Annotated in this window: 366 protein-coding genes, 7 tRNA genes, 37 pseudogenes and 1 riboswitch (2 of these 411 only partly in view); of the genes and pseudogenes, 266 read left to right on the top strand and 144 right to left on the bottom strand. The window is 52.9% G+C overall.

Annotated features, from left to right (window positions below):
• Positions 1-8: the end of a hypothetical protein gene (locus tag K6K13_RS23765; protein WP_434064617.1), read on the top strand. Its footprint begins 130 nt before the window's first position; only the last 8 of its 138 coding nucleotides appear in the window; its start codon lies off the left edge, out of view; it ends in the stop codon at positions 6-8.
• A gap of 93 nt (positions 9-101) precedes the next feature.
• Here the strand turns inward: K6K13_RS23765 and K6K13_RS15610 are convergent, their stop codons facing one another.
• From K6K13_RS15610 to K6K13_RS15595, 4 genes are all read right to left on the bottom strand, one after another.
• Positions 102-536 (bottom strand): DoxX family protein, encoded by a 435-nt coding sequence (locus K6K13_RS15610; protein WP_222157814.1) that lies wholly within the window; start codon positions 534-536, stop codon positions 102-104.
• A 328-nt stretch (positions 537-864) separates the two neighbouring features.
• Positions 865-940: transfer RNA gene (locus K6K13_RS15605), tRNA-Lys, on the bottom strand.
• A gap of 7 nt (positions 941-947) precedes the next feature.
• Positions 948-1,023 (bottom strand) — tRNA-Val (locus K6K13_RS15600).
• Positions 1,024-1,126: 103 nt separating this feature from the next.
• A tRNA-Val gene (locus K6K13_RS15595) sits at positions 1,127-1,202 on the bottom strand.
• Between the two features lie 268 nt (positions 1,203-1,470).
• On the opposite strand from K6K13_RS15595, the gene gltX reads away from it, so the two are divergent.
• Entirely contained in the window at positions 1,471-2,886 is a 1,416-nt protein-coding gene (gltX, locus tag K6K13_RS15590) for a glutamate--tRNA ligase (RefSeq protein ID WP_222157813.1), read from the top strand.
• Positions 2,887-2,987: 101 nt separating this feature from the next.
• On the opposite strand, the gene K6K13_RS15585 is transcribed toward gltX, so the two are convergent.
• Positions 2,988-3,872: an alpha/beta hydrolase gene (locus K6K13_RS15585; protein WP_222157812.1), complete on the bottom strand. Its 885-nt coding sequence runs from the start codon at positions 3,870-3,872 to the stop codon at positions 2,988-2,990.
• A gap of 239 nt (positions 3,873-4,111) precedes the next feature.
• On the opposite strand from K6K13_RS15585, the gene K6K13_RS15580 reads away from it, so the two are divergent.
• Positions 4,112-4,187: transfer RNA gene (locus tag K6K13_RS15580), tRNA-Ala, on the top strand.
• Between the two features lie 129 nt (positions 4,188-4,316).
• Here K6K13_RS15580 and ung read toward each other — a convergent pair.
• On the bottom strand, positions 4,317-5,012 hold the full coding sequence (ung, locus tag K6K13_RS15575; protein ID WP_222157811.1) for a uracil-DNA glycosylase: 696 nt from the start codon (positions 5,010-5,012) through the stop codon (positions 4,317-4,319).
• 359 nt (positions 5,013-5,371) lie between these two features.
• Here ung and grcA point away from each other — a divergent pair, with 359 nt between their 5' ends.
• Positions 5,372-5,755: an autonomous glycyl radical cofactor GrcA gene (gene grcA / locus K6K13_RS15570; protein WP_195316349.1), complete on the top strand. Its 384-nt coding sequence runs from the start codon at positions 5,372-5,374 to the stop codon at positions 5,753-5,755.
• Positions 5,756-5,853: 98 nt separating this feature from the next.
• On the opposite strand, the gene srmB is transcribed toward grcA, so the two are convergent.
• Complete coding sequence (gene srmB, locus K6K13_RS15565) at positions 5,854-7,191, bottom strand: ATP-dependent RNA helicase SrmB (RefSeq protein ID WP_222157810.1); 1,338 nt, start codon at positions 7,189-7,191, stop codon at positions 5,854-5,856.
• Positions 7,192-7,491: 300 nt separating this feature from the next.
• Between srmB and trmN the strand changes: the two genes are divergently transcribed.
• The 12 genes from trmN to acpS all read left to right on the top strand — a co-directional run bounded on the left by trmN (position 7,492) and on the right by acpS (position 18,210).
• On the top strand, positions 7,492-8,238 hold the full coding sequence (gene trmN / locus K6K13_RS15560) for a tRNA(1)(Val) (adenine(37)-N(6))-methyltransferase TrmN (RefSeq protein WP_222157809.1): 747 nt from the start codon (positions 7,492-7,494) through the stop codon (positions 8,236-8,238).
• A 318-nt stretch (positions 8,239-8,556) separates the two neighbouring features.
• Positions 8,557-9,132 carry an RNA polymerase sigma factor RpoE gene (gene rpoE, locus K6K13_RS15555; protein ID WP_222157808.1) on the top strand — a complete coding sequence of 192 codons (576 nt, stop codon included), beginning with the start codon at positions 8,557-8,559 and terminating at the stop codon, positions 9,130-9,132.
• Positions 9,133-9,182: 50 nt separating this feature from the next.
• Positions 9,183-9,839, top strand: a complete 657-nt coding sequence (gene rseA, locus K6K13_RS15550; RefSeq protein WP_222157807.1) for an anti-sigma-E factor RseA — start codon at positions 9,183-9,185, stop codon at positions 9,837-9,839.
• Positions 9,839-10,816 carry a sigma-E factor regulatory protein RseB gene (gene rseB / locus K6K13_RS15545; RefSeq protein WP_222157806.1) on the top strand — a complete coding sequence of 326 codons (978 nt, stop codon included), beginning with the start codon at positions 9,839-9,841 and terminating at the stop codon, positions 10,814-10,816. Before rseA ends, rseB begins: the two co-directional genes overlap by 1 nt.
• A 24-nt stretch (positions 10,817-10,840) precedes the next feature.
• Complete coding sequence (gene rseC / locus K6K13_RS15540) at positions 10,841-11,299, top strand: SoxR-reducing system protein RseC (protein WP_222157805.1); 459 nt, start codon at positions 10,841-10,843, stop codon at positions 11,297-11,299.
• A 293-nt stretch (positions 11,300-11,592) separates the two neighbouring features.
• Entirely contained in the window at positions 11,593-13,392 is a 1,800-nt protein-coding gene (gene lepA / locus K6K13_RS15535) for a translation elongation factor 4 (protein WP_222157804.1), read from the top strand.
• A gap of 16 nt (positions 13,393-13,408) precedes the next feature.
• The gene (gene lepB, locus K6K13_RS15530) at positions 13,409-14,368 is read left to right on the top strand and encodes a signal peptidase I (protein ID WP_222157803.1); all 960 of its coding nucleotides are present in this window, start codon (positions 13,409-13,411) and stop codon (positions 14,366-14,368) included.
• A gap of 245 nt (positions 14,369-14,613) precedes the next feature.
• A complete protein-coding gene (gene rnc, locus K6K13_RS15525; protein WP_222157802.1) occupies positions 14,614-15,294 on the top strand; it encodes a ribonuclease III in 681 nt (226 codons plus the stop codon).
• Complete coding sequence (era, locus tag K6K13_RS15520) at positions 15,291-16,196, top strand: GTPase Era (protein ID WP_222157801.1); 906 nt, start codon at positions 15,291-15,293, stop codon at positions 16,194-16,196. Before rnc ends, era begins: the two co-directional genes overlap by 4 nt.
• 11 nt (positions 16,197-16,207) lie before the next feature.
• Entirely contained in the window at positions 16,208-16,942 is a 735-nt protein-coding gene (gene recO, locus K6K13_RS15515) for a DNA repair protein RecO (RefSeq protein WP_222157800.1), read from the top strand.
• A 117-nt stretch (positions 16,943-17,059) separates the two neighbouring features.
• Positions 17,060-17,791, top strand: a complete 732-nt coding sequence (gene pdxJ / locus K6K13_RS15510; RefSeq protein ID WP_222157799.1) for a pyridoxine 5'-phosphate synthase — start codon at positions 17,060-17,062, stop codon at positions 17,789-17,791.
• On the top strand, positions 17,791-18,210 hold the full coding sequence (gene acpS / locus K6K13_RS15505) for a holo-ACP synthase (protein ID WP_222157798.1): 420 nt from the start codon (positions 17,791-17,793) through the stop codon (positions 18,208-18,210). The genes pdxJ and acpS overlap by 1 nt, the downstream gene beginning before the upstream one ends.
• Here the strand turns inward: acpS and K6K13_RS15500 are convergent.
• Complete coding sequence (locus K6K13_RS15500; RefSeq protein WP_196905602.1) at positions 18,185-18,445, bottom strand: YfhL family 4Fe-4S dicluster ferredoxin; 261 nt, start codon at positions 18,443-18,445, stop codon at positions 18,185-18,187. The genes acpS and K6K13_RS15500 overlap by 26 nt on opposite strands.
• A gap of 311 nt (positions 18,446-18,756) precedes the next feature.
• On the opposite strand from K6K13_RS15500, the gene pdeH reads away from it, so the two are divergent.
• Both pdeH and K6K13_RS15490 read left to right on the top strand, forming a co-directional pair.
• Entirely contained in the window at positions 18,757-19,545 is a 789-nt protein-coding gene (pdeH, locus tag K6K13_RS15495; protein ID WP_222157797.1) for a cyclic-guanylate-specific phosphodiesterase, read from the top strand.
• 792 nt (positions 19,546-20,337) lie between these two features.
• Entirely contained in the window at positions 20,338-21,858 is a 1,521-nt protein-coding gene (locus K6K13_RS15490) for a sensor domain-containing protein (protein ID WP_222157796.1), read from the top strand.
• A gap of 96 nt (positions 21,859-21,954) precedes the next feature.
• On the opposite strand, the gene K6K13_RS15485 is transcribed toward K6K13_RS15490, so the two are convergent.
• From K6K13_RS15485 to K6K13_RS15475, 3 genes are all read right to left on the bottom strand, one after another.
• Positions 21,955-23,316 (bottom strand): HlyD family type I secretion periplasmic adaptor subunit, encoded by a 1,362-nt coding sequence (locus K6K13_RS15485; protein ID WP_222157795.1) that lies wholly within the window; start codon positions 23,314-23,316, stop codon positions 21,955-21,957.
• A complete protein-coding gene (locus K6K13_RS15480; RefSeq protein WP_222157794.1) occupies positions 23,303-25,489 on the bottom strand; it encodes a type I secretion system permease/ATPase in 2,187 nt (728 codons plus the stop codon). The genes K6K13_RS15485 and K6K13_RS15480 overlap by 14 nt, the downstream gene beginning before the upstream one ends.
• A gap of 125 nt (positions 25,490-25,614) precedes the next feature.
• Complete coding sequence (locus K6K13_RS15475) at positions 25,615-26,922, bottom strand: TolC family outer membrane protein (RefSeq protein WP_434064616.1); 1,308 nt, start codon at positions 26,920-26,922, stop codon at positions 25,615-25,617.
• A 566-nt stretch (positions 26,923-27,488) separates the two neighbouring features.
• Here K6K13_RS15475 and K6K13_RS15470 point away from each other — a divergent pair.
• Positions 27,489-35,924 (top strand): retention module-containing protein, encoded by an 8,436-nt coding sequence (locus K6K13_RS15470; RefSeq protein ID WP_222157792.1) that lies wholly within the window; start codon positions 27,489-27,491, stop codon positions 35,922-35,924.
• Positions 35,925-36,006: 82 nt separating this feature from the next.
• Positions 36,007-36,351, top strand: a complete 345-nt coding sequence (locus tag K6K13_RS15465; RefSeq protein ID WP_222157791.1) for a tryptophan synthase subunit beta — start codon at positions 36,007-36,009, stop codon at positions 36,349-36,351.
• Positions 36,352-36,432: 81 nt separating this feature from the next.
• Here K6K13_RS15465 and lapD read toward each other — a convergent pair whose 3' ends face one another.
• Together lapD and lapG are read right to left on the bottom strand one after the other, a co-directional pair.
• Positions 36,433-38,397, bottom strand: coding sequence for a cyclic di-GMP receptor LapD (gene lapD, locus K6K13_RS15460; protein WP_222157790.1), 1,965 nt, complete (start codon positions 38,395-38,397; stop codon positions 36,433-36,435).
• 9 nt (positions 38,398-38,406) lie between these two features.
• Positions 38,407-39,054 carry a cysteine protease LapG gene (gene lapG, locus K6K13_RS15455; protein WP_252120318.1) on the bottom strand — a complete coding sequence of 216 codons (648 nt, stop codon included), beginning with the start codon at positions 39,052-39,054 and terminating at the stop codon, positions 38,407-38,409.
• 414 nt (positions 39,055-39,468) lie between these two features.
• Between lapG and murQ the strand changes: the two genes are divergently transcribed.
• The 3 genes from murQ (at position 39,469) to tadA (ending at position 41,688) form a co-directional block, all read left to right on the top strand.
• Positions 39,469-40,362: an N-acetylmuramic acid 6-phosphate etherase gene (gene murQ, locus K6K13_RS15450; RefSeq protein WP_222157789.1), complete on the top strand. Its 894-nt coding sequence runs from the start codon at positions 39,469-39,471 to the stop codon at positions 40,360-40,362.
• 75 nt (positions 40,363-40,437) lie between these two features.
• A complete protein-coding gene (yfhb, locus tag K6K13_RS15445; protein ID WP_222157788.1) occupies positions 40,438-41,076 on the top strand; it encodes a phosphatidylglycerophosphatase C in 639 nt (212 codons plus the stop codon).
• 93 nt (positions 41,077-41,169) lie between these two features.
• A complete protein-coding gene (tadA, locus tag K6K13_RS15440) occupies positions 41,170-41,688 on the top strand; it encodes a tRNA adenosine(34) deaminase TadA (RefSeq protein ID WP_222157787.1) in 519 nt (172 codons plus the stop codon).
• Positions 41,689-41,692: 4 nt separating this feature from the next.
• Here tadA and mltF read toward each other — a convergent pair whose 3' ends face one another.
• Positions 41,693-43,219: a membrane-bound lytic murein transglycosylase MltF gene (gene mltF, locus K6K13_RS15435; RefSeq protein ID WP_222157786.1), complete on the bottom strand. Its 1,527-nt coding sequence runs from the start codon at positions 43,217-43,219 to the stop codon at positions 41,693-41,695.
• 218 nt (positions 43,220-43,437) lie between these two features.
• Here mltF and purL point away from each other — a divergent pair, with 218 nt between their 5' ends.
• From purL to glnB, 5 genes are all read left to right on the top strand, one after another.
• Positions 43,438-47,322: a phosphoribosylformylglycinamidine synthase gene (gene purL / locus K6K13_RS15430; RefSeq protein WP_222161125.1), complete on the top strand. Its 3,885-nt coding sequence runs from the start codon at positions 43,438-43,440 to the stop codon at positions 47,320-47,322.
• A gap of 663 nt (positions 47,323-47,985) precedes the next feature.
• The gene (locus K6K13_RS15425) at positions 47,986-49,422 is read left to right on the top strand and encodes a sensor histidine kinase (RefSeq protein ID WP_222157785.1); all 1,437 of its coding nucleotides are present in this window, start codon (positions 47,986-47,988) and stop codon (positions 49,420-49,422) included.
• Positions 49,423-49,425: 3 nt separating this feature from the next.
• A complete protein-coding gene (gene qseG / locus K6K13_RS15420; protein ID WP_222157784.1) occupies positions 49,426-50,133 on the top strand; it encodes a two-component system QseEF-associated lipoprotein QseG in 708 nt (235 codons plus the stop codon).
• A 14-nt stretch (positions 50,134-50,147) separates the two neighbouring features.
• Entirely contained in the window at positions 50,148-51,485 is a 1,338-nt protein-coding gene (gene glrR / locus K6K13_RS15415; protein ID WP_222157783.1) for a two-component system response regulator GlrR, read from the top strand.
• 103 nt (positions 51,486-51,588) lie between these two features.
• Positions 51,589-51,927 carry a nitrogen regulatory protein P-II gene (gene glnB / locus K6K13_RS15410; protein ID WP_195315181.1) on the top strand — a complete coding sequence of 113 codons (339 nt, stop codon included), beginning with the start codon at positions 51,589-51,591 and terminating at the stop codon, positions 51,925-51,927.
• A 46-nt stretch (positions 51,928-51,973) separates the two neighbouring features.
• On the opposite strand, the gene pemA is transcribed toward glnB, so the two are convergent.
• The 3 genes from pemA to hmpA all read right to left on the bottom strand — a co-directional run bounded on the left by pemA (position 51,974) and on the right by hmpA (position 56,332).
• Complete coding sequence (gene pemA, locus K6K13_RS15405; RefSeq protein ID WP_222157782.1) at positions 51,974-53,074, bottom strand: pectinesterase PemA; 1,101 nt, start codon at positions 53,072-53,074, stop codon at positions 51,974-51,976.
• 96 nt (positions 53,075-53,170) lie between these two features.
• Positions 53,171-54,808: a pectin acetylesterase PaeY gene (gene paeY / locus K6K13_RS15400; protein ID WP_222157781.1), complete on the bottom strand. Its 1,638-nt coding sequence runs from the start codon at positions 54,806-54,808 to the stop codon at positions 53,171-53,173.
• Positions 54,809-55,141: 333 nt separating this feature from the next.
• Positions 55,142-56,332 (bottom strand): NO-inducible flavohemoprotein, encoded by a 1,191-nt coding sequence (gene hmpA / locus K6K13_RS15395; RefSeq protein WP_222157780.1) that lies wholly within the window; start codon positions 56,330-56,332, stop codon positions 55,142-55,144.
• 325 nt (positions 56,333-56,657) lie between these two features.
• Between hmpA and glyA the strand changes: the two genes are divergently transcribed.
• The 9 genes from glyA (at position 56,658) to K6K13_RS15350 (ending at position 68,364) form a co-directional block, all read left to right on the top strand.
• Positions 56,658-57,911, top strand: a complete 1,254-nt coding sequence (glyA, locus tag K6K13_RS15390; protein ID WP_222157779.1) for a serine hydroxymethyltransferase — start codon at positions 56,658-56,660, stop codon at positions 57,909-57,911.
• A 314-nt stretch (positions 57,912-58,225) separates the two neighbouring features.
• Positions 58,226-60,454 (top strand): autotransporter outer membrane beta-barrel domain-containing protein, encoded by a 2,229-nt coding sequence (locus K6K13_RS15385; RefSeq protein ID WP_222157778.1) that lies wholly within the window; start codon positions 58,226-58,228, stop codon positions 60,452-60,454.
• On the top strand, positions 60,375-61,118 hold the full coding sequence (locus K6K13_RS15380) for an autotransporter outer membrane beta-barrel domain-containing protein (protein ID WP_222157777.1): 744 nt from the start codon (positions 60,375-60,377) through the stop codon (positions 61,116-61,118). The genes K6K13_RS15385 and K6K13_RS15380 overlap by 80 nt, the downstream gene beginning before the upstream one ends.
• A gap of 74 nt (positions 61,119-61,192) precedes the next feature.
• Positions 61,193-63,130, top strand: coding sequence for a tetratricopeptide repeat protein (locus K6K13_RS15375; RefSeq protein WP_222157776.1), 1,938 nt, complete (start codon positions 61,193-61,195; stop codon positions 63,128-63,130).
• Positions 63,076-64,014 carry an alpha/beta fold hydrolase gene (locus tag K6K13_RS15370; protein ID WP_252120316.1) on the top strand — a complete coding sequence of 313 codons (939 nt, stop codon included), beginning with the start codon at positions 63,076-63,078 and terminating at the stop codon, positions 64,012-64,014. The genes K6K13_RS15375 and K6K13_RS15370 overlap by 55 nt, the downstream gene beginning before the upstream one ends.
• Before the next feature lie 134 nt (positions 64,015-64,148).
• Positions 64,149-65,297 (top strand): 3-phenylpropionate MFS transporter, encoded by a 1,149-nt coding sequence (locus tag K6K13_RS15365; RefSeq protein ID WP_222157775.1) that lies wholly within the window; start codon positions 64,149-64,151, stop codon positions 65,295-65,297.
• Between the two features lie 81 nt (positions 65,298-65,378).
• A complete protein-coding gene (locus K6K13_RS15360) occupies positions 65,379-66,053 on the top strand; it encodes a DUF1007 family protein (RefSeq protein ID WP_222157774.1) in 675 nt (224 codons plus the stop codon).
• The gene (locus tag K6K13_RS15355; protein WP_222157773.1) at positions 66,044-67,102 is read left to right on the top strand and encodes a nickel/cobalt transporter; all 1,059 of its coding nucleotides are present in this window, start codon (positions 66,044-66,046) and stop codon (positions 67,100-67,102) included. Before K6K13_RS15360 ends, K6K13_RS15355 begins: the two co-directional genes overlap by 10 nt.
• A gap of 131 nt (positions 67,103-67,233) precedes the next feature.
• Complete coding sequence (locus tag K6K13_RS15350) at positions 67,234-68,364, top strand: ABC transporter substrate-binding protein (RefSeq protein WP_222157772.1); 1,131 nt, start codon at positions 67,234-67,236, stop codon at positions 68,362-68,364.
• Between the two features lie 58 nt (positions 68,365-68,422).
• Here the strand turns inward: K6K13_RS15350 and K6K13_RS15345 are convergent, their stop codons facing one another.
• The 4 genes from K6K13_RS15345 to suhB form a co-directional block, all read right to left on the bottom strand.
• Positions 68,423-69,226, bottom strand: coding sequence for an ABC transporter ATP-binding protein (locus K6K13_RS15345; protein ID WP_222157771.1), 804 nt, complete (start codon positions 69,224-69,226; stop codon positions 68,423-68,425).
• Positions 69,223-70,299, bottom strand: a complete 1,077-nt coding sequence (locus K6K13_RS15340; RefSeq protein ID WP_222157770.1) for a FecCD family ABC transporter permease — start codon at positions 70,297-70,299, stop codon at positions 69,223-69,225. Before K6K13_RS15340 ends, K6K13_RS15345 begins: the two co-directional genes overlap by 4 nt.
• Before the next feature lie 3 nt (positions 70,300-70,302).
• The gene (locus K6K13_RS15335) at positions 70,303-71,427 is read right to left on the bottom strand and encodes an ABC transporter substrate-binding protein (protein WP_222157769.1); all 1,125 of its coding nucleotides are present in this window, start codon (positions 71,425-71,427) and stop codon (positions 70,303-70,305) included.
• Positions 71,428-71,610: 183 nt separating this feature from the next.
• Positions 71,611-72,414 carry an inositol-1-monophosphatase gene (suhB, locus tag K6K13_RS15330; protein ID WP_222157768.1) on the bottom strand — a complete coding sequence of 268 codons (804 nt, stop codon included), beginning with the start codon at positions 72,412-72,414 and terminating at the stop codon, positions 71,611-71,613.
• Positions 72,415-72,546: 132 nt separating this feature from the next.
• On the opposite strand from suhB, the pseudogene trmJ reads away from it, so the two are divergent.
• The 11 genes and pseudogenes from trmJ (at position 72,547) to sseB (ending at position 81,352) form a co-directional block, all read left to right on the top strand.
• A pseudogene (gene trmJ / locus K6K13_RS15325) lies at positions 72,547-73,265 on the top strand (tRNA (cytosine(32)/uridine(32)-2'-O)-methyltransferase TrmJ).
• 165 nt (positions 73,266-73,430) lie between these two features.
• The gene (gene iscR / locus K6K13_RS15320; protein WP_222157767.1) at positions 73,431-73,925 is read left to right on the top strand and encodes a Fe-S cluster assembly transcriptional regulator IscR; all 495 of its coding nucleotides are present in this window, start codon (positions 73,431-73,433) and stop codon (positions 73,923-73,925) included.
• A 74-nt stretch (positions 73,926-73,999) separates the two neighbouring features.
• Positions 74,000-75,214, top strand: a complete 1,215-nt coding sequence (locus K6K13_RS15315; protein WP_222157766.1) for an IscS subfamily cysteine desulfurase — start codon at positions 74,000-74,002, stop codon at positions 75,212-75,214.
• A gap of 24 nt (positions 75,215-75,238) precedes the next feature.
• Complete coding sequence (gene iscU / locus K6K13_RS15310) at positions 75,239-75,625, top strand: Fe-S cluster assembly scaffold IscU (protein WP_222157765.1); 387 nt, start codon at positions 75,239-75,241, stop codon at positions 75,623-75,625.
• Between the two features lie 73 nt (positions 75,626-75,698).
• Positions 75,699-76,022 carry an iron-sulfur cluster assembly protein IscA gene (iscA, locus tag K6K13_RS15305; RefSeq protein ID WP_222157764.1) on the top strand — a complete coding sequence of 108 codons (324 nt, stop codon included), beginning with the start codon at positions 75,699-75,701 and terminating at the stop codon, positions 76,020-76,022.
• An 87-nt stretch (positions 76,023-76,109) separates the two neighbouring features.
• Positions 76,110-76,628, top strand: coding sequence for a co-chaperone HscB (hscB, locus tag K6K13_RS15300; RefSeq protein ID WP_222157763.1), 519 nt, complete (start codon positions 76,110-76,112; stop codon positions 76,626-76,628).
• An 88-nt stretch (positions 76,629-76,716) separates the two neighbouring features.
• Positions 76,717-78,567 (top strand): Fe-S protein assembly chaperone HscA, encoded by a 1,851-nt coding sequence (gene hscA / locus K6K13_RS15295; protein WP_222157762.1) that lies wholly within the window; start codon positions 76,717-76,719, stop codon positions 78,565-78,567.
• Between the two features lie 2 nt (positions 78,568-78,569).
• On the top strand, positions 78,570-78,905 hold the full coding sequence (gene fdx / locus K6K13_RS15290; protein WP_222157761.1) for an ISC system 2Fe-2S type ferredoxin: 336 nt from the start codon (positions 78,570-78,572) through the stop codon (positions 78,903-78,905).
• 12 nt (positions 78,906-78,917) lie between these two features.
• Positions 78,918-79,118 carry a Fe-S cluster assembly protein IscX gene (gene iscX, locus K6K13_RS15285; RefSeq protein WP_222157760.1) on the top strand — a complete coding sequence of 67 codons (201 nt, stop codon included), beginning with the start codon at positions 78,918-78,920 and terminating at the stop codon, positions 79,116-79,118.
• Positions 79,119-79,234: 116 nt separating this feature from the next.
• On the top strand, positions 79,235-80,530 hold the full coding sequence (pepB, locus tag K6K13_RS15280; protein WP_222157759.1) for an aminopeptidase PepB: 1,296 nt from the start codon (positions 79,235-79,237) through the stop codon (positions 80,528-80,530).
• Positions 80,531-80,551: 21 nt separating this feature from the next.
• Positions 80,552-81,352 (top strand): enhanced serine sensitivity protein SseB, encoded by an 801-nt coding sequence (gene sseB / locus K6K13_RS15275; RefSeq protein ID WP_222161123.1) that lies wholly within the window; start codon positions 80,552-80,554, stop codon positions 81,350-81,352.
• 35 nt (positions 81,353-81,387) lie between these two features.
• On the opposite strand, the gene K6K13_RS15270 is transcribed toward sseB, so the two are convergent.
• The 4 genes from K6K13_RS15270 to K6K13_RS15255 form a co-directional block, all read right to left on the bottom strand.
• On the bottom strand, positions 81,388-82,179 hold the full coding sequence (locus tag K6K13_RS15270; protein WP_222157758.1) for a MurR/RpiR family transcriptional regulator: 792 nt from the start codon (positions 82,177-82,179) through the stop codon (positions 81,388-81,390).
• Between the two features lie 21 nt (positions 82,180-82,200).
• The gene (sseA, locus tag K6K13_RS15265; RefSeq protein WP_222157757.1) at positions 82,201-83,052 is read right to left on the bottom strand and encodes a 3-mercaptopyruvate sulfurtransferase; all 852 of its coding nucleotides are present in this window, start codon (positions 83,050-83,052) and stop codon (positions 82,201-82,203) included.
• 86 nt (positions 83,053-83,138) lie between these two features.
• Positions 83,139-84,518, bottom strand: coding sequence for a 6-phospho-alpha-glucosidase (locus tag K6K13_RS15260; RefSeq protein ID WP_222157756.1), 1,380 nt, complete (start codon positions 84,516-84,518; stop codon positions 83,139-83,141).
• 13 nt (positions 84,519-84,531) lie between these two features.
• Positions 84,532-86,088, bottom strand: a complete 1,557-nt coding sequence (locus K6K13_RS15255; protein ID WP_222157755.1) for a PTS transporter subunit EIIC — start codon at positions 86,086-86,088, stop codon at positions 84,532-84,534.
• 380 nt (positions 86,089-86,468) lie between these two features.
• Between K6K13_RS15255 and ndk the strand changes: the two genes are divergently transcribed.
• The 11 genes from ndk (at position 86,469) to K6K13_RS15200 (ending at position 97,521) form a co-directional block, all read left to right on the top strand.
• Positions 86,469-86,900 carry a nucleoside-diphosphate kinase gene (gene ndk, locus K6K13_RS15250; RefSeq protein ID WP_222157754.1) on the top strand — a complete coding sequence of 144 codons (432 nt, stop codon included), beginning with the start codon at positions 86,469-86,471 and terminating at the stop codon, positions 86,898-86,900.
• A 185-nt stretch (positions 86,901-87,085) separates the two neighbouring features.
• On the top strand, positions 87,086-88,297 hold the full coding sequence (rlmN, locus tag K6K13_RS15245; protein WP_434064581.1) for a dual-specificity RNA methyltransferase RlmN: 1,212 nt from the start codon (positions 87,086-87,088) through the stop codon (positions 88,295-88,297).
• 179 nt (positions 88,298-88,476) lie between these two features.
• Positions 88,477-89,250: a type IV pilus biogenesis/stability protein PilW gene (pilW, locus tag K6K13_RS15240; RefSeq protein ID WP_222157753.1), complete on the top strand. Its 774-nt coding sequence runs from the start codon at positions 88,477-88,479 to the stop codon at positions 89,248-89,250.
• Complete coding sequence (rodZ, locus tag K6K13_RS15235) at positions 89,240-90,205, top strand: cytoskeleton protein RodZ (RefSeq protein WP_222157752.1); 966 nt, start codon at positions 89,240-89,242, stop codon at positions 90,203-90,205. Before pilW ends, rodZ begins: the two co-directional genes overlap by 11 nt.
• Positions 90,206-90,245: 40 nt before the next feature.
• On the top strand, positions 90,246-91,367 hold the full coding sequence (gene ispG / locus K6K13_RS15230) for a flavodoxin-dependent (E)-4-hydroxy-3-methylbut-2-enyl-diphosphate synthase (protein WP_222157751.1): 1,122 nt from the start codon (positions 90,246-90,248) through the stop codon (positions 91,365-91,367).
• 124 nt (positions 91,368-91,491) lie between these two features.
• On the top strand, positions 91,492-92,766 hold the full coding sequence (gene hisS, locus K6K13_RS15225) for a histidine--tRNA ligase (RefSeq protein WP_222157750.1): 1,275 nt from the start codon (positions 91,492-91,494) through the stop codon (positions 92,764-92,766).
• Between the two features lie 13 nt (positions 92,767-92,779).
• Positions 92,780-93,400, top strand: a complete 621-nt coding sequence (locus K6K13_RS15220) for a YfgM family protein (protein WP_222157749.1) — start codon at positions 92,780-92,782, stop codon at positions 93,398-93,400.
• A 10-nt stretch (positions 93,401-93,410) separates the two neighbouring features.
• Positions 93,411-94,592, top strand: coding sequence for an outer membrane protein assembly factor BamB (bamB, locus tag K6K13_RS15215; protein ID WP_222157748.1), 1,182 nt, complete (start codon positions 93,411-93,413; stop codon positions 94,590-94,592).
• 144 nt (positions 94,593-94,736) lie between these two features.
• Positions 94,737-96,221: a ribosome biogenesis GTPase Der gene (der, locus tag K6K13_RS15210; RefSeq protein WP_222157747.1), complete on the top strand. Its 1,485-nt coding sequence runs from the start codon at positions 94,737-94,739 to the stop codon at positions 96,219-96,221.
• A gap of 90 nt (positions 96,222-96,311) precedes the next feature.
• Positions 96,312-97,271 carry an AEC family transporter gene (locus K6K13_RS15205; RefSeq protein WP_222157746.1) on the top strand — a complete coding sequence of 320 codons (960 nt, stop codon included), beginning with the start codon at positions 96,312-96,314 and terminating at the stop codon, positions 97,269-97,271.
• Between the two features lie 19 nt (positions 97,272-97,290).
• Positions 97,291-97,521 carry a zinc ribbon domain-containing protein gene (locus K6K13_RS15200; protein WP_222157745.1) on the top strand — a complete coding sequence of 77 codons (231 nt, stop codon included), beginning with the start codon at positions 97,291-97,293 and terminating at the stop codon, positions 97,519-97,521.
• Here K6K13_RS15200 and xseA read toward each other — a convergent pair whose 3' ends face one another.
• Positions 97,522-98,898: an exodeoxyribonuclease VII large subunit gene (gene xseA / locus K6K13_RS15195; RefSeq protein WP_222157744.1), complete on the bottom strand. Its 1,377-nt coding sequence runs from the start codon at positions 98,896-98,898 to the stop codon at positions 97,522-97,524.
• A 181-nt stretch (positions 98,899-99,079) separates the two neighbouring features.
• On the opposite strand from xseA, the gene guaB reads away from it, so the two are divergent.
• The 9 genes and pseudogenes from guaB (at position 99,080) to K6K13_RS15150 (ending at position 110,434) form a co-directional block, all read left to right on the top strand.
• Entirely contained in the window at positions 99,080-100,543 is a 1,464-nt protein-coding gene (gene guaB, locus K6K13_RS15190) for an IMP dehydrogenase (protein WP_222157743.1), read from the top strand.
• 111 nt (positions 100,544-100,654) lie between these two features.
• Positions 100,655-102,232: a glutamine-hydrolyzing GMP synthase gene (gene guaA, locus K6K13_RS15185; protein WP_222157742.1), complete on the top strand. Its 1,578-nt coding sequence runs from the start codon at positions 100,655-100,657 to the stop codon at positions 102,230-102,232.
• 305 nt (positions 102,233-102,537) lie between these two features.
• Positions 102,538-102,906 (top strand): annotated as a pseudogene (locus K6K13_RS15180) (Arm DNA-binding domain-containing protein); the annotation flags it as partial.
• A 64-nt stretch (positions 102,907-102,970) separates the two neighbouring features.
• A pseudogene (locus tag K6K13_RS15175) lies at positions 102,971-104,118 on the top strand (IS3 family transposase).
• Positions 104,119-104,201: 83 nt separating this feature from the next.
• A pseudogene (trbL, locus tag K6K13_RS15170) lies at positions 104,202-105,305 on the top strand (P-type conjugative transfer protein TrbL); the annotation flags it as partial.
• Between the two features lie 82 nt (positions 105,306-105,387).
• Entirely contained in the window at positions 105,388-105,813 is a 426-nt protein-coding gene (locus K6K13_RS15165; RefSeq protein ID WP_222157740.1) for a HigA family addiction module antitoxin, read from the top strand.
• A 265-nt stretch (positions 105,814-106,078) separates the two neighbouring features.
• Complete coding sequence (locus tag K6K13_RS15160; protein WP_222157739.1) at positions 106,079-106,324, top strand: hypothetical protein; 246 nt, start codon at positions 106,079-106,081, stop codon at positions 106,322-106,324.
• 492 nt (positions 106,325-106,816) lie between these two features.
• Positions 106,817-107,722 carry a restriction endonuclease gene (locus K6K13_RS15155; protein WP_222161121.1) on the top strand — a complete coding sequence of 302 codons (906 nt, stop codon included), beginning with the start codon at positions 106,817-106,819 and terminating at the stop codon, positions 107,720-107,722.
• Positions 107,723-110,434, top strand: a complete 2,712-nt coding sequence (locus tag K6K13_RS15150) for a helicase-related protein (protein WP_222157738.1) — start codon at positions 107,723-107,725, stop codon at positions 110,432-110,434. It begins immediately after the preceding gene.
• A gap of 3 nt (positions 110,435-110,437) precedes the next feature.
• Here K6K13_RS15150 and K6K13_RS15145 read toward each other — a convergent pair.
• A pseudogene (locus K6K13_RS15145) lies at positions 110,438-111,177 on the bottom strand (IS5 family transposase).
• 79 nt (positions 111,178-111,256) lie between these two features.
• Between K6K13_RS15145 and K6K13_RS15140 the strand changes: the two are divergent.
• A complete protein-coding gene (locus tag K6K13_RS15140; RefSeq protein ID WP_222157737.1) occupies positions 111,257-112,282 on the top strand; it encodes a type ISP restriction/modification enzyme in 1,026 nt (341 codons plus the stop codon).
• A 74-nt stretch (positions 112,283-112,356) separates the two neighbouring features.
• On the opposite strand, the gene K6K13_RS15135 is transcribed toward K6K13_RS15140, so the two are convergent.
• On the bottom strand, positions 112,357-113,280 hold the full coding sequence (locus K6K13_RS15135) for an IS5 family transposase (protein WP_222157231.1): 924 nt from the start codon (positions 113,278-113,280) through the stop codon (positions 112,357-112,359).
• A 92-nt stretch (positions 113,281-113,372) separates the two neighbouring features.
• On the opposite strand from K6K13_RS15135, the gene K6K13_RS15130 reads away from it, so the two are divergent.
• On the top strand, positions 113,373-113,672 hold the full coding sequence (locus K6K13_RS15130) for a type ISP restriction/modification enzyme (RefSeq protein ID WP_252120314.1): 300 nt from the start codon (positions 113,373-113,375) through the stop codon (positions 113,670-113,672).
• 431 nt (positions 113,673-114,103) lie between these two features.
• Here the strand turns inward: K6K13_RS15130 and K6K13_RS15125 are convergent, their stop codons facing one another.
• Positions 114,104-114,580 carry a hypothetical protein gene (locus K6K13_RS15125; RefSeq protein ID WP_222157736.1) on the bottom strand — a complete coding sequence of 159 codons (477 nt, stop codon included), beginning with the start codon at positions 114,578-114,580 and terminating at the stop codon, positions 114,104-114,106.
• A 308-nt stretch (positions 114,581-114,888) separates the two neighbouring features.
• Here K6K13_RS15125 and K6K13_RS15120 point away from each other — a divergent pair, with 308 nt between their 5' ends.
• Complete coding sequence (locus K6K13_RS15120; protein WP_222157735.1) at positions 114,889-115,113, top strand: hypothetical protein; 225 nt, start codon at positions 114,889-114,891, stop codon at positions 115,111-115,113.
• 200 nt (positions 115,114-115,313) lie between these two features.
• Positions 115,314-116,303 carry a DUF6896 domain-containing protein gene (locus tag K6K13_RS15115; RefSeq protein WP_222157734.1) on the top strand — a complete coding sequence of 330 codons (990 nt, stop codon included), beginning with the start codon at positions 115,314-115,316 and terminating at the stop codon, positions 116,301-116,303.
• Positions 116,304-116,331: 28 nt separating this feature from the next.
• On the opposite strand, the gene K6K13_RS15110 is transcribed toward K6K13_RS15115, so the two are convergent.
• The 8 genes from K6K13_RS15110 to K6K13_RS15085 form a co-directional block, all read right to left on the bottom strand.
• On the bottom strand, positions 116,332-117,474 hold the full coding sequence (locus K6K13_RS15110) for a response regulator (protein ID WP_222157733.1): 1,143 nt from the start codon (positions 117,472-117,474) through the stop codon (positions 116,332-116,334).
• Positions 117,467-118,153 (bottom strand): HDOD domain-containing protein, encoded by a 687-nt coding sequence (locus K6K13_RS23330; RefSeq protein ID WP_252120313.1) that lies wholly within the window; start codon positions 118,151-118,153, stop codon positions 117,467-117,469. The genes K6K13_RS15110 and K6K13_RS23330 overlap by 8 nt, the downstream gene beginning before the upstream one ends.
• Positions 118,098-118,565, bottom strand: a complete 468-nt coding sequence (locus K6K13_RS23325; RefSeq protein WP_252120312.1) for a response regulator — start codon at positions 118,563-118,565, stop codon at positions 118,098-118,100. The genes K6K13_RS23330 and K6K13_RS23325 overlap by 56 nt, the downstream gene beginning before the upstream one ends.
• On the bottom strand, positions 118,556-118,879 hold the full coding sequence (locus K6K13_RS23320) for a sensor histidine kinase (RefSeq protein WP_350338156.1): 324 nt from the start codon (positions 118,877-118,879) through the stop codon (positions 118,556-118,558). Before K6K13_RS23320 ends, K6K13_RS23325 begins: the two co-directional genes overlap by 10 nt.
• A 26-nt stretch (positions 118,880-118,905) precedes the next feature.
• Complete coding sequence (locus tag K6K13_RS15100) at positions 118,906-119,631, bottom strand: sensor histidine kinase (protein WP_252120311.1); 726 nt, start codon at positions 119,629-119,631, stop codon at positions 118,906-118,908.
• A 43-nt stretch (positions 119,632-119,674) separates the two neighbouring features.
• The gene (locus K6K13_RS15095; RefSeq protein ID WP_222157732.1) at positions 119,675-120,784 is read right to left on the bottom strand and encodes an FIST N-terminal domain-containing protein; all 1,110 of its coding nucleotides are present in this window, start codon (positions 120,782-120,784) and stop codon (positions 119,675-119,677) included.
• A 466-nt stretch (positions 120,785-121,250) separates the two neighbouring features.
• Positions 121,251-121,886, bottom strand: coding sequence for a glycoside hydrolase family 25 protein (locus tag K6K13_RS15090; protein ID WP_222157731.1), 636 nt, complete (start codon positions 121,884-121,886; stop codon positions 121,251-121,253).
• A 263-nt stretch (positions 121,887-122,149) separates the two neighbouring features.
• Positions 122,150-122,539: an ester cyclase gene (locus tag K6K13_RS15085; RefSeq protein WP_222157730.1), complete on the bottom strand. Its 390-nt coding sequence runs from the start codon at positions 122,537-122,539 to the stop codon at positions 122,150-122,152.
• A 143-nt stretch (positions 122,540-122,682) separates the two neighbouring features.
• On the opposite strand from K6K13_RS15085, the gene K6K13_RS15080 reads away from it, so the two are divergent.
• A complete protein-coding gene (locus tag K6K13_RS15080) occupies positions 122,683-123,453 on the top strand; it encodes a YdcF family protein (protein WP_222157729.1) in 771 nt (256 codons plus the stop codon).
• Between the two features lie 57 nt (positions 123,454-123,510).
• Here K6K13_RS15080 and K6K13_RS15075 read toward each other — a convergent pair whose 3' ends face one another.
• The 3 genes from K6K13_RS15075 to K6K13_RS15065 all read right to left on the bottom strand — a co-directional run bounded on the left by K6K13_RS15075 (position 123,511) and on the right by K6K13_RS15065 (position 125,835).
• On the bottom strand, positions 123,511-124,821 hold the full coding sequence (locus K6K13_RS15075; RefSeq protein WP_222157728.1) for a glycoside hydrolase family 28 protein: 1,311 nt from the start codon (positions 124,819-124,821) through the stop codon (positions 123,511-123,513).
• Between the two features lie 198 nt (positions 124,822-125,019).
• Positions 125,020-125,409: an SHOCT domain-containing protein gene (locus tag K6K13_RS15070; RefSeq protein ID WP_222157727.1), complete on the bottom strand. Its 390-nt coding sequence runs from the start codon at positions 125,407-125,409 to the stop codon at positions 125,020-125,022.
• A gap of 171 nt (positions 125,410-125,580) precedes the next feature.
• Positions 125,581-125,835, bottom strand: coding sequence for a helix-turn-helix domain-containing protein (locus K6K13_RS15065; RefSeq protein ID WP_222157726.1), 255 nt, complete (start codon positions 125,833-125,835; stop codon positions 125,581-125,583).
• 106 nt (positions 125,836-125,941) lie between these two features.
• Between K6K13_RS15065 and K6K13_RS15060 the strand changes: the two genes are divergently transcribed.
• Both K6K13_RS15060 and K6K13_RS15055 read left to right on the top strand, forming a co-directional pair.
• Entirely contained in the window at positions 125,942-126,160 is a 219-nt protein-coding gene (locus K6K13_RS15060; RefSeq protein ID WP_222157725.1) for a helix-turn-helix domain-containing protein, read from the top strand.
• Between the two features lie 184 nt (positions 126,161-126,344).
• Complete coding sequence (locus K6K13_RS15055; RefSeq protein WP_222157724.1) at positions 126,345-127,121, top strand: DUF3750 domain-containing protein; 777 nt, start codon at positions 126,345-126,347, stop codon at positions 127,119-127,121.
• A 50-nt stretch (positions 127,122-127,171) separates the two neighbouring features.
• On the opposite strand, the gene K6K13_RS15050 is transcribed toward K6K13_RS15055, so the two are convergent.
• Positions 127,172-127,729 (bottom strand): helix-turn-helix domain-containing protein, encoded by a 558-nt coding sequence (locus tag K6K13_RS15050; protein WP_252120310.1) that lies wholly within the window; start codon positions 127,727-127,729, stop codon positions 127,172-127,174.
• A gap of 123 nt (positions 127,730-127,852) precedes the next feature.
• On the opposite strand from K6K13_RS15050, the gene K6K13_RS15045 reads away from it, so the two are divergent.
• Complete coding sequence (locus K6K13_RS15045; RefSeq protein ID WP_222157722.1) at positions 127,853-128,767, top strand: DMT family transporter; 915 nt, start codon at positions 127,853-127,855, stop codon at positions 128,765-128,767.
• Positions 128,768-129,036: 269 nt separating this feature from the next.
• A complete protein-coding gene (locus K6K13_RS15040; protein WP_222157721.1) occupies positions 129,037-129,435 on the top strand; it encodes a VOC family protein in 399 nt (132 codons plus the stop codon).
• Positions 129,436-129,693: 258 nt separating this feature from the next.
• On the opposite strand, the gene K6K13_RS15035 is transcribed toward K6K13_RS15040, so the two are convergent.
• Positions 129,694-130,092 carry an H-NS family histone-like protein gene (locus K6K13_RS15035; protein WP_222157720.1) on the bottom strand — a complete coding sequence of 133 codons (399 nt, stop codon included), beginning with the start codon at positions 130,090-130,092 and terminating at the stop codon, positions 129,694-129,696.
• A 567-nt stretch (positions 130,093-130,659) separates the two neighbouring features.
• Positions 130,660-130,756, top strand: a riboswitch (TPP riboswitch).
• Positions 130,757-130,793: 37 nt separating this feature from the next.
• Between K6K13_RS15035 and thiM the strand changes: the two genes are divergently transcribed.
• On the top strand, positions 130,794-131,594 hold the full coding sequence (thiM, locus tag K6K13_RS15030) for a hydroxyethylthiazole kinase (protein ID WP_222157719.1): 801 nt from the start codon (positions 130,794-130,796) through the stop codon (positions 131,592-131,594).
• Entirely contained in the window at positions 131,585-132,409 is an 825-nt protein-coding gene (gene thiD / locus K6K13_RS15025; protein ID WP_222157718.1) for a bifunctional hydroxymethylpyrimidine kinase/phosphomethylpyrimidine kinase, read from the top strand. Before thiM ends, thiD begins: the two co-directional genes overlap by 10 nt.
• A gap of 50 nt (positions 132,410-132,459) precedes the next feature.
• Here the strand turns inward: thiD and K6K13_RS15020 are convergent, their stop codons facing one another.
• Positions 132,460-133,428: an acyltransferase family protein gene (locus tag K6K13_RS15020; protein WP_222157717.1), complete on the bottom strand. Its 969-nt coding sequence runs from the start codon at positions 133,426-133,428 to the stop codon at positions 132,460-132,462.
• A 420-nt stretch (positions 133,429-133,848) separates the two neighbouring features.
• Between K6K13_RS15020 and K6K13_RS15015 the strand changes: the two genes are divergently transcribed.
• From K6K13_RS15015 to psiE, 5 genes are all read left to right on the top strand, one after another.
• On the top strand, positions 133,849-135,360 hold the full coding sequence (locus K6K13_RS15015) for an amino acid permease (RefSeq protein ID WP_222157716.1): 1,512 nt from the start codon (positions 133,849-133,851) through the stop codon (positions 135,358-135,360).
• A 15-nt stretch (positions 135,361-135,375) separates the two neighbouring features.
• Positions 135,376-136,650 (top strand): arginine deiminase, encoded by a 1,275-nt coding sequence (gene arcA, locus K6K13_RS15010; RefSeq protein WP_222157715.1) that lies wholly within the window; start codon positions 135,376-135,378, stop codon positions 136,648-136,650.
• Positions 136,651-136,825: 175 nt separating this feature from the next.
• On the top strand, positions 136,826-137,911 hold the full coding sequence (locus K6K13_RS15005; RefSeq protein ID WP_222157714.1) for an efflux RND transporter periplasmic adaptor subunit: 1,086 nt from the start codon (positions 136,826-136,828) through the stop codon (positions 137,909-137,911).
• Positions 137,911-140,985, top strand: coding sequence for an efflux RND transporter permease subunit (locus tag K6K13_RS15000; protein ID WP_222157713.1), 3,075 nt, complete (start codon positions 137,911-137,913; stop codon positions 140,983-140,985). The genes K6K13_RS15005 and K6K13_RS15000 overlap by 1 nt, the downstream gene beginning before the upstream one ends.
• A 473-nt stretch (positions 140,986-141,458) precedes the next feature.
• A complete protein-coding gene (gene psiE, locus K6K13_RS14995) occupies positions 141,459-141,866 on the top strand; it encodes a phosphate-starvation-inducible protein PsiE (protein ID WP_222161120.1) in 408 nt (135 codons plus the stop codon).
• 8 nt (positions 141,867-141,874) lie between these two features.
• Here psiE and yegS read toward each other — a convergent pair whose 3' ends face one another.
• The 5 genes and pseudogenes from yegS to K6K13_RS14970 all read right to left on the bottom strand — a co-directional run bounded on the left by yegS (position 141,875) and on the right by K6K13_RS14970 (position 147,540).
• On the bottom strand, positions 141,875-142,777 hold the full coding sequence (gene yegS, locus K6K13_RS14990; protein ID WP_222157712.1) for a lipid kinase YegS: 903 nt from the start codon (positions 142,775-142,777) through the stop codon (positions 141,875-141,877).
• A 172-nt stretch (positions 142,778-142,949) separates the two neighbouring features.
• Positions 142,950-143,689 (bottom strand): annotated as a pseudogene (locus tag K6K13_RS14985) (IS5 family transposase).
• 309 nt (positions 143,690-143,998) lie between these two features.
• Positions 143,999-145,363: a prephenate-dependent tRNA uridine(34) hydroxylase TrhP gene (gene trhP / locus K6K13_RS14980; RefSeq protein ID WP_222157711.1), complete on the bottom strand. Its 1,365-nt coding sequence runs from the start codon at positions 145,361-145,363 to the stop codon at positions 143,999-144,001.
• Positions 145,364-145,513: 150 nt separating this feature from the next.
• Positions 145,514-146,455 (bottom strand): glutathione S-transferase family protein, encoded by a 942-nt coding sequence (locus K6K13_RS14975; protein WP_222157710.1) that lies wholly within the window; start codon positions 146,453-146,455, stop codon positions 145,514-145,516.
• A gap of 152 nt (positions 146,456-146,607) precedes the next feature.
• The gene (locus K6K13_RS14970; RefSeq protein WP_222157709.1) at positions 146,608-147,540 is read right to left on the bottom strand and encodes a LysR family transcriptional regulator; all 933 of its coding nucleotides are present in this window, start codon (positions 147,538-147,540) and stop codon (positions 146,608-146,610) included.
• 160 nt (positions 147,541-147,700) lie between these two features.
• Here K6K13_RS14970 and K6K13_RS14965 point away from each other — a divergent pair, with 160 nt between their 5' ends.
• Positions 147,701-148,333, top strand: a complete 633-nt coding sequence (locus K6K13_RS14965) for an NADPH-dependent F420 reductase (RefSeq protein ID WP_222157708.1) — start codon at positions 147,701-147,703, stop codon at positions 148,331-148,333.
• A gap of 37 nt (positions 148,334-148,370) precedes the next feature.
• The gene (locus K6K13_RS14960; protein ID WP_252120309.1) at positions 148,371-149,198 is read left to right on the top strand and encodes an isochorismatase family protein; all 828 of its coding nucleotides are present in this window, start codon (positions 148,371-148,373) and stop codon (positions 149,196-149,198) included.
• Between the two features lie 242 nt (positions 149,199-149,440).
• Here K6K13_RS14960 and baeR read toward each other — a convergent pair whose 3' ends face one another.
• The 8 genes and pseudogenes from baeR to galR all read right to left on the bottom strand — a co-directional run bounded on the left by baeR (position 149,441) and on the right by galR (position 163,056).
• Complete coding sequence (gene baeR, locus K6K13_RS14955) at positions 149,441-150,169, bottom strand: envelope stress response regulator BaeR (protein WP_222157707.1); 729 nt, start codon at positions 150,167-150,169, stop codon at positions 149,441-149,443.
• Between the two features lie 7 nt (positions 150,170-150,176).
• Positions 150,177-151,547 carry an envelope stress sensor histidine kinase BaeS gene (baeS, locus tag K6K13_RS14950; protein ID WP_222157706.1) on the bottom strand — a complete coding sequence of 457 codons (1,371 nt, stop codon included), beginning with the start codon at positions 151,545-151,547 and terminating at the stop codon, positions 150,177-150,179.
• Positions 151,548-151,554: 7 nt separating this feature from the next.
• Positions 151,555-152,982, bottom strand: coding sequence for a multidrug transporter subunit MdtD (mdtD, locus tag K6K13_RS14945; RefSeq protein WP_222157705.1), 1,428 nt, complete (start codon positions 152,980-152,982; stop codon positions 151,555-151,557).
• 51 nt (positions 152,983-153,033) lie between these two features.
• Positions 153,034-156,117 (bottom strand): multidrug efflux RND transporter permease subunit MdtC, encoded by a 3,084-nt coding sequence (mdtC, locus tag K6K13_RS14940; RefSeq protein WP_222157704.1) that lies wholly within the window; start codon positions 156,115-156,117, stop codon positions 153,034-153,036.
• Positions 156,114-159,232, bottom strand: a pseudogene (locus K6K13_RS14935) (MdtB/MuxB family multidrug efflux RND transporter permease subunit). The gene mdtC and the pseudogene K6K13_RS14935 overlap by 4 nt, the downstream one beginning before the upstream one ends.
• Complete coding sequence (locus K6K13_RS14930; protein ID WP_222161118.1) at positions 159,232-160,479, bottom strand: MdtA/MuxA family multidrug efflux RND transporter periplasmic adaptor subunit; 1,248 nt, start codon at positions 160,477-160,479, stop codon at positions 159,232-159,234. The pseudogene K6K13_RS14935 and the gene K6K13_RS14930 overlap by 1 nt, the downstream one beginning before the upstream one ends.
• A 155-nt stretch (positions 160,480-160,634) precedes the next feature.
• Positions 160,635-161,825 (bottom strand): NupC/NupG family nucleoside CNT transporter, encoded by a 1,191-nt coding sequence (locus K6K13_RS14925; RefSeq protein WP_222157703.1) that lies wholly within the window; start codon positions 161,823-161,825, stop codon positions 160,635-160,637.
• 220 nt (positions 161,826-162,045) lie between these two features.
• The gene (gene galR, locus K6K13_RS14920; protein ID WP_222157702.1) at positions 162,046-163,056 is read right to left on the bottom strand and encodes an HTH-type transcriptional regulator GalR; all 1,011 of its coding nucleotides are present in this window, start codon (positions 163,054-163,056) and stop codon (positions 162,046-162,048) included.
• A gap of 236 nt (positions 163,057-163,292) precedes the next feature.
• Between galR and galT the strand changes: the two genes are divergently transcribed.
• Both galT and galK read left to right on the top strand, forming a co-directional pair.
• Positions 163,293-164,354, top strand: a complete 1,062-nt coding sequence (gene galT / locus K6K13_RS14915) for a galactose-1-phosphate uridylyltransferase (RefSeq protein WP_222157701.1) — start codon at positions 163,293-163,295, stop codon at positions 164,352-164,354.
• The gene (galK, locus tag K6K13_RS14910; protein WP_222157700.1) at positions 164,341-165,474 is read left to right on the top strand and encodes a galactokinase; all 1,134 of its coding nucleotides are present in this window, start codon (positions 164,341-164,343) and stop codon (positions 165,472-165,474) included. The genes galT and galK overlap by 14 nt, the downstream gene beginning before the upstream one ends.
• On the opposite strand, the gene mgtE is transcribed toward galK, so the two are convergent.
• The gene (gene mgtE, locus K6K13_RS14905; RefSeq protein ID WP_222157699.1) at positions 165,463-166,887 is read right to left on the bottom strand and encodes a magnesium transporter; all 1,425 of its coding nucleotides are present in this window, start codon (positions 166,885-166,887) and stop codon (positions 165,463-165,465) included. The genes galK and mgtE overlap by 12 nt on opposite strands.
• 112 nt (positions 166,888-166,999) lie before the next feature.
• Positions 167,000-167,464 carry a YehS family protein gene (locus tag K6K13_RS14900; RefSeq protein ID WP_222157698.1) on the bottom strand — a complete coding sequence of 155 codons (465 nt, stop codon included), beginning with the start codon at positions 167,462-167,464 and terminating at the stop codon, positions 167,000-167,002.
• Positions 167,465-168,243: 779 nt separating this feature from the next.
• Between K6K13_RS14900 and K6K13_RS14895 the strand changes: the two genes are divergently transcribed.
• Entirely contained in the window at positions 168,244-170,196 is a 1,953-nt protein-coding gene (locus K6K13_RS14895) for a methyl-accepting chemotaxis protein (RefSeq protein ID WP_222157697.1), read from the top strand.
• Between the two features lie 41 nt (positions 170,197-170,237).
• Here K6K13_RS14895 and ppx read toward each other — a convergent pair whose 3' ends face one another.
• A complete protein-coding gene (gene ppx / locus K6K13_RS14890; RefSeq protein ID WP_222157696.1) occupies positions 170,238-171,770 on the bottom strand; it encodes an exopolyphosphatase in 1,533 nt (510 codons plus the stop codon).
• A 9-nt stretch (positions 171,771-171,779) separates the two neighbouring features.
• Positions 171,780-173,843 carry a polyphosphate kinase 1 gene (gene ppk1, locus K6K13_RS14885; protein ID WP_222157695.1) on the bottom strand — a complete coding sequence of 688 codons (2,064 nt, stop codon included), beginning with the start codon at positions 173,841-173,843 and terminating at the stop codon, positions 171,780-171,782.
• A gap of 388 nt (positions 173,844-174,231) precedes the next feature.
• Between ppk1 and K6K13_RS14880 the strand changes: the two genes are divergently transcribed.
• The 4 genes from K6K13_RS14880 (at position 174,232) to K6K13_RS14865 (ending at position 179,511) form a co-directional block, all read left to right on the top strand.
• Positions 174,232-176,433 carry an ABC transporter permease subunit gene (locus tag K6K13_RS14880; protein WP_222157694.1) on the top strand — a complete coding sequence of 734 codons (2,202 nt, stop codon included), beginning with the start codon at positions 174,232-174,234 and terminating at the stop codon, positions 176,431-176,433.
• Positions 176,430-178,097, top strand: coding sequence for a phosphate ABC transporter permease PstA (pstA, locus tag K6K13_RS14875; RefSeq protein ID WP_222157693.1), 1,668 nt, complete (start codon positions 176,430-176,432; stop codon positions 178,095-178,097). Before K6K13_RS14880 ends, pstA begins: the two co-directional genes overlap by 4 nt.
• 43 nt (positions 178,098-178,140) lie before the next feature.
• Complete coding sequence (pstB, locus tag K6K13_RS14870) at positions 178,141-178,956, top strand: phosphate ABC transporter ATP-binding protein PstB (RefSeq protein ID WP_222157692.1); 816 nt, start codon at positions 178,141-178,143, stop codon at positions 178,954-178,956.
• A gap of 114 nt (positions 178,957-179,070) precedes the next feature.
• On the top strand, positions 179,071-179,511 hold the full coding sequence (locus K6K13_RS14865; RefSeq protein ID WP_222157691.1) for a helix-turn-helix domain-containing protein: 441 nt from the start codon (positions 179,071-179,073) through the stop codon (positions 179,509-179,511).
• Between the two features lie 568 nt (positions 179,512-180,079).
• On the opposite strand, the gene K6K13_RS14860 is transcribed toward K6K13_RS14865, so the two are convergent.
• From K6K13_RS14860 to ppiB, 6 genes are all read right to left on the bottom strand, one after another.
• On the bottom strand, positions 180,080-181,447 hold the full coding sequence (locus K6K13_RS14860; protein ID WP_222157690.1) for an L-serine ammonia-lyase: 1,368 nt from the start codon (positions 181,445-181,447) through the stop codon (positions 180,080-180,082).
• Between the two features lie 155 nt (positions 181,448-181,602).
• Positions 181,603-182,883 carry an HAAAP family serine/threonine permease gene (locus tag K6K13_RS14855; protein ID WP_222157689.1) on the bottom strand — a complete coding sequence of 427 codons (1,281 nt, stop codon included), beginning with the start codon at positions 182,881-182,883 and terminating at the stop codon, positions 181,603-181,605.
• Positions 182,884-183,387: 504 nt separating this feature from the next.
• The gene (gene purK, locus K6K13_RS14850; RefSeq protein ID WP_222157688.1) at positions 183,388-184,452 is read right to left on the bottom strand and encodes a 5-(carboxyamino)imidazole ribonucleotide synthase; all 1,065 of its coding nucleotides are present in this window, start codon (positions 184,450-184,452) and stop codon (positions 183,388-183,390) included.
• On the bottom strand, positions 184,449-184,958 hold the full coding sequence (purE, locus tag K6K13_RS14845) for a 5-(carboxyamino)imidazole ribonucleotide mutase (protein ID WP_222157687.1): 510 nt from the start codon (positions 184,956-184,958) through the stop codon (positions 184,449-184,451). Before purE ends, purK begins: the two co-directional genes overlap by 4 nt.
• A 324-nt stretch (positions 184,959-185,282) precedes the next feature.
• On the bottom strand, positions 185,283-186,005 hold the full coding sequence (locus K6K13_RS14840) for a UDP-2,3-diacylglucosamine diphosphatase (protein WP_222157686.1): 723 nt from the start codon (positions 186,003-186,005) through the stop codon (positions 185,283-185,285).
• Between the two features lie 10 nt (positions 186,006-186,015).
• Positions 186,016-186,510, bottom strand: coding sequence for a peptidylprolyl isomerase B (gene ppiB, locus K6K13_RS14835; protein WP_222157685.1), 495 nt, complete (start codon positions 186,508-186,510; stop codon positions 186,016-186,018).
• 341 nt (positions 186,511-186,851) lie between these two features.
• Between ppiB and K6K13_RS14830 the strand changes: the two genes are divergently transcribed.
• On the top strand, positions 186,852-187,274 hold the full coding sequence (locus K6K13_RS14830) for a DoxX family protein (protein ID WP_222157684.1): 423 nt from the start codon (positions 186,852-186,854) through the stop codon (positions 187,272-187,274).
• A 222-nt stretch (positions 187,275-187,496) separates the two neighbouring features.
• Complete coding sequence (gene cysS / locus K6K13_RS14825) at positions 187,497-188,882, top strand: cysteine--tRNA ligase (protein WP_222157683.1); 1,386 nt, start codon at positions 187,497-187,499, stop codon at positions 188,880-188,882.
• A gap of 90 nt (positions 188,883-188,972) precedes the next feature.
• On the opposite strand, the gene ybcJ is transcribed toward cysS, so the two are convergent.
• The 4 genes from ybcJ to K6K13_RS14805 all read right to left on the bottom strand — a co-directional run bounded on the left by ybcJ (position 188,973) and on the right by K6K13_RS14805 (position 193,249).
• Positions 188,973-189,185, bottom strand: a complete 213-nt coding sequence (gene ybcJ / locus K6K13_RS14820; protein WP_222157682.1) for a ribosome-associated protein YbcJ — start codon at positions 189,183-189,185, stop codon at positions 188,973-188,975.
• A gap of 84 nt (positions 189,186-189,269) precedes the next feature.
• A complete protein-coding gene (gene folD / locus K6K13_RS14815) occupies positions 189,270-190,133 on the bottom strand; it encodes a bifunctional methylenetetrahydrofolate dehydrogenase/methenyltetrahydrofolate cyclohydrolase FolD (protein ID WP_222157681.1) in 864 nt (287 codons plus the stop codon).
• A gap of 115 nt (positions 190,134-190,248) precedes the next feature.
• Positions 190,249-191,799, bottom strand: a complete 1,551-nt coding sequence (locus K6K13_RS14810; protein ID WP_222157680.1) for a sensor domain-containing diguanylate cyclase — start codon at positions 191,797-191,799, stop codon at positions 190,249-190,251.
• A gap of 235 nt (positions 191,800-192,034) precedes the next feature.
• The gene (locus K6K13_RS14805) at positions 192,035-193,249 is read right to left on the bottom strand and encodes an MFS transporter (RefSeq protein WP_434064580.1); all 1,215 of its coding nucleotides are present in this window, start codon (positions 193,247-193,249) and stop codon (positions 192,035-192,037) included.
• A gap of 100 nt (positions 193,250-193,349) precedes the next feature.
• Here K6K13_RS14805 and K6K13_RS14800 point away from each other — a divergent pair, with 100 nt between their 5' ends.
• Entirely contained in the window at positions 193,350-194,294 is a 945-nt protein-coding gene (locus tag K6K13_RS14800) for a LysR family transcriptional regulator (protein ID WP_434064579.1), read from the top strand.
• On the opposite strand, the gene K6K13_RS14795 is transcribed toward K6K13_RS14800, so the two are convergent.
• Positions 194,291-195,220, bottom strand: a complete 930-nt coding sequence (locus K6K13_RS14795) for a dihydroorotate dehydrogenase (RefSeq protein WP_222157677.1) — start codon at positions 195,218-195,220, stop codon at positions 194,291-194,293. The genes K6K13_RS14800 and K6K13_RS14795 overlap by 4 nt on opposite strands.
• Complete coding sequence (locus tag K6K13_RS14790) at positions 195,217-196,062, bottom strand: dihydroorotate dehydrogenase electron transfer subunit (RefSeq protein WP_222157676.1); 846 nt, start codon at positions 196,060-196,062, stop codon at positions 195,217-195,219. The genes K6K13_RS14795 and K6K13_RS14790 overlap by 4 nt, the downstream gene beginning before the upstream one ends.
• Before the next feature lie 187 nt (positions 196,063-196,249).
• Between K6K13_RS14790 and K6K13_RS14785 the strand changes: the two genes are divergently transcribed.
• On the top strand, positions 196,250-197,164 hold the full coding sequence (locus tag K6K13_RS14785; RefSeq protein WP_252120308.1) for a helix-turn-helix domain-containing protein: 915 nt from the start codon (positions 196,250-196,252) through the stop codon (positions 197,162-197,164).
• A gap of 23 nt (positions 197,165-197,187) precedes the next feature.
• On the opposite strand, the gene K6K13_RS14780 is transcribed toward K6K13_RS14785, so the two are convergent.
• Positions 197,188-198,429 carry a Zn-dependent hydrolase gene (locus tag K6K13_RS14780; RefSeq protein ID WP_222157675.1) on the bottom strand — a complete coding sequence of 414 codons (1,242 nt, stop codon included), beginning with the start codon at positions 198,427-198,429 and terminating at the stop codon, positions 197,188-197,190.
• Positions 198,430-198,779: 350 nt separating this feature from the next.
• On the opposite strand from K6K13_RS14780, the gene K6K13_RS14775 reads away from it, so the two are divergent.
• A complete protein-coding gene (locus K6K13_RS14775; RefSeq protein WP_222157674.1) occupies positions 198,780-199,118 on the top strand; it encodes a hypothetical protein in 339 nt (112 codons plus the stop codon).
• A gap of 654 nt (positions 199,119-199,772) precedes the next feature.
• A pseudogene (locus K6K13_RS14770) lies at positions 199,773-200,904 on the top strand (MFS transporter).
• 52 nt (positions 200,905-200,956) lie between these two features.
• Here K6K13_RS14770 and cybB read toward each other — a convergent pair.
• Together cybB and K6K13_RS14760 are read right to left on the bottom strand one after the other, a co-directional pair.
• Positions 200,957-201,505, bottom strand: coding sequence for a cytochrome b561 (gene cybB, locus K6K13_RS14765; RefSeq protein WP_222157673.1), 549 nt, complete (start codon positions 201,503-201,505; stop codon positions 200,957-200,959).
• 126 nt (positions 201,506-201,631) lie between these two features.
• A complete protein-coding gene (locus K6K13_RS14760; protein WP_222157672.1) occupies positions 201,632-201,871 on the bottom strand; it encodes a DinI-like family protein in 240 nt (79 codons plus the stop codon).
• 934 nt (positions 201,872-202,805) lie between these two features.
• On the opposite strand from K6K13_RS14760, the gene K6K13_RS14755 reads away from it, so the two are divergent.
• The 14 genes and pseudogenes from K6K13_RS14755 (at position 202,806) to K6K13_RS14690 (ending at position 217,544) form a co-directional block, all read left to right on the top strand.
• Entirely contained in the window at positions 202,806-203,885 is a 1,080-nt protein-coding gene (locus K6K13_RS14755) for a hypothetical protein (protein ID WP_222157671.1), read from the top strand.
• A gap of 8 nt (positions 203,886-203,893) precedes the next feature.
• Positions 203,894-205,255, top strand: a complete 1,362-nt coding sequence (locus K6K13_RS14750; protein ID WP_222157670.1) for a hypothetical protein — start codon at positions 203,894-203,896, stop codon at positions 205,253-205,255.
• Positions 205,231-206,067, top strand: coding sequence for a hypothetical protein (locus tag K6K13_RS14745; protein ID WP_222157669.1), 837 nt, complete (start codon positions 205,231-205,233; stop codon positions 206,065-206,067). Before K6K13_RS14750 ends, K6K13_RS14745 begins: the two co-directional genes overlap by 25 nt.
• Positions 206,068-206,115: 48 nt before the next feature.
• Entirely contained in the window at positions 206,116-206,967 is an 852-nt protein-coding gene (locus K6K13_RS14740; protein ID WP_222157668.1) for a hypothetical protein, read from the top strand.
• A 427-nt stretch (positions 206,968-207,394) separates the two neighbouring features.
• Complete coding sequence (locus K6K13_RS14735) at positions 207,395-208,327, top strand: MurR/RpiR family transcriptional regulator (RefSeq protein WP_222157667.1); 933 nt, start codon at positions 207,395-207,397, stop codon at positions 208,325-208,327.
• 40 nt (positions 208,328-208,367) lie between these two features.
• Positions 208,368-209,405, top strand: a complete 1,038-nt coding sequence (locus K6K13_RS14730; protein WP_222157666.1) for an ABC transporter substrate-binding protein — start codon at positions 208,368-208,370, stop codon at positions 209,403-209,405.
• A gap of 35 nt (positions 209,406-209,440) precedes the next feature.
• On the top strand, positions 209,441-209,902 hold the full coding sequence (locus tag K6K13_RS14725; RefSeq protein ID WP_222157665.1) for an ATP-binding cassette domain-containing protein: 462 nt from the start codon (positions 209,441-209,443) through the stop codon (positions 209,900-209,902).
• Positions 209,851-210,219: a hypothetical protein gene (locus K6K13_RS14720; protein ID WP_222157664.1), complete on the top strand. Its 369-nt coding sequence runs from the start codon at positions 209,851-209,853 to the stop codon at positions 210,217-210,219. The genes K6K13_RS14725 and K6K13_RS14720 overlap by 52 nt, the downstream gene beginning before the upstream one ends.
• A gap of 12 nt (positions 210,220-210,231) precedes the next feature.
• Positions 210,232-210,987: an ABC transporter permease gene (locus K6K13_RS14715; protein WP_222157663.1), complete on the top strand. Its 756-nt coding sequence runs from the start codon at positions 210,232-210,234 to the stop codon at positions 210,985-210,987.
• 34 nt (positions 210,988-211,021) lie between these two features.
• Entirely contained in the window at positions 211,022-212,257 is a 1,236-nt protein-coding gene (locus K6K13_RS14710; RefSeq protein ID WP_222157662.1) for a Zn-dependent hydrolase, read from the top strand.
• 30 nt (positions 212,258-212,287) lie between these two features.
• On the top strand, positions 212,288-213,241 hold the full coding sequence (locus tag K6K13_RS14705; RefSeq protein WP_222157661.1) for an N-carbamoyl-D-amino-acid hydrolase: 954 nt from the start codon (positions 212,288-212,290) through the stop codon (positions 213,239-213,241).
• 32 nt (positions 213,242-213,273) lie between these two features.
• Positions 213,274-216,484: pseudogene (locus tag K6K13_RS14700) on the top strand (molybdopterin cofactor-binding domain-containing protein).
• A gap of 3 nt (positions 216,485-216,487) precedes the next feature.
• Complete coding sequence (locus K6K13_RS14695) at positions 216,488-216,946, top strand: (2Fe-2S)-binding protein (RefSeq protein ID WP_222157660.1); 459 nt, start codon at positions 216,488-216,490, stop codon at positions 216,944-216,946.
• A gap of 28 nt (positions 216,947-216,974) precedes the next feature.
• Positions 216,975-217,544 carry a nucleotidyltransferase family protein gene (locus K6K13_RS14690; RefSeq protein WP_222157659.1) on the top strand — a complete coding sequence of 190 codons (570 nt, stop codon included), beginning with the start codon at positions 216,975-216,977 and terminating at the stop codon, positions 217,542-217,544.
• Between the two features lie 22 nt (positions 217,545-217,566).
• Here K6K13_RS14690 and K6K13_RS14685 read toward each other — a convergent pair whose 3' ends face one another.
• Positions 217,567-219,318, bottom strand: a complete 1,752-nt coding sequence (locus K6K13_RS14685) for a sigma 54-interacting transcriptional regulator (protein ID WP_222157658.1) — start codon at positions 219,316-219,318, stop codon at positions 217,567-217,569.
• A 293-nt stretch (positions 219,319-219,611) separates the two neighbouring features.
• Here K6K13_RS14685 and dpaL point away from each other — a divergent pair, with 293 nt between their 5' ends.
• Together dpaL and hydA are read left to right on the top strand one after the other, a co-directional pair.
• The gene (dpaL, locus tag K6K13_RS14680; RefSeq protein WP_222157657.1) at positions 219,612-220,808 is read left to right on the top strand and encodes a diaminopropionate ammonia-lyase; all 1,197 of its coding nucleotides are present in this window, start codon (positions 219,612-219,614) and stop codon (positions 220,806-220,808) included.
• Positions 220,809-220,837: 29 nt separating this feature from the next.
• Positions 220,838-222,238 (top strand): dihydropyrimidinase, encoded by a 1,401-nt coding sequence (gene hydA / locus K6K13_RS14675; RefSeq protein WP_222157656.1) that lies wholly within the window; start codon positions 220,838-220,840, stop codon positions 222,236-222,238.
• On the opposite strand, the gene K6K13_RS14670 is transcribed toward hydA, so the two are convergent.
• A complete protein-coding gene (locus tag K6K13_RS14670) occupies positions 222,230-223,039 on the bottom strand; it encodes an XdhC family protein (RefSeq protein ID WP_222157655.1) in 810 nt (269 codons plus the stop codon). The two genes, hydA and K6K13_RS14670, sit on opposite strands and share 9 nt — an antisense overlap.
• 140 nt (positions 223,040-223,179) lie before the next feature.
• On the opposite strand from K6K13_RS14670, the pseudogene K6K13_RS14665 reads away from it, so the two are divergent.
• The 6 genes and pseudogenes from K6K13_RS14665 to xdhB form a co-directional block, all read left to right on the top strand.
• A pseudogene (locus K6K13_RS14665) lies at positions 223,180-224,245 on the top strand (FAD-dependent oxidoreductase); the annotation flags it as partial.
• A 3-nt stretch (positions 224,246-224,248) separates the two neighbouring features.
• Entirely contained in the window at positions 224,249-225,577 is a 1,329-nt protein-coding gene (ssnA, locus tag K6K13_RS14660; RefSeq protein WP_222157654.1) for a putative aminohydrolase SsnA, read from the top strand.
• 308 nt (positions 225,578-225,885) lie between these two features.
• A complete protein-coding gene (locus K6K13_RS14655; protein ID WP_222157653.1) occupies positions 225,886-227,223 on the top strand; it encodes a TonB-dependent receptor in 1,338 nt (445 codons plus the stop codon).
• Positions 227,224-227,526: 303 nt separating this feature from the next.
• Positions 227,527-228,858 carry a guanine deaminase gene (guaD, locus tag K6K13_RS14650; RefSeq protein ID WP_222157652.1) on the top strand — a complete coding sequence of 444 codons (1,332 nt, stop codon included), beginning with the start codon at positions 227,527-227,529 and terminating at the stop codon, positions 228,856-228,858.
• Positions 228,855-229,980, top strand: a pseudogene (locus K6K13_RS14645) (xanthine dehydrogenase small subunit). Before guaD ends, K6K13_RS14645 begins: the two are co-directional and overlap by 4 nt.
• A complete protein-coding gene (gene xdhB / locus K6K13_RS14640; protein WP_222157651.1) occupies positions 229,970-232,357 on the top strand; it encodes a xanthine dehydrogenase molybdopterin binding subunit in 2,388 nt (795 codons plus the stop codon). Before K6K13_RS14645 ends, xdhB begins: the two are co-directional and overlap by 11 nt.
• On the opposite strand, the gene K6K13_RS14635 is transcribed toward xdhB, so the two are convergent.
• Complete coding sequence (locus tag K6K13_RS14635; RefSeq protein ID WP_252120305.1) at positions 232,341-233,414, bottom strand: alginate lyase family protein; 1,074 nt, start codon at positions 233,412-233,414, stop codon at positions 232,341-232,343. The two genes, xdhB and K6K13_RS14635, sit on opposite strands and share 17 nt — an antisense overlap.
• A 216-nt stretch (positions 233,415-233,630) precedes the next feature.
• Here K6K13_RS14635 and epsC point away from each other — a divergent pair, with 216 nt between their 5' ends.
• From epsC to K6K13_RS14600, 7 genes are all read left to right on the top strand, one after another.
• Positions 233,631-234,596 carry a serine O-acetyltransferase EpsC gene (epsC, locus tag K6K13_RS14630; protein ID WP_222161115.1) on the top strand — a complete coding sequence of 322 codons (966 nt, stop codon included), beginning with the start codon at positions 233,631-233,633 and terminating at the stop codon, positions 234,594-234,596.
• 161 nt (positions 234,597-234,757) lie between these two features.
• Complete coding sequence (locus K6K13_RS14625; protein ID WP_222157650.1) at positions 234,758-235,822, top strand: ABC transporter substrate-binding protein; 1,065 nt, start codon at positions 234,758-234,760, stop codon at positions 235,820-235,822.
• Entirely contained in the window at positions 235,819-236,835 is a 1,017-nt protein-coding gene (locus tag K6K13_RS14620) for a FecCD family ABC transporter permease (RefSeq protein WP_222157649.1), read from the top strand. The genes K6K13_RS14625 and K6K13_RS14620 overlap by 4 nt, the downstream gene beginning before the upstream one ends.
• A 4-nt stretch (positions 236,836-236,839) precedes the next feature.
• Positions 236,840-237,613 (top strand): ABC transporter ATP-binding protein, encoded by a 774-nt coding sequence (locus K6K13_RS14615; protein WP_222157648.1) that lies wholly within the window; start codon positions 236,840-236,842, stop codon positions 237,611-237,613.
• Positions 237,610-238,344, top strand: coding sequence for a molybdate ABC transporter substrate-binding protein (locus tag K6K13_RS14610; RefSeq protein WP_222157647.1), 735 nt, complete (start codon positions 237,610-237,612; stop codon positions 238,342-238,344). The genes K6K13_RS14615 and K6K13_RS14610 overlap by 4 nt, the downstream gene beginning before the upstream one ends.
• Positions 238,345-238,452: 108 nt before the next feature.
• Positions 238,453-239,835: an ATP-dependent RNA helicase DbpA gene (gene dbpA / locus K6K13_RS14605; RefSeq protein WP_222157646.1), complete on the top strand. Its 1,383-nt coding sequence runs from the start codon at positions 238,453-238,455 to the stop codon at positions 239,833-239,835.
• A gap of 331 nt (positions 239,836-240,166) precedes the next feature.
• The gene (locus tag K6K13_RS14600) at positions 240,167-240,880 is read left to right on the top strand and encodes a helix-turn-helix transcriptional regulator (protein ID WP_222157645.1); all 714 of its coding nucleotides are present in this window, start codon (positions 240,167-240,169) and stop codon (positions 240,878-240,880) included.
• Between the two features lie 251 nt (positions 240,881-241,131).
• On the opposite strand, the gene K6K13_RS14595 is transcribed toward K6K13_RS14600, so the two are convergent.
• The 6 genes and pseudogenes from K6K13_RS14595 to K6K13_RS14570 form a co-directional block, all read right to left on the bottom strand.
• Positions 241,132-243,930, bottom strand: a complete 2,799-nt coding sequence (locus K6K13_RS14595; RefSeq protein WP_222157644.1) for a M16 family metallopeptidase — start codon at positions 243,928-243,930, stop codon at positions 241,132-241,134.
• Positions 243,920-245,632: an ABC transporter ATP-binding protein/permease gene (locus K6K13_RS14590; RefSeq protein ID WP_222157643.1), complete on the bottom strand. Its 1,713-nt coding sequence runs from the start codon at positions 245,630-245,632 to the stop codon at positions 243,920-243,922. Before K6K13_RS14590 ends, K6K13_RS14595 begins: the two co-directional genes overlap by 11 nt.
• A 24-nt stretch (positions 245,633-245,656) precedes the next feature.
• Positions 245,657-246,295: pseudogene (locus K6K13_RS14585) on the bottom strand (TonB-dependent receptor); the annotation flags it as partial.
• Between the two features lie 102 nt (positions 246,296-246,397).
• Positions 246,398-247,213: a FecR family protein gene (locus K6K13_RS14580; protein WP_222157641.1), complete on the bottom strand. Its 816-nt coding sequence runs from the start codon at positions 247,211-247,213 to the stop codon at positions 246,398-246,400.
• Entirely contained in the window at positions 247,185-247,352 is a 168-nt protein-coding gene (locus tag K6K13_RS14575) for a hypothetical protein (RefSeq protein ID WP_222157640.1), read from the bottom strand. The genes K6K13_RS14580 and K6K13_RS14575 overlap by 29 nt, the downstream gene beginning before the upstream one ends.
• Positions 247,349-247,896 (bottom strand): annotated as a pseudogene (locus tag K6K13_RS14570) (RNA polymerase sigma factor). Before K6K13_RS14570 ends, K6K13_RS14575 begins: the two are co-directional and overlap by 4 nt.
• Before the next feature lie 366 nt (positions 247,897-248,262).
• Between K6K13_RS14570 and K6K13_RS14565 the strand changes: the two are divergent.
• Positions 248,263-249,042, top strand: coding sequence for an energy transducer TonB (locus tag K6K13_RS14565; protein WP_222157639.1), 780 nt, complete (start codon positions 248,263-248,265; stop codon positions 249,040-249,042).
• Positions 249,043-249,075: 33 nt separating this feature from the next.
• On the opposite strand, the gene K6K13_RS14560 is transcribed toward K6K13_RS14565, so the two are convergent.
• Positions 249,076-250,068, bottom strand: a complete 993-nt coding sequence (locus K6K13_RS14560; protein WP_222157638.1) for a helix-turn-helix domain-containing protein — start codon at positions 250,066-250,068, stop codon at positions 249,076-249,078.
• A gap of 439 nt (positions 250,069-250,507) precedes the next feature.
• On the opposite strand from K6K13_RS14560, the gene K6K13_RS14555 reads away from it, so the two are divergent.
• The 13 genes from K6K13_RS14555 (at position 250,508) to K6K13_RS14495 (ending at position 264,206) form a co-directional block, all read left to right on the top strand.
• Entirely contained in the window at positions 250,508-252,112 is a 1,605-nt protein-coding gene (locus K6K13_RS14555) for an AMP-binding protein (RefSeq protein WP_222157637.1), read from the top strand.
• Between the two features lie 76 nt (positions 252,113-252,188).
• On the top strand, positions 252,189-253,424 hold the full coding sequence (locus K6K13_RS14550; RefSeq protein ID WP_222157636.1) for a CaiB/BaiF CoA transferase family protein: 1,236 nt from the start codon (positions 252,189-252,191) through the stop codon (positions 253,422-253,424).
• Between the two features lie 51 nt (positions 253,425-253,475).
• A complete protein-coding gene (locus tag K6K13_RS14545) occupies positions 253,476-254,300 on the top strand; it encodes an acyl-CoA dehydratase activase (protein ID WP_252120304.1) in 825 nt (274 codons plus the stop codon).
• Complete coding sequence (locus tag K6K13_RS14540; protein WP_222157635.1) at positions 254,297-255,538, top strand: 2-hydroxyacyl-CoA dehydratase subunit D; 1,242 nt, start codon at positions 254,297-254,299, stop codon at positions 255,536-255,538. Before K6K13_RS14545 ends, K6K13_RS14540 begins: the two co-directional genes overlap by 4 nt.
• Complete coding sequence (locus tag K6K13_RS14535) at positions 255,538-256,671, top strand: 2-hydroxyacyl-CoA dehydratase subunit D (RefSeq protein WP_222157634.1); 1,134 nt, start codon at positions 255,538-255,540, stop codon at positions 256,669-256,671. The genes K6K13_RS14540 and K6K13_RS14535 overlap by 1 nt, the downstream gene beginning before the upstream one ends.
• 172 nt (positions 256,672-256,843) lie before the next feature.
• A complete protein-coding gene (locus K6K13_RS14530; RefSeq protein ID WP_252120303.1) occupies positions 256,844-257,986 on the top strand; it encodes a GntP family permease in 1,143 nt (380 codons plus the stop codon).
• 333 nt (positions 257,987-258,319) lie between these two features.
• Positions 258,320-259,417 carry an acyl-CoA dehydrogenase family protein gene (locus K6K13_RS14525; protein WP_252120302.1) on the top strand — a complete coding sequence of 366 codons (1,098 nt, stop codon included), beginning with the start codon at positions 258,320-258,322 and terminating at the stop codon, positions 259,415-259,417.
• Positions 259,418-259,516: 99 nt separating this feature from the next.
• Complete coding sequence (fixA, locus tag K6K13_RS14520; protein WP_222157633.1) at positions 259,517-260,293, top strand: putative electron transfer flavoprotein FixA; 777 nt, start codon at positions 259,517-259,519, stop codon at positions 260,291-260,293.
• 20 nt (positions 260,294-260,313) lie between these two features.
• Positions 260,314-261,252, top strand: a complete 939-nt coding sequence (locus K6K13_RS14515; protein ID WP_222157632.1) for an FAD-binding protein — start codon at positions 260,314-260,316, stop codon at positions 261,250-261,252.
• 24 nt (positions 261,253-261,276) lie between these two features.
• Positions 261,277-262,563: an FAD-dependent oxidoreductase gene (locus tag K6K13_RS14510; RefSeq protein WP_222157631.1), complete on the top strand. Its 1,287-nt coding sequence runs from the start codon at positions 261,277-261,279 to the stop codon at positions 262,561-262,563.
• Positions 262,560-262,844, top strand: coding sequence for a ferredoxin family protein (locus tag K6K13_RS14505; protein WP_222157630.1), 285 nt, complete (start codon positions 262,560-262,562; stop codon positions 262,842-262,844). The genes K6K13_RS14510 and K6K13_RS14505 overlap by 4 nt, the downstream gene beginning before the upstream one ends.
• Positions 262,845-262,932: 88 nt before the next feature.
• Positions 262,933-263,775, top strand: coding sequence for an excinuclease Cho (cho, locus tag K6K13_RS14500; protein ID WP_222161113.1), 843 nt, complete (start codon positions 262,933-262,935; stop codon positions 263,773-263,775).
• Positions 263,776-263,978: 203 nt separating this feature from the next.
• Positions 263,979-264,206: a YdgH/BhsA/McbA-like domain containing protein gene (locus K6K13_RS14495; RefSeq protein WP_222161112.1), complete on the top strand. Its 228-nt coding sequence runs from the start codon at positions 263,979-263,981 to the stop codon at positions 264,204-264,206.
• Positions 264,207-264,408: 202 nt separating this feature from the next.
• On the opposite strand, the gene K6K13_RS14490 is transcribed toward K6K13_RS14495, so the two are convergent.
• From K6K13_RS14490 to K6K13_RS14470, 4 genes and pseudogenes are all read right to left on the bottom strand, one after another.
• Positions 264,409-264,615, bottom strand: coding sequence for a hypothetical protein (locus K6K13_RS14490; protein WP_222157629.1), 207 nt, complete (start codon positions 264,613-264,615; stop codon positions 264,409-264,411).
• 55 nt (positions 264,616-264,670) lie between these two features.
• Positions 264,671-264,747, bottom strand: a tRNA-Arg gene (locus K6K13_RS14485).
• A gap of 190 nt (positions 264,748-264,937) precedes the next feature.
• Positions 264,938-270,880 (bottom strand): annotated as a pseudogene (locus K6K13_RS14475) (autotransporter-associated beta strand repeat-containing protein).
• A gap of 293 nt (positions 270,881-271,173) precedes the next feature.
• A complete protein-coding gene (locus tag K6K13_RS14470) occupies positions 271,174-271,359 on the bottom strand; it encodes a hypothetical protein (protein WP_222157626.1) in 186 nt (61 codons plus the stop codon).
• An 876-nt stretch (positions 271,360-272,235) separates the two neighbouring features.
• On the opposite strand from K6K13_RS14470, the gene K6K13_RS14465 reads away from it, so the two are divergent.
• Positions 272,236-274,674: a DUF3772 domain-containing protein gene (locus K6K13_RS14465; protein ID WP_222161111.1), complete on the top strand. Its 2,439-nt coding sequence runs from the start codon at positions 272,236-272,238 to the stop codon at positions 274,672-274,674.
• Between the two features lie 72 nt (positions 274,675-274,746).
• On the opposite strand, the gene K6K13_RS14460 is transcribed toward K6K13_RS14465, so the two are convergent.
• From K6K13_RS14460 to dgcN, 3 genes are all read right to left on the bottom strand, one after another.
• A complete protein-coding gene (locus K6K13_RS14460) occupies positions 274,747-275,607 on the bottom strand; it encodes a D-amino-acid transaminase (protein WP_222157625.1) in 861 nt (286 codons plus the stop codon).
• Between the two features lie 69 nt (positions 275,608-275,676).
• Entirely contained in the window at positions 275,677-276,657 is a 981-nt protein-coding gene (dgcA, locus tag K6K13_RS14455) for an N-acetyl-D-Glu racemase DgcA (RefSeq protein ID WP_222157624.1), read from the bottom strand.
• Positions 276,654-277,655 (bottom strand): N-acetyltransferase DgcN, encoded by a 1,002-nt coding sequence (gene dgcN, locus K6K13_RS14450; protein ID WP_222157623.1) that lies wholly within the window; start codon positions 277,653-277,655, stop codon positions 276,654-276,656. The genes dgcA and dgcN overlap by 4 nt, the downstream gene beginning before the upstream one ends.
• Before the next feature lie 673 nt (positions 277,656-278,328).
• On the opposite strand from dgcN, the gene alaC reads away from it, so the two are divergent.
• The gene (alaC, locus tag K6K13_RS14445; RefSeq protein ID WP_222157622.1) at positions 278,329-279,555 is read left to right on the top strand and encodes an alanine transaminase; all 1,227 of its coding nucleotides are present in this window, start codon (positions 278,329-278,331) and stop codon (positions 279,553-279,555) included.
• Between the two features lie 167 nt (positions 279,556-279,722).
• The gene (gspS, locus tag K6K13_RS14440) at positions 279,723-280,124 is read left to right on the top strand and encodes a type II secretion system pilot lipoprotein GspS (protein ID WP_222157621.1); all 402 of its coding nucleotides are present in this window, start codon (positions 279,723-279,725) and stop codon (positions 280,122-280,124) included.
• Positions 280,125-280,150: 26 nt separating this feature from the next.
• Here the strand turns inward: gspS and gspB are convergent, their stop codons facing one another.
• Positions 280,151-280,639 carry a type II secretion system assembly factor GspB gene (gspB, locus tag K6K13_RS14435; RefSeq protein WP_222161110.1) on the bottom strand — a complete coding sequence of 163 codons (489 nt, stop codon included), beginning with the start codon at positions 280,637-280,639 and terminating at the stop codon, positions 280,151-280,153.
• A gap of 619 nt (positions 280,640-281,258) precedes the next feature.
• Here gspB and K6K13_RS14430 point away from each other — a divergent pair.
• Both K6K13_RS14430 and K6K13_RS14425 read left to right on the top strand, forming a co-directional pair.
• Positions 281,259-282,821, top strand: a complete 1,563-nt coding sequence (locus K6K13_RS14430) for a pectate lyase family protein (protein ID WP_222157620.1) — start codon at positions 281,259-281,261, stop codon at positions 282,819-282,821.
• Between the two features lie 86 nt (positions 282,822-282,907).
• Entirely contained in the window at positions 282,908-284,683 is a 1,776-nt protein-coding gene (locus K6K13_RS14425) for a glycosyl hydrolase family 28 protein (RefSeq protein ID WP_222157619.1), read from the top strand.
• Here K6K13_RS14425 and K6K13_RS14420 read toward each other — a convergent pair.
• Positions 284,680-285,419, bottom strand: a pseudogene (locus K6K13_RS14420) (IS5 family transposase). The gene K6K13_RS14425 and the pseudogene K6K13_RS14420 sit on opposite strands and share 4 nt — an antisense overlap.
• A 134-nt stretch (positions 285,420-285,553) precedes the next feature.
• Here K6K13_RS14420 and K6K13_RS14415 point away from each other — a divergent pair.
• The 13 genes and pseudogenes from K6K13_RS14415 to K6K13_RS14355 all read left to right on the top strand — a co-directional run bounded on the left by K6K13_RS14415 (position 285,554) and on the right by K6K13_RS14355 (position 297,326).
• Positions 285,554-285,763, top strand: a complete 210-nt coding sequence (locus tag K6K13_RS14415; protein ID WP_222157618.1) for a hypothetical protein — start codon at positions 285,554-285,556, stop codon at positions 285,761-285,763.
• A 51-nt stretch (positions 285,764-285,814) separates the two neighbouring features.
• Positions 285,815-286,732 (top strand): type II secretion system protein GspC, encoded by a 918-nt coding sequence (gspC, locus tag K6K13_RS14410; protein ID WP_222157617.1) that lies wholly within the window; start codon positions 285,815-285,817, stop codon positions 286,730-286,732.
• 47 nt (positions 286,733-286,779) lie between these two features.
• Positions 286,780-288,742 (top strand): annotated as a pseudogene (gspD, locus tag K6K13_RS14405) (type II secretion system secretin GspD).
• Positions 288,739-290,155 (top strand): annotated as a pseudogene (locus tag K6K13_RS14400) (GspE/PulE family protein). The pseudogenes gspD and K6K13_RS14400 overlap by 4 nt, the downstream one beginning before the upstream one ends.
• Position 290,156: 1 nt before the next feature.
• Positions 290,157-291,383, top strand: a pseudogene (gene gspF, locus K6K13_RS14395) (type II secretion system inner membrane protein GspF).
• A gap of 41 nt (positions 291,384-291,424) precedes the next feature.
• On the top strand, positions 291,425-291,889 hold the full coding sequence (gene gspG, locus K6K13_RS14390) for a type II secretion system major pseudopilin GspG (RefSeq protein WP_222157616.1): 465 nt from the start codon (positions 291,425-291,427) through the stop codon (positions 291,887-291,889).
• A 25-nt stretch (positions 291,890-291,914) separates the two neighbouring features.
• Complete coding sequence (gene gspH, locus K6K13_RS14385; RefSeq protein WP_222157615.1) at positions 291,915-292,514, top strand: type II secretion system minor pseudopilin GspH; 600 nt, start codon at positions 291,915-291,917, stop codon at positions 292,512-292,514.
• The gene (gene gspI, locus K6K13_RS14380; RefSeq protein ID WP_222157614.1) at positions 292,511-292,891 is read left to right on the top strand and encodes a type II secretion system minor pseudopilin GspI; all 381 of its coding nucleotides are present in this window, start codon (positions 292,511-292,513) and stop codon (positions 292,889-292,891) included. Before gspH ends, gspI begins: the two co-directional genes overlap by 4 nt.
• A 28-nt stretch (positions 292,892-292,919) precedes the next feature.
• On the top strand, positions 292,920-293,738 hold the full coding sequence (gspK, locus tag K6K13_RS14375; RefSeq protein WP_222161109.1) for a type II secretion system minor pseudopilin GspK: 819 nt from the start codon (positions 292,920-292,922) through the stop codon (positions 293,736-293,738).
• Between the two features lie 11 nt (positions 293,739-293,749).
• Entirely contained in the window at positions 293,750-295,069 is a 1,320-nt protein-coding gene (gene gspL / locus K6K13_RS14370) for a type II secretion system protein GspL (RefSeq protein ID WP_252120299.1), read from the top strand.
• A complete protein-coding gene (locus K6K13_RS14365; protein ID WP_252120298.1) occupies positions 295,066-295,578 on the top strand; it encodes a type II secretion system protein M in 513 nt (170 codons plus the stop codon). The genes gspL and K6K13_RS14365 overlap by 4 nt, the downstream gene beginning before the upstream one ends.
• A complete protein-coding gene (locus K6K13_RS14360) occupies positions 295,568-296,353 on the top strand; it encodes a type II secretion system protein N (protein ID WP_222157613.1) in 786 nt (261 codons plus the stop codon). Before K6K13_RS14365 ends, K6K13_RS14360 begins: the two co-directional genes overlap by 11 nt.
• A gap of 127 nt (positions 296,354-296,480) precedes the next feature.
• Positions 296,481-297,326 carry a prepilin peptidase gene (locus K6K13_RS14355; protein WP_222157612.1) on the top strand — a complete coding sequence of 282 codons (846 nt, stop codon included), beginning with the start codon at positions 296,481-296,483 and terminating at the stop codon, positions 297,324-297,326.
• Positions 297,327-297,447: 121 nt separating this feature from the next.
• Here the strand turns inward: K6K13_RS14355 and ypdK are convergent, their stop codons facing one another.
• Entirely contained in the window at positions 297,448-297,504 is a 57-nt protein-coding gene (gene ypdK, locus K6K13_RS14350) for a membrane protein YpdK (RefSeq protein ID WP_434064615.1), read from the bottom strand.
• Positions 297,505-298,067: 563 nt separating this feature from the next.
• Between ypdK and K6K13_RS14345 the strand changes: the two genes are divergently transcribed.
• Entirely contained in the window at positions 298,068-299,153 is a 1,086-nt protein-coding gene (locus K6K13_RS14345) for an alkene reductase (protein WP_222157611.1), read from the top strand.
• Positions 299,153-299,422, top strand: coding sequence for a hypothetical protein (locus K6K13_RS14340; RefSeq protein WP_222157610.1), 270 nt, complete (start codon positions 299,153-299,155; stop codon positions 299,420-299,422). The genes K6K13_RS14345 and K6K13_RS14340 overlap by 1 nt, the downstream gene beginning before the upstream one ends.
• A gap of 72 nt (positions 299,423-299,494) precedes the next feature.
• Here K6K13_RS14340 and K6K13_RS14335 read toward each other — a convergent pair whose 3' ends face one another.
• From K6K13_RS14335 to K6K13_RS14320, 4 genes are all read right to left on the bottom strand, one after another.
• Entirely contained in the window at positions 299,495-300,052 is a 558-nt protein-coding gene (locus tag K6K13_RS14335) for a hypothetical protein (RefSeq protein WP_222157609.1), read from the bottom strand.
• Positions 300,053-300,497: 445 nt separating this feature from the next.
• Positions 300,498-301,919, bottom strand: coding sequence for an MFS transporter (locus K6K13_RS14330; RefSeq protein WP_252120526.1), 1,422 nt, complete (start codon positions 301,917-301,919; stop codon positions 300,498-300,500).
• A gap of 209 nt (positions 301,920-302,128) precedes the next feature.
• Positions 302,129-302,950, bottom strand: a complete 822-nt coding sequence (locus K6K13_RS14325; protein WP_222157607.1) for a hypothetical protein — start codon at positions 302,948-302,950, stop codon at positions 302,129-302,131.
• 159 nt (positions 302,951-303,109) lie between these two features.
• On the bottom strand, positions 303,110-304,048 hold the full coding sequence (locus tag K6K13_RS14320; RefSeq protein ID WP_222157606.1) for a DUF1266 domain-containing protein: 939 nt from the start codon (positions 304,046-304,048) through the stop codon (positions 303,110-303,112).
• Between the two features lie 608 nt (positions 304,049-304,656).
• On the opposite strand from K6K13_RS14320, the gene cspG reads away from it, so the two are divergent.
• The 4 genes from cspG (at position 304,657) to K6K13_RS14300 (ending at position 306,329) form a co-directional block, all read left to right on the top strand.
• Entirely contained in the window at positions 304,657-304,869 is a 213-nt protein-coding gene (cspG, locus tag K6K13_RS14315) for a cold shock protein CspG (protein WP_195314187.1), read from the top strand.
• 18 nt (positions 304,870-304,887) lie between these two features.
• Positions 304,888-305,082, top strand: coding sequence for a cold shock small protein YmcF (gene ymcF / locus K6K13_RS14310; RefSeq protein WP_222161106.1), 195 nt, complete (start codon positions 304,888-304,890; stop codon positions 305,080-305,082).
• Positions 305,083-305,833: 751 nt separating this feature from the next.
• Positions 305,834-305,983 carry an ash family protein gene (locus tag K6K13_RS23605; protein WP_350338155.1) on the top strand — a complete coding sequence of 50 codons (150 nt, stop codon included), beginning with the start codon at positions 305,834-305,836 and terminating at the stop codon, positions 305,981-305,983.
• A gap of 163 nt (positions 305,984-306,146) precedes the next feature.
• A complete protein-coding gene (locus K6K13_RS14300) occupies positions 306,147-306,329 on the top strand; it encodes a hypothetical protein (RefSeq protein WP_222157605.1) in 183 nt (60 codons plus the stop codon).
• Positions 306,330-306,465: 136 nt separating this feature from the next.
• Here the strand turns inward: K6K13_RS14300 and K6K13_RS23600 are convergent, their stop codons facing one another.
• Both K6K13_RS23600 and K6K13_RS14290 read right to left on the bottom strand, forming a co-directional pair.
• Positions 306,466-306,549 (bottom strand): hypothetical protein, encoded by an 84-nt coding sequence (locus K6K13_RS23600; RefSeq protein WP_222161105.1) that lies wholly within the window; start codon positions 306,547-306,549, stop codon positions 306,466-306,468.
• A 1,152-nt stretch (positions 306,550-307,701) separates the two neighbouring features.
• Positions 307,702-307,776 (bottom strand) — tRNA-Arg (locus K6K13_RS14290).
• Positions 307,777-308,129: 353 nt separating this feature from the next.
• Between K6K13_RS14290 and mlaA the strand changes: the two genes are divergently transcribed.
• Together mlaA and K6K13_RS14280 are read left to right on the top strand one after the other, a co-directional pair.
• On the top strand, positions 308,130-308,915 hold the full coding sequence (gene mlaA / locus K6K13_RS14285; protein ID WP_222157604.1) for a phospholipid-binding lipoprotein MlaA: 786 nt from the start codon (positions 308,130-308,132) through the stop codon (positions 308,913-308,915).
• 326 nt (positions 308,916-309,241) lie between these two features.
• Positions 309,242-310,354 (top strand): annotated as a pseudogene (locus K6K13_RS14280) (malate:quinone oxidoreductase); the annotation flags it as partial.
• On the opposite strand, the gene K6K13_RS23305 reads toward K6K13_RS14280, so the two are convergent.
• From K6K13_RS23305 to K6K13_RS14260, 5 genes are all read right to left on the bottom strand, one after another.
• Positions 310,329-310,883, bottom strand: coding sequence for a fimbria/pilus outer membrane usher protein (locus tag K6K13_RS23305; RefSeq protein ID WP_252120524.1), 555 nt, complete (start codon positions 310,881-310,883; stop codon positions 310,329-310,331). The pseudogene K6K13_RS14280 and the gene K6K13_RS23305 overlap by 26 nt on opposite strands.
• A gap of 722 nt (positions 310,884-311,605) precedes the next feature.
• Entirely contained in the window at positions 311,606-311,797 is a 192-nt protein-coding gene (locus K6K13_RS23300) for a hypothetical protein (protein ID WP_252120297.1), read from the bottom strand.
• Between the two features lie 52 nt (positions 311,798-311,849).
• Positions 311,850-312,374, bottom strand: a complete 525-nt coding sequence (locus tag K6K13_RS14270) for a fimbrial biogenesis chaperone (protein WP_252120296.1) — start codon at positions 312,372-312,374, stop codon at positions 311,850-311,852.
• Between the two features lie 66 nt (positions 312,375-312,440).
• Positions 312,441-312,980 carry a Csu type fimbrial protein gene (locus K6K13_RS14265; protein ID WP_222161104.1) on the bottom strand — a complete coding sequence of 180 codons (540 nt, stop codon included), beginning with the start codon at positions 312,978-312,980 and terminating at the stop codon, positions 312,441-312,443.
• 160 nt (positions 312,981-313,140) lie between these two features.
• Positions 313,141-313,569, bottom strand: coding sequence for a spore coat protein U domain-containing protein (locus tag K6K13_RS14260; protein WP_222157602.1), 429 nt, complete (start codon positions 313,567-313,569; stop codon positions 313,141-313,143).
• 816 nt (positions 313,570-314,385) lie between these two features.
• Here K6K13_RS14260 and sixA point away from each other — a divergent pair.
• On the top strand, positions 314,386-314,868 hold the full coding sequence (gene sixA, locus K6K13_RS14255) for a phosphohistidine phosphatase SixA (protein ID WP_222157601.1): 483 nt from the start codon (positions 314,386-314,388) through the stop codon (positions 314,866-314,868).
• 52 nt (positions 314,869-314,920) lie between these two features.
• Here sixA and smrB read toward each other — a convergent pair whose 3' ends face one another.
• Positions 314,921-315,493, bottom strand: a complete 573-nt coding sequence (smrB, locus tag K6K13_RS14250) for an endonuclease SmrB (RefSeq protein WP_222157600.1) — start codon at positions 315,491-315,493, stop codon at positions 314,921-314,923.
• Between the two features lie 314 nt (positions 315,494-315,807).
• Between smrB and prmB the strand changes: the two genes are divergently transcribed.
• The 11 genes and pseudogenes from prmB to K6K13_RS14195 all read left to right on the top strand — a co-directional run bounded on the left by prmB (position 315,808) and on the right by K6K13_RS14195 (position 326,876).
• Positions 315,808-316,740 carry a 50S ribosomal protein L3 N(5)-glutamine methyltransferase gene (gene prmB, locus K6K13_RS14245; protein ID WP_222157599.1) on the top strand — a complete coding sequence of 311 codons (933 nt, stop codon included), beginning with the start codon at positions 315,808-315,810 and terminating at the stop codon, positions 316,738-316,740.
• Between the two features lie 84 nt (positions 316,741-316,824).
• A complete protein-coding gene (gene aroC / locus K6K13_RS14240) occupies positions 316,825-317,910 on the top strand; it encodes a chorismate synthase (protein WP_222157598.1) in 1,086 nt (361 codons plus the stop codon).
• Between the two features lie 7 nt (positions 317,911-317,917).
• Positions 317,918-318,745 carry a penicillin-insensitive murein endopeptidase gene (mepA, locus tag K6K13_RS14235; protein ID WP_222157597.1) on the top strand — a complete coding sequence of 276 codons (828 nt, stop codon included), beginning with the start codon at positions 317,918-317,920 and terminating at the stop codon, positions 318,743-318,745.
• Positions 318,746-318,748: 3 nt separating this feature from the next.
• Positions 318,749-319,552, top strand: a complete 804-nt coding sequence (locus K6K13_RS14230; protein WP_222157596.1) for a sulfite exporter TauE/SafE family protein — start codon at positions 318,749-318,751, stop codon at positions 319,550-319,552.
• Positions 319,549-320,112 (top strand): elongation factor P hydroxylase, encoded by a 564-nt coding sequence (locus tag K6K13_RS14225; RefSeq protein ID WP_222157595.1) that lies wholly within the window; start codon positions 319,549-319,551, stop codon positions 320,110-320,112. Before K6K13_RS14230 ends, K6K13_RS14225 begins: the two co-directional genes overlap by 4 nt.
• A 31-nt stretch (positions 320,113-320,143) precedes the next feature.
• On the top strand, positions 320,144-320,425 hold the full coding sequence (locus K6K13_RS14220) for a YfcL family protein (protein WP_222157594.1): 282 nt from the start codon (positions 320,144-320,146) through the stop codon (positions 320,423-320,425).
• Between the two features lie 388 nt (positions 320,426-320,813).
• The gene (locus tag K6K13_RS14215) at positions 320,814-321,347 is read left to right on the top strand and encodes a fimbrial protein (protein ID WP_434064578.1); all 534 of its coding nucleotides are present in this window, start codon (positions 320,814-320,816) and stop codon (positions 321,345-321,347) included.
• A 165-nt stretch (positions 321,348-321,512) separates the two neighbouring features.
• Positions 321,513-322,265 carry a fimbria/pilus periplasmic chaperone gene (locus tag K6K13_RS14210; protein ID WP_222157593.1) on the top strand — a complete coding sequence of 251 codons (753 nt, stop codon included), beginning with the start codon at positions 321,513-321,515 and terminating at the stop codon, positions 322,263-322,265.
• Positions 322,246-324,836, top strand: a pseudogene (locus tag K6K13_RS14205) (fimbrial outer membrane usher protein). The gene K6K13_RS14210 and the pseudogene K6K13_RS14205 overlap by 20 nt, the downstream one beginning before the upstream one ends.
• Positions 324,833-326,161, top strand: a complete 1,329-nt coding sequence (gene stbD, locus K6K13_RS14200; protein WP_222157592.1) for a fimbrial usher protein StbD — start codon at positions 324,833-324,835, stop codon at positions 326,159-326,161. Before K6K13_RS14205 ends, stbD begins: the two are co-directional and overlap by 4 nt.
• Entirely contained in the window at positions 326,127-326,876 is a 750-nt protein-coding gene (locus K6K13_RS14195; RefSeq protein WP_252120293.1) for a fimbria/pilus periplasmic chaperone, read from the top strand. Before stbD ends, K6K13_RS14195 begins: the two co-directional genes overlap by 35 nt.
• A 10-nt stretch (positions 326,877-326,886) precedes the next feature.
• Here K6K13_RS14195 and mnmC read toward each other — a convergent pair whose 3' ends face one another.
• The gene (gene mnmC, locus K6K13_RS14190; protein ID WP_222157591.1) at positions 326,887-328,905 is read right to left on the bottom strand and encodes a bifunctional tRNA (5-methylaminomethyl-2-thiouridine)(34)-methyltransferase MnmC2/FAD-dependent 5-carboxymethylaminomethyl-2-thiouridine(34) oxidoreductase MnmC1; all 2,019 of its coding nucleotides are present in this window, start codon (positions 328,903-328,905) and stop codon (positions 326,887-326,889) included.
• Positions 328,906-329,067: 162 nt separating this feature from the next.
• Between mnmC and fabB the strand changes: the two genes are divergently transcribed.
• Positions 329,068-330,282, top strand: coding sequence for a beta-ketoacyl-ACP synthase I (fabB, locus tag K6K13_RS14185; protein WP_222157590.1), 1,215 nt, complete (start codon positions 329,068-329,070; stop codon positions 330,280-330,282).
• 183 nt (positions 330,283-330,465) lie between these two features.
• Here the strand turns inward: fabB and K6K13_RS14180 are convergent, their stop codons facing one another.
• The gene (locus K6K13_RS14180; protein ID WP_222157589.1) at positions 330,466-331,689 is read right to left on the bottom strand and encodes a flagella biosynthesis regulator Flk; all 1,224 of its coding nucleotides are present in this window, start codon (positions 331,687-331,689) and stop codon (positions 330,466-330,468) included.
• A 119-nt stretch (positions 331,690-331,808) separates the two neighbouring features.
• Positions 331,809-332,753, bottom strand: a complete 945-nt coding sequence (locus K6K13_RS14175; RefSeq protein WP_222157588.1) for a DMT family transporter — start codon at positions 332,751-332,753, stop codon at positions 331,809-331,811.
• A 96-nt stretch (positions 332,754-332,849) separates the two neighbouring features.
• Between K6K13_RS14175 and K6K13_RS14170 the strand changes: the two genes are divergently transcribed.
• From K6K13_RS14170 to hisP, 15 genes are all read left to right on the top strand, one after another.
• Positions 332,850-333,626, top strand: coding sequence for an AraC family transcriptional regulator (locus tag K6K13_RS14170; protein ID WP_222157587.1), 777 nt, complete (start codon positions 332,850-332,852; stop codon positions 333,624-333,626).
• A gap of 90 nt (positions 333,627-333,716) precedes the next feature.
• A complete protein-coding gene (pdxB, locus tag K6K13_RS14165; protein WP_222157586.1) occupies positions 333,717-334,844 on the top strand; it encodes a 4-phosphoerythronate dehydrogenase PdxB in 1,128 nt (375 codons plus the stop codon).
• A gap of 101 nt (positions 334,845-334,945) precedes the next feature.
• Positions 334,946-335,956 (top strand): aspartate-semialdehyde dehydrogenase, encoded by a 1,011-nt coding sequence (locus K6K13_RS14160; protein ID WP_222157585.1) that lies wholly within the window; start codon positions 334,946-334,948, stop codon positions 335,954-335,956.
• A complete protein-coding gene (gene truA / locus K6K13_RS14155; protein WP_222157584.1) occupies positions 335,956-336,777 on the top strand; it encodes a tRNA pseudouridine(38-40) synthase TruA in 822 nt (273 codons plus the stop codon). The genes K6K13_RS14160 and truA overlap by 1 nt, the downstream gene beginning before the upstream one ends.
• Before the next feature lie 78 nt (positions 336,778-336,855).
• On the top strand, positions 336,856-337,542 hold the full coding sequence (locus tag K6K13_RS14150) for a DedA family protein (protein ID WP_222161101.1): 687 nt from the start codon (positions 336,856-336,858) through the stop codon (positions 337,540-337,542).
• A gap of 213 nt (positions 337,543-337,755) precedes the next feature.
• Complete coding sequence (accD, locus tag K6K13_RS14145) at positions 337,756-338,673, top strand: acetyl-CoA carboxylase, carboxyltransferase subunit beta (RefSeq protein ID WP_222157583.1); 918 nt, start codon at positions 337,756-337,758, stop codon at positions 338,671-338,673.
• Positions 338,674-338,761: 88 nt separating this feature from the next.
• Positions 338,762-340,030 carry a bifunctional tetrahydrofolate synthase/dihydrofolate synthase gene (gene folC / locus K6K13_RS14140; RefSeq protein ID WP_222157582.1) on the top strand — a complete coding sequence of 423 codons (1,269 nt, stop codon included), beginning with the start codon at positions 338,762-338,764 and terminating at the stop codon, positions 340,028-340,030.
• A complete protein-coding gene (dedD, locus tag K6K13_RS14135; protein WP_222157581.1) occupies positions 340,020-340,778 on the top strand; it encodes a cell division protein DedD in 759 nt (252 codons plus the stop codon). The genes folC and dedD overlap by 11 nt, the downstream gene beginning before the upstream one ends.
• 361 nt (positions 340,779-341,139) lie before the next feature.
• Positions 341,140-341,640 carry a colicin V production protein gene (gene cvpA, locus K6K13_RS14130; RefSeq protein ID WP_222157580.1) on the top strand — a complete coding sequence of 167 codons (501 nt, stop codon included), beginning with the start codon at positions 341,140-341,142 and terminating at the stop codon, positions 341,638-341,640.
• Positions 341,641-341,661: 21 nt separating this feature from the next.
• Positions 341,662-343,179: an amidophosphoribosyltransferase gene (gene purF, locus K6K13_RS14125; RefSeq protein WP_222157579.1), complete on the top strand. Its 1,518-nt coding sequence runs from the start codon at positions 341,662-341,664 to the stop codon at positions 343,177-343,179.
• 135 nt (positions 343,180-343,314) lie between these two features.
• Positions 343,315-343,884, top strand: a complete 570-nt coding sequence (locus tag K6K13_RS14120; RefSeq protein ID WP_222157578.1) for a UbiX family flavin prenyltransferase — start codon at positions 343,315-343,317, stop codon at positions 343,882-343,884.
• 416 nt (positions 343,885-344,300) lie between these two features.
• Entirely contained in the window at positions 344,301-345,080 is a 780-nt protein-coding gene (locus tag K6K13_RS14115) for a lysine/arginine/ornithine ABC transporter substrate-binding protein (RefSeq protein ID WP_222157577.1), read from the top strand.
• A 66-nt stretch (positions 345,081-345,146) separates the two neighbouring features.
• Positions 345,147-345,836, top strand: coding sequence for a histidine ABC transporter permease HisQ (locus K6K13_RS14110; protein WP_222157576.1), 690 nt, complete (start codon positions 345,147-345,149; stop codon positions 345,834-345,836).
• A complete protein-coding gene (locus tag K6K13_RS14105) occupies positions 345,829-346,545 on the top strand; it encodes an ABC transporter permease (protein WP_222157575.1) in 717 nt (238 codons plus the stop codon). Before K6K13_RS14110 ends, K6K13_RS14105 begins: the two co-directional genes overlap by 8 nt.
• Positions 346,546-346,562: 17 nt before the next feature.
• A complete protein-coding gene (gene hisP, locus K6K13_RS14100; RefSeq protein ID WP_222157574.1) occupies positions 346,563-347,336 on the top strand; it encodes a histidine ABC transporter ATP-binding protein HisP in 774 nt (257 codons plus the stop codon).
• A 56-nt stretch (positions 347,337-347,392) separates the two neighbouring features.
• Here the strand turns inward: hisP and K6K13_RS14095 are convergent, their stop codons facing one another.
• Positions 347,393-348,295: a TIGR01777 family oxidoreductase gene (locus K6K13_RS14095; protein WP_222157573.1), complete on the bottom strand. Its 903-nt coding sequence runs from the start codon at positions 348,293-348,295 to the stop codon at positions 347,393-347,395.
• Positions 348,296-348,631: 336 nt separating this feature from the next.
• Between K6K13_RS14095 and eat the strand changes: the two genes are divergently transcribed.
• The 5 genes from eat (at position 348,632) to yfcD (ending at position 353,756) form a co-directional block, all read left to right on the top strand.
• Positions 348,632-350,017 (top strand): ethanolamine permease, encoded by a 1,386-nt coding sequence (gene eat / locus K6K13_RS14090; protein WP_222157572.1) that lies wholly within the window; start codon positions 348,632-348,634, stop codon positions 350,015-350,017.
• Positions 350,018-350,032: 15 nt separating this feature from the next.
• Positions 350,033-351,424, top strand: coding sequence for an ethanolamine ammonia-lyase subunit EutB (locus K6K13_RS14085; protein ID WP_222157571.1), 1,392 nt, complete (start codon positions 350,033-350,035; stop codon positions 351,422-351,424).
• Positions 351,421-352,218, top strand: a complete 798-nt coding sequence (eutC, locus tag K6K13_RS14080) for an ethanolamine ammonia-lyase subunit EutC (RefSeq protein WP_222157570.1) — start codon at positions 351,421-351,423, stop codon at positions 352,216-352,218. The genes K6K13_RS14085 and eutC overlap by 4 nt, the downstream gene beginning before the upstream one ends.
• Before the next feature lie 307 nt (positions 352,219-352,525).
• Positions 352,526-353,077, top strand: a complete 552-nt coding sequence (yfcE, locus tag K6K13_RS14075) for a phosphodiesterase (protein WP_222157569.1) — start codon at positions 352,526-352,528, stop codon at positions 353,075-353,077.
• 85 nt (positions 353,078-353,162) lie between these two features.
• Positions 353,163-353,756 carry an NUDIX hydrolase YfcD gene (gene yfcD, locus K6K13_RS14070; RefSeq protein ID WP_222157568.1) on the top strand — a complete coding sequence of 198 codons (594 nt, stop codon included), beginning with the start codon at positions 353,163-353,165 and terminating at the stop codon, positions 353,754-353,756.
• A 48-nt stretch (positions 353,757-353,804) separates the two neighbouring features.
• Here yfcD and K6K13_RS14065 read toward each other — a convergent pair.
• Positions 353,805-354,618 (bottom strand): annotated as a pseudogene (locus K6K13_RS14065) (hypothetical protein).
• A 170-nt stretch (positions 354,619-354,788) separates the two neighbouring features.
• Here K6K13_RS14065 and K6K13_RS14060 point away from each other — a divergent pair.
• Positions 354,789-355,413, top strand: a pseudogene (locus K6K13_RS14060) (glutathione S-transferase family protein).
• A 95-nt stretch (positions 355,414-355,508) separates the two neighbouring features.
• Here K6K13_RS14060 and pta read toward each other — a convergent pair.
• Complete coding sequence (gene pta, locus K6K13_RS14055; RefSeq protein WP_222157567.1) at positions 355,509-357,647, bottom strand: phosphate acetyltransferase; 2,139 nt, start codon at positions 357,645-357,647, stop codon at positions 355,509-355,511.
• A 93-nt stretch (positions 357,648-357,740) separates the two neighbouring features.
• Positions 357,741-358,943, bottom strand: a complete 1,203-nt coding sequence (gene ackA / locus K6K13_RS14050; RefSeq protein WP_222157566.1) for an acetate kinase — start codon at positions 358,941-358,943, stop codon at positions 357,741-357,743.
• 548 nt (positions 358,944-359,491) lie between these two features.
• On the opposite strand from ackA, the pseudogene yfbV reads away from it, so the two are divergent.
• The 4 genes and pseudogenes from yfbV to K6K13_RS14030 all read left to right on the top strand — a co-directional run bounded on the left by yfbV (position 359,492) and on the right by K6K13_RS14030 (position 363,620).
• Positions 359,492-359,947, top strand: a pseudogene (yfbV, locus tag K6K13_RS14045) (terminus macrodomain insulation protein YfbV).
• 295 nt (positions 359,948-360,242) lie between these two features.
• A complete protein-coding gene (locus K6K13_RS14040; protein ID WP_222157565.1) occupies positions 360,243-360,737 on the top strand; it encodes a YfbU family protein in 495 nt (164 codons plus the stop codon).
• A gap of 28 nt (positions 360,738-360,765) precedes the next feature.
• On the top strand, positions 360,766-361,425 hold the full coding sequence (locus K6K13_RS14035) for a sugar phosphatase (RefSeq protein WP_222157564.1): 660 nt from the start codon (positions 360,766-360,768) through the stop codon (positions 361,423-361,425).
• 359 nt (positions 361,426-361,784) lie between these two features.
• Positions 361,785-363,620, top strand: coding sequence for an SLC13 family permease (locus tag K6K13_RS14030; RefSeq protein WP_222157563.1), 1,836 nt, complete (start codon positions 361,785-361,787; stop codon positions 363,618-363,620).
• A gap of 333 nt (positions 363,621-363,953) precedes the next feature.
• Here K6K13_RS14030 and yfbR read toward each other — a convergent pair whose 3' ends face one another.
• Both yfbR and K6K13_RS14020 read right to left on the bottom strand, forming a co-directional pair.
• Positions 363,954-364,553: a 5'-deoxynucleotidase gene (gene yfbR, locus K6K13_RS14025; protein WP_222161100.1), complete on the bottom strand. Its 600-nt coding sequence runs from the start codon at positions 364,551-364,553 to the stop codon at positions 363,954-363,956.
• Positions 364,554-364,667: 114 nt separating this feature from the next.
• Positions 364,668-365,882: a pyridoxal phosphate-dependent aminotransferase gene (locus K6K13_RS14020; protein ID WP_222161099.1), complete on the bottom strand. Its 1,215-nt coding sequence runs from the start codon at positions 365,880-365,882 to the stop codon at positions 364,668-364,670.
• Positions 365,883-366,372: 490 nt separating this feature from the next.
• Between K6K13_RS14020 and K6K13_RS14015 the strand changes: the two genes are divergently transcribed.
• The 16 genes from K6K13_RS14015 to tssK all read left to right on the top strand — a co-directional run bounded on the left by K6K13_RS14015 (position 366,373) and on the right by tssK (position 385,405).
• Positions 366,373-367,332, top strand: coding sequence for a LysR family transcriptional regulator (locus K6K13_RS14015; RefSeq protein ID WP_222157562.1), 960 nt, complete (start codon positions 366,373-366,375; stop codon positions 367,330-367,332).
• Positions 367,333-367,986: 654 nt separating this feature from the next.
• Positions 367,987-368,430, top strand: a complete 444-nt coding sequence (locus tag K6K13_RS14010; RefSeq protein ID WP_222157561.1) for an NADH-quinone oxidoreductase subunit A — start codon at positions 367,987-367,989, stop codon at positions 368,428-368,430.
• 17 nt (positions 368,431-368,447) lie between these two features.
• Positions 368,448-369,122, top strand: coding sequence for a NuoB/complex I 20 kDa subunit family protein (locus tag K6K13_RS14005; protein WP_222157560.1), 675 nt, complete (start codon positions 368,448-368,450; stop codon positions 369,120-369,122).
• A gap of 112 nt (positions 369,123-369,234) precedes the next feature.
• The gene (gene nuoC, locus K6K13_RS14000) at positions 369,235-371,034 is read left to right on the top strand and encodes an NADH-quinone oxidoreductase subunit C/D (RefSeq protein WP_222157559.1); all 1,800 of its coding nucleotides are present in this window, start codon (positions 369,235-369,237) and stop codon (positions 371,032-371,034) included.
• Between the two features lie 2 nt (positions 371,035-371,036).
• A complete protein-coding gene (nuoE, locus tag K6K13_RS13995; RefSeq protein WP_222157558.1) occupies positions 371,037-371,570 on the top strand; it encodes an NADH-quinone oxidoreductase subunit NuoE in 534 nt (177 codons plus the stop codon).
• On the top strand, positions 371,567-372,916 hold the full coding sequence (gene nuoF / locus K6K13_RS13990; RefSeq protein ID WP_222157557.1) for an NADH-quinone oxidoreductase subunit NuoF: 1,350 nt from the start codon (positions 371,567-371,569) through the stop codon (positions 372,914-372,916). Before nuoE ends, nuoF begins: the two co-directional genes overlap by 4 nt.
• A 108-nt stretch (positions 372,917-373,024) precedes the next feature.
• Positions 373,025-375,760: an NADH-quinone oxidoreductase subunit NuoG gene (gene nuoG, locus K6K13_RS13985; protein WP_222157556.1), complete on the top strand. Its 2,736-nt coding sequence runs from the start codon at positions 373,025-373,027 to the stop codon at positions 375,758-375,760.
• Positions 375,757-376,734 (top strand): NADH-quinone oxidoreductase subunit NuoH, encoded by a 978-nt coding sequence (gene nuoH, locus K6K13_RS13980; protein ID WP_222157555.1) that lies wholly within the window; start codon positions 375,757-375,759, stop codon positions 376,732-376,734. Before nuoG ends, nuoH begins: the two co-directional genes overlap by 4 nt.
• A 13-nt stretch (positions 376,735-376,747) precedes the next feature.
• A complete protein-coding gene (nuoI, locus tag K6K13_RS13975; RefSeq protein ID WP_222157554.1) occupies positions 376,748-377,290 on the top strand; it encodes an NADH-quinone oxidoreductase subunit NuoI in 543 nt (180 codons plus the stop codon).
• 10 nt (positions 377,291-377,300) lie between these two features.
• The gene (gene nuoJ, locus K6K13_RS13970) at positions 377,301-377,846 is read left to right on the top strand and encodes an NADH-quinone oxidoreductase subunit J (protein ID WP_222157553.1); all 546 of its coding nucleotides are present in this window, start codon (positions 377,301-377,303) and stop codon (positions 377,844-377,846) included.
• A complete protein-coding gene (gene nuoK, locus K6K13_RS13965) occupies positions 377,843-378,145 on the top strand; it encodes an NADH-quinone oxidoreductase subunit NuoK (RefSeq protein WP_222157552.1) in 303 nt (100 codons plus the stop codon). Before nuoJ ends, nuoK begins: the two co-directional genes overlap by 4 nt.
• Positions 378,142-379,992 (top strand): NADH-quinone oxidoreductase subunit L, encoded by a 1,851-nt coding sequence (gene nuoL / locus K6K13_RS13960; RefSeq protein WP_222157551.1) that lies wholly within the window; start codon positions 378,142-378,144, stop codon positions 379,990-379,992. The genes nuoK and nuoL overlap by 4 nt, the downstream gene beginning before the upstream one ends.
• 159 nt (positions 379,993-380,151) lie before the next feature.
• Entirely contained in the window at positions 380,152-381,687 is a 1,536-nt protein-coding gene (gene nuoM / locus K6K13_RS13955; protein WP_222157550.1) for an NADH-quinone oxidoreductase subunit M, read from the top strand.
• Between the two features lie 6 nt (positions 381,688-381,693).
• The gene (nuoN, locus tag K6K13_RS13950) at positions 381,694-383,151 is read left to right on the top strand and encodes an NADH-quinone oxidoreductase subunit NuoN (protein ID WP_222157549.1); all 1,458 of its coding nucleotides are present in this window, start codon (positions 381,694-381,696) and stop codon (positions 383,149-383,151) included.
• A gap of 200 nt (positions 383,152-383,351) precedes the next feature.
• Positions 383,352-383,663: a stress response protein ElaB gene (gene elaB / locus K6K13_RS13945; protein ID WP_222157548.1), complete on the top strand. Its 312-nt coding sequence runs from the start codon at positions 383,352-383,354 to the stop codon at positions 383,661-383,663.
• A gap of 572 nt (positions 383,664-384,235) precedes the next feature.
• The gene (gene tssK, locus K6K13_RS13940) at positions 384,236-385,405 is read left to right on the top strand and encodes a type VI secretion system baseplate subunit TssK (protein ID WP_252120292.1); all 1,170 of its coding nucleotides are present in this window, start codon (positions 384,236-384,238) and stop codon (positions 385,403-385,405) included.
• A gap of 15 nt (positions 385,406-385,420) precedes the next feature.
• Here tssK and treC read toward each other — a convergent pair whose 3' ends face one another.
• From treC to K6K13_RS13920, 4 genes and pseudogenes are all read right to left on the bottom strand, one after another.
• The gene (treC, locus tag K6K13_RS13935) at positions 385,421-387,091 is read right to left on the bottom strand and encodes an alpha,alpha-phosphotrehalase (protein WP_222157546.1); all 1,671 of its coding nucleotides are present in this window, start codon (positions 387,089-387,091) and stop codon (positions 385,421-385,423) included.
• Between the two features lie 47 nt (positions 387,092-387,138).
• Positions 387,139-388,556: pseudogene (gene treB, locus K6K13_RS13930) on the bottom strand (PTS trehalose transporter subunit IIBC).
• Between the two features lie 156 nt (positions 388,557-388,712).
• On the bottom strand, positions 388,713-390,131 hold the full coding sequence (treB, locus tag K6K13_RS13925) for a PTS trehalose transporter subunit IIBC (RefSeq protein ID WP_222157545.1): 1,419 nt from the start codon (positions 390,129-390,131) through the stop codon (positions 388,713-388,715).
• Positions 390,132-390,579: 448 nt separating this feature from the next.
• Positions 390,580-391,125: a GNAT family N-acetyltransferase gene (locus K6K13_RS13920; RefSeq protein WP_222157544.1), complete on the bottom strand. Its 546-nt coding sequence runs from the start codon at positions 391,123-391,125 to the stop codon at positions 390,580-390,582.
• Positions 391,126-391,270: 145 nt separating this feature from the next.
• On the opposite strand from K6K13_RS13920, the gene K6K13_RS13915 reads away from it, so the two are divergent.
• The 16 genes and pseudogenes from K6K13_RS13915 (at position 391,271) to K6K13_RS23595 (ending at position 409,476) form a co-directional block, all read left to right on the top strand.
• Complete coding sequence (locus tag K6K13_RS13915) at positions 391,271-392,185, top strand: ParB/Srx family N-terminal domain-containing protein (RefSeq protein ID WP_222157543.1); 915 nt, start codon at positions 391,271-391,273, stop codon at positions 392,183-392,185.
• 144 nt (positions 392,186-392,329) lie between these two features.
• Positions 392,330-393,898, top strand: coding sequence for an ABC-F family ATPase (locus tag K6K13_RS13910; RefSeq protein WP_434064614.1), 1,569 nt, complete (start codon positions 392,330-392,332; stop codon positions 393,896-393,898).
• An 839-nt stretch (positions 393,899-394,737) separates the two neighbouring features.
• Positions 394,738-395,887, top strand: a pseudogene (gene hybO, locus K6K13_RS13905) (hydrogenase 2 small subunit).
• Between the two features lie 3 nt (positions 395,888-395,890).
• A complete protein-coding gene (gene hybA / locus K6K13_RS13900) occupies positions 395,891-396,937 on the top strand; it encodes a hydrogenase 2 operon protein HybA (RefSeq protein ID WP_222157541.1) in 1,047 nt (348 codons plus the stop codon).
• The gene (hybB, locus tag K6K13_RS13895) at positions 396,924-398,015 is read left to right on the top strand and encodes a Ni/Fe-hydrogenase cytochrome b subunit (RefSeq protein WP_222157540.1); all 1,092 of its coding nucleotides are present in this window, start codon (positions 396,924-396,926) and stop codon (positions 398,013-398,015) included. Before hybA ends, hybB begins: the two co-directional genes overlap by 14 nt.
• Positions 397,993-399,699 (top strand): annotated as a pseudogene (hybC, locus tag K6K13_RS13890) (hydrogenase 2 large subunit). Before hybB ends, hybC begins: the two are co-directional and overlap by 23 nt.
• A 70-nt stretch (positions 399,700-399,769) precedes the next feature.
• Positions 399,770-400,309: a HyaD/HybD family hydrogenase maturation endopeptidase gene (locus K6K13_RS13885; protein WP_222157539.1), complete on the top strand. Its 540-nt coding sequence runs from the start codon at positions 399,770-399,772 to the stop codon at positions 400,307-400,309.
• Between the two features lie 41 nt (positions 400,310-400,350).
• Positions 400,351-400,842, top strand: coding sequence for a hydrogenase-2 assembly chaperone (gene hybE, locus K6K13_RS13880; RefSeq protein ID WP_434064613.1), 492 nt, complete (start codon positions 400,351-400,353; stop codon positions 400,840-400,842).
• Position 400,843: 1 nt separating this feature from the next.
• The gene (gene hypA, locus K6K13_RS13875; protein WP_222157537.1) at positions 400,844-401,185 is read left to right on the top strand and encodes a hydrogenase maturation nickel metallochaperone HypA; all 342 of its coding nucleotides are present in this window, start codon (positions 400,844-400,846) and stop codon (positions 401,183-401,185) included.
• Between the two features lie 31 nt (positions 401,186-401,216).
• Entirely contained in the window at positions 401,217-402,326 is a 1,110-nt protein-coding gene (gene hypB / locus K6K13_RS13870; RefSeq protein WP_222157536.1) for a hydrogenase nickel incorporation protein HypB, read from the top strand.
• The gene (hybG, locus tag K6K13_RS13865; protein ID WP_195315010.1) at positions 402,317-402,604 is read left to right on the top strand and encodes a hydrogenase maturation factor HybG; all 288 of its coding nucleotides are present in this window, start codon (positions 402,317-402,319) and stop codon (positions 402,602-402,604) included. The genes hypB and hybG overlap by 10 nt, the downstream gene beginning before the upstream one ends.
• A pseudogene (gene hypD / locus K6K13_RS13860) lies at positions 402,591-403,774 on the top strand (hydrogenase formation protein HypD). Before hybG ends, hypD begins: the two are co-directional and overlap by 14 nt.
• Positions 403,775-403,834: 60 nt before the next feature.
• Positions 403,835-404,803 carry a hydrogenase expression/formation protein HypE gene (hypE, locus tag K6K13_RS13855; protein ID WP_222161098.1) on the top strand — a complete coding sequence of 323 codons (969 nt, stop codon included), beginning with the start codon at positions 403,835-403,837 and terminating at the stop codon, positions 404,801-404,803.
• Between the two features lie 142 nt (positions 404,804-404,945).
• Complete coding sequence (gene hypF / locus K6K13_RS13850) at positions 404,946-407,219, top strand: carbamoyltransferase HypF (RefSeq protein WP_222157535.1); 2,274 nt, start codon at positions 404,946-404,948, stop codon at positions 407,217-407,219.
• 365 nt (positions 407,220-407,584) lie between these two features.
• Positions 407,585-408,337, top strand: a pseudogene (locus tag K6K13_RS13845) (inverse autotransporter beta domain-containing protein); the annotation flags it as partial.
• A 227-nt stretch (positions 408,338-408,564) separates the two neighbouring features.
• Positions 408,565-409,476, top strand: a complete 912-nt coding sequence (locus K6K13_RS23595) for an Ig-like domain-containing protein (RefSeq protein ID WP_222157533.1) — start codon at positions 408,565-408,567, stop codon at positions 409,474-409,476.
• Between the two features lie 132 nt (positions 409,477-409,608).
• Here K6K13_RS23595 and K6K13_RS13835 read toward each other — a convergent pair.
• Together K6K13_RS13835 and K6K13_RS13830 are read right to left on the bottom strand one after the other, a co-directional pair.
• A pseudogene (locus tag K6K13_RS13835) lies at positions 409,609-410,450 on the bottom strand (heme/hemin ABC transporter substrate-binding protein).
• A 10-nt stretch (positions 410,451-410,460) separates the two neighbouring features.
• Positions 410,461-412,626, bottom strand: a complete 2,166-nt coding sequence (locus K6K13_RS13830) for a TonB-dependent receptor plug domain-containing protein (RefSeq protein WP_222157532.1) — start codon at positions 412,624-412,626, stop codon at positions 410,461-410,463.
• 416 nt (positions 412,627-413,042) lie between these two features.
• On the opposite strand from K6K13_RS13830, the gene hutW reads away from it, so the two are divergent.
• The 6 genes and pseudogenes from hutW to K6K13_RS23460 all read left to right on the top strand — a co-directional run.
• Positions 413,043-414,359 carry a heme anaerobic degradation radical SAM methyltransferase ChuW/HutW gene (gene hutW, locus K6K13_RS13825; RefSeq protein WP_222157531.1) on the top strand — a complete coding sequence of 439 codons (1,317 nt, stop codon included), beginning with the start codon at positions 413,043-413,045 and terminating at the stop codon, positions 414,357-414,359.
• A 12-nt stretch (positions 414,360-414,371) separates the two neighbouring features.
• A complete protein-coding gene (hutX, locus tag K6K13_RS13820; RefSeq protein ID WP_222157530.1) occupies positions 414,372-414,866 on the top strand; it encodes a heme utilization cystosolic carrier protein HutX in 495 nt (164 codons plus the stop codon).
• Positions 414,863-415,495, top strand: a complete 633-nt coding sequence (locus K6K13_RS13815; RefSeq protein ID WP_222157529.1) for an SDR family oxidoreductase — start codon at positions 414,863-414,865, stop codon at positions 415,493-415,495. Before hutX ends, K6K13_RS13815 begins: the two co-directional genes overlap by 4 nt.
• 267 nt (positions 415,496-415,762) lie before the next feature.
• Entirely contained in the window at positions 415,763-416,245 is a 483-nt protein-coding gene (locus K6K13_RS13810; protein WP_222157528.1) for a YlaC family protein, read from the top strand.
• A 95-nt stretch (positions 416,246-416,340) separates the two neighbouring features.
• On the top strand, positions 416,341-417,087 hold the full coding sequence (locus K6K13_RS13805) for a glutamine amidotransferase (RefSeq protein WP_222157527.1): 747 nt from the start codon (positions 416,341-416,343) through the stop codon (positions 417,085-417,087).
• 464 nt (positions 417,088-417,551) lie between these two features.
• Positions 417,552-417,662 (top strand): annotated as a pseudogene (locus K6K13_RS23460) (hypothetical protein); the annotation flags it as partial.
• A gap of 55 nt (positions 417,663-417,717) precedes the next feature.
• Here the strand turns inward: K6K13_RS23460 and K6K13_RS13800 are convergent.
• Entirely contained in the window at positions 417,718-418,641 is a 924-nt protein-coding gene (locus K6K13_RS13800) for an IS5 family transposase (RefSeq protein WP_222157526.1), read from the bottom strand.
• Between the two features lie 75 nt (positions 418,642-418,716).
• Between K6K13_RS13800 and fdnG the strand changes: the two are divergent.
• The 4 genes and pseudogenes from fdnG to fdhE form a co-directional block, all read left to right on the top strand.
• Positions 418,717-421,659 (top strand): annotated as a pseudogene (gene fdnG / locus K6K13_RS13795) (formate dehydrogenase-N subunit alpha); the annotation flags it as partial.
• A gap of 12 nt (positions 421,660-421,671) precedes the next feature.
• Positions 421,672-422,604, top strand: coding sequence for a formate dehydrogenase subunit beta (fdxH, locus tag K6K13_RS13790; protein WP_222157525.1), 933 nt, complete (start codon positions 421,672-421,674; stop codon positions 422,602-422,604).
• Positions 422,591-423,226 carry a formate dehydrogenase cytochrome b556 subunit gene (fdoI, locus tag K6K13_RS13785; protein WP_222157524.1) on the top strand — a complete coding sequence of 212 codons (636 nt, stop codon included), beginning with the start codon at positions 422,591-422,593 and terminating at the stop codon, positions 423,224-423,226. Before fdxH ends, fdoI begins: the two co-directional genes overlap by 14 nt.
• A gap of 21 nt (positions 423,227-423,247) precedes the next feature.
• Positions 423,248-424,186, top strand: coding sequence for a formate dehydrogenase accessory protein FdhE (fdhE, locus tag K6K13_RS13780; protein ID WP_222157523.1), 939 nt, complete (start codon positions 423,248-423,250; stop codon positions 424,184-424,186).
• Positions 424,187-424,201: 15 nt separating this feature from the next.
• On the opposite strand, the gene K6K13_RS13775 is transcribed toward fdhE, so the two are convergent.
• Entirely contained in the window at positions 424,202-425,404 is a 1,203-nt protein-coding gene (locus K6K13_RS13775; protein ID WP_434064577.1) for a multidrug effflux MFS transporter, read from the bottom strand.
• The gene (locus tag K6K13_RS13770) at positions 425,394-426,008 is read right to left on the bottom strand and encodes a TetR/AcrR family transcriptional regulator (RefSeq protein ID WP_222157522.1); all 615 of its coding nucleotides are present in this window, start codon (positions 426,006-426,008) and stop codon (positions 425,394-425,396) included. The genes K6K13_RS13775 and K6K13_RS13770 overlap by 11 nt, the downstream gene beginning before the upstream one ends.
• Before the next feature lie 125 nt (positions 426,009-426,133).
• On the opposite strand from K6K13_RS13770, the pseudogene K6K13_RS13765 reads away from it, so the two are divergent.
• From K6K13_RS13765 to K6K13_RS13755, 3 genes and pseudogenes are all read left to right on the top strand, one after another.
• Positions 426,134-427,350, top strand: a pseudogene (locus tag K6K13_RS13765) (efflux RND transporter periplasmic adaptor subunit).
• Between the two features lie 3 nt (positions 427,351-427,353).
• Positions 427,354-430,492 (top strand): annotated as a pseudogene (locus K6K13_RS13760) (efflux RND transporter permease subunit).
• Positions 430,485-431,906: an efflux transporter outer membrane subunit gene (locus K6K13_RS13755; RefSeq protein ID WP_434064612.1), complete on the top strand. Its 1,422-nt coding sequence runs from the start codon at positions 430,485-430,487 to the stop codon at positions 431,904-431,906. Before K6K13_RS13760 ends, K6K13_RS13755 begins: the two are co-directional and overlap by 8 nt.
• A 14-nt stretch (positions 431,907-431,920) precedes the next feature.
• On the opposite strand, the gene K6K13_RS13750 is transcribed toward K6K13_RS13755, so the two are convergent.
• The 3 genes from K6K13_RS13750 to K6K13_RS13740 form a co-directional block, all read right to left on the bottom strand.
• A complete protein-coding gene (locus K6K13_RS13750; RefSeq protein ID WP_252120288.1) occupies positions 431,921-432,250 on the bottom strand; it encodes a DUF202 domain-containing protein in 330 nt (109 codons plus the stop codon).
• Positions 432,243-432,629, bottom strand: coding sequence for a YidH family protein (locus K6K13_RS13745; protein ID WP_434064611.1), 387 nt, complete (start codon positions 432,627-432,629; stop codon positions 432,243-432,245). Before K6K13_RS13745 ends, K6K13_RS13750 begins: the two co-directional genes overlap by 8 nt.
• 181 nt (positions 432,630-432,810) lie before the next feature.
• A complete protein-coding gene (locus tag K6K13_RS13740) occupies positions 432,811-433,746 on the bottom strand; it encodes a hypothetical protein (protein WP_222157519.1) in 936 nt (311 codons plus the stop codon).
• Positions 433,747-434,648: 902 nt separating this feature from the next.
• On the opposite strand from K6K13_RS13740, the gene K6K13_RS13735 reads away from it, so the two are divergent.
• The 7 genes from K6K13_RS13735 to K6K13_RS13705 all read left to right on the top strand — a co-directional run bounded on the left by K6K13_RS13735 (position 434,649) and on the right by K6K13_RS13705 (position 443,131).
• Complete coding sequence (locus K6K13_RS13735) at positions 434,649-435,830, top strand: isochorismate synthase (protein ID WP_222157518.1); 1,182 nt, start codon at positions 434,649-434,651, stop codon at positions 435,828-435,830.
• Positions 435,831-435,892: 62 nt separating this feature from the next.
• A complete protein-coding gene (locus K6K13_RS13730) occupies positions 435,893-436,744 on the top strand; it encodes an alpha/beta hydrolase (RefSeq protein WP_222157517.1) in 852 nt (283 codons plus the stop codon).
• 617 nt (positions 436,745-437,361) lie between these two features.
• Positions 437,362-437,790 (top strand): TraR/DksA C4-type zinc finger protein, encoded by a 429-nt coding sequence (locus K6K13_RS13725; RefSeq protein WP_252120287.1) that lies wholly within the window; start codon positions 437,362-437,364, stop codon positions 437,788-437,790.
• A gap of 457 nt (positions 437,791-438,247) precedes the next feature.
• Positions 438,248-439,246 (top strand): LysR family transcriptional regulator, encoded by a 999-nt coding sequence (locus tag K6K13_RS13720; protein WP_222157516.1) that lies wholly within the window; start codon positions 438,248-438,250, stop codon positions 439,244-439,246.
• A 434-nt stretch (positions 439,247-439,680) separates the two neighbouring features.
• On the top strand, positions 439,681-441,114 hold the full coding sequence (gene aspA / locus K6K13_RS13715) for an aspartate ammonia-lyase (protein ID WP_222157515.1): 1,434 nt from the start codon (positions 439,681-439,683) through the stop codon (positions 441,112-441,114).
• A gap of 118 nt (positions 441,115-441,232) precedes the next feature.
• On the top strand, positions 441,233-442,534 hold the full coding sequence (locus K6K13_RS13710) for an anaerobic C4-dicarboxylate transporter (protein ID WP_222157514.1): 1,302 nt from the start codon (positions 441,233-441,235) through the stop codon (positions 442,532-442,534).
• A gap of 126 nt (positions 442,535-442,660) precedes the next feature.
• Positions 442,661-443,131 carry a YjjA family protein gene (locus tag K6K13_RS13705; protein WP_222161093.1) on the top strand — a complete coding sequence of 157 codons (471 nt, stop codon included), beginning with the start codon at positions 442,661-442,663 and terminating at the stop codon, positions 443,129-443,131.
• Positions 443,132-443,213: 82 nt separating this feature from the next.
• Here K6K13_RS13705 and K6K13_RS13700 read toward each other — a convergent pair whose 3' ends face one another.
• From K6K13_RS13700 to K6K13_RS13680, 5 genes are all read right to left on the bottom strand, one after another.
• Positions 443,214-443,516 (bottom strand): YmdA family protein, encoded by a 303-nt coding sequence (locus K6K13_RS13700; protein ID WP_222157513.1) that lies wholly within the window; start codon positions 443,514-443,516, stop codon positions 443,214-443,216.
• A gap of 197 nt (positions 443,517-443,713) precedes the next feature.
• A complete protein-coding gene (locus K6K13_RS13695) occupies positions 443,714-444,055 on the bottom strand; it encodes a fimbrial protein (protein WP_222157512.1) in 342 nt (113 codons plus the stop codon).
• Positions 444,056-444,061: 6 nt separating this feature from the next.
• The gene (locus K6K13_RS13690) at positions 444,062-445,510 is read right to left on the bottom strand and encodes an aminotransferase-like domain-containing protein (protein WP_222157511.1); all 1,449 of its coding nucleotides are present in this window, start codon (positions 445,508-445,510) and stop codon (positions 444,062-444,064) included.
• Positions 445,511-445,675: 165 nt separating this feature from the next.
• Positions 445,676-446,152, bottom strand: a complete 477-nt coding sequence (locus tag K6K13_RS13685; protein ID WP_222161092.1) for a YlaC family protein — start codon at positions 446,150-446,152, stop codon at positions 445,676-445,678.
• A 151-nt stretch (positions 446,153-446,303) separates the two neighbouring features.
• Complete coding sequence (locus K6K13_RS13680; RefSeq protein ID WP_222157510.1) at positions 446,304-446,801, bottom strand: Lrp/AsnC family transcriptional regulator; 498 nt, start codon at positions 446,799-446,801, stop codon at positions 446,304-446,306.
• Between the two features lie 84 nt (positions 446,802-446,885).
• Here K6K13_RS13680 and K6K13_RS13675 point away from each other — a divergent pair, with 84 nt between their 5' ends.
• Positions 446,886-448,061 (top strand): MFS transporter, encoded by a 1,176-nt coding sequence (locus K6K13_RS13675; RefSeq protein ID WP_222161091.1) that lies wholly within the window; start codon positions 446,886-446,888, stop codon positions 448,059-448,061.
• 466 nt (positions 448,062-448,527) lie between these two features.
• Here K6K13_RS13675 and K6K13_RS13670 read toward each other — a convergent pair whose 3' ends face one another.
• Positions 448,528-449,736, bottom strand: coding sequence for an MFS transporter (locus K6K13_RS13670; RefSeq protein WP_222157509.1), 1,209 nt, complete (start codon positions 449,734-449,736; stop codon positions 448,528-448,530).
• A 103-nt stretch (positions 449,737-449,839) separates the two neighbouring features.
• Here K6K13_RS13670 and K6K13_RS13665 point away from each other — a divergent pair, with 103 nt between their 5' ends.
• The gene (locus tag K6K13_RS13665; protein WP_222157508.1) at positions 449,840-450,757 is read left to right on the top strand and encodes a LysR family transcriptional regulator; all 918 of its coding nucleotides are present in this window, start codon (positions 449,840-449,842) and stop codon (positions 450,755-450,757) included.
• A gap of 327 nt (positions 450,758-451,084) precedes the next feature.
• Here the strand turns inward: K6K13_RS13665 and K6K13_RS13660 are convergent, their stop codons facing one another.
• The 3 genes from K6K13_RS13660 to K6K13_RS13650 all read right to left on the bottom strand — a co-directional run bounded on the left by K6K13_RS13660 (position 451,085) and on the right by K6K13_RS13650 (position 453,021).
• Positions 451,085-451,834: an SDR family NAD(P)-dependent oxidoreductase gene (locus tag K6K13_RS13660; protein ID WP_222157507.1), complete on the bottom strand. Its 750-nt coding sequence runs from the start codon at positions 451,832-451,834 to the stop codon at positions 451,085-451,087.
• Positions 451,835-451,998: 164 nt separating this feature from the next.
• Positions 451,999-452,454 (bottom strand): nuclear transport factor 2 family protein, encoded by a 456-nt coding sequence (locus K6K13_RS13655; protein ID WP_222157506.1) that lies wholly within the window; start codon positions 452,452-452,454, stop codon positions 451,999-452,001.
• Between the two features lie 12 nt (positions 452,455-452,466).
• Complete coding sequence (locus K6K13_RS13650) at positions 452,467-453,021, bottom strand: VOC family protein (protein ID WP_222157505.1); 555 nt, start codon at positions 453,019-453,021, stop codon at positions 452,467-452,469.
• Between the two features lie 138 nt (positions 453,022-453,159).
• Here K6K13_RS13650 and K6K13_RS13645 point away from each other — a divergent pair, with 138 nt between their 5' ends.
• The 3 genes from K6K13_RS13645 to K6K13_RS13635 all read left to right on the top strand — a co-directional run bounded on the left by K6K13_RS13645 (position 453,160) and on the right by K6K13_RS13635 (position 455,057).
• Complete coding sequence (locus K6K13_RS13645) at positions 453,160-454,077, top strand: LysR family transcriptional regulator (RefSeq protein ID WP_222157504.1); 918 nt, start codon at positions 453,160-453,162, stop codon at positions 454,075-454,077.
• 142 nt (positions 454,078-454,219) lie between these two features.
• Complete coding sequence (locus K6K13_RS13640) at positions 454,220-454,624, top strand: nuclear transport factor 2 family protein (protein WP_222157503.1); 405 nt, start codon at positions 454,220-454,222, stop codon at positions 454,622-454,624.
• Positions 454,625-454,664: 40 nt separating this feature from the next.
• A complete protein-coding gene (locus K6K13_RS13635; RefSeq protein ID WP_222157502.1) occupies positions 454,665-455,057 on the top strand; it encodes a putative quinol monooxygenase in 393 nt (130 codons plus the stop codon).
• Between the two features lie 48 nt (positions 455,058-455,105).
• On the opposite strand, the gene K6K13_RS13630 is transcribed toward K6K13_RS13635, so the two are convergent.
• The 4 genes and pseudogenes from K6K13_RS13630 to K6K13_RS13620 form a co-directional block, all read right to left on the bottom strand.
• A complete protein-coding gene (locus K6K13_RS13630) occupies positions 455,106-455,705 on the bottom strand; it encodes a hypothetical protein (RefSeq protein ID WP_222157501.1) in 600 nt (199 codons plus the stop codon).
• Positions 455,706-456,051: 346 nt separating this feature from the next.
• Positions 456,052-456,234 (bottom strand): annotated as a pseudogene (locus tag K6K13_RS23280) (helix-turn-helix domain-containing protein); the annotation flags it as partial.
• Between the two features lie 15 nt (positions 456,235-456,249).
• Positions 456,250-457,393, bottom strand: a pseudogene (locus K6K13_RS13625) (IS30 family transposase); the annotation flags it as partial.
• A 115-nt stretch (positions 457,394-457,508) separates the two neighbouring features.
• Positions 457,509-457,820: an excalibur calcium-binding domain-containing protein gene (locus K6K13_RS13620; protein WP_252120286.1), complete on the bottom strand. Its 312-nt coding sequence runs from the start codon at positions 457,818-457,820 to the stop codon at positions 457,509-457,511.
• Positions 457,821-458,380: 560 nt separating this feature from the next.
• Between K6K13_RS13620 and K6K13_RS13615 the strand changes: the two genes are divergently transcribed.
• Positions 458,381-458,827 (top strand): DUF6998 domain-containing protein, encoded by a 447-nt coding sequence (locus K6K13_RS13615; protein WP_434064576.1) that lies wholly within the window; start codon positions 458,381-458,383, stop codon positions 458,825-458,827.
• 37 nt (positions 458,828-458,864) lie between these two features.
• Here the strand turns inward: K6K13_RS13615 and K6K13_RS13610 are convergent.
• A pseudogene (locus K6K13_RS13610) lies at positions 458,865-459,679 on the bottom strand (tyrosine-type recombinase/integrase); the annotation flags it as partial.
• 137 nt (positions 459,680-459,816) lie between these two features.
• A tRNA-Asn gene (locus K6K13_RS13605) sits at positions 459,817-459,892 on the bottom strand.
• A gap of 388 nt (positions 459,893-460,280) precedes the next feature.
• Here K6K13_RS13605 and K6K13_RS13600 point away from each other — a divergent pair.
• Together K6K13_RS13600 and K6K13_RS13595 are read left to right on the top strand one after the other, a co-directional pair.
• Positions 460,281-460,547, top strand: a pseudogene (locus tag K6K13_RS13600) (LysR family transcriptional regulator); the annotation flags it as partial.
• A gap of 268 nt (positions 460,548-460,815) precedes the next feature.
• Entirely contained in the window at positions 460,816-461,076 is a 261-nt protein-coding gene (locus K6K13_RS13595; RefSeq protein ID WP_222157499.1) for a sigma-S stabilization anti-adapter protein IraP, read from the top strand.
• Positions 461,077-461,262: 186 nt separating this feature from the next.
• On the opposite strand, the gene cycA is transcribed toward K6K13_RS13595, so the two are convergent.
• A protein-coding gene (cycA, locus tag K6K13_RS13590) for a D-serine/D-alanine/glycine transporter (RefSeq protein WP_222157498.1) crosses the window boundary here: on the bottom strand, positions 461,263-461,373 show its 3' end. The gene runs 1,293 nt beyond the window's last position; 111 of the gene's 1,404 nt are visible here — the last part of the coding sequence; its start codon lies off the right edge, out of view — the gene reads right to left on this strand; it ends in the stop codon at positions 461,263-461,265.

The following is a 461,373-nucleotide window of genomic DNA, read 5'->3' as shown; positions in this document are numbered from 1 at the left end:
AAATTTAAACGACAGCGGCGGTTTCGAAAAAAGACCAAACGGTTCATAACAATACGCCCGCGATCGCGGGCGTCTTTCATTCAATTTCTTTGACGGTAAAATCAGCGGTAATCTGGGTTGGACACTACAGAGTAACGTCCACTGCCGACCAGCGTGATGATCAGGCCACCGAAGAAGTAGAGAGCTTCCACTTCCAACGCCCAGGCACCGACTTTGGTCAGGGTAAAGAAATTACCGATACCGACCATCAGGGTGGCAACCACCAAGGTTAAGGCTGCAATCAGGCCGGAAACGCGGGTAAACACACCCAAAATAATCAGGATCGGAGCGACCACTTCGCCAATGTACACGCCGTAAGCGATAAAGCCTGGCAGGCCCGCCGCTTGCAGCATTTGCACGATCCAACCCACGCCGTGCTCTATTTTGGCTACACCGTGAAACAGCAACAAAATACCAATGGTCAGACGCAGTAACAGAATGCCCGCATCCTGATGGTCTGCGAGGCGATTGAATGACCGATTGAGCTGAGCAATCATAATAATTAACCCTATGTATGTTCACAAAATTGTGGGAAGGACAACAGGGCGTAGTGTCGCCATTTTAGTGACGCAGAGAAAACAAATTTATTTGACATAGCTAATCAAAAAAATTGCTGTGGTTTGAGCGAGTGGCGTGCGGAGAAAGCGAAGGATGTAAAAATAGCGTTAGGAAGATAGGCAGGCAGTGACATGGGAGAGTCAGTCAGACTGAGCACAAGACAAGAACTGAGGGATTGAAAGAATGCGAAGATATAGCTGTATAAGACCATACCGGAGAGGATGAAAACAGGATGCTTAAGGGTATACGAAAGAATATCTGCGGAAATGGTGGGTCGTGCAGGATTCGAACCTGCGACCAATTGATTAAAAGTCAACTGCTCTACCGACTGAGCTAACGACCCGCAGAAGTGGTGGGTGATGACGGGATCGAACCGCCGACCCCCTCCTTGTAAGGGAGGTGCTCTCCCAGCTGAGCTAATCACCCAATTTCACTTTTTCTTACATCGTACTTCCGTGCTAACACAGTCGTACTTCATGTCGTGATACTTTACAACATGATACTTCACACAACAGGCACTCGAATTGAGTGGTGGGTGATGACGGGATCGAACCGCCGACCCCCTCCTTGTAAGGGAGGTGCTCTCCCAGCTGAGCTAATCACACTCGCTGTGTGGAGTCGCATTATAGGGATAGTTGAAAGTGAGTCAACGCTTTTTAAATGCAAAATGCGTGTTCGTTGTAAAATTAGGCAACACGTCGTTTTTCTGGGCATTCATGGTCAATAATTCGGCGTAATACTCACCCTATTCAACGCGCAATGTGGTTACAGCGTTGAGGAATCAGGGCAGAGTGATAGAATATCGCCAACGTTTAACTGGAACCGTCGCTGGTGTCTGCCAGTCGCCCTTAAGTAACAAGGCTTATTATCCCAATGAAAATCAAAACTCGTTTCGCGCCAAGTCCCACTGGCTATTTGCACGTCGGCGGCGCTCGTACTGCGCTTTACTCCTGGCTCTTTGCCCGTCACCATCAGGGTGAGTTTGTTTTACGCATTGAAGACACGGACCTGGAGCGTTCAACGCAGGATGCCATTGATGCCATTATGGATGGCATGAACTGGCTGAACCTGGATTGGGATGAGGGCCCGTACTACCAGACCAAGCGTTTTGACCGCTACAACGCGGTGATTGATGACATGCTGGTGCAGGGCACCGCCTACAAATGCTATTGCAGCCGTGAGCGTCTGGAAGCGCTGCGTGAAGATCAAATGGCGAAGGGTGAAAAACCGCGCTATGACGGCTGCTGCCGCGATTCTCATGCGCATCATGCCGATGATGAGCCTCACGTGGTACGTTTTCGTAACCCGCAAGATGGTTCTGTGATTTTCAACGACCGTATTCGTGGTCCGATCGAATTCAGCAATCAGGAACTGGACGATCTGATCATTCGCCGTACTGATGGTTCGCCGACTTACAACTTCTGTGTCGTGATCGACGACTGGGATATGGAAATCACGCACGTTATTCGCGGTGAAGACCATATCAACAACACCCCGCGTCAAATCAATATCCTGAAAGCGTTGGGTGCGCCGGTGCCGGAATATGCCCATGTGTCGATGATTCTGGGCGATGATGGCAAGAAACTGTCCAAACGCCACGGTGCCGTGGGCGTGATGCAGTATCGTGATGATGGTTATCTGCCGGAGGCGCTGCTCAACTATCTGGTCCGTTTGGGCTGGTCACATGGCGATCAGGAAATTTTCACCATCGACGAAATGACGCAGCTGTTTACGCTGGACGCGGTAAGCAAATCGGCCAGTGCCTTCAATACCGAGAAGTTGCAGTGGCTCAACCACCACTATATCAATCATCTTCCGGCTGAATATGTGGCAACACACCTGTCATGGCACATTGAGCAGGCAGGGATTGACACCCGTACCGGGCCGCAACTGTGCGAACTGGTGACGCTGCTGGGTGAGCGCTGCAAGACGCTGAAAGAAATCGCAGCGTCCTGCCGTTATTTCTATGAAGACTTTACCGAGTTCGATGCCGATGCCGCCAAGAAACACTTGCGCCCGGTCGCTCGCCAGCCGTTGGAACTGGTGCGTGAGAAACTGGCTGCCATCAGTGACTGGAATGCGGAAAACATTCACCACGCGATTCAGGGCACGGCGGACGAACTGCAACAGGGTATGGGCAAAGTAGGCATGCCGCTGCGTGTGGCGGTAACTGGCGCGGGTCAATCACCGGGCGTCGATGTCACGGTGCATGCGGTGGGTCAGCAACGTGCATTGGCACGCATCGATAAAGCGCTGGTCTTTATCGCCGAGCGTGAAGCACAGCAATAATCGCGTAATCCTGCTATTGATTAACGCCCCGTGTGGCCCTCCTTTTTAGGAGTACGCTGCACGGGGCGTTTTTTATTCACGGTTTCGGGGCAATCTTGATCTCACTGTGGCTGAATGGTCACTTCTACCGCCTTTGCCATTGCATCGGGGATCACACTGCCATGGTGTTTACCTTCGAACAGGATAAAGCTGGCCGCAGGATTTTCGGTGTGCAATTGCGCCGCCAGATCGCGCGCTTTGGTTACCATGGTACGCTGTGCCTGACGCTTGGCGCGTTTCGGATCGACCGGTTGGTTGGGATCGGCTTTGGGGGGCTTCTCTTCATATTCGCCTACGCTTATCGTGATTGACGTAGGGTGTGCCGTAAGCAGCGGTGAACGTTTGGGGATGACTACACCGTCTCCCCACCAGATAGACGGGCTGGCAGCCAGATAGCGCTGGAAGGATTCCCCATGATTAAACAGGGTAAACAGCACGAATAACCCGCCAAAGGAGTGGCCGGCGAGTGTTTGCTGCTGTGGATTAACGGGGGCGTGTGTTTCTACCCACGGTTTTACACTGTGTTGGATAAACTGATAAAACTGCTCGGCTTCCCCGCCCGCCCCAAAATCCGGATCGATTGTTGGGGTCGGCGGCGTGTAGTCACGGGTGCGGGCAGGAATGTCATAACCTTGATCAATACGATAGCCGATGCCGACAATCACAGGCGCAGGCCCCTGCGCGGGGGTGTAACTGTTGACCGCCAGCGGGAACTGGGCATTGGCGTCCAGTACATAGAGCACCGGACGTTTCTCCTGTGCGGTAATATCGCGTGGCGTAGCGATAAAGACACGGTACTGAAGCTGACGGGGGCTTTCCATATCGTGTTGCTCAATGCTGAAGTAGCGTTTTGCGTTTTCAGAGAGCGTAGCGACAGGGGGCTGTGCCCGCGCGGGTAAAAGGCTGGAGGCGATCAGAGTAATAAGCACAACGGGCAAATAGCGCATAATGACCTGTTAAGGTTCTGATGGATGAGTAAAAGATGATAATAAAACCCGTTATCATTACCAGCGTTTTTTTCTGTTCTTATATGCGGTATTACGCTAAAAGCGTTGATAAAAGCGGCGCGCTGGCGGCTTTTTCAGCGGTTGACAGCAGAAAGAGATTTAGCCGTTGACACACCTGAGCGGGTTGCATATTATTCTGGCCGTTCACACAGACAATCAGTGTCACCGTCTGGTGTAATGGGGCTATAGCTCAGCTGGGAGAGCGCTTGCATGGCATGCAAGAGGTCAGCGGTTCGATCCCGCTTAGCTCCACCACTCCTTCTTATTTTCGTTTTTTTTCCTGCATTGTCCTCCAAACGATCGCTATAGCGCAGTAAAGTCTTGCTGTGGGCTCAGTTCGCAAACGATTTGCATTGCTGTAGCACTGCTTGCGAACTGGCGGCATTACTGATCTGTTGCTGAATCCGGTAGCTGCGGCATCCAATCAATTGGCGGCTGCCCTTGCTGTTGCAGTAACTGATTCGTCTTGGAAAAGTGGTGACAGCCCAGAAAGCCACGGTGTGCTGACAGCGGTGACGGGTGTGGGGATTTCAGCACATGGTGGCGCTGCGTATCGATAATGCTGCCTTTTTTCTGCGCGTGTGCTCCCCATAACAGAAACACGATGCCTTCGCGTTTTTCATTTAACGCGCTAATCACGCGATCGGTAAAGGTTTCCCAGCCGAGGTTGGCGTGGGAATGCGCTTGACCGGCCTCTACCGTTAACACGGTGTTTAACAGCAACACACCTTGCTCCGCCCAGCTTTGCAGACAACCATGCCGCGGGATCGTAAAACCGGGAATATCGTTCGCCAGCTCTTTGTACATGTTCATTAATGACGGCGGTGCGGGAATGCCCGGACGGACGGAGAATGACAGGCCGTGCGCTTGATTAGGCCCGTGATAGGGGTCTTGTCCCAGGATCACGACCTTTACCTGATTGAACTCCGTATAGCGAAAGGCGTTAAACACATCTTTCTGCGGGGGATAAATTACCTTTCCTTCGGCGCGGGCATTGCCGACAAACGTCAACGTTTGCACAAAATAAGGCTGCTCTTTTTCCTGTGCCAAAACGTCATGCCACGTTAGTTCGGTTGTCATCCTGTCCTCGATGCGGGTGTTGTGAAAGAGGGCTGTAGCTTACCGATCTCTGCTCTCAAGGTAAAACACTGTGGTGGGAAAGTTGAGGGTAGTGAAGGGATGATTATAAAAAAGTTGAAAATTTACAAAAAAATTGCATCACCCCTTTGAGTTAAAATTGATGTAAAACAATTAATTGCCATCAACCCTGATTTCCGCACCCTGAATTAATTGATTTAAATCAAAGATTGGCGGCTAAGGTACTGGTATATAACTACACAAGGTAAGTGAATTTCATTTTGTGGTTAAAACCTCGTGTCGGTGAGTATGACAACCCTTCCCAGGTTCAGACACGATTCTGCTGTTTTACGGAGGCAATTATGGTTACTGGCATTCAAATTACTAAAGCTAACAACAACGCTCTGGTTAACTCTTTCTGGCTGCTTGATGAAGAAAAATCAGAAGCACGCTGCGTTTGCGCAAAAGCGGATTACAGTGAAGATCAAATCGTTCCTGTGAGCGATCTGGGTCAGTTTGAATATCGTGAAGTTCCGTTGGAAATCAAACCTGAAGTGCGCGTGGAAGGTGGTCAACACCTGAACGTGAACGTTCTGCGCCGTGAAACGCTGGAAGATGCGGTAAAACATCCGGAAAAATACCCGCAGTTGACCATCCGTGTTTCAGGTTATGCAGTGCGTTTCAACTCACTGACCCCTGAACAACAACGTGACGTGATTACGCGTACTTTCACTGAAAGTCTGTAAGCGTGCAGTTGCGGTAATAAAAAAGGAGCGAAAGCTCCTTTTTTTGTGCTCGATGTTGGTTCCCGGCGTGAGTGCCGGGAGGCGGTATCGAAACGGAATCACTCTGCGCCTGAAGGCGTATCGTCCGTTTTCTGCGCAGGCTGGCGGCGCTTGCCGACGTTCTTGCTGTCGCGGTGGCGCACTTTCACCTTGGTTTTTTCTTTCTCTTTCTTCTTTTTCTTCTCTTCAGCACGCTTGGCCAGCACTTTTTTCGACGGCTTACCGTTGGTTTTTTCGCTTGGCGCTTTGGTTTTCGGACGCAGTTCATCGATGACGCGCGCTTTTAACGGCTCATTTAAGTAACGGCTGATTTTACCAAGCAGCAAATGATCGTGGGCTTCTACCAATGAGATGGCACACCCTTTTTTGCCAGCGCGTCCGGTACGCCCAATACGGTGCAAGTAGATATCGGCCGTGAGCGGTAAGTCAAAGTTGAAGACGTGACTGACATCGTTGATATCCAATCCGCGAGCGGCAATGTCTGTAGCAATCAATACATTGACCAAACCCTCGCTCAGACGTGTGATGGCCTGATTACGCTTGGCCTGCACCATTTCGCCTTCCAGATGGCAGCTGTTGATCCCCGCTTCGCGTAGCCAGGCTGCGAGTTCATGCACGCGCTCGCGCTTACGTACAAACACAATGGCGCGGGTGGTTTCCGGTTGTTTCAGCAAATGTGCCAGCAGCGCGGTTTTGTGTTCAGTATCATCGGCGCGGTAAAACCATTGCAGAATCTTTTTGCGTTCACGTCGTGAAGGGTCGGCTTCTATCTCTACCGGTTCTTTTAACAGTCGCTCTGCGAAATCCTTGACGGCATTGCCTTCCAGCGTGGCGGAAAACAGCAAGGTTTGTGTGCGCCAGCGAGTTTCACCGGCAATATGTTCGATATCCTGAGCAAACCCCATGTCGAGCATACGATCTGCTTCGTCCAGAATCAGCGTTTCCACCGCGCGGCAGTCAAAGTTTTCTTCTTTGATGTATTGCAGCAGACGCCCTGTTGTCGCCACCACAATATCCTGGTTCTCGCTGAAGACTTCAGCGTGGTTCATGTAGGCCACACCGCCAGTGATGGTTGCCACGTCCAGATGGGTATGTGCCGCCAATGCTTTGGCCTGTTCGGCCACCTGCATCGCCAGTTCACGCGTAGGCGTGACGATCAGAATACGCGGTGGTCCTGATTTTTTACGCGGGAAGTCAATCAGATGCTGCAACACCGGCAGCAGATAGGCTGCTGTTTTTCCTGTTCCTGTTGGCGCGGATCCCAGGACATCTCTCCCGTCCATAGCGGGTGGGATCGCCGCGAGTTGAATGGCAGTGGGGCGCTCGTAGCCCATATCGCGCAAGGCATCTAACAGGCTTTCATCAAGATCAAGATCGGAAAATTGGGTTGCAGTCATGGTCTACCTCTGTTTGGGGCGCTGATTATAGACGCATTACGCCTGTACTTCATCATCTGTTTATATACCCATCATACTTCACGTTGCCTGTGCGTTGGCTGCACTCGTTCGCCCGAATCACTTATCTGAGTAAGCTCATCGGGATTCTCCCTCTTGCCGCCTTCTTGCAACCCGAATTATTTTGGGTATATACCCCTATATTTCATGCTTTACCGATTAACACGCTTTGCTCGGCGGGGTGCTTTCCCTGGTGCAGGGATTCCCTTATGCTACGGCGGTTTTCAGGAGGAGCAGTTCATCATGCATCAGCACGCAGCGCGAGCACAAACATTGCGGCGCAACGGGTTCACGTTTAAACAATTTTTTGTCGCGCACGATCGGTGTGCGATGAAAGTGGGTACGGATGCCATTTTGCTCGGTGCCTGGGCTCCGGTGCCGCAAACGGGGTGTGTGCTGGATATTGGCTGTGGTTCCGGCATTATTACCCTGATGCTGGCACAGCGTAGCCCGGATACGGTGACGATTGATGCGGTTGAGGTAGAGCCTGACGCCAGCATGCAGGCACAAGAGAATCGGCAGGCTTCTCCGTGGGCATCACGTATCAGCGTGGTAAATCGTGATATTGAGACGTTTACGGCACAAACGGCATCACGTTACGCGTTGATTGTCAGTAACCCTCCTTATTTTGCACCCGGTAGTGCGTGCAGGACCGAGGCGCGCAGCACGGCCCGCTATACCGAGAGTTTGTCCCATGAAACCTTACTCCATTGTGCTTACTGGCTGCTGGAGCCGGAAGGGCGTTTCTGTGTTGTACTACCACGTCAGGTATCCAGTGATTTTTGCATCACGGCATGCCAACAAGGGTGGTCGATACGTCAGCGGCTGGCGGTGCGAGAGAGGGCTGAAGGCCAACCGCATCGGGAGCTGTTGACCCTGGCGAAGCAAGTAGGCTCCTGCGAGGGGCGAATGCTGATTGTTCGCGCAGAAGATGGCAGCTACTCTGATGATTTCCGTGCATTGACCAAGGATTTCTATTTATTTATGTAGGATATTCCTTGTCGTTAACGAGGGCGGGGCACTCTCAGAGTGCTAACGGTGCTATTGAACGATTTTTCGCGTATGATCCCCTGACTGTCCCCGCTTAAGAACAGAAAGCTGCGCGACGTGTACGGATGTAAACGCCGACGCGCGAAGACACATGGGGCAGGCTGAGCAGCACAAATAAAGAAGAAGGAACCAACGTTATCGGGAACTTTTTTTCACCGGTGATGTCCGACTTACAGCTTGCTCAGATTATTCAATAACGACATGGCTGGCAGTACTATTTTTACGTGTGGAGAACGGTTTGAGGAGACATTACCTCGGATGAGCGAGCAGCTAGCGGATCGCATTCTGGTCGAACGTGTCCAGAAAGGCGACCAGAAATCTTTTAATTTGCTGGTGGTGCGCTACCAGCACAAAGTGGCGAACCTGGTGTCACGGTACGTTCCTCCTGGGGATGTGCCGGATGTGGTGCAGGAGTCGTTTATTAAAGCCTATCGCGCGTTGGAGTCTTTTCGCGGCGATAGTGCATTCTACACCTGGCTGCATCGCATTGCGGTCAATACGGCCAAAAATTATCTGGTTGCTCAGGGGCGGCGACCACCGTCGAGCGACGTTGATGCCAATGACGCTGAAAATTATGAAACCGCCAGCGCATTAAAAGAAATATCGAACCCTGAGAACTTAATGTTGTCAGAGGAATTGAGAAGTATCGTGTTTCGAACCATTGAAGCGTTGCCAGAAGATTTACGGATGGCGATTACGCTACGCGAACTTGATGGCCTGAGTTATGAAGAAATAGCCGCCATTATGGATTGCCCGGTCGGCACTGTTCGTTCTCGCATATTCCGTGCGCGAGAAGCGATCGATAACAAAGTACAACCGCTAATTCAACGTTAACCCGGTTTTCGCTTTAACCATGATGGATTTGACAAGGTAAGGGTATGGGTATGCAGAAAGAGAAACTTTCCGCTTTAATGGACGGCGAGGCAGCGGATACCGAACTGCTTAACACATTGGGGCGGGATGCTGAACTGCAAAAAAGTTGGCAAAGCTACCATTTGATTCGCGATACGCTGCGTGGTGACGTAGCGCAGAGTGTCATTGAAATCGACATTGCCGCACGCGTTGCGCAGGCGATTGCCGAAGAGCCGGTGCGCATTGCGCCTCAGGCTATTCCCGAAGCACAGCCTCATCCCGATACCTGGTCGCGTTTGTCGTTCTGGGACAAAGTGCGCCCTTGGGCAAGCCAGTTGACTCAGGTCGGTGTAGCCGCCTGTGTCTCACTGGCCGTGATCGTTGGCGTGCAAATGCAACGCTCTCCGGATCAAGCACCGGAAGCGCAAAACGACATGCCTGCGTTTAGTACGCTTCCCGCCATGGGCACCGCCTCTCCGGTCAGCCTGGGCGTACCGTCTGAAAACGTGGTGTCGCACGGTGGTCAACGTCAGGTTGAAGCACAGCGCAACCGCATCAATGTCATGTTGCAGGACTATGAATTGCAGCGCCGCCTCCATTCGGAGCCGTTGCAAGGTCAGCAAGATGAAGAACAGCAGGCCGCTATTCAGGTGCCTGGCACTCAATCTTTAGGAACGCAGTCTCGTTAATGAAGCGTGTTGGGTTTGCTTTTTGCATTCTGCTCGGTTGCTTACCCTATTCAACAACCGTCCTGGCGCAGCCTGCGTCAGGTACGGTGTTGCAGCCTCAGCCCTTGTCCTCGCTGCAACAGATGGGCAATGCTATTCGGGCATTGAATTATGAAATACATTTCATCAATATCTCACGGCAGGGCATAGAATCTCTGCGCTATCGGCATGCCCGTATAGATAACCGTCCATTGGCACAGTTGCTGTTTATGGATGGGCCTCGCAGAGAAATCGTGCAGCGAGACCGTGACATCAGTTACTTTGATGCCGATCTCGAACCCTTCTCGCTTTCCGGTGATCACATTATCGATTCGTTCCCCAGCCTGGTTTATGCCGATCATCAATCGCTGTCTGCGTTCTATGACTTCATTCCGGCGGCAGGCAGAGTGCGTATCGCCGATCGCCTGTGTGAAGGCATGCGTATTATTTCCCGGGATGGGACACGTTATAGCTACAGCGTATGGTTTGATGTTGCCACCAAACTGCCGTTGCGTATTGATTTGCAGGATCGCAACGGGGAACGGATGGAGCAATTTCTGGTGACATCGCTGGTGGTCAGTGATGATATCCGTGAGACGTTACGCCCATTATTGAGCGAAGGGTCACCGCCATTGCTGACGACACCGTCGGTTGAAACGGTCGACCTGACCTGGATCCCTGAATGGCTGCCGCAGGGCATGAAAGAGATCTCCCGTACCCGCAGAACGTTGCCTGGGATCAGCATCCCGGTTGAATCGCGCCTGTTCAGTGATGGTTTATTCAGCTTTTCTGTTAATATCAGGCCATCGTCAGAATTCCGTGCCGAGCAGTATGTCACGACGGGGAGGCGAAGCGTACACACAGAAATTCGCAATGGGTATGAAATAACCGTAGTGGGCGAATTACCCCCTACCACGGTTAAACGCATTGCGGATAATGTTATTTTTCAATCGCAGTAAATTTGCAAGATGTAGGGCGCAGGTATGATCAAAGAGTGGGCGACCGTGGTTTCCTGGCACGATGGCATGGCGGTGCTGCACTGTGAGCAGCGTTCCGGGTGCAGCGGTTGTCAGTCACGTAAAACCTGTGGCACCGGACTTCTGAGTGAATTGGGACGCTCCGCTGAACAGGCGCTGCACGTTCCGTGCGAGCAGCCCTTGCTGCCTGGTCAGCGCGTTGAATTGGGTATTTCTGAAGGTAGTCTGCTGCGTTCTGCCATGTTGGTCTATCTGGTACCGCTGTTAGGCTTGTTCGCAGGGGCGGGATTGCTACAGGCACTGTTTGCCAACGATCTGGCGGCGGTGCTGGGCGCACTGCTGGGTGCCGCGTTGGCGTATATTCTGGTACGCGGTTGGTCGCTTAAATTAGGCGAAAAACGTCACTACCGACCGGCTATTTTGCAAATAGCCCTGCCGGGGCAGCCGTTGCAAATCGAATCCTGAACCTCATTTAACCGGGTGAGCCGCTGCGCCACCCGGTCGTTTCTCACCGAGATATTCTCCGTCTAACGCGCGCGTGCTGGTCCTTAAACGTCATCTTTTTCCCGGTTGTCTGCCATGATGGAATAAAAGCGCCATAATCAAAGGGAATACGGGTTGATGACTAGGTTTTCCGGCGTCTGACATGTAGAATGCATCGGTTCTGGTGAAAGGGGAAGGCATTGCCGCCATTTTCATCGCATGCGCATGCCAGACGGCAAGAATTTCAGAAATACCAAGGTAGAAAAACTTTCATAATGAAGCATATACGAAATTTCTCCATTATTGCCCATATCGACCACGGTAAGTCGACGCTTTCTGACCGCATCATTCAACTTTGCGGCGGTTTATCTGACCGCGAAATGGCGGCGCAGGTGCTGGACTCCATGGATCTGGAACGTGAACGCGGCATCACCATCAAAGCGCAAAGTGTAACGCTGGATTACCATGCGAAAGATGGCGAAACCTACCAACTGAATTTTATCGATACACCGGGGCACGTTGACTTCTCTTATGAGGTTTCACGTTCTCTGGCGGCGTGCGAAGGTGCGCTGCTGGTGGTGGATGCAGGCCAAGGCGTAGAAGCGCAAACGCTCGCCAACTGCTATACCGCGATGGAAATGGACCTGGAAGTGGTCCCGGTGCTCAACAAGATTGACCTGCCGGCCGCCGATCCCGAGCGTGTCGCAGAAGAGATTGAAGATATCGTCGGCATTGATGCCACCGATGCTGTGCGCTGCTCGGCGAAAACCGGCGTTGGCGTGCCTGATGTGCTTGAACGTCTGGTAAAAGAGATTCCACCGCCAGAAGGCGATCCTAATGCGCCGCTTCAGGCGCTGATCATCGACTCCTGGTTCGACAACTACCTCGGTGTGGTCTCTCTGATCCGCATCAAAAACGGTTCGTTGCGCAAGGGTGATAAAGTGAAGGTCATCAGTACCGGTCAGGTGTATAACGCCGATCGTCTGGGGATTTTCACGCCGAAGCAGGTCGATCGCGATGTGCTTAATTGTGGTGAAGTGGGTTGGCTGGTGTGCGCCATCAAAGACATTCTCGGTGCCCCGGTGGGGGATACCCTGACATTGGCTCGCCAGCCGGCTGATAAAGCGCTACCGGGCTTCAAAAAGGTTAAACCGCAGGTTTATGCGGGTTTATTCCCAGTCAGTTCTGATGATTATGAGAACTTCCGCGACGCGTTGGGCAAACTGAGCCTCAATGACGCCTCGCTGTTCTACGAACCGGAAACCTCAACCGCGTTGGGTTTCGGTTTTCGCTGCGGCTTCCTGGGCCTCCTGCACATGGAGATTATTCAGGAACGTCTGGAACGTGAATACGATCTGGATTTGATCACCACGGCACCGACCGTAATTTATGAAGTCAAAACCACGCGTCAGGAAATTGTCTACGTTGACAGCCCTTCCAAGCTACCGCCGCTCAACAACATTGAAGAGCTGCGTGAGCCTATTGCGGAATGCCATATGCTGTTGCCGCAGGAATACCTGGGCAACGTGATCACTTTGTGTATTGAGAAGCGTGGTGTGCAGACCAACATGGTTTACCACGGCAATCAGGTATCGTTGACCTATGAAATTCCGATGGCGGAAGTGGTGCTCGATTTCTTCGATCGACTGAAATCCACCTCGCGCGGTTACGCATCGCTGGATTACAGTTTCAAACGTTTCCAGGTCTCTGACATGGTGCGTGTTGACGTGATGATTAACGCCGAGCGTGTTGATGCGTTGGCGCTGATTACCCACCGCGACAACTCACAGTATCGTGGTCGTGAGCTGGTGGAAAAAATGAAAGAGCTGATCCCGCGCCAGCAATTTGATATTGCCATTCAGGCGGCCATTGGTAACCACATTATCGCGCGTTCGACCGTGAAACAGCTGCGTAAAAACGTATTGGCGAAATGTTACGGCGGCGACGTGAGCCGTAAGAAAAAGCTGTTGCAGAAACAGAAAGACGGTAAGAAGCGCATGAAACAGGTCGGCAACGTTGAATTGCCGCAAGAAGCCTTCTTGGCCATTCTGCACGTCGGCAAAGAGAGCAAATAAACCCTAAGGAGTTGGCATGGCCAATATGTTTGCCTTGGTTTTAGCGCTGGCGACGCTTGTCACCGGCATTGTCTGGTGTTTTGAACGCTTTAAATGGGCACCGGCACGCAAGGCGAGAGCGGAGGCGGCGCTGAGCGCGCAGCAGGATGGCAGCACGGGCGTTGTGACTATCAAACAGCCCGGTTGGATTGAAACCTGTGCTTCGGTGTTTCCGGTATTGGCGCTGGTATTTTTTGTGCGCTCCTTTGTTTACGAACCGTTCCAGATACCGTCGGGCTCAATGATGCCGACGTTGCTGATTGGCGATTTTATTCTGGTGGAGAAATTTGCCTACGGCATCAAGGATCCGATCACGCAGACGACGTTGATCCCGACCGGGAATCCGCGGCGCGGGGATGTGGCGGTATTCAAATACCCTGAAAATCCGCGTCTGGATTATATCAAGCGTGTGATTGGTTTGCCGGGTGACAGGATTTCTTACGATCCGCTCAGCAAGCAGGTTACGGTGCGCCCTGCCTGTGAAGGCTCGGCATGTGACAGCGCTGTCGCGGTGACCTACAGCAACCTCGACGCCAGTGATTTTGTCCAAACGTTCGGCCGTCCAGGTTCGGAATCGAGCAGCGGTTTCTACGCGCTGCCGCTCGGTGAGGAAAAGCCGGGCGGCGTGCGGATGGGCGTTCGTCAGGAGACGCTGGGTGATGTCTCGCACCGCATTCTGGTGGTACCGGGTAGCCAGGATCAACTGGGCATGTACTACCAGCAGTCGCACCAGCCGCTGGCCACGTGGGTGGTGCCAAACGGGCACTATTTCATGATGGGCGACAACCGTGATAACAGCGCCGATAGTCGTTTCTGGGGCTTTGTGCCGGAGAAGAATCTGGTCGGTCGCGCAACGGCAATCTGGATGAGCTTCGAGAAACAAGAAGGTGAATGGCCAACAGGCGTACGTCTGAGCCGAATTGGTCGAATTCATTAATCACCGTGATAAACCCGCAGCATTATTTTCGGGTACGTTGTAGAATTGTTATAACTCCGACAACATTCACCGTGGCAGGTAGCCTCTTGTAACGGTGAATGTCGCGAGAATAAACGAAAAACGCAGGCTCCGTTCGGAGCCAATGCAAACGAAACAGCTTTGTTCCCCTATCGCCCGAAGCGCGATTCGGACAGCGCTGTTCCGTATGCTGCGGTAAATAGGTATTGTTGATCTATTGGTAACACATGAACCCCATCTTAATAAATCGGTTACAAAGAAAGCTGGGCTATACTTTCCAGCAGTACGACCTGTTATTGCAGGCGTTAACGCATCGCAGTGCCAACAGCAAACACAATGAGCGCCTGGAGTTTCTTGGTGACTCCATCCTGAGCTTTGTGATTGCCAATGCACTTTATCATCGCTTTCCTCGCGTCGATGAAGGGGACATGAGCCGTATGCGCGCTACGCTGGTGCGCGGCAATACGCTGGCGGAAATTGCGCGTGAATTCGAATTAGGTGAATGCCTGCGCCTTGGCCCCGGTGAATTGAAAAGCGGCGGTTTCCGCCGTGAGTCTATTTTGGCTGACACGGTCGAAGCGCTGATTGGCGGTATTTTTCTGGACAGCGATATCCAGAATATCGAAAGACTGATTCTGAATTGGTATCAGACTCGATTGGATGAAATCAGTCCTGGGGATAAACAAAAAGATCCCAAAACCCGGTTGCAGGAGTTTCTGCAAGGGCGTCATCTGCCATTGCCTACCTATCTGGTGGTGCAGGTGCGCGGTGAGGCTCACGATCAGGAATTTACCATCCATTGTATGATCAGCGGTTTTAATGAACCGGTGATTGGTACGGGCTCCAGCCGGCGCAAGGCGGAGCAGGCGGCAGCGGAACAAGCGTTGAAAATACTGGAGATTGAATGAGCGAAGAACAAACCTACTGCGGTTTCGTCGCAATAGTTGGGCGACCCAACGTGGGCAAATCCACGTTGCTGAACGAACTGCTGGGGCAAAAAGTCTCCATTACTTCGCGCAAGCCGCAAACCACGCGTCACCGTATTATGGGGATCCACACGGAAGGCCCTTATCAGGCTATTTATGTGGATACGCCGGGGCTGCATATTGAAGAAAAACGGGCGATAAACCGTCTGATGAACCGTGCAGCCAGCAGCTCTATTGGTGATGTTGAGCTGATCATCTTCGTGGTGGAAGGGACGCACTGGACTGACGACGACGAAATGGTCGTGGGCAAATTGCGCGATCAAAAACGTCCGGTATTGCTGGCAATCAACAAGATTGACAATGTGACGGACAAAACCAAGTTGCTGCCGCATATCCAGTTTTTAAGTGAAAAAATGAACTTCCTCGACGTGGTTCCACTTTCTGCGGAAAAGGGCATCAACGTTGATACCATTGCCAGCATTGTGCGCAAACACTTGCCTGCGGCCGAGCATCACTTCCCGGAAGATTACATCACCGATCGTTCGCAGCGCTTTATGGCAGCTGAGATTATTCGTGAAAAACTGATGCGCTTTCTCGGTGAAGAGTTGCCCTATTCGGTGACCGTTGAGATCGAGCGTTTCGTGACCAACGATCGCGGCGGCTATGACATCAATGGGTTGATTCTGGTTGAGCGCGATGGCCAGAAGAAAATGGTGATCGGTAACAAAGGCGCAAAGATCAAGACGATCGGCATTGAAGCGCGTCAGGATATGGAAGCCATGTTCGACGCCAAGGTGCATCTGGAGCTGTGGGTGAAAGTGAAATCCGGCTGGGCGGATGACGAACGCGCATTGCGCAGCCTGGGTTACATCGACGACTTATAAGGTTAACGCCGATGGAAGGCTGGCAGCGCGCGTTTGTCTTGCATGGGCGACCTTACAGTGAAACCAGCCTGTTGCTGGATCTTTTCACGGAAGACGAAGGGCGTGTACGCGTGTTAGCCAAAGGCGCGCGTGCGCGTCGCTCTCCGCTAAAAGGGTGTTTGCAACCGTTCACGCCACTGTTGGTTCGCTGGGGCGGACGCGGTGAAGTCAAAACCTTGCGTAACGCTGAACCGGTATCACTGGCATTACCGCTCACCGGCGTCATGTTGTACAGCGGCCTCTACGTCAATGAATTGCTTGCTCGCGTACTGGAGCATGAAACCAATTTTTCCGCACTCTTCTTTGATTACCTGCATTGCTTGCAGCAACTGGCAGCGTTGAGTTCCTCACCGGAACCGGCGCTGCGCCGTTTTGAACTGGCGCTGTTAGGCTATCTCGGTTATGGCGTTGATTTTCTCCACTGTGCAGGCAGCGGGGAACCCGTTGCAGACACCATGACCTACCGCTACCGCGAAGAAAAAGGGTTTATCGCCAGTATGATCGTGGATCAGCGCAGCTTTACCGGCTATGAGCTGCGCGCGCTAGCAGCGCGGGAATTTCCTGACGTGCAAACCCTGCGGGCGGCGAAACGCTTTACGCGTATGGCGCTTAAACCCTATCTGGGCGGCAAGCCATTGAAGAGCCGTGAACTGTTTCAAAAATCTGCCGTTTTACGTCTCCGCACGCCGCCTGTCGCAAAAGAATAATGACCTGAGCGGTAAACCTTTCAGTCTCGCACTATCCAAAGATTACCGCAGTGGTAACGAACCGAAAGGCCAGTGTACACTGGTCGTCTAACGGTGATTCTTTTGAGGACTGGTTTCATGGCAGAGCTTTTGCTGGGTGTAAATATCGATCATGTGGCGACCCTGCGCAATGCGCGCGGTACAGCGTACCCCGATCCGGTGCAGGCTGCGTTTGTTGCTGAGCAAGCAGGGGCGGATGGTATAACGGTTCATCTGCGTGAAGATCGTCGTCATATCACCGATCGCGATGTGCGTTTGTTACGCCAAACGTTGCAGACGCGCATGAACCTTGAGATGGCAGTGACGGAAGAAATGCTGGCGATTGCCTGCGAGCTTCGTCCTCATTTTTGTTGCCTGGTGCCAGAGAAACGCCAGGAAGTGACAACGGAAGGCGGGTTGGACGTCGCGGGTCAACTGCCGCGCATGACATCAGCCGTGGCCCGTTTGCACGAGGCGGGGATTCTGGTATCCCTATTTATCGACCCCGAACGCGTGCAAATTGATGCCGCTGTAGCCGTTGGCGCGCCTTATATCGAAATCCATACCGGTGCTTATGCTGATGCGCAGGACGATACGCTGCGTCAGCAAGAGTGGGCACGTATTCGCGATGCGGCTGTGTATGCTGCCAGCAAAGGGCTCAAGGTCAATGCCGGGCATGGCCTGACCTACCACAACGTGCAGGCTATTGCCGCTCTGCCTGAAATCCATGAGCTGAATATCGGTCATGCGATTATTGGTCGTGCTGTCATGAGTGGCTTGGCAGAGGCAGTCACGGAGATGAAAGCATTGCTGCGGGAAGCCCGCCGTTAATGGCTATTCTGGGACTTGGCTCGGACATTGTTGAGATCGCCCGTATCGAGGCCATCATCGCGCGATCCGGCGATCGCCTGGCGCGCAGAGTATTATCCGCGCAAGAGTGGGGGCACTATGAAAAACACCCGCAGTCTGCCCGCTATCTTGCCAAACGCTTTGCTGTTAAGGAAGCGGCGGCGAAGGCCCTAGGCACCGGCATTAGCCAGGGGTTGGCTTTCGATCAATTCGACGTCTTCAACGATGCGCTGGGTAAACCTTGCTTGCGACTTTGGGGGCACGCGCAATTGATGGCGGAAAACTTAGGGGTGCAGGAGATACACGTGACTATCGCCGATGAGCGGCACTATGCCTGTGCCACGGTGATCCTTGAGGGAGAGAGAAAACGTCCTCTCACAGACGATCGGCGTGATGCATAACAACAAACTTTTCCCATAATTGCTCCTGCGTTTCCACTTGTTGCGGGTCACGAATGATTGTATTGTCAATCGGGCATACCTTTTGACAGGTAGGCACATCGTAGTGGCCCACACATTCTGTGCAACGCAGCGGGTCTATTTCATAGGTGTCCAATCCCATGGAAATTGCCTGATTGGGACATTCAGGTTCGCACATGTCGCAGTTAATGCATTTAGGGGTGATCAGTAATGCCATTTCTTTATACCTTGCAAAACCAGCTGCGGATTATACTCGTAACCTGGTAGCGGAGCACTCTCTTTCCCCGATATCTCTCGCATATACCCGTCATACTTCAAGTTGCAGGTGCGTTGGCTACGTTCACTCACCCGAATCACTTACTCAAGTAAGCTCATCGGGACTCGCTCCCTTGCCACCTTCCCGCAACTCGAATTATTTAGGGTATAAAATAGCGTAATAAGCCAAATAACGAATAAAGTTTTCTGTGGCTTTGCCGATATCCATTTTTCTAAGTATAAGCAGGCTAACAACGTATCACATCAGGTCTTATGACAAAATGTATCGGGCAGCAGGGGAATTTAGGGGTTATACAAGCACTGCCTTCTGAACTAGGGGATGCGGCAGCTTTTGAACTCCAGTATTGGCATCACTGTCAAAGACGCTACAACTTTCAGCCTATTTATCGCACCAGTGGCAAACTGTTGGCGATAGAGTTGCTTACTGCTGTGTTTTCGCCAGCGTTTCCACAGCGTTTTGTGTCACCTGAAACCTATTTTGCCAGTATCAATGTGGCTGAGCGGTTACAGGTGGTGATTGAACAAATGCAACTTCTGTCGCGTTGGCATCCTCGCTTTATTAAGGATGGTATTCTGGCGTCAGTCAATGTCGATGGGCAAACGCTGCATGCTTTACAACAGAGCCATGAAGCGAAGCAGTTGATCGCCTCGATGCCCTGGCTGCGATTTGAAATCGTGGAAAATCAGGGGGTACTCTCGCAAGAATTCTTGACGATGTTTCCTGAAATGCGCCACCTATGGCTGGATGACTTCGGCGCGGGCGTAGCCAATTTTTCGTCGCTGATGCAGGCGCAATATGACTGTATCAAAGTGGCGCGCGAGCTGTTTATTTTGCTGCAAAAAAGTGAGGAGGGCCGTCAATTGTTCCCGTCGTTGGTCGCGCTGCTGTCCCGCTTTTGTAATCACGTGGTGGTTGAAGGGGTCGAAACGCAGGAAGAGTGGGGCATGGTAACGCAAACGCGGGCTGATGCGGTGCAAGGGTATTTCCTTTCTCGCCCTCAGCCTTTTGAGAATTTTAGTGAGCTGAAATCTTCGTTGTAACCCGTGCAGAGTCCGTTAAATCTGGTAGCGCTGTATCACTGTTAGCGCGTTGGTTACTTGACACGATAATTTACATTTTATTTCTCCCTTTCCTCGCGTGGTGCTTTTTCGCCGTTTGTTGTCCTGTCTGACGCTCAAACGTTAAAAATAGTGATTCATTTTGTTAGGCGAGCTCTTTTTATTGTTTGATTCTTGTAATTTTTTCAGCAATGGTGTTTTATATTGTTAATGATTGGTGGAATGAACCTTGCCGCTCCTCATCTTCATGGGGGGGCAAGGGGGCAAGGGGGCAAGGTGGTAAGTGAAACGATTTTGCATTGATGGTAACTTTATGAATATAATGAAAAAATAGGTTTTTTATTTAATGAGAGCGATCAATTATCGTGTGGTGATAGATTTTTTTGATTAAAACAGTGATACCTATTGGTATAATTGATTTGCTTACAGAATTTTGATGTTCAAAATACGTAACATTGAAAATCGTAAGTTTTTTATTTCATTAGATAAACTTATAACACAAGTTATTATTCATCACCTTACGCTAATTAAAGATACTCTGTTTGGACTTGTTATATTTATTTACACACAGTGATAGATGGGGGCTTTATGCTGATGTTCCTATGTTTTTGAATTCATCTGAACACAGGAGCGTTTTTTCATCCCTCCCTCCCGCTCTCCGGAAAACTGCCGATCCCGAATCTGTATGGGAGAGCGGCGCTTTGTCTGTGTGTTTCACTATCCGTGATGTGGTTTGTATGACCAGTCCTTTCGAGGACTGAGGGGCGTGTTATTGTGTATGAGATAATAATAACCATAATTATAATACTGTTGTTGGTTTCTGTTATCAGAAACAGGGGAAGTAAGCAGAAATTTAAGCAGGATCGCGAAAAGCAAGACTTCCTCGATACGATTTTTTATGCCACAGAATATAGCCCGGCCTCGATCATTATTGCGAATGAGAATTGTGAGATTCTTTATGTAAATCGTCAGTTTGTAACCATGTCCGGTTATATGCCCGATGAAGTGATCGGTAAAAAAACCAATATAATGAACTCGGGTATGACCAACCCCAGCGTCTATGAAGATCTCTGGTCAACGCTCGATCGCGGTGAAATCTGGAGCGGCGAATTTATTAATCGTCGTAAAGACGGGCAGCTTTACTGGGAAAAGGCCAATATTTCTAAAATCTACAATAAGGTCACAGATTCAACGAATTATGTGGGTGTGAAGCTGGACATTACGGAGCGTAAAGCAAAGGAACATCACGATAACTCCTACAACCGCGCGTTAGAACTGCTCTCCAGCGGTGCGCCATTGAAAGATATCCTTGATGCCATCGTGTTTAGCGTGGAAGAAAAAAATCCGGGCCGCATCGTCTGCTCCGTATTGTTGGTGGATAAAGAGAAGAAGTGCCTGACGCTGGCGTCTGCCCCCAGCTTGCCCGGTTTTTATAAAAATGCCATTCATAACGTCAAGATCGCTGACGGCGCAGCCTCTTTTTGCACGGCAGCGTATACCGGTAAGCGTTTGATTGATGAGGATATTTCTGTTCACCCTGACTGGTCGCTGTACAAAGGATTAGCGCTCTATGCCGGGTTGCGCTCTTGCTGGTCTGAGCCGGTTATCGGCCAGAATAAAGAGATCCTCGGTGTGCTCAGTGTCTACCACCGCAAACCCTATGTACCCAATGAAGAAGAAACCTTTTCCATTGAGAAATCGGCGCAATTGGTTGGCATTGCCATTGAACGCTACAGCGCGATTGATATGCTGCGACGCAGTGAAGAGCATTACCGCCAACTGGCACATTATGATTCGCTGACATCATTGGCTAACGGCCTTACGTTTGCGGAGCAGATGGAACAGGCTATTCTGTTGTCAAAACAGACGGGGCGTCGCATTGCTTTGATGTTTCTTGATTTGGATAAATTCAAACAGATCAATGATACCTTTGGCCATGCTATTGGCGACTTGCTGTTAAAAGAAGCCGCCGCGCGCATGAGGAGTTCAGTACGTGATACCGATACGGTCTATCGCCGTAGCGGCGATGAATTTATTATCTTACTGCAAGGCATTAAAGAAGAAGCTAACACCATCTATGTCGCGGATAAGATTCATCATGCCATGAATAAACCCTTTGATATTGAAGGGAAAAAACTTGAGGTGTCATGCAGTATCGGTATTGCGCTTTATCCTGAGCACGGTACTGATTCACTCACGTTAGCCATCAACGCGGACTCAGCCATGTATCAGGCAAAGGCGATGGGACGCAGCCAAACGCAGATCTATGTCGTACAAAATGGGCATCAAGGATAATAACGGCAGAGACGTTGGGAAAATCAACAACACAAACCGCCATTAACCGCGCAGTTTGTGTCCTCGATGAAAGTATTCGTGGTGCCTGAATCGCAATTAGCGTTCCCGCAGCGCTTCGGCATTTGCCCGGATGATGGGTTTAAGTAAATAACTCAGAATCGTTTTCTTTCCGGTTATAATATCCACGGATGCGACCATGCCGGGAATAATCACCAGAGGCTTATCCTCAGTGCCCAAATAATTCTTATCTGTGCGCAACCGAACGATATAAAAGCTGTTACCTTCTTTATCGGTCATGGTGTCTGGGCTAATTTGTTCAACTTTCCCTTTTAATCCGCCATAGATCGTATAATCGTAGGCTGTCAGTTTGATAATGGCATTCTGGCCTGGATGCAGAAAAGCAATATCTCGCGGCGAGATTTTTGCTTCAACCAATAAATTTTCATCCAACGGAACAATTTCCACGATGTCGTTCCCAGGTTGGATAACACCACCAATGGTGTTGACCATCATCTGCTGCACAATGCCTTTTACCGGAGAGACCACCAGAGTTCGGTTCACGCGGTCTTCCAACGCCTTGCCCGTGGCGGCTATCTTGTTCAGGTTGGTTTGTGCTTCATTCAACTGTGATAGCGCATCGCTTTTATAGCGTCCACGCGTTTCCTGAATCTTGTTTTCAATTTCCTTGATGGCAGAGTCAGCGCGAGGAATCGACAGCGTCATGGATTCCAACTGCCCTTGTGTTTCCACTTCGGCCCGTTTTAGGCGCAGCACTTCGACTTTGGATATTGCACCCTCGGCAATCAAAGGCTCTGACATTCTTATTTCTTGTTGCAGTAAATTGAGGCTATTGCGAAATTGCGCCTGCTTGGCCACATAGTCGCGCTGCTCCTGTTTTTTCTGTACCAGTTGCTCTTCCAGGCCAGAGATCTCATTGCGAAATTGTTGGCGTCTGCTGTTGTACAGGTCCATTTCACCTTGGGCGATAGCCGGGGCTTTTTCTTTGATTTCTGCTGAGAGGTTTAATTCACGATCGTTGATTTCAGCCGTCAACCGTTCGATACGCGAGAGCAGTCCTAGCCTGTCAGCCTCCGTTTCGCCAACGTTTGAGGCGAAGCGAGTGTCATCGAGTCTCAGTAACGGATCGCCCTGATTGACGATTTGCCCTTCGTGAACGTAAACCTCGGTGACGATACCGCCTTCCAGGTTCTGGATTTTTTGCAGACGGGATGACGGAATAGCCTTACCATCGCCGCGCGTGACTTCATCAATGCTGGCAAAAGCAGCCCACAGGATGAAAAACAGGAAAAAAAAGAAAATTGCCCACAGCGTAATTCGAATCGCTTTGGGGGAGTCTTCCAGCATCGCGCGACTGACTTCAGGGATCGCCTGAAGCGTTTCCCGATCCCTGCGGGAGAAATAGCGAAGGAAATCCGCGGTGCGTTTAGCGAGATGCATTGATCTGTCCTTTCTTTAACGCATCCATCACGATAGCCTTCGGACCATCGGCAATAATGCGGCCTTTATCGATAATGATTAAACGATCTACCAGGGCCAGCATAGAGACGCGATGTGTCACCAACAGCAGCGTTTTGTTTTGCAACACTGGCTGTAATGCTTGTTTTAAGCGGTCTTCGCTGGTGTTGTCCATTGAACTGGTGGGTTCATCTAACACCATAATCGGCGGATCGAGCAACAGCGCGCGCGCGATGGCGACGGCCTGACGCTGACCGCCAGAGAGTTGCATGCCGCGTTCCCCCACCTGCAAGTTGTAGCCATCCGCATGCAGGCGCGCGAATTCATTGACACCGGCGATTTCGGCGGCGCGCAGCATGGATTCATCATCAATATAACGAGCACCGCTGATCAGGTTATCGCGCAGGGTGCCGCTGATCAGTTGAATATCCTGCGGCACATAGCCAATGTTGTGGCGCAAATCGCTGACATCCAACTGACGTGTGTCCACGCCATCGATCAAAATATTCCCTTCGCTTGGAGGATACAGGTTGACGATCAGTTTTTCCAGCGAACTTTTGCCCGACCCGCTGCGGCCAATGATGCCGACTTTTTCGCCTGCGGCGATAGCAAGATTGATGTTATACAAAGAGCGGTGCTTCTGTTCGGGGTAACTGAAGGTCACGTCGCGGAATTCCAGGCCGCCCTGTATACGTTCGCGTTTAAGCGGCCGCTCATTCTCCTGGCGCTCTTGCGGCAATTGCATCATCTCTTCCGTGGTCGTCATGGTTATCTTGGCCTGCTGATAACGCGCAACCAGACCCGATAGCTGACCAAGGGGCATAAGTGCGCGGCCACTGAGCATATAGCTGGCAATCAATCCCCCCATACTGAGTTTGCCATCAATCAACAGGTAGACGCCTGCGATAATCATCACCACACCGGCGATTTGCTGGAATCCCATCGTCAGGTTGACTGCCAGCGAAGAAAGCGCTTTGGCGCGCATTTCTAACCGGCTGAGGCTCCCCAGCGTTTGTTCCCAACTGTGCTGGCGCTCGCTCTGAGCGTTATTCACCTTCAACGCATCCAAGCTGCTGAGCGTTTCTATCAGGGTGGCTTGACGCTCGCTGGCCAGCTCCATTGTTTTACTGATGGTTTCAACCAGCGGTTTTTGCAGCGCCCAGCTTACGGCTAAGGCGATGGGGTAGGTGAGTATTGGCACCCACACCAGCGGACCGCCAATCAAACCAATCACCAGCAACAGCAGCAGTGTGAACGGAAAGTCGATCAGCGTGGTCAAGGTCAGCGATGAGAGGAAATCTCTCAACGATTGAAACTCATGAATATTTTGCGCAAAGCTGCCTACGCGGGCGGGTCGCGCAATCATCGACATGCCGATGATGCGTTCGAACAGTGAGGCGGAGATGATCAGATCGGTCTTTTTTCCTGCCATATCGAGGCAAATGCCACGCAGCGTTTTCAGGATAAGATCGAAAATAAATTCACCAATAACGCCAATCGCCAGCACCCATAGGGTGGCCGTCGCTTGATTGGGCACCACCCTGTCATACACATTCATCACGAACAGCGGCGTGGCGATTGCAATAATATTAATAATAAAACTGGCCAGCACCGCATCGGCATACAGGAAACGTGACAGCTTCAGCGTGTCCTTGAACCAGGACTTGGTGTGGGGAATCAGCGATTCATTTTGGATATCAAAGGCGTGTCTCGGTTGTGCAAACAGTACCAGACCAAGATAATTTTGCTGAAGCGTATTGCGATCGACCTGTATTTCGCCGCCTTCCGTCTCACTTGGCATGATGCGTGCTGAACCATCGTCGTTCCAGCCAAGCAGTACTGCCGAACGGCCTTCTCGCAGCAATAACATGGCAGGCAGTGACATGTCGGGAATGCCATCCAGCGGGCGTTTTAATACCCGGCCTTGCAGCCCTGCGCGACTGGCTGCGCGTGGCAGCAATGGTACCGTCAGGCGCTGTTTTGCTAAAGGAAGACCCGCAGTGAGAGTCGCGCGACTCGCAGACTTGCCCTGTAGCGCGCACAAAATCAACAAACCATCCAGTAACGGATCGTCATGACGGGTGCGAGGATCGTTGTGTTCATGCGCAACGGACGCTTCCGGAGTATCGATATCCTCGACGGAATGTAACTTCATCTCACTGATCTTCCCTTACATAACACAGTCTGCCGTGCTTACCACACGCATGATACATGCGGTAAAACACGGCAGACAAACGAGTCACGGCCTCGTGCAACCCACTGTCGTTTCCGACGCGGACGCTAGTTTAACGAAGGCAAATCCACATTTGCCGTGACGTTATCCAAACTTTGTCCTGCTGTTGGGCTCTGAATAGAAAGGTTGCGCAGCAGGTCCCCCATTCTGGCCTTGATACGATATTCGGTAAACCTCTCAATGAATTGAATCTCTACCAGACGACGCTGTGCAGTGAGAAGCTCATTTTCACTGTCCAGCAAATCCAGCAGTGTGCGTTCGCCAATGCTGAATTGCTTTTGGTAGGCCGTTCTAACTTTCATGCTGCGATCGGCATACTCGGCGGCGATGGGGATTTGCTGGCGGGCGTTATTCAGCGCCGTCCATGCAAGACGCAGCTCTTCGCTCAACTGACGCAGCGTGTTGTTGCGAATATCCTGCGCCTCTTTGATTTGATACGCTTTTGCATCCGCGTTGGCCTTGTTACTTCCCCCTTGATAGAGGTTGTAACGCATTCTGACCATTGCCTGCCACTCGTTGCTCTCTCCGCGCGTGCCATCAACGTTGTTGTTCATTGTGCGGTCCAGTTCAACATTCACCCTAGGGTAATAAGAAGACTTTGCCGCTTCATATTGTTGTTGTGTCGCAGTGATGTCTGATTCCGCGGATTTGAGTATCGGGCTGTTGGTGAGCATCACGCGTCGGGCTTCTGCTAAAGACGCGGGCATGGTCAAAATTGACATATCCGGCAGCGTGAGGTTTTCTGGTTCGCTGCCTGTTACACTAAAGTAGTTAGTTTTTGCGTCATCAAGATTGGTCTGTTCGGTCAGCAAATTATTTCTTGCCTGTGCCAGGCGCGCTTCTGCTTGTTCGAGATCCGCCAAACGTGCAACGCCTTGCTGGCTGCGCAACCGAATTTGATCGTAGATACGCTCATGGTTAGCGAGATTATTTTGTGCCAGTTTGACAAACTCTGCCCGTTGTAGCACATCCAGATATACCTGAACCGCATTCAGAGCCACGTTCTCAGAGGTATTGAGCACCTTGTAGGCACGAGAATTAACGGTAGCTCGCTGCCGACCGACTTCACTCGACGTGGCAAATCCGTCAAACAGTGTTTGTTGCAAGGTGATGCTGGATTCGCTGCGTTGTAGTTCCTTTTTGCCGCCGCTGGCGCGTGTAGAAACCGTGTCCGTTTCCTCGCGTCCGGTACCTGCGTTTAAGTTGATTGACGGCAGATATCCACCTTTGGCGGAGCGCAAATCATGATCGGCAGATAACCGACTGTTTACCGACGCACTGACTTCGGGATGCGTGGCAAGAGTTTGTTTGATTACATCCTGTAATGTCGCGGCGCTGGAGGGTTGTGCGACCATAATCCCTAAAGGTAAAAAAGCGTATCGAAATACAGGTAGCATAATGCTGTTTTCCTTTATGGCATGTAAACGCTGTGATTAATTTGAATGCTTGGTTTTTTTGTGATTATTCCTAATTTCATCTCACGCACTTTTTTCTCAATAGCACACCGTGAGGGTTTTAAAACTCCTTTATTATCATGTGATTGTGTTGTTATCTCATTCTGATTCAATGTTTGAGAAATATTTGATGCTCTTTTGTATTAAAGTTTGTAGCAAGAATATTCCGAATTTTTTATGATTATGCTGAGCGAGTCAAGTGATTGACGCCTATACTGTCATTTTTTGCTCTGGCAAACCGGTTTTCTCCATCATGGTTAACTCATTAGCATGCTAATTGGTTAACATTTCTGGAGCGCCTTTTTTTGCTTAAGCAAGTGTACGGCCAACGCGCATTGATTGATGACTGCACAATTTCAAGGCCAGGAGAGCTAATCGCAATTTACCCATCAGGATGATGTTGATATCCCCTTACAACAACTCAATATCTGTATAAAAATAATTATAGATATCAAGGAGAAGCCGTAGTGAATAGCGTAATCGGTATCATTAAATTCGTTATCGGGCAAGTCTTCGTCATTTCTCTTGATGGCACACAGCGGTTATTAACGGCAGGTGACAAAATTTACCGTGGCGAAGAAATCGTCACGGGTGGCGACGGTTCCGTGTCTATCACGTTGCCGGATGGAAAAACCCTGGATGTTGGGAGAAACAGCCAGTGGAGTGACAACACCAGCGTGGTGCCGCAGGCTACCGCGCAAGACGCTCAGGATGTGGCAGCGTTACAGGATGCCATCGCACAAGGCGCCGACCCTACTCAAGTACTGGAAGCGCCAGCAGAGGGTAATACTGACATTGGTGAAGCGGGCGACGGTGGTGGCAGCCAGGCGGAGGTTGTGCTTGACCTGACGGGGCAGATTGTTGCTCCAACCTCAGGCTATGAAACCCAAGGGTTAGCATTTGCAGCCACATCTACCGACGATCTGACTGGCGCTGACGCCGCAAATCTCGCCGCCGCAGCCAGCAGCGAAACGACACCTGATACTACACCTCCTGCGTTGACCATTGTTATCAATCCTGATGGCTCGGTGACCTTCACGTTTACCAAGCCGCCAGTAGGTTTTGATGCCAGTGATGTGAGCGTGAGCAACGGTACGTTAACCAATCTGGTTCAGGACCCCTCTGATCCTACCCGCTGGACGGGCACGCTCACCCCAAATCCCAATTTCGAAGGGACGGTCACTGTCACCGTTCCTGATGGCTCATACAGCGATGAAAACGGCATTCCAGGTACGGGTGGGCAGGATTCCGTAATCGTTGACACGTTGCCGCCTGAGGCAAGTATTACGATCGATCTTATTGCCAATGACGATGTGGTTAACGCTGAAGAGGCCGGACAGAGTCATACCATTGGCGGAACGGTATCGGGTGACGTGAAGGCGGGTGATACCGTCACAGTGACGATTGGTAATGAACGTTATACCACCACAGTGGACGCGGACGGTAAAACGTGGCGTGTGGACGGCGTGCCAGGTAGCGTGTTGGCAAGTAACAGTGCTGTCAACGCCTCTGTGACCACCTCGGACGAGGCGGGTAACCAGACAACCGCCAATGCTACGCGTCCTTATGGTGTCGATACGACTGCGCCTGATGTTGCGATTACCCACTTTGCCGGCGATGACGGCTATATCAATACTGCCGAATCCAAAGCCACGCCGGTCAGCGGCACCAGCAGCGAGAAGACGGTCGATCTGACGTTCACCGACGTGAACGGCAAGGTGGTCACCGTGACCGGTGTGACCGTGGTCGATGGCAAGTGGAGCACCACCGCGGACCTGAGCAGTCTGGCCGAGGGCAAGGTGGACGTCAAAGCCACCGCCACTGACCCTGCCGGTAACCAGGCGCACGACACCGCCAGCTCTACGCTGGACGTCACTGGTCCAAGTGTCGATATCGAGCACTTTGCCGGTGACGACGGCTATATCAATACCGCGGAATCCAAAGCCACGCCGGTCAGCGGCACCAGCAGCGAGAAGACGGTCGATCTGACGTTCACCGACGTGAACGGCAAGGTGGTCACCGTGACCGGTGTGACGGTGGTCGACGGCAAGTGGAGCACCACGGCGGACCTGAGCAGTCTGGCCGAGGGCAAGGTAGACGTCAAAGCCACCGCCACTGACCCGGCGGACAATCAGGCGCACGACACCGCCAGCTCTACGCTGGACGTGACCGGGCCGAGTGTCGATATCGAGCACTTTGCCGGCGACGACGGCTATATCAATACCGCCGAATCCAAAGCCACGCCGGTCAGCGGCACCAGCAGTGAGAAGACGGTTGACCTGACGTTCACCGACGTGAACGGCAAGGTGGTCACGGTAAGCGGCGTGACCGTGGTCGATGGCAAGTGGAGCACCACCGCGGACCTGAGCAGTCTGGCCGAGGGCAAGGTGGAGGTCAAAGCCACTGCCACTGACCCGGCGGGCAATCAGGCGCACGACACCGCCAGCTCTACGCTGGACGTGACCGGGCCGAGTGTCGATATCGAGCACTTTGCCGGCGACGACGGCTATATCAATACCGCCGAATCCAAAGCCACGCCGGTCAGCGGCACCAGCAGCGAGAAGACGGTCGACCTGACGTTCACCGACGTAAATGGCAAGGTGGTCACGGTAACCGGCGTGACGGTGGTCGATGGCAAGTGGAGCACCACGGCGGACCTGAGCAGTCTGGCCGAGGGTAAGGTGGATGTGAAAGCCACTGCCACCGATCCGGCCGGTAACCAGGCGCACGATACGGCGTCCTCGACGCTGGACGTGACCGGGCCGAGTGTGGATATCGAGCACTTTGCCGGTGATGACGGCTATATCAATACCGCCGAGTCCAAGGCCACGCCAGTCAGCGGCACCAGCAGCGAGAAGACAGTAGACCTGACGTTCACCGACGTGAACGGCAAGGTGGTCACCGTGACCGGCGTGACGGTGGTCGATGGCAAGTGGAGCACCACCGCGGACCTGAGCAGCCTGGCCGAGGGCAAGGTGGACGTGAAAGCCACCGCCACTGACCCTGCCGGTAACCAGGCGCACGACACCGCTTCGTCGACGCTGGACGTGACCCGCCCGAGTGTGGATATCGAGCACTTTGCCGGTGATGACGGCTATATCAATACTGCCGAGTCCAAAGCCACCCCGATAAGCGGCACCAGCAGCGAGAAGACGGTCGATCTGACGTTCACCGACGTGAACGGCAAGGTGGTCACGGTAACCGGTGTGACCGTGGTCGACGGCAAGTGGAGCACCACGGCGGACCTGAGCGATCTGGCCGAGGGCAAGGTGGATGTGAAAGCCACCGCCACTGACCCGGCGGGCAATCAGGCGCACGATACGGCCAGTTCTACGCTGGACGTCACTGGTCCGAGTGTGGATATCGAGCACTTTGCCGGCGATGACGGCTATATCAATACCGCCGAGTCCAAGGCCACCCCGGTCAGCGGCACCAGCAGCGAGAAGACGGTCGATCTGACGTTCACCGATGTGAACGGCAAGGTGGTCACCGTGACCGGTGTGACGGTGGTCGACGGCAAATGGAGCACCACGGCGGACCTGAGCAGTCTGGCGGAAGGCAAGGTGGACGTGAAAGCCACCGCCACCGACCCGGCCGGTAACCAGGCGCACGACACCGCCAGCTCTACGCTGGACGTCACTGGTCCAAGTGTCGATATCGAGCACTTTGCCGGCGACGACGGCTACATCAATACCGCCGAGTCCAAAGCCACCCCGGTCAGCGGCACCAGCAGCGAGAAGACGGTCGACCTGACGTTCACCGACGTGAATGGCAAGGTGGTCACGGTAACCGGCGTGACCGTGGTCGATGGCAAGTGGAGCACCACGGCGGACCTGAGCAGTCTGGCCGAGGGTAAGGTGGATGTGAAAGCCACTGCCACCGATCCGGCCGGTAACCAGGCGCACGATACGGCGTCCTCGACGCTGGACGTGACCGGGCCGAGTGTGGATATCGAGCACTTTGCCGGTGATGACGGCTATATCAATACCGCCGAGTCCAAGGCCACGCCAGTCAGCGGCACCAGCAGCGAGAAGACAGTAGACCTGACGTTCACCGACGTGAACGGCAAGGTGGTCACGGTAACCGGTGTGACGGTGGTCGACGGCAAGTGGAGCACCACCGCGGACCTGAGCAGTCTGGCCGAGGGCAAGGTGGAGGTCAAAGCCACTGCCACTGACCCGGCGGGCAATCAGGCGCACGACACCGCCAGCTCTACGCTGGACGTGACCGGGCCGAGTGTCGATATCGAGCACTTTGCCGGCGACGACGGCTATATCAATACCGCCGAATCCAAAGCCACGCCGGTCAGCGGCACCAGCAGTGAGAAGACGGTTGACCTGACGTTCACCGACGTGAACGGCAAGGTGGTCACGGTAAGCGGCGTGACCGTGGTCGATGGCAAGTGGAGCAGCACCGCGGACCTGAGCAGTCTGGCCGAGGGCAAGGTGGATGTGAAAGCCACCGCCACCGATCCGGCCGGCAATCAGGCGCACGATACGGCCAGTTCTACGCTGGACGTGACCCGCCCGAGTGTGGATATCGAGCACTTTGCCGGTGATGATGGCTATATCAATACCGCGGAATCCAAAGCCACGCCGGTCAGCGGCACCAGCAGTGAGAAGACGGTCGACCTGACGTTCACCGACGTAAACGGCAAGGTGGTCACGGTAACTGGTGTGACGGTGGTCGATGGCAAGTGGAGCACCACGGCCGACCTGAGCAGTCTGGCCGAGGGCAAGGTGGACGTGAAAGCCACCGCCACTGACCCGGCCGGTAACCAGGCGCACGACACCGCCAGCTCTACGCTGGACGTTACCGGGCCGAGTGTCGATATCGAGCACTTTGCCGGCGATGACGGCTATATCAATACTGCCGAATCCAAAGCCACGCCGGTCAGCGGCACCAGCAGCGAGAAGACGGTAGACCTGACGTTCACCGACGTGAACGGCAAGGTGGTCACGGTAAGCGGCGTGACCGTGGTCGATGGCAAGTGGAGCACCACCGCGGACCTGAGCAGTCTGGCGGAAGGCAAGGTGGATGTGAAAGCCACCGCCACTGACCCGGCGGGTAACCAGGCGCACGATACGGCGTCCTCGACGCTGGACGTGACCGGGCCGACGGTAGATATCGAGCACTTTGCCGGCGACGACGGCTATATCAATGCTGCCGAATCCAAAGCCACCCCGGTCAGCGGGACCAGCAGCGAGAAGACGGTTGACCTGACGTTCACCGACGTGAACGGCAAGGTGGTCACCGTGACCGGTGTGACGGTGGTCGACGGCAAGTGGAGCACCACGGCGGACCTGAGCAGTCTGGCGGAAGGCAAGTTGGATGTGAAAGCCACTGCCACTGACCCGGCGGGCAACCAGGCACACGACACTGCGTTCTCGACGCTGGATGTCACCGCCCCTGAGATAGATATCACCGGATTTGCGGGTAACGACGGCTATATCAATCAGCAAGAGTTGGGTGGAACCTTTATTGAGGGGACGAGCAACGAGCGTTTCGTCAACCTCACCTTTACGGATAGCAATGGCAAATCCGTCACTGTCAGCAGTGTGCCGGTCTTTGATGGGAAATGGCATAAGACGGTGAATCTGGATTCGCTGGCAGAAGGCAAAATCACCGTGGTGGCGACGGCGACGGATGCCGCAGGCAACCAAGCCCAGGACAGCACCAGTGCCACGATGGACAAAACCCTACCCGAAATTGATATTACGAATTTTGCCGGCAATGATGGTTATATCAATGCTCATGAATTAGCCGGACAATTTATTCAGGGTACCAGCACGGAAGACCACGTAACACTGGTCTTCACAGACAGTAAGGGTAAAGAGGTCACGCTGACTAATGTGCCTGTTATTGATGGTAAATGGAGTACTTCAGCCGATCTGAGCACATTGGCAGAAGGTAAGATTAAGGTGATTGCAACGGCAACGGATCCAGCGGGTAATCAGGCCCACGATAACGATCAAGCCGTATTGGACACCAAACCGCCTGTCGCGCACGACGAAACGGTGACTGGACTGGAAGATACGCCAGTACACATCGGTTGGGACAGCTTGGGTGTTTCTGGCGATACGTCCAGCGTGGTGATTTCCTCGCTGCCACCGGCCAGCGCGGGTACGCTGTATTACAACGATAATGGCACCTGGAAACCTGTCACGGAAGGGCAGTCGTTTAATTCGACCAATACCGATTTGCGTTTTGATCCTGCGGCAAATGCTTCCGGCTCTCCTTACAGTATTGTGAATTACACGCCAGTGGATAAAGCCGGTAACGTTGGCGTAGAAACGTCGCTCAATATCGATATTACGCCAGTGGCAGATGCACCGACGGTGACGCTGGATATTACCAGTGGAAACAGTACGCCGAGCAGTGAAGTGATTCATATTAACGGTGGCAGTGCTAACGGTGGCTTTGATATTCAGGATGGGAAAATTGTTGCTGTCGGCAATGGGGTGCGCGTCTGGTTAACCGAGGGGGATCCGATCCCGACACTGGTGGGTACCGGCACCTATTCGTACTACACGCAGAGCAATACCAACGGCAGCGATGGCTACAGCGATATTTTTGTTGTTCACTCGAACAGCGGATATTTCTATCGTCAAAGCGATTGGCCGGCGGATAAGAAAGAACTCAGGTCCTTGGATTCTTTCGGCGGAAACCGTGAAACGAATGACGCTAGCGCGCATAAAGATTATGTATTTGTGATGAAAGAGGATGGTTATACCTATAATCCTTCTTACAACACCAATAATAATCAGCCAACGAGCGTTAATACCCTTGACGGCGTCAAACTTAGCTACACCGACAGCAATGGACAATCCCATTCGTTCACCAATCAGGTGAGTAACAATTTGGGTGGGGTGATTTACAGCGATGGCACCAGTATGGCGCCTGGCAGCAATGCGCCTACGGTAACCAAAGAAACCAATACGGGTACGCAGGAACATACGTTGGACGTCTCTGCCGCACTGACCGATCTCGACGGCAGTGAAACGCTGTCGGGCATTACCCTGACCGGTCTGCCGGAAGGCACCAAAGTGGTTGATCATATCAACAACGATGCGACCTATACCGTAGGCAAAGACGGTACTTACACCATTGCCAACACGCATAATCTCAGCACCCTCTCGGGAACGGTAACGATTTATGTTCCTGTTTCAGCTGGTAAATTTGAGGTGGTTGCTCAAGCGACATCAACAGAGACACTCAACCATGACAGCGCGACCGGTTATTCGACGGAAGGCGTTGAGCAATACGGTGCCGCCATTGGGACTACCGGTGATGACACCGTTCAGGGTACCAACAGTAATGATGTGATGATCGCGGATGTTTCCGGCCTGCAACTGGTAGAAGGCACCAACTATAACATCGCGTTTATGGTGGACATTTCGGGCAGTATGACCACTACCGATATCGCCAACACGGTTGCTTCTCTGAAAAACGTGTTTAACAGCCTGATTAGCAGTGCCAACGGTGCGCATTCAGGGAAAGTGAACGTGTTCCTGGCTGACTTTGACACGCAGGTTGGCCGTACGGTATCAGTGGATCTGAAAGATCCCACGGCGCTGACCCAGCTCACCAGCGTGCTGAACTCGATGGTCGGTGGTGATAAAGGTGGCGGTACCAACTATGAGGACGTGTTTAAAACCACGGCCAACTGGTTCCAAAGCGCGGCGGTGAAAAATAATGTCGGTACCAACCTGACTTACTTTATTACTGACGGTGAACCGACCTACTATCAGAGTAACGAAACAAACCAGGTACAAGTTGGTCGGACATCTGAAGTATTGAATATTGATAATATCAATTATCAGGTGGGTCAGTCCTATTCAATGAGTGTTTATGGAAAAACGCGTGAAATCATCAGTGCCAGTGGTGATGTTTATAAATATACCTCCAGCAGCTCCAATTCTCGCGAACTTGTTGGCCACGTACATGCGCAGGGCGATGGTACTTATGATATCTCTACCTTGGGTGGCTGGGGCAACAACGACGGTGACTACGGTTACTACAACCGCTACTACAGCCAGCAAAACGCAGACGCTGCCTTTAAGCTGTTGCAGTCGATATCGCACAACACCATTGAAGCGATTGGCGTGGGTAAATCGCTTGATGCCAGCAGCCTGACGCGTTACGACTCCGACGGTATTGTTCAAAGCCAGATCGATCCGACCAAGTTGAGTGAAGCGATCCTGGGCAGTAACAAACCGTTGCCCGGCGGTGATGATACGCTGAACGGGGGGATTGGTAATGACATCCTGTTTGGTGACGTGGTGCGCTTTGACGGCATCGAGGGGAACGGTTTGTCGGCACTGCAAACCTATATCGCACAGCAGATGAAGGTCTCCAGCGTCACGGTGCAAGATATGCATCATTACATTGCCGATCATCATCAGGCGTTTGATCTCTCTTCCAGCAACGACGGTGACGATAAACTGTACGGCGGAGCGGGCAATGACATCCTGTTTGGTCAGGGTGGCAATGATCTGCTTAACGGGGGTGAAGGAAACGACATCCTGTACGGTGGCAGTGGTAACGACATCTTGATTGGCGGTAAGGGCAATGACACGCTGATTGGTGGCTCAGGGGCAGATACCTTTATGTGGCAAAAAGGCGATACAGGCTTTGATGTCATTAAAGATTTCAACCCGGGTGAGGGTGACAAGATCAATCTGCACGATCTGATCGGCGATCTGGATAAAGGGGCCGATCTTAGCCGCTATATCCGTTTCACCGATCATAACGGTTCTCCTACCATTGAAGTCAGCACGCAGGGTGACTTCTCAGGCAACACTGGCGGAACAGTGAATGTGTCTATCACGCTTGAGCATTACAGTGGATCAATGCCTTCGCTGGAAAGTCTGGTCAGCAAGCCCGAACAGACGGTAAACTGAGTTGCATTACTTGCGCCCGGAGAAGGCAGTGGCCTTTTCCGGGTCGAGGTAGCCATACCGTACCGGAGAGAAGAGGTGGTGCATGTACTATATCCAGCGTGATAGCCAAGGGTTTTTAGTCAGAGTGGCCGATGTGCCCTTTGACGAGATGACCGGTAAACTGGCAAAAGATTCTCCGGAAGCGATTCTGTGGCGGAAAAATCAGGAAGTGATGCTCAATGGATTGCAGCAGCTGCGCCAAAGCGATTTGGAAATGGTGCGTGTACTTGAGGATTTAATTCAGGTGCTGACGCAGAAAGGCGTCATCAATATTACCGATTTTCCTGCTGCGGCACAGTTGAAACTGATCAACCGGGCCCATGCACGTGAAGCGCTTAACGGTGGGCTGAGTAAGCTGATAAATGACGAAGATGAGGCGATGTTTTAAATCCCAGTCGCTGCACTTCTTTCTCTCTGGTGCGTGCAGGTAAGCTTGTCTGCACGCACTATGTTTATCAGCACCCTTACACTATTTTAATAACAGCGTATTATCCGGCGCGGGGAACGGTTCTCCCAGCAAACGACCCATCGCCCCCTGTAGCCCCATGCCGCGCAGCGTATCCAGTTCACCCTCGGTTTCTACACGTTCAGCAATCAGCGGCAAATCAATGCTGTTGGCGGTGCGGTAAAGGGCTTCAATAAACACTTTTTTATCGTTTTCCCGATCGATATTGCGAATGTAGCTGCCATCAATTTTCAGGTAGGCAAGCCCCCATTGCGCCAGATTACCTATCAGGTTAAAACGTCCACCGAAGTGCTGTAGCCCCAGTTGGCAACCGTATTCGCTGAGCAATGCGATCAGTGCTTCAAGATGATGGGTTTCCGGTAACTGGTTTTCATCCAGCTCAAGGATCACACGATGTGCTCGCTCGGGATGGCCCTTAAGCGGTGCCAGCATTTGCGTCAGCAGGTTTAAATCCAGCACAGTACTGCCCGACAGACTCAGCGCCAGCGTGCCAGAGCTACGTGACAGATAATCCAATGTTTGCTTTACCATCACCTGATCTAACCGGGCATTCCAGCCAAAACGCTGGATCCAGGGGAGGAAAAATCCCGCAGCGATGCTGTTGCCCTGCTCATCGTTGATACGCGCCAGTACCTTATGATGAAGCACCTCACCGGGGGGCGCGCAGCGGCAAACCGGCTGGAAGAACAGTTGCAGGCGTTCCTCATTCAGCAGGGTATCCAGGCGATTAAACCACAGATGGCGATCGGCTTCCGCCGGCGAATGGGCCTCATTTTCCGCCAGCGGCGCGTGATGCAACGGGGAGCTTTCTGCCCGCGTGAGTGCGTGGTCACCTTGTATCAACAGTGATTTCAGACTATCGCCGTGCTTGAATGGCACCATGCCCAATGCGGCAACCGGTGAGCTGTCGATCTCGCCTGTTAGCGCGAGCGACTCCAGATTGTGTGAAAGTGCGACGACCAGGGTATGCGCTTCTTTTTCTGCCATGCCGGGGCACAGCAGGGCAAATTCGCCGCCGCGCAAACGGGCCAGTACGCTCTCCTGCTCGGCATAGAGCTTTTGCGCGGTACGCATCATTTTCGCCATGGTTTCAAGCAGTGAATCGGTGCGTTGACCGCCGAGCCGTTGGTTGAGGCCCGCAAGATCCTGTATGCGAATCATGATGAGGTAGCCCGGCGGTGTCTCTTCATTGCTGCTTTTGTCATTAAACTGCATCTCAAAGGCACGACGGTTAGGCAGACCGGTTTGCGGATCCTGATAGGCTTCTTGACGTAAGCGTTCACTTCGCTCGGCTTCTTCTTCAAACAGCGTCTTCAGCTTGCTGACCATCAGATTCATGGCCTGCGCCACGCGGCGGAATTCGGGGGTACTGGGCAAATCCGGCTGAGTGAGGTATTCGCGGCGGGTGATCGCCAGCGACTGTTTCACCATGTAATTCAAGGGACGCAACTGGCGGCGCAGTAGCAGCGCGCCAATCAGTAAGCCGAATGCGGCGCAGCCCAACAGCCATAGGGCGCCCGCGGAGGTGCTTTGCCACAGACGGGTAATGGCGAACATCGGATGGCTGACCACTTCCACTTTTGCTGCCTGCTCCCACCCGCGCATTACGATGGCCTCGCCATTGCCCGGCTTCAGATTAACCAGCCGTACAAACCAGGCTGGAACATTGGGAATTTCTGGCGAGGCGATGCGTTCCAGTGTGACGTCACCGGTTTTAATATCGCGCACGCGAATGCTGGAAAAATAGCCGCTATCAAAAATCGAACTGACCATTAATTCCACCATGGCCGGATCGTCGATATTGGGCGTTAGCGACAATCCCAATGCGGTGGCGGCATCCTGCGCGTGGGATTGCAATTGATTATTCGACTGCTCGCGTGAATTTTCCAGGCTGACAAAAAAACTGCCGCTAAAAATCACCAGCACGAATAAGCAGATGGCTATCAAAAGTTGTTTGTATAGAGACATAGCCTAATCCTACTCTTCAAGAGAAAAACCTTCGGCCCGCATTTTGGTCAATACATCTTGCCAACGCGAAAGCCGTTTACTGTCGCCGACCCGTTTATTGCTGCCACCACTGCCGGGCAGCCACAATCCCTCTGCGTTAAAGGAATAAACGGGAATGAGATCGGTACGCTGCGTCGCGGGTAATATTTTATCCGTTAGATTATCCAACACCAGCGGAATAGAGGTTGGGGTGGGATAATAAGCAACGATCATATGCGCCTGATTAAGGCGTAATGCTTTAACGTAAGTAATTCGCAACTTTTCATTCGGAATACCGAGCCGACGTAGCGTAAAATATTTTGCAATAGAATAATCTTCGCAGTCAGCCATTCCTTTGCGCAGTGCTTCGATGGGCGTTGCCCAATAATCTTCCTGCTGCCAGATGACACGATCGTCGCGAAATAGCAGCCGTTCATTAAAAAAAAGGTTTACCGATTCCAATAATTTTTTTTCATCGCTGCCGGGCAATGAGCCTAATAATGCCTGCCATTCATTAATACGCTTACGCGCTTGCGGTGTTGCCGGGCCGTAAAGTTGTTCCGTGCGCTGATTAATGGTGACGAAATCCCAATCCGCGCGCAGCGTTGCCGTCAGCAGTAACAGACTGCTGAACAGCACAAGCAGAACCCCATTATTACGCCATGTCGTTATCCAGCGGCCATTCGCCGGTGTTTCTCTTCACTATTGATTGAACCAGAGTAAGCCTCTCATCCTCATTGCGGTGTGCAGGCCTTATTGCGTGAAAATACGCCATGCGGCCCTGTTGGACACAAGGCAGACATGTACACCTTCCTGGCGTAAAGATAGAATAGGCTCTGAGGGCGAAAACGCTGTCGCTACAGACGAGTTGTCGTTCACTATTATGGCAGAATAACCTACTTTTATGGCAGCCAAAAGTAATTATACCCGTCACGCTGCATGTCGCAGCATTGTCACGTGAATCACTCCTTCACCGCCTTCCGGCAACGCGAATTTTTTAGGGTATAGTAGCAAGCTGGGTCAGCAGCGCACACCGTGTGTCAGGGAGAAAAAATGAATTTAGCCACCTTGGTATCAGAAACCCGTAATCCGGCAACGATGGAACTGGACAGTCAAACAACGCTTGCGATGGTGACGCTGTTCAATCAGGAAGACCGTAACGTGCCCGAGGCGATAAGTCTGGTGCTGCCGGAGATTGCGCGCGCGGTGGATATGGCGGCTGCCAGAATGAAAGCGGGTGGGCGATTGATCTATCTCGGGGCGGGCACCAGTGGGCGCTTAGGGGTACTTGATGCGTCTGAATGTCCACCGACCTTTGGTGTGCCTCACGGACTGGTTATCGGGTTGATAGCCGGTGGGCCCGGTGCACTGTTGAAGGCTGTCGAAGGGGCAGAGGACGATCCTTCTCTCGGCGAGGCCGATCTGGCTGCGCTGTCGCTCACGCCACAGGACACCATAGTGGGGCTGGCGGCGTCGGGCCGCACGCCTTATGTGATTGGCGCGTTGAATTATGCTCGTCGTCAAGGCTGTGGCACGGTCGCTATCTCTTGCAACCCCTCATCCCCGATTGCAGCGCTGGCAGAGGTGGCGATTTCACCCGTGGTGGGGCCGGAGGCGTTGACCGGTTCGACGCGTCTGAAATCAGGTACGGCACAAAAGCTGGTGCTTAACATGCTCTCCACGGGCGTGATGGTTAAGCTGGGGAAGGTGTACCAAAACCTGATGGTTGATGTAAAAGCCACCAATGAAAAACTGGTAGACCGGGCCTGTCGCATCGTGATGGAAGCCACCGGGGCCGCACGTGACGAGGCACAGAGAGCGTTACAAGCAACCAGCTATGCGGCCAAACCCGCTATACTGATGATCCTCAGCGGTATCAGCGCAGCAGAGGCCGAGCAGCGGTTGGAAACGCACCACGGTTATCTACGCGATGCGCTGTTATCTTAGCAAGACGGAAATAGGCACCGTGTGTGCCCATGCTTTCCCTTAACGTGGCGATTACCTTGGCAAGAGGAAAACAGTTTGGGTGAACAATCACCGACACGTATCGTGTTTTTTGATTTGGACGGCACGCTGCATCGCCAGGACATGTTTGGCTGTTTTTTGCGCTACCTGTTAACGCGCCTGCCGTTGAATTTACTGCTGGTGATTCCGGTGCTACCGGTGGCAGGGCTGGTATTGCTGGCACGCGGCAGGGCCGCGCGCTGGCCAATGAGCGCTCTGCTTTGGGCCATCACCTTTGGTCGCCGTGAGGCGCATTTACGGGCGCTGGAGCAGGCGTTTGTGGTCCGTTTTCGTCGTTGGGTGACGCCATTTCCTGTGGTGGTGCAGCGCTTGACGGAGTATCTCGCCGCTTCCGATGCACAGGTGTGGCTGGTAACCGGCTCGCCGCAGCGTTTGGTCGAGCAGGTTTACCATGACGCCGCGTTTTTCCCCGGCGTCAAACTGATGGGCAGCCAGATGGTTCGCGGTTATGGCGGCTGGGTATTGCCGCTGCGCTGTCTGGGTCGTGAGAAGGTGGTGCAGATGGAAAAACAGCTCGGTGCGCCACTGCAATTGCACAGCGGCTACAGCGACAGCAAGCAAGATAATCCTCTGCTGTTTTTTTGCGAACACCGCTGGCGCGTAACGCGTGCAGGCACGCTGCAACAGTTAGAGTAACGGTGTCGGGGAGGCAATAAGCACTCTGCTTTTTCTTCACACCCTGTATAATGCGCGCGACCAAAAAAGCGCGATGAATACCCGGGAGGCACCATGAATGACACCCTTGATGGCCATCGGCCTGATGAATATTGGATGCGTCATGCCCTGACACTGGCCCAACGGGCGCAGGAGGAGGGGGAGGTGCCCGTCGGTGCGGTGCTGGTTCTGGATAATCAGGTGATTGGTGAGGGCTGGAATCGCCCCATCGGCCATCACGATCCGACGGCACACGCCGAAATCATGGCGTTGCGTCAGGGGGGGAAAGTCTTGCAGAACTACCGCTTAATCAATGCGACGCTCTATGTGACGCTTGAGCCTTGTGTCATGTGCGCTGGCGCTATGGTGCACAGCCGTATCGGTCGACTGGTGTATGGCGCCAACGATGAAAAAACCGGGGCAGCAGGGTCGTTGGTCGACATCCTGCGGCATCCCGGCATGAATCATCAGATATCGATCACATCTGGCGTATTGGCTGCCGAATGTGCCCACACCCTCAGCGATTTTTTCCGTATTCGCCGCGCGCAGCATAAAGCGCGACGTGCTCAGGAAAAGACTAACGGCGCAGCCTGACAGCTTATTTTCCGAGTTTTTCTGGCGGTACGGCAGGGTAAGCGCTCGCTAACAGTTCCTGCTGCTGGGTTTTATTGGCTTTTTCGGTCAGATACCCTTCCAGGCTTAGCATGTAGCGGCGGATATTTTCAACGTAGTTATAGGCTTCGTGGCCGCGTGCATAGCCGTACGTCGTCTGGGCATAATAGCGTTTCTGGCTGAGCATCGGCAGACGGACCTTCACATCCGCCCAGCTATCGGGATTACCCTTTTGTTTTTCCGTCAGTTTGCGCGCATCCAGCAGATGGGCATAGCCCATATTGTAAGAGGCCAGTGCAAACCAAATCTTCTCATCCTCGGGGATGCTTTCCGGCATTTTTTCCATCATGTGCGCCAGATAGCGTGCGCCACCGCTAATGCTCTGTTCCGGATCGAGCCTGTCGGTCACATTAAGGCTCTCTGCGGTGTTACGCGTCAGCATCATCAACCCGCGCACGCCAGTCGGCGAGGTCGCCAACGGGTTCCAGTGCGATTCTTGATAAGAGATGGCTGCCAGCAATTTCCAGTCAATGTCGCTGGCATATTTGGCAAACAGGGGTTGTAAGTCGGGCAAGGTGTTGTCGATGGCGCTCAGGAAGGTGCGGGTATCGACATAATCAAATTCGCCCACATGACCGAGGTATTTCTCTTCCAGGCGCGCCAGCGTACCGTCTTCCACGGTTTGACTGAAAAAATCCAACAAAGCGGCGTATAGACTGTCGTCCTGGGTGCGGCGCATATACCAGGTGACCGGCTCTTCATCGCTCAGATCGAACGCCACGGAAAGCTGCGGGTGAATGCGCTGCATCAAACCGATGGTGACGGAATCCGCCAGCGTGTAATCCAGCGCCCCCTGTGCCACCTGTTTGAGCAAATCCTGTGTGCTGAGGTCCGAGGCGGCTTCCCAGCTTAACGCCGGATATTTATTACTTTTCAAATCGCGCAACGTGGCGATATGGGCTGAGCCCGATGTGACCGCTAACCGACCGCTCAGTTTTTCCAGGTTTTTAGGGCGCGTGGCACCCATACGGTAAACCAGTTGTTGCGAAACGGAATAATACGTTGGTCCCGCGCGAAAGCGATCCAATCGCTCATGGTTGTAAATCAGGCCGGCAGCAAGCAGATCGGCATTGTCGTTGTCTAAATCATCGAACAAGGCGTCAAGATTTGGACGTGCCGACACCACCAGCTTCACGCCAAGGTAATCGGCGAACCGTTTAGCCAGTTCATAATCAAGTCCTGAGGGGGTTCCGTTACTGACGGTATAGGTTAGCGGCGAATTGAGCGTGCTGATACGCAGCTCGCCCCGAGAAAGGATCTGATTGAGCTGGGTATCCTGGCCGCTGTGCCAGGGGATGTTGGGCCAGAGCGCCAACATCAGCAGTAACGTAATAACCCCGATGAAAAAATAATTTAATGTTAAACGCTTCAAATAGTTATCTCTCGGTGGCCGTGTGGCCTTTCTGTCTGTAACGGCAGTTTTTTTGTCTACACTCTCCCAGAGTGGGGGCATTTTGCTTAACAAACCGCCAGTGTGCAACAGTTATCCATCAGGTTAAAGTTTGACCATGACAAAAATAAGATGTGCAACAAACTCTGCGCAAACGGTTTCGTCGGGCGTCACAATTCTCTATAATGACGCGCGTTTCCCCCCCCCTTGGCTGCGCGACAAAGTAGCGCCCACTGACGTACTGAAACTCAGTACATCGAAGACGAGAGATTTTTTAGATGATGGAAATACTGCGTGGTTCACCTGCCCTATCGGCCTTCCGTGTAAATAAGTTGCTGACGCGTTGCAAAGAGCACTTTTTGCCAATTAGTGACATCTATGCGGAGTACGTTCACTTTGCCGCCGTGCGTGCACCACTGAACAGCGATGAGCAGGTCAAACTGACACGACTGTTAAAATATGGCCCCTCTCTCGCGGAGCATGAGCCTAGTGGGCGCTTACTGTTGGTCACACCGCGCCCTGGCACCATTTCTCCCTGGTCTTCCAAAGCTACCGATATTGCGCGCAACTGCGGACTGGATAAAGTCATTCGCCTGGAGCGCGGATTGGCCTTCTATATTCATGCACCGACGCTGAGCGATGAACAGTGGCAGCAATTGGGCGCTCTGCTGCATGACCGTATGATGGAAACCGTGTTCACGGAAATGGCGCAGGCAGAACAGCTGTTTGCCCAGCATCAGCCTGCTCCGTTAAAACGGGTAGACGCTCTGCTCGAGGGGCGTAAGGCGTTGGAACAGGCCAACGTGCGTCTGGGATTGGCGCTGGCGGAAGATGAAATCGACTACCTGTTGGATGCCTTTACCCGTTTGGGGCGCAACCCGACCGACATTGAACTCTATATGTTTGCCCAGGCTAACTCTGAGCACTGCCGCCATAAAATTTTTAACGCCGACTGGGTGATTGATGGTGAAACGCAGCCCAAGTCGCTGTTCAAAATGATCAAGAACACCTTTGAGCACACGCCGGAACACGTGTTGTCTGCGTATAAAGATAACGCGGCAGTGATGGAAGGTTCCGAGGCAGGACGTTTCTTTGCCGATCCGCAAGGGCATTATGACTACCATCAGGAACCGACACATATTCTGATGAAAGTAGAAACCCACAACCACCCGACGGCCATTTCTCCCTGGCCGGGTGCGGCGACCGGTTCCGGCGGTGAAATTCGCGATGAAGGGGCAACGGGGCGCGGTGCCAAACCCAAAGCGGGTCTGGTCGGGTTCTCGGTCTCCAACCTGCGTATTCCTCACTTCGAACAGCCGTGGGAAGAAGATTTCGGTAAGCCGGATCGTATCGTCAGCGCGTTGGACATCATGCTTGATGGCCCGTTGGGCGGTGCGGCCTTTAACAACGAATTCGGTCGCCCTGCGCTGACCGGTTACTTCCGCACTTATGAAGAGCAGGTTGACAGCCATAACGGCAGCGAACTGCGTGGTTATCACAAGCCAGTGATGCTGGCGGGCGGTATTGGTAACATCCGTGCCGATCACGTGAAAAAAGGTGAGATCACGGTAGGCGCCAAGCTGATTGTGCTGGGTGGTCCCTCCATGAACATCGGCCTGGGCGGCGGTGCAGCCTCCTCTATGGCCTCCGGCCAATCGGATGCCGATTTGGATTTCGCCTCTGTGCAGCGCGATAACCCGGAAATGGAACGCCGTTGTCAGGAAGTGATCGATCGCTGCTGGCAACTGGGTGAAGAGAACCCGATTCTGTTTATCCACGACGTGGGCGCGGGCGGTTTGTCTAACGCCATGCCGGAACTGGTGAGTGATGGTGGACGCGGTGGACGCTTTGAGCTGCGCGATATTCTCAACGATGAACCGGGTATGAGCCCGCTGGAAGTGTGGTGTAACGAATCGCAAGAGCGCTATGTGCTGGCGGTTGCGCCGGAAAAACTGGCGCTGTTTGATGCGCTGTGCCACCGTGAGCGCGCGCCTTATGCAGTCATTGGTGAAGCGACGGAAGAGCAACATTTAACCCTGAACGATCGCCACTTCAATAATCAGCCGATCGATCTGCCGCTCGACGTGCTGCTGGGCAAAACGCCGAAAATGCTGCGCGATGTTAAACGTCTGGCGAGCGTAGGCACCTTGCTGAACCGCGAGGGGATCTTCCTGGCCGAAGCAGTAGAGCGCGTGATGCACCTGCCGGTCGTGGCAGAGAAAACCTTCCTGATCACTATTGGTGACCGTTCTGTGACCGGTATGGTGGCACGCGATCAGATGGTCGGACCGTGGCAAATTCCGGTAGCAAACTGTGCTGTCACCACCGCAAGCCTCGACAGCTACCACGGTGAAGCGATGTCGATTGGCGAACGTGCGCCTGTGGCGTTGCGTAACTTTGGTGCCTCCGCCCGTCTGGCGGTGGGGGAAGCGTTAACCAACATTGCCGCGACCCAGATTGGCGCGTTAACGCGCGTGAAACTCTCCGCAAACTGGATGTCAGCAGCAGGGCACCCCGGTGAAGATGCTGGACTTTATGAAGCGGTAAAAGCCATCGGCGAAGAACTCTGCCCTGCGTTGGGGTTGACCATTCCGGTGGGTAAAGACTCTATGTCGATGAAAACCCGCTGGCAAGACGGCGATCAGGAGCGCAGCGTCACCTCTCCGCTTTCACTGGTGATCACCGCATTCGCCCGCGTGGAAGATGTGCGTAAAACCGTCACGCCGCAGTTGCGCGCCGATCGGGACAATGTGCTGCTGCTTATCGATCTGGGTGCCGGGCACCATACGCTGGGTGCGACAGCGCTGGCACAGGTCTACCGTCAGTTAGGCCGCCATACAGCCGATGTGCGCAACCCGCAACAGTTGGCTGGCTTCTTTAACGCTATCCAAACGCTGGTGGCGGATGATGCGTTGCTGGCCTATCACGACCGTTCTGACGGTGGTCTGGTAGTGACGCTGGCCGAAATGGCGTTTACCGGTCACTGTGGCATCGAGGTTGATATCGCGGCATTGGGTAACGATCCGCTGGCCTCACTGTTTACCGAAGAGCTGGGTGCAGTGATTCAAGTGTCCACCGATCGTCTGGCGCACGTTGAACAGGTACTGGCCGAGCACGGTTTGGCCGACATTGTTCACCGTTTGGGCCATGCCGCTCAGGGTAACCGCTTTGTTATCACGCATGGCAACGATGTGGTGTATCAGGAGAGTCGCACCACGCTGCGCACCTGGTGGGCGGAAACCACCTGGCAGATGCAGCGCCTGCGTGACAACCCGCACTGTGCCGATCAGGAACATGCTGCTAAACAGGATGAGAGCGATCCGGGCTTGAATGTCTCACTGACATTCGATCCTGCGCAGGATATTGCTGCACCTTTTATTGCCAAAGGGGTTCGTCCTAAAGTGGCGGTGTTGCGTGAACAGGGCGTGAACTCTCACGTTGAAATGGCAGCCGCGTTCCATCGTGCCGGTTTTGACGCCATCGATGTGCACATGAGTGATTTATTGGCAGGCCGTCGCAATCTGCAAGACATCCAGGCGCTGGTCGCTTGCGGTGGCTTCTCTTACGGCGATGTACTGGGCGCAGGCGAGGGTTGGGCGAAATCCATTCTGTTCAATCCGCGGGTGCGCGATGAATTTGCTGCCTTCTTCCAACGTCCGCAAACGCTGGCGCTCGGCGTGTGTAACGGTTGCCAGATGATGTCCAATCTGCGCGAACTGATCCCAGGTGCAGATCACTGGCCGCGCTTTGTGCGCAACCTGTCTGATCGCTTTGAAGCGCGCTTCAGTCTGGTTGAAGTCACTAAAAGCCCATCATTGTTTATGAATGACATGGTGGGATCTCGCATGCCAATCGCGGTTTCTCACGGTGAAGGGCACGTTGAAGTGCGTGATGCCGCCCATTTATCGGCGCTTGAACATGAGCATCTGGTCGCACTGCGCTTCGTGAACAACTTTGGGCAGGTAACCGAGAACTATCCGGCAAACCCGAACGGTTCTCCGAACGGGATCACGGCAGTCACCAGTGCCAGTGGCCGCGCTACAGTGATGATGCCACACCCGGAGCGTGTTTTCCGTACCGTGAGCAACTCCTGGCACCCGGAAACCTGGGGTGAAGACAGCCCATGGATGCGCATGTTCCGCAACGCGCGCCGCCAACTGGGTTAAGGGCTAGTCGGGTATTGACTATAAAAGGGGCGATGCGCCCCTTTTTTTATTGGGCGCGGAGCCGTTTTTTGCTGCAATATTGAGATTTGTCGCGATACAGCGACAATTGGCTTTATTGATGTCTCTGTTTGGAGATATATAATCATTTGATTTTATTGGTTAAATGTTATTTGTGATATAAGGCGTCTTTTTTTGACGACAGGTTTTAGCGATCGGCGGCGTACTATGATGTTAATAAAGGGGCCTTTCCCCCTTTTACCTGATTGATGTAAATTTAAGTTATTATTTATCAGTTAGTTAAAATCGATATTGCGAACTGGCATGAATAGTGCGTAATATCCCGCGTTGCTCATTCACCTCGTTATGATTGCGCTGTTGATAATATCGCTTTGCGCTCATAACACACCGAATGACGCCACAAGAAAGGGTGCCTATCGTCCACTCCACCGATAATAGTCTGCCATGCAGCTTTATCAAACATCGGGCGACACGTTGAGTGAGGCACCGCCTATTCAGTTGCCCGGTTAGCAGAGATGTAACCGGGCAGCGACTGACTCTCTGCGCTTCACCTCTTGATTCACTTCATTACCCTGCTTGCCAAGGGAAAAACATTGCGCTTTTGTGCCACTTCGTTAGCATCATGACGGATGAATAAATAACGAGATGATTTCCTTGAAACGCTGGCGTCTGTTTCCGCGCTCTCTGCGCCAATTAGTGATTATGGCGTTCCTGCTGGTGCTCCTGCCGCTGCTGGTGCTGGCCTATCAGGCGTATGACAGCCTGGACACGCTGAGCGAACAAGCGGCGGACATTAACAAATCCATGCTGGTAGACGCGCGCCGCAGTGAGGCCATGAGTGGCACCGCACTGGCGATGGAGCGCAGTTATCGCCAATACTGCGTGCTGGATGACAGCACGCTGGCCACTCTCTACCAAAGCCAACATAAGCAATATGCGCAGATGCTGGAAGCGCACAGAAATGTCCTGCCCGATCCGCGTACTTACCAACAGCTAAGCCAACACCTTGCCGCGCTGGCGACGCTTGATTGTGCCAATAGCACGCCGAGCAACGCGGCGCAGGAACAACTGACTCAGTTTGCGCAGGTCAATGCGCAACTGTTGCAAATGACGCGTGAAGTGGTGTTTTCTCGCGGGCAGCAATTGCAACAGGGCATCGTCGAGCGCGGCAAGTTTTTCGGTTGGCAGTCGCTGGTACTGTTTATGGTCAGTTTGCTGTTAGTGGTGCTGTTTACCCGTATGATTATCGGACCGGTTAACGGCGTGGAGCGCATGATCAAACGCCTGGGAGAAGGGCGATCGCTCGGCAATACCAGCACCTTCAAGGGGCCAAGAGAGATTCGCACGCTGGCGCAGCGCATTATCTGGCTGAGTGAACGACTCTCCTGGCTGGAATCGCAGCGGCACGAATTTCTGCGTCATATCTCCCATGAACTGAAAACCCCGTTGGCGAGCCTGCGTGAAGGCACCTCACTGTTGGCCGACGAAGTTGTTGGGCCGTTGACGCCGGATCAAAAAGATGTGGTGGCGATTTTGGATAACAGCAGTCGGCACCTGCTGGAACTTATCGACCAGTTGCTGGATTACAACCGCAAGCTGGCGGATACCCCAACGGAGATGGAGCCTGTCGACATTGATGAAGTGGTGGATATAGTGATGTCTTCGCACAGCCTGCCGGCGCGCACCAAGGCGATCCACACCGAAACGCGGCTTGATGTTACCCAGTGCTGGGCCGAGACCACACTGCTGATGCGCGTTATTGATAATCTCTATTCCAATGCGGTGCACTATGGCAAGGAATCCGGTAACATTTGGATTCGGAGTCGCCAGCACGGACACCGGGTTCAGATTGACGTTGCCAACGATGGCGCGCCGATCCCTGAAGCAGAACAAGGCATGATTTTTGAGCCCTTTTATCAGGGAAGCCACCAGCGTAAAGGCGCGGTGAAAGGCAGCGGTCTTGGACTGAGCATAGCTCGCGATTGTATTCGTCGCATGCGGGGGGAACTGAGTCTGATTCCGGTGGATTATGCTGACGTCTGTTTTCGTATTGAATTGCCCTTAACCGCTGAGAATGAATAACAAATGAAAGCAAGGTGCTCTGACGGCAGGGTTCGCGGTTCGGTGTTGGCGCTCCTGGCGCTGCTCGCAGGCTGTGTTGACACCACCCATCACCGTATTGCGATACGTGATGTTGAAAATGTCACGCCGAGAGAACAAGTGAGCGACTACCGTCTGATGCAGTGCGATAGCCTGTGGCGCATTGACGATCGTGACGCGGTGAATAACGCCCTTTATTGGTTGCGCGCCATGGACTGTGCTGAACGATTAACCCCGCAACAGGCGCGTGAGGCAGCACAAACGCTGGGGAGCGCCACCTGGGATCAGGCCTTCAAGCAGAGCATTTTACTCGATCAAGTCAAAATCACCCCGGCGGAACGGCGTCAGGCGCTCGAGCGGCTGCATGGGCTTCACACTGACTTTCCCGCAGCACTGCGCCCGCTGTTGCAAACCTGGCAGGACAAGCAAACGTTCTGGCTGGCGCTGACGGATGAACGCATACGCACTCAGCGTTTGCAGGAGGCCAATGACAAACAGCTCGAAGCGATGCGGGTTCAACAGAGCAATTTGCAATATCAACTGGATGTAACGACGCGCAAACTGGAAAACCTGACGGATATTGAGCGCCAGCTTTCCACGCGCAAGCCGATGAGCGGTGAACTTCCGGAGCCTGCGGCTTCGCATGAGTCTGGCGCGGCGGAACGCCACGCTGCGCCTGCGGCGTCAAAATAGGAGCCTACGCGCCCATGACAATTCGAAAAACGGCTGATTTGCTGCTGGTCGATGACGATCCCAGCTTGTTAAAACTGCTGGGTATGCGTTTGACCAGCGAAGGGTTTCATGTCGTGACGGCTGAAAGCGGTGCTGAAGCGCTGCGCGTGCTGGCTCGCGACAGTATTGATTTGGTCATCAGCGATTTGCGCATGGATGAAATGGATGGTTTGGCGCTGTTTTCTGAAATACAGAAGCAGCAGCCAGGGTTGCCAGTAATTATTCTTACCGCCCACGGCTCGATTCCCGACGCCGTGGCCGCGACGCAGCAAGGGGTGTTTGGCTTTTTGACCAAACCGGTGGATCGCGACGCGCTCTATAAAGCGATCGATGATGCGCTGGCGCTCAGCGCCCCAGCCGGAGAATCCCACTGGCGAGAAACCATCGTGACGCGCAGTCCGGTGATGCTGCGTCTGCTGGAACAAGCTAAACTGGTGGCCCAATCTGACGTCAGCGTGCTGATTCACGGGCAGAGTGGCACCGGGAAAGAGGTACTGGCGCGGGCAATCCACAGCGCCAGCCCACGTGCAAAAAACGCGTTTATCGCTATTAACTGCGGTGCACTGCCAGAACCGTTGCTGGAGTCTGAACTGTTCGGTCATGCCAAAGGTGCGTTTACCGGTGCGGTCAGCAGTCGCGAGGGGTTGTTTCAGGCGGCGGAAGGGGGCACGCTGTTCCTTGACGAAATCGGCGATATGCCGCTGTCATTACAGGTCAAGCTGCTGCGTGTATTGCAGGAACGTAAGGTGCGTCCCTTGGGCAGCAACCGGGATATTGACATCAATGTGCGCATTCTCTCCGCCACGCACCGCGATTTGCCGGTCGCGATGGAAAAAGGCGAATTTCGTGAAGATCTCTACTACCGTTTAAACGTAGTGACCATGAAATTGCCCGCGTTGCATGAACGGGCCGAAGATATTCCGCTGCTGGCCAATCATCTGCTGCGTGACGCGGCCAATCGCCATAAGCCGTTCGTTCGCAGTTTTTCCAGCGATGCAATGAAACGCTTGATGACGGCGAGTTGGCCCGGTAATGTGCGTCAACTGGTGAATGTGATTGAGCGCTGCGTGGCGTTGACCAGCGCGCCGGTGATTAACGATGCGCTGGTAGAACAGGCGCTGGAAGGCGAGAATACTGCGTTGCCGACCTTTGTGGAGGCGCGTCACCAGTTTGAGCTGAACTATTTACGCAAGCTGCTGCAAATTGCTAAAGGCAACGTGACGCAGGCGGCCAGAATGGCGGGGCGTAACCGCACCGAATTCTATAAATTGCTTGGACGTCATGCGTTGGATGCCAACGATTTTAAAGAGTGACAACGCGTTTTACGTTGCTGCACCTGGCGTTACCGTTTCACTGAAAGTTTGTTACTGATGCCCGACTGCGGTCGAAGAGAAACAGGTTCACAAAGGTTATTTCATGAAAAAAATAGATGCGATTATCAAACCGTTCAAACTGGACGACGTGCGTGAAGCGTTAGCCGAAGTGGGTATCACCGGCATGACCGTCACGGAAGTAAAAGGCTTTGGGCGCCAGAAGGGCCATACCGAACTGTATCGTGGTGCAGAATATATGGTCGATTTTCTGCCCAAGGTGAAGATCGAGCTGGTGGTTGCCGATGACATCGTCGATACCTGTGTCGAAACCATCATTCAGACCGCTCAGACCGGTAAAATTGGTGACGGCAAGATTTTTGTGTTTGATGTGGCACGCGTGGTACGTATCCGTACTGGCGAAGAAGACGAAGCGGCTATCTGATGCTGTAGCCACGATCCCCGCCGAGCGAGGATCGTGGAACATTCTGTCAAGGTGCGGTGGGTGTCCAGCCCGCCAGAACCTTTTCCTTGCTGTATTCTGCGGCCTGCTCTGCGGTAAGTTGACGTCGCCCGTCATTTTTTTCTGCGCCCGCACCGGTTGATTGGTATTCGAAGAAACGCGAATCCTGCGGCTGGAACCAGATTTTCTCGCCTTTGATATCTTTGCCGGACATTTTATCCCAGCCGTAGATCACATCGTCCATTTGGGTGTTGATAAACACCGTTTGTCCGATGGCGTTAGGGTCGGCATAGCGGCCATCAGGGAAGGTGGTCGTCGGATGCCAGGGGCGACCGAGCGCATAGCTTTTCGCGGGGACATTGCTGCCTTCTTTGAACACCCGGCTGTTAGTGATCACCAGACCGTACTTCTGGTTGATATCCGTGCTGGGGGCGGTCAGGTAGCCATAAGATTCATCACCGGGATTAACGCGCGTGCGTGCGACGATATCGCAATCATCAAATAGCGCGGTACCGTTACCGAAAATAAAGTCTACGGTGCCGCTGATACGGCATTTCTCAAAGAAACTGCGGCCCCCTTTGACATACAGCGTGTCTTGATAACTCACCAGGCTGACATCGTGGAAGTAAGCACGATCGCTCTTCTCTGCCACCAACAGTGCCACAGCCTGGGTGTCTTTTATCCTGGTTGGGTCATCACTCTTCTTGGCTTCATTACCCAGATAGTCGAAATCGTTGCGGATGGTGAGCGTGCGGGCACTGAAATCAGGCGCATCGATCTTCACCGTATAGCTGCCGGAGGTGCCCCATTTGGAACCATCAGGCTTCAGTGCCCCAGCGGCAGTATCTACGGCAATAATGGTGTGGTCGCGGTCTTCGCCTTTAAAGTGCACGTTGGGGCGGGTAATCACCAGGCGCTCGTGGTAAGTGCCTTTTTTGATGTAAATAACAAACGGCGTGGTATCGGCAGGCGCGCTGGCGATGGCCTCACCAATGGTTTTAAAGGTGTTGGGTGCAGCAGGTGCCGTGGCAGAAACTACCGCGTTAACATCTGAGCTGGCAATGGCGTGCTGCCAGGGGGCGGCCACCAGAACGGCCAGCGCAATCGCGCCTGAAAGAGGTTTAAACATACCGATCATTCCTTAACTGTAGTGTCCGAGAGGTAAAACCCATCCGTTCGCACGATGGGAAAGCGCCCCTGAGCAAACGCTCAGGGGAGTAAAGCCTTAGTGTTTTTTCTTAAGCAGATCATCGGCCAGCGGGCGCAGTGTGTCGTCGGCGCGAATGCTGTCTGCGACGATCTCGGCCACGGCAATCGCGCCTTTTTGTTGGAAATGGGTAGTATCCGGTTTGCTGGTGCTGCCCGCCTGATCCTTGTAGTACGGGTAGCGTTTCGGATCGATCACCAGCCAGTACTGTTTCCAGTGATGTCCGTTATCCCGGTTAGCCAGTGCAATGGTATCGGGTTCAACATCCAGCAACGGGACATTGTTGGCTTTCGCGGTGTCTTTGATGGTTTGGCTGTAGTCACCGATAAAGGCAAAGCCGTTTTCAGCATTTTGCCGGGTAAAGTGGCTGTGAACGGCCGGGGTGCCATCTTTGCCTTGCGCATCTTTCACGCGGGTTGTCGGCGTTAACAGCACCGGGATCATCTGATGCTGGCGGGCATAGGTGATATAGCGTTCCAGCGCGTTCTGGAATGACATGTCAGGTTTACCCTGCGGGAATTGGCGCTTGCCTGCTGCGTCGTTCGGGTAGGTACACAGGTTGCCGACATCCGCTGCGCCGCGTACCGCTCTGGCACCGTTACAGTTCTGATCGTTATGGCCCATCTGAATGAAGATGTAGTCGCCGGGCTGCATCAGCGGCTGCATCTGTCGGAACCAGCCTTCATAGAAGAAATCGCGCGAGCTGCGTCCAGCACGGGCACCGTTGATCACTTTGACGCTTCCGTCATGGCGGAATTGCTGTTCAAACACCTGTGCCCAGCCCATGCGTGGGAAACGCAATTTCTCGTAGTTGGCAGCGGTGGAGTCACCAACGATAAAGATGCGCGTCTTGGCCTTTTTGATCTCATCCAACTGACGACGGGCATAGCCGTAATCCAGCCCTTCGTAGCTGCCATCGGCGCTAAGCCCGACGATCGGTCGGAACACGCTGTCCGTCAGTACGGTGTGGCCCGCTTGTCCGCTGTCGTTATGGTAGTTGCGGTTGTGATTGACCACCTCAACCAGTTGGCGAACGGCTTTTTGCTGCGTTGCTGGGTAGTGCAGGGGATCAAATTGTGCAGGGTTAGTGATGCCCGCCTGTTTTAACGCGGCACCGAAGCCGGCATGAAACACCGCATTAGCCTGTTTCCAGGTTGCCGCCGAGAGCGCTGGCGTACCGGCGTCATCGGAGAGTTGCTGCGGGCCAATGTAGCCTGCCGCCGCGGCCATGTCGGAGGCGATGCGATCGGTAAACGGGTTGATGTTGGCGGTGTTGCCTTTACCCGATTGGGCGGTTGGCAGCAACGCGCTCAGGCAGATGGCGCGCGCCTGATTGTTCAGCAAACAGTTATTGCCGCCAGACTCGACCGCAGACAGGCGCAGCGGTGCCGTTAATTCAGACACGTCTAACTGGTAGTGGCCCTGCTCATCCGTTTGCGTTTGGCGACGGTGCCCTTGTTGGTCGCGCACAATAATGGTGGCAGGCAGGCGCGCATCGCGGTGTGCAACGATACCTTCGAGCGTGGTGTGTTCTCCCAACACCGTGGCGGGCAGCGTTTCGCTAGCCGGTGCGGCATTCTTTTGTGCATGGGCATAGCCCACGGAGGCGCTAATCAGCAGCGCGAGCGTAATGCGGTGAGAAAATCGTGTAGACATGGTCAGATACATCCCTTGTAGCAAAAAGTAGTAAAAAAGACGACTTCGTTTTGGTGGTGTGCAACAGGCTTGCCGCAGTGCTAATGATTCTTACACAAACTCCTTGTCAGTTCGGCCAAAAAAGTGGGATGCAGACAGGCCGCGGAGCAAATCAAGAAGCTAAAACTGCGTTTTTTTAAAATGAAGCGTTATTTTAATTATGGCGTGGCGGATTTTTGTGATCGATACCGTTTTTTATCATCAGCGTATCGGGTGGGAGCATAAATTTGTGATCGTGGATAAGATTACCGCGCGTGCGTTTGCCCGCGCGGTAGCGGCTTGCGTGTCAGTGCATCACACGACTTTATGGGGGCCAAAGCATTCGTAATGTAACTGTGAGGGCGCAATGCCCACGGCGAGGAGTTGCTGCGCGACGAATTGCATAAAGGCCACCGGACCGCACAGATAAAAGTGCATGCAGGAATTGGTCAGGCGGTACGCCAGTTTGTCCAACAGCATGACGCCTTGATAGTGAAAATCTTCACCGGGGCGATCGTTTTTACCGGGTTGGCGATACCAGACGTAACGCGTCAATGTGGGCCATTGCTGGTTAATTTGCGCCAGCTCATCACCAAACGCATGCACATCGCCGTTGTCAGCGGCGTGCAACCACAGGATATCCGCCTCATGCGTCTGCTCTTTTAACTGGTGCAGCATACTGAGTAACGGTGTTTGCCCTACGCCCGCAGAGATAAGCGTGACTGGCGTGGTAGGGGAGGCCGATAAACAGAAATCTCCGTGGGGCGCTGCCAGTGAAATAATATCGCCTTCCTGTGCAATGTCATGAAGATAGCTGGAAACGGTTCCCTGCTGCTCGCGTTTGACTGCAATACGGTAAGTGCGACCATTGGGGGCGTGCGTCAGGGAATATTGGCGAATCTCCTGATGAGTGAGACTGTTGTGGCGGATGTAGACTGCCAAATACTGGCCGGGTTTAAAATCCACCACCGGTTTGCCATCGACAGGTTCCAGCGTGAAACTGGCGATCAGCGCACTCTGCGCCTGCTTGTTCACGATGCGAAAGGGGCGAGTACCTTCCCAACCGCCGGGCTGGTTAGTCGCATCCTGATAAATGGCGCGTTCACGCTGAATAAAAACCTCAGCCAATACGCCATATGCTTTGCCCCAGGCCGCCAATATCTCCTCGCCGGGGCTAAACAATTCGTCCAGCGTGGCCAGCAGATGCTTGCCAACGATGCCATATTGCGCCGGCAGGATCGAGAAGCTGGTATGTTTCTGTGCGATACGCTCTACCGCAGGCAGTAGTGACGAGAGGTTATCAATGTTGGCCGCATAGGCGCAGATAGCGTTGAATAAGGCTTCTCGCTGATCGCCATTGCGCTGATTACTCATGTTGAAGATGTCTTTCAGTTCAGGATTGTGGCTGAACATGCGCTGATAAAAATGGGCGGTCAGTGCCGGGCCGGTTTTTGTCAGCAAGGGCAGGGTTGATTTTACGGTAGCGATGGTTTTTGCGTCTAGCATGGTGACTCCAAGTGGCTTTATAAGATGTATTTTTAATGCATCTTATTCGAGCGTTGTCGCGTTGTAAATCCCTGCTTGGTGTTGGTGTTTATTGTGTCGATGGACACACAAAATGAAGAAAGTGCAGGATGCAGATGAAGAAAACTCCCTTGCCAGCGTACGAAGTCATTAGGCCGCTAAGCCTTGTGCTGCTTGGAGCTAATCGTTTGCGTAAAAACCTCTGTCAAGCCCTATCATGCAAGGGGATAAACGGTTTACACTATAGGCCAATACCCGTTGCGGGCATTTTTACTGTACATATAGTTAGCTGAGTCAGGAGATGCGGATGTTAAAGCGTGAAATGAACATTGCCGATTACGATGCCGAACTGTGGCACGCGATGCAGCAAGAAGTGGTGCGTCAGGAAGAGCATATTGAACTGATAGCGTCAGAAAACTACACCAGCCCACGTGTTATGCAGGCTCAAGGGTCTCAGTTAACCAACAAATATGCCGAAGGATATCCCGGCAAACGTTACTACGGCGGCTGTGAATACGTTGACATCGTAGAGCAACTGGCGATTGACCGCGCTAAAGCGCTGTTCGGTGCTGACTATGCTAACGTGCAACCGCACTCCGGTTCTCAGGCCAACTTTGCCGTGTATACCGCACTGCTGCAACCGGGTGATACCATCCTGGGGATGAACCTGGCTCACGGCGGCCACCTGACCCACGGCTCTCCGGTTAACCTGTCTGGCAAACTGTATAAAGTGATTCCTTACGGCATCGATGAAAGCGGTAAAATCGATTACCAAGAAATGGCTGAACTGGCACAAACCCACAAACCGAAAATGATCGTAGGCGGCTTCTCTGCTTACTCTGGCGTGGTTGACTGGGCGAAAATGCGTGAAATTGCTGACAGCATTGGTGCTTATCTGTTTGTGGATATGGCGCACGTTGCGGGTCTGGTCGCGGCTGATGTTTACCCTAACCCGGTTCCCCATGCGCATATCGTCACCACCACGACCCATAAAACGCTGGCGGGTCCGCGCGGCGGCCTGATTCTGGCCAAGGGCGGTGATGAAGATCTGTATAAAAAACTGAACTCGGCTGTCTTCCCTGGCGGTCAGGGTGGCCCGTTGATGCACGTTATCGCCGGTAAAGCGGTCGCACTGAAAGAAGCGATGGAACCTGAGTTCAAAGTTTACCAGCAGCAAGTAGCGAAGAATGCCAAGGCCATGGTTGAGGTGTTCCTGACGCGCGGTTTCAACGTGGTTTCCGGTGGCACCAGTAACCACTTGTTCCTGCTCGATCTGGTCAGCAAAGACCTGACCGGTAAAGAAGCCGATGCCGCTCTGGGTCGCGCTAACATTACCGTTAACAAAAACAGTGTGCCGAACGATCCGAAGAGCCCGTTTGTGACTTCCGGTATCCGTATCGGTACGCCAGCGGCAACCCGTCGTGGCTTCAAGGAAGCAGAAGTGCGTGAGCTGGCAGGCTGGATCTGTGACGTATTGGATAACATCAATGACGAAGCGACCATTGAACGCGTGAAACAAAAAGTCCTCGCTATTTGCGAGCGTTTCCCGGTTTATGCCTGATCGCCAGTAACCTGTAAGTTAACGCCAGCCTTTGGGCTGGCGTTTTTTTTACCGCTTTTCCTCACTATCTTCGCGTAACCCTCTGATATCCAAGCCCGTGCGCGCTCAGCGCAAGAATCAGAATATGAAAGTTTTCTCCCACGCCCCGTCTACCCTTTGAGACAGTTCTTATCGCAAACGCGTTTTTTCCATGAAGGTTGCTTCTAATTAATAACGGTAAATCATTTTTATTCATCGTTATTAATTAAAAGGCTATCGATATCAGAGGATTGATTAAATATCAATTAGTTATATTATTTTGGGAGAAGTGCCGGATGAGGTCTTCGTCATTCAAAGTCAAACCGTTGGTGGTGGCAGTAAGTGCCGTACTAGGTGTTCTTTCTACTTACCCATCCTCCGCTGCATCGATAGATGTTTCCACCAGCCAAGGTGGTCTGAGCATTACAACAGCACAGGATTATCTGAGCATCACCAATACCGGTACCCTCACCGGAACCGATTTTGGCATTACCAATACGTCGACCATTGGCTCGCTCAGCAATGCTGGTGTTATCACAGGCAATGATGGGATTTACAACACCGGGTCGATCGGTCCGATAACCAACTCCGGTTTAATTTCTGCCAGCGACAATACCGGCCTTTGGAGTGATGCGGGTAACATTGATTCGCTGTTTAACACCGGTACCATCTCGGGACATAAGGGTGTTTACCTCGAGAACAACAGCTTTCTGGGTGAATTCAACAACTCGGGATATATCGAGGGTGATGAAGATACGGCCGTTTTAATCAGCGCCAGTAACCTGTGTTCTTTCGAGAACTCCGGTGAGATCAGTGGTGACCAAGGCGTGGTGCTGGAAAAGGATTCCATGCTGTATGAACTGGTTAACTCGGGTACGATTTCCTCTGATAACGATGCCGCTCTCCTGCTCAACAGTTCCAGTATCTATTCCATTAGTAACACCGGATTGATTACCGGTGATGCGGGCATTGTTCTGGATAATGATGCCAACGTATCGTCATTAATCAACGGCGGCACCATCGATGCAGGCTTAGGTATTGGCGTGTTTGGTGAAAATGTCGAACAGGTCAGTTCGATAGGCTCGATTTCCAACACCGGCCTTATTGATGCTGATGACGGTCTGATTGTGGCGGGTGGTGGGTATGTCGGCACCTTCTTCAACTCGGGTACCCTGAGTGCCAACCTGGGCATCGGTGCATTTGGTAATCCAGAAAATGCCGTCAGTACGATCGCCGCGATTAATAACAGCGGGCTGATTGACGCCGAGGATGGTCTGGTGGTGGAAGGCGGCTCCTATGTTGGGACATTCTTCAACTCTGGCTCTATCGATACCAATATCGCTATGGGTATTTATAACGGCGGTACCCTTGGATCGCTCAGTAATGAAGGCATTATCGGCGGTGAGTTAGCCGCGCTTTCCATTGATGGCGGAAGTATCGGGTCGATTTATAATGATGGGGTTATTGCAGGAAATATCTACTCCACCAGCGGCCTGACCTTCTTTGGTGGCAAAGATGAAGACGTCGGTACGTTGACTGGCTATGAAAAAGGCAGTATCGGCACCATTTCCATTGCAGCCGGCGACCTGACTTTTGTCACGGGCAGCACAGTGCTTAATGACAATGTCATTCTGGGGGAAGGCCAACTGGTGAACGGCTCCGCTCAGCTGATGGTCAACAATGTGCTCACGATCGACGGCGACTATCAACAGGGCTGTGGTGCCAGCCTGCTGTTTGGCGTCAATAACTACCTTGCCACCAACGGTGACATTAACTCCTACAACGGGTATGGCCGCCTGGTCGTATCAGGCAGTGCCAATATCACCAGCGGATCTAACGTGGGGCTAATGGGCAACGGCCAATATGCGTTTGCTCAAGGGCAGCGCTACGTGGTGATTCGGGCAAACAGCGAGGGTACGGATTACAACGCCGACAAGCTGGATTACTGGGCTGAGGATTACACCGGGTTGCTGACGGGCAATACGGTTACGCACGGTAATACCAGCGATCTGGTGGTGACGCTCGGTGATTGCAATGGCGATTACAAGCCGATCGGATATGCCACGACGTCAAATGCCGTCTCTGCGTTGAATGGCCTGTTTAACTATGGCGGCACGGAGTCGTCACTGCTCAATCTGTTTAACGCCGGTGCTGCGGTAGGCAATACGGCAGAAGCCAACCGTGCGGGGGCGCAACTGAGCCCGGCGGCGATCGCTTCTGCCTCGGCACAGGCGGCAGCACTGCCCGCCATGTCAGTCCTGGACGTATTGGCGCAGCGCGGTGAAGCCATCCGTCTGGCAGGTGCAGGCAGCGGTATTTCGACCGGGGAAAATGATGACGGTCCGGTAGCCTGGGGACAGGGCTTTGGCGGTAAGGTCAACCGCGGTCAGCAAGGGGATATCGCGGGTTACGACGGACACTTTGTTGGCGTGATGTTAGGGGGCGATGGTGAGGTCAACGATAATTGGCGTCTGGGGGGGGTTAGGCAGCTACACCACCACCATGGTGAACAGCAGCGGCGATAATCTGGGCAGTTCGGCCCATGTCAAATCTTACGGCGTGTTTGGCTATGCCAACTATGAGGGTGACCCTTGGTACGTCAACTTGACGACTGGCGGGATCTTCCACCATTACGGTACCAAGCGTCAGCTTGATTTCACCGGATTTAACGGTAATACCACGGCCACATTCAAAGGCAACCAGTTCATTGCCTCCGGTCTGGTGGGGTATCCGCTCTCGATGGGAACCCTGCGGACGCGACTGACACCGATCGCTGCCTTAACCTACAGCAAACTGGGGCAGGACGGTTACACCGAAGCGGGTGGCAACGGTGCGGGATTGCGGGTTGACGATACCATGGTGACCTCGCTCAAAAGTGACCTGGCGTTGAAGTTGGATCACCGCTTCAAAATGTCAGACGGTGAAATCCAGCCATTTATCCAGGGTGGATGGCGTCACGAATACCATGATGATGTGCTGCAATCGGTAGCCAGTTTCTCTGCCGACAGCACCGGTGCGAGTTCCTTTGTGGCACGCGGTTCGAAACCGATTGTGGATACTGGCGTGTTCTCTGCGGGGGGTTCTCTCGTGGGCTCGCGTGACCTCAGCGTGACGATAAAATATACCGGCGAAGCGGCCCGACACTATCAAAGTCACACCGGTAATCTGCAACTGCGCTGGCAGTTCTGATTCCCCTGCGCCAGCGGTGTAGTCATGCTGCTGGCGCATTGTTTCAGTTGATTCGCTGGCATCAGGGAGATTTTGTGCTTAATCCGACTCATCCAGTGGCACCGCTTACCGTAGAAACGGCACTGCGGCGCGCGTATGCACACTGGCGGGCTGGTCAAGCGGCGCAGGCAGAGCAACTCTGTCTGCGCATTTTGCGTGTCGTCCCTCAGCAACCGGGGGCCATGCATCTGCTCGGCGTTATGGCCCATGCCTATGGTTTTCAGGAACGCGCGGTGACCTACTTAGAGGCGGCGACCCGCTCGCCCCAAGCACCTGCGCTGTTTCACAGCAATCTGGCAGAAATGTATCGCCAAAAGGGGCAGTTAAAAGACGCTGAGCAGTCGGCGCGCAAGGCCGTCGCTGCCGATCCACAACTGATGGATGCGTGGAACAACCTGGGTATCATCGCGCAAGAGTGTGGCAAGCTGACTTTCAGCGAATCCTGTCTGCGTAAGGTGCTGGCTGATCGCCCCGTCAATCCACACGCCCACAATAATCTGGCGAACACACTGCGCCGTTTAGGGCAGAGTCAGCAAGCATTGCATCATTACCAGCAGGCGCTGATGCGCGACCCTCAGTTTGTTCAAGCCTGCATCAACCAATCGTCGCTGTTGCGCGAACTCGGCCATCTAGATCGCGCTGCCGAGTTAGCGGAGCGGGCGATAGCCCTCGATCCACGCTGCGCAGAAGCCTATCTTAACCTTGCCGATCTGGCGAGAGTACGCCAACGGCCGCAAGAGGCTAGCCGCTGGCTGGATGCATTACGCGCCTTTGCACCGGACAGGGTTAACGCGCAGGGCGCGACGTCCGGCACGGCGCTGTCCGTCGAGGTGATTGCTGCCTGTCATCAGCAAGTGCTCTCTCTTTCTGCCGAAGGTCGCCATGCCGAGGTGGAAGCCTTGCTGACGCAAACGCTGGCTAACGGCAACGGGCCGCCGACGCTGTGGCATCTGCTGGCGCGGGCGCTGCGCGCTCAGTTAAAAATGGAACCCGCGTTGCGCATTATGGCCATGTTGGTGCGGGTTCGACCCGGTGAGATGACAGCACGTTTCGATCTAGCTTCACTGCTGTTAGTCACTGGCGATTTTACCCACGGCTGGCGTGAATACCGTTTTCGCTACCAGATGGAGCACACGGCTAAAGTGTGCCGTCATGTGCAGAAACCGCGTTGGGAGGGGCAGACGCTGGCGGGTAAACGCTTGCTGATTCATGATGAACAGGGCTTCGGCGATACCTTTCAATTTTTACGTCTGGTGCAAACGGCGCGTGAACGCAGCGGCGCGCGCATTATTTTGCAAGTGAACAGCGATTGTCTGGCACTGGCACGCCGCTGTGCCGGCTGGGATGAGATCGTTGTGCGTGGAAGTTTACCCCCGCCCTTTGATTATCATTGTGAACTGATGAGCCTGCCGATGGCGCTGGGTCTGCAACTGGCGGATTTGCCCGGTACGGTGCCTTATTTGTTTGCCGATCCCCTGCGCGTCGAGTTCTGGCAACAGCGTCTGGCACATTTACCGCGTCCGTTAGTGGGGCTAGTCTGGGCGGGACGACCGGAACACAACAATGATAAAAATCGCTCGATGACCCTGAACGATCTTGCGCCGTTGGCACAGCCCGGTGTCAGTTTTCTTGCCCTACAAAAAGGCACCGCGGCATCACAAGCCGATGCACCGCCCGCGGATATCAATTTGCTGTCGTTGAGTGATGACATCACCGATTTTGATGATACCGCGGCGATCCTGTGCGTCATCGATCTGTTGATTTCGGTGGATTCTTCCCCGGTACATCTGGCCGGTGCGTTGGGTCGCCCCACCTGGGTGATGCTCCCCTACGAGCCGGAATGGCGCTGGTTACTGGCACGTGATGACTCGCCCTGGTATCCCTCGGTCACGCTGTTTCGCCAACCGCAGCAGGGGCAGTGGACGCCTGTGGTAGACGCAATGGCCCGGCAATTGGCTCAGTGGCCTCGGTAGACGCCATGCTGATCCGTGCGTTGTTTGCGCCACTACTTGCGCCATTCAGTATGCTGTTGTGGATACTGGCGACAAGTTTGACCGGGTGTCACTCCGATCCGCGCTATCATGCCGATCAACTGGCGCTGCGCGGTGATTTGCAACATGGCACGCTGTGGGTCGCCCCCTTTCACTTAACCACCTATACGCGCATTACGCGTGTCGACCGGCCCTTACATGTCTATATCGAGGGGGATGGGCGCGCCTGGCGCGATCGCTACCGGGTCTCGCACGATCCCACGCCGCGGCGGGCGATGGGGCTGGCATTAGCGGCGAAGGATACGGCTGCCAATGTGGTTTATCTGGCGCGCCCTTGTCAATTTACTGCTGCTGAACACGCTTCTGCCTGCCGCCCTGAATACTGGACGGGAAAACGTTTTGCACCTGATGTTGTGGCGTCGATGAATGCGGCCATTTCGCACTATTTACGCCAGACACCGGGGCAACCGGTGGTGTTGACTGGGTACTCTGGCGGCGGAGCTATTGCGGTGTTGATTGCTGCACGGCGTAAAGACATTGCCCTGCTACGCACAGTGGCGGGCAACCTCAATCATGTCGCGGTTAATCGCTTACACCGTGTCGCCCCCATGCCCGATTCGCTCAACCCGACCGATGTCGCGAGTGAGATTGCCGCTGTGCCACAACTGCATTTCAGCGGCGATACCGATCGCATTGTGCCTTCGATTATTGCTCACTTTTTTGTTACTGCTGTCGGGCGTTGTGCCGATGTGCGTGAAGTGCACGATGTGGATCATGAAGGCGATTGGCCTGCGCTTTGGCCTGCTTTGTTGCAAATGCGTGTCCCCTGTGAAGACCCTGCGCAACGGTCTTTGCTGCGCGTCTGAGAACTGAATTTTGCGAGTCCGCTCTGGGAAGCCACTGCCTTACCTGTTAGGCTAAGACGCCTTTTTAGGGCGCGATGATGGGGCTGTAGCCGCCGTAGTGACGCTATGTGCTGCACAGTTGACAAGGAGAGACGATGTTTTTGCAATCCACCTACTGGCTGGCGCTCAGTTATTTTACCTACTTTTTTTGCTACGGCATTTTCTTGCCGTTCTGGAGCGGCTGGCTAAAAGGAGAAGGTCTTAGCGCGGAAGAGATCGGGTTGCTGCTCGGTGCCGGGCTAGTCGCGCGTTGTATCGGAAGTCTCTTCATTACGCCTTGTGTAAAAAACCCCGCTCACCTGATTAATGCGATACGTCTTTTGGCGTTGCTGTCACTGCTCCTCGCGCTGGGTTTTTGGATGGGCAATGCCTGGGTGTGGCTGTTGCTGGTGATTGTGGGCTTTAATTTGTTCTTTTCACCGCTGGTGCCGCTCAACGATGGGCTGGCTGCCACCTGGCAACGCCAGATCGCTATGGACTATGGCAAAGTGCGCGTCTGGGGATCGATAGCCTTTGTGATTGGCTCTGCCGTCACCGGTGAATTGGTGGCTGCTTGGGGGCACACGGCAATCCTGGCAACGCTGACCGTCGGGTTGGTTTGTATGCTGTTGGGCATGCTGTTGCGACCTTCTGTGATGCCACTGGCCAGCGCAGGCGGCGAGCATGCCGCACCAGTCACCCCCTGGCCGACATTACTGCGTGAAACGGGCGTGTGGCGCTTTCTGCTCTGCGTGGCGTTGTTGCAAGGGGCGCACGCAGCCTATTATGGGTTTAGCGTTATCTACTGGCAGGATGCGGGGTATTCGCCAGCAGTGATTGGCTATTTGTGGTCGCTGGGGGTGGTCGCCGAGGTAGTGGTATTTATGTTCAGCAAACGCTGGTTTGCGCGTTTCAGCGCCCGTGACTTGTTGCTGCTGTCGGCGGTGGCTGGCATTGTGCGCTGGGGGCTGATGGGGGCCACCGTAGCGTTGCCCTGGTTGATTGTGATACAGATATTGCACTGCGGTACCTTTACCCTGTGCCATCTGGCCGCGATGCGCTTTATTTCTGCACGTAGCGGTGGCGACGTGCTGCGCTTGCAGGCCGTCTACTCGGCACTGGCGATGGGCGGCAGCATTGCGGTGATGACGGTGATATCGGGCTTTTTGTTTGAACATCTGCAACACGCCACCTTTTGGGTAATGACGGCGCTGGTGGTTCCCGCGCTGTTTTTGCGACCCGCCACGCCTGTTCAACACGCATAAACCGGGCATCACGTTCATTTCGGAATAGGATGACACTTGGAACGTTCGGGTGTCATCGTCTGCGTCAAGAGACGATACATTATGTTACTTTATAACACTTTCGGTCGCTGTTGTGCTCGGTTAGGGTGGCGGTGGGGCGTGTTGTTCTCGCTGCTGTCGCTTGCCTCGCCTTCGGTGTGGGCGCATCCCCACAGTTTCATCGATATCCAAACCACGGTTGAAGGTGAGAATGACACCATTACCGGGTTGCGTATGCACTGGACGATGGATCCGATCACCTCAGCCGATCTGCTCTATGATGCGGGCAAAGCGAAGAGTGACTCTGAAATCTGGAAAAAACTGGCGGCGGAAGTGATGGCGAACGTGTTGGGTCAGCACTATTTTACTGAGATCTACCGGGATAACGTGGCGGTGAAATTTCAACCGATGCCGACAGAATATCATTTGTCGCGGCAGGGCAATAAAGCCGTGCTGGAGTTTGTGCTGCCGTTGGCGCATCCGCAGCCTTTGAAAGGCGCGCCGCTACAGATTTCTACCTTTGACCCGACCTATTTTGTCGATATGTCCTATCAGGATAAAAACGCTGTTCGCCTTGCCCCTGTGCTGGCAGAACACTGTAAAACAGCGCTGTTTACCCCAAAACCCAGTGCTGATTTACGCTCTTATGCGCTGTCGCTGGATAAAGCCGATGCCCCCGATGAGGATCTGGCGTTGGGCAAACAGTTTGCACAACAGATTACGTTGGAATGCCACTGACCGTGTTTGAAAAACGAAAACGCCATCGCATCGTGAGACTGTGCTTTGGCCTGTGGCCCTTAGCGGCTTTTTTATTGCTGCTGGCGCTGGGGGCTCAGGTGGCGCTGCGCTATTGGCCGGATATTTTGCTGCAAAGCGTTGCCTGGCAGAAGGTGATGCATCAGCAGATGTCAGCGCTGCTCGAGGCGGTGCACGAACAGCCGCATCAGGCGGGGCTGAGCCTGCTGGCGTTCAGTCTGGTCTACGGCATCTTGCATGCTGTGGGGCCTGGCCATGGTAAAGTGGTGATCACGACTTACCTTGCCACCCACCCGACGCAGCTTAAAAACAGTCTGAAACTGACGCTGGCATCCTCGCTGCTGCAAGGCATGATGGCGATTGGCTTGGTGAGCGTGACGCTGGGGGTGTTGCAACTCTCCAGCCGGGCACTGCACGCCAGCAGTTTCTGGATGGAAAAGGCCAGTTTTATGCTGGTGGCGCTACTGGGATTGTGGCTCAGCGTGCGTGCCCTTAAACGTCTGTGGGCGGCGGTTACCCATGCCCGACATGCTAGCAAACCCGTTATTCAGCGTATTCACGCGCTAACCGCAGAGGTGCGCCCACTGCCGTTAGCGCCATTAGCCCCCGTGACGGATGATGGCGTATGCGGCTGCGGCCATCGTCATCTCCCTTCCCAGGAAGAATTGCAACGTGGTGATGGCTGGCGTACCCGCGTGGCGGTTGTATTTGCTATGGGGTTGCGTCCCTGCTCGGGGGCCATCTTGGTGCTGTTGTTCTCCAAAGTGATCGGCGTGTTTGTCTGGGGCGTTGCTTCTGCGCTCGCCATGGCGCTGGGCACGGCCATTACGCTCTCGGCGTTGGCGCTGCTGGTGTTCTTTTGTCGCCGGGTGATTGAGCGTATGGGGCGTTCGCGCGCGCCTGTACTGTGGCAACAGACCGCCTGGAGCACGCTGTCGCTGGCGGGGGGGATGGTGCTGTTTGGTGCGGGCATTCTGCTTTACCTCTCTGCGCAACCTGCCATTACCGGTGGTATCCGCCCGTTCTCCTGACGCACCTGCTTCTGATTGTTCTCTCTGAAGGTACCTGACGTTAAAAAGCCATTGCGTCAGTTCTGACGCTCAGCATATCATTTTAAAGATGATAATGAGTCTCATTATCCATATAAAAATCAGGGATAAAAATGAAGAAAACGCTACATTGGATAGCTACCATCGCGCTATGGAGTGTCACCTGCCTGTCGTATGCCGCTCCGATCGTTATCGAAGATGTCAGTGGCCGCAAGGTTGAAATTGCCGCAGAAGCCAAACGCATCATTTTGGGCGAAGGGCGACAGATTTACCTGCTGGCGGCTTTTGACACCGACGCTCCGTTTAAACGTGTGGTCGGTTGGCGTGACGATCTGCCTAAAGCGGATTTTGATGGCTACAAGGCCTACGAAAAACAGTTTCCGAGCATCACATCGCTGCCAACGTTTGGCGGCGCGAAAGACGGCACCTTTAACGTTGAGCAAGCGTTAACGCTTAAACCCGATTTGGTGCTGATGAACCTGGAATCGAAAGCTGCGACGGATGAAGGCAAACTGATTGAAAAGCTGGAGCAGTTGGGGATTCCGGTGGTGTTTATCGATTTCCGCGAGAAGCCGTTTGAGAATGCAGAAAAGAGCATCCGTATCATGGGGCAACTGCTGAACAAGCCGCAGCGTGCCGAGGCGATCGTGCAGTTCCGCCGCGAGCAGATCGCCGTGGTGGAAGATCGCTTGAAAAATTATCAGGGGCCGCGTCCAAAAGTGATGATCGATCGTGCTGGCGGCTATGATGATGAGTGCTGCATGTCCTTTGGTGATGAAAACTTTGGCAAAATGGTGGAAGTCGCCGGTGGGAGCAATATCGCCAAAACGGCGATCCCCGGCACCTTTGGCACCTTGAATCCGGAATTTATCATCAGCGCTCGTCCGGATGTGGTGATTGTCACGGGGGCTAACTGGAAAAACTACAACACAGCGAACAAGTGGGTTGGCGTGGGACCGGGGGCGGACACGGTGGAAGCCACCCAGCGTCTGGCGGCGTTGATGCAGCGTTCTGCGTTCAAAACCCTGCCGGTGGCGACCAACGGCAATGCCCATGCCATTTGGCACCAGTTCTATGATAGTCCGTATCAGTTTGTTGCGATTCAGGCGATGGCGAAATGGCTGCACCCGGATCTGTTTAAGGATATCGATCCGGACGCGACGTTCAGAACCTTCCATGAGAAATTCTTGCCGTTGCCGTATCAACCGGGGTATTGGGTAACGCTGCCACCGCAGCAGAAATAATTACCGATGAAAAAGCCCGCATTGATGCGGGCTTGAGGGGCATTCCATGCACGGGCAATCAAAGCGTCGGTTCAGACACTAACCCATCAATCATTACCTGAGGTATGCCTTGCGAGCAGCGCTCAATGCGACCACGCACGCCATACACTTGTGCCAAACTCTCCGCGCTGATCACCTCGGCAGGCTCGCCATTGGCAATCAGCTCACCATTTTTCAGCATCAGCACGTGATCGCCGTGGCGCAGAGCGATATTGATATCGTGCACCACCACCAGTGTGACGATATTGCGCTTGCGCGTCTCTTTACGCACCAAATCCATCACGTGGAACTGGTAGTTAAGATCCAGCGCGCTCAACGGTTCATCCAGTAACAACAGGGAAGGTTGGCGAATCAGCGATTGCGCCAGCCCCACCAGCTGTTTTTGACCGCCGGAGAGTTGGTCCAGATAGCTCATCGCCAGATGCTCAATGCCGAGCTGGCGCAGCAGCGTCAACACTTCATTCTCTTTCTCACGCGAGTTCAAACCGCCGGAAGCCCGCTGCGCCACGATGATCGACTCCAGCACGTGCAAATGTACGCCCGCGGGTAAAGATTGCGGCAGATAAACCACTTGTTCCGCGCGCTTGGCGAAGGGCAATTGCATCAGTTCGGTATCGTCCAGGTGCAGCTCACCCTGGGCATTTCCCAGTCCGGCCAGTGCGCGCAATAGCGTTGATTTGCCGCTGCCGTTCGGGCCAAGCAGTACCGTTATTTTGCCGCGTGGCAGCAGCGGCACATTGAGGTTGTGAATGATTTGCCGTTTTGGATAACCGGCTGCGAAACGGGAGATGCGCAAACCGGCGTGCGACAGCGTCTGGCTCATACATTCCCCCGGTGGCGCAGAATAATACTCAGGAAGAAGGGCACGCCAACCAGCGATGTCACGATCCCAACAGGAATAATCACGCCGGGGATCAGGTTCTTAGACACTACCGACGCCAGCGATAACACCAGCGCACCAATCAGGGCGCTGGCGGGCAAATAGAAACGGTGATCTTCGCCGAATACCATACGGGCGATGTGTGGCGCAACCAGACCAATAAAACCGATCGGGCCGACAAACGCCACCGACAGCGCAGAGAGGATACTGATGCGCAGCAGCGTCGTCAGACGCAAACGGCGCACGTTGATGCCAAAACTGGTCGCGCGATCTTCCCCAAGGCGTAAGGCAGTGAGTTTCCATGAACTCATAAACGACAGCGGCATTAATATCGCCAGTGCCAGCAGCAGTATGCCCAGCTTTTCCCATGAAGCGCGGGCCAGGCTGCCCATGGTCCAGAATACCAATCCTTGCAACGTGTCTTCATTGGCAATGAATTGCAGCATGGACACCAGCGCATTAAAGGTAAACACCAGCGCGATACCGAACAGGACCACGCCGGACGTGGCAACATTGGTCCAGCGGGTAATGCCATCAAGTAACAATGCGGCCATCAGCGCAAAGAGAAAGGCGTTGGCGGAGATAAACCATTGAGCTGGAATGCCGGGAATATCAATCCCTAACACAATCGCCAGGGCAGCGCCGAAGGCGGCGGCTGAAGAGACGCCCAGCGTGAACGGGCTGGCTAATGGATTATTCAGGATAGTTTGCATCTCGGCACCCGCCAATCCTAAGGCCAGTCCGACGATCAGCGCCATCAGCGCGTAGGGCAGGCGAATATCCCACACAATCACCCGCGTGCCAGCATCGGCCTGCGCCGGGTTGGTCAGCGTCTGCCACAGCACATCGAGCGAAAGCCCAGACGGCCCCATGGTGAAGTCGAGCAGCAGGGAAGCCACGATGGCGGCGACCAGCAGCAGCATGATCAGCAACCGGTGGCGCAGAATATCTTGATAATGACGGAGAATATCCGAGTCAGCCGCCTTTTGGCGGCTGATGTCAGTGGTGGTACTCATCGACTACTTGGCCAACTTTTGACTGAAAATAAACGGTGTGTCCGGAAGCGCGGTAAAGCGACGCACGATATCGTGGTAGGTTTGATCCGGGTTTAACGTTACCAGCGCTTGCGGATAGGCAATTTTCGCCAGATATTCCATGCCGACAATGTTATACGGATGGTTATAGAAGTGGTGATACACCCCGTAAACCTGGCCGGCTTTGATGGCGGGGACCTGATCGATACCTGGACGGCTTAACAGCACATCGGCTTTAGCCTGAATATCCTCAGCGGTAGCGTTATAGCCGAACGACAGAATTTTGTTGGCGCTGTTGCCGCGTTTGGAACCGGTCATGATATAGGCATCCGGTTTTTCCGCGATCACTTTTTCCAGTGAGATAAAACCGGTAGCACCGGGCAGCAGATCGGCGGCGATATTGGTCACTCCAACCGCTCTTAGTAAACCGCCCCAGCCGTTATCTTTATGGCTAAAGCAGCAGGCATCGCTGTTGCCCGCGATAGGTTCAATAAACACGCGCGGTTTCGGCGTAATGGCTGCGGTCTTTTGCTGGATGTCTGCGGCGTGCTGACGGTAGAAGTCGGTATAGGCTTTGGCGTTCTCTTCGCGGTTAAGCACCTTGCCGAGCAGGTCAATACTGTCTGCGGTGTTCTTGGCCGGATCGATTTCATAATCGACAAACAGCAACGGAATGTGCAGTTCGTTCAGTTTGTTCACCACGCCATTGCCTTCCAGCGACGCTTTGGCACGCAGTTGTGCCACCATCAAATCCGGTTTTTTCACCAGCACGCTTTCCAGCTCGATGTCGCCTTTGTCACCAAAGCCCATATCAAGGATAGTTTCTGCATCCGGCCATTTGCCTTTTAACAGATTCCAGGTCGCGGTATCCTGTTTTTTCGGCAGATTGTTCCATGCCACTAAACGCTGGAAGGGATCGTCGCGATCCAGCAGCGCCAGCGCCATAATATCGCGCCCGTCTTGCAGCACCAGGTGCTTCGGCTCTTGTTGCAGCGTGACGGTATTGCCCGCCATATCGGTGACCGTTAACGGATATTGTGTGGCGTGGCTGAAAAGCGGTGTGGCAAGCAGTGCGGTGAAAAACAGCGAGTTGATGGATTTCTTAAACATGGTGTCGTCCCGTTACCACCTGCTCTGATGAATCAGGCCTCTCCTGATACAAATCAGACAGATGTAATGCATTTGATAATCATTATCGTATTACCATACGCCAAAACTTAACAGGAACGCAATGTAAGGAAACATATCAGATGTTGTCCCGCCCACCGCCAGTGAACGGGACAAAGGACAGTCTTAGCGTTTCAGGGCTTCGCTAAGTTGTTCACGAATGGCTGACAGAATGGACTTCACCACGCGCGGGTTGCCCGCCACCAGGTTGCCAGAAGCGAGATAGTTGTGGCCGCCGACGAAGTCAGTCACGATACCGCCCGCTTCACGCACCAGCAGCTCGCCACCGGCGAAATCCCAAGGCTTCAGGCCAATTTCGAAGAAACCGTCTACGCGGCCCGCTGCCACATAGGCCAGATCCAGCGCGGCAGAACCGGTGCGACGGAAGTCAGCGCAGGTGGTAAACAGGGCAGATACCATATTGATGTAAGGGGGCGCGTGCTGTTTCTGCTTGAAAGGGAAGCCGGTCGCCAGAATGGTGCCTTCCAGATCGCGCGCGTTGCCGCTGCGCAGACGATAGCCGTTCAACTGTGCGCCCTGACCGCGCGTGGCGGTAAACAGCTCATTGCGCATCGGATCGTAAACCACAGCAACTTCAGTGCGGCCTTTAATGCGCACAGCAATGGAAACAGCAAAATGGGGGAGACGTTTAACGAAGTTGGTGGTGCCATCCAGCGGATCGATAATCCATTGCACTGTGTCGTCTTCACCGACTACTTCGCCGCACTCTTCACCAATAATGGTGTGCTGGGGGTAGGATTTGCGGATCACCTCAATAATCAGGCGTTCGGCGTCGCGGTCAACGTTGGTAACAAAGTCGTTGGTGCCTTTTTGGCTCGCTTCAACGGCGTCGGGGGTTTCATAATTCTTGGCAATTAAATTACCGCCCTTGCGCGCAGCGCGCACAGCGATGTTAAGCATCGGATGCATGGTATCGTCCACTAGGATGTTAAAGAACAGAAAGCGAGGCGCAGTATAGCAGGGGAAAGAGAAAATAGCGAAGTCTGTGATACACTAATCGTGTTTTTCACTCTTTTTCTTCTTTCTTACTGCCGAGTCAACATGTTAGAGAATATTCGTATCGTTCTGGTGGAAACCTCGCACACGGGCAATATGGGGTCTACTGCCAGAGCGATGAAAACCATGGGGTTAAAGAACCTCTATCTGGTGAACCCACTGATCAAACCGGATTCACAGGCAATCGCACTGGCCGCAGGTGCCAGCGATATTATTGGTAACGCTACGCTGGTTAATACGTTGGATGAAGCGCTGGTCGGCTGCAACCTGGTGGTTGGCACCAGTGCGCGTTCTCGTTCGCTGCCCTGGCCGATGCTCGAACCGCGCGAGTGCGGCGTGCGCAGCACGCACCGGTGGCGCTGGTGTTTGGCCGTGAACGCGTGGGGTTGACCAACGACGAACTGCAAAAATGCCACTATCACGTCTGTATTCCTGCTAACCCCGAGTACAGTTCGTTGAATCTGGCGATGGCCGTTCAGTTGATCGCTTATGAAGTGCGCGTTGCGCATCTGGATTTGCAGGCGCAGGGTGCACCGCAAATCGTGGAAGAGCCCTATCCCTTGGTTGACGATCTGGAACGCTTCTATACCCATCTGGAAGAAACGCTGCATTACACCGGGTTTATTCGTAAGGCCCATCAGGGACAGGTGATGCACAAACTGCGCCGTTTATTCACCCGTGCGCGCCCGGAAGAGCAGGAGTTGGCCATTCTGCGTGGCATTTTGAGCTCGGTACAAAAAAACCGACGTGACGGTCAGGAATAGAAAAGCGGCGAATAAATACTTGAGTGAATTACTCGGTTAAATAGTTGACTAAAACACTCGGGAATGTCAGACTCAAAGGGTGCTATGTAAGTACATGCATTCACAGTGCATGTTTATAATAATCGTGTTCGATAATAAGCTGTTTTATCTACAGGTAGCACTATTATGAGACTGACATCAAAAGGCCGTTATGCCGTTACCGCCATGCTTGATGTGGCACTGCACTCCAAAGAAGGGCCGGTTCCTTTGGCGGATATTTCCGAGCGGCAGGGAATATCGCTGTCGTATCTGGAACAACTGTTCTCTCGCTTGCGCAAAAACGGGCTGGTGTCCAGCGTCCGTGGGCCGGGCGGTGGTTACCTGCTAGGCAAAAACGCCAATGAAATCGCCGTTGGTGCCGTGATCTCTGCCGTAGACGAATCCGTCGATGCGACCCGTTGCCAGGGGCGTGAAGGCTGCCAGGGTGGCGATCGCTGCCTGACGCACACGTTGTGGCGCGATCTCAGCGACCGTATCACCGATTTCTTGAACAATATCACGCTGGACGAACTGGTGAATAATCAGGAAGTGCTGGACGTGGCGGATCGCCAAGATGCCGACACGCGTCGCACCGCCAACGGACGTTTTCAAGAAACCATTAATGTTAATCTGCGCGCCTGATAGTTCATCCTCGCAGGAATAATAAAATCAAAACGCATTGTACGTTTTGAAGTGATGTACGGAGTTTATGAGCAATGAAGTTACCCATTTATCTAGACTATTCAGCCACGACGCCGGTTGACCCGCGCGTGGCTGAAAAAATGATGCAGTTTTTGACCCTGGACGGTACGTTCGGCAACCAGGCTTCCCGTTCTCACCGCTTTGGTTGGCAGGCGGAAGAGGCAGTGGATATCGCGCGTAACCAAATCGCCGAGCTGGTGGGTGCCGATCCGCGTGAAATTGTGTTCACGTCCGGCGCGACCGAGGCCGACAACCTTGCTATCAAAGGTGCCGCCAACTTCTATCAGAAGAAAGGCAAGCACATCATTACCAGCAAGACCGAACATAAAGCCGTGCTGGATACCTGCCGTCAGTTAGAGCGTGAAGGCTTTGAGGTCACGTACCTCGCGCCGCAGCGCAACGGCATTATTGACCTGCACGAACTCGAAGCAGCAATGCGTGAAGACACCATTGTGGTTTCCATCATGCACGTGAACAACGAAATCGGTGTGGTACAGGACATTGCCGCTATCGGCGAGATGTGCCGCAGCCGTGGTATCGTGTTCCACGTTGATGCCACGCAGAGCGTGGGCAAACTGCCTATCGATCTCAGCAAGATCAAAGTCGATTTAATGTCTTTCTCCGGTCATAAAATTTATGGCCCGAAAGGCATTGGCGCGCTGTATGTGCGTCGTAAACCCCGTATCCGTATTGAAGCGCAGATGCACGGTGGCGGCCACGAACGCGGTATGCGTTCCGGCACCTTGCCCGTGCACCAGATCGTTGGCATGGGCGAAGCCTACCGTATTGCCAAAGAAGAGATGGTGGCGGAAGTCGCTCGCCTGAGCGCGCTGCGTCATCGCTTGTGGAACGGTATCAAGGATATTGAAGAGGTGTACCTCAACGGTGACCTGGAACAGGGCGCGCCGAATATCCTGAACGTCAGCTTTAACTATGTTGAGGGTGAATCCCTGATCATGGCGCTGAAAGACCTGGCTGTCTCCTCCGGTTCTGCCTGTACTTCTGCGAGCCTGGAGCCATCCTATGTGCTGCGTGCGCTGGGTATGAATGATGAATTGGCGCACAGCTCGATCCGCTTCTCTCTCGGTCGTTTTACTACCGAGGAAGAGATCGACTACACCATCGATTTGGTCCAGAAATCCATTGGACGTTTGCGTGACCTTTCCCCGCTGTGGGAGATGTTCAAGCAGGGCGTGGATCTGACCACCATCGAATGGGCTCATCATTAATTCGCAGCACGGAGAACGTTAATCATGGCATACAGCGAAAAAGTTATCGATCATTACGAAAATCCGCGCAACGTCGGCTCCTTTGACAACACCGATCCGTCGATTGGTAGCGGCATGGTGGGTGCACCGGCATGTGGCGACGTAATGAAATTACAGATCAAAGTCAGCGACAGCGGCATCATCGAAGACGCGCGTTTCAAAACCTACGGTTGTGGCTCTGCCATTGCTTCGAGTTCGCTGATCACTGAATGGGTGAAAGGCAAGTCTCTGGACGAAGCCGAGGCTATCAAGAACACTCAGATCGCCGAGGAACTGGAACTGCCACCGGTGAAAATTCACTGTTCTATTCTGGCGGAAGATGCGATCAAAGCAGCGATCGCGGATTACAAAAGCAAACGCACAGCGAAATAATCTGTCGGCGAACCGTGCTGCCCGGCGTGCATACGTTGGGCAGAAGGCGTGCTAACGATACCGAGGTTGTTGTATGTCTATTTCTCTTAGCGATAGCGCAGCACAACGTGTCAGCGCTTTTATGGCAAATCGAGGCAAAGGCGTTGGCCTGCGCTTGGGGGTGCGGACGTCAGGTTGTTCTGGCATGGCTTATGTGCTTGAGTTTGTTGACGACCTTAACGACGACGATGTGGTGTTTGAAGATAAAGGGGTCAGGGTCATCATTGATGGCAAAAGCCTGGTTTATCTCGACGGCACGCAGTTGGATTTCGTCAAAGAAGGGTTGAACGAAGGATTCAAGTTCAATAATCCCAACGTTAACGGCGAATGCGGCTGCGGCGAAAGCTTTACGGTCTGATTCGTTTTGCCCGTGTTAACGGGAGCATGCTCGTGACGCGTTGGCGCAGGGCGGCTACCCGTTAGCGCCACACTGTCCGAGCGCACTATGGATTACTTTACGTTATTCGGGCTGCCGATTCACTACGATGTGGATGGCAGCCTGCTCCTTTCTCGTTATCAGGAACTGCAACGCCAGTTCCATCCCGATCGTTTTGCCACGCAGCCCGAACGGGAGCGTCTGCTGGCGGTACAGCAGGCAGCAACGGTTAATGATGCCTACCAGTCGCTGAAACATCCGCTGAAACGTGCAGAATATATGTTATCGTTGCACGGTTTTGATCTGGGTAACGAGCAACATACCCTGCGCGATACGGCCTTTCTGATGGAGCAACTGGAACTGCGCGAGCAGTTGGATGCGATTTCACATCAGGCAGAGGCTGAAGCCGCGCTGGCCGATTTTGCCAACCAGTTAACTGCCATGATACGGCAGCGCACGGCGCAGATGCAGTCCGAACTGGCGCTGGCATCGTGGTCGGCGGCGGCCGATACGGTGCGTAAACTCCGCTTTTTGGATAAGCTGCAACAGCAGGTGGAACAACTCGAAGAACAACTGCTGGATCGCTAATCTGCGCAGTGATGCACATAATCGAATAATGTCTTTTTATTTCGTCGGCGCAACGGTGGCGCTGACAGCCAATTGATGGAAGCTCAATATGGCCCTATTACAAATTAGTGAACCCGGCCTCAGCGCAGCACCACATCAGCGCCGTCTTGCCGTGGGTATTGATCTCGGCACCACCAATTCGCTGGTGGCAACGGTGCGCAGCGGCGAAGCACAGCCGCTGGCAGATGCCGAAGGCCGTGAACTGCTGCCGTCGGTGGTGCGCTATGATGCCGAAAATATTGTCGTCGGCTGGGCGGCACAGGCGCAGGCGGTAAACGATCCCGCCAACACCGTCAGTTCCGTCAAGCGACTGATGGGCCGTTCGCTGGCCGATATTCAGCAACGTTATCCCCATTTGCCGTACCATTTTCAGTCCAGCGACAACGGCTTGCCCGTGTTGCAAACGGCGGCGGGTAACAAAAACCCGATTCAGGTTTCTGCCGATATCCTCTCTGCGCTCGCGGCGCGGGCTGAAGCCGCGCTGGGCGGTGTGCCGGATGGCGTAGTGATCACCGTTCCTGCCTATTTCGATGACGCTCAACGTCAAGGCACCAAAGATGCGGCGCGTTTGGCCGGATTGCATGTGCTGCGTTTGCTCAATGAGCCGACGGCGGCAGCTATTGCTTACGGGCTGGATTCGGGTAAGGAAGGGGTGATTGCCGTCTACGATCTGGGCGGTGGCACTTTTGATATCTCCATCCTGCGTTTAAGCCGCGGGGTGTTTGAAGTGCTGGCGACCGGCGGTGACTCTGCACTGGGCGGCGACGATTTCGACCACCTGTTGGTGGAGTGGCTGCGCGAGCAGGCCGGTGTTAACGATCGTTCTGATGCACGCGTGCAGCGTGAATTGATTGAAACGGCCTTGCATGCCAAGGTTGCGCTCAGCGCCGCGCCGTCAGTGACGGTACAGGTTGGTACCTGGCAGGGCGAACTGAGCCGCGAACAGTTTGATGCACTTATCGAGCCGTTGGTGAAACGCACGCTGCTTTCCTGCCGCCGGGCACTGAAAGATGCGGGCGTTCAGGCCGATGAGGTACAGGAAGTGGTAATGGTGGGGGGATCGACCCGTGTGCCAGTGGTGCGTACCCGCGTCGGCGATTTCTTTGGCCGCACGCCGCTGACCGCCATCGATCCGGATAAAGTGGTAGCGCTGGGCGCGGCCATTCAGGCGGATATTTTGGTGGGTAACAAGCCAGACAGCGAGATGCTGCTGCTGGATGTGATCCCGCTGTCGCTCGGTCTGGAAACCATGGGTGGCCTGGTCGAGAAGGTGATTCCGCGTAACACCACCATTCCGGTGGCGCGCGCGCAGGAGTTCACCACGTTTAAAGACGGTCAGACCGCCATGATGATCCATGTGCTGCAAGGTGAACGCGAACTGGTACAGGATTGTCGTTCGCTGGCGCGATTCTCACTGCGCGGCATCCCGCCGCTGCCCGCCGGTGGCGCGCATATTCGTGTCACCTTTCAGGTGGATGCGGATGGCCTGCTGAGCGTCACGGCAATGGAGAAATCCACGGGCGTGGAAGCGGCGATTCAGGTCAAACCGTCGTATGGGCTGAGCGATGATGAAATTGCTGCGATGATCACCGACTCGATGCAGAATGCGCAGAGTGACGTCGCGGCACGCATGTTGGCGGAGCAGAAAGTCGAAGCGGCGCGAGTGTTGGAAAGCGTGCACAGCGCGCTGGCCGCCGATGCGGATTTGCTGAGCGCCGAAGAACAGGCGGCTATCGTTCAGGCGGTGTCGGCGCTGCAACAGGTGAGTGCAGGCGATGACGTTGCGCTGATTGAAGCCGCAATAAAAACAGTAGATCAACAAACCCAGGGGTTCGCTGCGCGTCGTATGGATGCTTCCATTCGTCGGGCGCTGGCAGGACACTCTGTGGACGAGGTGTGAGCATGCCTAAGATAGTTTTTTTACCGCATCAGGATCTGTGTCCTGAAGGCGCGGTATTGGAAGCCAAAGCGGGTGAAACGATTCTGGACGTCGCCCTGCGTAACGGTATTGAAGTCGAACACGCCTGTGAGAAATCCTGCGCGTGTACTACCTGCCATTGCATCGTGCGCGAAGGGTTTGATTCTCTCGCGGAAAGCACAGAAGATGAAGATGACATGCTGGACAAAGCCTGGGGGCTGGAGCCCGAAAGCCGTCTGGGCTGTCAGGCGCGTGTCGCGGGTGACGATCTGGTGGTTGAGATCCCGCGTTACACCATTAACCATGCCCGCGAGCATTAACAGGAGCTGATCATGGGATTGAAATGGACAGACAGCCGGGCCATTGGTGAAGCGCTGTATGACGCGTTTCCCGACACAGATCCGAAAACGGTGCGTTTTACTGACCTGCATCGCTGGATTTGCGAGCTGGATGAGTTTGATGACGCGCCGGACGCTTCCAACGAAAAAATCCTGGAAGCGATACTGCTGGTGTGGTTAGACGAAGCGGAATGACCATTCTGGGCTGCCTGACGGGCGGCCCTTTTTTTTCAACCCCCTCACCCTGAATAATTCGAATTGAAACATGATGGGTATAGGCTGCTGTTGAAAATAATATCCACGGAGCTGATATGACAAGCGAAGCTATGCAGATTTCACTCTCCACCCAGCCTGCCGATGCACGTTGGGGAGAAAAAGCGTCGTTGAGCGCTAACGAACAAGGGTTCACCATTCATCTGCCCGAAACGGCCGCGTTGGGCATTATTCAGCGCGCGGCGCGCAAAATTGACGGGCAAGGCATCAAGCACGTCAAACTGGTGGGCGAAGGCTGGGATCTGGAAACCAGCTGGGCGTTCTGGCAAGGCTACCGCGCCCCGAAAGGTAAACGTACCGTCGAATGGGCACCGTTGGAAGAGGCACAGCGCAAGGCGCTGGATCTGCGCCTGAAAGTGGTTGATTGGGTCCGCGACACCATTAACCTGCCTGCCGAATATCTCGGGCCAGAACAACTGGCAACGCGTGCGGTGGATTTGCTGCATGATGTGGGCGGCAACGCGGTCAACTATCGCATCACCAAGGGTGAAGATCTGCGCGATCAAAACTATATCGGGCTGCATACGGTAGGGCGTGGTTCTGAACGTCAACCGGTGCTGTTGGCGCTGGATTTTAACCCGACGGGCAACTCGGATGCACCGGTGTTTGCTTGTCTTGTGGGCAAGGGCATCACCTTTGACAGCGGCGGCTATAGCCTGAAGCCGAGTGGCTTTATGGATTCGATGAAATCCGATATGGGCGGCGCAGCATTGGTCACTGGTGCGCTGGCGCTGGCGATTGCTCAAGGGCTAACCCGTCGCGTAAAACTCTACCTGTGCTGCGCCGACAATATGGTGAGCGGTAACGCATTCCGTCTTGGTGACATTTTGCGCTATCGCAACGGTAAAACCGTCGAAGTGATGAACACCGACGCGGAAGGGCGTCTGGTGCTGGCGGATGGCCTGATCGATGCCAGCGCGCAAGCGCCACAGTGGATTATCGATTGTGCTACGCTGACCGGTGCGGCCAAAACGGCACTGGGTAACGACTATCACGCGCTATTCAGCTTTGATGATGCCTTTGCTGAACGCCTGCTCACCAGCGCAAAACAGGAAAACGAACCGTTTTGGCGCTTGCCGTTGGAAGAATTTCACCGTTCACAACTGCCGTCCAGCTTTGCCGAGCTGAATAACGTTGCAGGCGCGGCGCACAGTGCGGGTGCCAGCACGGCGGCGGCGTTCTTGTCGCATTTTGTCTCGTCCTATCAGAAAGGGTGGTTGCATATCGACTGCTCGGCGACCTACCGCAAAGGGGCGGTGGATCAGTGGGCAACCGGCGCGACCGGTTTGGGCGTACGTACGCTCGCCAATTTGCTGCTGAGCGAAAGTGAATAAGGCGTGAGTGATAACAACCGTATGACATTTACCCCGCAAAACAAGCTGGAAGAGGTGCTGATGAAGGCGGCGACCGAGCCCGCCCATCGGCCTGAATTCTTCACAGAACTGATGGACGCCACCGTCTATATCATCGGTAACAGCGATGACGCGAGCGAGCAGGGCGCCAGTACGCTGCCGGTTGGCAGTCAGGTTGAGATTCAGCACTGGGAAAAACCCGATGGCAGCACCGCTATCCCGTTTTTCTCGTCGCTGGAAGCCTTGCAGATGGCTATCTCAACGGAAGCCGCTTTTCTGGCGCTGCCAGCCCGCTCGCTGTTTGAATTAACGCAGGGGCAGACGTTGTTTCTTAACCCTAAACTCCCCTACGGCAAAGAGTTCCTGCCGCAGGAGGTGGAACACATGCTGGCGGGTGAGGGCAATGGCTTTGTGCATAGCCGTGTGGTTGATGAGCCGGTAGAGGTGCATCTCAGCCTGCCGGAACCGTCGCCGGATCAGATGATCGATTCGCTGACGCAACTGCTTGCCAAGCATCGCCCGGTGCGTCGTGCATGGGTGGCGCAGATCCAGGAGGGTGACGCGGAACCGAATCTGCTGATCGGTCTGGAACTGGTTGATTTGAATGAGGTGGAGGCGGTTATCCAGGCGGTGGGCACGGTTGCCAGCGATACGGTGGTCGGCGATCAGCCAGTGGATATTTGCATCGTCGATAAAGAAGAAAAAGGCGGCGTCAGCCACTATTTTCTGCATCACGCTACGCCGTTTTATGAGCACAAGTGGGGCAGTTTCCTGCGCGAGTTCAAACAGACGGGCAAAGCGTAATTTACCTCGGGCATCCCCTGCTCAGGGGATGCCATCTACACCGGGTTACCCGTGGTCGCCCGCAGCAGCAGTAAATCAATCAGTAACACTAAATTAGATTCGAACGAACTAACCTCTCCTGCTTCAGCCGCAAAATGAATGGCGTCATCATGCAAGCGAAAGTGTAAATCTGCCACGTTGGCTAACGGATTAAACGACGCGCGGGTGAAGGCGAACACGGTCATGCCAATGTTTCTGGCGATCTGCGCTTTTTCAATCACCTGCTCGGTTTCTCCGCTGCGCGAGATAGCGATAAAGATGCGGTATTTCGGGGCATTGCTAAGAAAAATCCCTTTGCTGTCCCCCAGACCGGAGACGAACGCATCTTTACCCAGTATTTGCAGTTTTTTGGCGAAATACTCCGTGAACAGGTGAGAGAACCCAGCACCGTAAAGAAAAAAATGGCTCTCGTGACGCAGGATATGGCAGAAGGCGTCCATCAAAGCAGGCGTTACGTAGGTGAAGGTTTTTTCGTAATTGGCGACAAAATGGCGATAGGCTTCGGGGATGCCGTCGCTGGCAACCGATGCGGGGTTTGCCGGAAATGAACGCGGCGCATCGGTGAGCAACTGCTTGCAGTGATAGATAAACTCGCTGTAGCCGCTAAACCCCATTTTTTGACACAGGCGCATAATGGTTGCGGTCGAGACGTAGGTTTGCTGCGCCAACTCACGTACGGTTATCTTGCCGACCAGCGATGCGTGCTCGGCAATAAACACCAGCACGCGGTGCTCCGCGCGCGTCAAATCTCTGCCGTGGTGAACCAGTGATGTCAACCGGCTATCCATGGTGCTGCTCCTGCGTGGCAATCAGCCTACTGCGATAGGGGTATCATCACGGCTGCCCCATTCGCTCCAGGCACCGTCATACAGTGTGACATCGGATACGCCCAACTGTGCAAGCGCCAGGATCACCACCACGGCGGTGACGCCAGAACCGCAGCTGGCAACAATCGGGCGGCTGAAATCCAGGCCCGCTTTGTGCAGAATCGTCGCCAATTCAGGGCTGGGTTTCAGGGTACCTTGCGTCACCAGATCGCCCCAGGGTACGTTTAGGCTGCCGGGAATATGGCCGCGATGCAGACCGGGGCGCGGTTCATCCACTTCACCGCGAAAACGCGGGGCAGGGCGTGCATCGACGATTTGCGCCGAGCCGTCGCGACTGATCGCCGCTACTTGTTCCCGCGAGCGGATCGCGCCTTCGGTTAACACGGCATTAAAATGCGCTGGGGTGGGATGCACGTCTCCCTGCTCAATCGGATAACCTCGCGCTTTCCAGTCTGCCAGCCCACCGGAAAGAATCACCACCTGACGAGCACCGAAGTGAGTGAGCATCCACCAGGCTCGTGGGGCGGAAAACAGGTTACCTTCATCGTAAATCACCAGCGGTTTCTGATCGCTGATGCCCAATTCACCCATTGCGTTGGCGAACGCTTCAGCGCTGGGCATCATGTGGGGCAATGCGGTGTTGGGATCGGACAGGGTTTCAATATCAAAAAAAACCGCACCGGGCAGATGCCCCGCGCGGTATTCAGCATGGATATCCCGGCTGGTTTCACCCGGAGGTAACATGCGCGCATCGATCAGTGTGATGTCATCGGAAGCCAGATGCTCCACGAGCCAGTCGGCAGAAACAAACAAACGGGAAGAAGAAGCTGACATATAAACCCCACGCATGGGCAGTGCATGCCGCCCTGAGTGAAACAGTGGTAAATATTGTCAGCCATTTTTCCTTTTCCGACAAGCAGCTATTCAGATTTGCCTGCACTCACCGCCACACCGTCACGGTAGGCCTGTTTCAACTGCGGCCAATATTCCCGGTTGGCTGCGATCATCTCATCGAGGATCGCTTTGGCATGCTGCATGGTGGGCACGGTGCGATTAAGCGTAAACGCCTGTAATGCTTTCTCGTAGCTGCCTTCAAGCGTCGCTTCCACCAATAACTGTTCGGATGCCAACTGCTGTTCCAGCAGCGCACGATGGAACGTCGGTACATTACCCATGCGAACCGGTTCCGGTCCGTTTGCCGTGATATACGCGGGCACCTCCACCATCGCATCATAGGGCAGATTGGCAATTGCCCCTTTGTTCTCAACGATCACCAGATGGCGCTGGCGCAGGTCGAATGCCAGTGAGCAGGCTACGTCGACAATAAACGCCCCGTGCACGCCAACGTGGAACGCGTCTGGCAAAATTCCGGTTTGTTTGTAGGTCGCGGCGGCGGCAAACAGCTTCTTCTCGCGCCCGTCCATCACTTCGTTGGCGCGAGTGTAGTTGGGGTCCTGATGCGCGACGATGTCGTTCGGCATCAGGTAATACTGCAAATAAGGGTTCGGCACGAATTCCGGAAAGTGATCCATCACCGGTTTGATATTGCGCCAGGTTTTCACCCAGGACGGATCGGCATGCTGCGGATCGGTGTCTGCGGCATTGGCGGTTAGCAGGCCATAACGGGCGATGTGCTCGCGTAACTCTGGCAAACGATCTTCCCCCTCGACCAGTACGCGGGTAAACCAGCCAAAGTGATTCAGGCCGAAGTAATCCACGGTAATGTCTTCGCGTTTTACGCCCAGTACGGCGGCGATATTGCGCATTGCTGCCACCGGCATATCGCAGATATTGAGTACCCGGGCATCAGGGCGCAGGCGACGGATCCCTTCGGCAACAATCGCCGCGGGATTGGAGTAGTTAACAATCCAGGCATCTTTATGTGCAAAGCGCTCAACCAGATCGATCAGTTCCACCATCGGCAGGATGGTGCGCAGGCCGTAGGCCAATCCACCGGGGCCGCAGGTTTCCTGCCCGACGACGCCGTGACGCAGCGGGATCCTCTCATCCTGCTCGCGCATTTTGTATTGTCCAACGCGCATTTGTGCAAACACAAAATGCGCGCCGGAAAAGGCGACTTCCGGATCGGTGGTGACACAGAAACGGATGCTGTCGCTGTGATCGCGAATTACCTTTTCGACCACCGGTGCGATGGTGTCCTGACGTTGACTGTCGATGTCGTACAAGCGGATTTCAGCCAGCGGAAAATCCGCCAGGCGTACCATCAGGCTTTTCACGATACCGGGGGTATAGGTGCTACCGCCACCGGCAATGGTCAGGATGAAAGGGGGTTTGGTCATCGTCTGTCTCCTTTTAAAGCGCATTTTCTACGGCTTCACGAACGGTTTTTACATGCAGCCCATACACCACCTGGACATTGTTGCCCTGGCGGATAACGGCTTTGGCACCAGTGGTTTTCAACTGCTGGTCATCGACCAGCGCGGTGTCTTTCACGGTCACCCGCAATCGGGTGTAGCAGTTGTCGACCACCTCAATATTGGGTTTGCCGCCCAGTCCGGCGATGACGGTGGCACCGTCGGGGACGTTGCTGCCTTTTTCCTGCGCTTTACTCTGATAGTCGGTTTTGGAGTAGAGCCGCGTCTCTTCTTCATCCGCTTCACGTCCAGGTGTCGGCATGTCGAAGTACAAGATCAGGGTGCGGAACACAAAGAAGTAGATCACCGACATGGTCAGGCCGACCGCGATGTACATCGGCCAGTTGGATTTGGCGATGCCCAGCGGCAGGTTATACAGCAGGAAATCAATCACGCCGTTAGCGCCGATGGCGTGTACGCCAAGCAGTGAGAACAACATCATTCCCAGCCCGGTTAACACCGCGTGCACCACAAACAGTAACGGTGCGACGAACAGGAAGGAGAACTCCAGCGTCTCGGTGACACCGAGCAGAAAAGAGGTAAAGGCCGCGGGAATCAGGATGGCCTTGGCGGCAATGCGTTTTTCAGGCTTGGCAGTGACGTACATCGCCAGGGCCGCCGCAGTCAGGCCAAACATTTTACTGATACCACGAGCATCCCACGCGACAGTCGGGCTCAGCTGTGTGACGCTGGGGCAGGCCATTTCTGCGAAATAAATATTACGCGCACCCTGATACAGCTTGCCGCACACATCGGCGGTTCCACCGAGTTCGGTATACAGGAACGGAGTATATACAAGGTGATGTAACCCGGTTGGGATCAGAATACGCTCAAGGAAGCCGTAAATGGCTACCCCAAACGGTCCTGCCCCTTTAATTGCAAAGGCCAGTGCGCTAATGCCGTGTTGGGCATAGGGCCAGACGGCGCTCATGACAAAGCCGAGCAGTATCGCGCTGGGGATCGCCAGAATGGTGACAAAACAGTGGCCTGAGTAGATAGCCATCACGCCGTTAAACTGTTTGCTGGAATAACGGTTAAACAGATAACCGGCAAAGGCACCGATGAGGATACCGGCGAACACGCCCATTTCCAGCACTTGCACCCCCAGCACCATGCCTTGTCCGGCAGGACGCATCTCTGCGGCAGGCACCAGTTTGCCCTGAAGTTGTAGCGTAATGTTCATTGCGTTGATGAAAATGATAAAGGTCACCAACCCGATCAGGGCGGCATAACCTTTGTCACGCGTGGCAAGGCCAATGGGAATGCCGACGGCAAACACTAGCGCCAGGTTGGCCAGAATGGCAACGGCGGATTTGGCGATCAGTTGACCAAAACTCTGAATAATGGGGTGGTGCAGTAAAGGCAGGTATTCGGCCAGGTTGCCGTTACCGAACACATTACCAAACGCGATAAACAACCCGACGATTGGCAGGATCAGCACCGGACCGTACAGCGATTTGCCGAAATTCTGCAACGCATTGACGGCTCTTTTCATGTTTTGCCCTCTTCGTGGCTATTGTTAAGGGTAACGTCTGTCAGGTATCACCTGAGAAGGTGTAGCGTACGGGTAAATCCTAGCAGTGAACCCTACGGTGATTCTAGTTATCTTATTGTTTTAAAAACAAATTACTCAAAAGGTAACAAATTACTCTGGGAAGTGTGATCGCACAGTGATTGCCGTGACACCGGTATTTACTCACCCGTGTGGCGATGTGCGCAATGACGAGACAAAAAGATACGATTTTTTTAAGAAAATGTTATATAAGCCGATAGGCAAGGCACTGCTGCCACCCTATAATCGGCGCCACTTCCACTGACTGGTATGATAATTCTTTTAATCCGGTCGTTATTAGCGTGTGACATAATGAGGTCAATATGACGGTAGAACGTACCTTTTCCATCGTAAAACCCAATGCCGTAGCCAAGAATGCCATCGGTGCCATTTACGCGCGTTTTGAAAGCGCCGGATTCACGCTGGTGGCCGCCAAAATGGTGCAATTAACCCGTGAGCAGGCGGAAGGTTTTTATGCCGAGCATCAAGGCAAGCCGTTTTTTGATGGTCTGGTGGGTTTCATGACATCAGGGCCGATCATGGTGCAGGTGTTGGAAGGGGAAAACGCCATTCAGCGCAACCGTGACATCATGGGCGCGACCAATCCGGCGAATGCGCTGGCAGGTACACTGCGCGCTGACTACGCAGACAGTTTTACCGAAAATGCGGTACACGGCTCTGATTCCCCGGAATCTGCGGCACGTGAGATCGCTTATTTCTTCAGTGCTGAAGAGATCTGTCCGCGCCTGCGTTAATCCGGTGCGGCGGTTTTTCTCGTATCAAGCGTAAAAAAACGCGACGGCGGTAGCATCGCTGTTTTAAACTTTGTACAATGCCGCGCCCCGGATGAGCACGCACTGTTTGTCCGGGGCGTTTCTTATCCCTATTATCGTCATCTGTCGCGCCACAACGTGTAATAACGAGGCCAAGAGTTACCATTATGAGCATGTCCCAATCTCCGTCTTTAGCGGAAAGCACCACCCTGTCTGCTTCCACCTGTTCCTCCACTGATGCTGCTGAACCTGTCGTGAAAACCGACGGTGAAAAGATCAATCTGTTGGATTTGAATCGTCAGCAAATGCGCGCCTTTTTTGCTTCTATTGGCGAGAAGCCGTTCCGCGCCGATCAGGTGATGAAGTGGATGTATCACTACTGTAGCGATGATTTCGCCGACATGACGGACATCAACAAGGTGCTGCGTCAGAAGCTTGAGCAGATAGCCGAAATCCGTGCGCCGGAGGTGGTCGCTGAACAGCGTTCTTCGGATGGCACCATCAAATGGGCGATTCTGGTCGGTGGGCAACGCGTCGAAACCGTGTACATCCCGGAAGAAGATCGTGCCACGCTCTGCGTTTCGTCGCAGGTGGGTTGCGCCCTTGAATGCAAGTTTTGTTCGACCGCGCAGCAGGGATTTAACCGTAACCTGCGCGTATCGGAAATTATTGGTCAGGTGTGGCGTGCCGCGAAAATTATCGGTGCTCAGAAAGTCACCGGCCAGCGCCCCATCACCAACGTGGTGATGATGGGCATGGGCGAGCCGTTGCTGAATCTGAACAACGTGGTGCCCGCCATGGAGATCATGCTGGATGATTTCGGTTTTGGTTTATCCAAACGCCGCGTGACGCTTTCTACCTCTGGTGTGGTACCGGCGCTGGATAAATTGGGTGATATGATCGATGTCGCTTTGGCGATATCGCTGCACGCGCCGACGGATGCTATCCGCAATGAAATCATGCCAATCAACAAAAAGTATGACATTGCGACCTTTTTAGCCGCGGTGCGTCGCTATCTGGAGAAATCCAATGCCAATCAGGGGCGCGTTACGGTGGAGTACGTGCTGCTGGATCATATCAATGATGGCACCGAACATGCACATCAGCTTGCCGAGTGTTTAAAAGATACCCCTTGCAAGATTAACCTGATTCCCTGGAACCCGTTCCCGGGCGCGCCCTATGGTCGCAGCTCCAACAGCCGGGTAGATCGTTTCTCCAAGGTACTGATGGAGTATGGTTTCACCACTATCGTGCGTAAGACGCGCGGTGATGATATTGATGCGGCATGCGGTCAGCTGGCGGGTGAAGTGGTCGATCGTACCAAGCGAACACTGCGCACCAAACGCGCGGGTGAACCAATTCAGGTTAAAGCAGTCTAATGACTTAATGTGCTTGGTGAAATGGTATTGGGTATCGAATCAGGGTGCCAAATACCTTTCATCGGCATATGATGGCGTCCGCGTAGCTAGCGTGTATTGGCTGAATACCCGCTGGTGCTTGCCGCGTTAACACTGCGTGGGATGCGGACAGGGAATCCGTTTTTCAGCGGAGGGTCAGGATGACACCTCGTATTCAGCAAGCGTATGTACAGCGTCGTGTTTTATTTGCGCTCGGCATCGTAGTGCCACTGTTGAGTGGGTGTGCCAAGGTGCAGCGCCCGTCGGCGACCGAGGCGTTGGTCACTACGCGGTTGCAATTGGGTATGGCATACCTGAAACGCGACGACCTTGACGCGGCGCGGCGCAACTTATCGAGCGCTGTTGAAGCCGCTCCGGACGATTATCGCACCCAACTGGGTATGGCGTTGTACGAACAGCGCATTGGCGAATACCGTGCGGCAGAACGGCGTTATCAAACCGCATTGCGTCAGGCACCGGAAAATGCCAGCGTAATGAATAATTACGGTGCGTTTCTCTGTAGTTTAGGGCAGTATGTAGCTGCGCAGAAACAGTTCAGCACTGCGGCGCAACATCCTGATTATCGGGAAGTTGCGCAGGCTTTGGAAAACGCGGGATACTGCCATTTCAAAGCGGGAAAATGTGATGAGGCACGCACATTGTTAGTTCGGGCGCTACACTATGACCCGACAAAAGGCGACAGGGTGCTCAGTGAAGTGAGTCAGCGACTGACTGCCCAACACTTTAACGAAGCCAGGCACCTTTTGGATATTTATCACCATAGCCTTCCAGCCAGCGCTGAGAGTTTATGGTTAGAGATTCGTTTCGCCGCGTTGGCGGGCCGTGATGATGAGCGTAACTATCATGGCGACAGGCTGGCGCGAAGTTTTCCACACTCTAAACAGTACCAGCAGTTCTTAGCTAATGAATACTGAAGCCACTCTAGAAAATACCACCCCTGCCACTCCTGGCGAGCGTCTGCGTCAGGCGCGTGCGCATATGGGATTGACACAGCAAACTGTCGCTGAACGTTTATGCCTCAAAGTGACCACCGTGCGAGAGATCGAAGAGGGCAGCACTTCTCCCGATTTAGCACCTACCTTTTTGCGCGGTTATATCCGCTCTTACGCCAAGCTGGTGCATTTGCCTGAAAGCGAATTGCTGCCAGCATTGGATAAACACGTGGTGCCGAGAATCGCCAACGTGGCGTCAATGCAAGGCTTCGCCTTGGGAAAAAGCCGTAAGAAACGCGACGGCTGGTTGATGACCTTTACCTGGCTGGTAGTGCTTATCGTGCTCGGGTTAACCGGTGCCTGGTGGTGGCAGAATTATCAGGTGCAGCAGCAAGAGATCAGCTCTATGGTCGATCACGCTGCGGCTGACACGACGGAAGAGGCTGAAGGGCAAACGGCGGTGCCACTCGCCAATACCGGTTCGCAGACTATCGATTTGACGCAGATTGCGCCGGCCGCGCCGGAAGAGGCTAATACCGCAGCGAATTCGCCTGCGGCAACCAGCGCGGGTGCACCAGTGACGTCTGCGCAGGCAAGCAATGGGCATCAGCCTGTAGCGCCGGTTACCACGCCCCCTTCTGCGGTGACAGAGCCTGTGGCTTCACCGAACGCAACGCCTGTCAGTGACAATGGCAATACTATTGCCATGACCTTTAACGCCGATTGCTGGCTGGAAGTGATAGATGCAGCAGGCAAAAAACTCTACAGCGGCGTGCAGCGCAGTGGCAGCGCGTTAAACCTGAGCGGTCAGGCGCCTTATCGCTTGAAGATCGGTGCACCGGCAGCCGTACAAATTCAGTATCAAGGTAAACCGGTGGATTTGAGCCGGTTTGTAAGAAGCAACCAGATTGCTCGTCTGACGCTGGCAGCGGAATAATTTCCGGTGCCGGTGATGCTGTAAATGTGGAGAAGAAGTAATGCATAACCCTGCACCCATCGTCCGTCGCAAATCAACGAGCATTTACGTCGGCAAGGTGCCTGTTGGTGACGGCGCACCGATTGCTGTGCAGTCGATGACTAACACCCGAACCACCGATGTGGACGCCACGGTAAGACAGATCAAGTCACTTGAACGCGTTGGTGTGGATATTGTTCGCGTCTCCGTGCCCACCATGGACGCGGCGGAAGCGTTTAAACTGATCAAACAGCAGGTTAACGTTCCGCTGGTGGCCGATATCCACTTTGACTACCGTATCGCGCTGAAAGTGGCGGAATACGGCGTGGACTGCCTGCGCATCAATCCCGGTAATATCGGCAACGAGGAGCGTATTCGCTCGGTGGTCGATTGCGCGCGTGATAAAAACATTCCGATTCGCATCGGGGTCAATGGCGGTTCACTGGAAAAGGATCTTCAGGAAAAATACGGGGAACCCACGCCGGAAGCACTGTTGGAATCCGCAATGCGTCACGTGGACATCCTCGATCGTCTGAATTTCGATCAGTTCAAGGTGAGCGTAAAAGCCTCGGATGTGTTTCTGGCGGTGCAGTCTTATCGCTTACTGGCGGCGCGTATCGATCAACCGCTGCATCTGGGGATCACGGAAGCCGGCGGCGCCCGCAGTGGTGCGGTCAAGTCGGCTATCGGTCTGGGGTTGTTGCTGTCGGAAGGCATTGGCGACACGCTGCGTATTTCGCTGGCGGCCGATCCGGTTGAAGAAGTTAAAGTCGGTTTTGATATCCTCAAATCGCTGCGTATTCGCTCGCGCGGTATCAATTTCATCGCGTGCCCTACCTGCTCTCGCCAGGAATTTGATGTGATCGGCACGGTCAACGCGCTGGAACAGCGTCTGGAAGATATCATCACGCCGATGGATGTCTCCATTATTGGTTGTGTGGTCAACGGGCCGGGCGAAGCGCTGGTCTCAACGCTGGGCGTGACTGGCGGTAGCAAGAAAAGCGGCTTTTATGAAGATGGCGTGCGCCAGAGAGAGCGCTTTGACAACGATGACATGATTGACCAACTGGAAGCGAAAATTCGCGCCAAAGCCGCGATGCTGGATGAAAACAAACGCATCACGATCAATGTGGTGGACAAGTAATCAGTCCTCGCATCGTCACTGACTGTCAAACTCGGCGGTGGCTTTAACATTGAACAGAGCGCATTGAACCCCCTATAATCGGGTTCTATGGAACAAACGATTTTACAACGCATAGAGAACTGACGTGGCAAAAAATATCCAAGCCATACGCGGCATGAATGATTATCTGCCTGCCGAAACGGCCTTATGGCAGCGTATTGAAGATAGCCTGAAAAAAGTACTCCGCAGTTACGGTTACAACGAAATCCGCACGCCGATCATGGAGCAAACGCCGTTGTTTAAGAGGGCGATTGGCGAAGTGACCGACGTAGTCGAAAAAGAGATGTACAGTTTCGATGATCGTAACGGTGATAACCTGTCGCTGCGCCCGGAAGGGACCGCAGGGTGCGTTCGTGCCGGTATTGAACACGGTATTTTCTATAATCAGGAACAGCGCCTGTGGTATATGGGGCCGATGTTTCGCCACGAACGTCCGCAAAAAGGGCGCTACCGCCAATTCCATCAGTTAGGCTGTGAAGTGTTTGGTCTGCAAGGACCGGATATCGATGCCGAACTGATCCTGCTCAGTGCGCGCTGGTGGCGTGAACTGGGTATTGCCGAACATGTTACGCTGGAACTGAACTCTATTGGTTCGCTGGAAGCGAGAGCGCGTTATCGCGAGGCGTTGATTGCGTTTCTGGAACAACACAAAGATCAGTTGGATGAAGATTGTTTGCGTCGCATGTACACCAACCCATTACGCGTACTGGATTCCAAAAATGCGCAGGTGCAGGCACTTCTCAATGACGCGCCGGTGCTGACGGACTATCTGGATGAGGAATCTCGCCAACACTTTGAGCAACTGGGTGAACTTTTAACGCAAGCGGGTATCCCATTTACGGTGAATCCGCGATTAGTGCGTGGCCTGGATTATTACAACCGCACGGTGTTCGAGTGGGTCACCAGCAGTCTGGGTTCGCAGGGCACGGTATGTGCAGGCGGTCGTTATGACGGCATGGTGGAGCAGCTCGGTGGACATGCCACGCCGGCTGTCGGTTTTGCCATGGGGTTGGAGCGTTTGGTGCTGTTAGTGCAGTCGGTTAATCCGGATTTCACCGCACAGCCTGGCGTTGAGGTGTATCTGATTTCCTCCGGCGTTGGCACGCAGTCAGCAGCCATGCAACTGGCTGAAACACTGCGTGATGCGCTGCCTGAGCTGAAATTGATGACCAACTATGGCGGCGGAAATTTCAAGAAACAGTTTGCTCGCGCGGATAAATGGGGCGCTCGTATTGCGCTGGTGCTGGGCGAGAACGAAGTGGCTTCCGGTCAGGTGGTGGTGAAAAATCTGAGCAGCGGTGAGCAGGATACATTGGCGCAGGCGGACGTTGCCGCGCGTCTGGCAACGTTACTGGATTGAGGAGAGAGACACCGTGGAAGTCTATACCACTGAGAATGAGCAAGTTGATGCGTTGCGCCGCTTTTTGATCGAAAACGGTAAAGCGCTGGTGGTGGGGATTGTGCTGGGTATCGGTGCCCTGGTCGGGTGGCGTTACTGGCAGAATCATCAGTCTGAAGGGGCCATGTCTTCCTCGTTGGCTTACCAGCAGGCCAGTGAAGCATTGGCGAAAGGTGATGCGGCGGGCGTTTCGGCGGCGGAAACATTCTCGGCCGAGAATAAAAACAGCTATGGCGTGTTGTCTTCCTTGCAACTGGCGCGCTATCACGCCGATAAAGGGGAGTTCGCTCAGGCGGAAACCCAATTGCGCACGGCGTTGACACAAACCAAAGATGTCGATCTGCAAGCATTGACCGCACTGCGTTTAGCGCGCGTTCAGGTGCAGCAGGGTAAGGCCGATGACGCGTTGAAAACGCTGGATACCATCACACAGGCAGGATGGGCTGCCATGGTGGCGGATGTACGCGGCGATGCGTTAGTGAGCAAAGGCGACAACGCGGCAGCGCGCGCGGCTTACGATAAAGGCGTGGCGGCGAATCCGCCACAGGCATTGCAGGCGTTGCTGCGTATGAAATTAAATAATCTGCCGGGCTAAGAGGAACGTCATGCAATTGCGTAAAACACTTGTGGTTGGGATGCTTTCTCTGGCTTTTTTGAGCGGATGTTCGCTGTTCAGCGGCGAGGAGGACGTGGTAACCATGTCGCCGCTGCCCAAGGTTGAAAATCAATTTACGCCAACCAAAGTTTGGAGCAGTTCTGTGGGGAGCGGCCTTGACGGGCACTACTCCAATTTGCGTCCAGCCTGGCAGGGCGATCGCGTTTTTGCCGCCGACCGTAAAGGTCTGGTGAAGGCGATGGATTTGGCCAACGGCAAAGAGCTGTGGCGCGCCGATCTCTCTATCAAACGTGGCTTTCTCTCTTCGCGTGAATCCGCGCTGCTTTCCGGCGGTGTGACGGTTTCTGGCGATCGCGTCTATGTCGGTAGCGAGCGTGCAGAGGTCTTTGCGCTTAATGCGGCAGACGGTACCCTCGCATGGCAATCCACGGCGGCGGGTGAAGTGTTATCTCGCCCGGTAGTGAGTGATGGCGTGGTGCTGGTGCATACCAGCAACGGCATGCTGCAAGCGCTGAACGAAAGTGACGGTGCCATCAAGTGGACCGTGAACCTGGATATCCCGACGCTGTCGCTACGCGGTGAATCCGCGCCTGCCACCGCGTTTGGTGCTGCCATTGTCGGCGGTGACAACGGTCGTGTGAATGCGGTGCTGATCAACCAAGGGCAGCTGATTTGGCAGCAGCGCATTTCTCAACCGAGCGGCGCAACCGAAATCGATCGTCTGAACGATGTGGATACAACGCCGGTGATTGTCGGTGAGCTGGTGTATGCGCTCGGTTATAACGGCAACATGACGGCGCTCGATCTGCGCTCCGGCCAGATCGTGTGGAAACGCGAGCTGGGTAGCGTGCAGGATTTTGTCGTCGATGGCGATCGCATCTACGTTGTGGATAAAAACGATCGCGTGGTCGCTCTTAGCACCAATGGCGGTGTGAATCTGTGGCGACAAAGCGATCTGCTGCACCGTAACCTGACAGGGCCGGCGCTGTATAATGGCTATCTGGTGGTGGGTGATTCCGAAGGTTATTTGCACTGGATCAATACTGCGGATGGTCGTTTCGTGGCTCAGCATAAAGTGGACAGTTCTGGTTTCCTGAGCGATCCGGTGGTGGCCAGCGACAAGCTGTTGATTCAGGCCAAAAACGGCGACGTATACGCATTTACTCGCTAGAGCACAGAAGGTCTCTGGGCTGCATCGCGCAGGCGGTGTGAGCCTTGAAACGGCTCCTGAACGTATCAGGGGCCGTTTCGTCTTTTTAATATCAGCGAGTCGATTTGCTGTAAAATATTGAAATATAATAAATGAGGTTGTGAAATGATACCTGTCGTCGCGCTCGTTGGGCGCCCGAATGTGGGAAAATCTACCCTGTTTAACCGCCTGACGCGTACCCGTGACGCCCTGGTGGCAGATTTTCCTGGGCTGACGCGTGACCGTAAATACGGCCGGGCTGAAGTGGAAGGGCAGGAGTTCATTATTATTGATACCGGTGGTATCGACGGTTCGGAAGAAGGCGTGGAAACCCGTATGGCGGGGCAGTCGCTGCTCGCCATCGAAGAAGCGGATATTGTGCTGTTTATGGTGGATGCGCGCGCCGGGCTGATGCCTGCCGATCTGGGCATTGCACAGCATTTGCGCAGCCGTGAGAAATCCACCTTCCTGGTCGCCAACAAGATTGATGGTGTGGATGCGGATATCGCGATGGCGGATTTCTATTCGCTGGGGCTGGGTGAGGTTTATCCCATGGCGGCTTCCCACGGGCGCGGTGTTACCTCGTTGCTGGAAAACGTATTGCTGCCTTACGCCAAACAGGAAGATGAACCGGTTGAACTGACGGAAGAAGAGGCTAATGCGGCTTATTGGGCTGAACAGCTCGGCGAAAATAGCGATGTGCCAGAGGATGTTGAAGATAACTTCGATCCGGAAAGTATGCCGATCAAACTGGCGATCGTCGGTCGCCCCAATGTGGGCAAATCTACCCTGACCAACCGTATTCTGGGCGAAGATCGTGTGGTGGTGTATGACATGCCGGGCACCACCCGTGACAGCATTTACATTCCAATGGAGCGCGATGGCCGCGAGTATGTGCTGATCGATACCGCTGGGGTGCGTAAACGTGGCAAGGTCACGGAAACCGTCGAAAAATTCTCGGTGATCAAAACGCTGCAAGCGATTGAAGATGCCAACGTGGTATTGCTGGTTATCGATGCGCGCGACGGTATTTCCGATCAGGATCTCTCGCTGCTGGGCTTTATTCTTAATGCGGGGCGTTCGCTGGTTATCGCGGTGAACAAATGGGATGGGCTGTCACAAGAGATCAAAGAGCAGGTGAAAGACATGCTCGACTTGCGTCTCGGGTTCATTGATTTCGCGCGCGTGCACTTTATCTCTGCGCTGCATGGCAGCGGCGTGGGTAACTTGTTTGAGTCGGTACACGAAGCCTATACCTGCGCGACCAAGCGTGTGAACACCTCGCTGTTGACGCGTATCATGCAAATGGCCGTTGACGATCACCAGCCGCCGCTGGTTCAGGGCCGTCGCGTGAAGCTGAAATACGCTCACGCCGGGGGCTACAACCCACCGATTGTGGTGATCCACGGCAACCAGGTCAAAGATCTGCCCGATTCCTACAAACGCTACCTGATGAACTACTACCGCCGTTCGCTGAACGTGATGGGGACGCCAATTCGCATCCAGTTCAAAGAGGGAGAAAACCCCTTTGCCGAGAAGCGTAATACCCTTACGCCCAATCAGTTGCGTAAGCGTAAGCGCTTGATGCAGCACATCAAGAAAGGCAAATAACCGGAATGGGGCGTAATCGATGATTCGCCCCATTTTTATGGTCGCCTGTCAATCCGCAATGATCGTCAACCCTGTGTGAAAGCGTACGTTATGTCTTGGGAAACCTGGAGTTTTGCCTTTAATGTCACCATGCCCAACCTGTTAATCCTGTTGATTGGTATGGGGTTGCGCCGTTTGGGGCAGCTGGATGACGCCTTTTGCGATTCGGCGATGAAGCTGGTGTTTAATTTAGCGCTGCCCTTCCTGCTGTTTTTCAGCGTGGCGACCAGCCAACAGTCGATTGCCACGCATCTCCCGATGATCCTGTATGGGGCCGTAGGCACCGTAACCACATTTTTATTGCTCGAGTATGCGGCCGTTTATCTGGTGAAAGATCCCCGTGAGCGCGGTATTTTCGTTCAGGGAGGCTTTCGATCCAATACCGGCATCATGGGGTTGGCGTTTGCGGTGCGCGCGTACGGTGAGCAGGGGATTGCGGTCGGCTCGCTCTACCTGACCGTCACCGTTATCTTGTTCAATGTGCTGTCAGTGATCACCCTAACGCGCAGTTTACGGCGAGGGCAGGATGGTGGCCGCGTCAGTAAGAAAGCGCTGTTGACCAGTATTGCGACCAATCCGCTGATTATTGGGCTGTTGCTGGGGGTGGGCTATTCTCAGTCTGGCTTGGCGCTGCCTGATGTGGTACGGCAAACGGGTCAACAAATCTCTGGCTTGGCGCTGCCATTGGCATTGCTGTGTGCCGGGGCCAGTCTGGATTTCAAAACCATGCTGCGCACCAGCAATGTTGCGGCGCTCTCCACCGTCGCCAAACTGGTGGTGGTGCCAGGCTTGCTGACGCTCGGCGGCTGGCTGGTCGGTTTTCGTGGCGTGCAGTTGGGGGTAATCTTTCTCTTTGCCTCGACCCCGACGGCGGCGGGCAGCTATGCCATGACGCGGGCCATGGGGGGGAACGCTACCCTGGCGGCCAATATCATCGCCATGACCACGGTAGGATCGTTTTTTGCCACGGCGCTCGGGGTTTATGTGTTACGCGCCTGGGGCATCGCTTAAGCCTGAAACGGAGGAGCCCATGGAATTCCCGTGTTCGCATTGCCAACATGCCCTGAACTGGCTGAACGACAGCCGGTTTCAGTGCCCGCAGTGCCATCACCACTATCAGCAACAAGCGCATTGTCCGGAATGCCAACACCTTCTGCAAACGTTATCTGCTTGTGGTTCGGTAAGTTATTTTTGCCAACATGGCCACGGTTTGATTTCACGCCAACGCGTGTTGTTCAGTTATCTGCCGGTACAGGAATAGCTAGGGTGATTTGTGCCGTGCGCGCTTTTTGGCATCCGGCGTTACCTGAGTAACCTGGCTTTCTACCCAGCCGTCCTGTAACCGGGTTTTTAGCGTGTCCCCCGGTGCTGCTTGAGCCGTAGCGCGTAAGACCTGCCCGGAGGGCGTGGTGGTCACGTTATAGCCACGCGCCAGCGTTTTTAACGGGCTGACCCCTTCCAGATGGGAACAAACCTCACCCAAGCGCTGTTTATTCTCACTCAGTTGCCTAGTGATAAGCCGCTGCAGTTGGTACTGCATCTGTTGCAGGTGTTGCTGCGCGCGATGAATTCGTGAAAGCGGCTGTTGCTGTGTCAGTCGCTGCTGCAACCGTTCACTGCGCACGGTCACGCGACGCAGTTGCTGCTGCATACTTTCATCGAGCCTGCGACGCAGGGTGATTAATTGATTGAGTTGGCGCGCCAAGCGTAACTGCGGATGCTGTTGTTGCAAACGGTGGTGGAGTCGGGAGAAATCGCGCTGGCGCTGGGCCAGTGAATAATCCATCGCCATTTCCAGCCGCTGACGCTGTGCATGTAGCTGGCGCAGCAGTTCGTTGCGATCGCGACTGACCAACTCCGCTGCCGCCGACGGGGTCGGGGCGCGTAAATCTGCCACAAAGTCGGCAATGGTGACGTCGGTTTCATGGCCGACCGCGCTCACAATAGGAATACGACTGGCGAAGATGGCGCGAGCCACCCGTTCATCGTTAAAGCTCCAGAGATCTTCCAGCGAACCGCCGCCGCGCCCGACGATCAGCACATCACACTCTTGTCGCTGATTGGCACGCTGAATGGCGCGAACAATCTGCATTGGAGCCTCTTCGCCTTGCACCTGACTAGGGTAAATCACTATCGGCAGTGCGGGATCGCGCCGCTGTAGCACATGCAGGATATCGTGCAGCGCCGCGCCGCTGGGTGACGTAATGACGCCGACACTGCTGGCTGGGCGGGGGAGCGCCTGTTTGAACGACTGATCGAACAACCCTTCTGACGCTAACCGCTGCTTAAGCTGTTCGAACTGTTGTTGCAACAGGCCATCACCTGCGGGTTGCATGCTCTCTGCCAGCAGTTGGTAATCGCCGCGTGGTTCATACAGAGTGATCGTGGCGCGCAACAGCACCTGCTGTCCGTTTTGCGGGCGAAACGTCACACGCCGATTGCTGGTGCGAAACATGGCGCAGCGCACCTGGGCGCGCTCATCTTTCAGGGTAAAGTACCAGTGGCCGGAAGCGGGCTGGGACAAGTTGGATATCTCGCCGCACAGCCAGATTTGCCCCATTTCCATTTCCAACAGTTGCCGGACGGTTTGATTGAGGCGGCTGACGGTAAATATAGCGGATGAAGGCGCTTGGGACATGGCGTTGGCTAACCCGATTTAGTGAGCGAGATCAAATTTTAAAACAGAGGGTTAATTAACCGATACTACCTTGCCTGAAAGGTTAATCAAGTTTTTTTATAAAAAAAGCTGGAGGCAACCGATTACGCTCTGTATAATGCCACGGCAATATTTTATCGCATCCCCACATGAGATATTGCCCATGCTACGTATTGCCAAAGAAGCACTGACGTTTGATGACGTCCTCCTGATCCCAGCTCACTCGACCGTTCTGCCGAACACTGCCGATCTTACTACCCAACTGACAAAAACGATTCGCCTGAATATTCCTATGCTCTCTGCTGCCATGGATACCGTGACGGAATCCGGTTTGGCCATCGCACTCGCGCAGGAAGGCGGCATCGGTTTCATCCATAAAAACATGTCGATTGAACGTCAGGCGGAAGAAGTCAGCCGCGTGAAGCGTCACGAAAGCGGCGTGGTTGTCGATCCGCAAACCGTCACGCCAACCACCACGCTGCGTGAGGTCAAAGCGCTGACCGAGCGTAACGGCTTTGCTGGTTACCCGGTAGTGACCGACGATAACGAACTGGTTGGTATTATCACCGGTCGTGACGTGCGTTTTGTGACTGATTTGGAACGCCCGGTAAGCGCCGTGATGACGCCGAAAGACCGTTTGGTGACGGTGCGTGAAGGTGAAGCGCGTGACGTGGTGCTGCAAAAAATGCACGAGAAACGCGTTGAGAAAGCGCTGGTCGTGGATGACAGTTTCCATCTGCTCGGCATGATCACCGTCAAAGACTTCCAGAAAGCAGAGCGTAAACCTAACGCCTGTAAAGACGAACACGGTCGCCTGCGCGTCGGTGCGGCGGTTGGTGCGGGTGCGGGCAACGAAGAGCGCGTCGATGCGCTGGTTGCAGCCGGTGTTGACGTGCTGCTGATCGACTCCTCGCACGGTCACTCTGAGGGCGTATTGCAGCGCATTCGTGAAACCCGTGCCAAATACCCCGATCTGCAAATTATCGGCGGCAACGTTGCCACTGGTGCTGGTGCCAAAGCGCTGGCTGAAGCGGGCGTGAGCGCGGTGAAAGTGGGGATTGGTCCTGGCTCTATTTGTACCACCCGTATCGTTACCGGCGTAGGTGTACCGCAGATCACCGCGATTTCTGACGCGGTAGAAGCGCTTGAAGGGACTGGTATTCCGGTCATCGCCGATGGCGGCATCCGTTTCTCCGGTGACATCGCTAAAGCCATCGCTGCCGGTGCAGCCTGTGTGATGGTAGGCTCTATGCTGGCGGGCACGGAAGAATCTCCGGGCGAGATCGAGCTGTATCAAGGCCGTTCCTTTAAATCTTACCGTGGCATGGGCTCACTGGGTGCCATGTCCAAAGGCTCTTCCGACCGTTATTTCCAGAGCGATAACGCGGCGGATAAACTGGTGCCGGAAGGGATCGAAGGGCGTGTGGCTTACAAAGGCCGCCTGAAAGAGATCGTGCATCAGCAAATGGGTGGCCTGCGTTCCTGCATGGGCTTGACCGGTTGCGGTACCATTGACGCATTGCGCACTCAGGCCGAGTTTGTTCGTATCAGCGGTGCAGGCATTCAGGAAAGCCACGTGCACGATGTGACCATCACCAAGGAATCTCCGAACTATCGGATGGGTTGATTGGGCCCACAGACCAATCTGCCGATGTGATGGCTGATTTGACAGAAACCCGGTAAACTTCGCCGGGTTCTCTTATTTTTTGCTTCTTACGTATTTTGGAATACGCCTCTCATGACAGAAAATATTCATCAACACCGCATACTCATTCTGGATTTTGGTTCGCAGTACACGCAACTGGTCGCTCGCCGCGTGCGTGAACTGGGCGTTTATTGCGAACTCTGGGCATGGGACGTTACCGAAGCACAGATTCGCGAATTCAACCCGAACGGCATCATCCTTTCCGGTGGCCCGGAAAGCACCACCGAGCACAACAGTCCGCGCGCGCCGGAATATGTGTTCCAGGCCGGTGTGCCGGTGTTAGGCGTGTGCTATGGCATGCAGACCATGGCAATGCAGCTGGGTGGACATGTTGAAAGCTCCAGCGAGCGTGAGTTTGGTTATGCTCAGGTCGAAATCAAAACGGAAAGTGCGCTGCTGCGCGATATTCAGGATGCGCTGAGTGAAAGCGGTGCGCCGCTGCTGGACGTCTGGATGAGCCACGGCGATAAAGTGACGGCCATTCCATCCGATTTCGTTACCGTTGCCAGCACCGATACCTGCCCGTTTGCCATTATGGCTAACGAAGAGAAACGCTTTTACGGCGTACAGTTCCACCCGGAAGTGACGCACACCCGTCAGGGACAGCGCATCCTGGAACGCTTTGTGCGTGACATCTGCCGCTGTGATGCGCTGTGGACGCCGGCAAAAATTATCGATGACGCGATAGTGCGCCTGCGTGAACAGATTGGTAACGATCGCGTTATTCTGGGCCTGTCCGGTGGTGTCGATTCTTCTGTTACCGCGATGCTGCTGCACCGTGCCATTGGCGATCGTTTGACCTGCGTGTTCGTGGATAACGGCCTGCTGCGTTTGAACGAAGCGGACCAGGTGTTGGAAATGTTCGGCGATCACTTTGGTCTGAATATTGTGCACGTGGCGGCGGAAGATCGTTTCCTGTCTGAATTGGCCGGTGAAAACGATCCTGAAGCCAAACGCAAAATCATTGGTCGGGTGTTCGTCGACGTGTTCGATGAAGAAGCGAGCAAGCAGACCGAGGTGAAATGGCTGGCGCAGGGCACCATTTATCCTGATGTGATTGAATCTGCGGCGTCCAAGACCGGTAAAGCGCACGTCATCAAGTCTCACCACAACGTGGGTGGCTTGCCAAAAGAGATGAAGCTGGGTCTGGTTGAGCCGCTGAAAGAGCTGTTCAAAGACGAAGTGCGTAAAATTGGTCTCGAACTGGGCTTGCCGTACAACATGCTGTACCGCCATCCGTTCCCCGGCCCGGGCCTTGGGGTGCGAGTGCTGGGCGAAGTGAAGAAAGAGTACTGCGATCTGCTGCGCCGTGCCGATGCCATCTTCATCGAAGAACTGCACAATGCGGACCTGTACCATAAAGTAAGCCAGGCCTTTACCGTGTTCCTGCCAGTGCGTTCCGTTGGCGTGATGGGCGACGGTCGTAAATACGACTGGGTGGTCTCTTTGCGTGCCGTTGAAACGATCGACTTTATGACTGCGCACTGGGCACACCTGCCTTATGACTTCCTGGGCCGCGTTTCCAACCGCATTATCAACGAAGTCGATGGTATTTCCCGCGTAGTGTATGACGTGTCGGGCAAGCCGCCTGCAACGATTGAGTGGGAATGATTTCGCGTCTGGCAACACCCTGCACGTGAAAGCAGTAAAACATCTCTAAGCCCTCGTAACTGCGGGCTTTTTTGTTTTTGTGTCTGGCACTTTCTGGCAGCTGTTAGCAACGGGAAGCTCGGTTTTTTCAATGGAATTTTTGATGGTACTCTCTGGTTTCGAATTCAGGTTTGAAAAAGTACCATGTGATAAATTTCGGTTGAGTTATGGTATTTTTTTTATAACTCAATTAAAAACAGAGAGTTAAATAACTTTTCTGAATTTTTTACAACATGGTATTTTTTGATAGAGGAAAACAATAAACCATGTTGACTGACACCAGGCTGCGTCACCTTAAGCCGAAGGAGAAACTCTATAAAGTTAATGACCGCGATGGTCTGTATGTTGCGGTGACTCCGGCTGGAACGATCTCATTTCGCTACAACTATTCAATAAACGGAAGACAAGAGACCGTTACGTTTGGCCGCTATGGTGTTGGAGGGATTACGCTTGCTGAAGCGCGTGAACGGCTCAACGAAGCTAAAAAGATGGTTGCCGGTGGAAGATCGCCTGCGAGGGAAAAAGCTAGAGATAAAGCGCGTATCAAAGATGCGGAGACTTTTGGCGCATGGGCTGAGAAATGGTTACGTGGCTATCAAATGGCTGAATCGACGCGTGATATGCGGCGTTCGGTATGAACCGCTATCGGTTTGTTAGACAGCTCAGAGTCATTTAAAATGACTTAAAAAAGAGGTACCCATGAGCGGCAAGCGTTATCCCGACGAGTTTAAAATTGAAGCAGTCAAACAGGTTGTTGATCGTGGTCATTCCGTTGCAAGCGTGGCAACACGCCTTGATATCACCACTCACAGTCTTTATGCGTGGATAAAGAAGTATGGCCCAGATTCTTCGGCCAATCAGGAACAGTCAGATGCTCAGGCCGAGATCCGACGGCTCCAGAAAGAATTGAAACGGGTTACGGATGAACGAGATATATTAAAAAAAGCCGCGGCGTACTTCGCAAAGCTGTCCGACTGAGGTACGTCTTTATCCGTGACAACAGTCGTGACTTTCCGGTTCGTTTGCTCTGCCGTGTTTTGGATGTTCATCCGAGTGGTTTCTATGCCTGGCTTCAGCAACCCCATTCACGGCGATACCACACAGACCAGAAGCTGACCGGGCTGATTAAGCAGTTTTGGCTTGAATCTGGGTGTGTATATGGCTATCACAAAATTCACCTGGATTTACGTGATACCGGTGAACAGTGTGGGGCGAACCGGGTCTGGCGTCTGATGCACGGTGCAGGAATAAAGGCTCAAGTCGGTTATCGCAGTCCAAGATCGTACAAAAGCGAAGCGAGCATTGTGACACCCAACAAGCTCCAGAGACAATTTAACCCGATGGCACCGGATGAACGCTGGGTGACAGATATTACGTATGTTAAAACACATGAAGGTTGGTTATATCTTGCGGTAGTGGTCGACCTGTTTTCCCGTAAAATCATTGGCTGGTCGATGCAGGCCAGAATGACGAAGGACATCGTGCTGAACGCATTGCTAATGGCGCTGTGGAGGCGTAATCCGCAAAAACAGGTGTTGATACATTCAGACCAAGGCAGTCAATATACTAGCCACGAGTGGCAGTCATTCCTGAAGTCACATGGTCTGGAAGGTAGCATGAGTAGACGCGGCAACTGTCATGATAACGCCGTTGCCGAAAATTTTTTCCAGCTTCTCAAGCGTGAGCGGATAAATAAAAGGATCTACGGAACGCGGGAGGAAGCCCGAAGCGATATTTTTGATTACATCGAAATGTTTTATAACAGCAGGCGTCGACATGGTTAGAGCAATCAGGTGTCGCCGAATGAATATGAACAGCAGTATTATCAACGACTCGAAAGTGTCTAGATTACCCGTAGCGATTCATACCTCTTTTTTAAGTCATTTTAAATGATTCTGAGCTGTCTAACAAACCGATAGCGGTTCAAGGCGTACTTGCTGAAATAGTTCGCTTTTTTGCCGTCATTGGTTTTTTTTATTATCTTTTAATCAACGGCCCACCCATATCGCAATCCATAATTAATTCAATGAGACAACTTGCAGCAAACGCTTTAGGAATAAGTACTGGTATTTCGCCCTCAAGCATAGTTGATATGGCGTTTGCGATATTAACAAAGGTCAGTTCAGCCGCATCAATTTGGTCGCCAATGATATCTACCATTATGATAACAGTCGCGATAATCGTTCTGGTAGTGATGTCCCTTATAGCGATAAATATGCTAATCATGTTGGTTTCTGCATGGGTGTTATGTTATGTAGGAGTTATATTGCTTGGGTTTGGTGGTTCGAAATGGACCTCTGATATAGCAACTAATTACTTACGAACTGTTTTATCGATTGGCATTCAATTATTCACGATGACATTAATTATTGGGATTGGACAATCATTTATAGATCAATACTTTTCTGTTATTAAAAATGATGTTCCTGATCTTAATAGCCTTATCGTTTTGCTTCTGGCGTCAATTATCCCATTAGTATTAACTAATAAGTTGCCACTGTTGTTATCAGGTGTTGTTGGAGGGGCGTCTTTACAAGGGGTTGGTGGTTTTGGGGCGGGTATGATTACCGGCGCTGCCGCTACTGCCATCAGCGGTGCTGGGGCAATGGCAATGGAGGCATCAGCTCAAGTCAGCGGTGGAGCCTCTGCATTAAAAGCAGCGTTCGAGTCTGCGCAAGCTGCCATGGCCGAAGAGTCGGGTTCCGGTGGATTAATTGGTGGCGGTGAAGATACCGGTTCTTTAGACTCGTCGGGAGAGCAACCATCCGGTAAAGTTAGCTCCAGTGGGGGAAGCGAAGGTTTTGCTGCATCCTTCTCGCGTGCTGGCCGCATGGCAAGCCATATGGGAAGCATTATGGCTAACGGCGCTGCTGAGTACCAGACAATAAAGCGAAGTGGCAATTCTTCTCGTGTCCAACAGACTATTGGAGGGGAGTTGGCAACTCAGATACGTAAACAAACAGCTACTCGTCGGGATAACCGCGAGCATGATGATTTTGCCGGAGATAGCTTATCCGGCAATAATAAATCTTGAATCACGAGTGTCAGTTAACGAGGTAGCGTGAACTGACGCTTTCACTGAGCGAACTTTACTCCTGCAACTCAAAGGAAAAACCATGTCCAGTACTCCCTATTCACGGTTACGCATTGAGGGCTTCCGCAAAGCAGAGGCTTCCCTGAGACTAGAAGGAATGGACCCCAGGGGTACGCCACTGTACGAGTCCGTTAAGGCATGTATTATTTCAGGTGAGCTGACGTATGAGCAGGGGCGTTCTGAGATTCTTGCATACTACACAAAAGCAGATACTGCCGGGCCTGTGACAGTGGGAGAAATGCTGACAGAAGAATTCTTAAAACCGCTGAACATGTCTCATGATGAACTGGCGGAAGCTATGGGTATCTGCAAGCAGTATATTGACGATATTATCTGCGGTTTGCGTCGTCTTACGGATGATGAGGCTCGAGTTCTTGCTGCCGTATTTGGTACTGATGAGGATTTTTGGAGCAATCTGCAGATGTTGCAGGATTGTCAGGAACAATGATGTAAATAATCAATCCGCGCTACCTTATAAGTAATGATAAGGCCGCCCTTCAAGTGTCATGAAAGTTTCAGCATCTGCTTGAAGTCTTTTCTTGAACCTACAGTTCTGGTCATAAATAGGTAGCAGGGCCTTGTGAAACTTGAAACTGAGACTGAACCTGCTATAGAACCGGGTTCCATTCTGTTAAACTTACGGTCAAAAATTTTCAAGAAAACCTGGGATTTGACATGAGTTCACTGCACACCAGTAGCGGCAGGGCGGTCACATGCCAATCGAGATCTGTACGCAAATGAACGCCGTAGAAATTGAACAAGTCATAACGAAACTTGTGGAGCAACCATTTTATCTCGTTAATTTTTCTAATGTTTTTCTTGAGGCTTTTGGCAGCAGGGTGGCTACTATTAAACGCATGATTTCCAAGGCCTCAAACAGGTTCAATTTGGTTGGTGTTCTTCAACCATCTACAGCTATATCTACATTTTTGCCTGTAAAGCGAGCCAAGGCCTGGTGACGCAAATGCTGGTTGTACTCAACGCCAGCCTGTCAACAGACAAGGGCAAGGCAAAATTCATCCTCACCTCTTATGGCACAGATTTCGCATAATGAAGACCTTACCAGTTGCCAGAATGTCGCTTGCACATTTAAAAATTTTCAGTTTACTTCTGTTTCTTTCTCTCGCTGGAAGGTATATCGCTGTTCGTCAGACCAGCGAGAACAGCTTCGATACCAGTGTTACCAGCGACTTAAATCGTCTATATTTCGAACCGCTGAAACGGAACACTGAGAAGCATCGGCACAACATGAGCAAACTCATGGCACGACTTATTTTTTTGCCTTTCCCTGAGACTCCGGCGTCTTAATTTTCTCGGTGTGTTTCGCTTCGCTAACACCAAACTTGAGATGGTAAGCCATGTGTGTAGTCCATCGTCGGAGAGTTCTCTAACAAAAGAATGACCGTTTTTACCTGTTCAAACCAGTTAAATAAAGCATAACAAGGATATGAATAATTAATGCGCTCTCTGAGTTACTGACGAAAATTGAACTCGCCTCACCGACACAGCGTGACAAAGGTACGACCTTTGAAAACCTTTGTGTTCAGTATTTCCTTCACGAACCTAAATATGCTGAGCTGTACAGCGATGTCCTCAGTTATGCAGGATGGATTGCCCAGTACGGTGATGCTGTTGGCATTACGACTAAAAAAGACGCCGGTATTGATTTGGTGGCAGTGACCAAAACCGGTGAGTTTCATGCTATTCAGTGTAAAAACTACAATCAGACTAAAATCGCAAAAAAGGACATTGATAGCTTTCTGGCTGCTTCTGATAAAAAGTATTTTACACTCCGGTATATCGTCGCCTCCACGGATAACTGGACGGAAGAAGCCAAAAACATGTTGCGGGACAAGGCTGTTCCTGTTACCGCATTAAGCCTGACTGACCTTGAACAAAGCGCACTGGACTGGTCACAGTTTGATTTTGATCCGGCATATAAACCGGTGATGAAAGCAAAAAAACAGCTCCGAGCTCATCAGATACCCGCGCTGGAAGCCGTTAAAAGAGGGCTTACGACCGCCGATCGCGGAAAACTTATCATGGCCTGCGGCACAGGAAAGACGTTCACGTCGCTACGTATCGCTGAAGCCGTTGCCGGAAGGGGTAAAACGGTCCTGTTCCTTGTTCCGAGTCTGGCATTGCTGAGTCAGACGCTGGATGAATGGACACAGGATACACTGGTTGACCTGCGCTGTTTTGCCGTCTGCTCTGACAGTGATGTCGGTAAGAAAAACCATGATGACAATGTTGTCGTCGGCATTAGTGACCTGAAATATCCGGCGACCACAAATGCGGACAGTCTCGTAAAAGCCTTTAATCAGCCTGATATTTTCGGCAGTGATAGGCAGCCATAAATGAACGTGGTGTTTTCTACCTATCACTCTGTTGAGGTTATTCATCAGGCGCAAAAACTGGGCTTCCCTGTGTTTGATTTCATCATTTGCGATGAAGCGCACCGTACAACGGGCGCGACCTTTGAAGGTGATAATGAATCTGCTTTTGTCCGTATTCACGACAACGCTTATATCGCCGGTAACAAACGGCTATATATGACGGCAACCCCGCGTATTTATAGTGACGAAGCTGAAAATACCGAGGGTGTAGAAAACGTATATTCTATGAATAATGAAAAGTGGTTCGGTGAAGATTTATATGTCATTACGTTTTCTAAAGCCGTCCAACTGGGCATTCTTTGCGACTACAAAGTCATTGTGCTTGCTGTAGAAGAAAGCCATATCAGCCGCCGTATCCAGTCCCTTTTGAGAGATGAAAATAATCAGCTCAAAGTGGATGATGCGGCAAAAATTGTCGGTTGCTGGAAAGCACTGGCAAAACAGGGGCTGGCGGGTACAGACGGTGTTCATCCTGAGGCGATGAAACGGGCGGTGGCCTTCTGTCAGGTGATAGAAAAAGATTTTCGCGGAAAGGCGCACAAGGTCAGCTCTAAACTGATCACGGAAATGTTCGGAGCAGTGGTTGAGGCCTATCAGGCATCAGAGATTGAGCATCTTAGGGAAATCGTGCCGGATAAGGAAATTGATCCGGCATTAATGCTTCAGTGTCAGGTTCAGCACGTTGACGGCGCCATGAATGCCACGCAGAAGAAGTCCAAAATTGAGTGGCTGAAAGAAGAGACACCGGACAATACCTGCAGGATATTGTCCAACGTCCGTTGTTTATCTGAAGGTGTGGATGTGCCTTCTCTGGATGCGGTGTTGTTTCTCACGCCGAGAAGCTCTCAGGTGGATGTGGTGCAGTCTGTTGGGCGTGTTATGCGCCGTGCTGAGGGTAAAGAGCTGGGCTACGTCATTCTGCCTGTTGTCATTCCCGCCGGAGAAGAACCGGAAAATGCCTTAAACAATAATCAGGCCTACCGTGTTGTCTGGCAGGTACTGAATGTGCTCAGGGCGCATGATGACCGCTTTGATGCCATGATCAACAAGCTGGAGTTTAACGGGAAAGACACCGGCAGAATGGAAGTGATCGCTGTTGCCGATAAAGTCGTTAAGAAAATTAAGCGGCAGACGAAAAAATCCGAGCTGGCAGGCAAGGCGCGTAAAAGCAGTGGTATCGGTTCAGCAGTTAGTCCCGATCCTGAACAATTTGATATTGAGTTTTCTGTCGGTGAGATTGAGCGTGCCCTGTACGCAAAAATCGTTAAAAAATGCGGTAACCGGCATCATTGGGAAGACTGGGCGAACGATATTGCCAAAATTGCCCGCACCCATATCGACCGGATCCACGGTATTCTGGAAAATCCCGCTAATACGGCTGAAATCAGCGCGTTCAGGGCATTTGCGGATGAACTGCGTGATGATCTGAATAACAGCGTTTCCGACGATGAAATCATTGAAATGCTGGCACAGCACCTGATAACCAAGCCGGTCTTTGATGCTCTATTTGCGGATTACAATTTCACTGACCATAACCCGATGAGTATGGCTATGCAGAACGTGCTGAACACGTTGCAGGAGCATCATCTTGAAAAAGAAGCCAGCACACTGAACAGCTTCTATGAGTCGGTAAAAATGCGGGCTGATGGCATCACCACCGCAGAAGGTAAGCAGCAGATTATCGTGCAGCTGTACGACAAGTTCTTCCGGAACGCCTTCCCGAGAATGACGGAGCGCTTGGGGATTGTGTATACCCCTGTCGAGGTGGTCGATTTTATTATTCACAGTGTGAATGACGTACTGATACAGGAGTTCGGACAGACGCTGGCCGACAAAGGTGTGCATATTCTTGATCCGTTCACCGGAACCGGTACGTTCATCACCCGCTTGCTGCAAAGTGGTTTGATCCCGTCAGATAAACTGGCTTACAAGTTTAAAAATGAAATCCATGCCAACGAAATTGTCCTGTTAGCCTATTACATTGCGGCAATTAATATTGAAGCGGTGTATCACGGTATCACTGAAGAATTAGAGTACACGCCGTTTGAAGGAATTTGTCTGACAGATACCTTTGAAATGTATGAGAAGGATGACCTGGTCAGTGAAGTTCTGGTTGATAACAGTGAACGCCGTAAGCGGCAGAAGGCACTGGATATTCGGGTTATCATCGGGAATCCACCTTATTCAGCGGGTCAGAGATCAGAGAATGATAATAACCAGAATATTAGCTACCCTCATTTAGATAAGAGGATATCCGATACGTATGCAGAGTATTCATCAGCAACACTGCAAAAAAACTTATATGACTCTTATATTCGGGCTATTCGCTGGGCAAGTGACCGTATTGGAGAACAAGGTGTTGTCGGTTTTGTGACTAATGGCGGATATATCGACTCTAACTCTGCTGATGGACTGCGTAAGTGTCTGGCGGAAGAGTTCAGTAGTTTGTATTTTTTCCATTTGAGGGGAAATGCGAGAACGTCAGGAGAAGTTCGCCGCAAGGAAAAAGATAACGTTTTTGGGCAGGGAACCAGAACTCCGATTGTTATTGCTATTCTGGTGAAGAATCCTGCTGCAGCCCAAACTGGGCAGATTTATTTCCATGATATTGGTGACTATTTGACTCGTGAGGAAAAACTGGAGAAGATTTCTGATTTTGCTAGGGGCTGTTGACAATTAACACAGCCAGACGAATGCAGCAGCGAGCGCAACGAATGATGCGAAGCGTTTTGAGAGTTTGTCGAAGCGTGTAGCTACGCGTCGAAATTGCTTGATACGGCAAAAGAAACGTTCGATCAAATTGCGTGAAGCGTAAAGATGTTTGTCCAGTGGGCGTTGCTCACGGCGATTCTCTTTGCTGGGGATGACAGCCTGAATGCCTACCGACTCCAGATATTGTAGAATCACATTCGTATCGTAGGCTTTGTCTGCAGCCAAGCTTGAAGGTTTCAATTCACCAAGTAAAGGCAATGCTTCTCTGGTGTCGCTCTTTTGACCACCAGTCAAACTAAAACGGGCAAGCATGCCCAGCCCATCAACCAGAGCGTGAATCTTGGTTGTCAATCCCCCGCGAGAACGACCAATCGACTGGTCACCGTTTTTTTGGGAGCGCCCGCTGCATGCTGATGAACCCGTACGATAGTGCTGTCGATGAAGATTTCCTCGAAATCGGCATCGCCCGCAAGTTCAGCAAAAACGGAATGCCATATTTCTGCCCGTGACCATCTGGCAAAGCGTTTGTACACACTGTTCCAGAGTCCGAAATCGGGTGGTAAATCTCTCCATGGGCTTCCAGTTCGGGCGATCCATAAAACCGCTTCGACAAAAAGCCGATTATCTGCTGCTGTTCGTCCCGGCTCCGAATCCTTTCCCGGCAAAAACGGGCTAATCCGTTCGTATTGGTCATCACTGAGCATCAATCTTGGCATTCTGCTTTTCCAAAAAAGACAGAATGTAAACAGATTCTTTTACAAAAAAACAGGTTCTTGGCGATGATTGTCAACAGGCCCTAGTATCAATGGTATTGAAAAAGTTCATGGGTGGCAGGTCATTACACCTGATTCTAATAATGACTGGCTTAATCAGCGTGATGATAGTTTTAGTGACTTTATTGAGATAGGTAATAAAAAAGACAAAAGTTCAGTTTCGATTTTTGTGAATTTTTCTCAAGGGATTCTAACGACCAGAGACTCATGGTGTTATCAGTATTCAAAAAAATCTCTAGAGACAAACATCATGAAGCTAATTGCGACGTACAATCGTGATAGAGGTCGATTGACAGGCTTGTCAAATATAAATGATAAGGATTTGTCTGGTTTTATTGACAATAATCCAGAGAATATTAGTTGGACGGCAAACTTAAAAGAAAGCTTAAGAAAAGGTAAGGTTATAGATTTAAACCCAGACAACATAAGAATGTCGATGTATAGACCATATACGAAATCTTGGCTTTATTTTAATCGCCAATTAAATGAGAGGGTTTATCAGATCCCTCAAATATTTCCTGAGAAAGATTCAGATAATCTTGTAATTTGTGTTATAGGTAGAGGTGCGACCAAAAAATTCAGTGCTATTATTGTAAATACAATACCAGACTATGAGATGATATCTAAAGGACAATGTTTTCCACTATATATCTACGACGATTCGGAGCCCTCTAGTAAGACTGAAGACCTTTTTTATAAGAGTCAATGCAGTAAATCTTTTAATAAAGTATCTAGAAGGGATGCCATTTCTGATTTTGGATTGATGCATTTTTGCAATTTTTATAATGAAAAATCTATTAGCAAATTGGATGTTTTTTATTATACACATGCACTATTGAATAATAAAAATTACATTGATCGATATATTGATAATTTATCTAAAGAGCTTCCGCGTATTCCATGTGTGAAGAAATATGAGGATTTTTTGAGCTACGCTAAAGCTGGTCGTGATCTGGCTGACTTACATTTAAACTACGAAACAGTTGAGCCATATAAAGCGACTATTGATACTGGTTCTTTACTTTACTCTCAATGAGGTAAAGATGATTTTTATGGGCTTTGTTGAATAAATCAGAACTTGTGACTACAGCTCCCCTAGCAGATCGATTGTTATGCGATCCGGATGCTGTTCGGCATGCCTAACAGCGTCATTTTGTTAAGCGCTTTGACCATCGCCATTGCCTCACCTACCTGCGCATCATAGTCACGTAGACTTAGATGATCGCCCAGAAGCGTTTTGAACCGGAATATCGCTGTTTCAGCCACTGAGCGTCTATGATAGCCCACTTTCTTTTTCCAGACATCGTTACTGCCGCTTAGACGCTGATCCGCAACCGCGTGATTACGCTCATGGTATCGGTCTGGCCAATATTGCGCACCACGTCGTGGAGGAATAAGAGGCTTTATCCTCTTCCTCAGCAGCACATCATGACAGTAGCGGGTATCGTAAGCGCCGTCAGCCGACGCTTCCCTGATTTTCCGGTGGGTCTGGTTTATCAGGCCCGGTAGAGCCTGAGCATCAGTCGTGCCGCTGAGTGACAAATCAGCACAGATAATTTCATGCGTCACACTGTCTGTGGCCAGATGCAGCTTACGCCACACCCGCCGTCTTTCTGCACCATGCTGCCGGACTTTCCATTCGCCTTCGCCAAAGACCTTCAGGCCGGTTGCGTCAATGACCAGATGGGAGATTTCACCACGGGTCGGCGTTTTTATGCTGATTTTAACGGTCTTTGCTCGCTTGCTGAGCAGCGAGTAGTCTGGGCATCTTAGCGGCAGCCCCATCAGTTTAAAAATGGAGTCAACGAAGCCCTGTAAAGCCCTTAGCGAAAGGCCAAACACGCGTTTCATCATCAGAACAGTGGTGATAGCCATATCTGAGTAGTGACGCGGCCGGCCACGCCGTTCAGGCGTTGTTTTCTCCGTCCATGCAGAAACGGACGACTCATCCAGCCATATTGTCAGAGACCCGCGCAGCTTGAGAGCTTTGTTGTACGTAGACCAGTTGGTGATTTTAAATTTTTGCTTTGCCATGGGGTGCAGATGTTGAAATGACGGTAGTGATCTGAGCAGATGCTCACCTAAAAGTTCTATTTATTCAACAAAGCCATTTTTATGTTGAAAAAATGAAATTTGCCAAAAAAGATGAAAAAAGCACTGTCATCTATAATAATAAGATTCGCATAAAAAACATTCCCGTTGAAGCCTATGACTACATTGTGAATGGTAAACCTGCTCTTGAGTGGGTTATGGAGCGCCAAAGCGTTTCGAAACACAAGGATAGCGGGATTGTTAATGATGCTAATGATTGGGCAATTGAAACAATGGACAACCCTCGATACCCGTTAGAGCTGTTCCTGCGGATCATCACTGTCAGTCTTGAAACGCAAAAGATTATTAATAATCTACCTAAGCTCGAAATATAGCGTAACAATAGTTCAGGATGGTTATTTCCCATCCTGAACTAGCTCCCTTTATTAGTATAATAATATTATTTCCATCCATTTTTAATTCGTTAAAATAAAAATCTATGGTCGGCAACCATAAAGTTGATGTGTTGAAAATCCATTTTGGACCCCATACTCCAGATAGATATTTCTCACTTCCTCTACAAAAATCAAGCATCTACTGTTTAGTTTATTTAAACCGCTTAGGTCACTTTTCAGGCAGCAAAACCAAATTGATTTTTTATCTTTAGTCGGGTGTAATAAGCTTGGGTATATATCTTTAGTATGCTCGCATCTGTTCTTCTCGGACGAAAGATAGATAATGTCTATTTCAGCGTTGAATTTCGTGGATCTTCTGTAGCTCATCTCAAAAAGTGGATCTCCATGGGCAATACTGTTCCTTATTGTTTTTAGTGTTTCATATAAGTACCAGAATTTTTTTTTAGATTTATCGTTCCGTCTGTTAATTCTGAAATCTTACTGGCTGCTTCAAAGCTATCAGAGAAATTATTAATCTCAATGAAATATTTATTTTTGTACTCTTCTTTTTTTAACAGGCAGGTCAAGCACCAAAAAATCTTAACTATCATATTTTCAATCAGTGCAGTATGTTTTACCAGCATCAATTCGTTTTGGAATTTTGCTAGCGACTCTAGGTGCTCGAGAGGCTGGGTATATATGCGTTTTTGTGTGTTGATGTCATATAATGTGTCCCAGTTTTGAGAATTTTGTGCCTCTTTTATTTTTTCATTGAAAAAGACTTCAACACTTTGAAGCTGTGAATCGTATTCCTTAAAGTTGACGTGGTAGTTTTTTGTTAGATTACTAATAACTGCTTCAAGTTTTTTAATCTCATTTCGTACATGGTTAATCCTCATTAGTGACATTGCAGTTGATCCTTAGCTTCTCTTGATTTTTATAGGCATTTGGAACAAATCTGATAGTGGTTCCCAACTGACAGATTATATTCTTTTTAGCAAAGATACCTCAAAGTAATGAGAGTTGCGATTAAAAGTAGACCTAACGATCATAATCGCTGACCACGATGCTTATAGATGCTGGGCGAATAGCTGCTTCTGGAGGATTTCTGTCAGTTGTAACAAGCAGTACCGGCCAGAAGCGGACGGATTTGTAGTGGCCTGAGTATGCTGTTCTTTCTTGCGGCTGAGGGTATCTTCGAACTAGGGTTCGATTGATGAAAGACCGTGGTGATTATGAGGCGATGGCAGAGCTTTTCCAAGCTGATTCGTCTTATGCGATGGAGTTGCTGGTAGAGGTTGTTCATTATAGTAATAGGGATGAGTTGGCCATTTTGGATGATAAAGATAATCCAACTTCTTTAACATTTTTACGCTACATGGTACTTTTCATGGTTTTTCTATTTCACCATATTTTAACTGTATGTTTTATAATAGATTAATTGTTTTGTTTATGATCGAGTGGGAGTGATTTCGCGTCTGGCAACAGCCGGCACGTATAAGCAGTAAAACATCGCTAAGCCCTCATCATTGAGGGCTTTTTTATTTTTATCATGGTTTGTCATCGCATAATTCTTAATAATCACATTAATGCAGAAATAAATTTATGGTGTGACACCGTTATGACATAGCCGGAGAAAATATGGATGATGGACTCGCGCATTTAATTTCTGATTTTCAAAAAAACGTTATGGCTGCAGTTCAATTAATGTATCGGTCAGGCATTCCTTTGCCATCCAGTTGTTATAACTGGATTAAAATGGATATTCCTGTTCGTGGAACGCTCGACGGCGGTGGAGAATATTATAAACACGGTGCCGGGTGTGCAGTGAGCTTTGAAGAAGGATGCATTGATTTCGATTTTGGTGAACACGGGGAAATTGGGGAGTTCAATTTATGGTGGCTTTACCAATTTGCCGGCAATGAACTCGCAACGTATGGCTTTGATAGTGAAACTGAGCTTGCCGAGAGTCTCGAGAACGCTCTCTCTACGGGGGCGTTAGTTTGTGTAGGGCTTGACCTGTGTTACCTGGCAAACAAGCCTAGTATGTTTGCTATTGATATTGATTCACGTCTTCCCGGTGATGTGCTTCCGAGTCGTAACCAAGATCCTGTCTTCACACTGTACGCTCATACTTTCCAGGCAGCAGATCTTATGCTTGAAAATTATAGGGCGCTCAGTAAAAAGGGGGATAAAAACAATTACCTTAGTCAACGAGAAAAGGTCGATCACCGGATCTATCTTTCGACGTGGCTTGGTTTTTTAAGAGCCACTTGCGAGGGATTTGGGGATCTTAAAATGCGCCTTTTGCTTGGAGAAGATCGGCCTGCAACGTTCAAAGCGCTCATCCCAATGTCGGATAATCTAGGAAGGATGATGAAGAAACATGCCGATCCTCTCCGAGAGTTGCGAAATGATGTTTTCCACCGCCGTGAAGATGCCTCAGCAGTACGTCAGTTCTTTGAACTTGGCATGGATCGCCTTACTTGGGCTCATGAGTTACATGGCGCGCTTGCCGCATTCTTTTCCCGATACCGTGTACTCTGCGAGGTACACTACCTGATGAATGGACGCAAAGGAGAGAGTGATTTAAGGCATCAACGCCTCCGTCGTAAAAAAAGGGCGCTTTAAGCGCTCTTATCTACACTACCTCAACGCATCACGAGTGCGTTTCAGCCTCACGGGTGACACAAACTTGAATAGGCTCTTCGATAGCGCCCAGACTGAGGAGCCGTTGCAATGCGGATATTTCGGTATCGGTGAGTTCATGCCCTTTGGTCAACACCATCAAATCGTTGTTGGTACGGATATCCTCATCAATTATCCAACCGGTTTTTAATTCACCAATCCGTACCGTGCGGATACCCGCCAGATTAGCGCGAAAATCTGTCAGACTTTTAATGATGTATTCAGGAATGGCGGGGTGTGCACCACGCAGAATTTCTCTCGGATGATCCAGACTTAACCCTCTGGCTGCATGGCGTTCTAACAGTAGGGTTGCGTGTAACAGTTGTGCGCCCCTGATGACTTCAACAGGCGCATCGACGGGAGCCGCTGTCATTTGGTAACGGATAATATCGGCGACCTTCTCAAGCCGCGGGATGTTTGTCACTAGCCGAGCGGCAACATTAGGATGTTCCTCTAGCAGTTTTTTTTCTTCTTCAGAAAGCGGGCGCTGCGCTGCATCAGCTTGAACGATATCGATCGGAATGCCAACACAGCCGATCTGGCTCAATGCCGCTGCGATGGTGTATATCCATTCATCAGGCCAAGCGAGTTTTTTCAGCGCATGTTGCACGCCGGATTGGGCAAAGGCTGAGCGCTGGAAGGCCCAGGGGGCCACCATAGCGAGTACTTCTGTCATCGTTTTTACAGATGCGCTGAGTGTGGTTTCTAATAATTCTTTTTCCAGACGAACCAGCTGATACTGCCCAACGGCATCGTTGAGTGCCAAAACCAGTTCTTCTTTCGAGCAAGGTTTACAAAGGTAACGAAAGATTGCGCCTTTGTTGATTGCCGCGATAGACGATTCAATATCAGCTTGACCCGTCAGGAGGATGCGTACACTGTCGGGGGCGATTTCTCGTGTTTTTTCGAGGAAGGTTGCGCCATCCATACCTGGCATTCGCATATCTGACATGATCACGGCAAACGGTGTCCCCCAACGAACGGCATCCAGTCCGGCCTCACCACTGCGTGCGGTTGTAACGTCAAACTCACCAAAAAGATTGCGTTCCATCGCTGAGAGTACATTGGGTTCATCGTCTACACAGAGCACGCGGGGATGCGCTATTTCAGTCATGATTGCATTCCTGTATATGGGCGAGCATGTTTTGCCATAACGGTTGCTTGCCAAGCATGTCGGTCTGTTCAAGATAATCCATGTCAAGGGGGGGGCTATTCGCGAGAGCAACAGCAACATGCACGGCACCAACTACACCGAATTCAGTGTCTGTGATGAGAGAGGGCTGCTCGTGGTACGCAACGGCTTCCACAATATCTAGGGGCAATCCCCATAATGACAGGAGATATGCGCTTACAGCTGCGTTAACGGTGGTGTTACTGCGTGTTGGTGCTGTCAGACCATGGTGTTGTCTGATTTCAGGTATCAGTTGTGCGATATTGGCAAGCAGTGCGGCGACTTGTGCCGTACTTTGATGACCCGATATTTGGGCTGCTAGCGTTGAGGCTAGCAGGGCGCTTTGCTGTAATTGCGCTATATAGGGATCTGTTTTGGCGTCTGAAAATACTTGCGATGCAAGGATGAGAATCTTAACGTGATCCAACCCCAAATGACCGATGGCATTTGCAATATTCGTTATGTGGCTGCCTCTGGAGAAATAGGTCGAGTTGGCAAGTTGTAAAATTTTTGCGCTTAAAGCAGGGTCACTGCTTAGCAGTCGTGTAATGTGTCGTGTATCGCTGTCAGAATGCGCGAGAAGCTGACCTATTTCGACAAACACGTTTGAGGCTGTTGGCAAGTGACTCGCATGACCTATGATATTGACCACAGCGGGATCCTGAAGCATATCGCGCAGTAACAAGGTGTTTTTTTACCATGCCTATCAGCACATTGCTTTCACAGGGTTTAGAGACAAAGCGGTGAGCGACGTCCAGCATACGTTCAGTGGCATCCGGGTCAGAATAGCCAGACAGGATGACGCGTATTGTACCAGGCCAGTGTGTACGTATTTGTGAGAGTAATTCAGCGCCATCCATAAAGGGCATGCGCATGTCGGATATCACGACGTCTGCCGGTTGTTCTTCCAGCATGGAGAGTGCCTTTTGCCCACTGTTGGCAAATCGACATTCCCATTCGATGTTTTGCATTATCAGCGCTCGTTCAATGCCGGAGAGCACTCTGCTTTCATCGTCAACGAACATCACTTGCATGCAGGAGGCTCCTCAGGGAGAGCATTAAGCGGCAGCAGTAAGATAAATGTTGTACCCACGCCTTCTTCTGACTCGCACCGGATCTGTCCTTGATGTTTATCCACAATAATTGAATAAACAATCGCAAGGCCCTGGCCTGTCCCTTTACCTATGGGTTTCGTCGTAAAAAAGGGGTCGAAGATGCGGTCACGAATACTGGCAGGAATACCAATACCATCGTCTTGCACACGGATTTTCATGTATTCACCGCATCGAGCAGCAGAGATAGCGATATGGCCTTTTTCTTTAACGGTTTGCTGGATTGTGTCAGTAATGGCATGAGCGGCATTGACGACCAGATTTAAAATTGCCTGGCCAATGGCATCCCTAAGGCAGGGAAGGGGGGTAGGTTATCCTCAAAATGAGTCTCAAGTTCAGCAACGTATTTCCACTCGTTGCGTGCGACGGTAACTGTTGTGTTGATAATATCGCGTACATCCACCTGCGCTTTTTCGTTGTGAGAAGGGTAAGAAAATTCTTTCATGGCGGCGACGATTTTTGCGATATGAGCAAGACCTTCAAGTGATTCGTCTAACGCCCCAGGGATTTGCCGACACAAGAAATCCACTTTCAACTGTTTACGCGCAGTGTCGAATGCGGCCACGGCGGGCTCTCCAGCACATTTCTCTCGTATGGCGTCGAACAGTATTTGCGCCGTTTCCAGTAGGCTAATAAGCGACGACGCTGCAGTTTTCACAAAGCCCACATTATCGCAGACATATTGCGTAGGCGTGTTTATCTCGTGGGCGATGCCTGCGGCGAGTTGACCAATGGATTCCATCTTTTGTGCTTGAAGGAGTTGTGCTTGAGTCAAGCGTAGCTCCTTAAGTGCTTTTTCCAACTCACCGCGTTCATTTTCTAATGCCAAGGTTTTATGAGAGACGACTTTTTCCAAGCGCACGTTTTGTTTGAGAATAGCGAAAGGTGTTGCATGCTCTTGTGCCTTCTCTCGAATAATACGGCGCTTTAATACATCGATCGTTTTATCTCTGGCCGCCAGCTTACGTTGGTACTCAGCGTTGGACATGCCTGATACCGTGGGCGTGGAATGGGTTCTTTCGTTCAACACACTATCCCCCAATGGCTATGCCGGTGAAGGTGTGATTCACATGCAATCCGTTATATTGCTCACCGTAAGTGGAAAACCCTACGACGCGGTTTTTCACCATGATGTCGGCAATCTGTTGGTCGAGTCCGTCTTGTTCAAATTGGAGGCGACGCAGGATGCAATCACAACCGATAATTACGGGGTCCGCTAGAGTCTCTCTAACCTTGTTGAAGGCCCGTTCTAGCGTTTGGACTGGATCCTCCGCTTTAGCGATAGAAACGATAAGCCCTTCTTCAATAGCGCAATAACAGGTAAGAGAAAAATCGGCATTCCATTTTTGGATGGCTCGAACGTAGGGATCGTCGCCCAAGGAGAGCACAAGCGGGTTACTGGAAAAGATGGTTGGGGTTAATTCAGATACGGTTAACCCCAAGGCTTCCGCGTAAGCAAGTGCCGCTGGTTCACCGTTTATCTCAAAGATAAGTCGTTTCTCTGGATCGGCCTCAGTAATAACCAATTCGATCTCGCTGTGATTGAAATGCTGAACTTTAAACGTGACGACCGTCGATTTGGTCTCAATGACCGCAAATATAGCTGCGTTAGAGATAAAATGACCATCCCCATCATAGACATGCGCTTTTTCAAAACGTAAGTCATCGCCAGCAGAACCGCCAATAATCGGAATATTACCTATTTGTTGATAAAGGCTTGCGACCAGACGCTCTTCAATCATTGAGAGGCCATCGACCAGTAACAGACTAAAACGGTTAAGTGCGGGTCTATCTTTACTATCATGGTGAATAGCTTCAGCAATTTCAGCGGCTATTTCTGCATAGTTCTCCAAAGGGTGGATCGTAAATGTGTGAGCGCTAAAATTTTTGTTTAAGCCCAACCCCACTAAGCCTGTACGTTGAAACCCTTGTGCACCAATTTGCCGTGAAGTTGTGCAACCTATGCAGGTGCAGGAAAAGGATTTTTTTAGTTCTCTGCCTAAAATGTTTAAATCGTAGTCAGGAGAACAGAAAAAAATGACCGTATTGATATCTTCATGACTAATCTTACTGGCAAAATCGGCAACAGCCTGGACGGGATCTGGTGATGTGCTATTTGCATATTTAAGTTGGAAATTCATGAGAGTACTCCCGCGCTTTTGAGTAGAAATTTTTGCATGAATTTCTGCAATATTCGATTGTCTCTATGAAAATAGACCAGCACATCAAATAGTAAATAGTCAGTATTTTATTTTAATTGCAAATATCGCTTCTTTTTATTTTACTAAGGCATCTAAAAAGCGAAGCACTGATGAAAGTACCCTAGCTACGCTTTTATATCGGCTTGTAGGTGGTGCTATAAAGGAATGCTCGCTGTCCTTGCCTTGTCGTCACGACCGCACGCTAGGCATGTATGTATGTGCCTTGCCCAGTGTTCTACGGACTATTTATGCTGCTACAGCCCCTTTATGACTTTATCTACTGTTTAGCGGGATGCTTACACTCCGGGTTGTGGCGCTAAGCCCGATGACATCCTCTACATCGATTTCAGCGGAGAATATCCTGCGATATTCTCCGCTGGTTTTAGCGCATTTCGCGACTCAAACCTTAGAGAAGCGGATTGATTTTACTGATCAATACGTTGCCATTAATGCCATTTACCGTCCCGTGAGATGAGTATTCCCAGAAACTCCAGTTTCCTTTTCCCCAGGGATATAAGGTATCAGGGGAGTCAGGCTGTGTTCTCCAGTGTTCGGGCCAGATTTTTATTTTCCGAAAGAAATCATCATGCAATTCCCATGCAACGCTGTTCTTCCAGGTATCAATATTGGTTTTGATGTACAAATTATTGGTGCAGATGGGAAGGTCTGAATCAATAATATGCTGTATCAGATGATAAAGGTTATTCGCCATTTCATTTTTGGTGGCAGTTTTATTACTTCCGACCTTATTGTTGACTTCAAAGGCAAAAGCATCTTTGTTGGTAAAACCCGCTTCTTTCAGCGTGTTCACTATGGTTCTGGCCTGTGCTTCTGGCGTGCTGGATTTGGCTCGAAAAATGTGCCAGGCCCCGGAAGGGATACCTGCCACTCTGGATTTTCGGAAATTTTCAGAAAACGTCGGGTCAATATAAGTCTCACCTTCTCCCAAGCGAGAAAACGCCATGCTGACACCGTCTTCTTTTACTTTATCCCATTCAATGGTTCCCTGGAATCTGGAGATGGCAATAACGTTGTTGTTCATAATCATTCCTCTCTTTTTGTGCTTGAATAATAGTCCTTTAGGTGTCAAAACGATAAGGCGCTACCCTGTTCAGGTAATGACACCTCATTTTTGGACAACACAAAGAGAGTATTTAATTAAACAGTTGGTAAACCATCGGATAATATTGCCACGGTATTTTTAAGACCCCGCTAGGGCAGCTGAACATAAGCGAATACGCAGCTGGGAAAAAGTATTTGTGATTGCCGATATTGCACTAAGGGGGGCTGGTGGCTATTCAACCGTCACTCAGGATTGAGCCCATCATAATTTTCGAAATGCCAGGTCTCAAGGATTTGTCCGTTAACAATGTGGTGCATGTCCATTCCGGTGAAACTTACCTGACGGCCTGATGCTTTTCGATGCGCAATATCACCAACGTGACGCCCTTGCATGGCAATCCGGCACACCACCAGATCACCTTCCGCAACCATGGCCTCAATCTTAATGTGAAAACCCTCCAGCGCTGCGTGTGTTTGCCGCACCGCGCATTTGAACCCTTCAGGGGTGTTTGGCTGACCGGGATCGGCAGGGTGGTTAATCCAGTTGGCAGCCAGGATTCGGTCGAATATGGCACCGTTGTTAGCATTAAAAGCGTGATAAAAAACGGTTGCCACCGATTTTTTGTCGTCCATCGTGTTACTTCCCCTCCGTTTTATGAAACATAACAGTGTATGAGAGCAGGATGAAAATTCAAAAGTGCCGGTAAATTCTACTCCCTCCTCTGCCTTAAGGTATCATCTTGTGATTGATGGGCCGTTTGATAAGGGAGAACAGGATGCACATTTCTGATGAAGCCATCCGCGATTTGAATACGCTGTCCGGGTGGTTAGCCCTTGACGATCTTGGTACCCATGAAAATCTGAACCCGGAGCTGCTGATTTTGGCGGGGCACGCCATCATGCCGAACATTATTGGCGCGCTTGACTTTGCCGCACGAACTGGCGTCCCTGTGTTGCTGAGCGGGGGGATCGGCCATTCAACCACGCTGTTACAGCAGGCGGTAAAACAGGACCCACTCACGGCTGCTATTGAGACCGCATGGAAGGGGGAAGCAGATATTCTCGCCGAGATAGCGCATCAGGTTTTTGCGATCCCCCGGGAAAAAATAGAGATAGAAAATCGCTCGAACAACTGTGGGCAAAATGCGGATTTCAGCAGAGACAGGCTGCTGGCCCTGTCATCGATCCCCGCGACGATCGTGCTGGTTCAGGATCCGCTCATGCAGCGTAGAACCTTTGAATCTTTTCAGTACAGTTGGCGGCAGAAAACGATAACCAGCCGATTTATCAACTGGCCGGTATTTGTGCCACATGTCGTCAACGTGAACGATTCCCTGGTGATTACCGGTGGACAGCGTGCGGGCATATGGACGCTTGAACGCTATATTTCCATGATATTCGGTGAGGTCAAGCGCCTGCGCGATGATGAGACAGGCTACGGGCCGGCAGGGGCTGGTTTTATCGGCCATGTTGCTATTCCTGATGCGGTGGAAAACGCCTGGCGACGGCTTACTGAAAACGACGAACTGGTGGTGAGCATCAGATAAACCTGCCGTCGGGCCGTACCGACGACAGATTCCGGCTATCAGATTTGGTTGTGGGTACTATTGGCGTGTTGCCGGGAAAGGCCGCCATTTGTCTTCACAGGCATACGCTGTTTTCACCGCTGTTGCGTTGGCGATGGTCGAGGGCGCTGGGGTTAAACCGCCTTCGGCCACATGAACAATGGCGTTCTGTTGATACCAGCCTTGAAGATTATCGATTTTCACAGCGTCAAAGGTGACATCAAGAGGGTGATCGCTGTCATAGCCGTTAAGTACCACTTGGCCGCCGCTACCGGATACATTTTTGAGCAAAATAGAGTGGTACCAGGGAATAAGGTTGCCTTTTTTGCCTTCATAGGCCGTATCCAGCGTAATCGGCCATTTGTTATTGCGTAAACAGATATTCTCAAACTTGACGTTTTCAACGATTCCGCCGCGGCTGGAATCACTTTTAATTCTGATGCCTGACGTTGTGCCATCCAGGGTCAGATCTTTAATCAGAATATTACTGATACCGCTGTTGGTCTCACTGCCGATAGACATGCCGTGACCGGCATAGAAGTGGTTATCCAGAATAGAGATAAAGCGCGTTGGCCCACTGTTGCCTGCTTTTATCGCAATATTGTCATCACCGGTGCGAATAACGCTTTTTGCTATCGTCACATCGGTTGCCGCTCCCGGATCGATACCGTCGGTATTACGCGCATCCGCTGGGGTATCAATAACAATTCCCCACACCGTGACCCCTTGTACCTTATTCAGCACCAGATGAAAGTTAGGTGAGTTGATTAAATGGATCTGATAAAAAGTCAGGTTTTTGGCGTTATCCACCTGGATAAGACGAGGCACGTTCTGGTTGCCCCCTTCCTTTTGCGCGCGCCGCGCCAACTGCCACCAGGTTTCAGTCTTACCCGCCATGATCTGGTTGCCACGTCCATCAATCGTGCCTTCGCCGAGCAGGCCGCCGCCCTGTACGTTATCAAAATGAATAAAAGGCTGACAGTGTCCCTTCTGATTGCTGAGCGTGCCGCAAATGCCATGGCCTTTATCGTAATCGCTGGGGTTGGCAGAGGCTGCGAGCACGGCACCTTTATCCACCCATAGCCACGTGTCGGAACGCATACTCAGAGGACCGCTTAAAAAGGTAGTTTGGCCGCTGGCGGCGATTAATTTCACCGCGTTACCCGCAGGGCAGCGATCGATGGCCTGTTGAATCCGCTGCTGATTATTTCCCGGTTCGGGCGTCAGGGTGGTACAAATATGCTGGGGGTAGGTGGGTTCCTGCACCTGGCGGCGATCGGCGGCGTGCGCGATGCTCAATAAAAATGCGGGGCAAAGCGACAGTAACGTTGTGAGTGTTTTTGCTTTCATCGGCGTAGCCTGTTAACCATCATCCAAGGTAAATTCGTTGTTTTCTTCCAGATGATAATTAAAACAAAACCGCAGACGCGGCTCTCTCGTTGCCACGTAAGAAAGTGTCACAAAGTTATACGTCGTTTTATCGCTATCGCTGCCCCTTTTATACTGTCGCTGCAGAATAAATATCAGCGCGTAGACAGTATCTTTCAATCAAGACAGAGCTTTGGCTTTCAGCGTTTGGTATTCATCTTCAGTAATGGTGCCATCGTCTAACAACTTTTTGGCCTCTGATATCTGCTCCGTGGGCGATTTTCCAGCTACCTCTCGAATATACTCGTTAGTTGCTGAGACGGATTTTTGCACCTGCGCGCGATGCCGTTCTGCCATGCGCTTGCCGCGTACGATAAGGTAAATGAGAGAGGTAAGGAGCGGAATAAACAGTAGGAAAACAATCCACGCCGCTTTGTAAAGGTCGCTGGCTTCTTGGTCGCGAAACAGATCGGATACCACCTGGAAGAGAATAAAAAGATAGGCAATAAAAAAGAACAGTGAAAATACCGAGACCAATATATCCCACAGCGTCAGTAGGTGTGTTGCCATTTTTGTGTTTCCTCAGGATTTAATGAATTAAATCAGGCATCGCGATGGACATAATAAAGGTATAGCACAGATTTATTTTTTCCACACAGCAGGGAAATACAGACACGAGGGGGGCTGTGGCAGCGAATTGATGAATAAGCGGTGAGGAATAACCGCCAAAGACATCGCGCGCTATTGATCTACCGATGGTGCAGCCTGTGCATCATCTTCAAAAGCAAACAGGGTAACCAGATCGATGTGTAATCCCACGGCGATGATATAGAGCACTTCCAGCGTAGGATTACGCACGCCGCGCTCGACACCACTGAGATATGTGCGGTCCAACCCACATTTTTCAGCAAAAGCTTCTTGCGACAGATTCGCCTGCAACCTGAGTGATCTTACGCGCTGACCCAGACGGGCTTTGATGGAATGGGGTGTTTTCATGGAGTAAGCATTGTTTTTTGATGCTTATCAGTCCACGGACTATTAGTCACAATGGTAAGATTTTGTGGTAACGTAGTGACTTATAGTCAACGAAACGGAGGTGTAAATGGAAAAGCAGGACTGGCACCCAGCAGATATCATTGCTGCCATAAAAAGGAAGGGGACGTCGCTGGCGGCGTTGTCTCGGGCATCTGGATTAGCATCATCAACACTGGCGAATGCCCTGACGCGACGGTGGCCTAAGGGGGAGCGGCTTATCGCACAAGCGATAAAAGTGAGTCCGGAAGAGATCTGGCCTTCACGCTACCTGAAAAATCGTCGCTGAGCGGGGAGGCTAAGTAGCCATCCGCCCTACGCGGGTGGCTGCGATGGCCTGCTGTTTGGTACAGGCTTGGTATCATGGTCGCTCTGCACGTTTTTACAGCGAAAGGTATTGCTGACAGCCTTGATTTCTTTGATGATGCAACAATGAAGCGTTATTTGTTGCTGGCATTAACAGGATGAGGCTGATGAAGTTTACCAAGATCGTGGGTGTGACCATCGTCAGCGTGTTGCTGTTGTCATTTTGGCAAAGCTGGGCGCACTCGACGCGCGGTGGTGAAGCGCTGAGCGGCCAGGGATGGTGGTCCGCTCGGCGTGACTCAGCGGGCGTCGCGCCCGATCCCGTGCGTTGGCGCGATACGGCTATTGTTCAAGTGTATGCCGCGCCGACCTATGGCTGGCGCGGTCTGGTGGCGGTTCATCCTTGGATTATCCTGAAGGCCAAGGGTGAAACACGCTACCGGCGTTATGAGGTGATCAGTTGGGGAAGCGACAATGTGATACGCCTGAATTACACGCTACCGGACGGATTCTGGTACGGCGCCACACCGAAACTGCTGGTTGAACATCGCGGTGAAGCGGCACAGGTGATGATCCCGCAGATCGATGCCGCGATCAAAAGCTATCCCTGGCCGCAGACCTATCGTGCCTGGCCTGGGCCGAACAGTAATACCTTTCTCGCGCACATTGGTCGTGAAGTGCCTGCCTTAAAGCTGGATATGCCTGCCAACGCTATTGGTAAAGATTACCGCTCCATCGCAAATCCGGTGGGGCTGGCTCCCTCAGGTAGCGGCGTTCAGGTTTCGGTTCTGGGGGCGCTGGGCGTAACACTGGCGCTGGAAGAAGGCCTGGAGGTGAACCTACTGGGGATGAACCTGGGCATAGATGTGAATCCACCAGCGTTGCGTCTGCCTTTCATTGGTCGATTAGGTTTTGACAATGTCGATCAGCAGCAAGAACGCTGACGATAAAAGGTATGGCGCGATAACCGATACGTCCTGTGAAGAGCACTCCGCTACGGGTGCTCAATAACCATTACCGCGCAGGTATCTTCTTCCAATGCTTCAAAGGTGTGTGGCCCATCTGCGGCATAGCTGACGTAATCGCCGGCGTTAAGTGTAATCTCATGCCCTTCAGGACCCAGCACGGCACGCCCACGGCTGAGCATGACATGTTCCAGTGTGCCGGGTTGATGGGGGACAGAGCGGCGTACACTCCCCGGCTGCGCTGTCACGCGGTAGATATCGCGTTGCATTCCTCTCGGACAGACGGCGAGCAGTGTCACAAAATAATGTGCCTGTTCAGCGGCTACGATTTCGCCTTCATGCGCACGGATCACCTGCACGCGGGGCTGCGGTGCTGCAATCAGCTGTGTTACCTGCACATCCAATGCCATCGCCAACGCCCACAGCGTCTCCAGACTGGGATTGCCGCTGCCTGATTCCAATTGGGATAGCGTCGATTTTGCGATACCGGCGCGTTTGGCCAGTTCACTCACGGAAATCCCGATCCGCTCGCGTTCACGTTTTACCGCTACGGCGAGAATACCTATCGGCGTTGATGAAAGCGGCATGTTGTTCTCCATAAAAAGCGATCGTTCTTTTTGACAGTCGATATTGCGACCGCCATTATACCACGCGTTCTTTTTGACGAACAATCGTTCGTTATGTTATTTACTGTATGCGAGGTACTAGGTATGGCATCCGATCAACGCGCCGAGTGGGGAGCAGGATCGCTGAAGATGGCGATAGCCATGATCATTTCAGGAACGGTGGGATGGTTTGTGTTAGCCACAGACTTACCTGCATTAACGGTGGTCTTTTGGCGCTGTGCCTTCGGCGCGTTAGCGATGGCGCTGGTCTGTGCTGCGCAAGGACTTTTACGCCGTGGCATGCTGACGCGCAGGCAGTTGTACTGGGTTATGCTAGGCGGCGTCACTCTGACGCTCAACTGGGTTTGTCTGTTTATCGCGTATGCGAAAACCTCTATTGCCGTTGCCACCATCACCTACCACGTACAGCCGTTTATTTTGGTTGCGCTAGGCGCGGTGTTGTTCAATGAAACACTGACGCGGTATAAGCTCGGGTGGATGGTGATGGCCTTCTCCGGTGTGGCGCTGATTATGTTGGGAGGCCAGCAACAGAATCAGGATTCTGGTCAATACGTCTATGGGGTAGGGTTTGCATTGGCTGCCGCTTTTTTTTACGCCATCACAGCAGCGATTACCAAAGGATTGCGCGATGTGTCTCCTTGCCTGATGGTGTTTATTCAGTTAACGGTGGGCTGCGTGATACTACTGCCTGTTGTCTCGCTGCCCACGACATCCTCTGTCAGCTACGTCTGGGAACTGCTGATGGTGATTGGCTTTGTACACACTGGCCTGATGTCTGCGCTGCTTTACAGCGCGGTACAAAAAATTCCGACAATATTGGTCGCTGGGCTGGCGTTTATCTATCCCGTCGTGGCTATTTTGGTCGATGCCTGGGTGTTGCATCGGCCATTAAATGGGGGGCAGTTGACAGGCGCACTGATCGTTCTGGCAGCGGTTGCTGGCATTAATGTCCGGTGGCGTTTTTCCCCCAAAGGCAACCGCGCTAATCCGCCTCATTAACGCGTTATGCTGGTCTGCATGAATGTTGACCAGGGTCAGCATTCATTAGGGCGGGTTCAGGCTACGATGCGGTTCCGTTCCGATATTTTTTTCGCTATGCCCATCATACTTCAAGTTGCAGGTGTGTTGGCTGCGGCAAGCGCTGTTCAAAACCTAAACGCGTTGTCCTGCAACGCGAATTATTTAGGGGATAAAGGATCGGTTTTCAGGATGAAAACAGGGGGCAACAATGCGTAGGCGGTTTCGTGTTTATAACAGGGGGACGTTCAATGCTCGATCATTTAAGTGTTCCGGTGACAGATATTGATCGCAGTCGGCAGTTTTATGAAAGCGCGCTGGCACCGTTAGGTTATCGTCTGATTAAAAATTTTGATCATGCGATAAGTTTTGGCGTGTTGGAAGGATATGGAAAGTCCAGCGATCCTGGCGGTGAATTTTGGATCTATCAGGGAAAAGCATTACCTTGTCCGGCGACGCATTTTGCATTTAGTGCTGAGACGCGTGATGTGGTTGATGCATTTTATCATGCGGCAATCGAGGCTGGCGGACAAGATAATGGCAAGCCGGGAATTCGAGCGCTGTATCATGCCCATTATTATGCGGCATTCGTCCGCGATCCTGATGGATATAACATCGAGGCTGTCTTTCATCGCGCTATTGCGTCTTAGGGATATCACTTCTTTTGTTGGCTGCAAACGATCAAAGAAAGTCGGATCCTGATTGATATGCATGCTAATACACCAGCGGTATTAATTTTTCCGCCATTTTAATCGAGTCTTTGGCGGATAAAAACTTTTCGTCAAGGAAGGCTAGACGCCGAGGGGTGATAACGATTGCAGATGAGAAAAGATATGCATGGAGTACAACGTTGCTCCATGCATAACAAGACAAGTGATGCGCGCTAATACGGCAAGGAAGAGAACAAATTAAATCTCGAAATCTTCCAGCGTTTTGCTTCCGCCATCAATGGCTTCACGGATCGCTTTAGGCGTGCGGCCTTGGCCGGTCCAGGTTTGCTCGGTGCCATTCTCATCAATATATTTATATTTTGCCGGACGAGGATCGCGTTTGGCCTTGGCCGGTTTGGATTTCACGCTCTCCAGCAGTTCAGACGGATCAATACCGTCTTCAAGAAGCTGAGCACGAATGGCATCCAGTTTTGCCAAACGTTCTGCCTGCTCTTTCTGAATTTTGCTGTCTTCTTCGCGACGCTCTTCCACAATTGCAGTGAATTTGCTTAACAGCTCTTCCAGGGTTTCAAGATCGGTATCTCGGGCCTGAGCGCGAAGAGAACGAATATTACTTAGCACGTCAAAACTCATCATGGTGTTCCTTTAAAAAGAAGAGACATTATTAGCTTACAAGATATTTTTTGATTTTCCAATATACACCAGATACGCCGACATGAAATATTTTTTTATAGCGTCTTATGTAAAAAAATGCGTAACACGAGACGCAGGTAAAGCAGGAGCGTTAATCGTTAGCTGGTTAATAACACAACGCCTTGCGGTTGCCTCTCTTTATTAATTCATCACTCAACCATCCATAGTTAAGCTGGGTTGTCTGTTCACGGCATTGGCATCCCTAATCCCTCACCGGTGTCAACTTATCGGGGCGATCTCATTTTCCCCGGTGCGTAACACTAATTATTTAAGGGTATAAGCGCAACGGGGAAGAATATAATGCCAGCGTGGCATACGCAGAGCGGAAGGAAAACTGGGGGGTAAGTGTGAAAAAACGTAACAGGTTGCTTTCCTTTTACTCCGTGGGAATGAATGCCTAGCCAGGCCGTCGGCCTTTGACGGTCGGCAAATACAAATCAATTTACACACTCTGGTTTGATGATTATCCTGAATAGGCTTTGCTGTGGCAGTCCCACAGTAAATTGATGTTGCGATGACTCGGGGTGCCCTTCTTTGTGAAGGCTGAGAAATACCCGTACCACCTGATCTGGATAATGCCAGCGTAGGGAAGTCTCGGTATTCCGATCGGCTACCGTCTTCTTGCACGCCGGTTGGGAGTGATAATGAACGACCTTCCCACCGATTTTTCTGCTGCCCACGCGGCGGCAGTTTTTCACGATTTCTCAACGGCTTCGCCGTTAGTCCATTGCCTGACCAACGATGTGGTCCAGTCTTTCACTGCCAATGTGTTGCTGGCGCTCGGTGCCTCTCCCGCGATGGTGGTGGATCCGGGCGAGGCGGCACAGTTTGCTGCGTTGGCCGATGCACTACTGATCAACGTAGGGACCTTAGAATCAACGCGCGCTGATGCGATGTTGGCCGCAGTGCATAGCGCGAATCAAGCGGGAAAACCTTGGGTTCTGGACCCCGTCGCCGTCGGTGGGTTGCGCTTTCGCACTGACTTTGTGCGTGAATTGCTGCCTTGCAAACCGGCGGCGATTCGTGGCAATGCCTCGGAAGTTATCGCGCTGACAGGCCTTGCTTCTCAGGGGCGAGGTGTTGACAGCCTGGATGCCTCCATTACTGCCATTCCGGCCGCGCGCGAACTGGCGGCGCGCTGGTCAACCGTGGTAGCGGTGACGGGAGAAGTGGATTACGTTACGGACGGTGTGCGCCTCTGGGCAGTAAACGGCGGCCATCCGGTGATGACGCGTGTAGTGGGCACTGGGTGCGCACTCTCCGCCGTCGTTGCGGCATTCTGTGCTCGCGGTGAAGACCGGTTGTCTCAGGTTGCGACCGCGTGTGCCGTCATGGCGCGGGCAGGAGAACAAGCCGCCGCACAGGCTAGTGGGCCGGGCAGTTTTACACCTGCATTTTTGGATGCGCTTGCACGGTTGCGCCAGGAGGCACAGATATGTGCCTGATAAAAGACAACGCTCCCCGAATAAATGCATTAACGATAGCAGGCACCGATCCTAGCGGTGGCGCAGGGATCCAGGCCGATCTGAAAACTTTTTCTGCCCTACGCGCCTATGGCACCAGTGTGATCACGGCGCTGGTGGCGCAAAATACGCAGGGAGTGCAGTCGGTTTATCGTATTGAACCTGATTTTGTGGCGGCTCAACTGGATTCAGTGCTGAGCGATGTGCGTATCGACAGCGCGAAGATCGGCATGCTGGCGCAAAGTGATATTGTAGAAGCCGTTGCTGAGCGCCTGCAACGCTATGCTGTCCCTTATATTGTGCTGGATACGGTGATGCTGGCGAAAAGTGGCGATCCTCTACTGGCACCTGAAGCAGTCGCCGCGATTCGAGAGACGCTGCTGCCGCGTGTGTCACTGATAACCCCCAATCTGCCTGAGGCGGCGGCGTTGTTGGCGTGCAATGCGGCGACGACAGAAAGTGAGATGAAAGCACAAGGGCAAGGGCTGCTGGAAATGGGGTGCCAAGCCGTATTGATCAAGGGGGGCCATTTGAGTGACTCGGAGAGTCCGGACTGGCTGTTTCAGCGTGGGCATGCACCGCAACGTTTCTGCGCGCCACGGGTAAACACCCGGCACACGCATGGCACAGGATGCACGTTGTCTGCGGCGCTGGCGGCGTTGCGTCCCCGGCACCACGATTGGGAAACTACGGTGCAAGCGGCGAAGCATTATCTTCAGCATGCATTACTGGCGGCAGATTCATTGGCGGTGGGGCAGGGTATTGGGCCCGTGCATCATTTTCATCAATGGTGGTGAAACGCTCGGCGGCGATAAGCCGCCGACATTGTGGTTTGATGTCAGTGGTTTCAGAAAGTGATGATCCTGGCGGTAAACCTGTTTAGCAATAGTAAACGGCACAACAGCACTGACGCAATAAACACCGATACCAGCAGAACAAATTTCAGGTTGACATAGTTAAAGTCATATAGCGTGCTAATGAAATAAAACACGCTGTAATGCACAATATAAACGCCGATCATTGCCGGGCCAATAAACTCGACGACGTAAGTTATAATTTTGTTTTTTATGGTGATATTTTCAAACACAATGAATAATGCCAAACACATGGTCAGCAGATGCAGATGTTCAAGAAGCAGCCAGGGGGTGACAATATTCTGCGTGTGGGTGGATAGAAAGCGTTCGTAAAAGAACATCGAGATGCCTACGGGTATCACCATCATGCGAGCCAGCCAGATGATACCGGTTTGGTGGGTAAACCGCCTGCCTGCGGCGGTTCCCAACATTCTTCCCACAATATAGTACCCTCCCCATACCCAGATAAATGAATAGCTGTGTATAAAGAGTGGATCATCGCGCATATCTAATGGGCTGAATATATCGAATAAAAGAATAATGGCGAGTAAGATCGAAAAAAAAGCCAATGTCATTTTTACATTATGTATTGCCTTAATGATAAGTGGGTAGATGATGTAAATTATGCCAATGGTTAACATTATTCCATTTTGCAGTATGTATCCCTGCTGAATATATTGGAATGTAATCAGTGACAGGATAATATTCCAAAATAAGATGATAAATACCACGTTTTTGATTTTTATCCTGACCTCTTTTTTGGTCAGGTTATCGATATTGTCAAAATAACCAATAAGGATGAAAAACAATGGTTTAGAAATTGTTGAGAGAAAGTAAAGAACACTCATAGCGTTAGCATTAATAAAACATTCATTAACGCAAAGTTGACTGGCTGAGTAAAATGTGACGGCGGCAAAACAACTCAAACTTTTTAAGGCGTGTTGGCTGACATCTCTGATCATGGCTCATTCACCTTTAGCCGTAAGTCCTATGGTCATATCCCTGTTTTTCATGAAGATAAGCGTAGTGTTAAAACAGTTCTACGCCTAGTGAGGCATCTGAGTGCAGCGCGTTGCCACTGCATTTATTTCTGTGTTTCCCCTATTTTACTTCATGATTTTTAATGTTTTTAACAGTGCAGCGTAATCAATATCCTAATTCTTTACGATTGATGGGGGTCGTCTGGATATTGCGACTTTTTATAATATTATTGAAGTGATAGCCATAATAAATAGGAGTGAGTACCTCTCACTACTCTCAAATCAGATATTTCCCTTTACGAAATCTTGTTGTTTGTGTCCTTACAGAAAAAGAGTAGGTCAGAAAATTAATACTCTTCAATAGTCCATCACATCAATGGCCTTGTGTCAGGAAGGAATACCATGGCGAGCTCATCAGTAAATAAGCTGTCCTTATGGTCTCTCACGGCGTTGGTCGTGGGATCCATGATTGGCGCTGGAATATTTTCGTTACCGGCGACTTTTGGACGCGCAACCGGGGGATTTGGTGCCATTATCGCATGGTGTATCGCGGGTGGCGGTATGTTAATGCTGGCTTTTGTTTTTCAATCTCTGGCACAACGTAAACCCGATCTTGATTCTGGGGTCTTTATCTATGCGAAGGAGGGATTTGGGGATTATCTGGGGTTTGCCTCCGCATTAGGTTTCTGGGCGGGAACCTGTATCGGTAACGTTTCCTATTTCGTACTGCTCAAATCCACGTTGGGGGCTTTTTTCCCGGTCTTTGGTGATGGCAACACGATCTCTGCGTTGGTGGTGTCGTCAATCATCCTGTGGGGGTTCCATTTCCTGGTACTCAACGGCGTCAAAAACGCTGCCACCATCAATACCATTGCCACGGTGGCAAAAATTGTCCCGATTATTGCGTTTGTCGGGGTACTGATTTTTGCCTTCCAAAGTGACATCTTCATGCTAAATTTCTGGGGTTCACCGGCGGCGGTGCCCGTGACGCCCGATCTTGAGCACCTCAACGATTATGGCTATGCCGGTCATGCGGCGGCAGCGATTATGCCAGCGCAGGAACCTGAGTCTCTGTTCAGCCAGATCCGTAGCACCATGCTGGTGACCGTGTTTGTGTTTCTGGGGATTGAAGGGGCCAGCGTTTATTCCCGCTATGCCAAAGAGCGTCGTCATGTGGGGATTGCCAGCGTAATGGGGTTCATCGGCGTATTAGGGCTGTTGGTGCTGGTGACGTTGCTCTCTTACGGCGTGTTGCTGCGCCCGGAATTGGCTGGCCTGCGACAACCGTCCATGGCGGGCGTGTTGGAGGCCGTTGTGGGGCCATGGGGCCGCGTCTTTATCAGCGTTGGTTTGATCGTTTCAGTATTGGGCGCCTACCTCTCCTGGTCATTGCTGGCTGCCGAAGTGCTGTTTTCCGCGGCCAAGCACAAAAGCATGCCGAAAGTCTTTATGACCGAGAACAAACATGACGTGCCCTCTGCTGCTGTTTGGCTCACCAATATCACCATTCAGGTGTTTTTGATCCTGATGCTGTTCAGCCAGTATGCCTTCCAACTGGCGATCGAGTTGACCAGTTCATTGACCCTTATCCCCTATTTATTGGTGGCCGCGTACGGGTTGAAACTGGCCTGGACGGGGGAAACGTACGAAACCGACAAGCGCGATCACCGCAAAGATCTCACGTTTGCGCTCCTTGCCACACTGTATGCCCTGCTGATGCTGTACGCCGGAGGGATGAAATACCTGCTGCTTTCGGCTGTGATTTATGGGCCGGGCACCGTGTTGTACATCATGGCTAAACGCGAACAGCGGGTTGCGCTGTTCAATAAAACTGAACTTGGGATTTTCGCTATCGTTATGGTCGCCGCCATTGCTGCAATCTACAGCATTGCGACAGGCATTATTACTATCTAAGTGAGGCTGCTTATTATGTCGACAAAAAAGAAGTCTGAGAAGAAATATGGCGTGCATTCGGAAGTCGTTAAATTACATAAGGTTATGGTGTGCGCACCAGGCAAAGCACACAATCGGTTGACGCCGAGCAACTGTGATGAACTGTTATTTGATGATGTGTTGTGGGTTGAACGTGCCAAGCGCGACCATTTTGATTTTATGACCAAAATGCGCGAGCACGGTGTTGAGGTGGTGGAAATGCATAACCTGCTGGCGGAAACGGTGGCACTGCCGGAAGCGAGAAAGTGGATTCTGGATCAGCAGATTGTGCCGGATGAAGTCTCTCTGGGCATTTTGAACGAAACTCGCAGCTTTCTGGATGGGTTGGCACCGCGCGCGCTGGCTGAAGTGTTAATTGGCGGTTTGTCGACCACCGAACTGGCGAAAGAAGGCTATGCCGATCACGAAGAACTCAATCTGATACGCGATGCGGCAGGCATTACTGAATATTTGCTGCCGCCGCTGCCCAACACGCTGTATACCCGCGACACCACCTGCTGGATTTACGGTGGGGTAACGTTAAACCCACTCTACTGGCCTGCTCGTCATGAAGAAACCATCCTGACGACCGCCATCTACAAATTCCACCCTGATTTTGCTAACGCAAACATCAATATCTGGTATGGCGACCCCACCAAACACCACGGCACTGCCACACTGGAAGGCGGCGATGTAATGCCGATTGGTAATAAAACCGTATTGATTGGTATGAGTGAGCGCACGTCGCATCAGGCCATCACGCAACTGGCAGCCTCCCTGTTTGCTAACAAAGCCTCCGGCGTTGAGCGGGTGATGATTGCAGCGATGCCGAGATTGCGGGCTGCCATGCACCTGGACACGGTGTTTACCTTCTGCGATCGCGATGTGGTGACCCTTTACCCTGCCATTGTGAACCAGATTCGCACCTTCTCGTTGCGCCCTGATGATGGCCCAACCGGGATGAAACTGTATCGCGATAAGGGCACCTTTACCGAAGCGATCGCCGGTGCATTGAACCTCAAGAAACTGCGCGTGGTGGAAACGGCCGGTAACGATTACGACACCGAACGCCAGCAGTGGGATAGCGGTAACAACATGGTCGCCCTCTCTCCTGGTGTGGTACTGGCTTACGATCGTAATACGAAGACCAATACCCAATTGCGCAAGGAAGGGGTGGAGGTTATCGAGATCGTCGGCAGTGAACTGGGGCGTGGACGCGGCGGCGGTCACTGTATGACGTGTCCAATCATTCGTGAGCCTGTGGATTATTAATGTCCCCCATCAGGCGCTCCTACCGAGCGCCTGATGAACACGCACTGTCAGTGCACGAGATAGTTATGCTAACCAGGTGCCAGGCCTGATTCACCTTTCTGCGATAGCGTTTACCGCTGTAATGGTTATGGCGATGACGTAGCGGCGCGTGAATCTGATCCGAAGAGATTGCATCGTGAAAATAAAATTTATTGTTATTACGTTTATCGCGTTTTTTATTTCTGCCTGTGACAGGGAGGCGACCGAACAACGCATTACGGTACGGCCTGTGAGTATTCTGGAAGTGAGCAACAGCGCGCAGCAAGGCGTGCGTATCTTTCCCGCCAGAATTATTGCGGGTGATAGAACCGAGTTGGCGTTTAAACGTCCCGGTCAATTAGAACGGTTGCTGGTGCGTGAAGGGGAACCCGTTACACAAGGGCAGGTGATCGCGGAGCTTAACAGCAATGATGCTCGACTGCGCCTACAGGATCGCCAGGCCACTTTCAACCTGTCTCAAACCCAATTCAGCCGTTACGCGGCGTTAAGCGAGCGTCATATTGTGGCGCGTGCTGAACTGGACGTGCAGCGCGCCGCGCGTGACTCGGCCCAGGCCGCGTTGAAACTGGCGAAAGAAGAGTTGGACGATACGATAATCCGGGCTCCGTTTCCCGGTGTTATCGCCATGGTCAACGCTCGCAATTATCAAATTGTTGCAGCAGGACAATCTATTGCCACGTTAAACGCGCTGGAGTTGCTGGACGTGGAATTCAGCATTCCCGAAAGCCTTTTTATTCTCATTGATGCCAATAATGTTAAATATCAACCCGTGGTTGAATTGAACAACTTGCCAGGACGAGAGTTTATCGCCAGCTACAAAGAGCACACCGCACAAACGGTGTCGGGTGCGCTGACCTATCGTATGGTGCTGACCATGCCGCGTCCGCAAGATATCCCGTTGTTGTCGGGCATGAGCGGCAGGGTGAAGATCAATCTGGGGAATCTGCCCGGCAGTGTGGCTGCGATGGCGGTGGTTGTGCCTGTTGAGGCGGTATTCAATCCGGATACCAGCGCCGAGCATAAACCGCATGTGTGGGTGGTTAATGATCATGATGGCAAGCTGTTTGTCACGTCGCGTCAGGTTGAACTGGGTCAACTGACGGCGAATGGTATTCAGGTCGTTTCCGGGTTGTCTCAAGGGGAGCGCATAGTGGCAGCCGGCACCCGTGAGCTTAAGCCAGACCAGGAAGTGAGAGCATGGGTTCGTGAGCGAGGTCTCTAATGAAACTGACAGAGAACTTTATCAACAACGGCACTCGCATCTGGCTGTCGATTTTATTGTTGGGTCTGGGTGGCGTCATTGCCTTTCTGAATATTGGCCGATTGGAAGATCCTGCGTTTACCATCAAAACGGCGGTGGTCATTACCCGTTATGACGGCGCTACCGCGCAGCAGGTCGAGGAAGAGGTGACCTTACCGCTGGAGAATGCCATTCAGCAACTGCCCTACATCGATAGTATTTCCTCGATTTCCAGCGTGGGGCTGTCGCAAATCACCATCAATATCAAAGCGCAGTATGGACCGGATGATTTACCACAGATCTGGGACGTACTACGGCGCCGTATTGGTGATGCGGCACGCCAACTGCCACCCGGTGCGAGTCCGCCTTTCGTCAACGATGATTTTGGCGATGTGTATGGCTACTTCTTTTCCCTCTATGGCGATGGCTATTCCAATCAGGAGTTGCGTAATTTTGCTGAGGTACTGCGCCGCGAACTGGTGGTCGTGCCGGGGGTAGGAAAAGTGGCGATCGTCGGGGTGTTGCCGGAAGAGGTGCAAATAGAAATCTCCCGAGCTCAGATGACCGCTGCCAATATTGTGCCGCAGCGCTTGTATGATTTGCTCAGTCGGCAAAATGTCGTGTCCAATGCCGGTGAACTCTTGGTCGGCAGCGAATCGATCCGTTTGCACCCCACCGGTGAGTTCGACAACGTACAAGAACTGGGTAACCTGTTGATCAGCGAACCTGGCAGTCCGCGCAGCGTCTATCTGCGAGATATTGCCACCATCAGCCAGGGTGTAACGCATTCGCCGAACAATATCTATCGCGCCAATACGCAGGCTGCGCTCTCCGTTGGTGTCTCTTTTGCTCCCAGCGTAAACGTGATTGTGGTGGGCAATGCCATCAAAGCACGGTTGGCGCAGTTGGAAGCCGAACGACCTGCAGGCATGGCGTTGAATGTGTTTTACGACCAGTCCCATGAAGTTGAGGGGGCGGTGAATGGTTTTATCATGAACTTCCTGATGGCGTTGGCGATTGTCATTGGTACGTTGCTGATTTTTATGGGCGTTCGCAGTGGACTGGTGATTGCTGCTTCTTTGGCGCTGAACGTGTTGGGCACGCTGCTGATCATGAAGTTGCTGAATATCGAATTGCAGCGTGTTTCTCTTGGGGCATTGGTGATAGCGCTCAGCATGCTGGTCGATAACGCGATTGTGATCGTTGAAGGCGTATTGGTTGGTAGGCAGCGCGGTGCTACGGCGATGGATGCGATCAACCGCGTGGTGAAGCAGACTATGTTCCCGCTGTTGGGGGCGACGATTATTGCCGTGCTGGCGTTTGCGCCTATTGGTTTGTCTAACGACTCCACCGGTGAGTATTGTAAATCACTGTTTCAGGTACTGCTTATCTCGCTGATGCTGAGTTGGTTTACTGCACTGACACTCACACCCGCTTTCACCAAGTGGGCGTTTGAAAAGCAGAAAATGGCACCGCAGAACCCGGATGAACCGGCGAGAAATCCCTACGATGGTTGGCTATTTCGCGTCTATCGTTCCCTGTTGGGTACCTTGCTCAACCAGCGCACCTTGACGTTAACGCTGTTGGTAGGCTTGCTCGTCGCAGCGGTAGTGGGGTTTGGCAGTGTGCGGCAAAGCTTTTTCCCGCCGTCGAATACGCCTATCTTCTTTGTCGATCTCTGGCTGCCACATAGCACCGATATTGCTTATACCGAGAAGATCGCGGCGGAAATCGAAAAGCACATCAGCGAGCAACCCGGTGTCGACAATACCATGGTGACGGTAGGACAGGGGGCGTTACGGTTTATGCTGACCTACAACTCCCAGCGACAATACGCCAACTATGCGCAGATATTGGTGCGTACGGACGCGCTGAATCAGATCCCGACGTTGATTCGGGATATTGAAGCCTATATGCGTGATAACTACCCGGCGGTGAAAGGTCAGGCGAAGCGCATTATGTTTGGCCCGTCCAATAGCAGTTCGATCGAAGCGCGATTTATTGGTAACGATCCCATGATACTGCCTTCGTTAGCGGCCACGGCGGAGCAGATAGCGAGAGCTGATCCGGATTCCGATGGGGTGATGCACGACTGGCAGGAAAGCACCAAAGTCATTCGTCCGCAGTTCTCTGATTACCTCGGGCGTGAGTTGGGTGTTGACAAGCGTGAGATCGACAATGCGTTGCGGATGAGCTTTGGCGGCATCAATGTGGGGCTTTACCGTGACGGAACACGCTTGATGCCTATCGTGTTGCGTACGCCGGATGCGGAGCGGTTAAATGCCGACCGGCTCAATGACGTCATGATCTGGAGTCAGGCGCGACAAGCATTCATTCCGATCGATAATGTGGTTAACCGCTTCACGACCGAATGGGAAGATCCGCTGATTATGCGTCGCGATCGTATGCGTACGCTGACGGTACAGGCCGATCCCTCGTCGCAAAGTGGTGAAACCTCTGCCGAGCTGTTGGGGCGTATTAAGCCTGCTATCGATGATATGGCGCTGCCGCATGGCTATCGTCTCGAGTGGGGCGGTGACTATCAAAGTACCAAAGAGGCGCAGGAAGGGCTGCTCACCAGTCTACCCATTGCCTTTATCGTGATGTTTATCATCACCGTATTGATGTTTAGCTCGGTGAAGCATGCCATCGCCATTTGGCTTACCGTGCCGCTGGCGTTAATCGGTGTCACCGTCGGGTTCCTGCTTACCGGGATTCCGCTCGGCTTCATGGCGTTGATTGGCCTGCTTAGCCTGAGCGGAATGTTGATTCGTAACGGTATTGTATTGGTGGAAGAGATTGGTCTGCAACGGGAGCAAAAACCGATGCGTGATGCCATCATTGATGCATCGACCTCCCGTTTGCGTCCTATCCTGCTCACCGCGTTTACCACGGTGTTGGGGTTAGCCCCGTTACTGAGCGATGCCTTCTTCCAAAGCATGGCGGTGGTTATCATGTTTGGTCTGGGTTTTGCCACCGTGTTGACACTACTGGTATTGCCCGTGATTTACAGTTGTATGAATAAGGACGAGAAAGCAGTATCCGTCGCCTCCTGAGGACGCTGACAATTCTGCCTATTTTCATAGCCAGGTAGCGTGCTGCCTGGCTATGTTATTTCTTCCCGTGGTATCAGTGGTGTAATAAAATAATGCCAAAACGTTATGAGTAAAAACGTGGCGGAGTGTGGTACAAAACCGCTATATACCCTAAATAATTCAAGTTGCAGGACAAAACGTTTACGTTTTGAACAGCCCTTGCCGTGTTACGAGGCTCATTTATGCGTCTCGTAACGCGGCAAGCGAATGAATCCCGATGAGCTTACTCAAGTAAGTGATTCGGGGGAATGAGTGCAGCCAACGCACCTGCAGCTTGAAGTATGACGGGTATAGCATGACAACGACTGACAGCATAAGCCTCAGCGACATAATAACGACATCTGCCTGCCGTACCCTTGCAGGAGCCATGCCACTGTGGGGCATGGTGCGTTGATGATGATGTAAGGTAAATATCTATGGAAGAAGGACTGCACATGCCGGGTTCTGCGCGCGGGCTCAAAGTGGCGAAAATGCTTCAGACGATACTCAATATTGGGTTATTGCTGCTGGCGACCATTCTGGTGATTTTCCTGATGAAAGAGACCTTTCATCTGGCGCAGGTGTTGCTGATCAGCAGTGAACAAGACTCTTCTTTTCAGCTTATTGAAGGGATTGTTATCTACTTTCTCTATTTTGAGTTTATCGCGCTCATCGTGAAGTATTTTCAATCGGGCTATCATTTTCCGCTACGCTATTTTGTCTATATCGGCATTACCGCGATTATTCGCCTGATCATCGTGGACCACAAAGATCCGCTGGATACCTTGGCGTATGCCGCCGCTATTCTGGTGCTGGTGGTGACGCTCTATCTGGCGAACAGCAAACGGCTTAAACGCGAGTAACCTGTCATTCAGACTAACAGTGGACACTGCGGCGGCAACCGGCAGCTCAAGGCGGCGGGCACGATGTCGATGCGGAATCGGTTGGCGCTTAACGGCTCGCCATCCAGGTTAAAGGTGATGTCGTCGGGCGCAACGATCTCCAGCCAGGGCAAGGTCGCGGCGATCACATTCGGGTTCTCGCTGCCCGTGAACAGCGCCTGAAGCATGTTAGGCAACAACTCCTGGGCTGAGAGTACGCGCAGTTGCAATTGCCCATCGTTGATCAGTGCTTCCGGGCACAGTGGTTGGCCGCCGCCCGCCTGCCGCCCGTTACCGATGGCGATCACCAGCGTATCGCCGGACCATTGAAAATCGGGGCCGCGAATCTCACAGCGCTCAGCGGTCAGCATATCCATACGCAGCAAGGCGTGCAGCACGTAAGACGCGCCTCCCAGTGCGGATTTCATTTTCGAGGGTGTTTCTGTGGTGATGCGAGTGGCAAAACCGCCGGTAGCCATATTGATAAAATAGTGGCTGTCGTTGACGCAGGCGACATCGACAGGCGTCGCGTGACCTTTTACCGCCAGCGCTAATGCATGTTCAACATCAAGCGGGATCTGGCAACTGGTGGCAAAATCATTCGCAGTGCCGAGTGGGATGATGCCAAGCGTTGGACGCTGGGCTGGTACACATTGCACCAGTGCGCTGGCGACCTCATTGATGGTGCCATCCCCTCCGGCGGCAATCACATTATCCACCGTAAGCTGCACGGCTTCCTCGACATAGCGTTTGGCATCGCCGTGTTCCCAGGTCACGCGTACATGCAGCGTAAATCCGGCTTTTATGTACTCTTGCACTGCGCTGCGCAATACGTCGTTATCGGTGTTTTTACCTTTGAGAATCAGCAGGGATACGGGATGATGTTGGCTCATGGCGTGCTCCTTTTGGCGCTGAAAAGCGGCAATGACAGGTATACACAGCGTAGCCAGAAATGGCCGAGAGCGGTATCAGAACAAGGGATAAAGCAGGAAAAAAGGCAAAGAAAAAGCCAGCCCAAGGGAGATTGAGCTGGCCAAGGAGGTGGTTCCTAGGGGCTGTTGACAATTAACACAGCCAGACGAATGCAGCAGCGAGCGCAACGAATGATGCGAAGCGTTTTGAGAGTTTGTCGAAGCGTGTAGCTACGCGTCGAAATTGCTTGATACGGCAAAAGAAACGTTCGATCAAATTGCGTGAAACGTAAAGATGTTTGTCCAGTGGGCGTTGCTCACGGCGATTCTCTTTGCTGGGGATGACAGCCTGAATGCCTACCGACTCCAGATATTGTAGAATCACATTCGTATCGTAGGCTTTGTCTGCAGCCAAGCTTGAAGGTTTCAATTCACCAAGTAAAGGCAATGCTTCTCTGGTGTCGCTCTTTTGACCACCAGTCAAACTAAAACGGGCAAGCATGCCCAGCCCATCAACCAGAGCGTGAATCTTGGTTGTCAATCCCCCGCGAGAACGACCAATCGACTGGTCACCGTTTTTTTGGGAGCGCCCGCTGCATGCTGATGAACCCGTACGATAGTGCTGTCGATGAAGATTTCCTCGAAATCGGCATCGCCCGCAAGTTCAGCAAAAACGGAATGCCATATTTCTGCCCGTGACCATCTGGCAAAGCGTTTGTACACACAGTTCCAGAGTCCGAAATCGGGTGGTAAATCTCTCCATGGGCTTCCAGTTCGGGCGATCCATAAAACCGCTTCGACAAAAAGCCGATTATCTGCTGCTGTTCGTCCCGGATCCGAATCCTTTCCCGGCAAAAACGGGCTAATCCGTTCGTATTGGTCATCACTGAGCATCAATCTTGGCATTCTGCTTTTCCAAAAAAGACAGAATGTAAACAGATTCTTTTACAAAAAAACAGGTTCTTGGCGATGATTGTCAACAGGCCCTAGTAGTATCACTACGCTTATTTTTCGTTCTAGATTTTCTCAGCGACGCAATACTAACCAGATAGTAAGGGTATTGATGTGATCTGTTTCTAAAATTTGCGAAAAGTCGCAGATTGTGCCTCTGAGTCATTCCCACGCTGACGGGAATGACTCAGAGACTAACCCCAGAGGTCCCCGGCTTTCGCCGAGGACGACACACAAGAGGATTGTGCTGCCTTACGCTGCATTGGGGTTACGGGTGGTCACGTCACTCGGCAGGTTACGCAGCAGTAACGCAAACTCCAGCGCCACGTCATCGGGCACTGGCAGGTAAACGATATGCCCGTTCCCCGGGGCGACATCGATGGCTTCACCTTTGGCGTTTTGCAGCGCATCGAGTGTGAATTGAATGTTGCCGTTCGGCGTCATCATCTCCACGCTGTCACCGAGTGAGAACTTGTTTTTCACTGCCACTTCAGCCAATCCGTTACGCCGCTCGCCGGTAAATTCACCGACAAACTGCTGACGGTCTGATACCGAATAGCCGTATTCGTAGTTTTGGTAATCTTCATGAACGTGGCGACGCAGGAAACCTTCGGTATAACCGCGGTGCGCCAGACCTTCCAGCGTTTGCAGCAGTGTCGGATCGAAGGGCTTGCCTGCGGCAGCATCGTCGATCGCCTGACGGTAAACCTGTGCTGTGCGTGCACAGTAATAGAAGGATTTGGTGCGGCCTTCGATCTTGAGCGAATGCACATGCATCTGGGTTAAACGTTCAACGTGCTGAATGGCGCGCAGATCGCGCGAGTTCATGATGTAGGTGCCGTGCTCATCTTCGAATGCACTCATGTACTCACCGGGGCGCAGGTTCTCTTCCAGCATAAACACTTTGTCGGTCGGCTCACCAATACCCAGCGTGGGTTCTACATTCTGTACCGGAATCGGTTCATGCAGGTGAACGATATTGCCGGTATCGTCTTCTTTCCCTTCCTGCACTTTGTATTCCCAACGGCAGGCGTTGGTGCAGGTACCCTGATTGGGGTCACGCTTATTGATATAGCCGGAAAGCAGACAGCGGCCAGAGTAGGCCATGCATAATGCACCGTGCACGAAAATTTCCAGCTCCATGTCCGGTACCTGCTGGCGGATTTCGGCAATCTCTTCCAGTGACAGTTCGCGAGACAGGATCACGCGGCTCAGCCCCATTTGCTGCCAGAATTTCACCGTTGCCCAGTTCACCGCGTTGGCTTGCACCGAAAGATGAACCTGCATCTGCGGGAAGTGTTCTCTGACCAGCATGATCAGGCCGGGATCGGACATGATCAACGCATCCGGCCCCATATCAATCACCGGTTGAAGATCGCGCAGGAAGGTTTTCAGTTTGGCGTTGTGCGGGGCGATGTTCACCACCACGTAGAATTTTTTCCCCAGTTCGTGGGCTTCGTTGATCGCGAGCGCCAGCGTCTGGTGGTTGAATTCGTTATTACGCACGCGCAGGCTGTAACGGGGTTGACCGGCATAAATCGCATCAGCGCCATACGCGAAGGCGTAGCGCATATTTTTTAGCGTACCGGCCGGAGAAAGCAGTTCCGGTTTAAACATGGTGTCTCTCTGGTCTGATCACAAGTCAGGCTGTTCCCCAAGGGAACAGTAAAGGAGGGGGATTCTAGCGCTAATGTTGGTAAAAATCAGCTAACGACGCAGAAAAAGTGTGGCTATTGCCCACGCGCACACTGGCGTGGGCCACGAGGATTAGTTCCCGAGGGTGGCGCGGTTGTGCGCGCGTTGTAAATCAACCTGCGGGCCGAGCGGCACAATGCCGGTCGGATTCAGCCAGCGGATACCGTAATAACCCGCTTTGATATGGTCGATATTGACCGTCTCTTTGATGCCAGGCCACTGGTAAAGCTCACGCAAGTAATTCGACAGGTGAGGGTAATCTTCTATGCGGCGGATATTGCATTTGAATGCACCGTGATAAGCCACATCGAAACGTACCAGGGTGACAAACAGCCGCCAGTCAGCCTCGGTAATGGTATCACCCGCGATATAGCGATTCGTCGCCAGATGTGTCTCAACGCGATCCAACGTATCGAACAGCGTCGTCACGGCGTTTTCGTAGTGTTCTTGGGTTTTGGCAAAGCCGGTTTTGTATACGCCGTTGTTGATGTTGTGGTAAATCAGCTCGTTCCATTCGTCAATGGTGGGGCGCAGCGCGAGGGGGTAATAATCCTCATGGTTCCCGGTCAAGGAATCAAACTGGCTGTTGAACAGACGGATGATATCGGCCGATTCGTTATTGACGATACGCCCTTCGATACGATCCCACAGCACCGGTACAGAAACCTTACCGGTGTAATGGGCATCTCTGGCGGTATACAACTGATGGAGATAGCGCACGGGAGCAACGTGTTCGCCGGCCTCTTGCGGGGTGGTAAACGCCCAGCCGTTATCTGCAATCACCGGTTGTGCAATGGACAGGGAAACAATATTTTCTAGTCCCTTGAGCTTGCGGAACATCAAGGTGCGTGATGCCCACGGGCAGAGATAAGAAACAAAAAGTTGATAGCGCCCTGCTTCTGGGATCAGCGTAGTTTGGCGAAACAGCGTTTCCTGACGCTGAAAGGCCCCGTTTTTGATCTCTTCTGCGGCGACATCGCCATTGACCCATTGGCCGTTAACTAAACCTGACATGATATAGCGTTCCCCGTCTTGCCTGTTGTCGGTGAGATAAACGTAAAAATAATCATAGTTATTGTTGTGACGTTATCCATGTTAACAGCCGGGAGAAAGCGTAACAGGGCAGATTTTTCATCAAGTCGAACAGTTTTTTTGACGAGCAGGCCTTAACGCCGATTTCCCGGCGTACCCGTGCAGCCGTACCAGGGGGGAGTGCTAAGCTGTTCGGCCAGAAAATCGATAAAGCGTCTTACCTTCAGTGGCAGCAATTTGCGCGTCGGGTAGACGGCGTAAATATTCAGCGCCAGCGATCTGTAATCAGGTAGCACTTCGACCAGTGTGCCTGCGCGTAAATCCTCACCTACCAGAAAATCCGGTTGCAGAATAATGCCTTGATGCGCCAGCGCGGCATAACGGCAGGTATCTCCGTTGTTGGCATGAATATGCGGCTGGGTTTTCACCGCGATAGTCTCACCGCCATCGTTGGGAGAGAAGTGCCACTCATTGCCCGGTGCCCAGTAGCTGTAAGAGATAACGCGATGATCGCGCAGCGCCTGCGGATGTAGCGGTGTACCCTGCTGCGCCAGATAGGCCGGTGAGGCACACAGCACCATGCGTGTTTTGGCGAGCGGACGACACACCAACATGGAGTTAGGCAATTGCGCGATGCGAATCACCACGTCGTAACCTTCTTCCACCAGATCCACCACGCGGTCTGACAGAATGATATCGAGTTTCACCTGCGGGTTTTCTTCCACAAATTTACCCCACAGCGGCGCGAGGTATTTCACGCCGAAGGTTTGCGGTGCACCCACGCGTAATCGCCCATGTACCTCCGCCGAGCAGGCGGTAATTTCTGATTCGGCTTCTTTTACCGATGCCAGCAACTCTTTGCAGCGCAAATAGTAGTTCTGGCCTTCCTCCGTCAACGATAATCGACGCGTTGTGCGTTGCAACAGACGCACACCGAGATACTCCTCTAACTCGGCAACGTGGCGTGACACCACCGGCTTAGATAACGCCACCGTGTCCATAGCACCGACAAAACTGCCTGCCTCAACGACCGCCACAAAGGTATTCATGGCCTGAAACTTGTCCATCCTGCACTCCGCATGATTGTTTCTATATTAGAGATAATTAGTCTCTAATCACCCTATATATCTCTAAATATAAGACTTGTAAACTCCCAAACCATGAAGCGAAACCTGTGTTTCATTCACTAACTATATACATATCAGCTAATTAACCAGGAGTTCCATCATGATTATCACCGTTGTAGGTACCGGCAATATGGGGTCCAGTTTTGTTAAGCGTTTTACGCTGGCAGGGCATCAGGTTCGCGTGACAGGGCGTGACCTTAACAAAGCACAAGCATTAGCCGCGCAGTTTAGCGGTGCACAGGCCGAGCCTGCCGCCGTTGCCGCGCAAGGTGCGCAGGTGATTGTGTTGGCGACCGCTTACGGTGACGCGGTTAGCGCACTCTCTTCGCTGGGGGATATCAGCGGCAAAGTGGTGATTGATATTACTAACCCGCTGTCTGCGGATTACATGAGCCTGACGCTTGGTCACAGCACGTCAGCCGCGGAAGAGATTGCCAACGCTTTTCCGGCGGTACGCATCGTCAAAGCGTTTAACACCACGTTTGCACAGGTGATAGCAGAAGGCCCAGCCTTTGCCGCAGGACAGGTTGCACCCGTGTTCTATGCCGGAGATGACGTTGAGGCCAAAGCGACGGTTCAGACCTTGATTGCCAGTACGGGTTTCAAACCGGTCGATGCAGGCACGCTGCGCAATGCCCGTTACCTCGAACCGTTAGCCGGTTTGAATATCTATTTTGGCTACGGCGCTGGATTAGGCACCGATATCGTTCCGGCCTGGCTGAGCCGCGCATAAATAACAAATGACTATTTTGACGAAACAGGAGAATGGAATGAAAAAAGTACTTAGCGTCGCCATCGCATCGCTGTTGATGGCTGGGGTTTGCGCGCCGTCGTTTGCTCAGGATCGTCCGGCCGACATCATCAGCCCGATAGCCGATCAGATTCTGCCGAACAAAGTCAGCGCTGCCGATGCGCGTAAAGCCGGACGCGTAGCCTACGACAAGCCAACGCCCGAAAACACCATTATGTTGTTTATCGATCAGCAGGTGGGGTTGATGGCCAGTACGCGTGATTTCAATCAGGCATCCGGCTATAAAGCCAACGTGGTCGCGTTGGCCGAAATGGCGAAAGCGTTAAAGATTCCGGTGTTGATCACCTCGTCGAATGCGCAATGGCAAAACGGCGACACTCTGCCGGAACTGAAAGAAATCTTTAAAGATGAACCCATTTATCGCCGCACTGGGATCATCAATGCCTATGAAGATCCTTCATTCCGTAAGGCGTTGGAAGATCTGGTGAAAAAGACCGGTCGTACGCATATCATTATTTCCGGGGTCACGTTGGGGACCTGCGTTGCCTTCCCGACGCTTGCCATGTTAAATGACGGCTATCAGGTTTATCCCGTGGTGGATGCCTCCGGTGCCTGGAGTAAGTATGAAGCGGATGCGGCGATGCAACGCATGACGGCAGCGGGCGCGCAGTTGGAAACGGTCTACGCGTTAGGGGCAGAACTTCAAGCCGACTGGAAGAAACCCTCCGCCGATGCCATGTTGAAACCCTTTATCGACGGGCTGCCGGAATACGGTTGGATCTTGCAGAACTACTGGAACAACGCCAACAAACACACGGTGCCAGATCCGTTTGGTGTGGTGAAGTAAGCGGTTATCAGGGGGGCCCACCTGTCGGGAACCCAGGCTGATGACAAAGCCTGTTGTTAGGCGAAGTGCGGCGATGGGGTCGTAGCGGCGTAAGTCGCCGACAAATTTGCCCGGAGCAAATTGGAACAGCGCTTGCGCTGGCCCGTAAGGTGGGGCACAGGGATGTGTTCCATAATGGCCCCTCGTCGCGATTCGCCGGGAAACACGGACCTACCGAAAGGGGGGGTGGGAACCTGAGTACGTTAGATCACTTCACAGGATCCGGCTTCCCAGCGGTATCCCATGCCATAAACGGTGCGGATAAACGATGTCTGTTCGTCCAGTTGCTCCAGCTTGCGTCGCAGATTTTTGATATGGCTGTCGATGGTGCGATCGGTCACGACGCGGTAGTCATCGTAGAGCTTATCCAGCAGCGCTTCGCGCGAAAACACCTTACCGGGCTCTGTCGAAAGGGTTTTCAGCAGGCGAAACTCTGCCGGCGTCAGATCGAGTGGTTGTCCGAGGTAGCTGGCCTGAAACCGGCTATTATCGATCTGCAAGGCGGCTTCCAGTCCTGTCTCGGGCGGCGGTGCAGATTGCCAACGGCAGCGGCGCAGCAGGGTTTTTACCCGCACCACTACTTCCCGTGGACTGTAGGGTTTGCAGATATAATCGTCTGCACCAATTTCCAATCCCAGCAGCCGATCAATCTCCTCGCTGCGCGCGGTTACCATAATAATCGGCACATTGGAAAACTGACGGATGATGCGGCATAGCGTCAGGCCATCGGTGCCTGGCAGCATCAAATCCAGCAGAATCAACGACGGTGAATGCTCACGTACCCAAGGCAACACCGCATCGCCATGGGTGATCCAGTGTGTGTGGTACTCTGCGGCCTGAAGGTAGTCCACCAAAAGTTGGCCGAGCTTGGGCTCATCTTCAACAATCAGCACCTGCTCTGGCAGCGTCTCGTTCGATAAGGTTTCAGTCATCGACGTTTCAGGATTCCGGTGGATGAAGCGGGAATTCGGCGGTCATCTGCAAACCACCGAGTAAGGAAGCGCTAGCATACAATCGTCCCCCGTGGGCCTCAACGATATTCTTGCAGATAGCCAATCCCAGCCCTGAACCGCCGCTGGCGCGATTGCGTGACCGTTCTGCGCGATAGAAGCGATCGAAAATCCGAGCCAGTTGCTCGGCGTCGACGCCCGGTGCGCTGTCTTCCCATATCAGGGTGCACACGCCATTTTCAGTATGGGCCCGGATCTGTAACTGCCCACCGTTGTCGGTGTAGCGCAGGCTGTTTTCCAACAGATTGTTAAACAGCTGGCTGAGTCGGTCCGGATCGCCAAAGGCGCTGGCGCGCTCTGGCAACTGCGTGATGACCTTGATGTGTTTTTTCTGAAAACGCTCGTTGAAGGACGCGACGCTGATATGCAGCAGTTGGATTAAATCCACCGAAACCCGGCGATAGGCGAGCGCGCCGACATCGGAGAGTGACAACTGGTGCAGGTCATCCACCAGTTTGGTCAGCGTGGAGACTTCATTTTGCAACGAAAGCAGGGAGCCTGAATCCGCTTTGCGCACGCCATCCTGTATGGCTTCCAGTTCGCCGCGCAGTACCGCCAACGGCGTGCGCAGCTCATGGGAAATATCGGCCATAAAGGCGCGGCGTGACTGCTCGTTTTTTTCCAATGCGGTGGCGAGCTGGTTAAAATCTTGCGCCAGCCGGCCCAACTCATCGCGGGTATTGACGGGCACGCGTGCGGTGAACTCCCCGGCAGCCAGACGGTGGATCCCTTTCATTAGTCGTTTTACCGGTGCCAGCAGGCCGCGCGCCATCAGCCAGGTCACGATGATGGCGAGCAGCGTTGACAGCCCGACAATAAACCAACTGGTGCGCTGTTGCTGCCGATCGAAATTGATATCCGCATCGCGCGTCAGGCGTTCACTGGGCGATGCCACTACCCAACCAACGACCCTGCCCTGATGGCGAATGGCTTGCCAGGTGCTATCGGCGGCAATCGGGGCGGGCGAACCAAACAGTCGGTTACGCTGGGCATCCAGCACCCAGAGCCGGACTCGCCAGCCGCGCATGCTGTTGCCGTCATCTTCATTCTGATCCATGGTGTGCAGCAGTTTGAACACCAAGCGTTCATTGTTGCGCAGGAACGTCCAGTCGCCGTACTGCGCGTACTGCTCCTGTAATGCATCACGCAGTTGCTCGACGCGCTGCGCATTGCCTTGCTTGATGTAATCAACAAAGCCGCGTTCGAAGCTCATTCGCACGCCCCAATGCATGGTGATCAACACCAGCATGCAGGTGGCAAAAATGGCGAGAAACAGTTTAGCGGTAATGCCGAATCTCATCGTATCCTCACCTTTTTCCCGGCAACACGTTCTGCTTGATGTGGTCCGGCGGCACGCGCAGGAACAGCAGGGCGGGCAGCGCCAATATGACGGCCATGCTCAGATAGGTATAGCGGAATACCTCGGCCGTTGCCGGGCTGGCGATGTCCAGCGTCCCCTGTTGGGCGAAAATACCGAGCAAAATACCTGCCAGACTTACGCCGAGACTCATGGAAAGCTGCATGGTCATCGACAGCAGGCTGTTGCCTCCGCTGGCGATGTTGTCCGGCAGATCTTTCAGTGTCAGGGTATTCATGGTTGAAAAACGAACCGAATTGGCAACGCCCACCAGAATCAACACCAGCGGCAGCAGCCACAGCCAGTTCAGCAGTGCGACGGTGGCAAACAGCAGGGTGCTGAGCGAGAGTGCCAGCGTAGAAACAATCAGGGCCAAGCGGTAGCCCAAGCGGTTAACGATGCTGACGACGATGCGCTTGGTGCCCATGCTGCCGAGAATCATTGGGATCATCATCAATCCGGCATGGAACGGCGAGAATCCCATGCCCAGTTGTAAAAACAGCGGTGTGGTAAAAGGCAGCATGCCGCTGCCGATACGGGCCAGAAAACCGGCGCTGAGCCCAATGGAAAAGGTGGGCGTATTGAACAGATTCAGGTTGAACAGGGCATTTTCATTTTGACGCGCATGCAGCCAGTAGCTCAGCAGCGCAATAATCCCGACGGCAATCAACCCGACGATGGCAATCGGCGGTAGCGCCAGACTTTTGTGCCCGTCCAGGGCCAAGGTCAATGTTGCCATGCCGATGGCGAGCCAGAGAAAACCGCTAAGATCGAAGCGCGAGGTTTCGGTGGTGTAGTTCGGCATAATCAGCCAGGTAGCGATAGCGCCAATAATCCCTACTGGCAGGTTAATCAGGAAAATCCAGTGCCAACTGGCGTATTGCACCAGCAGCCCGCCCAGCGTTGGGCCGAGCAACGGCCCGATTTGGCCGGGGATAGTGACAAAAGTCATGGCCGCCATAAACTGGTCACGCGGCACAATCTTCATGACCGTCAGACGACCGACCGGCACCATCATGGCACCACCTACGCCCTGGATCACGCGCGACATCAGGAGCGCATTCAAAGTTTCTGAGCGCGCGCACAGCAGCGAGCCCAGCGTGAAAATGATGATGGCTGCAAAAAAGACCCGTTTCACCCCCAGTTTGTCCGCCAGCCAACCGCTGGCTGGCAGCATCACCGCTACGGTAAGCACATAAGCCACCACGACGGAGTGCATGCGCAACGGGTTTTCATTCAGGCTGAGCGCCATTGTCGGCAGTGCGGTGTTGACAATGGTGGTATCGAGCATTTGCATAAAGAAGCCAAAGGCGACAATCCAAAGCTGCCAGCGCACGGAGGCCGGTTGAGTCGTTGACGGGGTGGACGAAAAACGCATGAAATAACGGGCCTCACGAAATCAGGGTTGTTCTTGTTTACTCGCTCCGCGTCAAGACGACGTGACGCTGGTCTGCTTGCGCCGCTGAGCCAGCCAGCCGCGCAGACGATCGAAATAGAGGTACACCACCGGTGTGGTGTAGAGCGTGAGCAGTTGGCTCATCACCAATCCTCCGACGATAGTGATGCCGAGCGGTTGGCGCAGTTCAGCGCCGTCGCCGCTGGTCAATACCAGCGGTAGCGCGCCAAAAATTGCGGCCAGTGTCGTCATCAGAATAGGGCGGAAGCGCAACAAGCAGGCCTGAAAAATCGCCTCCTGTGCGCTTAACCGCCCACCGCGCTGTGCTTCCAGCGCGAAATCCACCATCATGATGGCATTTTTCTTCACAATACCGATCAGCAACAAGATGCCGATCAGGGCAATCAGGCTAAAAGGAGCGCCAAACCCTTTCAGCGCCAGCAGCGCGCCCACCCCGGCAGACGGCAGCGTCGACAGAATGGTCAGCGGATGCACATAGCTTTCGTACAGGATCCCCAACACGATGTAGACGGTAACAATCGCAGCAATGATTAGCAGCACCTGCGCACTTTGTGACTGTTGGAACGCTTGTGCCGTCCCGGCAAATTGCCCGCGCACCGAAGCGGGCACCCCCAATGCAGTCATACTGCGTTCAATGGCTGCCGTAGCATCTGAAAGTGACACCCCTTCCGGCAAATTAAACGAAACGGTGGAAGCGGCCGACAGCCCCTGGTGATTGACGGACAGCGGGGCGTTAATCGGGCGCCAACTGGCGAATGCGGAAAGGGGTATCGGCTCTCCGGCACTGTTGAGCACAAACATCTGATCCAGCGCACTCACATCCTGAGTATATTTTGATTCTACCTCCATCACCACTTTGTACTGATTAAGCGGTTGATAGATGGTGGAAATTTGACGTTGCCCGAACGCATTGTTTAACAGAGCGTTGACGCTGGAAACGCCGATACCGAGGCGAGCGAGGGTATCCCGGTCGTAGGTCAGCGCCATTTCCGAGCCTTTATCCTGCTGATCGGAGTTGACGTCAGCCAGTTCGGGTAGCTGGCTGAGCGCGAGGCGAATCTTCGGTTCCCAGGTGCGCAGTTCGTTCAGATCGTCGGACAGCAGGGTAAACTGGTAGCCCGCATTAGATTCTCGTCCGCCGATACGAATATCCTGCACGGGCATCAGAAACAGGTTGGCCCCCGGCTCCTGCGCCAGCTTGCCGCGCAGGCGGGCAATCACCTGTTGAGCGCTCATCTTGCGTTCTGCCAATGGTTTGAGCGTAATAAACATTGAACCTGCGTTGGTGCGTGAGCCGCCGGTAAAGCCCGTCACGTTATCCACCGCCGGATCGTCGCTGACGATCACCATGAAATCATGCAGCTTGTTGCGCATGGCCTGAAATGAAATGCTCTGATCGGCCTGAATAAAGCCCATCACGCGGCCGGTATCCTGTTCTGGGAAAAAAGTTTTGGGAGTCGAGATATAGAGCCAGACGTTAAGCCCAATGGTGCCAATCAGAATGAGCAGCACCCAGCGTGCATGTTGCAACACCCAGCGTAGCGAACGGCCATACTGCTGTTGCAACGCAACTAGCAGGCGACCAAAACCGCGCTTGCGCGGCTGGCTGTGCGTTTCATGGCTGCGCAGCAGGCGCGCGCACATCATCGGCGTCAGGGTGACGGAAATGATCAGCGAAATGGCTATCGCCGCAGACAGCGTGACGGTAAATTCGCGAAAGTAGCGTCCCGGCAATCCCCCCATCAGCAGCAGCGGCAGGAACACTGCCACCAGCGACAGGCTCATCGCCAGCACGGTAAAGCCAACCTCGCGCACCCCTTTCAGCGCAGCCTGCATCGGTTTCATGCCTGCTTCAATATGGCGCGAAATGTTCTCCAGCACCACGATGGCATCGTCCACCACAAATCCGGTGGCAATCGTCAGTGCCATCAGCGAGAGGTTATTCAGGCTGAAACCGCACAGATACATAGCCGCAAAGGTGCCAATCAGTGACACCGGCACGGCGATGGCTGGGATCAGCGTGGCGCGGCCGGAGCGCAGGAACAAGAACACGACCAATATCACCAGCGCCACGGCAATCACCAGTGACTGTTCCACCTCGGCCAGTGAGGCCCGAATGGTGGGCGAGCGATCTTGCGCGATATTCAGTTGAATGGCGGCGGGCAGGCTGGCACGCAGTTCTGGCAGCGCGGCGCGAACGTTATCCACGGTGGCGATGATATTGGCATCCGGGGCGCGTTGCACCACCACCAGTACGGCGGTTTTGCCGTTTGCCATCCCGGCGTTACGCGTGTCTTGCACGCCGTCTTTGACCTGCGCCACGTCGCTCAATCGTACCGGCGCACCCTTGTTATAATGAACCACGATCGGTGCGTAATCCGCCGCCGTTTTCAGCGCATCGTTGGTTTGCACCTGCCAGCGCGCTTGTCCGTTATCGATATTGCCCAGGGGTTGCTTTACGTTGGCTTTGGCAATCGCCTGGCGCACCGCATCTAATGCGATCCCTTGATTAAACAGCGCCTGAGGGTTCAACTCAACGCGCACGGCGGGCTGTGAGGCACCGCTGACCGTCACATCGCCCACGCCGTCCATTTGGGAGATGCGCTGCGACAGTTGATTGGTGGCAAAATCGTATAGCTGACCTGAATTGTAGGTATCGGACGTTAATGTCAGCACCAGAATCGGCGCGTCGGCCGGGTTGACCTTGCGATAGGTCGGACGGCTTGACATGCCGGAGGGCAGCAGGTTCTGTGCCGCGTTGATCGCCGACTGTACGTCGCGCGCCGCGCCGTTGATATCACGCGAGAAATCGAACACCAGTATGATACGGGTTCGGCCCAGCGAACTGGTCGAGGTCATCTCGGTCACCCCGGCGATGCGCCCGAGCGAACGTTCCAACGGCATGGCGACGGAGGTCGCCATGGTTTCCGGCGAGGCTCCGGAGAGCGAGGCGGAAACCACAATCGCCGGGAAATCCACCTGCGGCAGCGGGGCGACCGGCAGCAGGCGAAAGCCGAGCACGCCGCACAGCGCAATCGCCAGCGTCAGTAACGCGGTGGCGACCGGTCGGTGGATAAACAGCGCGAAAAACTTCACTGTATGTCTTCCTCGGGCTGCTCGGCGCGACGCAAACGGTGTGCCAGTCGGTCAAACAGCAGGTAAATCACCGGCGTGGTGAACAGCGTCAGAATCTGGCTCATGATCAATCCCCCCACCATACAGATACCGAGCGGTTGGCGCAGTTCAGCACCGACGCCGTTGCTGAGCATCAGCGGCACGGCGCTCAGCAGCGCCGCCAGGGTGGTCATCAGGATCGGACGAAAACGCAGCAGACAGGCCTGATAAATGGCATCGTAAGGGGTCATGCCTTGCTCGCGTTCAGCGGCCAGCGCGAAATCGATCATCATGATGGCGTTCTTCTTCACGATGCCGATCAGCAAAATGATGCCGATAATCGCAATCACATCCAGTTCGTTGCCCGCCGCCATCAGTGCCAGTAGTGCACCGACACCGGCGGTCGGCAGCGTGGAAAGAATGGTGATCGGGTGAATAAAACTTTCGTACAGCACGCCGAGCACGATGTACATCGCCACAATCGCCGCAACGATAAGCCACACGGTGCTGCTCAGCGCCGCTTGAAACGCCAGCGCACTGCCTTGAAAGTGGGTGACGATATCCGTCGGCATCTGCAACTGTTGCTCCGCTGCCGTAATCGCCTGCACGGCTTCCCCAAGGGAATAACCGGGGGTAACGTTGAACGAAATGGTGGTGGCCGGGAACTGATCGATACGGTTCAAGGCCAGCGGACCACGTCGCTCTTCCAGCGTGGCAACGGCATTCAGCGGCACGCTGTTGCCATCACTGTTTTTAATGTGCACTTCATTCAGCGCACCGACCCCGGTTGTGTGCGCCGTCTGCTGTGCCAGCACCACACGGTATTGATTCGACTGGGTGTAGACCGTTGAGACCAGACGCTGCCCAAAGGCGTTATACAGCGCATTGTCGATGGCTGACATGGTCAGCCCAAGGCGGCTGGCCGCATCGCGGTTGACATTGACATAAGCCACCGCCGCATCATCCTGCCAGTCGCTGCTCACATCCTGTAGCTGCGGCAGTTGCTGCAGTTCGCGCATCAGCGGCGGTACCCAGTGGCTCAAATCCTCCAGCGACATCGCCTGCAACGTGAACTGATACTGGGTGCGGCTGACCTGGGTATCGATGGTAAGATCCTGTACCGGTTGCAGATAGAGCGTGATACCGGTGAGCTGCGCGGTTTTCTCCTGCAAGCGGGGATGATATCGGTCAGGCGATCGCGCCGTTCACTGAGCGGTTTCAGGTTGATCTGCAAACGCGCACTGTTCAGCGCCGCGTTGGTGCCATCCACGCCGACAAACGAAGAGACGTTTAGCACCGCCGGATCTTGCATGATCAGCGATACCGCCTGCTGCTGGCGCTGTGCTATATCGGCATAGGAGACGCTTTGCGGTGCCTGTAACGTGCCCTGAATCATGCTGTTATCCTGAACCGGGAAAAAACCCTTGGGGATCCACAGGTAGAGCAGAACGGTAAGCACCAGCGTACCGATTGCCACGCTGAGCGTAATCCACGGGTGGTTCAGTACCCGACGTAAGCCTTTGCCATACAGGGCAACCAGCCGTGAGAAAAAGCGTTCGCTGGCGCGCGTAACGGCATTTTGTCGATTCAGGCTCTGGTGGGTGAGCAACCGGGCGCACATCATTGGGGTCAGCGTGAGCGAAACGATGCCGGAGATCAGAATCGCGATCGCCAGCGTAATGGCAAACTCGCGGAACAGACGGCCAATAATATCGCCCATAAACAGCAACGGGATCAGCACCGCAATCAGCGAGAACGTCAGTGAGATTATAGTAAAACCAATTTCTCCCGCGCCTTTTAATGCCGCATGTAGCGGTTTCTCTCCTTTTTCGATGTAGCGCGAAATATTCTCGATCACCACGATGGCATCATCCACCACAAAACCGGTGGCAATGGTGAGGGCCATCAGCGTCAGGTTGTTGATCGAAAAACCAAGGAAATACATCGCGGCGAAGGTGCCGACCAGCGACAGAGGTACCACGATACTTGGGATCAGCGTGGCGATGGCATTGCGCAAAAACAGGTAGATAACCATAATCACCAGCGCAATCGCCAGCATCAGTTCAAACTGCACATCCTTCACGGATGCGCGGATACTGGCGGTGCGATCGGTCAGCGTGGTGACGGCCACCGATTTCGGCAGACTGGCGGTTAACGTCGGCAGCAGGTTACGCAGGCTGTCCGTGGTGGTGATCACGTTGGCACCCGGCTGGCGCTGGATATTGATGATGATCGCTTGTTCACGGTTGGCCCAGGCACCCAATGCGGTGTTTTCCGGCGCTTGCTCTACGGTGGCGACATCGCGCAGCCGTACTGGTGCACCATTGCGCCAGGCAACGATCAACTGGCGATAATCCTCGGCGGATTTCATCTGGTCGTTGGCTGACAGCGTCACCGCGCGCGTTGGGCCGTCCAGGCTGCCTTTGGCGGAGTTGACGTTGGCGCTGGTGATGGCGCTGCGCAGGGTTTCGCTATCCAGCCCGTAAGAAGCCAGCGCGTTGGCGTTGAAATTGACCCGCACCGACGGCCGCTGTCCGCCGGCTAGCGAGACACGCCCGACGCCCGAGACCTGTGCCATTTTCTGCGCGATACGCGTTTCCACCATATCCTGCACTTGCGTCATCGGCATGGCGCTGGATGTTACCGCCAGCGTCATGACCGGTGGATCGGCCGGATTGACCTTGCTGTAAATCGGCGGGTAGGGCAGATCGCTGGGCAACAAATTGTTGGCGGCGTTGATAGCGGCCTGCACGTCCTGCTCTGCGACATCTAACGGCAGGGTCAGCTGGAATTGCAGGGTGATCACCGATGCGCCGCCCGAACTTTGCGTCGACATCTGTTTCAGCCCGGACATTTGCCCAAACTGACGCTCAAGGGGGGCGGTGATCGCCGATGCAATCACATCGGGACTGGCTCCGGGGTAGAGCGTCACCACCTGAATAGTTGGGTAATCCACTTCAGGCAGCGCAGAGACCGGTAATGCCCGATAGCCAATAATCCCCGCCAGCAGGATCGCCAGCATCAACAATGTTGTGGCGATAGGGCGCAGGATAAACAGGCGGGATGGGCCACCGCCTGCCGGAATCTCCCCTTGCATCAGGGTTTCTCCCAGCGTGTGGCGTGTTTGGACGGCGGTGTGGTGGTGGTGTTAGCGGCGCTAATCACTTCCACCTGTGCCCCTTCGGTTAAACGGTCGATACCGTCGGTAACCACGCGATCGCCCTCATTCAGCCCCGCCGTCACCACCATTTCTTGACCGTATTGAATGCCGACGGTCACGCTGTGTTTACTGACCTGACTTTTCTCATTCAGTACCCAGACAAAACGTCCTTCGCTGCCCATCTGAATGGCGGACAGGGGCACCAGCAGCGCGTTTTGCAAGGTAGTGACTTGCATGCGCACATTGACAAACTGGTTGGGAAACAGGGCGTCATCGCGATTTTCAAAGCGGGCTTTTAGCTTGATGGTGCCGGTGGTGGCATCAATCTGGTTATCCATGCTGAGCAGGCTGCCTTGCGACAGCTGGTGCTGGTTGGCGCGATCCCAGGCCTCAACCGGTACCGGTTGGCCCGATTTCTGTGCGCTCAGCACCGTGGCGATATCACCTTCCGGTAACGTGAAGATGACATCGATCGGGTGTGTTTGGGTCAATACCACAATACCGGTGCTGTCGCCGCTGGTGATGTAGTTGCCCACATCCACCTGTTTAAGTCCCACACGGCCATTGATCGGCGAGGTGATACGGCTATAGGTAAGTTGCAATTCGGCGCTGGCGACCGAGCCTTCATCGGCCTTGACCGTGCCTTCAGCCTGGTGCACCTGTGCTGCCTGCGCATCCAGTTCCTGACGGGAAATCAGATTGGTTTTAATCAGTTGTTGGTAACGCGCCAGATCCTGACGCGCATTGGCCAGCGCGGCCTGATCTTTCGCCAATTGCCCTTGCGCCTGGGTCAGCGCCACCTGATAGGGTCGTGGGTCAATTTCTGCCAGCAGATCGCCCGCCTTGACCTGTTGTCCTTCCTGAAAATGCAGTGCCATCAGTTCGCCGTTAACCCGGCTGCGCACCGTCACGGTCTTGGCAGCGGTAATGGTGCCCAACCCCGAAAGGTAATACGGCACCGCGGCGACGCGCGTGGTCGCTGCCTGCACGGGCGGCAATGTGCGCATGGCGGAACGCCGCCCACCGCCCGCACTGCGCGCGGGAGAACTGTTATTACTGGCTTCCTGACGGGCTGAAGGGGTCGCCGTCGGCGCCTCGGCGGGGCGTAAGTAACGCCAGATGACAACGGCGGCGATAACCGCCAACGCAAGCAACAGCAGACGAAAAAGACGAGTGGTATTCATCATGGTTTACGAATCGAGTGGCAGCCAGTATTAACACAATGAGCGTAGTCTACTGTGTTTTACTCAAATAATAATGAAGGAAATGTGGAAGAAATGTCAGGGTTTGTAGCGGATAGCGGGCGACCGGATGGCCGCCCGACGATCGTCATGGCAAATTACAGCACCAGCCCGGCGATTGAGGCAGAGAGAATGCTGACCAAAGTAGAGCCGTAGACCAACTTCAGGCCGAAGCGAGACACCACGTTACCCTGATTCTCGTTCAACCCTTTGATAGCACCAGCAATGATGCCGATAGAAGAGAAATTGGCGAACGACACCAGGAACACAGAAAGGATCCCGACGCTGCGCGGTGACAACTGGCTTGCCACTTTTTGCAGTTCCAGCATCGCCACGAATTCGTTAGACACCAGCTTGGTCGCCATGATGCTGCCGACTTGCAACGCTTCACTGGCAGGAATTCCCATGATCCAGGCGAAGGGGAAGAACACATAGCCCAACATTTCCTGGAAGCTGATACCAAAAATGGCGCTGAAAATGGCGTTTACCATGGCAATCAGCGCGATAAAGCCGATCAACATGGCGGCGACGATACAGGCCACTTTGAAACCGGCAAGAATATATTCCCCCAGCATTTCAAAGAAGCTTTGGTTTTCGTGCAGATCGCGCAGTTGCAGCTCGGGTTCGGCATCCACTTTATACGGGTTGATCAATGACAACACGATAAAGGTGCTGAACATATTCAGAATCAGCGCCGCCACCACGTATTTGGAATCCAGCATGGTCATGTAGGCACCGACAATAGACATCGACACCGTCGACATCGCGGTGGCTGCCATGGTGTACATGCGTTTTTCCGACATCTTGCCCAGAATATCTTTATAGGCGATGAAGTTTTCCGATTGCCCCAGAATCAGCGAGCTGACCGCGTTAAACGACTCCAGTTTCCCCATGCCGTTGACCTTGGACAGCACCGTACCGATGGCACGAATCACGATAGGCAGCACCTTGATGTGTTGCAGGATCCCGATCAATGCCGAGATGAACACAATAGGGCACAACACTTTGAAGAAGAAGGAAATCAGGTTCTTTTCGTGGTTGACCATATCGCCAAACACGAAATCGGTTCCTTGTCCGGCAAACCCCAGTAATTTATCAAAAACGGCGGCAAACCCTTTCACGAAGCCCAGGCCCACGTTGGAATACAAAAAGAACCAGGCGAGCAGAATTTCAATCACTAACAGCTGAATAATAAAACGGATACGAATGCTTTTACGGTCGCGGCAGACAAGCAGCGCTAAACCGGCAACGACAAGCAATGCCAACGCAAATTGCGCAATATGGGTCATGAGAGCTCCGAATAGTAGGCGGGGTAACGTTTCCCACGCCATTCTAGGTAACGAAAAAGCTAAAAATGCGATAAAACACGCAAAAGTATAATTATATCGCGGGAATAGCGCTAAGTTGAATAGCTTATCGCAGGGTGTTGGGGGGGATGGTAAGCAAACGTAACCAATAAGAGCATGGGCAACCCGGTTTGGGGATGCCCGTATCGCCGGCTGACGGGCGTTAACGTATCTGGGTGAGGGACTGTACCGAATGGCGACGCACCAGCGTCGGCGTAAAGGTGTTGGTGACTGCCGTCAGCGCTTGACCTTGTGCCAGCGCAATCGCCAACTCGGCGGCTTGCGTCGACATGGCTATCACCTGATAGCGGATGGTGGTCAAACGTGGGCGCAAGTAGCGCGCGATAAGCACGTCGTCAAAACCTATCAGGGATACGGTTTGTGGCACCTCAATGCCGTTGTCGCTTAATACTGCCAATGCGCCCGCCGCCATCGAATCGTTGTAACACACCACGGCGCTGAAAGGCACGCCGCGACTCAGCAGTTCGCGCATCGCCGCCTCGCCGCCAGTTTCATCCGGTGCGGCGCGGGCGATCAGCCGGCTATCCAGCGCAATGCCTTGGTCGTGCAGGGCGGCGCTGTAGCCCTGGAAGCGATCGTCGGCGTCAGAAATCGGGTGATCGGAACAGAGAAAGGCAATGGAGCGATGCCCTTCCTGAATCATATGCCGGGTTGCCAGCCAGCCGCCGTGGCGATCGTCCAGCGCCACGCAGCGTGACTCAAAACCGGGTAAAATACGGTTGATCAGCACCATGCCGGGGACGTGGCGCATAAACGCGCTCAGTTCTGCATCGGGCAACATTTTCGCGTGTACCACCAGCGCCGAGCAGCAGTGGCGCAGCAACTGTTCGATAGCCTGACGCTCCATTTCCGCGTCATGGTAGCCGTTGCTGATCAGTAAAAAATTGCCCGTCGTTCTGGCGGTGCTATCAACCGCTTTGACCATCGCCCCAAAAAAGGGATCGGACACATCTGCCACCACCAGCCCCAGGGTTTCCGCATGTTGATGCGCCAGTGCGCGTGCATTGGCGTTGGGATGGTAGCGCAATTCGGCCATGGCGTTATGCACCGCGTTCCGCGATGCCTGGCTGGCTTTCGGCGCGTCATTGATGACCCGTGAAACCGTTGCCACGGAGACGCCGGCCAGGCGTGCAACATCCTTTATGGTTGCCATCGGTGGTTTCCCTGTGTGTGTTGATGGTGATTGGTTTATGTGATCGGTATCAATATCAATCGCGTGCGTCGCTATTCTCATTTATCACGCTTACTGCCTACAATAAGGGTAATCGTTTACACAGCCTTTGCAACTGGCTTTTTTGCGGTCTTTATCGCGACCTGTGAAAACGTATTACACCCCCATGCGCCCGTCAACGCATCAAAGATATCGCTGCTGTTTAAGGAGTGTCAGGAATGTCATTCGATCCCACAGAGCACCCACATCGTCGTTACAACCCGCTGAGCGATGAATGGGTGTTGGTTTCTCCCCATCGCGCAAAACGCCCCTGGCAAGGCCAGCAGGATGAGCCGGACAGGCGTCTGCTACCGGCTCACGATCCGGATTGTTTTCTCTGTGCAGGTAATCGCCCCGTTACCGGCGAGGTGAACCCGAATTACACCCACACCCATGTGTTTCGCAACGATTTTTCAGCGCTGATGGAGCAAACCCCCGCGTTGGCGGCAAGCGATGATCCGTTGTTTCAAACGCAAAGCGTGCAAGGCACCAGTCGCGTTATCTGCTTCTCCCCTGACCACAGCAAAACGTTGCCGGAACTCTCGCTGGCTGCGTTGGCGCACGTGGTTACGGCCTGGTGCGAACAAACAAACCTACTGGGAAAAGCGTATCCGTGGGTTCAGGTGTTTGAAAACAAAGGCGCGATGATGGGATGTTCTAACCCGCATCCGCATGGGCAAGTGTGGGCCAACAGTTTTTTACCCACCGATATCGCCAAAGAAGACGGGCAGCAGCGCGCCTATTTCGACCGTCATGGCACGCCATTATTGCTGGATTATGCCCAACGCGAACAGGCCGAGCAGGTGCGCTGTGTGGTGGAAACGGAACACTGGCTGGCGGTCGTACCCTATTGGGCCGCCTGGCCGTTTGAAACGCTGCTGCTGCCGCGCTGTGCGGTGCAGCAGTTGCCGCAACTGACTGCCGCACAGCGTAGTGATTTGTGTCTGGCACTGAAAAAGCTGACCAGCCGTTACGATAATCTGTTTCAGTGCGCGTTTCCCTATTCCATGGGCTGGCACGGTGCGCCGTTTATTGAAGGCGATAACGCCCACTGGCAACTGCATGCGCATTTCTACCCGCCGCTGTTACGTTCGGCCAGCGTACGGAAATTTATGGTGGGCTACGAGATGCTGGCGGAGCCACAGCGTGATTTGACGCCGGAACAGGCGGCGGAGCGCTTGCGCAGCGTAAGCGATATTCATTTTCGGCAACAGCATGAGGTGAACGATGGGACGAATTAACAGCGTGCGGCAACAGGTGGATGCCGTGTTCAACGCCACCTTTGGCTATGCGCCTGCGGTGCAGGTGCAGGCGCCCGGGCGCGTCAATCTGATCGGTGAGCACACGGATTACAACGATGGGTTTGTGTTGCCCTGCGCCATCGATTACCACACGGTAATTGCTGCCGCCCCGCGTGCCGACAGCCTGGTTCGGGTGGTGGCCGTCAACATGGAAGAGCAGCAGGACAGCTTTGACTTAATGCAGACGATTGAACCGCATCCACAGTATCTCTGGCCGAACTATATTCGCGGCGTGGATATGGTCATTGCCGGAAACGTGCCAACCGGTGCTGGGCTCAGTTCCTCAGCCTCGCTGGAAGTGGCGGTCGGGCAGGTGTTTAAAACGCTCTATGCGTTACCGCTCAGCCCGTTGGATCTGGCGCTGAACGGCCAGCAGGCAGAAAACCACTTTGTCGGCTGTAACTGCGGCATCATGGATCAGTTTATTTCCGCGCAGGGCGTTGCGGGTCATGCGTTGCTGATTGACTGTCGTTCATTGCAAGGCACGGCGGTGCCGATCCCTCAGGGCTTGGATGTGCTGATCATTAACTCTAACGTGCGGCGCGGGCTGGTGGACAGCGAATACAACACCCGGCGCGCGCAGTGTGAGGCGGCCGCACGGCATTTTGGTGTGAAAGCGCTACGTGATGTCTCACTGACACAGTTTGAAGCCAACCGTGCGGGGCTGGATCCGGTCGTGGCGCAGCGCGCACGCCACATCGTTACCGAAAACCAGCGCACGCTGGAAGCCGCTGCGGCGCTTACGGCGGGCGATATCCCGCGTCTTTCCCGTCTGATGGCGGAATCGCACCACTCAATGCGGGACGATTTTGCCATTACGGTGCCGCCCATCGACACGCTGGTTGCGCTGATTGACGACTATATCGGTGAGCGCGGCGGGGTACGGATGACCGGCGGCGGTTTCGGCGGCTGTGTCGTCGCCTTGTTGCCCTCCGCGTTAACGGCAGAGGTGTGTGAGCGGGTGGCGCGGGAATATCCGGCCCGCACCGGCTTGCCGCCTACGCTTCACATCTGCCAGCCGTCGGCAGGGGCAGGGGTGTTGCTTGCATCAGGGCAGTAAAAATAGGGTCGCCAGCCCGAGGAAGATAAAAAAGCCGCCGGTATCGGTGATTGCAGTAATCATCACGCTGGAGCCGATGGCGGGATCGCGGCCCAGTTTTACCATCGCCAACGGGATAGTTACCCCCATGGTGGCGGCCAGCAGCAGGTTAAGCATGATAGCCAACATCATGACACCGCCCATGGCGATGTTGCCATAGAGCAGCACGGTGATGACGGCGAGCGCGGCACCCCACACCAGACCATTGACAACGGCAACGCCCAACTCTTTGAACAGCAAGGTCGATTTTTTGCCGTGATCCAACTGATGCAGCGCCAGCGCGCGCACGATCATGGTGATGGTTTGGTTGCCGGTATTGCCGCCGATACCCGCGACAATCGGCATCAACGTTGCCAACGCCACCAGATGCGCCAGCGTGTCTTCGAACAAGCCAATCACCCTCGATGCGATCAAGGCGGTGCAGAGGTTGATAGCCAGCCAGCCCGAGCGGTTTTTTACCGCGGTGGCTACCGGCGCATAGACATCTTCTGACGCCGTCAACCCACCGGAGCGGCGCAGATGGTGATCGCTGGTACGGTTGACCCGGTCCAGAATATCTTCCACGGTGACGCGTCCCAACAGCTTGCCTTTGCTGTCGACAACGGCGGCGGAAATCAGATCGTAGCGTTCGAATGCGCTGGCGACATCATCAGTTTCCGTTTCCGGTTCGAACAGGATCGGTTCAGGATCCATGGCCTGCTCAACCCGTGTGTTTGGCTTGTGTAGCAGAATATTGGTCAGCGTGAGCTCACCCAGCAGGCGGTTTTTACGATCGGTGACAAACTGTTTGTCGGTAGCGTCGGGGATCACCTTATGCCAACGCAGAAAACGTTGTACTACGGCCAGCGTAACGTCCGGTCGTACCGTCAGCAGATTGAAATCAACCAGATAACCGACAGAATCTTCATCGTACTGGATGGTTTCGCGCAGTTGCGCCCGTTGGCGCGGTTCCAGTGCGGTAAGAATACGGCCTAGCAGGTGGCGCGGCAGACGTCGCGCTAACTGCGCCTGCTCATCGATATCCAGCGGGCGAATGGCGCGCAGGATATCTTTGTCACTCATCTGGGCGATAAGGCCATCAGAAATGCTGTCAGAAGCCTCATACAGCACAAAGCCACGCTTATCGAGCGGTGTCAGGCACCACAGCGCCTGTCGCGCTTCGGGCGGCAGCGATTCCAGCAGATCGGCAAGGTCAGCAGCATGCAATTCGGTAAGCAGCGTACAGATCTCGGCGGTGTGATCGAGAAGCCGCTTTTTTTCATCCTCAGCAACCGGGGGCTGCTGGGTAATGATGCTTTCCACCAGCGGTGGATCGTCCAGCAACAACAAGGAAATGCGGCGGCGAATGGCCGAGAGCTTTTTGACGCTTGGCATGATCGTTTTTCTCAGTGATTATCACGTTCACGTGCTAGAAATCGAGCGTTGTCAGTGTCTTTTACGGTGGATAGTCAGACAACGCTAATGCCTTTTCGTGGGGGGGGCGCCCTTATCCTTTGCGTACCCGTGCAGCCAGCCCTTTCAGAAAATAGCGTATAACCTGATCGCCGCAGGTGCGATAGTTTTTGTGGTCAGGTGCGCGCATCATTGCGGTAATTTCCGGCAGTGAAATGCGAAAATTTTGTGTCAGCAAAATTGCCTGAATATCATCCGTTTTTAGAGAGAAAGCGACACGCAGTTTTTTCAGGATAATGTTATTGGTCACTTTGCGTTCAAACTGCGGCGCAGGCTGTTTTTCATCTTGACCGCGTTTTTGCAGAATCAGCCCAGTCAGGAAATAACTCATCACGATGTCCGGGCAAGGCTGGTAGCCTTCCTCTCCCTCTTTTTTGACGTAGCTCGTCAACTGCTGGGGAGGGACGGTCATTTCCACCAGCGCCAGAATCTTTAGCAGGTGGTCATTATTGAAATTCAGCATATAGCGCACGCTGCGCAGGACATCATTGTTCATCATTACCGGTTTATTCTCGCCATTCGTTTTATTTATTGTTGGAGAGTATACCCTAAATAATTCGCGTTGCAGGAAGGCGGCAAGTGAGCGAACCCCGATGAGCTTACTCAGGTAAGTGATTCGGGTGAGTGAACGCAGCCAACACACCGGCAACGTGAAGTATGACGGGTAGATAAGGGATCGCGGAAGTTATGACACTGAAGTGTTAAAAGAGGTGTGCGATACTTTTTATTAACGCGCGAGCGCTACTCTTTTTTAACGAAGGGAAGCGTAGGGTTGACCGGTGATGATTTCAGCGTTTGTTCGATACGTTGTTGTTTATCTTGATGATGGAAAAAGGCACTGACGGAGGAGTAAGCGAAACGGCCTACAAGGATAAAGAAACTGATCAGGAGAATCGCTTGCGCAATTCGCGAACCGCTTCGTCTCTCTCGGGACGATCGTCGCTTGTGGGATAAGGTTGCCAGGGTGGTTCGTCGCTTGTGTATCAGGGTAGCCATTATTATCACTCTCGTATCCGCGCTTATGCGCTGTTTCTATTTATTCATAATTGATGAAGTTGGTCAATCCTTCGACTTACTTTTGTGATCCTGATGGATTTCGCCGAGCGCGGCGTGGTGAACATTTGGGGTTTCTGTGCCATACATAATAAATCGGCGCAACGCCGGTCATTGATACCGACACTAAGAATAAGCCTTGCTTATCGACGCAGATGGGCGGACGTGATGTTGGTCGTTTGACACAGTAAACCAGCCCTTAAATGGAATACGGAGCGGCTTCCAATGCAGATACTTCACCGCATTTCGATACGTAATAAATTCCTCCTCGCGCTGTTACCTATGGTGCTGGCATTGCTGTGGCTCAGCGCATTGGGAATGAATGAGCGCCGTCAGACAGAACGTGAAATGAACCGGATGGAAAAGCAGATCCAGTTAGCGCGAGATGCGGGAGAGTTAGTGCACCAACTGCAACGGGAGCGCGGGATGAGCGCCGGTTATTTTGGCAGCCAGGGCAACGCTTTTGGCCCCGAGTTGCAGACGCAGCGCCAGGAAACGGATAAAGCTGCTACCGCTTTTCAGCAACGTTATCGCGACATAGATACCACCTGGCTCGGCGGCGAAGTGGCTAAAAACTTCACCCAGGTGGCCGATTCGCTCAAGACGCTGGACTCGCTCAGAGGTCAGGTAAACAGCATGTCGATACCGGTAAATACTGCGCTGAGTGCCTATACCGAAAAAGTGACGGCGCTGTTGGAAGGGATTGGACTGATGGCGCAGTTGGTGCGCGATGCAGGGATCACCCAGCAAATTACCGCGTATTACAGCCTGCTGAATGCCAAGGAACAGGCTGGGATTGAGCGCGCGGTGTTGGCTAACGTATTTTCTGCCAATCGTTTTGGCGAGGGGATGTTTGTGCGCCTGAACCAATTGGTGGGACGCGGCGATGCCTATATTGCCAGCTTCAGAACCCTGGCATCAGCAACACTGCGTCAGGCGTTTGACCGTGCGATAAGTTCCAGTCAAGCGCAAGACGCGCAGGCACTGCGCCAACGGGCGATTGGCGCACCGCAAGGAGAATGGAATATCGATGGTGCGCAATGGTTTTCGTTGCAAACACAGAAAATCGAACAGCTTAAAAGTATCGAAGAACAGGCGGTGACAACGCTGTTGAGCGATGTCCAGCGCTTGTCTGCGAGCGCAATGCGGGCTTGGATTATCTACCTGAGCGGCACGCTACTGGCGATCGGGCTGGCGCTGGCGCTGGCGGCGATGATCATGCGTAGCATCAATCGGCAGTTGCAGGATACCTTAACCACCATCGCCGAAATGGGTGGTGACTTGACGCAGCGCCTATCGGTGCCAGGAACAGATGAACTGTCACGGCTTAACAGTGCCTATAACCAATCGCTGGAGAGCATCGCGAATCTGGTGACGAAAATCAAAAACAGCGCCACGACCATCGGAAGGGCGAGCAATGAGATTGCCTACGGCAATCACAATCTGGCGCAACGCACGGAGCAGCAGGCGGCATCGCTGGTGGAAACTGCCAGCAGCATGGAGCAAATCACCGCCACCGTGCAGCAGACCGCCGATTTCGCAGCCCAGGCGCGGGAACTGACCACCACGGTTGATGATCGGGTGCGCAATATTGGTGATATTACCTCGTCTGCCCGCGACGCCATGAGCAAGATCCAGCAAACCAGCCAACGGGTGACCGAGATTGTCACCGGTATCGATGCTATCGCGTTTCAAACCAACCTGCTGGCGCTCAATGCGGCGGTGGAAGCGGCCCGCGCGGGAGAGCACGGGCGCGGCTTTGCGGTGGTGGCAACGGAGGTGCGCCAACTGTCGCAGCGTAGCGTCGATGAAGCCAATAAAATTCGTGCACTGATTGCTGACAGCCTTTCCAGCGTGGAGGAGGGCAGTGCGCTGGTATCACAATCTCATCGCGGGTTAAATGAGATTATCGATGGCACCAGCAAAGTAAAAGCGCTGGTGGGGGACATCGCCATCGCGGCGGGTGAGCAATCGCTGGGGATCGCCCAGATCAACGTAGCATTGAGCCAGTTGGAGCAGGTCACACAGCAGAATGCCACGTTGGTGGCTGAAGCCTCGACGGCGAGTCAGATGCTGGATGGACAAGTGGCGGGCATGACGGAGTTGGTCGGGCGTTTTCGCGTAGAACCTTCCGAACCGGTTGTTAAAAATACGCCGTTTCTGCTGGCAGACGCCTAGTGTTGGGAAAAAACATGCGCTCCTAAAGGGAGCGCATGGGGTTAGTTCGCTTCTTCTATCAGCAATTTCCAGCCAGTCACGTCCAGCCAATACGCCTGCTCTGCTTCCAGATCGAGCTGTACCAAGGCGTTTTGGGCGAAATAGCCCTGTGGAAAGGTGAGCGTCCAGTGGTTGTCATCGGTGCTCAAGCGCAGCGAATCTGGCGGGGTAGTTGCCTGACGCTGGTTATTGAGCAGGCTTGCCAGTCGCAGAATATGCACCATCGGCAAATACTGCTTTTTCTTGAACAGGTTAAAACGCGGCAGTTCTTCCAGCTTGATGGCCTTGCGCTGCAAACGCACCATCAATGACAGCATCAACTGCTGCTCCTGATTAAAGCCGGGCAGGTTGGTATTTTGCAGAATATAGGCGGAATGGCGCTGCATGCCCGCGTGGTTGATGCTCAGGCCCACCTCGTGCAGCATGGCCGCCCATTTCAGGATGGCTTCTAACTGTGGATGTACCAACGACGGGTTTTGCGCTGCCCACTGAGTAAACAACAGCTCGGTGGTTTCCCGTACCCGACGTGCTTGTTCCCTGTCGATATTGTAGTGGCTGGCCAGACTGAGCGCGGTGCGGATACGAATATCCTGATGGCGGAAACGGCCTTCCATTTCATACAGCACCCCTTCGCGCAGGGCACCGTCCGACAGGCGCAGCGATTTGATCGCCAGTGCATCGAAAACCCCGCACAGAATCGCCAGTCCGGGGACCAACACGGATTGCCGGTCTTCCGACATGCCCGGTAAACTCAGGGATTTGAAGGTTTTAAACTGCAAAATCTGATCGCGTAGCATATTGAGCCGGTCCAGGGTGATCAGACCGTCTTTCTCACCCATTTCTACCAGAATTTCATGGGCGGATTTGATGGTGCCGGAGGCACCCAGCGCATAGTCCCAGCCATAAATGCGGTATTCCCAGGAGAGCGTTTCCAGCTTTTGTACCGCCGCCAGACGTGCGCGCCGGAAATTCTGTTCGCTTATTTCACCGTTCGGGAAAAATTGCTGTGCAAAGCTGACACAGCCCATCCGGCGGCTTTCGACCAGTATTGGCTCAAAATTTTCCCCGATAACCAACTCGGTGGAGCCGCCGCCGATGTCGATCACCAGCTTGCGCCCTTTCTCTGGCTGAGTGTGCTCCACGCCCATAAATATCAGGCGCGCTTCTTCATGGCCGGAAATGATCTCGATGGGATAAGGAATAATGTCGGCCGCGCGGCGCAAGAAGGTCTGCGCGTTGGCGGCTTCACGTAGCGCATGGGTGCCTACGATGGAAACATTGTCAGGCGAAAAGCCTTGCAGTCGCTCAGCAAACAGTGCCAGGCAGCTTAAGCCGCGCTCCATCGCCTCTTCGCTCAGCATGTTGTTGCTGTCAAGGCCATCAGCCAGGTGTACCCGCTGTTTTAGGCGGCTTAACACTTGCAATGCACCGTTGACCACACGGGCAACCACCATATGGAAACTGTTGGAGCCAAGGTCAACCGCGGCGAATTCCTGCGGTGTTTCTTTATCGGTATCGGTTTGTATCAGGGGCATTTTTCTTGCCTATTCGTCGGGTTGCTCAAGGGCCTTGAGGTACTCGTAAATGGCCGTCTGCGCGCGGACTTTACGCCGGTTGCCGCGTGCAACATAGCGATTACTCAGCTCTTTATCAATAATACGTGCTTTAACCGTATCGCTGAACAGCAAATCCAACGTGTCCAATATCTGCTTTTTCAGCGCCGGGTCGAGGATTTCTGCGGCCACCTCGATTCGATAATCGATATTACGTGTCATCCAGTCCGCAGAAGAGATATACACCTTGCAGTCTCCTCCATTATGGAACACATACACCCGATCGTGCTCAAGATAGCGATCTAAAATGCTAATGACTTGAATATTGTCGCTGATGCCGGGCAGCGAAGGGATCAGCGAACACATACCGCGCACCAACAGGTTGATCTTCACCCCTGCGGCGGAGGCTTCGTACAGTTTTTCGGCCAGATCTTTATCAACCAGATTGTTGACCTTAAGGGTAATCACCGCAGGAAGGTTGTTTTGCGCGTGGGTGATTTCGCGATCGATCAGTTTGTGCAAACGGGCGCGTGAGTTCTGCGGCGACACCAGTAAATACTCGAAGCTGACCGGGCGGTAAGGGTTCTCGATAAAGTTAAACACGCTGCGCACTTCATTGGTGATACGCTCATCGGCGGTCAACAGTGAGTAATCGGTATAAAGCCGGGCGGTTTTTTCGTTAAAGTTGCCGGTACCGATGTGGGCGTAACGCACGATGTTTTCCCCTTCACGGCGGGAAATCAGGAACAGCTTGGCGTGAATTTTCAGCCCCGGCACCGAGAAAATCACGTGCACACCGGCTTCCGTCAGACGCTTGGCCCACTGGATATTCGCCTCTTCATCAAAGCGCGCCTGCAATTCCACCACCACGGTCACTTTTTTACCGTTATGTGCCGCGTGAATCATCGCATTAATGATGCGCGAATCTTTTGCCACGCGGTAAATATTGATTTTGATCGACAGCACGCTGGGGTCGAACGAGGCCTGACGCAGCAGTTCCAGCACGTGCTCGAAGGTGTGATAGGGGTAGTAAAGCAACACATCGCGCTCGCGAATGGCATCAAACCCGTTACGGAAATGGCTAAAACGGGTATGGCGCAGTCGTGGCAACGCTTTGTTTTCCAGGTTCGGGCGGCCCACGTTGGGGAAACTGATAAAGTCTTTAAAGTTGTGGTAACGTCCGCCGGGAATGATGGAATCGTAGGATGAGATCCCCAATTTTTGCATCAGCATATCCACCATCGCATCCGGCATGTCGCGCTGATAGACGAAGCGCACTGGCTCGGCGGTCAGTCGCTGTTTCAGGCTGGAAGACATCAATTCCAGCAGGCTGGATTCCATTTCCGTGACCAGATCGTACTCCGCATCACGCGTCATTTTCATGGAATAGGCGTTGAGCGCGTCGTAGTCAAAGAAACCTCTGAAGATATCATCCAGGCAGTAGCGCAGAATGTTATCCAGCAAAATCATGGTTTTTTTTCTGCGCGATGATTCTGATGGCAGGTTAATGAAACGCGGTACCTTGTCGGACGGGATCTCCAGCAGCGCATAGCGGATCTCATTGCCGCGAATAATCTCTACCGCCAGATAGGTGTAATCATCTTTTAAAAACTCCACCAGATCGGTTTCTGGTAGAATAAGAATCGGCGTGATGTGCTTGCGCAGGTTCTGGCGGAAATAGTCGCGCAGCCACTCCTGCTGGAGCGGGGAGACCTGACGCTCATTCACCAGAAAAATGTGATTGCGCGCCATTTCCAACAGCAGTTCGTTATACAGATTATCGAACACCTGATCGGTTTTCATAACGCGTGCCTGAATTTTACCCAGCAAATGGCGTAAACCACCGGCGGAGCCTTGTTCCTCATTGATCAGAATCCGTCTTTTAAGATCGGCGAAGCGCACTTTGTAAAATTCATCGAGGTTGTTGGAGTAGATGCCCAAAAAGCGCATGCGCTCAATCAACGGATTACTCTGATCCGCTGCCTCTTGCAACACGCGTTCGTTGAAGGATAACCAACTTAGTTCTTTCTCGATAAAGAGCTTGTCCTGACTCATTGTGACTCCGTTAAATCGTTTACTGACGGTGCACCCACTCTCTACACGCCAATGATGGCGGATTTATGACGGCGTGGCGCTATATTGTTCTTTGCAAACCATTTTTTATGCGGCGCCGTCGCATTGCTGAAGCATTACGGTTATTTCGTTCACAAAATGACCTGAATGTCGCGCCCGGTGGGGAGGCGCATTAAAATCGTTCTTACAGAACGTCTTACCATTGTCATATTATGAGCGTAAAGGCAACATATGCTACCCCGATTTCATCATGGGGATGAGAAAAGCAATCCGCCGCGGTGCTTGAGGTAATCTCCATCGTGCGGGATGGGCGACGCAGGGCTTTTTGTTCGCCATTCACTAACAGAACCTGATGGGCGGTGTAGGGATAATGGCAGAAACAGACAGCAGATTTGCCTATCAGGATGCCCGACGGCGGCGTCTGGATCGCATAACGCAGCACATCGTAGTAGGCAGTGGCCTGCTGGTGATGATGGCGCTGGTGCTGATTTTTTTCTACCTGCTGTACGTGGTTGCACCGCTGTTTGTTTCCCCCTCGGTGACACAGTACGCCGCGTCGCCGCGCGTGGCATCGGAATCGTCCGCGGCAGTCGGGATCAGCGATGACGGTTCCTTAGGGTATCGCATTGATCAACAGGGTTTTGGCGAATTTATGGTGTTTGCTGGCGGGCAATCTCTGCCGCGCACCGCACTGAGCGTCACGCCCATTACCCGTGCCGTTGCCTTCGGCGAAGGGCGGCCGCATTACGCGCTGCTTTCTGCCACGGGTCACATCACGATTGTCGCCCCCTTTATTCCGCTTGCCGGTAATGCTCAGCCAGCCTGGCGTTATCCGTTTGGCAAGATGCCCCTGCCGTTGACGACAGATGGCACACCGCTTCGCCATCTGGCGCTGGCGCTGCGCGAAACCGCACCGCCGATGGCCGATAACGCTGCCGCCACGGTGGTGGACGTAGCCGCCGTGTGGGTGACGCAGGATAACCGTTTGACCATAGGCCGCATTTCTGCTGACGGTGTGCAACGCGTCGCCAGTGTGGCACTCGGCGATACGCCGGTTGACGACCTGGCGCTGACCCCCCGTGGCGATGTTATCTACAGCGTAAGCGGTAACCAACTGACTACCTGGCGCATCCGTGGTGAGGCAGTGACACTTTCTGGTACCGCGACGCTGCCCACTGCCGGGCCGTGGCGGCTGGCGTTGCTGTCTGGCGGCTATTCGCTGTTGGTGTACAGCGAGGGTGGCAAAATATTTCAGTGGTTTGATGTGCCTGGCGCGGATGGCCTGCGCCTGACCGAGATTCGAGATTTCCCGCAGCGCGAAACACCAGGCATGCAACTGGTGCCGGAAGCCTCGCGTCGGGTATTTGCCACCCTGACGCCGCAGGGGGAGCTTTCGTTGTTTGCCAGCAAGCAGTCTGCCGCCGTGTTAACGCAGCAGGTTGCTGCACAGGCACTGCGCATGGTGTTTTCGGCGCACGGTAAAGCGCTACTGCTTGAGACGCCAACGCAATGGTATGCCTATCGTGTCGATAATCCATACCCCGATATCGGCTGGCGCGGCCTGTGGCAGCGCATTTGGTATGAGAACTACCCCCAGCCTGACTTTATCTGGCAGTCAACGGCAGCTGACGACAGCTATCAGGCCAAGTTCAGCCTGGTGCCACTGTTGGCTGGCTCGCTGAAGGCGGCGCTGTACGCCATGTTGTTCGCCACGCCGCTGGCGCTGGCTGCGGCAGTGTATACCGCCTGTTTTATGACGCCGGGTTTACGTCGTTGGGTGAAGCCAACGCTGGAAGTTATGGGCGCGCTCCCGACCGTGGTGGTGGGGTTGATTGCGGCACTCTGGCTCGCGCCGCACGTTGAAACCTACCTTTCCGCCATTCTGGCCTTGCCGCTGCTCTGTACCCTGGGTGTATTGGGCGTGGGGGCGCTGACGGCGCGCTGGCCGCGCGTTGCCCGTTGGATGCAAGGGCGCGAGGTGCTGCTATTGATGCCGGTACTGTTGCTGATCGTGCTTGGGGTTTGCTGGCTTGCCCCGGCGCTGGAAGTGAGTCTGTTCGGACAACCGCTGTTCCAGTGGATGGACGGCAATTTTGTGCAGCGCAATGCGCTGGTGGCGGGAATTGCTCTGGGTTTTGCGCTGATCCCGCTGATTTTCTCATTGGCGGAAGATGCCTTGTTCAATGTGCCCACACGGCTGAGTCAAGGCTCTTTGGCGCTGGGGGCGACCCCGTGGCAGACCTTGTGGCATGTGGTGCTACCTTCAGCCAGTGCCGGTATTTTTGCCGCATTGATGCTGAGTTTTGGCTGCGCCGTTGGCGAAACCATGATTGTGTTGATGGCAACGGGCAATACGCCGATTGTCGATGCGGGGCTGCTGCAAGGGTTGCGATCGCTGGCGGCCAATATCGCTATCGAAATGCCGGAGGCCGTGATGGGCAGCGGGCATTATCGCGTGCTGTTCCTCACCGCGCTGGTGTTGTTTATCTTTACCTTTGTGGTCAACACCTTGGCTGAAACTCTGCGTCAGCGGTTACGCCGACGTTACCGGGATGAGGGGGATCACGCATGACATCTCAATCGACCGTCCCTGAGGGGCAAACGCGCAGATGGTTTCGCAGCGGCACGCCCTGGGTATGGTTAACCGGTGCCGCCATTGGTGTCAGCCTGTTGGCGATGCTGGCCGTGGTGGTGATGTTGGCCTGGCAGGGGGGGCGCTATTTGTGGCCGCAACCGGTGTGGCAGTTCACGCTAACCGAGCAGGTGGCGGGGACACCGCGCGCGCTGCTGGGCGAAAGGTATGCCCACCAAACGCTGACCGTACACTCCGCATCAGCCGCCGCTGGCGATGACGTAGTGTCACGCTATCTGGTTAAAGTCGGAATGCGTGAGCGTTACGGGCAAAGTTTCCAGACGCTGCTTTCTTCGGAGATCACCGCGCGATCGCTGCCCGCCGATGTGATTGTGCTTAAGCGCGCACACAACGGGGTTGCCTACGGTTTTCTGGCCGGGATGCTGGAAGATGGTCAACCGTTGCTGGCCGAAGATCTGCCGGCAACGTTGCAGCGCCGTATCCAACTGGTACAGGGTTTTGTGAATAAAACGCAGCGCATCCGGCTGGTCGACATGCGCAAAATCAACCAACGGGTTGAGGCGCTGCGATTGGAGGAGAAACAAAAGCAGCGTACCGAGGCGTTGGATACTCAGACGCTGGCGCGATTTCAGGCTGAACGCGGTGAGTTGCAGCGTCGGTTTGATACGCTATCCGGGCAACTGGTGACGCTCAATCAGGACATCGACCGTAATCAGGTCCTGCTGCGTGATGCCGAAGGCACGCTGTATCGCATCCCACTTAAGGAGATTGAAGGCGCCTGGTTTCCCAATAGCATGAACAGATGGGATAAAGTGCGGCACTGGGGGCATGAAATGGCATACCTGCTCACCCATGATGCGCCGGACAATGCCAGCGGCCATCTTTTCCCAGCCATTTTTGGTACCGTGCTGATGGTTATCCTGATGTCGATTGTGGTGATGCCATTAGGGGTGATCGCTGCCATCTATCTCAATGAGTATGCCGGAAAAAATCATTTCACACGTTGGGTGCGTATCGCCGTTGCCAATCTGGCGGGCGTGCCATCGATTGTGTATGGCGTGTTTGGATTGGGCTTTTTTGTCTACCTGATGGGCGGAACGCTGGATAAGCTGTTTTATGCCGATGCGTTGCCCAATCCGACGTTTGGTACACCGGGGTTGCTGTGGGCATCGTTGACGCTGGCGCTGCTGACGTTGCCGGTGGTGATCGTAGCAACGGAAGAAGGGTTGGCACGCATCCCCATGTCGTTGCGCCACGGTTCTTTGGCGTTGGGAGCGACGCGGGCGGAAACCTTATGGCACGTGGTGTTGCCGATGGCGGTCCCCGCGATGTTGACCGGCCTGATCCTGGCGGTGGCGCGAGCTGCCGGTGAAACCGCGCCGCTGATGCTGGTGGGGGTGGTGAAGTCGGTGCCGGTGCTACCGGTGGATGATATTTTCCCCTATCTGCATCTGGAACGGAAATTCATGCATCTTGGCTTTCAGATTTATGATTTGGCGTTTCAAAGTGCGGACGTGGAAGCGGCGCGTCCGCTGGTGTATCTCACAGCGCTGTTGCTGGTGGTGATTGTGGTCGGATTGAACGTGGCGGCCATGGGCCTGCGCCACGTGTTGCGCGAAAAATACCGCGCGCTGACGTTGTGACGGGGATTCTCGTCTTGAAGCGATATTTCATTAGGAAAAGGCTATGCGAGTAACGAATCCCCTGCATGCATCACCGCTGCTGGATATCAGCCAACTGACCGATGAGCAGACGGCGCTGGAGGTGGACCATCTCAGCCTCTATTACGGCGAAAAACAGGCACTGAACGATATCTCTCTGCGCATTCCACAGCATCAGGTGACGGCGTTGATTGGCCCGTCCGGTTGCGGTAAATCGACGTTGCTGCGCTGCTTTAATCGCATGAACGATCTGGTGGAAAACTGCCGTATTGAAGGCGATATCCGACTGCGCGGCGTTTCCGTCAGCGATGCCCAGTGGGATGTCTCGGCGCTGCGGCGGCGGGTGGGTATGGTATTCCAGCGCCCCAATCCGTTTCCTAAATCCATCTATGACAACGTGGCGTACGGTCTGCGCCTGCAAGGTATCCGCGATCGACGCTTGCTGGACGAAACTGTAGAGAACGCGCTGCGTGCTGCGGCATTGTGGCATGAAGTGAAAGACCGGCTGGGCGATAACGCCCTGACGCTCTCCAGCGGACAGCAACAGCGCCTGGTGATTGCCCGGGCCATTGCGATTGAACCCGAAGTGTTACTGCTTGATGAACCGACCTCCGCGCTGGATCCTATCTCTACGCTGGTGATTGAAGAGCTGATGGGTGCCTTAAAACAGCGCTTCACGTTAGTGCTGGTGACACACAACATGCAGCAAGCGGCGCGGGTATCGGATTACACCGCCTTTATCCATCAGGGCAAACTGATTGAATACAATCATACCGATACGCTGTTTACTTCTCCCGTTCAGCGTAAAACGGAAGATTACATTACCGGACGCTTTGGCTGATGGTGCAGCAGAAAAAATCGTAAAAAAACCTGTCTTTTGTACGATTCTCCGTGCCATATGAAAAAGTGATGATAAAATGTGCGGAATTTAATCGGGCGCAGGTAAAGCTGTAATATGAAATTCAGCAGTATGAGTGAAGGCGACATTGTTGTTGAACTGTGCCGGAGAATCAAAGAAGCACGCATTCAGCAGCGGCTGTCGCAGGTTGATTTGGCCGAACGCGCCGGGTTGGGCATCGCTACCATCAAACGCGCGGAGTTGGGGGAATCGATAACCCTAAGCAGCCTGTTGTGCATTCTGCGCGGTTTGAACCGCCTACATCAGTTGGAAGGCGTGCTGTTTGATGCGGATGTCTCCGCCTTCCATGCGCAAATCAGCGGAGAAAAACAGCGCACGCCGATGCGCATTCGCAAGAAAGCCTTGGCGTTCCCGCCGCAAGCCCACAGTGCGCCCGCCGCAGTAAAACCGGTCACGAACAGCACGGTGGACTGGTACATCTCGGCGGCGGAAAACAACATTATCTGGTCACGCCCTGAAAACGAGAAAAAGTCGTAAGGCGATGGCCTGTTGCTCTGGCATTCATCCGGCTGCCCCCGATTTTTCCTGTCTTTCGTGGCCATTCCGGCCTTTTCTTTGTCATTCCCGCGCAGGCGCTGAGGAATACCCAGAAAAAATAGCGTAAAGCATTATGCTTTTCATGCATTGAACTATTTGACGTTATAGCGCGTAAAAAAATAACACTGAGGGGAATGAGACCACAGGGTGAGCGGCAGGACGCCGCGAAAGTCAGCGCCGCGTCTGGAACACGTGGCTGGCGGCCCGTCGGTGGGCTTGGGCCCCGAAGGCACCGCGTAGCGGCGTTATTTCCCACGAAAAGCCAGGGGCCTCGGGGCGAGGGCGATTGAGCGGCCCGAGTCAGGCACGTGCGATGTACGAAGCAAATAACGGCGTGGGTTAACGCGCACGAAATATTCACTGCAACAATAAAAAGACGTGGTTTAGATTTGTGGGATATGCCTTAGCGCGAAAGCAGAGGTGAAGCTCGTTTCTTCTCACAGCGATCCCCGGCTGTCGCCGAGGATAACCTGAGTGTGTGAGCCGAGGACGATGAGACGCGACCAGACTATTCGCACAGCACCACTTTGATTGCCAGCCCACCGCGTGAGGTTTCGCGGTATTTGGCGTTCATGTCTTTCCCGGTTTCGTACATGGTTTCGATCACCTTATCCAATGAGACGCGCGGTTCGCTGGTGCGGCGCATCGCCATGCGTGCCGCGTTGATGGCCTTGACCGAGGCGATAGCATTGCGCTCGATACAAGGCACCTGTACCTGACCGGCCACCGGATCGCAGGTTAACCCCAGATTGTGTTCCATACCGATTTCCGCCGCGATGCACACCTGCTCAGGATTAGCCCCCAGCAGTTCCGCCAGTCCGGCTGCCGCCATGGAGCAGGCAACGCCGACTTCGCCCTGACAGCCGACTTCCGCCCCAGAGATGGAGGCGTTCATTTTATACAGCACGCCAATAGCGCCTGCCGCCAGAAAATAGCGCAGATAGGATTCCTGCGTCACCGGTTGAACAAACTGGTTATAGTAGGCCAGCACGGCGGGAATGATGCCGCATGCGCCGTTGGTCGGCGCCGTTACCACGCGACCACCGGCAGCGTTTTCTTCCGAGACCGCCATGGCGAACATGTTTACCCAGTCCATGGCATCCATCGGATCTTTAGAGAAGCGATCGTTGATAAACAGCAAACGGTGCAATGCCGAGGCGCGGCGCGGAACGCGCAGCGGACCGGGCAGAATACCTTCGGTGTTCATGCCGCGATGGATGGCGTTTTGCATGGTTTGCCACACATCGGCGAAGTAGTGCTCGATAGCTTCACGCCCGTGCAGGGCAATCTCATTTTTCATCACAATTGCCGACAGCGACAGGCAGTGGTCGTGGCAGTGTTGCAGCAGTTTTTGCGCGGAATAGAACGGGTAGGGCGCGGTCTCTTCTGTCACCAGTGCCTTGCCAAAATGCTCCTGATCGACAACAAAGCCGCCGCCGATAGAGTAATAGGTTTTGCTGTGCAGCAAGGTTTGCTGCTGGTAGGCGCGGATTGTCATGCCGTTTTCGTGCAGCGGCAGATTTTCCGCCTGAAAACGCAGCGCTGTTTCCAGCGGAAAGTTCACCTCATAGTCACCTCCCAACAGAGGCAGGCGCTGGGTCTCTTTTACGCGTTGAATAAACGCCGGAATGCCGTCGATGTCCACGCTGTCCGGCAGGTTTCCGGCCAGCCCCATAATGATGGCGATATCCGTGTGGTGCCCTTTACCGGTCAGGGAAAGCGAACCGTACACGTCCACCACGATATCGGTGACGGCGGTGATAAGCGACTGGCTGACCAACTCATCGGTAAACATTTTGCCTGCTTTCATCGGACCGACGGTATGCGAACTCGACGGCCCAATACCAATTTTAAAAATCTCGAATACGCTGACCATGGCGATTTCCTCGAACAAGATGCTGGCAACACCAAAAGATTGCCAACAGATTTCGTCATCAGGTATGCCGAGAGGCGGCCGGCAACCGATGCCGACCGTCTCCTGACAGTAGTGAGGGGGAACAGGGAAGCGGCCTCGTGCCGCTTCAGTGTGGATTAACGCAGGCTATAGACGATGGCGGTGATAGCGATCAGGCCCATCACGGTAACGAACACGTTGCTGATTTGCCCGCTGTATTGCTTCATTGCCGGGACTTTCTGAATGGCGTACATCGGCATCAGGAACAGCAAGCAGGCGATAACCGGACCGCCCAGCGTTTCAATCATGCCCAGAATACTGGGGTTGAGCGTGGCGACAATCCAGGTGGTCACCAGCATAAACAGCGCCGTGATGCGGTTCAGTTTAGCGTGCCCGATGGTTTTTCCGCGACTGCGCAGCGATTTGATTATCATCCCGTTAAAGCCTTCTCCCGCACCCAGGTAGTGGCCAAGGAATGATTTGGAGATAGCGATGGTGGCGATAACCGGTGCCAGATAGGCCATGACCGGGTTATTGAAGTGGTTTGCCAGGTAAGACAAAATGGAAATGTTTTGCGTTTTGGCTTCCATCAGTTCCGCAGGGGACAGGCTCAGTACACAACTGAACACGAAGAACATCACGGTCAGTACCATCATGATATGGCTGTAGGAGAGAATGCGGGAGCATTTTGGCTCAGCATCGTCACCATACTCTTTGCGCTTGGCAACGGCAAAAGAGGAGATGATGGGGGAATGGTTAAAGGAGAATACCATTACCGGGATCGCTAACCACAGGGTAGACAATAGTCCATTGCAGGTTACGCTGCTGGTGAATGAAATATTATCAAAAATCGCTAAATTCCAATGCGGAACTAAATAAAATGCCAGCAGCATCAAGACCATGACAAAAGGATAAACCAGAATGCTCATGGCTTTTACAATCATGGCTTCGCCAAAGCGAACGATAAACATCAGGCCTAGAATTAATACCAAAGACAACACTGCGCGCGGCGGAGACGGTAAATGGAGTTGGTGTGTGATAAAGCTGTCTACTGTATTGGTTATCGCTACGCTATAAACTAACAGGATAGGGTAAATAGCAAAAAAGTAGAGCAGTGTGATTAATTTCCCTGCACCGGCACCGAAATGTTCTTCAACCACTTCAGTAATATCTTCTCCCCCTTTTTTACCGGATAAAACAAATCGACACAGTGCGCGGTGTGAGTAATATGTCATCGGGAAAGCAATAATTGCCATAATTATCAATGGAATTAATCCACCAATACCGGCATTGATCGGCAGAAACAGCACGCCCGCTCCAATGGCTGTCCCGTAAAGCCCGAGCATCCAGACAGTGTCGCTTTTACGCCAACCAGATGCGGGTGCGATGATCGCACTGCTTTCTTGGATTGTGCTCATAATTGGTTCTCCTTGGTGAACACAGTTTGCAAATCGTGTCAATATTGGTAATGGCACCAATGTTGTATAAATAATAAACATCGATGCGTTTTTATAACGCAATCGCATGTTAGAGAGTCAATACTGATTGTGGCGGCATTCTATATTGAGGCGGTCAGCGAATAATATTGAGATGATCACAGAAATGAATTGACGTGTTTTAATTTTATCAAAATTCGACCATAAATAAAATATCAATGATGATACTTTACGTTATTTATTTATAAGGTCTCTTATTTGATACTTTAACTTAATTTTTATGCCAAATAATAACCAATAATACCGTTGCTAATAAATAACGTTAATTTACCCGCGATTAATAATAGCCCTAATAATCCAGATGTCACGCCAAAATAAGACCATATAAAATGTGTGTGTTTATGGGGCGCACACAAAATAGACGGGCACATTCGGGAATGCATTTCCCACCGACGTAATAGTCATACGGTGGGAAATGTACAGCGGTTAAAGCGTTGCTTGTGCCCACTGCAAGCCGGAGTGATAGGCTTCAGGTAACAGGGGGACGAGTGACTGCAACGTGTGTTGTAGCTGAGTGCGATCGCTGTGCGTCAGGTTCAGGTGGCCCACTTTACGCCCAGGCCGTACTTCTTTGTCGTACCAGTGCAGATGAACCAGCGGCAGTGCCAGCCAGGCAGAATTGACGTCAGTACCGATCAGATTGATCATGACGGATGGGGCATCAATGACCGGTTTCGGCAACGGCAGATCCAGAATGGCGCGCAGGTGCAGTTCAAACTGGCTGATGGATGCGCCATTTTGTGTCCAGTGGCCGCTGTTATGCACGCGGGGTGCTAATTCGTTGATCAGTAAACGATCGCCCACGATAAAGCACTCCATCGCCATCACACCGACGTAACCGAGCGCGTTCATGATGGCGGCCAGCATAGTTTCTGCCTGTTGCTGCATGCGCGCATCCGGCTGCGGCAGCGCAACGCTGGCTCGCAGAATGCCCTCTTCATGCAGATTGTGCGTCAGCGGATAAAACACACAGTGCCCATCCGTACTACGCGCACCTACCATCGATACTTCGCCGGAAAACGCGATGCCCTGTTCCACGATGCATTCGCCATAGCACTCTTGCGGCAGGGTCGCTGCGGTGTCATGGCGTAAGCGCCACTGACCACGACCGTCATAGCCGCCTACGCGACGTTTGACGATGGCTAACTCACCCAGTCGACTGAAGACGCCAGGCCACTCTTGCGCTGAAGCCAGCAACTGCCAGGGGGCGGTAGGCAACTGCAACGAATCCAGCAACTGTTTCTGTGTCAGACGATCGGCCAGTCTCGGAAAAATATCGCGGTTAACAAAGGCTGCGTGCTCTGCCAACTCGCGCGTCAATGCGGTTTCCGGCCAGCGTTCAATCTCGGCGGTGATGACTGCGTGATGAAACGGGACGGATTCCGGTTCTGCATCCAGCCCCACCGGGTATACGGCAATCCCCAGGGGTTCACCAGCCTGACGTAACATACGACCCAGTTGGCCGTTTCCTAATACGCAAACGGGTTTCATGCCTCCTCCCGCGGATCGGGATGCGCCAGCACCTCATCGGTTTGCTGTTGGCGCCAGTCGGCAAGGCTAACGGCCAACTCACTATCGTGCAGCGCCAGAATCTGTGCGGCGAGCAGGGCCGCATTGGCGGCCCCGGCTTTACCGATAGCCAGCGTACCGACCGGGATGCCACGCGGCATTTGCACAATGGAGTACAGGCTATCAACGCCACTTAACGCTGCACTCTGAACCGGCACACCCAGCACTGGCACCAGCGTTTTCGCTGCCAGCATACCGGGCAAGTGCGCTGCGCCGCCTGCGCCCGCAATGATCACATCAAACCCGTTTTGTGCGGCTTGCTCTGCAAAGCTAAACAGTTTGTCCGGCGTGCGGTGCGCTGAAACGACTTCGGTGTGAAAGGGAATAGCGAGTGTGGTGAGAATTTCCGCAGCAAACTGCATCGTAGCCCAGTCACTCTTTGAACCCATGACGATGGCAATTTTTGCCGGGGCAGCGTTGGATGACATGCCTGTAGTGCTCCTGTGATATGACGTATTGAGACGCATGGCTGCGTCGGCCAGAAAACAAACGGCGCTCTGGCTGGAGGGCGCAGATCATACCATGTGCGTTCGGGAAGGAAAACGGTTGCGTAGGGGCCAATCGCAGTATTATTGCCGTTATACCCGTCATACTTCAAGTTGCAGGTGCGTTGGCTTTCCTCGCTCACCCCAGTCACATACTTGAGTATGCTCCTGGGGGTTCACTGCGTTGCCGCCTTCCTGTAACTCGAATTATTTAGGGTATAATGTCATCACAGGTTTGCCACAAAAGGCATAAAAAAAACGAGGAAATCAGAAGGGAAAGGAAATCAATGCAGTATCGTCTGCAGTGACTTTTATCATCCATCCTTGCTCATGCCAGGCACCCAGCACTGCACGTTGTGCTTCGCCGCTTTGCGTCATGACCCTGTGCAGCGCCGGTCGATGAGTATGTCCATGAATCAAGGTGTTAACAGCGCACTTCCGTAAACACGCCTGTACCGCCTGCGGATTAACATCCATAATCTGCTGCGACTTATGCTGGTTTGCCTGCTGACTTGCCGCCCGCATTTTTGCCGCCACGTTGAGACGCAAACGCAAAGGTAAACGCAGGAACAGCCATTGGATGATGGGGTTGTGTACCCGGCGGCGATATTTCTGATAGGCCGCGTCGTCAATGCACAGGGTATCGCCGTGCATGATCAGGATTCGGCGTCCATAACATTCCACGACTTGCTCGGCGGGGAGCAGCGTCATGCCTGCCTGCGTGGCGAAATGCTTACCCAGCAGGAAGTCACGGTTGCCGTGAATGAAATAACAAGGGACACCGCGTTGCTGCAACTGATGCAGCGCGTCTGCGACGTTGGCATGCAGCGGTTGCGGATCGTCATCGCCGATCCAGGCATCGAACAGATCGCCCAGGATATAGAGCGCATCCGCTTGCTGGGCATCACGCGCCAGAAAACGCAGAAAACCGGCGGTGATCGCCGGTTCATGTACGTTCAGATGCAGGTCGGCAATAAACAGTGTTGCCATGCTGCTGCGATTACTCGCTGACAGTTACGTGGGTAATTACCACATCTTCTTTAGGAACGTCTTGATGCATGCCGCTGCGACCGGTTGACACGTCTTTGATCTTATCAACCACATCCATACCGTCGGTCACTTCGGCAAACACGCAATAGCCCCAGCCGTCAGCACGCTCTGAGCGGAAGTTAAGGAAATCGTTATCCACCAGGTTAATAAAGAACTGTGCGGTAGCGGAGTGCGGATCGTTGGTGCGTGCCATAGCCAGCGTGCCACGGGTGTTTTTCAGGCCGTTATTGGCCTCATTGGCGATAGGCGCTTCGGTGGATTTTTGCTGCATACCCGGTGCGAAACCGCCGCCCTGGATCATGAACCCATTGATCACACGGTGAAAGATGGTGTTGTCATAAAAGCCGTTACGGCAGTAGTTTTCGAAGTTTTCCACGGTAGCAGGCGCTTTGTCTGCAAACGTGTTAATGACGATGTCACCGAAGTTTGTATGTAATGTAATCATAATGAGTAAACCCTGATAACCAGAAGGATGAGACATCAGCTGCCAGGCAGCGCAGTCTGCACAAAGGCTGAATAACCAAGGCGCTCTTATAGCATAACTGGCTGCGTGAGTCAGTATGGCGAGGTAACTATTCGCCGGGTAAATGTGGACCGCTTGGTTAAAAAGTAACACAATGTCAATAAAATTGATAATATGTCACGCATTTGAATTATTTTATTGAATAAAAATTTTCTTGTTGTAGATCAAACATTACTTATTTGGGAGTAGGATTTGCAATCAAGTCAGATTAGTCTTAAATGATTCGTATTACTGAGTTTACTAACAATACTAACAGGTGAATAATGCTGGGCTTAATCAATCGTGTACTGGATAAACCCGATGCAGGCAAACTGCTGCTGCGTCTCGCTTTTGGCATTTTGTTGATTTTTCATGGATGGCACAAAATGGTCGATGGGGTAGGTGCCATCGCGGGGATGCTGACAAATGCGGGATTACCGACGTTTATCGCGTATGGTGTTTTTGCGGGTGAAGTCATTGCCCCTGTCTTATTGATTCTCGGCATTCTGACGCGTCCCTCTGCTTTAGTGGTTGCCGGCACCATGGTGGTTGAGCAATTCCTGGCAGCTCCGGCGGGCTTTGTTTCGTTGGCGAAAACCGGTGCCTGGGGCGCTGAGCCGACAGCGGTATTCTTCTTCGCTGCATTGGCTATCGCACTGTTGGGCAGCGGGAAATACTCCGTGATGAGTAACCCGAATTTGCGCTAACGCTTCTTCGGTTTGCGAGCAGTAATATGAGACCCGGCGCGCCATTGCCGGGTTTCTGTTTTTTTAATCCTTATCAATTATCTTCCTATTACGCAGTCTCAGTCTTGCAATAGCCCGAGGTTCAGGTTTCAATACGCTGCTTGGCTTGCTGAACCGCCTTAAGGCGTGGTTCCGTTTGCTGCACATACTCCACTTCTCCCGCGAATATCATGGAATGTTTTGATGTTAAAGATTTTTAATACGCTGAGTCGCCAAAAAGAGGAATTCAAACCCATTCATGCCGGGAACGTGGGCATGTATGTATGCGGCATTACCGTGTATGACCTGTGTCATATCGGTCACGGGCGTACTTTTGTGGCTTTCGATGTGGTTGCCAGGTATTTGCGTTATTTGGGTTACTCGCTCAACTATGTGCGCAACGTAACCGACATCGACGACAAAATCATCAAACGTGCCGCAGAGAATGGAGAAAGCTGCGAACAGCTGACCTCGCGCATGATCGCCGAAATGCACGCTGATTTTGATGCGTTAAACATTTTACGTCCCGATCTGGAGCCGCGTGCCACACACCATATCGCCGAAATTATTGAGCTGGTGGCGCAACTGATCGCGCGTAAACATGCCTATGTGGCTGACAACGGTGATGTGATGTTTTCTGTCGACAGTGCGCCGGGTTACGGCGTGCTTTCTCGCCAGGATCTGGAACAGCTGAAAGCGGGCGCACGCATCGAGATTGCGGAAGTGAAACGCAACCCGATGGATTTTGTGCTGTGGAAAATGTCCAAACCGGGCGAACCACACTGGACATCCCCGTGGGGCGAAGGGCGTCCCGGCTGGCACATCGAATGTTCCGCCATGAACTGCAAACAGCTCGGCGAGCACTTTGATATTCACGGGGGCGGTTCCGATCTGATGTTCCCGCACCATGAGAATGAAATTGCCCAGTCGACCTGCGCCCATGACGGTCCTTACGTCAACTACTGGATGCATTCCGGTATGGTGATGATCGATCGCGAGAAGATGTCTAAATCGCTCAACAACTTCTTTACCGTACGCGATGTGCTGAAATATTACGACGCCGAAACCGTACGCTACTTCCTGATGTCGGGTCATTATCGTAGTCAGTTGAATTACAGCGAAGAGAATCTGAAACAGGCGCGTGCCTCTTTAGAGCGCTTGTACACCGCGTTGCGCGGCACCGATCCGGCGGCGACGGCACAAGGTGGCGATGCGTTTGAAACACGTTTCCGCACGGCTATGGACGACGATTTTAATACGCCGGAAGCCTACTCGGTGGTGTTTGATATGGCGCGCGAGGTGAACCGTCTGAAAGCAGAAGATACGGTGGCAGCGGATGCGCTGGCCGCCGCGTTGCGCCATGTGGCGGGTATTCTGGGGCTGTTGGAACAAGACCCGGAAGCCTTCCTGCAAAGCGGTTCTCAAGCGGATGGTGATGAAGTGCAAGAGATCGAAGCCCTGATTCAGCAGCGTAATGACGCGCGTCAGGCCAAAGACTGGGCGCTGGCCGATGTAGCGCGTGCGCGCCTGACAGAGATGGGGATTGTGTTAGAAGACGGTCCGCAGGGTACTACATGGCGTCGCAAATAACGTTATTGCTAATGCTATCGTGTTAAAAAATCGCCCGCGACGGTAACCCTTCGCGGGCGATTTTTATTGGATCTGACGTCTGGCTACCGCTTAGGGCACCACATTGACCGATTGCCCGGCAAAGTTGACCCGTTGCCCGGCAATGATTTTGCAGCGTTTACGCGTTTCTACCTGATCGTCAACGGTGACGTTGCCGTCTGCAATGGCGGCTTTGGCGGCGGCACCGCTTTCACTCCAGCCGAGCAGTTTAAGCAGATCGCACAGTTCAACGTGCGGGTGTTTATCGAGATGAAAAGTTTCCATAACATCCTGCTGTAAGAAAGAAAAAGGCGCGCCTTAGCGCGCGATGTTAACGTGATATGTGTGCGTTAACCGTAATCCGTGCCGTTACGCGTTGCCGTCGTGGTACTCTTCGCAGGCTTGCAGCGTATTTTGAATCAGGGTGCCAACGGTCATAGGGCCAACACCGCCGGGCACTGGCGTTATCAGCGACGCGCGCTCTTGTGCGACGGAAAACTCCACGTCGCCCACCACTTTTCCGTTGTCCAGACGATTGATACCGACATCGATCACGATGGCACCCGGTTTGATCCAGTCGCCAGGAATAAAGCCCGGTTTGCCGACCGCTACAATCAGCAAGTCGGCCTGCTCAACGTGCTGACGCAGGTTCTTGGTAAAACGGTGAGTCACGGTGGTGGTACAACCGGCCAGCAACAGTTCCAGACTCATCGGGCGGCCAACGATATTGGAGGCACCCACCACTACGGCGTTCAAGCCAAACATGTCTACGTTGTAACGTTCCAGCAGCGTGATGATGCCACGCGGTGTGCAGGCACGCAGCAGCGGGTCGCGCTGGCACAGACGACCGACATTGTAAGGGTGGAAACCGTCCACGTCTTTATCGGGTGCGATGCGCTCTATGACTTTGGTGTTATTAATTCCTTCGGGCAGCGGCAATTGAACTAAAATACCATCAATGGTGTTGTCGGCATTCAGTTCGTCGATGAGTGCCAGCAGCGCGCTTTCCGTGGTGCTGGAAGGTAAATCATAAGAGCGAGAGACAAAGCCCACTTCGTCACACACTTTACGTTTGCTCGCGACGTAAATCTGTGAGGCGGGATTATCGCCGACTAACACAACAGCCAGTCCTGGCGCACGCTTGCCCTCGGCCAGACGCTGCTTGACGCGCGCACAAACTTCATCCTTCACTTGCTGCGCAATCGTTTTACCATCAATAATCTTTGCTGCCATCTCTCTGGAAATCCATCAAATAAAACTACGGGGGATGGCGCTATTTTGTCAGAAGCAACGCGCGCTGTCAGGCACTGTATCAATATAAATTCGTCCGCACCTGACTGCTGTTGGCCTATTCTGTCGCAATTTCAACGCGATTTCTGCCGTTGTTCTTTGCCTGATACAACGCTTTATCCGCACGAATAATCACGCTCTCCGGTGCCTGCGCCGGTGTTGTACCGACAAAAAGGTAGACGCCAGCGCTGGCGGTGACGACCTTTTCATCTAATGAAGTGAGCTCGTGGGGGATGCTCTGGTGTCTGATGGCTTCCAACGCCCGTTCTGCAAACGCTATGGCCCCTTCCTCCGTGACATCCATCAAAATGATGACAAACTCTTCGCCGCCGTAGCGTGCAATTAAATCCTCTTTGCGACGCGGCATGCTGCTTAACGCGTGGCTTACGGTTTGCAGACATTTGTCGCCTTCAACGTGACCATAGTGGTCGTTGTATTTCTTAAACATATCGACATCGAGCATGATAAGCGCTATGCGCTTGCCGGAAAGGGCGGATTGCGCGATGGTCTCGCGCAGGAAAATATCAAACTGTCGCCGGTTCGCCAGGCCAGTGAGCACATCCAGCAGCGCCAGCGTTTCCAGCGTGTGATTCATGGCGGTCAGTTGGTCGCGCACCTTGGTCAAGTCCGTTTGGTTTTTTTCATTGATCTTAATCTGCTTCAGTACGATCGCACCCATGCTGCTCATGATCAGCAGTAAGGTTAGGGCGATAGCGGTATAAATGGTGGAGTCGACTTTCCAGTTGGAAAACACCTGCGTTTTGTTATAACCCGCCGCAATCACAATCGGGTAACGTTTTAGTCGTGTATAGCCATAGATGCGCTCAACGTGGTCAACGGTGGAGTAGAAAGTGGCTGTGCCGCTGGTCGATGACTTCAAATGCTCCATAAACAGCGGACTACTTGATACATCCCGATTAATTTGTGAATCATCAAAAGGACGGCCATACAGAATATGTCCGTCTGACAGTAAGATGGCTAATACGTCAGTGTCACCCATTGAGTAGTAGCCATAATAGAGCTTGAAATAATTGAGTGAAATGGTGGCGAGCAGTACGCCGGCAAAACTGCCATCATCATTATTCAAACGCATGGAAACCGGAATAATCAGGTCGTCATTGGTGCGGCTGCGTATCACACTACCGATATATAATTCTGTGCTGGGCGTATTTTGATGATATTTGAAATATTCGCGATCTGAATTATTGGCATTCTTGGGAATGTTATCTGCTGTGGTTACTAGCCAATGTCCGGCTGAGTCATAGATAAAAATACCGTGCAGTTGCGGCAGTGTGGATTTGCGATTTTTTAGCGTTTGTTGCAGACGAAGAAGTTGCGGCCCGCCAAACCCATCTTGATCAATGCGTTCATTGAGATCCTGGAGCAGCAGCTCAACTTGCAAGAAGGTGTCTTCTGCGTGACGTGAAAGCGAGAGCGATAAATTATCCGCCTGCTTTTCGGTAGCCTCAAGGGTACGTTGATAGGAATTAAATACCACCCATCCATTAAGCACAACGACCGCCAGAATGATAAACAGGATAAAACCTGCCATCAGGGTTTGCAGTGACGTGGATGAGCGTTGTTCTGTGGACTGCGCGCGTGTATTCATGCAATGGTGTCCCTTGTCCCCCATGCTGACAGGTACGCATTACTTGCCTCTGTCAGTAATCCCGAGGAAAAATCTCCCTGCCGGTCTGGAATACAGCGCGAAGCTGACGGTATTTATAGGCGGCACGGAAAAATACAGGATGCGAATACATTAAGTGTAGCTGTGTTATTAAAAAGCGAATCTTAACGGCTGATTTTTAATAATGGGCGGCATGATTTGCCGCCCGAAGGGGCCATCAGGCGGACGTTTTCTCTGAACGCAGTCTGACGATAAGGCACACAACGCTGGCGAGTGTGGCAAGCAGGGTGACGCCTGGCCAACCCGCGATCGACATCGCTTTGGCTCCCAGTGCAGAACCTGACGCCATGCCAATGAATACGCCGGTAAACAGCAGGGCGTTGAGCCGTCCACGAGCCTGAGCGTTCAAGCTGTAAACCAGCGTCTGGTGAGAAACCAGTGCGGATTGCAATCCCAGGTCAAAACCGACGGCTGAAAGCGCAATCAATGCCAACTGACCGTGTAGCGGCAGCGTGGGTAACAGAAACAAGGCGGCAAAAGAGATGGCCGAAAGTGCCGCGCCTAACTGTGTGACCTTTGCTGCACCAAAGCGGTCTGACAGACTGCCTGACAGCGGGGCGGCCAGTGCCCCGGCGGCACCCGCCAAACCGAAGGTGCCGGCGACAGCGCTGCCTAGCTGATAATGCTGTTCCAGCATGACTGCCAACGTTGACCAGAATGCGCTAAAACCAACAGAAAGCAGCCCTTGCGCCAGTGCCGCGCGGCGCAGCGCCGGATAGCTGCGCCACAGTTGCAGCATGGAGCGCAATAAACCCGGGTAGCTCAGGGCTGAGTGCTGGGCAAAGGCAGGCAGAATACGCCACAAGGCAATACCGATAACCGCGATGCTGAGGGCGGCTAACTGGTACATGGCTCGCCAGCCGATGTACTCACCCACCACGCCGCTCACGGTGCGAGACAGCAGTATCCCGATCAACAAGTCCGTCATGACGGTACCGACATTTTTTCCCTGTTTTCCCGCTGGAGCCAAAATGGCAGCAACCGGCACAATATCTTGCGCCAGGGTGGCGGCCATGCCGAGCAACAGGCTGGAAAGCCACAGCGCGGTGGGTCCTGTCACCTGGCTGCACAGCCAGAGCATGGCGGTTAATGCGGCACTTTTAACGGCGATGATTTTACGCCGATCGTAACGATCGCCGAGCGGTAATAACAGCAGGATGCCGAGCGCATAACCGATTTGCGTTAAGGTGGGCACTAGCCCCATGCCGTCAAGTGACAGCTGTAAGTCATGGCCTATCTGCGGCAGGATCGGTTGAACATAATAGATTGATGCCACACTGAACCCTGCGCCAATGGCCAGGATGAGCGTCATGAGACCAGAAAGGGTCGGTTGTGCGACGCTTTCGCTCTCTGTATTTGAAATGATCGACATGTAGATTTCCCCGTTGTGCTGTCGTGTTGAGGCGTATTGTTCAGCAATGTGGCGTCGCGTTGTAGCCGGATAAGTGGTAAAACAGTTATACGCATGACGTATGAGTGGTGGCATAGTGAGCAACATAGATCGTATAGAGTTGATGCAGACGCTGACGCGCATTATTGAAAGTGGTTCTCTGTCGGCTGCGGCGCAGCAGATGGGGACGACACAGGCGACCATCAGCCGCCGTTTGCAGGCGTTGGAGCAGTTGCTGAATACCAAACTTCTGCTGCGGACCACCCATGCCATGAAGTTGACGGATGATGGTGAGCGCTGTTATCAGCATGCACGATCGCTGATCGCCGCTTGGGAAGCGCTGGAAGACGATTTAAAAGGGGCGGATGCTGAACCGACGGGCGTGCTTCGGGTGCGTGCTCCCCATGCCTTTGGTCAGGAACAGCTTATTGCACCGCTGACGCAGTTTCTTAATCAGTACGGGCAACTCTCCGTGGAGTGGATGCTGAACGATAAATCACCTGATTTTATCGCTGACAATATTGATTGTGCTATACACGTTGGGCCCGCCACCGATCCGGCAACCGTCGCCACGCGTTTAGCGGAGGTGCCACGTATCATTGTGGCCTCTCCGGCATTGTTGGCTAAGACTCAGCACGCCGTAAAGGATATTGATGCCCTGGCCGCATTGCCCTGGATCGCCATCAGACAGTTTTACCACTACGATGTGACCTTATCGCACAGTGAAACCGGGCAAAGCGTGCACTTTCCCATTGTTCCCCGGCTCACGTCAGACAGTCTGTATGCTGCGCGTCAGGCCGCATTGAGCAGTATTGGCGCGGTGATTATTTCGGCCTGGCTGGTGGAAGATGACATCCGCGCTGGTCGGCTGATTCACGTGTTGCCGCAGTGGCAAGCCTCACCACTGCCGGTTTTTTTGCTCTACCCTTATGCCAATTATTATCCCGCACGGCTGCGCAAATTTTTGTCGTTAATGCGCGATGCCATGCCGGGGTTAGTGGGGATGCGTAAACCTGAGTTTCGTTAGCGCACATCAGCCAGCAGTGGGGTATCATCCAGCACACCGGTTAGCTCGCTGATATGACGAATGCCCTGTTGTTGACAGTAGTGGTGCAGGTCATCGAGCAGCGTTGTCATGGTTTGCGGTTGAATAAACGTAGCGGTGCCCACCCGAATGGCACTTGCGCCTGCCAGCAGGTAGGCGATAGCGTCCTCTGCGTTGGAAATACCGCCGCAGCCGATGATAGGAATGGAAATGTGCTTGTGGCACTGGTAGACCATGCGCAACATAATGGGTTTGATGGCCGGACCTGACAGTCCTCCCATGATATTGCCCAGCCGAGGCCGCCGACTGTGGATGTCAATGCTCATGCCAAGCAGTGTGTTACCCACCACGACCGCATCCCCCCCTTCGTGTTCTACCGCCTGCGCCACGGCGGCGACATCCGAAGTATTCGGTGTCAGCTTGGCCCAGAGTGGCAGGGAGGTAGCCTGACGCAACGCCTTGATAACGCGCGCGGTTGCCACGGGTTCAATGGCGAAAGCGCGTCCGTCTTCTTCAATGTTGGGGCAGGAGATGTTGGCCTCAATGGCGGCAATGCCCGGCACCTCGCTCAGGCGCGCCGCCAGAGTGGCAAATTCCTGCGCGGTGGGTGCAGATATGCTGGCGATCAGCGGCGGCGCATAGCGCTGATAAAACGGCAGCGTATGTTCAATAAAATCCTCAACGCCTTTACTGGGAATACCAATGGCGTTGAGCATGGCTGAATCCAGCTCACAGACGCGCGGCAGGGGATTGCCGCTACGCGGGTGCAGCGTGAAGGTTTTGGTGACGAAAGCGCCAAGGCGATTAAAATCAATCACGTCGGCTAATCCTTCGGCAAAGGTGCCTGACGCGGGCATCACCGGATTGGCCAGACGCAGTCCGTTAATATCAACGCTAAAATCCGTCATAACACCACCTCATGCAGCGGAAATACCGGGCCGTCGTAGCAGACGCGTTTATCGGTAAGCGCCAGGCTCTCTTTATTACGCATGGGGCGAACGCAGCAGTAGCACATGCCCAAACCGCACGCCATCTGCTGCTCCAGCGCCGCTTCGCCACTGAAACCCAACTCCTGTGAGAGCCGCTGCAACAGTAGAATCACTCGGGATGAACCACAGGTATAGACGGCATCGATCGGACTCTGCTGGTGCACGGCGCGAATGCGCTGCTCAACCTGTGCCATGGCGCTGGAACCATCGCTGTCAGTCACTTCGATAACAGTGGCACCGCTGGCGAGAAAACGCTGCTGTGACATCAAGTGCTCACGATCGCGTGCGCTCAGCAGGGCGGTAACCTGAACGTCATGTGCCGCCGCGTGTTCTGCCAGCGGAGCCAGTGTCGCCAGGCCTACACCGCGTCCGGCGACCAAAATGTGTCGATGGCCCGGTTGCAGCGTGAAACCATTGCCCAGTGGCCCCAGCACATTCACCGCATCCTGTGGGCGTAGCGTCGATAAACCGCGCGTGCCGGCACCGACCACTTTATACAGAAAATCGACATAGCCCTGCTCCGCATTGGCAAACCAGGTGCTCATCGGGCGGCGGAAAAACGGTTTGTCCTGCTCCGTTTGCGGGCATTGCAGATTGAAGAATTGGCCCGGTTTCACCTGCGCCGCGAGCGCATCGACACGCACGCGCAGATGTTTATATTCATCATTGACCCACTCATTGCTGAGCACGCTGGCCGCATTTTCGCGCGCAGTACTTCCTTTGCGGCTACAGGCACGCGCGGCATCGTCATGCATTGTCATAAAAACTCCGATGATAGTCGTAATCTACATTTCCCTGGCGCGGCGTAAAAAAGAGAAACCAATCCGCGCATAATGTTTTCGCCCTGGTGTGGCGTTGTAATTTTTAGCTAAAGCTATAATGAAGCGTCATCACGGTATTCACCGCTGATGGCTGCATTTGTCAGTCCGGACCGTTGATGATAAAATAATGCAAATTATTCAGTGGTCTGGAATCATGAACCTCACGTCGATCGATTATTTGGCTATCGGGCAACGGTTGCGTGCATACCGGATTGCCGCGTCGCTCAATGCTGAACAGATTGCTGCCGAACTGGGTATATCGCGCGCGGCGGTATACCGTCTGGAAAAAGGCGAAATAAAAAAGATCGAAACCCTTGAGCGTCTGGCGCAGTGCCTGAATACCACTGTCGAGACGTTGCTGGGCGTAGGCATGGAATATTATCCCCATGCCAGCGGCTTCTTTGAGAGAATGCGCCAACTTGAAGAGGGCTCTACGCGTATTTATTCTCACTTTGAACCGTTCTCCTATCTGCTGACCTCAGAAAAATACGATGCCTACCTGCAACAAATGTTGCTGGAAACCGATAGCACTACGGTGCAGGGCGACAAACTTGATCCGAAGTCATTACAAACACTGGCTATCCTTTCGGAACGTAAATCCCACCTGAATACCCATTTGCCGAAAATACATAATCTGATCGGTATTCAGCACATCGAGAAATTTATTCATCTCGGGCTGGTGGGCTCTTTGAATATTTCACCCAGTACGCGCATGGAGCGTGTGCTGGCTGCGCGTCAGGAAGTGAAATATCTGCTCCACTTATTGGAAGAGAAAAAGGATATCGTTCAGGTCGCCATTACCAAACAGACCATCCCTTCTTCCACCTTCCAGATTTTCTATAACGACAGTGAGGCGCTTTCGGTGGCCTCTAGTCCCTTCCGCTTAGGGGAACTACCCAATATCAGCGCTGGGGTGGCGTGGGTTTCGTCATCAAAAGAGGCGATTCACCACCATCAATCCTTGTTTGATGCGCTGTGGGAAAATGCCGCTAAAGGGGACGATGCCCTGCGTTTGTTACGTGATACCCTCGAACGCTACTGATGGCCTTCTCTGTGGTTTCTGCTTCAGGCTCTGGCTAACCGCGCCAGCGTGTTTTTCAATACGTTGGCCGCTACTGCGATATCCTGCGGTGCCGTATATTCCGCTGGATGATGGCTGATCCCTTCACGAGAAGGGACAAACAGCATCGCTGTGGGGTAGCGGCTGGCCATGTACATCGCATCGTGCCCGGCGCCACTGGCCATGCGCATGCTGGTGATGCCTTCATGTGCTGCGCTCTCTTCCAACAAACGGCAAATCGATGTATCCAGTAGCGTAGGGGTTTCAGCGGCCAGTGACTCCAGTGCAATCTGCACATCATTCTCTTTTGCCACCTTGCTGACGGAATCGGCCAGACGGTCTGCCACCCGTTGAATGCTGTTTTTATCGATGCCTCGAATATCCACGTAAAATTTCACCAGGCCGGGGATCACGTTCATCGCGTTGGGCGATACGTCCAGTTTGCCAACGGTACCAACCGTGCCGTAGACCATCTCTTTACAGGCCGCATGGTGCACGTCTTCAATGATCATGGCGCTGGCGACCAGCGCGTCATGACGCTGGTACATCGGTGTGGCACCGGAATGATCGGCAAGGCCGGTTACGGTCACGCGAAAGCGCGTTGGTGCCGCAATGCCTTCAACAATACCGAGGGTTTTTCCTTCGTTTTCAAGCCGGCGTCCTTGCTCAATATGCAGTTCGATAAAGGCATCGTAGCGTGCGGGGGCAAGTTCGCAACTGGCGAGTTTATTCTCGGCGTAACCTGCCGCACTCAGTGCCTGAAATACCGTTAACCCTTGATCGTCAGTGTTTTTTATCCACGAACTACGATCGATGTGCCCGGTCAACACCTTGCTACCGATGCAGGAAAAGCCGAACCGGCTCGACTCTTCAGCACGGAATACCACCAGTTCCAGATCGCGTTTGAGTTCACCGGGTTCGAATTGCGCCAGTGCATACAGGCCAGTGATAACGCCCAGCGTGCCGTCGTATCCGCCTCCGCTCGGCACGGAGTCAATGTGTGAACCGGTACCAATCGCGGGAAGCGAGCTGTCATAACCGGGTAAACGCGCAAATATCGTGCCCATTGCGTCCCGGTATACGCTGAACCCCTGTGTTGCCAACTTATCGGCCAGATAGCGATGGGCCGCCTCATCCTCACGGCTGAAGGCGAGACGCGTGACGCCATCCTGACCGTGGGTTGTGGAAAATTGGCGTAATTCTTCCAGCAACACCGTGATGTCTTCTGTGGTAAAACCGGGCGGCATAGGGACTCCTGATCCTCTGTACTGTCAGCCACCACCCGTTAACCATAATGGCCAACCATGGGGGGAAACCTCGGCTGATGTTATGGTTTTTAGTGTTGCTCGTTTTTTTCATGCTCGTCAATATGATTGTCTAAAAATTTAGACAAAAATCGAAATGTAATAATAATTGGTTTAGCAATAACCTGTTTTTTATAAAATATTTGTTTTTGATAATAAGAAAAAACGATGGATGGTATTGTTTTGTGTCAATTATTAGACTGTGATTGCTGAACACAGTTGACAAGTTGCGGTATTCGTTTTAGAAAAGGTAGCTTCCCGATGTGGTTGACTAACCGCGACTAAAGGTGGCGATGATGGATTTTACAACGATATATCATGCATTTACTCAGAGTCTGGATGGTACGGATAGCTATGTTGTCTTGCGCCGCGATTTGGACAACCTGATTGTGAGCGATCCCGACAACGCGGTTTCTTATTACGTTTTGCGCGGGCTGGCAGATAGCTATGTTACTTTGTATGCCGATCAGGTGGTTAGCCCTGAGTTCGCGCATCAGGCAAAAACGGAAATGCTTCGATTGCTTGATATCGTAAAACCGGCATTGGCAGATAAAAGCGCATCGGTGGCCGTGCGCTATGAGGCGATCAACGCGTTGGTAACCAGCTACTCATCGGGAAAAAAACGGTTTTAGCCTGCGATTTAGCCCCTTGCATCCAGCGATGTAACGGGGGGGCTCTCCCCATCATCCTCCGCTTCAGGAGGATTTTTTTTAACTATTGCTTGTTATTTTGTATCAAAAATAAAACAAACGGGTAAATTCTGTTGCCTTTCCCTGTTTGAGCAATGGACGGGAAGTCAGCGTATCGGTTTGCATTTCAATGGTGATTTCTTTTTTTGCACTGATTTAGTGATAATATGGTGCGTTTGCATTACTTTGGTGCTGCCGTTTACCTAAATGTGTGCACAATCCTTTTCGTTCAAAGAGACATTTCCCCGTTCTTAGGGAATGACTAAAAAATAATTCATTATAAATCATGTGATTGATAATTTCGCCGCTCAAGGTTGAGCGCTTTTGCGAAGTAAACGTTTGCGTGGTTATTAGGCAAAGAAGTGGTATGACTATTGCTAGTGATGGTTGTATCAAAAATGATACTGGTGGCGCACAAGGGCAAGGGCAGCAATACCAGGCATGTAATTTCATATTCTTATAACAATGATTCAGGAGAGCAGGATGGAATCAATTCCTTCACAAAGTGCACCCGCTTCAAGGTCGGGGAGCACGGAAAAAGAACACGTTGACAGCTACAGTTGGAAAGCATTAGCAGGGTCGGCAGTGGGCTACTCCATGGACGGATTTGATTTGCTGATTCTCGGCTTTATGCTGACGGCAATATCTGCGGATTTGAGTCTGACGTCCGGCCAGGCTGGATCGTTGGTTACCTGGACACTGATCGGTGCGGTAATCGGTGGTTTGATTTTTGGTGCCTTAAGCGATCGTTACGGCCGTATTCGTGTACTGACCTGGACCATTGTCCTGTTCGCCGTGTTTACCGGGCTGTGTGCTTTTGCACAGGGCTACTGGGATTTGCTTGTCTACCGGACGATTGCCGGTATCGGTCTGGGCGGTGAGTTTGGTATCGGGATGGCGCTGGCAGCGGAAGCCTGGCCTGCCAAGCATCGCGCCCGTGCCTCTTCTTACGTTGCGTTGGGTTGGCAGGCTGGTGTATTAGGCGCGGCGCTGATTACCCCTGCGTTGCTGCCGCACATTGGCTGGCGCGGCATGTTTCTGGTGGGGATTCTTCCGGCATTTGTTGCCTGGTTTATCCGTCATCGGCTGCACGAACCGGAAGTGTTTGTGCGTAAGACAGATAAGAAAGCCTCGACGTGGTCTTCTTTCAAACTGCTGATGAAAGATAAGGCGACCAGCAAAGTCAGCGCCGGGATCGTGGTGTTGACGTCAGTACAGAACTTTGGTTATTACGGCATCATGATCTGGATGCCAAGCTTTCTGTCCAAAACCTTGGGGTTCAACCTGACCAAATCGGCCATGTGGACCTCGGTGACCATTCTGGGCATGATTGCCGGTATCTGGGTGTTTGGGCAACTGGCAGATCGCATTGGCAGAAAACCGTCGTTTTTACTGTTCCTGGTAGGCGCAGTGGTTATGGTCTTGACCTACTCCCAGTTGACCGACCCCATGACCATGCTGTGGGCCGGTGCGCTGCTCGGGGTGTTTGTTAACGGTATGATGGGCGGCTATGGTGCGGTGATGTTTGAGGCCTATCCAACCAACGCCCGTGCGACCGCGCAGAACGTGCTGTTTAACGTTGGTCGTGCTTGGCCCCGTCGTGATTGGTGCTGTTGCCAGCGTCTACTCCTTCCAGATGGCAATCGCATTGCTCGCCGTTATCTACGTGCTGGATATTATCGCGACGCTGTTCCTGATCCCTGAATTGAAAGGGAAAGCGCTGGAATAACGATTCCCCAGATGCGAATTTAAGGCCAGAGCATATGCTCTGGCCTTTGCGTTTAGTGCGTTTGCGAGGTGTCGGATTTGCCCGGCATCATGCGCAGCAGCGTATTATCCCGCTGAATATAATGATGAAACAGTGCAGCGCCAGCATGCAGGGCAATCAGTACATAGCCCAGATTGGCGAGCGTTTCGTGAATGTCTTTCAGCAGGAACTGCGTATCGTCATCGGGTGTTACGAAAGGGGAGACCGTCAAGCCCATGAGCGACCATTCGTTGTCGCCATACGCCATCATGGCAATACCCAGCAGCGGCAATGCCAGGAAAGTGACATAAAGCACGATGTGTGTCAGCGTGGCGAGGTGATGCTGCCAGCGCGGCGGCGTGGGCACGATCGCGGGGGTTTTGTATTTGTGTTTGAGCCCGATACGGATAAACATCAATACCCAAACGGCAACCCCTGCGTTGTAATGCAGCGTTCTCATCGCTGAAAAGGCAAAGGAGGAGCGTGGAAACCAGCCACGCAATTCCATCGCCGCATACACCAGTGCAATCAGCAGCAGCGTTACCCAATGCAGGTGGATCTGTAATCTGGAGAATCGAGTCATCGTGGCATATCCCATTGAATGCTATAGCGTGTTGGCATTAAGAATGCCGTAACATAAACAAACATTGAGAGTTACCGGAAATAACACCACATCGTCAAGGGAGATTTAAAATCTTTACGTCGCGCATCATTCGTTAACCAGCCATTCATCTGCATCATTAAACATCTCTTCTATTATGCGATTGATGACCGCTTTATCCGATTTACTGGCATCCGAATTTATCGCGTTCGCCTGCATGGCTTTAGCCCTCACTTCAGCATCAGGGAATGAGCGATGTACCCGTTTTGTCAGCTCTTTTTCGATAAGATGGTGGGCGTTGTTCAGTCCGGCAACGTTACGTTTGTCATAAACAAGTTCAACAAACATGAAAGCTATCCTTGAGTTTACTGTTTTTATATACAGTGCGCGTAAACCTGGTTTTTGGAAAGCGAAATTTATCAACATAATCTGGTACCCAGCGTGTCATTAGGATGATTGGCTGCGGGTAGATCTTTCTGCGGCTTTGCGGTATTGACACTGCTTTTTGAGCTAAATGCTTATAAAACAATGCATTATACATGAAGTGCCGGACATTGGCGCGGGCTAAAGTGGAATGACTACCGGGAGACGGGTGATGCATTGGAGCAAGCGTTGATTGCGGGGGCTATCGTGAATGCTGTTGCGCTAGCCAGAAGTGAACTGCCTCCTGGCGACAGCTTGCCTCAGGGTGCCGTGCGGGGCGAATTGCTCCCTGATGTCAGGCGAAAAGCGTTACCTGGGGGCGTTTTTATTTCTTGTGTACGAGCAATGAATAATCTAAATCGTCCTTTTGTGGCTATAATCGCAGAGGTGACTAAATATAGTAAACTTCTATAAATATATTAACTTATTATATTCTCTGTAATTGAGTATGAGTATTAACATAATGCGTTTTGCTTTAATTTCCCTGAAGGCATAATGAGTATGTATAATCGTAAAGTGATATAGTTAATGGTTATTTTTTCGTATTATCGGATTCGTTAATTTCTGTCGTGCGCATACAATAAAATGTGCCATCATTCGATGGTGACTATAAGGGATGCATGATAAATGTGGCATATGATTATCAGGTATTCATAGCCATTTAATAAAGAATTGTCATCAATATTTATTTCGAGTGCCTGCGGTTTTTCTTGATGGTTATTATTTTTAATTTTAGTTTTGATAAACAATCTTAATATATCATTACATGTGCTATTGCATAACCCATTTAATATATTTGTGGTAGTGCTATGCCGTATTTACAGGATACCTTTTTAAATAAATACTGCTGAGGTTATAAATGCCGATAACATCTGATTTTGAATACCAATGTCATGATAATTTCTTGCACGATGATACGTTAAATCATACCCGAAAAAAAGATAATGTTGCTTTGCTCAATGAGATAACAACCATCAATAATGAGCAAGATTTTAATGAGTGCAATACGCATATTTTCTCGAAAGAACATAATAATGAAGCATCACGTAGCACTTCTCATTCAGGAAGATATAATAATGACACCGAAGCAGGAAAAGTATCACGACATAGAATGTTTAGAAGAATGCTGGGACTCATTGCTTCAGTGACAAGTATTGTATCGTTATGGAAAATAGGGGGAAGCGGTTATCATAAAAATAACCAACTCTGTTTATCAATTGATAAAAGCCTTGATTTATTAAATGAATTCCCGATTGACAATTTAGAAAATGCCAGAAATACACTGCCACTTAAGCTATATAAAAATGATGGATCTTTTAATAATATATTGTGTGATGGCATGAATTTATCACAGCATGAATATTTGAAAGAGATTGTGGTTATTGACAATTTATCATTGCAGAATATCAATGAGCTATATCAATCAGTATTGTTTATAGATCATAAAAGAAATGTAAGATCAATACCTTTACCCTATGAACATCATGTTAATGCATCAGAGATAATAAGTAATATTATAAACAACAACGATATTGATTGGAGGATCAGAGAGGAATTTAAGGGGGTCTATCATAAAGCTAAAGATTTTATTGATATAAAAAATATCAATGAAGGAATAGAAAAAGATGTAAAGCTGATTTTAGCCTGTGTTAGTTTAATGTTACAATATCTCCATGAGAATAAAATTAATAATTTAAGTAAGTTCTCTTTTATTTATGGCGTTGCTTTTACTGAATCATTACTTTCAATTTTGGATGAGATGAAAGCGTCGGATTTAGGCATAATAGATAAAAGATATAAACAAAGTGTTATGTTAATGATAAGGGATATTTACGCCAATAAAGAGAACGAATCATATAATAATTCTATGTATTTTCATGAGAATATTATTGATGCTAAGGCATTGGGAAAAATGATATTTATTTTTACTCTGCATTAAGAAGCACAGTGCTTGAAACAAAGAATATGGAGACCACAACGCCTGAGTCTGAAAAAGATGATGTTAAAGTCGTAAATCTTGTCTCATGCCAGATGGAAAGAGAGAATTTAACATTGATCGATGTATTAAGAACGATATCTGAAACGATTAAATCACCGTTGCTTAGCCTTATCAAAGAAACCCGGATTGTTTATCAATATAGTATAGAGAATAATGGATGTCCTGCTCCTATTTCTCCTGAGATGCAAGGCGTTATAGAAACAGTGACGAGGTGTTTAGATAATCTTATGTCATGGGATACCCATTATAACCGCGGGCGTTTAGTTTCATTGATTGCTGCATCTGTTATTAGCATGTTAGCCGACTCTATTGAAGATAAAGAGTTGTCTTTGGATTCTGTTAGCGAAATCAATGGATATATCTTAAACTTAACAAAAGACATTGTCTCATCCCTGTCAACCAAACAAATTAAAGACATGGATTCAGCGAGTGCGAATGAAGAAATCATGACAATGATTAAAGGTTTGAAATACCAAAATAATAAATTAACGATTCATACTGAGAACCCAATAAAAACTGTTTTTATTGATACGGGATACAATAATTTTGTTGATGAAGAAAGTCAGAAAGCCTTGTATTATGATTCAAAAAATTATTGGTATATTAGTCGTGATGAAAGTTATACATTTGAGTGGCAGAATGCTTTAGAAAAAAATCATGGGTATAAATTAAGTGGATCCGATGTGGTTATTATTAACAATAGCTCTCCGGAATTATATGCAGATGGTACTTTTATAAAAAATAATAATATAATGAAGGTGCTTGTTGAAGGCCAGCTTTATGATGTGTCTGAAATGTATGTTAGGGATAATGTTTATCGTTATGTTGCATTTTGTGATAATGTTTATAGACCATTGATTAATATCGGTGGGGCGTGGTTTTTTGAAAGTAAAAACACGCCTCATGTAAGTTATGAGATTATTGATTTTATCAATGCCGATGAAGCAGTTAAGTCAAGGTTAATCAGTAAAGGTGTCAGTCATTTCGATGTTGAACCCATACGTTTTTCAACCAAAGTTCAGTTTGATAAAAATGGAGAGCAATACATAAAAATTAATGATGGTTATTATCATTTAAAGGGGGGCGTTCATTCATCACGTTATATCGAGGGGGAGTGTGATATTCTTCCTGTAGAGTTTAATGATGATAAGTATCGGTGTGGCTATGATATTTTTGGTGATATATATAATAGCTACAAAAAAGAAGTGAGTGTATTTTCTAGTGTTAATGAAGATGAAAAATCTTACCTTGATAGTTCAGTTGTAAAAAAATTATTGAAAATGATTTGCTTTCAGAGGATGCGGCTTTAATCAATGAGGATGAATTTAAAAGTAAGCATGTTGTAAAGTCTTCTAAGATTTATGGCGCTACCTCTATTGATGGGGTTGATTACATTGTTTTTGATAATAATCTTATAAAGATAATCAGTAATAATGATGATACTTTTTTATTAGGTGACAAAAACACAGTAAGTGTGTATAAAAATAGCAGAAGCAATATTTATTACTATATGTCTGGAGGAAATAATGATAACTATCGAGCAGAAACCTTTAAAGAACGGAGTTCTCATTGTATAACAAAACGACAGTTGTTTTCGTTATGTTCTGCCCGTTTTTACGAGTCAAAAGATATTACTACACTTCTTAGACGAAACTCTGAACACAGTATTGATTTCGATAATCTTAGTGAGCATCTTGAGCCTTATGAGGATACTAATGGTTTTTATAAAGATAAACATTCTCCAGAAAGGATTTATTATTTATCGCAAGATGGAGGCGCTTTTCATGTCATGGAGGAGAAAAATAATGACGATATGATTCCTGTTTTTTTTAAAATCTATGGAAAAAATGAAGACAACAGCATAAATAACAATGTATTAGTTACTGACGTCAGTATTGTTAAAGATTTTGATACCAAACAAGCCATTGTCACAACTCCATTAGAAGCAATGAATATGGTATTTAATCTAAATGCTGAGAAAAATAAAGCACTTTTGAAATGGAGTGAAAGTCAGGTATCACGCAGACCTATAAATGCTGATTATAAAGATTTAGAAGACATTCAGAAAAAGGTGAATAAAAACACCGATTATATAACAGTGGAGTTATTTTTTTTCTCTTAATGGAAAAAAATTGTCACTTCAATAAAACATAGCGACAATTATATTGAAATGCATAAAAATGATTATCTTAACGATCCCAATGATTATGTTTTTAAAAGCATGGCTTCGCTAGAAGAAAATTCACAGCATCCTTATATTATGGACGTTTTCAATGATGCATTTGCAAGAACTAAAGGGATTATCGGTATTGTTTATTCTTTGATTAAAGATAGAAATGTGTCTATTGATAATTATGTTTTATCTAAGTTGAGAATCACTTGTTATGGTGCGCGTAATTTATTTATTAGTACATTGTTGAGTAAATTGAAGCGGATGGAGGCCGTTTTTGATACGAATGATAAATCTAATATCATTTTAGTCATGAATGAAAAGGGAAAAAGCATCTCTTTAGATAGTAAAGACGCAAGCAAAAAAGACAGTGTCGTTGGATTTTCATACATTCACGATCCACTAGATAGAATATATATAAAAACAGACTCTCTCACATTGAACAGTCGCAGCACCATGCCTACATGGGAAAGGAATAGAGAGATTCAAAAGAAAATAAAAAATTTGTCTAACATTATGTGTCATGAATCTGTCCATGCACTCGGCACCCCTGAGGATTATTTTTATCATAACTCGATTGATGAAGGGGAGTATGACACGATTGAAAATACCCTTATACGTACTGAAATAGCGCTCCGACGAGGGCGGGGCGTCAATGATGCGTTTATTAATATGTGCACACTCTATTTTATGAGCAATCCTGTCTACCAGACTTTTGAACTAAATTCACTGCTCCAACCAGAGACGCTTGGCCTTTTATTTCAATACGATGATTATCTTCGTGCGCTAATATTAATTAACAACCCGGATACTATTACTGTGGTTATCAATGACCTTGCAACGTTGGGTTGATTTACTTCTGATTTGAAAATCCTTGCGACGGTATGACCATCAAGGATTTTGCCCTGACCTGCACCTGTCTTATTAGGGATATCATTATGTGCGTCAGTGAATCGGAGCCAATACAGTAGAATGAACTTCATCCCCGCGTTGATGATATTTGGCTCACTTTTGGTGCAATGAACAAAAAAGGTGCACGACAATAACGTTGCACCTTGCTTCTCTGCATTTTTTCACCCTCCTTCATTTCTTGGCTTTAAATGTAACCCATTGTTTATTATTAATTAAAAAAAATCCTCTTTCTTTGTATGGTTTTGGCGCGCCCCTTGCTTAGTGTTTGGCACAGGCGTTTCTTTGTGTGTGATTTCATAAAACAGATGTGCCAGGCATGTCTCATCGCACACCCCGAAACGTACGTACCACACAGACTGAGGTCAGGATGAATAACGCGCTAACTGCACCAGAAGAACACACCAACGTACTGGCTGAGCTTCACACCGCCATCCGCCTGATCTATGGCGCGTTGTCTCCGGCAGAGAAGAAGCTGGTCGATGTCATTCTGGATCATCAACATCAATTGGCAAGCTACAGCGCAACGGAATTAGCACGACTGGCAGGCGTCTCAAAATCGACGGCGGCGCGGGTGTTTCGTCGCCTCGGTTTTCAGGATTTCAATCAGTTTCGCGTGAAATGTCGCGGTATTGAGCCCATGGGCTATTCACCGCTCACCAATTTGGCACAGCGTACGACCCACCCAACCACGGTACGTGAACGTCTCGATAGGCATATTGAACGGGAACGCGAAAATCTGGCGGGCATGCAGCGCGACAGCATGCCCGAAGAGTTGGAGCGCGCGGTGCAACTGATGCGTGATGCGCGGCGCGTTTGGGTGTTAGGGTTCCGCAATAGCTATGCCCCTGCGTTCTACGCCCAGTCGCTGTTCTCCCATGTGTTGAGTGATGTGCAACTGGTCAATGATCCGGCAGCGAAATTTGCCGACGTGCTGGCAGACATTCGCGAGACCGATGTGCTGTTCGTGGTGGATTTTCCCCGCCAGATCGAACTGCTGTTACACCTGGTGCGAGTGGCCAAAAACTATGGCACCCGCATTGTGGTACTCAGTAATACCCCTGTGTCTGATGTTTGTGCGCTGGCCGATGTGGCTATTCCGTGCGCCGCAAAACACAGCGATATTTTCGATTCCTACACCGCCGCCATCAGCATGGTCAATTTTATTGGCAATGAGTTGGCGACCTGCTGTTCCGAGAAAGCAAGCCAACGCATGCAACGCATGGAAGATATTCATCAGCAGATTGGCGACCTGTATCAACGTGCTCCGCTCTCATCGGCGGACGACAAAAACCAGAGTTAATTCGGGTAAACACTGACTTTCACTATTGAGGACATTCGTGATGTTGACATCCAGATTCGCAACACTGCACAAATTGGGTTGTACGGCGCTACTGTCTTTATCTGTTCTGGCGTCATCCGCCTATGCGGCAGATCCTGTCAAAGTAAAATTCTCGCTCGACTGGCGTTTTGAAGGGCCTTCCGCTCCGTTTTTAATGGCCAAGGCCAAAGGCTATTTTGCCCAGGAAGGGCTGGATGTACAGATTGACTCCGGTAACGGCTCTGCGGGCGCAGTGACCCGCGTGGCGACCGGTGCCTATGATATGGCCTTTGCCGATTTCAATGCCTTGATTGAACAGGAATCCCAGCATCCAGGCACCGGTATTAAGGGTGTTTATATGCTGTATAACGCTACGCCTGCCGCGGTATTTTTGCTGAAAAGCACCGGGGTAAAAACGCCAGCAGACCTGAAAGGGAAAACCATTGCGGCTCCGGTCTTCGACGCTGCACGCAAAGCCTGGCCGGCTTTTGCGAAGAAAGTGGGGTTGAGCAAAGATGCCGTTACCTGGCAATCGGCTGACCCCACCGTTACCGCCAACCTGTTGGTGCGTAAAAACGTCGATGCCATTTCCGGCTTCTATTTTACCAACTTGCTGAATCTTGAAGCGCGCGGTGCGAAAGCGGATGACCTGACGATCTTCCCGTATGCGCAATACGGTGTCGATCTCTACGGCAACACCATTATCGCCAGCAAAGAGATGCTGGAAAAACACCCCGACACCATCAAAGCCTTCTTACGTGCCTTCAATAAGGCGGTACAGGAAACCCTCGCCGATCCCGTCAGCGCCGCCAAGTTTGTGAAGGAACAGGATTCGCTGATCGATTTGCCGCTGGAGACCCGTCGTCTGCAACTGGCGTTTGATCAGTTGGTGGTAACCCCGGAAACCAAGAAGAACGGTCTGGGCAGTGTGGATACCCAGCGTTTGAGTAACTCTATCAGCGATGTGGTGGCTGCGTTCGAGTTGAAAGAGACGCCGAAAACGGATGCGTTGTTTACCAGTGCGCTGTTACCGGCACAGGCCGATCGGACCGTGCGGTAATTTCTGTCAGGCAGCATGATTTCAGGTGGTGATCAATGAGTTTCGTTAAGTTCGAGAATGTCAGTCTGGCGTACAGCAACAGCGAACAGCTGGCCATAAAGGACATTAATTTCAGTATCAATGAAAATGAGTTCGTGGCGCTGGTGGGACCTTCCGGCTGTGGTAAATCGACATTCATGAAGTTGACCTCGGGGTTGCTCTCGCCGAGCGAGGGCTACGTTTTCGTCAACAAACGCGAAGTGGTGGGGCCGCAGAAATGCGTCGGCATGGCATTTCAGGCCTCTAACTTACTGCCTTGGCGTACCACGCTACAAAACGTCATGCTGCCGATGGAGATCGTGGAGCCTTACCGCTCTACGCGGCGTAAAAAAGGGCACGAGTATGAAGAGCAGGCGCGAGCCTTGCTAAAACGCGTTGGTCTCGAAGGGTATGAAGATAAATTCCCGTGGGAATTGTCTGGTGGCATCAGCAGCGTGCCTCGATTTGTCGCGCGCTGATCCACAAACCGCGCTTGCTGATGCTGGATGAACCGTTCGGTGCGCTGGATGCCTTTACCCGTGAAGAGCTGTGGTGCATGTTGCGCGATCTGTGGCAGGAAGCGCCGTTTACGGTGGTATTGGTAACCCACGATCTGCGTGAAGCGGTGTTTCTGGCGGATACCGTCTATGTGATGAGTGCCAGGCCGGGCCGGATTGTCGCGCGCCGGGAGATAGAACTTCCTCGTCCGCGCGATCTTCAGGTGACCTACACCGATGCGTTTTCTCGCTATGTGTTCGAACTGCGCGAGCACATCTCTTCACAACACCATGCCTAACGGAGGCCCGTCGTGATATCTCGTCATGTGTTAATCAAGATAGCCCCTTGGGCACTGCTGGTCCTGCTCGGCGTTTTGTGGCAGGTGATTGTGGTGGGGCTGGATGTGCCAACCTACCTGTTCCCGTCATTGAGCGATGTCTTTCGCTCGTTGGTCGCGGACTGGCGGCCCATCGCCGCGCACTCGCTGCAAACGCTCTACACCACGCTGGCGGGTTTTGTGCTGGCGGTAGCCGTCGGGCTGGTGTTGGGGGTTGCGGTCGGTGCGTCCTCGCTGGTTTACAAAGCGGTCTATCCGCTGCTGGTGGGGTTCAACTCGATTCCCAAAGTGGCCTTTGTGCCGGTACTGGTGGTGTGGTTTGGCATCGGTACCATTCCGGCCATTGCCACTGCTTTTCTCATCTCTTTTTTCCCGGTCGTCGTCAACGTCGCGACCGGGCTCGCGACGGTAGAGCCTGAAATGGAGGATGTGCTGCGTTCACTGGGGGCATCCCGTTTCGACATTTTGACAAAGGTGGGGCTGCCCCGATCGCTGCCTTACTTCTTTGCCTCGTTAAAAGTGGCCATCACGCTGGCGTTTGTCGGATCGGTGATTTCGGAAACCGTGGCCTCCAATCTGGGTATTGGCTATCTGATGATGTCGGCCAGCTCCAACATGAATATGGCGTTGGTGTTTGCGGGGTTGATCGTTATCGGCGCAATGGGGGTGGTGATGTATGAAATTTTCGCCTTCATTGAAAAGCGGATGACGCACTGGGCGCATCGTTGATGCCGCTCGGCAGCACGATAAAAAGGGTTATGTCATGACAAGCGAGTTACGCATGAACGGCGAACGCCTGATGGCGTCGTTGTACGAACTGGGCGCGATAGGCGCATTGCCGCAGGGCGGTGTGTGCCGACTGGCGCTCAGCGATGAAGATCGACAGGGACGCGATTGGGCGGTGGCGCGCATGCAGGCGTTAGGGCTCAGCGTTACGGTGGATGCCATTGGTAATACCGTGGGTGTCTACCCCGGATTAACCGATACGCCGCCGGTGATGATGGGATCGCATATTGATACCGTGGCAACCGGTGGGCTGTATGACGGTAACTACGGTGTGCTCTCTGGGTTGGAAGTGATTGCCACATTGAAAGATGCCGGTATGCGGCTGCGTCGTCCTGTTGCGGTAGCGTTTTTCACCAATGAAGAAGGTTCACGTTTTCAACCCGACATGATGGGCAGTCTGGTGTATCAGGGCGGGCTGGCACTGGAAACCGCGCTGGCAACCCGCGGTATTGATGGCGTCACCGTAGGCGATGCGTTGCGGCAAATCGGTTATGCCGGTCCGGCATCGGTGGGGGATAACCGGGTGGACAGCTATTTCGAACTGCATATCGAGCAAGGCCCAGTGCTGGACGAAGAAGGGCTGGCGATTGGGGTGGTGGACGGTGTGCAGGGGATTTCCTGGACCGAATTCCATTTGCAGGGCGTGTCGAACCATGCGGGTACCACCCCGATGCGTTTACGTCACGATGCGGGTTACGTCGCCGCGCGGATCGGCGTGTTTGCCCGTCAACTGGCGCAGGAGTTGGGTGGCGATCAGGTTGCCACTGTCGGGCATCTGGTGTTCACGCCGAATCTGGTCAATGTGATCCCCGATACCGTGACCTTGACTGTGGATTTACGCAATACCGACGCAGAGGCACTGCGTTTGGCCGAACAGCGCCTGTGGGCATTTGCCGAGCAGGCGGCGCACGAAGAAGGGATAAGCGTGTCACGCAATATGCTGGCGCGTTTTGAGCCGACGCCCTTTGCGCCGGAGATGGTCGAACTGGTTGCGGCACAGGCGCGCCTGCGTGGCTTACCGTCGCGCCGCATGCCTAGCGGTGCCGGGCATGATGCACAAATCATGGCTGCCATGTGTCCGGCCGGAATGATCTTCGTGCCCAGCGTGGCCGGATTAAGCCACAACATTAACGAATTTACGGCACCACAGGATTTGATCGCGGGCGCGAACGTTCTGCTGGGTGCCGTCGTACAGCGCGCCGATCGCGCCTGATACCCGATGCGTTTACAGGAGAAAAATCACATGGCGCGTTATGTCAATGTCGCTATCGGCCAGTTAGGGCCGGTCAATAAAGAAGATTCCCGTGCTGCCGTGGTGGCACGCTTGATGAACCTGATGCGCGAGGCGCACCAACTGGATGCGGACCTGATCGTGTATCCCGAGTTGGCGCTCACCACGTTTTTTCCGCGCTGGTATATCGAAGATGAGTCCCAACTGGATAGCTGGTGTGAGGCGGCGATGCCGGGTGCCGAAACACAGCCGCTGTTCGATTTGGCGCGTGAATTGCAAGTGGGCTTTTGTCTGGGATACGCCGAACTGAGCGTGGAACAGGGGGAAAAACGGCGGTTTAACACCTCAATATTGGTGGATAAAAACGGCGTTATCGTCGGCAAATACCACAAAGTGCACTTGCCGGGGCACCGTGAGCACGAACCCTGGCGCGCCTTTCAGCATCTGGAGAAGCGCTATTTTACGCCGGGAGCGGAATTCTCGGTGTTTAACGCTTTTGGCGGTCGGGTCGGCATGGCGATTTGTAATGACCGTCGCTGGTGTGAAACCTATCGGGTGATGGGGCTGCAAGGCGTGGAAATGGTGCTGATCGGCTACAACACGCCGGTGCACAATGCGCCTGCGCCGGAGCACGACGATCTGTCGCTGTTTCATAACCAACTTTCTATGCAGGCTGGCGCTTATCAGAATGGCACCTGGGTCGTGGGGGTGGCGAAAGCGGGAACGGAAGAGGGCGTGGAACACATTGGCGGGAGCTGCATCATTGCGCCATCGGGTGAAGTGGTCGCCAGCTGTGTGACCAAAGGCGATGAAGTGGCGATAGCCCATTGCGATCTCGATTTCTGTCAGATCTACAAGCGCACCACGTTCAACTTTGACGTGCATCGCCAGCCCAACGCCTACGGACCGATTACCGCGCTCAAAGGCGAGGCATTGCTGGCCGATGGCAGTCCGCGTCACCAATGAGGTTAACCATGGCAGCAGAAGAGAAAGACGTGATGGAAATGCAAGTGGTCGGCCATGAAGTGCCGCGCGTGGATGGCTTGGCCAAGGTCAAGGGCAGCGCGGTGTACGGTGATGATATCGTCCTGAAAGACATGTTGTACGGCGTGTGCCGCTATGCGGATATCGCAGCGGGACGGGTGGAGGCGATCGATCTCGACGCCGCATTACAGGTGCCGGGCGTGGTGAAAATCGCCACCTGGCGAGATGTTCCCGGCGAAAGTCACATTGGCGTGGTGATGGCTGACTATCCGCCGCTGGTGAATGAGAATATTGCGTTTCGCGGCGATGTGATTGCGGTGATTGCGGCGGAAAGTTACGAAGCGGCCTGCCAGGCTGCGCATAAAATCAGCGTGCGCTACACGCCGTTTGAGCCAATCACTCGCGTAGAAGACGCGCTAAAACCGGATGCACGGCTGATTCACCCGGGCAGCGCCAGCAATGTGATCAATCATCACCATACCATCAAAGGTGATATTGACGCGGGGTTCGCGGCCTCCAGCCATATTTTCGAACGGGACTATGAGGTGGGGTATCAGGAGCACGCCTACATTGAACCGGAGTCGATCATTGCCTGGATCGACGATAACGAGCAGATCATGACGCTGTCAGGGTCGGTACAGAATGCGCACCGCGTGCGCGGTTTTGTGGCGAAGTACCTCGGTTTGCCGCAAGCGCGCGTCAACATCAAGCGGGCGATCGTTGGCGGCTCGTTTGGCGGCAAAGATGACATCATCGACCATCTGGCGTGCCGTGCGGCGCTGTTGTGTCACTTAACCGGCAGGCCGGTCAAATTTACCTACAACCGTGAGCAATCGATGCGGGAAAGCTATAAACGCCACCCGTACAAGATGAAATACAAAATCGGTCTGGATGACGAGGCACGTATTCAAGCCATCAAGATTGAGGTGCTGGCGGATGGTGGCAGCTACGCCGGGCAAACGCCGTTTGTCACCTGGCGCAGCTCGGTGCAAGCCGCGGGGCCGTACCGCATTCCTAACGTGCGCGTTGATGTCACCGGGGTGTACACCAATAACAACTACACCTCGGCGTTTCGCGGTTTTGGTGCGCCGCAAGTGATTTTGGCGAACGAGTCGCTAATGGATGAAGTGGCGGCAGTGCTTGGCCTGTCACCGCTTGAACTGCGTCAGCGTAATATCCTGCAACAAGGGGATACCAGCATGGCAGCGCAGGTGTTCAGCGAACACAGGGTATCTGCCGAGGAAGTGCTGGAGAAAGCGGCTAACAGCGTCGAATTTATGGCTAAACGCGAACGCTATCAGCAATTGAATGCACAAGGCGGGCCGATCAAATACGGCATCGGTCTGGCGTTAAGCCACCGTGGCTGTTCGCTCGGTGCGGAAGGGTTGGACGCGTCATCTGCGCTGATTCAGGTCAATGCCGATGGCAGCGTCAATATCTCCACGGCGGTTTCCGAGAATGGTCAAGGGCTGCAAACCACGATGTCGATGATTGCGGCGGAAGCCTTCGGCCTGCCGCTCTCATGGATAACGTTTACCGATCCGGCGACGGCGATGATAGCGGACGGCGGCTCGACCGTTGCCTCGCGCGGCACGCTGATGGGGGGGGCAAGCGGTGCTCAATGCCGCCAGCAAGATCAAACAGCGTATGGCGGATGCCATCGCCACGCAACTGGGGGCAAGCGGTGTGGACTCCCTGATGTGGCGCGACGGCAAGGTGTTTAACCGTGCCAACCTGACGCGTTGCATGGATTTCGCTCAGGTAGTGACGCTCACCAAGGCGACCGGCGCCAATCTCTCCGCCTATGGCTGGCATGTCGCCCCCTCCATTCACTGGGATGAGGAAAAAGGCTGCGGCAGCCCCTATTTTACCTGGGTATACGGGTGTCAGGTGGCAGATGTCGCGGTGGATACCCGTACCGGAAAAATCACGCTACTGGATATCACGGCGGTACACGACGTAGGCAAGGTGGTGAACCGCGTGGGGTTCGAAGGGCAGGTATACGGCGGCGTGGTGCAAGGGATGATCGGCTACGGCATGCTGGAAGATTTCAATATCGAAAACGGGGAAGTGAAATCAGAGAATTTCGATACCTATCTGTTGCCGACGATTCGCGATATCCCCAACATTAACGTGATTGCGGTAGAAAATCACGATAAGGCCGGGCCTTACGGTGCCAAGGTGATTGGCGAGCCGGTGCTGGAACTGGGCGGTGCCGCGCTCAACAATGCGGTCAGCTTTGCCATTGGTCGTTGGAATCGCACGCTGCCGTTGACGCTGGAACAGGTACGGCTGGGCTACAACCTGAAAAAACCAGCGCGCCAGAGTGAAGTGCAAGCCCATGACGGTGAACGTAAGCAGGTGCTGCGTCTCAATACCCTTGAGGTAAGCCAGCCCGCCAGCCTGGATCAGGCGCTAGCGCTGTTGGCGCAACCCGGCGCGCAGGTGTTGGCCGGCGGCACCGATGTGCTGGTGCAGGCTCGTTTAAAAACCACGCCGGTGCGGCTGGTGAATATTTCCGGCTTACGCGAATTACGCGGAATTGATGCTGAAGGCGACGCTCTGGCTATCGGTGCAGGCACCTGCTTTACCGATCTGGTTAGCGATGAACGGTTGCAGCACAATTATCCGCTGTTGGTAACCGCCTGTCGCACTGTGGGTTCGCTGCAACTGCGCAACCGGGCGACCGTTGGGGGCAATATCGTCAATGCCGCACCCTGTGCGGATTCCGTGCCGCCGCTGATGGTCTATGGTGCTGAGGTGGAGTTACGTACTGCCAGTGAATGTCGCCGCGTTCCGTTGGAATCTTTTATCACCGTCGGCTATCGCACCCAACTACAACCCGGCGAATTACTCACCCGCATTATTCTGCCGCCGCCTCCGGCGGGTGTGCTGCATCCGTTTTATCTGCAACTGGGGCGGCGTACTGCCGTGAATATCACGCGCCAAAGCCTCACCGCGCTGTTTCGATTGGACGCGCACGGCAACATCGAACTGTGCCGGTTGGTCGATGGTGCCGTGTTTGGCAAGCCACAGCGCTTGACGGCGGTCGAGCAGGCGCTGCTGGGGCACGCGCCGACACTGGCAGTGATTGATCATGCCGCCGCGGCATTGGAAACCCTGGTCACCGATGCGATTGGTGGTCGTTGGTCGGCACCTTACAAAATCCCGGTTTATCTCGATATGTTCCGTCAGGTAATGACAGAACTGGCGCAGCAGGAGTGACAGATGATTGATGTAGAAATGAAGATTAACGGCATTCGGGTGCAGGCCACGGTGAATGACAATACGCGCCTGCTGGATTACCTGCGTGAAGATCGGCGGTTGACTGGCACCAAAGAGGGCTGTTCCGTTGGTGAGTGCGGTGCCTGCTCGGTGATCATGAACGGGCGTGCGGTGTGCTCGTGTCTGTTGCTGGTTGCACAGTGTGATGGCGCCGAAATTACCACGGTGGAAGCGCTGCATCAGGACCCTGTCGGCGTAAAACTGCAAAATGCCTTCATTCGCCATGGCGGCGTGCAGTGCGGCTTTTGTACGCCCGGCGTGTTGATCAGCGCCAAAGCCTTGCTGGATGCCAACCCTCAGCCGAATGATGAAGAAATTCGCGAGGCGCTGGAGGGCAACCTGTGCCGCTGCACGGGCTATCAGCCAATTATCACCTCGATCAAAGCGGTGTTGGCACCGTGATGCTGGTGATGCTGGTGGAGCTGGTCGCATGAGCGAGAAAGTCTGTCTGATGCTGGCGGCTGGACTCTCCAGCCGCATGGGGCAGTGGAAAATGATGCTGCCCTGGGGGGAGGGAACGGTGCTCGACAGCGCGTTGGCGGCGGCGCTCTCCTTTTGCGATCGCGTGGTGCTGGTGACCGGTTTTCGCGGTGCCGAGCTGAACTGGCGCTACGGCGACAATGGGCGGATTACGCTGTGTCACAACGAAGATTTTACCGAGGGGATGTTCTCCTCCATTCGCTGTGGTACGGCGGCGGTCGGCGGCGGGCATTTCTTTCTGGCGCTGGGGGATATGCCTGCCGTTAGCGGGGCGGTTTATCGCACGCTGTGGCAACAGCGCGATGCGACCTGCCTGATTCCAGAATATGCTCAAGGGAAAGGGCACCCGGTATTGCTGCCACCTGCCATGCGCGATGCGGTGCTGGCGGCGGATAACCAAACCTCGATGAAAACGCTGATTGCCTGTCACGGCCAACGGCGTGTGCCCGTATCGGAGGGCGCGATTCATTGGGATATGGATACGCCGGAACAGTACCAGCAACTGCTCCGGCGGCGTTAGCGGGAGAACGGGCTAGTGACTATCATGTAGCCCGTATTTTTTTGATTTTGCGATACAGCGTCGCCACGCTGATCTCCAATTCTTGCGCCAGTTGTGCTTTGCTCACGCCACGACCTAGCGCCTCGATAATGCGCTGGTGCTCCAGCTGTTTCAGGCTCGGGGGCACGGCGAGTGTTGTTGCCGTAACCGTTTCAACGGTGGGCAACGGGGAGGGGGTGGCGCGATGAAAATGCGGCGGCAACAGCGTCGGGTCAATCACCTCACCGTCGGGCACGATATTCACCAGATACTCCACCAGATTACTCAATTCCCGCACATTGCCCGGCCAGCGATAATCTCGCAGCAAAGCCATTACCTCGCGGCTCACGCCAGGGTAGGTGCTGCCAATACGGCGCGTGTGCAGATTGAGAAAGTGGTGCACCAGCAGTTCGATATCTGCCGTGCGCTCGCGCAACGGGGGGATCTCGACCGGTATCACCTTCAGGCGGTAGTAAAGATCCTCGCGAAAGTTTCCCTCTTCAATCGCGCGCGTCAAATTTTGGTGGGTGGCAGAAATAATGCGGATATCCACCGCCACCGGCTTGCTGGCCCCCAGCGGCATCACTTCGCGCGTTTCGAGTACTCGCAGCAGCTTGGCCTGCAACGTCAATGGCATATCGCCAATCTCGTCGAGGAACAAGGTGCCGAGATGAGCGGACTGAATCAGCCCTGCTTTGCCATTCGGGGCGGCACCGGTAAATGCGCCTTTAACATAGCCGAACAGTTCACTCTCCAGCAGATGCTCAGGGATCGCCGCACAGTTGATGGCAATAAACGGGTGCATGCTACGCCGTCCCACCTGATGAATGGAGCGAGCCAGCACCTCTTTACCGCTGCCACTCTCACCGGTGATCATGATGCTGGAGGGGCTATCGGCAAAACGCGCAATATGCTGTTTCAGCGCCTGTACCGCAGGGGCGTTACCGATAAACTGGCCGATACGCGGTTCGCTGTCGGTCTCATTGATCGGCGCGGGACGTTCAGATTGGTGGAAAGCAAACAGGAACAACTGCCGGTTATTACCGTTATGATGCTGCCCTATCACCACTTCCTGCTGTGCCGCAAAGGCGATCACATGCTGTGCATTGCCGTTGGCGAAATCTTTGCTGGCCACCAACGGACGGATGGTAATCGGCGTGTTGGCGAGGGTTTCCCAGCGGGCGTTGAGCAGCGTCAGCGCATTCTGATTGGCAAACGTCATAATGCCATGCTCATCCAGCACCAGAATTCCCTGATCCATGCTGTTGATGAGCGTGGTGAACAGCACATCCATGCCATCATTGGCGGTGGGATTCTTCGTCAGGTTAGCGATCAGCAGTGAAGCGATATGACGGACGTAATCGGAAAATACGGTGATATTGTCCTGCAATCGCTGCTGCTGTTCTGCATTGATGGCCGCAAGGCTGATGACGCCCAGACAACGTTCACCGTGCATCACCGGCAGGCCAAGAAACGCCAGCTCGCCGCAGTTGCCGTACTGACCACAACCCTGGCAAATCGGATCGTGCTGCGAGTGAATAACTGCTTTCTCTTGCTTGTTATCGATGACGTATTGCAGCAGGCGGGTGTTATCTGAGGGATGGCCGATGCGGCTACGATAGGGTCCACTGCCTGCCACGCGCAGTAACCGGTGATCAACGATCTCCACTTCCAGCCGCAATACCTGACTGAGCATCTGGGTGAAATGCCGAATGGTGGGCTGGATGTGCATCAGAGACAGGGTCTGGCTGGTCATGGGCTACGCTCTTATATCGGGTAAAGCGCCTCGCGGCTGTTTCTCATTTTGAGAATCGGCATCACCGGTTCGTCTGTCGCCATGCGACAGTCAGGCCTGATGGTGCCCGTTAAGGCAGAACTGCGTGGTAAACGGCACGGCTTCCGGCACGCCATGCGGTGTGAACATGCCTTTTTCTCCTGTTTTCGATTATTCGACATTGCACTGGGCGCTGCAACTACAAACTGGCACAGATATTGATGCTATGGATAGGGAATAACTATGAATTCATTAATCAAAATCAGGATGCCAACATGTCAACGTTTTCACTACGGATGCAGATTGCCGACAACGCTCACTTTACGCCGCACGGCGCAGCACTGTTCAGCCGGGAACAGGCGGAACAGGCGCGCAACTTCCATCAACGGATGCCGGGTTATCGCCCGACGCCGCTGCACTCGCTGACGGCGTTCGCGGCTGAATTGGGCGTAGGGCAGGTGCTGGTGAAGGATGAATCTCAACGTTTCGGGCTCAACGCTTTCAAAATTCTCGGCGGTGCCTATGCCATCGCCCGCTGCGTGTGCGAAAAATACCACTTCTCCCTGGAGGATTTTTCGTTTGAGCAAGGCCGCGCGGCGCTGCCGGAAAGCATTACCTTTGCCACCACCACGGATGGCAATCACGGCCGAGGCGTTGCCTGGGCGGCCAAAGCGTTAGGGCAACAGGCCGTGGTCTATATGCCCAAGGGGGCATCTGCGGAGCGTGTCGCACACATTACCGGGCTGGGGGCGGAATGTATTGTCACGGACATGAACTATGACGATACCGTGCGCCTGACCATGCAAACTGCGCAAGAAAAGGGCTGGGAAGTGGTGCAGGACACCGCCTGGCGCGGTTACGAAAAAATCCCCGCCTGGATAATGCAAGGTTATGCGACGCTGGCGGTAGAAGCGGTAGAACAGATTGCCGAGAACGACTGGCCGACACCGACGCACGTTTTTCTTCAGGCTGGCGTGGGCGCAATGGCGGCGGGTGTGCTGGATTATCTGGTGAATTGCTATGGCGCAGATAAATTACATGCGGTGATCGTGGAGCCGGATCGCGCTGACTGCTTGTTCCGCTCTGCGCAACATGGGGAGATCGTCGCTGTCGGCGGTGCGATGGACACCATGATGGTGGGGTTGGCCTGCGGCGAGCCCAACCCGTTAGGATGGCCGCGCCTGCGAGATTGTTCCCGCCAGTTTATCTCCTGTGAAGACCGCGTCACTGCGCTGGGGATGCGGGTGCTGGGCAATCCGCTTGGGCAGGATGCGCGCATCGTTTCTGGCGAATCGGGCGCTGTCGGCATGGGCGTCTTGGCGGCGATACTGCATAGCCCGGATCGAGAAGCGTTGTTGGCGCAATTGGGGTTGGATTCCTCCTCCTGTGTGCTGGTGGTCAGTTCTGAAGGCGATACCGACCGACAACACTATCGCGAAGTGGTGTGGGAAGGCCGTCCCTTGATGGATTAACCGTCTTCAACTTGATGCAGGAGAATGCTATGCAGCGCTTACTCAAAGGCGGCACGTTGGTCGATCATCAGGGGCAGTATCATGAGGATCTGCTGATCGAACAGGGGCGGATCGTACGGCGTGAACCCCATATCGCCATCACGCCCGAGATGGCGGTGATTGATGCAACCGGGTATCAGGTGATGCCCGGCGGTATTGATGTACACACCCATTTCAATATCGATGTCGGCATTGGTCGCAGCTGCGATGATTTTTTTTCCGGCACTCGTGCGGCAGCGTGCGGCGGTACCACGACTATTGTCGATCATATGGGCTTTGGTCCGGCGGGATGTAACCTGCATCATCAATTGGGCCGCTATCATACCTATGCAGAGGGGCAGGCGGCGATCGACTACAGCTTTCACGGCGTGGTGCAGCATGTCGACGATGCCATTCTGGATGAAATGGCGTCGATGGTGGAGCAGGAAGGGATCAGCAGCTTCAAACTCTACCTGACCTATCAGTACAAACTGGATGACGCGGCGGTGTTACAGGCGTTGCAGCGGCTGCGTCAGGTGGGCGCGTTAACCACGGTACATCCGGAGAATGATGCGGCGATTCGATGGCGTCGCGATGCCTTTGTACAACAGGGGAACACGGCGCCGATGTATCATGCCTTAAGTCGCCCTGTCGCTTGTGAGGCGGAGGCGATCGCGCGCATGATTAACCTGGCGTCGTTAGCGGATAGTGCGCCGCTGTATATTGTTCACCTGTCCAACGCGTTGGGGCTGGATTATATCCGTCTGGCGCAACACAACGGGCAGCTGGTGTGGGCTGAGACCTGCCCACAATACCTGCTGTTGGATGAACAGCGTTACCAAGACCCTGACGGGATGAAGTATATCCTCAGCCCGCCGTTGCGTGGGCAGGAAGAGCAGGCGGCGCTGTGGCAAGGGATGGCAGAGGGCAGTATCGCCACGCTGGCGACCGATCACTGTAATTTTTCACTGCATCAACGCCACATGCTTTCCGGTGGGGATTTCAGCCGTTGTCCGAACGGGTTGCCTGGCGTGGAAAATCGACTGGCATTACTCTATTCGCACGGGGTATCGACAGGACGAATCAGCCCCGAGCAATTTGTCGCATTGACCAGCACGCGTCCGGCGCAACTGTTTGGCCTGTGGCCGCAGAAAGGTAACCTGATGCCCGGTGCGGATGCCGATCTGGTGCTATTCGACCCGCAGCGCCGCGTTACGCTGCGTCACGATGAAATGCACGATAATGGCGACTACTCCCCTTACGAGGGCATGGTATGCCAGGGGTGGCCGATCATGACCTTGAGCCGCGGTGAGGTGGTATGGCGTGAGGGCGTGTTCACCGGCCGCGCCGGGCATGGGCGCTTTCTGCGCCGCAAGCCGTTTAACGCCGAGTGGGTGAAGACCCTATTTTGATACGACAGCCAGCGTGGTGGACTGGAGTGATACCGCGCTGGCACCACTTTTCACCTGAAGAATTTCCGCTATCACGCTGATGGCGATCTCCTCCGGGGTTTCCGCCCCGATATCCAGTCCAATCGGCGATCGCAGCGCCGCGATGTCAGCGGCATCGACACCACGCTTCTCCAACTCGGCACGGAAGGTCTGGATCTTTCTGCGGCTGGCCAGCAAGCCAAGGTAACGCACCGAACTGCCGATAGTGTGTTCCAACGCTTCTCTGTCCTGATGGTTGGTGGCGATCACCACATAGCAGTTATCGTCCAGTGTCAACTGCTGGATACCGGCAGTGAAACTCTCAACCAGCAATTTGCGGCTGGCGGGGGGGAGATCGGGATGATCCAGATTCTCTTTCCAGGTATCCATCAGTGCTATCTCGAAGCCGAGCGGCGCGGCCACCACGGCGATGGCACGGTTCACGTGGCCCGCCCCCAGCAGCACCAACTGCGGTCGGCGTGGCTGCACCGCGATGTGTATCTTCATGGCACCGCCGCAATCCGAGCCAACGGCACCTTCGCCCTGACGCGCCATGCGCCCGCTAAATACGCGGGATTGCCCTTGCGCTAACGCCTCTTTTGCTTGCTCCAGCACCAACCGCTCCATCATCCCGCCGCCGATGGTTCCCTGACTGTTGCCGTCTTCATCAACCAGCATGCTGGCATTGTGGCGCGGTGTAGAGCCCCGGCTTTCGACGATCTGGATAAAGGCAAAAGCCCGGTTATTTTTTTCCAATTCCGCTGCCTGAGTAAAAAGCCCCATTGCATACCTCGCATAAATCATGACTGATAAGGGAGTAATGCAAATTCTGTGCCTGCGTATGGGGTTATTTTGGCGCGTAATGGCGCGGGTCATTGCGGGGAAACCCCGGTTATTTTCTCAAAATGAGAAATGCGATTATTATTACGCTTGGGCGTTCCGTGGGCGTTGTCGGCGCGGGGAATACCGCGATGGATTGTGCGCGTGCCCGGCGTTGAACAGGTCACCATTCTCTATCGTCGCGGTGAACACGATATGCCTGCCTGGCGCGAAGAAGTGGAAGAGGCGCGTCACGCTGGGGTTGAATTCCGCTTTTGGGTGAATCCGGAACGGTTTGATAGCGACGGCGCCGTGACGCTACGAGTTATGCAACCCGGCGAGCCGGATGCGCAGGGGCGGGCTCGTCCGCTGGCGACCGAGCGCACCGACGTGCTGCATCTGGATGCCCTTATCTCTGCCGTTGGGGAAGAACCAGATTATGCGGCGCTGGCACAGATGGGGGTTCCCCTGTCGGCCAAAGGTATCCCGGTGGTGGATAGCAAAACGCAGGAAACACAGCGCAATAATGTGTTTCTGATTGGGGATGCGCAAAGCGGTCCGGCTTCCATTGTGGCGGCAATCGGTGCGGCGCGACGCGCGACGGATGCGATTTTGCTGCGTGAGAATATTCGCGATGACCATGCGGCGAAACGCTGGCTGAATACCGATCCGGCTGATATCTATCGCCGTAAAGGGGAGATAGAGATACAGCTGGTGACGACGGACGATCAGGATGCGTTTGCCCAACAAGAAGCGCAGCGTTGCCTGTCGTGTAACTATGTGTGCGCCAAGTGTATGGATGTCTGTCCTAACCGCGCCAATATCTCCATTGCGGTACCCGGTTTTCGTGACCGTTTTCAAACGCTGCATATTGATGCCTATTGCAACGAATGCGGCAACTGCGCCCAGTTCTGCCCGTGGGACGGGAAACCCTATCGCGATAAAGTGACCATCTTCAATTTGCGTGAGGATTTTGCTGCCAGCAGCAATCCCGGTTTCCTGTTGGATGAAGATGGCATTCTGGTGCGCCATGAGCAGCAGATCTATCACCTGGCGATTGACCCGCACGGCCATATTGCCAGTGCTCCTCCGGCGTTGGCAGACATGTGCCGCATTATTTCAACGATTTATCAACATCATCACTATTTACTTGGCGCGGTGGAGGCGTAATTCATGCTGATTTTGCGTAACGCAACGGCGGTGCAGTTTGAGCCCGCTCGAGTGGATGAGGGCGTGGATATCGCCATTGACGGCACGGCGATCGTCGCGGTGGGAAAAAACCTGACGGCGCGCTATCCGGTGGCGACAGTGAAAGAGATGCAGGGGCGACTGGTGATGCCGGGCATCGTCTGTGCCCATAACCATTTTTACTCCGGGCTGGCGCGTGGCATTTTGGCGCGTATTGACCCCTGTCCGGACTTTATCTCCACGCTAAAAAACCTGTGGTGGAAACTGGACCGCGCGCTGGATGAAGAGTCACTGTATTACAGCGGGTTGGTGTGTTCGCTGGAAGCGATTAAACAAGGTTGCACCGCAGTTATCGATCACCATGCCTCCCCATCGCTGATAGGCGGATCGCTGGATATTTTACGCCGTGGCTTTCTCACTGCCGGTTTGCGTGGCATGACCTGCTATGAAACCACCGATCGCAATGGCGGGCTGGATGAACTGCGGCGCGGCGTGGAAGAAAATATCCGTTTTGCTCACCGTATCGATCTGGATAAAAAGTCGGGTAAAACGCCCTATCTGGTGGAGGCGCACATTGGTGCACACGCGCCGTTCACGCTGAGCGATGCCGGGCTGGAACTGTTGGCCGATGCGATTCAGAGCACGGGACGCGGGCTGCATATTCACGTTGCGGAAGACCGCTATGATGTCTCTCACAGTCATCATCACTATGGTGTTGATCCGATGGTGCGACTGGCGAGGGCAGGATTGCTTAACGAGAAAAGCCTGATCGCGCACGGCCTGTTTCTTTCGGCGCAGGATGTGGCGGTGATCGATGAGTTTGATGCTTGTCTGGTGCATAACGCCCGTTCCAACATGAACAATCAGGTAGGGTACAACCCGCGTCTGGCGGAGTATCGTCATGTGGCCCTGGGAACCGACGGTATCGGTGCGGATATGTTTGAAGAGTTGAAATTCGCCTGCTTCAAGCACCGCGATGCAGGCGGCACGCTGTGGCCAGACAGTTTTCTGCGTTTTCTGCATAACGGTAACCTGTTGCTGGAGCGTAACTTCGCTGCGCCGTTTGGCTCACTGGCTGCGGGTTATCAGGCCGATTTAACCATTTGCGATTACCACTCCCCGACGCCGCTGTGTGCTGAAAATCTGGCCGGGCATTTGGCCTTCGCACTGAATTCTGCCAGTGTGCACAGTGTGATGGTGGCAGGGAATCTGGTGTATGAAGATCGCTGTTTCCCGTTTGATGTCGAGGAGATTTATTTCCACGCACGTCAGGCTGCGGAGAAATTATGGCAACGTATGGATAATCTCGCGTAATAAAATAAAAATACGGTTGAAATAATAAAAAAAGATTCTCAATTATTGTTTATCCTCCGCAATTGCGGAGGATAAACATCAAAATAATAACTAACCTGCGAAAATAACGTCATCGCTGTTGTTCTATACCCTAAATATTTCGAGTTGCAGGCAGGTGGCAAGCGAATGAACCTCGACGAACTTACTCAAATAAGTGATTCGGGCGAATGCGCGTAGCCAACGCTCCGGCAACTTGAAGTATGACGAGTATACTTGGCTATTCCTTGTTACAAGGTGGCTTCCTTTAATTCTGTAGTAGGAACCTAACTGTGAAACATAGCATTGTATCTTTATTCCCCGGGGATATTCGCACAGGTCGTTTATTTTCCATCAGTACCGTCGCAGCCGCACTATTATTACCCGCATTTGTGTTTGCCGAATCGCCAGCAGCAATAAAACCGCTGAGCAGTAATCTGGGACAAACCTGCACACAAAATGCCTACGGCGTAGATAATGCGCTTGATGCGTTACGCTGCGGTTCTGTTCATGGTTCGTTACGCTCACTGTATTACTCCACCAACAATGCCTATTTCGTGAAGAACAATAATCAGGATACTGCCAGCTATGGCGGTAATATTCTGTTCCAAACGGCACCGTATTACGGTATTAGCGCAGGCGTTGGTGGGATTTATCAACAACAATGGCGTTCACCGGGCGCTGGGCGTGGCGTGACGGAATTGGCGACCAATCAAAACGGTTTCGGCGAAGCCTGGTTGCGTTGGCAGTATCAGGATTTCCGCTTTACGGCGGGCGATCAGCGCATCGATATTCCTTTTATGAGCGACTATGACTGGCGTATTACGCCCATTCTGTTTCGCGCTGTGGATATGCATTGGGGCGATAAAACCGATTTCGTACACGCCACCAAGATATACCGCTACAAGCCGTGGCGCAGTGATAAATTCCTGGCGACCAGTGCTTATAGCGCGATTAAAGAAGAAACCAACGGCGCCTGGGCCGTGGGGGCGGGTCGTTCAAAGCAGATGGGCGACATAACGCTGACCGGCCAGTTATGGTATGAAAGTTATGATGACTACGTGAATATTTGCTATAGCGAAGCGCACAGTCAATGGAAAGCCGCGCCGTGGCAGCCGGATATCGGCGTGCAATTTATTCGTGGTAGCGGCGAGGGTGAGCGTTTGCGCGGCGAAGTCGATAGCACCTCTTACGGTGTGCAATTGGCGTTGACGCCGACCAGCAACGTGAAGTGGTCTATCAACTACAACCACATTGTCTCCAACCCTGAAGCCTACCTGAATGGGGCGCTGGTGACGCCATATTCCAGCAGCACCTCGTCGGGTAAATATTTCGCACAACCCTATTTTACCAGTACCCAGGATCTCGGTACCGGCAACGCCTATTCTACGCGGATTACCTATCAGGTGATGCCTGCGTTGAGCATCGGGACGTATTATTCCTTTATGGACCTGAAAAGTTCAGCCAGTGCACCCAGCCGTAACCAGTCTGAATATGTTGTCTTTGGTATTTACCAGTTTGATGGTGCCTTAAAAGGATTAAGTTTGTCTAATTTCCTTGGGGTGCAAACCTCGCCAGTTTACGATTATTCGTTTTGGCAGAATCGCGTTTCTCTGCAATATAACTTCTGATGTTATTCTTTCTAAGAAGGTATCCGTAATGGATGCCTTTTTTTATATGTTCGATAACACATCATTTCCATGCACTCTGTAAGGGCATTAAATCGTGCATATGCCGCCTTATGGTGCAATATAACCCATCAATATTATGCAGTTAATACACAATTATCTTTTTTATAAAAAAGGTAATCGTTTGCTTAAAAATGCAACCGTTTGCTTGTCAGTAAAATACATTACCGCCGAACTGAGTTTATTGTGGTATGGGAATTGCTGTTTATTACATTACGCTTGGTTTATTACGCAGGATAAAACAGCATGACCGTATGCAACCGTTACGCTATCCGCAGCGCGTTTTTCGATATTGCCGCGCCCGCAGACAATCCGCAGCAGATCGCTGATCATGCCCGTTATATTGACGATGGTGTGTTGCTGATTGAGAAGGGAAAAATTGTCGGTTTATATCCCTGGCAACAAGGTGAAGCGCGTGTGAAAGCGGGCTGGTCGCTGATCGATTATCGCGGAAAAGTGATTTTGCCGGGTTTTATCGATACGCATATCCACTTTCCACAGGCTGAGATTATTGGTGCTTACGGTGAGCAGTTGCTGGAGTGGCTCGAGCGTTACACCTTTCCTGCCGAAAGCCACTATGGCGATATGCATTATGCTACTCGGATGGCCGCATTTTTCCTGCAACAACTGCTGAGTAACGGTACCACCAGCGCCATGGTGTTTGCCACCGTACACCCTGAATCCGTGGAGGCGCTGTTTAGCGCGGCGCAAGGGTTGGGGATGCGCCTGATTGCGGGCAAAGTGATGATGGATTGCAATGCACCGGACAATCTGGTCGAAACGGCAGAAAGCAGCCATCGCCAGTGTCAGGCGTTGATCCGGCGTTGGCACGGTCGTGGACGTCTGGGCTATGCCATCACCCCACGTTTTGCGCCGACATCGTCACCGGAGCTGCTGAGTGCCGCGCAGCGCCTGCGCGAAGAATTTCCCGATACCTGGCTGCAAACGCACTTGAGCGAAAACCCGCAGGAAGTGGCTTGGGTACGCGAGCTTTATCCCGATCGGGACAACTATCTGGATGTGTATCATCACTATCGGTTGACCGGTCGGCGCAGCGTTTTTGCGCACGCTATCCACCTCGATGAGGCGGAGTGGGATTGCCTGCACCAGACGCAATCTGCCGTGGCGTTTTGCCCCAGTTCGAATCTGTTTCTCGGCAGCGGGCTGTTTCGTTTGCAGCAGAGCTGGCACAAGGGCGTGCGTATCGGCATAGGCACCGATGTGGGGGCAGGAACGTCGTTCAGTCTGCTGCAAACCTTGGGCGATGCTTACAAAGTCGGGCAGTTGCAGCAGTACCGGCTGTCAGCCTGTGAGGCGTTCTACCATGCCACGTTGGGAGGCGCGTGTGCGCTCGATCTGGAAGATGAAATCGGCAATTTTGCTACAGGGAAAACCGCAGATTTTGTGGTTATCGATCCTGCTGTCACCGCCTTACAACGCCTGCGTGATGACAAGTGTCAGGACATTATGGAGCGGTTGTTTGTGCTGATGACGCTGGGTGACGATCGTAATGTGGTTGCTACCTGGGTCAATGGGCGTCCCGTTTGGCAGACTGACTGTCAGGAGGTGGCTGCATGACCACCTTTTTACTTAACGACACATTGGTCGTGGAGCGGGATGGCGATCCTGCGTTGACCGTATTGCAATACCTGCGCCAGCGTAAGCGTCGCACTGGGACCAAAGAAGGCTGTGGTTCTGGCGACTGTGGTGCTTGCACTGTGGTACTGGGGCGCGTGGAGCAGGGACGTGTCTGCTATGAAACTGCCAGTGCATGCCTGACGCTATTGAGCGCATTGCAGGGTAAACAGCTCATCACGGTAGAAGATCTGCGGCAGGAGGGAGAACTGCATCCGGTGCAGCAGGCGGTAGTCGATCTGCATGCGTCACAATGTGGTTTCTGTACGCCGGGTATGGTGATGTCCCTGTTTGTGCTGCAAAAACAGCACAGCGGATGGGATCGTCAGCAGGCGGAGCAGGCATTGGCAGGCAATTTATGCCGCTGTACCGGCTATCGGCCCATCATGGACGCGGCGCGCCAGTTGTGCGAGCACCCGATAGCGGACAGCTTTACCCGACAGGAAGCGCATACTGTTGCACGGTTGAATGCACTGGCGAGTGAGGTCACCGAGGTGCCGTTCGGTGAGGCGTCACGCTGCTTTATGCCAACCTCGCTGGAACAGTTGGCAGCCTCTGTTATCTGCGCCATCCTCAGGCGCGCTTGTTGGCGGGGGCGATCTTCGTACGCTACCGCTGCGAGAATTCTTCCTGGCTTACCGCAAAACGGCGTTAGCGCCGGGCGAATTTATTCGCGAGATCGTGATCCCGCGTGGGGCGCTGCTGGACAACTTTCGCGCGTGGAAGGTATCCAAACGGGCCGATGACGATATCGCTATCGTGTTCGGCGCTTTTTCTCTGCATATCGAACAGGGACGTATTGTGCAGGCACGCATCGCTTTCGGTGGCATGGATGCGATCCCACGGCGGGCTGAACGCTGTGAACGTGCGCTATTGCATCAGCCCTGGAACCGGGAGACGATTATGGCGGCCAGTCAGGTGCTGGAGCAGGATTTCACCCCACTCAGTGACGCGCGTGCCAGCGCGGATTACCGCATGCAGCTCGCCAGGAATTTGCTGCTGCGTTACTTCTTCTGCTTACAAGGTGAAGACGTCACCATGGAGGTTACGCACCATGTCGCATAATCCTTCACAGCCTGTACTCACCCAAACGGCGTTGCAGGCGCAATTCTCTCAGCCGCTGTCTGGCGGTGTTGGGCACAGCCGTATTCACGAAAGTGCCGCCTTGCACGTCAGCGGCGAGGCGCGGTACATCGACGATCGATCGGAACCGGAGGGACTGTTGCACCTCTGCCCGCGCCTGAGCGATCACGCCCATGCCCGCATTCTGAATATTGATGTTGAACCTTGCTACCGCATTCCCGGTGTGGTGGCGGTACTGACCCGCCAGCAGATACCGGGGAATCCGGATATTGGGGCACTGGCACCGGGGGATCTATTGCTGGCCGATGATGAGGTGAACTATGCCGGGCAGATGGTGCTGGTGGTAGCGGCAGAATCCCGTGAGGCGGCGCGATTGGGCGCGCGGGCGGCAATCATCGACTACGAGGTGCTGACACCGATACTGGATGTGCGTGAAGCGCTGGAAAAGCAGCATTACGTTGAACGCCCCTTTGTGCAACAGCGTGGTGATGCGGATGCGGCGCTGGCCCGTGCGGCACAGCGTTTGACGGGGGCGTTTCATATCGGTGGGCAAGAGCATTTTTATCTGGAAACGCAGGCGGCACTGGTTTATCCCGGCGAGCATCAAACGGTCACGGTCCATGCCTCCACCCAGAACCCGACCGAAGTACAAAAGCTGGTTGCCTCGGTGTTAGGGGTTAGCCAGAGTCAGGTGACCGTTGAGATGCGACGTATGGGCGGCGCGTTTGGCGGCAAGGAGTCTCAGGGGGCGAGCGTTGCCTGCTTGTGCGCGGTGGCGGCCCGATTGACCGGCCGGCCGGTGAAAATGTGCCTGTCGCGGCGTGACGATATGCGTATTACCGGCAAGCGCCACGCTTTTTTTGTGCGCTACGAGGTCGGCATTGATGAACGCGGGGTATTTTGCGGGGTGAAGATCGACTTAGCCGCGAATTGCGGTCACTCGCTGGATTTGTCGGGTTCTATTGTCGATCGCGCCATGTTCCATGCTGACAACGCTTACTATCTGGGGGATGCGCGTATTACCGGCTATCGCTGTCGCACCCATACTGTTTCCAATACGGCCTTTCGCGGTTTCGGTGGCCCTCAGGGTATGGTTGCCATCGAGCAGGTGATTGAGCACATTGCACGTACGTTGCATCTGGACCCGCTGGAAGTGCGCCAACGCAATTACTATGGTACGCGCGATGGCAGTATTAACGCGCGCAATACTACCCACTATCACCAACCGGTGGGACAGAACCTGCTTGATGACATCACCGAACGGCTGACGCGCAGCGCCCAGTATCAGCAACGTCGTGCCGAAATTGAGGATTTTAATGCACACCATCCTGTGCTGCGGCGTGGGCTGGCGCTGATGCCGATCAAATTCGGTATCTCTTTCACCTCGACCTTTCTCAACCAGGCGGGCGCCCTGCTGTTGGTGTATACCGATGGCAGCGTGCAGGTTAATCACGGAGGAACCGAGATGGGGCAGGGGCTAAATACCAAGGTCGCGCAGATTGTGGCACAGGTGCTGCAAATTGATAGCGCGTCCATTCAGGTCACTGCTACCGATACGGGTAAGGTGCCGAATACCTCCCCGACGGCGGCGTCCAGCGGTGCCGATTTGAACGGCAAAGCTGCACAACAGGCAGCGGAAATCATCCGGCAGCGCCTGGTCGACTTGCTGTGTCGCCTTTACTCCTGCGCGCCCGACGATATCGTCTTTTGCAATGGCGTGGTGCGTGCGGGTGAGCAGCATTTTACCTTTGCGCAGGTCGCGCAGTTGGCATGGTTCAATCAGGTGCCGCTGTCGGCAACGGGATATTATCGGGTGCCGGGTATCCATTACGATCGTGACGCCGGGTGTGGACAACCCTTCTACTACTTTGTTTATGGCGCAGCCTGTACCGAAGTGGTGGTCGATACGCTGACCGGTGAGTATCAGGTAAAGCGTGTGGACATTTTGCACGATGCGGGCGCATCACTGAATCCGGCGCTGGATATTGGTCAGGTAGAGGGGGGGTTTGCACAAGGAATGGGGTGGGTTACCACCGAGGAACTGGTGTGGAACGCACAAGGGCGTTTATTGACCGATACCGGTGCCACTTACAAAATCCCGACCGTAGCGGATATTCCGCATGATTTTCGCGTGCAACTGTTGCCACACACGGATAACGCGGTAGATACGGTATTTCGTTCCAAGGCGGTGGGCGAGCCGCCATTTATGCTGGGTATTGCTGTCTGGTGTGCATTGCAGGATGCGGTGGCGAGCCGGGATGACGCTGAAGGTCATGTTTTGCTCGAACTGCCCGCCACACCGGAACGGGTATGGCGAGCGCTGCAACGTTCGCAGACTGGCGTCACTGGCAGGGCGTAATCGCCCACAGCCAGCGCGCTGGCGTCTTGTTGAGTTGCCGCGCGGTCTCCAAATAGCGGAGATTGAGCACGCTGGCAGACCAATAGACATTCGCGGCATTGCTGGGTTGCCACTGTCCGTCGAACCCTTTAACGCCAGCTTTACGGCGCTCGATATCGAAACGCACCTTGGTGTTAGCGAATTCTTCGTGCGTTTTTTCACCGTCGGCATAGGGTTTGAGCCATTCCAGCGCGGTACGCAGGCTTTGCCCATGGCGGCCTTTCAGATCAATCCAGTTCTCACCTTGCAACTGCGCTGCCATGGCGGCGCGCAGCAGCGGCTCCAATGAGTAGACCACGTAGTGCAAGGCATCGCGTTCGGTGAAATCCATCACTTCGCCATCTGCATGAATATTGGTATCTAACTGACGGATAAATGCCGCTTTAGCCGCTGCCAGCAACGTGGCGTCATCTATCGCCACCGCGCTCATGGTGACTAACTTAACGCTATGGCTTTGCCAGTTGTTGCTCCAGATTTTTTTTGCGCTGTTCTGGTTTTCGTCCATCTTCTGTAAGTACCCGGTTGCCATCGCATGCAGGAAGGTGCGGGTGCGCTCTCGTGTGGCTTCCGGCAGGGCGCTGCGCGTCAAGCGGTATGCTTCAATTACCCCGTCGAAGCTGGTTTCGTCGATAGGGTTAAAGCTCAGCTGATAGGTTTTCATCCAGTCATCCAAATAGACCGTCAAGCGTGACAGCAGCGCAGCATCCTGAGTCCGTTGCCAGGCTAAGGCCAGATCGCGCATATAGCTGAAATCACGCCGTGCCGCGTTAGACATATCGTAGATACCCTGATGAGGCAAGGTGCCTTCCGTGTGCACGATCGGTATCGCTTGCGGCTTGGCGGCTGGTGGATGCGAGACAGTGGATAATAATGCCTGGATTGAGGGGGGCGTAACCTTGTTGCAAAGTCCTTCGCTGGCCTGTGCTGCCGGTAGCAACAGCATGGCCAGTATCCCCAACGCGGTGGGAACACGGTGAAATCGCCGAGAACGGTTGAGTGTTGATGCGACGGTATTCATAACAAGCATCCTGTGGTTATCAATCACCCCATCATACTGGAATGCGCCAGGTTGGGTTTAGCGCGGTTTCACATTCAGCTTTTTTGTTTAGTTTGGTTTATCCAGTTATTGGCTATGCAAAGCCGATAACAGTATTTGTTTTGTGGGTGGATCACGCATAACAATTGAGAAAACAGGTCATCCCAATCCATTGCAGTGCTTTGAGAGGAAAACATGATGTCGGAATTAGGTGAATTAGTGTTTATTTCTCAACGAAATAATCATTGGCATCTGGATGGGGTCGTTGATGAATTACGTCGTGTGCGTCAGCAATGGCGTGACCGTTTTTCTCAGGGCGATTATCAGAATAAACGGTTGCTGCCCTCAAAACAGAGTATCCATAGCGTTGCCGATACGCTGATTAAGGTGTTGTATCCCATGCGATTGGGGGCCACCGATTTGCGTAAAGAGGGGGAAGATTACTACGTCGGCTATCTGCTGGGTACTGCGCTCGATGCGCTGGCGGAAGAGGCGGTGCTGGAATTGCACTATCAGGCAGGCACGGCAACGCAGCACGGCGTCACCTCACCCGAAGCGCAGGACGCAGAGCACCGTATCCGCAAGTTTGCCACGCATTTGCCAGCGATTCGGCAACGTCTGGACAGCGACATTCAGGCCGCGTATCAGGGCGATCCTTCCGCGCGCAGCCGGGATGAAGTACTGCTATGCTATCCCGGTATTCATGCGGTGATGCATTACCGGCTGGCTCACGAACTGTATCAACTGGGGCTACCGCTGTTGGCGCGCATCATGACGGAGAAAGCGCACAGCGAAACCGGCATTGATATTCACCCCGGCGCTCAGATCAGCGAAGGTTTTTTTATCGATCACGGTACTGGCGTAGTGATTGGCGAGACGGCGATCATCGGCAAACGTGTGCGGCTTTATCAGGCGGTCACGCTCGGTGCCAAACGCTTTGTCACTGACAATGACGGACAGCTACAAAAGAACTACCCCCGACATCCGATTGTGGAAGACGACGTGGTGATTTACGCCGGAGCGACATTATTAGGGCGTATCACCATCGGTGCGCGCTCCAGTATCGGCGGAAACGTCTGGCTGACGCACGATGTGCTGCCGGACAGCAATGTGCGTCAGGCTAGCGTGTTACACACGCAGTATCGCGACGGTGACGGAATTTAATTCGTCGGACACTCCAGCATCTACCCGCACTTCCTCATCCCTAAGTGGGTGCATAGCCCACTCCCTTATTGGTAATGAAATCGCATTATGAGCGAGATCAGTATTTTCTTGATCGCGGTCGTTGTATTGTTCTGTATGTATCGAAACACCAGGACATCAACATGATAAAGAAAATAGGTTACACACTCGGGGTTGTCGGGCTGCTGATGGCGTTTTCTTCTGCGTGGGCGGCGCGTCAGGTTACCGATCAGCTAGGGCGCAACGTCACGATCCCCGATCACGTTAATCGCGTGGTGGTCTTGCAGCATCAAACGCTGAATCTGCTGGTGCAGTTGGATGCGCAACAGAGTGTGGTTGGCGTGCTATCCAGTTGGAAAAAACAATTAGGGGACAGCTATCTTCGCCTTGCCCCTGCGTTGGCGAATTTACCGATGCCGGGCGATCTAACACAGGTGAATATTGAAAGCCTGTTGAAACTCGAACCGCAGGTCGTCTTTGTCGCCAACTATGCGCCGCCGGAAATGATCTCGCAGATTGAGCGTGCGGGCATCCCGGTGGTGGCAATCTCCCTGCGTCAGGACAAGCCGGGGGAAGCTGACAAAATTAACCCGACCATGAGCGATGAAAATACCGCGTACAACGAAGGACTTAAAACGGGCATCCGCTTGATCGGTGACGTGGTGGAGCGCCAGAAACAAGCGGAAGCGCTTATCAGCTATACCTTTAGCGAACGGGAAAAAGTCAGTGCCCACATCGCGGCTATCCCTGAAGCGAAGCGCATCCGCGTTTATATGGCTAACCCCGATCTGACCACCTACGGCTCAGGAAAATATACCGGCCTGATGATGTCTCACGCCGGTGCCATGAACGTGGCGGCAGCCTCTATCAAAGGCTTCAAACAGGTCTCGATTGAGAATGTGCTGGCCTGGAACCCACAGGTCATTTTCGTGCAGGATCGTTATCCGGATGTGGTGCAGCAGATCGTCAACGATCCGGCCTGGCAGGCGATTGATGCGGTGAAACAACATCGGGTTTATCTGATGCCGGAATACGCCAAAGCCTGGGGATATCCGATGCCAGAAGCGTTAGCCATTGGCGAACTGTGGATGGCGAAAAAACTCTATCCGGAACGTTTTGCCGATGTGGATATGCAAAAAGCCGCGAATGACTATTACCAGCGCTTCTACCGTATGGATTACCGCGCAGACAATTCAGCAGCACAATGACGGCACACCGCTATCGTATTACGCTGCTGACCGTGGTGGTGGGGACCTTACTGATTGCCCTGTGCTCATTGGAGCTAGGGCGCTATGGCCTTTCCCCGTGGCGCATTGTTCAGATACTGGTCGAGCCTTTGTCTGGCAGTAATCCGACCTTGAGTGATATTGAACGTCAGGTCGTGTGGAGTGTGCGCTTACCTCGGGTGCTACTCGCGCTGTGTGCCGGAGCAGGATTAGCCCTGAGCGGTGCCACACTGCAAGGCGTGTTCCGCAACCCACTGGTTGATCCACACATTATTGGCGTCTCTGCCGGTGCAGCGTTTGGCGGCACGCTGGCTATCTTGCTGAGTTGGACACCGCTGTTTCTGCTGCTCTCGACGTTCACGTTTGGCATGGTCGCCCTGCTGCTGGTGTTCATGATGGCCGCCGCGTTGGGCAAGCAGAATGTCCTGATCCTGATACTGGCAGGGGTCATCATCAGCGGCTTTTTCGGTGCACTGGTCAGTCTGATGCAATATCTGGCGGATACCGAAGAAAAATTGCCGAGTATTGTGTTTTGGCTGTTGGGGAGTTTCGCTACCGCCCACTGGGACAAACTGGTCACACTGGTGCTGCCGCTCGGTCTGGCGGGAGGACTGCTGTTGCGCCTGCGTTGGCACATTAATGTGCTATCGATGGGTGAGCAAGATGCGCGCACGCTGGGCATGGCAGTGCAGCCAGTGCGCTGGCTGGTGTTGAGCCTGTGCGCGGCGGTGGTGGCTGCACAGGTGGCCGTGAGCGGCAGCATTGGCTGGATTGGGCTGGTGATCCCTCACGTTGCGCGCATGTTGGTGGGGGCCGATCACCGGCGTTTATTGCCGGTATCATTCTGGCTTGGCGGTGGGTTTATGGTGCTGGTGGATGATTTGGCGCGCACGCTCAGTGATGCGGAGATCCCGCTCGGGATCCTTACGGCACTGTTTGGCGCACCGCTGTTTGCCGTGCTGCTGTATAAAACGCAACGGCCGCGCAGAGGTTGATACTATGTCACTGATTCGATTATCTACACAGGCGCTGGCGTATGGCTATCACGCGGGAGAGCCGTTTTTCCCGCCGCTCGAACTGTGCTGCCGTGCCGGGGAAATCACCGCCATTTTGGGTGCCAACGGTCGGGGAAAAACCACACTACTGCACACACTGCTCGGTTTTCTGCCGCCGTTGGCCGGGACAGTACAACGGAACGGGGCGATAGGTTTTGTGCCACAGCTTTTTACGCCGCCCTTCTCCTACAGCGTGCTGGATATGGTACTGATGGGGCGAGCAGGGCGCATAGCGCTGTTTTCCCTGCCGACGGCGCACGATATTGCTGCGGCGCACCGTGCGCTGGAGATGCTGGATATCGCGGCACTGGCCGAGCGTGATTTTAGCGCGCTGTCGGGTGGGCAGCGGCAACTGGTGTTGATTGCACGTGCGCTGGCCTCGGAATGCCAGACGCTGATCCTCGATGAACCGACCGCCGCACTTGATTTACATAATCAGGCGCAGGTGCTGCAATTGCTGACTCAGTTGGCGCGTGAGCAAGGGCTGTGTATTTTACTCACCACCCACGACCCGTCTCATGCGTTGGCGATCGCGCAGCGGGCGTTGTTGTTGATGGCAGACAAACAGTATCTCTACGGCCACCGCGATAAGGTGGTGACAGAAGAGAACCTGACCCGTCTTTACGGTATTCCCGTGCGGCAAGTTACGCTTGAGATGCCTGAGCAACCGCCTTATCAGGCGCTTATCCCCTTGTTTACCTTAACGGAGCCGCGATGACGCTTCCTCTACGCGTCTATGCGGCGGGCAGCCTGCGTAACGCATTGACACCGCTGCTGGCTGCATTTTCTGAAAGCCATCCGTTGGAGGTGATGACAACGTTCGGTCCGGCGGGGCTGTTGCGTGAGAAAATCGAGCAGGGGGATGAGGTCGATCTCTTTGCATCGGCCAACTGCGCTCACCCTCTGCGCTTGAAAATGCTCGGGCTGGCGCATGACACGATGGTCTTTACCCGCAATCACCTGTGTATTGCGATGCGCAATGTACCGCAATTGACCTCGCAGCACTGGCTATCCGCACTGTGCGACGCTCGATTTGTGCTCTCAACGTCAACCCCAGGAAATGACCCCGGTGGCGATTACGCTTTTCAACTGTTTGATCGTATCGAACACTATCATCCCGGCACCGGCAGGTTACTGCGCGACAAGGCCAAACCGCTGGTGGGGGGCTCAATGACGCACAATGTCCCACCGGGGATGACCGCTGGGAGCTATCTGATCCGAAGTGGGCAGAGTGATATGCACATCGGCTATTCCAGCTACTTGCCGTTATTGCTGAACCAGCCGGATTTACACGTGGTGGTCGTGCCGCCGCCCTACAACATCACCGCGGAATATAGGCTGGCACTGCTGAACCCGGTCAGATCGGAGGCTCGTCTGCTGGCAGATACCATCTTGTCCCCGCAAGGGCAGGATCTTCTGGTCAATAACGGGTTTACCGCGTTGGCCTGACGCGGTAAATCGGTTAATCATGACAAATTCTGCTATGATTGCGGCTCATATGCGCTGTGCCTGATGACAGCGTGCCTTTCCTTTGTCGTCGTTGGTAGAGCAATCACTGTGAGTACAACTTCTTTTTCTTCTCTGGCGCTGCCTGCGGAGCAGCTCTCTAATCTTGATGAACTGGGCTACAGCGAAATGACGCCCGTTCAGGCTGCTGCGCTGCCTGCCGTGTTAAGCGGTGTGGATGTGCGTGCGAAAGCAAAGACTGGCAGCGGGAAAACGGCGGCATTTGGTATCGGTTTGTTGAATCGTATCGTGGTGAGCGATTTTACCACGCAGGCTCTGGTGCTGTGCCCCATGCGTGAACTGGCGGATCAGGTGAGCAAAGAGCTGCGCCGCCTGGCGCGTTTTACGCAGAATATTAAAATCCTCACGTTGTGCGGTGGTCAGCCGATGGGGCCGCAACTTGACTCACTGGTGCATGCGCCGCACATTGTGGTGGGTACGCCGGGGCGGCTTCAGGAACACCTGCGCAAGCAATCCCTGTTGCTGGACAACCTCAACGTGTTGGTGCTGGATGAAGCCGATCGTATGCTGGATATGGGGTTTAGCGACGCCATTGATGATGTGATTTCCTACACCTCGCCCGAGCGGCAAACCCTACTGTTTTCCGCCACCTACCCGCAGGAAATCGAACAGATTAGCGCCCGTGTTCAGCGCGAGCCGCTGCGCGTGGACGTGACGGACGATGAAGTCGCCCCCGCGATCGAACAACATTTTTACGAGACTACCGCGCAACAGCGTTTGCCGCTGTTAGTGGCCGTTTTGAATCATCACCAACCCCGTTCTAGCGTAGTGTTTTGCAACACCAAACGTGATTGTCAGAGCGTGTTCGAAACGCTGGAAGCGCGCGGTATCAGCGTGCTGGCGCTGCACGGCGATCTTGAGCAACGCGATCGCGATCAGGTTCTGGTGCGTTTTGCCAATCACAGTTGCCGTGTGCTGGTCGCGACCGATGTGGCGGCGCGCGGTCTGGATATTAAAGATCTGGAACTGGTGGTCAATTTTGAACTGGCGTTCGATCCGGAAGTGCATGTGCACCGTATCGGTCGTACCGGGCGTGCCGGTCAGCAAGGCGTAGCGGTTAGCCTGTGCACGCCGCAGGAAATGGCGCGGGTGAATCTGTTGGAAGACATGCTCGGCATGAAAGTGCAGTGGGCGTCTGCGGGTTCTCTCACGCGTAACGCGGAAGCGATGCTGGAGCCAGAGATGATGACGCTGTGCATTGATGGTGGTAAAAAAGCCAAAATTCGCCCTGGTGATATCCTTGGGGCATTAACCGGCGATGCGGGATTGACGGCGGCAGAAGTCGGTAAAATTGATATGTTTCCGGTACATGCTTACGTGGCGATTCGCAAGGCCAGCGCCAAACGTGCATTGCAGCAACTGCTTAAAGGTAAAATCAAAGGCAAAAGCTGCAAGGCTCGGTTATTGAAATAATCGAGTGAGGGCAGGTTTAGCCTGCCCTTTACGGATGCCTGGTACTATTTATTTTATATTATATGTAACCTATTAATTAGCTTCTTCAATTATGCATTTACATATATTGGGTTTTCAGGTTAATAGTAAATAACTTCAGCAACGAGTCAGTCAGTGATACCTGTTTGAAGCCATCTCGTTATACTAGAGTATATTGTACTCTATCTTTTTAGGCGTATAATATTCTTGTCATCGACGATAGGCTGACATCAGGGATTCTTTTATCGATCTGATTATAATGATTTTACACTGTGAGATTATGTGTTGATTGACGGCTGAAATAGAGATCCGTATGGATGATGGAAAAAGTAAAGAGAAGAAAACCATCGTGCTCAGCGGCATTGAAAATATTCCCCTAATTTCTGTTATGGAACATGCATCGATTCCTTGGGGAATAAAGAGCAACGAATCGAAGTTTGTCTATATGAATCAAGCTGCAGTGAATTTTTGCAACATCCCTAAAGGGTTTGATTTCGAAGGCAGACTGGATTCGGAGGTTCCGGTCTCCTGGAGTGAATTAGCGCCCGAATTACAAGCACACGATAGAAAAGCAGAACAGAGCAAAGAGGGTGCTGAAGTTATCGAAACGGCGCATTTTGGCCGTGAGGCGATTCTTGCACCTTGGTATTGTGCCAAATTTCCGATCTACGCTAGCGATGGCAAGGTATTAGGCACGATGTTTTATGCCAAAGCCTTTAATTTCTACTCGGTATATGATTTTTTCAATAATAGTAAACCTTCCGTTATCACACTCACCCCACCTGTCGATATTTTTACGCCACGTGAGCTGGAAATCATTTCCTTCGCTATTCGACGACTCTCGGCAAAAGAGATCGCTGACAGATTGTGCCTTTCTTATCGCACAGTGCAAAACCGCTTGAACGGCATTTACAGTAAAGCGCAAACCACGTCGCTCAATGGCTTGATCGAATATTGCAGAACGGTAGGGCTGAACGATTATATGCCAAGAAGCCTGTTAAAACAGAAGGTGGATTTCTTCTGGTAACGCGATCCAGACGCCCACTTCAGCGTGCGAAGCACGCTATTTTGTTTACACCGAACCTTGCCGTTTCCGTATAGGTGACATCGACTCCTGTGGTTTACGTGAAATATCGCGGGGCGATTCTGTATCACACGATACCGAGTGACAGATAAACCCAAACAAGGTCTGAATGTGGACCCTATTTGGGTTTTTTATTAATCTTGAAAACATCTCACCACGTCAATTTGAAACAAATCGTCGTGGCCCCTGCTGCCTCACGGTGGCGTCAACATAAAGACTTTCTCATTCTGCCCCAGATAGCGTGCCGCTACCCGATTGATATCAGCCACGGTTAGGCGATTCCAGATGGCGAGTTCTTGATCCAACCGCGCGAAGTTTTTATCATCGGCTGCCGTTTGCGCCAGCGTATCGGCCCAGAAACTTGCGCTCTGCCAGGCGGGTTGCTTTTCGGTACGCCAGAGGTTTTTGGCTTCCTTAAGCTCCTTCTCAGTGACACCGTGCTGGCGTAATGACGCGATCACCGTTTGGGTCAGACGTGTCATTTCCTCTGCGCGTTCCGGTGCGGTGGTAAAATTCAATCGACCGGTGTAGTAGGGCACAGGCAGTTTGGCGAGCATGGAAGCAAAGCCCAACGCATAAATGCCGCTTGCCTGTTCACGCAGCGCAAACCGCAAACGCTGACTAACGATAGTATCCAGCAATTGCAGTGCCAGGGCCTCTTGCGCTGACCACTGGGCGGGGGCGGCAAACTGGATACTGATCATGCTTTTATCCGAGCTGGCGAGGGGATAGGTTTTGGTCAGCGAACTCATTTTGGGGCGAATGCCGACATCGCGCCAGTGCAGACGTTGATCCGTTGCAGGTAACGCGGCAATCCAGCGCTCCACCGCCACTTTCACTCTTTGCACATCTACCGCACCCGCAATCACCAGCGTCATATCCTGCGTCGCTCCCAACAATTGCTGATGGCTTTGCTGAAGCTGATAGGCGGTAAACTGCCGCCAGTTGCCCTCAGGGATGATGGTCAAGCGATCGCCATGCAGGTAACTTTCCCGGTTTATGTTATCCAGAAACTTGCGTTCTACTGGCATCCGGTTGAGTGAGGAAGCAAAGCTGGCCTTGTACTGTTCCAGCTTTTGTCCGTTGAACTGAGGCTGGGTAATTTTCAGGTAGAGCAGTTTAAGCACGGTTTCCAGCTCATCGGCAGGCGCACTGCCGCGATAGCCGTGATACAACAGTTCGCTGTAGGGCTGGAGCGTGAGGTTGTGTTGTTTGCTAAACAACGCGAGTTCCCGACTGCTGTAGCTCCCGTAGCCGCTACTTTCCGGCAGTTTCAGCGCCCATTCCACCAATCCGGGGGTTGCCTCGGTTTCCAGCGAACGGCCACCGGGAATGCGCAACGATAACTGCACATCGTCTTGCAGTGCCTTGTCGCTTTTTACAATGACAGTGATGTGATTGCTCAGCGTCCACTGTTCGGTATTGTCTAGAGGCAATGGCTGATGTCCACTGATCTGTCCGGTGACGGGAGCGGGCAGCGTTAACGCAACGGCACGGGCTTGCAGGGCAAACGGACCCGGCTGAGAGCGGCGAATCTGCTGCCAGAGTGTGGTGAACGCCTGGGGTTGGAATGCCGCGCTGTCGCTATCCGGGCCGATGAGCGCCAAACGGGGCGATGCACTCTCGAGAAACGCTGCGACGTGACGTTGCAGATCGGCTGGCTTGACATCTTTGATCAGCGCATGGGTCATAAAAAGCTGCTGTTTTTTGTCAAACAACGGCATCTGGAACGCTAATGCCGTGGTTATCTGATCGGCCAGGTAGTCATTCTGATAACGCTGCTGTGTGGCGGCCTGCTGGCTGAGTTTGGCGAGCAAGCGTTGACGCACGCCGTTCAGTTCATCATCGCTGACCGGGGATGTCGCCATGCGTTGCACTTCCGTCCAGAGTAAGCGCAATGCCCCCTGATAATCTTGTCCTGAGGGACGCACAATCATCAACTGCTGGCGCCGTTTTTCATCCAGCAATGCGCCTTGCTCATTGACCGATGCGGAAGGGAGTTCACCGTTGTCTACCAATACGGCAAGGCGTTGGTTAAGGATAGGTATCCAGAGATTATCCAACAGATCGTCACGTTGCCCGGCAGAGGTATTCAGCGGTGCAACGGCATCACGCTGTAAGGAAAACTGGATCACCCGATCGCCATATTCACGATCAAAAATGGGGGAAACCAGCAAGGCGGATTGTGGCGCAAAGCGCTGCCACTCTGGATTATCCGGCGTGGCAGGTTGTGCGGGTTTGCTGGAAAAATAACGCGAAATAGCGCTTTTTATCGCAGAGTGATCCAGTTCGCTGACAAGCACCAGTGCCATGCGTTCAGGCTGATACCAGGTGCGATAGTAGGCTTTTGCTTGGTCTAGCGGTGCCTGCCGAACAATATCCAGCAGGCCGATAGGGTCGCGTTCGGCATAGCGGCTACCGTGATAGCGCAATTGTTCCAGTGCCTGATTAATGCGGAAACCTACACCTTGACGTACTCGCCACTCTTCAACGATCACCCCGCGCTCTTTTTCAAAGGCCTCCTGCTCGAACGTAATCCCTTGTGCCCAGTCAGACAGCAGTTGCAGGCCGGTTGCGGTCTGCTCGGGCGTAGCCTGCGGTAGCGAAAGTTTGTAGGTGGTGGCATTGAAGCTGGTCACGGCGTTGACGTGATTGCCCAGCTTGATGCCTTGTTGCTCAAGCTGTTTAAACCCGCTGGTGCCGGGGAAATGAGTAGTGCCTTTGAACGCCATGTGTTCTGTGAAATGTGCCAACCCGCGTTGCTGCTCGTTCTCTTGTAGCGAGCCGCTTTTCACCAGCTGGCGCATCTCAATGCCTTTCTGTGCGCGTGGCAGCAGATAGACATTAAGCCCGTTATCCAGCGTGAAATGTTGCATGTCCGTACGCGTCGGCACCGCGCTGTCAGCCGATGGGCGATCGGTGCTGGTACAGCTTAGCAGTGCCAGACTCATGATGCCGATGGCAACGCGATAAGTGAATGGGTTATGACGCATGAAGCGTTCCTTGTGCTAACGGGAGATGCGCTACCGCAGGGGCGTATCCGGTTAAATCGATAACGCGATCGGCGTCTTCCCGTAAAAACGTTTGGTGACTCACCAGCACGATGGCGCTGTCTGGCAGGTGTTGTTTAAGCTGGCGCAGCAGCGTGCGTGCGCTGGTTTCATCCAGTGCCGAAGTGGTCTCATCCAGCAGCAGTAATTTCGGTTGGTTCAACAGCAGTCGGGCGAACAGCACGCGCTGTTGCTCACCGCCAGAGAGTTGCTGTGTCCAGTCGATATTTTTTGCCAATCGGTCGGATAGCGGCATCAACCCGACAAGGTTGAGTGCAGCGCGGTATTGCTCCGCATTGAACGCCTGGCTCGAACGGGGATAGGCAAGCAGCGTATCCAAACGGCCGGGAGGCAGATAGCTGCTCTGAGGGATCCAGCAGGTATCAGTAGCTTGGTGCACGCTGCCGGTGTAGTAGGGCCAATGGCCACTGAGCGTACGTAACAGTGTGGATTTCCCCAGACCTGACGGCCCGGTGAGCAGCAGCAATTCGCCGGCTTGCACGTTAAGTGCAACGCTGGTCAGCAACGGCGTTTTGTCCGGCGTCATCACCGTGAGCTGCGCACGTAAGCGTGTCACGCCCTCAGTCGTGGGGGCTGATGGTGTCTCTTCGCCGTCCAATAACACGACGAAGTGGTAAAGTCGCGCAACCGTGGCTTGCCAGGCGGCAATCTCTTTATAGGCAAACACGAACCAACTCAGCGATGTGGCGACGCTGGCGAACGCCTGACGCAATTGCATCAACCCACCAAGCATGATTTCACCCGCCAGAAATTTCGGCAGCGCGAATAAGATGGGGGCCAGTGCGGTTACCTGCTGATAGCCAACGGTAAAAAATGACAGGTTACGTTCGTAACGAATCAGTTGGTTCCAGTTGCTCATCACATGGATGAAATGCTGCATCAACGTGTGGCGTTCACTGCTCTCCCCCCGTTGTCCGGCAATCGCATCGCTGTGTTGGCGGCGGATAAGCAGCGCGGCACGGTAGTTGGCTTCATGGCGCTGCCGCTCCATGTTCAGGTGACGCAGCGGTGAACCGATCCACTGCGTCAGTGCCATTCCCAGCAAGGTGTAGAGAATACAGGCCCAGAACATGTACCCAGGAATGTGCCAAATGCTGCCGCCCAACGAGAGGGAGAGGCTGCCGGAAAGCTGCCACAGAATGGCGGTGAACGAAATCAACGTCAGCGTGGCATGCAGGAAAGACACCAGCAGCTTCAGCGTCGACTCCACCAGCAGGCGAATATCTTCCGCAATACGCTGATCGGGGTTATCTGGCTCTTGCGCGGCCAGCTTAAGCCGATAGTGACGGCTGTGGTCAGACAGCCAGCGCTGGGTGATATGGGCAGTCATCCGTTCGCGCCAGCGCATCAGCAATTTCTGCTGAAAATAGTCGCCAAGCACGATAACCAAAATCAGCCCGGTGACCAGCACCACGAAGCGGCGCAGCAGCACATAAATGTGCTGCCCATCCAACTGTTGCAACGCGTTATAAAAGTTGCCGTTCCATTGGTTCATTTGTAGGTTGAACCACACGGAGGAGAGCGTTAAGACCAACGAAAGCAGCAACAGAAACCAGCAAAACAGGGAGCCGCGGCTCCCCCAGAAAGGTTTGACCAAATAAATGAACTGTATGATGGTTGTCATGATCGGCGTTCTGTTTACCTGAGATTAAAAGTCATAATTCATCTGTAACCAGAACTGACGGCCCGGATCGTAAACGCGTAATACCTGATCGCTGTAGACCAGTGTATCGGCGACATTTTTGTTATTGAGAATGTTATTAACCTCGACGGAGACGCTGGCACCGTAGGCAAAACCGGGCTTCCAGGTGACGCGACCATCCCAGGTATAGCGGCTGGCAAAATGCTCTTTGCTGTATTTGCGCAGTTGGCCGAATTCGGCATCGTTGTAATATTCGTTGCCGTAGCGCACCGCTTGCTGGCGCGAGCCCCACCATTGCAGACGGTTGTACAGGGTTAACCCGTATTCCTGCCATTCGCTGGTCAACTCAAGATTGAACTTGAGCGGCGAGTTATAGTTGGTGGACGGCAAATCTTTGGCATCGATGACTTTGCCGTTGTACCAGACTTTATCGGAGTTAAGACGCGTGCTGGGATCGAAGAAAGAATAGCCCTGATCGCTCGGGGTGTTGTTTTTGCTTTGCTGCCAGGAAACCGATCCATTCAGGACGTGAGTGGCATCAGCCCATTCCCACGGCTGGCTGTTGCGTACCGACAAGGTCACTGCATCGTGCGAGCTGCGGCCGCCGTTATCGAAGGTACGAAAAGAGGGGAAACGGCGTTTTGTTATCATGTTTTTCGGTCTCAGCATCATGCCAAAATAAAAGCGTCATGAAGGAAGACTTAAGAATGAGAATTATCCTCACCTAGAAAAACACAAATTTTTGCATTATTTTCTCTTTTCATTGTTTATCAATAAATTGCTCTTATCCTGCCAAACCACATTCACAGGCAACAGCAAGGGTAATGCATTAAAAAAGGCGGTTGGGTCGTCCAGATTGACTTGTCCGGAAAGGGGGAGGTTGCCCAATGCGGCGTCCGACAGCGTGACATTCACGGCATAATAGGGCTTCAGCGTGGCAAGCACCTCGCGCAACGGTTGATTATCAAAACTGAGCTGGCCGAAGCGCCACTCTCCCACCGCGGCGCGATCAACCGGACTTACTGTGAGACGATCGCCGCGTGCATAGCTGGTTGCACTCTCACCCGCATGCAGTAAGGTCTGAGGGGCAGTGAGTGCGGTAGTCACAGCAACCACGCCTTGAGAGACGGCAACCGCTACTCGCTCTCCCGCTTTGCGGATATCGAAAGCGGTGCCGACCACTTTGACCTGGCGTCCGTCGATCTCCACGTAAAAAGGGCGCTGCGGATCGGGGCTAACACTAAAGTAGGCTTCGCCCGCCTCAATCCATAGCAGACGCTGGTCATGCTGGTAGACGATGCGTAAGCGTGAATCCCGATTCAGCATGATGCGACTGCCGTCAGCGAGCTGAAGGGTTTTCGGCTGGTCGGTCGTCGCCACTGTCATACTCTCTTGCAGCAGGGCAGGCCACTGGCTGTAGGGCAACACCAACGCGAACAATACCAACAGACCCACAGCCAGATGTTTCAATGGGCGAAATCCCCAGGAAAAACGCTGGGGGGAGGGGCGTGAAACCAACGCCGGGCGCGGGAGTTCAGCGGCATCGTGCCAGAGCGTCAACATACTCTCGAAAGCGTGCCGGTGTTGCTCCGAGTGCGCCAGCCAGGCGGCGATTTTGGCTACGGGCAAACCACAGCGCCGCTTGCTCATCGATATCCGCCACCGATTGCGGGTCTGTTTGCACATCAGGCCCTGTGCTCATTGTTCTTCCTCACTGTGTACCGCATTTTCCACATAGCGCTTGCAATGCAACATAGCCCTGGCGATATGTTTTTCTACCATACTGACAGAAATATCCATTTTTTCAGCAATTTCACTTTGTGACAGGCCATCAAACCGACAAAGAACAAACGCTTCCCGCTGACGCGGTGGAAGTGTCTCGATGGCATCATACAAACGCTGCAAGCGCTGCTGGTGATTCAGCACCTCAGCAGGGTCGTCTGAGACGGAACCCGCTTGATTCAGGTGCTCCTCATCCTCCATGGGCGATTGCAACGCCTCCTGCTTCTGATGGCGATGCCAGTAATCAATCAGCACATTGTTGGCGATTTTAAACAGAAACGCGCGGGATTCCTGAACCGGTGTATCCTCCCGTCGGTTAAGCCATTTGGCGAACACATCCTGCGACAGATCGCTGGCATCATGACGGTTTCCCAAACGCTTCTGGAAAAAAAACGCTCCAATTGATGATAGGTTGATTGATAGGCATTGCCGATAAAATGCCGCAATGGTTTGTTTATAGTCATGTGCCTGGTGTTACCCGTCATACTTCAAGTTGCAGGTGTGTTGGCTACGTTCGTTCACCCGAATCACTTACCTATGTAAGCGCATCGGGACTCACTGACTTGCCGCCTTCCTGCAACTCGAATGATTTAGGGTAAAATAATAAAAGTGCATGAAAAATCAGCTCTAATACATTGCTAGCGTGCCGTTTATGGCACGAATGGCGATCGTTTCTTATTTTATTGAGTGCTCTGTGTAATAAATAATAAATATCATTTGCATTCGCGTTGTGTCTATAATCTTCTGTAAAGAAAGTATTAAGCCCTTACGTTACAGCAACATGTTTGCATGTCGCTGCACCGGATAATCAGGCATGGCGAGCAGAGGCAATGAGCAGCATAGGCGTTTTTCTCCTTCCCCGACGTTTTTATCTTGGTGGTTCTGCCGCCAGTATTCTGTTTCACATAACCGTAGTGGCGATTGCTGTCGTCTGGTCAACGCGCGTGATGCAAAACCAGAAAGGTGCGTTACCGCCCGTGGTCAGCGTACAGTTAGGGGCCTACCAATTGGAAAAAGCGCCGCCTCAGGTGGTTGAAGGGCCCAAACAGGTTTTTTCCGCGCCGCAACCGCGCCAGCAGCAGGAACAACCTGACGATCCTGTGCTAGATCCCTTACCGCTAGTCGCGCAGGGGACAGTGGAAAAACGCGTTAACGTGCGCGAAAAACCGCGCCCACAGAAAAAAGAGATACAGCCTGAGGTGCGTAGTGAACCCGCTCCTCAGGTCGAGGAAAGCGCGCCTGCGACCTCGGCATACAGTGCCGGAGAAGCAACGCGCAGCGCCGCCAATTTCACCAGTGCGGCCCAGCAAGCGATCAGCGGACAAGTGGGCTGGGAAAGCCTGTTGCATACGCATTTAGCGAAATTTAAACGTTATCCTCGCGCCGCATTGCGCTATCGCGCAACGGGAATTAGCCATGTCAGCATGGTATTGAATGCACAAGGTCAGGTGATTGACGCCGCGATTGTCACGACGTCTGGCAACCGTATTCTGGATAATGAAGCGCTGGATATTGTTAAACGCGCTGCGCCGCTGCCAGCACCGCCGCCACATGCGCTAAACGGTGACGGCTTGGTGCAGGTGGTTGCACCAATTTCGTTTTATCTGTGAGTGGCATCCTGCCTGCGCTCTCAGAAGAATATCCTAGACTATGGCAGTGGCGCGGTGTGGCCGTCTCACTGCGTGCATCTTGCGGTATTCCGAGGGTGTCACCATAAACTCAGCCTTGAACCGACGACTCAGGTTGGATATGTCGTTAAACCCGCAGTCGTACGCGAGTTGGGTGATATTTTTATCCGCCATCAGCGGGTTCGTCAGCGCCGTTTTGTAGCGTTCCAGTCGCTGCTGATGTACCCAGCGGTTTACCGATGTGCCCTGCTCCTGAAACAGCTTTTGCAATGAGCGTACCGAAATGCCGCAGGCACTGGCACACGCAGTGACGCTCAGTTGTGGGTCAGAGAGGTGCTTTTCCAAATAGTGCTGTGCGATGTAAAACAGGGTTGATTGTCCCATGCTCTGCGCCGGTGCCGCCATACTCAGCTCGCTCAGCGAGGTGGCAATCAGATTCAGCAAAATATCTGCCAGGTGTTGCGCATGCAGCGGCGGGATTGAATCCAGAAAAGGCACGTATTTAAGAATAAAACTGTACACCAGTGCGCCGATAACGCTGTTGCTGCGTATGGCTTTGGCCGTGAGGTTCTGCGTATTGCCCAGACGATTGGAGAATTTGTCTCTCGGGATCAGAATCTTGTATAGCGAGTAATCATCATCAAAAGACCAGGATACTGGTCTCGACATATCAAAAAAACAAAAATCGCCCTGACGTAAAAATGCTGTTCGGCCATCCTGCGAAAGCCGGCTGGTGCCGAAGCGCTGCAGTTCGATGTAAAAATCCCCCTCCTGGCTTATTCCCTGTGGGCGAGGTTTGCTGGCCGCACTGTGGCTGTTTGATTCCAGTTGCACAAATTGGAGATCGAGCACCCGGCGTTCGGCAAGATTGGCATAAAATCGCGATTGGGCCGGGGGCGCCGTTATGCAGCAGTCATACGAGGAGAGAAAATGCCCCTTGACGATATCCCGGAACGCACCGAAACGCTCAGGGTCAGGAATGTCCTGCGTTGTAAAAATGCTTTTCATCACGTTTGCCTTCATAAAAGACATAATCTTTATGTGGTCTATCGTTGTTCGGCATAAAAATCAAACTCACTGAGCTTAAATATGAATCGTTATCTCATAAAATTAAATTTACGGTTATTTATTTTCTTTCTGTTCTTCAGTGTGCAGGGAAATAATAAATCCCCTTGACATTGTTTATTACAAATCTTTTACATGGTGCTCACTGAGTTGCTTCATTTTACTCACTGGAAAACCACAGATTGTCTGATTTATTCATTCTCCTCTTCAGCCTAAATCACGTGTAGAGGTAAATCACAGTTTTTATTCTTTGGTGAAAATGACGAAAAAAAGTTCGCAATTTACCAAGAATATGCCCGTGCGCACTTTCACAATAAACGCATTAAAACGGGCTGAGAAAATAACCCATCACGGAATTAGAACAGTACTGAGTAGGGTTTTTATGAATCTATTAACGACCACCGTTGGTGAATGCTTAAATAAAGCCGCGATGCGCAATCCATCCGGGGTGGCATTGATTACCTCTCAACGTGGAGCGTCACTGACCTGGCAGGAATTAAGTGATGAGGTTCATCAGGTTGCTCGCGGATTACTCGCTTCCGGATTAAAAAAAGGTGATCGATTGGGGCTTTGGTCTGCAAACAGTGTTGAATGGATCGTCTGTTTTTTAGCTGCCGCTAACATCGGTGTGGTGGTGATTGGCCTTAATTTTCAGTTTCAGAAAAGGGAAATTCTCAATTTACTCCACTTAACCCACATTGATGCGCTGTGTTTCTCGGACGGTTTCAGGGATAACGATTTTCCTGCCGTTGTTGCTGAACTCGGCCAAGAGACATCATTGGCACGTTTACGCTTAACTGTCGCTCTGGGAAATAAAACCCGACCTGGCTCATTGTCACTGGCGGAGATAAAAACGCTCGGTATGGCGCTGTCGCCAAGGGATTATCAGCAGGCGCAGGCGCAGGTGCAAAGTAGCGATCTGCTGACATTGCAACTGACTTCCGGCAGCACCGCAGAACCGAAACGGGTGATGCTCAGTCATCATAGTGTGATTAATAATGCACTGTTCTCTGCCCAACGTTTGGGGGTGACACACGTGGATACGCTGTGTCTGGCGGTGCCGCTGTTTCATTGTTTTGGACTCTCTTCCGGGCTGTTGTTTGCGCTGCATCAGGGATGCAAAATTGTATTACTGGATAACTACTGCGCCGAGGCGGTACTGAAAGCCGTTGAGCGTTACCGTTGTACCATTTTGCACGGCGTTCCCACTATTTTTAGTCGCTTGATGCAGCATGGTGCCTTCGCACAATATGACGTTTCCAGCTTGGATAAAGGTATTGTGGCGGGAGCCTACTGCTCGCCACGCCTGATATCGGATATTACGCAGCGCCTTGGCATGCGGCATCTTGCCGTTTCTTATGGACAAACTGAGACCTCTCCCTGCTGTACCCAAACGCTGTTTAACGATCCGCTGTTGGTCAAATGTTTTTCGGTCGGTAAACCGCTGCCTTTTGTTGAAATAAAGATCATTCATACCAAAACCGGCGCGCCTTGCCCCACTGGCGTCTCGGGTGAAATCTGCTCGCGAGGATTTCACGTGATGCAGGGATATGACGATGCGTTGGAACAAACTCGCGCTGTTCTTGATGGTGAAGGATGGCTACATACCGGTGATGTCGGCTTTATGGATGCCGAAGGGTATTTACATTATTCCTACCGTCTGAAAGAGATCATTGTTCGTGGTGGCGAAAATATCAGTCCGCGAGAAATAGAAGAGGCTATTTTGGACTATCCGGGGGTTGATATCGTTAAGGTATTTGGCATTGCCTCTGAAGCACTGGGTGAGGAAATTGTTGCTGCGCTTAGCATCAAATCGGGTTATCACATCACGGAATCAGCGCTGCGTAACTTTTTAATGCCACAGTTAGCGCATTACAAAATCCCGGCCCAATTTCATTTATTAACGCAGTTTCCCTATACCCCCTGTGGAAAAATTGATGTTCAACAACTCAAACTATTAACCCGAGTGCCAGAGGTTGGCAAATAATAAATTCTGATATCTAAGATAACACTGTTTAAACCATTATTCCGCGCGATAAAAATAATCGATTAAGGAGAATAAGATGACGAAGAAAAAAGCATTAGCGGGTGTTACCGTGGTCGAGTTGGCGACATTTATCGCCGTGCCCGCCGCCGGACGTATTCTGGCGGACATGGGGGCTAACGTGATTAAAGTTGAATCCCTGGATGGGGATAATATACGCTACACTGCGCCGACGGAAGGGCGTCCCGTTAATCCACATGAAGATACTACGTTTGATTTAGAGAATGCCAATAAGCGCGGTATTGCGCTGAATACCAAAACGGCTGCCGGGCAAAAAATATTATTTGAATTGCTGGAAAAGGCTGACATTTTTCTGACTAACTGGCGGCCAAAAGCACGTGACCGTGCCGGGTTGGATTATAAAACGCTGAAACAAAAATTCCCCCATCTGGTTTATGCCTGCGTCACCGGCTATGGCGATACCGGCCCGGATCAAGATTTGCCGGGGTTTGATTACACGGCGTTCTATGCGCGCGGCGGTATTTTGGGGTCGCTTTATCAGAAAGGCACAATGCCGATGAACGTCATCCCCGGCCTAGGCGATCACCAGTGTGCGATGGCGCTTGCCTCGGGCGTGTTGGCCGCCTATATCCATGCCAAAAATACCGGTGAAGGAGAATACGTTTCCACCAACTTGTTGCATACCTCGATCTACACCCAGGCTATCATGATTCAGGCAGCCCAGTACAAAGAGCATGGACAGCCTTACCCTATCGACCGCCGCACTACCACCAGCCCATTTATTTTGGCCTACAAGACCAAAGATGACCGCTTTATCCAGATTTGTATGCCGGTGTATGACGCCTATTACAGCAAGTTTATGACCTGTATTGGTCGTGAAGATCTGGCGCAGGACGCACGCTACACCCATCTGCAAGACGTCGCCAAACACAAACGCTCTCCCGAAGTTTACGACATCATCTGGCAGCAGATGGCACAGAAAACCGTCAAAGAGTGGCGCGAAATTTTTATGGCCAACGACATTCCTTTCAGCGTAGCGCAACTGTGGGAAGAAGTGTTGGAAGATAAGCAGGCCTGGGCCATCGACACCTTCTATCGCATGCAGTACGCCAACGGCAGTGAAAAAGCGCTGGTGCGTCCGCCTATCCGTTTTCTGGAAAGCGGTCTGCCGGACTACCAACGTGGTCCACTGCTGGGTGAGGACACGCCCACCATCTTGCAGGAACTCGGTTACAGCGCGGATGAGATTGCCAAACTGGAAGCCAGCAGGGATGTCAGCGTCTGGCGGGAATAGCTAACGCGGCAGTGGCATCATCGGAACAGGTCAGTACCGGAGAGAAGCTGTATGCAAGAGATTCTTACCTTGGGCGTGGATATCGGTTCGTCCGCCTCGAAATGCATCATCATGCGCAATGGAACAGAGATCGTCGCGCAATCCTTGTTTGCTGTCGGCGCGGGAACGTCTGGGCCGGAAAAATCAATAGCGGAAGTGCTGCGCCAGTACGGCGGAGCCCGTAGCGATATCCGCTGGATATGTGCCACCGGTTATGGGCGCAATGCCCTCAAGGAAGCCAACAAGGAGGTCAGCGAGCTCAGTTGTCATGCTAAAGGTGCCCATTATCTGTTTCCCGGTGTTAGGACGGTGATTGATATCGGTGGACAAGATGTCAAAGCCCTGCACATGGATGGGCAGGGTCGCCTGCTCAATTTTGTCATGAACGACAAGTGTGCTGCGGGTACTGGGCGTTTTCTTGATGTCATGTCGCTGGTGCTGGAGACCCGTATCGATGAACTCGCGGCGCTTGGGGCGCAGTCGCAAAAGCGGGTCACTATCAGCTCAACCTGCACGGTATTTTCTGAATCCGAAGTGATCTCGCATCTCGCCAATAACGAAACCATTCCAGACATCATCAATGGTATTCACAAATCCGTTGCCAGCCGTATTGCCGGGTTGGCAAAACGCGTCGGTATTGAACAACCGGTCATCATGACCGGCGGCGTAGCAAAGAATTTTGAAGTGGTTCGCTATGTCAGTCAGGAATTGGGTGCTCCCATCAAGACATCGCCATTATCACAATATAACGGGGCGATAGGAGCGGCTATTTATGCGTTTGAAGCGTGTAGCGCGTTACTCGCGAGCGACGCACCTCTTTCAGGAATACATCAATGAGCAATGTAACCCCTCAAACGCCGGAACCCGTTCCGGCAAAGAAAAAATTACAAAACATCGCGGCTCAAGCTTATCAACGGGCCTGGGATGCTAAAAACCGCGGTGAAAAAATCGGCTGGTGTGCCTCCAATTTCCCGCAGAAAATCGCGGAAACATTGGATATCCCGGTGGTCTATCCAGAAAATCAGGCGGCCGCTATCGCGGCGAAAGGGGGTGGCCTGCGCATGTGCGAACATGCTGAGAGCCTGGGCTATTCCAATGATATTTGTGCTTATGCCCGCATTAGCCTTTCCTACGCCGATATCAAGCACTGCGAAGAGATGGATATGCCGCAGCCGGATTTTCTGCTGTGCTGTAACAACATCTGTAATTGCATGATCAAGTGGTATGAAAATATTGCTTATGAATTGAATATCCCGCTGATCCTGATCGATATCCCGTTCAAAAATGACTATGACACCGATGACGCCACGGTACGCTATATCAAGGCGCAGTTTGACGATGCGTTTACGCGCCTGGCCGAAATCACCGGGCGCCCTTATTCAGAGCAGCGGTTCAAGGACGTGTGTGAAATTTCGCAACGCACTGGCCGCGCCTGGCTGAAAGCGGCGGAGTATTGCCAGTATCAACCTTCACCCATGAACGGTTTCGATCTGTTCAATCACATGGCGGTAGCGGTCTGCGCGCGTGGGCGGCTGGAAGCGGCAGAAGCCTTTGAGCAATTGTGTGAGGAGATGGAGAACAACATTCAGGAGAAGCAGTCCACCTACCGTGGTGAAGAGAAGTACCGCGTGTTGTTCGAAGGCATCGCTTGCTGGCCCTATTTGCGCGCTACGTCCACACCGTTGAAAGAGCAGGGCATCAACGTTACTGCCACAGTGTACGCTACGGCGTTTGGCGTGATTTACCAAAACAGCGATGAAATGATGCGCGCCTACTCCTACGTGCCTAACTGTGTCTCGGTGGAACGTGCGGCGGACATGCGCATTAACGTAGGCCGCCAGAACCACATTGACGGTGCGATCATTCACGTCAACCGCAGTTGTAAGCTGTGGAGTGGCATCATGCCAGAGATTGAGCGCCGCATTCGCCACGAACTGAACATCCCCACCGTCACGTTTGATGGCGATCAAGCCGATCCACGCGGTTTCTCCGAAGCGCAATACGTGACGCGTATCGAGGCATTGACGGAAATCATGGCTGCCAATAAAGCGGCTGCCCATAAAGGGGGTTTGTGATGGAACGCGTAACGCAAAAAATTGAACAGTTGCAGGAGATTGTCAATAACCCCGGCAAGCAGCTTAATGCGCTTCTGAAAAGCGGTAAGCAGGTTGTTGGCTGTTTCCCTGAATATACCCCAAATGAAATCGTTTATGCGGCGGGCATGGTGCCGTTCGGACTGTGGGGCGCGGAAGGGAAAGCGATTTCGGAGGCAAAGAAATTTTTCCCCCCCTTTTATTGTGCGCTGGCGCTGTCAACGCTGGAAATGGGGCTGGACCATGCGTTGAATAAACTGTCGGCAGTGATTATCCCGGCATTGTGCGACACGCTAAAATGCTTGGGACAAAACTGGAAAGTGGGTGTGCCGCAGGTGCCCTTTATCCAGTTGGTCCATCCGCAGAATCGTGCTATGCCAGCCGGTATTGCATTTTTGACCGAGCAGTATCAGCGTGTCGCCCAGCAGTTAGGGCAGATAGCCGGACAGTCTGTCACGCCCGAAGCGCTCGATCGGGCCATTGAACTGTTTAACCAGCATCGTGCAGTGCTGCGTGAGTTTTCACTGGTTGCCGCCCGTTATCCACGGACTATCAGTCCGCTGATGCGTAATACCGTCATCAAAAGCGGCTATTTCATGGATGTGGTCGAACACACCCAGAGGGTGCGTGAGATTATTGCATTGTGCACCGAATTGCCCACCGAGCAGTGGGAGGGGTATAACATTGTGGTGACCGGCATCATTGCTGACAGCCCGTCGATTTTGCAAATCTTTGCCGACAATAATATGGCGATCGTGGCGGATGAAGTGGCGCATGAATCTCGCCAGTTCCGGCAGGATGTTCCTGCTGATAGCGATCCCTACCGCCGTCTGGCATTACAGATTGCCCAACTCGAAGGCTGCTCATTGCTGCACGACCCAGAGAAGAAGCGCGGCCGCATGCTGGTCGATATGGTGCGGAAAAATAATGCGCAGGGCGTGGTGTATTTGTTAACCAAATTCTGCGATCCGGAAGAATTCGATGCACCGATAATCAAGAAACAGCTCGATAAGGAAGGTATTCCCTCCATTATTATCGAAATCGATCAGCAAACAAAAAGCTACGAACAGGCGCGAACGGCATTACAAACGTTTGCCGACGTACTGTCGGTATAAATTAAGGCGAAAACGATTCATTAATTAATGTCGCATCATTGGGTGTGGCCGGTTACGCCGTGCTCAATGATAGCGAATGGCCGTTTAATTTAATTATCTCCAATTCTGATAGGTAAATAAAAGAGAGAACATTATGGGCATATTCTGTCTAATTCTCGGATTAATTATTCTGATGGTGATGTGTATAAAAGGCATACACATTTTTATTTCTGTCTTTACCGCCAGCCTGTTTTTAGCCGTGACGGCGTGGTTAACCGCGCCTGATGGCTTGAATCCGCTGGATGCCATATTAAAAGTGTATACCACTGGGCTTGGCAATTACTTCGGCACTTTCTTCTTTATCTTCGTACTGGGGGCAATTTTTGGCAAGTTGACTGCCATTAGCGGCGCGGCTGACAGCGTAGCCTCGTTCATTATCGGCAAATTGGGTGAAAAGGCAGTGATCCCCTCCGTAGTGGTGGCCTGTGCCATCCTGGCGTATGGCGGTGTCTCGGTGTTTGTGGCGTTGTTTACCGTCTACTCGATGATGGTCAGCATGTTCAAAAAGGCTAATTTACCGCGCAGGTTAATCCCTGTCGTCTATTTTGCCGGTGCGCGCAGCTTTGTGATGATCATGCCAGGCTCTCCACAAATCCAGAACCTGATCCCGATGAAATTTCTCGGCACGTCAGCCACTGCGGGGTTGGTGCCAGGATTGCTGACGGCCGCTTTTCAAGTGGTGCTGGTGATTGTCTATCTCTCATGGCTGTTTCGCAAGGTGAAAGCCAGTGGGGAAGGTTGGGGGGATGACGATGCTGTCGCAAGTAAAGGCAATGTGCCGCAAAGTACCGCAAAGGACAAGCCGCAACCCCATGTGATCGTTGCACTGCTGCCGATGCTGATCTTGCTGTTGGTGTTAAATCTATTGAAATGTGACCCGGCAATCGCGCTGTTTTGCGCCATCGTTGCTGGGCTGATTATTTATGCCCGTTATCTGAACTGGAAAGCGATTATTAGCAACCTGGCGGCCGGCACCATGGAGGGCGTGACTTCTTTGTTCAACACTGCTGTGATCGTCGGTTTTGGTGCATTGGTCATAAAGTTACCTGCGTTTCAGGAGTCCTTTCAGACTATCGCCAATTCGGGAATGAGCCCCTTGATGGTTACCGCGATAGCGGTCGGTGCACTGGTGTTTATCAGCGGTTCCGGCTCAGGGGCGCTGAGCATTGCCATGCCACTGATTGCCTCTCTGTTTCCGGCGGCAGTCGTGGATCAAGGGGCATTGCACCGCGTGGCAAACGTAGCGGCCATGAGCACCACACCACCGTTTAACTGATTGATTATTAATGTGTTTAGTGTCTGCGGTGTTAGCCACAAACAGGCATACGGCACGGTGGGTATAGTGACGCTGGCAATCCCTCTGCTTTGCCTGGGCTTTATCCTTTTACTTTACGCGTTTTTGCCTGCGTCCATCACGATGCTGGGCGGTTAATGACTCGCCTTCACGCTTGAATAAAACACGCTGGCGTGCGCGGTGATACGCATTTTTACCGCGCATACCGAAATAATTGAATACCGCGGAATAGTTATTTCATTCTATTCCAATAAGATGACCGGAGATGTAAATATGAATTTCTAACTGAATGAGGAACAAACGCTGATTCGCAATATGGTCAGAAAGTTTGTGGACAGCGATATTAAACCCATTGCCGCCATTATTGATAAACAGCACCGTTTCCCGCAGGAAAGTATTGCGCCAATGGCTGAATTAGGCCTGTTTGGTTTTAATATTAATGAGGAATTCGGCGGTAGCGATGCCGATGCTGTCAGCTATATCCTGGCGACGGAAGAAATGGCAAAGGTCAGTGCAGCTCACGCCATGATCATGGGATCGCAATGTTCCCTGACCGGACCAATCATTCAGAAATATGCTGATGCGCAAACACAACAACGCTTATTGCCAAAAGTGGTGACGGGGGAAAGCCTTGGCTGTTTCTGCCTGTCTGAGCCGAGCGCGGGATGTGATGCCGCCGCACAGCAGACCACTGCAGTGCGTCAGGGCGATAGCTACATCATCAATGGCTCCAAGCTCTGGATCACTGCAGCACCGCAGGGGGCATTCTTTATCGTGTTTGCTATGACCGATAAAAGCCAAGGAGTGAAGGGTATTACCGCGTTTCTGGTTGAGCGCGACAACCCTGGCATCAGCATCGGCCTGCCGGAAGAGAAAATGGGGATGAACGGCTCTGATACCTGTGCCGTCAGCTTTAGCGACTGTGTGGTGCCCGCCCATTGTCGTTTGGGCGCGGAAGGGAAAGGGTTTGCTATCGCCATGGAAACGCTGGACGGTGGGCGACTGAGTTGCTCGGCGATTGCACTGGGCATTGCCCAAAGTGCACTCGATGCTACGCTCACATACACCAAAGAGCGCATTCAATTTGGCAAACCGATTGCCGCCAATCAGGGCGTACAGTGGATGCTGGTGGAAATGGCTACCCGAGTCGATTGTGCCCGTATGCTTATCTATCGTGCCGCCGCCGCCAAAATGGCCGGACACCCCTACACCCGCGAAGCCGCACAAGCCAAGCTTTATGCTTCTGAAACCGCCACCTATGTCACTCAAAAAGCAGTGCAATTGCATGGTGGCATGGGCTACACCTCGTCTTACCCGGTTGAAAGACTCATGCGGGAGGCGAAGCTGACAGAGATCTTCGAAGGCACCAGCGAAGTCCAACGTATGGTGATCGCTAAACATATTTTGGCCTGAATCAGGCTACTGACCCGTTGGTCACAGTGACCTTCTGCATCCTGTGGCCCGTTTGAACCACCCTTATTTTTTCAGGCATCTTTAGGGAGAGCACTCACTATGAGACTTATCGCCTGCTGCAAAATCGTCCATGACGAGCAAGACATTACCACCAATGCCGATCGTTCGCTGTGTGTGGATAAAGCCAATCTGAAAATCAGTCTCTACGATCTCAATGCATTAGAGGCGGCAACGGTGCTGGCAAGCGAACAACCCGATAGCCAACTGACGGCACTCAGCGTGGGCAGTAAGACCCTGCTGGAAAACGCCCGCATTCGTAAGGACGTGCTGTCTCGCGGACCGGATGCGTTGACGGTGATCGCCGATGACGCCTGTGACGGGGGCTATCCAACCGAAACGGCTCAGATTCTGGCCTGCGCCGCGCAGAAGCTAGGCTTCGATTTGATTATCTGTGGCGAAGGTTCTGGCGATCTCTATGCACAACAAACCGGCATCCAGATAGGCGAGCGGCTCAATCTGCCCTGCGTCAATGCGGTCAGCAAGATCACGGTTGTTGGCGATAAAGTGCGCGTTGAGCGCGATCTCGAAGATGTGGTTGAAGCGCTGGAACTGACATTGCCCGCGGTGATCTCCGTGACGTCGGATATCAATACGCCACGCCTGCCCTCAATGAAGGCAATTCTCGCCGCGAGTAAAAAAACGGTGACCCAATGGAGTCTGGCTGATGTGGCCTGTGATACCGGACCGCTCACGGCTACCCGTGTGAGTGCCTGTGCACCGGAACAGGCCGACAGGCTGGGCATCTGCATTGAAGGCGATTCTGACGATAACATCGCCGCCTTTGCCGATCATCTTCGTCATGTGCTGAATCACTAACCCTACGCAAGGAATCCATCATGGCTACGCTATTACCTCTTGTTTTTGTTTACGCCGACAGTGCGGATCGTCTTGCCGGATTAATTGCCAACGCCCGCCAGTGGGGCGAAGAAGTTAACGTTTTATTTGTGGGAGACGAGCAGCAGGTGAAGGCGTGCGTCAATCTCGGCGCCAATATTGTGTATCACTTCACGCCGCAGGAAGGTGTTATCAGCGAAGACTATGTGCCGTCGTTTGTCGGCATTATTCGCGAATCGGGGCCGCAGGCGCTGGTAGTGCTGGCAGCCAGCAAACGTGGCAAGGCCATTGCCGCTCGACTGGGGGCACAGCTGAATGCTGCTGTGGTCAATGATGTGATTCACCTGCGAGTGGAAGAGGACGGCGTGTTTGCCTCTCATCCATTCTATGGCGGTCTGGCTCATGAAACACAGCAGTTGCTCTCGCCTTACGCTGTGGTCACTTGCGGCAGTGGTGTTGAGGGAAACGTTAACGACGTAGCCAGTGCGAGTGTAAAACCGGGCGCTTTTATTCCGCCGACGCATCCGCTGAAACTGATTTCACGTCGGTCTAAACCCGGCAGCACAGTCGATCTCGCCAAGGCGAAGCGTGTGGTCGGCGTCGGGCGGGGTTTTGGCAAGCAGCAGGATATTGAACTGGCGACGGCACTGGCTCGGGCGATTCAGGGGGAAGTGGGGTGCTCGCGCCCCATTGCCGAGGGAGAAGGCTGGATGGAACATCAGCGCTATATCGGTGTTTCCGGTACCACGCTGCACGCCGATCTCTATATTGCCGCCGGTGTGTCTGGGCAGATCCAGCATATGGTCGGTGTGAATAATGTCAAAACGTTGGTTGCCATCAACAAAGACAAGAATGCCCCGATTTTCAACAGCGTTGATTACGGCATCGTCGGCGATCTTTATAAAATTCTCCCGGCGTTGACCGCCCGGTTAAACGGCTAACGCAAGGTAAAGGATTAACACACTATGGCAGACGATATTTTTGACGCCATCATCGTGGGGGGAGGGCTGGCCGGTGCCACAGCCGCCTACGTATTGGCACAAGCCGGGCTGGATGTGCTGGTGATCGAACGCAGCAATGTCTCGGGTGGGAAAAACATGACGGGTGGGCGGCTTTATGCCCACTGTCTGGAACGCATCATGCCGGGATTTGCCGAGCGCGCACCGCTGGAACGGCAGGTCACACGAGAGAAAATCTCCATGCTCACGGCGGATAGCGGCGTCACGCTGGACTACCAGCACGCGGCTTCAGCGCTGCCCGAGGCGCGTTCTTACACCGTGTTACGTGCCACGTTCGATCCCTGGTTGATGGGGGAGGCTGAGGCGGCGGGCGCACAACTGATCCCCGGTGTACGCGTCGATGAATTGATCGTGCGTGAGGGCAAGGTATGTGGCGTGAGGGCGGGCGAAGACGAGATTGAAGCGCGAGCGGTGATTCTGGCTGACGGGGTTAATTCACTGTTGGGGGAAAAGCTGGGCATGGTGCGCCATGTCAATCCCCATACTGTGGCGGTGGGGGTTAAAGAACTGCTGGCGTTTACCCCGGAACAGATGGCCGAGCGTTTTGGGTGCTCAGGAGATGAAGGACTGGCCTGGTTGTTTGCAGGCACGCCTTCTGAGGGGCTGATGGGGAGAGGATTCCTGTATACCAACAAGAACACCGTGTCATTAGGTTTGGTACTCGGCTTGCACAACGTAGATAAGTTGACCAAAAGCGTGCCGCAACTGCTGGAGGATTTCAAGCAACATCCGCTGGTCGCCCCGTTGGTCTGCGATGGCAAGCTGCTGGAGTACTCCGCGCATCTGGTGCCTGAAGGCGGTTTGGGTATGGTGCCGGAACTGATCGGAGACGGTGTGCTGATTGCGGGTGATGCCGCCGGTTTTTGTCTGAACGTTGGCTATACGGTACGCGGGATGGATCTGGCTATTGCCTCTGGTGAAGCTGCCGCCAAAGCGATTATCGCTGCCAAACAGCGCGACGATTTCAGCCGACAGGGGCTGTCAGGCTATCAGATGCTGTTGGATGAAAGCTTCGTTATCAAAGATATGGCGCTGTATAAAAACCTGCCTGCGTTTTTAGACAACCCACGGTTTTTCAGCGCTTATCCGGCGATGATGACGGGCATGATGCAGGATCTGTTCACGGTTAACGGCCCGCAACGTCCGCTGCGTAACAAGATGTTCTCCCATATGGGTAAGGTGGGCGTCATGAACATGCTTAAAGATGGCTTCAAAGGAGTGCGTTCGCTATGAGTAACGTCAATGTGGATATCAAGTTGGGGGTTAACAAGTTTTATGTTGATGAGGGCAATCCGCACATTGTACTGATGGTTAACCCTGACCCGGTAGAGTTCAACAAGCTGATGTTAGCCTGCCCGGCATGGCTGTATAAACAGGATGATCAAGGGCAATATCTGTTTGATTCCGCGGGGTGTCTGGAGTGCGGTACCTGCCGCGTGCTGTGCGGGGACACTATTCTGGAAAAATGGACCTTTCCTGTTGGGACCCAAGGGGTTGAATTTCGCTATGGTTGAGTGGGTGGTTTCCAACGGGTGAGGATATGCTATGCTGTATGTAATTACAGTAATGGCGAGAGTTCCCGTGAATCCGTATCAAGCCCCTATGGATAAGCCGTTTGATGCCATGGAGGCCTATCATTACCCCGAGCACCTGCGCCCGTTCCTGGAAGGGTTACCCGCTGCGCCCGGTGTCTATGTTTTCCACAGTGACAGTGATGTCATGCCGCTCTATATCGGTAAGAGCATCAATATTCGCCACCGAGTCATGTCGCATTTCAGGACTGTTTCTGAGGCGCGTATGCTGCACCAGTCTCGCCGCATCAGCTATCATCTGACGGCGGGCGAGATTGGCGCGCTGCTGCTGGAAGCGCAAATGATCAAGCAGCTACAGCCATTGCACAATAAACGACTGCGGCGCAGCCGCCAGCTCTGCTCGTTGCATTTGCGCAATGGTGTTCCTCACATTGTGTCGGCAAAAGAGATCGATTTTTCCCATACGCCCGATTTGTACGGCCTGTTCTCCAACCGACGTGCGGCTCAGCAAGCGCTGCAGGATATCGCTGATAGTGAGTTGCTGTGTTACGGGTTGCTAGGTTTGGAAAAAAATCCGCGCGGTCGCGCTTGCTTCAGACATCAACTGGGAAAATGTGCGGGTGCCTGCTGTGGCAAAGAGCCGATGGTAGAGCATCAACTGCGTCTGCTCGATGGGCTACAACAGATGCGCGTGTTCAATTGGCCCTACGCCGGTGCTGTCGGACTGGTGGAGCAGCACGGCGATGTGCGGCAGATTCATGTTATCAACAACTGGTATTACCTTGGGTCGGTAGAGAACATCGAGGATGCAGCGCGCTTGACCACGGTGGCGCACGGCTTTGACCGCGACGGATACAAGATCTTAAGTGGGCCGTTGTTCAATGGGCAGCATGAGGTCGTGTTATTGGCGTGAGTGTTGTCGTTGAACGGTATAGCTCCGGAATGGAACCGATCGCCAACATTATGGTTACGGGCCGCGGGTAATAAAATCCATCAATATTTTTGAATGATAATGGCAATTTTATCTGATATTCACTTCTGAATGATGGCGCTATGATTTATCACATCGAAGGCAAGCAGCCTTTTAACCAAACATCAAACAGAAGGATTACCCTCATGAACGTTATCAAAAAATTTGCCGCAGTTGTTGCTCTTGGCCTGGTTTCTTTCGGTAGCTTTGCTGCCCAAGAAGTGGGAACCGTTCAGGTCAGTGGTGCAGAAACCCTGGGCGCTTTTGAAGCACAAGTGGCTGCAAAGGCTGAAGCCGCAGGCGCAACGTCTTACAAGATTGTCTCTGCTACCGGTGGCGATCAATTGCGTGGCACTGCGATCCTGTACAAATGATTTCATCATCGTTGACACAACACCCAACAAGGGGCGCGAAAGCTCCCCTTGTTGTTTTTAAGGTCATTGATCTATCGCTTGCCAAGGCAGAAACGGCATTACCATTGGTTTAGCCCGTTGCTGTCCCAATTCCGCTGATGAATCTCCGACGCAGAGCCATCACGAGGGGCGAATCGCGTGAGATGCCTGCCCTGTGAGTATATCAAGGCCGATAACCGTCAGTTACTGCGGAAAGATTTCCCCACACGTCATTCAGTCTTCTAGTGAATTCGACCTGCATTTTTTCGTGGTCAGCGGCGATAAGCGCTTCCCGTTCGGCTTGCTCTTCTTCTATACCAACAAGTCCTACTTGATGTAGGTAGATGTCGGTAGAGTCTGGTTGGCTGAAAACAGCGAATTTATAGCTCATTCACTGAATTTTAGGCATAAAAAAAGACGTCGGTTGACGTCTGTTTACGTCGAAATGGTACGCCCTACAGGGCTCGAACCTGTGACCTACGGCTTAGAAGGCCGTTGCTCTATCCAACTGAGCTAAGGGCGCATAGCAAGATGCGGTTGTGTCGTTTGACAACAGTGGGCTGGATTATACCCACACGCCTCAGTGAGTCAACGAATTGGGCCCGATTTTCTGCCGTACGGTGAATCACTGTACAGTTTCTTTGCCGAGCCCACCATTCAGTATGCTATGTGTTAAAGCCGTTATCATTACCCATGATGATAACGGCGAGCGGTTACCAGAAATAATTCACGCCGAGTGAAACCCGTCCTGCCTTATAAGACGACATATTGGTATCTACCCCGACCGCGCCCGTTACACTCAGGTTCGGCATCACCGTGCCTTTCACGCCAAATTTGAATTCAGCCCGATCCGCAGGCATCGGTTCCCGTACCGTCGTGCCATCCATGCGCATTGTTTGTGATGATGGCCCATGCCACCAGTTGGCTTCTATGAACCCCTGCATCAACGTTTGGCCATTCCGGTTCAGCCTGTCTTAATAAAACCGAACCCCCAACCGTGTGGTGGCGCTGTTGTCAGACATGTCGGATACTACCGACCCACTGGCCGTTGTGTGATCTTTTGCGCGATACAGGGAGTAAATGATCTCAGCCTGGGGCTCCAGGTAATACCGTGCCGTGGGGGATTCAGCCATCTTGAATTTATAGCCGCTCTCAATCGACATCGTTGTGTTGCGTGAGCGATAACTTTCGGTACGTTGTCCCTGGCCTGTCACGTCGTTGTCAAATCGCCCATGCATCACCCAGGTATCAATATAGGGGCCGGTTTGCGGATCGCTCTGGCCAAACCAGGTGCCATAGAGCCCTGCGCTGTAGCCTTTAAGGCTGTGGGATGAGCGTGAGACTTCATCCTCACTGTTGCCGGAACTGGTGCCGTATTGCGCCATCATCCCAACCCGAATGCTGCCGCCGTGCCTGTCGCTGAAACGTGCAATGTCACTCCCTCCGTGTAACACCCAGCGCCTGTCTTCTGTTTCCTGGCTATCCACTCCGTCGTGTTGAACCATGGAGCCTTCCATGCGCAGCCAGGTATACGAATCTTCTTGCCCCGGCACCTGCCACTGTCTGTCGCGCAACGTATGTCTATGCATCGCCATTGCCGACTGGCGCTCTTGCAGGTATGAGCCAACCACCGGTGAAAGCAGCGAAACCAGATACCAGTCCTGCGCCTCGCCACCCTCGCCACCGCGTTTTAAATGGTAATTATAGGCACCCACGTTCAATATCCCTGTACTGTTGTACCCGTCGGAGTTGGGGTCAAGTTGAAAAGCGTCAGCACCGGTCGTACCGCCATTTTCAGTCTGTACCAGGGCAACGCCCTTCTGGGTGAGTCCGCCCAGGCTATTCCCTGTTTTCACCAGAAGTGACGTATGGCCGGAGGCGTTACCGCCATCAATGATCAGGCGATCGGTGGGGGAGGTATCCCCGCCGAGCAACGTATTGACCACAATGATCCCGCCATTCCCAACATAATCGCCTTTAACGGTCAGCGCTGCGCTGGGGCCGCTGCCGTCGGTCATATTTACCGTCCCCGCATTATTGAGTCCGGCGATGATCTGACTGAGCCCATCGAGTGCCAGCGTGGCGGATTGTGCGACAGTAATAATAGAGTTCGGGCTGAATACGTTGAGATCGCCGGCTTGCAGTGTCCCCGCTTCTACAGCGGTTGAACCTGAGTACGTGTTGTTTGCGGTCAGCGTGGCGATACCCGTACCGAACAGCCGTACGCCACCGCTGCCAGAAATAAGCCCGTCAAAGAAATAATCATCACTGCGGTTAAAGGCAAGTGTCCCTGCATTATCGACATCACCGATGATTGAGCCGGTATTGCCGCCGTTGCCCAGTTGCAAGGTGCCTGCGGAAATCAGCGTGCCGCCGAGATAGTTATTGGCCGTTGTCAATACGGTGGTGCCACTGCCTCGCTGGTCAACCAGACCATTACCGGACACGGTATGATTGAAAATCAATGTGTCACTGCGATCAAACGCCAGTATTCCATTGTTGTTGACGTTGCTGGTGAGTGACCCCGTGTTTCCACCATTACCCAATTGCAGAGTCCCTGAGGATATCGTGGTGAGCCCCGTATAGGTACTGTTTGCTGTCAGCACCGTTGAGCCCGTGCCTGTCTGGTTGACCACGCCGGTGCCGGAAATAACCCCATCATAGACGAGCGTGTTATTACGATTAAACGCCAGCGCCGCATTGTTGATCACATGACTGACGATTGACCCGGTGCTGCTGCCGTCGCCAATTTGTACTGTCCCCTGGGTAAGCACCGTCTCTCCGGTGTACGTGTTCTCCCCTGTCAGGGTGAGCAAACCGGCACCGATTTTGGTCAGGGCACCTGCGCCGGAAATAATACCGCTTAAGGTTAACGGGGAGGCGAGCGCGATATCCATGGTACCGCCGAGGGCATTTAACAGGGTCGCGCGTGACGAGGACATCATGGCATCGGTGGCAAGCGTACCGCCATTAAACGAGAGCCCCCCACCGGACTGACCAAGATTGCTGTCGCTGGTGATGCGCAGCGTACCGCCGTTGATTGCCGTGCCCCCGGTATACGTGTTGGCACCGTTAAGCACCAGCGTGCCGAGATCGGTTTTCACCACCTGCACATCGCCTTGCAAGAGGGCATCGATGGTTGCGGTGTAGGCGGCGCCGGGCAGGCTGCCATTGCCAACCCGCACCGTGGTGTGCCCTGTGCCGGTTTCCGTTTCCACCAGTGACAGCTCCGCGCCATTCAACACGTAGCTATCAGAGGCAAACTGCATTCCCGATGAGGTCACCTGACCCAGGCTGTTATCTACCTTGACGGTACCGGCTTCTGCCTGAAAAATGGCAAAAGCCCCCGCCTGCCACGGGGCGTTCAATAGGCCATCGGAGACCGTCCAGTTGTCGTTGCCCACCGTAGCGGTTTGCCAGACCCCGTTACCGCCATTGACTACACCGTTATTTTTATTACCCACCGCGCCGCCGTCCCACATATTCAGCGTCAACCCGGTGGTATCCACCAGGTTGACCTGATTCGCCACCGAGGTTTGTACATATTCAACCCGGCCCGGCGGGATGTCCCCGAGCTCCAGACCGTTATTGGTCAGGGCACCGGTGTAGTCAATGACGCGATAGATACCGGGACCAAAGGAGCCTCCGGTGGTGGCCGTAACGTTGATGGTTCCATCCAGAACCAAATCCCCGTTGACCTTCACCAGGTCGTTAAGGGGGCCCCCCACTTCATAAGGTAACCCGAAGTGGTAATCGAGCATTGAACCGCTGCTTAATGTGAGATTGCCATTGATGGTCAGTTTATCAATGATCCCACCCACCGCGCCGGGGGACAGGGTAGCGCCGTCGGCAATGGTGACATCGCCGCCGATAATACCGGTGCCGCCGAGTGTGGCGCCGCTGTTGACCGTGGTGATGCCCGTGGCTGCGGTTTGATCGCCATTGATATACAGCCCGCCCGCCGTAACGCGGGTTGCGCCCAGATAGGCGTTACTACCGGTTAATACCGTGTTTCCTGAACCGGTTTGAGAGAGAGCGCCGTCACCGGAGATGTGGCCACCGTAGGTGAGTAAATTGCTGCGTTGAAACGCCAGTGTGCCACCACTCTCCACATTGACATCGCTTGCTATCGAGCCCGTGCTGCCGTTATTGCCCAGTTGCAGTGTGCCGGCTGTGACGGTGGTGATACCGGTGTAACTGTTCTCTCCGGTCAGGACCGTGATGCCGCTTCCACGTTGGTTCACCTGGCCACTACCCGAAATGACGCCACCATACGAGAGACTGTTATTGCGATTAAAGGCCAGCACGCCGTCGGTGCCAATCGCAACATCACTGGTGATGGCGCCAGTGCCAAGACCGTTACCCAGCTGTAGCGTGCCGTTCAAAATGTCGGTTTGACCGGTATAGTTGTTTGCGCCCGCCAGCGTCAACGTGCCGCTTCCCGTCTTGGTGAGCGAGCCTGAGCCGCCGATAGCGCCATTCATTATCAGTGTCGTCGTGGGGGCTACCGCAAATGTGCCACCGCCAGGACCCAGAGTGACGGCACGCGCCGAGGAGAAGCTGCCCGTGGTGGCGAGGGTGCCGGTGTTCATGCCAAGGCTGCCTGCCAGGTTACCAAGATTGCTGTCGGTGCTGACCTGCAGTGTCCCGCCTTCGATCGCCGTGCCGCCGGAATAGGTATTGAGTCCGTTTAATACCAAGGTGCCCAGATCGCCCTTCACCAGCGTGGTGGTGCCCTGTAACAGCGCGTCAATGGTGGCAACATAACCGGCACCGTCTGAGGTATGGTCGCCGACCTCAACAAGGGTTTCTCCTGAACCGGCTTCGCTTTCAACCAGCGTTAGCGCCGCGCCATTGAGGGTATAACCGTCTGAGGCAAACTGCATGCCCACGGCGATAACCTGTCCTTCACTGTTATCAATGGTGACAGTGCCGGGGTCAGCGGTGAAGATGGCAAACGCCGCATTGCTCCAGGGCGTGTTAATCGTGCCTGCGTCGAGGGTCCAGTTATCGTTACTGGCCGGTGTGGACGCCTGCCAGATGCCGTTTCCGCCATTAACCATGCCGTCGTTTTTATTGGCCAGTGCGCCACCGTCCCAAAAATTCAGTGTGAGCCCTGCGCTATTGATCAAATTAACCTGATTGGCAACGGATGTCTGAATAAACATGCCACTCGTTTCAGGGAGACTTCCGAGACTCAATTGGTTATTGGTTAATGTCCCGCTGTAATCGATAAGGCGATAGAGACCGGGAGTAAACGCACCGGGGGCGCTTTCGGTAACGTTAAGTATGCCGTCCAGCGTGAGATTGCCGTTAACCACGGTCAAATCGTTGTTACTGCCGTTGATGACACCGACTTCACCCAGGGTGTAGTTAAGTACCGAGGTGTTGTTAAGCGTCAGGTTGCCGTTAATGGTCAGGGTTCCGACATGGCCAGAGGCCGCACCGGGGGATAAGATACCGCCATTCGCCACGGTGACAGCGCCGCCGACAGTGCCATTGCCGCCCAGCATTGCGCCGTTGCTGACGGTGGTTGTTCCGGTGGCACTGGTCTGATCGCCGTTGATGTACAGGCTGCCATTACTCACTGACGTGGTGCCACTGTAGCTATTGTTGGCACTGAGCGTGGTCACCCCGCTACCACTTTGGATGAGTGCACCGCTTCCGGAAATAATATCGCTGTAGTCAATCGCGTTGCTGCGGTTAAACGCCAGCGTTGCATTATTGGTGATATTGCCGACGATGGCGCCGGATGTTGTGCCGTTACCCAATTGCAACGTACCGTTCGAGAGCGTTGTGCCGCCCGTATAGGTGCTATTGCCTGTCAGTATGACAGTGCCTGAGCCGAGGTTACGCAGCGCACCATCACCTGAAATCACACCACCATAGGTCAGCGTGCCGGAACGGTTGAAAGAAAGTAATGCATTATTGGCAACAGACGTATTGCCGCTGATTGAACCCGCGCTGCCGCTGACCTCCAGGGTGCCCTGATCGATGGCGGTGCCATTGTAGGTATTGGCGCCGGTAAGCGTCAGCATGCCAAGGCCCTGTTTGGTAAGGGAATTGCCCGTGATAGTACTGTTGATGGTCACCGCGTTACTCTGGGTATCAAGAATACTGTCGGCGTCAGTGATATTCACGGCGCGTGCTGCCGACAAGGTGGCGTTACTGATGAATTGCAGCGTACCGCCATCAAGCGTCAAGGTGCCTGCTGTACTACCCAGCGCGCCCTCTGAGGCAATCTGCAAGATACCTGCCACCAGCGTCCAGGGTGTGTTAGCGGTGGTGGTGTTAATCAGTCTCCAGGTACTTGAGTCGGTTTTATAAAAGCTGGAGAAGTTTTGGAATTTGTTGCCGAATTGCGAGACATCAAAGAGGGTCGAGCGCTGAGTCCCAGAGGTGTTGCTCGTCAGGTTGCTGGTCGCCCCCCCTAATATGAATTTGTTAGTGGTACCTGAATTTGCAGAGATATTACCATTAAAAAGCCAATTATATTGCAACTCCAGGCTGTTGTTCCCCTCGGTGAAATAAATGGCGTTTGCCCGAGTTGTACCGTCTGAATTAAAACCGCCTTGGATGGTGTTATTATTAATAATATTGAGGTTCTTTCCGGGAATGCCGTATCCTCCGCGTGGGGAAGTCCCAGAAGCATACATGCCAGTACTCCCGGCATTACCACCAGAAATTGTTCCACGATTAGTTATAGTGCTATTGTCACCGTAAATGCCTGCTCCTCCGTTCGCTCCATATCTTCCACGGATAAGTGTTGAACCACCACTACTGCCCCCTCTACCACCGTTGCCTCCAGTAATAAGGTGATTTCCTATGTTGAGGATAACGTTTTGCGCGCGAATAGCAGATCCCCCTTCACCTCCATAGGCTGCACCACCAATTCCATCTGCTGACCCCCCATTTCCGCCTGAGCCACCCGTAATATTGGCCACGGTGCTCATTGTTCCACCAGAGAGCACGGCTCCCGTGCCACCGCCGTCAGCGCCCGCTGCGCTTGCAGAAGTAACATTGCCACCGTTACCCCCATTGCCACCGATAATGGCAGATGAGACAGAAGATAAATTTCCCTGAAAACCAATTCCGCCGCCGCCATTTCCTTGTGTACAACTGTTACATACTGCATCACCTCCATTTGAACCCGAAACACCTATTGGAGACGACGCGGTTCCTGAATTTCCGCCTATACCTCCATTACCTGCTGTACCCCCTGACACCGCGTTACCATTGCTGCCATTTCCTCCTCGAATATTGCTACCATCATTTCCAGAAGAAACTTCAGGGGAGCCGAGCCCACCGCTTCCGCCACCGCCGCCAGCACCACCGTTTATGCCAAATTGGTCATTCGAATTGTAGCCACTGTTTCCCCCATTTCCATCAGCGAATACGGGGGGGATTATGGTATAAAGAACCCCAGTTAATAGAAGGAATACTTTTTTTTTCAGTGTTTCTTTATTAAATGTGTTAGAACGGTATTTCCGTTTAGATATAAGTTTTAATGTGAGGTGAGCCGTATTTTTTTTCATTACTGGCCTCTGTGTCTGTGACTTGTAATATATGTTTTTCAGCGATAATCAATGTGTAAGTGAGTTTCTCTGTTATATGCGGTCAATGAAGTTAACGTTGATTTCTAATGGCAATGCTGGCCAGTGTTAGCCAGCGATGTTGATGCAGGTGAATGCAAACGGTTTCTTTTTATTATGATTCAGTGCAATGTATTTTCATTGTAGTCAAATTCTTAAATTTGATTTTTATTTATAAGTGTCATTTGATGTCACGTAATTAACCAAAGCTAATATGTCATTTCCTTCTTTTAGGTTCTTTTCTGAGAATCAACCTAAAGTCCTTGATATCGACTGCCGCCATTTTATCTGACAGCCTATATGGCGTTACAGTACTGACACATCCCCCTTGCGTACAAAGGCAATCTATTGTGTATTAAGCACATGCAGGTCTGACAATTGCCAAGAGAAGAGCCCTATTGATGCAACGAAACCTTTTGATGCGAGTGCCTCAACGCGCTGTGCAGGTGTGGCTTCCCGTCCTGTTTGCCGCATTATTTGCTCTGTTTTGCGCCTCGTTACCGGCTACGGCTGCTGATAACACCACGCCTGCGGATGTGACTGCTGCCGCAAAAATCAATGTAGACAGTGAAGTCGCCAAATTGCAAAAGCAGTTGGATGGCATCAAGCAGCAGGTCTCAAATGCCGCCAGCGACAGTAAATACGGCGAATTGAATGACGCTGTGCAGCAGTTGATCGGCAACACCAACGATCTCGCAACTGCGTTGGCGCCGCTTCAGGCACAGCTCCAGGCGCAAGTCGATGTGCTGGGGCCTGCGCCAGAGCAGGGGGCAGCGATAACGGAAACCAGCGAAGTTACGCGTAAACGTGCCAGTTTGAGTGTGCAAAAAACCAAACTGGACGCGCAGCTGGAACAGATTCAGGCCATCAGAACGGGTGCCCTCAATCTCTCGGCGCAGATAGTTACGCTGCGTCGCAATGCGTTAAAAACGCAACTGGCACTTAACTCGGGCAGCATTCTGGGGGCGAGTTTCTGGTCCCCTCTGTTGGCGTCTCAGGCTGAGGATGAAAAGCGGTTGACGCAGTTTCAGGCGCAGCTCAGTGATACGTTGAGTGCAACCTGGGAGCCGGACTGGCGGTATGGAACGTTGTTTTATCCGCTGTTGGCGCTGGCGTTAGCCACGGTGGGCCAACGGCTACTGGAAAAATATCTGGCACGTGCCGGGATCCGTTGGCTGCCGGAAGGGCGGCTACGCCGCAGTTTCCTCGCTTCTGCGACCGTACTCTCTTCCGTCGCGACCATCGGGCTTGCCGCAAACCTGCTTGACTATACGCTAGCGCGCCCTGGCGATGTGCCAGCCACTATCGAGAGTTTTCTGGATAATCTGGTACGGCTGGCCGTGTTTAGCGCCATGATTGCCGGGCTGGGGCGGGCGTTTCTTTCCAACCATCGTCCATCCTGGCGCTTGCCTGCTATAGCTAACCCGGTTGCCAAAGCGATGGACCCGTTCCCGATTATTGCCGCCAGTCTGATGTTTGTGTTTGGCATGCTTGAACAGCTTAACACCACGGTGGGCACCTCCGTTGCTGTCACTATCGTTGGGAACGGGCTGTCTGCATTGGCGCTGGCATTAACGGTGGGGGCCATTGCGCTGCGCAGCAATCAGGTGCGACGGCAGATGGTAGAAGCGGGGGAACAGCCGGAAGCGCGCTCCACACTGTCAGGGTTGGTGCATTTGGCTACCTTGCTGACGGCGATTGCCGTGCTGATTTCATTGGCGATTGGCTATATCTCATTGGCGCGTTTTTTGATTTATGAGTTGATATGGGTGGGGATGGTGCTTTCCTGCCTGTATCTGCTGATAACCCTGGTGACCGATCTCAGTGAAAGCATTTTTTCGCCCAATACTGCCAGCGGACGTCGTATTAAACGCTCTCTCAATTTGGACGATCGGCATCTGGCACAGGCGACTTCTCTGGCGTCGGTGTGCGGGAAAGTCTTTCTGATTCTGATGGGGGCGGTGGCGTTGCTAAACGGCACCTTTGGCACCACGACACCGATCGAGTTGTTGCAAAAATCGGTGGAGATCTGGGGCGGAAAAGGGCTGGAATCGCTAAGCATCGTGCCGGCTAATCTGGTGAATGCCGCCGCATGTCTGGTGATTGGTATCTATGTTTTGCGCTCATCCCGGCGTTGGTTAGAAGATGATTTTCTGCCCAAGACCACGCTGGAAAAGGGGATTCGCGCTTCGCTGGTCACCCTGTTTACCAATATCGGTTATATCCTGCTTATTCTGTTGACGCTGGCGGCGTTGGGGATCCAGTGGAACAAGCTGGCGTGGATTGTCAGCGCCCTGTCGGTCGGGATCGGTTTTGGTCTGCAGGAGATCGTTAAAAACTTTATCTCCGGGCTGATTTTGCTCACCGAACGTCCAGTTAAAGTCGGGGATTTGGTTAATATCAGCGGTGTTGAAGGGGATATCCGGCGTATCAACGTGCGCGCGACCGAGATTCAACTTGGCGATCGCTCTACGGTCATCGTGCCGAATTCGCAGTTCATCTCGCAAAACGTGCGCAATATTACCATGGGTAATGCGATGGGGGTGGCAACGCTGGCGTTAACCTTCCCTCTGGATGCCGATCCTGAAATCATTCGGGAGATCCTGCTCAACGCTTATGGCGATCATGAGTCCATTTTGGAAACGCCTGCGCCTTCGGTAACCTTTAGCCAGCTTACACCGACGGGGATGGTGCTGAGTGTGACCGGTTATGTTCCCAGCCCTCGCATGGTCTCAGGGGCAAAAAGCGATTTGTTGTTTGAGATTATCAAGCGGCTGCGCACTGCCAGCATTCCTCTGGCCTCTCCGCAAAAGATGGTGCTGGAAAACGCCTCGGACGCCACCTTGCTACCGGAATAACAAAAACGCCCATCGTGGAAAACCGTGATGGGCGTTTTGCGGACTAGCCTGAAACAAGCCGCTAGAGCGCTGTTATTCGACCTGTGCTTTCACCCGCGCGATATAGATTTCACGCAGTCGTTTGGCAATCGGGCCGGGCTTACCGGTGCCGATGGTTTTGCCGTCCAGTGAAACCACCGGCAGTACAAAGGTGGTGGCTGAACTGAGGAAAATCTCGCTGGCGTGGTAGGCCTCTTCCGGTGTGAACGGACGCTCTTCCAGAGTGATATTGTCCTTGGCGGCGAGTTCAAGCAGTGACTGACGGGTAATGCCGTGCAAAATGTCATTGCTCAGTTGGCGCGTTACCACGGTGTTATCGGCCAGCACGATATAGCAGTTGCAGGAGCTGCCTTCGGTGATAAACCCGTTTTCCACCAGAAACGCATCATCTGCGCCTTTGCTGTGGGCCACTTCTTTTGCCAAACAGGCCGCCAGCAGGCTGACGGTCTTGATATCACGGCGGTGCCAGCGAATGTCCGGGCAGGTCACTACGTGCAAGCCGGTTTCCGCTTTCGGATTATCGATAACCGCGCGTGCCTGAGTAAACAGCACCAGTGTGGATTTCACTTCCGCACCGGGAAAGTGAAAATCGCGATCGCCCGCGTTGCCACGGCTGAGTTGTAAATAGATAGCTCCTTCGTGCAGCTGATTTTTATCGATCAGCGCCAAATGGATCTTTTTCAACTCCTCAATAGAGACCGGCAGTTGCAGTGCGAGTTCACGGCAGGAAAGCTGCAAGCGCGTGATGTGGCCGTCATATTCAGCCAGCTTCCCATTGATGACCGCAGTCACTTCGTAGACGGCGTCGGCGAACAAAAAACCGCGGTCAAAAACGGAAACCTTGGCGTCCTGCTCTTCTACATACTGACCGTCAACATACACAATACGTTGCATTACAACACTCCTAAAGAAGGTAAATGGCCTGACAATAAACGTGCGTGCCAGACCACACGCGAATCAGCACTAGCCCCACAGCGCGGCTGAAGGCGGGTTGATGATGCTGCCTTGGTATTCCAGCCCGTTATCGCGATCGCGTTGCAGCAACAGTGGGCCATCCAAATCCACCACATCAGCCCCCTGCGCCACGATAAACGCAGGTGCCATCGCCAACGATGTACTGACCATGCAGCCTACCATAATTTTTAGGCCATGCTTGACTGCTTCATCACGCAGCCGCAGCGCTTCGGTTAGGCCACCGGTTTTGTCGAGTTTGATGTTAACCATGTCGTAACGACCCACCAGTCCGGCCAGTGAATGACTGTCGTGACAGGACTCATCGGCACAAATCGGGATGGGACGTGGCAAGGATGCCAGCGCCTCATCTTTTCCGGCGGGCATCGGCTGCTCAATCATGGTAACCCCCAGTTTGACCAGCTCCGGTACCAGACGGGTATAAAGTGCTTCATCCCACCCTTCGTTGGCATCCACGATCAGGCGCGCGGAGGGAGCTCCTGCACGTACGGCGGCGACCCGTTCCAGATCGTGTTGATCGGCCAGCTTCAGTTTCAGCAACGGACGGTGTGCCTGCTTCTCTGCCGCATGACGCATGTGTTCGGGTGTGTCCAGTGACAGGGTATAGGCGGTTTCCAGCGTGTGTGGTACCGGCAGAGTGAGCCGTTGCCAGATGCGCTGACGATAGAGCTTGCACTCCAAATCCCACAGGGCGCAGTCGAGCGCGTTGCGCGCGGCTCCCGCAGGCAAACGGGATTGCAGTGTGAGTCTGTCCAGCCCGTTGCGCAAGTCGCTCTCAAGCGACGCGATTTGCTCTGTGACACTGTCGACTGACTCGCCGTAACGCGCGTAGGGCAGGCATTCACCATAGCCGGTAATATCACCGGCCCTGAGGGCGGCAACCACCACATCGGCCTGCCTTTTGCTACCGCGTGAAATGGTAAACACTTCACGCAGCGGCCAGCTTTCACGAGATAAGGTAAGTTCGGTCATAGGCTGGCCAATGCTTCAACGATACGGCCCACACCGTGGCGCACCGGATCAACCGCCGGCAGGCCGAATTCGGCTTCAATGGTTGCCAACAGAGAGAGGGCGGCGTCTTCATCCAGAGCGGAAGTATTCACCGAGATGCCAACAAACCGGGCATCAGGGTTGGTCAGCCGCGCCATCGACAGGTTGAGTGCCATGCAGGCCGCCAGATCGGGGATCGGGTAGTCAACGCCACGCATGGTTTTGCGTGTTGGTTCATGACACAGTACCAGCGCATCCGGTTGTGCACCGTGAATAATCCCGGTGGTCACGCCTGCAAAGGATGGGTGGAACAATGAGCCTTGGCCTTCAATCACATCCCAGTGATCCGCATCATTGGCGGGAGCCAACACTTCAACGGCCCCGGCGATAAAGTCAGAAACCACGGCATCAATACTGACACCTGCACCGCTGATCAGAATACCGGTCTGGCCGGTCGCGCGGAACGTCGCCTTGACGCCGCTTGCCAGAATCTCTTTTTCGATAGCCAGCGCCGTGTACATTTTACCACAGGAGCAATCGGTGCCGACGGGCAACAGGCGTTTGCCGCTGCGCTTGCGGCCGTTTGCCACTGGGTAGGTTTCCGTTGGATGGCGCACGTCAAACAGGGAACGCCCCAGTTTTGCCGCCAGTTCGCGCAATTCCGGCACGTCAGCGAGTTTGTTGTGCAACCCGGCGGCGAGGTCCATGCCGCTTTCCAGGGCTTCACGTAAAATGGCGATCCACTGTTGAGAAATAATGCCGCCCCGGTTAGCCACGCCAATCACCAGGGTTTGTGCTCCGGCGGCCCGTTCTGCTGGGATATCCAGATCCGGCAGGCCGCAATCTGCGTGACAATCCGCCATACGGTATTGGCCCACGCAATATTCGGGGTGCCACTGCTTGATGCCGATAGCGACCTTGGCGGCTAACTGATCGTGCGCATCACCAAGAAAAAGCAAATAGGGCTTTTTGATATCCATTATTTTTCCTCATTAAATTTTTGACGTAATAAATGATAAATCGCTATCAGGCGCGTCAGTGATTGTTATCTGGATAACAGCTGATTACCTTTGATAATATTCATTGGCTTTTTATTGTCAATATGGCGGTGTTTTTAGCATAATGTAATGGTGTGGTCTGTTTTTTTGGCGATTGAATGAGTTGATTTCTTTTTAATTTGGTGTTTTAGCCTGCGTTGTGCGTTGTGCGTTATTTTGTTATTTCCTCGGTTTTTTATAAAAACACACGGCCATACTGTTTTCTTATTCTTTTTATTTTGTTGTTTTTTTAAGTGTTTTTTGTTTTTCACTGTCTGCTTCATTTTGGCGCAATGCCATAAAGTTGGGCCCAGTAATAATGCAATGCGTCATTATTTTTCAATGGGTGTTTGAGCCTTATTCACGTTACTCATACCATCGCATTGAAAACAAGAAAAAGTAATGCAAAGTTGCTCTAGTGTTATTGAAATAATATGCTGAACCGTGAAAGGTGATGGCAAATGTCAGCATAAAATTTGGCGATAAGCGCCCTCAGTGTAAATTTTTCTTGTTCGCACTCTCGACAGCCAACAATTTCTACGATAGCGTAACAATTAGCTCACAAGAGCTAAGCGTCGCTCGGACGGTCCGGGCGCTCACGTATCCTGAGGATGTTATGGCTGATTCAAATTCTCCGCGTCGTTTTACGCGCATCGATCGTCTTCCCCCGTATGTATTTAACATTACCGCTGAATTGAAAATGGCTGCCCGCCGTCGTGGCGAGGACATCATTGACTTCAGTATGGGTAACCCGGATGGGCCGACACCGCCTCACATCGTCGAGAAACTGTGTACGGTCGCGCAGCGGGATGATACTCACGGCTATTCCACTTCACGCGGCATTCCGCGTTTGCGTCGGGCCATTTCGCGTTGGTATGACGAACGCTATGGCGTCGAGATCGATCCGGAAAGTGAAGCCATCGTCACGATTGGCTCCAAAGAAGGGGTGGCACACCTGATGCTGGCAACGCTGGATCACGGTGACACCGTATTAGTGCCGAACCCCAGCTATCCCATTCATATCTACGGTGCGGTGATCGCGGGTGCACAGGTGCGTTCTGTGCCGCTGGTGGAGGGCGTTGATTTCTTCAACGAACTGGAAAGGGCCATCCGCGAAAGTATTCCCAAACCCAAAATGATGATTCTGGGCTTCCCCTCGAACCCAACGGCGCAGTGCGTTGAGCTGGATTTCTTCGAGCGCGTTGTTGCGCTGGCGAAGCAGTACAACGTGCTGGTCATACACGATTTGGCTTATGCCGACATCGTGTACGATGGCTGGAAAGCACCGTCGATCATGCAAGTTCCGGGCGCGAAGGATATTGCCGTCGAATTCTTTACCTTGTCCAAAAGTTACAACATGGCCGGGTGGCGCATCGGCTTTATGGTGGGCAATAAAGAGTTGGTCAATGCGCTGGCGCGCATCAAAAGTTATCACGACTACGGCACCTTTACCCCGCTGCAAGTCGCCGCCATTGCAGCCCTTGAAGGCGATCAGCAGTGCGTGCGCGATATTGCCGAGCAATATCGTCAACGCCGTAACGTATTGGTGAAAGGGCTGCATGAAGCGGGATGGATGGTGGATGAACCCAAAGCCTCCATGTACGTTTGGGCGAAAATCCCTGAACCTTATGCGCATCTGGGTTCATTGGAATTTGCCAAACGGTTGTTGGCCGAAGCAAAAGTGTGTGTGTCTCCCGGCATCGGTTTTGGTGATTACGGCGATACGCATGTGCGCTTCGCGTTGATTGAAAATCAGGATCGTATTCGTCAGGCGGTACGCGGTATCAAGGCTATGTTCCGCGCTGATGGGCTTCTTTCTGCCGGAAAATCATCGGTAGCCTGATTGTCAGCACCGCTTGCTCCCCGGTGCCCACCGGGGAGCTGCCGTTATGCACCCCGTCTCTTTTTTTTCATTTTGTGAGCAAAGTGGGTTTGGCGTTACGCCATCGCGCGGGTGGTTTTGCTACACTCCTTCTCCGGTTTTCATTACAACAAAAGATGAGAGTAGTCATGCGGTCCCCTTTGTTGACGTTTTCAGCAGTCACCTTGTTGTGCATTACGCTGGTCGGTTGCCTGGCACCGACGCGCTCCATTACGCCGGCATCGTCAGTGTCTTCGGTCAGTGCTGCCGAGCAACTGAATCAGATTGCGTCGTTGGTAGCGGCAAGCCGTTATTTGAAATCCCAATGCAATCGCAGCGATTTCCCCGATGACGGCACGCTCCAACGCGCCGCCCTGGCCGTGGCGCAGCAAAAAGGGTGGAACACCGCCCATTTCCCTCAATTGGCCTCGCGTAGCGAAAACCTGTATCAAGGGTTATTACAGGATGGTACGTCGAAAGAGGCGCAGTGTTCAGAGTTCAACCGCTCACTGGCCCCGTTTATTGATTTCATCAGAAAAGATTTCAGGTAATACGTCTCGTATGATGTCGCCGGGCGCTACTCCGCGCCCACCTCTTTGATATCACCGCCAGGCCAGTCCGAAAGCGCATCCAGAATGAAAATCTCTCCGTTGGCATCGAAGAGTGTGACGTCCTGCTGAATCTGTTCGATCACCAACCCTTCCATTGGACTCTCTCCCTCTTGATAACGCACGCCGTTGAGCGTCACGCTGCGTCGCGACGGGTCTGAGGTGAACACATGCGCGCTATAAGTCAGCGGTGGCACTTGTCCCTTTTCAACTTTAGCCGGTTTTGGGGCAGCTGCTGGGGACGGTGACGGATCGGCCTTCGGTGCTGTCGGCGGGCTTGCGGGAACGGCTTGTGTCAATGGCGGCATATTCTCGCTCGGTGGGGCTTCGTTGTGCGGTTGTGCTGCGTTTGTCGTCGATGCCATAACGCGCGCGGGCCTTTCTATCCAACGTTGGTGAGCAAACCACCCCAATGATAGCAGCAGTAGCGCATAGGTCACCAACAGATACCCCGGCATCGCATAGGTTGCTGTCAGGGGAAGATGTGGCGAAAGGCGAGAGGGAGCTATCGGTTCCACGCGGGATTTTCCTTATTACATTCAACATGTGCCACTGTGCGTCAGGTTAGGGGCGAGGAGGGCGACAAAGGCCGCATGCAAAACACGTATGTATTGAGGGCCTCTTTACATGCCCGATTTTATGGCAAATGAACAGCGCTAAATGCTTTTACCTGATGGTTCTGTGACGGCAATTTGATTTCATGAAAAAGTCATAATCTACCTTTGCACTACTAATGAAACCTTGAGCTTAGTCTCAAAAAAAAGGCGTAGATATGCTTTAATAACCTCACTAATGAAATGGAGTTTTATTAATAAAGGTATATCGTTTCTTTTGTGTTACGTGCGACATGGCGGTCAATAAAAGATGTGAAAAATTTGCATGTAAAAATGTAAGTAATTTTTACGTTAAATAAAATTTAACAACCACAAGCCATGGTTACCCTTGGTCAGGGTGTTTTTTTGTCTAAATAATAAAAATATATCAAAGAATCTAAAGAGTAATTTTTATATGCGGTGAAAAAAAGCCGCAGGACATTATGTTGTCTTTTTTTGTCACAATACTGAGGGATAAAACTTTATGTTAGTCAAAAATAGTCGGCGTTTCCGCTATAGCGTACTTTGTGTTGCCTTGTCGTCTTTATTCTTATCCGGATGCGATAACAGCTCATCGCATACCGAACTGACTGATGACACGCTACCGGTTAAAACCGCCCCGTTTGGTTGGACCGCGCAGTATAAGGATGTGGATGGTACGGCAGCAGCCACAACCGGTGGAGAAGGGGCGCGGGCTGAAAGTATTTACGTTGTGAGTTCTCGCCAGGAATTAAAAGATGCGTTAAGCAATGTGCGCAGTCCCAATTACCTTGCCGGGGATGCCACGGCGGAGCTGACTGCCAAGCTTGAGCCAAAAATTATCTATTGGGTTGGCACCATCCGTGGCGATGATTTAGGCAATGGCACTTATGCGGACGCCACCTACTATAAAACCAAACCCAATAAAACCACCTTTGATTTTGACCTGTATGTGAAGGCGTTTGATAAGGATTATCTGGCGCAGTTGCAAGCGACAATTGATGCCGGTGGCGCAGAAGCGACAACGGCGCAGACCGAACTTACGCTGCTGAAAAAACAGAACGGTCAGCGCTCGCAGTATGCCAATAACCAGAAAGCGCAGATCCAGTTCCAAGTGCCGCCCAATACCACCATTTTGGACGTGGGACAAGATGCGAGGCTGGAAGAGGGGTATCTGTCAATCAATACCCTGAGCCATACCTTCAACAAGACGGATAACAGCAACATCATTATTCGCAACATTACCTTCCAGGCCCCGCGTGACTTTGCACCCGCCTGGGATGCCGGTGATGGCGCATCAGGAAACTGGAATGCGCGTTACGATGCGGTCTCTATCAATGCCAGTAAAAATGTCTGGATCGATCACTGTACCTTTACCGACGGTGAGCACCCAGACAGCAAAGAGCAGGTGCTGTTTGGTAAACACATTCAACGTCATGATGGTTTGCTGGATATCGAAGATGGCGCGGATTACCTGACCATATCCTATAACGTTTTCGAAGAGCACGATAAAACTACCATTATCGGTTCAGGTGACAGCGATGAGGGTGAATACCGCATTACCTTTGAAGGTAACCTGTGGAGCAACTTAACTCAGCGCGCACCGCGCGTGCGTTTTGGTCAGGTGCACCTGGTGAATAACTACCACCGTGGCGCCACCGATGCGGATTATCCCATTCTTTATTCCATCGGTATGGGGTTTGCCTCTTCTATTTTATCCGAAGGAAATGTGTTTAATTTCCAAGGTGCGGGTGCAGAGGAAAGTACCATTATTGGTGCCTATAAAGGCAGCAAATTTAAAGATAACGGCTCCTGGTTTAATGGCGCACAGGCCAAAAACTTGAACCAGATAGCCATTGAAAAATGCACAGCATTGCAAGAAGAAGAAAAAGCCGCTGCGGAGAGTGCAAACAAAGCACCAGGAAACTGGGCGTTGGAAACCTGTACCAATGATATTGATTGGGAACCGCCTTATACCTATGCCGTGGGTAAATCTATCGCAGCCGTTGAAAAGTATGTTTTGGAAAATGCGGGCGCAGGAAAATTGTCAATATCGCTGCCTGACTGATTATTTGCCAGGGATGGTTTTTAACACCGTTTTTTAAGGCTAGCAATAGAACAGTTAATATTCACTATTACACGGGAAATGATTTTATGACGCAATTTTTACCCAGAACCCGATTAACGTTGTGCGCAACCTTGGTATTGGGGGGATTGTTGGCGGGCTGTGATAATAACTCCAGTCATACCACCACGCCGGTTGACCGTTCAGCCGCACCGCAGAAATTGCAGGTGCCGACGCTGGCCTTTGATGACAGCACTATCTCGCTGGCATGGGAGAAGCCCACGACCCCGAGCGGTGAGATCAAAGACTACAACGTGTATATGAACGGCAAGCTGCTGGGCAGCACGCTGGACAACCAGGATAAACACTCACCTGCCAAACCGTATATCGATAACTTCTACAGCAAATTCGATGCGGATAACTGGCATGTGCGCGTCAAGTTCCACAACTTCACCGCTGACAGCACGGACGGTTTGAAACCGGATACCGAATACAAGTTTACGGTGCGTACCGTGTATGCCGATGGCAAAGAGTCGGTAGACAGTGAAACCCTCACGCAACGTACCAGCAAAACGCCGCATGTGATTGATGTGAAAGCAGAAGGTGCGGTGGATAATGGTACAACGGTAAACACCACGATCATTCAACAAGCGATCGATTCCTGTACCATCCAGGCGTACCCAGAAGGGTGTAAGGTGCTGCTGAGTGGCGGTGTATTTAAGAGCGGTGCGCTGTTCCTGCACAGCGATATGACCTTTGAAATTGCGGAAGGTGCCAAACTGCTCGGCTCCGAAAATCCTGCGGATTATCCGGTAGCAAAAGGCTATTACCTTTACCCGTACCTCATTCAAGGTGAGATGCTGACCAAACGTCCTCCGTCTCTGCTTAACGTGCTGGAAGCTAACGATCACGGTCACACCGAAGCGGGAACGTTCAAAAATATCCGTATCGTGGGTAAAGGCAGCATTGACGGCAATGGTTGGGTAGCGGGTATTAGTACGGCTAAACCTGCGGCGACCCTTACCGATGAACTGGGCAATGAACTGCCGCAAATTCGTGCCAGTAGCTCGGCCAAAGTCAGCAGCGACGGTATTCTGGCGAAAAACCAGACGCAAGCTGCCGTCGATGAAGGTGTGGCACTGGACGATGCCTACAAAAACCGCCGCTCATCGATGATGACGCTGCGTGGCGTAAGCAACCTCTATGTGGGCGGCCTGACCGTTCTGAACCCGGCCTATCACGGTGTGATGGCGTTGGAATCAGAAAACGTGGTGATGCACGGACTGCAACACAAAACCTATGACGGTAACAACGCCGATGGTATTGAGTTCGGTAACAGCCAAAACGTCATGGTTTATAACAACTTCTTCGATACCGGGGACGACAGCGTCAACTTCGCCGCAGGGTATGGTGCAGGGGTTGAAGAGTTTAGTCAGAAAGCGCAAAGCGGTGCCTGGATCTTCAACAACTACTTCCGTGAAGGTCACGGTGCGGTGGTTGCAGGCAGCCATACTGGTGCCTGGATCGAGAAGATCGTCTCTGAAAACAACGTGATGTACCTGACTGACGTTGGTCTGCGCATGAAGAGCCGTCCGTATTACGGCGGTGGTGCGCGTGACGTGCTGTTCCGCGATAACGCGATGAAAGATATCGGTGGCAACGAGCCGTTTATTTTCACCATCGCGTACAGCGCGGATACCAACGACACCCTGCCTGCCAAAGAACCGGCACAGTTCCGCGATATCACCGTATACAACATCACTATCGATGGCTCTAACAAGAAGAGCAGTATCGCGGTGGATGGTATGACTCAGGCAGCAATGGATACCGCGTATGGGTTTGATCTAGGGGCTGTTGACAATTAACACAGCCAGACGAATGCAGCAGCGAGCGCAACGAATGATGCGAAGCGTTTTGAGAGTTTGTCGAAGCGTGTAGCTACGCGTCGAAATTGCTTGATACGGCAAAAGAAACGTTCGATCAAATTGCGTGAAGCGTAAAGATGTTTGTCCAGTGGGCGTTGCTCACGGCGATTCTCTTTGCTGGGGATGACAGCCTGAATGCCTACCGACTCCAGATATTGTAGAATCACATTCGTATCGTAGGCTTTGTCTGCAGCCAAGCTTGAAGGTTTCAATTCACCAAGTAAAGGCAATGCTTCTCTGGTGTCGCTCTTTTGACCACCAGTCAAACTAAAACGGGCAAGCATGCCCAGCCCATCAACCAGAGCGTGAATCTTGGTTGTCAATCCCCCGCGAGAACGACCAATCGACTGGTCACCGTTTTTTTGGGAGCGCCCGCTGCATGCTGATGAACCCGTACGATAGTGCTGTCGATGAAGATTTCCTCGAAATCGGCATCGCCCGCAAGTTCAGCAAAAACGGAATGCCATATTTCTGCCCGTGACCATCTGGCAAAGCGTTTGTACACACTGTTCCAGAGTCCGAAATCGGGTGGTAAATCTCTCCATGGGCTTCCAGTTCGGGCGATCCATAAAACCGCTTCGACAAAAAGCCGATTATCTGCTGCTGTTCGTCCCGGATCCGAATCCTTTCCCGGCAAAAACGGGCTAATCCGTTCGTATTGGTCATCACTGAGCATCAATCTTGGCATTCTGCTTTTCCAAAAAAGACAGAATGTAAACAGATTCTTTTACAAAAAAACAGGTTCTTGGCGATGATTGTCAACAGGCCCTAGGTCGCGACGCGTATCATAAGAACTTCGATTTTGAAGATGTGAAGTTCCGTAACGTCAAAGCGACGGCCATTGGCTTCCTGCATGACAGCCAGTTCAAAAATGTCACCTTTGATAACGTATTGAATGGTGCACAAGCCTGGAGCTTCGGTGAAGGGGTTTCTAACGTCAAGCTGAAAGACAGCGTGAACGACGAGACCATCACCACGACGGGTTCGCAAACCATCACGCGTGATGCAGCAACGCAGTAACGCCGTAGTGTAACGCTATCCCCACGCCAGTAATGGCGTGGGGAAAGGAGAATGTCTCAGGTGATACAACAACGCGTACAAGGTTTACTGTCTATCGGCACGCGTCTGCCTTCCTCCTGGCTCCGGCTCGGGGTGATGGGGCTGTTGTTCGTGCTGATTTGCCAACAGCTCGCCGTCTGGACCTGGCGCGTGTTGTTGCCCGCGCAACCGATGGTGAACGCCGTCTCTCTCTCGCCTGCACATGCTACGTTAACACCGTCACAAACCACCGTGTATACGCTGTTTGGCCGCTCTCCCAGTGCGACTTCACTTAAGCCTGTGCCAGAGGGCGTATTAGAGGGGGATATCCCCGTTTCTTCTCTGCAACTGACCGTGACCGGCATTCTGGCAAGCCGACAGACCGATCGCGCCATTGTGATTATCGCCAAAGATGGTCGGCAATTCAGCCGTGGCGTCGGCGACGCCGTTCCTGGCTATGAGGCCCGGATTGTGACCATCTCTGCCGATCGTATCGTACTAGAACACCAGGGGCGTTATGAAGCGCTCTACCTGTATCGCGATGACGTTGGCGCAACCAACAGTAACAGCAGCAGTGCCTCCAAGCCGCCCGCGGCAGCACTGAGCGCAGTACGTAATACATTAAAATCAGAACCGATGAAGGTGATGGAATACCTCTCGATCGCCCCTCAGATGAAAGATAACGCGTTAGCGGGCTATCGCCTGAACCCGGGGAAAAAAACCGAACTGTTCTACCGCCTGGGGCTGCATGACAACGATCTGGCGGTGGCGCTCAACGGTATGGATTTGCGTGATACAGAACAGGGACAGCAAGCCATGGCGCAACTGCCGCAGTTGAGTGAATTGACGTTGACGATAGAGCGCGACGGACAGCGCCAGGACATTACGTTGACCCTTGATGGGGCGGCGAACGATGAGAGTGAACAGCACGCGGGCAGAGATGAGCCGTAACGGGAGACGAACAGGTGGCGCAACGTGTTTTTAGCAAAGGGCGGCGGATGACTGGCTTGCGGTTGGTGGGGGCGGGCCTTCTCATGATGGTTTCTGCCTGGTGCTGGGGCGCGGAATTTTCCGCCAGCTTTAAAGGGACGGATATCCAGGAGTTCATCAATACCGTCAGCAAGAATCTGAATAAAACTGTGATTATCGATCCCGCGGTGCGCGGTTCTATCACGGTGCGCAGCTACGACATGATGAACGAAGAGCAGTATTACCAGTTCTTCCTCAGCGTGCTGGACGTGTACGGTTTTGCCGTGGTGCCGATGGATAACGGCGTGCTAAAGGTCATTGCCGCCAAAGATGCCAAAACCTCATCGATACCGGTTGCGACGGACAAGCAGCCGGGTATCGGTGATGAAGTGGTAACGCGCGTGGTGCCGGTGAACAACGTTGCCGCGCGTGATTTAGCACCGCTGTTGCGCCAGCTTAACGACAATGCAGGATCGGGTAGCGTGGTGCATTACGAGCCGTCTAACGTGTTGTTGATGACCGTCCGCGCCGCGGTAGTGAAGCGCCTGATGGAGATCGTGGAGCGCGTCGACCGTACGGGCGATCGCAACGTGGTGACGGTCCCGCTCTCCTACGCCTCATCAGCCGAAGTGGTGAAGCTGGTCAATGAACTGAATAAATCTGACGAAAAAACCGCGCTGCCGGGGGCGATGACCGCCAACGTGGTGGCGGATGAGCGCACCAATGCGGTGTTGGTGCGCGGTGAGCCTAAATCACGTGAGCGCGTGATCGCCATGATCAAACAGCTCGATAGGCAGCAGGCGGCGCAGGGTAACACCAAGGTGATTTATCTCAAGTTTGCCAAGGCTGCCGATTTAGTGGAAGTGCTTACCGGCGTCAGCGACAGTTTGCAAAAAGATCAGCAAACGACGCAGCCGGGTACCGCGCTACGCCGTGATATCTCAATCAAAGCACACGAACAGACCAATGCTTTGATCGTGAATGCCGCACCGGATGTGATGCGCGATCTGGAGCAGGTGATAAACCGCCTCGATATTCGCCGTCCGCAGGTGCTGGTAGAGGCTCATTGCTGAAGTACAGGACGCCGATGGCCTTAATCTGGGCATTCAGTGGGGCAATAAACACGCTGGGATGACGCAGTTCAGCAACACCGGGTTGCCGCTTTCCACCGTGGTGACGGGCGTTGATCAATACCGCAAAGATGGCACTATCCCCACCGCGCTGGGCACGGCGCTCGGCAGCTTTAACGGTATGGCGGCAGGATTCTATCAGGGCAACTGGTCGATGCTGCTGACCGCCATTTCCAGCGACAGCAAAAATGACATTCTGGCGACGCCAAGTATCGTTACGCTGGACAACATGGAAGCCAACTTCAACGTCGGCCAGGAAGTGCCTGTACTGGCGGGATCGCAAACCACGGCCAGCGATCGAATCTTCAATACCGTTGAGCGCAAAACTGTTGGGATCAAACTCAAGGTCAAACCGCAGATCAACGAGGGGGATTCGGTACTGATGGAGATCGAGCAAGAGGTTTCCAGCGTGGCCGATTCCGCCTCCAGCAGCAGTTCCGAATTGGGCGTGACCTTTAACACCCGCACGGTGAGCAACGCGGTGCTGGTAGGGAATGGTGAAACCGTGGTGGTGGGGGGCTTGCTGGACAAGAGCACCACCGAGAGCGCGTCACGCGTGCCGATATTGGGTGATATTCCGGTGATTGGTGCGCTGTTCCGCTCCAACAGCAAACAGGTCAAGAAGCGTAACCTGATGCTGTTTATTCGCCCCACCATCATCCGCGATCGCCAGCAGTACCAGACGGCTTCTAGCGATAAATACCGCTCATTCAGCGAAGAGCGCGGGCAGCAACGTGAAGGAGATAACCGCGATAACCTGCTGCATGACAAACAGTTGCGTTTACCGGGCAGCGGTAACACGCAAACATTTCTTCAGGTGAAAACCGCCATTACCGCGCTCTACCCCACGGGGGGCCGATGAGCGAGCTTAACGCCAGCATGCCGGAATGGCGGCCTCTGTTGCCGTTTGCCTATGCGCGCACCCATCGCATCCTGCTGTTACAGGATGGCGCAACGCAGCAGCACAGTGTGATGTGTGAGGCGGCAACGGCGGCAACCGCGCTGATGGAGGCGCGCCGCGTGGCGGGCAGCGCTTTCACGGTAGCGTGCGTCAGTGTACAAGAGTTCGATCGGCAGCTGATCGTCTGCTATCAGCGTGATTCCGATGAAGCGCGACGTCTGATGGAAGACATTGGCAACGAAATGGACTTCTACACCCTGGTGGAAGAGTTGCCGGACAGCGACGATCTGCTGGACGCTGACGACGACGCGCCGATTATCCGTTTGATCAATGCCATGCTGACCGAGGCCATCAAAAACAAAGCCTCGGATATCCATATTGAAACCTACGAACGGCACCTGCTGATCCGTTTTCGCGTGGATGGGGTGCTGCGCGAGATTTTGCGCCCACAGCGCAAGCTGGCGTCACTGCTGGTGTCGCGTATCAAGGTTATGGCGCGTCTCCACCTTGCCTTCCAGCCACGGCGAACGCGTGGTGCTGCGTCTGCTCGACAAGAACAGCGTCCAGCTCGATCTCGCCGCACTGGGGATGTCGCACGCGTTGCGACAACAGATTGACGCATTGATCAACCGTCCGCACGGCATCATCCTGGTGACCGGGCCGACCGGTTCCGGTAAAAGCACCACCCTGTATGCGGCGCTGAGCCGTTTGAATGCCACCGAGCGCAACATCATGACGGTGGAAGATCCTATCGAGTATGAACTGGAAGGCATCGGGCAGACGCAGGTCAACACCAAAGTGGACATGACCTTTGCGCGCGGCCTGCGCGCTATTTTACGTCAGGACCCGGACGTGGTGCTGGTGGGTGAAATTCGTGATGGCGAAACCGCGCAGATAGCGGTGCAGGCCTCACTCACTGGCCACCTGGTGCTTTCCACCTTGCACACCAACAGCGCGCTGGGGGCGTTGTCGCGCTTGCAGGATATGGGCATTGAGCCGTTTCTGTTATCCACCTCGTTGCTGGCCGTACTGGCGCAGCGGTTAGTGCGCACCCTGTGTCCTGACTGTCGTGAAGCACACCCGGTTGATGCCGCACAGGCGCAGCAAATGGGCATTACACCGCACAGCACAGTGTATCGGGCCGTCGGGTGCACGCAGTGCAACTTTACCGGCTACCGTGGCCGTACCGGGATCCATGAACTTTTACTGGTGAATGACGACGTGCGCGCCGCCATCCACCGTGGCGACGGTGAACTGGCGATTGCCCACCTGCTGGGGCCGGAACGTCTCACCATACGCCAGGACGGCATCAACAAGGTGTTGGCCGGTTTAACCACCTGGGAAGAGGTTATTCGAGTAACGCAGGAGGAGTGAGATGGCGCTGTTTCACTATCAGGCATTGGACGAGCACGGAAAACGCTGTCGCGGCAATCAGGAGGCAGATTCGGCTCGCCATGCACGACAGCTACTGCGCGAGCGGGGCCTGACGCCATTGGCGTTGAGCGAAGGGCAAGGCAGCGGGGAGGCATCTGCTACACCGCGTTTTTCACTACGTCGTACGACGCACATCAGCGCAGCGGATCTGGCGCTGTTGACGCGCCAGTTAGCTACGTTGGTGGCAGCTGCGCTACCGCTGGAAGAGGCGCTGGATGCAGTGGCGCGTCAGAGCGAAAAGCCGGCCTTGAGCAACCTGATGAGCGGTGTGCGTAGCAAGGTGATGGAAGGGCATTCGCTGGCGGAAGCGATGAAAGCGTTTCCCGGCTGCTTTAGCCGTCTCTACTGTGCCATGGTCGCCGCAGGCGAAACCTCGGGCCATCTGGATACGGTGTTGAACCGACTGGCTGATTACACCGAACAGCGCCAGCAGATGCGCAGCCGCATTCAGTAGGCGTTGATTTACCCGTGCGTATTAACGGTGGTGGCCATTGCCGTGGTCAGTATTTTGCTGTCCGTCGTGGTGCCGAAGGTGGTCGAACAGTTTATCCACATGAAGCAGGTACTGCCGCTGTCAACCCGTGTGCTGATGGGGCTGAGCGATATGGTGCGCAGCGCCGGGCCGTGGATTGTTATTGCGCTGGTGGTCGGAGCCTTTGTCGCCCGTGCGCTGCTCAAGCAGGAAACGCGTCGCCTGGCGTATCACCGCCGCCAGCTCGGCGTGCCGGTGATCGGGCGTATTTTACGTGGCCTTAATACCGCGCGCTATGCGCGCACGCTCAGCATCCTTAACGCCAGTGCGGTGCCGCTGTTGCAGGCGATGCGCATCAGTGGCGATGTGATGAGCAATGATTATGCGCGCCATCGTCTGTCGCAAGCGACGGAGGCGGTGCGCGAGGGCGTCAGCCTGCACAAAGCGCTGGAACAAACGGCACTGTTTCCGCCGATGATGCGCCACATGATCGCCAGTGGTGAACGCAGCGGTGAGTTGGACAGCATGCTGGAACGGGCGGCAGATAATCAGGACAGGGAGTTCAACGCGCAGATGTCCATGGCGCTCGGGCTGTTCGAACCGTTGTTGGTGGTGACGATGGCGGCCGTGGTGCTGTTTATCGTGCTGGCCATTCTTCAGCCGCTGCTGCAACTGAATACCATGATGAGCATGTAACGTAATCCCCGTTCAAGGGGGCAAGGAATAAGGAAGACAATATGCAACAACATAACCCTCTCCATCGTCAGTTAAGGCGGCGTCGTCCTTCTCAGCAGGGGTTTACGCTGCTGGAGATCATGGTGGTGATTGTGATCCTCGGGGTGCTGGCGAGCATGGTGGTCCCCAGTCTGATGGGGAATAAAGACAAAGCCGATCGTCAGAAGGCGGTCAGTGACATTGTGGCGCTCGAAAGCGCATTGGATATGTATCGTCTGGATAACCAGCGTTACCCGTCGACGGAGCAGGGGCTGGCCGCATTGGTAAAAAAACCGGTGATCCAACCTGAGCCGAAAAATTACCAGCCGGACGGTTATATCCGGCGTTTGCCGCAAGACCCCTGGGGCGCAGATTATCAACTCCAGAATCCGGGTAAGCACGGCAAACTGGATATTTTCTCTCTTGGGCCGGATGGTATGCCGGGCACCGAGGATGATATCGGCAACTGGAACATCTGTGGCAAATAGCGTGAGTCACGCAAGGTAGGGCAGGATGGAACAGCAACGCGGGTTCACACTACTGGAGATGATGTTGGTTGCTCTGCTGGCAGGGATTGCTGCCAGCCTGGTGATGATGGCCTTTCCTTCCGACTGGCAGAGTGACAGTGCCTGGCAGATGGCCTATTTTCGCGCGCAGCTCGATTTTGCCGTGGAAGAGAGCCAACTGAACGAGCATGTGCTTGGTGTGCGTATTTATCAGAACCGGTGGCAGTTTATCGAGCTGTTACCGAATGACGGTGGTGAAACGTCACGCTCGCACAGCGATCAGTTTCTGGGCTATCACTGGCAGCCCTGGCGACCACAAAGCATTACGCCCTCTGCGACGTTACCCGCACGCTTGCGTCTTGAACTGCAAGATATCAAAAGTAAAAAAACGCTGAAACGCAACGCCCATGAAGAGGTCTCGAACGGGCGTGACGATGAGCCTGACATCCTGATTCTGCCCGGTGGAGAAGTTACGCCGTTCCGTCTGGTGTTCAACGCCGAGCCGAAAACGCAGAACGCTTGGGTGCAGGTGGACGCTGTCGGCAACATCATGACCTCGCAGGATGTTCAAGAAAAGCGCACGACTATCCAGGGGGCGCGGTTATGAAACCGCAGCGCGGTATGACGCTGCTTGAGGTGATGGTGGCGTTGACGGTGTTTGCGTTGGCAGGGCTGGCCGTGATGAAGACGGCTATCTACCAGGTCAGTACCCTGAATCGTTTGGAGCTGAAAACCTTCGCAGGCTGGGTGGCAGAAAATCAGCAGGTACAACTAAAACTCGAGAAACGCTGGCCGGAAACGCGCTGGGTAAGCGGTGTCAGTTCGCTGGGTGGTGAGCGCTGGTTCTGGCGTTGGCAAGGCGTAGAAACCGGTGATGCGCAGTTTCGCGCGCTGGATGTTGAAGTGCGTCGTGATAAGAACAGCAGTGCGTCCGATGCCGTACTGCGCAGTTATGTGGTGAAACTTAGGGCACCAGCAGGCTAAATGGTATGCCCTTGGCGCGGAAGCCTTTGTGGGCAAAGTGATCCTGCGTGATGCACTGATCGCGCCGGATCGCACCACGCTGTCGCAAAACTGGGCGCAGCGCGGACGCCAGTTCCCGGTTGAGGGCGGGGAGATCCTCGGCTATGTGCTGGATGGGCTGGCGTGCTTCAACCTGAATGCGCTTAATCAAACCCTCAGTGAAGACAGCACGACGGTCAGCACGCCGTATCCCGCACAGGTATTTCGCTGGCTGCTGATCAATCTTGGGGTCGATCCGGCACAGGCGGTGTCCATTGTGGCGGCGGTACGTGATTGGATCGACGAAGACAGCCAGCCGATGGCGAACGGGGCTGAGGATGAAACCTATATGGCGCTGCCCGACCCCTACCGTGTGGCCAACCAGTCGATGGTGGACATCAGTGAATTGCGCATGGTGCAAGGGGGGGATGCTGCGCTTTACCAGCGTCTGCTGCCGTTTGTCTGTGCACTGCCGACACAAAAGTTACAGATAAATATTAATACCTTGCGGGACTATCAGGCACCGCTGCTCTCCGCGCTGTTTCTTAACACGCTAAACGCAGAGCAGGCCAAAACGCTGTTGCAACAGCGCCCTGTGGCGGGGTGGCAAAGCGGTGCTGCATTTTTAGCGCAAGACGGATTTCCCAATATCAATAAAAGCAGCGCACAGCGAGTGTTGGTGGCGAGAAGTGATTGGTTTTTTGCCTACATGCGGGTTCGTATGGGCGAGAGTAGCGATGTCTATCAAACCAGTCTGCTGCATAAGGATGGAAAAACAGTGTCCGTGGTACGACGGTACTCAGGCGGTTACCGCACGGTGAATCCATGAACAGGAACAGTATGAAGACGTTTAATTTTCAACGTGTATTGCCCGGCAGAACGATGGCCTCTTCACGTCAGACGCATGACAGCGTGCGGGCTTCTGACAAGCCGCGTCTGATTCTGCGACTGGCAGGGGATGAGTCGGATGTTGAATGGCTGATCGCGCACGGCCGCGAGGGACGCGTTGTCATGCAAGGGCAGGGCAGCGTAGTGCAATTGCGCGAACTGCTGGCGGGGTATCCGGGCATTCACACTGCCACCGTGCTGGTGCCGACGACCGCTGTGACATTTCACTCGCTGACCATTGCTCGGCAGGCTCGGCGTCAGTTACAGCAGGCGCTGCCGTTTATGCTGGAAGAGCGTCTGGCCGTTGATGTGGAAACCGTACACTGTGCCGTACTGGCATGGGACGGCGATCGTGCGACGGTTGCTGTCGTCGCAAAGAGCAAGATGGCGCACTGGATAGCGCTCTGTGACACATTGGCCATCAAACCGGACATCATACTGCCTGATGTGATGGCGCTGCCCTTGCCCGTGACGGGACTCAGCGCGCTCTGCCACCGGGATCTGTGGCTGTTTCGCCGCACAACCGGCGATGGCATGGCAGCGGAGCAGAGCTGGCATGCCGCGTTGCTGGGCGCATTGCCACAGGCCCATCCCGATGATGAACCCGATGCTACAGGGAATGACCCCGACCAAGAGATGCCCGTTCTGCACGGTGACAGCTACAGCTATCCGGTACCTTCCGCCGGTATCTGGGCGTCTCAACCTGCCATGCCACTGTTGCAATTGGCGGTGCAGACACCGAGGTTGTCCCTGTTAGGGCTGGATCAGGGGGAATTCGCACCGGCGAGAGCATGGCGCAACGGGTGGAATGCCTGGCGCGGAGTGGCGGCGCTGGCTGGCTGCTATCTGCTGTTACTACTGGCGGATGCTGTCTGGCAGCATTACCAACTGTATCAACAAGCGGCCTACTGGCAGCAAGAAAGCGTGCGTGTTTATCGCCAGATATTTCCGGCAGAAACGCAGGTCGTGAATCCCCGGGTGCAGATGCAACAGCATTTACAGCAGGCCGGGGGGGAGCGCGATACGACGCGTCTGTTGCAATCAATGAATCGCTTACAGGTGCTGCTGGGCGAAAATCAGGACATACGCCTGACCACGCTGGCCTATGATGGCAATCGGCGGGAAATTAGCCTGGCTTACAGCGCGCCTGCCTATCCCGAGCTGGAACAGTTCCAGCAACAGGCTGAAGCTTATTACCAGATTCAACACGGTGAAATTCGCCAGAATGGCACACGTGTTGAAGCGCAGATGACGTTAAAGGGGCAACCATGAGAAACGCCATCATGACGCAGTGGCACCACTATTGGCTCAGTATCACGCCGCGTGAGCGTCGGCTGTTGATGCTGGCAGGCAGTGCGCTGGTGCTGGCCGCCTGCTATTTCCTGCTGTGGCAACCCTGGCAGCAGCGCAGCGAGCAGTGGCAGCGCACGCTGGTCAGAGAGCAACAAACGGTCTCCTGGCTGCGCCAACAAGCTCCACGTATTGCACAGGCCGCCGCCCCCTCGACATCCCCGGCAGCGGAATCGCGTCATGTCAGCCTGCCTGTGTTGATTTCGCAAAGCAGCAGCCGCTACGGCTTGAAAGCGACACGGCTACAACCGCAAGGGAACCAGGTGGCCGTGACGCTGGAGCGCATTGATTTCACCTTGCTGATGCAGTGGCTGGGGGAGATGGAACAGTCAGGTGTTAACGTGCTGCAACTCGATGTGAATGCCGTGGACGGCGCGCCCGGCAGAGTGGATATCAGCAAACTGGTGATGGAGCGTGCCAATGAAAGCTAGTGCTCTCAACACCGATTCGAACACTGGGCTAACTTTCAAAGTGAAAGCGCTGGGAGTGCTCGTGTTCATGCTGGGCTATCTGTTTTTCCTGGTGCAGGATGCCCCCGCTCGCTTGCTGACGCGGTGGCTACCGTCGGATCTGGCGGTTAACGGTGTCAGCGGCACGGTCTGGCACGGGCAGATTGATGCGGTTCGCTGGCGCGGCAGTGATGTGGGCACGGTGAGCTGGGATGTCACCTTCTCTGGTCTGATGCCCGCGCTGGCGGTGGCTTTTGATAGTCCCGACGGGCCGCGCGGAAAAGGCGTGATCCGGGGCTGGCAGCAGGCGCAACTTTTTCAGTGGCAGGTATCGGTTCCCGCCGCTTACGTGGTGAATAAATTGCCGCTGATTGTACCCGTGAGCGCGCAAGGAAACGTGCAATTGCGACTGCAACACGCCATTGTCGATCCGCGCGGATGCCAATCGCTGTCGGCAACGTTGAACTGGCAGGATGCTGCATTAGGCACGCCGCTTGGCACGGTTGCGCTGGCTCAGCCGCAGGTGCAGCTCAATTGCCATGAGGGGCGATTGGAAATGGCGCTGCGCCAGCAATCGCCCTATGTGCAAATTACCGGTAAGGGGAGTTTGGCTGCCAGCGGGGAATACCAGTTTGATGGCCGGGTGGCGAGCGGTGACGCCATGCCGCAAGCGATTGGGCGTATTTTGTCCACGCAAGGTAACGCTGACACGCAAGGTGGCCGTTTGTTGCGTTTTCAGGGGCGTTTGGCGCTTTAACTGCGTGCGAGTGCACAAGCTTGCATTTGTGAAGGTTTTACCGGTTGTTGCGCCTTGCCGCCTGTGAAACGATAGCGCGTAAAGGCGATGCCAACCATTACGAGGATGATAATATGCGAGGCACGGCGTGGAACAACTGGTAGCGTTTTCGGAAGCGTATCCTCTGCTCTGGTGCGGTGTGCTTTCGGTGTTGGGGCTGGTCATTGGTAGCTTTCTGAATGTGGTGATTCATCGCCTGCCTGTCATGCTGGAAATGCAGTGGCGCGATGAGACCGCCTTGAACGTTGATGGTGACGTGCAGGTTGCCCAGGCTCGCTACGATCTGTGGTGGCCGCGTTCCCACTGCCCACACTGCCATCAACCGATTGCGCTGCGTGATAACGTGCCGGTACTGGGGTGGCTGGTACTGCGCGGTCGCGGTCGCTGCTGTAATCAGCCTATCGCCTGGCGCTATCCGCTGGTGGAAGCGGCAACCGGGATCTTGTTTGTGGCGGCTGGCAGCCTGTGGCCGCCAGGCGTTTCGCTGCTGGGGGCATTGACACTGCTTGCCTTTCTCATTGCGCTGGCCGCGATTGATGCTGAGACGTTGCTGTTACCGGATGCATTAACGCAGCCGCTGTTATGGCTTGGATTGTTTATCAATCTCAGCGACGCCTTTGTACCACTAGAGAGTGCTGTCATTGGTGCCATGGCCGGATATCTTGCCCTGTGGGTGGTCTACTGGTTGTTTAAAACCCTGACGGGCAAAGATGCGTTGGGGGCGGGTGATTTCAAACTGCTGGCGGCGCTCGGTGCCTGGCTCGGATGGCAAGCGCTACCGCAACTGGTGCTGTTAGCGGCATTAGGCGGTTTGGTCATGACTTGTCTGTGGCGATGGCGGCGCGGGGGGGATTTCGATCAGCCGCTGGCGTTTGGTCCCTGGCTGGCGATAAGTGGCGGCATTCTGCTTTTTGTGCCCGGTTTCTCTTTCTGACTTTTTTATAAACGATGCCAACAAAATGGGCTGAGTGATTCTTCACTCAGCCCTTATTCATTTCTTTTTTCGATTTTATTTATTTTATGCTGTTTGGTATCGAACTCGCGATGACCTGTCACTAAATCATCAGCATAAAAGTACCCGCCCACACCATCAGCATGAATGAGATACCCATAAAAAAATACTTCACTGATTGTCATCTCCAGCAAACATACGCCTGCAACGATTCCGATTGTGCGTCTTGTTGGAAAGCATTTACCCCTGCGAACCGACGCAGAGCGAGGGCTTTCCGTCTGTCATAAACAGGGCATGCCCGTTATGATGGAATCGGCGCTAAATCTACGCCTGGTGGGGGTTGAATATCAATAGGGGGACGGAGGAAAATGCAATAAATAGCATTAAAAAGCAGCCTGTTGGAGAGTGTCTTTGAGCGAAAAAAAGGCACGCGGTGGCGATTAATGCTACCAATAATCGCGCGGTTGACAGGAAAACGCGAGAAAGGATATCTACCTAGGAAAAGCATTTGAAATTACGCTTTGTTATTCACTCATCTTCTCTCCCGATGTTTGTTATTCCCGTTGCAGATAATACCTGCTCCAAAGGGGCGTTTTAACCCTATAATGTGATCTGTCTCGCACTATTTGTTGCGAATCGAACGTGAGTGCCATGATAAAACACCAGACACATGAGGGTTGCCTGAACCAGCCTTGAAGCCGGTTTCTGAGAAAGGAAAATGCTATGCCGAATCTATTCGAACCTGTCACTATCGGCGAACTGACGCTGCCTAACCGCATTGTGATGGCGCCGTTGACGCGCATGAAAGCCTTTAACGAAAGAACGCCTGGGCCGCTGATGCTGGAATACTATGTACAGCGTGCCAACGCAGGACTGATTATCAGCGAAGCTACCTCTATCTCAGCGCAGGGGGTAGGCTATCCGAATACGCCGGGGATCTGGTCTGATGAACAAATTGCCGGTTGGGCGCGCGTCACCGCGGGTGTGCACGCCGCGGGTGGAAAAATTGTCCTGCAACTGTGGCACGTCGGTCGCATTTCCGACCCTGTCTATCTTGAAGGGAAATTGCCGGTTGCGCCCAGTGCGATTGCACCGGAAGGCCACGTCGCTACCGTTCGCCCTTACAAGAACTATGAAATGCCACGTGCGCTGGAAACCAATGAGATCCCCGCTATTGTCGAGGATTTCCGTCAGGCGGCAGCCAATGCCAAGCGCGCCGGCTTTGATGGCGTGGAAATACATGCGGCCAATGGTTATTTGCTCGATCAGTTCCTGCACGATGGTTCAAATCAGAGAACGGACCGCTACGGTGGCAGCATTGAAAACCGGACCCGCTTTCTGTTAGAGGCGGTGGATGCGGTGCTCACCGTCTGGCCTGCGGGCCGCGTTGGCGTGCACCTGAACCTGATGTCCAATACGCACTCCATGAAAGATTCCGATCCGGCGGCGCTGTTTACCTATGTGGCCCAACAGCTGGATACACGTCGTTTAGCCTTTATCTTTGGCCGTGAAGATATTGCGGGCAGCACGCTTTATGGCCCACTGGTGCGTAAGCATTTCACCGGCGCCTATATCGCCAATGATGGTTTGACGGTGGCATCAGCGCAGGCATTGCTGGATGACGGTGGTGCAGACGCTGTGTCGTTTGGGCGTTGGTATATCGCTAACCCCGATCTGGTGCAACGCTTGCGCGTGGGGGCGCCGCTCAACGCCTTGAACGCACAGACTATCTATACCAGCGATCGAACGGGTTACACGGATTACCCCACTTTGGATGACGATAACGCCAGTCCTCAGGAAGGTGCGTGATGGCGAGTATCCAATTAACGGTGAATCACCTGTATCAGTTACAAGGCAACGAAAAAAAGCCGGCCCATGCAGTGGCGCGGGTCTATGTTGGGGATACGCTGCTGGCAACGGAAGAAATAACGGGAATGACAGAGGACGCTGTCAGCAAGTATCTGCACCATTCACTTCCTGAAGGGCAAGCCGTGCGCGTCGAGTGGGATTGTGCAGGCGTTACCGCAATTAGCGCCGCCGAAGTACATATGTGCCCCTGCTGCCACGCAGAGGAGTAAGTCGCATCACGCCACACGGCAGCCCGCGCGGATAACGCAGATATCAGCGCGGGTGCTGAGCCATCATAGACATTACACGTCGCTTCCGTTTTCCTTGCCGAGCAGTTCTTGAATACGCTGATAGACTTCAGCCGCGGTGAGTCCGCTGTAGGATTCATTACTCTCAAAATTCATCACTTGCTCAGGATCCACGCCGTGCAACACGCCGAGCAGAGCCAGATCTTGTTGCGAAATGCGTTTTCCCGTAAGGGAATCAAACATCTCTGATTGTCCATCAGGGTATTTAATCACGGAAACCAATTTACCGCCGAACAGAGGGATACCTGTCATGGTTAATGAATATTCGTTACCCGGTGCCGCCTCTTCGTCGTCATTTTGGTGCTCTGCTTGTTTTCTTTCCGCGGAATCGCCCCGAGCGGCACGCGATTTGTCAGAAGACAACGTCACTTTGGTGCTGTTAGCCGCAGAAAAGGTATCCGAAGAGTTGGAGCCCGTGGAGGAAGAACCTGTTTTGCTCTCGGTATTCACCGCGGCAACCGCATTGGGTGATTTGATCACATCAACGGTAGAGACATTAGGTTGAAAAGTGGCGCCATGTAGATTTTGAGTCTGAATATCTGGAATAACCACAATATAACTCCTTTATATATTCATTACTGGCAGTATTTAGTGCCAACACGTCACTTTGAAATAAAGCGAAAAAGATAAAAATGTCAGTAAAATATTTCTGACAAAACAGCCACTTAACATATTAATGCGTAATCTAAACGCGTTGGGTTCTGAAGAACGCGACGTCTGGCCCAGCAACCGCTGGTTGTCGATGCTTTAGCCATTGTCCGCTGATGCATCGAGCTTATCTGTATGAGCACAGAACACAAACCCTTGAAGACACTATCGGCCAAAAAAAGAGCTTTTTTAATACTTAAAATGAATAATAGATGATTTCCGTTATTCCGTACGATAACTGTGGATGTGAAGCGTTTTTTGATGGTTGGCCAAGGTTAATTGGCCTGAACCGTCAATGCGAAAAAGGCGTGCACGATAGGGGGAAAATCAATTCCTCCCGATAGAGCGATCATTTGGATTTTCGGGAAACATTGTTGCCCGCATCTGCATGTAATTTGATGATATCCCATAGTGCCAGCGCGGTAATCAGCGCAATCAAGGCAAACCCGATGCGGAAACTGACTCCCGGTATGGCGGGCAGCATAAACGTCTCGCTGAGCCAGGTACCCAAGCGAATACACAGCGCACCGAGCGTGATACCGAGGCCATTAGCCAACTGCAACGAGGTACTGAAAAGCGTATTGGCCGAGCTCATCTCGTGCGCGGGAACATCGGCGAAAGCCAATGAACTGATCCCAGTGAATTGCATCGAGCGAAACAAACCGCCTAGAAACAGTACCACTAATGTCACCATTTGCGGTGTTGCGGGGCTTAACAGTGCGCAGCCTAACAACGACAGCACGCAGAGAATACCGTTGCCGATCAGCAATTTTTTAAAGCCAAAATAGCGAATAAGCGGCGTTGTTGCCGGTTTCATCGCCAGGTTACCGGCGAAAACCGCCAGCACCAACGCGCCTGAGTGAAAAGCATCCATACCAAACCCTACCTGAAACATCAGTGGCAGCAGGAAGGGAACGGAACTGATGGTGGCGCGTAAAACAAATCCTCCACGCATGGTAATGCGGAACGTGGGGACGCTCAATGCGTCAAGGCGAATCAGCGGAGTAGACGCGGTGCGCAGGTGTTTTATCGCCCAAAACAGGGCGAGCATACCGGCGGCTATAACGGCAAAGGCATATGCTGGGTGACTCTGCTGCTGGCTGAGCATTTCCAACCCGGAAACCAGGAACAGCATGGTGATCCCGGTGGAGAGAAAGCCCTGACCATCAAACGGCAGCTTTTCTTGCGGTTTCTGATTCGGCATTAAACGCAGTGCGATAATGATGGCGATAATCCCTAACGGCACGTTGAGGAAAAAAATCCAGTGCCAGCTGGCATAGGAGGTGATGAACCCTCCCAACGGCGGCCCGATGATCGGTGCCACCAGCGCGGGCCAGGTGAGCGTAGCTATCGCCTTAATCCACTGGTCTTTGGGCGTGGTTCTTAATACCACCAGGCGACCTACTGGCACCATCATGGCGCCGCCAATGCCCTGTAGCACGCGTAACAACACAAACTGTCTTGCGGTTTCCGCCAAGCCGCATAACAACGAGGAAAAGGTAAATATCGCCAATGCCGCACTGAAAACGGTTCTGGCACCAAAACGCTCGGCAACCCAACCGCTGGCGGGGATCAGCGCCGCCAGCGTTAACAGATACGCCGTAATGCCAATATTCAGGTCAACGGCAGAAACGCCAAATGAGCGGGCCATATCAGGCAATGCGGTGGCGATCACCGTGCCATCGAGGAACTCCATAAAGAAAGCGCTGGCCACCAACAGGGCTGGGGGCTGACGCGGGTTTGCTTTGCTGCTGCGCGGAATCCGATACAGCCATAATTATTCCCCTGACGTGACAATAAAAAAAGATATTATTATTATTTAATGGTATAACAGCAATAATAAAGGTGTTATACCACTATTGACTTCAGGGGAAAACTACAATTCCATAGCAGAGTGAGGGTTTTTGTGTGCAAACATTGCGCTGTTATGGTTGATTTGCATTGCGCAAATCATGGTCAAGCGAATGACGTGTAAGTGTATTAACGCCGTGCTGTGAAAAATGCCATAGCACCTTTTGCTGACGCATCTGTTAAAGCGCCGTCTTTTACAAGGGTGTCCACGTAATAAAGGGTATAGCGACCACAGTCATTGCCATTCAAGAGATGCTGATGCCCGTGATGCTGTGCGGTGAGGATACTTTTTTTATCCAACCCAAGACTTTCATGATTGAGAAACTGCCTTTTAAGGTGGTTGTCACCCTTATAAAAACCATCAATTAGTCCTGCTTTAGGATCATGCAGTGTTATTGCGCTGATTATTCCCTTATTGATGTTCACCTCGCATAACACAAAGTGGCCACGTAGCCCGAAGCACCCGAGTGGATTACTTTGTGCGATAGGTATTAAGGTTTTTACATTGCCCGTTGGAAATTCATTTTTTATTTCCTCCAACAGGGCGGCGGCTGAATGACCACCCGATAGCGTTGCTGTAGTGCTACACTCATCAAGTAGATCGTGAGCTGGTGCAGATACCACGTAGGTAGTGTCATCGATCTGTCTGCTGCGATAGACGGTTTGTTTGATGGGGATATACTCAGATTCCCTTTTCAAGGGGGTCCATCCCTCTTCTTTGCTAAACAACGCATCCAACTGAAGATTAAGCTGTGAGCACGTGAGCTTTTCACCATGGGTATCCGTCAACACACGGAATATTTCCACAATCCTCGCGCAGAAATCACCGAACTGAAAAGAAAGGAGTGACTTCATGGCTTTCTTCATGAGCGTCGCACAAGGGGTTTGTGCTAAAGGGGGAGAGATTGGGGATAGTAGGGGGCTGGTATTGTTTGAAATGGGCAGTGGCATGTTTTATACCTCACATAAGGGGTAAAGGCTGTAAACGATAGGGTGTAAGGCGCTGGAGAGCCTTTAATAAGGTGATAATGGTGCGGCAGGTGGTTGAGGGGAATAGGAAATAAACCCTATTCCAGATTCTGGAACAGGGTATTGGCTACTAATAGCTAATTATTTGGCGCTGGAAAGGGCATTGATCGCTTCCCATGATAACGTGAGATAGTTATTTTTCTGTAATTCGGTTAATCCGTACAAGCGTTCACGAACCATATCGAGATTATCTTTAGCGTGGAACAGATAAACCGCAATCAGATAATCGTAGGTAAATTTGCCGAAACCGCTATCACCGAAATAGTTCTGATAAGCATCATGGATTTCTGCTTTAAACAGATCCCACTCATCTTCATTGATCATGTTACACGTGAAACCCCAGCGCACCAGCATGGCAGCACGTTGTAAATTGAAGGCAACGTAGGGAAGGGTGGTGTCGTGATGCTTTTCTAACTGTGTTTCTGTTACCGCAGAAAATTTATCCAGAATAGCCAGTGCTTCACTGTAGGCTGATTTGGCTTCCGGTCGGTTTTCTTCCGGCAATGACTGAAGCAATTTGCCAATGAATTCGACCAACTCGCTGCGTTTTTCAATGTCATAGCTCAGCATCAGATAGTCAAACGCTGAGTTATCAATGATGCCTTTTTTGTTGGGCGCTTTATTGACGTCGTAGGCCTCGCGGCTGTTGAGGTAGGATCTGGCATGATCGGCGCGGTTGTTCCTGGTATCACAGATATCCATCAATCCGGATAACTTCACCACCAGCGCATCGGCATCATCTCTGAGAGGATAGCGAATGTTGGCGGCTATCCCGTTGGAAAATTGCGGGATGCCATCCTTAAAGCCATAGTTGGTCACAATATTAAGCAACAACCTAAGGATCACCCACGCTAATGATGCACCTATTACCCATGGGAAATAGGTATGTATGCTGTCTAGACGCGTGCCCAGCATATTTTCAAGGTAGGGGAGAGAATAGTGCACAACCAGGAAAAAGACGGCGATTTTGCTAAGGCCAATAACCAGTTTTTTTATTATAGGCTTGTAGATCTCAAACATAAAATTTCCTTATAAATGTCTATTACACAACACGATGATATCGAGCGAATCAACAGGTCTTTGTCCATCATGACCTGAATGAGCAAAACGGGAGAGAGAGGCGTAAATATCCGGCGATCGCAGGATGCCAGAGAGCCTATTGGCAAAATATTTGACGCAAATTTAACAATTTCATAGGCATAATTCAACGCCGGTGTGACAGCTTTCTTTTTTTCAATTTATTGAGCGGCGTAATTATTTTAGTTGTTTCTATATTATTGTCTTAATATTTTATTTGTGATGGATATTCATGCTGAGAGGGCGAGGCGTATCGCGTTAAACAAACATTTTCTATGCAAGCGTCGCGCTCGTGTTGCACCTGTCGCTGCCACCGTGCGAAACAGGATTTCTTGATACCACTTGCAATGCCAACCACTTTGTGCGTTAATGAGCACGTCGGTTTGATAAGCAGACATGATCAACGCAGTTTACTAAAGCAGTTCTCACATCTAAGTGCTATCTAAGAGTTATCCTCGATACCCCTTCTTTTTGAGTTTCATCTTTACGCTCTGATTCCATCCTGTTCTCAAGCCCTGTTCGCCGAAAGGCTCATTAAGAAGGTAATAGATATGTCTAACAAAATGACTGGTTTAGTAAAATGGTTCAACGCAGATAAGGGTTTTGGTTTCATTTCCCCGACTGACGGTAGCAAAGATGTTTTCGTTCATTTTTCTGCCATTCAGAGCAACGAATTCCGTACTCTGGATGAAGGTCAGAAAGTTGAATTCTCGATTGAAAATGGCCCGAAAGGCCCAGCAGCTGCGAACGTGGTTGCACTGTAAGTAAAGGATTGGTTCGTTATTTCTACATTATTTCTAAAATGTCCGTGTTGTCACGGTTCCCAATACAGAACGTCACATTTTGACGTTTCACCGTGGAACCCGCATGGTGCAAAATGCATTTTTTGCAAATCCATCATGCAAGTGGAGGGCAACAGCGCAGTGCACGCCGGGCAGCTAATAAAAACGCCAACATCATTGGCGCATTATTCCTGATTATTTCAGAATAAAAACCTCTGTATAAATGAAACCACACCTGGCGCGTCAATGTTAATTGACCGGGGTGTGGTTTTTTGCATTAAGAAGAAGTTGTTGCGGTTTTCCTGATACCTTTTAGTATAGAAATTACAGGAAGTGTAAAAATCACAAACAAAATCGCGTTAACAGCAAAAATGAGGGTGGTGGTTTCAATAACGGTAAAATGCTCGATGATCAATCGGGTTTTGTATAACACTTGAAGGAAAAATACCCCGGTGATGGAGGCGAGCCAAAAGTGAGCATAAGATAAAAAGATACAACAAAACAAAAAGGTGTAGTGGTAACCCTTTTCCTTTTGCAAAGAATTAAGCGAAAAGTTCTTATAATATTCATCCAGTATCGCAACAATCTCTTGGTGTTTGGTGCCGAATAAAATAAAAATGAAAAAAAGACACATGAGAATGGTGAAAATATTTTGTATCTTATCAGCGTAGGCAGATCGTTGAAGACCGTATACAAGCTGTATGAAAAATTGCATGTTGCTGCAAGAGACAGTAAAAGAAATAATTTCCTTTTCATAAATCCTCAATCCTGAACGTTATTTCACCCTTAAAAGATACGACAGTATACATAATCCCTTAATGAGCCGCAGAAATTCGGATAAAAAACTTGTTAGCGCAATAGCTCACCAATATAGTCAGCCTGTTGCCGCAAAATCGGCAACCGGGATTAGCAGCCTGTGTGTACTATCGGCGATACCAGACGCGCCATGCGTCTTTTTTGTATCGTAGCCTCGGCACATCCATACTTTACGAATCTTATTCGTAACACAATGGTGGCTCAGGCAGGGCAGCCTTCGGGCTGGCCGGTTTCCGATAGTGCCGGTACTGCTAACTCTGTCTGGGCTACCCCAATTTAGAGATTAGCAGCTCTGATGGTGGTGTTTTTCCTACTATCGGAGACTCTCGTAATGGTTGTGACTCCTACCCAAACTCAGCCTGAATGTTGCTCTGCCTTTCTGATACAACACTGTGTGGATCTGTTGGCTATCGGTGATGCTCTGCTGGCTAAGAGGGCATGCCATGTTTGATAACGCCCCTCTGGAACTGGAAGACCTCATCGATCAATGCCGCGCGCTCGCTTATGCGCTGGTGGAGTTGGATCACCCAGAGGCTAAAGATATTCTTACCTTTGTTTTGTCTGAACATCTGGATTTTCTCTATCGCACTTTTCACCTGACGCCAGAAGAGGGCAACTATCATTGACCCTCGCCGCGTTAATCAGACAGCCAGGACTTTCATAAGCGGGTTGTTCTTCAATTGAATGGGAAAAGGGCGTGGCGGCCCTTTTCTCTAAAAGCGTTTAATCTCGTCTTACCCCTTCAGGATAACGATATTTTTCTCAAGGCTCTCCATCATTATCACTGTCCATTTTGGTATTAGGGTCGTTTCGAAGAAAAAAATAAGCTTCTTCTTTGGATCTCATTTGTGAGCAGTGTTGTCGACCATCGTAAGTGAACCCTTCCGTTGTACGTCTGCTATTATTTTTTTTATTACTATTCCAATCTTCAATATTTTTTCTTTGCTCGTTGTAACCAGAGTACTCGCCTGAACTGTAAATGAAAAAGCTGTGAGTAGTAATAAGAATAATGACTTTCTTAACATTACTTATCCCTCTTGTAAAAATAGTTAGAATATTATTTCTGCATCAATGATTTATAAAATAAATTCTCCATAAGAGTCATAAGGCGTGGAGAACGAAAAGAATATATAAAACCATAAAATGATAATGAATATCATTACCAAATGAAATAGGTAGAGCTAAAAGCCGTATAGCCTATCTAGCATAACGGAGACAGTAGCCAATGACCCACACGTCTATCTGGGAAAGAGAAGACAAAATTCTGCCGCATGATGCAGATTTACCCATGAGATGTCAGTACACTGTCAAAGTGTACTCGTTCCAGAACAGTGAGAATGAACGTGTTGGTTGATACCTCAACCAAGGTCGTTTCGCATCACAAAACGGGGTCAAGGAATGAGTGCAAAGTACAACACGAGGCCAGGCTTATTTATATTTGTTAATGGTGATAATTATGATCAGGGTAATTATTTTATTTTGTTTTATTGCTCTAACCACAGGCGCTTTTGCAAAAGGAGGCGGACATCATTCATCCTATAAGGGCGCTTATAAAGCACCGAAGAGTTATAGCTACAGCACTGGCAGTAGCTCAAGCCATGAAAGGGTCAATGGGTACGTTAAAAATAATGGAAAATATGTCTCTCCGTATAAGAGGACAACAAAAGATTCTACGCAATATAATAATTTCAGTACTAAAGGGAATTACAACCCTTACACACATAAATATGGAACTAAAAAAGCAACCTACTAGAAATGGCTTGCAAGGGATTGCTGAGACGATTTTATCTAAAAAGCTTCTATTATGTGATGCCAACTAGCATCCCATAAGAAGAGCAAATGCATATCAAGCCTAGCAGTCTGCTCGATTGCCTTGTCGAACATCCCTTTCACCTCCGGGGCATTTTGATTATATCGCACTATGTCAGGACAAAATGTATCGGTCTGGTTACGCCAACAAAGCGAGATTAGGGGAAAGGGTCTTGCAGTGAGTGTGACTGGTGTCCCCAGCAGGAATCGAACCTGCAACTAGCCCTTAGGAGGGGCTCGTTATATCCATTTAACTATGGAGACTTCCGCGGGGACATTATACGCATTTTGGCCGTAAGCATAAGGACATGAATGTGCGATTGATTAATATCACGTCAATCGGTGGCAAAAAAGTGAGAAGCAGGTCCGTTTGCAGGGCTCTGGATCTGCATATCTACGTCATAAAAACCCGTTTTTTGGCTTGCTAATTCAGTAACACACGCATTAATAAGCACTATTACGTTAGCTTTCCTCGATAAAGCGCAATAAAATGTTACACTACCAACGCCTGTTTCTTGTCCGAATGCGTTCTTCGCCATCAATGCGTTGAGACGGATCGGGGGTATGCTATACGGTTGTAATGTGGGCGAAACGCAATTTTATCAGGGAGAATCACTATGAATAACCGTTTGAGTGGGGTGGTGCTGGCCAGTGTCATGCTGGTTGGGTGCGCCAGCTCTTCGGATAAAACAACCCAAGGGCGTTCCGACCCACTTGAGGGATTCAACCGCACCATGTTCAACTTTAACTACAATGTGCTGGACCCATATGTGGTCCGGCCAGTAGCCGTTGTCTGGCGTGACTATGTGCCGAAACCCGCGCGTAATGGGTTGAGTAATTTCCTCAGTAACCTGGAAGAACCCGCAGCGATGGCAAACTATTTTGTGTCGGGCGATCCCTATAAGGCCATGATCCACTTTAACCGCTTTTTCCTGAACACCCTATTGGGGATGGGCGGGTTATTCGATCTTGCCTCGGTGGCGAATCCGAAGCTGGCAAAAGAAGAGCCGCGCAGATTCGGCACTACGCTTGGAAGCTACGGCGTGGGCTATGGCCCGTATGTGGTATTGCCGGGTTATGGCAGTGCGACGCTGCGTGAAGACGGTGGCGGTATGGTTGATACGCTCTATCCGGTTCTGAGTTACCTGACATTCTGGGCTTCCGCCGGTAAATGGGTCGTGGAAGGAGTGGAAACCCGTGCGCAACTGCTGGATTCGGACGGCCTGCTGAGAAACTCGTCCGATCCTTACCTGATGGTGCGCGAAGCCTATTTCCAACGGCATGATTTCCTGGCGCGGGGTTGCCGTCTGTCTCCACAAGAGAACCCGAACGCCGCTGCCATCGAAGATTCTCTTCAGGAGATCGATGCGCCTGATCCGGTTCCCGCAGCACCTGCCAAATAGTCCTTTCTCTGGCATCACACGTAAAAAGGCTCCCGGTGGAGCCTTTTGCTTTATGCGCATTCATTCGAAATAAAACACTGCACTACTCCGAACCAGCACGGTACTTTCACTACTTGTTAATCAATGATGATTGTATTGTTATTTTTTATTTAATTACAAAAATTTATTTTCACCGCCTTTGTAACAATAATGTTGTACGGATGTGCGATGTAATACGCATTTTACACGACGCCTGGCTGCCGTGTGGGAATGATGCACGTTCGGGATGGTTGGAGTAGCGATTGACCTGCAACAACAAAAATTAGAATAAACAGAGGCATAGAAGTATGAAAAAACTACGGGCTTTGGTCTTGTGCCTGAATCTGGTGGGAACCGCTGCATGGGCGCAAAGCGCAGCGGATACGGCAAAAACCACCGATGTGGTACTGATCGGTGGTGGTGTCATGAGTGCAACGCTTGGGACTTATCTTCAGGAACTGCAACCCGACTGGTCAATCACGATGGTTGAACGTCTGGATAAGGTTGCCGAAGAAAGCTCCAATGGCTGGAATAACGCAGGCACCGGCCACTCGGCCTTTATGGAACTGAACTACACGCCAGAAAAAGCCGATGGTGCTATTGATATCAGTAAAGCGGTTGAGATCAGTGAAGCGTTTGAGATTTCGCGCCAATTCTGGTCATACCAGGTCAAGAATGGCGTGCTGCACGATCCCAATCTGTTTATCAACAGCGTGCCGCATATCAGCTTTGTCTGGGGCGATGAGAATACCGCCTTCCTGAACCAGCGTTATAAGGCGTTGCAGCACAGTACGCTGTTCCGCGGCATGGAGTTCAGTGACGATCACGCCACGATCCAATCCTGGGCACCGCTGGTGATGGAAGGGCGCGATCCGGCTCAGAAAGTAGCCGCCACGCGCATGCCGATTGGCACCGATGTCAATTACGGTGAAATCACGCGCCAGTTAGTTTCCGGATTACAGACCAAAGACAACTTCTCACTGCGCTTGAATGCAGAAGTACGCGAGATAAAGCGTAACGCCGACCACACCTGGAGCATTATCTATGCAGATTTGAAGGACGGTGAGAAAGAGCATGCTATCAATGCCAAGTTCGTGTTTATTGGCGCGGGCGGGGCGGCGCTGCCGTTATTGCAAAAATCCGGTATCCCTGAAGCGGATCTCTATGGCGGCTTCCCGGTGGGCGGGGAATTTCTGGTCACCGACAATCCTGACATCGTAAAACGCCATATGGCAAAAGTATATGGTAAAGCCTCGGTGGGCGCACCGCCGATGTCCGTGCCGCATCTGGATACGCGTATCTTTAACGGTAAACCTGCGCTGCTGTTTGGGCCTTTTGCCACGTTCTCCAGCAAGTTCCTGAAAAATGGTTCACTGTGGGATCTGCCGGGCTCTGTCACACTGTCAAACCTGATGCCAATCCGGATCCCTGCTGTTCACTGCGGCTGTAGGCGGTGCTGAGCGTTCCCCAACGCCCGACAGACATATCTGCACCTGCGCCGAGCAGAGAGAGGTCGCGCACGTTCTCACCATGGCCCGCCAGCGTCAGGCTTTGCGTGACGCCATAGCGATAAAAACCGCTGAAGGCAGGGTCTGACGTGTAGCGATCCTGCCCCATCCCATAAGTGCGGCGCAACACGCCAACCGAGAGATCGAAATCACTAAATCCCTGACGCAGTAGGGTGTTGGACACGTAAAACGGTACGCTGGTGCTGATCTGCCTCCCTTGCGCATCGGTGGTGATAATGGTCGCTTCACCGGCACCGTTGAGATAGGGGGTATTGGTCAGGGTGAACGGGCCTGAGTTGAGTGCCGTGCTGCTGGTTTTAAAGCCGTTAATAAACAGATCCAGTGTGCTGGGTACTGCCGCTGAACCTGCGTATTGCAGCATCGGATAGGTGACAATATCCGGGCGAAGATTGAAGTTGCGACCGATGCGCAGACCAGCCATTCGCATGGATTGGGTCCAGGTGAGCGAGTTGCTGATGAAATCACCCAACTGGTAACTGACCATTCGTTCACTGTCGCTGTAGCGCCAATAGGTGTCGTAGCGGCGATAGCGGCTACCCTCGTCGGCATAGGGGTTTTTTATTACCCACAGTCCCGAGTTGGACAAGATGCCATGTTCGCTGAACAGGCGCTGTTCCATCAACGCATTCATCGAGTCACCCTGATGGGGCGGCGAAGTGTAAAACAGGTTGTAATTAAACAGTAAACCTGTGCTGCTTTGTGCGGATAAACGCGGTATACCGTTGTTACTCCCCGTATCGAACCGCTGTTGAGGCAACCAGTCTGTCGGGATGGTGAGTTGCAGTTGCTGCTTCTGCATGTCATAGAACACCGTCACATCGGGCAGCCCGTTGATGTCTACTGAGCCTGCGGCATTCTCGGGCAGACGGATATGCCGCCGGGTCAGTTCGCTGGCATCAATCGCATAGCGATCGCCATTCACGCTAACCGGGATGACCCGATTATCGCTGTATCCGTTTACGGCCAGCGTCAGGTAATACAACGCCTGCTCCTGAACGGGCAGGGCCGTCGGTGGTGGCGGTAAATCGCCGAACGCCTGCGCCGCAAACGTGCGGGATGCGCACAGGATTGCGCCTCCCGCGAGTAAGGACACGCAGAGAAAAAGGCGCTGAGATGAATGCCTCAACCTTCCTGACATCAGGCTTAGTCGCGTGCGATCACAATGGGTTCAGGGGCATCCACCAGATGCGTAAACAGCACGGCATTCGCGCCTGGTGACGCCGCCGTTGCGGGCAGCGGCCAACGCATTTCTTGCCCTGGCAACACGTACCCCAGAAAGCCCTCGCTGACGATCGTGCGCGCACCTTTCCCTTGCGCCGAGGTAGACCAAAACACGTTATTCAGGCGCGCATGGTTTTGGCCTTCGTTGTTTACGTAGAGGTAGGGCTTACCTCCAACGGCGGCGATACGCCAGCGTAATCGTAGCGCTGCGGTGGGGGGGGGGAAGTTTTTCATTGCCAGAGCCACGCAGGAAGAGCGGCAACAGGTAGCGCATCTGGAATTGTAAGCCTGAGGCCGCCGTGTTGTTTTGCGCCATGTAGGGCGTAGAGAGTTCATCGATAACAATGCGAAATGCGCGTTCCTCGGGGGTTGATGTAGGATTCACACGCATCAACCGGACCATGCTGCGCTGGCCCGGTTCGAGCTTGACAAACGGCGGGGTTGGGATCACCACGGTTTGCTCAGCGTAGCGATCTTCATATTGCATCTGACGCCAGGCCATAATGCGAATTTGCAAACCCACGGTGTTATTGCCCCGGTTCTCCAGCCAGAGGGCGGCACTGCTGCTATTTGCCTCAATAACCTGGTAAATCGGCCATACCAATAAAGAACTGGCTGCGAGGGCCCCGGAGCAGGCAAACAGTATTGCAACACACAAAAAACGTCCCAGATTATTTTTGGTTATTCTCATGCCAACGCCTTCTTTTTAATATCACACGGTGTGTCAAAACCTGACCGAATAGTCTGTGTCCCGTTGTTAATACGTCACATTGATGGTTATTTTGTCCGTGTATTGCCCGGCGGCGGGTAATGGCGTCGCCCCCATGTAGCGGGCATACACGGTGTAGGTTTGCGTGGTACTGGGAAATGAAGACACGTTAAGCGCCAATTGGCCGTTGCCCCATACCTGGGTACGGGCAGCATCACGGTAAAGCTGATAAGGCAACATACGTGTTTTAGCGCTATTAGCCAGATAGCGTTGTGCACTGGTGCCGCCGTTGAGACCGTAATCCAGCGCAATGGTGACTGAAACGCCGGGGGTGCAGGTGACAACGATAGAACCACTACCCGGACCGCTGACGGCATTCACATTGGTCGCTGCGGCATTCTGCGTGCCAAAACTGAGGGTTCCCATATCGCTTGAACTGCCGCTGGTGATGCCAAACATGCAGCCTGCTTGCAGAGGGGCCTCGACGTTAAATGTTGCGGTTTTCGTTACCGCCAACGCGCTATTGGCAAAAGGTGATAACGCGCTCAGTAATACAGCGGGGCCACGAAAAAGTCTCCATGCCCCCATGCCTGAGGTTCTCCCTGTGCTAGCCGTCATGGCAATCAGATTCTCCGGTTTATCAGTTCCAGGTCAGCGTTGCGGAAATCGTATCGACATAAGATCCACTTGTCGGATAAAGGTTTGCCGTATTGTCACTAGAGCGAATCAGGCCATAGATAGGGATGTTTTACGCCACACCGGTTCCCGTAGGGAGTGTTATTGGTGTATTAATGACGATTTCTGAGTTATGACCAGCATCACTGTAAAGGCGATAGGTAATCAATGTCGGGTTCGTGGTTGCGCCATTGGAAAGACGGCGGAGGCTGCTTGTGCCGTTGGCTCCCGCGTTGAGCGTAAGGGATGCCACCGTGTTCGGTGAACAGACGACAGACAAACCATTGGTGCCTACTGTGGCAGGGATGTCGGCATTTAAATTTGATACCGTGCCAAACTCCATCGCACCCCACACACCGCTGCTCACATTGCTGACCAGACACGTGGGGGTTATGTTCAGAGAAACATTGATATTGCCGCTTATATCGGCATTTACCGAGGGTGTTGACAGAAACATCAATAACAAGGGAACCGTGCCGAGCGCAGCTTTTTGTTTGTTCATTGCCATTCCTTCAAGCAAGCGCAGTACACTATTCTCCCACTTAACGCAGTCGCAATTTCAACAAATGCAATCGCGTATAACAACAGAAAATAGTGTCAGCGCAGAGATTTAGGCATTCTCACTGCGACGCGTTGTTGCAGGAAAATGGTTAAAACGTTTGGGTTATGAACGGCTAACCCGGTTGGCTAAATCACCGCTTTCTCTGGTAGGCAATATAAACAAAAAATAAAAGGTGCTTTTAAGCACGTCAGCTGCCATCGTCAGCAACTGGCCGCAATGGAAATGCTGTACTTTTAAATAATAGTAATAACAACTTACATAAAACGCTATCAAATAAAGATAGATGCCGGTCACTTGTTTAACAACGTCAGTATTTTGATAAAAAGCAAAATGAAATGAAAAAACCAAATTAAGCAAGTGACCAGTTTTTTATGCTATTTAATTTTACTTTATGGTTTATAAGTCTGTTTTTTTGCAATGCGACGGTGGCAAAAAGGCTGTTTTTGATCTTTGCGGTCCCTCACCGCGGAGTAGTAAACACTGAACGCTAAATTAACCATATGATTTGTGTTGATAATGTTGCCGTTTTGCTGGTGCCGGCAGCAAAATGTGGCGTGCGCTCCCTTGTCCGCCTGCGCAAATTGGTTGACTCCGGCTTCCCATCTAAGGTAAAAAAGCGGTTCGTGCTTCGGTTAAATTTGCAACAAAATGACGCGTATTCCCTCTGCTTTGCCCCTGTGTGTATGGCGGCTTGATTATCGGAGAATATGCGCTAACAGCATAATATAACGAAGTTTTTTACTATAACGGTGTTATATGCAAGTGTTGATTATGCGTCATGGTGATGCAGTACCTGACGCAGCCAGTGATGCGCTTCGCCCGCTCAGTGCGCGCGGTGTTCAAGAATCGCGTCAAATGGCTTTCTGGCTACATGACCAGAGTGTGGCCATTACGCGTGTTTTGGTCAGTCCTTATGTCCGCGCCCAGCAAACCCTGTCCACCTTGCGTGGTATCCTTTCCCTGCCTGATGAAGAAGACTGCCTGCCAGCGCTGACGCCAGGCGGCGATGCTGCGCTTGTCAGTGATTATCTGCTGGCATTGGCCGGTGAGGGGATCGAATCGGTGTTGATCGTCTCACACCTGCCCTTGGTGGGGTATCTGGTGGCGGAACTCAGCCCACAAACCGGTGCGCCGATGTTTGCCACCTCGGCGGTGGCCTGCGTTACGCTGGATGCGCAGTCGGGTGCGGGTGTGTTCGATTGGCAAATCAGCCCGTCACAGTTGGCGCTCAAATCCTGATCCGAGCTTGCGCCGTCGCCACCGTCAGGCGACAGCGTGCAAGCCGGGCGCATTAGCGTGACGGTTCAGTGCCCGCCTTTATTTGACCGTACGCGGCATCCAGTTCCACCAACACCAACAACGCGGCGTCACCGCCAAACTCTTTGGGTGCCTGATGGAAAGCCAGCACGTCTGGATGTTGTGCCAACCAGAGTGGCGTTTGCTGTTTGAGAATATGCTTGCCGTGGCCGTGCATCACACAGGCGCAGTAAACGTGCTCACGGCGACAGGCCGCGAGCAGGGCGCCCAGTTCTTGTTTGGCTTGCAACTGGGTTAATCCGTGCAGATCGAGAAACAGATCCGGAGAATAGTCGCCGCGCCGCAGCTTTTTTAGCTCGTAATGGCTGCTGCCGGGGCGCACGTAACGCATGGGGCCGTCGCTGTCCAACTGGGGCTGAAATTCGTCGGAAAAATAAAAACTGGCATCCACTTGTTCCTGCAACGCCTTGCGCGGCGGCAGCTTTCCTTCAACGTGATGGCGCTGTGGACGATGTACATAGGTATCCTGGCGCAGCGTTTTGGTGCCAGCTACGGAGGCGCGGAATAACTGTGCTTCGCCATCATTCAGCGCGTGTTTCTTACTCATTCGGTCACCCCGTTGTGTCTCTCACGGTCCTTATTACGTCGGCGTATCTGCTTCCCGATGGGGCGGCCTGGCGTTAGGGCATTAATTCGTACGGCATTTGCCATAAATTATATGGGTCCCAGTGTAACCTGTAATAGTGCCTGCGCTACCTTTTTAATAGTAAACCTGAAATTGCCAAAGCACTGAGAGGGAGAATCGATTGATAGGTGACGTAGAGGATTTCTGTGCGGGTGGGTGATATCTGCTGATTTGTCGTTGGCTTCATGGCAAACTAAGCGGCATTTCCTGACGGGTGGGGTCTGTGGAGGACTAACTTGGATAAAATTTTCGTCGACGAGGCGGTCAAAGACCTGCATACCTTGCAAGACATGCTGCGCTGGGCGGTAAGCCGTTTTAACGCAGCCGATCTCTATTATGGACATGGCACCGATAACCCGTGGGATGAAGCGTTGCAACTGGTGCTGCCAACCCTGTATTTACCCCTCGATTTCCCCGCGGATATGTATGGCTCGCGTCTGACGTTATCAGAGCGTCAGCGTGTGGTGGAACGCGTAATTCGTCGCGTAAATGAACGTCTGCCGGTGGCTTATCTGACCAACAAGGCATGGTTTTGCGGGTTGGAGTTTTTTGTTGATGAGCGCGTGCTGGTGCCACGCTCGCCAATTGGTGAATTGATTTCCCAGCAGTTCGCAGGATTGATCGCCGATGAGCCGCTGCATATTCTTGATCTCTGTACCGGCAGCGGCTGTATTGCGATAGCGTGTGCGCATGCCTTCCCCGACGCTGAAGTGGATGCTGTCGATCTCTCCAGTGATGCGTTGGCCGTCGCCGAGCAAAATATCCAGCAACACGGCCTGGAACAGCAGGTCACGCCGATTCGCTCCGACCTGTTCCGCGCGCTGCCGCCGCTCGCATATGATCTGATTGTTACCAATCCGCCTTATGTGGATGCTGAAGACATGGCGGATTTGCCACAGGAGTTTCGCCGTGAGCCAGAACTGGGTCTTGCGGCGGGTAATGACGGGCTGGATCTGGTACGCCGCATTTTGGCCTGCGCGCCAGACTACCTTAATGAGCAGGGCGTGCTGATTTGCGAAGTGGGCAACAGCATGGTGCATTTGATGGATCAATATCCGGATATTCCGTTTACCTGGCTGGAATTCGAGCACGGTGGCGATGGCGTATTTATGCTGACAAGAGATCAACTGGTGGATTGCCACGACCATTTTGCGGCGTATCGGCAATAAACGCCCCGGTTATGCCGGGCTCGGCCCGGCACTCTACATCATAATGCAGTACAGAATAGCAATGTTACACAGAAAGGAGCCGTGATGGCAGGCAACAGTATTGGCCAGTTCTTCCGCGTCACCACGTTCGGTGAATCCCACGGTATTGCACTGGGATGTATCGTTGATGGCGTACCGCCGGGCATTCCGTTGACCGAGGCGGATCTGCAACACGATTTGGATCGCCGTCGCCCCGGCACCTCGCGTTATACCACGCAGCGCCGCGAGCCGGATCAGGTGCGTATTTTATCCGGTGTGTTTGAAGGGGTCACCACTGGTACCAGCATTGGTCTGATTATCGAAAATACCGATCAGCGCTCTCAGGATTACAGTGCGATCAAAGACGTATTCCGTCCCGGTCATGCCGATTATACCTACGAACAAAAATACGGTGTACGTGACTACCGCGGCGGTGGCCGCTCTTCGGCCCGTGAAACCGCAATGCGTGTGGCCGCCGGGGCCATTGCCAAAAAATACCTGCAAATGACACACGGCGTTCAGGTGCGTGGCTATTTGTCGCAGATGGGCGATGTCACTTGCGAACTGAAAGACTGGAATATCGTTGAGCAAAACCCGTTTTTCTGCCCCGATGCCGACAAGATCGATGCGCTGGATGAATTGATGCGTGCCCTGAAAAAAGAGGGTGACTCCATCGGTGCTAAAGTCAGCGTCGTCGCAGAATCGGTGCCCGCTGGTTTGGGAGAACCGGTGTTCGATCGTTTGGATGCCGATCTGGCCCACGCATTGATGAGTATCAATGCCGTAAAAGGCGTTGAAATCGGCGATGGATTTTCGGTTGTCACCAAACGTGGCAGCGAAAACCGTGATGAAATTACCCCGCAAGGATTCCAGAGTAACCATGCGGGCGGCGTACTCGGAGGCATCAGCAGCGGACAGGCGATTGTCGCGCATCTGGCGCTGAAACCCACCTCGAGCATTACGGTGCCGGGGAGAACCATCAACCGCCAGGGTGAAGCAACGGAAATGATCACCCGTGGACGTCACGATCCCTGCGTGGGGATCCGTGCGGTGCCGATTGCGGAGGCAATGATGGCGATTGTATTGATGGATCATCTGTTGCGTCAGCGCGCCCAGTGTGCGGACGTCGTGAGTCAGGTTCCTCGTTGGTAAACTAAACATGAAAAAAGGGTGGGTGGGGGCCATTGCCGTGCTGTTGAGCGCGGGCGTATGGGCAAAAACCCCGTGGCAAGCGATCGCACATCCGGTGCCGGGAACGGCGCAGGCCATTGGTGCGTTCTCTAACGGTTGTATTGTCGGTGCGCAGCCGTTGCCGTTGGAATCCGTGAATTATCAGGTGATGCGTGTCGATCAACGTCGTTATTTCGGTCACCCGGATTTGCTGGCGTTTATCGCGCGACTGAGTGCCAATGTGAAAAAGCAGACGGGCGGTATTGTGCTGGTGGGCGATATGGGCATGCCGGCAGGCGGTCGATTCAGCAGCGGCCATGCCAGTCACCAGTCTGGTCTGGATGCGGATATTTGGTTACAGATGCCGCTGCAACGCTGGACGGCACAGCAACTTCTGAAACCGCAACCTATCGATTTGGTTGCCGCCAACGGTCGTCAGGTTAACCCACGTTTGTGGCAACCGCAGGTGACGGCACTCATCAAACTGGCCGCACAGGATCATGAGGTCACTCGCATCTTTGTCAACCCGGCCATCAAGAAACAGCTGTGTCAGGAAGCGGGACAGGATCGTGACTGGCTGCGCAAAGTGCGTTCCTGGTTTGCGCTCCGGGCGCATATGCACGTGCGGTTACGCTGCCCGGCAGACAGTCTGGAGTGTCAGGATCAGGAGGCACCACCCGCGGGTGATGGGTGCGGCGCCGAGTTGAGCAGTTGGTTTACGCCACGCCAGCCGAGCCCTGAAGCGCCAGTGAAAACGCCACCCCCGCTACCGGCTTCGTGCCAGGCATTACTCGATAAACATCTGTTGGTGAACTAAGTCATGGAATGGTTTTTGGTCAGCCCCGAAATGCTCGGGGTGTTGTTTGCTTTTGCGGCACTTGCCGGTTTTATCGATTCAATCGCGGGGGGAGGCGGATTACTCAGTATTCCTATTCTGCTCTCGGCGGGACTAAGCCCGGCGCAGGCGCTGGCAACCAATAAACTGCAAGCGGTCGGTGGCTCTTTTTCTGCCAGTCTCTATTTTGTCCGTCAGCGCGCCGTGAAGTTAAATGAACAGAAGCTGCCGATCGCATTGACCTTTGTCGGCTCAACGTTTGGCGCTTGGTTGATTCAGCAGATTCACGCAGATTTTTTGCGCCAGATCCTGCCTGTTCTGGTGATCGGTATCGGGCTCTATTTCCTGCTAATGCCAAAAATTGGTGAAGAAGATCGCCAGAAACGCTTATCGGGCCTGCCTTTTGCCTTTTTGGCCGGCGGGTGTATTGGGTTCTATGACGGTTTCTTTGGCCCCGGTGCAGGTTCTTTCTACGCGCTGGCGTTTGTCACGCTCAGCGGTTTCAGCCTGCCCAAAGCCACGGCGCATGCCAAGGTTCTTAATTTTACGTCCAATTTTGGTGGGTTGCTGTTCTTTATCCTCGGCGGTCAGGTGGTCTGGGGCGTTGGTCTGGTGATGCTGGTGGGGCAGGTGCTGGGTGCCCGTCTCGGGGCACGCATGGTGCTCAATAAGGGGCAAACGCTGATCCGCCCGATGCTGGTGATTGTGTCTGCCTGTATGAGCGTGAAGCTGATTTACGATAACCACGGCAGCGATATTGCCCAATGGATAGGACACCTTTGGTCATGACCACCTCTAACGTAAGCACGACGCATGATTACCGCGATCTCATCACCCTGTTCGGACAATGCTTTGAACAGGACTATAACACCCGGCTGGTGAAAGGGGATGATGAGCCTATCTATCTGCCCGCGGATGAACAGTTTTCCTATCATCGCATTGTGTTCGCGCATGGGTTTTATGCCAGCGCGTTTCATGAGATTTCGCACTGGTGCATTGCCGGTGAGGCGCGACGCAAGCTGGTGGATTTTGGCTATTGGTACTGTCCGGATGGCCGCGATGCGGCAACACAGGGGCAGTTCGAGCAGGTAGAAATCAAGCCACAGGCGTTTGATTGGCTGTTTTGCGTGGCATCGGGCTTTCCCTTCAATGTCAGTTGCGACAATCTGGAAGGGGATATCGAGCCGGATCGCATCGCGTTTCAGCGCACCGTACATGCGCAAGTGATGGCCTATCTCGAGCAAGGTATTCCGGCGCGGCCATTGCGCTTTATTCGCGCATTACAATCGTTTTACAATACGCCGCCGTTGACGGCGGCGCAGTTTCCGTATCACGCCGAACTCAACTGATGCGGATAAACGTTAATAGTGAGGATGTTAGATGATCGCAGAATGTGAAGCGCGTATTCTTGCGCTGATTGATGATATGCTAGAGCATGCCAGCGATGATGAACTTTTTGCCGGTGGCTACCTGCGCGGTCATTTGACGCTGGCGGTGGCAGAAGCCGAAGAACAGGGTGACACTACGGTTCAGGCGCTCTATCAGCGTGTTTGCGACAGTGTACAGCAAGCGATTAAAAACGGTGAGCTGTCGCCGCCGGATCAGATATTAGTTAATGGTATGTGGGACGATTTATTTCAACGCGCCTCACAGATCAATTGATATATAATCCGTCCTGATTTGTTAAATGAGAACACGTATTATTTAACGCATTATAATTATTCCCGTGAAAGCGGGAATGATTCATTAAAACAACCAGTTGAATGCCACTCTGTCTGGATCGGTAAATAAAATTATCAGCTCCGCACTCATCTTTACACGACTCTGATTAAATTATACACGCACGATAAACTTCTCTGCATAATATCCGGAATAATAGCCATCAACGAGAGAGATGCTACAGCAGCAAGGAATAAATAAGCTGCCTGACCTGCTAATCTGACAGGTTATATTCTGCAAGGAATCAGAGTTAATGATGCGTTATCTCGTTATCTATTTACCCCCGAGTTGAGGGGGAATACATTAACTTTGATGACAGAGATTAAATAAAATGATGCTGAATAAATATGCTGTAGCGTTTGGTTTTGTTGCTTCACTGGTTGCCGTTCCGAGCATGGCGCTGGCTTCTGGCAATACCATTTCTTTCGAGGGGGAAGTCGCGGACGAAACCTGTGAGGTTTCGGTTAATGGTAATGACGCATCACCCGTCGTATTACTGCCGACAGTCAGTGCCAGCCAACTGAATGCTGCGGGCCAAACCGCTGGGCAAACCACCTTTGATATCGGTGTCAGCGGCTGCACGGGTGATGCGGATGGCATGACAGTGTCTACCGTATTTGTCGGCAATCAGGTAACCAGCGCAGGCAACCTGGGCAATATCGGCACGGCAAAAAATGTCGAACTGCAAATTCTGGACACCAAAGGGACGGAGATCAACTTCACCAACGGGTTTACCGGTGACGGTGATTTAGCTCTCGGCCCGAATGAAACCAGCGCCAGCTATACCGCACAGTATCTGGCAACCGGTAGCGCGGGTCCAGGGTCGGTGACTTCAACGCTGCAATACGCCATTTCCTACCAGTAATCTTGTCGGGCCTGTTTTTACAGGCCCGTTTGCCATTCCCGCTTCGCCCCCTGTTACGTAACTACCCGAAATTCATGTGGATAACCCGGCAATTTTCTATTGCTGAATTATAATTACGACGATCGCTAAATTCTGTCCCGCTTAATCTCGCTTTAGGGGCTGTATATGACTGCACGCAACGTCGTATTGCCAGGTATTGGGGCTGCTCTGCTGGTGTTATTGGTGATGGCGAGTTTCTCCGCATGGGCCAGTGTCACCATGACGGGAACACGAATTATTTATCGCAGCGATGCGCGCTCGGTAGATGTTCAACTCGCGAACCGCGGTAACGTGCCCTATATCGTTCAAACCTGGTTTGATGAAGGGGATATGAACGACGGTCCGGAGAGCAAACGTAATATCCCCTTCGTGGTTTCTCCCGCGTCTTTCCGTATTGCCCCGAATGCCGGACAGGTTGCCCGTATTTCCTATACCCGCTCGCGCGCTTTGCCAGAAGATCGTGAGTCCATTTTCTATTTCAATTTCCAGCAAATCCCACCGTCCAATGTGGGGGGCGATGCTGCCGCTGGCCAAAATAAAATGCTGGTGGTGCTGCGCAACCGCGTCAAATTATTTTTCCGCCCCTCCCAACTGGGAAATCCTCCCACCAATGTTCTCTCAACGGTGAAAGTGACGGCCACCCGTGAGGGGCAACGCAGCGGCGTTGTCGTGTCCAATACCCTGCCGTTCTATCTCAATGTAAGCAAGATAGTGCTAAATGCCTCGGGCACAGCCATTCCGGCGACAGCGGATATGGTCGCGCCCTTAAGTCAGCGCACGTTCTGGTTTACTCGCGCTGTGCCGTCAGGACGTAATACCGTCACGGTAACGATCATCAGCGATCAGGGAGCCAGACTCAGTGCCGACTTCCCGTTATGAACGGCGTGCGAGTCCATTAACCCCGGTTCCCCTCTGGCTGGCAGCAGCAGTGAGCGGGGTGACATCATCGGCGCACGCTGACGACTATTACTTCGACCCGGCATTATTGCAGGGGGCGGCCTATGGTCAGGATTTGGCACGCTTTAATCAGCACGATGCGCTGATTGACGCCGGTGAGCACGTGCTGGATGTGTTCGTTAACGATCAGATGATCGCCGCCAGTGAGACGGTGATGTTTATTGCTACCGCTGGACAGGGTGTGAAGGCCTGCCTTTCTCCGGCCTTACTGGAAAAAACAGCGATACGCGTGACCCGCAACGCAGCGCGGCAACCGGCAGAATGTGTGTTACTGAGTGATACCGGCCAAAGCGTGGCTGAAGAGGTGGATCTCACCGCCTTGCGCCTTAACCTGGTGGTGGCCCAGCAGGCCTTATTGCGCACCCCGCGCGGTTATATTCCGGTTTCTGAGTGGGACAGTGGTGTTCCGGCGCTGTCCTTACGTCATAACACCAACTACTACCGTACGGAAAATCGTGACAATAACTATCGCTATGGTTATTTGTGGAGTGCGTTGAATGCCGGTTCGAATATCGGTTTGTGGCAGGTTCGCCATCAGGGAAACCTGCGCTATTACGACAGTAATGCCAGTGGCAGCCAATATAAATACAACGCGGTGCGCACCTGGGTGGACAGGCCCATCCCCGCCATGGAAAGCATGCTGACAGTGGGCGACAGCTACACCAGCAATAGCCTGTTCGGCAGTTTGTCATTCAATGGGGTCAAGCTTGCCAGTGACCAGCGTATGTGGCCGCAAGGGCGCAGAGGGTTTGCGCCTGAAGTGCGCGGCGTGGCGGGCGCATCGGCACGCGTGGTGGTGCGGCAACTGGGGCAGATTATTTATGAAACCAGCGTTCCGCCCGGTGCGTTTGTGATCCGCGATTTGTATAACACACAGGATCGCGGGGACTTGCAGGTCGAGGTGATCGAGGCCAACGGACGGGTATCAACCTTTACCGTCCCCTACGCCTCCGTGCCCGACTCAGTGCGTCCCGGTAACTGGCAGTACGAAGTGGCGATGGGACGCGTGCGCCATTTTAATAGCATCGATAACCAGTTTGTCGAAGGCGTAGTTCAGCACGGCCTCAATAATGTGTTAACGCTCAATGGCGGAATACGCGTTGCGGATGACTATGTTGCGGGGCTGTTTGGCACGGTGATCGCCACGCCTATCGGCGCCTTCGGGACGAACGCGACCTGGTCGCACGCGGATGTGAATGGCCACACGGAATCGGGATGGCGCAGCGAGCTTAGCTACGGGCGCACTTTTACCAGCGGCACCAGTGTAGTACTGGCTGCCTGGCACTATTCCACCACCGGTTTTCGCGATCTGCAAGATGTGCTCGGTCAGCGCCGCCAATATCGTAATGATGGGAATTACTGGTCAGACAGTCTGAACCAAAAAAACCGGTTCTCCGCCACGGTGAGCCAGGCGATGGGCGCGTGGGGCATGCTGAACATGTCGGCCAGCACCAGCAGCTACTACGGTGAGTCATCACGCGTTACTCAACTGCAACTCGGCTACAATAATTCCTGGCGAAACATCAGCTATAACCTGAGTGTGGCGCGCCAGCGCACCGTATGGGAGCGCGGACGTAATTTCGTCAGCGTCAGCGTCAGTGATGGCGACTATGACAATACCGGTCAGCAGCGCTATACCGAAACCCTTGTCGCGCTCGGTTTCTCTGTGCCCTTTGATGTTGGGAGCACCCGCTCGACGGTCTCATTGGACATGAATCGCACTGGTGCATCACGTTCAGGCACGTTGAGTGTGGCGGGGTCTTCAGGCGACGACAGGCAGTTCACCTGGTCTGCCTACACCGGGGTAGAGAATTATCAGCAGGGCGGTAACGCCATGACATTTGGCGGCAGCGCACAGCAAACGACGTCCCTGGGGGCGTTGCGCGCATCGGTGGCGCAAGGCGACAACTATCGCCAGTTTGGCGTCGGGGCTGCCAGTACGCTGGTGTTGCATCAGGGCGGGGTGACGCTTGGGCCTTATGCCAGCGATACCTTCGCATTGATCCGCGCGCCGGGTGCCCAAGGCGCCATGGTACGCAATGGTCAGGGGGCTATGGTCGATCGCTTTGGTTACGCCATCCTGCCGTCGCTGGCGCCGTACCGTTATAACACCATTACGCTGGATGCCAGCACCATGAACGATGAAACTGAACTGCAAGGTGGCAGCCAGCGCGTGGTTCCTTACGCGGGGGCCGTGGCGCAGGTCAGTTTTTCCACCTTGCAAGGCAGGGCGGTGCTGATCGCTACGCAGCTTGAGGACGGGAGCTTTCCCCCAATGGGTGCCGATGTGGTAACAGCGGCGGGCAACAGCGTTGGCATGGTCGGGCAGGGGGGCAAATCTATGCCCGTCTCGCCGAAGAACGCGACACCTTACAGGTAGTATGGGGCCCGCAGGTTGGGGAGCAATGTGTGGTCAGCTACCGTTTACCGTCACGCGGCAGTGACGCTTTCACCCATCTTAATCTGCCCTGTCAGCCTCGGAGGTCGCCATGACATCGCGTATCATACTCTGGCTGGCGGTGCTGTTGTTCGGGTGTCAAACGGCCTACAGCGCCTGCGTTCGGGTCACCAGTGCCACCACCTTATCGCAGGCCGCGCGCAATGCGGGCTATACCGCGACCGCCTGGAATGGCGCATGTGATACCTGCAACGGCAGAAACATTGGTATGCCCGGCGTGATAAGCCTGAGCAGCGGCACCTTTCAGCCGCCGGGTACTTTACTGGCGAGCAGTTCAATCAGCTTTCTGAGTCAGGGCGCGCAGACGGCGTTTACTGCTAATCAGATCTTGTTTCGCTGTGCGGTCGCTGATGCCAGCAGCCTGTTCGAGATGTATGCCACCAATGGCGATAGCGGCTATGCCGGAATGTATGCAGCCAGTGAGATTGACGGCGCTTACTACAGCTATGTGCGCAATGTTGCGGTCCGGCTCACCCATTTAAAGAGCGGGGCCTACTTTTCCCGCTATTGGCAGGGGCGGCAACTGACGCCGTCCGATTGGTTTTCCGATGGCACTTATATCTATATTCCGGCCAGCGCCTTCAGCGATATTTTGATGGAAGTGTTCCGTATCGACAGCACCACGTGGTATGGCAACGCCTATAATCGCTACACCTACCTCTACAGCCAGCCTCACGGCTATACCGCGTTCAAAGGTCCAGGGCTTAGCGCGAATGTGACGGAGGGCGCTGATTCGGCCACCAAATACGAAGGATGGCCCTATGACTGGCCTGGCACCTGGAGCCTGTACGCGACGGGGGTAACCTTTGTACGCGGTGCCTCTTGTCGCGTGGATGATTTTCCGAATGTCGTGATGCTGCCGTTGATCACCGCCAATCAGCTGCGTCAGGGCGGCACCAGCCGTGCGGGGTTCTCCGTCACCATACAGTGTGAATCCGGGGCATTGTCCAGCACCAATGTGTCAACGCTCACTGCGGCGAATGTCTCAATGGGTTTTTTGGTAAACAAGCCCGCTGCCGTGGCGGCAGCGCAGTCTTTAGGGTTGGTCACCAGCGGTGGCGGTTTAACCTGGTTGCTGGATAATCAGTACGGCACTGGGGCAGGCGAGGCCTCTGGCGTCGGTATCCGTATTTTCAACAGCCGGGGGCAAGCCATTAATCTGCTGCCGGATTTGACCTCTTACGGCACCGGCAACCCGCGTGGGTGGTATGCCTTTAAAGAATTGACCACCAAGGTCTCCACCGGTAGCACAGAGATTTATGCCGGCGATTTTACCGCATCGCTGGAAGCGATTAATCAACAACCGATCACGCCGGGGACAGTCAATGCACAATTGCAGATCATGGTCAGTTTCCAGTAACGTGCAGAAAGCCATCAGTGGGATGCTGTGTGTGCTGGGGTTGATGAGCGCACTGCCCGCATTCGCGGTGGTCAATATTGAAGGCACGCGCGTGATTCTGCATAACGGCGAGATATCCACATCGCTCATGCTGTCCAATTCAGAAAAACAGCCCACGCTGGTACAGGTTTGGAGTGATGAGGGCGATCCACTGATCCCACCCGAGCGTGCGACAACGCCGCTGATTGCCGTGCCACCGGTATTCAGCATGAAGCCCGGCGAGGAACGTTCTTTGCGTTTGCTGCTTACCTCGCGTCAGGGGTTTGCTCATGACAAGGAATCGCTGCTGTGGCTTAACGTCTATCAAATTCCACCGAATACCGCGGAGATGACGCGCCACACGCAAAGCGTCGTGTTGCCGCTGCGTTTGCGCCTGAAAGTGTTTATTCGGCCAGCCGGATTGGGTGACCCCACTGAGTCTGATGGTGAGCAACTGCGTTTTCGTTTGCTGCAAGCGGGGGACGGGCAACAGTTGCAGGTCGCCAATCCCACGCCCTGGCATATGACGCTGACCGACATCAGCTATGCTGAGCAGCGTCTGGGCAGCATGATGGTAGCTCCGGCGTCCAGCGTAAACCTACCGGTAAATCGTGCGAACGTCGGACAGACGCTCAGCTATCAGCTCATTAACGATACCGGCACCCACTGGCGCTATACCGCGACACTCTCGCCTTGATAGCCACGGATTACACCGCGCGGCCTTTCAGCAACTTTCTCACCCAAAAACGATTCGGGTTCAATGCGGCGAGCGTTGGCGCATCGAGCGGTAACGGTTCGCCGTACAGTTGCCCGGCCAGGATTTCGGCAGCCAACGGGGCAGAGCACAATCCGCGCGAACCCAGCGCGCCGATGACGAACAGGTTCGTATGAACCGGTGCCACGGCTACACGCTCTGGCGTGTGCTGCTGCACATCAAGTGATGCGTAGTGATGTAGCGTCTGTGCGTGATCCGGCGCCGCGCCGAGCAACGGCAGATGATCGCGCGTAGCGCAGCGCACGCCCTGACGTGCTGCGTTGCCACTGACATCGATGTCATTTACCCACGTGGCATCGGGCAAGCAGGCCGCGAGGCGCTGGTGGTTTTGCTGCTGCTCGTCTGCACTAAACGTGGTGGTCATCACGCCTCGCTGGTAGCTGGCACCGATGCAGTGCTGCTGATGGCGAGGGCTGACGGGAGTCAGATAGCCATCGTAACAAAGCACGCGTTGCAAGCCTTGTAGCACCGGCGTGGTCGGGATATGGCTCACCTGACCGCGCACCGCATAGCAGGGGAGATGTTGCGTTTGCGCCCAGTCGTTGAGCTGGTGTCCATTCGCCAGGATCACCACGGGATGGGTTTTTTGCTGCCCGTTTACCAACCCCAGTTGCCAGCCTGCTGTGACGTTTTCCAGCGCGCAGACGCGAGTAGCAAAATGCACCACCAACCCGAGCGATTGCGCGTATTTCAACGCATGGGTTGTCAACTCAGCCGGACACAGCCAACCGCCCTCGGCATAGCTCACACCTGAAAAACCGATCGCTACTCCAGACGTTGTGTCCATCTCATCAGCGCTGAGCGGCGTAACCAGCTCTGTTGGCCAGTGGCCGTGCAAGATTTGCGTGATTTTGCGCGCGCTTTTTTCATCGTAGGCAATCTGATTCACGCCGCACCAGTCGTGCTCAAAGGCGATACCGGCTTGCAGCAGTGAATCGTACTGACGGCGGGAAAAACCAAACGCAGTGGCGAAAAAGCGGGAAAGCGCGTCATGTTTGTCGTTGAGTAACGGGTAGAGTGCGCCCTGACGGTTGCCGGATGCGCCTAACGCCGGTGCCTCATCTTCACAATAGAGCGTCACCTGTGCGCCGCGTCGCAGCAGCGCCAGTGCGGTCAGCACGCTGGCAATGCCGCCGCCAATAATAGCGATATCTTCTGTCGTGCTCGCGGCCGGGCGTGAATACCAGGGGGTTACCGCTGGGGCTGGGATGACGTTCGGCAATACCCCGCGCAGCATTTCGCGCTTTTGTCCGTAGCCCTTGATTTTTTCCACGTCAAAATGGGCCTGTTGTAAGCCCCTGCGCACAAAGCCTGCGGCGGTGAAAGTCGCAAAAGTGCCTTGCGCCCGGCACAGGCGTGCCATGGCGTGAAACAGGTTCTCGGTCCACATGTCTGGGTTTTTGGACGGGGCAAAGCCATCGAGAAACCAGGCGTCAACCTGATGCGTCAGAGAATCGTCCAGCGTTTGCAGCAAGTCGTTGATATCGCCAAACCACAGGTCGAGGGTGATGGCACCGTCAGCCAGGATCAGGCGATGACAACCCGGTAGCGCCGACGGCCATGCCTGTCGCAGTGCTTCGGCGTAAGGGGCGAGTGTCGGCCAGTGGGCGTGCGCCTGTTCCAGATCGGCCACGCGCAACGGGAATTTTTCAAAGCTGATAAAGTGCAGGCGACGCAGCGCGGCCTGCGGATGCTGCGCGCGAAAATGGGCAAACGCTTCCCACAGCGTCAAAAAGTTCAGGCCAGTGCCAAAACCGGTTTCCGCAATGATGCACAGTGGGCGTGAATGCTCAACAAAGCGCGTCGGGAAGTGATTACCCTGCAAGAAGACGTAGCGGGTCTCTTCCAACCCATCCTGATTTGAGAAGTAAACGTCATCAAACTGTTGCGAAACAGGTGTACCCTGTTCGTTCCAGGAGAGTGTACCGTGCTTAATAGCATGGTCTTTCACGATAATTGACTCATTTTTAAAGCGATAGCGTGATTTTACTCAGCAGGTGCCCAAGGCGCAAATTTTGTAAAAGGTTGGGTGATCGGACTTGTTCAGCTTACATCTGTACGCTAAAGTGCGTGACGAAATCCCAAAATACATTTATGCGGAAAGAGGTATTGAATGAAACGTGCAGTGATTACTGGCCTGGGGATCGTCTCAAGCATTGGTAATAACCAGCAGGAAGTCCTGGCATCGTTGCGGGAAGGTCGCTCGGGTATTACGTTCTCACAAGAGCTGAAAGATTCCGGTATGCGTAGTCACGTCTGGGGCAATGTGAAGCTGGATACCACCGGCCTCATTGAACGTAAGGTCGTGCGTTTCATGAGCGATGCCTCTGTCTATGCTTTTCTGTCGATGGAACAAGCCATCGATGATGCCAAGCTGGCTCCTGAGGTTTACCAGAATAACCCGCGCGTCGGTTTGATTGCTGGTTCCGGCGGCTCTGCGCGTTCTCAAGTGTTTGGTGCGGATGCCATGCGCAGCCCACGTGGCCTGAAAGCGGTTGGTCCGTATGTGGTGACCAAAGCGATGGGCTCTGCGGTGTCTGCCTGTCTTGCAACGCCCTTTAAAATCCAGGGTGTGAACTACTCCATCAGCTCCGCCTGCGCCACCTCTGCGCACTGTATCGGTAATGCGGTAGAGCAGATCCAACTGGGTAAACAAGACATCGTCTTTGCTGGCGGCGGTGAAGAGTTATGCTGGGAACTGGCCTGTGAATTTGATGCCATGGGCGCACTGTCTACCAAATATAACGAAACGCCAGAAAAAGCGTCCCGCACCTATGATGCCGATCGCGACGGTTTTGTTATCGCCGGTGGTGGCGGTATGGTGGTTGTGGAAGAACTGGAACACGCGCTGGCGCGTGGTGCACATATTTACGCCGAAGTGGTGGGCTACGGTGCCACCTCTGACGGTGCCGACATGGTTGCCCCGTCCGGTGAAGGTGCGGTGCGCTGCATGAAGCTTGCGATGCAGGATGTGGACACCCCTATCGATTATATCAACACCCACGGTACGTCTACGCCGGTGGGTGACGTAAAAGAGCTGTGGGCGATTCGTCAGGTGTTTGGCGACGCGGTGCCGCCGATTTCGGCCACCAAGGCGATGACCGGACACTCCCTCGGTGCCGCGGGTGTGCAGGAAGCGATCTACTCTCTGCTGATGCTGGAGCATGATTTTATTGCGCCGAGCATTAACGTAGATACGCTGGATGAGTTGGCGCAGGACATGAACATCGTGACACAACCGACGGAGCGTAAGCTGACCACGGTAATGTCCAACGGTTTTGGTTTCGGTGGCACCAATGCGACGTTGGTGATGCGTAAGTTAGCGTAATCATAATCGCTATACCCTAAATAATTCGAGTTGCAGGAAGGCGGCAAGTGAGTGAATCCTGATGAGCTTACACAGGTAAGTGATTCAGGTGAACGAATGCAGCCAACGCACCTGCAGCTTGAAGTATGACGGGTATCGTTTGTTTTGCTGAACCGGGGCCTGGTGCCCCGGTTTTTTTGTCTGTTAAAACAGCACCCACAGCAAAAATATCACCACGCAAACGCTGACAATGGGCCAAAACAGCGGTTTGTTGAACACGGACTGGAGGACAGGCGGCAAGGCGGCAACCAGCGGATTGGCAATGGGTTGCGGATGCGGGAACAGGCTCTGTATTGTCAACTCGCCGTCGGCAGCGCGCTGCATGCGATGGGCGAACAAAAAGGTTATCAGTTCGTTGAGTTGCGGTTGGGTAAGCGGTGTCTGTACCCCGGCATTGAAACGATTTTGGCTATAGTCTAGCAACAACTGGCGCTCATTGGCTTCCAACGCGGGTTGAAACAGCGAGTGCAAGGTTGACTGGGTCGCGGTCATTGGGGGCTGCGTCGTATTGCCCGCCGCGGTTGCCGGCGTTGCGGTGGCCGTCGCAGGTGCATCGCTGCGTCCATTCCCGGTCGTCAGCAGATGGTGTAGGTCAGTTTGTGTTTGCAAATACTGCATCAGGAGCGGCAAATGGCGGGCCGGGATCGGCGTGCCTGGCGGCTGGTGCTGCATTGCCGTCAATGACGTCCAGATTTTTTCCGTCGGCTCGCCCAGCAGCGCGGATAACCGCACCACCATCTGATTCAGGCTGTTCTGTTCGACGCTGGATAGCGGACGTTGCAGTAGGGCCGTGGTTGCGGCATTGGTCGCAACATTGGTGAGTGCATTTTGCACCAGCGTTGTGGCAAGCGCGGGGGCTCTGCCGGAAGCGGCATTGAGCGGTGTCGCATCGGGCGGTGTTTGCAACATAGTCAGCACCCGTTGTAACTGGGGCTGCGTGAGCGCTTTGAGTTCGGTATGACCAAATTCCTGACGTAAAAACTGAGTGACGCGCTGGCTGTTGTTTCCCTGCGGCAGCAGCTCGGTCAGGCGTTGCAACAACGGATGGCGGGCGCTGCTTTGCTGTGTTTGCGCCTGCACCAGTTGGTTCTGCAATGACTGTTCGGCGGCGGTAAAATGCTGACCGAGCAGCGTCTGGTTTGGCGCCAGACCGATGTCCTGACGCAGTGTGGTCCAGATGGCATTGTTACTCAGCGACGTCAGTGCCTGTAGCTTGACCACCAGCGTGTCCAGCGTGGCGCGTTGGGTAAAGCTAAGTGGGGAGTTCGCCGCCGCCGTATTGGAAGAGGAAGATGCAATGGCCGACGTCGGCGACGAGGGGGGACGATCTCCCGGCGTCGGGGTTCCCGGACTGCTGACAGGCTGCATGATGGACTCCTCGCTGCGTGAAAGGCACCCTGCATTCCCCGGGAGCCCTGAATAGGCAACGGAAATCATAGCAAGGTGTCTGGTGCGAGAATAGTCAGATCATACGGGAAAATGCGTTCTTATTTGCGGTTTGCTTCCACGTCATGCGTTTGGATGGGGGACGTATGGCTATCCGGCGTGCGCACAGCGTTGTGCTGAGTGTGCGGAGTGCGTATACGCTGCGCCATGACAACCCCGAGTAATACCATTATCCCGCCCACAATGTGGTAACCGTGCAGCGTTTCATGCAGCAATGTCACGGCGATCAGAGCGGTAAACACCGGCGTCAGATTAATGAAGATACTGGCGTTATTGGCTCCGATTCGCATCACGCCGACGATCCACATCCACGGTGCGAGGATCGAGGCAAAAATACCGGCGAACAGTACCAGCGGTAGGTTTTGCGCGTTCAGGGCAATGCTTTCTGCCAACAATAAGTTCGGCAGCAACAGCACAACGCCAAAGGCAATTTGCACGTAGAGCGACACCCAGGTGGGCAGCGCAATGGACCAGCGTTTGGTTAATACGCCGTACAAGGCATAGGCTACTGCGGCAATAAACATCATCACCTCGCCGCGTCCGATACCCTGCGCCAGAATCAGTGCCGGATGCCCACCGCTGATAAGCCAACTGATGCCGAAAAAAGAGAGCAGACTGCCGCACAGTAAGCTCAAGGTGGGTATCACGCCGAGCAGTGGAATGCTGATCAATACCGTGAGCAAGGGGATCAAGGAGACCAGAATACCCATCATCAGCGCGCTGATGCTGTGTGCAGCATAGTAGGCCATGCTTTGGTAGAGCACCATGCCGAGAAACCCCAGAAACAGCAATTTTCCCCAGTGTAGCCTGATGGTGCCTGCGTGGCGCCGTAACTGAGGCAATATAAAGGGCGTCAGCACCAGCAGAGCCAACAGCCAGCGGTAGAATGACATAGCCGCCGGATCGATGGCACCAACGGAAAGTTTATTAACGATCACGTTAAATGACCAAAACAGAACGGCGATAAGGGGAAATAACGCTTGCATGATAATAATTCTCATTAACCTGGTGGGTCAGTTTACGACAGGCGGATTTGTTCTATATAGTGAAAAACAGACATCCTGAACGGCAAGACAGACAACATGACACGACAACGATCTTACTACCGTCCTGAAGGCATACCGCCGCACGGGGTGTTTTTGCGTACTGAAGCGGTCAGCGCGGATACAGAATACCTGCCTCATTGTCATGAGTGGGGGCAATTGCTGTATGTGGTTTCTGGCGTTGTGGTGCTGCGTCTTGCACAGGAGCGTTTTTGGGCACCGACCCATTTTGCCATCTGGTTGCCGCAGGGGGTTGAGCACGCTTGCTACAATCAACGTCAGGCTACCATTCGCACCATCAATTTCGATACGCGCTGGTATGCAGAACTTCCCGAAACGCCGTGTCTGCTCGAAGTCGGCCCGCTGTTTAAGGCGATTCAGGATGATTTGTTCGCGCGCGATGTGCTGATCCCTCAAGATAAACCCGACCTGCGTTTGTGCCGTGTGCTGTGCGATCAAATGACGCTGGCACCGCGCCAACGCAATTATTTGCCGGGAACCGACGATCGCCTATTGGCGCCGGTGTTGCATGCACTTGAGCAGTGTCCGGCGGATAACCGTACGCTGGCGCAATGGGCAACAGAGGTCTATAGCACGGAACGCACGCTGTCTCGGCGCTGTCAGGCATTGCTCGGTATGTCATTCAGCGAGTGGCGCCAGCGGCTACGTTATCTGCAAGCGCTGGCATTGTTGCGTCAGGGCATGAGCGTGCAGTCCGTGGCGCTGGAAGTTGGCTACAGCGCGTCATCAGCGTTTATCGCGATGTTTCGCCAGCAAAGTGGCTCCACACCGGAAGGGTATCGAACCAGACCTTAATCGATGGGGATAGCGTTGGGATTCTTTATCATTCGGTGGCAAAATAGTGCCCCTGTTTTTCTTGCTAGCGTTGCCTGACCGGGGTCGTACATGAAAATTGTGGTTGATGAGAATATGCCTTATGCGCGCGAGCTGTTCAGCCGCGTGGGTGACGTGGTGGCTGTGCCGGGAAGGCCGTTGCCCGTTGAGGCGCTGTCACAGGCACACGCTCTTATGGTGCGCTCCGTGACGCCGGTTAATGCCGCCCTGTTAGCGGATTCGGGCGTGACCTTCGTCGGCAGCGCCACGGCGGGTACCGATCATGTGGATGAAACCTGGTTGCGCGAGCAGGGTATCGGATTTTCCGCTGCGCCGGGCTGCAATGCCATCGCGGTGGTGGAATACGTTTTTTCTGCGCTGCTTATGCTGGCGGAGCGAGATGGCTTTTCGTTGCGCGACAAAACCGTCGGTATTGTCGGTGTGGGCAACGTCGGGCGGCGTTTACAGGCGCGTCTTGACGCCTGGGGCGTGAAGACACTGCTGTGCGATCCTCCGCGCGCGCGCAAGGGGGATGTTGGTCCCTTTTTGCCGCTGGATGCGCTACTGCGTGACGCGGATATTGTCACGCTGCATACGCCCTTGACCAAGGGGGGCCTCGATAACACCCTGCACCTGATTGATGAGGCGGTGCTTGCCGCCTTGCCCGCTGGCCGTATTTTGATCAACGCCTGTCGCGGACCGGTCGTCGATAACGCAGCGCTGCTGCGGGCGTTACAGCGAGGCAAGGATCTGCGCGTGGTGCTGGACGTGTGGGAGTCGGAACCGGGACTTTCGCTGGATTTGCTGGCGTACGCTGACGTGGGAACGGCGCATATTGCCGGTTATACGTTGGAAGGCAAGGCGCGCGGTACCACGCAAGTGTTTGAGGCGTTGTGTCAGTTCATCGGGCAGCCTCAGCAAGTGCCGCTGTCATCGCTGTTGCCTGCCCCGGATATCACGGATGTTCACGTAACGGCCCCTCTCGATCAAGCGTTGCTTAAGCGTCTGGTGCATCTGGTGTATGATGTACGCCGTGACGATGCGCTGTTGCGCCAGTCTGCTGCTCAAGCTGGCGGGTTTGATCGTCTGCGTAAACACTATCAGGAGCGCCGCGAATGGTCTTCGCTGCGTGTCACTTGTTCTGATGAGGCCAGTGTGGCCTGTCTGAATGCATTAGGTTTCACTGCCGTCTTACCGTAATTCGGTGAGAGGGTGTCATGAAATACGTCGTTTTTAGCGTAGGGTCTTCGGGCGGGATATACCGCCCGAGCAAGAGGTATTGACGAATGGGAGAACACCACATGTCTGACGGCTGGAATATTGCGCTATTGGGCGCAACGGGTGCGGTGGGAACGGCGCTGCTGGAGTTGTTGCAAGAGCGCGAGTTTCCCGTAGGCACGCTCTATCCGCTCGCCAGCGAACGCAGCGTGGGGGAATCCGTGAGGATCAACGGCAAATCCTGGCAGGTTGAGGATGCGGCTGATTTTGATTGGTCTCAGGCTCAGTTGGCCTTCTTTGTCGCCGGTAGCGACGCGAGCGCACGTTACGCGGAAGAGGCGGGTAACGCAGGCTGTCTGGGGATTGACAGCAGCGATCTGTTCGCGCTGGAGCCAGATGTCCCGTTGGTGGTACCGGGGGTCAACACCCATGTGCTGGCCGATTACCGTAATCGCAATATTGTGGCGGTGGCAGACAGTCTGGTGAGCCAACTGCTGCTGGCTATCAAACCGCTGATCGATCAAGCCGGGCTGTCGCGTCTTCACGTCACCAATCTGCTCTCTGTGTCGGCGCTGGGCAAAGCGGCGGTAGACGATTTGGCCGGGCAGAGCGCCCGTTTGTTGAACGGCATCCCACCGGAACCGGGTTTGTTTGCCAAACAGCTGGCGTTCAACATGCTGCCGTTGCTGGCCGATGCGCAAGGTAGCGTGACGCAAGAGCGCCGATTGGTGGATCAGGTGCGTAAGGTGTTACAGGACGAAGGGCTGCCAATTTCTGTTAACTGCGTACAGGCTCCGGTGTTTTACGGCCATGCGCAGGTCGTACATCTTGAGGCACTACGACCGCTGTCTGCGGAGGAGGCCCGGGATGAGCTCGCACGCGCAGAAGATGTTCAACTCAGCGATGAAGACGATTACCCGACGCAGGTGGAAGATGCGTCTGACAACGTTCAGCTCAAGATTGGCTGTCTGCGCAATGATTATGGCATTCCCGAGCTGCTGCAATTCTGGTCGGTGGCGGATAACGTACGCTTTGGCGGCGCATTGATGGCGGTGGAAACGGCAGAACGGCTGGTGCAGGAGTATCTGGGGTAATGTCAGACAGTAATTTGTCGCAGCAGCCTGCGGGTATCAAGGTGGCACTGGGCATTGAGTATGACGGCAGCCGCTATTATGGCTGGCAGCGTCAGGCTGAAGTAGAGAGCGTGCAAGGGCATCTGGAACTGGCGCTGAGTAAAGTAGCCGATGAGCCGATTACCGTGTTTTGCGCCGGCAGAACTGATGCTGGCGTGCACGCTACCGGGCAAGTGGTGCACTTCATCACCCAGGCTCAGCGCAAAGATGCTGCCTGGAGCATGGGCGTCAATGCCCATTTACCACCGGATATCGCCGTGCGTTGGGTGAAGACTGTCGATGACGATTTTCATGCGCGTTTCAGCGCCACGGCGCGTCGCTATCGCTACATTATTTTTAATCATCGCCTGCGTCCGGCGGTACTGGCGCGGGGCGTAACGCAGTTCCACTTCCCGCTGGATGCGGCGAGCATGGAACGCGCCGGGCAAAGCCTGCTGGGTGAGAATGACTTCACGTCGTTTCGCGCCGTGCAATGCCAGTCGCGCACGCCGTGGCGCAATGTAAATCATTTAAAGGTTACGCGTCATGGCGCTTACATCGTGGTAGATATTAAAGCCAATGCGTTTGTCCATCATATGGTGCGCAATATCGTCGGCAGCCTGATGGAAGTGGGATGCGGTAATCAGCCTGAATCTTGGATAGCCGAACTGCTGGCGGCCAAAGATCGCTCGTTGTCGGCCGCCACGGCGCGCGCAGACGGTCTTTATCTGGTGGCGGTAGATTATCCGGCGCGTTTCGCACTGCCCGTGGCGCCAATGGGCCCGCTGTTTCTGGAAGATTGACCTGTGGTGGGCGGTTGTACCGTGCCACGCTAAACACGAGAGGATTGTCACGGCATTGCGCCGTGAAACATGCACATGATGGAACTTGTCGCGTTTGTACGCTTTATCATCGATTTTATTCTGCATATTGACGTTCACCTCGCGGAACTGGTTGCGCAATACGGTGTCTGGATTTATGCCATTCTGTTTTTGATCCTGTTTTGCGAAACCGGTCTGGTGGTGACGCCGTTTCTGCCGGGGGATTCCTTGTTATTTGTTGCCGGAGCGCTGGCGGCGCTGCCCACCAATGATCTCCATGTGCACACCATGGTGGTGCTGATGATTATGGCGGCCATACTGGGAGATGCGGTCAATTACACCATCGGGCGGTTGTTCGGGGAAAAGCTGTTCAGTAACCCCCATTCGAAAATTTTTCGCCGCAGCTATCTGGATAAAACGCATCAGTTTTATGCTCGCCACGGCGGTAAAACGATTATTCTGGCGCGCTTCGTACCGATTGTGAGAACATTCGCGCCGTTTGTCGCTGGTATGGGACATATGCGCTACCGCCACTTTGCTCTCTATAATGTGGTAGGCGCATTGCTGTGGGTATTGCTGTTTACCTACGCAGGTTACCTGTTCGGCGACCTGCCGATTGTGCAAGAAAACTTGAAGTTATTGATTGTCGCTATTATTTTCATCTCTATCTTGCCGGGGATCATTGAAATCTGGCGGCATAGACGAGCGGCGGCTCGGGCGAATAGCCCATCGCGTTCGCAAGAATAAACGTGGTAATCGCTCCGGTTTGACCAGTTTTCTATCCACAGTCCCGGAGTGTTATGGTTTAATGAGCGGCATTTATGGTCTGTCCCCGATGACGACCTGCGTTACCAGCGCCTTGCAATCCGGGTGTAAACACCGATTGGGGCTGCGGTATGCGAGCGTAGTGACGGGGCAGAGCGGACTGGCCACGGCCAGGTTCAAGCAGAAAGGTTATCAATGAGCTGGATTGAACGAATTCTTAACAAGAGCAACATTACACCGACCCGCAAGGCCAATATTCCTGAAGGGGTATGGACCAAATGTGACAGTTGTGGTCAGGTGCTTTACCGCGCCGAATTGGAGCTTAATCTTGAGGTGTGTCCGAAATGTGACCACCACATGCGACTTTCCGCCCGTGCGCGCTTGAATGCGTTTCTGGATAAGGACAGCGTGGTTGAGTTGGGTAGTGAGCTGGAGCCCAAGGATGCGCTGAAGTTCAAAGACTCTAAGAAATACAAAGATCGTCTGGTTGCAGCACAGAAACAGTCTGACGAAAAAGACGCGTTGGTGGTGATGAAAGGCACGCTGTACGGCATGCCGGTGGTCGCCGCTTCTTTTGAATTTGCCTTTATGGGCGGTTCCATGGCCTCCGTCGTCGGTGCGCGTTTTGTGCGTGCGGTTGAGCAGGCGTTGGAAGATGGCTGTCCGCTGGTGTGTTTCTCCGCCAGTGGCGGTGCACGTATGCAGGAAGCGCTGATGTCGCTGATGCAAATGGCGAAAACCAGCGCGGCGTTGGCAAAAATGCGCGAGCGCGGTCTGCCTTACATCTCGGTATTGACCGATCCGACCATGGGCGGCGTGTCAGCCAGTCTGGCAATGCTCGGCGATTTGAATATTGCTGAACCCAAAGCGCTGATCGGTTTTGCCGGCCCGCGTGTTATCGAGCAGACGGTACGTGAAAAATTGCCACCGGGTTTCCAACGCAGTGAATTCCTGCTGGAGAAAGGGGCGATTGACATGATCGTGCGCCGCCCGGAAATGCGCTTCAAGTTAGCCAGCATGCTGTCTCGGTTGACCAACCACCCTGAGCCGGTGGACACCGCTGAGGTTCGTCCGCCGGAAGTGACCACTGAACCGCAGGATGATGCGCAATAAGTGACACATGAACAGGGTGCGACAGAATTGTGCTTAGGCCGTTCTGTGCGCCCTGTATCAATGAACCGTAAGCCAGTGAACGGGACTCATGGAAAATCTTATCATTCCCCAAGCCACGTCGCCTTTGGCCGCGTGGCTTCATTATCTGGAGCACCTGCACGCCACTGCCATTGATATGGGATTGACGCGTGTCCAACAGGTTGCCGACCGCCTTCACCTGCTGCGTCCGGCCCCAGCGGTCTTTACTGTCGCGGGCACCAACGGAAAAGGCACCACCTGTTGTACGCTGGAAGCCATTCTGATGGCGGCGGGTTTACGTGTCGGCGTTTACAGTTCTCCCCACCTGCTGCGTTATACCGAACGGGTGCGTATTCAAGGCCAGGAATTGCCGGAAGCCGCGCACACTCAAGCATTTGCCGAGATCGAAGCTGGGCGTGGCGATGTCTCGTTGACCTATTTCGAATTTGGCACCCTTGCGGCATTGCACCTGTTCAGGCAGGCGAATCTGGATGTGGTGATTCTGGAAGTCGGGTTGGGCGGACGTCTGGATGCCACCAATATTGTGGATGCCGACGTGGCGGTGGTAACCAGTATTGCGCTCGATCATACTGATTGGTTAGGGCATGACCGCGAAAGCATTGGTCGCGAAAAGGCCGGTATCTTCCGCGGCAATACTCCCGCCGTGGTGGGTGAGCCGGATATGCCGGCTTCTATCGCTGCCGTGGCTGAAGAGAAAGGGGCCGTGTTGTTCAAACGCGGTCGCGATTGGCACTTTGCGCTGGAAGGCGACGGCTGGTATTGGCAATCGACCGGCGGTGAGCGCATGACGCTGCCGCTGCCGAACGTGCCATTACCCAACGCGGCGACTGCGTTGGCTGCGTTGCGTCAGGGGCCGATTCATGTCCCTTTGGCTGCGATTGAACAGGGGTTGCGCCGCGCGGCGTTGCCGGGCCGGTTCCAAACGGTGAGCGAACAGCCAACGCTGATTCTGGATGTCGCGCACAATCCCCATGCGGCAGCCTATCTGGCCGGACGATTGGCACAGTTGCCAAAAACCGGCAAAGTGCGGGCGGTGATTGGTATGCTGGCCGATAAAGATATTCCCGGTACGCTGGCACACCTCAAACCCGTAGTGGATGAATGGTATTGCGCCCCGCTGGAAGGACCTCGCGGTGCCAGTGCTGAATTGATAGCGGCACATCTGGACAGCAGTCGGTCGTTTGGCGATGTTGCGGCTGCCTGGCATCAGGCGATGCAAGACGCAGATATGCAGGATATGGTTGTCGTGTGCGGATCTTTTCATACGGTAGCGCATGTGATGGAAGCGCAGGAGGAGAGGGGGTCGAATGGCAAGTAAGTTTCAAAACCGTCTGGTCGGCACCATTATTCTGGTGGCGTTGGGCGTTATTGTGCTGCCAGCGCTGCTGGATGGCAAAAAGAAACATTACGAAGATGAGTTTGCCGCGATTCCTCTGGTGCCAAAACCGGGCGACAGCACGGAGGCCGAATCGCTCCCTTCACTGAACCAGTCGTTGCCCAGCCAGCCGCCGGAAGGGGCACAGCAGGCGATGCAAGGACAGCCGGCTCAGGGCGGTGTGACGGCGCCTGAGGATGACGGTGCCATGCAGGCACCACCGAGCAGTACGCCACCGCCTTCTGCCGCACCGATAGAAATTGCCCCGCCCGCCGTGGCGGCGCGGCCGGTAACGCCTAAAGCTGACGTGAAGCCGGAAACCAAACCCAAGACGAAGCCGGAAATCAAACCGGAAGTGAAGCCTGAGCCGAAACCGGAAAGCAAGCCGGCAACGCCTGCGCCGCAACCCGCAGCGCAACCGGAAGTGAAACCGGAAGCGGCGCCCGCAGGACAAGCCTACGTCGTGCAACTGGGCGCGCTGAAAAATGCGGACAAGGTGAATGAAATTGTGGCCAAGCTGCGCCTGTCGGGATATCGCGCTTATACGGTGCCATCGACACCCGTTGCCGGGGAGATCACTCGCATTTACGTCGGGCCGGATGCGTCAAAACAGAAATTACAGTCCGCCCTTGGCGAACTGCAACAGCTGAGTGGACTGAGCGGGCAAGTCAGGAACTACAGCGCACGTTAAGGGGTACCAGAGGGCTATGTTCACCGAGGTTGTTGGCAAAACCCACTAAATCGGTCATCCCCGCCTACCGCGTCATTACCGTGTAGGCGGGAATCTCTGGCAGAAAAAATGCGTTCATTCTTGCAGGGATCCCCGGCTTTTGCCGAGGATGACGAGGAAGAAAAGTGACTTTGCCAGTGCGCTGCCAGCAAATTCGCCTATCGGTGAAATCGTTGGGAAATAGGCTACGCAAACGTTTTCTTTTTCTGTTAGAATGCGCCGCGAACAGGATGATGAGCGGCGCTATGCTCTCTTGAATCGGCGGTAATTGTTGTTGGTGCGAGAGAGGTTGTGTTGGCATCGTTCGTGAGTGAGAGAATTCATGGTTTGGGTTGATTACGTCATCATTGGCATTATTGGTTTCTCTGCGCTGGTCAGTTTGATCCGGGGCTTTGTTCGTGAGGCGCTTTCGCTGATCACCTGGGGCAGTGCATTCTTTGTCGCCAGCCATTATTACCCATACCTGTCGGTCTATTTCACGCGTTTTGAAGACGAGCTGGTGCGCAACGGGGTTGCCATCGCCATTCTGTTTATTGCGACATTGATTGTGGGAGCGATCGTCAACTATGTGATAGGTTCACTGGTTGAACGAACCGGGCTTTCAGGCACCGACAGGGTACTGGGCATTTGCTTTGGTGCGCTGCGCGGTGTGTTGATTGTCTCCGCACTGCTGTTCTTTTTGGATACCTTTACCGGTTTTTCACAAAGCGACGACTGGAAACGGTCTCAGCTCATCCCGCAGTTTAGCTATATCATCAGGTGGTTTTTCGACTACCTGCAGAGCACGTCAAGTTTCTTGCCGCAGCACATAGAGCTGCGGTAGCGCTGATGAGGAAAAGACAACATGTGCGGTATTGTCGGTATCGCCGGTTTTACACCGGTAAACCAGTCGATTTATGACGCGTTAACGGTGTTACAGCACCGTGGACAAGATGCCGCAGGCATCGTCACCATCGATCCCATGAACTGCTTCCGCCTGCGTAAGGCGAACGGCCTGGTGAAGGACGTATTTGAGGCGCGTCATATGCAGCGTCTGCAAGGCAATATGGGCGTGGGACATGTGCGTTATCCTACCGCGGGCAGCTCCAGCGCATCGGAGGCCCAGCCGTTTTATGTCAATTCCCCGTTTGGCATCACGCTGGCGCACAACGGTAACCTGACCAACGCTCATGAATTGCGCAAACAGTTGTTTGAGCAAGGGCGTCGCCACGTTAACACCACTTCTGATTCAGAGATCCTGCTTAATATCTTTGCCTGCGAGTTGGATCGTTTTCAGCACTATCCGCTGGATGCCGACAACGTGTTTGCTGCCGTTGCCGCGACCCACAAAATGATTCGTGGTGCTTATGCCTGCGTCGGGATGATCATCGGACACGGTTTGTTCGCTTTCCGCGATCCAAACGGTATCCGTCCGCTGGTGATCGGCAAGCGCGAACTGACCGATGGCCGCATCGAGTATATGGTGGCCTCGGAGAGCGTGGCGCTCGATACCCTTGGCTTTGAGTTCTTGCGTGACGTAGCGCCGGGAGAGGCGGTTTACATCACTGAGAAAGGGCAACTGTTTACGCGCCAGTGCGCCGAAAACCCGAAAAGCAACCCGTGTCTGTTTGAGTATGTCTATTTTGCTCGCCCGGACTCTTTTATCGACAAAATTTCGGTCTACAGCGCCCGCGTGCGCATGGGCCAAAAGCTGGGCGAGAAGATTGCCCGCGTGTGGGAAGATCTGGATATCGATGTAGTGATCCCGATTCCAGAAACCTCCTGCGATATCGCCTTGGAGATTGCGCGCATTATCGATAAACCGTACCGCCAGGGGTTTGTGAAAAACCGCTATGTTGGTCGTACCTTTATCATGCCGGGTCAGGAACAGCGTAAAAACTCGGTGCGTCGCAAATTGAACGCCAACCGCGCTGAGTTCCGCGATAAAAACGTGCTGCTGGTGGATGACTCCATCGTGCGCGGTACCACCTCGGAGCAAATTGTCGAGATGGCGCGTGAAGCCGGTGCACGCCGCGTTTATCTGGCCTCTGCCGCGCCGGAAATTCGTTTCCCTAACGTGTACGGCATTGATATGCCGAGCGCCAATGAGCTGATTGCCCATGGTCGCGAAGTGGAAGAGATTCGCCAGATTATTGGTGCCGACGCCCTGATTTTCCAGGATTTGGACGATTTGATCGCCGCCGCGCGTGAAGAAAACCCGGATATCGTGCAGTTTGAATGCTCAGTATTTAACGGTATCTACGTGACAAAAGATGTCGATCAGGGTTACCTCGACTATCTGGAAGGGTTGCGTAATGACGATGCCAAGGCGTTACGTGGTCAGAACGAAGTCGAAGATCTGGAACTGCATAACGAAGGTTAATGTCATCCACGCTGCCAATTGGCAATGAAAGTGAGAAGGGAGGTGCGTAAGCGCCTCCCTTTGTTGCTTATTGAGCGGGGATAAGGCAAAGTCTGCCCGTTATCCTTTTTGTACAGCGGCATTTCGAGGTTTGGCATGAAACGACTCATTATTGGACTTTCCGGTGCCAGCGGCGCAATTTATGGCGTGCGCCTGTTGCAGGTGTTACAGCCGTTGGCCGACGTGGAAACCCATTTGATCATGAGTCCGGCCGCCCGACAAACGCTGATGCTCGAAACTGATTTTACTGTGCGCGATGTGCAGGCATTGGCGGATGTGGTGCATGACAGCCGTGACATCGCCGCGTCGCTGTCGTCCGGTTCGTTTCGCACCGCAGGAATGGTGATTCTCCCGTGTTCCATCAAAACCCTCTCGGGAGTGGTGCACAGCTACAGCGATAACTTATTGATTCGCGCCGCAGATGTGATACTGAAAGAGCGTCGCCCATTGGTGTTGTGCGTGCGTGAAACCCCGTTGCACCTCGGGCATCTGCGTCTGATGACGGCTGCCGCAGAAATGGGCGCGGTGATCATGCCGCCCGTTCCCGCGTTTTATCACCGTCCGCAAACGCTGCAAGAGGTGGTGGATCAAACCGTCAACCGTGTGCTCGATCAGTTTGATATTGACCTGCCTGAAGCGCTGTTCACACGCTGGCAGGGCAGTTAACCGCGCCTAATCGTAAAAACACACCAATCAGGTGCAATTCCGCTCACCTTTTCTCTCGCTTTCTTGCCTGTCTGCGCAAGGTTTGCACTACGCTTAAGCGATGATGCGATGTTATGGTGCAAATGTTGATTGGTTTGCACCAAAATGTTGCCGGGAAAGCGCGCCGTCTCTTTCCCGATCAACGCAGGCATCATTACCCTCATCAGGGTGGCCCTATCACTACGCGCCTGCGGCAGATTTCGGATTTATCCGTATTCAGCTGCGATTATGGCGCGGATTTTGCAGGGTTTCTGCTGATGAGACTGGCGGCGCTGGCATCCCTTTCGCGCAAGAGCGCGCAGGCGTCTGACCGCCCCTTTACGCTTAGTGATATTCATTCCTTTTGATCATCATTCCATCAAGATAAGGGTTGCGAAATGAAAAAATTATTCAGAATTCTGCCGTTGGCCTTAGTTATTGCTGCGGGAAGCGCGCTGGCCGATGTTCCCAAGAATCTTAAAATCGGCACCGACCCGACGTATGCACCCTTTGAGTCCAAGAATGCCAGCGGTGAGCTGGTGGGTTTTGATATCGATTTGGCTAAAGAGCTGTGCAAACGCATCAAAACCGAATGCACTTTTGTGGAAAGCGATTTCGATGCGCTGATCCCTTCACTGAAAGCGAAAAAAATTGACGCCATCATCTCCTCGCTCTCCATCACCGAGAAGCGCCAGCAGGAGATTGCTTTCACAGAAAAACTCTACGCGGCCAACGCGCGCCTGATTGAGAAGAAAGGGGCCAACATTCAACCGACGCTGGAATCGCTGCGCGGTAAAAGTGTCGGCGTGTTGCAGGCATCTACCCAGGAAGCCTTTGCTAACGCTAACTGGCAGCCGAAAGGGATTGATGTGGTGGCTTACCAGAACCAGGATTTGATCTACGCCGATTTGACCGCAGGCCGTATCGATGCCGCGTTCCAGGATGAAGTGGCGGGCAGTGAAGGCTTCCTGAAATTACCGGCTGGCAAAGATTACGTCTTTGCAGGTCCGGCGGTGAAGGATGACAAATTCTTTGGCGTAGGCACCGGTATGGGGCTGCGCAAAGAAGATAAAGCACTGAAAGCTGCGTTGGATAAAGCGTTTGAAGAGATGCGCAAAGATGGTACTTACGACACTTTCGCGAAGAAATACTTCGATTTTGACGTATACGGCGGCTAATGGCGTGTTGCTGGGATCTGCCTGCGTCATGCAGGCAGAGTGTGCCTTTTTAGACGGAAACACGCGATGCTCTACGGCTATACCGACCTGATTCTTGACGGAGCGCGCATGACGCTGCAATTAGCGGTGTGCTCGTTGCTGTTGGCGTTGGTCATTGGGCTGATTGGCGCAGGCGCCAAGCTCTCTGCCAATCGCCTGCTGTCCGGTTTTTTCTCCGCGTACACCACCCTGATCCGCGGCGTGCCGGACTTGGTGTTAATGTTATTGATTTTTTATGGCCTGCAAATAGCGCTCAACAGTGTGACGGAAACGATAGGTATCGCACAAATCGATATCGATCCGCTCTCGGCAGGCATCATCACGCTCGGGTTTATCTACGGTGCCTATTTCACTGAAACCTTTCGCGGTGCCTATCTGGCTGTGCCGCCAGGGCAGATTGAAGCGGCCGTGGCTTACGGCTTTACGCCATTGAAGGTATTTCGCCGCATCATGTTTCCTTCCATGATGCGCTTTGCCTTGCCCGGTATCGGCAACAACTGGCAGGTGATGCTCAAAGCAACAGCGCTGGTATCGCTGTTGGGGCTGAATGACATTGTCAAAGTGACCCAGTTGGCGGGCAAGGGGGCGCATGAACCGTTTTATTTCGCCATTGTCGCCGGGGTGATGTATCTGATTTTTACCACGGTCTCCAACGGGGTGCTGTGGTGGCTGGAACGCCATTACTCGCAGGGCGTGAAGAAGGTGAATTATGAGTGAGATCCTGCAACAGTACTGGCAACCTTTGCTATGGAGCGATGGGTATCGTCTCACCGGTCTGGCGATGACGCTATGGCTGCTGATTTCGTCGGTGGTGATGGGGGGCCTGCTGGCAATCCCGCTGGCCATTGCCCGCGTTTCTCCACGGCGGCGTTTCTGTTTTCCGGTGTGGGTCTTTACCTATGTATTTCGCGGCACGCCGCTTTACGTGCAGTTGCTGGTGTTTTACTCCGGTGTTTACAGCCTGGAGATCGTGCGCGGCACCGACATGCTGAATGCGTTTTTCCGCAGCGGGCTGAACTGTGCGGTGCTGGCATTGGCGTTGAACACCTGCGCCTATACCACAGAGATTTTTGCCGGTGCGATCCGTTCGGTGCCGCATGGCGAAATTGAAGCAGCCAGAGCCTACGGTTTTTCCCGGTTTAAACAGTATCGCTGCATTATTTTGCCCGGTGCGTTACGTATTGCACTGCCTGCATACAGCAACGAAGTGATTTTGATGCTTCACTCCACGGCGCTGGCGTTTACCGTAACGGTGCCGGATATCTTGAAAATTGCCCGAGATATTAACGCGTCCACCTATCAGCCGTTTTATGCCTTTGGCATTGCAGCGGTGATCTATCTGGCAATCTCTTTTGTGCTGATCGGCCTGTTTAAACACGCGGAACGGCGCTGGCTGCGGCATATTCATACCCGTTCATCTCATTAACATCAGGAAAAAACAGCATGTCATACCATAAACTGATGGTGACGGAACTGCACAAGCGTTACGGGGAACACGAAGTACTGAAGGGGGTTTCTCTTCAGGCGAAAGCGGGCGATGTTATTTCGATTATCGGGTCGTCAGGGTCAGGGAAAAGTACCCTGCTGCGCTGCATCAACTTTCTGGAAAAACCGTGCGAGGGGGCGATTTTCGTCAACGATGAAGAGATTCGCATGGTGCGTGACACAGACGGGCAACTGAAAGTCTTTGATAAGAAGCAACTGCAACTGCTACGCACGCGGTTGACCATGGTCTTTCAGCATTTCAACCTGTGGAGCTTTATGACCGCACTGGAAAACGTCATGGAAGCGCCAGTGCAAGTGTTGGGATTGAGCAAAGCGGAAGCCCGCGAGCGTGCGGTGCGTTATCTCGATAAAGTGGGGATCACCGGCGAGGCGCAGAACAAATACCCGGCCAATCTCTCCGGTGGGCAGCAGCAGCGTGTCTCCATTGCCCGTGCGCTGGCCATGGAGCCGGAAGTGCTGCTGTTTGACGAACCCACGTCGGCACTGGACCCTGAACTGGTGGGGGAAGTGCTGCGTATCATGCAGCAACTGGCGGAAGAGGGCAAAACCATGGTGGTCGTTACCCATGAAATGGAGTTTGCTCGTCACGTATCAAGCCACGTGATCTTTTTGCATCAGGGGGTGATCGAAGAAGAGGGCCCACCGGATCGCGTATTTGGTAACCCGACCAGCCCCCGTTTGCAGCAATTTCTCTCTGGTGCATTGAAGTAGCGGGTAGCATCATCAACAGGGTGTATCTGGCGATGTCTCGTCGATACGCCCTGTGGCTATTTTTTCCCGGTGACGTCTTTGAGAGCCTCTTCCAGTTCGTAATAGCGAAAGCCAAACCCAGCGGCCTCTAGCCGATGCGGAATGGCGCGCTGTCCCCCCAACACCAGCGTGGCGGCTTCCCCCATCAGCAGTTTGAGCGCGAAGGCGGGTACACGCATAAAACACGGACGATCCAGCACGTGGGCCAGCATGGCGCAGAACTGCTCGTTGCGCACCGGGTAAGGTGCGGTCATGTTAAAGGGCCCGTGCAGAATCGGATTATCTAACAAGTAGAGAATGGCATTGACCATATCGTCGATATGAATCCACGGCATGTACTGTTTGCCCGACCCCAAGGGGCCACCCAGCCCGACGCGGAAGGGGGGCAGCATTTTTGCCAATGCACCGCCGTTCGCCGCCAGTACGATGCCCGTGCGCAGCAGGCAGACGCGCGTGCGATCGCTTTCCGCGCTGAGCGCTAATTCCTCCCAGCGCGCACAGAGTTGGTGGGTAAACTCGGGCGTGGGCGATTCCTCTTCGGTGATCAACTCGGCACCTTGATTGCCGTAATAGCCGACCGCAGAGCCAGAAATGAATACCGAGGGCGGTGACGTGCTGGCGTTAATCAGCGTGGCCAACTGCTCGGTTATTTGCCAGCGGCTCTCGCTCAGTTTCTGCTTTTGCTGTGGCGTCCAACGTTTATCTGCGATCGGTTCTCCTGCCAGATTGATGACGGCGTCGATGTCATCCAGTGAGGTGCGATTTTGCAGCGTTGACCAATACTCCACGCGCTCGCCGAGTACCTGACGGGCATGCGTTGTATCCCGGGTAAGTACCGTGACATGGTGAGATAAAGACAGTAATCGAGCAATCAGGTGACGGCCAATCAGGCCGGTTCCGCCCGTAATCAGTAGTTGCATCGTTGCCTCACTTATTCCCTATCGGTTCTGATGGCGCTTTAAGGGTGTAACGCAGGACGTGTCCGTATTTTTATCATGAATGCTAATGATAATAGGTGATTCTGAGCGCGATACCGTGACTATCTGGTAAAAAAACGCTGCATTTCAGTACACCACGCTGCTCTTGGGATTAGCAAAACCTGCTGCATTATGGGGCGAACTGCTGCAAAACAGCGCAGGATAAATGTCGGTGGTCGTTGACGTACCTGCACAATGTCAAGTTGTGTAAGGTTTTTTCGTCGTTGGTATGCGCTTTGCACGGTGACTCCCATAGGGTCTTTCTACGGGATAAACAACATGCAAACCAACAGTGCACAACCAGGATTAAAGAGGATGCTCGGCAGCTTCCATTTATGGGGCATTGCTGTCGGGTTGGTCATTTCCGGTGAGTATTTTGGCTGGAGTTATGGCTGGGCGCAGTCGGGTACGCTGGGGTTTTTGATCACCTCATTGGCGATAGCGGCCATGTATTGCGCCTTTATCTTCAGTTTCACGGAGTTGACCACTTCTATCCCCCACGCTGGTGGGCCTTTTGCCTATGCCTACCGCGCTTTTGGCCCAACCGGGGGCTTTATTGCCGGATTTGCTACGCTGATTGAATTTGTGTTTGCGCCTCCGGCCATTTCCATGGCGATTGGTGCTTATCTCAACGTGCAGTTCCCGTCTCTGGACCCCAAATGGGTGGCGGTCAGCGCCTATCTGGTTTTTATGGGGTTGAATATTCTGGGAGTGGGTATTGCGGCTACTTTTGAACTGTTAGTCACTTTACTGGCGATTTTCGAACTGCTGGTGTTTATGGGCGTGGTAGCGCCCGGATTCGAATGGGCAAACTTTGCCCGTGGTGGCTGGGCTGGGATGGACAGTTTCAGTCCGGTAGCGTTATCCGGCATTTTTGCCGCTATTCCTTTTGCCATCTGGTTCTTTCTCGCCATTGAAGGGGCTGCGATGGCCGCCGAAGAAGCCAAAGATCCCAAACGCACAATTCCTCGTGCCTTTATCGGTGGCATCCTGACCTTAAGCCTGCTGGCTATGGGGGTGATGTTGTTTGCCGGTGGCGTGGGTGACTGGACACAGCTTTCCAATATTAATGACCCGTTGCCTCAGGCAATGAAAATGATTGTCGGCAGTAACAGTGGTTGGTTGCATATGCTGGTGTGGCTCGGATTGTTTGGGCTGGTGGCCTCATTTCATGGCATCATCATGGGCTATTCGCGTCAGATCTTTGCCTTGGGACGTGCGGGATATCTCCCTGCTTCTCTGGCGCGTGTCCATCCGCGTTTCCGCACGCCGCATCGCGCGATTTTAGCGGGCGGTGTCGTCGGGATTGCCGCCATCTTCTCCGACTCGTTCGTCACCATCGGTGGACTGCCTCTGACGGCAAATATTGTCACCATGTCGGTTTTCGGCGCGATAGTTATGTACATTACCTCGATGGCTGCCTTGTTTAAACTGCGTCGCAGTGAACCGGCGCTCAGCCGTCCGTTTCGTGCGCCCTGGTTTCCGTTTGCGCCGGCATTTGCGCTGGTGATGGCGGTGATTTGCCTGGTTGCCATGGTGTATTACAACACGCTACTGGCGTTGATTTTTGCTGCCATGATGCTGCTGGGGTATGGCTGGTTTCGGGCAACCCGCAGCGCGCGCGAGTCGGCGGTATTCGATCCCCAATTGACGGCATCCAAATAGCAGGCGAGGAGGGGTATGTATCACACGACACTGGGGCACCAGCGTTACACCTTTGATTCTCTGCGTACGCTACTGGCCAAAGCGTCACCGGCGCGTTCCGGTGACTATTTGGCAGGCGTGGCGGCGCTGAGCGCCGAAGAGCGCATGGCGGCGCGTATGACGCTGGCTGCAGTGCCGCTAAAGACCTTTTTGCAGGACCTATTGATTCCTTACGAACAGGATGAGGTCACGCGACTCATTGTTGATAGTCATGATAAGCAGGCATTTGAACCCATTTCACATTTGACCGTGGGGGATTTTCGCAATTGGCTATTGAGTGACACCACCAGCAGCGAACTGCTGGCGCGTGTTGCGCCAGGCATCATGCCAGAAATGGCGGCGGCGGTAAGTAAGCTGATGCGTAATCAGGACTTGATCCTGACGGCAAAGAAATGCCGTGTCGTTACGCGCTTTCGCAATACGATTGGCTTGCCAGGGCATCTCAGCGTGCGCTTGCAGCCTAACCATCCTACCGATGATTTAAAAGGCATTGCCGCCAGCATGCTGGATGGCTTGCTGTATGGCAGTGGTGATGCCGTGATCGGCATTAATCCGGCCAGTGACAGCTTGCCACTGCTGGAACAGCTCAATTACATGCTGGATGATGTCATTCACCGCTTTGAGATCCCCACCCAGTCCTGTGTGCTGACGCATGTTACTAACACGCTGAAATTGATAGAACGGGGAGCACCGGTGGATTTGGTGTTTCAGTCGATCGCCGGTACTGAAGCCACCAATGCCAGTTTTGGCTTTAATTTGGCGACGCTGGAAGAGGCGCATCAGGCTGCGTTGAGCTTGCAGCGTGGCACCCTGGGTAACGACGTGATGTATTTTGAAACCGGGCAGGGCAGTTGCCTTTCAGCCAATGCCCATCACGGTGTCGATCAGCAAACCTGCGAGGCGCGCGCCTATGCGGTCGCGCGGCGGTTTTCTCCGCTGCTGGTGAACACGGTCGTGGGCTTTATCGGGCCTGAATACCTGTATGACGGGAAGCAAATTATCCGCGCCGGATTGGAAGATCACTTTTGCGGCAAACTGCTTGGCGTGCCCTTGGGCTGCGACGTGTGCTACACCAACCACGCCGAAGCGGATCAGGACGATATGGATACGTTGCTGACGCTGTTGGCCACCGCCGGATTGACCTATCTGATGGGCATTCCGGGTGCGGATGACATCATGCTCAATTATCAGAGTACCTCGTTTCATGATGCGCTGTATGTGCGCGAGCTGCTGGGATTGAAGCATGCGCCGGAGTTTGGTGAGTGGCTGGCACGCATGAAGATTCTCGATACCCAGGGGCGGCTGTGTGATACCAGCCGTCAGCATCCGTTGCTGCAACATCAACCTTATCTGGAAGGGCGCGTATGAAGGAGATCGTTCACGCCAATCCGTGGGAAATGTTGCGCGAATACACCGCCGCGCGCATTGCCTTGGGGCGCACCGGTGCAAGCCTGCCGACCGAAGAACTGCTGAAATTCGGCCTGGCACACGCGCAGGCGCGGGATGCGGTACATCAGGCCTTTGACAGTGAACCCCTTGCAGAGGCCTTAGCCGCGCAAGGGCTAAAAACCTTTACCGTGCACAGCGCCGCAACGTCGCGCGAGCAGTATCTTTGTCGGCCTGATTTGGGTCGGCGCTTATCGGATGCCAGCCGTGATGCACTGATGGCACTGCATCAACCGCCCGCCGATTTGCTGATTGTGGTGGCCGATGGTCTCTCGTCCAAGGCGGTACATCGTCAGGCGGTGCCGCTCATTACCCAGGCGCGGCCTTATCTGGAGCAACTTGGTTTATCGCTGGCACCGGTGGTGCTGGCGCATCAGTCGCGTGTGGCGCTGGGCGATGACATTGGCGAGTGTCTGCGAGCGAAAGCCGTGGCGATTCTGATCGGCGAGCGCCCCGGTTTGTCATCGCCGGATAGCCTGAGTATTTATTTAACCTGGGGGCCGCACACGCGCCGTTTGGAATCGGAGCGTAACTGCATTTCCAATATTCGCCCGGAAGGGCTGGATTATCCGCAGGCGGCGTTTAAATGGGCCTGGCTGCTGGAGCAAGCGTTTCAACGCCGGCTGTCGGGGGTTGCGCTGAAAGATGAGAGCGACAACCCGGCGATGCACGGCAAGATTCACCCACCTGCCGTAGGGCATTTGACAACACCATGATGGTGACTCGCTTTCCCCTGCGCGCTGCATCGTGCTGGAGGGGCGAGATTGTTCACTTGACTTTTATCCGCGTGTCACTGACACGGATTCTGCTACTCAGGATCGTACTGAACAGGGAGTATTCAGTACGTTTTTTTTATGCTGCGCTTAGCGTTGGTTTAGCGAGGACCTTTATCATATAGCCCTCCGATCATGGATGTGTGTAATCGTGCGACACCCACCTGCCAAATGAAAAAAGGACAAGAGTTGAGTACGGTAATTTTGTTACACTTTGCCGTATTGCGACGTAGTTTTTTCGGGGATCACGATGAAGTTGATGTTTGCCTCAGATATTCACGGCTCGCTAACGGCGACGGAGCGGGTGCTCGATATTTTTACCCGTAGTGGTGCCGAGTGGCTGATTCTTTTGGGAGATTTCCTCAATCACGGCCCACGTAATCCGCTGCCGGAGGCTTATCAGCCTGCCGAGGTGGCAAGCCGATTAAATGCGTTTTCCCGTCACATTGTGGCGGTGCGCGGTAACTGTGACAGCGAAGTGGATCAGATGCTGCTCGACTTTCCGATCACGGCACCGTGGCAGCAGGTGCTGTTGCCGCAACAGCGTCTTTTCCTGACACACGGTCATCTCTATCATCCTCAGCATCTTCCGCCGTTGCAGGCAGACGATGTGCTGGTGTATGGGCATACCCACCTTCCTGTGGCTGAACGTCAGGGAGAGATCTACTGCTTTAATCCTGGCTCCATCAGCTTGCCTAAGGGGGGCAATGTGCCCAGCTATGGCATGCTGGCGCAAGGGACACTTCAAGTTTTACCGTTAATGGGTGGCGAGCCTATTGCACAGGTGACTATTAGTCACTAAGTTATCAACGATCTTGCACGACTAACGCTTAGTACGTTTAAAACAGACGCGCGTTGCAACGCGCCAATACTGAAGGGTTCAGAGGATGGTGGAGCAAAGTCAAGCGGCAGGGACCGAGTGGGTGGATATTGTTGACGAGAACAATGATGTTATCGCCCAGGCCAGCCGCCAGCAAATGCGCGCTCAACGTTTACGTCACCGCGCCACCTATATCGTTGTTCATGACGGCATGGGAAAAATACTGGTTCAACGCCGTACCGAAATAAAAGATTTCTACCCCGGTTGGTTGGATGCGACAGCCGGGGGCGTAGTGCAAACCGGCGAGCACATGCTGGAGTCGGCCCGTCGTGAAGCGGAGGAGGAACTGGGTATTGCCGGTGTGCCTTTCGCCGATCATGGCTTGTTCTATTTTGACGGGGACAATTGCCGCGTGTGGGGGGCGTTATTCAGCTGCGTTACCCATGGTCCGTTTGCCTTGCAGGAAGAGGAAGTGGCTGAGGTGTGCTGGATGACGCCGCAGGAGGTTACGGCGCGCTGCGATGAGTTCACGCCGGATTCTCTCAAAGCCTTGTCGCTGTGGATGAGCCGTTACAACGAGCAGAGCTACGGCAAACCCATTACGCGTGAGCCAGCAAAAACCGATGACGAGGTTGCCGCATCGGACGACGCTGAAGAGTAACCGGGTTACACAGTGCTGCGGGCTATCTGGTGGCCCGCAGCGCAACCATCATACGGTAGCGACAGCCTGTTGCGAGCCGGGACACACCAGTTGACGGCTCTTGATGTGGTACATTTCCAGATCCTCACGCAGGAAGAATGCCATCTCCCACGGATTTTTATGAATGAACGCCTCGCGTACCTGTTCGAATAGCGGGTTGTGTGGCGGGATCAGATGGGCATCACCCTCAATCAAGGTGTAGTTCCACTCAATAGCGCGTTCAAAGGTGTAGTGTGAGCGCTCATCCATCGCAAAAAAGCAGTGCGGATTACGCTTGAGCTGCCGGGATTTGAACGTCTCAGGGAAGGTGATAAGAAACACATCATTGTCCACCGAAGAGAGAAACGCCAGAACGGTGGTGTGGGGCTGTTCTTGCGCCATGGTGACCAGCATTGGTGAAATCATGGTGTTCTGTCTCTGGCAGCGCATTCAGGGGCGTAAACGGCACCGCGCGTTCTTCCCGCGTATCCTGAGGATAGTGATAGTCCGGTGCGCGGATATCCAGTACGCAGCTAAGCCCATACATCACCTGGCACTCACGCTGTTCCAGCAGCACCCAATCTTCATCCACCTCCACCACGCGCCCTTTGTAAGAGGCGCGATAAACGGAAATGTTGGCATCAAACTGATCCACGCCGGTGCGGTTATCAAGATGCAGCGTGGCGACATCACCGACGGCCAGCGCGTGGCCCTTGGGGAAGAAAACCCGCAGTGCATTGTTGGTGCGCGGGTAGACGCCGCAAATGTGCATCACCACCTTTCCCTGTTGGTAGCAGGCTAAAACCCCCAGCGTCTGCTTGCCGAGATAGTGAACCAGATTCATGCTGTGCGTTCCTTACGAAGTGAATAGCGAAGCGCTAATGTGTTGTTTTTCTGTTTGTTTCGAGATTATTTGTCTGCGTGTACGCTGTCAATAGACGTTGCCATGAAAAACACACAGGCCAATAATCATCGGGTTACACTGAATATATCGGTCAAATAAAAGGAAATATTATGTTGGTTATCTGGGGAAGGGAAACCTCATCCAATGTACAGGCGTTAATGTGGTGCGTCGGGGAGCTTGACCTGCACGTTGTCAGACATGATGTAGGACACCGCTATGGAGGAACCGATACCGCGGAATTTTACGCACTCAACCCTAATCGTACTGTTCCCGTGCTTCAAGATGGGGATAACCCAGCGCTATGGGAGACGGGGGCTATCCTGAGATATTTAGCGAACCGCTACGCAACGGGCGATTTCTGGCCCGAAGCGTTATTAGCAAGAATGGAGGTGGATCGCTGGGCTGAATGGGCAAAATTGAACATTGCGCTTGGCTTTACTGCGCCAGTGTTTTGGCGTGTGGTGCGTACACCCAAGGCTGAGCGTGACCTTCCGGCGATCGATACTGCTGTTACTGCTTTTGAGCAAAAGCTCGACATCGCCGAACAACAGCTTGCCAGACCCCCTTTTTTAGCCGGGGATGCGTTTTCACTGGCTGATATTCAGTTTGGTCATGTGCTGTACCGTTACTACGAGATTGAGATCAATCGTAAGCCTTTACCGCATCTACGCGCTTACTATGCAAGATTAATGCAGAGAGCATGTGATGGTATCCTATGACGAACTGCGCGCGTGAGCGGGATTGATGTAAAAAAAATCCCCCCGCAACCTGCGTTGCGAGGGGATGGGTGCTGAAGTGGCGGTTTGCCACTCGCCGTGGGTTACCCGAAATTACTGCTGGGTAGCCTGAATGGCAGTCAGGGCAACGGTGTAAACGATATCGTCTACCAGTGCGCCACGGGACAGATCGTTAACCGGCTTACGCATGCCTTGCAGCATTGGCCCGATGGAGATCAGGTCAGCAGAACGCTGTACCGCTTTGTACGTGGTGTTACCGGTGTTCAGATCCGGGAAGATGAACACGGTAGCTTGGCCAGCAACCGGTGAATTCGGCGCTTTGGATTTTGCAACGTCGGCCATTACTGCGGCGTCGTATTGCAACGGACCATCGATCACCAGGTCCGGGCGTTTTTCCTGTGCCAGACGGGTAGCTTCACGCACTTTTTCCACGTCGCTGCCCGCACCGGAGTTCCCGGTGGAGTAGGAGATCATGGCAACGCGCGGATCGATACCAAACGCAGCGGCGGAATCAGCGGACTGAATCGCAATTTCGGCCAGTTGTTCGGCGGTCGGATCCGGGTTGATGGCGCAGTCACCGTAGACAAACACTTGTTCCGGCAGCAGCATAAAGAACACGGAAGAGACCAGTGAACTGCCCGGAGAGGTTTTGATCAGCTGCAACGGCGGACGAATGGTGTTAGCGGTTGTGTGAACGGCACCGGAAACCAGACCGTCAACTTCGCCTTGTTCCAACATCAGGGTGCCCAGCACTACGTTGTCTTCCAGTTGCTCACGCGCAACCACTTCGGTCATGCCTTTGCTCTTACGCAGCTCAACCAGACGCGGAACATAGCGTTCGCGAACCGCTTCCGGATCGACAATCTCGATGCCTTTGCCCAGTTCAACACCCTGTGCAGCAGCAACGCGTTGGATCTCTTCCGGGTTACCCAGCAGTACGCAGTGTGTAATACCACGTTCGGCACAGATAGAGGCGGCTTTCACGGTACGCGGTTCGTCGCCTTCCGGCAGCACAACGCGTTTTCCCGCCTGGCGTGCCAGTTCGGTCAACTGATAGCGGAATGCCGGTGGAGACAGACGACGAGAACGCTCAGACGCGGCGCTCAGGGACTCGATCCACTGGCTGTCGATGTGGCGAGCCACGTAGTCTTGGACTTTCTCAACGCGTTCGCTGTCATCAGCCGGTACTTCCAGGCTGAAGCTTTGCAGGCTGAGCGAGGTCTGCCAGGTGTTGGTGTCTACCATAAATACCGGCAGGCCAGTCTGGAAGGCGCGTTCGCACAGTTTGGCGATGCTGGCATCGATTTCATAACCGCCAGTCAGCAGTACGGCACCGATTTCAACGCCGTTCATGGCCGCCAGGCACGCGGAGACCAGCACGTCAGGACGATCCGCTGAGGTCACCAGCAGGGAACCCGGACGGAAATGTTCTAACATGTGTGGGATGCTGCGTGCACAGAAGGTCACGGTTTTCACACGACGGGTCTGAATCTCGCCTTCATTGATGATGCGGGCATTCAGGTGTTTTGCCATGTCGATAGCGCGAGTGGCGATCAGATCGAAGCTCCACGGCACGCAACCCAGCACCGGCAACGGGCTGTTGGCAAACAGTTGTTTCGGATCGACGTTCGGCACGTCTGCTTTGCTGGAATCGTCGAAGATTTCAGACAAATCAGGACGGGTACGACCTTGCTCATCCACCGGGGCGTTCAGTTTATTGATGATAACGCCAGTGATGTTTTTGTTCTTGCTGCCGCCAAAGCTGCTGCGAGCCAGTTCGATGCGCTCTTTCAACTGGTCCGGAGAGTCGTTGCCCAGTGCGATAACGAACACGATTTCGGCGTTCAGGGTTTTGGCGATTTCATAGTTCAGCGCGTTGGCAAACTGATGTTTGCGCGTTGGCACCAGACCTTCTACCAACACCACTTCTGCATCTTTGGTGTTTTCGTGGTAGTTGGCGATGATCTCTTCCATCAGCACGTCTTGCTGGTTGGAACTGAGCAGCGCTTCAACGTGGCTCATTTTCAACGGTTCAGCCGCAGTGATGGCTGAGTTGGCGCGGATGATAGTGGTGGTCTGATCCGGCGTATTGTCGCCAGAACGCGGCTGCGCGATCGGTTTAAACACGCTCAGGCGCACGCCTTTTTGTTCCATGGAACGAATGACACCCAGGCTGACGCTTGTCAGACCAACGCTGGTGCCAGTGGGGATCAACATGATTGTACGGGACACGGCTAAACCTCTTTACGGTTGCTCGCTGAGTCAAAAACAGCTTGGTCAGAAACGACACCGTCAGCCTTGGCTGACGGTGTGGGATTACTTGTCTTACGCGGTGAGACGCAGGGCGTCTTGCGCGATAACCAACTCTTCGTTGGTCGGGATCACCAGCGCAGGGCGGCAGCCCTCTTTGCTGATGTTGCCGCCGTTGCCGAAGCGAGCGGCCAGGTTGCGTTCGTGGTCGACTTCAAAGCCCAGCAGGCCCAGTTTGTTCAACGTCAGTTCACGCACCATTGCGGCGTTTTCACCGATACCGCCGGTGAAGATAACGGCATCCAGACGGCCTTCCATCAGCGCACTGTAGGCACCGATGTATTTGGCCAGACGGTGGCAATACACGTCCATGGCACGTTTGGCATCAGCCTTGGTGGTGTAGTTATCTTCAACATAGCGGCAGTCGCTGGTGACTTCGGTCAGGCCCAGCAGACCAGATTCTTTGGTCAGCAGCTTGTTGATAGCCTCAACGCTCATGCCCAGAGAATCATGCAGGTGGAAGATGATCGCCGGGTCGATGTCACCGCTGCGGGTGCCCATGACCAGACCTTCCAGCGGGGTCAGACCCATGGAGGTATCAACACACTTACCGTTACGCACTGCGGTTACGGAACCGCCGTTGCCCAGGTGGCAAGTGATCAGGTTAACTTCGTCAACCGGCTTGTTCAGCGCTTCTGCGGCCTGTTGGGTCACAAAGAAGTGGCTGGTGCCGTGTGCGCCATAGCGGCGAACGTGATGCTCGGAGTACAGTTTGTACGGCAGCGCATACAGGTAGGATTCTCCCGGCATGGTCTGGTGGAATGCGGTGTCGAATACGGCAACGTTTTTGTTTGCCAACGCCGGGAATGATTTCAGGGCTTCGTCGATACCAATCAGGTGAGCCGGGTTGTGCAGCGGCGCGAACGGCACGGAATCTTTGATGCCTTGCAGTACGTCGTCGTTGATCACGGCAGACTGGGTGAATTTCTCGCCGCCGTGTACGATACGGTGACCGATAGCAACCAGTTGCGCGGAGAGTTCCGGTTTCTGTGCCAGAATGGTGTTAACAATGAAGTTCAACGCTTCGCTGTGTGCAGCGCCTGCGCCCAACGCAGCTTCCTGCTTGGCACCATCCATTTTCCATTTGAGACGGGCTTCAGGAAGGTGGAAACACTCGGCCAGACCTGACAGGTACTCTTCCCCGTTAACAGCATCGATGATAGCGAACTTCAGGGATGAACTACCGCAGTTAAGAACCAGTACTAACTTACTCGACATGGAAGTACCTACTTGTTATACATGGTGAACAAATGTCAAACAGCGCGTAGCGTAGCCTAAACAGCCGCTGACATTTATGACTAACGTCATGGCACGGTGTGATTTCCCTGACATGACCATGAAAAAGCGCCGATATGGCCTATTCGCATAGCATACTGGATGCACGGCGTGCGAAGATGACATATCGGCCCTGAAAAGCATGTGGCGAAAAATAAGGCGATAAATGTCGCGCCCGCACCAATGGTCCCCTGTTTTTTGCCTATGCTGTAGTTAATACAGTTGAAAACGGCATTCATCATCAAGTACGACGGTGAAAGGATCGTTATTCTGGCATGCAGCATGACCACGTTGGTTTAGTGACATGACTACTTTAGTATAGATTGCGACCTACGCCGAGGTAGGATACCGATAGCGTCAGGCAAACACAAAATATATTTTAAGTTTATCAAATAGAGTTGCTGGCTTGTTTTAGGATTTTATTTTTTATCTGTTATTTTGATGATGCAATTGAAAATGGTAATAACTGAAACGGTAACAAAGGAGTCGCCATGAAATCTCAACCAACTGACAAACGCGGGGGATGGCGTTTACTCCATTACGGGCAGCATTATATGAAAACCTGGCCGCTGGATAAACGTCTGGCGCCTGTTTTTCCTGAAAACCGCGTAGTACGTGCTACCTAGTTTGGCATTCGTTTTATGCCACCGCTGGCTGTGTTCACCTTAACCTGGCAGATTGCGCTGGGCGGCCAACTGGGGCCAGCGGTGGCGACCGCACTGTTTGCCTGTAGCCTGCCGTTACAGGGACTGTGGTGGTTAGGTCGCCGTTCGGTATCGCCGTTACCGCCAACGCTTTCCGAATGGTTCCACGATCTCCGCCTTAAACTGCAAGAGGCAGGGCAGGCGTTGGCACCGATTGAAGGTAAACCCACATATCAGATGCTGGCCGACGTGCTGAAACGTGCTTTTAAACAGCTGGACAAAACTTTCTTAGACGATCTGTGACCGTTTTCACCCTTTTTACCCGTCATACTTCAAGCTGCAGGTACGTTGGCTGTGCTCGTGCACCCGAATCACTTACCGTAGTAAGCTCATCGGGATGCACTCACTTGCCGCCTTCCTGCAACTCGAATTATTTAGGGTAGAGAATGTAGATAGCATGATTTTGTCCTTCCCCTCTGTTTTAAATCAAAAAACCGGAGGCTAGCGCTATCTTCCCACTTGGGGGTATGCGATTCTTATATCAGGTTAAACGAGTCAGCGGCGTCAGGCCGGTACTATAGAGGTTCAGGAGAGCACGATGGAAATGACCAATGCTCAGAGATTGATCCTTTCGAATCAATACAAAATGATGACGATGATGGATCCGGACAATGCAGAACGCTATCGTCGGCTGCAAACCATCGTCGAGCGTGGCTATGGGCTACAAATGCGTGAGTTGGATCGGGAATTTGGCGAACTCAGTGAAGACGTGTGCCGCACCATCATCAATATCATGGAAATGCACCACGCCTTGCAGGTTTCCTGGGATAACCTGAAAGACCGCAAGGATCTGGATCAGCGTCGTCTGACCTTTTTGGGCTTTGATGCCGCGACCGAAGCGCGCTACCTCGGCTTTGTGCGTTTTATGGTGCATGTGGAAGGTCGCTATCCGCATTTCGATTCCGGTACTCACGGTTTCAACGCACAGACCAAAATGTGGGAAAAATATAACCGCATGCTGGCGGTGTGGGTGTCCTGTCCACGTCAGTATCATTTAAGTGCCGTAGAGATTGCGCAAATCATCAATGCCTGAACCGGTGAAATAAAACAAAGAGGTGGTTGTGGAGTGTAAAGGTTTCCTGTTTGATTTGGATGGTACGTTGGTGGATTCATTGCCAGCCGTGGAGCGTGCCTGGGTTAATTGGGCGGTAGCCCATGATATTGAACCCCAGGAGGTGCTTGATTTTATCCATGGTAAACAGGCGATCACCTCGCTGCGCCACTTTTTACAGGGTAAAAGCGAAGCGGAGATCCAGCGTGAGTTTGATGAGCTGGAACGTACCGAAGCGTCTGACACGCAAGGCGTGCAGGCGATGCCGGGCGCAAGCCTGCTCCTTGAGCGTCTTAACGCGCTCGGCATTCCCTGGGCTATCGTGACATCAGGTACCGTGCCTATCGCCCATGCGCGTCATCGTGCCGGGCAATTGCCCCAGCCGCAGGTATTTATTACCGCCGAGCAGGTGGCTCGCGGTAAGCCGCAGCCGGATGCTTACCTGCTCGGTGCTTCAAGCCTGGGTCTGGAACCGCATGAATGCGTGGTGGTAGAAGATGCACCTGCCGGACTGGAATCCGGGTTAGCGGCAGGCTGCCGGGTGATTGCCGTCAATGCCCCAGCGGATACCCTGGCGTTAGAGGACGTTGATATGGTTCTGACATCGCTGACGCAACTGACCCTGAACCCCACCCCGAACGGTGTCCGGGTGCATAAGCTAACCGATTGATATACCCGTTATACTTCAAGTTGCATGTGCGTTGGCGGCACTCGCTCACCCGAATCACTTACTTATGTAAGCTCATCGGGATTCGCTCCCTTGCCGCGTTACGAGACGCATAAATGCGTCTCGCCCTAAAGGGCCAGCGCAGGCGCTGTTCAAAACGTTAACGTTTTGTCCTGCAACTCGAATTATTTAGGGTATAAAAGCGTAACTAAATATGATCAAAACCCCGCCTCGGCGGGGTTTTTTTATGGCAGACTACCCAAACAGACTTGGGTTAAGCGTGATTTTTTAGGCTGTTACCATCTGAACGGTTATAAGTGACCGTGTTGCCGCTGGCTTACGCGTTTTTTCGGGAGGATCTTTTGAACCGCGAACTGCTCTGGGTGTTATCCCTGCTGTTGATCGCTATCTTATTGTTTAGCAACAATAAGCTACGCATGGATGTGGTGGCGCTGCTGGTGATCATCGCCTTTGTGCTGAGCGGTACCTTAACGCTGTCGGATGCGCTAGTCGGCTTCAGCGACCCCAATGTGATCCTTATAGCCGCGCTGTTTGTTATTGGCGAAGGGCTGGTCAGAACCGGTGTGGCCTATCAGGTCGGGGAGTGGCTGATTCGCGTTGCGGGCAACAGTGAGATCAAAATGTTGGTGCTGCTGATGCTGACCGTGGCGGCGCTGGGCGCGTTTATGAGTTCCACTGGCGTGGTGGCGATCTTTATCCCTGTGGTGCTGAGCGTGTCGGCCAAAATGAAAACCTCACCAGGGCGGCTGATGATGCCGCTCAGTTTTGCCGGCCTGATCAGCGGGATGATGACGCTGGTGGCGACGCCGCCCAACATGGTGGTAAGCAGTGAGCTGATGCGTGATGGCAACCACGGTTTCGGCTTTTTCAGCGTCACGCCGATTGGTATCGTGCTGCTGCTGCTGGGCATCGCTTACATGCTGGTGGCTCGATTCTGGCTGAGCGGTGTCGATCCGCTAGCGGCGAACAAAGAGGGATGGAAGCGTAAGACGTTTCGCGATCTGATACGCGATTACAAACTGACGGGCAGGGCGCGTCGTTTGGCGATACTGCCGGGTTCACCTTTTATTGGCCACCGCCTTGATGATTTGCGGTTGCGCCAGCGCTACGGTGCTAACGTGGTGGGGATTGAACGCTGGCGTAAGTTCCGTCGCGTGATGGTCAGCGTGGCGGGCAACACCGAACTGCGTTTAAACGATGTGTTGCTGATCGATATGTCAGCCTCTGAGGTTGATTTGCGTGAATTTTGCGCCTCGCAGCGCTTGGAACCGATGGTGCTGCGCGGTGAGTACTTTTCCGAACAGGCGCGCGATGTCGGGATGGCTGAAGTGTCGCTGATCCCTGACTCTGAACTGATTGGCAAGACGCTTTATGACGTAGGCTTTCGTAGCCGTTACGGGCTTTCCGTGGTGGGTATCCGCCGCAATGGTGAGGCGATGGACGGATTGCTGGCCGACGAACCGCTGCAACTGGGAGATATCCTGCTGGTGATTGGCGATTGGCGAATGATCCGCCAACTGCAATCGCAAAAGCACGTGATGCTGGTGTTGAACCTGCCCGCCGAAGTGGATGATGTTGCGCCCGCGGTAAGTCAGGCTCCGCACGCGCTGTTCTGTCTGGCGCTGATGGTCGCCATGATGCTGACCGACGAGATCCCCAATGCGATTGCCGCCTTGATTGCCTGTTTGCTGATGGGTAAATTTCGCTGCATCGATATGGAGAGCGCTTACCGTGCAATCCACTGGCCGAGCTTGATTTTGATCGTCGGGATGATGCCGTTTGCGCTGGCGCTTCAGCAAACCGGTGGTGTGACGCTGATTGTTAACGGACTGATGGACATTGCCGGCGGCGCAGGGCCGCAAGTGATGCTGGTGTGCCTGTTTGTGCTGTGTGCGACCATCGGACTCTTTATTTCCAACACCGCTACCGCGGTGTTGATGGCCCCCATCGCCATTGCTGCGGCAAAACAGATGGGGGTTTCGCCGTATCCCTTCGCCATGATCGTGGCTATCGCCGCATCGGCGGCATTCATGACACCGGTTTCGTCACCGGTGAACACGCTGGTGCTCGGCCCGGGCGGCTACCGCTTTGGTGATTTCGTGAAAGTGGGTGTGCCGTTCACCGTGCTGGTGATGATTGTCAGCGTGATCATGGTGCCGTGGCTTTATGGTTTTTAACTATGGGTTTTAGGTTTTTTTTGATTCGCATAAAAAATTGTGCCGAGGTGGGCGGGGCCGCCGGGTGAGGCGCATGGATGCGGCGAAAGGCCGCGCCGCGCCGGGAGCGCGTCGCTGACGGCCCGAATCGCGGACACGGGTACCGAGGGAACCGCGTAGCGGCACAATTTCTTGCGAAAAGCCAGGGGCCATGGGGCGACGGCGATTGAGCCGCCCCATGTCGGGCGCGTGCACCTTGGTGTACAGAGAATCACGCGAGCTTTCGCGCACGAAACCTTAACAGCACTAACAGAAATACCGATATCAACGCCAGCGTTGCACGCTGATAATAACTTACAGGGTGGAACCCTGACTGATCTCATCCAGCGACAGGCTAAAACTCGGGATAAACACCTCCATAAAGTAGTCCATCTCCGGGCTTTGGCGCTGTTGCAGCTTCTTTTCCAGTCGGGTTTTGGCAAGGGCGAACTCGCTGTTACCGGCCGAAAGTTCTTCAAGACATTTCAGGTAAGCGCACAGGGCATCCGCCTGTTTGACGATGGCGTGCTCTTCTTCACTACAGCAACTGTCATCAATCAGTTGGCGATAATCCTGCTGTAATTCGGGCGGCAACATGGCGATCAGGCTGCGCTGTGCCAGCTTTTCTATCTTCTTATATTCATGGGCGATCTGCGCATTGAAATATTTGATAGGGGTCGGCATGTCCCCAGTCAGCACCTCGCTGGCATCGTGGTACATCGCCAGCATTCCGATGCGTTCTGCATTCAGGTTGCCGTTGAATTTGCGGTTTTTGATCACCGCCAGCGCGTGAGCAACAAAAGCTACTTGAAGGCTGTGCTCAGACACGTTTTCAGTGCGCACGTTGCGCATCAGCGGCCAGCGGCTAATCAGTTTCAAACGGGACAAGTGGGCGAAAAAGTGACTCTGATTCATCATGCTCTCTCAGACGGCAGCACCATAATCAGACATTGTGGCCGCTCTCGGGAAGGATGTAAACGCCTGCACATCGTGGAAAATGAGGCGCAGGCGTGATGTAAACAAGAGGGGTTACTGATGGTAGTGCGATAAGAAACGGCCCAGCTTGTGAATAGCGGAATCCAGCTCATCCACACGCGGCAGCGTGACGATACGCACGTGATCCGGGTGTGGCCAGTTAAACGCGGTACCTTGTACCAGCAGCACTTTTTCTTGCAGCAGCAGATCCAACACCATTTTTTGGTCATCATGGATATTGAAACGCTTGGCATCGATACGTGGGAACATGTAAAGCGCGCCTTGCGGTTTGACACAGGAGACTCCGGGGATCTGGTTGATCAGCTCCCAGGCGCGCAGACGCTGCTCATACAAGCGGCCACCGGGGTGGATGAACTCACTGATGCTCTGATAACCGCCCAGCGCAGTCTGAATGGCATGTTGCATAGGCACGTTGGCACACAGGCGCATCGACGCTAGCATTTCCAAGCCTTCGATATAGCCTTTCGCGTGTTTTTTCGGGCCGTTTAGCACCATCCATCCTTGACGAAAGCCGGCTACCCGGTAAGTTTTAGATAAACCATTAAACGTTACCGTCAGCAGATCCGGCGCCAGTGCGGCGATGGAGTGATGCTGTGCTTCGTCGTACAGAATTTTGTCGTAGATCTCGTCGGCAAAAATAATCAGGTTGTGCTGGCGTGCAATTTCTACTATTTCCATCAGCAGCGCTTTGCTGTAGACGGCACCGGTAGGGTTGTTGGGGTTGATGATCACGATACCGCGCGTGCGGGGGGTGATCTTGCTGCGAATGTCGTCCAGATCGGGGAACCACCCGGCTTCTTCATCACACAGATAGTGCACCGCATGCCCACTGGATAATGAGACTGCGGCGGTCCACAGCGGATAATCCGGTGCCGGAACCAGCATCTCATCGCCCGTGTTGAGCAACGCTTGCATGGATTGCACGATCAGTTCGGAGACGCCGTTGCCGATATACACATCTTCCAGCGTCATTTCACGCATTCCGCGTGCCTGATAATGCTGCACAATGGCCTTACGCGCGGAATAAAGTCCTTTGGAGTCGCAGTAACCTTGCGCAGTCGGTAAATTACGGATGACATCGACCAGAATTTCATCCGGTGCATCGAAACCGAACGGCGCAGGGTTGCCGATGTTGAGTTTGAGTACTTTATTTCCTTCTTCTTCCAGGCGCTTGGCTTCTTTTAGCACCGGACCGCGAATGTCATAGCAAACATTATCCAGCTTTTTAGACTTCTCAATGGGAGACATCATAGATAGAGCGAACCTTTTTCAGGAAAAGCGTATTTCGCGATGAAATAGCATAACCTGCCTAATGTACTCCTGTGTTTACCCCTTTTGAAGAATGATCGTCGATTTTAGTGCAATGCAGTGGGCGGCTGCACTGTTACTGTGCATCGATATCCCCATTGAATTGCATTAATCCCTCTTTGAAAAAGGGAGATAACGCATCCTGTGCGCCTTTCTTTTCCTCAGGCTATTTATTCGGAGCGTGAAAATATAATTTCCAGTATAAAGGCGGAGCGGTTGTTTTTTTACCGAGCGGATAATGATTCCCGACACTATTTGGTGGGGGCGTTAGCGGCTGGATGAAAAGGCGATAATGGTAACGAAACGTGAGTATTTTTTTGCCCTAATCGAACGACTGCGATACTGTTTCAACATGTATTGTAATTAACTATACATGTAATAAAACACCAGGAATGTTTGTTAAATACTAAAATAGATAAGTGAAAATCGTATGGCCAATGCAAATCGATCGGTACTCAATCTTGATCTCGATCTACTCAGAACGTTTGTAGCGGTAGCGGATTTGAACACTTTCGCTGCCGCCGCCGTGGCGGTTTGCCGCACGCAATCTGCGGTGAGCCAACAAATGCAACGACTGGAGCAACTGGTGGGGAAAGAGCTGTTCGCCCGCCACGGTCGAAACAAATTGCTGACGGAACACGGCGTGCAGTTTCTGGGTTATGCCCGCAAGATCCTGCAATTTAACGATGAAGCCTGCACCTCGCTGATGTACAGCGACATGCTTGGCTCGCTGGCGATCGGCGCGTGTGAAAATACGGCAGATAACATTTTGCCTACGCTTTTGCATCGCGTGACCACGCTGTTTCCCAAACTGACCATTGACGTTAGCGTAAAGCCTAGCCCAGAACTGCACAGTATGCTGGAAAAAAAAGCGATTGATTTGGCTATTACCACCATGTCGAGCGATAGTGCTGAGCAAATTTTGCTGCGCACCTCTCCGACCATGTGGTATTGCGCAGCGGATTATCGCTTTCGTCAGGACGAACCCGTGTCGCTGGTGTTACTGGATGAACCCAGCAATTTCCGCGCATTGGCGATCACCTTGCTCAATGAGGCGGGCATCCCCTGGCGTATTGCCTATGTCGCGTCAACGCTCCCGGCAGTGCGTGCTGCGGTGAAGGCTGGCCTGGGCGTGACGGTGCGAACGGTTGAGATGATGAACCCGGAACTGAGGGTATTGGGAACGGCAGACGGTTTACCGGTGCTTCCCGATACGCAATATTTTTTGTGCAAACGCCTGCAAGAAAGCAACACGTTGGCCGATGCCATTTTCAATGTGGTAGCGTCCGGCCACTACTATCGTGGCGCGTTGCTCTCTGGTGCCTCAGCCAGTGACGATAACAGCACCAGTGAGGGGGAGGCGGCGCTGAAAAACGCCCTGTTTATGTAATTCAGAACGTTGCACACGTTCATACGGGTATGGCGTAGTAGCAGGACGCCGTCACGGCTATGCCCGTTTTTTACTCCTTTCTGATTATCCCACTTCGTGATTATTCCCATTCACACGCGTTCCTTTTATCGTTATTCCACCCGCTTTCTAAGGCTTTGTATTTTATGAAAAGCCGTTTCTTATTTTTCAAATGAATGTTGCAAACTTTCAGCTGTTAACATTGGCGCTGACAATTGGGTTTTTTTACTAACTAAATTGACAAAATTGTGTGTTGGATCAAAAAATAACCCTATTAACGCTAAGGGGGACCGGGTTTTCCGCACGAAAATGGTATAGTGCTTGTGCATTATCACCTATCCTTTAGCTAGCAGGTTGTTAACAATTGTACCTGTAAGAGCCAAACTGACTCGATTTAGCTGAAGCCTGAAAAGTGAAATGTTAACAAAACAGCGTGCATGTTAAGTTATGTGCTGTTATTTTTAGTAAGGTTGAAAAAAGGTTACAAAATAAAGGACGCAACCACTGCAAAAAGCACTTAACGTAGATGTTTTACGCACTATTTGCAGGGTGATTATCCTTCCTTTTAATCGATGTGACGCCTTAACTGCCAGTAGAGCAGGTGTTCAACGTCACTTTTGATGAGTAAGCAAGAGAATGTCAACAACGACTGAAATCCTCGCCCATCACTGGGCATTTGCGCTATTCGTTATCATCGCCGTCGGCCTGTGCGGCTTCATGCTGCTGGGCGGCTTCCTGCTAGGCGGGAGAGCCAGGGCAAGGGCAAAGAACGTTCCCTATGAATCCGGGATTGACTCGGTTGGCTCTGCGCGTATGCGCCTGTCCGCCAAGTTCTATCTGGTTGCCATGTTTTTCGTTATTTTCGACGTTGAAGCCCTGTATCTCTATGCCTGGGCCGTTTCCATTCGGGAAAGCGGCTGGCTGGGCTTCATCGAAGCTGCCATTTTCATTTTGGTGTTGTTGGCGGGGTTGGTCTACCTGGTCCGTATCGGCGCGCTCGACTGGACGCCGACGCGTTCAAAACGGCAGGTTATCAAGTCTGACTTTCCGGTTAACACTACCAACACTCATCCGCAGTAACAGCGAGGCACTTTAAGATGGACTATACGCTCACCCGCATAGAGCCGGACGGTGAGAATGACCGTTATCCCCTGCAACGCCAGGAGATCGTCACCGATCCCCTGGAACAGCATGTTCACCGCAGTGTCTTCATGGGAAACCTGGAGCATGCCTTACACGATACGGTTAACTGGGGCCGCAAGAATTCACTGTGGCCCTACAACTTCGGTCTTTCCTGCTGCTATGTGGAAATGGTGACTTCGTTCACTGCCGTGCATGATGTGGCGCGCTTTGGTTCTGAAGTGTTACGTGCTTCGCCGCGTCAGGCTGACTTCATGGTGGTGGCCGGAACCTGTTTCACCAAAATGGCCCCGGTCATTCAACGCCTGTATGAACAGATGCTGGAGCCGAAATGGGTGATTTCCATGGGGGCGTGCGCCAACTCCGGCGGCATGTACGACATCTACTCTGTAGTGCAGGGCGTTGATAAGTTCCTGCCGGTAGATGTTTATATCCCGGGCTGCCCGCCGCGTCCTGAAGCCTATATGCAAGCGTTGCTGCTGCTCAAAGAGTCTATTGGTCAAGAGCGCCGCCCTCTGTCATGGGTGGTGGGAGAGCAGGGCGTGTATCGCGCCAACATGCAATCTGAGCGCGAACGCAAACGTGAAGAGCGTATTGCGGTGACGAACCTGCGTTCGCCTGACGAGATTTAATCTGTTAATGGCAAGCAGATTGGCTGCGTAATACTACTCTCACAGGGTAGCAAGATAATAAACGGCAGCCGCACCATTAACAGAATGGCAAAATTACCGTGGTGACCTATTTATGACAGATTTAACGACGCACGACCTCGCGCAGCCGGCCTGGGCTACCCGCGATCACCGGGATGATCCCGTCGTTGGCGAGCTGTGTAACCGTTTTGGACCCGAAGCCTTTACCGTGCAGGCAACCCGTACCGGGATGCCCGTTGTTTGGGTAAAGCGTGAGCAATTACTGGACGTTGTCGCGTTCCTGAAAAAACTGCCTAAACCCTATGTGATGCTGTTCGATCTGCACGGGGTGGATGAGCGCCTGCGCACTCACCGTGAAGGCTTGCCTGCTGCAGACTACTCCGTCTTCTATCACTTTATCTCCATTGAACGTAATCGCGACATCATGATCAAGGTGCCATTGTCTGAAAATGACCTGCGCCTGCCGACCATGGTGAAACTGTTCCCTAACGCCAACTGGTATGAGCGTGAAGTGTGGGATATGTTCGGTATCACGTTTGATGGGCACCCACACCTGACGCGCATTATGATGCCGCAGACGTGGGAAGGGCACCCGTTGCGCAAAGACTACCCGGCGCGAGCTACTGAATTCGATCCCTTTGTGCTGACCAAGCAGAAAGAAGATCTGGAGATGGAATCCCTGACCTTCAAACCGGAAGACTGGGGCATGAAGCGCGGGACGGAAAACGAAGATTTCATGTTCCTTAACCTCGGTCCGAACCACCCCTCATCACACGGGGCGTTTCGCATCATCTTGCAACTGGATGGTGAAGAGGTTGTCGATTGTATTCCTGATGTGGGCTATCACCACCGCGGTGCGGAGAAGATGGGCGAGCGCCAGTCCTGGCACAGCTATATCCCGTATACCGACCGTATCGAATACCTGGGCGGCTGCGTCAATGAAATGCCCTATGTATTAGCCGTAGAGAAACTGGCAGGGATTGTGGTGCCGGAACGTGTGAACGTTATCCGCGTCATGCTCTCAGAGCTGTTCAGAATAAACAGCCACCTGCTTTACATCAGTACCTTTATTCAAGACGTTGGCGCCATGACGCCGGTCTTTTTTGCCTTTACCGATCGCCAGAAAATTTATGATTTGGTGGAAGCCATCACCGGTTTCCGTATGCACCCGGCCTGGTTCCGCATCGGCGGGGTGGCGCACGACCTGCCGCGCGGCTGGGAACGTCTGCTGCGTGAATTCCTGGACTGGATGCCCAAGCGTCTGGATACCTACGTCACCGCTGCGCTGAAAAACACCATCCTCAAAGGTCGTACGCAAGGCGTGGCAGCGTACAACGCTAAAGAAGCCTTGGAGTGGGGCGTCACAGGGGCGGGACTGCGCGCCACCGGCGTGGCGTTCGACGTGCGTAAATGGCGTCCGTACTCCGGCTATGAAAACTTTGACTTTGAAGTCCCGGTCGGCGATGGCATCAGTGACTGCTATGCCCGCGTCATGCTGAAAGTGGAAGAGCTGCGCCAGAGCTTGCGGATTCTGGAGCAATGCCTGAACAACATGCCGGAAGGCCCGTTCAAGGCCGATCACCCGCTGACCACGCCGCCGCCGAAAGAGCGCACGTTGCAGCACATTGAAACGCTGATCAACCACTTCCTTCAGGTTTCCTGGGGGCCGGTGATGCCGGAAAACGAATCGTTCCAGATGATCGAAGCGACGAAAGGCATCAACAGTTATTACCTGACCAGCGACGGCGGCACCATGAGCTACCGCACCCGTATTCGCACCCCAAGCTACGCGCATTTGCAGCAGATCCCTTCCGTGATTCGCGGTTGTCTGGTGTCTGACCTGATCGTGTATCTCGGGAGTATTGATTTCGTTATGTCAGATGTGGATCGCTAATTATGCATGATCAAGACACTCAACAACCTATTAACGCCGCAGCCGATGCCGCGCCGAACGAGTCTGTTTTTGTATTGAGCGACGCTGAGCGCGATGCCATCGAGCATGAGAAACATCATTACGAAGATGCGCGTGCGGCGTCCATCGAAGCGTTGAAAATTGTTCAGAAACATCGTGGCTGGGTGCCGGATGGCGCTATCCATGCCATTGCTGACATTCTGGGGATTCCGGCCAGCGATGTGGAAGGCGTGGCGACGTTTTACAGCCAGATTTTCCGTCAACCGGTCGGACGACACGTGATTCGCTATTGCGACAGCGTGGTGTGTTACATCAACGGTTTTCAGGGCGTGCAAGCAGCGCTGGAGCGAAAACTGAAGATCAAGCCCGGTCAAACCACCTTTGACGGCCGTTTCACCCTGCTGCCGACCTGCTGCCTGGGCAACTGTGACAAAGGCCCGTCGATGATGATCGACGAGGACACGCACAGTCATGTCAAGCCTGACGATATCGATTCGCTATTGGAGCCGTATCAATGAGTATGAACAGGATTTTGACGCCCGAACAGCATCCGCTGACCTGGCGTCTGCGCGATGATAAGCAGCCGGTATGGCTTGACGAATACCGCGCAAAGAATGGGTATGTGGCGGCGCAGAAAGCGCTCAGCGGTATGGCTCAGGACGAGGTGGTTAGCCTGGTAAAAGACGCGGGCCTGAAAGGGCGCGGCGGTGCGGGCTTCTCCACGGGGCTGAAATGGAGCCTGATGCCGAAAGACGAAAGCATGAACATCCGCTATCTGCTGTGTAACGCGGATGAGATGGAGCCGGGCACCTACAAAGACCGTCTGCTGATGGAACAACTGCCGCACCTGCTGGTGGAAGGCATGTTGATCAGCGCGTTCGCGCTTAAGGTCTATCGCGGCTATATCTTCCTGCGTGGCGAATACGTAGAGGCAGCCGTTAACCTGCGTCGCGCCATCGAAGAAGCCAAACAGGCGGGCCTGCTCGGCAAAAATATTCTCGGTAGCGGATTCGATTTCGAACTGTTCGTGCACACCGGCGCCGGTCGTTATATCTGTGGTGAAGAAACCGCGCTGATCAACTCACTGGAAGGCCGGCGTGCGAATCCGCGTTCCAAGCCACCGTTCCCAGCCTCTGCCGGCGCGTGGGGCAAACCGACCTGCGTAAACAACGTAGAAACCCTGTGTAACGTGCCTGCGATTATCGCACACGGTGCCGAATGGTATCAGGGGCTGTCTGCTGGCAAGAGTAAGGATGCAGGGACCAAACTGATGGGGTTCTCTGGCCGGGTGAAAAACCCTGGTTTGTGGGAACTGCCGTTTGGCACCACGGCACGCGAGATTTTGGAAGACTATGCGGGCGGCATGCGCGACGGGTTTAAATTCAAAGCCTGGCAGCCGGGCGGCGCGGGGACCGATTTCTTCACTGAAGCGCACCTCGATCTGCCGATGGATTTCGAGCATATCGCCAAGGCAGGCAGCCGTCTCGGCACGGCGTTGGCCATGGCGGTCGATCACGAGATCAACATGGTGGGTCTGACCCGTAATCTCGAAGAGTTCTTTGCCCGTGAATCTTGTGGCTGGTGTACACCGTGTCGTGACGGTTTACCGTGGAGCGTGAAGATCCTGCGAGCGCTGGAGCGAGGCGAAGGGCAACCCGGCGATATTGAAACGCTGGAACAACTGTGCCGCTTCCTGGGGCCGGGTAACACCTTCTGCGCCCATGCGCCAGGTGCCGTTGAGCCGTTGCAAAGTGCTATCAAGTATTTCCGTGACGAATTTGAAGCGGGTATTGCGCCGCAATATCTGGGAAATACCAAAGCAATTGGCGGTATTCAGCCGAACCTGCTGAAAGAGCGTTGGTAATCAAGCCGACAATAACAGGAGACGAAACACGTCTCCGCTGGCGGATAGCCTGCTCTTATTACAGAATTTTTGATTAGCGCCTGTGGCAACACGGGCCATTATGGAAGCATGCTGACTATGGCTACGATTCATGTAGACGGCAAAGAGTATGAGGTGAACGGCTCGGACAACCTGCTAGAGGCTTGTCTGACGCTGGGGCTTGATATTCCTTACTTTTGCTGGCATCCCGCGCTGGGTAGCGTCGGTTCCTGCCGCCTCTGCGCGGTGAAGCAGTACCAGAATGCGGAGGACACGCGTGGCCGTCTGGTCATGTCCTGCATGACCCCCGCAACCGATGGCGCGTTTATCGCCATCGACGATGAGGAAGCCAAACTGTTCCGTAAAACCATCGTCGAATTCCTGATGACTAACCACCCGCACGACTGTCCGGTCTGCGAAGAGGGTGGTAACTGTCATTTACAGGATATGACGGTGATGACGGGACACAACTTCCGCCGCTATCGCTTTACCAAACGTACTCACCGCAATCAGGATCTGGGGCCGTTTATCTCTCATGAGATGAACCGCTGCATCGCCTGCTATCGCTGTGTGCGTTACTACAAGGACTACGCCGGTGGCACTGATTTGGGCGTGTATGGTGCCCATGACAACGTCTACTTTGGTCGTCCTGAAGATGGCGTGTTGGAAAGTGAATTTTCCGGCAACCTGGTCGAAGTGTGTCCGACTGGGGTGTTCACCGATAAAACCCACTCTGCGCGCTACAACCGCAAATGGGATATGCAGTTTGCGCCCAGCGTCTGCCAGCAGTGCAGCGTCGGGTGTAACACCAGCCCCGGCGAGCGTTACGGCGAGCTGCGTCGTATCGAAAACCGCTACAACGGTAGCGTGAACCACTATTTCCTGTGTGACCGTGGCCGTTTTGGTTATGGCTACGTCAATGCGAAAGATCGTCCGCGTCAGCCGTTGCAGCGTCGTGGCGATGACTGGATTGCCCTGAATGCCGATCAGGCGTTGCAAGGGGCGGCGGATGTGCTGCGTCAGTCAAAACGCGTCATCGGTATTGGCTCTCCGCGCGCCAGCGTAGAAAGCAACTTTGCGTTGCGCGAATTGGTGGGGGCGGAAAGTTTCTACACCGGTATTGCCCACGCTGAGCAGGCGCGTTTACAGCTGATCCTCAACGTGTTGCGCGACAGCGGTGTACGTACCCCGATGCTGCGTGATATCGAAAGCTATGACGCCGTACTGGTGCTGGGTGAAGATTTGACCCAAACCGGCGCGCGTATTGCGCTGGCGGTACGTCAGGCGGTGAAGGGGAAAGCGCGTGAAATGGCGGCGGCACAAAAAGTGGCAGACTGGCAGATTGCGGCCATTCTCAACATCGGCCAACACGCCAAGCATCCGCTGTTTATGACCTCGGTAGATAAAACCCGTCTGGATGATATCGCTGCCTGGAACTACCGCGCACCGGTAGAGGATCAGGCGCGCCTTGGCTTCGCCATTGCTCACGCATTGGATGAAAATGCCCCTGCAGTCACCGATTTGGATGCGTCGCTGGCACCGAAAGTTGACGTTATCGTGCAGGCACTGGCAGGCGCTAAAAAGCCGCTGATTATCTCTGGTACCCATTCTGGTAGCGAAGCGATTATCGAAGCGGCAGCCAACGTGGCGAAAGCGCTTAAACAACGTGGTTCTGATGTTGGTGTGACCTTTGTCGCTTCTGCGGCAAACAGCATTGGCCTGTCAATGATGGGTGGCGGTTCGCTGGACGATGCGCTGGCGCAGTTGGAGAGCGGTGCCGCCGATAGCGTGGTGGTGCTGGAAAACGATCTCTATCGTCACGCCCCGCAGGCGCGTGTCGATGCAGCGCTGGCGAAAGCCACCAATCTGATCGTGCTGGATCATCAGCGCACCGCGATCATGGACAACGCGTCGTTAATCCTCTCTGCCGCCAGTTTTGCTGAAAGCGACGGTACGCTGATCAATCAGGAAGGTCGCGCTCAGCGTTTCTTCCAGGTGTACGATCCGGCCTACTACGACAACAGCGTGGTGATGCTGGAAAGCTGGCGTTGGTTGCATTCGCTGGCGACCACCTACCAGAGCCGCAAGGTCGATTGGACACAGCTGGATCACGTGATTGATGCCTGTGTAACCGCGTTGCCGCAGCTGGCGGGTATCAAAGACGCTGCGCCAGACGCCAATTTCCGTATCAACGGGCAGAAACTGGCGCGTTCGCCCAATCGCTCCAGTGGCCGTACCGCGATGCGCGCCAATATCAGCGTGCATGAACCGCGTCAGCCACAAGACAAAGACACCATGTTCGCCTTCTCGATGGAAGGGAACAACAGCCCGACGGCCGCGCGCCAGCAGATTCCGTTTGCCTGGTCTCCCGGTTGGAACTCCCCGCAGGCGTGGAACAAATTCCAGGACGAAGTGGGCGGTCATCTGCGCCATGGCGATCCGGGTGTGCGTTTGATCGAAGCGGGCGAAGGCAAACTGGGTTACTTTGACGCCATTCCGGCAGCGTTTAACGCACAGCCGGGACAGTGGCGCGTCGCACCTTACTACCATCTGTTCGGCAGTGAAGAGATGACGCAGCGCGCTGCGGTTATCCAACAACGTATGGATGAGGCTTACGTGATGGTCAGTCTTGCCGATGCCGCGCTGCTGGGGGTTAACGCTGGCGCGCTGCTTGAGCTGCGCTGTCAGGGCCAGACCCTGCGCCTGCCGCTGCGACTGAGCGACGCTCTGCGCCAGGGACAGGTTGGATTGCCGTTAGGGTTCCCAGGTATTGCGCCGTCGCTGGCAGGGGCAACCATTGAAAGTCTGCGGGAGGCTGCACAATGAGCTGGTTAACACCGGAGGTTATGGATACCTTGATCGCTGTCGGCAAAGCCGTGGTGATCCTGCTGGTGGTCGTCACCTGCGGCGCATTCATGAGTATGGGCGAACGTCGCCTTCTGGGGCTGTTCCAAGGGCGTTACGGACCTAACCGCGTGGGCTGGGGCGGATCATTGCAGCTGGTTGCTGACATGATCAAGATGTTCTTTAAAGAGGACTGGGTGCCGCGCTTTACCGACCGCGTGATTTTCACGCTGGCACCGGTCATTGCCTTTACCTCGCTGTTGCTCTCGTTTGCGATTGTGCCGGTCACACCGACCTGGGGCGTAGCCGATTTAAACATCGGCCTACTGTTCTTCCTGATGATGGCGGGGCTGGCGGTGTACGCCGTGCTGTTCGCTGGTTGGGCGAGCGGTAACAAATACTCCCTGCTTGGGGCGGTGCGTGCATCAGCACAAACGCTGAGCTACGAAGTGTTTCTCGGTCTGTCGCTGATGGGCGTGGTCGCACAGGCGGGCTCGTTCAACATGCGCGATATCGTCGAATCTCAAGCGCACTTGTGGAACGTCATTCCGCAGTTCTTCGGCTTTTTGACCTTTGCCATCGCCGGTGTAGCGGTGTGCCACCGCCATCCTTTCGACCAACCGGAAGCGGAGCAAGAACTGGCGGATGGTTACCACATCGAATATTCCGGTATGAAATTCGGTCTGTTCTTCGTCGGGGAATACATCGGCATCGTGACCGTATCGGCGCTGATGGTAACGCTGTTCTTCGGCGGCTGGCATGGGCCGTTGTTACCGCCTTTCGTTTGGTTTGCGCTGAAAACCGGCTTCTTCATGATGATGTTCATCCTGATCCGTGCCTCGTTGCCGCGTCCGCGCTATGACCAGGTGATGACCTTCGGGTGGACCGTCTGCTTGCCGTTAACGCTGCTTAATCTGCTGGCGACGGCGGCCGTGATTTTGTACAACGCACAGTAAAGGGAACTGAACCATGAAGATAAAAGACATTGTGGTTGGTTTCGGTACCCAGGTACGCAGTATCTGTATGGTCGGGTCCAACGCCTTCAAAAAGCGTGAAACCAAAATGTATCCGGAAGAGCCGGTCAACCCACCCCCACGCTATCGTGGTCGCATTGTGCTGACGCGCGATCCGGATGGTGAGGAGCGTTGTGTTGCTTGTAACCTGTGCGCCGTTGCCTGTCCGGTCGGCTGTATCTCGTTGCAGAAAGCGGAAATGAAGGATGGCCGTTGGTATCCCGAGTTTTTCCGCATCAACTTCTCGCGCTGCATTTTCTGCGGCTTTTGTGAGGAAGCGTGCCCGACCACCGCGATTCAGCTGACGCCGGATTTTGAAATGGGCGAGTACAAGCGCCAGGATCTGGTGTACGAGAAACAAGATCTGTTGATCTCAGGGCCCGGTAAATACCCGGAATACAACTTCTACCGGATGGCGGGTATGGCTATCGATGGGAAAGAGAAGGGCGACGCCGAAAACGAAGCCAAACCCATTGATGTCAAAGGCCTGTTGCCCTAAGGAGCCGAGCATGGAATTCGCGTTTTATGCATCGGGGTTAATCGCCATTCTGGCGACCCTACGTGTGATTACTCACACTAACCCTGTACATGCATTGTTGTATTTAATCGTCTCGCTGCTGGCTATCTCCGGTGTATTTTTCTCGCTGGGGGCGTATTTCGCCGGGGCGGTAGAAATCATCGTTTATGCCGGTGCCATCATGGTGCTGTTCGTGTTTGTGGTGATGATGCTGAACTTGAATAGCGTAGACCAACAGGAAAGTGCCTGGTTGAAACCGAGCGTGTGGATTGGCCCGGCGGTGCTGGCGCTGGTTCTGCTGCTCGTAGTGGTTCGCGCCATTTTCAGTATCAGCAGCGCGGAAATCACAGGGAACATGATTGATGCCAAAGCCGTTGGCATCACGCTGTTTGGACCTTATGTGTTGGCGGTGGAATTGGCCTCTATGCTGTTGCTGGCCGGGCTGGTGGTAGCGTTCCACGTGGGCCGTGAGGACAAGATGGTCGATAGCCAGACTAAAGAAGAGATCGAGAAGAAACTGGCGGAGGAGCGTGCATGATCCCGTTACAACATGGGTTAGCTTTGGCTGCCATTTTATTTTTTCTCGGCCTGACGGGCCTGATTATTCGGCGTAACCTCTTGTTTATGCTGATTAGTCTGGAAGTGATGATCAATGCCGCCGCGCTGGCGTTTGTGGTTGCCGGCAGCTATTGGGGGCACGCGGATGGGCAGGTGATGTATGTTCTGGCGATCACGCTGGCGGCAGCGGAAGCCAGCATCGGTCTGGCGCTGTTGCTCCAGATGTATCGCCGTCGTCATACCCTGAATATCGATACTGTCAGTGAGATGCGCGGATGAACTTACTCTACTTAACCATATTATTCCCGCTGCTCGGCTTTTTGCTGTTGGCATTTTCGCGCGGTCGCTGGTCGGAAAACACCGCGGCTACCGTGGGTGTGGGTTCTATCGGGTTGGCCGCATTGACCACCTGCTGGGTCGCGATGGATTTCTTTGCGCAGCACCATGATGGCGGCGTGACCTTTTTCACGCAACATCTGTGGACCTGGATGGCAGTCGGCAATTTTAACATTGCCTTCCGTCTGGCGCTGGATGGTTTGTCTCTTACCATGCTGTCGGTGGTGACGGGCGTTGGCTTCTTTATTCATCTGTTCGCCTCCTGGTACATGCGCGGTGAAGAGGGCTACTCTCGCTTCTTCGCCTACACCAACCTGTTTATTGCCAGCATGGTGATCCTGGTGTTGGCGGATAACCTGCTGCTGATGTACCTCGGCTGGGAAGGGGTAGGGCTGTGCAGTTATCTGCTGATCGGTTTCTACTACACCAATCCGAAGAACGGTGCGGCGGCGATGAAAGCCTTCGTCGTGACACGCGTCGGTGACGTATTCCTGGCGTTTGCGCTGTTCATCCTGTTCAAAGAGTTGGGCACGCTTAATTTCCGCGAACTGATGGTGTTGGCACCGCAGAAACTGGCAGAAGGGTCTCCGGCAATTACCTGGGCAACGCTGATGTTGCTAGGTGGCGCGGTGGGTAAATCTGCCCAGTTACCGCTGCAAACCTGGTTGGCGGATGCGATGGCTGGTCCAACGCCGGTTTCCGCGCTGATCCACGCCGCGACCATGGTAACGGCTGGGGTTTACCTGATTGCCCGGACCAACGGTTTGTTCCTGATGGCGCCGGATGTGCTGCATCTGGTGGGTATCGTCGGTGCCGTGACGCTGGTGCTGGCGGGATTTGCCGCGTTGGTACAGAGCGACATCAAACGCGTGTTGGCCTACTCCACCATGAGCCAGATTGGTTACATGTTCCTGGCGCTGGGCGTGCAGGCGTGGGATGCGGCGATTTTCCACCTGATGACGCATGCCTTCTTTAAAGCGTTGTTGTTCCTGGCCTCCGGCTCGGTGATTCTTGCCTGCCATCACGAACAGAACATCTTCAAGATGGGCGGACTGCGTAAAACCATTCCGTTGGTGTACGTCAGTTTCCTGATTGGCGGCTCGGCGCTGGCGGCACTGCCGTTGGTCACCGCCGGCTTCTTCAGTAAAGATGAAATCCTGGCGGGTGCCTGGGCTAACGGTCATATGGATTTGATGATGGCGGGGCTGGCCGGGGCGTTTATGACCTCGCTGTACACCTTCCGCATGATTTTCATCGTGTTCCATGGCGAAGCGAAAACCAAAGCGCACGCAGGCAAAGGGCTGTCTCACCACATTCCGTTACTGGTGCTGATGGTACTCTCCACGTTCGTCGGTGCACTGATTGTGCCGCCGTTGCACGGTGTGCTGCCACAGACCACGGAACTCGGTCATGACCGAACCTTGACGCTCGAAATTGCGTCTGGCGTGGTGGCGATTGCCGGTATTCTGCTGGCCGCGGTGCTGTGGCTGGGTAAACGCCAGTTTGTGACCAGCGTCGCGCAGAGTGCTCCGGGTCGCTTCTTCTCCACCTGGTGGTTCCACGCCTGGGGATTTGACTGGCTGTATGACAAAGTCTTCGTACAACCGTATCTGGCGATTGCCAAACTGCTACAACGCGATCCGTTGAACGCGATGATGGGCTTGCCTGCCGTGGTGGTGCGTTGGAGCAACAAAGGGTTGGCCGTCAGTCAGAATGGTCAGCTGCGCTGGTATGTTGCGTCAATGGGCATAGGGGCGGTTGTGGTGCTGGCATTGTTACAGTTTATCTGATGGCCTGTTATCTGATGCCCCATTATCAGGTGACACCGTGCCGTGAGATAAACGCGATGAAAAACACGCAGTAATGATGCGCAGGGGCGGGAAGCCAATACGAATGGCTACCGCCACAGCAAGTTTTCAGATTTCTTAAAATTAGGGACGCAAAACGCCATGCTACTACCTTGGCTAATACTTCTCCCCTTTATCGGCGGCCTGCTGTGCTGGCAGCTCGAGCGCTTCGGCACCCGCGTGCCGCGCTGGATCGCACTGATATCGATGGGGTTAACGCTGGTGCTGTCGCTGCTGCTTTGGTTGCAGGGCGGGTACTCTTTAACGGCGCAGGCTGATGTGCCGCTCTGGCAGTCTGAATACAACGTGCCGTGGATTCCTCGCTTCGGTATCGGTATTCACCTGGCGCTGGATGGGTTGTCGCTGCTGATGGTAGTGCTGACCGGTCTGCTGGGGGTGTTGGCAATCCTGTGTTCGTGGAATGAAATCCAACGTTATCAGGGCTTCTTCCACCTGAACCTGTTGTGGATCCTGGGCGGCGTGATTGGCGTGTTCCTGGCGATTGACATGTTCCTGTTCTTCTTCTTCTGGGAGATGATGCTGGTGCCGATGTATTTCCTCATCGCACTGTGGGGACATAAAGGTTCCGATGGGAAAACGCGTATTACCGCGGCCACCAAGTTCTTTATCTACACCCAGTCCAGCGGCTTGATCATGCTGATTGCTATTCTGGCGCTGGTGTTTGTGCATCACGATGCCACTGGGGTGTGGACCTTTAGTTACACCGATCTGCTGCACACTCCGATGTCGCGCGGCGTGGAATACCTGCTGATGCTGGGCTTCTTTATCGCCTTTGCGGTGAAAATGCCGGTTGTGCCGCTGCACGGTTGGTTGCCGGATGCGCACAGTCAGGCGCCGACGGCGGGTTCTGTCGACCTGGCGGGTATCTTGCTGAAAACAGCGGCCTACGGTCTGCTGCGTTTCAGCCTGCCGCTGTTCCCCAATGCGTCCCATGAATTTGCGCCTATCGCGATGTGGCTGGGTGTTATCGGTATCTTCTACGGCGCCTGGATGGCGTTTATGCAGACCGATATCAAGCGCCTGATTGCCTACACGTCGGTGTCTCACATGGGCTTTGTGATGATTGCCATCTACTCCGGTAGCCACCTGGCGTATCAGGGGGCCGTCATTCAGATGATTGCGCACGGACTTTCTGCGGCCGGTCTGTTTATTCTGTGCGGCCAGCTTTACGAGCGTCTGCATACGCGTGATTTGCGTCAGATTGGTGGCCTGTGGGCGCGCATTCGTTTCTTGCCCGCACTGTCGCTGTTCTTTGCGGTAGCGACGCTGGGGATGCCGGGCACCGGCAACTTCGTCGGCGAGTTTATGATTCTGTTCGGTAGCTACCCTGTGGTGCCGGTGATCACTGTGATTTCGACGTTTGGTTTGGTGTTTGCCTCCGTCTACTCGCTGGTGATGATGCAACGCGCTTACTACGGCACGCCCAAATCCGAGGAAAAACTGCCGGGGCTGTCCACCCGTGAATTGTCGATGGTGATGTTGCTGGTGGTATTGCTGGTGCTGCTCGGGTTGTTCCCGCAGACCATCCTGAATACGTCTGATGCGGCAATGGCTAATATCCAGCATTGGTTTATGTCATCAGTGACTGATTCAACACTTTCAACGACAAGGCCGTAATTCGCCATGACAATAACTCTTCAACACCTGGTCGCGCTTCTGCCGCTGTTAATCGTCGGTTTGACCGCCGTGGTTGTGATGCTGTGCATTGCGTGGCGACGCAACCATTTCTTCAATGCCACTGTCACGGTGATCGGTCTTAACATTGCGTTGTTCTCGCTGATTCTGGTGGGTAACGCGGGGCCGATGGACGTGACGCCGTTGCTGCGGGTAGACGGTTTCTCCATGTTCTACACCGCGCTGGTGCTGCTTGCCAGTCTGGCGACCTGCACGTTCGCTTACCCGTGGCTGGAAGGCTATCCGGATAACCGCGACGAGTTTTATCTGCTGGTGGCAATTGCTGCGCTGGGCGGTGTTCTGCTGGCCAGTGCTAACCATTTGGCGTCGCTGTTTATCGGTATTGAACTTATCTCACTGCCGCTATTCGGTCTGGTGAGCTATGCGTTTCGCCAGCGTCGCTCGCTGGAAGCTGGCATCAAATATATGCTGCTTTCTGCTGCCGCCTCGTCCTTCCTGCTGTTTGGGATGGCGCTGGTCTATGCTGATTCGGGTAACTTGAGCTTTGCCAGCCTGGGCGCGCGGATGGCAGATCGTACGCTGCACGAGCCGCTGCTGCTGGCTGGTCTCGGCATGATGATTGTCGGTTTGGGATTCAAACTCTCGCTGGTGCCGTTCCACTTCTGGACGCCGGATGTGTATCAAGGTGCCCCGGCACCGGTGTCGACCTTCTTGGCGACCGCCAGCAAGATCGCCATTTTTGGTGCAGTGATGCGTCTGTTCCTCTATGCACCAATGGTTGACAGTGATTCGGTCAGAACGGCGCTGGGTGTTATCGCGTTTGCCTCCATCCTGTTTGGTAACCTGATGGCGGTTGCGCAAAGCAACATCAAACGTCTGCTCGGTTACTCTTCGATCGCTCACCTCGGCTACTTGCTGGTGGCGCTGATTGCCGTACAAACTCACCAGTTGGCATTAGAAACCGTGGGGGTCTATCTGGCGGGCTACCTGTTCAGCAGCCTGGGGGCCTTTGGGGTTGTCAGCCTGATGTCCAGCCCGTACCGTGGCCCGGATGCGGATTCTCTGTTCTCTTATCGTGGGCTGTTCTGGCATAAACCGATTCTGTCTGCGGTCATGACGGTAATGATGCTTTCTCTGGCTGGTATCCCGATGACGCTGGGCTTTTTCGGCAAATTCTATGTATTGGCCGTAGGCGTTGACGCCAAGCTGTGGTGGCTGACGGGTGCGGTGGTGGTGGGGAGTGCCATTGGCCTCTACTACTATCTGCGTGTCATGGTTAGCTTGTATCTGACGGCGCCGCAAGAACGTCAGCGTGATACGCCCAATAACTGGGCGCTGACCGCAGGCGGCGTGGTGGTGTTGATTTCAGCCATCGCCGTGCTGCTGTTGGGGTTGTATCCGCAGCCGCTGATTTCACTGGTGCAGATGGCGCAGCCGTTGATGTAATACACTCGCGTTGCGCTATAAAAGCCTCCGCAGCCGTTACCCGGTTGCGGCGGCTTTTTTTTGCGCGTCTGGCTGTCATGTTGGTGTGTTGTTTACCCTGGTTTCTATTTTCGGAATGGTCTGTGGTGATCAAGGCCCTACTGTGTGAAGAACTTGACTATAGTTAATCTACCGTTAAGTTAAATAACATGGAGTCGATTATGGCTGAAAAAAAACAACCCACAGAAGATATTCGTATTGAAGATGATGCGAAATTATTAGCCGATACATTAGATGATATATTGCGTTATTCTGGTGATAGTGCCGATGAAGCTTATATTACATTGAAGAAAAATGCGGAGAATGCCCTATTGGAAGTTAAATCGAGATTAGGTATTTCCGACAGTTATTATGCTAAGGCGAAACAAGTCGCCAATCGTGCGGACGGTTATGTGCATAAAAAACCGTGGCACAGTGTAGGCGTAGGCGCATCGTTAGGGATTGTGCTCGGTCTGCTATTGGCACGCCGTTAACGTGATTTTTCAATAGGGTACGGTGATAATATGATTATTACCGTGCTGTTTTTTTGCTTTTCTTTATTCGCTGACTATATTAAAGAAAATATTATCTTAGGGTATTATATCATGGTGTGTTACGGAATAAATGCGCCACTTATTTATCGATGCTAAATATCTTTTTTATAAGCGAAGATTCTCATTTTTTTTTCCAGGGATAATTTTGTTTCTTCCTGGCTTCCATATCTGCTACTGTGTTGCCGTCATTAACGTTACTCTTACCTGTAAATAATATCACTAACGGATAAGTGCATTACTGTCTGGATACGAGGCTGATGCAGGTATTATCATCATACACGTCGGTTGAGACACTCTGCTGTATAAACCGGCATTGCCAGAATGCATGAAGATATTGAGGAGAACCATCAAGCATGAAGACGCCAAGGCCTCGATGGAACAGATGCACCTTGCTTTCTTCCCGGCCATCTCTGCTTACTTCGGAGCAGAACAGACTGAGCCGCAAACACGCCTTACCTCAATCATTGTCAAATGCATGGGGTGTTGAAGCGTTACAACTTGATGAAGAGGCGATGCAGCATCAGTCTTTAACGCTAAAGCAACTGCGCCTGTGTTTACCCGACGGCACGTTGATCGACGCTGCCAGATTGCCAGGGCTGTGTTGTGCAGTACCGTTGGATCACCATTTGGCACCACAGCTGCAACAGGTGGATGTGCTGTTGGCGCTCCCTTCCAACGAGCATCAGTGCGATGCGTTACCTCACCCTTCTCGTGTTCAGGAACCGCCTGCATTAGCCTATGGTGTGAACGCGCCGGAGAGAGTACCCCGAGAGTTAGGTATGGCCGCGAGCGCTGCAATTTGTGTACGCTTTAGCGTTGATGAAAACCGTGATTATCACACGTATCCCATTGCGCGACTTAACCGCAATGGGCAAGGACGTTGGGAAATCGATGCGTCTTTCATCCCACCGTTGCTAACGTTTTCCGCCTCGCCGATGCTGGTGGCGCAGTCGAAGCAACTGTTGTCGCGTTCTCGCAGCAAACGTCGCCGTCTGCTGGCGCTGCGCCATGAACAACCCAGAAAGCATGGACAGCCCGATATCCCACTGTTTTGGTTGTTGAACGTGCTAAATCGCTACGAGTCCGTGCTGAGTGAAATTAGCCAGGCAACCGCGTTGCACCCGGAATTGGTCTATCGTGAGCTGGTTAAGTTAGCCGGGCCGCTGTTGCCCTATACGCAAGCGTGGAGCGCGGCGGATATTCCTCGCTATGATCACATTCGCCTCGCAGAGGTGTTTTCGTCTCTCTTTTCACTACTCAGTGCGTTACTTGAAACCTGTATGCCCGCCAGAACCGTGGGGATCGCGTTAAGGCGTGAAAAAGACCATCTGTGGGTCGGGCAGTTACAGCCGCATAATCTGGATTCTGTCTCTGAGATTTATCTTTTGGCGCACTCATCCTGGTCTTCGCAGCGGTTGCGTGCGCATATCATGACGCAGTGTGCGGTTGGCACACGACATGCCGTCCGTGTGCGCCAAGACGCAGAGAGTCAGGACAAACCGTTGCAACCGGTTAATGACATCCCTGCGGTTATTCCTCTGAATTGGGAAAACCTCTGCTTTAGCGTCGACCTTGAGCATTCCGGCGTACAGGATGCGCTGGCTTCCGGACACTGCGCTATCTCGGTGCCCGATCACTGTGGTGATTTATCGCTGAGACTTTTCGCCGTACTGAAGGAGTAAACCGTGGTTTTCCCCTCAAAGTTCGGTATCAGACAGCCAATAAATCGCCTCATAAGGGCGCAACGTCAGTGAAACCGGGGTGCACGGGGGATCATCATAGTTGCTTAGCAGCAGGCGCCAGCGCTGTGGGAACGGCTGGTTAGGCAGCGCGTAATACTGTATTTCCCGACTCAGATTGGCGAGCACCAGCAACTGTTGTCCCTGCCAGCGGCGGCGATAGAACCAGAGGGTTGGATGCTCAGGGGCCAGGTCGTGATAGTCACCATAGGTCAGCAGTGGCAGCGCTTTACGCAGGGCGATCAACCGTTGGTAGGTGTAAAACACCGAGTGCGGATCGGCCAGTGCCTGCGATACGTTAATCTCCGCGTAACCTGTTCCGGGGGATATCCAGGGCTTACCTGACGTAAAACCTGCCGACGGCGCAGCTGACCATTGCATCGGGCTGCGCCCGTTATCGCGTGATTTGTGGGCGAGAATACGCAACACCTGCGCGGGTGTTTCACCTTTGGCGAGATGTTCCGCGTAGACATTCAGGCTTTCTATATCGCGATAGTGCTCAAGGGTGTCATAGCCGGGGTTGGTCATACCGATCTCTTCCCCTTGATAAATATAGGGGGTACCCTGCATGCCGTGCAGCACCATCGCCAACATTTTGGCTGACGGTGTGCGATAGTCGCCCTCATCGCCAAAGCGAGAAACGATGCGTGGCTGATCGTGATTACACCAAAATAGTGCACTCCAGGCTTTATTATGCATACCGCGTTGCCAGGTATTAAATAACGCTTTCAACGCAATGAAATCCGGGGCAGCCAGTGTCCACTTTTCTCCGCCCGGATAATCCACTTTTAGATGATGGAAGTTAAACGTCATTGACAATGCATTACCCGTCAGTGGGGCATAGTGTTGGCAGTTCTCTAAGGTGGTCGAAGACATTTCACCGACGGTCATGAGTTTGCGCGGTGAGAATACGGTGCGGTTGAATTCGTGAAGAAATTCCACCATACGTGGCCCATCGGTGTAAAAGCGGCGACCGTCACCTTCGCTATCCGAAGGGAAATCCTGCTGTTTCGACACCAGATTGATCACATCCAGACGCAGGCCATCCACCCCTTTATCCGCCCAAAAGTGACAGATCGCTTGCAACGCCTCACGCACCGGCGCGTGCTCCCAGTTCAAATCGGCCTGTTGTGGTGCGAACAGATGCAGGTAATGTTGCTGGCTGGCGGCATGCCACTGCCAGGCGCTGCCGCCGAATTTTGAACGCCAGTTGTTGGGGGGCGACGTTTCTGTTCCCGCGCGCCAGCAGTAAAACGCGCGATAGTCGCTATCAGGCGTTTGGGCCTGTATAAACCAAGGGTGCTGCGTAGACGTATGGTTAAACACCATATCCATAATGATACGCATACCGCACCCGTGAGCTTGCGCGATCAACGTTTCCATATCGTGCATCGTGCCATAGACGGGATCGATGTCGCAGTAGTCAGCAACGTCGTAACCATTATCCACCTGCGGCGAGGGATATACCGGTGTAAGCCACAGCGCATCGACGCCTAACTGTTGCAGATACTCCAGACGCGAAATAATTCCTTGCAGATCGCCAGTGCCAGAACCGGTGCTGTCCTGAAAACTTTTGGGATAGATTTGATAGATGACGCCATTGCGCCACCAAGGAAGCGGTGCTGTCATACCATTACCCATTTGCGCTTTACCTGTACGCTAGTTATAGGACGCAATTACCCATTGGGCAATGCGCCCAGTCGTTGTTTACGCCGGTACACCGTGGTGGTCAGTATCACGGGTATCACGACTGCGATCTCCATGGCGACCAGATAGACGCTCCAAAATGAGGGTTTGATGGACAGTATGCCGGGTAAGCCACCCACGCCAATGCCATTGGTCATCACGCCGCTCATGCCGCACAAGAGTGCCGCCAGCGCGGAGCCAATCATGGCACACAGCATGGGAAAGCCGTATTTGAGGTTGATACCATACATGGCGGGTTCTGCCACGCCCAACATAGCGGAAATCGCCGCTGGCATGGAAGTCTCTCGTTCATCACCTTGCGACTGATCAGCATAATGCCAATCACCGCAGAGCCCTGGGCAATGTTTGACAGTGCAATCAGTGGCCAAACCGGGGTGTTTCCCATACTTTGAATCATTTGCAAATCGATAGCCAACGTCGTTTGGTGTACGCCAGTAATCACCAGTAGCGCATAGAGAAAGCCAAACAGCGCCGCGCCGATAGGGGCAAAACTGCCGGTCATCACGTTTGTGATTGCCCAAGCGATACCATCCCCAATGCTGCGCCCAATCGGGCCGATGACCGTGTGCGCCAGAAATACCGCCAGCAGCAGCGACAGCACCGGGACACTCACCAGATGCAGCGAAGACGGTATCCATTTTTTAAGACGCCGTTCAATCATTGCCAGCATAATACCCGCCAGCAGGGAAGGGATGACCTGTGCCTGATAGCCGATACGCTGTACCGTAAACCCGCCAAAGTCCCACACCGCCGGTATTTGCTGACCGATAGAATAGGCATTCATCAACTGAGGGGAAACGAGCGTGATACCGAGAATGATGCCCAGCACCGGTGTGCCACCCATTTTTTTTACCGCCGACCAGCAGATCGCCACAGGCAGATAGTAGAAGATGGCTTCACCCAGCAGCCAGAGAAAATCATAGATCGTGCGGCATACTGGGCTGCGCTCGATCAGCGACAGACCTTCAACCAGCGGAATGTCCCCGATAACGTTGCGGACGCCGAGGATCAAACCGCCACTGATCAAGGCTGGCAACAGCGGGTAAAAGATCTCCGCGAAATGTGAAATAGCCCGTTCCCACAGTGACATTTTATGGCGCATGGCGTGCCGGGCTGCGTCTTGCTTTTCAGGGGCTTTACCGATGGCGGCCTGTAATGCCTGGTAATAGGCTTCAACGTCAGTACCGATGACGATTTGGCATTGGCCGCCATGGGTAAAACACCCTTTGACTACGGAAAGCGCTTTGATGTTGTCGATATTAGCCTGTTCGGGGTGTTGTAATACCAGGCGTAATCGAGTGATACAGTGCGTCAGTGTGACAATGTTCTGTCTCCCTCCGAGCTGCGTAATTAAGTCTTCGATCGTTTGTGGCTCTACCTTGCTAATTTTTCTACCCTTTTCTTTGGATGGGGCGAAGTGGTGGATCAAGGATAGGCAACGATGCGTCGGTAATCGCCAGTGAGCGGGGATTACGAGCGAATTATTAGATTTGTCAGGCACCAAGCGATAAACCTGATGCCTGCGGCGCGTTGAACGCGTCATTTATTGGAAAGGTAAGGTCGCGTTGCGCAGTTTACGTCGATAGACCGCCATGTTTAACAGCGCTGGTATCACGATGGCAATCGCCATTGCCGCCAAGTAGATGCCCCAATACATCGGCTTGATGGATAAAATACCGGGTAAACCACCAACGCCAATGCCGTTCGCCGTGACGCCGACAAGCCCACACAGCAACCCAGCCAGGGCTGATCCCGTCATGGCGCACAGCATCGGGAAGCCGTATTTTAGATTGATGCCGTACATGGCCGGCTCAGTGACGCCCAGCATGGCAGACAGTGCCGCTGGCACGGAAACTTCGCGTTCATTGTGTCGGCGACTAATGATAATGATACCAATCACGGCGGAGCCCTGGGCAATATTTGATAATGCAATCAGTGGCCATACTGGCGTTCCTCCCATGCTATGAATCATTTGCATATCAATGGCCAGCGTCGTTTGGTGCACGCCAGTAATGACCAACGGCGCGTAGAAAAATCCAAACAGTGCGGCCCCTATTGGTGCGAAACTGCCGGTCATCAGTCCTTTCACCACCCAGGCGACGCCGTCACCGATCAAGCGGCCAAACGGGCCAATCACGGCATGCGCCAGTGCCACAGAGGCCAGCAGAGCGGTGACAGGCACGACAACCAGATAGAGTGAGTCAGGCACCCATTGTTTTAACCGCGTTTCGATCATCGCCAGCGTAATGCCAGCCAACAGCGACGGGATAACTTGTGCCTGATAGCCAACCTTTTCGATGGCAAACCAGCCAAAGTCCCAAACGTCAGGGATTTGCTGACCTATCTGGTAGGCATTCATCAGTTGCGGCGACACTAAGGTAATGCCCAGGATGATGCCCAATACTGGCGTCCCGCCCATTTTCCGCACGGTCGACCAGCAAATGGCGACTGGAAGGTAGAAGAAGATAGCTTCACCCAACAGCCAGAGAAAATCATACAGTGATTGCCAGGTAGGATGGCGTTGGATCAGGGTTTGCCCGTCAGAAAACGGAATATCGCCAATCACGTTACGCAAACCCAGAATCAGCCCGCCGCTGATGAGCGCAGGCAGTAGCGGGAAGAAAATCTCAGCAAAGTGAGAAATTCCGCGCTCGAGAGTCGTCATATTATTGCGTGCTGACTGACGCACACTCTCTTTGTTGGCGTTGACCTTACCCGTGCGTGCGCTAAGTGCCTGAAAATAATCGCCCACCTCAGTGCCAATCACCACCTGAAACTGCCCAGCGGTGATGAAACAGCCTTTGACCATCGGTAGCATTTCAATACCTTTGGAATCGGCCAGGGCAGGGTCTTGCAACACGAAACGCAGGCGGGTAATGCAGTGAGTGAGCGTGACGATATTATCAGCTCCGCCCAGCAGCGTGATTAATCGCTCAATATCTTGTTGTTGTACCTTGCTCATTGCGCGTCCTTGTGTGAATACCCAGAGTGAACAGGTTTAAGGATAGGTAATGAACGTGCAGCAGGGGAAACAAGATAGCCGCAGTGCGATCGCAATCAACTAATCGCGGTTGTTACAGTCGGTTCTTGGCAGAATGGGAAGGTGAGCTGAGAGAAAAACAAAGGCCGCCTGATGAGAAAAAGCGGCCTTAGTGAGGAAAGTGGCTGTTATCAGAACGGGCTGATGATTGAGCCGATACGTTCGCAGTAGCTGACATAGACATTCCCCATTTTTTTGAAGAATTTACTGATATCACGGAACATTTTCATAATCAGTCTCCTTGGGTTCATTAATAAGTGTGATGTTCATCACGTTTTAAAGAGTAGCCCAAAGAGAACGGCGTTTCAACATTTTTGTGACGAATATCACTCTTTTTTGCTGGAACAACATTCACCAACTGTGCGTTGGCCTATCGTGACGCCGTGCGCTGCAAGCAATAACGGTTTTGATCGTAAATGTTATCTCCAATTTTTTCTGCGGCGAGTAGGCGCTCGACAAACACAAAGCCCAAGCGTTGTGCCAGCGCATTGCTGCGCTGATTCACTGTGGCTGCCTTGATGATGAAGGTGTCCAGTATGGCGGCATCGGTAAATGAATCAATTAACAACTGGATTGCCTGTGAAGCGATGCCTTGCCCTTGAAAGCGTTCAGCCATCCAATAACCAATCTCTCCCTGAGAGGCTTTCAGGCTGTTAAAGGATGCCACGCCGGCCATTTCTCCCTGCCAGCGAATGAGATAGACCGCTGTGCGTCCAGCAAAAAAATCCGCCCGGTTCTTTCTGATCGTGGTCAGGGTATCTTCAGTGTGTTGCACGCTGTCTGGCCACGCCAGAGTGTGGCGCAGACGCGCCTTTTCCTGTTGTATCAGCGAAAACAGCGCGGGGGCATCGTGCTCTTCTTGCAATGCCAATGTGAGATGTGGTGGGCGATGTAGCTTGTGCAGTGCGTGTAACATGGAAGCTCCCTGCTGTTGTTTTATGTGGTGTGCATCGGTAGGATGCAGTGAAAGTCTTGCTATCCGATAGCATATGATTCTACTGTGCTGATCTGTTGGGTCAACGTCTTCCATTCTGAGGTTTTATGAAGCAGAAGCATTTGCAATGCACGGCCCCATCGTACGGGCGCGCTCCCTGGATAGTCACCGGTATGGTGATGTTGCTGGCAACCTGGAGCGGGGGGGATTTGCCTCCGCGACGCTGATGACCGTGAAAGCCTCCGCTATTCACCCTACCCAGCCCGCGATAGGCAGGGCAGAAGTCGCCTACGAGCTCGCCCACTACCGACAAAAACCGCGCGCGCTGTTTGATGATTTCTGTAAGGGAGAAGGGGCGGGGAAAGTGGCTGATTTTTCGGACGCCTCGACCCTTGCCACCGCCACGAGTTTTCGCTGTGCGAAACCCGCCGGAACACATCCCGATGCGGTAAAATCGGCAGTGATTGCCCCGGATGGTCAGGTTTACCTGACAGACGGCCATCACTCGGTAAGCGCATTGCGCGCCAGCACGCCGGATAGCGATATCACGGTGTCATTGCGTATTACTGATGATTTGCGCCAGTTACCCTCAATGGCGGCGTTCTGGGATTACATGCAACAACATCATCTGGTGTGGCTGGAAGGCAATACGGGCAAAATTGCACCGCAGGCACTGCCTACTCAAGTGAGTATCGACGCCATGCAGGACGATCCCTATCGCTCAGTGCTCTATTTCTTACGGGGTATTGCCTATGAACGGCCGGAACCCTCCCCCCCGTTTTTAGAGTTTTATCTGGGCGCCTGGCTGAAAAGTCAGATGGCGATTACGCCCGCGGATACGGCAACATCGCAGGCCTACTTTGCTCTGTTGCAAAAGGCGGCGCAGCTTCTGATACAGGCATCACCGCAAACCCATACCTTACCTGACGCCGCTTCACCGACCTTAAGCCAACTGGGACAACTGCGCGAGGTTAATCATAAAAAATTGAACAAGCTGAATAACCCGGATGGCAAGCTGGCGCTGTTGTATTCGACGCCGTAGGAGCGCCATGCGCCACAGGGCGCATGGCCATTTTTGTTCGGCATATAAACTGCACGCGACCCCGAGACGTGCCTGTGGCATAATGCGCGTTAAATCACACTTTTTATTTGAGTCAACGCCGTGTTAAGTACCAACAACATTACCATGCAGTTTGGCAGCAAGCCGCTTTTTGAAAATATCTCCGTCAAGTTTGGCAACGGCAACCGCTACGGGTTGATTGGTGCTAACGGCTGCGGTAAATCCACGTTTATGAAGATCCTGGGGGGCGATCTGGTGCCGAGTGGCGGCAACGTTGCCCTCGATCCGAATGAGCGTCTGGGTAAGCTGCGTCAGGATCAGTTTGCGTTTGAAAATTTCAGCGTACTGGATACCGTGATCATGGGGCACGCTGAACTCTGGACGGTAAAAGAAGAGCGTGACCGTATTTACGCATTGCCGGAAATGAGCGAGGAAGACGGCTATAAAGTCGCCGATCTGGAAGTCAAATACGGCGAAATGGACGGTTATAGTGCAGAATCCCGCGCCGGAGAACTGCTGTTAGGCGTGGGTATCCCGCTGGAACAGCATTACGGTTTGATGAGTGAAGTCGCTCCCGGCTGGAAACTGCGCGTACTGTTGGCGCAGGCGTTGTTCTCCAACCCAGATATTTTGCTGCTCGATGAACCGACCAACAACCTGGATATCGACACGATTCGCTGGCTGGAAAATGTGCTGAACGAACGTAACAGCACCATGATCATCATTTCCCACGATCGCCACTTCCTGAATATGGTGTGTACCCACATGGCGGACTTGGATTACGGTGAACTGCGCGTTTATCCGGGGAATTACGATGAATATATGACGGCGGCCACGCAGGCGCGTGAACGTCTGTTGTCAGACAACGCTAAGAAAAAAGCGCAGATTGCCGAACTGCAATCCTTCGTTAGCCGCTTTAGTGCCAACGCCTCGAAATCACGTCAGGCAACGTCTCGTGCACGCCAAATCGAAAAAATTCAACTTGATGAAGTGAAAGCCTCTAGCCGCCAGAACCCTTTTATTCGCTTCGATCAGGACAAGAAATTGTTCCGTAATGCGTTGGAAGTGGAGGCTCTGGCCAAGGGCTTTGACAACGGTCCGCTGTTCTCTGGCCTTAACCTGTTGATTGAAGTGGGCGAGAAAGTTGCCATCCTGGGGACTAACGGGATTGGTAAAACCACGCTGCTGAAAACCCTGGTGGGTGAGTTGACCGCGGATAAAGGCGCTGTTAAGTGGTCTGAAAATGTCAACATCGCTTACTACGCACAGGATCATGAATACGAATTTGATGGCGATCTGACGGTGTTTGACTGGATGAGCCAATGGAAGCAGGAAAAGGATGACGAACAGGCCGTACGCAGCGTACTGGGTCGTTTGCTGTTTGGTCAGGACGATATCAAGAAGAAAGTGAAAGTGCTCTCTGGGGGCGAAAAAGGCCGCATGCTGTTTGGCAAGCTGATGATGCAGCGCCCCAATATTCTGGTGATGGACGAACCCACCAACCACTTAGACATGGAATCGATTGAAGCACTTAACATGGCGCTGGAGCTTTATCAGGGCACCTTGCTGTTTGTCTCCCATGACCGCGAGTTCGTCAGCTCGCTGGCCACGCGCGTACTGGAAATTACGCCCAACAAAGTGGTCGACTTTACCGGCAGTTACGAAGATTACCTGCGCAGCCAGGGTATTGAGTAAGCCATAGCCTTTGCCACTCTGCTGTGTGCGAGTCTTCGCGCACAGCGGGTGTTCCGTATAACATCCTCGCTCGTGTCTCCTTGCTCGCTACCTACTATATCGCCACAAATACATAGGATCTTGCAATCGCTGCCTTCACCACGGTGTGCCGCGAAGATCCCCATTACTCCGCTACTCCCTTAGGGTTATAGTTTCTATTATTTATTATTTTCATCAGTCAGCCCTAAGCTATTGGTGCTCTTTTGTCTTTCCCTCTACATGAGCGATATATTCTGCGTTGTGATGTGATTCAAAAAATTTGCGCTAAAGATTTTTATTTAACTAAATTATTTAAAGAGAACATTGAAGGATTCTATGTTGACCGTCATGAATCATCGAAATAAGAGAAATTGGGAAAAAATATGATTAATATATCTTTTGATTTTAAATCAATGCATTAGATTATTTCGTTTTAAAGGTTAATCGATTAAGCACCGGTTTTCTGGTGTGCAACAAATAGCGAAAATTAGTTATTGAGATTATTTCTCATTTAAATTCGGTGTAGATAAATAAAATAAAAGGGTGATGCGTAAACAATCACACTTATAACAGAAATAAGCAGGCTAATGTTCTGCTGCTTGATGAAGATCAAGTCTGTTAAATGAATTTCCTCATTACCATACCCGTACACATGTTGTGTGTTATACCCCACACCGTTGACGTTGCAGGTGCGTCGGCTATCTTTCTTACTCCGCCAGACTTATCCACATCAGTTTTCAGGAGTACGTGAGGCAGTCGTGTATCCGCTTTTCGAAATCCATTGGGTAAGCTCCGTTCTGGTTACAGGAGAATAATAAAAAATGACTGGGGAAAATGTAATGCTTTCCCATCACGGTGTTAATCGCCGTGATTTTATGAAGTTATGTGCAGCACTTGCCGCATCGATGGGGCTAGCGGATTCCGCTGCCGCAGAGATTGCGCAATCCCTTGGCTCCGTGCAACGTCCGCCGGTGCTGTGGATTGGCGCTCAGGAGTGTACGGGTTGTACCGAATCCCTGCTGCGTGCGACTCACCCGACGATTGAAAATTTGCTCCTGAACACCATTTCGCTGGAGTACCACGAGGTACTTTCCGCTGCGTTTGGTGAACAGGCAGAAGAGAACAAACACCGCGCTATTGAACAGTACAAAGGTAAGTATGTGCTGGTGGTGGATGGTTCTATTCCGATTAAGGATGGCGGCATCTACTGCATGGTGGCTGGCAAGCCCATCGTCGATCATATTCGTGAAGCCGCAGAACATGCAGCGGCGATTATTGCCATCGGCTCCTGTTCTGCCTGGGGGGGGGGTTGCCGCCGCAGGGAGCAACCCGACCGGCGCGGTCAGTCTGGAAGCGGTACTGCCGGGCAAAACCGTTATTAATATCCCCGGTTGCCCACCGAACCCGCACAACTTTTTGGCGACCGTGGCGCATATCATCACTTATCAACGTGCGCCGGCATTGGATGCCAAAGGCCGTCCCACTTTCGCCTATGGTCGCCTGATCCATGAGCATTGTGAACGTCGTCCACACTTTGACGCGGGCCGTTTTGCCAAAGAGTTTGGCGATGACGGGCATCGCCAAGGCTGGTGTCTGTACCATCTGGGATGCAAAGGACCGGAAACCTACGGCAACTGCTCTATCATTGAATTCTGCGACGTCGGTGGCGGTATCTGGCCAGTAGGGATTGGTCACCCGTGCTATGGCTGTAACGAAGAGGGTGTCGGCTTTAAGAAAGGGATCTTCCAGTTGGCGAATGTGGAGAACCCTACACCGCGTGCGCAAAAACCGACGGTAGATCGTCCCGAAGGGGGGGAAGTCTCCGCCACGGCGGTGGGTCTGCTTGGCGCGGTTCTGGGCGTGGTCGGCGGCGTCAGCTTGATGGCAGTGAGGGAATTGGGGCGTCAACAGAAAAATGCTCAGCAAAAACAGGGGCAGCAAGACGCCGGTAACGATTCCCGGGAGGGCTAAGCCGTGAACAGACGCAATTTTTTCAAGCTAGCCTCAGCCAGTGCGGTCATGGCGGGAACGCCGTTTGCCGCCAAGGCAGCGGCGACCAATCGACCGCCGATCCCCGGTGCATTGGGCATGCTTTACGACTCAACGCTGTGCGTAGGGTGTCAGGCATGCGTGACCGAGTGTCAGCAGGTTAATGAATCGGCCTATCGACCGGACAGTCAGATTTATGCCGGTGGTTCACCAACCTGGTCCAACAATGACAAGCTGAGTCCTTACACCAACAACATCATTCAGGTGTGGAGCAGCGGTTCGGGTCAAAACAAAGACCAGGTCGATAACGGTTATGCCTACATCAAGAAGCAGTGCATGCACTGTGTCGATCCGAACTGTGTCTCAGTCTGTCCGGTCAGCGCGCTGAAAAAAGATGCCAAAACCGGCGTCGTGCATTATGACGCCAGTGTTTGCACCGGTTGTCGTTACTGCATGGTGGCGTGCCCGTTCAACATCCCCAAATACGACTACGAAAACCCGTTCGGCAAGCTGCACAAGTGTGAACTGTGCAACCAGAAAGGGCTGGAGCGGTTAGATAAAGGCGGCATGCCGGGATGCGTGGAAGTGTGCCCAACCGGCGCGGTGATCTTTGGAACTCGTGAAGAGTTGCTTGATGAAGCCAAACGCCGTATGGCAATGAAACCGGGTGATGAGTACCACTATCCGCGTCAGACGCTGGCGACCAAAGACACTTACCTGCACACCATTCCGACCTACGATCGCCATATTTACGGCGAAACTGAGGCGGGCGGTACCCAGGTACTGGTAATGGCAGGGGTTCCCTACCAAAACCTCGATCTGCCGCAACTGGATGAGCTGTCTACCGGCGCGCGCTCTGAGCACGTTCAGCACACCTTGTATAAAGGCATGGTGTTGCCGCTGGCGGTGTTAGCCGGGCTTTCTGTGCTGGTGCACCGTAACACTCGGGATGAACGCAAGGCGGATGATGAAGATCACGCCGAACCGCATCATCCGAAGAAAGATCAGGAGAACGATCATGACGGCGCATAAAGCCAGCCCGCTGGGCGGGCGTCTGGTCAGTTGGCCGGTGATGCTGTTGGCACCGCTTGCGGTGATTTGCGGCGTATTGATTCTGCGGCGGCTTATCTTTGGTATCGGTGCGGTAGCAGCCCTGAACGGGGGCTATCCGTGGGGGCTGTGGATCGCGTTTGACCTGCTGGTGGGCACTGGGTTTGCCTGTGGCGGTTGGGCGCTGGCCTGGGCGGTTTATGTGTTTAACCGTGGGGAATATCACCCCCTGGTGCGTCCGGCGCTGTTAGCCAGCCTGTTCGGCTACTCGCTGGGTGGGCTGTCCATCACCATTGACGTTGGTCGTTACTGGAACCTGCCGTACTTTTACATTCCCGGTTTCTTCAACACCAACTCGGTGCTGTTTGAAACCGCGGTCTGTATGACCATCTACATCGGGGTCATGGCGTTGGAGTTTGCGCCCGTGGTGTTCGAACGGTTCGGGTGGAAGAAAGCGCTGAAGCACCTCAACAAGGTGATGTTCTTTATCATCTCGCTCGGCGCATTGCTGCCTACCATGCACCAATCCTCCATGGGGTCGTTGATGATCTCGGCCGGGTATAAGGTGCATCCGCTGTGGCAAAGCTATGAGTTGTTGCCGCTGCTGTCGTTGTTGACGGCCTTTATCATGGGCTTCTCCATCGTGACGTTTGAAGGATCGCTGGTGCAGGCCGGGTTGAAAGGGCGTGGACCCAATGAACGCTCGCTGTTTACCAAACTGAGTGCAATCACGCAGGTATTGCTAGTGCTGTTCCTGGTGCTGCGCTTTGGCGAACTGTTGTGGCACAACAAAACCGGCTACCTGTTCGTCGGCGGTCTCAGCATGCTGTTCGGGGCGGCACTGTGGCGTTTGAGCTACTCATTGCTGGCGTTCAATCCTGGCGGTGGCTACCACTACTTCCCTGCGGCACAAGAAGTGCTGATCTCCATGGGATTTGTCGCCATTGAAGTGTGCGCATACATCTTGTTAATCCGGTTGTTGCCGGTTCTTCCCGCACTGGGAAGCGTTCATAAGAATTATCAGGCCGAGGTAAAGCATGAGCCAACGCATCACCATTGATCCTATTACCCGTATCGAAGGGCACCTGCGCATTGATTGCGAAATTGAGCAAGGGAAAGTCACTAGAGCCTGGTCTTCTGGGACCATGTGGCGGGGAATGGAAGAAATTGTTAAAGGTCAGGATCCGCGCGATGCGTGGATGATTGTGCAGCGTATCTGTGGGGTATGTACCACGGTGCACGCCATCGCTTCAGTGCGTTCGGTGGAAAACGCGCTCGGGTTAAACGTACCGGTCAATGCACAGTACATCCGTAACCTGATTCTGGCTGCACACAGCATTCATGACCATATTGTCCACTTCTACCAGCTGTCGGCGCTCGATTGGGTCGATGTGACGGCGGCGTTGAATGCGGATCCGAACAAGGCGGAAGCCCTGCTGAAAGGTGCATCCACCTGGTCGTTGAACAGCGCGGCAGAGTTCACCAAAGTGCAGCAGAAGATCAAAGATCTGGTGGCCAGCGGTCAACTGGGGATCTTCGCCAACGGCTATTGGGGGCACCCGGCCATGGCGCTGCCGCCGGAAGTGAACCTGATTGCCGTTGCTCACTACCTGCAAGCGCTGGAATGCCAGCGTGATGCGAACCGTGTCGTTGCCATTCTGGGCGGTAAAACGCCACACATCCAGAACCTGGCAGTCGGCGGTGTGGCAAACGCGATCAACCTGGATGCCCCTGCGGTGCTGACCATGGAACGCCTGATGTACGTGAAATCGTTCATCGATCGTCTGGGCGATTTTATCGAGCAGGTTTACAAAGTGGATTGCGCGGTTATCGCTGCGCACTACCCTGAGTGGCTGACGTTGGGCAAAGGAGCCGATCACTACCTGAGCGTGCCTGAATTACCGACCGACAACAAAGGCGGCAGCTTCCTGCTGACCGGCGGTTATCTGGAAAACGGGGATTTCAGCAAATATCGTCCGATCACCAGCCACAACGATGCGTTTTTGATCGACGGCATCAAAGAAAGTGGTAAGCACGCTTGGTATAAAGATGATGAACCACTGGCACCGTGGGAAGGGCTGACTCGCCCCAACTACACCGGCTGGCAGGATGATGGCAAATAAACCTGTGTCAAAGCGCCGACCTTCTACGGCAAAACCGTCGAAGTTGGGCCGCTGGCCTGGTTGCTGTGCGGTTTGGCGGCCAAACATAAAGATACGGAAACCCATTTCGCGCAGGTCGCTGGCCTGTATAAAGCGCTGACCGGTAAAACGCTGGAAGAGAAGCACCTGCACTCTACCTTAGGTCGTGTGATTGGTCGCACCGTGCATTGCTGCGTGCTGAAAGATACCTTGGCGCAGCAGTGGCAGGCACTGGTGACCAATATTGGTAAAGGTGACCATCAGACCTTTATCAAGCCGGAGTTTACCCCGGACAAGGAGTACCGTGGCGTCGGGTTTGGCGAAATGCCGCGCGGTATGTTGTCGCACTGGATTGTGTTCAAGAACGGCAAGATCACCAACTATCAGGCGGTCGTGCCCTCAACCTGGACCTCCGGACCGCGTAACTTTGAAGGGGTTCCTGGGCCTTACGAGCAATCGCTGGTGGGCACGCCAGTGGCCGATCCGCACAAACCGCTGGAAGTGGTGCGTACCATTCACTCCTTTGACCCCTGCATGTCTTGTGCCGTGCACGTGGTTGACGCGGTGAACGGTAATGAAGTCACCCGCGTGAAAGTGCTGTAACGGTCACGCTGTTGTTCGTCATTCCCGCACTGGCGGGAATGACGAGAAGGATGTCGTAAAAGGGTTCATCATGAAAACATTGGTGTTAGGGATTGGCAACTTGCTGCTGAGCGATGAAGCGGTGGGTGTGCGCATTATCGAAGCCTTGGAACGGCAATACGCGTTCTCGCCGGAGATTGATATCGTCGATGGCGGCACAGCAGGCATGGAGTTGCTTGAAACCATGGCCAAACGTGAGCACATGATCGTTGCCGTTGCCGATGCCGTGCTGACTGGCTGCGCACCGGGCACCGTGACCGTGCTGCGCGACAACGAAGTGCCTGCGCTGTTTACCCGCAAAATTTCCCCGCACCAGTTAGGGTTGGCGGATGTGCTGATGGCGTTACAACTGACGGATGAGTTTCCTCGTCGGTTGTTGCTGGTGGGTGTGGAGCCGCAGTCATTGGAACCGACGATTGGGCTGAGCGACTGCGTGCAGCGTGCTGTCGAACCTGCTCTGGCGCAGATCCTGGCGGCGTTGAGTGCAAGTGGTATTACGATTCGCAGGAAAACGCCACAGGAACAGGCGGCGTATCCAACCACCTGCCTGTCGGTGGAGCTCTGTGTATGAGTACCTGCGTAGACGATCCCTCCGCTGTGGCAGATAGCGGTGTGAGTGAGGAGACATTGGGTTTCGCGGATTCTCCCGCAGTCTGGTTGGAAGCGGCGTTTACCCGCGTCGCTCACAACGATATGCAAACCTTACCGTTTTATCGTGCCGCCATTCCGGTGAAGACGTGCGGTTTCACCCTGTTTGAACAGCAGTGGGTCGGCTGCTTGTTAACGCCCTGGACGTTGAGTCTGCTGGTGTTGCCGGGGCCGGATCAGGTGTGGTCACAGCGTACGACCGGTGAGCGTCTGGCACTGCAATTGCCGTGTGGCAATGTCACGTTTATGGTAAGCGACATTGCCGATGCGAGCGGCCAAAATCACCAGTATCTTTCCTGTTCACTGATGTCGCCCATCGATCCCCATATGTCGGCTCAGCAGGCGTTAACGCTAGCAGAACAGAGCGCGCGCATGGCGCTGTCGCTCCCGGTGGTGGATGCCAATGCCCCGCGTAATCTCAGCCGTCGTGCGTTGTTCCTGCGCGGGAATGAGTAGCATGCATGAAATATCCCTATGCTATAGCACGCTAGAGTTGATTGAGCAGCAGGCGCGTCAGCACGGCGCGCATAAAGTCACTGGCGTATGGCTGGAAATCGGTGCGCTGTCCTGCATTGAGGAGAGCGCATTACGCTTTTGCTTTGAATCCGTTTGCCGACAAACGCTGGCGGAGGGATGCGAGTTACACGTTGCCGTGCGCGCGGCCCGGGCCTGGTGCTGGGAGTGCAGCGCGGTGGTTGACATTTCGCGTCATGGTGCGGGTTGCCCGCAGTGTGGCAGCTATAACCTGCGAATTGATGAAGGCGATAGCCTGCAATTGAAACAGTTAGCAGTAGAGTAACGCGGTTCAACACCGTAAGGAGTCAGTTCCTATGTGTACCACATGTGGCTGCGGCGAAGGGGAACGCAGAATCGAAGGTGATGAGCACGACCATCATGCTCATGAACATAGCCATGCGCATCATCATGGTCATCACCACGGGCACGATCGCCACGATGATGCGCATACGCACCAACACGCCCATGCGCATCATCACGCTGATGACGCCATGTCGCAAGAGGCTGGCTCGCCGCGCTATGTGGTGATTCACCACCACCATTACCACCATAACGGTGATGTTCACCACCACTATCACGGCGAAAGTAAGGTGGTGTCAAAGCGCAGCGTAGAACAGGGACACGCTCATGCACACCATCATGACCATGATGACCACCATCACGATCATCACCATGACGCGCATCAACCGGTTGTTTTCCTGCCGCAAGTGAATGGTTCCGATCTGCACTACGGGCAGGGGGAAGCGGGAACGCACGCACCGGGCATGCCACAACAGCGTCTGTTGCAAATCGAAATGGACGTGCTGAGCAAAAACAATGCGCTGGCTGAGCATAATCGCGAACATTTTTCTGCACAAAAGATTCTGGCACTCAATCTGGTTTCCAGCCCCGGCTCCGGCAAAACCACCCTGTTGACACAAACGCTTGATCGTATCAGCAGTCATGTGGCGTGCGCGGTCATCGAAGGTGACCAACAGACCACCAACGATGCTGAACGTATTCGTGCAACCGGGGTGAGTGCCATCCAGGTCAACACCGGGAAAGGTTGCCATCTGGATGCGCAAATGGTGCATGATGCCGCGCATCGTCTGCAACTGGCGGATAACAGTATCCTGTTTATCGAAAACGTCGGCAATCTGGTGTGCCCGGCCGGGTTCGATCTCGGTGAACGCCATAAGGTGGCAGTGCTCTCGGTGACGGAAGGCGAAGATAAACCGCTGAAATATCCGCATATGTTTTCTGCTGCCGCGTTAATGGTCATCAACAAGATCGATCTGCTGCCGTATCTGGATTTCGATTTAGATGCCTGTATCGCCTATGCGCGCCGTGTGAACCCGGATATTCAAGTGATTGCCCTCTCGGCCCGTAGCGGCGAGGGGATGGATGAATGGTTCGCCTGGCTGGAGGCACAACAATGTGCTTAGGCATTCCGGGTAAAGTGGTGTCGGTCGGTGAAGATATTCATCAACCGGCGCTGGTGGATGTGTGCGGTGTGCAGCGTGCGGTGAATATCGCACTGGTGTGCGAAGGCGAACCGGCGGAATTGATCGGTCAGTGGGTATTGGTGCATGTCGGGTTTGCCATGAGCCTGCTGGATGAGCAGGAGGCTCAGGACACGCTGGACGCATTGCAATCCATGCAAGCGGTTGGGCTGGAGCTGGACGAAATGCGCCAGCACGAGGACGGTTATGCAGTACGTTGATGAATTTCGCGATCCTGAATTGGCCAAAACGCTGCTGCGGGAAATTGAAAAGCAGGTGGCGGCGATGCCGCACTGGCGTGAACATCCTCTGCAACTGATGGAAGTGTGCGGTGGTCACACCCATGCCATCTTCAAGTTTGGGCTGGATCGGCTATTGCCGCCGGAGATCGAATTTGTGCATGGCCCCGGTTGCCCCGTGTGTGTGCTGCCGATGGGGCGCATTGATGCTTGTATCGAAATCGCCTCGCACCCGGAGGTGATCTTCTGTACCTTCGGCGATGCGATGCGATGCGATGCGATGCGATGCGATGCGATGCGATGCGATGCGATGCGATGCGCGTGCCGGGGCGCAATGGGTCCTTGTTGGATGCGCGCCGTCACGGCGCTGATGTACGGATTGTCTACTCTCCGTTGGATGCGCTGGCGCTGGCAGAGAAACACCCAGAGCGCCAGGTGGTGTTTTTCGGGTTAGGGTTTGAAACCACCATGCCCAGCACGGCGCTGACTTTACAACAGGCCAAACGGCGCGACATTCATAATTTCTCCCTTTTCTGTCAGCACATTACCATTATCCCCACTTTGCGCAGCTTGCTGGAGCAACCGGATATCCGTATCGACGGCTTTCTCGCACCGGGTCATGTCAGCATGGTGATCGGCGCTTCGCCTTATCAACCGCTGTGCGATGCGTTTCATAAGCCGTTTGTCATTACCGGGTTTGAGCCGCTGGATATACTGCAAGCGTTGCTGATGCTGGTGACACAATTGCGTGAAGCGCGCTGCCAGGTAGAAAATCAGTATCGTCGCATTGTGCCGGACAGCGGTAACGGATTGGCGCAAAAAGCGATGGACGAGGTGTTTGAAATCAAGGCCAGCAGCGAATGGCGCGGACTGGGTGAGATTGCCGACTCCGGCATGCAATTGCGTGCTGCCTATCATGACTATGATGCTGAACGTCGCTTTCAACCCCGTCAACAGCGGGTGGCCGATGAGCCGCTGTCACGCTGTGGAGATGTGCTGACCGGTCGCTGTAAACCGGCGGATTGCCCCTTGTTTGCCACGCATTGCTCACCAGAGAACGCGATTGGCGCACTGATGGTATCGTCAGAAGGGGCCTGTGCTGCCTATTATCAATATCGCCGGGAAGAAAGTCCCGTCGGGAGTGACGCTTAAGTGAATATTTGTAAACCGCCCAAAGAGATTACGCTTGCGCACGGCAGCGGCGGTCAGGCCATGCAGCAACTGATAGCCTCATTGTTTCTCACCGCATTTGATAACCCGCTGCTTGGGCAACGGGAAGATCAAGCGCGTATGCCGCTGGCCCCGCTGACGCAGCAGGGCGATCGTCTGGCGTTTACTACCGACAGCTATGTCATCGATCCGATTTTTTTCCCCGGAGGCGATATTGGCAAGCTGGCCGTATGCGGCACGGTCAACGATCTGGCGGTCAGCGGGGCACAACCGCTTTATCTTTCTTGCGGCTTTATCATTGAAGAAGGGTTTTCCGGCGAGGATCTGGTGCGTATTGTGACGTCTATGGCGCATACCGCGCAGCAGGCCGGCGTGCAGATTGTGACTGGAGATACCAAGGTGGTGCCGCGCGGTGCCGCCGACAAACTGTTTATTAACACGGCGGGGATCGGTGTTATTCCTACTGAGATCAACTGGGGCGCATCGCAGATCCGTGCCGGTGATAAAATCATTGTCACGGGGACCTTAGGCGATCACGGCGCGACCATCCTTAATCTGCGCGAAAAATTGGGCTTGGAAGCGGAACTGAGCAGTGATTGTGCTGCGCTGACGCCGATGATTGCACCTTTGCGTGCGATCGACGGAGTGCGTGCGCTGCGTGATGCTACGCGCGGTGGTGTGACGGCGATCCTGCATGAATACGCACAAGCCAGCGGTTGCGGTATGGTGATTGATGAGGCGGCACTGCCTCTGAAATCGGCGGTGCGTGGTATTTGCGAAATTCTGGGATTGGAAGCGCTGAACTTTGCCAATGAAGGTAAGCTGGTGCTAGCGGTCGCCCCGCAGGCGGAACAAGCGGTGCTTGACGCGCTGCATGCACATCCGCTCGGCAAAGAGGCCGTCACCATTGGTGAAGCGACGGCATCGACGCAGGTGCGCCTGCGCGGCATATTCGGCACGTCACGACTGCTGGACCTGCCGCATAATGAACCCATGCCGCGCATTTGCTAACGCGACAACGCAAGCCTTTTTTTGGTTTTTTGCCGCGCGTAAAGCATCCCGCTGACGAGTGCGGGGCGCTCTCACCCACCTCAGCGTGATTTTTACGCTGAGGAAAAACACTACAATATTCCCCTGGAGTTCAGCGCCTAATATGAGCAACGGTATTTGCATCCGTGTTAAAGGCAAAGTGCAGGGCGTGGGGTTTCGCCCTTACGTGTGGCAACTGGCGCATCGTTATCAACTGTGCGGCAATGTCAGCAATGACAGCGCAGGGGTGTTGATTCATCTGATGATGTCTCCACAGGTTGCAGTGTTCCTTGACGACCTTGCCCACGAATGCCCACCGCTCGCTCATATCGACAGCATCGAATCATATCCTTATGAATGGGAGCTGCAACCCACCGACTTTAGCATTGCCCACAGCGGTACGGGAGCGATGGATACGCAGGTGGTGCCTGATGCGGCAACCTGTCCGGCCTGTCAGCAAGAGTTGATGACGCCCGGCAACCGGCGCTATCACTATCCCTTTATTAACTGCACTCACTGCGGGCCGCGTTTTACTATTATTCGCCATATGCCTTACGACAGGCCCAATACGGCGATGGCGACGTTTCCGTTGTGCTCGCCTTGTGCCCGTGAATACCAAAATCCTGCCGACCGACGCTTTCATGCCCAACCGACGGCATGCCCGGATTGTGGACCACACCTGTGGTTGTGCGATGCCAGCGGCAATGAACGGGCTCAGGGCGATGCGGCGCTGGAACAGGCTGTGAAGGCGCTACAAGCGGGGCAGATCGTTGCAGTCAAAGGGTTGGGTGGTTTTCATCTGGCGTGCGATGCCACGCAACAACAGGCGGTAGCGCAATTGCGTCAGCGTAAGCGTCGTCCCGGTAAGCCGCTGGCGGTGATGCTGCCTGATGAGCACTGGCTGTCGCGCTGTGCGCAACTGATGGATGAAACGCCCGCCATCAATCTGATGAAAAGTGCGGCGGCGCCCATTGTGTTGCTGCCGTTGCGACGCGACGGCGCGCTGTGTGATGCGGTAGCGCCCGGATTGAGTGAAGTTGGGCTGATGCTACCCGCCAACCCGCTCCAGCATCTCCTGCTGGCATTGGCGGATCGCCCTCTGGTGATGACCTCCGGTAATGCCAGCGGAAAACCGCCTGCACTGACCAATGCGCAAGCGTTAAACGATCTCAATGGGTTGGCCGATCTCTGGTTACTGCATAACCGTGATATCGTGCAACGTGCCGACGACTCACTGGTGCGTTGTCACGACGGCGCTGCGGAAATGCTGCGCCGTGCTCGTGGCTATGTACCTGATGCGTTTACACTGCCGCCCGGTTTCGAGCACCAACCCGCATTGTTGGCGATGGGTGCCGATCTCAAGAACACCTTCTGTTTGCTGCGCGATGGGTATGCCATTGTCAGCCAGCATCTGGGCGATCTCACCGACAGTGATGTTGAGCAGCAGTATCAAAACGCGATAGCGCTTTTTGAGGACATCTATCGCTTCACACCCACGGCGATTGTCGTGGATGCGCACCCTGGCTACATCAGCCACCGCCTCGGGCATCAGCGCGCCGAACATGCCAGTATTGCCTGCCATGAAGTGTTACATCACCATGCCCATATTGCCGCCTGTCTGGCGGAGCACGGCTGGCCGCGTGATGCCGGACCGGTTGTTGGCTTGACGCTGGATGGCATTGGTTATGGCGAAAAGGGCCAATGGTGGGGCGGTGAATGTTTGCTGGCCGATTACCGTTCCTGCTCTCATCGGGGCGGACTGCCTGCGGTAGCATTGCCGGGTGCGGATCTGGCGGCTCGCCAGCCGTGGCGTAACCTGCTGGCGCAGTGGCTGCGTTTTGTGCCTGACTGGCGAGAACAACCGCAGGCGGCGCATTTTCCTCAGCATGCGCTGCCTTTATTGATCAAAGCGATTGAGCGCGGCGTGCAATCCCCGCACAGTTCATCCGCCGGGCGACTGTTCGATGCGGTTGCGGTGGCAACGGGGTTTGGCGTGCGTGAACAGAGCTGGGAAGGCGAAGCCGCTTGCCAGCTAGAAGCGTTGGCGTGGCAAAGCGATGTCCAGTTTCATCCGGTATCGATGCCGCTTGCCGGTAACCTGTTAGATCTGGAGACATTCTGGCACGAATGGCTGGCCTATCAGGCAGCACTCGCGCGGCGTGCGCACGCCTTTCACGTGGCGCTGGCGCAAGGCTTGGCGGCGTTGGCCCGGCAGGTTGCGCGTGAGGAAAATACTCATACCATCGTGCTTTCTGGCGGTGTGCTGCATAACCGACTGCTTAGCACACTGCTGCATCGAGAACTGGCTGATTTTACCGTGTTGCAACCAAGACGTTTGCCCGCAGGCGATGGCGGTCTCTCGCTGGGACAGGCATTGATTGCTGCGGCGCGTGGATAAACGTGAAATTAATGTCAATATTTTGTTGCGTGACATATATGTCATTTTGAAATATGTGCTGATGGGTTTTATTTTAAATAAATCAGTTTGTATGTATTTAAATTGCTTTTAAATAACGCTCAAAAGTAAGTTTTTCAATGAATTGAAATTAATTGTAAATATACTTAAACCGCAATGAAGTCAAATTCCTAAAAATATTATTCGATTGAACTTATTCCTTGTTTTGTTAAAACCCAAAGGCTAACGTCCACCGCTTATTAATTGTTTGTCTTTTTATTTAGCTTGGGCGTTAACATATGTCATACAACTATTTTATTAACAAGAAAAGAAAATTTGAGCAAAGCGTTTCTCGCAAAGTCACCGTAATGGTGTGGGTCAATATCTTTTTCCAATTGCTATTTCCACTGAGTATTTCTTTTTCCCCGGTGATGGCTGCGGCTATCTCTGCTTCCACGCCTACTTTTTCAGATACTGAACCGTATGTGTTGGGGCCGGGTGAAACGGTTGATGCCATTGCAAAAAGATATGGTGTTTCTGTTGAAGAACTGCAAAAGATCAATCAGTACAGAACGTTTTCTAAACCCTTCTCAGCGCTTACAACGGGCGATGAGGTTGAAGTTCCGCGCAAGCGTTCACCTTTCTCTGTAGACAACCAACAGCCTGTAGAAACAGAAAATCGGCTCGAAAGCCAAGCGGTGGCAGGGGCGACGATGCTATCCAGTAAAAATGCCGCCAAATCCGCAGAGCAGATGGCGCGCTCCGCCGCCAATAGCGAAATCAACAATTCTGCACAGCAGTGGCTGAGCCAGTACGGCACTGCCCGCGTACAGCTAAACGTCAATGATGATTTCAAACTCGATGGTAGCGCGATAGACGTTCTGGTGCCGTTAAAAGATAACAATAAAAATATGTTGTTTACTCAGTTAGGGGCGCGGAATAAAGATAGCCGTAATACCTTAAATGCGGGTATTGGCTACCGTACTTTTCAAGATAATTGGATGTACGGTGTTAATACCTTTTTTGATAATGATATTACCGGAAAAAATCGCCGGGTTGGTGTCGGCGCAGAAGCGTGGGCTGACTATGTGAAATTGTCCGTGAACAGTTATTTTGGCCTGCTGATGATAACGACTATGTTGAGCTGCGTGCACGCGTTATCGATGCAAATGGCAATGCGGTTGAGGGGGTCTTTATATCACCAGCCTGGAGCGACGTAACATTATTAAGTCGAACGCTGACTGATATTGACGGCATCTCTACCCTCCGTTTTACAAGCAAGACCACTGGTGTTAAATCAATTAGTTTAAGAACGTATATCAATGGTACTTATGGCCCTTACGTTTATTTGAAACCTGTTTTTATCGCGGATAACAGCACGGCAACGATAGCTGATGCGGATTTCACGGTAGCCAGCGGTGCGCTTGCCAACGGCACTGACAGTAATACATTGAGTGTTGTGGTGAAAGACGGGCAGGGGAACGTGGTTCCTGATATCTCGGTGACATTTGCGCTAACGAGCGGTAGCGCAACGTTAACGACACCCACAGCCCCGACAAATGCAAAAGGCGTGGCGCAAGCCACGCTAACAAGCTGGGTTGCTGGCGATAACCAGGTAACGGCGACGGTGGGCAAACACACGACAGCCGCACAGACCTCCACGTTTAAACCGGGGGCGGCACTTACGGGGATCTCCGCCAACGGTCACACCTTTACTATTGGTGACGGATTTCCCACTACCGGATTTCATGCAGCAACCTTTACGTTAAATGTCAGTGAGAGCGCGAGTGCTTATACATGGAATTCAAATCAACCTGGCGCGGTAACAATAAATAATGGTCAGGTTACACTGAACACTCCACCTTCTGGGCCTGTGATTATCACGGCAACCCCGACAAATGGGCTAGGAGAGGCGTTGAGTTACTCATTTACCGTCAACAGTTGGTTTACTAATGGCGGCTCAACGACGTTAAACTGGACAGAGGCTAACCAATACTGCAACCAGCAGCCAGGGTTTAACCACCTAACGAGGGCGCAGTATAATTTTACGTCGAGTACTACCCGTCGCGTTGGGGCCTTGTGGGCGGAATGGGGAAATTTGCGTAATTATACTGACTCAGGGTTTTCTGGATTTGAGTATTGGACAGCAGATGGAGATGGGGCGGGAGGCAATAATTATTATGTTAACATCAACTTTAGTTCTTTCTACAGTGGTACGCACAGTACCCCTCGGGGACTGATCTGCCATCAGGGACTTTGATATTTCTCCATATCATAGGCTCATCGAGTGTTCTAGTAGAGGCTTGATGATATGCGTAAAGGGGCAGCCATTACGGCTGCTCCTTTATATTGGTATAAAACAGACCTGGGCGATTTGATTTGCTCTAACAGCTCAAGGCCCCGGATAAAACCCGGCGCTTAGCGCCTGCACGGCGTGCGCCACTCTGGGTCCCATGCCTAGCACCAGCGCCTGATCGATGGCAACGATACGTTGCTGATGCCAGGCGCGAGTGTGGGTGATGCCGGGCACCGCAGCCAATGTGTCCAACCCACCCGCGATACTCTGCGATGTCACCACGATCACCTCTGGGTCGGCGGCGATCATTGATTCACCGCCATAGGGCCGATATTGAGGGTGGGTAGCCACATTTTTTCCTCCTGCCAGCGTAATCATGCCATCGGCGACGGTGCCTTCCCCCGCCACCATGGCCCCGCTGCCCGCGACGCTAAGCAGAAATAGCACCTTGACCGGCGTTTTTTGGGCCGCGGTGAGTTGCTGTACCCGCTGAAGATCCGCATTGATCTGCGCGATAAGCGCCTCTCCCTGTTCGACCTTGTGTAACAGGTTAGCCGCCTGGCGTATTGTCACTATCAACTGCTGCGGCGTGCTGGTCGTGCGCTGAAACAGCGAGACCTGAACGCCCGCCTGGCGTAGCTGATCCATGCGGCCTGCGGTTGGGCATCCTGCCAGGTCATCACCAGCGAGGGTTGCAAAGACAGCATGCCGTCCACGTTGAGTTGCTGCCAGTGGCTGACCTTGGCGAGCGTTTGGGTTTCGGGTGGGTAGGTGGTGGTTTGATCCACCGCTACCACTGTGCTGCCGCTCCCTACGGCATAGACGATTTCCGTCAATGCACCGCCAGCGACGACGACACGCGCTGGCGGTGATGCTCCCTGTGCGGACAGGCTACATGCCAGGCAACTGATAAACAGCGCAGATATCACCCTTAACATGTCCTTTTCCTCAGAATGCCATGGAGGCGCCAATCACCGTGCTGAACCCGGAGGCCGGAATGCCTTCATGCGCGGTGGTGTAGCGTTTGTCCAGCAGGTTGTTCAATGCCCAGTTCACCTGATACTGGTCATCCTTGCCGAAGGTGGCGGTAAATGCCAGATTGGCCGTCGCCCAGCCAGCATGCTGGGTTACCTGATCGGCGGTGCTGTCTTTGGCACGCGTTGCTGCACGCAGGAAGGCATCTGACTCCAATGAGAACAGGTTAAACAGAGCGACATGTTTCACGCCAACGCGCCCGGTCAGTGCCGGTTCGCCAGTGTCGAAGGTGCTGCGGTTTTCCAATTCCAGCTCACGGCGAATCACATTTCCGGTGACATAAGGGGACACTGTCCAGCCCAGATATTCCGCATGCAGTTCCAGCCCGTAGGTCTTCGCACTGTTAGCGTTAGCGTAATAGCGGCTGTTGGCATCGGTGCTGCCAGCGCAGGCAGCGCTGCCCGCACAGTTGAGCGTGGTGATGTAATCTTTAGCGCGTGAGTGATACACGGCCCCGTCCAGCAACCACTCTGCATTTTTATAGCGAGCGCCCAGTTCATAGTTGTCCGAACGCTCTGCTTTCAGATTCGGGTTACCGTACGTGATGCTGCCGCCTGCGCTGGTGTCGTAGAACTTATGGGTCAAGGTGGGGTAGACATAGCCTTGTGCGTAAGAGGCACGTAGCTGTGTATTGGTAAAGCCCGAATAGCGCAGCGTGGTGGCGGTCACCGTGGTGCTGTCGTGTTCGCGCTGGCTTGCCTTAGCGCTGTTGGTAATAACACTGCCGTTTACGCCGGTCATGGCAGGGAAGCCATAACGGGTGACGGTGCCATTACTGGTGCTGCCATAAGAGAGTGATTCAACCCAATATTGGCGAGCGCCCAAGGTCCAGGTCCAGTCCGGCGTGATTTTCCACTCATCCTGTGCGAACAGTGACCAGTGCGTTTGTTGCCAGTGGGCGTCAGAATTGATGTTGGGGTTGATATTGATGTTATACGGGCTGCCAAAGAAACTGATTGTCTTGCCAATAGTGACGTTAGTGGATGCAGTTTGTTTAACATCATCGCGTGACCACTGCCCACCAACAATCAGCAGATGATTATCCCAGGGGGTGAGATCGGTTTGCACCGTGATGCCATCACTAATCTGCTTATCGTTGGTGCCGGTTTTCAACGTCATCACTGAATCGGTCATTGCCCAGCCTTGGTAGCTGTAATCAACGCCGCTCTGTACCAAATCATTGCGGAACTCCCGCTTGATGTTTTGCCGATAGGCATCCAGATGCACTTTTTTCAGCAGGCTGTTGCCGACGTTCCAGTCGTAGAACAGACCGATCTTATCGCGTTCCAAATTGGGAATACGTACGCTGAAGCTGTCATAGTCGTTGGAATTGTTGTAGGTTTGGGTGCTGACTTTATAGCGGTCTAAGGATAGCCCGAACTTGTGTTGGCCAAGGCGATAACCCAACCAGGCGGATTGGCTGTTGTTACGGAAATCGGTGCCAGGCAGGCGACCATCCGGCGTGCTGCGATTACCCTGATCGCTGTAGCTGCCGCTGAGGCGGTATTCAAAATCCCTCAGCGAGCCGTAAGCGATCGCTGATTGTTGCCAGCCTGCGGTCGCGCTGTCATACATCACCTTGATTTTGCCACCGATGGGCGAGTCTCCGCCTTTACGGGTGATAAAATTGATAATCCCACCAATAGCCTGTGAGCCGTACAGCACCGAGTGCGGCCCTTTCACCACTTCCACGCGCTCGACATAAGACGGATCGATCAACAGGCCCAGGCTGTAATTGGGCCCGGCGCGCTGATAAGTCACTTCCTGCCCGTCGATAAGCACCAACACACGCGAGGCTTCTTCGCCACGAATACGAATCTGCTTACGCCCGGCCAACGAGTTGTCGACAATATCCACGCCGGGAATATCCCGAAGCGCTTCCGCCATCTGATCGCCGGTAAATCGGCTCAGTTTCTCACTGTCGATAACCTGCATGCTGACCGGACTTTCCCACAGATTCTGTTCGGTGCGCCCGTCGCTGATGACCGTGATTTCGTCGTCCTGCCCGGCAGCCAGCGAGGTATTGCCATAAATAAGCGGCAGTAAACATACCGCGGTGTGCGTCATTATTTTTTTCATCTGTTATTCCCGAAAGATAAACAATTCTCATTTGCATTGCGAATTGTTGTATTTCAAATGAAACATTTGATCAAAATATTTTTATATTTATGTGATGCGAGTCATGAATTATTTTTAATAAATACTTGCTTTTTATGTATTAAATTAAATTAAGCAAACTTAATGAAGTGAGGGTATTTATCATTGATATAACAAACTCATTAACTTTAATTTTCAATGCATTGATTTTTATTGTTATTTTTTCTTTGTTGCTAGCAAGGTTTTTTACAAAAAAGCGAAAAATGCGTTAATGCAATTGCAAGTCTTAAGCCGCGTTTCGGTTTGGTCCGCAATTCACGTTAGGGCGTGTTGCTAAATACAAATAGTTATCATCTAATCTTTTCACCGTGGTAGAAGTGGAAAGGATGAAAGAAGAGATGAACATTGATTTAACGCCGTATTACGCCCAGCCCGGCGAGCAACCGTTCGCCGCACGGAAGATGGCGATGCCTTGGCGTAATCATGTACCGCTTTCTCCAGAGCAGATTGCTGCAAGCTGGCAAACGTTGCGTCAGCAAACGGTACCGGCGCGTAAGCGTCTGCTCTATTTACACATCCCTTTCTGTGCCACGCACTGTACCTTTTGCGGCTTTTATCAGAACAAGCTGCGCGATGACAGCACCGCCGCCTATACCCGCTATCTGCTACAAGAGTTGGCGCTGGAAGCGGAAAGCCCGCTGCATCAGTCTGCCCCCATTCATGCGGTCTATTTTGGCGGCGGCACGCCGACGGCGCTGTCCGCTGACGAGCTGTCACAGATTATTCGGGCCATCCGCACCTCTTTGCCGCTGGCTCCCGACTGCGAAATAACCGTTGAGGGCCGCAGCGCCGGGTTTGATGACGAGCGCATTGATGCCTGCCTGGAGGCTGGAGCAAACCGCTTCTCCATCGGTGTTCAAACCTTTGATAGCCGGATACGCCAACGCATGGCGCGCCTGTTTGACCGCCAGCAACTTATCCACTTTTTGGAAAACCTGTGTAGCCGCGATAAGGCTGCCGTGGTGTGTGATTTGATGTTCGGTTTACCGGGACAAACAGCGGAAAGTTGGCGTGAAGATTTAGCGATTGTCAGCGATCTGCCGCTGGACGATGTCGATCTTTATGCGTTGAACCTGTTACCGACCACCCCGTTGGCAAAAGCGGCAGAGAACCAGCGCGTGACGTTGCCGGAGGTGATGGAACGGCGCGATTTTTATCACACCGGGGCCGATTTTCTGGCTAATGCTGGCTGGCATCAGTTGAGCAACAGCCATTGGGCAAAAACCACCCGGGAACGCAATCTCTACAATTTGCTTATTAAACAAGGTGCTGACTGCCTGGCTATGGGGAGCGGGGCGGGCGGTAACGTTAACGGCCAGGCGTACATGATGGAACGCGATTTGGAACGCTACTACGCGAAGCTGGATAACGGAGAGAAGCCGATCGCGATGATGACACCCGCCAGCAAAGCCGGTGTCTGGCAGCACCGTTTGCAAGCCGGTATTGAAGTTGGCCGTGTCGCCCTGCCGCTGTTGACACCACAGGCAGATGTGCTGACACCCTTGCTGCGTCAGTGGCATGAAGCCGGGTTAATCCGCGATGCGTCAACCTGCCTGCGGTTGACCAACGATGGACGTTTCTGGGCAAATAATCTGATGCAGGCGCTACAACAGCTTATCCCTCAGTTCAATGCTGGGGAATCATTGCCTCATTAAGGGAAGAAGATAATGACGTTACAAGAATTATTGGCGACAAATCCGGATGGCACCTTAGAGGCGATCGCGGAACAATACCAGACCAGCCTGTTTGCGGTTACCGACGCATTGCCGGACGCGCAGCGTACGCTGGTGGCGGGGGATCAGTTCGATCGCGTGTGGGACACCATTACCCAGTGGGGTGAGGTAACGCTCATCAGTCACACGGCGGATGCCATTCTGGAGTTCAAGAGCGTATTGCCAACAGGCACGCATCGTCACGGCTATTTTAACCTGCGTGGCAAAAATGGGCTGAGTGGCCACATCCGTGCTACTCGCTGCGAGCACATTGCGCTTATCGAGCGTAAGTTTATGGGGATGGATACCGCTTCCGTGGTGTTTTTCAATGCGGCAGGTGATGCCATGTTCAAAATTTTCCTTGGCCGTGACGATCACCGTCAACTGTTGGCGCATCAGGTTATTGCGTTCCGTCTGCTGGCGGATGAACTGCGGGCGGTGGCAGCGTGACGCCTTGGTTGCTGTTCGGTGCGGGCAGCGGCGTTGGCGCGTGCCTGCTGCAACGTGCACTGGCGTGCAACCAGTCGGTTATTCTGGTGTTGCGCGACAGTGAACAGGCCAGACAGTGCCGTGAGCAGGGCGTAACCGTGGTCGAGGGTGATGCTTGTGAGCCTGAGGTGGTTGCCCAAGCCTGTCAGGCCGCAGGGCCGGATGCGGTTGTTGTTTCCACGCTGGGTGGCGGTTCGGTGAACTATCTGGGACACCGCACACTCATTGATGGCGCAGAACAGGCTGGCCTGAAACGTATGCTGCTGGTGACCTCACTGGGATGCGGTGAGGGGTGGCCGCTGCTCTCCGCGCGGGCGAAAGCCGCTTTTGGTCTGGCGGTGAGAGAGAAATCGCTGGCGGAATGCTGGTTACAAAGCAGCTCGCTCGATTACGCCATCGTTCGTCCTGGTGGGCTGTTGGATGTGGTGGCAACGCATAATGGCCAACTGACGCAAGGGCCCGCAACATTGGGGCTTATCTCACGTCAGGATGTGGCATTTGCGTTGGAAAAATTGCTGCTGCAACCCGTATTTGGCAATCAGATCTACAACCTGATCGATCCCGAGCTTGAAATGCCTGCGGTGCGCTAGTTTCGCCGTCTCTTCACTGTTTTTATTGCGTGTGCCGCTGTGGCGACGCACGCAATGTTTATCTCTCGATAAACCACTTTCTCTTTGGCAAAACCACCTTATCCCTTTCGCCTTGCCGTCATGTTTTTGGGCATCACACTGTCGGTTTACTGTCTGGACGGAATGTGATTTTTTCGTTAACGCCAGTACGTCTATACTGATAAACAACGGCGTAGCATGGTGCGCGTCGATACGACGAATCCGGCGGTGAGGAGAGGAAGTATCCCGATGGATGAGATTAAACGTATTCTGAGTAATGACATCGAACAGCTTAATCGTAAAGAGAAGCGCGATAACAAAATCCGCTTTAATCCCGGCTTTATCCGTAAACACCCCTATCTTTTCGGCGGCATGTTACTGTGCTACCTCCCGGTGTTATTGATTTTGGGGTTTGCCGATTATTTCGGTAGCGGCTATGTGGTGGGGTTCACGCTGTTTGTGCTGGGCGTGTCACTGGGGCTTTCCTGCCATGTGAGCCCTCGTTACCACTTTGACGATATTGACCAGATGGATTTGCGCGTCTGCTATAACGGCGAGTGGTTTAATAAGCGCAGCATTTCTCAACAGGCGTATGCACAAATTCAATCGAGTACCGGGGTTACCCCCGAGGTGAAGCAAGGCGTAGCGCAGATCCAGCAGACCAAGGGGAAAGTGACTTTTTTTGATGTGTATGCGCTGGTGTATCTGAAGTCACAGGGTTCGGCGGTGTGACCAGATGCCCGTCTCGTGACAGGGTTTAGGCGGCATGGTAGGGTTCAAAAGGAATAGCGGTAACGTCCGCGTATTGAGAAGCAGGTAAGCATAACATGGATAAAAAGCCGTTATTGATTATTCAAATGGGCGTGCCGCCGCAGCCGATTGCCCAGGTGGTGGGTGAACAACGTCTCTGGTTTAGTGCGGCGCTGGCAGCAGAGCCGCGTGAGCTGCTGGTGATTCGGCCGGAACGGGGAGAACGCTTACCCCTTCCTGATGCGGTAGCCGGGGCGGTGGTCAGCGGCTCCTGGTCGATGGTAACCGACCGGTTAGACTGGAGCGAGTCAACGGCGGCCTGGCTGCGTGAGGCGTTCCATGCGCAACTGCCCTTGCTGGGCGTGTGTTATGGACATCAACTGTTGGCGGATGTGCTTGGCGGACTGGTTGCCGATAATCCCAAGGGCAAAGAAATTGGGCTAAAAAAGGTGACGCTGACAGCGCAGGGCGTGAACGACCCGTTGCTGCGCGATTATCCTGCACACTTTGACGCTTATTTGACACATCAGCAATCGGTACTGATTCCGCCTCCGGGGGCTCAGGTGCTGGCCTATTCCGACCAGGATGGCTGCCAGATGTTACGCTATGGCCCCCATGCACTTTCGGTGCAGTTCCACCCGGAATTTACCGCCGCGATCATGACGCAGTGCGTGCGTAACAGTGCCAACGCATTACGGGCCGCTGGGCATGATGTTGATCGGTTGCTCCAACGGGGGCAGGAGCCACTCTGGGCGCGTCGACTCTTGCTCGACTTTGTGGCTCAGATTGAGGATCACCCGGCAAACTTTATCCCCGCGGCTTAACAGGCAACGATCTGTATAATAACGGGTTGCAATAATCCAGCCCGTTTATTTAATCAATATCCTCCCCCGTGAGATGTAATTGCATTTCCTGTCGCTAACGTTCAATAAGAGATTAATAGAAACCGGTAATTAATTATTATTTTTTGGTTTTTTTTATCTTGAACGTTCTTATTTTTTCGCAAATTCGATATGTAAATATTTATATAAAGATAAAAAAACCGCTGCGATGGTATTGATAATTATTATCATTAATTGTGATCTGATACTGGGTTTGGTGATTTATTGTGCAGTTATGTGTCTTTTTTGTTGTCGGATTGATAATGGTTTGCGGTTTTTATATTTCAATGCATAATACTTAATAAGTATATGGTTTTATCCCCAATCCGGTTCTATCTTATTTATTAATTAAAACGAAATGCTATTTGCGCCACCAATTTTTGAGCAATGTGGGCTTAGGAGTTTTTATGCAAGTCAGCAGAAGACAATTCTTTAGAATATGTGCGGGCGGCATGGCGGGAGCCACGGTCACCGCATTGGGTTTCTCTCCCGCCACGGCATTCGCAGAAACCCGACAAGGCTTTGTTGAATAAATCAGAACTTGTGACTACAGCTCCCCTAGCAGATCGATTGTTATGCGATCCGGATGCTGTTCGGCATGCCTAACAGCGTCATTTTGTTAAGCGCTTTGACCATCGCCATTGCCTCACCTACCTGCGCATCATAGTCACGTAGACTTAGATGATCGCCCAGAAGCGTTTTGAACCGGAATATCGCTGTTTCAGCCACTGAGCGTCTATGATAGCCCACTTTCTTTTTCCAGACATCGTTACTGCCGCTTAGACGCTGATCCGCAACCGCGTGATTACGCTCATGGTATCGGTCTGGCCAATATTGCGAACCACGTCGTGGAGGAATAAGAGGCCTTATCCTCTTCCTCAGCAGCACATCATGACAGTAGCGGGTATCGTAAGCGCCGTCAGCCGACGCTTCCCTGATTTTCCGGTGGGTCTGGTTTATCAGGCCCGGTAGAGCCTGAGCATCAGTCGTGCCGCTGAGTGACAAATCAGCACAGATAATTTCATGCGTCACACTGTCTGTGGCCAGATGCAGCTTACGCCACACCCGCCGTCTTTCTGCACCATGCTGCCGGACTTTCCATTCGCCTTCGCCAAAGACCTTCAGGCCGGTTGCGTCAATGACCAGATGGGAGATTTCACCACGGGTCGGCGTTTTTATGCTGATTTTAACGGTCTTTGCTCGCTTGCTGAGCAGCGAGTAGTCTGGGCATCTTAGCGGCAGCCCCATCAGTTTAAAAATGGAGTCAACGAAGCCCTGTAAAGCCCTTAGCGAAAGGCCAAACACGCGTTTCATCATCAGAACAGTGGTGATAGCCATATCTGAGTAGTGACGCGGCCGGCCACGCCGTTCAGGCGTTGTTTTCTCCGTCCATGCAGAAACGGACGACTCATCCAGCCATATTGTCAGAGACCCGCGCAGCTTGAGAGCTTTGTTGTACGTAGACCAGTTGGTGATTTTAAATTTTTGCTTTGCCATGGGGTGCAGATGTTGAAATGACGGTAGTGATCTGAGCAGATGCTCACCTAAAAGTTCTATTTATTCAACAAAGCCACCCGACAATACAAACTGTTGCGTGCCAGAGAGACAAGAAACAACTGTACCTATTGCTCCGTTGGATGCGGCATTTTGATGTACAGCCGTGGCGACGGCGCCAAAAATGCGATTGCTTCTATCTTTCATATCGAAGGCGATCCGGATCATCCGGTAAGCCGCGGCTCTTTATGCCCAAAAGGGGCAGGGCTGATTGACTTTATCCACAGTGACCAACGCCTGAAACTGCCAGAGTATCGCGCGCCAGGTTCTGATAAGTGGGTGCCCATCAGTTGGAATGACGCCTTCGATCGCATTGCGCGTTTGATGAAGGCGGATCGCGATGCAAACTTCGTGGAAAAGAACAGCGCAGGTGTCACGGTTAACCGTTGGCTCACTACCGGGATGTTGTGCTCTTCGGCGGCCAGCAATGAAACCGGCGCATTGGATTACCGTTTCGCCCGTTCGCTTGGCATGCTGGGGATGGATACGCAGGCGCGTTTATGCCATGGGCCGACGGTTGCCGCGTTGGGGGCGACCTTTGGCCGTGGCGCGATGACCAATAGCTGGGTTGATATTAAAAACGCCAATGTGATTCTGGTGATGGGCGGTAACCCGGCAGAAGCGCACCCGGTGGGATTCAAATGGGCGATTGAGGCCAAGGTGAAAAACGGCGCTCGCATGGTGGTGGTCGACCCGCGCTTTAATCGTACCGCAGCCGTCGCTGACATGTATTCGCCGATCCGGGCCGGTTCGGATATCACTTTCCTGTTAGGCGTGGTCAATTATCTGATCACGCAAGATAAAATCCAGCATCAATACGTGTTGTCCTACACCAACGCCAGTTTGCTGGTGCGGGAGGATTTTGCCTTTACCGACGGCCTGTTTAGCGGTTACAGCGAGAAAGACAGTAAATACGACAACACCACCTGGAACTATGAACTGGATGAAAACGGCTTCGCCAAGCGCGATATGACGCTGACGCATCCGCGTAGCGTATGGCAGCAACTGAAACAGCACGTCAGTCGTTACACGCCACAATTGGTCACTGAGGTGTGCGGTACACCGCTTGACGATTTCATCAAAATTTGTGAACTGCTGGCTACCACGGCGGTACCCGATAAAACCGCCACGGTTCTCTACGCTCTAGGCTGGACGCAACATACCACCGGCGCACAGATGATCCGCACGGCCGCCATGATCCAGCTGTTATTAGGCAATATTGGCATGGCGGGGGGCGGGGTGAATGCGCTGCGCGGACACTCCAACATTCAGGGGTATACCGATCTTGGGCTGCTGTCGCTGCGCTTGCCCGGCTACATGGACTTGCCCTCAGAAAAGCAGACCACGCTGCAACAGTATTTAAATGAAATCACCCCCAAAGCGCTGCTGGCGGATCAGGTCAATTATTGGAAGAACACGCCCAAATTTTTTATCAGCTTGATGAAGAGCCTGTATGGCGATAAGGCACAGAAGGAAAACGACTGGGGCTTTGACTGGCTGCCGAAGTGGGACAAGAGCTATGACGCGCTCAGCTATTCGCGCCTGATGCTGGCGGGCAAGGTGAACGGTTATATTGCGCAGGGCTTTAACCCGATGGCGGCCTTTGCCGATTCCAATCAGGCCCGTGAGGCGCTAAAGAAACTCAAGTTTCTGGTGATTATCGATCCGTTGGCGACCGAAACCAGTAACTTTTGGCAAAATCACGGCGAACTGAACGATGTGGACCCCGCCCAGATTCAGACCGAAGTGTTTCGTTTGCCGTCGAGCTGTTTTGCTGAAGAAAACGGTTCTATCGTCAACTCCGGCCGCTGGCTGCAATGGCATTTTGCCGGTGCACAGCCTCCGGGTGAGGCCTTGCACGATGGGGTTATTCTCTCCGGTATTCTACTGCGCCTGCGTGAGATGTATGCCAAAGAAGGGGGAGCCAATCCAGAGCCGCTGTTAAACATGACCTGGAACTACGCGGACCCGGAGGATCCTACACCGGAGGAAGTGGCGAAAGAGGCTAACGGCTATGCGCTGGAGGATGTTTTTGACGATCAGGGCAAGCAGATTCTGAAAAAAGGCCAACTGCTCGACAGTTTCGCCCAAATGCGTGATGACGGCACTACCGCCAGTTTCTGCTGGGTTTACGCCGGAAGCTGGACGGAGAAGGGTAACCAGATGGCCAATCGAGACAATGCGGATTCCGGTCTGGGCAATACGCCCGGTTGGTCTTGGGCATGGCCGCAGAATCGTCGCATTCTCTACAACCGCGCCTCAGCGGATGAAAGCGGACAACCGTGGGATCCGAAACGAGAAGTGGTGCGCTGGGATGGAAAACGTTGGACGGGCAGTGATGTGGCGGATTACAGCGCGGCGGCACCAAACAGCGGTGTTGGTCCCTTTATCATGAATCAGGAGGGGTTAGGACGGTTGTTTGCCATGACCAAGATGGTCGATGGCCCGTTCCCAGAACATTACGAGCCTGTCGAATCGCCGTTAAAACAGAACCCGTTACATGCCAACGTGATGCACAACCCGGCCATGCGCCTGTTTGACGTTGACCGTCAGCGTATGGGAACACCGGACGAGTTTCCTTATGTCGCGACCACCTATTCGCTCACTGAGCTGTTCCGCCACTGGACCAAACACGCGCGTCTGAATGCGATTGCGCAGCCCGAGCAGTTTGTTGAAATTGGCGAAGGGTTGGCGCAGCAGAAGGGGATTCGTGTGGGCGATACGGTGAAGGTCAGCAGCAAGCGCGGCTTTATTAAAGCCAAAGCGGTAGTGACCAAGCGTATTCGCACGTTGACGGTAGCCGGGCAAACGGTCGAAACCATCGGTATTCCCTGCCACTGGGGGTTTGAGGGCACCACGCGTAAAGGGTATATGGCAAATATTCTTACGCCACATGTGGGGGACGCCAATAGCCAAACCCCGGAATACAAGGCTTTTCTGGTCAACGTGGAAAAGGCGTAAGGGAGACAGCACATGGCAATGCAATCACAAGATGTTATTCGTCGCTCAGCGACCAGCGCGTTCACCCCGCCGCCGCAGGCTCGCGACCATCAGGCAGAAGTCGCGAAGCTTATCGACGTCACTACCTGCATCGGCTGTAAGGCCTGCCAGGTCGCCTGCTCCGAATGGAACGATATTCGCGATGAGGTAGGCCACAACATTGGTGTTTATGACAACCCTATCGACCTAACGGCTAAATCCTGGACGGTGATGCGGTTTTCGGAAATTGAGGAAAACGGCAAGCTGGAGTGGCTGATCCGTAAAGATGGCTGTATGCACTGTGCGGATCCGGGTTGCCTGAAGGCCTGCCCGGCAGAGGGGGCGATTATTCAGTATGCCAACGGTATCGTTGATTTTCAGTCTGAACAGTGTATCGGCTGCGGCTATTGTATCGCGGGTTGTCCGTTTGATGTGCCGCGGTTGAATAAAGACGATAACCGCGTTTACAAATGCACGCTGTGCGTCGATCGCGTGGCCGTAGGGCAGGAGCCAGCCTGTGTTAAAACCTGTCCGACGGGCGCTATTCATTTTGGTACCAAAGACGATATGAAAACCCTGGCCGCGGAACGCGTGGTCGATCTTAAAGAGCGCGGTTACGACAATGCCGGGCTGTACGATCCGGCAGGGGTGGGGGGCACCCATGTGATGTACGTGCTGCACCATGCTGACAGGCCGCAGCTCTATCATGGTTTACCGGATAACCCGGCCATCAGCCCCACAGTGACCTTCTGGAAGGGGATTTGGAAACCGCTCGCCGCGATTGGCTTTGCGGCGACCTTTGCCGCCAGCGTCTTCCACTATGTGGGCGTTGGGCCCAATCGGGTCGACGAAGAGGACGATGAGGACGAGGTAAAGGATGAGGCGACCACCGCACAGCATGAGGGTAAACAGCATGAAAAAGAGTAATCGCATTCAGCGCTATAGCGCGCCTGAGCGCATTAATCATTGGATTGTGGCATTCTGCTTCGTGTTTGCCGCGATAAGCGGGTTAGGGTTTTTGTTCCCTTCGCTGAACTGGTTGCTGCATATTCTCGGTACGCCACAACTGGCGCGTATACTGCATCCGTTTGTTGGCGTGGTGATGTTTGTGGCCTTCTTGCTGATGTTCCTGCGCTACTGGAAACACAACCTGATCCAGCGTGATGACATTGAATGGGCCAAAAACATCCACAAAATTGCCAGAAATCAGGAAGTCGGTGACACAGGTCGGTATAATTTCGGGCAAAAGAGTGTGTTCTGGTTGACCATCATTTGCCTGGTGCTGCTGTTGGCGAGTGGGATTGTGATGTGGCGTCCCTACTTTGCTCCAGCGTTTCCTATCCCGGTGATCCGTTTGGCTCTGCTGGTACACTCGCTGGCGGCCGTTGGTCTGATCCTGGTCATCATGGTGCATGTGTATGCGGCGCTATGGGTGAAAGGAACAATTACTGCTATGGTAGAAGGCTGGGTACCTGCGGCGTGGGCGAAGAAGCATCATCCACGCTGGTATCGAGAGATTCAACGAAAACAACAAGAAAAACAACCGTAAACAACAGGATAAATCACCCGGATGAGTATTCGCATTGTCCCTCAGGAACAGTTGGAAAATAATGAAAAATCATCAACGGTGGGCGTGATCCCGCCGTTGCTGTTCGCGAATTTAAAGAGCCTGTACAGCAGCCGTGCAGAGCGTCTGCGCCAATTGGCGGCTGATCATGCGCTCAGCGATTACCTGAATTTTGCTGCTGCCATGGTTGAGGCACAGCAGAAGGTGCTGCACGATCATCCGTTGCTCGTCGATTTGACCGATGTGTTGGTACAGGCGCAGCAGAACAATCGCCCACCGCTGGATGCCAGCGTGTTCCCGCGTGATACGCACTGGCATACGCTGCTGCATGCGTTAATCGAAGAGTTAATGCCTGCCGCCAACGGTCAGGTGCTTATTACGTTGGAAAATCTGAAGAAAATGCCGGAGCAGGAGTGGGAAACACTGGCCGACAGCCTGTTGGCACACCAGTTTAACGGCGAAGATAACGATAAAGCCCCGTTTATCTGGGCCGCCCTCTCCCTCTATTGGGCACAGATGGCGACGCAACTGCCGGGTAAAGCGAAAGCCGAAGTGGGTGAACACCGTCAGTTCTGCCCGGTGTGTGGCGGCATTCCTGTTTATGGCGTAGTACAACTTGGGACCACCAGCGGTTTGCGTTATCTGCACTGCAACCTGTGCGAAAGTGAATGGCACATGGTGCGCGTGAAATGCAGTAACTGCGAGGCAACGGGCAACCTTAACTATTGGTCGTTGGACAGTGAAGAGTCAGCCATCAAGGCAGAAGGCTGCGGTGATTGCGGCACCTATATCAAGCTGCTGTATCAGGAGAAAGATCATCGTGTCGAAGCGGTAGCAGACGATCTCGCCTCACTGGTACTGGATATCAAAATGGAAGAAGAGGGATTCTCTCGCAGCAGCATCAACCCGTTCCTGTTTCCTGAGTACACCACGGCGGATTGATGCTAGTGGGTACTGTTAGCGGGCGCGGTGCACAAACGTAAATGCAGTGCCTGCCAGTACATAGCAGATGAAGATCGCGAATGCCATCGACAATGCTGAGGTGCCATGGATACCGGTTAATGGGGTACTAATGGCACCCAGCATAAACATGCTCATGCCAATCAAGGCTGATGCGCTGCCAGCCAGATGACCTTGCCCCTGCATGGCCAGCGTTGAGGCGCAAGGGCCAATCAGCCCAATCATTGCCATCGTGACAAACAGCGGCAGCATAATGATGGGCAGCGGCGCGCGTAACGCGCAGACTATCAGCAATATCAAGGCGGCTGCCACGGCAATGTGCAATGCTATTTTCAGTACCGCTACTTCGCCTCGCTTGCGACTCAGATAAGCGGCGATCTGCGCAGCAATAACCATTCCTACACCGTTAATCGCAAAACATAAGCTGAATGCTTGCGGACTCAGCTGATAAATCTCCTGAAAGACGAACGGCGATGCACCAATATAGGCGAATAGGCCTGCGCCTACGAACGCTTGTGTCAAACATAATCCCATAAATTCCCGTTGGGTTAGCAAGGTGCCGATGGACTGTAGGAGTTTGCCTGTGCCCCCTGTGATTCGACGCTCTGGTGGCAGCGTTTCTTTCAACCGCCAGGTAGAAAGCGCCAACAACACAATCGCGATCGCTGAAAGCGCAAGAAAGATGCCGCGCCAGTCCATCGTTTGTAGTAAAACACCTCCCATAACGGGGGCGAGAATAGGTGCAAGACCATTGATCAGCATCAATAGCGCAAAAAAACGTGTCAGTTCGTAGCCGCTGTAAAGATCGCGTGCGATAGCCCGTGATAACACGGCCCCCCCAGCCCCGGCAGCGCCTTGAAGAAAGCGGGCTGCAATCAGTTGGGGGATATCCGGTGCAAATGCACACCATAGCGATGCTAACAAAAGGATAATCAGAGAGATAAGCAGAGGGCGTCTGCGTCCTTGCGTATCACTCAGAGGACCAAAAATGAGTTGTCCTGCACCCAGACCAATTAAACCGGCGGTCAGACTGAGTTGTACCGTAGCTGTGGAAGCAGAAAATTCATTACCCAGTGAAGGCAGTGCGGGCAGATAAAGATCGGTACATAGTGGGCCGAGCGCGGCCAGTAGCCCGAGGACGATGGCGTAGCTTAAACGGGAGGTACCTGTCAGGGACGATGTAGGCGTTTTATTCATCATTTTCATTGTCAGAGAACGTCAGTTGTAACAGTTGTTGATAGAGGTGGTGCAACAGCTCAGGTGAGGCTGGTGTTTGCAGAACCGAACGGAATGCCGTCCCTTCACAGAGTGTTGCCATGACTTCCACTCTGGCCGCAATCTGCTCTGGCGTGAAATGGGGAAAATCGCGAGCCATTAGCGTGCATGCCTGTGGAAATAGCCGGCTGTCGGCTTCCTGCAAGATCTCTGCAACGCGTGGGTTTCGTGTTGCTTCCGCAGTGACTTCCAGCATGAGCGCATGATCCTCCTCCATGCGGGGAGTAAGGTCGGGGGGCTTGCGCAAAGAAAGTGCTTTGGCGGCCATCGCAGCAGGGTGTACATGGCTGGCCCCTAATAGCATGAACTGCAGTTTCTGATGGGTGATATCCCGAACTATTGCTTCAATGACGGCATCTTTATTGGTGAAATAACGATAGATTTGCCCCACGCTCAGTTCTGCATGCTTGGCGATTTCCGTCATGCCTGCACCATGGAATCCGGATCGACGAAAGCATATGCGGGCTGCGGCAATGATTTGGTTGCGGCGGTACTCGGTGCGCTCTTCTTTGTTCATTTTTTCCTGCATATGCTCCCCTTTAACGTTTGGATAGGGTGTTTTACAAAAACCTAACACAAACCTTGCAACAGGACGGCCTCGGTTTATTTAATATTGAGAATGAACGTTCATTCTCAATTATAGGGCATGATTTCATGCAAAGTAAGCACTTTGTTTTAGTAATGGTATTGCTGGTAAGTGGTTGTAATGACGTTGGGCAATCGACGCAGGTATCGCCAGAGACAGCAGTAACGGTGATGACGTTAAAAACCGAACCGCTCTCTCTGAGTAGCGAATTAACCGGTCGAGTGACGGCGGCGATGATTTCTGACGTGCGTCCGCAGGTGGACGGTATTATCCACAAGAGGCTGTTTACGGAGGGGGGCGACGTCAGTGCTGGGCAGGTGCTGTACCAGGTGGATCCCGCTCCCTATCAGGCCGCTTATGACGAAGCGGTCGCGACGTCAGTGCTGGGCAGGTGCTGTACCAGGTGGATCCCGCTCCCTATCAGGCCGCTTATGACGAAGCGGTCGCGACGTTGAAGAACGCACAAGCCAGTGTGAAATCAACACGGTTGAAAGCAGAGCGTTATGCGCGGTTGGTGAAAGTCGAGGGTGTCTCACAGCAGGATGCTGATGATGCACAGAGCAGTTATGATGCCGCTGTCGCCAGCGTGGCTGAGAAGCAAGCCGCACTGAACACGGCTCGCATCAACTTAGGGTATACGCAAATCAAGGCACCGATCGCCGGCCGCATTGGTATCTCAACGGTAACGCCGGGCGCATTAGTGACAGCAGGCCAAACCACTGCATTGGCGACGATACGCCAGCTCGATCCTGTCTATGTCGATTTAACCCAGTCGAGCCAGCAACGGCTGGCTCTGGCACAGAGCAATCATGCCACTACGATGCCTGTATCGTTAACGTTGGAGGATGGTTCGACCTACGATCGGACTGGGATGTTAAAGCTTACTGAAGTGGCGGTGGATACCTCCACGGGCAGTGTGACATTGCGTGCCGAGTTTCCTAATCCGCAGAAGGTACTGCTGCCGGGTATGTATGTGCGGGCCCGTGTGGTTCAGGGATTCGATCCTCAGGCGATCATGGTGCCCCAGCAAGGCATAACCCGTGATGCCAAGGGAAATGCAACGGCGTTGGTGGTTGATGACGAGCAGCGTGTCCAAGCACGCACAGTGGTCACTGAACGTGCTATCGATAGTCGTTGGCGGGTAACTCAAGGTCTACAGGCTGGCGATCGTGTCATTATCGAGGGTACGGATAAAGTGACTGCCGGCGCACGAGTGAGCCCCATCGAAGTCAACACGGAAATATCCTCTGCACCTAGCCCCACTGCTGTGAAGGAGGCTCGGTAACCCATGTTTTCACGTTTCTTTATTCATCGCCCGGTATTCGCCTGGGTTATCTCGATTGTCATTATGTTGACTGGGGCGTTAGCCATTTCCTCTCTGCCCATTGCACAATATCCGGATGTCGCCCCCCCTCTGTGTCTATTAAAGCGACCTATACCGGTGCTTCTGCCGAGACGTTGGAAAACAGCGTAACGCAGATCATTGAACAGCAGCTTACCGGGTTGGATGGCTTGCTCTATTTCTCATCATCCAGCAGTTCCAGTGGCGATGTGAAAATCACGGTCACGTTTGCTCAGGGCACTGACCCGGATACTGCTCAGGTGCAGAACAAGGTACAGCAGGCACTGAACCGTTTGCCGACAGAGGTTCAGCAACAAGGCGTGACGGTTACCAAAGCACAAAGTAACTTTCTGCTTATCATGTCGTTGTACGACAGTCGCGATCGCAGTAGCTCCTCTGATATTGCTGACTATATGGTAAGTAATTTGCAGGATCCGCTGGCACGTGTAGAAGGCGTAGGTAATGTTCAGGTTTTTGGTTCTCAATATGCGATGCGTATTTGGCTAAACCCAACACAACTGGCTGCGTATAGCTTGATGCCTTCGGATATTTCGACGGCAGTAGAAGCGCAGAACGTGCAAGTTGCTGCGGGCAAGATAGGTGCATTGCCATCTCGCAGCGAGCAACAGTTGACGGCGACCGTCATGGCGCAATCACAATTGAAAACGGTGGACCAGTTTAACAACATTATTGTTAAAAGTGACAGTAGTGGTGCCGTTGTACGTTTGAGCGACGTGGCGCGGGTTGAATTGGGTGATGAAGATTACAGCATCATCACCCGTCTTAACGGGCATCCCGCGGCAGGGATTGCCGTGATGTTGGCGCCTGGATCGAATGCGTTGGCGACCGCAGAGCGCGTAAAAGCGAAAGTGGCTGAGTATGCACCTACCATGCCAGAGGGATACCGCGTCGCGTACCCGAAAGACAGTACCGACTTCATCAAAATATCTATCGAAGAAGTCGTCAAAACACTGTTTGAAGCTATCGCACTGGTGGTAGCGGTCATGTTCCTTTTTCTGCAAAACTGGCGAGCTACGCTTATTCCTGCTGTCGCCGTCCCTGTCGTCTTGCTTGGGACATTTGGTGTTCTGGCAATTTTCGGTTATTCAATCAATACGCTGACGTTGTTCGGTATGGTGTTGGCCATTGGATTACTGGTGGATGATGCCATCGTCGTTGTGGAAAACGTCGAACGCTTGATGCGTGAGCAGCGGTTGTCTCCCGTGGTTGCTACGGAACGATCCATGCAGGAAATTTCCAGTGCGTTGATCGGCGTGGCTCTGGTGCTGAGTGCAGTCTTTCTGCCGATGGCGTTTTTTGGTGGTTCGACGGGCGTTATCTATCGTCAGTTCTCTATCACGATTGTGTCGTCTATGGCGTTATCGGTTCTCGTCGCATTAACGCTTACACCCGCACTGTGCGCCTCTCTTTTGCGTCCCGTCTCACATGTGGAAAACGGATCGGGTTTTTTTGCACGATTTAATCGCGGCTATCAGCATTTGCAGGGGAGACACCGTCAACAGGTTGCGCAGATTCTGCGTCATCCAGGACGCTTTGTGTTGATTTATGCGGCGATTGTGGTGCTGATGGGGGTGATGTTTGTCCGTTTACCGAGCGGATTTTTGCCCACAGAAGATCAAGGGGATGTGATGGTGCAATTCACTCTTCCTCCGGGTGCAACGGCGGTACGTACAGAGAAAATAGGGAAAGCAATAGAAAACTATTTCCTGACGGAGGAAAAGGAGAATACGGAAGCGATATTCGTCATTACAGGGTTTGGCTTTAGTGGTAGTGGACAAAATGCGGGCATGGCATTTGTCGCCTTGAAAAATTGGCGTCAGCGGCAAGGAGAGGAAAATCGCGCGGATACCATTGCCAAACGAGCAATGGCTGCATTTTCGTCCCTGCGTGACGCTCAAGTCTTCACCTTGACGCCACCCGCTGTGGACGGTCTGGGGCAAACTAGCGGGTTTACCTTTGAGCTACAGGCCAGCGGCACCACCGATCGTACGCAACTTTTAGCGCTGCGCGACACGTTATTAAGTGACGCGCGGCAGAGTCCGTTACTGTCCGCGGTTCGGCCCAATGAGTTGGCTCAGATGCCGCAATTGCAAATCGATAACGCAAAAGCGAATGCACTTGGCCTTTCCCTCAGCGATGTCACGTCAACACTGAGCAGTGCATGGGGGGGACTTACATTAACGATTTCCTCGATCGTGGGCGAGTGAAAAAAGTGTATATGCAAGGCGACACCGACACGCGTAGCAAACCGGAAGATCTGGAACAATGGCAGGTGCGCGGTAGCAATAATACGATGACGCCATTCTCCGCTTTTGCTACTACACATTGGACTTATGGGCCGGAGAGTTTATCGCGTTACAACGGTCTTGCTTCCTATGAAATTCAAGGTAGTGGTGCATCGGGCGTCAGTTCTGGCGAAGCGATGGATGAGATGCAGCGTTTGGCTTACTCGTTACCACAAGGTTCGACTTATGCCTGGAGTGGTCTCTCTTACCAAGAGCGTCTGGCAGGAGGGCAAACCTCTGCACTGTATGCCATTTCCATTTTGGTGGTGTTTTTGTGCCTGGCTGCTTTGTATGAAAGCTGGAGTATTCCTTTTTCGGTGATGCTGGTGATCCCCCTTGGTGTGATCGGGGCGGTTTTAGCAGCAACGCTACGCGGACTGGAGAACGATGTTTACTTCCAGGTTGCGCTGTTAACCACCATTGGCCTTTCCGCCAAGAATGCCATCCTTATTGTCGAATTTGCCGAGCTGGCATACCGGCGAGGGGCGACACTGTTTGATGCAGCGCTGGAAGGTGCATCGATCCGGCTGCGCCCGGTATTAATGACCTCGCTCGCATTCATCATGGGGGTACTGCCGTTGGCGTTAGCCACAGGTGCCGGAGCGAATAGCCGAGTTTCCATCGGTTCGGGCATTGTTGGCGGTACGCTAACGGCAACCTTTCTGACTGTTTTTCTGGTTCCGATGTTTTTTATGTTGGTACGGCGTCGATTTCCTCAAATAAAGAAGGGCATTGCACAGCCCAATACGCCCAGAGAAGAGAATAATGATGATGCATAATCTGAAATGGATTACGGTGATTTTTCCTTGGTTATTAAGCGGATGTTTATCGCTGGAACCTCACTACCAGCGACCCACTGTACCGGTAGAAAAGGCATGGCCACAGGGGGCTGGCTATCTTACGCCAGAGAAAAATATGCCGGCGGCGAGCGAAGTTCCCTGGCGTCAGGTTATCGCCGATGAGAAATTGCGTCAGGTCATTGAATTGGCATTGAATGACAACCGCGATTTGCGCAAGGCGGTTTCCGATGTTGAGGCTGCCCGTGCTCAGTATGGTATCCAGAGGGCTGCGCAGCGACCAACGGTGAATGCCGGGGGGGAGGGAAGCCGAGGCCGCGCGCTCAGCGCAACCTCACCAGGCAGTGCCAATAACACCCAGATCTCACAAACCTACAGTGCTTCGGTGTCCAGCAGTTCGTTTGAGTTGGACTTGTTTGGGCGCGTGCATAGCTTGACTCAAGCCGCGCTGGAGAGCTATCTCTCAACGCAGGAGGCGGAGAAAAGTGTTCGTTTGACGCTGATTGCGGACACAACCACGGCGTATATTGCGCTGGCCAAAGCACGCAGTGATCTGGTTTTGTCGCAACATACATTGCAGAGTGCTCAGGCTTCGCTGGACGTCACTCGTCAGCGTCAGCGTAACGGTGTGGCTTCGGGTGTGGATGTTGCGCAGGCAGAAACGGTATACCAGCAGGCGCGCGCGGATGTTGCCAGCAATACGACAAGCAGTGCGCAGTACCTTAATGCGCTGAACCTTCTGGTTGGGCAAACCGTGCAGGAGGTGTTGTTGCCAGAAAACCTGGCGTCATTGCAGTACGCTATTGCGCCCGTTGCGGCTGGTGTTGATTCGTCCACGTTACTGCAGCGTCCCGACGTGCAGGAAGCTGAACACAATCTCAAGTCAGCGAATGCCAATATTGGTGCCGCCCGTGCAGCGTTTTTTCCAAAGGTAACGTTAACGGGAAGTGGTGGGGTCAGCAGCACGGCGCTGTCTTCCCTGTTCAGTGGCGGTGCCGGAGTGTGGTCGTTTGCTCCAGGTATTAGTCTGCCGCTCTTTGACGGCGGTGCTAATCAAGCGTCGCTGGATTATGCCAAGGCACAGAAACAGGGCTACATTGCCAGCTATGAAAAAGCGATCCAATCTGCGTTTAAAGAGGTGGCTGATGCGCTGGCACGCAAAGGGACTATTGATGAAGAGCTCGCCGCGCAGCGTGACTATGTGGCTGCCGCTGAGCGTAGCTATCGCCTGGCAGAGCGTCGTTACCGGGAAGGGGTGGACACTTACCTGAACCTACTGGAGGGACAGCGCACACTTTACAGTGCACAGCAGGGATTGATTACGCTGGAACAGACCCGGCTGGATAATTTGGTCACGCTCTATAATGCGTTGGGCGGTGGCGTCTCGCTGCTCTGACTACGTCAGCCGAACTAATATTGCAGGATGCTATAGGCTAGTACCAGCGCGGTTACCACCACGGAGAGGGAACAAAACGCGATGGCATAGCGAACCACGGTGGCGCTTGATGCAGGGCGTTGATGCGAAAAGCGTAAGCGCCACACGCTCATCGCCACCATCACCACAGCGAGTGCCAACAGCAGTACGCTGCACCACAGCGCTAATCCTGAGTCGCGATAGAGACTAAAACGAAAACAGAGCATACTGACGATCAGTGCCAATAGCACAGATCGTGACCAGGCCATGCCAGTTCGTTGCGGTTGTAGCCCCGGATCGGGAGCAGCGGGCACGCGGTTAACCAACGATAACCACCACGGCCAGCACCATGGCGACGGCGGTAACAAACAGCGTTACCAGTAGCAGTAGTGGGCTATAGGGCATGTCTTGTTCCTGGCGCATGGCATTTTCGCTGCGCGCCCAGCGAAAGTAGGCCAGCCCACCGAGTACGGCGGCACTCAGCACCAGTAACAGCGCCAGACTCTGCCGGACCATAGGGGTTGCCAGATTGACGGTGAACTGATCGATAGCAATGGCACCCGCCAAAAAGGCCAGCGCGGTTCGAATCCAGGCAAGAAAGGTACGCTCGTTGGCCAGAGAAAAACGGTAATCAGGGGTTTTTCCTTGCTGCCACCAGGGCTTTTTCTCTGATGGCGATGGCGATGGCGATGGCGGTGTGGTCATCATTCTTCTTCACGATTGATAGGTGCTAATGCAGCCAGACTGAACGGTATAAGGTAGCACCGGTTCATGGGGGTGCGGCCATTTTACCTGTCGTCGTCGCATCTGTCAGGTGTGATGATGGCATTATTGTGGGCATCAAGACGAGAAAATCAAACGGCTACCGCAGCCGTTGGCAAAAGCGTCAGCTATCGTGTAGACCATCCGTCGTGAGATAGCGGATTAGCGTATTGATTTTTTCGCTGTTTAGCGCGGAGGTGAGAGGGGTTGGCTGTAATATCGCCTGAGCCTGATTCAATAGAGCCTGTCGAGCAGGTTCTTCGGCGTTGTAAGCAAGCAGCAGCTTTTGTGCCAATGCCACATATTGCCCTTCGCTAATCAATGCGGGTGTAAATGTGCTGGCACTGTCAAGTACGCTCAGAATTTCATTAAGTTTAGCGCGCACGTCGGTGTCAGGGAGTGCTTCACTCGCCGTTGTTTTTAGCGTTGACAGGATGTGTATCGTGTCATGTTTAAAGGCGTTGCTGATGACGTCTTTACCCAGATTTTGGGTCAGCGAGATCAGCATGGCTTCATTTTCATTCTTGATTAAGGTATAGGTGATCGGTTGCCTGTCTCGGTGGGGTGAAGGCTTAACCAATTGATTTCCATTTATAATTGCCGTAATGCCTGCAATGTCCATCTCTGATGCGGCCGTTGCACTCTCGCTGGTGGTAGCGGGAGTGGGCGAGACGTACTGCGCAGTTGCTGCGTTCTGGTTATATTTCTCCTGCTTCTTAATCTCCTTTAATACTAATTTCAGGTTTTTGATGGCTTTATTGTGGGAGTAACTCGAGTCAACCTGGTGTAGGGCTTCATCAGCGGAGGATTGTTGCTGCTCCAGCGCGGTATTTAATGCGGTGATCTGGCTATTAATTTCACCGATACTTAGCTGGGTGTCTTTGATTGTGGTGGTAAAAATATGATGCAATTGGGTCGTTTCCGCTTCAAATTGTGTCTTCGCATAATTCGCCATCTCTCGGGTATGTGCCAGACAGTTGTTCATGGTCATTTTGTCACCAGAGAGCGTGTCCGTAATGTAACCGTCATATTCCTGTGGGATAGAGGTGGAGCCACTCAATGCTATTTTATTTTCGGAACATGGGATTTTATTGTTGATACGAAGGATGTTTCGGTTGCATTGTGACAGCGTGCCAATTAATTTATTTTTGAGTCGATGTAGCGTATTGTTGTAATACAGTCGGTTTTTTAATAAAAGAGACTCCTCCTGATCGAGACGGCCTTTAAGCAGTAGGTCGAGCTATTGGCGTTGAGTATTCGTAGCATTTTATTATCCAACGATGATATATAAAGTACTGATTGAAGCGTAGCACGCGAATTTATAGGCTAATTACAAATAACGCTACGTTTATCTGTCAACGGATATCCGGCCTTTTTGATAAGTAAAAAAAGTATGCCCGTCTTGACGGCATTTCCTTCTTTATTCTATCTGTCATTCTGTAAGGGGTTGCATTCATTCATGTGAATCATTCTTCATTCAGTACACGGGGCTTTATTCAGTGACTGCCTTTCTGCAATGTGAATGCGGTGTGATGTATACCGATGATAAATAGGGATGATAATAATAATTTGATATAACAGTCTCAGGTTACAAGTATGTGTTCGGTATGCAGTATCAAGAGTGATTAGTGCTCGTCGTATATTGAGGTGCCTTTTTATCCCCTCCTGTCTTGTTTTTATTTCTTTTTTCCTAATAGCACCCGTATCGCTCAACTTTACTTGTTGATAATGATTATCAATTGAGTTAGCGTGGTAACCCTGCAACCTACTATGCAGGCCGGAGACCCGGGGGGAGTGTGTCTGGGTAGGTGGGACGGATTTAAATTAAAAAATCGTTTTATTGATGATTGATATTTATAAATTACGTGAAGGTGTGCGCGAAATAACGATCCGTTTCACAAGATGTGAGTATCCGCATGAGATCAATCAGGCGTGTTTAATTTCATCATTTAAGGTGACACGATGTTGGATGCTATTGTAACCCAGACCAGTAACCCGTCAGAAACACCGGTAGATTTCTCTTATTACTCCACACACCGGTGTGTGAGCGCTTCGGGCATTTTTGAACGGATTTCACAACCTGCGCAAACCGACGGTGATAATGGCCAATCCCTGTGGCAAAAGATACAAGCGACCATGGCGCGAGCACGGGCGCAAGGCGTGTCCGCGCCGCTTGTGGTCGGTGCTATTCCTTTTGATACCTGTCGTCCATCCTGCTTGTTCATTCCGCTGCACTACCATTTTACCTTCAGACAGGCTGATACCTCGCTTGCATTGAGTAACAGTGCGAGCCCCATCGCTACGATCACCCAGGTGAACAGCATGCCTGACGTTCGGCATTTTCAATCTGCCGTAGGGGCTGCACTACGTTGCGTGCGTCAGGGGGAAATCCGCAAAGTGGTGTTGTCGCGTCTGCTTGATGTGGACGTCGCACAGCCAATAGATTGCTCGGCAGTCATGAACAATTTGCGGGCGCAAAACCCCCATGCTTATCACTTTTCTCTGCCTCTGCCGGAGGGGGGGATTTTAGTCGGCGCTAGTCCAGAATTGTTGATTCGCAAAAATGCGCGGCGTATCTGGAGTAACCCCTTGGCAGGCTCAATTTGTCGTCATCAAGACCCGCAGCACGATAAACTGCAGTGTCAGCAATTGCTGGATTCACATAAAGATCAGCAGGAACACCGCATGGTAGTGGACGATATTGCCCGGCATTTACGCCCTTTATGCCGTCAACTTATCACACCCTCGGCCCCTTCATTGTTAGCAACCAACACCATGTGGCACCTTTCCTCGCCTATTGAAGGTGAACTGTACCAAACGGATAATAGTGTCATACAACTGGCTTGTTTGCTGCATCCCACGCCGGCGATGTGCGGTACGCCGACGGCAGCGGCACGTCAGTTGATTGCTGAATTGGAACCCTACGATCGTGGGTTATTCAGCGGGATTGTGGGATGGAGCGATGAACACGGCGACGGTGAATGGGCTATTATCATCCGCAGTGCCATCATCCGGCAGCAGCAGGTGCGCTTTTTCGCCGGTGCCGGGATCGTAGAAGGCTCTGACGGACAAAAAGAGTGGGAAGAGATCGCGGGGAAAATGGGGACTATGCTGCGTGCGCTGGGATTACAGTTGCCGGGCTGATCTGTTTTTGCTTAGCCTCTCGGTGCCTCAGGACAGGGAACAGAACAAGAGGAGTGTCATTTTTGTATCAGCACTATCCAACGCGGAAGGAGATTTTCACTTCTTCCACCTGCGGGGACTACCAGCTGTTTATTGCCTGGCCCGATGAGCCAGCGCCAGAGCAAGGATGGCCGGTGATTTATCTGCTTGATGGAGAAGTCCATTTCCCGGTGGCGGAAACCCTGATGCGTACACTGGCGCGCCCGCGGTGTTGTATGACGCCGGGTGTCGTGGTGGCGATCGGTTATTTGGAAGGGACGCTGCGTGAACGGGATTATCGTCCGGCAGTGGCGCAGCGGGTTCCTGAACCAAATCCTCGCGGCGGATACTACCCGAGTGGGCTGGCAGGACAGTCAGAGGCATTTCTGGCGTTCATTCAACATGAACTGAAGCCCTATATCCGACAAGCGTTCTCTGTCGATCCCAGGAGGGAAGCCTTATTTGGCCACTCCTACGGTGGGCTGTTTACGCTCAATACCTTGTTTACCTGCCGCCATGCCTTTCAACACTACTATGCCTCCAGTCCTTCGGTGTGGTGGAACGAGGGCTATATCAATGAGATTGCTACAGACTTTTTGCAGGCTGAGGTGACAGAGGAGCTCTCTGCTGCACCCGTGCTGTTTTTATCCGTGGGAGAGTGGGAACAATCGCTGGAGCGGTGGGAGTTGGCATTGCCCGAGGTACAGAGGGAAGCGTTGCGGCAGCATCGACGCCAGCGCCGGATGGTTGATGGCGTTCGTGAGCTGTCGTGGCGATTACAGGCGGCGGACCGCGATAAGCTCGACGTTTCGCTTTTTATTCATGCCGGGCAGTCTCATCAATCTGTCCCGCTGCTTTCGTTACAGCAGGCGTTTATGCACCATTTTCAGCGCTGAGAGCACTGAATCATTGACGAAACGGGTGAATCGTGAAGCTATTTTCTTATTTTATGTGAATGAACACAGTTTGCGCAGGGTGAATTTGTTATTACATAAAGAGTCAAAATAATTAATGTTATGTTATAATATATTGAGCGCGTGGCTTGCGCACCTTGCTTGCGCACCTTGCTTGCGCACCTTGCTTGCGCACCTTGCTTGCGCACCTTGCTTGCGCACCTTGCTTGCGCACCTTGCTTGCGCACCTTGCTTGCGCACCTTGCTTGCGCACCTTGCTTGCGCACCTTGCTTGCGCACCTTGCTTGCGCACCTTGCTTGCGCACCTTGCTTGCGCACCTTGCTTGCGCACCTTGCTTGCGCACCTTGCTTGCGCACCTTGCTTGCGCACCTTGCTTGCGCACCTTGCTTGCGCACCTTGCTTGCGCACCTTGCTTGCGCACCTTGCTTGCGCACCTTGCTTGCGCACCTTGCTTGCGCACCTTGCTTGCGCACCTTGCTTGCGCACCTTGCTTGCGCACCTTGCTTGCGCACCTTGCTTGCGCACCTTGCTTGCGCACCTTGCTGTGGATGTTGAATGGATTGCACAGCGTGGAGATAGAACAACATGAGGAGCCTGAATGAACGATTCAACGCAGCCTATTGATGAACAAACGCTGCTGGCCATGTCCGAAGCAGACTATATGAATAGCGCGCAGCGGGATTTTTTCCGCCGGCGGTTGGAAACGGAGCGGCAGACGATTCTGGCGCACATTGGGGAGCTGAAAGGAGAGATCTATCGCTACGATACCAGTGGTGATGATGTTGACAAAGCAGCCCATGAAGAAGAACTACGCATGTTGTTCAGACAAATCGACAGAGAAAGTCGCTTGTTGCCAAAGGTCGATGATGCGTTGCGCCGTATCGAAATGGGAGACTATGGCTATTGTATTGAAACCGGAGAGCCCATTGGCCTGCGCCGGTTGCTGCTACGCCCAACGGCGGAACGCAGTATTGATGCCAAACAGACGCAAGAACAGCGTGAGCCCCAGTACCGCAAGGTGAAATAACCTGACACGGTATGCTATCACGCTGTTTGCCCACCTTGATAACGCATGGCGTATGCCTGTCTTCCTTAAATCGGCCTTGCATCTGTCGCCGATAACACGTGCAATACACACCACGATACACCTTGCCCTGACGCAGCGTTGGGGCAAATACCTATAAAATACGTATGGATAGCACAAATTCTCGCAGAGAAGTGCTCTCTGTTACGGGCGGATTGTGGCAGAAAAAATAGTGAATTATTCGTTTCCCACAGTGAATTATCACGATGTGATACCTTGAGTGTAGCTAAATCTAGTTATAAGAAAAAATTAATCAGTGACTTGTTTTACATTTTTTCTATGCTCGGCTCTCTAAGCTGGTCTCAGTGACAAGGTCTGCGGCTCTCGCCAAAGCGAAAGAACGTCAGGTCCATCGCGTGCTGAACCGGATTGATGGTGATGACAACGCGGACGATATTCAATGGTTAAAAAAACAATGTCAGCCAATAAATCGATAGATATGTATGCCGTTCAGGTTTTTGTGACCGTAGCGGAAGAGGGAAGCATGACAGCGGCCGCTTCCCGGTTAGGGCTGACGCCATCGGCTGTGTCGCAGACCATTCGCCAGTTGGAAGATGATTTTGGCGTGATGCTGGTAAACCGCACGCGCCGTCCGTTTGTACTGACACCCTATGGCATTGCGCTGAAAAATCGCGGCGAGGTGTTGACGCAGGAAATTGCCAACCTGAAAGCACAGGTGCTGGAAGCGGGTAAGGGCATCAAACCGGATCTGCGTATCGGCCTGGTAGATTCCTTTGCGATCACCTGCGGCTCGGTATTTACCAAACGCTTGTTAAGCAGTTCGTCTCAGTTGTTAATCAGAACCGGGCTGAGTCCGCAGCAGGGGGAGGCGCTGATCCGACGTGAACTGGATCTTATCGTGACCAGCGATCCGCTGATGGACAGCGACAGCGTGGTGCGTTATCGCCTGTTCTCTGAAGGCTACTTCATCATCACGCCACCGGAGTATCGCAAGCGTATCAGGACGATTGAAGATCTTCGCGAGCTTTCGGCCACCATGCCTTTGGTTCGTTTTAACCGCAACTCACAGATTGGCATGCAGATTGAGCGTTATCTGCGTCGGCTGGATATCCGCGTACCCAATCAGCTCGAGTTTGATAATGCGGATACCCTGACCGCGATGGTGGCCGCAGGTTTGGGGTGGGCGGTGACCACACCGATCAGTTTTTTACAATCGGAAGCCTATTCGCGTCAGGTACTGACCCATATGCCCGAACAGTTGAACATGAGGCGCTCGTTGTACATTTTGGCGCATCGTGATGAATACAGCGCCTTTGTTCAAGAGGCCTGTGTCGTGACCCGTGAAATTATCGAAACGGTATTTATTCCTAAACTGGAAAGCCTGCATCGCGGTATTGAAAAATTAGTTTCAATCAATGCCGATGAAACGTCGGAATAAGGACAACGAATTTCAGTAAAAAATCAAAGGTAATGAAATAGCGCAAGGCGCTATTACAGAAAGATTAAATACGCATCTCTGATGTGGTGCGTCGTATACCCGTCATACTTCAAGTTGCAGATGCGTTGGCTGCGTTCGCTCACCCGAATCACTTACCTGAGTAAGCTTATCGGGATTCGTTCACTTGCCGCCTTCCTGCAACTCGAATTATTTAGGGTATATATCTGAATAATGTGCCGCGTTGGTAACGTGACCGGAGAAACGTCTTTAGGTCACGCATCACAACATTCGCAACGCATTAATATTACTCGATATTGAGAAATATCGTGCGGCCTTTTATTGGCTGACGAATCCATGGACCCTATTTGTAAGCAGCGTGAACCGGTGGGTCAACAATAAAAACGGTTCATGAACTAAAAAAAGGAATAGTGACTATGTCAAATAACATTCGTATTGAAGAAGATCTGTTGGGTACCCGTGAAGTTTCCTCCGACGCCTATTATGGTATTCATACCTTGCGGGCCATCGAGAACTTTTATATCAGTAATCATAAAATCAGTGATATTCCTGAATTTGTGCGCGCGATGGTGATGGTTAAAAAAGCGGCTGCGCTGGCGAACCGTGAATTGAAAACCATTCCCCGCCCGATTGCCGATACCATTATTCGCGCCTGCGATGAAGTATTGAACAACGGCAAATGCATGGACCAATTCCCGGTTGATGTGTATCAGGGCGGTGCGGGCACCTCGGTGAACATGAACACCAATGAAGTGCTGGCTAACATTGGTCTGGAACTGATGGGCCACAATAAAGGCGAATACCAGTACCTCAATCCCAACGATCACCTGAACAAGTGTCAGTCTACCAACGATGCCTATCCCACTGGCTTTCGTATTGCGGTGTACAGTTCCATCCTGAAACTGGTTGAAGCCATCACGCAGTTGGCTGACGGTTTTGAGCGCAAGGCCAAAGAATTCGAAACCATCCTGAAGATGGGGCGTACCCAGTTGCAGGATGCGGTGCCGATGACGCTGGGCCAGGAATTTCATGCCTTCTACGTACTGCTGAAAGAAGAGAACAAAAACTTGCTGCGCACCGGTGAATTGCTGCTGGAAGTGAATCTGGGCGCGACAGCCATCGGTACACGACTGAATACGCCGGATGAGTACCAGCATCTTGCGGTACAACGTCTGGCGGAAGTGAGCGGTCTGCCGTGCGTACCGGCTGAAGATTTGATCGAAGCCACCTCAGACTGCGGCGCTTACGTGATGGTGCACGGTGCGCTGAAACGTCTGGCCGTGAAGATGTCGAAAATCTGTAACGACCTGCGCTTGCTCTCTTCCGGTCCGCGCGCTGGCCTCAATGAAATCAACCTGCCGGAATTGCAGGCGGGTTCTTCCATCATGCCAGCCAAGGTCAATCCGGTGGTGCCGGAAGTGGTCAATCAGGTGTGCTTCAAGGTGATCGGCAATGACACCTGCGTCACCATGGCCTCTGAAGCGGGTCAGTTGCAGCTTAACGTGATGGAGCCGGTCATCGGTCAGGCGATGTTCGAATCTATCCACATCCTCACCAACGCCTGCTACAACCTGCTGGAAAAATGCGTCAACGGCATCACCGCCAACAAAGCGGTATGCGAAGCCTACGTGTTTAACTCCATCGGCATTGTGACTTACCTCAACCCGTTTATTGGTCACCACAATGGCGACATCGTCGGCAAGATTTGCGCTGAAACCGGCAAGAGCGTACGTGAAGTCGTGCTGGAGCGCGGTCTTCTGACCGAAAGTGAGCTGGATGACATTTTCTCCACGCAAAACCTGATGCATCCGGCCTACAAAGCGAAGCGTTACACCGACGAAAACGCCTAACTTTCCCAGTGATTAACCGCAGGCACAGGGTAGCCCTGTGCCTGATGTCCATTAATAAAAAAAAGATAATAACAACAATACCATCGCACGACTTTTAACCATCGTTAAGGAGCATTGTATGCTTGTCGTGGAACTCTTTGTCGTTCTGCTTGCCATTTATCTAGGATCTCGTCTTGGTAGCATCGGTATCGGCTTTGCCGGTGGGTTAGGGGTGCTGGTGCTGACGCTGGGTCTTCATATCAAACCGGGCGCCATACCGTTTGATGTGATCGAAATCATTATGGCGGTGATCGCCGCCATTGCGGCCATGCAGGTAGCAGGAGGCATGGATTATCTGGTCAGTCTGGCGGAGAAATTGTTACGTCGTCAGCCTAAATATGTCACCTTCCTCGCGCCACTGGTTACCTACTTTATGACGCTGCTGGCGGGCACCGGCCATACCGCCTTCTCAACGTTGCCGGTGATCGCGGAAGTGGCGAAAGAGCAGGGGATTCGTCCGTCGCGTCCGCTCTCTATCGCGGTCGTCGCTTCGCAGGTGGCGATCACCGCTTCGCCAATTTCTGCGGCGGTGGTTTTTGCTGCCGGTATTCTGGAACCGCACGGCGTCAGTTATCTGATGCTGCTGGGAATATGCATCCCTACCACACTTGCTGCGGTGCTGTTGACGGCGGTTGTCACCAACTTTCTGGGTAAAGAGCTGAAAGATGATGAAGTCTATCAACAGCGGATTAAAAATGGCGAAGTGTCAGTGCGCACCGCCAGTGCGTTGGAGATCAAGCCGGGGGCAAAATTGTCGGTGTTGCTGTTCCTGCTTGGGATTGTTGCCGTGGTGGGTTATGCCACGGCAATCAGCGATACGGTGAAGCTGATTGCTAACCCGGTGTTGCCGCGTAACGAAGCTATTGTGGTGTTCATGCTAACCATCGCTACGCTCATTGCCATCACCTGTAAAATTGATACCAGCAAAGTACTTTCTGCCAGCACCTTTAAATCGGGTATGAGTGCTTGCGTGTGCGTGATGGGCGTTGCCTGGTTGGGGGATACCTTTGTCAAAGCGCACATCAATGATATCCAGAGTACTGCGGGTGCGTTGCTGCAAGGTTATCCCTGGATGTTGGCCGTGGTGCTGTTCTTTGCATCGATGCTGCTCTATTCCCAGGCGGCGACGGCGAAAGCATTGCTGCCCGCCGCGCTGGTGCTTGGCGTTTCCCCGGTCACGGTGGTCGCTTCCTTTGCCGCGGTATCAGCCCTGTTTGTCCTGCCAACCTACCCGACCTTGCTGGCGGCGGTGGAAATGGATGACACCGGTTCGACCCGCATCGGCAAGTATGTTTTTAACCACGCATTTCTGGTGCCAGGGGTGTTAACGATTACGCTTTCCGTGGTATTCGGTTTTGTGGTCGGTAATATCGTGCTGTAACGGAGAATGCTTGGCAACCGTTGATGTTGCCACCTGAAAGAGGAGGTATACTGCTCGGCAGTGTACCTCCTTTTTTATTGCACCCGTTTTCCTAAACCCATCTTCAAAAACCAGAGTGACCGCGTGATGAATCTGATAAATCGCACCCTATACTGCACCGTTTTTTCCAGCCTGTTAATGACCGGAAACCTTGAAGCCGCCAACTGGCAGGATACGTTGTCCAGTGCTGCCAGCCAGCTTGGGCAAAACGGGGGTTCAACCACCAATTTGACCGGGTTACTCGGTGGTGGTACGCAGGCATTGAGTGCGGGTAGCATGGGCAATGCTGCGGGTATTTTGCAGTACTGCATCAAGCAGAAGCTGGTATCTGCTACCAATACTGAAAATATCAAAGATAAATTGCTCGATAAATTGGGGCTGAACAGCGCGGAAAAACAGAAACAAACGGATTACACCCAGGGAATGGCTGGGATGTTGCAGACCAAGGATGGACAGGCGCTAAACCTTAACAATATCGGTAGCACCCCGTTGGCCGAAAAAGTCAAAACCAAAGCTTGTGATTTGGTGCTAAAGCAAGGGATCGCCTTTCTTTCCTGAGGGTGTGAACCGTGAAGGCCACACCGATGAGGCTGGCATCTCGTAATCAATATCACGCTTTGCGGCAGACGCTGGTCTGCCGCTATTGGTAACTGATCACCACGACTTTGACCGTTTCGCTTAAGGACAGGGGGGCAATATAGCCCACGCCCTGGGGCAACGTGTGCGGTTGCGTTAGCTTGGCAAGGGTGAGCGTGTGCTGTTGTCCTTGCCGGAAACACTGCGCCGTCACCTGCTGTGATTGCGTTGAAATATCACAAGGGGGTTCAACAATGGTGCCAACGATATGAATAACGCCGGTATTGATGGCTGAAGAGGCCATCGCGGTGGGCAGTGAAAAACCCGCCCATGACAGAAGTGCGCCACACAAAAACCATGCTCTCATGATGATATCTCCAAACAGCCCTACGTTTAGTTAACAACGGACTCTTTAGAAATAACTTTAAGACATTTATTAAAATGTTAAAGATTTGCCAATAAAATGTTTTGGTTTTGTTTCTCACTCAATGAGGTTTGTGGTTTTCATCACTGATGTGACGTTTTGTTGTCATTGCTCGTTTCAGGTGCGCGACCACCTCCTGTTCAGAGATAGCTTAGCTTGAAGTGTGCCGTTGCCGTGTAGTCACCGGATTGCAGTGTATCGTCTGCCGTTCTTTCAATCCGGGCCGAAAAGGGAATGGTATTATCACCAACCTGCAAGGGGATCCACGCTGAGTTTTTGTTGATGGTAACCAGGCTATTGCCGTAATAAATTCCAATCGCCACCCCTTTGGCACCCGAACTGCTATCCAAGGCCAGTCGACCGGGAAGGTGCGTGTCTTCGGTGCCTAAAAACTGAATGGCGACATTTTGAAAGGTGTCGATATTGCATTCAGTAAAACCTAAGTAGCACCGCAGTGCGAGCAGATTTCTGGGATTACTCATCGCGGTTTATATTTTCATACTGTGCATGGCTTTTATTTGTTGCTGAATGAGTGCTGCTAATGCCTTTACGCTTTGCTCGCAGCGCTCATCCCATTCATAGGAAACATTTAACCGGAAATGGCGATCGTATTTGTCGCCGGTCGTGAACATTTTTCCGGGGGCGATACTGATCCCTTTCTCTAGCGCTTGCCAGTAAAGCGTGGTGCTGCTGAGACCGGGAGGTAATTCTAACCAAAGGAAATAGCTGCCGCGGGAAGGGTAAATAGTAACGTCATAAGGGAGATAGCTCTGGAGTGATTGGATCGCCGCATTTTTGCGTTGTTCTAACGTCTTGCGAAGATGGCGTAGGTGACTGTCATAGCTGCTTGTTGCAAGGTATTCTGCGATAGCTAACTGCATAGGAGCACTGGCAGAGAGCGTGCTCATCAGCTGTAAACGCTGGATATTCCTGGCATGTTGGCCGGCCGCCACCCAACCGATTCGGAAACCAGTCATCAGATTTTTGGAAAACGAAGAACAGTGCAGGATCAACCCTTTGCCGTCTAATGCCTTTGCGGGTAACGGCCGCTGTAATCCAGAGTACAGTTCACCGTAAACATCATCTTCAACCAATCCCACGCCATATTTTTCCAACATCGCCACTAGCCGCTGTTTATTTTCCCATGACAGCGTGCAGCCGAGCGGGTTATGGAAATTGGTCATCAGCCAGCAGGCTTTAATGGGATAGTCATTCAACGCCTGATGCAGCGCATCAAGATCTATGCCGTGTTGTGGATCGGTGGCTATTGCAATCGCCTTAAGCTTAAAACGCTCGATGGCCTGTAATGCACCGTAAAAGGCAGGCGATTCGATAGCGACATAATCTCCCGGCACCGTCAGTGCCTGAAGACTCAAATTGAGTGATTCCATCGCGCCGGCGGTAATGACGATTTCATCGGGTGAAACGGCAATACCTTGTAATGCGTAGCGCTGAGCGATGTGTTTTCTTAGCTGCTCGTTGCCAGGGGGAAGATTATCCAGAGCATTTCGTGGCTGCATGCGGCGCGCGACTGAAGCCAAAGAGCGGGTTAATTGTCGTTGAGGAAAAAGATGTGGATCAGGGAATGCTGAGCCAAAAGGAACGACAGAGGGAGACTTGCTGGCTTGAAGCACATCAAAAATAAACGCATTAACGTCAACATCTTCCGTCAATTCCACACGAGCCTGTACATTTACGGCGGAGGCGCTATCAAGCGGCGGTGCGGCTAACTGCGGCGCGGCGTAATACCCAGATTGTGGGCGTGATATAAGCAGTCCCTGGCTTTCTAATAATTGATAGGCTCGTAGTACCGTCATCAGACTCATACCAGAGTGAATCGACTTTTCTCGCAGTGACGGAAGCTTGTCACCGGGTTGCCAGATCCCCTCCTGCAGTTGCTTTCGCATCTGGCAAGCTAATTGCTCGAACTTGGCCATCGCACACCCGTTTTTTGCCGTGATGGATAATAGGGTGAGAGCGTATCACCACATGGAGGTAAACAGTTAGTGCGGGAGTCGTGGAATAGCCATGCAGTAGACGGAATGAACGACATGCACTTTCTACCGGAGAGGCGGATATTTTGAGGGTTTATACGCTACGCGTTATATTGCGGCTTTTCTAAGATAAGCGAGAGAATAAACATCGTAAAAACCTACTTCACCTTTTGTAGATTGGATTTTTGCTATTCCGGTTTTTACTTCCGTTGCAACATGTTCATTGCTTAGCAGTTTATTTACGGTGTCATGTGAGATTTGACGTGTGGTAAACCACTCACCGTTATAGCAAACACGTAAGTCCAGCACATCAATATCTTCAAAGCGATATTTGGGGTTGATATCTATCGAAAGCGCCACAGACATGACGAGCATAAACCCCGTGAAGCCAATCAGGTAGGGCAGGCCAAAATAAGTCGCATACCATAAAATCAACGCGACAGGCACGTAGCTGATCAACATGGCGGAGAACAGGTAGGGGTGCGAGTGCATAAATTTTAGGCTAAAGCGTATTTTATTATCACGCTTCTCTTCCTGGTTAAGGCGTTCAATCTCTTCAGTCAGAAGACGTTTTACTTCATCCATCATCAACACCGTTACGCTTAGGGATGTTTTTCTGATTCAACAAGAATCTGACAATATTTTTTCAATTACAACACAGTTGTACCATAGAGAATAGATACAGTTTTCTCTGTATTGGCTATAACAGTTTACCCGCTTGGGTACTTACCTTTCGTCAGGGGGGGGGGCCACGTTCAAGAAAGGTGGACAGTGCGATATAGCTGCGCACTGAGCGAACCCCTTCCAGACTCTGAATTTCCATCAGGAAATTTTCCAGAGATTCGGTGTCGGCCGCGCGCACCTTGATTAAAACGCACCCGTCTCCTGCGACAGTATGCAACTCTTCAACCTCACGCCGGCTGGTGAACTGAAGAAGGGCACGGGTTGCTTTATAGCTGCTGGTATCAATAACCATGAACGTTAATAGCGTCCGGCCCAGCTTGCAGCCATCCAGTACTGCAACGGTTGCCTTGATAACCCCGTCACGTTTCAAACGCTTCACGCGATCGTGCACCGCCGGTGCCGAAAGATTCACAATTTCGCTCAGTTCGCTATAACTGCGTCCTGAATCTTCTGCCAGTGCGCCTAATATTTTTCGGTCAATGGCATCGAAATCTGCCGGTTTGTGTCTTGTCTGCCGAATGCCATCTTTTTCTTTATCAAATGCGTTCATAAGGGTTCACTTCCTGAATAAAGTGTCGAATATACTCGATTTTACCTAATGATATTCAATCAACAAGTACATGCTGGAGTTTCAATGCCAATAGCTCTTTTAGCCCTCGCCGTCGGTGCATTCGGGATCGGTCTCACTGAATTCGTCATTGCGGGTATTCTCCCTCAAATTGCCGCTGATTTTGGCGTCAATATCCCTACTGCCGGGCTAATGGCCACATCCTACGCATTGGGGGTTTTTGTCGGTGCGCCACTTTTGACGGTTTTGGGGGCAAGGGTGCCCCGCAAGACGATGTTGATAGCACTGGGGTTTATATTCACCGTCGGGAATATTATCACCGCCATCGCGCCGACATTGGCGCTGGCGATTGTTGGCCGTATCATTACATCTTTCAACCATGGTGCTTTTTTTGGTATCGGATCGATCATCGCAGCGTCGCTGGTTGCGCCGGGTCGTCAGGCCAGTGCTATTGCTTTTATGTTTTCGGGGTTGACGCTGGCCAATCTGCTGGGTGTTCCTCTCGGTACTTGGCTTGCGCAACTCTTTGGATGGCGACTTGTTTTCTGGGTGATTGCCGGGATTGGCCTGTTTACAATGGTCTGCGTTGCTTTGCTGGTTCCGCACATTGAGAAAGGGAAAGCGGTGGCCCTACGTGCAGAACTACGTGCCTTTGTCGATCCCCAGGTACTGCTTGTCATGGGGATCACGATTTTTGGTCCAGCTGCGTTTTTTACCTCTATCACCTACATCGCCCCGATGATGATCGAAAAAGCCGGTTTTTCAGCCAGCGGTGTTGCCTGGTTGATGGTGCTTTTTGGCTTCGGGCTTGCGGTTGGAAACTGGGTGGGGGGGCGTTTTGCCGATCGCTCACTTTTCGGCACGCTTTTTATCACCCTCGCCGCACAGGGTACGGTGCTTCTCATCTTTTGGGCCGGCATTGAGAATCATATGGTTGCCTGCATTTCAGTCTTCCTCATGGCTGCTTTTGGTTTCGCAACGGTTTCTCCCATTCAGAAACTGGTTATGGATCGCGCCAGCCATGCCGGCGCACCCACAATGGCGGCATCGGTTAACATCGGCATGTTCAATCTGGGAAATGCGCTGGGCGCCTGGGCGGGGGGCGCTACTATTGCTGCCGGTTTTGGTTTGGCGTCACCGAACTGGGCTGGTGCCATCCTCTCCTTTATCGCGCTGGGGCTCGCCTTTCTGGCATGGCAAAGCGCCCGCAAAGATTATGCACTGCAAGTGCATGTCGAATAGGTGATCCTTACCCTTGATGCGATAGGGGAGATATCCGATGCGGTTTTTTAGAGCGTTAATGGCCATTTGGGGGCACTCCGTTATCGAAGTCTCTTGACCACCACATTCACCCGATGTGGAGGGAAAAGTACGCTCAGGTCGGCAAATAATTCTTACATTATCTTATTGAAGCAAAAAGCAGATGCCAAGGACATCTGCTTTTTGAATTTTGCGCTTCTGACTGGGAATATATTTTCCGGTAACTAGATAATAATCAATACAATATGAATTCCTTTTATGTCAAAACCACCAAAATGACCACCATTAGATAGGGGGGCAAAAAAAGAGGTAGAGTTCTTTAAACTAGGTGGTGATCGTTAATATGGTGTCCGCCGCAAGAGATGCGTAGCGAGAATGAGCATTGATGAGTCTGCCCTGGTGAAACTACGTACAACGGTTGAACTCACAGCCAATAGCAGACGTTACGCTAATCAGTGATGAGGTGGTCAGACTGGATAGTACGTTTAGCCAGTTTCTTTTGAAGTATTATGACCATTATGGGAAATCCAGATGCAGTTAATGCACTTATAACCAACAGTCTATTTAGATTTTGCGTTGTTATTCCCAGGTCAGGTAGTAATAAGGAAGAGAGAAAGAATGCGAGAGTAGTTATCAGGTACATAATTGCTGTCTGTAGTGAAGAAAAACTGGCTCGTTGTTCATTCTCAGGATACTGGACCGCAACCGACGAAGCGGAAACAAGTCGGCTATATGAGGCACCAAGAAATAAAGTTATAAATAGAAATGCATTATGGCTACCCATCGCAGGAATAAGCAGACTTGTTACAAAGAACAGCGTTGAAATTGTTGCCAACATCAGCGCTGATAAACGTGATGTTAGAATGCCTGTTATTTTTGTAGACAAATAACCTGCAATCCCTCCACTTAAGAACAATAAGGGCAAGAGGTTTGTTTGTGCTCCCATGTACTGCGTCATTAAGGGCGTCAAAATGGGAACAATCAGCATTGGACTAAATTGTACCAGCGCAGTACAAGAGGCGAAAAGTAAGGTTTGAGTATCGATAGACAGGTTGGCCTTTACGCTTGATGGGACCGTATCCTTGGGAAGAATGAATACTATCAACGGTAAACACACTAGGCACAGTGAACTGATTAACCATAGCGCAGTATGCCAACCATAATGCGTGCAGAAAAATAATATAGCGGGCATTCCGACGATGCTTACCATCGAAAATGCTGCAATCACCGTTGCCAGCATTTTCCCACGTAAGTTTGCCGGGGCATAATTTATCAAAATACTCATACCCACACCCATTGTCGTACCACCCACCAATCCTGCGAAAAAGCGTAGTACCAGAAGAGCGCCAAAATGAGTAGTGAGTGTGGTAAAAAAGGTTAATGCTCCCAGCAGCAGCATATTCTTGATCAGGAATTGTTTTTTATTAAACAGGTCGATCCAATAAAAAGCAACAATTCCAGAAATGACAGCACCCAGTGTGTATACACCAGAGACATAGCCAGAAAATGATACAGGAACCGAGAACCCCTCTGCCATAAAAGCAAAAACAGGCGTTAACGCCATGTATTCCAGCGCATTAGTGAACTGGATAAAAGCCATTACAATGGCGATCCGCATGAGAGCTTTATGATTAAACGTCTGTATGACCAGTGACATAGCAAGTAACCTATGGATGAAAGATATCCGAGTTTAACTGCTATCACGGGTGTTAATTATATGGTAAAAATGGTACTCATTATTATCACATATGGGATAGTTGATGCGTCCGGCCCTTGATTTTACTACCCTGAAAGTGTTCATTGCGGTGGTTGAAAAAGAAAGTTTTGTTGGGGCATCGAAAGTCCTTGAAATGCCGACATCAAATGTTAGTCGTTGCATTTCTCAGTTAGAAGAAAAACTGAATCTTCAGCTCATCGAGCGCAGCACCCGACATATGAAACTCACCCAGTCCGGGCACTTGCTTTATACTCGAGCGAAGCCATTAGTTGAGGCGCTTGAGCAAACTGAGACAGAATTAACGTTACGGCAAATGCAACTCAAGGGCCCATTGCGTATCTGTATTCCCAATGAAATAGGTCCTGCATTACTGGGGTCTGTTATTGCCGATTTCGCCTGTCAGTACCCGGATCTGGAGATCAGTTGTGTCACAAATTTGTCAGGTTTCGAATCCCTACGGGATGATCTGGATTTAGCGATCATTATTAACCGTGGTCAGATGGATGACTGTGACTACATCGCCCGCCATCTGGTGACTATCCCTTGTACCATTGTTGCAGCCCCTTCCGTCATTCAGCGTTACGGCACCCCTTCTCGTATCCAGCAGTTTGAAGAATTGCCCTGTATTACAACGGTAAGTGCACTGAAAGGTGCTCCCTGGCAGTTTGTCAATGTAAAGGGAGAATTCCAGACGATTAAGGTTAAAGGGCATTATCGGGTAAACAGCGGAGAGATGGCGGGACGGGCTGCGCTAGCGGGTGTCGGTTTTGCCATTCTATCGAAACAAGCTTGCCAACCATACATTAGCGATGGACGGTTAATCGAGGTTGAGTTTGAACAATCGGCAGCCCCTTTGCAATTGTTTGCACTTTATTCAGATCGGCGTTACTTGCCGGCTAAAACAAGAGCGCTCATTGATTTTATGCATCAGAAATTGAGCGCTATATCCTTAGCGACATAAGGTGGCATTGAATCGCCGCAACGAGTCCAGTCGATACCATGGGTCTCTACTTAACACCGAACCTTTGGTGTTCGCTCGTAACGGATTACTGCATCAGGCCAGGTCCGTTATATCTGACGAGAATGTAGTGGATAACGCTTTTTTAAGGGCTGTATTCATACCTGAAAGCAAAGGCCGCTTTATGCGGCACTTAACACTTTTTCGGCAGTGCATCATTTGGTCATAATAAACCGCGCTGAAATTCATGGCCCGCGGATATCCGCTGACGAATATTCAAAAATCGGTCGCACTCGTCATAGACATTGAGAATTTTCAGTATGACAGTGATTAAATCTGCGCTAACCCACCATCTACATATATTTCCGAAGCGTTAATGAAACTCGCATCGTTAGAGGCCAGAAACGCCACTGTTTTACCGATCTCTTCTGGTTCACCCAGGCGGCCCTGCGGCACGCCTGCTGCCAGCGTGTCAAACAACCCCTGGCGTTGCGCTTCAGGAACAAGTCCTCCCAGACCGGGCGTGCGGATGGGGCCCGGGCTAACCACATTGACGCGGATGCCACGGTCCTTCAGGTCAAGTGCCCATGAGCGGGCCAGGTTACGCACAGCGGCTTTACTTGCGCTGTAAACACTGAAGCTGGCTGTTCCTTTAGCCGCAGCCGTTGAGCCTGTAAGAATGATAGCAGCACCCTTAGTCAGCAGTGGAAGTGCCTTCTGAACGGTGAACAGCACGCCACGCACGTTTGTGCCGAAAATACGGTCAAAGTGCTCTTCTGTGATGGCGCCGAGCGGCATCATGTCACCCCCACCGGCATTCGCGAAAAGCACATCCAGTTTACCTGATTCGCTCGCGATGATGGAAAACACAGTATCGAGATCGCTCAGAACAGAAGCGTCCGCCCGGATCCCTGTGGCGGATGAGCCAATCAGGGCCACCGCGGCATCAAGTTCTTCCTGGCGGCGGCCGGTTATGTACACTTTCGCGCCCTGTTTTGCCAGCTCCTGTGCTGAGGCCAGACCGATGCCAGAACTGCCGCCCGTAACTAACGCTATTTTTTCTGAAAGTGTTTTACTCATGGTGAAATTCCTTAGTTAAAGCATGAATATATTATTTGAGTCATCGAGTTACAGTGAAAACCAGGCTGCTGATTTCGGTTTGCACCATAACGTCATTGAGCAGTGCAGAAAAATGCACGACTCTGGAAAACACGTTCCACGCGCGTGGATACCGTCAAACTGGGTTATTTGCTGATAAAAACGCGTGCGCTCGACAGTCTGCCGTCGTTGAGCGTAAAGATATCTTCGCCGCGCACCAGATACGGATTGTCTTTCGGGCCATAGCCCCAGGTCACGCGGGCAATGCCGTGATTCCACTCGGCAGGTGCCGGGGTGAAGATGAAGCCCAGATGCTGTGACTGCACTTTACTGATGGCGGCATTAACGCGTTCCGTGCCCTGATGCAAACCACCGTGTTCGGCAACGAAAAAGTTCGATGTGTAAACCGCAGCAAACGCTTTTGCCCGCTCTGCGGCATCGGTGTTGTTCCAGATCGTAAAGTGGCGATCGATGAGCTGCTGCAGGCCTGAAGGTGCGACCTGAGTCGTCGTGATGTTCATGGTTGTGTTCTCCGCCCATACGTTGTTTGTGCCAGTCAGCAGCGCGGCCAGCAGCAAGGTTTTAGTGAATAGCTTTTTCATGCCTGTGCCCGGTCAGTTTGCTGTTTTCACTTTGCCCACCAGCTCAATCTGCGAGCCCCACGGCGTCAGGAAGTAAAACCACTGTATGCCATCGGCATTGGTCACCGGCTCATTCAGGGTTTTCAGTCCGGCTTGTTGGATAGCCGTAAAGCTGGATAGCACATCATGCGTTTTCAGCGCGATATGCGTCGCCGCGTCATCATCCTGATGAGGACGTTTATGGCCGATTTGCTCACCACTGTACTGGAAGAGCTCCACACCCGTGCCATCTGGCAGGCGCATCATGACAAAACGTTTGAGGTCACTGGACTCATGCCAGTTAAAAGCCGCTTTCCACGCATTTGGGATAGCGCCCGGGGTAATATCGGATTCCAGCGTTGCCCCGAAGGTAGTCTGGAAAAATGCGATGGCTTTACCCAGGTCAGGGACGTTGATGCCCGCATGATCGACCCCTGAAATGGTGACCAGCGGCGTCTGGTCGGCACTGAAAGCGGGTGCAGAGAGGCTGGCAGCACCCAGCAGCAGTGACGAAGCAAAAAACGTAGAAGCGATACAGTGCGTTTTCATTTGTTTATTCCTGTGATGAGTTAATAACCTGAGCCGGCATTGCTGGCGGCAGCGGTTGTTGTCTCGATGAGATAAGCATATCGACGAGCGATAATTTTCAAAATAGAATGATTTGAAACTCATCATTGCAGATTTGAAATGAACAGATTCCCCGATTTCGAAGGACTCGCGATGTTTGCGAAAGTGGCAGAAGAAGGTTCTTTTGCGGCAGCGGCCAGGGTGATGGGGGTCTCTGTCCCCACCGTGTCACGGGCTGTGGCGCGACTGGAGGAACGTTTGGGCGGTCGACTGTTTAACCGAACGTCGCGCCAGCTTGCTTTAACCGAGTTCGGTCAGAGCATGGCTGCAAAGGCGTCAGAGATCTACCGCCAGGCAGAAGAGGTGGAAAGCGAAGCCCATGAGCTGGCGGTGCAACCGCGCGGTCAGGTACGTTTAGCGGTCCCCATGTCTTTTGGCTTACGCTGGGTTGCGCCCCTGATGCCAGAACTTATCCGCCAGTTCCCTGAACTGAGTGTGGATCTGCATCTGTCAGATGCGTCAGTCGACTTGATTGCCGAAGGTTTTGACGCCGCGTTACGTATCGCGGCGCTGCCGGACTCCTCGCTGGTAGCGCGCAGGCTGTGTGCGGTGACACAATATCTGGTGGCCTCACCGGCTTATCTTGAGACTCAGGGTATGCCACACCATCCGCGTGACCTCACTGCTCGGCAGTGCTTCAGCTATGCCTATCGTGCACGAAGCCAGGTATGGCGGTTTACCCATGCCTACGGCGCGCAGGAGGATATTGTCCCGAACGGCCCGCTGCGGGTAACCAACTCCGATGCACTGCTACCGCCTCTGCTGGCAGGTCTGGGGATTGCTGAACTGCCGGAATTTATTGCCGCAGAGTATCTGAAGGATGGACGTCTGGTGCATCTGCTGGATGAATGGTCGATGACACAGGGCGGACTCTATTTTGTCACCCCCACCTCGCGCAGTCGTCCGCTGAAGGTCAGGGTGCTGTCGGACTTCTTTGCCAGGCATCTCAGTGAACCCGAGTGGCGCTGGCCAGACTAACCTTGCTCTCAATACCGATTCATCATTACATTTATGAAACCATGAGTTTCATTCTTTGCTGTTTTGATCACTCCTGAGTTTGATTATTGTTGCTTCACGCCGCCGATATGCGTCCGGTACTGACAACAGGAGCGCTCTTACCATGAAAACAGCCGTGCAGTTACTTCAGCATTACCTGGACCACATTCAGGACCCTAAAACCGCCGCTGCCCTTTTTGCCGCAGACGGCGTGCTGGAATTGCCCTATCTGCAGACGCTGGGCCTGCCGCATCGTGTGCAGGGTCCCGCTGAAATCGAAAGCTTCATTGCCGAATTATTGGTTAAAGTCCCGGATTTTCGTTTCCGCAATATCCAGTTCTTCATCGATACACCAACACAGGCATTTGGCGAATACAGCGTAGAAGCAGGTCTGGCCGGAACTGATCGGATATACAAGCAGACCTATGCCGGACGACTGGTGGCGGAAGAGGGCAGAATCAAACTGCTGCGTGAATCGCTGGATACGTTCGCTGCGTGGCGTGCTTTTAATGGCGGGCAGACCGCCTGAACCTGTTTTTGCATTTCACCGAAAATATCTGGAGAGAAAAATGAGTACGAACACAACCGATACACACATTTTTTCTGCGGGCGATCATGACAAAACCCAATCGACCAAAATCATCGTCAGCGCTTATTATCGCGTGCACCCTGATGACCGACAGACCTTCATTAATGCTGTTAAACCGGAAATGCAGGCTGCACAACGGCTGTCGGGCTGTGTGTTTTATGCTTTTTCTCAGGATCTGGTCAATCCGGACGCTTTTCATCTGTCCGAGGGCTGGGTGGACATCGACGCCTATGAGCGCCATGAGCATTCAGAAACGTTTTTGAAAGCGTTGGCGACAGTAGTGAAACATGTCCGTATTTTGCATCGTGAAGGGATTCGTTATGACGTGGCGGAGCAGCATATTGATGACCCGCGTGGCAACGTTTCATCCTGACCAAGACCGTACAACCTGAAACTAAGGTAAAAAACCGCTCACGAGGCGTTACAGTGCTGTGCCGGGATACAGATTAGGATCCGGGTGGTAGTCAGGGTCTTCGAATCTGGCGTTACTGAATCGTTTTTCCGCTGTTGACCCATTGGATTTGTAAGTCACTTCAGGATTGGGCGTGAGGTGCCATGTCGTGCCATTCTTGTCGCATTCGATCAAAGAAGCGTCCGAGGTACAAAAATCACCTGAGCCTTTGTTCAGCATAAACTGGTAATAGCGTCCTGCTTTTGGAGTGAACGTGATGGTGATGAAGCAAGAGAGCGTTCGTGGGCCTTCCCACATCATCGACACCTCGGTTTCTACATCAGGCCGGACGCGTGTTTCGTAGTAATCGAAGGTCAAATCTTGCCCGGCTTTGGGCATGCCCATGTCCTGCGTGTTAATAAAGGGCAAGGGACCTGACCGGATGACACCTCCAGTGCGGACGCCCTTTTCATCTTGATAGATACCCGCATGTTGCGTGTAATTAACGATACGAACCCACGCAGGGTTTGGCTCATTAACAGGCGCAATAAAGTAATTCGTATGCGGGAGAAACTGGCAACCCGCTAACAAGGGGAGAGCCAGTAAGCAGAGAGAAGGGCGTGATGACATGGTGAGCATCCTTTGCAATGTATCAAGTGTTCTTTCTAAAAACAAAAACACCCTACATTAAGTACAAATTCGTCATATGGGACAATTCCCTAATTTTCGGTCCCCCCTAAATCCTAGCGTGTTAATCACCGGGGACCGGTCAGTACGAAAAGGATAGCAAACGAAAGACCTTGGATCTGCCCCGTTGATTAACTCGCGCAAGCCTGAGTAATACCACCATCGTGGTGTGAGAGCAGCCGTGAATTTCTGTTTCTTGCTCATAACTGCCTGATGGGGGGAGGGCTGCTCCGTGCCAGGAGCAGAACTTACATACGTTAAAGTAGCTATAGCGGTCCGCTCAGCTATTCTACAGATTTGGAGTTTTATATCGTCTGGGAGTAGTGCCAAATACTCGCCGAAATAAAGCAATAAAAGCACTCACGTTGTCATACCCGAGGTTCAGAGCAATTGCCGTCACTGGCGTGCCCGCAGCAAGAAGCTCAAGCGCCTTAAGTAGCCGCACACGTTGTCGCCATTCATTGAAACTAAAACTGTGAGTACAACCGATGGATGCAACACATTGGTTAAAAAGCTCTGCGGGTGATTCATAGTCTGGCGTTTTTCTTGGCCTCTCATTGAGCCGCCTGGCAACACTGTTTAGTCTTTGCTAGCTGTGAACCGATAAGTCAGTTCCTTTTGGAAAATACTGTTTAAGCAATCTGTTCGTATTTTCATTGTAGCCACGTTGCCAGGGGGATTGAGGATCGCAGAAGTAAACCTGAATATCTGTGGCTACAGTAAACCGGGTATGGCTGGTCATTTCAGCGCCCCGGTCCCATGTTATTGTTTTATAAAGCTCAGCAGGTAATTCCCGGGCTTGTTTGATGAGGGCAGATATAGCCGTTATGGTCTTGTTGTACCTGCATAACAAAACGGGAATGACGTTCTACGGTGGGGGACGATATAGGTGTTTTTCGAGCCCTGAATCAGGTCACCTTCCCAGTGACCGAGTATGGCTCTGTCAGCGGCTTCAGGTGGCCTTTCGCTGATAGGGATCGTATCCGGAATCGATCCTAATCCTTTCCCTTTAAGCGACGATATTCTGGATCTACGCACGACTCTTCCGCTTCTGAGGTATTGTTGCAGTTCTTTTTTTAGTGCACCCGGGTTTGTATAAAAAGCCTTTTATCAATTGTTACGTGTGACACATGCGTTTCCTCATTATCTGGATAACAGTGTTTCAGCCAACCGGCGATTTGTTTCGGTGACCCGTTCTGATGCATCTTCTCGGCAATGATTTTACACAGTGTGGGTATTCCAATTAGCTTGCAGGGTTTTAGTCTCAGAGTACTTTCCCACGCAGCAGTATCCGCTTTTGATGCACGGTATTGTTTTGCACCACCATGCTTCTTGATCGCGGGGTTAATCGTTGAGGGGGCTCTTGATAATGTGTCAGCGCTATCTCAGATGCTACGTTTTGCTACCAGTCCTCTGGATATCTCTTCACTTTCATCAAGCGAAAGCGCTAACCGGTAGCGCTTTCTCACAGGGAGACGGTATCCACCAGTCTAGTGAACAGTGGGCATTATAGAAGAATGATATCTGTCGAACATTCTGGCGATATCATGCAGGGAATCACCTTGCTTATATTTGTCCCCGATAATCGCTTTCTGTTCCGGCGTGTAGTTGATACGCGTTCTTTGTTTCATGGCAACGTCCTCCTTCGATCAAGGATAGCGTTGCATCGCCCCGTTGAATTCACAGGGCTTAGCAGCCCTTTTCCCTTGATTATAAAGAGTTAGGTGAGCTGCTCCTATTATTCCCTTAATATCTTCTTTTTTTACCAAAACGAGTGTCATTCTCACAGGGATCCCCATCATTATCTCCATCCATTTTTGTATTAGGACAATTCTGGATGAAAAAAATAGCCTCTTCTTTAGATCGCATCTGCGTGCAGTATTGTCTTCCATCGCAAACAAATTCTGTAGATGTGCGTTTTTTGCTATTATTATAGTTCTTCTTGGTGCTCCAGTTTTCAGCATTATCTGTGGGATTGTTAGCGTCAGAGTATTTCGCTTGAACTGTGAATGAATATAAAGCAAGAAGTGATATAACTAATGAAATTTTTATCATCATTTATCCTCTTATAAAAGTTTAGCTCTCAAATGAGACGTAATGCGTGAAGGCGGCATAGGTAGGTATCTGAAATTAGGCAAATGATAATGAATGTCATTATCAAGTGCAACGAAAATTATCACTCTTATCTTATTCATATAGGCTGATGTTCACGGCTCTTCTCATCATGTCTAAAAAATTGAGAATGATGCTAAAAAATGCTATCTGATGCGGATTTTCAGGCAAGAAAAAGGTAGGCTCACATATAATCATAGCCTTATCCTGTTAACGTTGAGGTTAGCGCTTGTTGTACCTTTTCGGTCGCAATTTAGTCTCGGGGATGTTGCTAGCGAGTTGCTAAACGCGATAACAAGAACACCTACGGCAACTAAGCTTTAGTTCTTTCAAATCCGTAAAGTTCCAGAGTTGCGTGAGCATTTGGATGAAACGGCTGAAAATGCTGGGGTGAGTATGGGAACTGGTTTACATTATTGGCCCGGCAAGAGTTTAAACGGCTGGAACTTAAATGGTGATGAGCTATCGTTCCCAATTCCTTCTATCTCCATATCATAGGAATGTTAGTGAGCGAAGAAATAGAGGCATTGTTGACCACTGCAATAGATTTGGCTGCAAAGTATAAAAAATTAACAGGGAAACCTCTTGGGATAACAGGGGAGGTCGCTGAATTTTATGCTGCCAAGTTATTAAATTTAAAATTAATGGGTGCGAGAAGTCCCGGCTACGATGCTATTGATTCTGATTATCGAAAAATCCAAATCAAAGGCCGTTGCCTTCCTGATAAGTTTAAGGTCGGGCACCGAGTTGGTTCTATCCGATTGGAACACCAGTGGGATTCAGTTATTTTGGTTTTGATGAATGAATTTTTCGTTGTCTCCGAGATGTGGGAAGCTGATCGACCTATGGTGGAAGCCGCTTTACTGGCCCCCGGTTCAAAATCACGTAATGTACGTGGTGCTTTGTCAGTGAGTAAGTTTAAACAAATCAGTAAAAGGGTATGGCCTGTTTAGACATATTGGATTAAACAAACCACCCGTGGTTTAAAAACTATACTTTCTGCGCAAACTCAAACGGCCTGACCGTCTCGTTGTTGTTAGCATCCAGAAAATCAGCTCGCGATTGCAACATGAGCGGCGTTGTTCGAGATGTTTGGCCTTAGGAGTGTAGGCAGCACGAACGTTGTTCTTTTCGATGTGGCTCATCTGAAGTTCAACCACATCTTCAGGCCAGATACCCGATTCAATTAAGGCACTATACGCCAGCGTTCGAAAGCCGTGACCACAGAGATCGGTTTTGGTGTCATAGCCCACTTTGCGCAATGCTTTTTTGATGGTGTTTTCGCTCATAGGCCTCATCGCATCATAACAGCCCGTCAGGATAAAACCCTCATCACCGTTAACGTCATCGGTGAGGTCTTTGAGCTCTTCCAAAATTGCCAATGCTTGACTACACAGAGGAACATAATGCTTTCTGCGCATTTTTGCTCCACTGCCTGAATGCTTGATCCCTTCAATGGCTTCACGCTGTTCAGGGGTAACTCACAAGGCACTTTTGAAATCGATCTCTGGCCCTCTGGCAAAGCGGAGTTCACTTGAGCGGATTGAGTTTTATCACAAGTCAGGTCAGTCTGCTACGCCCTGATAGCCTTCAATACGTTCCCGTAAGGTGTGTATCTCTACCAGCTCGATAGCGGGGCGGTGTTCCGTTTGTGGTTTCTGAACCGCACCTTCCAAATCATAGGCTGGATTGAAACGGATCATCTTTTGCTGGACGGCATAACGCATGATGGTGGTTGCATACGGCTTCACCCGCATGGCAATTTCCAGATAGCCCAGCTTCTTTATCTTTTTGATGGGAACCAGCTTTACCCGTATTTTTACCAGCAAAAGGGTATGGCTTCGAGTGTTTTTTGGTGAACGAGGGCGAACCTGAAGAAGGAGATAACCAATTGATAAAAAGCAAAAAAGCAGACGTCAGTGAACGTCTGCTTTCTTTAATTTGGCTCCTCTGACTGGACTCGAACCAGTGACATACGGATTAACAGTCCGCCGTTCTACCGACTGAACTACAGAGGAATCGGTGAGTGCGGTGGATAATAGCGATAGCGTATGGGCTTGTCAAAGGGTGTGATGCACAATCTTTACCGATTGCCGATCTAATAGTCAATTCTTTGAATTATCATGGTGTTGATAAGTGATTTTATCATGATGTGTACGGCCTATCCTCTGGCGGTCAATCAGGGATTGCACCCTGATATAGCAAAGTTTGCCTTATGCTGGTGCAGTGGCTTGTTGCTTTCCTGACGCGACTTTGCGATGGCGGCAGTGCAAAAAAATAGCCCAACCATTTCTTTTCCTTATTTTACGGGCAACTGTGCTCACAAAATGAATATGAGAATCACAACGTAGAACAAAGTGGCGCGCTTCTTGCTACCTCAAAAGAGTAACTACTCAGGAGGCGAAAATGAATCTAAGGCGGCTCAAATATTTTGTTAAAATCGTTGATATTGGTAGCCTGACACAGGCTGCCGAGTTGTTACACATTGCACAGCCAGCATTAAGCCAGCAGGTGGCTAAGCTGGAAAGTGAATTGGAAAAGCAACTGTTAGTTCGTAGCCGACGTGGTGTTACGCCGACTGAAGCAGGGAAAATTCTTTACTCACACGCACAAACTATCCTGCACCAATATGAGCAGGCGAAAACTGCCGTCAATAGTGTGCGGCAGGCTGTTAATATCTGATTGTGCAACACCAGCCATCGTTATGGTGGCTGGTCATCTCTCTTTATCACTGACCGCCGTTGGATTTCATTGTAAGTAATCCAGGCTCCTTTCGTATTATTTGCCAGTCCACGCGCTAACTCAATAATGTTTTATTCTGGTGCTGGTAGAAGATGCAATTCTAGTGTTACATTAATCTCAATTCCTGTTTTCTCCGCAGGCGCATATCACTTTATACTGGGCTACTCACAGGTGCATTATTTTTGATGAAGGAGTTCAAATGAATACTCTTCTTTCTCAATTACTCATCAAACTGGCGCAAAAGGAGGCAGATGAGAAGCGGCTTCAGACTCGCGTCGCATCTCTTGAAATGCTGGTTTCTGCGGTTATTTCCACAATGGATGATCATAAATTGATCAAATTGAAGGGCGAAATTGATCTCCTTGTAAGGCGGGAAACGATGCCTGTTGGTGAAAGAGACGATGTCTATCTGCTTCTTAGAAATATCAGTGGAATGGCATCTATCCATTCACCTGAGTGATTGAACGGCTCTATAGCATCATCTATTTGCTAAATGAAAGGCTGTTTCACATTTCGTCTTTAATTATGTCTAGAGTTATTAACTCTGTTTTGATGGGTGAGTTGCCCGCGCAGGAAACGTATTAAAAGCTAAAGACGCCAATAATAAGCGTCTTTAGTATGAATGCCTGCAATGATTTATACGGGATTAAGCGCTCTGTTTTTTCTTCAGCAAGAACTGATAAGCAATTGCAAGAAGGACAAACCAAAGCGGTGTCACCATTAGTGCCTGTAATGTGTCCGGTTGCAATCTCAGCAG

Source organism: Symbiopectobacterium purcellii, from assembly GCF_019797845.1.
GTDB classification, from domain to species: Bacteria; Pseudomonadota; Gammaproteobacteria; order Enterobacterales; family Enterobacteriaceae; genus Symbiopectobacterium; species Symbiopectobacterium purcellii.
Note: the sequence above shows the minus strand (reverse complement) of the source record. Positions and strands in the feature narration are given on the sequence as shown.

Excerpts from the sequence above, each read along its gene's own strand:
- yfcD (WP_222157568.1), top strand. The coding sequence starts at position 353,163 with ATGGTGGAGCAAAGTCAAGCGGCAGGGACCGAGTGGGTGGATATTGTT.
- K6K13_RS14430 (WP_222157620.1), top strand. The coding sequence starts at position 281,259 with ATGTTAGTCAAAAATAGTCGGCGTTTCCGCTATAGCGTACTTTGTGTT.
- guaB (WP_222157743.1), top strand. The coding sequence starts at position 99,080 with ATGCTACGTATTGCCAAAGAAGCACTGACGTTTGATGACGTCCTCCTG.
- K6K13_RS15425 (WP_222157785.1), top strand. The coding sequence starts at position 47,986 with ATGATTTCCTTGAAACGCTGGCGTCTGTTTCCGCGCTCTCTGCGCCAA.
- hisP (WP_222157574.1), top strand. The coding sequence starts at position 346,563 with ATGTCATACCATAAACTGATGGTGACGGAACTGCACAAGCGTTACGGG.
- K6K13_RS14735 (WP_222157667.1), top strand. The coding sequence starts at position 207,395 with ATGAATAACGCGCTAACTGCACCAGAAGAACACACCAACGTACTGGCT.
- K6K13_RS15200 (WP_222157745.1), top strand. The coding sequence starts at position 97,291 with ATGGAATTCCCGTGTTCGCATTGCCAACATGCCCTGAACTGGCTGAAC.
- K6K13_RS15260 (WP_222157756.1), bottom strand. The coding sequence starts at position 84,518 with ATGACCAAACCCCCTTTCATCCTGACCATTGCCGGTGGCGGTAGCACC.
- K6K13_RS14975 (WP_222157710.1), bottom strand. The coding sequence starts at position 146,455 with ATGTCAGGTTTAGTTAACGGCCAATGGGTCAATGGCGATGTCGCCGCA.
- glnB (WP_195315181.1), top strand. The coding sequence starts at position 51,589 with ATGAAAAAAATAGATGCGATTATCAAACCGTTCAAACTGGACGACGTG.
- K6K13_RS14180 (WP_222157589.1), bottom strand. The coding sequence starts at position 331,689 with ATGCAGCCTGTCAGCAGTCCGGGAACCCCGACGCCGGGAGATCGTCCC.
- K6K13_RS13660 (WP_222157507.1), bottom strand. The coding sequence starts at position 451,834 with ATGAGTAAAACACTTTCAGAAAAAATAGCGTTAGTTACGGGCGGCAGT.
- K6K13_RS14785 (WP_252120308.1), top strand. The coding sequence starts at position 196,250 with ATGCAAATTATTCAGTGGTCTGGAATCATGAACCTCACGTCGATCGAT.
- baeR (WP_222157707.1), bottom strand. The coding sequence starts at position 150,169 with ATGACTGAAACCTTATCGAACGAGACGCTGCCAGAGCAGGTGCTGATT.
- hypF (WP_222157535.1), top strand. The coding sequence starts at position 404,946 with ATGAGCAACGGTATTTGCATCCGTGTTAAAGGCAAAGTGCAGGGCGTG.
- eutC (WP_222157570.1), top strand. The coding sequence starts at position 351,421 with ATGAAGGAGATCGTTCACGCCAATCCGTGGGAAATGTTGCGCGAATAC.
- K6K13_RS14230 (WP_222157596.1), top strand. The coding sequence starts at position 318,749 with ATGGAATGGTTTTTGGTCAGCCCCGAAATGCTCGGGGTGTTGTTTGCT.
- K6K13_RS15085 (WP_222157730.1), bottom strand. The coding sequence starts at position 122,539 with ATGGACGACAAAAAATCGGTGGCAACCGTTTTTTATCACGCTTTTAAT.
- treC (WP_222157546.1), bottom strand. The coding sequence starts at position 387,091 with ATGACAGCACCGCTTCCTTGGTGGCGCAATGGCGTCATCTATCAAATC.
- mlaA (WP_222157604.1), top strand. The coding sequence starts at position 308,130 with ATGAATAACCGTTTGAGTGGGGTGGTGCTGGCCAGTGTCATGCTGGTT.
- iscR (WP_222157767.1), top strand. The coding sequence starts at position 73,431 with ATGAGACTGACATCAAAAGGCCGTTATGCCGTTACCGCCATGCTTGAT.
- K6K13_RS15160 (WP_222157739.1), top strand. The coding sequence starts at position 106,079 with ATGCCAATCGAGATCTGTACGCAAATGAACGCCGTAGAAATTGAACAA.
- K6K13_RS15035 (WP_222157720.1), bottom strand. The coding sequence starts at position 130,092 with ATGATGAGTTTTGACGTGCTAAGTAATATTCGTTCTCTTCGCGCTCAG.
- guaA (WP_222157742.1), top strand. The coding sequence starts at position 100,655 with ATGACAGAAAATATTCATCAACACCGCATACTCATTCTGGATTTTGGT.
- K6K13_RS23600 (WP_222161105.1), bottom strand. The coding sequence starts at position 306,549 with ATGAGATCCAAAGAAGAAGCTTATTTTTTTCTTCGAAACGACCCTAAT.
- K6K13_RS15255 (WP_222157755.1), bottom strand. The coding sequence starts at position 86,088 with ATGAAAAGAGCCGTCAATGCGTTGCAGAATTTCGGCAAATCGCTGTAC.
- iscU (WP_222157765.1), top strand. The coding sequence starts at position 75,239 with ATGGCATACAGCGAAAAAGTTATCGATCATTACGAAAATCCGCGCAAC.
- K6K13_RS15315 (WP_222157766.1), top strand. The coding sequence starts at position 74,000 with ATGAAGTTACCCATTTATCTAGACTATTCAGCCACGACGCCGGTTGAC.
- K6K13_RS15135 (WP_222157231.1), bottom strand. The coding sequence starts at position 113,280 with ATGGCAAAGCAAAAATTTAAAATCACCAACTGGTCTACGTACAACAAA.
- hmpA (WP_222157780.1), bottom strand. The coding sequence starts at position 56,332 with ATGCTAGACGCAAAAACCATCGCTACCGTAAAATCAACCCTGCCCTTG.
- K6K13_RS15110 (WP_222157733.1), bottom strand. The coding sequence starts at position 117,474 with ATGACTGAAATAGCGCATCCCCGCGTGCTCTGTGTAGACGATGAACCC.
- mdtD (WP_222157705.1), bottom strand. The coding sequence starts at position 152,982 with ATGCGTTTTTCGTCCACCCCGTCAACGACTCAACCGGCCTCCGTGCGC.
- rseB (WP_222157806.1), top strand. The coding sequence starts at position 9,839 with ATGAAGCGTGTTGGGTTTGCTTTTTGCATTCTGCTCGGTTGCTTACCC.
- K6K13_RS14610 (WP_222157647.1), top strand. The coding sequence starts at position 237,610 with ATGACGCTTCCTCTACGCGTCTATGCGGCGGGCAGCCTGCGTAACGCA.
- bamB (WP_222157748.1), top strand. The coding sequence starts at position 93,411 with ATGCAATTGCGTAAAACACTTGTGGTTGGGATGCTTTCTCTGGCTTTT.
- galT (WP_222157701.1), top strand. The coding sequence starts at position 163,293 with ATGTCATTCGATCCCACAGAGCACCCACATCGTCGTTACAACCCGCTG.
- K6K13_RS14005 (WP_222157560.1), top strand. The coding sequence starts at position 368,448 with ATGGACTATACGCTCACCCGCATAGAGCCGGACGGTGAGAATGACCGT.
- rnc (WP_222157802.1), top strand. The coding sequence starts at position 14,614 with ATGAACCCCATCTTAATAAATCGGTTACAAAGAAAGCTGGGCTATACT.
- pdxB (WP_222157586.1), top strand. The coding sequence starts at position 333,717 with ATGAAAATTGTGGTTGATGAGAATATGCCTTATGCGCGCGAGCTGTTC.
- K6K13_RS15060 (WP_222157725.1), top strand. The coding sequence starts at position 125,942 with ATGGAAAAGCAGGACTGGCACCCAGCAGATATCATTGCTGCCATAAAA.
- K6K13_RS15130 (WP_252120314.1), top strand. The coding sequence starts at position 113,373 with ATGAAATTTGCCAAAAAAGATGAAAAAAGCACTGTCATCTATAATAAT.
- K6K13_RS15360 (WP_222157774.1), top strand. The coding sequence starts at position 65,379 with ATGTTACTTTATAACACTTTCGGTCGCTGTTGTGCTCGGTTAGGGTGG.
- K6K13_RS13645 (WP_222157504.1), top strand. The coding sequence starts at position 453,160 with ATGAACAGATTCCCCGATTTCGAAGGACTCGCGATGTTTGCGAAAGTG.
- K6K13_RS15095 (WP_222157732.1), bottom strand. The coding sequence starts at position 120,784 with ATGAATTTCCAACTTAAATATGCAAATAGCACATCACCAGATCCCGTC.
- pilW (WP_222157753.1), top strand. The coding sequence starts at position 88,477 with ATGACACCTCGTATTCAGCAAGCGTATGTACAGCGTCGTGTTTTATTT.
- K6K13_RS14325 (WP_222157607.1), bottom strand. The coding sequence starts at position 302,950 with ATGCCACTGCCCATTTCAAACAATACCAGCCCCCTACTATCCCCAATC.
- purL (WP_222161125.1), top strand. The coding sequence starts at position 43,438 with ATGGAAATACTGCGTGGTTCACCTGCCCTATCGGCCTTCCGTGTAAAT.
- iscA (WP_222157764.1), top strand. The coding sequence starts at position 75,699 with ATGTCTATTTCTCTTAGCGATAGCGCAGCACAACGTGTCAGCGCTTTT.
- iscX (WP_222157760.1), top strand. The coding sequence starts at position 78,918 with ATGGGATTGAAATGGACAGACAGCCGGGCCATTGGTGAAGCGCTGTAT.
- hybG (WP_195315010.1), top strand. The coding sequence starts at position 402,317 with ATGTGCTTAGGCATTCCGGGTAAAGTGGTGTCGGTCGGTGAAGATATT.
- alaC (WP_222157622.1), top strand. The coding sequence starts at position 278,329 with ATGGCTGATTCAAATTCTCCGCGTCGTTTTACGCGCATCGATCGTCTT.
- K6K13_RS14880 (WP_222157694.1), top strand. The coding sequence starts at position 174,232 with ATGGCAGAAACAGACAGCAGATTTGCCTATCAGGATGCCCGACGGCGG.
- K6K13_RS15485 (WP_222157795.1), bottom strand. The coding sequence starts at position 23,316 with ATGCATCTCGCTAAACGCACCGCGGATTTCCTTCGCTATTTCTCCCGC.
- lapD (WP_222157790.1), bottom strand. The coding sequence starts at position 38,397 with ATGTCTCTATACAAACAACTTTTGATAGCCATCTGCTTATTCGTGCTG.
- accD (WP_222157583.1), top strand. The coding sequence starts at position 337,756 with ATGAGCTGGATTGAACGAATTCTTAACAAGAGCAACATTACACCGACC.
- K6K13_RS13725 (WP_252120287.1), top strand. The coding sequence starts at position 437,362 with ATGAACGATTCAACGCAGCCTATTGATGAACAAACGCTGCTGGCCATG.
- gspI (WP_222157614.1), top strand. The coding sequence starts at position 292,511 with ATGAAACCGCAGCGCGGTATGACGCTGCTTGAGGTGATGGTGGCGTTG.
- srmB (WP_222157810.1), bottom strand. The coding sequence starts at position 7,191 with ATGACTGCAACCCAATTTTCCGATCTTGATCTTGATGAAAGCCTGTTA.
- K6K13_RS15365 (WP_222157775.1), top strand. The coding sequence starts at position 64,149 with ATGTTTTTGCAATCCACCTACTGGCTGGCGCTCAGTTATTTTACCTAC.
- K6K13_RS13800 (WP_222157526.1), bottom strand. The coding sequence starts at position 418,641 with ATGGCAAAGCAAAAATTTAAAATCACCAACTGGTCTACGTACAACAAA.
- thiM (WP_222157719.1), top strand. The coding sequence starts at position 130,794 with ATGAACGACCTTCCCACCGATTTTTCTGCTGCCCACGCGGCGGCAGTT.
- K6K13_RS14365 (WP_252120298.1), top strand. The coding sequence starts at position 295,066 with ATGAGAAACGCCATCATGACGCAGTGGCACCACTATTGGCTCAGTATC.
- purF (WP_222157579.1), top strand. The coding sequence starts at position 341,662 with ATGTGCGGTATTGTCGGTATCGCCGGTTTTACACCGGTAAACCAGTCG.
- gspH (WP_222157615.1), top strand. The coding sequence starts at position 291,915 with ATGGAACAGCAACGCGGGTTCACACTACTGGAGATGATGTTGGTTGCT.
- K6K13_RS13920 (WP_222157544.1), bottom strand. The coding sequence starts at position 391,125 with ATGTTACACGCACTGCACAAGCTACATCGCCCACCACATCTCACATTG.
- K6K13_RS14160 (WP_222157585.1), top strand. The coding sequence starts at position 334,946 with ATGTCTGACGGCTGGAATATTGCGCTATTGGGCGCAACGGGTGCGGTG.
- hypA (WP_222157537.1), top strand. The coding sequence starts at position 400,844 with ATGCATGAAATATCCCTATGCTATAGCACGCTAGAGTTGATTGAGCAG.
- K6K13_RS14225 (WP_222157595.1), top strand. The coding sequence starts at position 319,549 with ATGACCACCTCTAACGTAAGCACGACGCATGATTACCGCGATCTCATC.
- K6K13_RS13745 (WP_434064611.1), bottom strand. The coding sequence starts at position 432,629 with ATGACCACACCGCCATCGCCATCGCCATCGCCATCAGAGAAAAAGCCC.
- baeS (WP_222157706.1), bottom strand. The coding sequence starts at position 151,547 with ATGAGATTCGGCATTACCGCTAAACTGTTTCTCGCCATTTTTGCCACC.
- K6K13_RS14345 (WP_222157611.1), top strand. The coding sequence starts at position 298,068 with ATGCCGAATCTATTCGAACCTGTCACTATCGGCGAACTGACGCTGCCT.
- fdxH (WP_222157525.1), top strand. The coding sequence starts at position 421,672 with ATGGCAATGCAATCACAAGATGTTATTCGTCGCTCAGCGACCAGCGCG.
- K6K13_RS15385 (WP_222157778.1), top strand. The coding sequence starts at position 58,226 with ATGAGGTCTTCGTCATTCAAAGTCAAACCGTTGGTGGTGGCAGTAAGT.
- K6K13_RS13910 (WP_434064614.1), top strand. The coding sequence starts at position 392,330 with ATGCAGTTTGGCAGCAAGCCGCTTTTTGAAAATATCTCCGTCAAGTTT.
- lepA (WP_222157804.1), top strand. The coding sequence starts at position 11,593 with ATGAAGCATATACGAAATTTCTCCATTATTGCCCATATCGACCACGGT.
- K6K13_RS14320 (WP_222157606.1), bottom strand. The coding sequence starts at position 304,048 with ATGTTTGAGATCTACAAGCCTATAATAAAAAAACTGGTTATTGGCCTT.
- smrB (WP_222157600.1), bottom strand. The coding sequence starts at position 315,493 with ATGAGTAAGAAACACGCGCTGAATGATGGCGAAGCACAGTTATTCCGC.
- K6K13_RS14590 (WP_222157643.1), bottom strand. The coding sequence starts at position 245,632 with ATGACAACCATCATACAGTTCATTTATTTGGTCAAACCTTTCTGGGGG.
- cho (WP_222161113.1), top strand. The coding sequence starts at position 262,933 with ATGGATAAGCCGTTTGATGCCATGGAGGCCTATCATTACCCCGAGCAC.
- K6K13_RS14840 (WP_222157686.1), bottom strand. The coding sequence starts at position 186,005 with ATGGCAACACTGTTTATTGCCGACCTGCATCTGAACGTACATGAACCG.
- K6K13_RS14265 (WP_222161104.1), bottom strand. The coding sequence starts at position 312,980 with ATGGGGGCATGGAGACTTTTTCGTGGCCCCGCTGTATTACTGAGCGCG.
- K6K13_RS15465 (WP_222157791.1), top strand. The coding sequence starts at position 36,007 with ATGTACTATATCCAGCGTGATAGCCAAGGGTTTTTAGTCAGAGTGGCC.
- K6K13_RS13915 (WP_222157543.1), top strand. The coding sequence starts at position 391,271 with ATGCACGGCCCCATCGTACGGGCGCGCTCCCTGGATAGTCACCGGTAT.
- K6K13_RS13805 (WP_222157527.1), top strand. The coding sequence starts at position 416,341 with ATGGATAAAAAGCCGTTATTGATTATTCAAATGGGCGTGCCGCCGCAG.
- K6K13_RS14360 (WP_222157613.1), top strand. The coding sequence starts at position 295,568 with ATGAAAGCTAGTGCTCTCAACACCGATTCGAACACTGGGCTAACTTTC.
- K6K13_RS13595 (WP_222157499.1), top strand. The coding sequence starts at position 460,816 with ATGAATACTCTTCTTTCTCAATTACTCATCAAACTGGCGCAAAAGGAG.
- mepA (WP_222157597.1), top strand. The coding sequence starts at position 317,918 with ATGAAAAAAGGGTGGGTGGGGGCCATTGCCGTGCTGTTGAGCGCGGGC.
- ppk1 (WP_222157695.1), bottom strand. The coding sequence starts at position 173,843 with ATGAGTCAGGACAAGCTCTTTATCGAGAAAGAACTAAGTTGGTTATCC.
- K6K13_RS14865 (WP_222157691.1), top strand. The coding sequence starts at position 179,071 with ATGAAATTCAGCAGTATGAGTGAAGGCGACATTGTTGTTGAACTGTGC.
- nuoE (WP_222157558.1), top strand. The coding sequence starts at position 371,037 with ATGCATGATCAAGACACTCAACAACCTATTAACGCCGCAGCCGATGCC.
- K6K13_RS15610 (WP_222157814.1), bottom strand. The coding sequence starts at position 536 with ATGATTGCTCAGCTCAATCGGTCATTCAATCGCCTCGCAGACCATCAG.
- K6K13_RS14215 (WP_434064578.1), top strand. The coding sequence starts at position 320,814 with ATGATGCTGAATAAATATGCTGTAGCGTTTGGTTTTGTTGCTTCACTG.
- dpaL (WP_222157657.1), top strand. The coding sequence starts at position 219,612 with ATGTCAACGTTTTCACTACGGATGCAGATTGCCGACAACGCTCACTTT.
- stbD (WP_222157592.1), top strand. The coding sequence starts at position 324,833 with ATGACATCGCGTATCATACTCTGGCTGGCGGTGCTGTTGTTCGGGTGT.
- K6K13_RS15345 (WP_222157771.1), bottom strand. The coding sequence starts at position 69,226 with ATGAGCCAGACGCTGTCGCACGCCGGTTTGCGCATCTCCCGTTTCGCA.
- K6K13_RS15150 (WP_222157738.1), top strand. The coding sequence starts at position 107,723 with ATGAACGTGGTGTTTTCTACCTATCACTCTGTTGAGGTTATTCATCAG.
- K6K13_RS14900 (WP_222157698.1), bottom strand. The coding sequence starts at position 167,464 with ATGATGAACAATGATGTCCTGCGCAGCGTGCGCTATATGCTGAATTTC.
- aspA (WP_222157515.1), top strand. The coding sequence starts at position 439,681 with ATGTCAAATAACATTCGTATTGAAGAAGATCTGTTGGGTACCCGTGAA.
- K6K13_RS15100 (WP_252120311.1), bottom strand. The coding sequence starts at position 119,631 with ATGTCCAACGCTGAGTACCAACGTAAGCTGGCGGCCAGAGATAAAACG.
- yegS (WP_222157712.1), bottom strand. The coding sequence starts at position 142,777 with ATGAGCCAACATCATCCCGTATCCCTGCTGATTCTCAAAGGTAAAAAC.
- K6K13_RS15500 (WP_196905602.1), bottom strand. The coding sequence starts at position 18,445 with ATGGCATTACTGATCACCCCTAAATGCATTAACTGCGACATGTGCGAA.
- K6K13_RS14120 (WP_222157578.1), top strand. The coding sequence starts at position 343,315 with ATGAAACGACTCATTATTGGACTTTCCGGTGCCAGCGGCGCAATTTAT.
- K6K13_RS14210 (WP_222157593.1), top strand. The coding sequence starts at position 321,513 with ATGACTGCACGCAACGTCGTATTGCCAGGTATTGGGGCTGCTCTGCTG.
- K6K13_RS14595 (WP_222157644.1), bottom strand. The coding sequence starts at position 243,930 with ATGCGTCATAACCCATTCACTTATCGCGTTGCCATCGGCATCATGAGT.
- K6K13_RS15000 (WP_222157713.1), top strand. The coding sequence starts at position 137,911 with ATGAAACTGACAGAGAACTTTATCAACAACGGCACTCGCATCTGGCTG.
- K6K13_RS13640 (WP_222157503.1), top strand. The coding sequence starts at position 454,220 with ATGAAAACAGCCGTGCAGTTACTTCAGCATTACCTGGACCACATTCAG.
- K6K13_RS13720 (WP_222157516.1), top strand. The coding sequence starts at position 438,248 with ATGGTTAAAAAAACAATGTCAGCCAATAAATCGATAGATATGTATGCC.
- glrR (WP_222157783.1), top strand. The coding sequence starts at position 50,148 with ATGACAATTCGAAAAACGGCTGATTTGCTGCTGGTCGATGACGATCCC.
- K6K13_RS14110 (WP_222157576.1), top strand. The coding sequence starts at position 345,147 with ATGCTCTACGGCTATACCGACCTGATTCTTGACGGAGCGCGCATGACG.
- K6K13_RS14040 (WP_222157565.1), top strand. The coding sequence starts at position 360,243 with ATGGAAATGACCAATGCTCAGAGATTGATCCTTTCGAATCAATACAAA.
- K6K13_RS13695 (WP_222157512.1), bottom strand. The coding sequence starts at position 444,055 with ATGAGTAATCCCAGAAATCTGCTCGCACTGCGGTGCTACTTAGGTTTT.
- ackA (WP_222157566.1), bottom strand. The coding sequence starts at position 358,943 with ATGTCGAGTAAGTTAGTACTGGTTCTTAACTGCGGTAGTTCATCCCTG.
- pstA (WP_222157693.1), top strand. The coding sequence starts at position 176,430 with ATGACATCTCAATCGACCGTCCCTGAGGGGCAAACGCGCAGATGGTTT.
- K6K13_RS14470 (WP_222157626.1), bottom strand. The coding sequence starts at position 271,359 with ATGCAGTATGTAACAGTTGTACACAAGGAAATGGCGGCGGCGGAATTG.
- K6K13_RS15070 (WP_222157727.1), bottom strand. The coding sequence starts at position 125,409 with ATGGCAACACACCTACTGACGCTGTGGGATATATTGGTCTCGGTATTT.
- ssnA (WP_222157654.1), top strand. The coding sequence starts at position 224,249 with ATGCTGATTTTGCGTAACGCAACGGCGGTGCAGTTTGAGCCCGCTCGA.
- K6K13_RS15205 (WP_222157746.1), top strand. The coding sequence starts at position 96,312 with ATGTCTTGGGAAACCTGGAGTTTTGCCTTTAATGTCACCATGCCCAAC.
- pemA (WP_222157782.1), bottom strand. The coding sequence starts at position 53,074 with ATGTTTAAACCTCTTTCAGGCGCGATTGCGCTGGCCGTTCTGGTGGCC.
- purK (WP_222157688.1), bottom strand. The coding sequence starts at position 184,452 with ATGAAACCCGTTTGCGTATTAGGAAACGGCCAACTGGGTCGTATGTTA.
- K6K13_RS14550 (WP_222157636.1), top strand. The coding sequence starts at position 252,189 with ATGACGAAGAAAAAAGCATTAGCGGGTGTTACCGTGGTCGAGTTGGCG.
- K6K13_RS15335 (WP_222157769.1), bottom strand. The coding sequence starts at position 71,427 with ATGTTTAAGAAATCCATCAACTCGCTGTTTTTCACCGCACTGCTTGCC.
- glyA (WP_222157779.1), top strand. The coding sequence starts at position 56,658 with ATGTTAAAGCGTGAAATGAACATTGCCGATTACGATGCCGAACTGTGG.
- qseG (WP_222157784.1), top strand. The coding sequence starts at position 49,426 with ATGAAAGCAAGGTGCTCTGACGGCAGGGTTCGCGGTTCGGTGTTGGCG.
- arcA (WP_222157715.1), top strand. The coding sequence starts at position 135,376 with ATGTCGACAAAAAAGAAGTCTGAGAAGAAATATGGCGTGCATTCGGAA.
- K6K13_RS13755 (WP_434064612.1), top strand. The coding sequence starts at position 430,485 with ATGCATAATCTGAAATGGATTACGGTGATTTTTCCTTGGTTATTAAGC.
- K6K13_RS13635 (WP_222157502.1), top strand. The coding sequence starts at position 454,665 with ATGAGTACGAACACAACCGATACACACATTTTTTCTGCGGGCGATCAT.
- pstB (WP_222157692.1), top strand. The coding sequence starts at position 178,141 with ATGCGAGTAACGAATCCCCTGCATGCATCACCGCTGCTGGATATCAGC.
- K6K13_RS14810 (WP_222157680.1), bottom strand. The coding sequence starts at position 191,799 with ATGAATACACGCGCGCAGTCCACAGAACAACGCTCATCCACGTCACTG.
- K6K13_RS14615 (WP_222157648.1), top strand. The coding sequence starts at position 236,840 with ATGTCACTGATTCGATTATCTACACAGGCGCTGGCGTATGGCTATCAC.
- rlmN (WP_434064581.1), top strand. The coding sequence starts at position 87,086 with ATGAGCATGTCCCAATCTCCGTCTTTAGCGGAAAGCACCACCCTGTCT.
- ung (WP_222157811.1), bottom strand. The coding sequence starts at position 5,012 with ATGACAACCGAACTAACGTGGCATGACGTTTTGGCACAGGAAAAAGAG.
- grcA (WP_195316349.1), top strand. The coding sequence starts at position 5,372 with ATGGTTACTGGCATTCAAATTACTAAAGCTAACAACAACGCTCTGGTT.
- pepB (WP_222157759.1), top strand. The coding sequence starts at position 79,235 with ATGACAAGCGAAGCTATGCAGATTTCACTCTCCACCCAGCCTGCCGAT.
- K6K13_RS14965 (WP_222157708.1), top strand. The coding sequence starts at position 147,701 with ATGATTATCACCGTTGTAGGTACCGGCAATATGGGGTCCAGTTTTGTT.
- K6K13_RS14725 (WP_222157665.1), top strand. The coding sequence starts at position 209,441 with ATGAGTTTCGTTAAGTTCGAGAATGTCAGTCTGGCGTACAGCAACAGC.
- K6K13_RS14830 (WP_222157684.1), top strand. The coding sequence starts at position 186,852 with ATGCTGGGCTTAATCAATCGTGTACTGGATAAACCCGATGCAGGCAAA.
- K6K13_RS14580 (WP_222157641.1), bottom strand. The coding sequence starts at position 247,213 with ATGTTGACGCTCTGGCACGATGCCGCTGAACTCCCGCGCCCGGCGTTG.
- fixA (WP_222157633.1), top strand. The coding sequence starts at position 259,517 with ATGAGACTTATCGCCTGCTGCAAAATCGTCCATGACGAGCAAGACATT.
- K6K13_RS15120 (WP_222157735.1), top strand. The coding sequence starts at position 114,889 with ATGAAAGACCGTGGTGATTATGAGGCGATGGCAGAGCTTTTCCAAGCT.
- K6K13_RS15065 (WP_222157726.1), bottom strand. The coding sequence starts at position 125,835 with ATGAAAACACCCCATTCCATCAAAGCCCGTCTGGGTCAGCGCGTAAGA.
- K6K13_RS14575 (WP_222157640.1), bottom strand. The coding sequence starts at position 247,352 with ATGAGCACAGGGCCTGATGTGCAAACAGACCCGCAATCGGTGGCGGAT.
- nuoH (WP_222157555.1), top strand. The coding sequence starts at position 375,757 with ATGAGCTGGTTAACACCGGAGGTTATGGATACCTTGATCGCTGTCGGC.
- K6K13_RS14465 (WP_222161111.1), top strand. The coding sequence starts at position 272,236 with ATGCGAGTGCCTCAACGCGCTGTGCAGGTGTGGCTTCCCGTCCTGTTT.
- K6K13_RS14690 (WP_222157659.1), top strand. The coding sequence starts at position 216,975 with ATGAGCGAGAAAGTCTGTCTGATGCTGGCGGCTGGACTCTCCAGCCGC.
- hypB (WP_222157536.1), top strand. The coding sequence starts at position 401,217 with ATGTGTACCACATGTGGCTGCGGCGAAGGGGAACGCAGAATCGAAGGT.
- rpoE (WP_222157808.1), top strand. The coding sequence starts at position 8,557 with ATGAGCGAGCAGCTAGCGGATCGCATTCTGGTCGAACGTGTCCAGAAA.
- K6K13_RS14460 (WP_222157625.1), bottom strand. The coding sequence starts at position 275,607 with ATGCAACGTATTGTGTATGTTGACGGTCAGTATGTAGAAGAGCAGGAC.
- K6K13_RS14730 (WP_222157666.1), top strand. The coding sequence starts at position 208,368 with ATGTTGACATCCAGATTCGCAACACTGCACAAATTGGGTTGTACGGCG.
- treB (WP_222157545.1), bottom strand. The coding sequence starts at position 390,131 with ATGAGCAAGGTACAACAACAAGATATTGAGCGATTAATCACGCTGCTG.
- K6K13_RS15355 (WP_222157773.1), top strand. The coding sequence starts at position 66,044 with ATGCCACTGACCGTGTTTGAAAAACGAAAACGCCATCGCATCGTGAGA.
- dgcN (WP_222157623.1), bottom strand. The coding sequence starts at position 277,655 with ATGGATATCAAAAAGCCCTATTTGCTTTTTCTTGGTGATGCGCACGAT.
- aroC (WP_222157598.1), top strand. The coding sequence starts at position 316,825 with ATGGCAGGCAACAGTATTGGCCAGTTCTTCCGCGTCACCACGTTCGGT.
- K6K13_RS14755 (WP_222157671.1), top strand. The coding sequence starts at position 202,806 with ATGCCGATAACATCTGATTTTGAATACCAATGTCATGATAATTTCTTG.
- K6K13_RS14540 (WP_222157635.1), top strand. The coding sequence starts at position 254,297 with ATGAGCAATGTAACCCCTCAAACGCCGGAACCCGTTCCGGCAAAGAAA.
- K6K13_RS13690 (WP_222157511.1), bottom strand. The coding sequence starts at position 445,510 with ATGGCCAAGTTCGAGCAATTAGCTTGCCAGATGCGAAAGCAACTGCAG.
- K6K13_RS13830 (WP_222157532.1), bottom strand. The coding sequence starts at position 412,626 with ATGAAAAAAATAATGACGCACACCGCGGTATGTTTACTGCCGCTTATT.
- K6K13_RS13885 (WP_222157539.1), top strand. The coding sequence starts at position 399,770 with ATGAAAACATTGGTGTTAGGGATTGGCAACTTGCTGCTGAGCGATGAA.
- lepB (WP_222157803.1), top strand. The coding sequence starts at position 13,409 with ATGGCCAATATGTTTGCCTTGGTTTTAGCGCTGGCGACGCTTGTCACC.
- fdoI (WP_222157524.1), top strand. The coding sequence starts at position 422,591 with ATGAAAAAGAGTAATCGCATTCAGCGCTATAGCGCGCCTGAGCGCATT.
- pdxJ (WP_222157799.1), top strand. The coding sequence starts at position 17,060 with ATGGCAGAGCTTTTGCTGGGTGTAAATATCGATCATGTGGCGACCCTG.
- K6K13_RS14495 (WP_222161112.1), top strand. The coding sequence starts at position 263,979 with ATGAACGTTATCAAAAAATTTGCCGCAGTTGTTGCTCTTGGCCTGGTT.
- nuoF (WP_222157557.1), top strand. The coding sequence starts at position 371,567 with ATGAGTATGAACAGGATTTTGACGCCCGAACAGCATCCGCTGACCTGG.
- K6K13_RS14790 (WP_222157676.1), bottom strand. The coding sequence starts at position 196,062 with ATGACAATGCATGACGATGCCGCGCGTGCCTGTAGCCGCAAAGGAAGT.
- K6K13_RS14635 (WP_252120305.1), bottom strand. The coding sequence starts at position 233,414 with ATGAATACCGTCGCATCAACACTCAACCGTTCTCGGCGATTTCACCGT.
- K6K13_RS15475 (WP_434064616.1), bottom strand. The coding sequence starts at position 26,922 with ATGGTCGCACAACCCTCCAGCGCCGCGACATTACAGGATGTAATCAAA.
- K6K13_RS14085 (WP_222157571.1), top strand. The coding sequence starts at position 350,033 with ATGTATCACACGACACTGGGGCACCAGCGTTACACCTTTGATTCTCTG.
- nuoC (WP_222157559.1), top strand. The coding sequence starts at position 369,235 with ATGACAGATTTAACGACGCACGACCTCGCGCAGCCGGCCTGGGCTACC.
- K6K13_RS14685 (WP_222157658.1), bottom strand. The coding sequence starts at position 219,318 with ATGACCAGCCAGACCCTGTCTCTGATGCACATCCAGCCCACCATTCGG.
- K6K13_RS14970 (WP_222157709.1), bottom strand. The coding sequence starts at position 147,540 with ATGGACAAGTTTCAGGCCATGAATACCTTTGTGGCGGTCGTTGAGGCA.
- K6K13_RS14930 (WP_222161118.1), bottom strand. The coding sequence starts at position 160,479 with ATGAATACCACTCGTCTTTTTCGTCTGCTGTTGCTTGCGTTGGCGGTT.
- hutX (WP_222157530.1), top strand. The coding sequence starts at position 414,372 with ATGACGTTACAAGAATTATTGGCGACAAATCCGGATGGCACCTTAGAG.
- K6K13_RS13650 (WP_222157505.1), bottom strand. The coding sequence starts at position 453,021 with ATGAAAACGCACTGTATCGCTTCTACGTTTTTTGCTTCGTCACTGCTG.
- cspG (WP_195314187.1), top strand. The coding sequence starts at position 304,657 with ATGTCTAACAAAATGACTGGTTTAGTAAAATGGTTCAACGCAGATAAG.
- K6K13_RS15125 (WP_222157736.1), bottom strand. The coding sequence starts at position 114,580 with ATGTCACTAATGAGGATTAACCATGTACGAAATGAGATTAAAAAACTT.
- K6K13_RS14545 (WP_252120304.1), top strand. The coding sequence starts at position 253,476 with ATGCAAGAGATTCTTACCTTGGGCGTGGATATCGGTTCGTCCGCCTCG.
- K6K13_RS14560 (WP_222157638.1), bottom strand. The coding sequence starts at position 250,068 with ATGAAAAGCATTTTTACAACGCAGGACATTCCTGACCCTGAGCGTTTC.
- K6K13_RS14860 (WP_222157690.1), bottom strand. The coding sequence starts at position 181,447 with ATGGTCAGCGTATTCGAGATTTTTAAAATTGGTATTGGGCCGTCGAGT.
- hutW (WP_222157531.1), top strand. The coding sequence starts at position 413,043 with ATGAACATTGATTTAACGCCGTATTACGCCCAGCCCGGCGAGCAACCG.
- folD (WP_222157681.1), bottom strand. The coding sequence starts at position 190,133 with ATGGCAGCAAAGATTATTGATGGTAAAACGATTGCGCAGCAAGTGAAG.
- acpS (WP_222157798.1), top strand. The coding sequence starts at position 17,791 with ATGGCTATTCTGGGACTTGGCTCGGACATTGTTGAGATCGCCCGTATC.
- K6K13_RS15040 (WP_222157721.1), top strand. The coding sequence starts at position 129,037 with ATGCTCGATCATTTAAGTGTTCCGGTGACAGATATTGATCGCAGTCGG.
- dgcA (WP_222157624.1), bottom strand. The coding sequence starts at position 276,657 with ATGACCGAACTTACCTTATCTCGTGAAAGCTGGCCGCTGCGTGAAGTG.
- paeY (WP_222157781.1), bottom strand. The coding sequence starts at position 54,808 with ATGTCTACACGATTTTCTCACCGCATTACGCTCGCGCTGCTGATTAGC.
- K6K13_RS14925 (WP_222157703.1), bottom strand. The coding sequence starts at position 161,825 with ATGACCCATATTGCGCAATTTGCGTTGGCATTGCTTGTCGTTGCCGGT.
- tadA (WP_222157787.1), top strand. The coding sequence starts at position 41,170 with ATGAATGACACCCTTGATGGCCATCGGCCTGATGAATATTGGATGCGT.
- K6K13_RS14625 (WP_222157650.1), top strand. The coding sequence starts at position 234,758 with ATGATAAAGAAAATAGGTTACACACTCGGGGTTGTCGGGCTGCTGATG.
- K6K13_RS14805 (WP_434064580.1), bottom strand. The coding sequence starts at position 193,249 with ATGTCGATCATTTCAAATACAGAGAGCGAAAGCGTCGCACAACCGACC.
- K6K13_RS14300 (WP_222157605.1), top strand. The coding sequence starts at position 306,147 with ATGTTTGATAACGCCCCTCTGGAACTGGAAGACCTCATCGATCAATGC.
- pdeH (WP_222157797.1), top strand. The coding sequence starts at position 18,757 with ATGACAAAATGTATCGGGCAGCAGGGGAATTTAGGGGTTATACAAGCA.
- K6K13_RS13680 (WP_222157510.1), bottom strand. The coding sequence starts at position 446,801 with ATGAACGCATTTGATAAAGAAAAAGATGGCATTCGGCAGACAAGACAC.
- K6K13_RS13675 (WP_222161091.1), top strand. The coding sequence starts at position 446,886 with ATGCCAATAGCTCTTTTAGCCCTCGCCGTCGGTGCATTCGGGATCGGT.
- fdx (WP_222157761.1), top strand. The coding sequence starts at position 78,570 with ATGCCTAAGATAGTTTTTTTACCGCATCAGGATCTGTGTCCTGAAGGC.
- xseA (WP_222157744.1), bottom strand. The coding sequence starts at position 98,898 with ATGTCCCAAGCGCCTTCATCCGCTATATTTACCGTCAGCCGCCTCAAT.
- era (WP_222157801.1), top strand. The coding sequence starts at position 15,291 with ATGAGCGAAGAACAAACCTACTGCGGTTTCGTCGCAATAGTTGGGCGA.
- eat (WP_222157572.1), top strand. The coding sequence starts at position 348,632 with ATGCAAACCAACAGTGCACAACCAGGATTAAAGAGGATGCTCGGCAGC.
- nuoL (WP_222157551.1), top strand. The coding sequence starts at position 378,142 with ATGAACTTACTCTACTTAACCATATTATTCCCGCTGCTCGGCTTTTTG.
- K6K13_RS14800 (WP_434064579.1), top strand. The coding sequence starts at position 193,350 with ATGAGTGGTGGCATAGTGAGCAACATAGATCGTATAGAGTTGATGCAG.
- mltF (WP_222157786.1), bottom strand. The coding sequence starts at position 43,219 with ATGCCCCCACTCTGGGAGAGTGTAGACAAAAAAACTGCCGTTACAGAC.
- nuoG (WP_222157556.1), top strand. The coding sequence starts at position 373,025 with ATGCTGACTATGGCTACGATTCATGTAGACGGCAAAGAGTATGAGGTG.
- K6K13_RS14960 (WP_252120309.1), top strand. The coding sequence starts at position 148,371 with ATGAAAAAAGTACTTAGCGTCGCCATCGCATCGCTGTTGATGGCTGGG.
- K6K13_RS15020 (WP_222157717.1), bottom strand. The coding sequence starts at position 133,428 with ATGATCAGAGATGTCAGCCAACACGCCTTAAAAAGTTTGAGTTGTTTT.
- gspS (WP_222157621.1), top strand. The coding sequence starts at position 279,723 with ATGCGGTCCCCTTTGTTGACGTTTTCAGCAGTCACCTTGTTGTGCATT.
- K6K13_RS15045 (WP_222157722.1), top strand. The coding sequence starts at position 127,853 with ATGGCATCCGATCAACGCGCCGAGTGGGGAGCAGGATCGCTGAAGATG.
- K6K13_RS14775 (WP_222157674.1), top strand. The coding sequence starts at position 198,780 with ATGATGGATTTTACAACGATATATCATGCATTTACTCAGAGTCTGGAT.
- tssK (WP_252120292.1), top strand. The coding sequence starts at position 384,236 with ATGCAGCATCAGTCTTTAACGCTAAAGCAACTGCGCCTGTGTTTACCC.
- K6K13_RS14855 (WP_222157689.1), bottom strand. The coding sequence starts at position 182,883 with ATGAGCACAATCCAAGAAAGCAGTGCGATCATCGCACCCGCATCTGGT.
- nuoJ (WP_222157553.1), top strand. The coding sequence starts at position 377,301 with ATGGAATTCGCGTTTTATGCATCGGGGTTAATCGCCATTCTGGCGACC.
- truA (WP_222157584.1), top strand. The coding sequence starts at position 335,956 with ATGTCAGACAGTAATTTGTCGCAGCAGCCTGCGGGTATCAAGGTGGCA.
- sixA (WP_222157601.1), top strand. The coding sequence starts at position 314,386 with ATGCAAGTGTTGATTATGCGTCATGGTGATGCAGTACCTGACGCAGCC.
- K6K13_RS14220 (WP_222157594.1), top strand. The coding sequence starts at position 320,144 with ATGATCGCAGAATGTGAAGCGCGTATTCTTGCGCTGATTGATGATATG.
- trmN (WP_222157809.1), top strand. The coding sequence starts at position 7,492 with ATGCATCAGCACGCAGCGCGAGCACAAACATTGCGGCGCAACGGGTTC.
- K6K13_RS14740 (WP_222157668.1), top strand. The coding sequence starts at position 206,116 with ATGCATAAAAATGATTATCTTAACGATCCCAATGATTATGTTTTTAAA.
- gspL (WP_252120299.1), top strand. The coding sequence starts at position 293,750 with ATGAAGACGTTTAATTTTCAACGTGTATTGCCCGGCAGAACGATGGCC.
- K6K13_RS14710 (WP_222157662.1), top strand. The coding sequence starts at position 211,022 with ATGACAAGCGAGTTACGCATGAACGGCGAACGCCTGATGGCGTCGTTG.
- nuoN (WP_222157549.1), top strand. The coding sequence starts at position 381,694 with ATGACAATAACTCTTCAACACCTGGTCGCGCTTCTGCCGCTGTTAATC.
- gspC (WP_222157617.1), top strand. The coding sequence starts at position 285,815 with ATGTCTCAGGTGATACAACAACGCGTACAAGGTTTACTGTCTATCGGC.
- K6K13_RS23325 (WP_252120312.1), bottom strand. The coding sequence starts at position 118,565 with ATGCAAGTGATGTTCGTTGACGATGAAAGCAGAGTGCTCTCCGGCATT.
- K6K13_RS14525 (WP_252120302.1), top strand. The coding sequence starts at position 258,320 with ATGGTCAGAAAGTTTGTGGACAGCGATATTAAACCCATTGCCGCCATT.
- K6K13_RS14015 (WP_222157562.1), top strand. The coding sequence starts at position 366,373 with ATGGCCAATGCAAATCGATCGGTACTCAATCTTGATCTCGATCTACTC.
- elaB (WP_222157548.1), top strand. The coding sequence starts at position 383,352 with ATGGCTGAAAAAAAACAACCCACAGAAGATATTCGTATTGAAGATGAT.
- recO (WP_222157800.1), top strand. The coding sequence starts at position 16,208 with ATGGAAGGCTGGCAGCGCGCGTTTGTCTTGCATGGGCGACCTTACAGT.
- murQ (WP_222157789.1), top strand. The coding sequence starts at position 39,469 with ATGAATTTAGCCACCTTGGTATCAGAAACCCGTAATCCGGCAACGATG.
- K6K13_RS14095 (WP_222157573.1), bottom strand. The coding sequence starts at position 348,295 with ATGCAACTACTGATTACGGGCGGAACCGGCCTGATTGGCCGTCACCTG.
- K6K13_RS14670 (WP_222157655.1), bottom strand. The coding sequence starts at position 223,039 with ATGGGGCTTTTTACTCAGGCAGCGGAATTGGAAAAAAATAACCGGGCT.
- K6K13_RS14195 (WP_252120293.1), top strand. The coding sequence starts at position 326,127 with ATGCACAATTGCAGATCATGGTCAGTTTCCAGTAACGTGCAGAAAGCC.
- K6K13_RS14795 (WP_222157677.1), bottom strand. The coding sequence starts at position 195,220 with ATGACGGATTTTAGCGTTGATATTAACGGACTGCGTCTGGCCAATCCG.
- K6K13_RS14600 (WP_222157645.1), top strand. The coding sequence starts at position 240,167 with ATGGATGATGGAAAAAGTAAAGAGAAGAAAACCATCGTGCTCAGCGGC.
- K6K13_RS15165 (WP_222157740.1), top strand. The coding sequence starts at position 105,388 with ATGTCCAGTACTCCCTATTCACGGTTACGCATTGAGGGCTTCCGCAAA.
- K6K13_RS15090 (WP_222157731.1), bottom strand. The coding sequence starts at position 121,886 with ATGAACAACAACGTTATTGCCATCTCCAGATTCCAGGGAACCATTGAA.
- K6K13_RS15055 (WP_222157724.1), top strand. The coding sequence starts at position 126,345 with ATGAAGTTTACCAAGATCGTGGGTGTGACCATCGTCAGCGTGTTGCTG.
- ndk (WP_222157754.1), top strand. The coding sequence starts at position 86,469 with ATGACGGTAGAACGTACCTTTTCCATCGTAAAACCCAATGCCGTAGCC.
- hscB (WP_222157763.1), top strand. The coding sequence starts at position 76,110 with ATGGATTACTTTACGTTATTCGGGCTGCCGATTCACTACGATGTGGAT.
- hypE (WP_222161098.1), top strand. The coding sequence starts at position 403,835 with ATGCAGCAACTGATAGCCTCATTGTTTCTCACCGCATTTGATAACCCG.
- K6K13_RS14425 (WP_222157619.1), top strand. The coding sequence starts at position 282,908 with ATGACGCAATTTTTACCCAGAACCCGATTAACGTTGTGCGCAACCTTG.
- xdhB (WP_222157651.1), top strand. The coding sequence starts at position 229,970 with ATGTCGCATAATCCTTCACAGCCTGTACTCACCCAAACGGCGTTGCAG.
- trhP (WP_222157711.1), bottom strand. The coding sequence starts at position 145,363 with ATGTTTAAACCGGAACTGCTTTCTCCGGCCGGTACGCTAAAAAATATG.
- K6K13_RS14530 (WP_252120303.1), top strand. The coding sequence starts at position 256,844 with ATGGTGATGTGTATAAAAGGCATACACATTTTTATTTCTGTCTTTACC.
- K6K13_RS15340 (WP_222157770.1), bottom strand. The coding sequence starts at position 70,299 with ATGAGTACCACCACTGACATCAGCCGCCAAAAGGCGGCTGACTCGGAT.
- K6K13_RS15480 (WP_222157794.1), bottom strand. The coding sequence starts at position 25,489 with ATGAAGTTACATTCCGTCGAGGATATCGATACTCCGGAAGCGTCCGTT.
- K6K13_RS15115 (WP_222157734.1), top strand. The coding sequence starts at position 115,314 with ATGGATGATGGACTCGCGCATTTAATTTCTGATTTTCAAAAAAACGTT.
- folC (WP_222157582.1), top strand. The coding sequence starts at position 338,762 with ATGGAAAATCTTATCATTCCCCAAGCCACGTCGCCTTTGGCCGCGTGG.
- der (WP_222157747.1), top strand. The coding sequence starts at position 94,737 with ATGATACCTGTCGTCGCGCTCGTTGGGCGCCCGAATGTGGGAAAATCT.
- K6K13_RS14150 (WP_222161101.1), top strand. The coding sequence starts at position 336,856 with ATGGAACTTGTCGCGTTTGTACGCTTTATCATCGATTTTATTCTGCAT.
- K6K13_RS14020 (WP_222161099.1), bottom strand. The coding sequence starts at position 365,882 with ATGTCTCCCATTGAGAAGTCTAAAAAGCTGGATAATGTTTGCTATGAC.
- rseC (WP_222157805.1), top strand. The coding sequence starts at position 10,841 with ATGATCAAAGAGTGGGCGACCGTGGTTTCCTGGCACGATGGCATGGCG.
- cvpA (WP_222157580.1), top strand. The coding sequence starts at position 341,140 with ATGGTTTGGGTTGATTACGTCATCATTGGCATTATTGGTTTCTCTGCG.
- K6K13_RS15380 (WP_222157777.1), top strand. The coding sequence starts at position 60,375 with ATGGTGAGGTCAACGATAATTGGCGTCTGGGGGGGGTTAGGCAGCTAC.
- hscA (WP_222157762.1), top strand. The coding sequence starts at position 76,717 with ATGGCCCTATTACAAATTAGTGAACCCGGCCTCAGCGCAGCACCACAT.
- K6K13_RS14170 (WP_222157587.1), top strand. The coding sequence starts at position 332,850 with ATGACACGACAACGATCTTACTACCGTCCTGAAGGCATACCGCCGCAC.
- K6K13_RS15015 (WP_222157716.1), top strand. The coding sequence starts at position 133,849 with ATGGCGAGCTCATCAGTAAATAAGCTGTCCTTATGGTCTCTCACGGCG.
- K6K13_RS14010 (WP_222157561.1), top strand. The coding sequence starts at position 367,987 with ATGTCAACAACGACTGAAATCCTCGCCCATCACTGGGCATTTGCGCTA.
- sseA (WP_222157757.1), bottom strand. The coding sequence starts at position 83,052 with ATGTCAGCTTCTTCTTCCCGTTTGTTTGTTTCTGCCGACTGGCTCGTG.
- rseA (WP_222157807.1), top strand. The coding sequence starts at position 9,183 with ATGCAGAAAGAGAAACTTTCCGCTTTAATGGACGGCGAGGCAGCGGAT.
- fdhE (WP_222157523.1), top strand. The coding sequence starts at position 423,248 with ATGAGTATTCGCATTGTCCCTCAGGAACAGTTGGAAAATAATGAAAAA.
- sseB (WP_222161123.1), top strand. The coding sequence starts at position 80,552 with ATGACATTTACCCCGCAAAACAAGCTGGAAGAGGTGCTGATGAAGGCG.
- K6K13_RS14535 (WP_222157634.1), top strand. The coding sequence starts at position 255,538 with ATGGAACGCGTAACGCAAAAAATTGAACAGTTGCAGGAGATTGTCAAT.
- K6K13_RS13655 (WP_222157506.1), bottom strand. The coding sequence starts at position 452,454 with ATGAAAAAGCTATTCACTAAAACCTTGCTGCTGGCCGCGCTGCTGACT.
- K6K13_RS14895 (WP_222157697.1), top strand. The coding sequence starts at position 168,244 with ATGCAGATACTTCACCGCATTTCGATACGTAATAAATTCCTCCTCGCG.
- K6K13_RS14565 (WP_222157639.1), top strand. The coding sequence starts at position 248,263 with ATGAGCAGCATAGGCGTTTTTCTCCTTCCCCGACGTTTTTATCTTGGT.
- yfbR (WP_222161100.1), bottom strand. The coding sequence starts at position 364,553 with ATGAATCAGAGTCACTTTTTCGCCCACTTGTCCCGTTTGAAACTGATT.
- K6K13_RS13685 (WP_222161092.1), bottom strand. The coding sequence starts at position 446,152 with ATGGATGAAGTAAAACGTCTTCTGACTGAAGAGATTGAACGCCTTAAC.
- suhB (WP_222157768.1), bottom strand. The coding sequence starts at position 72,414 with ATGCATCCGATGCTTAACATCGCTGTGCGCGCTGCGCGCAAGGGCGGT.
- K6K13_RS13775 (WP_434064577.1), bottom strand. The coding sequence starts at position 425,404 with ATGATGAATAAAACGCCTACATCGTCCCTGACAGGTACCTCCCGTTTA.
- K6K13_RS14115 (WP_222157577.1), top strand. The coding sequence starts at position 344,301 with ATGAAAAAATTATTCAGAATTCTGCCGTTGGCCTTAGTTATTGCTGCG.
- K6K13_RS14510 (WP_222157631.1), top strand. The coding sequence starts at position 261,277 with ATGGCAGACGATATTTTTGACGCCATCATCGTGGGGGGAGGGCTGGCC.
- K6K13_RS13705 (WP_222161093.1), top strand. The coding sequence starts at position 442,661 with ATGAATCTGATAAATCGCACCCTATACTGCACCGTTTTTTCCAGCCTG.
- gspB (WP_222161110.1), bottom strand. The coding sequence starts at position 280,639 with ATGCCGGGGTATCTGTTGGTGACCTATGCGCTACTGCTGCTATCATTG.
- hydA (WP_222157656.1), top strand. The coding sequence starts at position 220,838 with ATGCAGCGCTTACTCAAAGGCGGCACGTTGGTCGATCATCAGGGGCAG.
- K6K13_RS14260 (WP_222157602.1), bottom strand. The coding sequence starts at position 313,569 with ATGAACAAACAAAAAGCTGCGCTCGGCACGGTTCCCTTGTTATTGATG.
- K6K13_RS14505 (WP_222157630.1), top strand. The coding sequence starts at position 262,560 with ATGAGTAACGTCAATGTGGATATCAAGTTGGGGGTTAACAAGTTTTAT.
- galR (WP_222157702.1), bottom strand. The coding sequence starts at position 163,056 with ATGGCAACCATAAAGGATGTTGCACGCCTGGCCGGCGTCTCCGTGGCA.
- K6K13_RS14175 (WP_222157588.1), bottom strand. The coding sequence starts at position 332,753 with ATGCAAGCGTTATTTCCCCTTATCGCCGTTCTGTTTTGGTCATTTAAC.
- guaD (WP_222157652.1), top strand. The coding sequence starts at position 227,527 with ATGACCGTATGCAACCGTTACGCTATCCGCAGCGCGTTTTTCGATATT.
- hybB (WP_222157540.1), top strand. The coding sequence starts at position 396,924 with ATGACGGCGCATAAAGCCAGCCCGCTGGGCGGGCGTCTGGTCAGTTGG.
- K6K13_RS14340 (WP_222157610.1), top strand. The coding sequence starts at position 299,153 with ATGGCGAGTATCCAATTAACGGTGAATCACCTGTATCAGTTACAAGGC.
- ispG (WP_222157751.1), top strand. The coding sequence starts at position 90,246 with ATGCATAACCCTGCACCCATCGTCCGTCGCAAATCAACGAGCATTTAC.
- K6K13_RS14555 (WP_222157637.1), top strand. The coding sequence starts at position 250,508 with ATGAATCTATTAACGACCACCGTTGGTGAATGCTTAAATAAAGCCGCG.
- ppiB (WP_222157685.1), bottom strand. The coding sequence starts at position 186,510 with ATGATTACATTACATACAAACTTCGGTGACATCGTCATTAACACGTTT.
- ppx (WP_222157696.1), bottom strand. The coding sequence starts at position 171,770 with ATGCCCCTGATACAAACCGATACCGATAAAGAAACACCGCAGGAATTC.
- gspG (WP_222157616.1), top strand. The coding sequence starts at position 291,425 with ATGCAACAACATAACCCTCTCCATCGTCAGTTAAGGCGGCGTCGTCCT.
- cysS (WP_222157683.1), top strand. The coding sequence starts at position 187,497 with ATGTTAAAGATTTTTAATACGCTGAGTCGCCAAAAAGAGGAATTCAAA.
- epsC (WP_222161115.1), top strand. The coding sequence starts at position 233,631 with ATGTCGGAATTAGGTGAATTAGTGTTTATTTCTCAACGAAATAATCAT.
- K6K13_RS13710 (WP_222157514.1), top strand. The coding sequence starts at position 441,233 with ATGCTTGTCGTGGAACTCTTTGTCGTTCTGCTTGCCATTTATCTAGGA.
- ybcJ (WP_222157682.1), bottom strand. The coding sequence starts at position 189,185 with ATGGAAACTTTTCATCTCGATAAACACCCGCACGTTGAACTGTGCGAT.
- K6K13_RS14760 (WP_222157672.1), bottom strand. The coding sequence starts at position 201,871 with ATGTTTGTTGAACTTGTTTATGACAAACGTAACGTTGCCGGACTGAAC.
- K6K13_RS13810 (WP_222157528.1), top strand. The coding sequence starts at position 415,763 with ATGGATGAGATTAAACGTATTCTGAGTAATGACATCGAACAGCTTAAT.
- K6K13_RS13670 (WP_222157509.1), bottom strand. The coding sequence starts at position 449,736 with ATGTCACTGGTCATACAGACGTTTAATCATAAAGCTCTCATGCGGATC.
- K6K13_RS23605 (WP_350338155.1), top strand. The coding sequence starts at position 305,834 with ATGCGTCTTTTTTGTATCGTAGCCTCGGCACATCCATACTTTACGAAT.
- K6K13_RS13735 (WP_222157518.1), top strand. The coding sequence starts at position 434,649 with ATGTTGGATGCTATTGTAACCCAGACCAGTAACCCGTCAGAAACACCG.
- K6K13_RS14705 (WP_222157661.1), top strand. The coding sequence starts at position 212,288 with ATGGCGCGTTATGTCAATGTCGCTATCGGCCAGTTAGGGCCGGTCAAT.
- mgtE (WP_222157699.1), bottom strand. The coding sequence starts at position 166,887 with ATGCCAAGCGTCAAAAAGCTCTCGGCCATTCGCCGCCGCATTTCCTTG.
- psiE (WP_222161120.1), top strand. The coding sequence starts at position 141,459 with ATGCCGGGTTCTGCGCGCGGGCTCAAAGTGGCGAAAATGCTTCAGACG.
- rodZ (WP_222157752.1), top strand. The coding sequence starts at position 89,240 with ATGAATACTGAAGCCACTCTAGAAAATACCACCCCTGCCACTCCTGGC.
- purE (WP_222157687.1), bottom strand. The coding sequence starts at position 184,958 with ATGTCATCCAACGCTGCCCCGGCAAAAATTGCCATCGTCATGGGTTCA.
- nuoK (WP_222157552.1), top strand. The coding sequence starts at position 377,843 with ATGATCCCGTTACAACATGGGTTAGCTTTGGCTGCCATTTTATTTTTT.
- fabB (WP_222157590.1), top strand. The coding sequence starts at position 329,068 with ATGAAACGTGCAGTGATTACTGGCCTGGGGATCGTCTCAAGCATTGGT.
- K6K13_RS14515 (WP_222157632.1), top strand. The coding sequence starts at position 260,314 with ATGGCTACGCTATTACCTCTTGTTTTTGTTTACGCCGACAGTGCGGAT.
- K6K13_RS14490 (WP_222157629.1), bottom strand. The coding sequence starts at position 264,615 with ATGAGCTATAAATTCGCTGTTTTCAGCCAACCAGACTCTACCGACATC.
- K6K13_RS13700 (WP_222157513.1), bottom strand. The coding sequence starts at position 443,516 with ATGAGAGCATGGTTTTTGTGTGGCGCACTTCTGTCATGGGCGGGTTTT.
- gltX (WP_222157813.1), top strand. The coding sequence starts at position 1,471 with ATGAAAATCAAAACTCGTTTCGCGCCAAGTCCCACTGGCTATTTGCAC.
- nuoI (WP_222157554.1), top strand. The coding sequence starts at position 376,748 with ATGAAGATAAAAGACATTGTGGTTGGTTTCGGTACCCAGGTACGCAGT.
- nuoM (WP_222157550.1), top strand. The coding sequence starts at position 380,152 with ATGCTACTACCTTGGCTAATACTTCTCCCCTTTATCGGCGGCCTGCTG.
- galK (WP_222157700.1), top strand. The coding sequence starts at position 164,341 with ATGGGACGAATTAACAGCGTGCGGCAACAGGTGGATGCCGTGTTCAAC.
- cybB (WP_222157673.1), bottom strand. The coding sequence starts at position 201,505 with ATGACTCGATTCTCCAGATTACAGATCCACCTGCATTGGGTAACGCTG.
- K6K13_RS14105 (WP_222157575.1), top strand. The coding sequence starts at position 345,829 with ATGAGTGAGATCCTGCAACAGTACTGGCAACCTTTGCTATGGAGCGAT.
- K6K13_RS23305 (WP_252120524.1), bottom strand. The coding sequence starts at position 310,883 with ATGGCTGGTCTGCGCATCGGTCGCAACTTCAATCTTCGCCCGGATATT.
- K6K13_RS15585 (WP_222157812.1), bottom strand. The coding sequence starts at position 3,872 with ATGCGCTATTTGCCCGTTGTGCTTATTACTCTGATCGCCTCCAGCCTT.
- K6K13_RS15080 (WP_222157729.1), top strand. The coding sequence starts at position 122,683 with ATGCACATTTCTGATGAAGCCATCCGCGATTTGAATACGCTGTCCGGG.
- K6K13_RS15270 (WP_222157758.1), bottom strand. The coding sequence starts at position 82,179 with ATGGATAGCCGGTTGACATCACTGGTTCACCACGGCAGAGATTTGACG.
- dedD (WP_222157581.1), top strand. The coding sequence starts at position 340,020 with ATGGCAAGTAAGTTTCAAAACCGTCTGGTCGGCACCATTATTCTGGTG.
- K6K13_RS14695 (WP_222157660.1), top strand. The coding sequence starts at position 216,488 with ATGATTGATGTAGAAATGAAGATTAACGGCATTCGGGTGCAGGCCACG.
- K6K13_RS13665 (WP_222157508.1), top strand. The coding sequence starts at position 449,840 with ATGCGTCCGGCCCTTGATTTTACTACCCTGAAAGTGTTCATTGCGGTG.
- thiD (WP_222157718.1), top strand. The coding sequence starts at position 131,585 with ATGTGCCTGATAAAAGACAACGCTCCCCGAATAAATGCATTAACGATA.
- K6K13_RS15050 (WP_252120310.1), bottom strand. The coding sequence starts at position 127,729 with ATGCCGCTTTCATCAACGCCGATAGGTATTCTCGCCGTAGCGGTAAAA.
- yfcE (WP_222157569.1), top strand. The coding sequence starts at position 352,526 with ATGAAGTTGATGTTTGCCTCAGATATTCACGGCTCGCTAACGGCGACG.
- K6K13_RS15350 (WP_222157772.1), top strand. The coding sequence starts at position 67,234 with ATGAAGAAAACGCTACATTGGATAGCTACCATCGCGCTATGGAGTGTC.
- K6K13_RS15075 (WP_222157728.1), bottom strand. The coding sequence starts at position 124,821 with ATGAAAGCAAAAACACTCACAACGTTACTGTCGCTTTGCCCCGCATTT.
- K6K13_RS13770 (WP_222157522.1), bottom strand. The coding sequence starts at position 426,008 with ATGCAGGAAAAAATGAACAAAGAAGAGCGCACCGAGTACCGCCGCAAC.
- K6K13_RS14270 (WP_252120296.1), bottom strand. The coding sequence starts at position 312,374 with ATGAGAATAACCAAAAATAATCTGGGACGTTTTTTGTGTGTTGCAATA.
- K6K13_RS14620 (WP_222157649.1), top strand. The coding sequence starts at position 235,819 with ATGACGGCACACCGCTATCGTATTACGCTGCTGACCGTGGTGGTGGGG.
- K6K13_RS14780 (WP_222157675.1), bottom strand. The coding sequence starts at position 198,429 with ATGCCGCCCGGTTTTACCACAGAAGACATCACGGTGTTGCTGGAAGAA.
- K6K13_RS13630 (WP_222157501.1), bottom strand. The coding sequence starts at position 455,705 with ATGTCATCACGCCCTTCTCTCTGCTTACTGGCTCTCCCCTTGTTAGCG.
- K6K13_RS13620 (WP_252120286.1), bottom strand. The coding sequence starts at position 457,820 with ATGATGATAAAAATTTCATTAGTTATATCACTTCTTGCTTTATATTCA.